371 protein-coding genes, 7 tRNA genes, 1 other RNA gene, 2 pseudogenes and 2 riboswitches (1 of these 383 cut by a window edge) are annotated in these 397,442 nt (G+C 67.0%); of the genes and pseudogenes, 196 read left to right on the plus strand and 185 right to left on the minus strand.

Annotation, left to right across the window (positions count from 1 at the left end; all coding sequences use genetic code 11):
• A protein-coding gene (locus AEB_RS16155) for an arylesterase (protein WP_119084051.1) crosses the window boundary here: on the minus strand, positions 1–487 show its 5' portion. It extends 230 nt beyond the left edge of the window; 487 of the gene's 717 nt are visible here — the first part of the coding sequence; the start codon lies at positions 485–487; its stop codon lies beyond the left edge, outside the window.
• Between the two features lie 47 nt (positions 488–534).
• Here AEB_RS16155 and AEB_RS16160 point away from each other — a divergent pair, with 47 nt between their 5' ends.
• The 3 genes from AEB_RS16160 to AEB_RS16170 all read left to right on the plus strand — a co-directional run bounded on the left by AEB_RS16160 (position 535) and on the right by AEB_RS16170 (position 5,168).
• Positions 535–1,248 carry an ABC transporter ATP-binding protein gene (locus AEB_RS16160; RefSeq protein WP_442858040.1) on the plus strand — a complete coding sequence of 238 codons (714 nt, stop codon included), beginning with the start codon at positions 535–537 and terminating at the stop codon, positions 1,246–1,248.
• The gene (locus AEB_RS16165; RefSeq protein ID WP_119084053.1) at positions 1,248–3,770 is read left to right on the plus strand and encodes an ABC transporter permease; all 2,523 of its coding nucleotides are present in this window, start codon (positions 1,248–1,250) and stop codon (positions 3,768–3,770) included. The genes AEB_RS16160 and AEB_RS16165 overlap by 1 nt, the downstream gene beginning before the upstream one ends.
• 246 nt (positions 3,771–4,016) lie before the next feature.
• On the plus strand, positions 4,017–5,168 hold the full coding sequence (locus AEB_RS16170) for a glycosyltransferase family 4 protein (protein WP_119084054.1): 1,152 nt from the start codon (positions 4,017–4,019) through the stop codon (positions 5,166–5,168).
• 93 nt (positions 5,169–5,261) lie between these two features.
• Here the strand turns inward: AEB_RS16170 and AEB_RS16175 are convergent, their stop codons facing one another.
• Positions 5,262–5,906, minus strand: a complete 645-nt coding sequence (locus AEB_RS16175) for a PadR family transcriptional regulator (RefSeq protein ID WP_231958788.1) — start codon at positions 5,904–5,906, stop codon at positions 5,262–5,264.
• A 104-nt stretch (positions 5,907–6,010) separates the two neighbouring features.
• Between AEB_RS16175 and AEB_RS16180 the strand changes: the two genes are divergently transcribed.
• The 8 genes from AEB_RS16180 to AEB_RS18275 all read left to right on the plus strand — a co-directional run bounded on the left by AEB_RS16180 (position 6,011) and on the right by AEB_RS18275 (position 12,689).
• Positions 6,011–7,330, plus strand: a complete 1,320-nt coding sequence (locus tag AEB_RS16180; RefSeq protein ID WP_119084056.1) for a replication-associated recombination protein A — start codon at positions 6,011–6,013, stop codon at positions 7,328–7,330.
• Positions 7,323–8,207, plus strand: coding sequence for a hypothetical protein (locus AEB_RS16185; protein ID WP_119084057.1), 885 nt, complete (start codon positions 7,323–7,325; stop codon positions 8,205–8,207). The genes AEB_RS16180 and AEB_RS16185 overlap by 8 nt, the downstream gene beginning before the upstream one ends.
• A 20-nt stretch (positions 8,208–8,227) precedes the next feature.
• Positions 8,228–8,303: transfer RNA gene (locus AEB_RS16190), tRNA-Thr, on the plus strand.
• Positions 8,304–8,427: 124 nt separating this feature from the next.
• Entirely contained in the window at positions 8,428–8,877 is a 450-nt protein-coding gene (locus AEB_RS16195) for an RrF2 family transcriptional regulator (RefSeq protein WP_119084058.1), read from the plus strand.
• Between the two features lie 131 nt (positions 8,878–9,008).
• Positions 9,009–9,185, plus strand: coding sequence for a YezD family protein (locus tag AEB_RS16200; protein WP_119084706.1), 177 nt, complete (start codon positions 9,009–9,011; stop codon positions 9,183–9,185).
• Positions 9,186–9,263: 78 nt separating this feature from the next.
• Complete coding sequence (locus AEB_RS16205; RefSeq protein WP_119084059.1) at positions 9,264–11,642, plus strand: TonB-dependent receptor; 2,379 nt, start codon at positions 9,264–9,266, stop codon at positions 11,640–11,642.
• Between the two features lie 31 nt (positions 11,643–11,673).
• Positions 11,674–12,450: a sulfite exporter TauE/SafE family protein gene (locus AEB_RS16210; protein ID WP_119084060.1), complete on the plus strand. Its 777-nt coding sequence runs from the start codon at positions 11,674–11,676 to the stop codon at positions 12,448–12,450.
• Positions 12,451–12,560: 110 nt separating this feature from the next.
• Positions 12,561–12,689 carry an entericidin A/B family lipoprotein gene (locus AEB_RS18275; RefSeq protein ID WP_119084061.1) on the plus strand — a complete coding sequence of 43 codons (129 nt, stop codon included), beginning with the start codon at positions 12,561–12,563 and terminating at the stop codon, positions 12,687–12,689.
• 23 nt (positions 12,690–12,712) lie between these two features.
• Here AEB_RS18275 and pobA read toward each other — a convergent pair whose 3' ends face one another.
• On the minus strand, positions 12,713–13,888 hold the full coding sequence (gene pobA, locus AEB_RS16220) for a 4-hydroxybenzoate 3-monooxygenase (protein ID WP_119084707.1): 1,176 nt from the start codon (positions 13,886–13,888) through the stop codon (positions 12,713–12,715).
• 3 nt (positions 13,889–13,891) lie between these two features.
• Positions 13,892–14,359, minus strand: a complete 468-nt coding sequence (queF, locus tag AEB_RS16225) for a preQ(1) synthase (protein ID WP_119084062.1) — start codon at positions 14,357–14,359, stop codon at positions 13,892–13,894.
• 99 nt (positions 14,360–14,458) lie between these two features.
• Here queF and AEB_RS16230 point away from each other — a divergent pair, with 99 nt between their 5' ends.
• The 9 genes from AEB_RS16230 to AEB_RS16270 all read left to right on the plus strand — a co-directional run bounded on the left by AEB_RS16230 (position 14,459) and on the right by AEB_RS16270 (position 22,813).
• On the plus strand, positions 14,459–15,562 hold the full coding sequence (locus tag AEB_RS16230; protein ID WP_145985324.1) for a hypothetical protein: 1,104 nt from the start codon (positions 14,459–14,461) through the stop codon (positions 15,560–15,562).
• Positions 15,563–15,607: 45 nt separating this feature from the next.
• Positions 15,608–16,453, plus strand: coding sequence for a 3-mercaptopyruvate sulfurtransferase (gene sseA / locus AEB_RS16235; protein ID WP_119084064.1), 846 nt, complete (start codon positions 15,608–15,610; stop codon positions 16,451–16,453).
• Positions 16,405–17,670 (plus strand): cystathionine beta-lyase, encoded by a 1,266-nt coding sequence (metC, locus tag AEB_RS16240; protein WP_119084065.1) that lies wholly within the window; start codon positions 16,405–16,407, stop codon positions 17,668–17,670. Before sseA ends, metC begins: the two co-directional genes overlap by 49 nt.
• A complete protein-coding gene (locus tag AEB_RS16245; RefSeq protein ID WP_119084066.1) occupies positions 17,667–18,827 on the plus strand; it encodes a mechanosensitive ion channel family protein in 1,161 nt (386 codons plus the stop codon). Before metC ends, AEB_RS16245 begins: the two co-directional genes overlap by 4 nt.
• A 68-nt stretch (positions 18,828–18,895) precedes the next feature.
• A complete protein-coding gene (cobA, locus tag AEB_RS16250; protein ID WP_119084067.1) occupies positions 18,896–19,654 on the plus strand; it encodes a uroporphyrinogen-III C-methyltransferase in 759 nt (252 codons plus the stop codon).
• Positions 19,651–19,950: a DUF2849 domain-containing protein gene (locus tag AEB_RS16255; protein ID WP_119084068.1), complete on the plus strand. Its 300-nt coding sequence runs from the start codon at positions 19,651–19,653 to the stop codon at positions 19,948–19,950. Before cobA ends, AEB_RS16255 begins: the two co-directional genes overlap by 4 nt.
• Positions 19,950–21,584: a nitrite/sulfite reductase gene (locus tag AEB_RS16260; protein WP_119084069.1), complete on the plus strand. Its 1,635-nt coding sequence runs from the start codon at positions 19,950–19,952 to the stop codon at positions 21,582–21,584. Before AEB_RS16255 ends, AEB_RS16260 begins: the two co-directional genes overlap by 1 nt.
• Positions 21,577–22,044, plus strand: a complete 468-nt coding sequence (locus AEB_RS16265) for a DUF934 domain-containing protein (RefSeq protein ID WP_119084070.1) — start codon at positions 21,577–21,579, stop codon at positions 22,042–22,044. The genes AEB_RS16260 and AEB_RS16265 overlap by 8 nt, the downstream gene beginning before the upstream one ends.
• Positions 22,037–22,813, plus strand: a complete 777-nt coding sequence (locus tag AEB_RS16270) for a phosphoadenylyl-sulfate reductase (RefSeq protein ID WP_119084071.1) — start codon at positions 22,037–22,039, stop codon at positions 22,811–22,813. Before AEB_RS16265 ends, AEB_RS16270 begins: the two co-directional genes overlap by 8 nt.
• 269 nt (positions 22,814–23,082) lie before the next feature.
• Here AEB_RS16270 and AEB_RS16275 read toward each other — a convergent pair whose 3' ends face one another.
• The 29 genes from AEB_RS16275 to AEB_RS16415 form a co-directional block, all read right to left on the minus strand.
• Complete coding sequence (locus AEB_RS16275; RefSeq protein ID WP_231958790.1) at positions 23,083–24,006, minus strand: NAD-dependent epimerase/dehydratase family protein; 924 nt, start codon at positions 24,004–24,006, stop codon at positions 23,083–23,085.
• Positions 24,003–25,136 (minus strand): glutamate 5-kinase, encoded by a 1,134-nt coding sequence (gene proB, locus AEB_RS18485; protein WP_119084073.1) that lies wholly within the window; start codon positions 25,134–25,136, stop codon positions 24,003–24,005. The genes AEB_RS16275 and proB overlap by 4 nt, the downstream gene beginning before the upstream one ends.
• Before the next feature lie 46 nt (positions 25,137–25,182).
• Entirely contained in the window at positions 25,183–26,250 is a 1,068-nt protein-coding gene (gene obgE, locus AEB_RS16285) for a GTPase ObgE (protein ID WP_119084074.1), read from the minus strand.
• A gap of 98 nt (positions 26,251–26,348) precedes the next feature.
• A tRNA-Ala gene (locus AEB_RS16290) sits at positions 26,349–26,424 on the minus strand.
• A gap of 112 nt (positions 26,425–26,536) precedes the next feature.
• A complete protein-coding gene (locus tag AEB_RS16295; protein ID WP_119084075.1) occupies positions 26,537–27,415 on the minus strand; it encodes a hypothetical protein in 879 nt (292 codons plus the stop codon).
• A 158-nt stretch (positions 27,416–27,573) separates the two neighbouring features.
• Positions 27,574–28,320, minus strand: coding sequence for a Bax inhibitor-1/YccA family protein (locus AEB_RS16300; protein WP_119084076.1), 747 nt, complete (start codon positions 28,318–28,320; stop codon positions 27,574–27,576).
• A 106-nt stretch (positions 28,321–28,426) separates the two neighbouring features.
• Positions 28,427–29,233, minus strand: coding sequence for a pyrroline-5-carboxylate reductase family protein (locus AEB_RS16305; RefSeq protein WP_119084077.1), 807 nt, complete (start codon positions 29,231–29,233; stop codon positions 28,427–28,429).
• A gap of 47 nt (positions 29,234–29,280) precedes the next feature.
• Complete coding sequence (locus AEB_RS16310; protein ID WP_231958791.1) at positions 29,281–29,784, minus strand: YbjN domain-containing protein; 504 nt, start codon at positions 29,782–29,784, stop codon at positions 29,281–29,283.
• 145 nt (positions 29,785–29,929) lie between these two features.
• Positions 29,930–31,666 (minus strand): tetratricopeptide repeat protein, encoded by a 1,737-nt coding sequence (locus AEB_RS16315; RefSeq protein ID WP_119084078.1) that lies wholly within the window; start codon positions 31,664–31,666, stop codon positions 29,930–29,932.
• Between the two features lie 98 nt (positions 31,667–31,764).
• Positions 31,765–33,348, minus strand: coding sequence for a cell division protein FtsZ (gene ftsZ, locus AEB_RS16320; protein WP_119084079.1), 1,584 nt, complete (start codon positions 33,346–33,348; stop codon positions 31,765–31,767).
• 120 nt (positions 33,349–33,468) lie between these two features.
• A complete protein-coding gene (gene ftsA / locus AEB_RS16325; RefSeq protein WP_119084080.1) occupies positions 33,469–34,761 on the minus strand; it encodes a cell division protein FtsA in 1,293 nt (430 codons plus the stop codon).
• Positions 34,761–35,672 carry a cell division protein FtsQ/DivIB gene (locus tag AEB_RS16330; RefSeq protein WP_119084081.1) on the minus strand — a complete coding sequence of 304 codons (912 nt, stop codon included), beginning with the start codon at positions 35,670–35,672 and terminating at the stop codon, positions 34,761–34,763. The genes ftsA and AEB_RS16330 overlap by 1 nt, the downstream gene beginning before the upstream one ends.
• Positions 35,672–36,637, minus strand: a complete 966-nt coding sequence (locus AEB_RS16335) for a D-alanine--D-alanine ligase (protein ID WP_119084082.1) — start codon at positions 36,635–36,637, stop codon at positions 35,672–35,674. The genes AEB_RS16330 and AEB_RS16335 overlap by 1 nt, the downstream gene beginning before the upstream one ends.
• A complete protein-coding gene (murB, locus tag AEB_RS16340; protein WP_231958999.1) occupies positions 36,634–37,518 on the minus strand; it encodes a UDP-N-acetylmuramate dehydrogenase in 885 nt (294 codons plus the stop codon). Before murB ends, AEB_RS16335 begins: the two co-directional genes overlap by 4 nt.
• A gap of 71 nt (positions 37,519–37,589) precedes the next feature.
• On the minus strand, positions 37,590–39,029 hold the full coding sequence (murC, locus tag AEB_RS16345; protein WP_119084083.1) for a UDP-N-acetylmuramate--L-alanine ligase: 1,440 nt from the start codon (positions 39,027–39,029) through the stop codon (positions 37,590–37,592).
• Positions 39,026–40,207: an undecaprenyldiphospho-muramoylpentapeptide beta-N-acetylglucosaminyltransferase gene (murG, locus tag AEB_RS16350; RefSeq protein WP_119084084.1), complete on the minus strand. Its 1,182-nt coding sequence runs from the start codon at positions 40,205–40,207 to the stop codon at positions 39,026–39,028. Before murG ends, murC begins: the two co-directional genes overlap by 4 nt.
• Complete coding sequence (locus AEB_RS16355) at positions 40,204–41,427, minus strand: FtsW/RodA/SpoVE family cell cycle protein (protein ID WP_119084085.1); 1,224 nt, start codon at positions 41,425–41,427, stop codon at positions 40,204–40,206. Before AEB_RS16355 ends, murG begins: the two co-directional genes overlap by 4 nt.
• The gene (murD, locus tag AEB_RS16360; protein ID WP_119084086.1) at positions 41,424–42,782 is read right to left on the minus strand and encodes a UDP-N-acetylmuramoyl-L-alanine--D-glutamate ligase; all 1,359 of its coding nucleotides are present in this window, start codon (positions 42,780–42,782) and stop codon (positions 41,424–41,426) included. Before murD ends, AEB_RS16355 begins: the two co-directional genes overlap by 4 nt.
• Positions 42,779–43,849: a phospho-N-acetylmuramoyl-pentapeptide-transferase gene (mraY, locus tag AEB_RS16365; protein ID WP_119084087.1), complete on the minus strand. Its 1,071-nt coding sequence runs from the start codon at positions 43,847–43,849 to the stop codon at positions 42,779–42,781. The genes murD and mraY overlap by 4 nt, the downstream gene beginning before the upstream one ends.
• A gap of 9 nt (positions 43,850–43,858) precedes the next feature.
• Positions 43,859–45,316, minus strand: a complete 1,458-nt coding sequence (locus AEB_RS16370) for a UDP-N-acetylmuramoyl-tripeptide--D-alanyl-D-alanine ligase (RefSeq protein WP_119084088.1) — start codon at positions 45,314–45,316, stop codon at positions 43,859–43,861.
• A complete protein-coding gene (locus AEB_RS16375) occupies positions 45,313–46,791 on the minus strand; it encodes a UDP-N-acetylmuramoyl-L-alanyl-D-glutamate--2,6-diaminopimelate ligase (protein WP_119084089.1) in 1,479 nt (492 codons plus the stop codon). The genes AEB_RS16370 and AEB_RS16375 overlap by 4 nt, the downstream gene beginning before the upstream one ends.
• Positions 46,788–48,521, minus strand: coding sequence for a peptidoglycan D,D-transpeptidase FtsI family protein (locus AEB_RS16380; protein WP_442858041.1), 1,734 nt, complete (start codon positions 48,519–48,521; stop codon positions 46,788–46,790). Before AEB_RS16380 ends, AEB_RS16375 begins: the two co-directional genes overlap by 4 nt.
• Positions 48,518–49,024, minus strand: a complete 507-nt coding sequence (locus AEB_RS16385) for a hypothetical protein (RefSeq protein WP_145985325.1) — start codon at positions 49,022–49,024, stop codon at positions 48,518–48,520. The genes AEB_RS16380 and AEB_RS16385 overlap by 4 nt, the downstream gene beginning before the upstream one ends.
• Positions 49,021–49,965: a 16S rRNA (cytosine(1402)-N(4))-methyltransferase RsmH gene (gene rsmH, locus AEB_RS16390; RefSeq protein ID WP_119084091.1), complete on the minus strand. Its 945-nt coding sequence runs from the start codon at positions 49,963–49,965 to the stop codon at positions 49,021–49,023. The genes AEB_RS16385 and rsmH overlap by 4 nt, the downstream gene beginning before the upstream one ends.
• The gene (locus tag AEB_RS16395; protein WP_119084092.1) at positions 49,962–50,465 is read right to left on the minus strand and encodes a division/cell wall cluster transcriptional repressor MraZ; all 504 of its coding nucleotides are present in this window, start codon (positions 50,463–50,465) and stop codon (positions 49,962–49,964) included. Before AEB_RS16395 ends, rsmH begins: the two co-directional genes overlap by 4 nt.
• A 215-nt stretch (positions 50,466–50,680) precedes the next feature.
• Positions 50,681–51,565: a Gldg family protein gene (locus AEB_RS16400; protein ID WP_172593141.1), complete on the minus strand. Its 885-nt coding sequence runs from the start codon at positions 51,563–51,565 to the stop codon at positions 50,681–50,683.
• Positions 51,537–51,920: a hypothetical protein gene (locus AEB_RS16405; RefSeq protein ID WP_119084094.1), complete on the minus strand. Its 384-nt coding sequence runs from the start codon at positions 51,918–51,920 to the stop codon at positions 51,537–51,539. The genes AEB_RS16400 and AEB_RS16405 overlap by 29 nt, the downstream gene beginning before the upstream one ends.
• A gap of 24 nt (positions 51,921–51,944) precedes the next feature.
• Complete coding sequence (locus AEB_RS16410; protein WP_119084095.1) at positions 51,945–52,940, minus strand: cysteine synthase A; 996 nt, start codon at positions 52,938–52,940, stop codon at positions 51,945–51,947.
• 65 nt (positions 52,941–53,005) lie between these two features.
• The gene (locus tag AEB_RS16415; RefSeq protein WP_119084096.1) at positions 53,006–53,323 is read right to left on the minus strand and encodes a 2Fe-2S iron-sulfur cluster-binding protein; all 318 of its coding nucleotides are present in this window, start codon (positions 53,321–53,323) and stop codon (positions 53,006–53,008) included.
• 67 nt (positions 53,324–53,390) lie between these two features.
• On the opposite strand from AEB_RS16415, the gene AEB_RS16420 reads away from it, so the two are divergent.
• Positions 53,391–54,008, plus strand: a complete 618-nt coding sequence (locus tag AEB_RS16420; protein WP_119084097.1) for a DNA-3-methyladenine glycosylase family protein — start codon at positions 53,391–53,393, stop codon at positions 54,006–54,008.
• A gap of 243 nt (positions 54,009–54,251) precedes the next feature.
• The gene (locus AEB_RS16425; RefSeq protein ID WP_231958792.1) at positions 54,252–56,324 is read left to right on the plus strand and encodes a S9 family peptidase; all 2,073 of its coding nucleotides are present in this window, start codon (positions 54,252–54,254) and stop codon (positions 56,322–56,324) included.
• Positions 56,325–56,546: 222 nt separating this feature from the next.
• Here the strand turns inward: AEB_RS16425 and AEB_RS16435 are convergent, their stop codons facing one another.
• Positions 56,547–56,837 carry a 4a-hydroxytetrahydrobiopterin dehydratase gene (locus AEB_RS16435; RefSeq protein WP_119084099.1) on the minus strand — a complete coding sequence of 97 codons (291 nt, stop codon included), beginning with the start codon at positions 56,835–56,837 and terminating at the stop codon, positions 56,547–56,549.
• Between the two features lie 53 nt (positions 56,838–56,890).
• On the opposite strand from AEB_RS16435, the gene ccmA reads away from it, so the two are divergent.
• Positions 56,891–57,469, plus strand: a complete 579-nt coding sequence (gene ccmA / locus AEB_RS16440) for a heme ABC exporter ATP-binding protein CcmA (protein WP_119084100.1) — start codon at positions 56,891–56,893, stop codon at positions 57,467–57,469.
• The gene (locus AEB_RS16445) at positions 57,466–58,125 is read left to right on the plus strand and encodes a heme exporter protein CcmB (RefSeq protein ID WP_119084101.1); all 660 of its coding nucleotides are present in this window, start codon (positions 57,466–57,468) and stop codon (positions 58,123–58,125) included. The genes ccmA and AEB_RS16445 overlap by 4 nt, the downstream gene beginning before the upstream one ends.
• 22 nt (positions 58,126–58,147) lie before the next feature.
• On the opposite strand, the gene map is transcribed toward AEB_RS16445, so the two are convergent.
• Positions 58,148–58,975: a type I methionyl aminopeptidase gene (map, locus tag AEB_RS16450; RefSeq protein ID WP_119084102.1), complete on the minus strand. Its 828-nt coding sequence runs from the start codon at positions 58,973–58,975 to the stop codon at positions 58,148–58,150.
• Between the two features lie 25 nt (positions 58,976–59,000).
• Complete coding sequence (locus AEB_RS16455; protein ID WP_119084103.1) at positions 59,001–59,909, minus strand: PdaC/SigV domain-containing protein; 909 nt, start codon at positions 59,907–59,909, stop codon at positions 59,001–59,003.
• A 55-nt stretch (positions 59,910–59,964) separates the two neighbouring features.
• Here AEB_RS16455 and AEB_RS16460 point away from each other — a divergent pair, with 55 nt between their 5' ends.
• From AEB_RS16460 to AEB_RS16485, 6 genes are all read left to right on the plus strand, one after another.
• Positions 59,965–61,350, plus strand: coding sequence for a leucyl aminopeptidase family protein (locus AEB_RS16460; RefSeq protein ID WP_119084104.1), 1,386 nt, complete (start codon positions 59,965–59,967; stop codon positions 61,348–61,350).
• A gap of 118 nt (positions 61,351–61,468) precedes the next feature.
• Positions 61,469–61,816 carry an SH3 domain-containing protein gene (locus AEB_RS16465; protein ID WP_231958793.1) on the plus strand — a complete coding sequence of 116 codons (348 nt, stop codon included), beginning with the start codon at positions 61,469–61,471 and terminating at the stop codon, positions 61,814–61,816.
• On the plus strand, positions 61,816–62,742 hold the full coding sequence (gene argC, locus AEB_RS16470) for an N-acetyl-gamma-glutamyl-phosphate reductase (RefSeq protein ID WP_119084105.1): 927 nt from the start codon (positions 61,816–61,818) through the stop codon (positions 62,740–62,742). The genes AEB_RS16465 and argC overlap by 1 nt, the downstream gene beginning before the upstream one ends.
• Positions 62,743–62,979: 237 nt before the next feature.
• The gene (locus tag AEB_RS16475) at positions 62,980–63,318 is read left to right on the plus strand and encodes a P-II family nitrogen regulator (protein WP_119084106.1); all 339 of its coding nucleotides are present in this window, start codon (positions 62,980–62,982) and stop codon (positions 63,316–63,318) included.
• A gap of 72 nt (positions 63,319–63,390) precedes the next feature.
• Complete coding sequence (gene glnA / locus AEB_RS16480; protein WP_119084107.1) at positions 63,391–64,800, plus strand: type I glutamate--ammonia ligase; 1,410 nt, start codon at positions 63,391–63,393, stop codon at positions 64,798–64,800.
• A 122-nt stretch (positions 64,801–64,922) separates the two neighbouring features.
• Entirely contained in the window at positions 64,923–65,516 is a 594-nt protein-coding gene (locus AEB_RS16485; protein ID WP_119084108.1) for a lysozyme, read from the plus strand.
• A gap of 35 nt (positions 65,517–65,551) precedes the next feature.
• On the opposite strand, the gene AEB_RS16490 is transcribed toward AEB_RS16485, so the two are convergent.
• From AEB_RS16490 to AEB_RS16505, 4 genes are all read right to left on the minus strand, one after another.
• Positions 65,552–69,778: a translocation/assembly module TamB domain-containing protein gene (locus AEB_RS16490; RefSeq protein ID WP_119084109.1), complete on the minus strand. Its 4,227-nt coding sequence runs from the start codon at positions 69,776–69,778 to the stop codon at positions 65,552–65,554.
• Positions 69,778–71,925, minus strand: coding sequence for an autotransporter assembly complex protein TamA (locus AEB_RS16495; protein WP_231958794.1), 2,148 nt, complete (start codon positions 71,923–71,925; stop codon positions 69,778–69,780). Before AEB_RS16495 ends, AEB_RS16490 begins: the two co-directional genes overlap by 1 nt.
• Before the next feature lie 7 nt (positions 71,926–71,932).
• Complete coding sequence (locus AEB_RS16500) at positions 71,933–72,784, minus strand: arginyltransferase (RefSeq protein ID WP_119084110.1); 852 nt, start codon at positions 72,782–72,784, stop codon at positions 71,933–71,935.
• A gap of 163 nt (positions 72,785–72,947) precedes the next feature.
• Positions 72,948–74,198 (minus strand): threonine ammonia-lyase, encoded by a 1,251-nt coding sequence (locus tag AEB_RS16505; RefSeq protein WP_119084111.1) that lies wholly within the window; start codon positions 74,196–74,198, stop codon positions 72,948–72,950.
• Between the two features lie 57 nt (positions 74,199–74,255).
• Here AEB_RS16505 and AEB_RS16510 point away from each other — a divergent pair, with 57 nt between their 5' ends.
• On the plus strand, positions 74,256–75,188 hold the full coding sequence (locus AEB_RS16510) for an NAD(P)-dependent oxidoreductase (protein WP_269461550.1): 933 nt from the start codon (positions 74,256–74,258) through the stop codon (positions 75,186–75,188).
• Complete coding sequence (locus tag AEB_RS16515) at positions 75,185–76,879, plus strand: amidohydrolase (RefSeq protein ID WP_119084112.1); 1,695 nt, start codon at positions 75,185–75,187, stop codon at positions 76,877–76,879. The genes AEB_RS16510 and AEB_RS16515 overlap by 4 nt, the downstream gene beginning before the upstream one ends.
• Positions 76,880–76,899: 20 nt before the next feature.
• Here AEB_RS16515 and tatC read toward each other — a convergent pair whose 3' ends face one another.
• Genes tatC through nagZ form a run of 6 tightly spaced genes read right to left on the minus strand, consistent with a single transcriptional unit; the run spans position 76,900 to position 80,954 of the window.
• Entirely contained in the window at positions 76,900–77,721 is an 822-nt protein-coding gene (gene tatC, locus AEB_RS16520) for a twin-arginine translocase subunit TatC (RefSeq protein WP_119084113.1), read from the minus strand.
• A gap of 39 nt (positions 77,722–77,760) precedes the next feature.
• Positions 77,761–78,168 (minus strand): Sec-independent protein translocase protein TatB, encoded by a 408-nt coding sequence (tatB, locus tag AEB_RS16525; RefSeq protein ID WP_119084114.1) that lies wholly within the window; start codon positions 78,166–78,168, stop codon positions 77,761–77,763.
• Between the two features lie 23 nt (positions 78,169–78,191).
• Positions 78,192–78,425, minus strand: a complete 234-nt coding sequence (tatA, locus tag AEB_RS16530) for a twin-arginine translocase TatA/TatE family subunit (protein ID WP_119084115.1) — start codon at positions 78,423–78,425, stop codon at positions 78,192–78,194.
• Between the two features lie 29 nt (positions 78,426–78,454).
• On the minus strand, positions 78,455–79,132 hold the full coding sequence (gene scpB / locus AEB_RS16535; RefSeq protein WP_119084116.1) for an SMC-Scp complex subunit ScpB: 678 nt from the start codon (positions 79,130–79,132) through the stop codon (positions 78,455–78,457).
• Complete coding sequence (locus AEB_RS16540; protein ID WP_119084715.1) at positions 79,129–79,920, minus strand: segregation and condensation protein A; 792 nt, start codon at positions 79,918–79,920, stop codon at positions 79,129–79,131. The genes scpB and AEB_RS16540 overlap by 4 nt, the downstream gene beginning before the upstream one ends.
• Positions 79,921–79,934: 14 nt before the next feature.
• Complete coding sequence (gene nagZ / locus AEB_RS16545; RefSeq protein ID WP_119084117.1) at positions 79,935–80,954, minus strand: beta-N-acetylhexosaminidase; 1,020 nt, start codon at positions 80,952–80,954, stop codon at positions 79,935–79,937.
• A 172-nt stretch (positions 80,955–81,126) separates the two neighbouring features.
• On the opposite strand from nagZ, the gene AEB_RS16550 reads away from it, so the two are divergent.
• On the plus strand, positions 81,127–82,413 hold the full coding sequence (locus AEB_RS16550) for an MgtC/SapB family protein (protein ID WP_231958796.1): 1,287 nt from the start codon (positions 81,127–81,129) through the stop codon (positions 82,411–82,413).
• Between the two features lie 6 nt (positions 82,414–82,419).
• Here AEB_RS16550 and AEB_RS16555 read toward each other — a convergent pair whose 3' ends face one another.
• From AEB_RS16555 to AEB_RS16565, 3 genes are all read right to left on the minus strand, one after another.
• A complete protein-coding gene (locus tag AEB_RS16555) occupies positions 82,420–83,130 on the minus strand; it encodes an SPOR domain-containing protein (RefSeq protein WP_119084119.1) in 711 nt (236 codons plus the stop codon).
• A 1-nt stretch (position 83,131) separates the two neighbouring features.
• Complete coding sequence (gene argS / locus AEB_RS16560; protein ID WP_119084120.1) at positions 83,132–84,877, minus strand: arginine--tRNA ligase; 1,746 nt, start codon at positions 84,875–84,877, stop codon at positions 83,132–83,134.
• Positions 84,878–84,951: 74 nt separating this feature from the next.
• Positions 84,952–85,602 (minus strand): hypothetical protein, encoded by a 651-nt coding sequence (locus AEB_RS16565; protein WP_119084121.1) that lies wholly within the window; start codon positions 85,600–85,602, stop codon positions 84,952–84,954.
• Positions 85,603–85,677: 75 nt separating this feature from the next.
• Here AEB_RS16565 and ispH point away from each other — a divergent pair, with 75 nt between their 5' ends.
• The 3 genes from ispH to rnhA are packed head-to-tail and all read left to right on the plus strand — an operon-like array spanning position 85,678 to position 88,074.
• Positions 85,678–86,649, plus strand: coding sequence for a 4-hydroxy-3-methylbut-2-enyl diphosphate reductase (gene ispH, locus AEB_RS16570; protein WP_119084122.1), 972 nt, complete (start codon positions 85,678–85,680; stop codon positions 86,647–86,649).
• 7 nt (positions 86,650–86,656) lie between these two features.
• On the plus strand, positions 86,657–87,625 hold the full coding sequence (thrB, locus tag AEB_RS16575; RefSeq protein WP_119084123.1) for a homoserine kinase: 969 nt from the start codon (positions 86,657–86,659) through the stop codon (positions 87,623–87,625).
• 14 nt (positions 87,626–87,639) lie between these two features.
• Positions 87,640–88,074 carry a ribonuclease HI gene (rnhA, locus tag AEB_RS16580; protein WP_119084124.1) on the plus strand — a complete coding sequence of 145 codons (435 nt, stop codon included), beginning with the start codon at positions 87,640–87,642 and terminating at the stop codon, positions 88,072–88,074.
• 2 nt (positions 88,075–88,076) lie between these two features.
• On the opposite strand, the gene AEB_RS16585 is transcribed toward rnhA, so the two are convergent.
• Both AEB_RS16585 and AEB_RS16590 read right to left on the minus strand, forming a co-directional pair.
• Positions 88,077–89,177, minus strand: a complete 1,101-nt coding sequence (locus tag AEB_RS16585; protein WP_119084125.1) for an NAD(P)/FAD-dependent oxidoreductase — start codon at positions 89,175–89,177, stop codon at positions 88,077–88,079.
• A complete protein-coding gene (locus AEB_RS16590) occupies positions 89,174–90,313 on the minus strand; it encodes an alpha/beta hydrolase (RefSeq protein ID WP_331851762.1) in 1,140 nt (379 codons plus the stop codon). Before AEB_RS16590 ends, AEB_RS16585 begins: the two co-directional genes overlap by 4 nt.
• Between AEB_RS16590 and AEB_RS16595 the strand changes: the two genes are divergently transcribed.
• The 8 genes and pseudogenes from AEB_RS16595 to AEB_RS16625 all read left to right on the plus strand — a co-directional run bounded on the left by AEB_RS16595 (position 90,224) and on the right by AEB_RS16625 (position 97,457).
• Complete coding sequence (locus AEB_RS16595) at positions 90,224–90,727, plus strand: A24 family peptidase (protein WP_119084717.1); 504 nt, start codon at positions 90,224–90,226, stop codon at positions 90,725–90,727. The two genes, AEB_RS16590 and AEB_RS16595, sit on opposite strands and share 90 nt — an antisense overlap.
• Before the next feature lie 71 nt (positions 90,728–90,798).
• Positions 90,799–91,800 carry a Flp pilus assembly protein CpaB gene (cpaB, locus tag AEB_RS16600; RefSeq protein WP_119084126.1) on the plus strand — a complete coding sequence of 334 codons (1,002 nt, stop codon included), beginning with the start codon at positions 90,799–90,801 and terminating at the stop codon, positions 91,798–91,800.
• 67 nt (positions 91,801–91,867) lie between these two features.
• Positions 91,868–92,122 (plus strand): annotated as a pseudogene (locus AEB_RS18665) (pilus assembly protein N-terminal domain-containing protein); the annotation flags it as partial.
• Between the two features lie 612 nt (positions 92,123–92,734).
• Positions 92,735–93,418, plus strand: a pseudogene (locus AEB_RS18670) (type II and III secretion system protein family protein); the annotation flags it as partial.
• Positions 93,419–93,432: 14 nt separating this feature from the next.
• Entirely contained in the window at positions 93,433–94,086 is a 654-nt protein-coding gene (locus tag AEB_RS16610; RefSeq protein WP_119084127.1) for a CpaD family pilus assembly protein, read from the plus strand.
• Positions 94,087–94,089: 3 nt separating this feature from the next.
• Positions 94,090–95,385 carry a pilus assembly protein CpaE gene (locus AEB_RS16615; protein ID WP_119084128.1) on the plus strand — a complete coding sequence of 432 codons (1,296 nt, stop codon included), beginning with the start codon at positions 94,090–94,092 and terminating at the stop codon, positions 95,383–95,385.
• Positions 95,386–95,446: 61 nt separating this feature from the next.
• Positions 95,447–96,418 (plus strand): type II secretion system F family protein, encoded by a 972-nt coding sequence (locus AEB_RS16620; RefSeq protein WP_119084129.1) that lies wholly within the window; start codon positions 95,447–95,449, stop codon positions 96,416–96,418.
• Between the two features lie 19 nt (positions 96,419–96,437).
• Complete coding sequence (locus tag AEB_RS16625) at positions 96,438–97,457, plus strand: type II secretion system F family protein (protein WP_119084130.1); 1,020 nt, start codon at positions 96,438–96,440, stop codon at positions 97,455–97,457.
• A gap of 79 nt (positions 97,458–97,536) precedes the next feature.
• On the opposite strand, the gene AEB_RS16630 is transcribed toward AEB_RS16625, so the two are convergent.
• From AEB_RS16630 to AEB_RS16640, 3 genes are read right to left on the minus strand one after another with little or no spacing between them, the layout of a single operon-like run.
• A complete protein-coding gene (locus AEB_RS16630) occupies positions 97,537–98,016 on the minus strand; it encodes a MarR family winged helix-turn-helix transcriptional regulator (protein WP_119084131.1) in 480 nt (159 codons plus the stop codon).
• Positions 98,017–98,070: 54 nt separating this feature from the next.
• Entirely contained in the window at positions 98,071–98,970 is a 900-nt protein-coding gene (gene mtnP / locus AEB_RS16635; protein ID WP_119084132.1) for an S-methyl-5'-thioadenosine phosphorylase, read from the minus strand.
• Positions 98,971–99,004: 34 nt separating this feature from the next.
• Positions 99,005–99,787, minus strand: a complete 783-nt coding sequence (locus tag AEB_RS16640; protein ID WP_119084133.1) for an SDR family oxidoreductase — start codon at positions 99,785–99,787, stop codon at positions 99,005–99,007.
• Between the two features lie 354 nt (positions 99,788–100,141).
• On the opposite strand from AEB_RS16640, the gene AEB_RS16645 reads away from it, so the two are divergent.
• On the plus strand, positions 100,142–103,186 hold the full coding sequence (locus AEB_RS16645) for a TonB-dependent receptor domain-containing protein (RefSeq protein WP_197714454.1): 3,045 nt from the start codon (positions 100,142–100,144) through the stop codon (positions 103,184–103,186).
• A 75-nt stretch (positions 103,187–103,261) separates the two neighbouring features.
• Positions 103,262–103,546, plus strand: a complete 285-nt coding sequence (locus AEB_RS16650) for a hypothetical protein (RefSeq protein WP_119084134.1) — start codon at positions 103,262–103,264, stop codon at positions 103,544–103,546.
• 146 nt (positions 103,547–103,692) lie between these two features.
• Here the strand turns inward: AEB_RS16650 and clpB are convergent, their stop codons facing one another.
• The gene (clpB, locus tag AEB_RS16655) at positions 103,693–106,272 is read right to left on the minus strand and encodes an ATP-dependent chaperone ClpB (protein ID WP_119084135.1); all 2,580 of its coding nucleotides are present in this window, start codon (positions 106,270–106,272) and stop codon (positions 103,693–103,695) included.
• Between the two features lie 487 nt (positions 106,273–106,759).
• Here clpB and AEB_RS16660 point away from each other — a divergent pair, with 487 nt between their 5' ends.
• Both AEB_RS16660 and AEB_RS16665 read left to right on the plus strand, forming a co-directional pair.
• Positions 106,760–107,392 (plus strand): class I SAM-dependent methyltransferase, encoded by a 633-nt coding sequence (locus tag AEB_RS16660; RefSeq protein WP_231958797.1) that lies wholly within the window; start codon positions 106,760–106,762, stop codon positions 107,390–107,392.
• A 35-nt stretch (positions 107,393–107,427) separates the two neighbouring features.
• A complete protein-coding gene (locus AEB_RS16665) occupies positions 107,428–108,030 on the plus strand; it encodes a hypothetical protein (RefSeq protein ID WP_119084137.1) in 603 nt (200 codons plus the stop codon).
• Between the two features lie 70 nt (positions 108,031–108,100).
• Here the strand turns inward: AEB_RS16665 and AEB_RS16670 are convergent, their stop codons facing one another.
• Positions 108,101–109,765 carry an aminotransferase class III-fold pyridoxal phosphate-dependent enzyme gene (locus tag AEB_RS16670; RefSeq protein ID WP_119084138.1) on the minus strand — a complete coding sequence of 555 codons (1,665 nt, stop codon included), beginning with the start codon at positions 109,763–109,765 and terminating at the stop codon, positions 108,101–108,103.
• 44 nt (positions 109,766–109,809) lie between these two features.
• Here AEB_RS16670 and asd point away from each other — a divergent pair, with 44 nt between their 5' ends.
• Together asd and AEB_RS16680 are read left to right on the plus strand one after the other, a co-directional pair.
• A complete protein-coding gene (asd, locus tag AEB_RS16675) occupies positions 109,810–110,676 on the plus strand; it encodes an archaetidylserine decarboxylase (RefSeq protein WP_119084139.1) in 867 nt (288 codons plus the stop codon).
• Positions 110,677–110,726: 50 nt separating this feature from the next.
• Positions 110,727–113,630 carry a M16 family metallopeptidase gene (locus AEB_RS16680; RefSeq protein ID WP_119084140.1) on the plus strand — a complete coding sequence of 968 codons (2,904 nt, stop codon included), beginning with the start codon at positions 110,727–110,729 and terminating at the stop codon, positions 113,628–113,630.
• A gap of 18 nt (positions 113,631–113,648) precedes the next feature.
• Here AEB_RS16680 and AEB_RS16685 read toward each other — a convergent pair whose 3' ends face one another.
• The 10 genes from AEB_RS16685 to rpsU all read right to left on the minus strand — a co-directional run bounded on the left by AEB_RS16685 (position 113,649) and on the right by rpsU (position 122,353).
• On the minus strand, positions 113,649–114,110 hold the full coding sequence (locus AEB_RS16685; RefSeq protein WP_119084141.1) for a tRNA (cytidine(34)-2'-O)-methyltransferase: 462 nt from the start codon (positions 114,108–114,110) through the stop codon (positions 113,649–113,651).
• A gap of 58 nt (positions 114,111–114,168) precedes the next feature.
• Positions 114,169–114,429: a hypothetical protein gene (locus tag AEB_RS16690; protein ID WP_119084142.1), complete on the minus strand. Its 261-nt coding sequence runs from the start codon at positions 114,427–114,429 to the stop codon at positions 114,169–114,171.
• A gap of 10 nt (positions 114,430–114,439) precedes the next feature.
• Positions 114,440–115,111, minus strand: coding sequence for a spermidine synthase (locus AEB_RS16695; RefSeq protein WP_119084143.1), 672 nt, complete (start codon positions 115,109–115,111; stop codon positions 114,440–114,442).
• A gap of 22 nt (positions 115,112–115,133) precedes the next feature.
• Positions 115,134–116,636: an Asp-tRNA(Asn)/Glu-tRNA(Gln) amidotransferase subunit GatB gene (gatB, locus tag AEB_RS16700; RefSeq protein ID WP_119084144.1), complete on the minus strand. Its 1,503-nt coding sequence runs from the start codon at positions 116,634–116,636 to the stop codon at positions 115,134–115,136.
• A gap of 39 nt (positions 116,637–116,675) precedes the next feature.
• Entirely contained in the window at positions 116,676–117,839 is a 1,164-nt protein-coding gene (locus tag AEB_RS16705; protein WP_172593142.1) for an acyltransferase family protein, read from the minus strand.
• A 19-nt stretch (positions 117,840–117,858) separates the two neighbouring features.
• Entirely contained in the window at positions 117,859–119,343 is a 1,485-nt protein-coding gene (gene gatA, locus AEB_RS16710; protein ID WP_119084146.1) for an Asp-tRNA(Asn)/Glu-tRNA(Gln) amidotransferase subunit GatA, read from the minus strand.
• 124 nt (positions 119,344–119,467) lie between these two features.
• On the minus strand, positions 119,468–119,770 hold the full coding sequence (gatC, locus tag AEB_RS16715) for an Asp-tRNA(Asn)/Glu-tRNA(Gln) amidotransferase subunit GatC (RefSeq protein ID WP_119084147.1): 303 nt from the start codon (positions 119,768–119,770) through the stop codon (positions 119,468–119,470).
• Between the two features lie 36 nt (positions 119,771–119,806).
• Positions 119,807–121,483, minus strand: a complete 1,677-nt coding sequence (locus tag AEB_RS16720; protein ID WP_119084148.1) for a DUF4153 domain-containing protein — start codon at positions 121,481–121,483, stop codon at positions 119,807–119,809.
• A gap of 12 nt (positions 121,484–121,495) precedes the next feature.
• Positions 121,496–122,068, minus strand: a complete 573-nt coding sequence (locus AEB_RS16725) for an FKBP-type peptidyl-prolyl cis-trans isomerase (RefSeq protein ID WP_119084149.1) — start codon at positions 122,066–122,068, stop codon at positions 121,496–121,498.
• Positions 122,069–122,146: 78 nt separating this feature from the next.
• Positions 122,147–122,353, minus strand: a complete 207-nt coding sequence (gene rpsU / locus AEB_RS16730; RefSeq protein ID WP_119084150.1) for a 30S ribosomal protein S21 — start codon at positions 122,351–122,353, stop codon at positions 122,147–122,149.
• A gap of 218 nt (positions 122,354–122,571) precedes the next feature.
• Here rpsU and crcB point away from each other — a divergent pair, with 218 nt between their 5' ends.
• From crcB to AEB_RS16760, 6 genes are read left to right on the plus strand one after another with little or no spacing between them, the layout of a single operon-like run.
• A complete protein-coding gene (gene crcB / locus AEB_RS16735) occupies positions 122,572–122,979 on the plus strand; it encodes a fluoride efflux transporter CrcB (protein ID WP_119084151.1) in 408 nt (135 codons plus the stop codon).
• Positions 122,976–124,121: an RluA family pseudouridine synthase gene (locus tag AEB_RS16740; RefSeq protein WP_119084152.1), complete on the plus strand. Its 1,146-nt coding sequence runs from the start codon at positions 122,976–122,978 to the stop codon at positions 124,119–124,121. The genes crcB and AEB_RS16740 overlap by 4 nt, the downstream gene beginning before the upstream one ends.
• Positions 124,121–124,735, plus strand: a complete 615-nt coding sequence (locus tag AEB_RS16745) for an FMN-binding negative transcriptional regulator (protein ID WP_119084153.1) — start codon at positions 124,121–124,123, stop codon at positions 124,733–124,735. Before AEB_RS16740 ends, AEB_RS16745 begins: the two co-directional genes overlap by 1 nt.
• Positions 124,732–125,388: an HAD-IA family hydrolase gene (locus AEB_RS16750; protein ID WP_172593143.1), complete on the plus strand. Its 657-nt coding sequence runs from the start codon at positions 124,732–124,734 to the stop codon at positions 125,386–125,388. The genes AEB_RS16745 and AEB_RS16750 overlap by 4 nt, the downstream gene beginning before the upstream one ends.
• On the plus strand, positions 125,381–125,602 hold the full coding sequence (locus AEB_RS16755; RefSeq protein ID WP_231958798.1) for a hypothetical protein: 222 nt from the start codon (positions 125,381–125,383) through the stop codon (positions 125,600–125,602). The genes AEB_RS16750 and AEB_RS16755 overlap by 8 nt, the downstream gene beginning before the upstream one ends.
• Positions 125,599–126,294, plus strand: a complete 696-nt coding sequence (locus tag AEB_RS16760; protein ID WP_119084154.1) for an ATP12 family chaperone protein — start codon at positions 125,599–125,601, stop codon at positions 126,292–126,294. Before AEB_RS16755 ends, AEB_RS16760 begins: the two co-directional genes overlap by 4 nt.
• Position 126,295: 1 nt before the next feature.
• Here the strand turns inward: AEB_RS16760 and AEB_RS16765 are convergent, their stop codons facing one another.
• The 4 genes from AEB_RS16765 to AEB_RS16780 are packed head-to-tail and all read right to left on the minus strand — an operon-like array spanning position 126,296 to position 129,881.
• Entirely contained in the window at positions 126,296–126,922 is a 627-nt protein-coding gene (locus tag AEB_RS16765) for an ABC-type transport auxiliary lipoprotein family protein (protein WP_231958799.1), read from the minus strand.
• A gap of 11 nt (positions 126,923–126,933) precedes the next feature.
• Positions 126,934–127,872 carry an MlaD family protein gene (locus tag AEB_RS16770; RefSeq protein ID WP_119084155.1) on the minus strand — a complete coding sequence of 313 codons (939 nt, stop codon included), beginning with the start codon at positions 127,870–127,872 and terminating at the stop codon, positions 126,934–126,936.
• 9 nt (positions 127,873–127,881) lie between these two features.
• Entirely contained in the window at positions 127,882–128,775 is an 894-nt protein-coding gene (locus tag AEB_RS16775; protein WP_119084156.1) for an ABC transporter ATP-binding protein, read from the minus strand.
• Positions 128,772–129,881 (minus strand): ABC transporter permease, encoded by a 1,110-nt coding sequence (locus AEB_RS16780; RefSeq protein ID WP_119084723.1) that lies wholly within the window; start codon positions 129,879–129,881, stop codon positions 128,772–128,774. The genes AEB_RS16775 and AEB_RS16780 overlap by 4 nt, the downstream gene beginning before the upstream one ends.
• Positions 129,882–129,959: 78 nt before the next feature.
• Between AEB_RS16780 and AEB_RS16785 the strand changes: the two genes are divergently transcribed.
• From AEB_RS16785 to AEB_RS16800, 4 genes are all read left to right on the plus strand, one after another.
• Positions 129,960–132,890, plus strand: coding sequence for a valine--tRNA ligase (locus AEB_RS16785; RefSeq protein ID WP_119084157.1), 2,931 nt, complete (start codon positions 129,960–129,962; stop codon positions 132,888–132,890).
• A gap of 487 nt (positions 132,891–133,377) precedes the next feature.
• The gene (locus tag AEB_RS16790) at positions 133,378–134,112 is read left to right on the plus strand and encodes a 7-carboxy-7-deazaguanine synthase QueE (protein ID WP_119084158.1); all 735 of its coding nucleotides are present in this window, start codon (positions 133,378–133,380) and stop codon (positions 134,110–134,112) included.
• 14 nt (positions 134,113–134,126) lie between these two features.
• Positions 134,127–135,560, plus strand: coding sequence for an MATE family efflux transporter (locus AEB_RS16795; RefSeq protein WP_119084159.1), 1,434 nt, complete (start codon positions 134,127–134,129; stop codon positions 135,558–135,560).
• A gap of 82 nt (positions 135,561–135,642) precedes the next feature.
• A complete protein-coding gene (locus AEB_RS16800; protein WP_119084160.1) occupies positions 135,643–136,014 on the plus strand; it encodes a response regulator in 372 nt (123 codons plus the stop codon).
• A gap of 14 nt (positions 136,015–136,028) precedes the next feature.
• Here AEB_RS16800 and AEB_RS16805 read toward each other — a convergent pair whose 3' ends face one another.
• The 7 genes from AEB_RS16805 to AEB_RS16835 form a co-directional block, all read right to left on the minus strand.
• Positions 136,029–137,741 (minus strand): ATP-binding protein, encoded by a 1,713-nt coding sequence (locus tag AEB_RS16805; RefSeq protein WP_442858042.1) that lies wholly within the window; start codon positions 137,739–137,741, stop codon positions 136,029–136,031.
• Between the two features lie 81 nt (positions 137,742–137,822).
• Positions 137,823–138,590 (minus strand): TIGR02186 family protein, encoded by a 768-nt coding sequence (locus AEB_RS16810; protein ID WP_442858043.1) that lies wholly within the window; start codon positions 138,588–138,590, stop codon positions 137,823–137,825.
• A complete protein-coding gene (locus AEB_RS16815) occupies positions 138,587–139,501 on the minus strand; it encodes a sulfite exporter TauE/SafE family protein (protein ID WP_119084726.1) in 915 nt (304 codons plus the stop codon). Before AEB_RS16815 ends, AEB_RS16810 begins: the two co-directional genes overlap by 4 nt.
• Positions 139,502–139,547: 46 nt before the next feature.
• Positions 139,548–140,201 (minus strand): hypothetical protein, encoded by a 654-nt coding sequence (locus AEB_RS16820; protein ID WP_145985326.1) that lies wholly within the window; start codon positions 140,199–140,201, stop codon positions 139,548–139,550.
• Between the two features lie 419 nt (positions 140,202–140,620).
• Positions 140,621–142,012, minus strand: a complete 1,392-nt coding sequence (locus tag AEB_RS16825) for a glycosyl transferase family protein (protein ID WP_119084162.1) — start codon at positions 142,010–142,012, stop codon at positions 140,621–140,623.
• A gap of 142 nt (positions 142,013–142,154) precedes the next feature.
• Positions 142,155–142,484, minus strand: coding sequence for a DUF3297 family protein (locus AEB_RS16830; protein ID WP_119084163.1), 330 nt, complete (start codon positions 142,482–142,484; stop codon positions 142,155–142,157).
• 32 nt (positions 142,485–142,516) lie between these two features.
• Positions 142,517–142,876, minus strand: a complete 360-nt coding sequence (locus tag AEB_RS16835; protein WP_119084164.1) for a hypothetical protein — start codon at positions 142,874–142,876, stop codon at positions 142,517–142,519.
• Between the two features lie 157 nt (positions 142,877–143,033).
• Between AEB_RS16835 and AEB_RS16840 the strand changes: the two genes are divergently transcribed.
• Both AEB_RS16840 and tig read left to right on the plus strand, forming a co-directional pair.
• Positions 143,034–143,118, plus strand: a tRNA-Leu gene (locus AEB_RS16840).
• A 45-nt stretch (positions 143,119–143,163) separates the two neighbouring features.
• Entirely contained in the window at positions 143,164–144,753 is a 1,590-nt protein-coding gene (gene tig, locus AEB_RS16845; protein WP_119084165.1) for a trigger factor, read from the plus strand.
• A gap of 75 nt (positions 144,754–144,828) precedes the next feature.
• Here the strand turns inward: tig and AEB_RS16850 are convergent, their stop codons facing one another.
• Positions 144,829–145,302 carry a hypothetical protein gene (locus AEB_RS16850; RefSeq protein WP_145985327.1) on the minus strand — a complete coding sequence of 158 codons (474 nt, stop codon included), beginning with the start codon at positions 145,300–145,302 and terminating at the stop codon, positions 144,829–144,831.
• A 219-nt stretch (positions 145,303–145,521) separates the two neighbouring features.
• Between AEB_RS16850 and AEB_RS16855 the strand changes: the two genes are divergently transcribed.
• The 3 genes from AEB_RS16855 (at position 145,522) to AEB_RS16865 (ending at position 147,997) form a co-directional block, all read left to right on the plus strand.
• Positions 145,522–146,211 carry an ATP-dependent Clp protease proteolytic subunit gene (locus tag AEB_RS16855; RefSeq protein WP_119084167.1) on the plus strand — a complete coding sequence of 230 codons (690 nt, stop codon included), beginning with the start codon at positions 145,522–145,524 and terminating at the stop codon, positions 146,209–146,211.
• Between the two features lie 179 nt (positions 146,212–146,390).
• On the plus strand, positions 146,391–147,662 hold the full coding sequence (clpX, locus tag AEB_RS16860) for an ATP-dependent Clp protease ATP-binding subunit ClpX (protein WP_119084168.1): 1,272 nt from the start codon (positions 146,391–146,393) through the stop codon (positions 147,660–147,662).
• A gap of 137 nt (positions 147,663–147,799) precedes the next feature.
• Positions 147,800–147,997, plus strand: coding sequence for a hypothetical protein (locus AEB_RS16865; RefSeq protein WP_119084169.1), 198 nt, complete (start codon positions 147,800–147,802; stop codon positions 147,995–147,997).
• Between the two features lie 12 nt (positions 147,998–148,009).
• Here the strand turns inward: AEB_RS16865 and AEB_RS16870 are convergent, their stop codons facing one another.
• From AEB_RS16870 to AEB_RS16890, 5 genes are all read right to left on the minus strand, one after another.
• Complete coding sequence (locus AEB_RS16870) at positions 148,010–148,501, minus strand: GFA family protein (RefSeq protein ID WP_231958801.1); 492 nt, start codon at positions 148,499–148,501, stop codon at positions 148,010–148,012.
• Positions 148,502–148,516: 15 nt separating this feature from the next.
• Positions 148,517–149,425, minus strand: coding sequence for a cation diffusion facilitator family transporter (locus AEB_RS16875; RefSeq protein WP_119084170.1), 909 nt, complete (start codon positions 149,423–149,425; stop codon positions 148,517–148,519).
• Between the two features lie 3 nt (positions 149,426–149,428).
• Positions 149,429–150,100 (minus strand): monofunctional biosynthetic peptidoglycan transglycosylase, encoded by a 672-nt coding sequence (mtgA, locus tag AEB_RS16880; protein ID WP_119084171.1) that lies wholly within the window; start codon positions 150,098–150,100, stop codon positions 149,429–149,431.
• Positions 150,101–150,226: 126 nt separating this feature from the next.
• Positions 150,227–151,135: an RNA polymerase sigma factor RpoH gene (gene rpoH, locus AEB_RS16885; protein WP_119084172.1), complete on the minus strand. Its 909-nt coding sequence runs from the start codon at positions 151,133–151,135 to the stop codon at positions 150,227–150,229.
• 136 nt (positions 151,136–151,271) lie between these two features.
• Positions 151,272–152,216: an RluA family pseudouridine synthase gene (locus AEB_RS16890; protein ID WP_119084173.1), complete on the minus strand. Its 945-nt coding sequence runs from the start codon at positions 152,214–152,216 to the stop codon at positions 151,272–151,274.
• Positions 152,217–152,231: 15 nt separating this feature from the next.
• Here AEB_RS16890 and AEB_RS16895 point away from each other — a divergent pair, with 15 nt between their 5' ends.
• The 4 genes from AEB_RS16895 (at position 152,232) to rnpB (ending at position 154,569) form a co-directional block, all read left to right on the plus strand.
• Positions 152,232–152,627 (plus strand): Mov34/MPN/PAD-1 family protein, encoded by a 396-nt coding sequence (locus AEB_RS16895; protein WP_119084174.1) that lies wholly within the window; start codon positions 152,232–152,234, stop codon positions 152,625–152,627.
• Between the two features lie 155 nt (positions 152,628–152,782).
• Positions 152,783–153,421: a histidine phosphotransferase family protein gene (locus tag AEB_RS16900; protein ID WP_119084175.1), complete on the plus strand. Its 639-nt coding sequence runs from the start codon at positions 152,783–152,785 to the stop codon at positions 153,419–153,421.
• Complete coding sequence (locus tag AEB_RS16905) at positions 153,414–154,121, plus strand: N-acetylmuramoyl-L-alanine amidase (RefSeq protein ID WP_119084176.1); 708 nt, start codon at positions 153,414–153,416, stop codon at positions 154,119–154,121. The genes AEB_RS16900 and AEB_RS16905 overlap by 8 nt, the downstream gene beginning before the upstream one ends.
• An 8-nt stretch (positions 154,122–154,129) precedes the next feature.
• Positions 154,130–154,569, plus strand: an RNA gene (gene rnpB, locus AEB_RS16910) — RNase P RNA component class A.
• Positions 154,570–154,594: 25 nt separating this feature from the next.
• On the opposite strand, the gene AEB_RS16915 is transcribed toward rnpB, so the two are convergent.
• Positions 154,595–155,401: a metallophosphoesterase family protein gene (locus tag AEB_RS16915; protein WP_119084728.1), complete on the minus strand. Its 807-nt coding sequence runs from the start codon at positions 155,399–155,401 to the stop codon at positions 154,595–154,597.
• Positions 155,402–155,671: 270 nt separating this feature from the next.
• On the opposite strand from AEB_RS16915, the gene AEB_RS16920 reads away from it, so the two are divergent.
• Positions 155,672–156,415 (plus strand): TorF family putative porin, encoded by a 744-nt coding sequence (locus tag AEB_RS16920; RefSeq protein WP_331851747.1) that lies wholly within the window; start codon positions 155,672–155,674, stop codon positions 156,413–156,415.
• A 68-nt stretch (positions 156,416–156,483) separates the two neighbouring features.
• Here AEB_RS16920 and AEB_RS16925 read toward each other — a convergent pair whose 3' ends face one another.
• Positions 156,484–157,167 carry an SIMPL domain-containing protein gene (locus tag AEB_RS16925; protein WP_119084729.1) on the minus strand — a complete coding sequence of 228 codons (684 nt, stop codon included), beginning with the start codon at positions 157,165–157,167 and terminating at the stop codon, positions 156,484–156,486.
• Positions 157,168–157,329: 162 nt separating this feature from the next.
• Here AEB_RS16925 and AEB_RS16930 point away from each other — a divergent pair, with 162 nt between their 5' ends.
• Together AEB_RS16930 and der are read left to right on the plus strand one after the other, a co-directional pair.
• A complete protein-coding gene (locus AEB_RS16930) occupies positions 157,330–157,767 on the plus strand; it encodes a VOC family protein (RefSeq protein WP_119084178.1) in 438 nt (145 codons plus the stop codon).
• A 75-nt stretch (positions 157,768–157,842) separates the two neighbouring features.
• On the plus strand, positions 157,843–159,222 hold the full coding sequence (gene der, locus AEB_RS16935; protein ID WP_119084179.1) for a ribosome biogenesis GTPase Der: 1,380 nt from the start codon (positions 157,843–157,845) through the stop codon (positions 159,220–159,222).
• 36 nt (positions 159,223–159,258) lie between these two features.
• Here the strand turns inward: der and bfr are convergent, their stop codons facing one another.
• From bfr to AEB_RS16950, 3 genes are all read right to left on the minus strand, one after another.
• Complete coding sequence (gene bfr, locus AEB_RS16940; protein WP_119084730.1) at positions 159,259–159,741, minus strand: bacterioferritin; 483 nt, start codon at positions 159,739–159,741, stop codon at positions 159,259–159,261.
• 130 nt (positions 159,742–159,871) lie between these two features.
• Positions 159,872–160,066, minus strand: a complete 195-nt coding sequence (locus AEB_RS16945) for a (2Fe-2S)-binding protein (protein WP_119084180.1) — start codon at positions 160,064–160,066, stop codon at positions 159,872–159,874.
• A 63-nt stretch (positions 160,067–160,129) separates the two neighbouring features.
• Positions 160,130–161,263 carry an SPOR domain-containing protein gene (locus tag AEB_RS16950; RefSeq protein WP_231958802.1) on the minus strand — a complete coding sequence of 378 codons (1,134 nt, stop codon included), beginning with the start codon at positions 161,261–161,263 and terminating at the stop codon, positions 160,130–160,132.
• A 222-nt stretch (positions 161,264–161,485) separates the two neighbouring features.
• Between AEB_RS16950 and AEB_RS16955 the strand changes: the two genes are divergently transcribed.
• From AEB_RS16955 to AEB_RS16965, 3 genes are read left to right on the plus strand one after another with little or no spacing between them, the layout of a single operon-like run.
• Entirely contained in the window at positions 161,486–162,202 is a 717-nt protein-coding gene (locus AEB_RS16955) for a ParA family protein (RefSeq protein ID WP_119084181.1), read from the plus strand.
• A 15-nt stretch (positions 162,203–162,217) separates the two neighbouring features.
• Entirely contained in the window at positions 162,218–162,844 is a 627-nt protein-coding gene (locus AEB_RS16960; protein WP_119084182.1) for a hypothetical protein, read from the plus strand.
• Between the two features lie 12 nt (positions 162,845–162,856).
• Positions 162,857–164,143 (plus strand): SPOR domain-containing protein, encoded by a 1,287-nt coding sequence (locus tag AEB_RS16965; RefSeq protein WP_119084183.1) that lies wholly within the window; start codon positions 162,857–162,859, stop codon positions 164,141–164,143.
• A gap of 50 nt (positions 164,144–164,193) precedes the next feature.
• Here AEB_RS16965 and AEB_RS16970 read toward each other — a convergent pair whose 3' ends face one another.
• Together AEB_RS16970 and AEB_RS16975 are read right to left on the minus strand one after the other, a co-directional pair.
• Positions 164,194–165,426, minus strand: coding sequence for a dihydroorotase (locus AEB_RS16970; RefSeq protein ID WP_119084184.1), 1,233 nt, complete (start codon positions 165,424–165,426; stop codon positions 164,194–164,196).
• Positions 165,423–166,457, minus strand: coding sequence for an aspartate carbamoyltransferase catalytic subunit (locus tag AEB_RS16975; RefSeq protein WP_119084185.1), 1,035 nt, complete (start codon positions 166,455–166,457; stop codon positions 165,423–165,425). The genes AEB_RS16970 and AEB_RS16975 overlap by 4 nt, the downstream gene beginning before the upstream one ends.
• A 19-nt stretch (positions 166,458–166,476) precedes the next feature.
• On the opposite strand from AEB_RS16975, the gene sppA reads away from it, so the two are divergent.
• From sppA to AEB_RS17000, 5 genes are all read left to right on the plus strand, one after another.
• Positions 166,477–168,480 carry a signal peptide peptidase SppA gene (sppA, locus tag AEB_RS16980; protein WP_231958803.1) on the plus strand — a complete coding sequence of 668 codons (2,004 nt, stop codon included), beginning with the start codon at positions 166,477–166,479 and terminating at the stop codon, positions 168,478–168,480.
• 75 nt (positions 168,481–168,555) lie between these two features.
• Positions 168,556–168,630, plus strand: a tRNA-Val gene (locus AEB_RS16985).
• A gap of 84 nt (positions 168,631–168,714) precedes the next feature.
• Positions 168,715–169,668: a LysR family transcriptional regulator gene (locus AEB_RS16990; RefSeq protein WP_231958804.1), complete on the plus strand. Its 954-nt coding sequence runs from the start codon at positions 168,715–168,717 to the stop codon at positions 169,666–169,668.
• 178 nt (positions 169,669–169,846) lie between these two features.
• Positions 169,847–172,978 (plus strand): TonB-dependent receptor domain-containing protein, encoded by a 3,132-nt coding sequence (locus AEB_RS16995; protein ID WP_119084187.1) that lies wholly within the window; start codon positions 169,847–169,849, stop codon positions 172,976–172,978.
• 101 nt (positions 172,979–173,079) lie between these two features.
• Positions 173,080–175,083, plus strand: a complete 2,004-nt coding sequence (locus AEB_RS17000) for a tetratricopeptide repeat-containing sulfotransferase family protein (RefSeq protein WP_119084188.1) — start codon at positions 173,080–173,082, stop codon at positions 175,081–175,083.
• A gap of 31 nt (positions 175,084–175,114) precedes the next feature.
• Here the strand turns inward: AEB_RS17000 and AEB_RS17005 are convergent, their stop codons facing one another.
• The 4 genes from AEB_RS17005 to AEB_RS17020 form a co-directional block, all read right to left on the minus strand.
• Positions 175,115–176,686: an ATP-binding cassette domain-containing protein gene (locus AEB_RS17005; RefSeq protein ID WP_119084733.1), complete on the minus strand. Its 1,572-nt coding sequence runs from the start codon at positions 176,684–176,686 to the stop codon at positions 175,115–175,117.
• A 207-nt stretch (positions 176,687–176,893) separates the two neighbouring features.
• Positions 176,894–181,834, minus strand: a complete 4,941-nt coding sequence (locus tag AEB_RS17010) for a beta strand repeat-containing protein (protein ID WP_119084189.1) — start codon at positions 181,832–181,834, stop codon at positions 176,894–176,896.
• A 125-nt stretch (positions 181,835–181,959) separates the two neighbouring features.
• Positions 181,960–182,850: a winged helix-turn-helix domain-containing protein gene (locus AEB_RS17015; RefSeq protein WP_119084190.1), complete on the minus strand. Its 891-nt coding sequence runs from the start codon at positions 182,848–182,850 to the stop codon at positions 181,960–181,962.
• Positions 182,851–182,952: 102 nt separating this feature from the next.
• The gene (locus AEB_RS17020; RefSeq protein ID WP_119084191.1) at positions 182,953–183,441 is read right to left on the minus strand and encodes a MarR family winged helix-turn-helix transcriptional regulator; all 489 of its coding nucleotides are present in this window, start codon (positions 183,439–183,441) and stop codon (positions 182,953–182,955) included.
• Between the two features lie 307 nt (positions 183,442–183,748).
• Between AEB_RS17020 and ectA the strand changes: the two genes are divergently transcribed.
• Genes ectA through AEB_RS17055 form a run of 7 tightly spaced genes read left to right on the plus strand, consistent with a single transcriptional unit; the run spans position 183,749 to position 190,954 of the window.
• On the plus strand, positions 183,749–184,198 hold the full coding sequence (gene ectA / locus AEB_RS17025) for a diaminobutyrate acetyltransferase (protein ID WP_231958805.1): 450 nt from the start codon (positions 183,749–183,751) through the stop codon (positions 184,196–184,198).
• Positions 184,199–184,215: 17 nt separating this feature from the next.
• Positions 184,216–185,517 carry a diaminobutyrate--2-oxoglutarate transaminase gene (gene ectB, locus AEB_RS17030; protein WP_119084193.1) on the plus strand — a complete coding sequence of 434 codons (1,302 nt, stop codon included), beginning with the start codon at positions 184,216–184,218 and terminating at the stop codon, positions 185,515–185,517.
• A gap of 15 nt (positions 185,518–185,532) precedes the next feature.
• Positions 185,533–185,943, plus strand: a complete 411-nt coding sequence (locus AEB_RS17035; protein WP_119084194.1) for an ectoine synthase — start codon at positions 185,533–185,535, stop codon at positions 185,941–185,943.
• 26 nt (positions 185,944–185,969) lie between these two features.
• Positions 185,970–186,884, plus strand: coding sequence for an ectoine hydroxylase (gene thpD, locus AEB_RS17040; protein ID WP_119084195.1), 915 nt, complete (start codon positions 185,970–185,972; stop codon positions 186,882–186,884).
• Complete coding sequence (locus AEB_RS17045; protein WP_119084196.1) at positions 186,884–188,314, plus strand: aspartate kinase; 1,431 nt, start codon at positions 186,884–186,886, stop codon at positions 188,312–188,314. Before thpD ends, AEB_RS17045 begins: the two co-directional genes overlap by 1 nt.
• Positions 188,315–188,360: 46 nt before the next feature.
• Positions 188,361–189,602 (plus strand): MFS transporter, encoded by a 1,242-nt coding sequence (locus tag AEB_RS17050; protein ID WP_119084197.1) that lies wholly within the window; start codon positions 188,361–188,363, stop codon positions 189,600–189,602.
• A gap of 41 nt (positions 189,603–189,643) precedes the next feature.
• A complete protein-coding gene (locus AEB_RS17055; RefSeq protein ID WP_231959000.1) occupies positions 189,644–190,954 on the plus strand; it encodes an MFS transporter in 1,311 nt (436 codons plus the stop codon).
• A gap of 18 nt (positions 190,955–190,972) precedes the next feature.
• Here the strand turns inward: AEB_RS17055 and AEB_RS17060 are convergent, their stop codons facing one another.
• Entirely contained in the window at positions 190,973–191,899 is a 927-nt protein-coding gene (locus AEB_RS17060) for a LysR family transcriptional regulator (RefSeq protein ID WP_172593147.1), read from the minus strand.
• A gap of 116 nt (positions 191,900–192,015) precedes the next feature.
• On the opposite strand from AEB_RS17060, the gene AEB_RS17065 reads away from it, so the two are divergent.
• Together AEB_RS17065 and AEB_RS17070 are read left to right on the plus strand one after the other, a co-directional pair.
• Entirely contained in the window at positions 192,016–195,099 is a 3,084-nt protein-coding gene (locus AEB_RS17065; RefSeq protein ID WP_119084200.1) for a TonB-dependent receptor domain-containing protein, read from the plus strand.
• A 49-nt stretch (positions 195,100–195,148) separates the two neighbouring features.
• The gene (locus tag AEB_RS17070) at positions 195,149–196,579 is read left to right on the plus strand and encodes a sulfatase-like hydrolase/transferase (protein WP_231958806.1); all 1,431 of its coding nucleotides are present in this window, start codon (positions 195,149–195,151) and stop codon (positions 196,577–196,579) included.
• Between the two features lie 47 nt (positions 196,580–196,626).
• Here the strand turns inward: AEB_RS17070 and AEB_RS17075 are convergent, their stop codons facing one another.
• The 5 genes from AEB_RS17075 to AEB_RS17095 all read right to left on the minus strand — a co-directional run bounded on the left by AEB_RS17075 (position 196,627) and on the right by AEB_RS17095 (position 201,049).
• Entirely contained in the window at positions 196,627–197,391 is a 765-nt protein-coding gene (locus AEB_RS17075; RefSeq protein WP_119084202.1) for an SDR family NAD(P)-dependent oxidoreductase, read from the minus strand.
• The gene (locus AEB_RS17080; protein WP_119084203.1) at positions 197,379–198,287 is read right to left on the minus strand and encodes an MBL fold metallo-hydrolase; all 909 of its coding nucleotides are present in this window, start codon (positions 198,285–198,287) and stop codon (positions 197,379–197,381) included. Before AEB_RS17080 ends, AEB_RS17075 begins: the two co-directional genes overlap by 13 nt.
• Positions 198,284–199,915, minus strand: a complete 1,632-nt coding sequence (locus AEB_RS17085; protein WP_119084204.1) for an FAD-binding oxidoreductase — start codon at positions 199,913–199,915, stop codon at positions 198,284–198,286. Before AEB_RS17085 ends, AEB_RS17080 begins: the two co-directional genes overlap by 4 nt.
• On the minus strand, positions 199,912–200,247 hold the full coding sequence (locus tag AEB_RS17090; protein ID WP_231958807.1) for a c-type cytochrome: 336 nt from the start codon (positions 200,245–200,247) through the stop codon (positions 199,912–199,914). The genes AEB_RS17085 and AEB_RS17090 overlap by 4 nt, the downstream gene beginning before the upstream one ends.
• A gap of 124 nt (positions 200,248–200,371) precedes the next feature.
• Positions 200,372–201,049, minus strand: coding sequence for a TetR/AcrR family transcriptional regulator (locus AEB_RS17095; RefSeq protein WP_172593148.1), 678 nt, complete (start codon positions 201,047–201,049; stop codon positions 200,372–200,374).
• 255 nt (positions 201,050–201,304) lie between these two features.
• Positions 201,305–201,402: riboswitch (glycine riboswitch) on the plus strand.
• Between the two features lie 149 nt (positions 201,403–201,551).
• Here AEB_RS17095 and gcvT point away from each other — a divergent pair.
• The 7 genes from gcvT (at position 201,552) to AEB_RS17130 (ending at position 210,620) form a co-directional block, all read left to right on the plus strand.
• On the plus strand, positions 201,552–202,697 hold the full coding sequence (gcvT, locus tag AEB_RS17100; protein WP_119084206.1) for a glycine cleavage system aminomethyltransferase GcvT: 1,146 nt from the start codon (positions 201,552–201,554) through the stop codon (positions 202,695–202,697).
• On the plus strand, positions 202,694–203,068 hold the full coding sequence (gene gcvH, locus AEB_RS17105) for a glycine cleavage system protein GcvH (RefSeq protein ID WP_119084207.1): 375 nt from the start codon (positions 202,694–202,696) through the stop codon (positions 203,066–203,068). The genes gcvT and gcvH overlap by 4 nt, the downstream gene beginning before the upstream one ends.
• A 6-nt stretch (positions 203,069–203,074) precedes the next feature.
• A complete protein-coding gene (gene gcvPA / locus AEB_RS17110; protein ID WP_119084208.1) occupies positions 203,075–204,433 on the plus strand; it encodes an aminomethyl-transferring glycine dehydrogenase subunit GcvPA in 1,359 nt (452 codons plus the stop codon).
• A complete protein-coding gene (gene gcvPB / locus AEB_RS17115; RefSeq protein WP_119084209.1) occupies positions 204,430–206,001 on the plus strand; it encodes an aminomethyl-transferring glycine dehydrogenase subunit GcvPB in 1,572 nt (523 codons plus the stop codon). Before gcvPA ends, gcvPB begins: the two co-directional genes overlap by 4 nt.
• A gap of 111 nt (positions 206,002–206,112) precedes the next feature.
• Positions 206,113–206,616, plus strand: a complete 504-nt coding sequence (locus tag AEB_RS17120; RefSeq protein ID WP_172593149.1) for an RNA polymerase sigma factor — start codon at positions 206,113–206,115, stop codon at positions 206,614–206,616.
• Positions 206,613–207,572 carry a FecR family protein gene (locus tag AEB_RS17125; protein ID WP_119084211.1) on the plus strand — a complete coding sequence of 320 codons (960 nt, stop codon included), beginning with the start codon at positions 206,613–206,615 and terminating at the stop codon, positions 207,570–207,572. The genes AEB_RS17120 and AEB_RS17125 overlap by 4 nt, the downstream gene beginning before the upstream one ends.
• Positions 207,573–207,626: 54 nt before the next feature.
• On the plus strand, positions 207,627–210,620 hold the full coding sequence (locus tag AEB_RS17130; protein WP_119084212.1) for a TonB-dependent receptor: 2,994 nt from the start codon (positions 207,627–207,629) through the stop codon (positions 210,618–210,620).
• Between the two features lie 13 nt (positions 210,621–210,633).
• Here the strand turns inward: AEB_RS17130 and AEB_RS17135 are convergent, their stop codons facing one another.
• The 6 genes from AEB_RS17135 to AEB_RS17160 form a co-directional block, all read right to left on the minus strand.
• The gene (locus tag AEB_RS17135; RefSeq protein WP_172593150.1) at positions 210,634–211,455 is read right to left on the minus strand and encodes a glycerophosphodiester phosphodiesterase family protein; all 822 of its coding nucleotides are present in this window, start codon (positions 211,453–211,455) and stop codon (positions 210,634–210,636) included.
• A 141-nt stretch (positions 211,456–211,596) separates the two neighbouring features.
• A complete protein-coding gene (locus AEB_RS17140; RefSeq protein ID WP_172593151.1) occupies positions 211,597–214,335 on the minus strand; it encodes a TonB-dependent receptor in 2,739 nt (912 codons plus the stop codon).
• Positions 214,336–214,396: 61 nt separating this feature from the next.
• Positions 214,397–215,413 carry a glycerophosphodiester phosphodiesterase family protein gene (locus AEB_RS17145; RefSeq protein ID WP_119084215.1) on the minus strand — a complete coding sequence of 339 codons (1,017 nt, stop codon included), beginning with the start codon at positions 215,411–215,413 and terminating at the stop codon, positions 214,397–214,399.
• A gap of 570 nt (positions 215,414–215,983) precedes the next feature.
• Positions 215,984–217,276: a sugar MFS transporter gene (locus tag AEB_RS17150; protein ID WP_119084216.1), complete on the minus strand. Its 1,293-nt coding sequence runs from the start codon at positions 217,274–217,276 to the stop codon at positions 215,984–215,986.
• Between the two features lie 53 nt (positions 217,277–217,329).
• On the minus strand, positions 217,330–219,537 hold the full coding sequence (locus tag AEB_RS17155) for a beta-glucosidase family protein (RefSeq protein WP_119084217.1): 2,208 nt from the start codon (positions 219,535–219,537) through the stop codon (positions 217,330–217,332).
• 60 nt (positions 219,538–219,597) lie between these two features.
• A complete protein-coding gene (locus AEB_RS17160; protein ID WP_119084218.1) occupies positions 219,598–222,054 on the minus strand; it encodes a TonB-dependent receptor in 2,457 nt (818 codons plus the stop codon).
• Between the two features lie 182 nt (positions 222,055–222,236).
• Here AEB_RS17160 and AEB_RS17165 point away from each other — a divergent pair, with 182 nt between their 5' ends.
• The 6 genes from AEB_RS17165 (at position 222,237) to AEB_RS17190 (ending at position 231,530) form a co-directional block, all read left to right on the plus strand.
• Positions 222,237–223,985, plus strand: coding sequence for an arylsulfatase (locus AEB_RS17165; RefSeq protein WP_119084735.1), 1,749 nt, complete (start codon positions 222,237–222,239; stop codon positions 223,983–223,985).
• Positions 223,982–225,442 carry a sulfatase-like hydrolase/transferase gene (locus AEB_RS17170; protein ID WP_119084219.1) on the plus strand — a complete coding sequence of 487 codons (1,461 nt, stop codon included), beginning with the start codon at positions 223,982–223,984 and terminating at the stop codon, positions 225,440–225,442. Before AEB_RS17165 ends, AEB_RS17170 begins: the two co-directional genes overlap by 4 nt.
• Positions 225,443–225,444: 2 nt before the next feature.
• Positions 225,445–226,905, plus strand: a complete 1,461-nt coding sequence (locus AEB_RS17175; RefSeq protein ID WP_231958808.1) for a sulfatase family protein — start codon at positions 225,445–225,447, stop codon at positions 226,903–226,905.
• Positions 226,906–226,918: 13 nt separating this feature from the next.
• On the plus strand, positions 226,919–228,619 hold the full coding sequence (locus AEB_RS17180; protein ID WP_119084221.1) for a sulfatase family protein: 1,701 nt from the start codon (positions 226,919–226,921) through the stop codon (positions 228,617–228,619).
• The gene (locus tag AEB_RS17185) at positions 228,616–230,538 is read left to right on the plus strand and encodes a sulfatase-like hydrolase/transferase (RefSeq protein WP_119084222.1); all 1,923 of its coding nucleotides are present in this window, start codon (positions 228,616–228,618) and stop codon (positions 230,536–230,538) included. The genes AEB_RS17180 and AEB_RS17185 overlap by 4 nt, the downstream gene beginning before the upstream one ends.
• A 68-nt stretch (positions 230,539–230,606) precedes the next feature.
• Positions 230,607–231,530, plus strand: a complete 924-nt coding sequence (locus AEB_RS17190) for a formylglycine-generating enzyme family protein (RefSeq protein WP_119084223.1) — start codon at positions 230,607–230,609, stop codon at positions 231,528–231,530.
• Here the strand turns inward: AEB_RS17190 and AEB_RS17195 are convergent.
• Entirely contained in the window at positions 231,527–232,594 is a 1,068-nt protein-coding gene (locus tag AEB_RS17195) for a LacI family DNA-binding transcriptional regulator (RefSeq protein WP_119084224.1), read from the minus strand. The two genes, AEB_RS17190 and AEB_RS17195, sit on opposite strands and share 4 nt — an antisense overlap.
• A 290-nt stretch (positions 232,595–232,884) precedes the next feature.
• Here AEB_RS17195 and AEB_RS17200 point away from each other — a divergent pair, with 290 nt between their 5' ends.
• Positions 232,885–234,258, plus strand: coding sequence for a sulfatase-like hydrolase/transferase (locus AEB_RS17200; protein WP_119084225.1), 1,374 nt, complete (start codon positions 232,885–232,887; stop codon positions 234,256–234,258).
• 150 nt (positions 234,259–234,408) lie between these two features.
• On the opposite strand, the gene AEB_RS17205 is transcribed toward AEB_RS17200, so the two are convergent.
• From AEB_RS17205 to AEB_RS17220, 4 genes are all read right to left on the minus strand, one after another.
• Positions 234,409–237,633, minus strand: a complete 3,225-nt coding sequence (locus AEB_RS17205; RefSeq protein WP_119084736.1) for an efflux RND transporter permease subunit — start codon at positions 237,631–237,633, stop codon at positions 234,409–234,411.
• A 58-nt stretch (positions 237,634–237,691) separates the two neighbouring features.
• A complete protein-coding gene (locus tag AEB_RS17210) occupies positions 237,692–238,801 on the minus strand; it encodes an efflux RND transporter periplasmic adaptor subunit (RefSeq protein ID WP_231958809.1) in 1,110 nt (369 codons plus the stop codon).
• A 26-nt stretch (positions 238,802–238,827) separates the two neighbouring features.
• The gene (locus AEB_RS17215; protein WP_119084227.1) at positions 238,828–239,943 is read right to left on the minus strand and encodes a TolC family protein; all 1,116 of its coding nucleotides are present in this window, start codon (positions 239,941–239,943) and stop codon (positions 238,828–238,830) included.
• Positions 239,944–240,442: 499 nt separating this feature from the next.
• Complete coding sequence (locus AEB_RS17220; RefSeq protein ID WP_119084228.1) at positions 240,443–241,348, minus strand: LysR family transcriptional regulator; 906 nt, start codon at positions 241,346–241,348, stop codon at positions 240,443–240,445.
• A gap of 88 nt (positions 241,349–241,436) precedes the next feature.
• On the opposite strand from AEB_RS17220, the gene AEB_RS17225 reads away from it, so the two are divergent.
• Positions 241,437–242,471 (plus strand): aldo/keto reductase, encoded by a 1,035-nt coding sequence (locus AEB_RS17225; RefSeq protein ID WP_119084229.1) that lies wholly within the window; start codon positions 241,437–241,439, stop codon positions 242,469–242,471.
• A gap of 14 nt (positions 242,472–242,485) precedes the next feature.
• Complete coding sequence (locus AEB_RS17230) at positions 242,486–243,667, plus strand: MFS transporter (protein ID WP_119084737.1); 1,182 nt, start codon at positions 242,486–242,488, stop codon at positions 243,665–243,667.
• A gap of 185 nt (positions 243,668–243,852) precedes the next feature.
• On the opposite strand, the gene AEB_RS17235 is transcribed toward AEB_RS17230, so the two are convergent.
• A tRNA-Ser gene (locus AEB_RS17235) sits at positions 243,853–243,943 on the minus strand.
• A gap of 94 nt (positions 243,944–244,037) precedes the next feature.
• Between AEB_RS17235 and AEB_RS17240 the strand changes: the two genes are divergently transcribed.
• From AEB_RS17240 to AEB_RS17250, 3 genes are read left to right on the plus strand one after another with little or no spacing between them, the layout of a single operon-like run.
• On the plus strand, positions 244,038–244,442 hold the full coding sequence (locus tag AEB_RS17240) for a metallopeptidase family protein (protein ID WP_119084230.1): 405 nt from the start codon (positions 244,038–244,040) through the stop codon (positions 244,440–244,442).
• Between the two features lie 15 nt (positions 244,443–244,457).
• Complete coding sequence (locus AEB_RS17245; protein ID WP_119084231.1) at positions 244,458–245,408, plus strand: peptidylprolyl isomerase; 951 nt, start codon at positions 244,458–244,460, stop codon at positions 245,406–245,408.
• The gene (locus AEB_RS17250; RefSeq protein ID WP_119084232.1) at positions 245,405–245,731 is read left to right on the plus strand and encodes a DUF1905 domain-containing protein; all 327 of its coding nucleotides are present in this window, start codon (positions 245,405–245,407) and stop codon (positions 245,729–245,731) included. Before AEB_RS17245 ends, AEB_RS17250 begins: the two co-directional genes overlap by 4 nt.
• Here the strand turns inward: AEB_RS17250 and AEB_RS17255 are convergent.
• On the minus strand, positions 245,728–247,809 hold the full coding sequence (locus AEB_RS17255) for a RelA/SpoT family protein (protein ID WP_119084233.1): 2,082 nt from the start codon (positions 247,807–247,809) through the stop codon (positions 245,728–245,730). The genes AEB_RS17250 and AEB_RS17255 overlap by 4 nt on opposite strands.
• A 176-nt stretch (positions 247,810–247,985) precedes the next feature.
• Here AEB_RS17255 and AEB_RS17260 point away from each other — a divergent pair, with 176 nt between their 5' ends.
• The 3 genes from AEB_RS17260 to arsB are packed head-to-tail and all read left to right on the plus strand — an operon-like array spanning position 247,986 to position 249,824.
• Entirely contained in the window at positions 247,986–248,315 is a 330-nt protein-coding gene (locus AEB_RS17260; RefSeq protein WP_119084738.1) for an ArsR/SmtB family transcription factor, read from the plus strand.
• Positions 248,316–248,328: 13 nt separating this feature from the next.
• Positions 248,329–248,757 (plus strand): arsenate reductase (glutaredoxin), encoded by a 429-nt coding sequence (gene arsC / locus AEB_RS17265; protein WP_119084234.1) that lies wholly within the window; start codon positions 248,329–248,331, stop codon positions 248,755–248,757.
• The gene (arsB, locus tag AEB_RS17270; protein WP_172593152.1) at positions 248,757–249,824 is read left to right on the plus strand and encodes an ACR3 family arsenite efflux transporter; all 1,068 of its coding nucleotides are present in this window, start codon (positions 248,757–248,759) and stop codon (positions 249,822–249,824) included. Before arsC ends, arsB begins: the two co-directional genes overlap by 1 nt.
• A 50-nt stretch (positions 249,825–249,874) precedes the next feature.
• Here the strand turns inward: arsB and AEB_RS17275 are convergent, their stop codons facing one another.
• A complete protein-coding gene (locus tag AEB_RS17275) occupies positions 249,875–251,074 on the minus strand; it encodes a hypothetical protein (protein WP_119084235.1) in 1,200 nt (399 codons plus the stop codon).
• Positions 251,075–251,169: 95 nt separating this feature from the next.
• On the minus strand, positions 251,170–251,730 hold the full coding sequence (locus AEB_RS17280) for a CHAP domain-containing protein (RefSeq protein ID WP_231958810.1): 561 nt from the start codon (positions 251,728–251,730) through the stop codon (positions 251,170–251,172).
• A gap of 217 nt (positions 251,731–251,947) precedes the next feature.
• On the opposite strand from AEB_RS17280, the gene AEB_RS18240 reads away from it, so the two are divergent.
• Positions 251,948–252,331 carry a MerC domain-containing protein gene (locus AEB_RS18240; protein WP_172593153.1) on the plus strand — a complete coding sequence of 128 codons (384 nt, stop codon included), beginning with the start codon at positions 251,948–251,950 and terminating at the stop codon, positions 252,329–252,331.
• Between the two features lie 3 nt (positions 252,332–252,334).
• On the opposite strand, the gene AEB_RS17290 is transcribed toward AEB_RS18240, so the two are convergent.
• From AEB_RS17290 to hemF, 3 genes are all read right to left on the minus strand, one after another.
• Complete coding sequence (locus AEB_RS17290) at positions 252,335–254,236, minus strand: M1 family metallopeptidase (RefSeq protein WP_119084237.1); 1,902 nt, start codon at positions 254,234–254,236, stop codon at positions 252,335–252,337.
• Positions 254,237–254,458: 222 nt separating this feature from the next.
• A complete protein-coding gene (locus tag AEB_RS17295; RefSeq protein WP_119084238.1) occupies positions 254,459–254,887 on the minus strand; it encodes a GlcG/HbpS family heme-binding protein in 429 nt (142 codons plus the stop codon).
• Between the two features lie 4 nt (positions 254,888–254,891).
• Positions 254,892–255,749 (minus strand): oxygen-dependent coproporphyrinogen oxidase, encoded by an 858-nt coding sequence (hemF, locus tag AEB_RS17300; protein ID WP_119084239.1) that lies wholly within the window; start codon positions 255,747–255,749, stop codon positions 254,892–254,894.
• A gap of 77 nt (positions 255,750–255,826) precedes the next feature.
• Between hemF and pdeM the strand changes: the two genes are divergently transcribed.
• The 3 genes from pdeM to AEB_RS17315 all read left to right on the plus strand — a co-directional run bounded on the left by pdeM (position 255,827) and on the right by AEB_RS17315 (position 257,848).
• Entirely contained in the window at positions 255,827–256,516 is a 690-nt protein-coding gene (gene pdeM, locus AEB_RS17305) for a ligase-associated DNA damage response endonuclease PdeM (protein ID WP_119084240.1), read from the plus strand.
• 99 nt (positions 256,517–256,615) lie between these two features.
• On the plus strand, positions 256,616–257,137 hold the full coding sequence (gene infC, locus AEB_RS17310; RefSeq protein ID WP_119084241.1) for a translation initiation factor IF-3: 522 nt from the start codon (positions 256,616–256,618) through the stop codon (positions 257,135–257,137).
• Between the two features lie 138 nt (positions 257,138–257,275).
• On the plus strand, positions 257,276–257,848 hold the full coding sequence (locus AEB_RS17315; protein WP_145985328.1) for a hypothetical protein: 573 nt from the start codon (positions 257,276–257,278) through the stop codon (positions 257,846–257,848).
• 246 nt (positions 257,849–258,094) lie between these two features.
• Here the strand turns inward: AEB_RS17315 and AEB_RS17320 are convergent, their stop codons facing one another.
• Positions 258,095–258,484, minus strand: coding sequence for a VOC family protein (locus tag AEB_RS17320; RefSeq protein WP_231958811.1), 390 nt, complete (start codon positions 258,482–258,484; stop codon positions 258,095–258,097).
• Positions 258,485–258,646: 162 nt separating this feature from the next.
• Here AEB_RS17320 and AEB_RS17325 point away from each other — a divergent pair, with 162 nt between their 5' ends.
• Both AEB_RS17325 and AEB_RS17330 read left to right on the plus strand, forming a co-directional pair.
• On the plus strand, positions 258,647–260,032 hold the full coding sequence (locus tag AEB_RS17325; protein ID WP_119084742.1) for an SLC13 family permease: 1,386 nt from the start codon (positions 258,647–258,649) through the stop codon (positions 260,030–260,032).
• A gap of 237 nt (positions 260,033–260,269) precedes the next feature.
• Positions 260,270–261,592, plus strand: coding sequence for a cystathionine gamma-synthase family protein (locus AEB_RS17330; RefSeq protein ID WP_119084243.1), 1,323 nt, complete (start codon positions 260,270–260,272; stop codon positions 261,590–261,592).
• 21 nt (positions 261,593–261,613) lie between these two features.
• Here the strand turns inward: AEB_RS17330 and AEB_RS17335 are convergent, their stop codons facing one another.
• Positions 261,614–262,147 carry a J domain-containing protein gene (locus tag AEB_RS17335; RefSeq protein WP_119084244.1) on the minus strand — a complete coding sequence of 178 codons (534 nt, stop codon included), beginning with the start codon at positions 262,145–262,147 and terminating at the stop codon, positions 261,614–261,616.
• A gap of 163 nt (positions 262,148–262,310) precedes the next feature.
• Here AEB_RS17335 and AEB_RS17340 point away from each other — a divergent pair, with 163 nt between their 5' ends.
• A complete protein-coding gene (locus tag AEB_RS17340) occupies positions 262,311–262,508 on the plus strand; it encodes a hypothetical protein (RefSeq protein WP_119084245.1) in 198 nt (65 codons plus the stop codon).
• Between the two features lie 2 nt (positions 262,509–262,510).
• Here AEB_RS17340 and pal read toward each other — a convergent pair whose 3' ends face one another.
• The 13 genes from pal to hisB form a co-directional block, all read right to left on the minus strand.
• On the minus strand, positions 262,511–263,026 hold the full coding sequence (pal, locus tag AEB_RS17345) for a peptidoglycan-associated lipoprotein Pal (protein ID WP_119084246.1): 516 nt from the start codon (positions 263,024–263,026) through the stop codon (positions 262,511–262,513).
• Between the two features lie 65 nt (positions 263,027–263,091).
• On the minus strand, positions 263,092–264,492 hold the full coding sequence (gene tolB / locus AEB_RS17350) for a Tol-Pal system beta propeller repeat protein TolB (protein ID WP_119084247.1): 1,401 nt from the start codon (positions 264,490–264,492) through the stop codon (positions 263,092–263,094).
• Complete coding sequence (locus AEB_RS17355) at positions 264,492–265,352, minus strand: energy transducer TonB (protein WP_119084248.1); 861 nt, start codon at positions 265,350–265,352, stop codon at positions 264,492–264,494. The genes tolB and AEB_RS17355 overlap by 1 nt, the downstream gene beginning before the upstream one ends.
• Before the next feature lie 9 nt (positions 265,353–265,361).
• The gene (locus AEB_RS17360; RefSeq protein WP_119084249.1) at positions 265,362–265,805 is read right to left on the minus strand and encodes an ExbD/TolR family protein; all 444 of its coding nucleotides are present in this window, start codon (positions 265,803–265,805) and stop codon (positions 265,362–265,364) included.
• Complete coding sequence (tolQ, locus tag AEB_RS17365) at positions 265,805–266,509, minus strand: protein TolQ (RefSeq protein ID WP_119084250.1); 705 nt, start codon at positions 266,507–266,509, stop codon at positions 265,805–265,807. The genes AEB_RS17360 and tolQ overlap by 1 nt, the downstream gene beginning before the upstream one ends.
• Positions 266,506–266,976, minus strand: a complete 471-nt coding sequence (locus AEB_RS17370) for a YbgC/FadM family acyl-CoA thioesterase (protein ID WP_119084251.1) — start codon at positions 266,974–266,976, stop codon at positions 266,506–266,508. Before AEB_RS17370 ends, tolQ begins: the two co-directional genes overlap by 4 nt.
• A gap of 63 nt (positions 266,977–267,039) precedes the next feature.
• Complete coding sequence (locus tag AEB_RS17375; RefSeq protein ID WP_119084252.1) at positions 267,040–267,417, minus strand: histidine triad nucleotide-binding protein; 378 nt, start codon at positions 267,415–267,417, stop codon at positions 267,040–267,042.
• Positions 267,417–267,743 (minus strand): phosphoribosyl-ATP diphosphatase, encoded by a 327-nt coding sequence (locus AEB_RS17380; RefSeq protein ID WP_119084253.1) that lies wholly within the window; start codon positions 267,741–267,743, stop codon positions 267,417–267,419. Before AEB_RS17380 ends, AEB_RS17375 begins: the two co-directional genes overlap by 1 nt.
• Before the next feature lie 64 nt (positions 267,744–267,807).
• Positions 267,808–268,569, minus strand: coding sequence for an imidazole glycerol phosphate synthase subunit HisF (gene hisF / locus AEB_RS17385; protein WP_119084254.1), 762 nt, complete (start codon positions 268,567–268,569; stop codon positions 267,808–267,810).
• Positions 268,566–268,823, minus strand: a complete 258-nt coding sequence (locus AEB_RS17390) for a hypothetical protein (protein ID WP_119084255.1) — start codon at positions 268,821–268,823, stop codon at positions 268,566–268,568. Before AEB_RS17390 ends, hisF begins: the two co-directional genes overlap by 4 nt.
• Complete coding sequence (hisA, locus tag AEB_RS17395; RefSeq protein WP_119084743.1) at positions 268,823–269,551, minus strand: 1-(5-phosphoribosyl)-5-[(5-phosphoribosylamino)methylideneamino]imidazole-4-carboxamide isomerase; 729 nt, start codon at positions 269,549–269,551, stop codon at positions 268,823–268,825. Before hisA ends, AEB_RS17390 begins: the two co-directional genes overlap by 1 nt.
• Entirely contained in the window at positions 269,548–270,180 is a 633-nt protein-coding gene (gene hisH, locus AEB_RS17400) for an imidazole glycerol phosphate synthase subunit HisH (RefSeq protein ID WP_119084256.1), read from the minus strand. The genes hisA and hisH overlap by 4 nt, the downstream gene beginning before the upstream one ends.
• A gap of 11 nt (positions 270,181–270,191) precedes the next feature.
• The gene (gene hisB / locus AEB_RS17405) at positions 270,192–270,785 is read right to left on the minus strand and encodes an imidazoleglycerol-phosphate dehydratase HisB (protein WP_119084257.1); all 594 of its coding nucleotides are present in this window, start codon (positions 270,783–270,785) and stop codon (positions 270,192–270,194) included.
• 85 nt (positions 270,786–270,870) lie between these two features.
• Between hisB and AEB_RS17410 the strand changes: the two genes are divergently transcribed.
• The 6 genes from AEB_RS17410 (at position 270,871) to AEB_RS17435 (ending at position 274,598) form a co-directional block, all read left to right on the plus strand.
• Positions 270,871–271,389 (plus strand): SspB family protein, encoded by a 519-nt coding sequence (locus tag AEB_RS17410; RefSeq protein WP_119084258.1) that lies wholly within the window; start codon positions 270,871–270,873, stop codon positions 271,387–271,389.
• A gap of 50 nt (positions 271,390–271,439) precedes the next feature.
• Positions 271,440–271,889 (plus strand): hypothetical protein, encoded by a 450-nt coding sequence (locus AEB_RS17415; RefSeq protein WP_119084259.1) that lies wholly within the window; start codon positions 271,440–271,442, stop codon positions 271,887–271,889.
• A 69-nt stretch (positions 271,890–271,958) separates the two neighbouring features.
• Positions 271,959–272,609 carry a guanylate kinase gene (gene gmk, locus AEB_RS17420; protein WP_119084260.1) on the plus strand — a complete coding sequence of 217 codons (651 nt, stop codon included), beginning with the start codon at positions 271,959–271,961 and terminating at the stop codon, positions 272,607–272,609.
• A 103-nt stretch (positions 272,610–272,712) separates the two neighbouring features.
• Positions 272,713–273,552 (plus strand): 2,3,4,5-tetrahydropyridine-2,6-dicarboxylate N-succinyltransferase, encoded by an 840-nt coding sequence (gene dapD / locus AEB_RS17425; protein WP_119084261.1) that lies wholly within the window; start codon positions 272,713–272,715, stop codon positions 273,550–273,552.
• Positions 273,553–273,767: 215 nt separating this feature from the next.
• Positions 273,768–274,085, plus strand: a complete 318-nt coding sequence (locus AEB_RS17430) for a hypothetical protein (protein ID WP_119084262.1) — start codon at positions 273,768–273,770, stop codon at positions 274,083–274,085.
• An 81-nt stretch (positions 274,086–274,166) separates the two neighbouring features.
• Entirely contained in the window at positions 274,167–274,598 is a 432-nt protein-coding gene (locus AEB_RS17435) for a DUF1810 domain-containing protein (RefSeq protein ID WP_331851748.1), read from the plus strand.
• A gap of 10 nt (positions 274,599–274,608) precedes the next feature.
• Here the strand turns inward: AEB_RS17435 and AEB_RS17440 are convergent, their stop codons facing one another.
• The gene (locus AEB_RS17440; protein ID WP_119084264.1) at positions 274,609–275,862 is read right to left on the minus strand and encodes a dipeptidase; all 1,254 of its coding nucleotides are present in this window, start codon (positions 275,860–275,862) and stop codon (positions 274,609–274,611) included.
• A gap of 7 nt (positions 275,863–275,869) precedes the next feature.
• Positions 275,870–276,667 carry a DUF72 domain-containing protein gene (locus AEB_RS17445; protein ID WP_119084265.1) on the minus strand — a complete coding sequence of 266 codons (798 nt, stop codon included), beginning with the start codon at positions 276,665–276,667 and terminating at the stop codon, positions 275,870–275,872.
• An 80-nt stretch (positions 276,668–276,747) separates the two neighbouring features.
• On the opposite strand from AEB_RS17445, the gene AEB_RS17450 reads away from it, so the two are divergent.
• Together AEB_RS17450 and AEB_RS17455 are read left to right on the plus strand one after the other, a co-directional pair.
• Entirely contained in the window at positions 276,748–277,185 is a 438-nt protein-coding gene (locus AEB_RS17450) for a cupin domain-containing protein (protein ID WP_119084266.1), read from the plus strand.
• On the plus strand, positions 277,182–277,583 hold the full coding sequence (locus AEB_RS17455) for a DoxX family protein (RefSeq protein ID WP_172592937.1): 402 nt from the start codon (positions 277,182–277,184) through the stop codon (positions 277,581–277,583). The genes AEB_RS17450 and AEB_RS17455 overlap by 4 nt, the downstream gene beginning before the upstream one ends.
• Positions 277,584–277,585: 2 nt before the next feature.
• On the opposite strand, the gene AEB_RS17460 is transcribed toward AEB_RS17455, so the two are convergent.
• From AEB_RS17460 to AEB_RS17470, 3 genes are all read right to left on the minus strand, one after another.
• Positions 277,586–278,854 (minus strand): gallate dioxygenase, encoded by a 1,269-nt coding sequence (locus AEB_RS17460; protein WP_119084268.1) that lies wholly within the window; start codon positions 278,852–278,854, stop codon positions 277,586–277,588.
• A gap of 214 nt (positions 278,855–279,068) precedes the next feature.
• On the minus strand, positions 279,069–279,320 hold the full coding sequence (locus AEB_RS17465) for an SWIB/MDM2 domain-containing protein (protein WP_119084269.1): 252 nt from the start codon (positions 279,318–279,320) through the stop codon (positions 279,069–279,071).
• A gap of 42 nt (positions 279,321–279,362) precedes the next feature.
• A complete protein-coding gene (locus AEB_RS17470) occupies positions 279,363–279,962 on the minus strand; it encodes a YbhB/YbcL family Raf kinase inhibitor-like protein (RefSeq protein ID WP_119084270.1) in 600 nt (199 codons plus the stop codon).
• A 217-nt stretch (positions 279,963–280,179) separates the two neighbouring features.
• Here AEB_RS17470 and AEB_RS17475 point away from each other — a divergent pair, with 217 nt between their 5' ends.
• Complete coding sequence (locus tag AEB_RS17475) at positions 280,180–281,628, plus strand: S41 family peptidase (RefSeq protein WP_231958812.1); 1,449 nt, start codon at positions 280,180–280,182, stop codon at positions 281,626–281,628.
• Here AEB_RS17475 and AEB_RS17480 read toward each other — a convergent pair.
• The 10 genes from AEB_RS17480 to thiC all read right to left on the minus strand — a co-directional run bounded on the left by AEB_RS17480 (position 281,622) and on the right by thiC (position 289,865).
• Entirely contained in the window at positions 281,622–282,110 is a 489-nt protein-coding gene (locus AEB_RS17480; RefSeq protein WP_331851749.1) for a COG3650 family protein, read from the minus strand. The two genes, AEB_RS17475 and AEB_RS17480, sit on opposite strands and share 7 nt — an antisense overlap.
• A gap of 19 nt (positions 282,111–282,129) precedes the next feature.
• A complete protein-coding gene (locus AEB_RS17485; RefSeq protein ID WP_119084271.1) occupies positions 282,130–282,942 on the minus strand; it encodes a DODA-type extradiol aromatic ring-opening family dioxygenase in 813 nt (270 codons plus the stop codon).
• 65 nt (positions 282,943–283,007) lie between these two features.
• Positions 283,008–283,310 carry a hypothetical protein gene (locus AEB_RS17490; RefSeq protein ID WP_197714455.1) on the minus strand — a complete coding sequence of 101 codons (303 nt, stop codon included), beginning with the start codon at positions 283,308–283,310 and terminating at the stop codon, positions 283,008–283,010.
• Entirely contained in the window at positions 283,307–283,876 is a 570-nt protein-coding gene (locus AEB_RS17495) for a DUF4142 domain-containing protein (protein ID WP_119084272.1), read from the minus strand. The genes AEB_RS17490 and AEB_RS17495 overlap by 4 nt, the downstream gene beginning before the upstream one ends.
• Positions 283,877–284,025: 149 nt before the next feature.
• The gene (locus AEB_RS17500; protein ID WP_119084273.1) at positions 284,026–284,610 is read right to left on the minus strand and encodes a hypothetical protein; all 585 of its coding nucleotides are present in this window, start codon (positions 284,608–284,610) and stop codon (positions 284,026–284,028) included.
• 298 nt (positions 284,611–284,908) lie between these two features.
• The gene (locus tag AEB_RS17505) at positions 284,909–285,229 is read right to left on the minus strand and encodes a hypothetical protein (RefSeq protein WP_145985329.1); all 321 of its coding nucleotides are present in this window, start codon (positions 285,227–285,229) and stop codon (positions 284,909–284,911) included.
• Between the two features lie 188 nt (positions 285,230–285,417).
• A complete protein-coding gene (locus tag AEB_RS17510) occupies positions 285,418–285,981 on the minus strand; it encodes a hypothetical protein (RefSeq protein ID WP_119084275.1) in 564 nt (187 codons plus the stop codon).
• Positions 285,982–286,023: 42 nt separating this feature from the next.
• Positions 286,024–287,322 carry a HEPN domain-containing protein gene (locus AEB_RS18090; RefSeq protein WP_145985330.1) on the minus strand — a complete coding sequence of 433 codons (1,299 nt, stop codon included), beginning with the start codon at positions 287,320–287,322 and terminating at the stop codon, positions 286,024–286,026.
• Between the two features lie 484 nt (positions 287,323–287,806).
• Positions 287,807–288,010 carry a DUF4287 domain-containing protein gene (locus AEB_RS17515; RefSeq protein ID WP_119084276.1) on the minus strand — a complete coding sequence of 68 codons (204 nt, stop codon included), beginning with the start codon at positions 288,008–288,010 and terminating at the stop codon, positions 287,807–287,809.
• Positions 288,003–289,865: a phosphomethylpyrimidine synthase ThiC gene (thiC, locus tag AEB_RS17520; protein ID WP_119084277.1), complete on the minus strand. Its 1,863-nt coding sequence runs from the start codon at positions 289,863–289,865 to the stop codon at positions 288,003–288,005. Before thiC ends, AEB_RS17515 begins: the two co-directional genes overlap by 8 nt.
• A gap of 43 nt (positions 289,866–289,908) precedes the next feature.
• Positions 289,909–290,018, minus strand: a riboswitch (TPP riboswitch).
• Positions 290,019–290,120: 102 nt separating this feature from the next.
• Between thiC and AEB_RS17525 the strand changes: the two genes are divergently transcribed.
• Complete coding sequence (locus AEB_RS17525) at positions 290,121–290,507, plus strand: DUF6152 family protein (protein WP_231958813.1); 387 nt, start codon at positions 290,121–290,123, stop codon at positions 290,505–290,507.
• Here the strand turns inward: AEB_RS17525 and AEB_RS17530 are convergent.
• Positions 290,504–292,195: an alkaline phosphatase D family protein gene (locus tag AEB_RS17530; RefSeq protein WP_119084748.1), complete on the minus strand. Its 1,692-nt coding sequence runs from the start codon at positions 292,193–292,195 to the stop codon at positions 290,504–290,506. The two genes, AEB_RS17525 and AEB_RS17530, sit on opposite strands and share 4 nt — an antisense overlap.
• A gap of 82 nt (positions 292,196–292,277) precedes the next feature.
• A complete protein-coding gene (locus tag AEB_RS17535; protein WP_231958814.1) occupies positions 292,278–294,695 on the minus strand; it encodes a TonB-dependent receptor in 2,418 nt (805 codons plus the stop codon).
• A 152-nt stretch (positions 294,696–294,847) separates the two neighbouring features.
• On the opposite strand from AEB_RS17535, the gene AEB_RS17540 reads away from it, so the two are divergent.
• Positions 294,848–295,498 (plus strand): SOS response-associated peptidase family protein, encoded by a 651-nt coding sequence (locus tag AEB_RS17540; protein ID WP_231958815.1) that lies wholly within the window; start codon positions 294,848–294,850, stop codon positions 295,496–295,498.
• A gap of 9 nt (positions 295,499–295,507) precedes the next feature.
• Here the strand turns inward: AEB_RS17540 and AEB_RS17545 are convergent, their stop codons facing one another.
• The gene (locus AEB_RS17545; RefSeq protein ID WP_119084278.1) at positions 295,508–296,353 is read right to left on the minus strand and encodes a MipA/OmpV family protein; all 846 of its coding nucleotides are present in this window, start codon (positions 296,351–296,353) and stop codon (positions 295,508–295,510) included.
• A 111-nt stretch (positions 296,354–296,464) separates the two neighbouring features.
• Here AEB_RS17545 and crtY point away from each other — a divergent pair, with 111 nt between their 5' ends.
• Genes crtY through AEB_RS17570 form a run of 5 tightly spaced genes read left to right on the plus strand, consistent with a single transcriptional unit; the run spans position 296,465 to position 302,760 of the window.
• On the plus strand, positions 296,465–297,646 hold the full coding sequence (gene crtY, locus AEB_RS17550; RefSeq protein ID WP_119084279.1) for a lycopene beta-cyclase CrtY: 1,182 nt from the start codon (positions 296,465–296,467) through the stop codon (positions 297,644–297,646).
• The gene (locus AEB_RS17555) at positions 297,643–299,145 is read left to right on the plus strand and encodes a phytoene desaturase (protein ID WP_119084280.1); all 1,503 of its coding nucleotides are present in this window, start codon (positions 297,643–297,645) and stop codon (positions 299,143–299,145) included. The genes crtY and AEB_RS17555 overlap by 4 nt, the downstream gene beginning before the upstream one ends.
• A gap of 37 nt (positions 299,146–299,182) precedes the next feature.
• Positions 299,183–299,764: a TIGR00730 family Rossman fold protein gene (locus AEB_RS17560; protein WP_119084281.1), complete on the plus strand. Its 582-nt coding sequence runs from the start codon at positions 299,183–299,185 to the stop codon at positions 299,762–299,764.
• Between the two features lie 6 nt (positions 299,765–299,770).
• The gene (locus AEB_RS17565) at positions 299,771–300,832 is read left to right on the plus strand and encodes a phytoene/squalene synthase family protein (protein ID WP_119084282.1); all 1,062 of its coding nucleotides are present in this window, start codon (positions 299,771–299,773) and stop codon (positions 300,830–300,832) included.
• Between the two features lie 26 nt (positions 300,833–300,858).
• Positions 300,859–302,760, plus strand: a complete 1,902-nt coding sequence (locus AEB_RS17570) for an acetyl/propionyl/methylcrotonyl-CoA carboxylase subunit alpha (RefSeq protein ID WP_119084283.1) — start codon at positions 300,859–300,861, stop codon at positions 302,758–302,760.
• Between the two features lie 9 nt (positions 302,761–302,769).
• Here AEB_RS17570 and AEB_RS17575 read toward each other — a convergent pair whose 3' ends face one another.
• Positions 302,770–304,020, minus strand: a complete 1,251-nt coding sequence (locus AEB_RS17575) for a multidrug effflux MFS transporter (protein ID WP_119084284.1) — start codon at positions 304,018–304,020, stop codon at positions 302,770–302,772.
• 112 nt (positions 304,021–304,132) lie between these two features.
• On the opposite strand from AEB_RS17575, the gene dinB reads away from it, so the two are divergent.
• Positions 304,133–305,251, plus strand: a complete 1,119-nt coding sequence (gene dinB, locus AEB_RS17580; RefSeq protein WP_119084285.1) for a DNA polymerase IV — start codon at positions 304,133–304,135, stop codon at positions 305,249–305,251.
• Here dinB and AEB_RS17585 read toward each other — a convergent pair.
• From AEB_RS17585 to AEB_RS17605, 5 genes are all read right to left on the minus strand, one after another.
• Complete coding sequence (locus tag AEB_RS17585; protein ID WP_119084286.1) at positions 305,248–305,718, minus strand: NUDIX domain-containing protein; 471 nt, start codon at positions 305,716–305,718, stop codon at positions 305,248–305,250. The two genes, dinB and AEB_RS17585, sit on opposite strands and share 4 nt — an antisense overlap.
• Positions 305,706–306,326, minus strand: a complete 621-nt coding sequence (locus AEB_RS17590) for a 6-phosphogluconolactonase (RefSeq protein ID WP_119084287.1) — start codon at positions 306,324–306,326, stop codon at positions 305,706–305,708. The genes AEB_RS17585 and AEB_RS17590 overlap by 13 nt, the downstream gene beginning before the upstream one ends.
• Positions 306,327–306,401: 75 nt before the next feature.
• Positions 306,402–306,863, minus strand: a complete 462-nt coding sequence (locus AEB_RS17595; protein WP_119084288.1) for a Dps family protein — start codon at positions 306,861–306,863, stop codon at positions 306,402–306,404.
• A 97-nt stretch (positions 306,864–306,960) separates the two neighbouring features.
• The gene (locus tag AEB_RS17600; RefSeq protein ID WP_119084289.1) at positions 306,961–307,524 is read right to left on the minus strand and encodes a hypothetical protein; all 564 of its coding nucleotides are present in this window, start codon (positions 307,522–307,524) and stop codon (positions 306,961–306,963) included.
• Positions 307,525–307,557: 33 nt separating this feature from the next.
• Positions 307,558–307,631, minus strand: a tRNA-Gly gene (locus tag AEB_RS17605).
• 203 nt (positions 307,632–307,834) lie between these two features.
• On the opposite strand from AEB_RS17605, the gene AEB_RS17610 reads away from it, so the two are divergent.
• Both AEB_RS17610 and AEB_RS17615 read left to right on the plus strand, forming a co-directional pair.
• Positions 307,835–308,941, plus strand: coding sequence for a DUF2279 domain-containing protein (locus tag AEB_RS17610; protein ID WP_231958816.1), 1,107 nt, complete (start codon positions 307,835–307,837; stop codon positions 308,939–308,941).
• A gap of 76 nt (positions 308,942–309,017) precedes the next feature.
• Entirely contained in the window at positions 309,018–310,085 is a 1,068-nt protein-coding gene (locus tag AEB_RS17615; RefSeq protein WP_172593155.1) for a L,D-transpeptidase family protein, read from the plus strand.
• Between the two features lies 1 nt (position 310,086).
• Here the strand turns inward: AEB_RS17615 and AEB_RS17620 are convergent, their stop codons facing one another.
• Both AEB_RS17620 and AEB_RS17625 read right to left on the minus strand, forming a co-directional pair.
• Positions 310,087–311,442: an MFS transporter gene (locus AEB_RS17620; RefSeq protein ID WP_172593156.1), complete on the minus strand. Its 1,356-nt coding sequence runs from the start codon at positions 311,440–311,442 to the stop codon at positions 310,087–310,089.
• Between the two features lie 189 nt (positions 311,443–311,631).
• On the minus strand, positions 311,632–312,528 hold the full coding sequence (locus tag AEB_RS17625; RefSeq protein ID WP_119084291.1) for an AraC family transcriptional regulator: 897 nt from the start codon (positions 312,526–312,528) through the stop codon (positions 311,632–311,634).
• 144 nt (positions 312,529–312,672) lie between these two features.
• Here AEB_RS17625 and AEB_RS17630 point away from each other — a divergent pair, with 144 nt between their 5' ends.
• The 12 genes from AEB_RS17630 (at position 312,673) to AEB_RS17685 (ending at position 326,000) form a co-directional block, all read left to right on the plus strand.
• Complete coding sequence (locus AEB_RS17630) at positions 312,673–313,398, plus strand: SDR family oxidoreductase (RefSeq protein ID WP_119084292.1); 726 nt, start codon at positions 312,673–312,675, stop codon at positions 313,396–313,398.
• A 177-nt stretch (positions 313,399–313,575) separates the two neighbouring features.
• A complete protein-coding gene (locus tag AEB_RS17635; protein WP_119084293.1) occupies positions 313,576–314,064 on the plus strand; it encodes a MarR family winged helix-turn-helix transcriptional regulator in 489 nt (162 codons plus the stop codon).
• A complete protein-coding gene (locus tag AEB_RS17640) occupies positions 314,061–315,497 on the plus strand; it encodes an efflux transporter outer membrane subunit (RefSeq protein ID WP_119084294.1) in 1,437 nt (478 codons plus the stop codon). The genes AEB_RS17635 and AEB_RS17640 overlap by 4 nt, the downstream gene beginning before the upstream one ends.
• Complete coding sequence (locus AEB_RS17645) at positions 315,494–316,756, plus strand: HlyD family secretion protein (RefSeq protein WP_119084295.1); 1,263 nt, start codon at positions 315,494–315,496, stop codon at positions 316,754–316,756. The genes AEB_RS17640 and AEB_RS17645 overlap by 4 nt, the downstream gene beginning before the upstream one ends.
• A 74-nt stretch (positions 316,757–316,830) precedes the next feature.
• Positions 316,831–318,285 carry a DHA2 family efflux MFS transporter permease subunit gene (locus AEB_RS17650; RefSeq protein ID WP_119084753.1) on the plus strand — a complete coding sequence of 485 codons (1,455 nt, stop codon included), beginning with the start codon at positions 316,831–316,833 and terminating at the stop codon, positions 318,283–318,285.
• Between the two features lie 468 nt (positions 318,286–318,753).
• The gene (locus AEB_RS17655) at positions 318,754–321,180 is read left to right on the plus strand and encodes a TonB-dependent receptor (RefSeq protein WP_172593157.1); all 2,427 of its coding nucleotides are present in this window, start codon (positions 318,754–318,756) and stop codon (positions 321,178–321,180) included.
• Positions 321,181–321,307: 127 nt separating this feature from the next.
• Positions 321,308–322,225: a hypothetical protein gene (locus AEB_RS17660; RefSeq protein ID WP_119084297.1), complete on the plus strand. Its 918-nt coding sequence runs from the start codon at positions 321,308–321,310 to the stop codon at positions 322,223–322,225.
• Positions 322,218–322,634 carry a DUF6152 family protein gene (locus tag AEB_RS17665; RefSeq protein ID WP_119084298.1) on the plus strand — a complete coding sequence of 139 codons (417 nt, stop codon included), beginning with the start codon at positions 322,218–322,220 and terminating at the stop codon, positions 322,632–322,634. Before AEB_RS17660 ends, AEB_RS17665 begins: the two co-directional genes overlap by 8 nt.
• Positions 322,635–322,655: 21 nt before the next feature.
• Positions 322,656–323,033 carry a DUF6152 family protein gene (locus AEB_RS17670; protein WP_119084299.1) on the plus strand — a complete coding sequence of 126 codons (378 nt, stop codon included), beginning with the start codon at positions 322,656–322,658 and terminating at the stop codon, positions 323,031–323,033.
• Between the two features lie 8 nt (positions 323,034–323,041).
• Positions 323,042–323,827, plus strand: a complete 786-nt coding sequence (locus AEB_RS17675) for a hypothetical protein (RefSeq protein WP_119084300.1) — start codon at positions 323,042–323,044, stop codon at positions 323,825–323,827.
• Positions 323,828–323,913: 86 nt separating this feature from the next.
• The gene (locus tag AEB_RS17680; RefSeq protein ID WP_145985331.1) at positions 323,914–325,029 is read left to right on the plus strand and encodes a HupE/UreJ family protein; all 1,116 of its coding nucleotides are present in this window, start codon (positions 323,914–323,916) and stop codon (positions 325,027–325,029) included.
• The gene (locus AEB_RS17685) at positions 325,029–326,000 is read left to right on the plus strand and encodes an MBL fold metallo-hydrolase (protein WP_119084302.1); all 972 of its coding nucleotides are present in this window, start codon (positions 325,029–325,031) and stop codon (positions 325,998–326,000) included. The genes AEB_RS17680 and AEB_RS17685 overlap by 1 nt, the downstream gene beginning before the upstream one ends.
• Before the next feature lie 25 nt (positions 326,001–326,025).
• Here AEB_RS17685 and AEB_RS17690 read toward each other — a convergent pair whose 3' ends face one another.
• The 4 genes from AEB_RS17690 to AEB_RS17705 are packed head-to-tail and all read right to left on the minus strand — an operon-like array spanning position 326,026 to position 329,858.
• Positions 326,026–326,649, minus strand: coding sequence for an ATP-binding cassette domain-containing protein (locus AEB_RS17690; protein WP_119084303.1), 624 nt, complete (start codon positions 326,647–326,649; stop codon positions 326,026–326,028).
• A complete protein-coding gene (gene modB, locus AEB_RS17695; RefSeq protein WP_119084754.1) occupies positions 326,639–327,334 on the minus strand; it encodes a molybdate ABC transporter permease subunit in 696 nt (231 codons plus the stop codon). Before modB ends, AEB_RS17690 begins: the two co-directional genes overlap by 11 nt.
• Positions 327,335–327,336: 2 nt before the next feature.
• Positions 327,337–328,131, minus strand: a complete 795-nt coding sequence (gene modA / locus AEB_RS17700; RefSeq protein WP_119084304.1) for a molybdate ABC transporter substrate-binding protein — start codon at positions 328,129–328,131, stop codon at positions 327,337–327,339.
• 44 nt (positions 328,132–328,175) lie between these two features.
• Positions 328,176–329,858 (minus strand): CHASE domain-containing protein, encoded by a 1,683-nt coding sequence (locus tag AEB_RS17705; RefSeq protein WP_231958817.1) that lies wholly within the window; start codon positions 329,856–329,858, stop codon positions 328,176–328,178.
• A gap of 153 nt (positions 329,859–330,011) precedes the next feature.
• On the opposite strand from AEB_RS17705, the gene AEB_RS18490 reads away from it, so the two are divergent.
• From AEB_RS18490 to AEB_RS17725, 4 genes are all read left to right on the plus strand, one after another.
• Positions 330,012–330,293 (plus strand): NepR family anti-sigma factor, encoded by a 282-nt coding sequence (locus AEB_RS18490; protein WP_119084305.1) that lies wholly within the window; start codon positions 330,012–330,014, stop codon positions 330,291–330,293.
• Entirely contained in the window at positions 330,290–330,925 is a 636-nt protein-coding gene (locus AEB_RS17715; protein ID WP_119084306.1) for a sigma-70 family RNA polymerase sigma factor, read from the plus strand. The genes AEB_RS18490 and AEB_RS17715 overlap by 4 nt, the downstream gene beginning before the upstream one ends.
• 72 nt (positions 330,926–330,997) lie before the next feature.
• On the plus strand, positions 330,998–332,203 hold the full coding sequence (locus AEB_RS17720) for an AI-2E family transporter (RefSeq protein ID WP_119084307.1): 1,206 nt from the start codon (positions 330,998–331,000) through the stop codon (positions 332,201–332,203).
• 31 nt (positions 332,204–332,234) lie between these two features.
• Entirely contained in the window at positions 332,235–333,176 is a 942-nt protein-coding gene (locus AEB_RS17725) for a cation diffusion facilitator family transporter (protein ID WP_119084308.1), read from the plus strand.
• Positions 333,177–333,231: 55 nt separating this feature from the next.
• Here AEB_RS17725 and AEB_RS17730 read toward each other — a convergent pair whose 3' ends face one another.
• Complete coding sequence (locus AEB_RS17730; protein ID WP_119084309.1) at positions 333,232–333,843, minus strand: superoxide dismutase; 612 nt, start codon at positions 333,841–333,843, stop codon at positions 333,232–333,234.
• 86 nt (positions 333,844–333,929) lie between these two features.
• Positions 333,930–335,216: a dicarboxylate/amino acid:cation symporter gene (locus AEB_RS17735; RefSeq protein WP_119084310.1), complete on the minus strand. Its 1,287-nt coding sequence runs from the start codon at positions 335,214–335,216 to the stop codon at positions 333,930–333,932.
• 81 nt (positions 335,217–335,297) lie between these two features.
• Here AEB_RS17735 and glmM point away from each other — a divergent pair, with 81 nt between their 5' ends.
• The 3 genes from glmM to thiD are packed head-to-tail and all read left to right on the plus strand — an operon-like array spanning position 335,298 to position 337,650.
• Positions 335,298–336,638 carry a phosphoglucosamine mutase gene (gene glmM / locus AEB_RS17740; RefSeq protein ID WP_119084311.1) on the plus strand — a complete coding sequence of 447 codons (1,341 nt, stop codon included), beginning with the start codon at positions 335,298–335,300 and terminating at the stop codon, positions 336,636–336,638.
• Positions 336,635–336,865 carry a DUF1272 domain-containing protein gene (locus AEB_RS17745; protein ID WP_119084312.1) on the plus strand — a complete coding sequence of 77 codons (231 nt, stop codon included), beginning with the start codon at positions 336,635–336,637 and terminating at the stop codon, positions 336,863–336,865. The genes glmM and AEB_RS17745 overlap by 4 nt, the downstream gene beginning before the upstream one ends.
• Positions 336,862–337,650, plus strand: coding sequence for a bifunctional hydroxymethylpyrimidine kinase/phosphomethylpyrimidine kinase (thiD, locus tag AEB_RS17750; RefSeq protein WP_119084313.1), 789 nt, complete (start codon positions 336,862–336,864; stop codon positions 337,648–337,650). The genes AEB_RS17745 and thiD overlap by 4 nt, the downstream gene beginning before the upstream one ends.
• Here thiD and AEB_RS17755 read toward each other — a convergent pair.
• Positions 337,647–338,579: an LOG family protein gene (locus tag AEB_RS17755; RefSeq protein WP_231958818.1), complete on the minus strand. Its 933-nt coding sequence runs from the start codon at positions 338,577–338,579 to the stop codon at positions 337,647–337,649. The two genes, thiD and AEB_RS17755, sit on opposite strands and share 4 nt — an antisense overlap.
• 191 nt (positions 338,580–338,770) lie before the next feature.
• Here AEB_RS17755 and AEB_RS17760 point away from each other — a divergent pair, with 191 nt between their 5' ends.
• The 4 genes from AEB_RS17760 (at position 338,771) to AEB_RS17770 (ending at position 342,520) form a co-directional block, all read left to right on the plus strand.
• Entirely contained in the window at positions 338,771–340,201 is a 1,431-nt protein-coding gene (locus tag AEB_RS17760) for an AAA family ATPase (protein WP_119084314.1), read from the plus strand.
• 4 nt (positions 340,202–340,205) lie between these two features.
• A complete protein-coding gene (locus AEB_RS18250) occupies positions 340,206–340,364 on the plus strand; it encodes a hypothetical protein (protein ID WP_172593158.1) in 159 nt (52 codons plus the stop codon).
• Positions 340,357–340,716 (plus strand): HNH endonuclease signature motif containing protein, encoded by a 360-nt coding sequence (locus tag AEB_RS17765; RefSeq protein ID WP_172593159.1) that lies wholly within the window; start codon positions 340,357–340,359, stop codon positions 340,714–340,716. The genes AEB_RS18250 and AEB_RS17765 overlap by 8 nt, the downstream gene beginning before the upstream one ends.
• 154 nt (positions 340,717–340,870) lie before the next feature.
• Positions 340,871–342,520 carry a terminase large subunit gene (locus tag AEB_RS17770; protein ID WP_119084316.1) on the plus strand — a complete coding sequence of 550 codons (1,650 nt, stop codon included), beginning with the start codon at positions 340,871–340,873 and terminating at the stop codon, positions 342,518–342,520.
• Here the strand turns inward: AEB_RS17770 and AEB_RS18675 are convergent.
• On the minus strand, positions 342,517–342,768 hold the full coding sequence (locus AEB_RS18675; RefSeq protein WP_119084317.1) for a ribbon-helix-helix domain-containing protein: 252 nt from the start codon (positions 342,766–342,768) through the stop codon (positions 342,517–342,519). The genes AEB_RS17770 and AEB_RS18675 overlap by 4 nt on opposite strands.
• 90 nt (positions 342,769–342,858) lie before the next feature.
• Between AEB_RS18675 and AEB_RS17780 the strand changes: the two genes are divergently transcribed.
• The 8 genes from AEB_RS17780 (at position 342,859) to AEB_RS17815 (ending at position 348,450) form a co-directional block, all read left to right on the plus strand.
• On the plus strand, positions 342,859–343,257 hold the full coding sequence (locus AEB_RS17780) for a hypothetical protein (protein WP_145985332.1): 399 nt from the start codon (positions 342,859–342,861) through the stop codon (positions 343,255–343,257).
• 1 nt (position 343,258) lies between these two features.
• Positions 343,259–343,537, plus strand: coding sequence for a hypothetical protein (locus AEB_RS17785; protein WP_119084319.1), 279 nt, complete (start codon positions 343,259–343,261; stop codon positions 343,535–343,537).
• A gap of 58 nt (positions 343,538–343,595) precedes the next feature.
• Positions 343,596–344,063, plus strand: a complete 468-nt coding sequence (locus AEB_RS17790) for a hypothetical protein (protein WP_119084320.1) — start codon at positions 343,596–343,598, stop codon at positions 344,061–344,063.
• A gap of 200 nt (positions 344,064–344,263) precedes the next feature.
• A complete protein-coding gene (locus tag AEB_RS17795; protein WP_119084321.1) occupies positions 344,264–345,493 on the plus strand; it encodes a phage major capsid protein in 1,230 nt (409 codons plus the stop codon).
• The gene (locus AEB_RS17800; protein ID WP_197714456.1) at positions 345,493–346,026 is read left to right on the plus strand and encodes an HK97 family phage prohead protease; all 534 of its coding nucleotides are present in this window, start codon (positions 345,493–345,495) and stop codon (positions 346,024–346,026) included. Before AEB_RS17795 ends, AEB_RS17800 begins: the two co-directional genes overlap by 1 nt.
• Complete coding sequence (locus AEB_RS17805; RefSeq protein WP_119084322.1) at positions 346,023–347,180, plus strand: phage portal protein; 1,158 nt, start codon at positions 346,023–346,025, stop codon at positions 347,178–347,180. Before AEB_RS17800 ends, AEB_RS17805 begins: the two co-directional genes overlap by 4 nt.
• 47 nt (positions 347,181–347,227) lie before the next feature.
• Positions 347,228–347,380 carry a hypothetical protein gene (locus AEB_RS18255; protein WP_172593160.1) on the plus strand — a complete coding sequence of 51 codons (153 nt, stop codon included), beginning with the start codon at positions 347,228–347,230 and terminating at the stop codon, positions 347,378–347,380.
• Positions 347,377–348,450, plus strand: a complete 1,074-nt coding sequence (locus tag AEB_RS17815; RefSeq protein ID WP_119084324.1) for a tyrosine-type recombinase/integrase — start codon at positions 347,377–347,379, stop codon at positions 348,448–348,450. The genes AEB_RS18255 and AEB_RS17815 overlap by 4 nt, the downstream gene beginning before the upstream one ends.
• Before the next feature lie 12 nt (positions 348,451–348,462).
• On the opposite strand, the gene AEB_RS17820 is transcribed toward AEB_RS17815, so the two are convergent.
• Positions 348,463–348,536, minus strand: a tRNA-Gln gene (locus AEB_RS17820).
• 146 nt (positions 348,537–348,682) lie between these two features.
• Here AEB_RS17820 and AEB_RS17825 point away from each other — a divergent pair.
• Together AEB_RS17825 and AEB_RS17830 are read left to right on the plus strand one after the other, a co-directional pair.
• Positions 348,683–349,858: a Ppx/GppA phosphatase family protein gene (locus tag AEB_RS17825; RefSeq protein ID WP_119084758.1), complete on the plus strand. Its 1,176-nt coding sequence runs from the start codon at positions 348,683–348,685 to the stop codon at positions 349,856–349,858.
• Positions 349,855–350,520, plus strand: coding sequence for an RlmE family RNA methyltransferase (locus AEB_RS17830; protein ID WP_119084325.1), 666 nt, complete (start codon positions 349,855–349,857; stop codon positions 350,518–350,520). The genes AEB_RS17825 and AEB_RS17830 overlap by 4 nt, the downstream gene beginning before the upstream one ends.
• Before the next feature lie 32 nt (positions 350,521–350,552).
• On the opposite strand, the gene AEB_RS17835 is transcribed toward AEB_RS17830, so the two are convergent.
• Positions 350,553–351,233, minus strand: a complete 681-nt coding sequence (locus AEB_RS17835) for a c-type cytochrome (RefSeq protein ID WP_119084326.1) — start codon at positions 351,231–351,233, stop codon at positions 350,553–350,555.
• 116 nt (positions 351,234–351,349) lie between these two features.
• Between AEB_RS17835 and AEB_RS17840 the strand changes: the two genes are divergently transcribed.
• Genes AEB_RS17840 through AEB_RS17870 form a run of 7 tightly spaced genes read left to right on the plus strand, consistent with a single transcriptional unit; the run spans position 351,350 to position 358,524 of the window.
• Positions 351,350–352,243 (plus strand): prephenate dehydratase, encoded by an 894-nt coding sequence (locus AEB_RS17840; RefSeq protein ID WP_119084327.1) that lies wholly within the window; start codon positions 351,350–351,352, stop codon positions 352,241–352,243.
• Positions 352,244–352,262: 19 nt separating this feature from the next.
• Entirely contained in the window at positions 352,263–353,000 is a 738-nt protein-coding gene (locus AEB_RS17845) for a hypothetical protein (protein WP_231958819.1), read from the plus strand.
• Positions 352,997–354,280, plus strand: coding sequence for a DUF4350 domain-containing protein (locus AEB_RS17850; RefSeq protein WP_119084328.1), 1,284 nt, complete (start codon positions 352,997–352,999; stop codon positions 354,278–354,280). The genes AEB_RS17845 and AEB_RS17850 overlap by 4 nt, the downstream gene beginning before the upstream one ends.
• The gene (locus AEB_RS17855; RefSeq protein WP_442858044.1) at positions 354,277–355,239 is read left to right on the plus strand and encodes an AAA family ATPase; all 963 of its coding nucleotides are present in this window, start codon (positions 354,277–354,279) and stop codon (positions 355,237–355,239) included. The genes AEB_RS17850 and AEB_RS17855 overlap by 4 nt, the downstream gene beginning before the upstream one ends.
• Positions 355,240–355,241: 2 nt before the next feature.
• The gene (locus AEB_RS17860) at positions 355,242–356,567 is read left to right on the plus strand and encodes a DUF58 domain-containing protein (RefSeq protein ID WP_442858045.1); all 1,326 of its coding nucleotides are present in this window, start codon (positions 355,242–355,244) and stop codon (positions 356,565–356,567) included.
• Positions 356,567–357,628 (plus strand): stage II sporulation protein M, encoded by a 1,062-nt coding sequence (locus AEB_RS17865; RefSeq protein ID WP_119084331.1) that lies wholly within the window; start codon positions 356,567–356,569, stop codon positions 357,626–357,628. The genes AEB_RS17860 and AEB_RS17865 overlap by 1 nt, the downstream gene beginning before the upstream one ends.
• Positions 357,628–358,524 carry an RDD family protein gene (locus tag AEB_RS17870; protein ID WP_119084332.1) on the plus strand — a complete coding sequence of 299 codons (897 nt, stop codon included), beginning with the start codon at positions 357,628–357,630 and terminating at the stop codon, positions 358,522–358,524. The genes AEB_RS17865 and AEB_RS17870 overlap by 1 nt, the downstream gene beginning before the upstream one ends.
• 16 nt (positions 358,525–358,540) lie before the next feature.
• Here the strand turns inward: AEB_RS17870 and AEB_RS17875 are convergent, their stop codons facing one another.
• Positions 358,541–359,467 carry an isoaspartyl peptidase/L-asparaginase family protein gene (locus AEB_RS17875; protein WP_119084760.1) on the minus strand — a complete coding sequence of 309 codons (927 nt, stop codon included), beginning with the start codon at positions 359,465–359,467 and terminating at the stop codon, positions 358,541–358,543.
• Positions 359,468–359,623: 156 nt separating this feature from the next.
• Here AEB_RS17875 and AEB_RS17880 point away from each other — a divergent pair, with 156 nt between their 5' ends.
• A complete protein-coding gene (locus AEB_RS17880; RefSeq protein ID WP_119084333.1) occupies positions 359,624–360,157 on the plus strand; it encodes a GNAT family N-acetyltransferase in 534 nt (177 codons plus the stop codon).
• Here AEB_RS17880 and AEB_RS17885 read toward each other — a convergent pair.
• A complete protein-coding gene (locus AEB_RS17885; RefSeq protein WP_231958820.1) occupies positions 360,154–361,950 on the minus strand; it encodes a cation:proton antiporter domain-containing protein in 1,797 nt (598 codons plus the stop codon). The genes AEB_RS17880 and AEB_RS17885 overlap by 4 nt on opposite strands.
• A 193-nt stretch (positions 361,951–362,143) precedes the next feature.
• On the opposite strand from AEB_RS17885, the gene ispG reads away from it, so the two are divergent.
• From ispG to AEB_RS17910, 5 genes are all read left to right on the plus strand, one after another.
• Entirely contained in the window at positions 362,144–363,292 is a 1,149-nt protein-coding gene (gene ispG / locus AEB_RS17890; RefSeq protein ID WP_119084334.1) for a flavodoxin-dependent (E)-4-hydroxy-3-methylbut-2-enyl-diphosphate synthase, read from the plus strand.
• 6 nt (positions 363,293–363,298) lie between these two features.
• Positions 363,299–363,544, plus strand: a complete 246-nt coding sequence (locus tag AEB_RS17895) for a hypothetical protein (RefSeq protein ID WP_119084335.1) — start codon at positions 363,299–363,301, stop codon at positions 363,542–363,544.
• Positions 363,545–363,600: 56 nt separating this feature from the next.
• Positions 363,601–364,119: a retropepsin-like aspartic protease family protein gene (locus AEB_RS17900; protein WP_231958821.1), complete on the plus strand. Its 519-nt coding sequence runs from the start codon at positions 363,601–363,603 to the stop codon at positions 364,117–364,119.
• A gap of 100 nt (positions 364,120–364,219) precedes the next feature.
• Positions 364,220–365,155 (plus strand): hypothetical protein, encoded by a 936-nt coding sequence (locus AEB_RS17905; RefSeq protein WP_119084336.1) that lies wholly within the window; start codon positions 364,220–364,222, stop codon positions 365,153–365,155.
• 69 nt (positions 365,156–365,224) lie between these two features.
• Entirely contained in the window at positions 365,225–365,911 is a 687-nt protein-coding gene (locus tag AEB_RS17910; protein WP_119084763.1) for a murein L,D-transpeptidase catalytic domain-containing protein, read from the plus strand.
• 33 nt (positions 365,912–365,944) lie between these two features.
• Here the strand turns inward: AEB_RS17910 and AEB_RS17915 are convergent, their stop codons facing one another.
• On the minus strand, positions 365,945–367,282 hold the full coding sequence (locus AEB_RS17915) for a L,D-transpeptidase family protein (protein WP_119084337.1): 1,338 nt from the start codon (positions 367,280–367,282) through the stop codon (positions 365,945–365,947).
• A 156-nt stretch (positions 367,283–367,438) separates the two neighbouring features.
• Between AEB_RS17915 and AEB_RS17920 the strand changes: the two genes are divergently transcribed.
• On the plus strand, positions 367,439–368,323 hold the full coding sequence (locus AEB_RS17920) for a DMT family transporter (RefSeq protein ID WP_119084338.1): 885 nt from the start codon (positions 367,439–367,441) through the stop codon (positions 368,321–368,323).
• Here AEB_RS17920 and AEB_RS18260 read toward each other — a convergent pair.
• Positions 368,320–368,487 carry a hypothetical protein gene (locus AEB_RS18260; RefSeq protein WP_172593161.1) on the minus strand — a complete coding sequence of 56 codons (168 nt, stop codon included), beginning with the start codon at positions 368,485–368,487 and terminating at the stop codon, positions 368,320–368,322. The two genes, AEB_RS17920 and AEB_RS18260, sit on opposite strands and share 4 nt — an antisense overlap.
• A gap of 166 nt (positions 368,488–368,653) precedes the next feature.
• On the opposite strand from AEB_RS18260, the gene acnA reads away from it, so the two are divergent.
• The gene (acnA, locus tag AEB_RS17925; protein ID WP_119084339.1) at positions 368,654–371,329 is read left to right on the plus strand and encodes an aconitate hydratase AcnA; all 2,676 of its coding nucleotides are present in this window, start codon (positions 368,654–368,656) and stop codon (positions 371,327–371,329) included.
• Between the two features lie 126 nt (positions 371,330–371,455).
• Here acnA and AEB_RS17930 read toward each other — a convergent pair whose 3' ends face one another.
• On the minus strand, positions 371,456–372,601 hold the full coding sequence (locus AEB_RS17930; protein WP_119084340.1) for a PEP-CTERM sorting domain-containing protein: 1,146 nt from the start codon (positions 372,599–372,601) through the stop codon (positions 371,456–371,458).
• 214 nt (positions 372,602–372,815) lie between these two features.
• Positions 372,816–373,847 (minus strand): Holliday junction branch migration DNA helicase RuvB, encoded by a 1,032-nt coding sequence (gene ruvB, locus AEB_RS17935; protein ID WP_119084341.1) that lies wholly within the window; start codon positions 373,845–373,847, stop codon positions 372,816–372,818.
• A gap of 110 nt (positions 373,848–373,957) precedes the next feature.
• On the opposite strand from ruvB, the gene AEB_RS17940 reads away from it, so the two are divergent.
• Entirely contained in the window at positions 373,958–374,293 is a 336-nt protein-coding gene (locus AEB_RS17940; RefSeq protein WP_119084342.1) for a GIY-YIG nuclease family protein, read from the plus strand.
• Between the two features lie 110 nt (positions 374,294–374,403).
• Here AEB_RS17940 and ruvA read toward each other — a convergent pair whose 3' ends face one another.
• Entirely contained in the window at positions 374,404–375,006 is a 603-nt protein-coding gene (ruvA, locus tag AEB_RS17945; RefSeq protein ID WP_119084764.1) for a Holliday junction branch migration protein RuvA, read from the minus strand.
• Positions 375,007–375,290: 284 nt separating this feature from the next.
• Here ruvA and aroC point away from each other — a divergent pair, with 284 nt between their 5' ends.
• From aroC to AEB_RS17965, 4 genes are all read left to right on the plus strand, one after another.
• Positions 375,291–376,358, plus strand: a complete 1,068-nt coding sequence (aroC, locus tag AEB_RS17950; protein ID WP_119084343.1) for a chorismate synthase — start codon at positions 375,291–375,293, stop codon at positions 376,356–376,358.
• Positions 376,359–376,903: 545 nt separating this feature from the next.
• A complete protein-coding gene (gene ahpC / locus AEB_RS17955) occupies positions 376,904–377,470 on the plus strand; it encodes an alkyl hydroperoxide reductase subunit C (protein WP_119084344.1) in 567 nt (188 codons plus the stop codon).
• Positions 377,471–377,571: 101 nt separating this feature from the next.
• On the plus strand, positions 377,572–379,161 hold the full coding sequence (ahpF, locus tag AEB_RS17960; protein ID WP_119084345.1) for an alkyl hydroperoxide reductase subunit F: 1,590 nt from the start codon (positions 377,572–377,574) through the stop codon (positions 379,159–379,161).
• A gap of 193 nt (positions 379,162–379,354) precedes the next feature.
• Positions 379,355–381,529 (plus strand): M3 family metallopeptidase, encoded by a 2,175-nt coding sequence (locus AEB_RS17965; protein WP_197714457.1) that lies wholly within the window; start codon positions 379,355–379,357, stop codon positions 381,527–381,529.
• Positions 381,530–381,900: 371 nt separating this feature from the next.
• On the opposite strand, the gene AEB_RS17970 is transcribed toward AEB_RS17965, so the two are convergent.
• Genes AEB_RS17970 through AEB_RS17980 form a run of 3 tightly spaced genes read right to left on the minus strand, consistent with a single transcriptional unit; the run spans position 381,901 to position 384,332 of the window.
• Positions 381,901–382,461: a Smr/MutS family protein gene (locus AEB_RS17970; protein WP_119084346.1), complete on the minus strand. Its 561-nt coding sequence runs from the start codon at positions 382,459–382,461 to the stop codon at positions 381,901–381,903.
• A complete protein-coding gene (gene mltA, locus AEB_RS17975) occupies positions 382,458–383,672 on the minus strand; it encodes a murein transglycosylase A (RefSeq protein ID WP_231958822.1) in 1,215 nt (404 codons plus the stop codon). The genes AEB_RS17970 and mltA overlap by 4 nt, the downstream gene beginning before the upstream one ends.
• Before the next feature lie 3 nt (positions 383,673–383,675).
• On the minus strand, positions 383,676–384,332 hold the full coding sequence (locus tag AEB_RS17980; protein WP_119084347.1) for a Tim44/TimA family putative adaptor protein: 657 nt from the start codon (positions 384,330–384,332) through the stop codon (positions 383,676–383,678).
• A 234-nt stretch (positions 384,333–384,566) separates the two neighbouring features.
• Here AEB_RS17980 and secB point away from each other — a divergent pair, with 234 nt between their 5' ends.
• From secB to AEB_RS18000, 4 genes are all read left to right on the plus strand, one after another.
• Positions 384,567–385,094 carry a protein-export chaperone SecB gene (gene secB, locus AEB_RS17985; protein WP_119084767.1) on the plus strand — a complete coding sequence of 176 codons (528 nt, stop codon included), beginning with the start codon at positions 384,567–384,569 and terminating at the stop codon, positions 385,092–385,094.
• Positions 385,095–385,121: 27 nt separating this feature from the next.
• Positions 385,122–386,711, plus strand: a complete 1,590-nt coding sequence (murJ, locus tag AEB_RS17990; RefSeq protein ID WP_119084348.1) for a murein biosynthesis integral membrane protein MurJ — start codon at positions 385,122–385,124, stop codon at positions 386,709–386,711.
• A gap of 233 nt (positions 386,712–386,944) precedes the next feature.
• Complete coding sequence (trpS, locus tag AEB_RS17995) at positions 386,945–387,961, plus strand: tryptophan--tRNA ligase (RefSeq protein WP_119084768.1); 1,017 nt, start codon at positions 386,945–386,947, stop codon at positions 387,959–387,961.
• 248 nt (positions 387,962–388,209) lie between these two features.
• Positions 388,210–388,923: a DUF4136 domain-containing protein gene (locus AEB_RS18000; RefSeq protein ID WP_119084349.1), complete on the plus strand. Its 714-nt coding sequence runs from the start codon at positions 388,210–388,212 to the stop codon at positions 388,921–388,923.
• A 91-nt stretch (positions 388,924–389,014) separates the two neighbouring features.
• Here AEB_RS18000 and dut read toward each other — a convergent pair whose 3' ends face one another.
• The 6 genes from dut to AEB_RS18030 all read right to left on the minus strand — a co-directional run bounded on the left by dut (position 389,015) and on the right by AEB_RS18030 (position 395,618).
• Positions 389,015–389,476: a dUTP diphosphatase gene (dut, locus tag AEB_RS18005; RefSeq protein ID WP_119084350.1), complete on the minus strand. Its 462-nt coding sequence runs from the start codon at positions 389,474–389,476 to the stop codon at positions 389,015–389,017.
• The gene (locus tag AEB_RS18010) at positions 389,469–391,034 is read right to left on the minus strand and encodes a bifunctional phosphopantothenoylcysteine decarboxylase/phosphopantothenate synthase (RefSeq protein ID WP_119084351.1); all 1,566 of its coding nucleotides are present in this window, start codon (positions 391,032–391,034) and stop codon (positions 389,469–389,471) included. Before AEB_RS18010 ends, dut begins: the two co-directional genes overlap by 8 nt.
• Positions 391,035–391,115: 81 nt before the next feature.
• Positions 391,116–392,276, minus strand: a complete 1,161-nt coding sequence (locus AEB_RS18015; protein WP_145985333.1) for a hypothetical protein — start codon at positions 392,274–392,276, stop codon at positions 391,116–391,118.
• A gap of 114 nt (positions 392,277–392,390) precedes the next feature.
• Positions 392,391–393,944 carry a 2-polyprenylphenol 6-hydroxylase gene (gene ubiB / locus AEB_RS18020; protein ID WP_119084353.1) on the minus strand — a complete coding sequence of 518 codons (1,554 nt, stop codon included), beginning with the start codon at positions 393,942–393,944 and terminating at the stop codon, positions 392,391–392,393.
• A 4-nt stretch (positions 393,945–393,948) separates the two neighbouring features.
• Positions 393,949–394,680 (minus strand): class I SAM-dependent methyltransferase, encoded by a 732-nt coding sequence (locus tag AEB_RS18025; RefSeq protein WP_119084354.1) that lies wholly within the window; start codon positions 394,678–394,680, stop codon positions 393,949–393,951.
• Complete coding sequence (locus tag AEB_RS18030; protein WP_119084355.1) at positions 394,677–395,618, minus strand: DMT family transporter; 942 nt, start codon at positions 395,616–395,618, stop codon at positions 394,677–394,679. The genes AEB_RS18025 and AEB_RS18030 overlap by 4 nt, the downstream gene beginning before the upstream one ends.
• A gap of 93 nt (positions 395,619–395,711) precedes the next feature.
• Here AEB_RS18030 and mutM point away from each other — a divergent pair, with 93 nt between their 5' ends.
• Positions 395,712–396,527 (plus strand): bifunctional DNA-formamidopyrimidine glycosylase/DNA-(apurinic or apyrimidinic site) lyase, encoded by an 816-nt coding sequence (gene mutM / locus AEB_RS18035; RefSeq protein WP_119084356.1) that lies wholly within the window; start codon positions 395,712–395,714, stop codon positions 396,525–396,527.
• Positions 396,528–396,680: 153 nt separating this feature from the next.
• Positions 396,681–396,941: a 30S ribosomal protein S20 gene (gene rpsT / locus AEB_RS18040; RefSeq protein ID WP_119084357.1), complete on the plus strand. Its 261-nt coding sequence runs from the start codon at positions 396,681–396,683 to the stop codon at positions 396,939–396,941.
• Positions 396,942–397,442: the final 501 nt, after the last annotated feature.

The raw sequence follows: 397,442 nt of genomic DNA on the forward strand, positions 1-397,442 counted from the left end.
GCATGCCCATCAGCAGCACGGGGATCTTCCGCCGCTGCAGCTCCGCCAGGATGGCGGCGAGATTCTCGCGCGTCTGTTCGGGCGGCAGGCCGCGCAGCAGATCGTTGCCGCCCAGTTCCACGATGGCGAGATCGGGCGCCGCCGCATCATTTTCCAGCACGAAGGACAGGCGCTGCCGCCCGGCCTGCGTGGTGTCGCCCGAAACGCCGGCATTGGTCACCCGCGCATTGATGCCGCGCGCGCGCAGCGCCGCTTCCAGCCGGGCGGGATAGCTCTCCCCGTCCTGCAGGCCATAGCCGGCGAACAGGCTGTCACCGAAGGCCAGGATGCGGCGTTCCGGCCCCATCACCGGCAGCGGATTGGCCGCTGCCTCCTGCATGGCGCGCGGCTCCGGCAGGGGCGCATCCTCCCCGCCGCTGCCGCAGGCGGACAGCGCCAGCAGCACCGCCACCACCCCGCCCGTGATCGACCAACCGCGCCTATCCATCCACCAGCCTCCTTGCTCGTCCCCCTTCCCTATGCCATCGCCGGGTGGTGGCAAGCGTCGAGACAGCATCCCCCGCGATCGAGGCACAGGCGCTGCGGCTCACGCTGGGGGCCGGCGCGGCCGCCGTGGAGATCCTGCGCGGCGTGGATATCCACGTACCTTCCGGGCAAGTGCTGGCGCTGCTCGGCCCTTCCGGCTCGGGCAAGAGCTCGCTGATGTCCGTGCTGACCGGGCTGGAGCGGGCGAGCGGCGGTTCGTTGACCGTCGCCGGGGCCGATTTCTCCACGCTGGGGGAGGATGAACTGGCCCGTGCGCGGCGGGGGCGCATCGGCATCGTGCTGCAGGCCTTCCATCTCCTGCCCACCATGACGGCACAGGAAAATGTCGCCACGCCGCTGGAACTCGCCGGCCGGGCCGACGCGTGGGAGCGCGCGGCGGAAGAGCTGGCGGCGGTCGGCCTCGGCCATCGGCTCGGCCATTATCCGGCGCAGCTTTCCGGCGGGGAGCAGCAGCGCGTGGCCATCGCCCGTGCCATCGCGCCGCGCCCGCCGCTGCTGTTCGCCGATGAGCCGACGGGCAATCTCGATGCGGCCACCGGCGCGGCCATCGTCGATCTGCTGTTCGCCCGCCGCGCGGAAACCGGATCGACACTGGTCATCATCACGCATGACGAAGGGCTTGCCGCCCGCTGCGACCGGGTGGTGACGCTGCGCGACGGCCAGATCGCCAGCGACGACATGGCCCCGGCCCCGGCGGCATAATCTTGGCCGCCCTTCCCTGGCCCGCCGCCTGGCGCATCGCCCGGCGCGATCTCCACCGGCGCTTTCGCGGGCTGCGGCTGCTGCTCGTCTGCCTGTTCCTGGGCGTGGGCGCGCTGGCCGCGATCGGCACGCTGACGGAGGCGATCCGCGGGGAACTGGCGGCGCAGGGCCGCACGCTGCTGGGCGGCGACATCGAAGTGGAGGTGTGGCAGCGCCCGCTGAACGAGGAGGAAAGCGCCTTCCTCGCCCGCTACGGCACGCTGTCGCAGGGGTTGCGGCTGCAGGCCATGGCGAGCACGCCGGATGCCGCCACGCCGGTGGAGCTGAAGGCGGTGGACGAACGCTGGCCGCTCTATGGCACGCTGACGCTGGAAGGCGGGCACCGCGTGGGCGCCCCCCCGCCGGGCGAGGCGTGGATCGCCCCCGGCGCGGCGGAGCGGCTGGGCATCGGGCCGGGCGACAGCTTTCGCCTGGGCACGCGGCAGGTGCTGGTGGGCGGCATCATCGCCGACGAGCCGGACCGGCTGAGCGAAGGCTTCGCCCTCGGCCAGACCGTGATCGTGCCCTATGGCCTGCCCGCGGAAGCCGGGCTGACCGCCCCCGGCGCGCTCTACCAGACGAAAACACGGCTGCGCTTCTCCGGCTCGCCCGCGCCGGAAGCAGTGGAAGCGGCCATCGAAGCCGCCTTCCCCGACAGCGGCTTCGACATCCGCACGCGCGACCGCGCTTCCCCGGGGGCGGAACGCTTCGTTTCGCGCATGGGCGAATTTCTCACGCTGGTCGGCCTCGCGGCGCTGGTGATCGCCGGCATCGGCATTGGCGGCGGCGTCTCCTCCTATCTCGAGGCGCGACGGGCGAGCATCGCCACGCTCAAGATCCTCGGCGCCACGAGTGCGGATATCGCGCGCATCTATGCGCTGCAGATCGGCGCGGCGGCGCTGGCGGGGGCGCTGGCCGGGCTGGTCGCGGGCGTTCTCGTCACTCCGCTGCTCACCCGCGCATTGGGATCGCTGCTGCCGGTGGAAACGGGGCTGGTGGTCGATCCGCTCTCGCTGCTGCGCGCCGCTGGCTTCGGTCTGCTGGTCGCCTTCGTCTTCGCCGCACCGCCGCTGATCCGTGCGCGCAGCTATCCGGCCATGGCGCTGATGCGCGCGCGGATCGCCCCGCTGGGGGGCGAATGGCGCGCGGCGGCGCTGCCCGTCGCGCTGGGCCTTGCCGCCATCGTGGCGCTGGCGCTCACCGGCTCGGGCGAGATGTTGCTCACCCTCGGCTTTCTCGGCGGCGCGGCCGCATTGCTGGGCCTGCTGGCGCTGATCGGCCGCGCGATCGGCGCGCTTGCCGCGCGTAGCCCGCGCCCGGCGAGCCCCATCGCCCGGCTGGCGCTGGCCAATCTGCACCGGCCGGGCTCCGCCACCACTTCGCTCGTCACCGCGCTCGGCTTCGGGCTTACCGCCTTCGTGCTGCTGGCAGCGGTGCAGACCAGCCTGGACGGCAACATCCGCCGCAGCGTGCCCGCCATCGCGCCCGATTACTTCGTGCTCGACGTTCCCAAGGATCGGGCGGATGCCTTCCGCGCTGTGGTGCAGGGCCATGCGCCCGGCGCGGAGGTGGAAACGGTGCCGGTGCTGCGCGGGGCGATCCTGGCCTATGGGCCCAAGGGCCGGCAGCAGCGCGTGGCCGATCTGGACGAGCTGCCCGAAGGCGCTTGGGCGCTGCGGGGCGAACGCGGGCTGACCTATGCCGAGGCCTTGCCGGAAGGCAATTCGCTCACCGCGGGGCAATGGTGGCCGCCCGGCTATGCGGGCGAGCCGCTGGTTTCCGTGGATGCCGATCTGGCGGATGCGATCGGCCTGAAGGTGGGCGATTATCTCACCATCGGCCTGCTGGGCGTGGAGCGGCAGGCGCGCGTCGCCAGCCTGCGGCGGATCGACTGGGAAAGCCTGGGCTTCAACTATGTGCTGATCTTCTCGCCCAACACGCTGCGCGATGCGCCGCATAATCTGGCCGCCACGATCTCGCTTCCCGCCGGGCCACGACCGGGCGGGCTGCTGCGCACCATGGTGCAGGCCTTCCCCGCCAGTTCGGTGATCGAGGTGGGGCCGCTGCTCACCCAGGCGCGGGAGATCCTCGATCAGGTGGCCTTGGCGATCCTTGCCGCGGCATCGGTGGCTGTGCTGGCCGGCATCGCCGTGCTGCTGGGCGCCATCGCCGCCGCCCGCGCCGCGCGCCTGTATGACACGGTGGTGCTGCGTGTGCTGGGCGCCAGCCGGGCGCAATTGCTGGCGCTGCAAATGGCGGAATTCGGCCTGATCGCCGCCCTGCTGGCGGCGGTCGCGCTGGCGCTCGGCACCGGCCTCGGCTGGCTGGTGATCGTGGAGCTGTTCGATTTCGACTGGCTGCCCGACTGGCCCCGCATCCTCGCGGTGCTGGGCGGCGGCATCGCCCTCGTGCTAACCTTCGCCCTCGCCGCCTCGCTCCCCCTCCTGCGCGAAAAGCCGGCACAGGCCCTGCGGCAGCTTTAGAGGGCAGAAGGAAGCGATCTGTCGCTTTCCTACCGCCTTCGACCAGCGTTGAAAGAGCGCGCAGAGTGCGGATGAAAACCTTCGAGAAAACAGGAAGATATTTCTGCGATGAACCCTGTTCCAGCGTGTTCCAGCCGGGCGCGGCACCGCGCGGCAGTGGCAGGAGGCGCACAGTTCGCTTTTCCTTCGGTCGATCGGCGTCGCAGCCTCTCGCCATCCCCCGATGCTTCGCCTAAGGGAGCGCCGATGGACACCGCCGATCTCCGCGTGGCCCTGTTCAGTGGCAACTACAACTACGTCCGCGATGGAGCGAACCAGGCGCTGAACCGGCTGGTCGATTACCTCCTGCGCCGGGGCGCGGCCGTGCGCGTCTATTCCCCCACGGTGGAGCCGCCGGCGTTCGAGCCGACGGGCGATCTGGTCAGCCTGCCCAGCCTGCCGTTTCCGGGCCGAGGCGAATATCGCATGCCACTGGGCCTGCCGGAAAAGACAAAGCGCGACCTCGCGCGATTCGCGCCCAATGTGATGCATGTCGCCTCGCCCGATCTGTCCGGCCATCGCGCGGTCAGCTGGGCGCGGGCGCAAGGGCTGCCGATCCTCGCCTCGGTCCACACGCGGTTCGAAACCTATCCGCGCTATTACAATCTGGCCTTCCTGGAGCCGGTGGCGGAGGCCATCCTCAAACGATTCTACAACCGCTGCGATGCGCTTGTAGCCCCGTCGCAAAGCATGGTCGAAGTGCTGCGCGAACAGGGCATGGGCTCCGACATCTCGCTGTGGGAACGCGGAGTGGACCGTACGATCTTCGATCCCTACCGCCGAGACGACGGCTGGCGGCAGGCGCATGGCATCGCGCCGGGGGAGATCGCGGTCGGCTTCCTCGGCCGGCTGGTGATGGAAAAGGGGCTGGACGTGTTCGCCGCGACCATCGCCGAACTGCGCCAGCGCGGCATGCCCCACAAGGTGCTGGTGGTGGGCGAAGGCCCCGCGCGCGAATGGTTTGCGGAGCGGCTGCCCGGCGCCGCCTTCGCGGGCTTCCAGGGCGGCCGCGATCTGGGCCGCGCGGTGGCGAGCATGGACCTGCTGCTCAACCCCTCGATCACCGAAACCTTCGGCAATGTCACGCTGGAAGCGATGGCCTGCGGCCTGCCCGTGGTCGCCGCCCGCGCCACCGGCAGCACCAGCCTGGTGGTGGATGGCGAGACGGGAACGCTGGTAACGCCGGGCGACGCATCCGGCTTTGCCGATGCCGTGGCGGCCTATGTCACCGATCCGGCGCTGCGTGCGGCCCATGGCGCGGCCGGCGAAATGCGCAGCCGCGCCTATGCCTGGGACACGATCAACGACGCCGTGGCGCAGGCCTATCTGCGGCTGATCGCCGCGCGCGGCCGGGGCTGACGGGGTCGGGACCGGGCGGGCTGCCGCTGCCCTCGGCGGGCGTACCGGATTGCGCCGGCACCACATGGCGCCGGCGCAGCATCTCCAGTCGGGTCAAAGCCGCTCGATCCGCTTGGCGGCATCGTCGATGATGTCCACCAGCTGCTCGATCTGGTCCTTGTCGAGATCGCCCTGCCGCACCCGCAGCTTCAGCGAACCGGCAAGATTGGCCATGGCGCGGAACAGTTCCGGCGCGCGGCCCTTGCCGCCCCGTTCGCCCACACGGGCGAGCCGCGCGATCAGCGCCTCCACCTCCTCGGCCTTGTCCGCCAGTTCGGCGCGGCCGGCCTCGGTGGCGGAGAACAGCTTGCGCCCGCCGTCGCCGGTGTTCTCGCTTTCGGCGATCAGCCCTTCGTCAGCCAGCAGCGACAGCGTGGGATAGACGACGCCGGGGCTCGGCGCATATTCGCCGCCGGTCAGTTCCTCCACCGCCTTGATCAGCTCATAGCCGTGGCGGGGTTCATCGGCGACCAGCTTGAGCAGCACCAGCCGCAGTTCGCCGCCGGCGAACATGCGCCCGCGCCGATGGCGGCCGCCGCCCCAGTCACCCCAATCGCCGAAATCGCCCCAGCCGCCGGTACCACCCCGGCCCCAGCCGCGACCGGCCGCCATCATCATCGCCGCCATCGGCCCGGCACCAAATCGGCCGCCGCCGCGGCCGCAATCGTGGCCACCATGGCCACCTCTGTGCATACGCATATCGAATCTCCTCGATGTGTTTCGATGCCTCTAAGATATATCTTATTACTAACGATGCAAGAGGACTCGATGCGAAGCCCCGCAGCGCCTATCTGAGCAGGCGCATGGCCGACCTTTTCGCCGACGATCTTCCCCCCGCCCCGCGTGGAGACGAGCCCCCAGCCGATGCGCCGCTGGCCGACCGCCTGCGCCCGCGCTCGCTGGAGGAGGTGATCGGGCAGGAGCATCTGACCGGCCCGGAAGGCGCCATCGGCCGGATGGTTGCCGCCGGGCGCCTGTCCAGCATGGTGCTGTGGGGGCCGCCGGGCACGGGCAAGACGAGCATCGCACGCCTGCTCGCGGATGCGGTGGGCATGCGCTATGTCGCGGTAAGCGCGGTGTTTTCCGGCGTCGCCGATCTCAAGAAGGCCTTCGCCGAGGCGGAAACAGCGCGCAAGGCGGGCCAGCGCACGCTGCTGTTCGTGGATGAGATCCACCGCTTCAACCGCGCGCAGCAGGATGGCTTCCTGCCCTTCGTGGAACGCGGCACGGTGACGCTGGTGGGCGCCACGACAGAGAACCCCAGCTTCGAACTCAACGCCGCCCTGCTCTCCCGCGCGCAGGTGCTGATCCTGCACCGGCTGGATGCGGCCGCGCTGGGCAAGCTGCTGGACCGGGCGGAGGCGCTGGAAGGCCCGCTGCCGCTCACCCCCGCCGCGCGCGAGGCGCTGATCGCCAGCGCCGATGGCGACGGGCGCTTCCTGCTCAATCAGGCGGAAACGCTCTATGCCGCCGGCATCGTGGAACCGCTCGGCCCGGCGGAGCTGGGCCAGTTCCTGCAGCGCCGCGTCGCCGTGTATGACAAGGATCGCGAGGGGCATTACAACCTCATCTCCGCGCTGCACAAAAGCCTGCGCGGATCGGACCCGCAGGCCTCGCTCTATTATCTCGCCCGTATGCTGGTGGCGGGGGAGGAGCCGCTCTACGTGCTGCGCCGGATCACCCGCTTCGCCAGCGAGGATATCGGCCTGGCCGATCCGCAGGCGCTGACTCAGTGCATCGCGGCGAAGGAGGCCTATCAGTTCCTCGGCAGCCCGGAAGGCGAGCTGGCGATCGTGCAGGCCTGCCTCTATTGCGCCACCGCGCCCAAATCCAACGCCGCCTACAAGGCGCAGAAGGCGGCGTGGAAGAGCGCGCGCGAAACCGGCAGCCTGATGCCGCCGCAGAACATCCTCAACGCCCCCACCAAGCTGATGAAGGACATCGGCTATGGCACCGGCTACGCTTATGACCACGATGCGGAGGAAGGCTTCAGCGGCGCCGATTACTGGCCCGAGGAGATGGAGCCGCAGACCTATTACGCACCGGTGGAGCGCGGCTTCGAACGGCAGGTGAAGGAACGCATCACCTATTGGAACAGGCTGCGCGCCGAACGGAATGGATAGGCGCTTTCGCCATTTCCTGGCGATCGACTGGTCCGGCGCACAGGGGCCGCGGCAGAAAGGCATCGCGCTGGCACTCGCCGAGCGGGGCGGCGGCACGCCGCGGCTGCTCCCGGCCGAAGGGGGCTGGTCGCGCGAAGGCGTGCTGCATTATCTGCGGGATGGCTTACCCGCCGATACGCTGGTGGGGCTCGATCTGGGCATGTCGTTGCCCTTCGCGGATTGCGGCGCCTTCTTCCCCGGCTGGAGCGAGAGCCCGGCCGACGCCCACGGCCTGTGGGCGCTGGTGGAGCGCATCTCCGAAGACGATCCGCATCTCTCGGTGCAGAGCTTCGTCGACCATCCGCAGGCGAGCCGCTTCTTCCGCCGCCACGGAGGGCGCGAAGGCGCGCAGTTCCGCTGCGACGGCGCGGCGCATGGCCGCGGCCGCTTCCGCGTGACGGAGGAAATGCAGGCGCGGCAGGGCTGCAAGCCCTATAGCAATTTCAACCTGATCGGCGCGGCGCAGGTGGGCAAGAGCAGCCTCACCGGCATGCGCGTGCTCCATGCGCTGAAGGGCACGCTGCCCGTGTGGCCGGTCGATCCGCTGCCGCCCGCAGGCTCCGTGGTGGTGGAAATCTACACCACCATCGCCGCCATGGCCGCAAAACGGCGCGCGTCCAGCAGCAAGATTCGCGATCACGCGGCACTGGCGGAGGCGCTGGCCGCTCTCGGCAGCCCCGCGGCCCCCGGCAGCGGCCCGATCGACGATCACAGCGCCGATGCGCTGATCACCGCCGCCTGGCTGCGCGCCAGCGCCGCCCGGCCGGAACTGTGGCGCCCCGCCGCCATGACCGACCACATCGCGCAAACGGAGGGCTGGACCTTCGGCGTCGCTTGACGCAAAGCGCGATTCGGCGTGCCGGCTTAGCTCAGTTGGTAGAGCACCTGATTTGTAATCAGGGGGCCACGGGTTCGAATCCTGTAGCCGGCACCATTTTTGCTGCGCTACCGCGCTTCCCGCTACTTGAGCGCGCGGCTGCCTGGTTCGAACTCCGTTCGCTACGACGCCCCACCCAGCGCCGGTTGCCTGCCGGCCCGAACGGGGCCATGGATGAGGCGTGCTGTCGCAGAAGACCCGCTACGCCATACGCGCCATGCAGCATCTCGCCGATCATTACGGCAAGGGGCCCGTGCAGCTTGCCGAGATCTCCGAAAAGCAGAACATCCCGGCCAATTTCCTCACCGTGATCCTTTCGGAACTCAGCCGCATGGGCATCGTCGCCTCGCAGCGGGGCAAGGATGGCGGATACTGGCTGGCCTTGCCACCGGTGGACATCACCTATGGCGATCTGATCCGGGTGATGCGCGGATCGCTGGCGCTGGTGCCCTGCGCCAGCCGCTTCGCGCATGAGAAATGCAAGAACTGCGTAGCGGAGGGCGAGTGCCGCACCCGCGCGCTGATGCTGCAGGTGCGCGACCGGACGGCCGAACTGCTTGACGCGATCCGCCTGTCCGATCCGATCCAGCCCCTCCCCGCCTTCTCCGAAGAAGATTTCGAGGATCGCTAATCCCGCTTCGGCGCGGGCAAGATTTGCTTCGTCGCAAATGCGCGGCCCGCCGCCGCAAGCCTATTGTCAACAAAATCGGTAGAGAATATGCGGGCAGAGGCCGAATGGTTCGGCCGATCACGGAGACGCATATGCGCCATACCGATGTGACCCCTTCCCCCGCCTCGCCCGAGGCAGGCCTTCCCGAACCGCTGCGCGCCGTGGCCGAAGCGCTGGAGCGCCTGCGCTATGGCGTGATCCAGCTCACCGTTCATGACGGCCGCCCGGTGCAGGTGGACGTGACCGAACGCCACCGTTTCGGGAGCTGAGCCGCCCGCACCTTCACCCCACCATACGGAAAGCAGACCGGACCGCCGGATGCATATCCTGCTTCAGAAAGCGCGATCATGCATTCACGATCTGTCGGGCCATGGCTGGCCCTTTCCACGCTGTTGTTTCCCGCCGCCCCTGCCTTCGCTCAAGCGGCGGAGCCCCCGCCACCGGCTCCCCCGGCAGATGGCGCCGCATCACCTGCCGATCCCGGGGGCGGGCCGGCGATTATCGTGACGGCTCGCCGGCGGGCGGAGAATCTGGCGGACGTGCCGCTCGCCATCTCGATCGTCCAGGGCGAGACGATCGACGCCACCGGCAGCTTCAATGTCGGCCGGCTGCAGCAATTGCAGCCCTCGCTCACCTTCTATTCCTCCAACCCGCGCAACACGGCGGTGAACATCCGCGGCATCGGCGCGCCCTTCGGCCTCACCAATGACGGCATCGAGCAGGGCGTGGGCATCTATATCGACGATGTCTATTATGCCCGCGTCGCGGCATCGACCTTCGACTTCCTCGATGTGGAGCGGATCGAGGTGCTGCGCGGGCCGCAGGGCACGCTCTATGGCAAGAACACCACCGCCGGCGCGCTCAACATCACCTCCCGCCAGCCAACCTTCGATTTCGAAGGCAGCGCGCAGCTTTCCACCGGCAATCTCGGCTATGTGCAGGGGAAGGCGGCGCTGTCGGGCCCGCTGAGCGACACCGTGGCGGCGCGGCTGGTGGCCTCCGCCACGCGCCGTTCGGGCACGCTGCTGAATGTCACCACCGGCAGCAAGGTGAACGAGATCGACAATTTCGGCACCCGCGGCCAGATCCTGTGGCAGCCGGGGGATCGCTTCTCGCTCACCCTGGCGGCGGATTACAACCGGCAGGACCCCGAATGCTGCGGGCAGGTGTTCGTGCGCGTGGCGCCGACGGAGCGCGCGGCCAATCGCCAGTTCGAATCGCTGGCGGCCCACTTCGGCTACGAGCCGGCCAGCCGCCAGCCCTTCGACCGGCTGGTGGATCATGACACCGAATTGCGCGCACGGCAGAGCTTCGGCGGTGTGTCTGCGCGGGCCCGGCTCGATCTGGGCGACGGCATGCTGACCAGCGTCACCGCCTGGCGCGCGTGGGACTGGAACCCTTCCAACGACCGCGACTACACCGCCCTGCCGATCACCACGATTTCGGCCAATCCCTCCAGCCAACGGCAGTGGACGCAGGAATTGCGCTACAACAGCGGCGGCGGGCATGATCTCGATTATGTAATCGGGCTGTTCCTGTTCCGGCAGACGATCCGCTCCACCGGCTTGCAGGCGCAGGGCAGCGCGGCGAGCTACTGGCTGCTCGGCCCCACCGCCGGCAGCGATCCCGCCCTGCTCGACGGGCTGCAGCAGACCACCGATATCGACTATCGCAACGACAGCGCGGCCCTGTTCGGGCGCCTGACCTGGCAGCTGGCCAGCGACTTCAGCATCGAACCCGGCCTGCGGCTCAACTACGATCGCAAGCGTGCGGATTATGCAGCCGTGGCCAGTGGCGGGCTGGAGACGAGCGACCCGGCGCTGATCGCCCGCAAGGCCGGCGTGCTGCAAAGCCAGAGCTATCAGACGCGGCTCAGCGACTGGAACCTCTCGGGCGATGTCACCGCATCGTGGAAGCCCTCCGCCGACTGGCTCGTCTATGCGACCTATGCCCGGTCCTTCAAATCGGGCGGGGTGAACCTTTCGGGCATTCCCAACCGCGCCGACGGCACCCCGGCGAGCGAGCTGGCGGCGGTGAAGCCGGAAAAGGTCAATCATTTCGAAATCGGGGTGAAGGGTACGCTGGCCGGCGGGGCGGGCAACTGGTCGCTCGCCGCCTATCGCACCGATATTCGCGATTATCAGGCCACCGTGGTGAATGGCGCCGTCGGCGTGCTGCGCGGCTATCTCGCCAATGCGGCCAAGGTACGCACGCAGGGGGTGGAGGCGGAGCTGGCGTTGCGCCCCGTCCGCGGCCTGACGCTGAGCGGATCGCTGGCCTTTACCGACGCCACCTATGTCTCCTTCGCCGATGCCCCGCCCCCGCTCGAACAATCGGGCGGCGCCACCATGGTGGTGGATATTTCGGGCGAGCGGCTGCCCGGCGTGTCCCGCTGGGCGGCCAGCTACAGCGCCGAATACGCCCACCCCGCCGACCTGCTGGGCACCGCGGGCGAGGCCTTTGCGGCAATGGACGGCAGCAGCCGCAGCCGCTGGTCGTCCAGCCCGACACCCTCCGACTACATGTGGGTGGACGGCTTCACCCTCATCAACCTGCGCGCCGGCTATCGCGCGGATGCAGGGTGGGAGGCCTTCGGCTGGGTGCGCAACGCCTTCGATACCGAAACCTTCGATTTCCTCACCGCCCAATCGGGCAGCACCGGGCTGATCGTCGGCCAGCCGGCCGATCCGCGCAGCTACGGGATCACGCTCTCCGCGCATTTCTGATCCAGCCCCTCGCAACAGGGAGGACCACCTCATGTTCGATTTCACCGCGCTTACGCTTCACGACATCGCCCCCTTTATCGCCGTCGGCTTCGCCGCCCAGGTCATCGACGGCGCGCTCGGCATGGCCTTCGGGGTCATTTCACAAACGCTGCTGGTCAGCGTGCTCGGCGTGCCGCCCGCAGCCGCCTCGGCCAGCGTGCATATGGTGGAAATCTTCACCACCGGCGCATCGGGCGCGAGCCACATCTGGCACCGCAATATCGACTGGGGCCTGTTCCGCCGCCTTGCCCCCTTCGGCATCATCGGCGGCGTGCTGGGGGCCTATCTGCTCTCCAATGTGGATGCTTCGGTCGCCCGCCCCTTCGTGATGCTCTATCTCGCCGGGATCGGCTTCTACCTGCTGTTCCGCGCCATTCGGATGGCCAAGCCGCATTTCGAGGATCCGAAGATGACGCGCCCGCTGGCGCTGGCCGGCGGCTTCCTCGATGCGGCCGGCGGCGGTGGCTGGGGGCCGGTGGTGACCTCCAACCTGCTGGTGCAGGGCAGCGATCCGCGCAAGACGATCGGCACGGTGAATGCGGCGGAGTTCCTGCTGACGATCTCCATCTCCATCGCCTTCATCGTCAGCTTCGGGCTGGCTGCGTTCAGCATCGCCACGGTCGGGCTGATCATCGGCGGCGTGGCGGCGGCGCCCTTCGGTGCGATCGTGGCCAAGCGGCTGCGGCCCCGGCTGCTGCTGTTCTCCGTGGCGCTGGTGCTGATCGCCACCAGCCTGTTCAGCGTGCTGCGCGCCTGGGCCGTGATCTAGCGCCCTGCCCTCCCCGCGGCGGTCCCGCGGAGCGGACGGACGCCGGCGCGGAACATCCGGGCCGGTGGAGCATTTCCGCCCCACAGACCTTTCAACCCGGAGAAAACGTGATGGCTCGGAAAATTCTCATTGCTGGCGCGACCTTCGCCTTTGCCCTGTCGGTGGCTGCCTGCAACACCGTGTCGGGCGCCGGCGAGGATCTTCAGTCCGCGTCCAGCACCGTCGAAGACGAAATCTGAGCGAGCCCCGTCGGCCTGCCGGTTCAGACCGGCAGGCCGACGTAGTTTTCAGCAATGCTCGTGCGAGCGGCCCGGCTCGAGGCGATATAGTCGAGCTCGGCCACCTGCATCGCCCGTTCGAACGGGCCATCATCCGGGAAGCGATGCATCAGCTTGGTCAGCGACCAGCTGAACCTCTCCGATTTCCACACCCGCGCCAGCGCCTTGTCGGAATAGCCGGCAATCGCCTCGCCCCCCTTCCCCTTGAAGAAGCCGATCAGCGCCTCGGCGGCGTAATGCACGTCACTGGCGGCAAGGTTCAGCCCCTTGGCGCCGGTGGGCGGCACGATATGCGCCGAATCGCCGCATAGCAGCAGGCTGCCGTGCCGCATGGGCGCGAAAACGAAGCTGCGCAGCGGGGCAATGGATTTCTCGATCGAAGGGCCGCGCGTGATATGCGCCGCAGCTTCGGGGCCGAGGCGGATCGCCAGCTCGTCCCACACCCGCTCGTCCGGCCAGTCCTCCAGCTTCTCCGTCAGCGGCACGTCCACGTAATAGCGGCTGCGCGTGGCGCTGCGCATGGAAGCGAGGGCGAAGCCGCGCTCGTGATTGGCGTAGATCAGCTCGTGGTTGCAGGGCGGCACATCGGCCAGAATGCCCAGCCAACCGAAGGGATATTCGCGTTCATACTCCATGCCCACGCCGGCGGGGATCGCGCGGCGGCTGGGGCCGTGGAACCCGTCGCAACCGGCAATGAAGCGCGCGTCGATCCGCCGCTGCGCGCCGTCCTTGGTGAAGGTGACGTAAGGCGCATCGCCTTCCACATCGTGCAGGGCGACATCGGCGGCTTCATAGATCACCTCCAGCCCCCGCTCCTCCCGCGCATCCATCAGGTCGCGCGTCAGCTCCGTCTGGCCATAGACCACCACATGCTGGCCGGTGAGATCGGCAATATCGATGCGGATCAGCCGCTCGCCATCCGCCAGGTTGAAGCCATCATGCGGCAGCCCTTCGGCCTTCAGCCGGCCGTCGAGCCCCAGCCGCTCCATCAGCGAGACAGTGATCTGCTCCAGCACGCCCGCGCGGATGCGGCCCAGCACATAGTCCGGCGTCTGCCGTTCCAGCACCACGCATTCCACGCCTTCCGCCCGCAGCAGATGGCCCAGCAGCAAGCCGGCCGGCCCGGCCCCGATAATGCAAACCTGCGTCTTTTCCGTCATCATTCATCCCCTCCCGCGATACGACGCCACGCCCTGGTCCGGCAGCCACAGCCCCTCGGGCGGCGCGCCGCTCTGCCAGAATACGTCGATTGGAATGCCGCCGCGCGGATACCAATATCCGCCGATGCGCAGCCAGCGCGGCGCCATTTCCGCAAACAGGCGCTGGCCAATGCCCACCGTCACATCCTCGTGAAAGGCGCCGTGATTGCGGAAGGATGCCAGGAACAGCTTGAGGCTCTTCGATTCCACGATCGTGGCGTCAGGCGCATAGTCGATCACCAGATGGGCGAAATCGGGCTGGCCGGTGACGGGGCATAGGGAGGTGAATTCGGGCGCAGCAAACCGCACGCAATACAGCACGCCGGGCCGCGGATTGGGGACATAATCGAGCGCGGCGTCTTCAGGGCTGGCGGGCAGCGCACTCTGCTGCCCCAGCACGCGCGGCGCGCCGGTATAGGGGTGGTCGGTCATGGCTGCGCCATGCCGCGATCGCCCGCCTTGCACAAGGGACCGCATGAACCGGCGCGATTCAGTCACGGTTCAGCGCCCGGCGCCAAGCCGCTGGCGATCATGCGCGCGCTCCCTCTCGTCGCCCTTTCCGCCCTGCTGGCCCCCGCCCCCGTGCTGGCCGCGCCGCCGCTCAACGACTTTCGCCTGCCGGAACAAAGCACTCCCACGCCGCAGCCGCAGGGTCCGGTGGCCGACGATATTCCCGCGCCCGCGGCGGACACACCGCAGTCCGCGACCACACCGACGCCAACCCCAACGCCTGCCCCCTTGCTGCAAGTGCCGGTGATTCCCCTGCCGCGCGCGACGCCAACCCCGGCGCCGCAGCGGGCACCGGCCCCCGCTGCGTCTCCATCGCCCCGCTCCACCTCTGAACCGGCGGCAGCGCCACCCCTAGCTCCTACGGCCAGCGACGGCCCGGTGACCGAAGCGCCCTCCGTCCCCGCGATCACTCCGGCCCCCGGCGCTGATTCCCCCGAGCCGCCCGGGCAGGGAAGCTCGTGGGCATGGGTGGCCGCGCTACTGGTGGTGGCGCTTGCCGGGCTGGGCCTATGGTTCTGGCGGCGGCGACGCGACGCCTTGCCCACACCCACAGCCATCGAGCGCCCGCGCCCCACGACCACGCCGCCCGCCCCCGAGGCTCCGCGCCCCGCACCGGCTGCGCCGCGCCCGGGGCCCCCGCCCCCTTCCCGCGAGCCGGAGATCGCCCTCGCGATCGAGCCGCTGCGCATCAGCCTTTCGCTGATGAATGCCACCCTGTCCTGCTCGGTGCTGGTGGAGAACCGCTCGCCCCGCCCGCTGGAACGGCTCGAGATGGAGGCGGACCTGATCGCCGCCCACGCCTCGCTGGGGCGCGAAGCGCAGCTGTCCGGGCCTGCACCCGGCGCGGCGCGCATCCTCTCGCTCGCCCGGCTGGAGCCGGGGCAGAGCCACCGCTTCACTGCGGAGCTACGCCTGCCGCTGGCGCAGGTCACGCCAATCCGGCGGAGCGGCGCGGCGCTGTTCGTGCCGCTGGCGCGGCTGGCGCTGCGGGCCGAAGGCGCGGGCATGCAGCGCACCTTCCTGCTGGGCCTGCCGCCTTCGCGCGAGGGCGCGGGCCTGCTGCCGATCCGGCTGGATCACGGCCCGCGCGTCTATGCCCCGCTCGCGCACCGTGCCTTCGCGTGATCGCTCCATTTACGCGGGGCAGCGCAGGGGCTACCGCTGCAGCCCATGGAAGAGCTTGTTTCGACCGAATGGCTCGCCGGGCAGATCGGCGCGCCTGACCTCGCCATCCTGGATGCCTCCGCGCATCTTCCCGATGCCGGACGCGATCCGGCGGCCGAATTTGCGGCCGCGCATATCCCCGGCGCCCGCTATCTCGATCTCGCCACGCTGAAGGACGGGAACAGCCCCGTTCCGGCCGCCCTCCCCACCGCGGCACAACTGGCGGAGCGGATGGCGGCACTGGGCGTGCGGCACGATCAGCGGATCGTGATCTATGACGATAGCGAGGTGAAGACCTCCGCCCGCGCGTGGTTCATCCTGCGGATGCACGGCGCCCGCAATGTGGCGATCCTAGATGGCGGGCTGGGCAAATGGCGCGCGGAAGGCCGACCGCTGGAAGCCGGGATGCCCTCCACCGCACCGGTGCCCTTCGCCCCCGCCGCCGGACCGGGCGCGGTCCGCTCCAAAGCGGATATCCTCGCCAATCTTGCCAGCGCGCAGGAACAGGTGGTGGATGCGCGCGGCGCCCTGCGCTTCCGCGGCGAGGCGCCCGATTTCCGCCCGGGCGTGGCTGAAGGCCATATTCCCGGATCGCGCAACCTGCCCTTCGGCGGCGTGCTGAACGAAGATGGCACCTTCAAGGATGCTGCGGGCATCCGCGCCGCCTTCGCCCAGGCGGGCGTCGATCTCGACCAGCCGGTCGTCACCACCTGCGGCAGCGGGGTAACGGCGGCGGTGCTGCTGTTCGCGCTGCATCTGATCGGCAAGGACGACACCGCGCTGTATGACGGTAGCTGGAGCGAATGGGGCGCCGATCCGGATACCCCCAAGGCGACCGGAGAGGCCGTTTGAGCGCAGGAGCGAAGCGCGAGGCCGGAGAGCGCGGGCCTGCGACGCGCGCGGTGGAAGCCGGGCGGCGCGAGGAATGGACCTGGCCGGTGGTGAACCCGCCGGTATGGCGTGGCTCCACCCATCTCTATCGTGACAGCGCAGAGCTGGCCAAGGGCCGGCCGAACGAGGATGGCCAGTTCTATTACGGCCGCCGCGGATCACCCACGCAATGGGCGCTGAGCGAGGCGCTGACCGAACTGGAGCCGGGCGCGCATGGCACGCTGCTCTATCCCAGCGGCGTGGCGGCGATCGCCGGCGCGCTGCTGGGCGTGCTACAGGCGGGCGATGTGCTGCTGATGACGGACAACGCCTATGAGCCGAGCCGGGCCATGGCGGACAGGCTGCTGGCGCCGATGGGCATTTCCACGCGCTATTTCGATCCGCTGGATGTCGATGGCTTCGCCGCGCAATTCTGCGACCGCACGCGCGCCGTACTGTTGGAGGCGCCGGGCAGCCTGACCATGGAATTGTGCGACGTGCCCGCGCTGGCCGCGGTCGCGCATGGGCGCGAGGCGCTGGTGCTGATCGACAACACCTGGGCCGGCCCGCTGGGTTTCCCCGCCTTCCGCCGCGGCTGCGACATTTCCATCATGGCGCTCACCAAGCATGTGGGCGGCCATTCCGATCTGATGATGGGCTCGGTCTCCGCCGCCGATCCCGCGCTGTATGACCAACTGCGCGTGAAGGCGCAGCTGCTGGGGCAGGTCGTCTCGCCAGACGATGCCGCGCTGGCGCTGCGGGGGCTGCGCACCATGCCGCTACGCCTCGCCCGCTCGGCCCAAAGCGCGCTGGCGGTGGCGCAATGGCTGCGCGGCCGGGACGAGGTCGCCCATGTGCTGTGCCCCATGCTGCCCGGCGCGCCGGGGCATGATCTGTGGGCGCGCGATTTCAGCGGCGGCTGCGGCCTGTTCAGCTTTGTCCTGCGCGGCCGCAGCCCGGCCGACCGGGCACGGCTGATCGATGCGCTGGAGCTGTTCGGCATCGGCTACAGCTGGGGTGGGTTCGAAAGCCTCGCCATTCCCTTCGAACCGAACCGCGCCCGCAGCGCCACCTCCTGGCCACCGCCGGGCTGGGATGCGGCGGACCGGTTGGGAATAAGGCTGGCGATCGGGCTGGAAGACCCGGAGGATCTGGTCCACGATCTGGCCCGGGGATTTGCCGCGATGGAGCGCGAATGACTGCTGCGATGACGGCGCCGACGGATAGCGCGACGGACACGGTCGGCGCCGCCCCCTTTCCCCAGGCCTCTCCCACCGCGGGGGCCGATACCGTGCCGCCGCCCGAGGCGATCCCCGGTTACCCCGCGGCCACCCCCACGGCCGATGCGGACCCCGTCGCCGGGGCCGATGCGCTGAAGGAGGCGGTCAGCCAGCACAGCATCACCGTGGGCAATGTGGTCGATCAGCTGGACGCGCTGGGCTTCACCGTGGGCGATACCCGGATTTCGGTGTGGAGCGTGCTGGTCGTCATCCTCGTCATCATGGCGGTGTTCGTGCTGGCGCGGCTCGGCAGCAAGATGGCGCATTCGCTGTTCAAGCGCGTCACGCGGCTCGATCCGGCGCAGCAATTGCTGGGCGAAAAGCTGCTCTCCATCGTCATCTGGGCGCTGGCGATCTTCATCGGCATCGACATATTGGGGATCAACCTCACCGCCCTAACCGTCTTTTCCGGCGCCTTCGGCCTCGCCATCGGCTTCGGCCTGCAGAAGACCTTCGGCAATCTGATCGCCGGCATCATCCTGCTGATGGACCGTTCGATCAAGCCGGGGGACGTGATCGCCATCGCCGACCAGGCGGGCAATTCTACCTTCGGCGAAATCCGCAAGATCGGCATCCGCGCCGTTTCCATCACCACGCGGGACCAGCGCGAATATCTGATCCCGAACGAGAACCTGATGGTCAATCAGGTGGAGAACTGGTCCTACTCCAGCCGCCAGGTGCGGATGCAGATCCCGGTCGGCGTGTCCTACAATTGCGATATCAAGAAAGCGGAAGAACTGATGCTGGAGGCGGCGCGCGCCAGCAAGCGCGTGCTGAACAGCCCCCCGCCCACCTGCTGGCTCGATTCCTTCGGCGACAGCTCGGTCAATTTCATCATCCACTGCTGGATCACCGACCCGGAACAGGGCGTGGGCAATGTCCGCTCCGAAGTGCTGAAGAAGCTGTGGGATCTGTTCCACGAAAACGGCATCGAAATCCCCTTCCCGCAGCGCGATCTCAACCTGCGCGACAATGCGGAATTCCGCAAACTGGTTGAAGCAATTGCACAGCGCATGCAGGCCCCCGGCAGCGAGGGTGCAAATCCCGAAAAATCACCCCCGGCGCAGGGCGGCTAAAGCAAACCTAACCGCGGCCATACCCATTCTCGCTGGAATGCCGCGCCTGCGAAGCGCATCTCGCCGCCATGGAAAACATCGGCACAGTCTATCTCGTCGGCGCCGGGCCGGGTGATCCCGATCTGCTGACGCTGCGCGCCGCGCGGCTGATCGGCCGCGCCCGCATCGTGGTGCATGATGGGCTGGTGGACCCGGCCGTCTTCGCACTCGCCCGGCCCGATGCGCGGATGATCTCCGTGGCGAAGAGCCGTTCCAAGCACACGCTTCCGCAGAATGAAATCAATGCCTTGCTGGTGCGCGAAGCGCTGGCGGGGCGGGATGTGGTGCGGCTGAAGGGCGGCGATCCGTTCATCTTCGGCCGCGGCGGGGAAGAGGCGGAAGCATGCCGCGCCGCCGGCGTCCCGGTGGAAGTCGTGCCCGGCATCAGCGCCGCGCATGGCGCCGCCGCCGCCGCGCAGATCCCCCTCACCCACCGCGATCACGCCAGCGTCGTCAGCTTCGTAGCGGGCCAGTGCAAGGGCCTGGCGGAGCAGGACTGGGCCGGGCTCGCCGGCAAGGGCCGCACGCTGGTGATCTATATGGGTGTGAAGACGGCCCCGCAAATCGCTGAAAAACTCATGGCAGATGGGCTGGCGCCGGATATGCCGCTGGCCGTCATCGAAAATGCCGCCCGCCCGCAGATGCGCGTGTTGCGCGGTGTGCTGGCGGGCCTGCCCGATCTGGTGGAAAGCGCCCGGGTGCGCAGCCCGGCATTGATAGTCATCGGCGATGTGACGCGGGAAAGCGACCCCGCCCTGCTTCACATCGCGCAGGAGGTTTCTTCGTGAAGATATTGACGGGCAACGATTTGAAGACTGGCGCAGTAACCTGGTGGGACGGCAGCGGCTGGTCCATCCATGTCGACGATGCGGCGGATGTGGGCGAAGAAGGCGCCAGCATCGCCGCGCGCGAGGAAGCCGCCCGGCACGTCAATTCCCCCTATGTGATCGAGGCTGAGGCCGACCCCGCCGGCGGTATCCGCCCGGCGCATATCAAGGATCGCATCCGCGCGCTCGGTCCCACCGTGCGCCCTGACCTTACTCTCAAGCCGGCCGATCCCGAGGCCGGGAACTGGGTGATCTGATGTATCGCTATGACCAATACGACCAGGCGATGGTCGATGCGCGCGTCGCGGAATTCCGCGACCAGACAAGCCGCCGCCTGGAAGGCAAGCTGACGGAGGACCAGTTCAAGCCGCTGCGGCTGCAGAATGGGCTCTATCTCCAGCTGCACGCCTATATGCTGCGCGTCGCCGTGCCTTACGGCACGCTCAGCAGCGCGCAGATGCACGCGCTGGCGGACATCGCCGATCGTTACGATCGCGGCTACGGCCATTTCACCACGCGGCAGAACATCCAGTACAACTGGATCAAGCTGGAAGACGCGCCCGACATCCTGGCGGACCTCGCCAAGGTGGAGATGCATGCGATCCAGACCAGCGGCAATTGCATCCGCAACATCAGTTCGGATCACTATGCCGGCGCCGCGGCGGACGAGGTGATCGACCCGCGCCCCTATGCCGAGCTGCTGCGCCAGTGGTCGAGCTTCCACCCGGAATTCCTGGCCCTGCCGCGCAAGTTCAAGATTGCCGTGATCGCCAGCGAGACCGACCGCGCGGCCATGCGCCTGCACGATATCGGCATCCGCATCGTCAAGAACGATGCCGGCGAAATCGGCGCTGCCTTCTATGTGGGCGGCGGCATGGGCCGCACGCCGATGATCGCACCGCTGATCCGCGAATTCGTGCCGCTGGATCAGCTGATTACCTATTCGGAGGCCTGCCTCCGGGTCTACAATCGCTACGGCCGGCGCGACAACAAGTACAAGGCGCGCATCAAGATCCTGGTGCACGAACTGGGGGCGGATGAATACGCCCGGCAGGTGGAAGAGGAATTCGCCCACCTGCAGACCCAGAACATCGAGCCGCCGCTGGCCGAGTTGGAGCGGATCGGCACCTATTTCGCCGATCCGGCGTTCGATGCGGACGCGCCCGACGCGCTCGACCTGTCCGATCCCGCCTTCGCGCTGTGGGTGGAGAACAACACCCATGCGCACAAGCAGCCCGGCTATGTCTCGGCCACGATCAGCCTGAAGCCCGCCGGCGGCATCCCGGGCGACGCTTCGGCCGGGCAGATGCATGTGATGGCGGAGCTGATGAAGGACTACAGCTTCGACGAATGCCGGGTGACGCATGCGCAGAACATCGTGCTGGCGCATGTGCGCAAGGCCGATCTGTTCACCCTGTGGCAGAAGCTGGAGGAAGCGGGCCTGGGCGCGGCCAATCTCGACACGATCGAGGATATCATCGCCTGCCCGGGTCTGGATTATTGCAGCTTGGCCAATGCCCGCTCGATCCCGGTGGCGCAGAAGATCTCCCGCCGCTTTGCCGACACGGGCAAATCCGCCGCGCTGGGCGAGCTGAAGCTGAAGATTTCCGGCTGCATCAACGCCTGCGGCCATCACCACGCGGGCCATATCGGCATTCTCGGCGTGGACCGGAAGGGCACGGAAAACTACCAGCTGCTGCTCGGCGGCAGCGAAGCGGCGGATACGTCGCTGGGCAAGATCACCGGCCCCGGTTTCGACGAGGACGGCATCGTGCGCGCGGTGGAAACCGCGGCGGACGTCTATCTGCGCGAGAAGCAGGATGGGGAGCGTTTCCTCGACACCTATCGCCGCATCGGCATGGAGCCGTTCAAGGAGGCGCTATATGGCTGACATTTCCGAACCCCGCACGGACGAGGTGCAGTTCCGCTTCCGGCAGGACGAAACCGTCGATCACCCGGCGGTGACGGTGGACGCCTTCGTCGAACAATCGAATGCCGCCGCCGTGCGGATCGAGCCGGGCGACGATGCGCGCGACCTGCTGCCGCACCTTTCGCGCATCTGGCTGGTGGAAGTGAACTTTCCCGCCTTCACCGACGGCCGCGGCTATTCGGCGGCGCGCATCCTGCGCGAAGCCGGGTACGATGGCGAATTACGCGCCGTGGGCGATGTGCTGATCGACCAGCTCAGCCACATGCGGCGCTGCGGCTTTGACAGCTTCGCCCCGCAAGTGCCGCTGAACGATGCGGATGCGCAGGCCGCCTTCGAGCGCTGGCCCGAGGTTTATCAGCCTGCGGCCGACGATCGCAGGCCGATCTGGGCCAAGCGGCATGGCGAGGCGCACAATGGCTAGTCGCGCCATAGACAGGATAGACGCCGGCCCTCGCTTCACCCAGGCGGATGCCGATGCGCTGAACGCCCGCTTCGCCGGCGTGGACGCCGCAACCATGCTGGCCGAGCTGCTGGCGGAAAACACGCTGGGGCGGGTGGCCGTGGTGTCGAGCTTCGGCACGGAAAGCGCGGTGCTGCTGCATCTGGTGGCGCAGGCCGATCCCGCCACACCGGTGATCTTCGTGGACACGCTGAAGATGTTCCAGGAGACGCTGGATTATCGCGAAACGCTGACGCAGCGGCTGGGCCTCACCAACTCCTCCACCGTCACGCCCGATCCGGCCGTGCTGGCGGCCAAGGATGAGAACGGGCTGCGCTGGTCGTGGGATCCGGACGGTTGCTGCGCGATCCGCAAGGTAGAGCCGCTGAAGCGCGCGAAGGAAGGGCTCGACACCTGGATTTCGGGGCGCAAGGCGTTCCAGTCCGTCACCCGCGAGAACCTGCCGCGCTTCGAAGTGGAGGCCGGCCGTCTCAAGATCAATCCGCTGGGCGATTGGATCAAGGCCGATCTCGACGCCTATTTCGAAGCGCATGATCTGCCGCGCCATCCGCTGGAGGCCAAGGGCTATCTCTCCGTCGGCTGCGAACCCTGCACCTCAACCGTAAAGCCGGGCGAGGATCCGCGCGCCGGCCGCTGGCGGGGATGGGACAAGACCGAATGCGGCATTCACGGCCAGCCAGGTGCGGCACCAGAAGAAGATCTGCCGCCGGGTTACGAACCCGCATTCTGAATCGGCTCCGCCACACAAAAAGCCTCGGAAGCAGCCCGCTTCCGAGGCTTTTTCTTTGGTATTTTCAATGCAATGGATAGCTGTTGAAAATTACGCAACAGGTCATGCATTAAGTGCGTTTGTGCCGATCGGCCGCCGCCGCCATAGAGAGCAGGCCTTTTCAGGCATCCTCTCCCAAGACTTTCAAGCCCGGCTGGCAACGGCCGGGCTTTTTTTCTGCCTGCGATCCGCGATGCGTGGCGGGCAACGGCCGAGCCGGTCGGCCGCGCTTAGAGCCAGCCCTGCGCCCGATACCATCGGGCCGTGGCGGCAAGGCCCTCCGCCGTGTCCACTTCGGGGCGCCAGAAGGCTTCCGGCACTGCGTTCGAAGGGCTGCACACCCAATCGGGATGCGCCATGTAGCGGGCGCGATCAGGGGTCAGCTTGGCGCCCCCTTTTCGCAGCAGCCGGTCGGCACGCGCGGCCAGATGCAGCACGCTGGCGGGCACATGCGGCACCCATACGCGCCGCCCCACCGCACGGCCGATAGCCTTGCCCAGGTCGCGATGGCTCCAGCCTGCCTGCCGGCCGTCATCGGGCTCGACAATCGCGCCGGTCAGCTGTCCCGGCGCACAGGCCAGCGCGAGCAACAGCCGCGCGAGATCACTCACCGCGATCACTGAGGCCCGACCGCGCGGCGGCATAGGCACCACGCCCCAGCGCGCCGCCGTACGAAACAGCTCCAGGATCTCACGGTCCCGCGGCCCATAGATCGCCGGCGGGCGGACGATCACCCAATCGAGCCCGCTCGCCTGGACCACCTCCTCCGCCAGATATTTGCTGCGGCCGTAATCCGACAGGCCGGGTTCGCGGGCCGACAGGGAGGAGACCTGCACAAAGCGGGCGATCCCCGCCGCCCGGGCGGCTTCCACCACCCGCTCCGTCCCTTCGACGTTGCAGGCATGGAAGCCGGCGAAATCGGCGGCGTTCACCGCCCCGGCGATGTGCAGCACGGTGTCGGCACCCTGCACGAGATCGGCCAGCGCAACGCGATCGAGCAGATCGCCGCGCACCCAGGTTACGCCCTCCCGCGCGGGCTGATCGCGCCGGGCAAGCGCCTTCACGCGCAGCCCCCGCCGCGCGGCTTCTTCCATTACCGCCTGCCCGACAAAGCCGGTGCCGCCGGTCAGGGCAATGATCGGCCCTTCGCTCACAGCAGCACCAGCTGATCGCGGTGCACGACCGCCGAACGCGGCGCATAGCCGAGCAGCGCGCGCTGATCCTCGCTGCGCGTGCCCCGGATCCGCTCGATCTCCGCCGAACCATATTCGGCGAGGCCCTGTGCCACGGGCTTGCCGCTCTCGTCGCGAATGCCCACCGGATCGCCCCGCTGGAATTCGCCCTCCACGGACAGGATGCCGCTGGCGAGGAGACTGCCGCCCTTGGCCAAGGCCTTGGCGCAGCCGGCGTCCACCACCAGCGCGCCGTTCATCCGCTGGCGCCCGCCCAGCCATGCCTTGCGCGCGCCGTCCTTGCGCGTGGGTAGGAAGACGGTGCCGGTGTCGTTGGCGAGCGCCCGGGCGAAAGGGCGGCTGTGGGTGCCATTGACGATGGCGAGCGCGATCCCTGCCCGCTCGGCGATCTCGGCGGCCTGCAGCTTGCTGGTCATCCCGCCCGACCCCATGCCGGAGCTGGAGGCGCCGCTCGCCATGGCATGAACCGCTTCGGTCACGCCTTCCACGAACGGAAGCAGCTGCGCATCCGGCTCCGCCGGATTGCGATCATAGAGCCCGTCCACGTCCGAAAACAGCACCACAGCGTCCGCCCCGCCGGCCTGCGCCACGCGGGCGGCGAGCCGATCGTTATCGCCGAAGCGGATCTCTGCGGTGGCGACGGAATCGTTTTCGTTGATCACTGGCACGGCGCCCGCCTTCAGCAGGCGCCCCAGCGTGGCGGCGGCGTTCAGATAGCGCCGCCGGTCCTCCAGATCCTCCAGCGTCAGCAGCAATTGCGCAGCGGTCAGCCCGTGGACACCGAGCAACTCGCTCCACAGCCCAGCAAGGCCGATCTGGCCCACTGCCGCCGCAGCCTGTGCATCCGCGAGGCTGCCGCGCCCGCCCTTCGCCAGGCCGAGCCGGGCCGCGCCCAGCGCGATCGCGCCGGAGCTGACCACGATAACCTGCTGCCCGCGCGCCCGTGCGGCGGCGATTTCCCCCACCAGCCCGGCCAGCCATTCGCGGCGCGGGCGGCCGCCCGGCCCCACGAGCAGCGCGGAGCCTACCTTGAAGACAAGGCGCGGTGCCGAAGTGGCATTGGCGAGATCAGCGAGGCGAGCGATCGACATGGCGGCGCGTTAGCTTGCGCCGCGCGACTTGAGAAGCGCAACGCGATCAGAGGGGGGACCAGCCGCCCTCTTCATCTTCCACCTGGCCATCTGCGTCGATCGGCGCGGTGGGCAGTTCGGTCACCGTGCGGGCGGGCAGGAACTCCAGCACCGCATCCATCAGCGCCTCCACCCCCGCACCGGTCGCGCCGGAAATCGGGAATACGCGCTCCGCACCGGCCTCGCGCAACTCGCGGGCGAAGCCCTCTGCCAGCTCGGCATCGGCGAGATCGACCTTGTTCAGCGCGATCAGGCGGGGCTTGTCCACCAGCCCGGCGCCATAGGCTTCCAGTTCGCGCTCCACCACCTGCATCGCTTCGGCGGGATCCTGCCCGGCGATGTCCACCAGATGGATCAGCACGCGGCAGCGCTCGATATGGCCGAGGAAGCGATCGCCGATGCCCGCACCGTCCGCCGCGCCTTCGATCAGGCCGGGGATGTCCGCCAGCACGAATTCGCGCGCCTTGTGGCGCACCACGCCCAGCTTGGGCACCAGCGTGGTGAAGGCATAATCCCCCACCTTCGCGCGGGTGTTGGTCACCTGGTTGATGAAGGTGGACTTTCCGGCATTGGGCAGCCCCACCAGCCCCGCGTCGGCCAGCAGCTTCAGCCGCAGCCACACCCACATCTCCTCGCCCGGAATGCCCGGCTGGTGCTGGCGCGGGGCGCGATTGGTGGAGGTCTTGTAGCTGGCATTGCCCCGCCCGCCGATGCCGCCTTCCAGCAGCACCACGCGCTGCCCCACCTGGGTGAGATCGGCGAGCACCTCCTCGCGCTCCTCGTCCAGTACTTGCGTGCCCACCGGCACCTTGATGACGAGATCCTCCGCACCCTTGCCGGTGCGGTCGCGCCCCATGCCGTGGCCGCCGCGGCGGGCCTTGAAATGCTGCGAATAGCGGAAGTCGATCAGCGTGTTGAGACCGGCCACGGCTTCGAAGATGACATCGCCGCCCTTGCCGCCATTGCCCCCGTCGGGGCCGCCATATTCGACGTACTTCTCGCGCCGGAAGCTCACCGCGCCGGGTCCGCCGGCGCCCGAGCGAATGAATATCTTGGCCTGATCGAGGAAATGCATAGCGCCACCTTGCCCGTTCGCGGCGGGTCTGTCGAACCGCTAATGCGCCCGCCCCGGCGGAGGCTGAGCGGCTGCGCGGAGGGGAGTTGCGGGACAACTGGTGGAGCCGAGGGGGATCGAACCCCTGACCTCGTCATTGCGAACGACGCGCTCTCCCAGCTGAGCTACGGCCCCGTTCCAGTGTCGCTGCGCGGACATGGCCCGCGAAGAGCGCGCGTCCTAGCGAAAAGGCATTCCTCTTGGAAGAGCAAATTTGCGGCCTCCCATGCCTTCGCGCCGTTTCCGCTTAGTTGCCAGTTTCCTTCGCATTCAGCGGCTGCACCACTGGGGTGGACACCGTATCGTCAGGTCGCGCAACCAGCGGAATGGTCGCCCCGCTGTCCGGATCCGTCACGCCGCCCGTCACCGAAGGGGCACCGCTGTCTGCAAGCGTGGCCCCGATGCCCGGCTGGCGCACACCGTGGACCGCCACATAGCCCGGCTGCGAGGCGCCATAGCGCTCGCCGTATTTCGCGTCCCAGGCAGCGGATTCGGTGCGATATTTCTCGTAGTCGCTGAAGAACTGCTCGAAGGCGCCCTCGTAGCGGGTGAGCCCCGCAAGCGCGAATTGGTCAACATCGGCGGGTGGGGTCTGCAGCGCCGTGTTTGCGAGATCAAGCGCCACTGCGCAGAAGGTCGAACGCACCGCCGGCAGCGCGAAATAGTTATAGACCTGCGTCATATGCGCTTCGCGCGCCTTGACCGCTGTCGAGCGGTTGGAGGATTCCTTGCGAAATTCCTTGTCCATCGACGCATTGGCGGCAGCGAGCCGCTTGGCATTCTTCTTCAGGAATTCGCCATACGCCGTGGTGATCGGCGCATATTGCGCATCGTTGCAGTTCAGCGCGGCCACGTTCCAGCCCGAGCGGAAATGCCACAGCGCCTCATCCTGGGTGAGGCCGGTGTTGATCGTGCGCCGCAGGCCATCCGGCCCCATCGGCGGGATCGGCATCACATAGGAGGCGCCCTGCGGCGGAATCGGGCGATAGGGGATCGCCTCCTGCACCGGCGGCGGAGGCGCCGGAGGTGGGGGCGGCGGAGGCGGAGGCGTGGCGCAGGCCGCCAGCAGCGCGAGCCCGCTCAGGGCCGCAGCCTTCGCGATCCAGTGTCGATTGTTCCACAGCATCAGGCGAAGCGCCCCCTCACATTAAAATTTCGGGCCCATTACCCGCTTCCGGCTTTCTGCCGGATGAAGAACGCTTCCCTAACGGTTTGGCCGGGCAAAGAAAATGCCCGGGATGCACAGCGGCATCCCGGGCACGATGAAGCGAATCCTGCGTGCGATCAGTTGCGGCTGCTGCCCATGATCCGAAGCAGGAAAAGGAACATGTTGATGAAGTCGAGATACAGGTTCAGCGCGCCGAGCACGATCGCCTTGCCGGCAAAATCGGTGCCACGCACATAGTTGTACTGCTCCTTCAGCTTCTGCGTGTCATAGGCAGTCAGACCGGCAAAGATCAGCACGCCCAGGAAGGTCACCGCCCAATAAAGCGCCGGCGACTGCAGGAAGATGTTGATCACGCTGGCGATCAGCAGGCCAATCACGCCCATGATCAGGAAGGTGCCGAAACCCGAAAGATCACGCTGCGTGGTGTAGCCATAAAGGCTGAGACCCGCGAAGGCGCCCGCCGTGGCGAAGAAGGTCGCCGCAATGGACGCACCTGTGTAGACGGCGAAGACCGAGGACAGCGAAAGCCCCATCAGCACCGCGAAGCCCCAGTACATTGCCTGAAGCGTGGATGTGCTGAAGCGATTCTGCCCGAAGCTCATCGCAAACACGATGCCCAGTGGGGCGAGAGCCACGATCCAGCGCAGCGGGCTGGCGAAGAGCTGCACCGCAAGGCCGGACTGCCAGGTCAGCAGCGCGACCACGCCGGTCAGCAATACGCCGGACGCCATATAATTGTAGATGGAGAGCATGTGCTTGCGCAGCCCGGCGTCGAAAGTCTCGCCGGTGCGGACACCCCCTCTAAGGCCGGGCGACTCTCCGATGCCCTGGCGGGTCGCCCGGGGGTCGTTCCAATTTGCCATTTATCCTAAACTCCGTATGCACGGCTTCACTTTGCGAGCCGCTCGTAGGCGAATATCGGTCTTCGCGGCACGCTTTTCAAGCAAAACCGAACGCCATCGGGCGCGCTTACGCCTTGCCGCGCGCCTCGGCTGCCATCTCGGCACTGCGATCGCGCGCCGCCCGCAGCGTCGCGACCGCAAGCCGGCGCATCGCCGCCCCGTCATCCATCACTTCGAGCCCCGCCTGCGTGACGCCACCCGGGCTCGCCACGCGCCGGGCGAGCTCCGCCGGGGCGTGGGGCGATGCTGCTGCCAGCGCCGAAGCCCCTTCCACCATCGCCAATGCCAGACGCAGCGCCTTGTCTTCCGCCAACCCGAGCTCGGCCGCTGCGGCCGCCAGCGAATCGATGAAACGATAGACAAAGGCCGGCCCCGATCCCGCCAGGGCGGTGACGAGATCGAACTCGTCCTCCGCCACCCATTCCGGCGTGCCGAGCGGTTTCAGGAAAGCCATCGCCGCGTCAGATCCGGAATCGTCCAGCCCGGCCTGCGCGACGGCGATGGGGGACTTGCCGAGCGCCGCGGCAAGATTGGGCATCAGCCGCACCACGCCGGCCGCGTTCGCGAAACGATCCCGCAACACGGAGAGCTCGACCCCGGCGAGGATAGAAAGCAGCACGGTGCCCGCGCCCACCACCTTTTTAACCTGCGGCACGACATCGGCGAGGATCTGCGGCTTGACGCCCAGGAGCACGGCATCGAAGCTGCCCCCCTCAGGGATCGCATCCAGCAGCTTCACCCCCGGGCGCGGCTCCTTCATCCCGGGATCGGCAACAGTGAAGCGGGCGGGATCGAACCCGGCGGCCAGCCAGCCGTCGAGCATGGCCCCGGCCATATTGCCGCAGCCGACGAGGAGGATGTTCTGATAGGTCATGCGCCGCCAGTGCCGAATCCGCCGCGCGCTGTCCACGGAGAAGCGGCTCAGGCCTCCCCGGCAGCGTCCACCAATGCGGCTTCCAGCGCCTCGCGCGGGCGCTTGTCGCCCCACAGCACGAACTGGAAGGCAGGATAGAAGCGATCGCATTCGGCCACTGCGCTTTCCACCGCCAGCTGACCGACCGAGAGCCCAAGCAGCCCATCGCCCAGCATCAGCCCATGGCGATAGAGCAGCACTCCGCCATTCGACCAGATGTCGAAATGGCCGATCCAGAGCTGTTCGTTGATCAGCGCCAGCAATTCGTAAGCGGCCTTGCGCTTGGCTTCGGGCACACGAATCTCGGGGAGGCAGATCAGCTGCAGTACGCGATCTTCCGGCCGCCAGATGCCGCGCAGCTGGTAGGTCGTCCAGCTGCCCTGCACTTCGCCGCAAACTTCATCGTCATTCACGAATTCGCAGGGCCAGCCATGGGCCTGGAACAACTGCGCGAGCATTTCCAGCGGCGCGGCGTCCTCGTCCTCATCCATCTGCTCGCGACCGATATCCATTGTTCAACCCCTGCGTGCCCGGCCGTTCGCCCGGCTTGCGGCATCAATGCAGCGGGGCGGGGGCACGGCGCAATCCACCGCCATGGCGTCACTGGGCAAAACTTAACAAGCCTGTTGGCAAGGTGTGCAAAAGCCGGTCCGGCGCTTAGTCGAGCGGGGCGACCTTCTCGCCTTCCGCGCTGTCAAATCGGAAGGAATCAAAGCCCTTGTCCTTCAGCTTGCCGACCATCTCGTTGGCCGCCTTGGTGCTGGGATAGGGGCCCACCACCATGCGGTTGGTGCGTCCCCAGGCGGCGACATGCGGCTCTGCCTTGTCGAGCAGGCCGCCGGCTTCGCGACGCAGCCGTTTCCAGTCGAAGCCAAGCGCCTTCACGTCTCGCCCGGTGGCAATCTGGACCCAGTGCCGGCTCGGTTCCGGGGGTGGGGGCGGCGGCGGAGGCGGCGCGGGGGGCGGTGGCGGCTTGGGCCGTTCGCGCGGCGGCTTGATTGCCGTGATGTCCACCGCCCCGGCCGCGGGGCGCGCCGCAACGGCAGCCGCGTCGCCAGCAAGAGAAAACTCGGCGAACGCGTCGCGCAGTGAAATCTCCACCGGCGGCTTTGGCTGTTCCGACGGAGGGAGAAGCACGGTCGGCGTGGGAGCAGGGCCCGGCGTCGGCGTGGGCGGGAGGCTGGCGTCTGCGAATGATTGGCCGGACCGCGACGGCTGAGGGTCGGCCGCGGGCCCCTGCAGCGGCCGCGGCGCCTGTGCCACGGCAACGGCTGCAGGCTGAGGTGCGGGTGTTGGAGTTGGAACAGGCGGCGGAGAGGGCGCAGGCGCGGCAGCAGCCTGCCCCCCAAGCGGCGGCAGCTCGCCAACCTGCGATTGCGCGGCCACCTGCACGGGCGCCTCGGCAGCGCCGGCCCGCGATCGGGCAGGCGCCGGAGCCGGTTCGGTAGCGGCGACCTCACGGCGGCTCCGCGCGGGCTTGCCGGCTTCTGCCCTTCCCTTGCGGTCCTCTGCACGGCGGCCAAGTGGCTCCCCGCTCGGCACGAGCCGCGCGTCAGCAGAGCGCGCTGTCGTTCCCGCGCCCGGAACAGCGGCGGCCTGGGCAGACAGCGCCGCGATCTGCGGCTCGTCCCGCCCGATCGCCTCCGCCTGGGGGAACAGGCCGAGATTGGCCGCAGCTGCCTGCTGCGCCCGGGTGAGCTTGGCCATATAACGCAGGTAAGGCGCCATCCGGCCTGAAAGCTGCGCCGGCAGCAGCGTCTCGGCGATCGACACCGCTTCATCCGGCTGGCCGAGAATGGCGAGCGCAAAGGCGCGCGCACGATAGGCGGACAAATCCTGCCGTTGCAGCATCGGCAGCAGCGTGGCTTCCGAAGCTGCCTGATTGCCAGCGATGGCCTGGCTGATGGCCAGCCGGCGCGCGATCGCGGGATTCTCGCCGCGCGCCAGCACGAGCCGATATTGCTCCTGCGCCTTGGCGTTGTCGCCCACAAGGTCATAGGCGAGGCCGCGGTCACTGGCATAGGGGGCAAGATCCGCCCCCGCCGCTTCCGCCTCACTGAACAGCGAAAGTGCGGAAAGCGGCTGATTCTGGCGCACCGAGATGGCCGCCATGCCTGCCTTCGCGCGTGCATCGCCAGGCGACAGCGCCTGCGCCCGCCCGAAAAAGCCGAGCGCGGCGTTCAGATCATCCAGACCCAGCGAGGCTTGGCCAGCGGCGATCAGCGCATCGGTGGACTGGGGATTGTGGGCGAGCTGGCGCAAGGCCTCGCTCAACCGCTCCGAATCGGGGCTGGGCACCGCCTGCACTACCGGGCGCGAAATGGAATCCTGCGCGGCGGCAGGCGCCAGGGCCAGGAAGGGCGCCAGAGCCGCGCCCGCCAGAGCAGGCAGCACGACACCGCGCCGCCTCCGCCGCTGCGGCGAAGAGTGCGGGGACATCATGCCGCGCGCGCTAGCGGGCCGAGTGTGAACCTCGCGCGAATGGGTCCGGCTTACTGGTTGTTCTGCCGTCCGAGGAAGCGCGGGATGCGCAGCGAGGCGCCGCCGTCCCCATCCTTCTCATCCTCGTCCTCATCCCCCTCGTCGCCGGCGGGCGTACCGCTGGAACGGGAGAGATTGGCCATCCGCTCGAAGAGAGTGCTGCCGGCAGCAGCGCCACCGGCCGGCGGCGTGCCCTTGCCAGCCGCACCGCCCAGCATCTGCCCGCGCCGCCCGCCAAAATGCGGCTGCGCCGGCTCGTCACGCTCGGCCAGGCGGCTGGCGTCTAGCAGCAGTTCGTCGGGGGCGGTCGGCTCGGCTTCGTCGGTCAGCTCCAGCTCGGCGCTGTCATCCTCGTCGCGTGAACCGGTGAGTGAGGCGAAATTGGCGGTGGCCGTCTCGTCCTCATCCTCATCGAAATCGCCATAATCGTCCTCGTAGGAGGCGCTGACCGGCTCGTTCGAGAATGAAGGGGCCCGTTCGGGCGCGCGCTGCTCAGCCGGCTCACTGTCGAACGATGCGCTGCCGCTCTCTGCCATTTCGGCTTCGGTCGGCGGAGGAAGAACCGGCTTCTTCGGCCCACGCTGGGCGCCGAAGGAGATCGGCTGGCTGGCCTGCTGTGCGGGCGCAGCACCGCTGTCTATGCCTGTGGCGACCACCGACACGCGGATCTTGCCCTCGAGATCGGGGTTGAAGGCCGAGCCCCAGATGATGTTGGCCTCGGGATCGACCAGCTCGCGGATGTGGTTCGCAGCCTCGTCGACTTCCAGCAGCTTCATGTCCTCGCCGCCGATGATCGAGATGATGACGCCCTTGGCGCCCTGCATCGACACGCCGTCCAGCAGCGGATTGGCAATGGCCCTCTCGGCGGCTTCCAGCGCGCGATTCTCGCCCTCGCCCTCGCCCGTGCCCATCATCGCCTTGCCCATCTCGCCCATGACCGAACGCACGTCGGCAAAGTCGAGGTTGATGAGGCCCGGCATCACCATCAGATCGGTGATGGAGCGCACGCCCTGCTGCAGCACTTCGTCCGCCAGCTGGAACGCTTCCTTGAAGGTGGTTTCCGCCTTGGCGACCAGGAACAGGTTCTGGTTCGGGATCACAATCAGCGTATCGACGTGCTTCTGCAGCTCCTCGATACCCGACTCCGCCGAGCGCATACGGCGCGTGCCTTCGAACAGGAACGGCTTGGTGACGACGCCCACCGTCAGGATGCCGCGGGTGCGCGCGATTTCCGCGATCACCGGTGCCGCGCCCGTGCCCGTGCCGCCGCCCATGCCGGCGGCGATGAAGACCATGTTCACGCCTTCCAGCGCGCGCTCGATCTCGGCCACCGTCTCTTCCGCGGCGGCGCGGCCGACTTCGGGCCGCGATCCGGCGCCGAGGCCCTGGGTGATATCCGGCCCCAGCTGGATGCGGTGTTCGGCCACCGAATTGTTCAGCGCCTGCGCATCGGTGTTGGCGACAATGAAATCGACGCCTTCGATTTCCGCCTCTATCATATTCGCGATGGCATTGCCGCCGGCGCCGCCGACACCGATCACGGTGATCCGCGGACGGAGTTCTTCAACGGAAGGCGGGCCGATATTGATACTCATTTCCTGCTCTCCTCGGGGAGGCCCTGTTCATTCTGGTGTCCCGCTTGTGCCACAAAGCGAATCACCCGTGCAAAAGGTAAAAAAAGCTATCCACAGCCATGCGCAGCGGCAGGCAAACGTCTAGAAATATTCCTTAACTGCCGCCCATATCCGCTGGACCGCGGCCAGTCCCGCCACGGAAGACGCCGGCTGCCGGCGCTCGCCCGCCTTGCGGATGTCGATCGGCTCGGCAGCGGCATAGATTACCAGTCCGGCAAGAGTGGCGAAACCGGGCACGGAGTGCGCCTCTGGCAGCCCCTTCAAGGGCGGCGGACCGCCGATCCGCACCGGCTTGCCCAGCGCCGCCTGGGCGTAGTCCGCCAGGCCGGCCAGTTCCGCCCCGCCCCCGGTGATCACCACCTGCCGCCCCCGCGCAGTACCGCCGAAACCAAGCGATTCGAGCGCGCGACCCACCTGCCCCATCAGCTGGTCCAGCTCGCCCGTGATGACGCCGATCAGTTCGGACCGCGGTATGCGGTTCTTGTCATCGGCCCCGCGGGCGATCGGGCCGCCGGCAGCAGCATCGTCGCCTGGGCCGTTGACCGGCACCATTTCCCGATGATCGGCCGGGCTGGCGATGGCCGATCCGTGCACGCATTTCAGCCGCTCCGCCTGAAAGCGGCGGATACCGAAATCGCTGGCGATCGCATCGGTGATATCGGCCGAGCCACGGGGAATCGCTGCAAGGCCCACCAGCATCCCGCTCATATAGACCGAGACATTGGTCACCTCTCCGCCGAACTCCACCAGGGCGACGCCGAGATCGCGCTCCTCCGCAGAAAGGCAGGCATAGCCCGTGGCCAGCGGGGATGCGACCACGCCTTCCACCTCCAGATGCGCATTCTGCACCGCTTCGGTGACATTCCGCATCGGCGCGCCATCGGCCAGCATCACGTGAACGTCCACGCCCAGCCGTTCGGCGTGCAGGCCCTTCGGATTCGCAATGCCATGCGCGCCGTCGAGGAAATAGCAGGCCGGCTGCGCATGCAGCACCATCCGCCCGTCGGGCTCGATACTGGCGCGCGAGGCCACCAGCAATTGCTCGATATCCTCTTCCTCGATCCGGCGGCCGCCGATGTCGATCTCCACCGGCTGGATCTGGCTGGCGAGCCCGGCGCCCGAACAGCCGATCCACACGCTGCCGATATGCGTGCCGGCCAGCCGCTCGGCACGCTCTATGGCGTCGCGCACGGCATAGGTGGCCGCGGCCATATCGGTGACATAGCCGCGCTTGATGCCCTGCGCCGCGCGGTGGCCGCTGCCGAGCACGATCATCTCGCCACCCTCGGTCAGCGCGGCGATCATGGCCGATATCCGGAAAGAACCGATGTTCACCGCGCCGAACACGCGGGTGACGCGGGGCTGGCTGGCCATTAGCTGCCCCCTTGGCGCGTATCGAGTTCCTCCTGCGCACGGCCCGGCACCCGCATGTATATCCGCTCCGGCGTGCGCATGTCGAAGGCAACGACCTTGCCGCCGAGCAGGCGATTCACGCCGTCTAGCCGGGCGAAGCTCATGAGCGCGGTGGCCGATTTCTCGTCACCCTGCGGCAGGGCGAGCACCTGGCCCGTCTTGAAGGTCAGGTTCCAGCGGCGATTGCCGACCCATTCGGCCGCCGTGACCTGCGGCTTCAGCGCGGGCGCGGCGTCCAGCAATGTAGCCAGCGCTTCCACCTGCTGCTGCGCGCCGGGGCCGGAGATCATCAGCATGCCGCGCGCCTTGGCCGGAGCGATCGGCTCCAGCACATGGCCGGTGGCGTCGATCAGCACCAGCCGGTCCGGCTTCTGCAACACGGCGTGGGGCTGCCGCTCCACAATGTCCACCACGATCGTATCGGGCAGCTGGCGCGACACGCGGGCGTCGCGGACCCAGCTCAATTCCATCAGCGAAGCGCGGATTGTATCCAGATCGACCAGCGGCATGGCGCGATCCTGCTCGCCCAGAACGCGCTCATACACCTTGAGCTTGTTCATTCGCTCCACGCCGTGCACCTCCACGCGGCGCACCTCGTATCCGGCATCGGCGGCGTAGAAGGCGAGCTGGCGCCCGGCCAGCTCGGTAAAGCCGGCGAGGCTCGCGATCAGCCACGCCCCCAGCAACAGCACGCCGAGGATCAGCGCGAGGAAGAACTTGTGCAGCTGGTCCTCGGTGAACGGCAGCACGCGCATCAGGGCGTCGATCAGCGAATTGGTCTGCGCCTTGGCCTTGCGCACCTTCGTTCGATTGCCCTGTGCCCGCGCCTGGCGCCGCACGGTCTTCGCGTTGCGGCGGATCGTCTGCGCCATCAGCCTGCCGCTCCCGCAGGCAGCCGGCCGAAATGGCGCAGCGCATCGGCGATGATGATCTCCACCAGATCGGCATAGTCGATGCCGCAATGCCGGGCCTGTTCGGGCACGAGGCTGAGCGGCGTCATGCCCGGCTGGGTGTTCGTCTCCAGCAGGAACAGGCCCTCCTCACCCCGCTCGTCATCCCAGCGGAAGTCCGAACGGCTCGTGCCGCGACAGCCGAGCAGGCGATGGGCGCGCAGGGCATAATCGAGGCACAGCTTTTCGATCTCCGGCGGGATCTTCGCCGGGCAGACATGCTCCGTCATGCCGTCGGTGTATTTGGCGTCGAAATCGTAGAAGCCGCTCTTGGGCACCAGTTCGGTGACCATCAGCGCCCGATCGCCCAGCACGGCGGCGGTGAGTTCGCGGCCGCGGATATAGGGTTCGGCCAGCAGCTGGCGGAACTTCTGCCACGGCCCGGCGGCATCCCGCCGGATCGGATCGCCGTAATTGCTTTCCGCCGTCACGATGGCCACGCCCACGGATGAGCCTTCGTTGACCGGCTTCAGCACATAGGGACGGGGCAGCGGATCCCCTTCGTAAAGATCCTCGCTGTCAACGATGCGCCCGCCCGGCATCGGAATGCCATGCGGCACCAGCGCATGCTTGGTCAGTTCCTTGTCGATCGCGATGACCGAGGTGGCGAGGCCGGAATGGGTATAGGGGATGCCCATCAGGTCCATCATCCCCTGCACCGTGCCATCTTCCCCCGGCACGCCGTGCAGCGCGTTGAACACCACGTCGGGCGCGGCTTCCGCCAGGCGCGCGGCGACATCGCGGTCCATGTCGATCCGGGTGACGCGGTGGCCGCGCGATTCAAGCGCATCGGCCACGCCCTTGCCGCTCATCAGCGAGACTTCGCGTTCGTTGGCCCAGCCGCCCATGAGGACGACCACATGCAGCCGCGGAAGTTCGCTATTCATGGCCGCCCCACTCGCTTGATTTCCCATTCCAGCGTCACGCCCTGGCTCTGGGCCACGCGGCGGCGGACCTCCTCGCCCAGGCCTTCGATATCGGCACTCGTCGCATCGCCGGTGTTTATCAGGAAATTGGCGTGCTTCTCGCTCACCTGCGCTCCGCCCATCCGCAAGCCGCGGCAACCCGCCGCATCCACCAGCCGCCAGGCCCGATCGCCCTCCGGGTTCTTGAAGGTCGATCCACCCGTCTTGCTGCGCAGCGGCTGCGATTCCTCGCGTGCATGAGCGATGCGGTCCATCTCTGCGCCGATTTCAGCCGGATCGCCCGGTACGCCCCTGAAGCGGGCGGACACCACGATCGCCCCATCGGGCAGGCGCGAATGGCGATAGCTGTATTCCAGATCCGCTGCCGGGATGTTCACGCATTCGCCGCCGGGCATCACCACCACGCAATCGACCAATATATCGGCCACTTCCCGCCCATAGGCGCCGCCGTTCATGCGCACGAAGCCGCCGACCGTGCCGGGTATGCCGCGCAGGAATTCCAGCCCCGCAATCCCGGCATCGCGCGCGGTGGAGGCCACGAGAATGCCGCTGGCGCCGCCGCCGCATTCCAGCACCTGGTCGCGCCGCACCTCAACCGTAGCGAAGGCCTTGCCCAGCCGCACCACCACGCCCGGTATCCCGCCATCGCGCACGATGAGATTGGAGCCGAGGCCCAGCGCCATTACCGGCGTGCCTTCATCCTGCGCCGAAAGAAAGGCGATCAGATCATCGACGTCGGCGGGCTCGAACAGGAAGTCCGCCGGGCCGCCGCTCTTGAACCAGACCAGCTTGTCCAGCGGGGCATTTGCGGTCAGCCTGCCGCGCACGGGCAGCGCCAGCACGCCGGCCGCGCCGGAGCTTTCGCCCGCGCCCGGCGCATTGCGATCGGTCCGCAGCGGCTCGCCCGGCTGCATCATGCCGCGCCCCCTGCCCGCGCAGGCGCAGAGCCGGCGCGGCGCGCCTCGATCGCGGGGGCAAGGCCCGCCGCCCATTTGGTGATGTCCCCTGCGCCGAGGCAGACGACCATGTCGCCCGGCTGCACGATTTCGGCCAGCCGATCGGCCAGTTCCTCCGGCCCGGAAACCTCCGCCGCGGCGCGGTGGCCATGGTCCTTCACGCCCTTGACCAGCGCGCCCGCGTCCACGCCCGCGATCGGCTCTTCACCAGCGGGATAGACCGGCGCCACGAACACCATATCGGCATCGTTGAAGGCAGACTGGAACTCGCCCATCAGGTCGCGCAGGCGGGTGTAGCGATGCGGCTGTGCCACGGCGATCACGCGCCCGGCCGCCGACTCGCGCGCGGCGGAAAGCACCGCGCGGATCTCCACCGGATGGTGGCCGTAATCGTCGATCACCACCGTGCCGCCCACCTCGCCCACGCGGGTGAAACGGCGCCGCACCCCGCCGAAGCGCGCAAAGCCGCTGCGGATCGTATCGTCGGGACAGCCGAGTTCCACCGCCACGGCGATCGCCGCCAGCGCGTTCTGCACATTGTGCCGGCCCGGCATGGGCAGAGCGATATCGCCGATCCGGCGCTGCCGCCCGTCGCGATCGGTGTGGACCGCGTCGAACAGATTGCCGCCGTCATGCGGCCGCACATCCTCCGCCCGCCAATCGGCCTGGGCGGAAAAGCCGTAGGTGATCACGCGCCGGTCCCGCACGCGGGCGATCACCCTCTGCACTTCGGGATGATCGATGCACAGCACCGCCGCGCCATAGAAGGGCACGTTCTCGATGAATTCGACGAAAGCCTCCTTCACCGCATCGAAGCTGCCGTAGTGATCGAGATGTTCGGGATCGATATTCGTCACCACCGCATAGGTGCCGTCCAGCCGCAGGAAGCTGCCGTCGCTTTCGTCGGCCTCGACCACCATCCAGTCGCTGGCGCCCAGCCGCGCGTTCGAGCCGTAGCTTTCGATGATACCGCCGTTGATGACGGTTGGATCCACCCCGCCCGCATCCAGCAAGGCGGCGACCATGCTGGTCGTCGTCGTCTTGCCATGGGTGCCGGCCACCGCAACCGTGCTCTTCAGCCGCATCAGTTCGGCCAGCATCTCCGCGCGGCGGACCACGGGGATGCGGCGTTCCAGCGCGGCAGCCACTTCGGGATTGTCGCGCCGCACCGCCGTGGAGGTGACGACCACCGCAGCATCGCCCAGATTCTCCGCCCGGTGGCCGATGGACACCGCGATTCCCCGCGTGCGCAGCCGTTCCACGCTGGCGCCTTCGGCGATATCCGACCCCTGCACGCTATAGCCGAGATTGTGCATCACCTCGGCAATGCCGGACATGCCGATTCCCCCGATGCCCACGAAGTGAATCGTGCCGATATCGGTGCCTACGCCCTTCATGCCGGCGCGCCTCTGGGCACGGAAACCCGGTCCGCCGTCTCCTTCGCGTCGCCGCCGACGCGGATCACATCCTGGATCGGCGTTCCGCCGAAACTCTCGACCAGATCGGCCAGATCGCTGGCGGCGTTGGGCCGTCCGCAATTCCACGCCGCATGGGCCGCCGTCGCCAGCGTTTCCGGATGCTGCGCCATGGCCTGGATCTGCTTGGCCAGTTCCTTGGCGGTGAACCTCTCCTGCCGGATGGAACGCGCGCCCCCCGCCTTCACCATCTCGCGTGCATTGGCCGCCTGATGGTCGTCAGTCGCAATCGGCAGCGGCACCAGAATGGCGGGCCGCCCTACCGCCGTCAGTTCGGCAATGGTGGAGGCACCGGCGCGGCCGATGAACAGATGCGCATCGGCCAGCCGCGCCTGCATGTCTTCGAAATAGGTGCCCAGCTCGGCCGGGATGCCGTGGCTGGCGTAGCGTTCGCGCACGGCTTCAAGGTCTTCCGCACGGCATTGCTGGGTGACCTGCAGCCGGGAACGCAGCGCCGGCTGGAGCATCGACAGGCCATCGGGCACGACCTGCGAGAGCACCCGCGCGCCCTGGCTACCGCCGGTGACGAGCACGCGCAGCAGCCCGTCCTCCGTAAACGGAGGGAACGGCGCATCCCGCAGCGCAAGCACTTCCGCGCGGACCGGATTGCCCACCGCATGCACCTTCCCGGAGAAGGCGGGCTTCAGCCGGTCCACCCGCTCATAAGCGGTCGCAATGGCGCTCACGCCGCGGGCCAGCAGCCGGTTGACCCGGCCCAGCACGGCGTTCTGTTCGTGGATGACGCTCGGCACCCCTTCCGCGCGGGCGGCCAGCAGGGCGGGCAGTGCGGGATAGCCGCCGAAGCCGATCACCGCCGCGGGATCGAAGCTTTCATACAGGCGGCGCGCCATGCGGCGGCCTTCCAGCACCGCCATGATTGCCTTGAACCAGCCCAGCGGATTCCTTCCAAAGCGGCCCGCCGGCAGCACATGGGCCGGAAGGAAATCGGGCTTGCCGGGAATGGCCGCGCCGCGCTCGTCGGTAATCAGCGCGACGTGATGGCCCCGCTGCACCAGTTCCTGCGCCAGCGCGAAGGCGGGCGTGAGATGGCCGCCCGTGCCCCCGGCAGCGAGGACGAAATGGCGGGAAACGCTGCTCATCGCTCAATTTCCTTTTCCAGAGCGGTGCGAAGATCGAACTTCTCCCGCTCCAGATACGGGTTGCGGCGCGTAATCGCCAGCAGCAGCCCGATGGTGAAGCACTGTGCCAGCGTGGATGATCCGCCATAGCTGATCAGCGGCAGCGTCGTGCCCTTCGATGGGAACAGTTGCAGGTTCACCAGGATATTGATGAAGGCCTGCCCGCCGAACAGGGCAATCAGGCCCGTGGCGGCCAGAATGATGAACAGATTATCCTCCCGCAGCAGCCGCGTCGTCACGCGCAGCACGATCGCCATATAAAGCACCACGATCAGCGAGCACACCAGCAGGCCGAACTCCTCCCCGATGACGGAGAAGATATAGTCGGTATGCGCCTCGGGCAGGTTCATCTTGCGGACGCCCAGCCACAAGCCGCTGCCGGTCCAGCCGCCGGCCATCAGCGTGCGGCTGGCGAGGTCCACCTGATCGAAGGCAGTGCCACCCCCAAGGAAGGCATCGATGCGGTGGCGGGCATTGTCATAGAAGAGATAGGCCAGCGTCAGGCCGGCCGTGCCCACCCCGCCCAGGATCGCGATCCGCTGCATCGGCAGGCCCGCCAGCATGGCCAGCACGAACCAGACGCCCACGAACAGGATCGCCTCGCCGAGGTTGGGCTGCATCATCAGCAGCGCCACGATCGCCGCCAGCAGTCCGGCGCTCAGCGGGATCACCGGCAGTTCCGGGTCGCGCAGGCGCCACGAGAGAACCCAGGCGCAGAGCACGGCGAAAGCGGGCTTCAGGAACTCGCTCGGCTGGAACGACATGCCGAGATCGAGCCAGCGCCGCGCACCGTTCACCTCGGTGCCGAGAATGGGGACAAGGCACAACGCCAGGAACATGGCGCAGGCCAGCAGGATGCAGCCCCGCCGCACCCACTCGCGCGGGGCCAGCGACGTGCCGAACATCACGATGAGGCCCAGCAACTGGAATCGCAGATGCAGCCAGAAGAAATGCAGATCGGACAGTGTGCCCTTGGCGCCCGAAAGCCGCCGTGCGCTGGCAGGCGAAGCCGCGGCCACGGCGACCGCGCCGATCGCCATCAGCAGCAGCACGAGGCCCAGCAGCACACGGTCCACCTCGCGCCACCAGATCTGCATCTGGCGCTTGCGCGAATTGGGAAAGCGCGCCGCCTGCAGCGCCGGTTCGCCGGGTCGCGGGATATAGGGACGCGCTGCACTCATGCTGCGGACCTGGCAGTGAAAGTGGCTGTTTCCCCGCCCGCCTCGCCGGTGATCTCCGCCACCAGCCGGCGAAAACACTCCCCGCGGGTTTCATAGTCACGGAACTGGTCGAAACTCGCGCAGGCGGGGGAGAAGAGCACGACATCGCCCGGCTTGGCAGCCGCATGGGCGCGGCACACTGCCTCGCTCAACATTTCGCAGCGTTCCACCGGCATGAAGGGTTCGAGGATCTGCGCAAAGCGCGGCCCGGCCTCGCCGATCGTATAGGCGGCGGCGATATTGCCGAAGGCGGGGGCGCATTCGTCCAGATCATCGGATTTCGGCAAGCCCCCGCAGATCCAGTGGATACGTTTGTCCGGATCGGGTGGAAAAGCGGCCAGCGCCGGCGCGGTGGAGGCCGGATTGGTGGCCTTGCTGTCGTTCACATAATCGACGCCGCCGAAGCTCCCCAGCCGCTCCATCCGGTGCGGCAGGCCGCGGAACGTGGCGAGGCCCGCCAGCACCTGATCCTCGCTGAGCCCCAGTTCCAGCGCCAGTGCGGCACCGATGGCGGCATTCTGCAGATTATGCGGCCCCTGTAGCGAGGGCCATGCCGCCTGATGCGCACCCCAGCGCGAAAGCTTGGCACAATCGGCCCGGCCAGGCCCGCGGCGGGCAAGCTCTTCCGCCTGCACCTTGCTGGTCACCGCATCGGCGCAGCCGAATACGGCGAACTGATCCGGGCTCTGCATGGCAAACAATCGCGCCTTGGACGCGGCATAGGCCTCGAAGCCCGCGTAACGATCGAGGTGATCGGGCGTGACATTAGTCAGCGCCGCGGCCTCGCAGGCGAGCGAGTGGGTGAGGTCGATCTGGTAGCTCGAAAGCTCCAGCACATAGACCCCGCCCGGGGCCAGCGGCTCCTGCGCCAGGATCGGCAGGCCGATGTTGCCGCCCATCCGGGCGGGTATGCCGGACTGCTCCAGCAAATGGTGCACCAGGGCAGTCGTGGTGGATTTGCCGTTGGTGCCGGTGATGCCAACCACGCGGTGTTCGGGCAGGCTGGGCCGCGCGAGCGCGAACAGCTCTATGTCCCCGATCAGCGGCACGCCGGCTTCCCGCCCCCGCTCCGCAATGGGATGGGTGTTGAGCGGCACGCCGGGGGACAGGACGATCCCGTCCAGCCCGCGCAGATCGGCAACCAGCGGGTCCGCCACGGTCACGCGACCGGCCAGTTGGTCGCGCGGGCCTTCGCGGCGATCCCAGGCGAGCACCTCCGCCCCGCTCGCCAGCAGCGATTCCACCGCCGCCATGCCCGAACGGGCGAGGCCAAGCACGAGGTAGCGCCGGCCGGCAAAGGCGGAGGAGGTGATCATCGCAGCTTCAATGTCGCCAGGCCGAGCACGGCGAGGACGATGGCGATGATCCAGAAGCGGATCACGACGGTCGATTCCTTCCAGCCGAGCTGTTCGAAATGGTGGTGGATCGGCGCCATGCGGAAGATGCGCTTGCCCGTGCGCTTGAACCAGAACACCTGGATGATGACGCTGGCCGTTTCCATCACGAACAGGCCGCCGATGATCAGCAGCACGATTTCGTGATGCGCCGCCACCGCGATCGCGCCCAGTGCGCCGCCGAGGGCGAGGCTGCCCGTATCGCCCATGAACACCGCCGCGGGCGGCGCGTTGAACCACAGGAAGGCGAGGCCCGCCCCCATGATGCCGGCGCAGAAGATCGCCAGCTCGCCAGCGCCTTCCACATAGGGAATGCCGAGATAGCCGCTGAAATCCACGCGGCCGACGAGGTAGCAGATCAGCATGAAGGCGCCCGCGGCGATCACCACGGGCATGGTCGCCAGCCCGTCCAGCCCGTCGGTCAGGTTCACGGCATTGCCGAAGCCCACGATCACGGTGGCGGCGAAGACATAATAGAGCGGCCCGAGCGGCACGAAGCGACCGGAGAAGAACGGCACGTAGAGATCGGTGCTGATATGGCCGACGATGATCCACGAGGCCACGCCCGCAACGATGAATTCGAGCAGCAGGCGGACCTTGCCCGACACGCCCTTGTGGCTGCGCTTCGTCACCTTGTCGAAATCGTCGAGGAAGCCGATCAGGCCGAACCCCGCCGTCACCGCCACGCAGGCCCAGACCAGCGGGCTGTAGGGGTCCATCCAGATCAGCATGGCGATCAGCAGCGAGATCAGGATCATCAGCCCGCCCATGGTGGGCGTGCCCACCTTGGCGAGATGCGTCTTCGGCCCGTCCGTGCGGATGGGCTGACCCTTGCCCTGGCGCACGCGCAGCATGTTGATGAAGCGCGGGCCGATCACCAGCCCGATGAACAGCGCCGTGAGCATGGCGGCCCCGGCGCGGAAGGTCTGATACCGGACGAGGTTGAACAGACCTTCGAATTCAAGCCATTGCGCAAGCAGGTACAGCATTACGGCGTATCAGCCTTCCCTCGCGGTGAAGTGGGCCACCACGCGGCCCAGACCCACCGAATTGGAACCTTTCACAAGCACCGCGTCGCCACCGGCCAGGCCGAATTCTTCCAGCGCGGCGATGGCTTCGCCCGGACCTTCGCAATGCGCAAAGGGAATGGCATTGCCAAGCGAGGGCGGTACGGGTTTCCCCAGTTCGCGTGCGAGCGGCGCCATATCGGGGCCGACAAGGATCGCATAGTCCACCTGCGCCTCTTCCAGCGGCTCTCTCAGCTGGGCGTGGAAGGCGGGGCCGAAATCGCCCAGTTCCTTCATCGCGCCCAGCACCGCGATCCGCCGCGTGGCGGGGGTGGCACCCAGCTGCGCCAGCGTGGCGCGCATGGAAGCCGGATTGGCGTTGTAGCTTTCGTCGATGAACAGCGCGTGGCCGCCGGGGGCCTTCACCCGGTGGCGCGCGCCGCGGCCCTTGAGCCCGCCCATCTCCGCCAGCGCCAACCCGGCCGCGCCGAGATCGCCGCCCGCTGCATACACCGCGGCCATCACGCACAGCGAATTGGCTATCCAGTGCTCGCCCGGCTCCGCAACCGAATAGCACAGGCGCCGCTCGCCCAGCGCCGCGGTGACCAGCGAGCCGCCATTGGCCGCCGGAACGGCATCGAGCAGACGCACCTCGGCATGCTCGGAGCGACCGAAGCCCAGCACCTTGGCGCCGCGAGCCAGAGCGGCATCGCGCAGGCGCTCGAAATGCGGGCTGTCGGCGGGGATCACCGCCGTGCCGCCGGGCTGCAGGCCGGCGAAGATCTCCGCCTTGGCATCGGCAATAGCCTCCTCGCTGCCGAGGTTTTCGATATGCGCCGGGGCGATGGTGGTGATCACAGCCACATCGGGGCGGACCTGCGCGGTCAGCCCGGCGATTTCACCCGCGTGGTTCATGCCCATTTCGAACACGCCGTAGCGGCTGCGCGCGGGCATCCGCGCGAGGCTGAGCGGCACGCCGACATGATTGTTGTAGCTGCGCACGGAGCGGTGCGCCGCGCCCCGGCTGGCCCGTTCCAGCGCCGCGAAGATCGCTTCCTTCACGCCGGTCTTGCCCACCGATCCGGTGACGCCGACGATGCGCGCCTTCACCCGGCCGCGGGCTGCCTTCGCAAGAAGCTCAAGCGCGATGGAGGTATCCTTCACCAGCACGTGCGGCTGGGCGATCGGGCGGTCCACCACTGCCGCCACGGCACCATTGGCGAAGGCCTTGTCGATGAACTTGTGGCCGTCGGTCGTTTCGCCCGTCAGCGCCACGAACAGATCGCCTGCGCGCACATCCCGGGAATCGATCTCTACGCCGGAAACCTGAAAAGCACCGCTTGCTTCCCCGCCCATGGCCGCAGCCAGAGCTTCGGCATCCCACAGCGCCAGGCGCCGGGTATCGTGCCCGCTGCCGGGCCAGCGCAGAGTCTTGCGCAGCGCATTCATGCCTTTGCTCCTGCCATTTCGGCCGCGCATTCGCGCGCCACCGCCACATCATCGAAGGGAAGCACCCGCATCGCGTCACCCGCGCCGATGATCTGCCCCTGTTCGTGCCCCTTGCCGGCGATAAGGACGATGTCCTCCGGCCCCGCGCCGGCAATGGCGGCGCAGATCGCTTCGCGCCTGTCGCCCACTTCCCGCGCGCCGGCGGCACCTTCCAGAATTTGCGCGCGGATCACGGCGGCCTCCTCTCCCCGAGGATTGTCATCGGTGACAATGACCAGGTCGGACTTCTCCACGGCAATCGCACCCATCGGCGCGCGCTTCCCCGGATCGCGATCGCCACCGGCGCCGAACACGGTGATCAGCCGGCCGGAGACATGCGGCCGCAGTGCGTCGATCGCAGCGCCCAGCGCATCTGGGGTGTGGGCATAATCGACATAGACCGGCGCGCCGCTGCGCGCGATCGCCGCCCGCTCCAACCTGCCGCGCACCGGCTGGAGGCGCGAGAGCGCATCGAACATCGCCCCCGCTTCGCTGCCCGTTGCCAGCGCGAGCCCCGCCGCAACCAGAGCATTGGCCGCCTGATAGGCCCCGATCAGCGGCAAATGAACGCGCCGCTCCGTGCCTTCATAACGGATGTGAAGATCCTGCCCCAAGTGGCCGGGAATGCGGCTGAGCAATTGAATGCCCTCGCCCCGTTCGCCGATCGTCAGCAGGCGCAGGCCGCGCGCGGCGGCAGCTTCGCAGGCACGCGGCGCCCAGGGATCGTCCGCCCACACCACCGCCGTGCCGCCATCGCTCACCACCTCGGTGAACAGCCGCATCTTGGCGGCGAAATATTCTTCCATGTCGGCATGGTAATCGAGGTGATCGCGGCTGAGATTGGTGAAGGCACCCGCCGCCACGGGCACGCCTTCATTGCGATATTGTGAGAGGCCGTGGCTGGAAGCCTCATAGGCAACATGCGTCACGCCTTCGCGCGCCAGGCCCGCCATGTTGGCCAGGAAGGTCACGATATCGGGGGTGGTCAGCCCCGTGGAGACGCTCTCATCCGGCGTGGTGACGCCGAGCGTGCCGATCGAGGCAGCGCGATTGCCGCACATGCGCCAGATCTGCCGCGTCATCTCGACCACGGAGGTCTTGCCATTGGTGCCCGTCACCGCCGCAATCGTGCCGGGCACAGGGGTGAAGAAGCGCGCGGCCAGATGGGCGAAGGCCCGGCGCGGCTCGGCATCGGCGATATGGGCGGCGCCGCGCACATCGGCCTGCGGGCGGGCCACCACGGCCACGGCACCGGCGGCGATGGCGGCGGGGATGAAATCCTCCCCATTAACCCGCGTCCCGGGGAAGGCGCCGAACACGGTGCCCGGCGCCACCTTGCGATGATCGATGGCGAAGCCGCTTACCGGTGCCTCGGCCTGCGCGCCGAAGCCCGCAGCATCAAGCCCGGCAGCCGCCACCAGCCGGCCCAGCTTCATTCGCCAACCTCTTCCGCACGGCCGACCAGCGGCTTGAGATCGGTGAGATCGATGTCGCGTGTGTCGTCGGGCAACACGCCCAGCAGCGGGCCGATCCGCGGCACCAGTCGGCCGACGATCGGGGCGGCGTTCCAGGCCGCCGTGCGCTGATAGGAACTGGCGGCAGTGCCCTTGGGCTCGTCCAGCATGGCGATCACCACGAAGCGCGGCTTGTCCATCGGGAAGGCTGCGGCGAAGGTGGAAACCAGCGTGGAGCGCTGATAGCCGCCCACGCCCGGCTTTTCCGCGCTGCCCGTCTTCCCGCCAACGCGGAAGCCCGGTGCGTCGGCGCTGCGGCCCGTGCCATAGGCGGTGATCATGCGCAGGAGCTGGTTCATCCGCGCACTGGTGGAGGATTTGAACACCCGGCGGCCGTGCGGCGCTTCGCCCGGCGCCAGCTTCTTCAGCGTGGCAGGCCGCCAGATGCCGCCATTGACCATCGCCGCATAGGCGCTGGCGAGGTGCAGCGGCGTCACCGCGATGCCGTGGCCATAGCTGACCGTCATCGCGCGCAGGCGCGGCCACTTGCCCTTGTGCCAGATGGGAAAGCCGCGGGCCGGCAGCTCGATATAGGGCCGCTCGTTCATGCCCAGATCTTCCATCACCCGCTTCAGCCGGTCAGCGCCGAGCTCGTCCGCCACCTGCGCGGTGACGATGTTGGAGGAATGGATCAGCGCCTCGGGCACGTTCAGCGTGGCGCCGATGATGTGGCTGTCATGGATACGGAACTTGCCGACCTGCAGCGGGCGGTTGGCCTGATAGCGGCGCGAAAGATCGGTCACCACGCCATCGTCGATCGCGGCCGCCACGGTCAGCGGCTTGAAGGTGGAGCCCAGCTCGTAAACCTGGTTGGTCACGCGGTTGAACATGTTGCGCTCCCCCTGGGCATCGATCTTGTTGGGATCGAATTCAGGAAGCGAAGCGAGAGCTACGACCTCGCCCGTGTCCACATCCAGCACGATGCCGGCGGCGCCCACGGCGTCCACCTGCAGCATGCCGCTGCGCAATTCGTCTTCCAGCGCGCCCTGCACCCGCGCATCGATGGAAAGAGCCACTGGCGTGCCGCGCGTGGCGGGATCGGTCAGCTGCTTGTCCAGCACCGCTTCCATGCCCACGCGGCCGTGTCCGTCCGCCGCAACATAGCCCAGCACATGCGCCGCCATGCCGCCCTGCGGATAGTGCCGGTCCGTCTCGCGCGGCATTTCCAGCGCCAGCTCGCCGATCTCATAGACCTTGTTCGCATCTTCCGGCAGCACGCGGCGGCGCAGATAGCCGGCCTTGCCCGCGGCAAGCTGCGCGCGCACCTGCGCCTCGTTCAGATCGGGGAAGATCGCCTTCAGCCGCCGCGCCACTTCCTCGGGCGATTTCACCAGGGGCGGACCGCCGTCTTCCAGCGCATGCGGATTGAACCACAGCGCATAGGCCGGGAAGGCGCGGGCCAGCGGCACGCCGTTGCGATCGGTGATCTCGCCGCGCGGGGGCAGCAGCGCTTCGGCCATGGAGCGTTCGACCGGCGCGGGCTGCACCACCCCCAGCCACGCGATGCGCATCAGCGCGGCGAAGGTCAGCAGCACGAAGGCCAGGCCGACGAACAGCGCGCGGAGCTGCGCCATCAGCAGCGTTCGGCGGCGGATGTTGACCAGGCGGACGCGGCCCGCCGGCGCCGGATGGGAGGCAGCGAGCGCCGTCACTGGCCCGCTTCGCGGATCACTGCACCCAGCTGGATGCGCATGGCACCATCGCCGCCACGGTGGCCGTGGTCACGCTCCACTTCCGGCGTCAGCAGCGCTTCCTGCATAGGCTTGCCGGTGAGCGGGGAGACGAATTGCGGGAAATCCGGCGTGCCGTCACCGGTGGCGGCCCCGGCCACGCGGATCGGCGACGGCGCACCCTTGGCGCGTGGGCCGCCCAGCGCGGCCAGCTGGCGCTCGTTCTCCACGAACTGGTCCGCCCGCGGCGCCGTATAGCCGAAGTCCACGCGGTTCCATGCGGCCAGCTGCAGCTGGTTGGAGCGCGTCTCGAACTCCGTTTCCAGCATCATCTTCTGCTGTTCCAGCGACACGATCTGCCGTTCGGCCCGCACCACGTCGCTATGGACGGCGTTCACCTTGAGCACGAGCAGGACATAGAGCACGGTGCAGATCGCGAGCACGGCGATCCAGCCCATGCGGCGAATGCGGCTTTGCGGTGTCATGCGGCCTCCCTTGCCGGTGCGGCGGTACGGATGGCGGCGCGCAGCGTGGCGGAGCGCGCTCTGGGGTTACGGAGGATCTCGGCCTCTGAGGGGCGAATGGCCCGCGAAAGCCGGGTGAAGGTAGGGGCAGCGCCGGGCGCGGCTTCGGGCAGGTGGCGGCTCGTCCGCGCATTGGCGCCCGCCGCATCGCGCAGGAAGTGCTTCACGATCCGGTCTTCCAGCGAATGGAAGCTGACCACGGCCAGCCGCCCGCCGTCGCCCAGCAGACCCTCGGCCGCGGAAAGGCCCTCGGCCAGCTCGTCCAACTCGCCATTCACATGGATGCGAATGGCCTGGAAGCTGCGCGTTGCCGGATCCTTGGGCGCGCCGGGGCGGTGGCCCAGCGCCTTGCGCACCACCGCCGCCAGCTGGCCCGTGGTGGCAAGCGGACGCGCGGCGACGATGGCGCGGGCGACGCGGCGGCTCTGCCGCTCCTCGCCATAGCGCCACAGCACATCGGCAATCTCCGCCTCTTCCGCCTCGTTGAGAAAATCGGCGGCGTTGGGGCGGGTCTGCTCCATCGTCATGTCCAGCGGTCCCTCGGCCGAGAAGGCGAAACCCCGCCCGGCCTGATCCAGCTGCATAGAGGAGACGCCGATATCCATGGCAATGCCGTCCACCCGCGAAATCCCCACCTCGGACATGGCGGCGAGCATTTCGGAGAAGCGGCGCGGATGGAGCACGAGGCGCGGGGGATTTTCGCGCGTTTCGGCCCACTCGCGGCCCGCGGCAATCGCATCGGGATCGCGGTCGAAGGCATGCACCGTGGCACCCGCATCCAGCAGCGCGCGGGTGTAGCCGCCCGCCCCGAAGGTCGCGTCCACGATCACGTCGCCGGGCTGCGGGGCCAGCGCCTCGATCACTTCGTCCAGCAGGACGGGAATATGCGGGGCGCCGTTCACTTGCGCTTCGCCTTGGCGGTGGCTTCCGCCTCCTGCTGGCGGCACACCGCCTGCTGCTGGCCGAACCACTTCTGGTCCATCTCGTACAGCGCATCGGGCGCCCACAGCGAGAAGAAGGGCGATCCGCCGAGGAAGGCGATGGAGCCGGTCATGCCCACCAGCCCGCCCAGCGCATCGGGCAGCACGAAGCGGCCGCTGGCGTCGAAGGGAATCTCGGAGAAGGTCCACAGCTGCATCGAGCGCATGTCGCGGTCGAACTCCTCGCCCCGGCGCAGCGCGGCCTCTTCCTCACGATCGATCTGGGCGTCGAAATCCTCGGTACGGGAAAGGCCGAAGCCGGTCAGGCAGTCCCACCGGTTGTGCTTGGCGAGGCACAGCACGCGGGGATCGTCTTCGGTGGGAGCGATGGCCTTGCGGAAGGACGGAGGCAGCACATAGCGACCCTTTTCGCCGCGAAGCGAAAAGCCCTGTCCGCTATAGCCTGCCGGCCCCTTCGCCACCTTCTCGAACCACCCCTGTCTGCATGCCCTGAACCGATCGGCACAACCCCTCCGCCGCCGGACGCGCGGGATCGCGCGGCCCGCTCACCCCCACTCGGGGATACGGATGGACGAATTGACCGATGGACCCGTTCTGTAACGTGCCGGACCTCGGGAGAAAAGGGGAAATTGCGGGAATTTCCGGAATCTTACGTGTATAACTTCAGGGAAAGCCCTCAGCCGCCGGGCTCTCCTTCACCCCCACCCTCTGCGTTAAGCATACAAGTGTATGAATTCCGAGTGTTATCCTCTTCGCCGCCGGCGGTGCCGCGATTTCCCGCGTCTGCCCCGGCTTTCGCGTAGGCCTGAGCCGCCAGCCAGGCGAGCGCGCGGGGCGCCCCTGCATTTTCGCCGTGCAGATCGAGCAGCGCCGCATCGGCGAGGATCAATCCCGCGCCATCCCCGATCCGGCACCGCGCCAGCGCGCCTTCGGCGGCCAATGTGCAGTCCGATCCCTCAGCCAATGGGGCGAAATGGCCCGGGTACTGCAGGGGAATAGGCGGGCCGCCCGCCTCCGCTTCCCGCGCATTCCCGTCTCCGTCCGCGAATTGCAGCGACAGGCCCCAGTGATCGAGGATGGGCGAAAGCAGCGTCACGTCCTGCGGGCGGCGCTTATCCCCCAGGGGAAAGCGCGACTCGCCCGTCATCAGCGGATCCGCGAACAGCAGCAGGCGGCCCCCGCCCCGCACCCATTCGTCCAGCGCGACATTCTCCGCCGGGGAGAGCGCGCGCGGCTGCGCCAGCAGCAGCAGGGAGAGGCCGGAGAGGGCGGACGCGTCCAGCGTATCGAGCGGGCGCAGGCGATAGGCGCGTTCCAGCAGCGGCCGCGCCCAATGCGTTTCCGCCGTGCCCGCGATCACTTCGGCCGGACTCGCCGCTTCGCCCCAAAAGATCGGAATAGTGCCCATCAACCCCAGTTCGGGGCGGGATTGCACGGGCGGACAGGGGTCCCCCGCCGTCGCGTCCCCTGCATCCCCGGCAGTGGCCGGGGCCGATGCAAGCAGGGCCAGCAGCAGCCCCGCGCCGGCCGCGTCAGGGCGCAGGATCAGACCCTTCGTCAAGCGTGGTGGGGGCCGGATCCATCGGCGGCTGCGCCTGCACGGCGGCGGGCTGGGCAGGCTCTGCCGGCAGATCGGGCACGATGCCGGCATCGGCCAGCGGGTCGCTCACCGGACCCGGCGTTTCCTGCGCGGACACGGTGGAGGCCGCTTCGGGCACGGAGCGGGCCCGGTTCCGTTCCGCATTGAACATGATGATGTTGGCCAGCCCAAGCAGCAGGACCATGGCGGCCAGGCCAAAGAACCCGACCTGCAACCGCTGCACCGCCTGCGCGCGCGTTCCCGCGAAGGGCGCCTGCCCGGTTGCCTGCGTCTCTGCCTCGCCCCGGCGAAGCAATTGCGAAGGATCGATCTGCATGCCCGCCCTTGTAACGGGTGCAGATTAACGCAGCCAGTCGAAAACCGGCAGGCCCTTCTGCTCCAGCCATTCGCGGTTGTAGAGCGACGAAAGATAGCGGAAGCCGGTGTCGCACAGGATCGTCGCCACCCGGCTACCCGGACCCAGCTGCCGCCCGAGCGCCACCGCGCCCGCCACATTGATGCCGGAGGACAGGCCGAGGCACAGCCCTTCTTCCTTCAGCAGCCGCGCCACCCAATGCAGGCCTTCCTCGTCCGAGACGCGGAACTGCGTGTCCACCGGGGCGCCTTCCAGATTGGCGGTGATCCGCCCCTGCCCGATCCCCTCGGCAACGGAACTGCCTTCCGCCTTCAGCTCGCCATGGGCGTAATAGTTGTAGAGCGCCGCGCCATAAGGATCGGTGAGCGCGATCGTCACCTTCTCGTCAAACGCCTTGAGGCCCAGTCCCACGCCGGCAAAGGTGCCGCCGGTCCCGACCGCGCAGGTGAAGCCATCCACCCGGCCTTCCATCTGCGCCCAGATTTCCGGCGCCGTACTTTCGATATGGGCGCGGCGGTTGGCGATATTGTCGAACTGGTTGGCCCAGATCGCGCCTTCGGTCTCTTCCGCCATGCGGCGGCTGGTGTGCACGAAATGGCCCGGGTTCTTGTAGGGCGCAGCAGGCACGGTGACGAGTTCGGCACCCAGCGCGCGCAGCGTGTCCATCTTCTCGCGGCTCTGCGTCTCGGGCATCACGATCACGGATTTGTAGCCCAGCGCATTGGCCACCAGCGCAATGCCGATGCCGGTATTGCCCGCGGTGCCTTCCACGATCGTGCCGCCGGGCTGCAGCAGCCCCTTTTCCTCGGCATCGCGGATGATCCACAGCGCCGCCCGATCCTTCACCGAGGCACCGGGATTGGCGAATTCGCATTTCCCCCAGATCTCGCAACCCGCCTCCTCGCTGGGCCCCTTCAGGAGCACGAGCGGCGTGTTGCCGATCAGGTCGAGCGTGGATTGGCGCGGTTCGGGTGCAGTCATGATCGGGGTCAGGTAAGGCCCCTTCCCCCCTTGCGCAACGCAGATGCGCTTGGGGGGTAACAAGGTCAGTCTTCTTCGGCGATCCGCACCTTCAGCCCGTCCAGCGCGTCGGTGAAGGGAATCTGGCAGGAGAGGCGCGACGTCTCGTCACGGTCATCGCTCGAATCGAGCAAATCGTTCTCGTCCTCGTCCATCGGGGGCAGCAGCGAGACGAAGGCGGGATCGACATGCACATGGCAGGTGGCGCAGGAACAGCACCCGCCGCACAGCGCCAGCAGCTCGTCGAACCCGTTGTCGCGAATGGCCTCCATCACCGTCAGCCCGGCGTCGGCCTCCACAGTGCGTTCTTCTCCTTCGCGGGTAACGACGATCAGCTTCGGCATTGGGGCCCCTTTCTTTCCGGCGACGGGCTGCTAGGGGCTGGCGGCGATTTTTGCAAGCGGAGCGCGAATGGGCCTTTCGGCCGCGCAGATCGCCGCCGGGCTGGATGCCGTGGCGGCGCAGGAACCGGCCATTGCGGCCGCGCTGGCGCGCGCCGGCTATCCCGAACCGCGCATCCGCGAAACCGGCTATCGCACGCTGCTGCGCACGATCGTCGGCCAGCAGGTGAGCGTGGCGGCAGCCGCCAGCGTGTGGCGCAAGCTGGAAGAGCTGCTGGGCGGCGATGTGCCCCCGGAAGTGCTGCTGCGCGCCGAATTCGATGCGCTGCGCGCCTGCGGCCTTTCCCGCCAGAAACAGGGCTATGCCCGTTCCCTCTGCGAACTGGTGGTTTCGGGCGAGCTCGATCTCGCCGGCCTGCCCGCGGATGACGAGGCGGCGATCGAACAATTGGTGCGGATCAAGGGGATCGGCCGCTGGTCCGCGGAAATCTACCTGCTGTTCGCCGAAGGGCGGCCGGACATCTGGCCAGCCGGCGACCTTGCCGTGCAGGCCGGCATCGGCCGCATCCTGGCCCTGCCCGAACGGCCGAGCGAAAAGGAAACCCGGGCGCTGGCCGAAAGCTGGCGCCCACACCGCGGTGCCGTCGCGATCTTCACCTGGCACTGCTACAACAATCCGGCGCTCTAATTGGGGCGCGGCGCGCGTCCTTCGACAGGCTCAGGACGAGCGGATTTCTTCCTAACCTCGTCATCCCCGCGAAGGCGGGATTCCAGATGGAAAGCACGGTGCCTGGCTGGATTCCCGCCTGCGCGGGAATGACGAAGGGTGGGGGCGCCAAACCGGCCCTGCCCCCACCTCTCCCGCCTTTCCCCTGCCGCGCCTTGGGAGTAGCGTTGCGCCCTGTTCTGCAGCCCGGGGGGGATTACACCGATGAAAAGACACACCAGATTGATGGTCACCATCGGCGCCGCGGCCAGTCTGGCCGGTGCGGGCGCAGCCACGGAAGGAGACAGGATGAACATGAATGCCAGCCAGACCGGAGCCGCCGCCGAAGCGGTCGCTGCGGTTCCGCTGATCCCCCGCGATGCGCTGTATGGCAACCCCAGCCGCTCCGGCGGCAGGATCAGCCCGGATGGCAAGTGGCTCAGCTGGCTCGCCCCCTATGAGGGCGTGATGAATCTGTGGATCGCCCCCGCCAGCGACCCGGCCGCCGCGCGGCGGATGACGAGCGCCACGGAACGGCCGATCCCGCAATATTTCTGGGCCCCGGATTCCGGCAGCCTGCTCTACGTGCAGGACAAGGGCGGGGACGAGAATTACCTGCTCTATCAGGTGGACGTCACCAGCGGGAAGGAGCGGACGCTGACCCCGTTCGAAAACACCCGCGTGCAGCTGGTGGGCGCATCGCAGACCATCCGCGACAAGGTGCTGGTGGGCATCAACAACCGCGATCCGCGCTTCCACGATGTCTATCTGCTCGATCTCGGCACCGGCGAATTGCAGCAGGTGATGCGCAACGACAGCTATGCCGGCTTCCTGGCGGATGACAGTCTGACACTGCGCTGGGCGCTGCGGCAGAACGCCGCCGGCGGGAACGATATGTTCGAGATCACCGATGGCAAGGTGGCCGAGACCCCGCGTGAGAGCACCACCATGGAGGACGCGCTCACCACCACGGTCGCCGGGTACACTACCGACGGCAAGACGCTCTACTGGCTCGATTCGCGCGGCCGCAACACCGCCGCGCTGGTGGCGGAAAACACCGACACGGGCGAAAAGCGCGTCATCGCCGAGAGCGACAAGGCGGATATTGGCGGCACCATGCAGGATACGCGCACCGGCGAGGTGCAGGCCTATTCGGTCTATCACACCACCAACCAATGGCATTTCCTGGACCCGGAGATCGAACAGGCCTTCGCCTGGCTGGACGAGCGGCTGGAGGGCGATTTCGGCGTCCAGTCCCGCACGGACGACGACAGCAAGTGGGTGGTGTGGAACGATCCGCTGACCGCGCCGAGCAAGGTCTATCTCTACGATCGGCCGGCGGGTACGCTGACGGAGTTCTACAGCGCCCGGCCCGAGCTGGTCGGCGCGCCGCTGCAGCCGATGCACCCGCGCGAAATCCCCGCGCGCGACGGGCTGGCGCTGGTGAGCTATCTCACCCTGCCGCCGGGCAGCGACCCGGATGGCGACGGCGTGCCCGATAAATCGGTGCCGCTGGTGCTGCTGGTGCATGGCGGGCCGTGGGCGCGCGATGCCTATGGCTTCAACCGCGCGCATCAATGGCTCGCCAATCGCGGCTACGGCGTGCTGAGCGTCAACTTCCGCGGCTCCACCGGCTTTGGCAAGGATTTCATCAACGCCGGCAATCTCGAATGGGCCGGCAAGATGCATGACGATCTGATCGACGCGGTGGACTGGGCCGTGGCGCAGGGCGTGGCGCAGAAGGACAAGGTGGCGATCATGGGCGGCTCCTACGGCGGCTATGCCACGCTGGTGGGCCTGACCTTCACGCCCGAAACCTTCGCCTGCGGGGTGGACATCGTCGGCCCCTCCAACCTCGAAACGCTGCTGGAAACCATCCCGCCCTATTGGGCGCCGATGGTGAAGCAGTTCCACGAGCGCATGGGCAACCCCGAAACGCCGGCTGGCCAGCAGATGCTGAAGGACCGTTCCCCGCTCTACAAGGCGGCGGCGATCAAGAAACCGCTGCTGATCGGCCAGGGGGCGAACGATCCGCGCGTGAAGCAGAGCGAAAGCGACCAGATCGTGGGGGCGATGCAGGAAGCGGGCGTGCCCGTCACCTATGTGCTGTTCCCCGACGAAGGGCACGGCTTTGCGCGGCCGGAAAACAACATCGCCTTCAACGCCGTGGCCGAAAACTTCCTCGCCACCTGCCTCGGCGGTAGGGCCGAACCGATCGGCGAGGCCGTGGACAAGTCCACCGCCGAGATCGTGACCGGCGCGGTGCATGTGAAAGGGCTGCGCGTGCCGGTGGAGTGAGGCGGCGGGGGCGCGGGCGGGAGCGCGTCCTTCGACAGGCTCAGGACGAGCGGGGGTGGTGCCCCTCTCCTCCTCCCCCTTCCCTCGTCATCCCCGCGCAGGCGGGGATCCAGAGTGGCAAGCGTCGGCGCCGGCTGGATTCCCGCCTGCGCGGGAATGACGAAGGTGGTGGTTAAGTCCGCTCATCCTGAGCCTGTCGAAGGATGCGCGCCCCTTCGCGCCTCACCCCAAGGCGTCGATCGCCTTGGCCGCCTTTACATCGCGCTGAGACAGGCCGCCCGCGTCATGGGTGGTCAGGGTGATCTCCACCCGGTTGTAAACATTGGACCATTCCGGATGGTGATCGTGCTTTTCGGCGATCAGCGCCACGCGGGCCATGAAGCCGAAGGCCTCCGAAAAGTCGGCGAAGCGGAAGCTGCGGTGGATCGCCAGCCCGTCCTCGCGCAGCGTCCATTGCGGCAGGGCGGCCAGCGCCTCGTCCCGTTCGGCCTCGGTCAGTTGCGGCACCGCCATTGCGCATCTCCCTTGCTTGTCGCGAACCATGCCTTGCCCTAACGCAGCGGCCCATGGAAGCGTGCCACCTCATCGCGTCGGAGATCGCCTGCCGGCGCGGGGAGCGGCTGCTGTTCCGCGGGCTTTCGCTCGATCTCGGCCCCGGCGGGGCGCTGCAGCTCGGCGGGCCGAACGGCACGGGCAAGTCCAGCCTCATCCGCATCCTCGCCGGCCTGCTGCGGCCCTATGCCGGCACGGTGGAGCGGCGCGGCGCGATCGGGCTGGTCGATGAACGGCCGGCGCTCGATGGTGACGTCTCGCTCGCCCATGCCCTCGCCTTCTGGCAGGCGATCGACGGCGGGAACCGCGCGGCGCTCGGCCCGCTGGGGCTGGAGCCGCTGCTGGATGTGCCGGTGCGCTATCTCTCCACCGGGCAGCGCAAGCGCGCCGCCCTCGCCCGCCTCGCCGGCCAGAACGCGCCGATCTGGCTGCTCGACGAACCGCTCAACGGGCTGGACCGCGACGCGGTGGCGATCTGCGAAGCCTTGGTGGCCGATCACTGCGCCGCCGGGGGCATCGCAATCGTCGCCTCCCACCAGCCCTTCGCCCTGCCCGGCATGGCCGTGCTCAACGTGCCGGACCACGCTGCATGAGCGCGCTCTGGACCATCCTCCGCCGCGATCTCGCCACCCTGCTGCCCGGTGGACGGCGCGGCGGCACGCTGCTGCCGCTGCTGTTCTTCCTCTCGGTCGCCATGCTCTATCCCTTCGCGGTGGGGCCGGACCCGCGCCTGCTCGCCCGCACCGGCGGGGGGGTGATTTGGGTCGCGGCGCTGCTCGCCGCGATCCTTCCGCTCGAACGGCTTCTGGCGGGGGATCTGGAGCGCGGCTTCTTCGATCAGTGGACGCTGCGGGGCATTTCGGAAGAAGCAATAATTGCAGTGCGCTTGCTAGCCCATTGGTTGAGCTTTGGCCCCCCGTTGCTTGTGGCCGCTGTTCCGGCCGCCGCACTGCTGGGTTTGGACGGCCCGACACTGCGCATCGTGGAGCTGGGCCTGCTCGCGGGTACGCCGGGCCTCGCCGCGATCGGCATCATGATTTCCTCGCTTACCGTCGGCTTGCGCTCGGGCGCGGCGCTGTCCGGCCTGCTGCTGATCCCGCTGGCGGTGCCGCTGCTGGTGTTCGGCGCAGGCAGCCTCGCCACCGGAGGCGAAGGGGGGCTGGCGCTGACCGGGGCGATCAGCCTGCTGCTGGTCGCCATTGCGCCCTTCGCCGGCGGAGCCGCGATCCGCGCCGCCCGCGAAGGCTGAGCACAGCCTTCGCAGGTTGCACTTATGCGTAGGGCGGCTTGTGCAGGCCCTCCGGGCTGAGAGTGAAGATCTCGTAGCCGGTTTCGGTGATGCCGATCGAATGTTCGAACTGCGCGCTCAGCGACTTGTCGCGCGTCACCGCCGTCCAGCCATCGTTGAGCAGCTTCACCGCCGGCTTGCCGAGGTTGATCATCGGCTCGATCGTCATGAACATGCCCGGCCGCAGTTCCGGCCCGGTGCCGGCACGCCCGGCATGGATCACCTCCGGCGCATCGTGGAACAGGCGGCCGAGGCCATGGCCACAGAAATCGCGCACCACGCCATAGCGGTGCGCTTCGGCATGGTCCTGGATCGCCGCGCCGATATCGCCCAGCCGTGCGCCCGGCCGCACCTCCTCTATGCCGATCATCAGGCATTCGTAGGTGACGTCCACCAGCCGCTTGGCCTTCAGCGAGGCTTCGCCGGCGATATACATGCGGCTGCTGTCGCCATGCCAGCCGTCGAGCAGCGGCGTCACGTCGATATTGACGATGTCGCCTTCCTTGATCGTCTTCACGGAGGGAATGCCGTGGCAGACCACATGGTTGATCGAGATGCAGCAGCTATGCGTATAGCCGCGATAGCCCAGCGTGGCGGGCACGGCACCGCCATCCAGCGTCATTTCCCGCACAACGCGGTCCAGCTCTTCAGTGGAGACGCCCGGCTTCACCAGCGGCACCATGGCATCGAGGATCTCGGCCGCCAGTCGCCCGGCCTTGCGCATCCCTTCGAAGCCTTCCGGCCCATGCAGCTTGATCGTGCCGTCGCGATAGACGGTCTCGTTCCCCGTTACGGTCTGATATTCGGTCATTTGCCCAATGTAGCGACTACGCGTGTCAATTGCGAGCGGCGAAGGCGGCCTTGTAGCGCGGTTTCACCGCGTCCAGCACCGCGCGCGTCACCGGCAGGGTCAACTCGTACGAGCCTTCCGCATAAGGTCCGGCGGCATAGGGTCCGTAGATGATCCCCACCCGGTCGAACAGCTTGCCCCCGCGCGATCCGACCAGCACGGTCGCATCGCTCACCGGCACGCATTGGGTGAACTCGTCCACCCCCATGTCCGGCACATCGGGGCCGCGCCGCTTCTTCCGCTCGGCATTCAGCAGGTCGCACAGCTTTTCGCCCAGCGCCTTGTCCAGCGCCTTGTCGGACAGGAACATGTCCTCCGCCTCGATCGCGCGCTTGTCCGCCTTGTTCCAGACCAGCGAACCATAGCCGTAATTGCCGTGCGCGCCGCCGGAATAGGTGGACACTTCGGAAGACAGGCTCAGCCAGTCCGGCAGGTTGGCGACGACCTTCCATTCCGCATTGTAGCTGTGCTTGTTGTAGGGGAAGCCATTGTCCCGCGCTTCCTCGCGCGCTTCCACCGATTCCTTCGCCAGATCGGCCTTTCGTTCGTCCAGCCGCTTGTCGAGCAGCGCCGCAAGTTCCGGAATCTTCCCTGCCGCGGCGGGATAGGAATATTCGAACAGATAATCATCCGTCTCTTCCGAAACCGATCGCGCACCGTTGCTGCGCCGGTCGGCCGCTGCGCTCGCCGTGGCCGTAGCGGTGGCTGTTGCCTCGGGATCGGTGGCCGTGGCTTCGGGGGTCGCACTCGCGCTCGCTTCGGAGCCGACCGGCCCGTCCTCCGCCGATGCAGTGGCCGCCGGCGATGCCTGCCCGGCCTGCTCCTGCTCCGCACCGTCCTGGGTGCAGCCAGCGGCCAGGGATGCGGCCACGCAAATCGAAATCAAACGCAACATTCAAACTCGTCCCGGTGCTTCCAAATCGGCCCATAAACGGGCAAGCCACCCGCTTATGGGCATGAAAACAGATTTGATCCAGCCGGATCGTGGGCAGGATGCCACTGCGATCCACCTCGTCAACAAGGATGGTTTCGCGGATTTTTCGCGTAAACTCAGCGCTCCGCAGCGGGCCGCGCTGGCTGCGCAGAAGTTCACCGGCGCGGGCTATCAGGTGGGAATCGTGCCCGATGGCGAAGGCTGGTTCGCCGTGGGCGGAGTCGCCGATCCTGCGGCGCTGTCCAGCTGGTGCATGGCCCGGCTGGCAGAGCAACTGCCTGCCGGGACCTATCGCCTCGCCGGCGGGGAACCCGGCCCGGCGCTGCACGGCTGGCAGACGGCGCAATATCGCTTCACCCGCTATGTGGAGGACAAGGACGCGGAAGGCCCGCGGATCCTGTTGACCGGCGAGGTCGGCCGGATCGATGCCGCCGTGGCGGAAGCGCAGGCGGTGGCGCTGGTGCGCGATCTGGTGAACACGCCGGCAGAGGACATGGGGCCCGCCGCGCTGGAAGACGCTGCCGAAGCGCTGGCGAAGCAGCATGGCGCACAGCTGGCGGTGACCCGCGGCGACGCGCTGGAGCAGGAATATCCGATGGTCCATGCGGTGGGCCGCGCCGCCGCGCGCAGCCACGCCCCGCGGATGCTGCACCTGACCTGGGGCGCGGCCGATGCGCCGGTGCTGGCCATCGTCGGCAAGGGCGTCTGCTTCGATTCGGGCGGGCTCGACATCAAGCCCTCCGCCGGCATGTTGCTGATGAAGAAGGACATGGGCGGCGGCGCGCATGCGCTGGCTCTCGCCGGCCTGATCATGGGCGCCGGGCTGAAGGTGCGGCTGCATTGCCTGGTGCCGGCAGTGGAAAATGCCATTGCCGGCAATGCCTTCCGCCCGGGGGACGTGCTGAAATCGCGCAAGGGGCTGACGGTCGAAGTAGGCAACACCGATGCCGAAGGCCGGCTGATCCTGGCCGATGCACTGACCCGCGTGTGCGAGGAACAGCCCGAGCTGCTGATCGACTTCGCCACGCTGACGGGCGCGGCCCGCGTGGCGCTGGGACCGGACCTTCCGGCCCTGTTCGCCCGGAGGGATGAGACGGCGGACGCGCTGCTGGCCGCCGGCAAGAAGCATGACGATGCCTGCTGGCGCCTGCCGATGCCGGCCGCCTATGCCGAATGGCTGAAATCCGACGTGGCCGATACCGGCAATGCCCATGCCAATGCCTTCGCAGGAGCCAGCGTGGCGGCCCTGTTCCTGGACAAATTCGTGGCCGAGGGAGTGGACTGGGCGCACTTCGACACCTTCGCCTGGACGCCATCCCCCAAACCCGGCCGGCCCAGGGGAGGGGAAGCTCTGGGCCTGCGGGCCGCCTGGCACATGATCCGTTCGCGCTTCGGCGGATAGGCCGGCAGACGGGGCTTTTCCGGCAGCAGCCTGCCGCCGCCCTTGCCCCCCCGCCCCGCGCCGTCTAATCGCCCGCGATGTTTACCCGGGGCAAACCCCAACAGTGTATAATGGCGCCGTGCAAGAGACCGATAAACTGACCAACCATGGCCCCTATATGCTGGCCGGCCCCGTAGCGCGGCCCGATGCCGGTGCCCTGCCCCTGCGTGGCGATCTGGCGCATGTCGGCCTCGCCGGCCGTTATTTCGTGCCGCATTACGCCGTGCCGCAGCCTCGCGCGGTGATGCCCGGCGGCGCACCGCTGCTGGTCTCGCCGGAAGAGGGGGCAGCCGAATTGTGCACGCTGATGGAAGGGGACAGCTTCGAAGTGCTGGACATCACCGGCAGCTGGGCCTGGGGTTGCCTGTCGCTGGAGGGGCCGGTCGGCTATGTCCACGTGGACCGGCTGGAAAGCCTGCCCGGCTGATGGCGAAGACGGTCTTCATCGACGGTGCGGCGGGCACCACCGGGCTGGAGATTGCCGACCGGCTTTCGGGCCGGAGCGAATTCACCCTGCTCACGCTGGACGAGGCGCGGCGCAAGGATGCTTCGGCGCGGCGCGAAGCGCTGAACGAAGCCGATTTCGCGATCCTGTGCCTGCCCGACGATGCGGCGCGCGAAGCGGTGGCACTGATCGACGCGGGCAGCGCCACGCGGGTGATCGACGCCTCCACCGCGCACCGCGTGGCGAGCGGCTGGACCTTCGGCTTTCCTGAGATCGTCGGCCGGGACGCCGTGGCGGGCGCCGCGCGGGTGAGCAACCCGGGCTGCTATTCCACCGGCTTCATCGCCCTGATGGCGCCGCTGGTCCGCGCCGGATTGCTGCCGGCGGAGTGGCCCTATACCGTCCACGCCGTCTCCGGCTATTCGGGCGGCGGCAAGGCGCTGATCGAGCGGTTCGAGCAGGATCCGGACATCGCCTGGCGCGGCTATGGCCTGGCGCTGGGCCACAAGCATATTCCCGAGATGCAGCGGCATGTCGGGCTGGCTCATCCGCCGGTCTTCTCCCCCGCCGTGATCCCGGCCCACCGCGGCATGGTGGTGGAAATCCCGCTTCCGCTCGCCGCCATCAGTGGGGCCGCATCGCCACAGGAGATGAAGGCGGAGCTCGCGCGCTTCTATGCCGACAGCCCGGTCGTCTCGGTCGAGGAGTGCAGCGAGGGCGAACTGCTGCTGCGCCGCTCCCGGCCGGCGAGCGACCGGATGGAACTGTTCGTCTTTGCCGACGCCGCCGGGGAACAGGCGCGGCTGGTCGCCCTGCTCGACAATCTCGGCAAGGGTGCGAGCGGAGCGGCAGTGCAGTCGCTCAATCTGATGGCGGGCCTGCCGGAAACCGCGGGTCTACGGATCTGATTGCCTGCTTTTCAGGCAGGACTGCCTGTTTTTTGGACAGTAAACCGGCGCTATTGCGCATCTTTTGATGCGCCGGCAGCGACCAGACGCGCGGTTTATTCCGAATCCACCCTTTCGCCGCGGAGCCCGATTGTTTAGTGATGTGCTTCGCGCCTTGGCACGATTCTTGAAGGTTTGTGCCGGGATATTCAGGGGACCGGCCGCCCACCGCGCGCCGGCGATGCCGACAGGGGTCACGTGAAAAAGATCGAGGCGATCATCAAGCCGTTCAAGCTGGACGAGGTGAAGGAAGCGCTGCATGAGGTCGGTGTCTCCGGCATCACTGTGGTGGAAGCCAAGGGCTTCGGCCGGCAGAAGGGACATACGGAGCTCTATCGCGGGGCGGAATATGTCGTGGACTTCCTGCCCAAGGTAAAGCTGGAGGTCGTCGTTCCCTCCAGCCAGGCCGAACAGGTGGTGGAAGCGATCGCCGCGGCGGCACAGACCGGCCGGATCGGCGACGGCAAGATCTTCGTCACCCCGGTCGAAACCGCGCTGCGCATCCGCACCGGTGAAAAAGACGAGGCCGCTATCTGACGTCTTGTCCGCGCCTGCCCACGCGGCGGAGCGCATCTGAACTCGCACTCTCTCTCCAAAGGAAGGAAGACAATGCCCACTGCAAAGGAAATCGTGAAGCGCATCAAGGAGGAGGAGATCGAATGGGTCGACCTTCGTTTCACCGATCCGCGCGGCAAGTGGCAGCACCTTTCCATGTGCGCCGGCGTGCTCGATGAAGACGCGCTTGAAGAAGGCCTGATGTTCGACGGTTCGTCGATCGAAGGCTGGAAGGCTATCAACGAGTCCGACATGATCCTGAAGCCGGACCTCGATGCGGTCTATGTCGATCCGTTCAGCGCCACGCCGATGCTGATCGTGGTGTGCGACATCGTGGAGCCCAGCGACGGTTCGCTCTATGGCCGCGATCCGCGTTCCACCGCGAAGCGCGCCGAAGCCTATCTGAAGAGCACCGGCATCGGCGACACCGTGTATGTCGGCCCCGAGCCCGAATTCTTCATGTTCGACGATGTGCGGTTCGAAACCGGCTATGACCGTTCGGCCTTCTACATCGACGACATTGAACTGCCCACCAACACCGGCAAGGTGCTGGAAGGCGGCAATTTGGGCCACCGTCCGCGCGCCAAGGGCGGCTATTTCCCCGTCGCGCCGGTGGACAGCTGCATGGACATCCGCGCCGAAATGGTCAGCACCATGCTGGAAATGGGCCTGCCCATGGACAAGCAGCACCACGAAGTGGCCGCTGCGCAGCACGAATTGGGCATCACCTTCGGCACGCTGGTGCAGACCTCGGACAATGTGCAGGTCTACAAGTACGTCGTGCAGCAGGTCGCCGCGGCCTATGGCAAGACGGCCACCTTCATGCCGAAGCCGATCAAGGACGATAACGGCTCCGGCATGCACACACACATGTCGATCTGGAAGGGCGGCAAGCCGCTCTTCGCGGGTGACGGCTATGCCGGCCTGTCGGAAACCTGCCTCTATTACATCGGCGGCGTGATCAAGCATGCCAAGGCGATCAACGCCTTCTCGAACCCCACCACCAACAGCTACAAGCGGCTGGTGCCGGGCTTCGAAGCGCCGGTGCTGCTGGCCTATTCCGCCCGCAACCGCTCCGCTTCCTGCCGCATCCCCTATGGTTCGGGCGAGAAGGCGAAGCGCGTGGAATTCCGCTTCCCCGATCCGCTGGCGAACCCCTACCTCTCGAACGCCGCCCTGCTGATGGCCGGCCTCGACGGGATCCAGAACAAGATCCATCCGGGCGAAGCCATGGACAAGAACCTCTACGATCTTCCGCCGGAAGAGCTGGCCGAGGTTCCCACCGTCTGCGGCTCGCTGCGCGAAGCTCTCACCTCGCTGCAGAACGACCATGAGTTCCTGCTCAAGGGCGATGTCTTCACCAAGGATCAGATCGATGCCTATATCGAACTGAAGTGGGAAGAAGTCTATCGCTGGGAAATGGCGCCGAGCCCGGTCGAATTCGACATGTATTACAGCTCCTGATCGCGTTTTCGATCCGCAAAAGGGGGCGTCCGGGAAACCGGGCGCCCTTTTTTCGTGCCTGTCCTACAGCGCCCCTCCCTGCCTAGCCCTGCGGCCTCCACTCCCATCAGCGAGGCCATGCCATGCAGCGCAAACCCATTTTCGATGCCATCCGCCGGCTTCTGGGCCGCGGTTTCAAACCTTCCGAAGTCGCCGCCCTGGACGCGGCAATCGACAGCGCCCTGCGGCCTGACAACCCCGATCCCCTCGCCGCGCCGCTGGAGGCGGGGCCAGATGCCATCGCTCTCATCCGCGAATTCGAAGGCTGCGCCCGGCTCCGGCCCGATGGCCGGGTGGAAGCCTATCCCGATCCCGGCACCGGCGCTGCCCCCTGGACGATCGGCTGGGGCGCAACCGGGCCCGGCATCGGACCCGGCACCGTGTGGTCGCGCGAGGAATGCGACGCGCGGCTGATGGAGGACATCGCCCGCCATGCCGCTGACGTGCGGCAGGCCATCGGCGACGCGCCCACCACGCAGAGCCAGTTCGACGCGCTTGTATCATTCCACTTCAACACGGGCGCCATCGCCCGGGCCACGCTGACCCGCCGCCATGTGGCCGGAGATACGGCCGGGGCAGCCACTGAATTCGTCCGCTGGAACCGCGCCGGCGGCCGGGTCCTCGCCGGCCTGACCCGGCGCCGCGCGGCCGAAGCGGCGCTCTACCTGCGCGGATGAATGTATCGCAGGGGCCGCACCGCACCGGTGCGGCCTCAGTAATCGCGGCTATATTCCACCGAAGCGCCGCCCCGGCCGAGGCTGTTGATATTGGCGAGGAGCGAAAGCCAGCTGGTCAGCCGGAATTCGAACGAGGTGGCGTTGTAGCCGCGCCCGTCGGTGACGATCTCCACATAGAAGCGCCGCCCGAAATTCTTCCCCAGCGCCACGGCCGTGGCGCGATCCAGCGCAGGATCGGCCGGGACGATGCGCAGCCGGTCCAGCCCCACGGCACTGCGCAGCCGGTTGATCGGGTCCATCCCCCCGCCCCCTTGCAGAGACGCCACAGCCGCGCCGAGCTGGATCGCCTCGGTGGCGGAAAGCGTGGTGATGGAGCCGCCATAGAGCAGCCGCGCCAGCAGTTCCTCTTCCGGCAAGGCCGGCGTCGAGCTGAAGGTAATCGCGGGGCGGGTCGCGTTGCCGCTCACCGTCACCTGCACGGACAGATCGTTCACATCGGTTTCCGCCAGAATGTCGATGCGCGGATCGATCGGCACATTCTCGTCAAAGGAGATATCGCCGCGGGTAATATCAAAGCGCACGCCGGCGAAGGAGTAGAAGCCCTGCCGCGGCACCACCTTGGCCGACCCGCCCACCCGGGGATCTTCCGTGGTGCCGCGCAGGCGCACATCACCGCTCCATTCGCTGTCGAGCCCCAGGCCATCCACCGCCACCCCGCCGGGTGCGTGCGCATCGATCAGGAAGCGCCAGGGCGGGCCGCGCCGGGAAGGCGGGGCAATGTCGGCCGGCAGATTTATCTCCCGCGTGCGGATATCGGGCAGCTGCTCTGCCTCCACCGCCCCGCCCAGGCGCCAGCGCGCCTCGCTCACCCGCAGCCGGCCGGCGATCGTCCCGCCGAAGCCGCTGGAGACGATCCGCAGCGGCCCGGTAACCGTTGCACCCATGCCCGGCAGATCCAGCACCTCCGCATCGCGCGCGGCGATCCTGATGTCGATTTGCGGGCCACGCCCGCGCCGCATGTTCGACAGGTCGATGAAGCCGCTGCCCGAAAGCTTGCCACCGTTCTGCGCAGTGCCGGCGAAGCTGGTGAGTTGCAGGCGCGAACCGGCAAAGCTGCCGCGCGCGCTGACATTGCGCACATCCGTGCCGGTGAGCGCGCTCTGCAGGCGCAAGCCATCGCCCGCCAGCGATCCGCGAACCTGCGGATTGCCCACCGTGCCGCGCACATCCGCTGCCACTTTCAGCGTGCCGTTGATATCGATCAGCTCGATTGCGAGCAGCCGCCACAGGGAATCCGCCGGGCCGCTGAACCGCAGCTGCGCGAAGAGATCGCCATTGTATAACCGGTCGAAAAGCGCGCCGTCTGCCGGCAAGCCGGAAATGCGCGCCTGCAGCCGCCCGTAAGTGGTGCTGGCATCCTTCACCACCGCGCGAGCCTGAAGGTCCTTCGCGCGAAGATCGGCGACCAGCGCAAGATCGACGGGGCGGGAGGAGAGGACGAGGCCGGACCGGGTGAGGCCATTCACCATCAGCCGCGCCGTGCCCGTGGGTGCGCCCGACGGTGCCTGGCCCACCTCGACGATGCCGGAGACGCTGCCGCCCAGCCCCAGTTCCGCGCCCGCCGCATCGGCGACGGAGAGCGGCAGCGAGGCCAGCTGCAGCTTGCCGGAAATCGGCTGGGCCCCGCCGAAGCGGCCTTCCGCGATCACGAAGCCGCCATCGTAACCGACCTGCGTCGGCTGCAACTGCCAGCCGCCATCCTCCGCCTTCAACAGCACGGCGCGGCGCGGCATGCTGATGTCCTCTCCGCCATAGCTGCCGCGAGCGGCCAGCGTCAGCCGCTCTGGCGCGATCTCGCCGGTCAGCTGCAGTTCGAAATCGCTGCCCCGCTGGCCTGACATCGCCGCGTCGAAACTGCCGGTGCCGTCCGTCACCTGCGCCTTCGCCGCGAGGCGGCCGAGAAACACTGTGCCATAGCCGATGCCTGCCCCGGTCACCTGCCCGCTGATCGTGTTGCCCCCTTCGCGGAACAGCCCGCTCAGTTCGATATCGGCCTGCCGGATGGAAAGCGCCGTGGCGCCGCTGAAGCTGGCATTGCGTGCAGTGATGGAGGCGTGAACCGCCTGCCCCGCCGGCTGCGGCATCAGCCCGATCGTGCCGTCCAGCCCTCCGCCCGAGACGGTCAGCATCCCGCGGACGCCGCCGTTCACAAAAGTGAGATCGCCGCCCAGCGTGGTGTCGGAGACCACGAAGCGGTTCACCGAAATGCGGCTCGGCCCGCCCTCCGGCGCAACGAACAGCAGACTGCCGGTGAAGGGGCCGAGCGTGGATTGCCCCTCGGTCTCGATCGCCAGCCCCTGCTCTGCGGGTGAGATCGCCAGCCGCACATCGCGCAGGCCCGCCGCGGGCAGGGGTGCGGCAAACACCAGCTCGGCATGGGGGCCGTCCGCTTCCAGCGTGCCTTCGACGGTGAAGGCGCCGTAATCCTCCTGTCGCCCGCTGCCCACCAGCGTGGTGCGGCCGCCCGCAATGCGGCCATCGAGCGACAGTGTGAGCTTGCTGCCGGTGAGGCGGGCATCGCGGAACACCACCGGCGCCCGTTCGCCCAGCGTGACTCCACCGGCGAAGCGGATGTCCTCGCCCGCGATCGTGGTGATCGTGCCATTGGTGATGCGCGGAAGGCTGCCCTTCACATCCGCCGTGAGCCGCCAGGGTGTCCCGCCCCCGAAGCTGGCCCGGATCGTGGCATCGGCATTCATCACCCCAACGCCCTGCAGCGGCAGGCCCCGCGCGCGGACCGGCCCCGCCAGGCGATAGGTGCCGCGCGCAGGATCGGCGTCGAGCGAGAGTGTGGCGGCGAGGCCTTCGAAGGCGAGCGCCAACCGGTCCCCGCGCAGCTTTCCGCCTTCCAGCAGCAGAGTGCCGCGCAGGCGGCCGTTCACCAGCCGCGGATCGAGCAAGCCCTGCCCCGTCACCACCCGCTGCGCGGCGACATCGAGCGGCAGCACGAAGGCAGCGCCGCGCCGCGTGAGCGTGCCCGATTGCGTGAGGCCGCGCAGCACCACGCCGTCCAGATCGAGCTGACCGATCCGTAGCCGATGCGGCACTGAGAGGTTACGGAACGGGCCGGCCAGCGAGGCCGTGAGCTCCGCGTCCCGCAACGCTATCCCCCCGCCCAGCACACGCGGATCGAGCAGCGCGAGGCGCAGCCGCAGATCGTCGAAGGCGTTGTCCGCCAGGTTCACGCCGCCCTCTGCCGTGGCGCGCAATCCGCTGCCGCGCAGAACGATGGCGCCGGCAAGCACGCTGCGTTCCAACGTGCCGACGGCGCCCACGGCCACCTGTCGCCCCAGCGCGCGTGCGGCGGTGCCGCTGACATGCTCCGCCGGCCAGACGAGACCGGAGATGGTATAGGTGCCGGCGCGGTTGGCCAGCGTCATGCTGGCGAGGCGACTGCCCGCCTCCTGCACCAGCAGCCCGCCGTTCCAGCGTTCCCAGCTGCCATCGCCCTGCAGTCGCACCCGCAGGTCCTTCTCCATCCCCGTCAGCGTCGCCAGCAGCCCGCCGGCGGGGGCGCGGTAATCCACGTCGAGATCGAAGCGATCGCCATCCGGTTCGGCCAGGACCACCGCCTTCAGCTCGTCCCCGCCGCCCAGATCGCCTTCGGCGCGAATGTCCACCCGGCCGCGGCGGATATTGGCGCTGGCGTTGAAATCCACCGTGCGCGCCTGCCCCAGCACCTGCTCGTCCACGTGCAGGCGGTCGATGACCAGACGGTCCACACGAATGTTGAAATCGGGCAGGATGGGTGCATCGGGATCGCCGGGCACCAGCTTGGGCGCGGCATGCAATTGCCCCTGCCGCAGCACCAGATGGCGCACATCGAGCCCGGTGAAGGGGAACTTCCACGGGCGCCAGTTGAGGTCCACCTCCGGCACTTCGAGGAACAGCACGCCCTTGGAGTCGCGCAGCTTCACATCGTAGAAGGAGGCGCTCCACAGCACCGATCCTTCGATATGGCCCACCTCCACCGACAGGCCGGAGGCGGGGGCGAAGCGCGAAATCTCGTCGACGATGAACTGGCGGCCCCAGCCCGTGTGCAGCCAGCCGATGCCCACGGCCAGCAACAGCAGCAGGCCGAACAGCGCGGTGCCGATCCACCGCAGCAGGCGTATCGGCCAGGCACGGCTGCGGCGGGGCCGGGTCGCGCCGCCCTCGCCCTCGGCCTCGGCCTCTGCAGCAGGAGGAATTTCGTCAGCCATCAGAAGGCCTGCCCCAGCGCCACATAGACCGCGATGGGCGCATCCTCCGGCCCTGGGTTGATCGGCGTGGCCACGTCCACGCGCAGCGGACCGAAGCTGGTGTAATAGCGCAGGCCCACGCCGGCGCCGAACTTCACCTCTTTGAAATCGGGCAGGGAGTCATCGCCCACCGTGCCGGCATCGACAAAGGGCACCACGCCCAGCGCGCCGCCCAGCAGGCCGGTGCGCACCCGCGCCTCCAGCGAGAATTCGGCCACCGAGCGACCGCCCGAGGGATCGCCCGCGCTGTTGCTGGGGCCGATCGCCTGATAGCCATAGCCGCGCACCGAACCCGCGCCGCCGGCATAGAGCCGCCGCGAGGGCGCAATGGCGGCCAGCGGGGCGCCGGTGATGCTGCCCAGCTTTGCCCGCGCCGCCAGCACCACCCGCTCGCTCACCTTGCGGTAGTAGCTCGCATCCACTTCGTTGCGGACATAGAACCGCTGCATCCCGCCGCGCGTGGAAAGCTCGGGCGAGGTCTTGCCCCCCAGGCGATAGCCACGGGTGGGGTCGAGCAGATCGTCGCTGGTGTCGATCAGGGCAGAAAACGGCAGGGCCGCGATCAGAAAGGTCTGGCGCGGGCCGCGATTGCCTTGCGCATCCCGCTCCCGCTGCGCCGTGGCGACAAGTTCCAGCCCCATCGACCAGCTGAACGGCTTCTGGAACAGCAGCGTGCTGACCCGCTCATATGTCCCCACCAGCGAGAGGGTCTCCGCCTCATAGGCGTCGTAATCGATCGTGCTGGCGAAGGCGTCCACGGTCAGAATGCGGTCGCGATTGTGGAAGTTGTTCTTGCGGAAGGTGGCGCCCAGCAATTGCTCACGCGTGCCGGCTATGCCGCGGAAGCGCAGCATGCCTTCCGGCGGGAAGAGGTTGCGATGTTCCCAACTCGCCTGCGCCTTCAGGCCTTCGCCGGTGCCATAACCGAGGGAACCGGCGATGGTGCGCAGCGGTGCCTTGGTCATCTCCACCGCGATATCCACCGTGCCCGGCTCGCCATCGGCGGGAGGGGCCACCTCCACCGGGGTGATCGTGGTGCGGCCGGCCAGCCCGGTGGCGAGGATCGCCTGCCGCAGGTCCAGCTGCAGGCTGCGGCGATAGACATCGCCCGGATTGAAGCGCGCAATGTCCTGCAGATGCCGGGCGGACATGTAATCGGGGACGTTGGACGTCACCTTGCCGATGCGATATTTGCCGCCCGGCTGCACATCCAGCGTGAGGTCACCCTCCTCCCGGTCGTGGTCCACCAGCAGACGCGGATCGGCGATACGCGCGAAGGCATAGCCGTTCTCCCCCAGCGCCGTATCGAGCGCATAGCGCTGCGACACGATGCGATCGGACAGCAGGGGATCCCCGCTCTCGATGCCGAATGTCTCGCGCAGCAGCGGATAATCGCTGCCCGCGCTGGCAAGCCCGCCCAGATCCACCGCGCCGAAGCGGTACTGCACGCCTGGCAGGATGTCGAAGCGCACGCTTGGCTTGGTATCCGCCGCCACGCGCTGCTCGTCGCTCTCGCCGCCATCGCTGATCGCGCGGATCACCTCGCCATTATAATAGCCATAGATGCGCAGCAGGCGCTGCAGCAGCTCCTCGTCTTCCTCGGCCTGCGCAGCCAGCCGCGCATCATTGTCGTCGTCGTCCAGCTGCACGATGGTGGACAGGCTCTTGAAGCGGTCCACGAAGGCCTCCCGCTCGGGGAAGCGCTCCGCATCCTCGGGGAAGGCCAGCACCAGTTCGGAAGAAATCCGCTCCTGCGCGCCGGACGAAGGCGGCGGCTCGGGCATGTCGCCAAAGGTGGCGAACTCGATGTCCTCCTGCGGCGCCAGCGGCTCCACCTCGGGCAATTGCGCATTATCGGGCCACGGGATGTCGATGCCGGGCTCTTCGGCCAGCGGCGAATCCGCCTCTGGCGCGGGGTCGGCCGGCGTGGCAGGCTCGCCCTGCGGTTGCTCCGCCTGCTCCACACCCTGTGCCGCCCAGCTTTCCGGATCGGCCACGGCGGAATCGGGGATCAGATCCTCCAGCCGCTGATCCGCCGCCTGCTGCGCGGCAAGCGGCGTGGTGAACAGCGAAACGGAGGCGGCAAGAACCGCGGCCAGGCGGCGCAAGGAAAGCTCAGGCGAGCTTGTAGAGCTTCTGCCCTCCGGGCACGCCGTCCTTTGTGCTGCCCGGCGGACTGTCCAGGCGCCGTCCGGCCTCGCCGGCAATGGCGTCGATGAGCTGGGCCTGCTCATCATCGGTAAAGCGGCGCCAGCCGGTCGGCCCCAGCCGCTCCAGCGGGCGATAGCGGACCTTGTATTGCATGCGCTGCGAGCCTTCGACCCAATAGCCGAGATAGACATAGGGAAGGTCTTCCTCGGCGGCGCGGCGGATGTGGTCGAGGATGATGAAGTTCCCAAGCCCGCTCCGCACCGTATGATCGGGATCGTAGAAGCTGTAGATCATCGACAGCCCGTCACCCTGCCGGTCGGTAAGGCAGGCGCCGACCAGGCGGCCCGGCCGCCCATCCTCTGTAGGCTCCCGATATTCGATCACAAAGCTCGAAACGGCAGTGTGTTCCACCATGTCGGCATAGTCGATCTCGTCCATGGCCGCCATGCCACCGCCGGGATGGCGCGCCGCCAGATAACGGCGCAGCAGATCATATTGTTCTGACGTGGCCCAGGGGCGGCATTCCGTCACCACCAGATCGCCGTGGCTGCGCAACGCGCGCCGCTGCGTACCGGAAGGCCGGAACTCCTGCGCGGCCACACGCACCGAGACGCAGGCCCGGCAATCGAGGCAGCTGGGGCGGTAGGCCACCGTCTGGCTGCGGCGGAAACCGATCCGGCCCAGCGCATCGTTCAGCTGTTCAGCGTGCGGCCCCTTGAGCTCTGTAAACACCTTTCGCTCGGTCTTGCCCGCCAGATAAGGGCATGGCGCCGGGCTGGTGACAAAGAAGCGGGGGAAGCGGACCGGGGCCGTCACTGTTCTCGCTGGCCTCTCTCTGGCGATTGACGATCTTTACGACAGGCACAGGATTACGTTCCCCATGCCCCATGGTGAAAGAGTCTTAACCAATATTCTTTGAAATTGTAGGTGGATTCTCCACCGTCCGCGGGCTCGCCGCGCACAATCGCCCCGATACGGGTCAGTTCAGCTCCACATGGCTAACAGAATAGCCCCGCGCCCGCAGCGCATCCACCAGCCCTTCCAGCTGGTGGCGATCGCGCGCTTCGCATTCGATATCGGTCACCAGCCCCTTGGCAGGCAGGTTGGTGAAGATGCGCTGGTGATAGATTTCGAGAATATTGACGCTGTGTTCGTCAAACTCCTTCATCACCTTGTAGAGCGCGCCCGGCCGATCCTGCAGCGTGATCCTGAGCCGGGCCAGCCGGCCGGAACGGGCGAGATCGCGCAGCAGCACATTCGCCAGCAGGCGGGTATCGATATTGCCGCCGCACAGCACCAGCCCCACCTTGCGCCCGGCGAACCGTTCGCGATGCGTCAGCAGCGCGGCCAGGCCAGCGGCGCCGGCGCCTTCCACCACCGTCTTTTCGATCTGCAGCAGCAGCGAAACCGCCTCTTCCAGCGCCGCTTCATCCACCAGCAGGATATCGTCCACCACGCGGCGGATGATCTGGCGGGTGAACTGCCCCGGTTCCTTCACCGCGATGCCTTCGGCCAGCGTATCGCCGCCGCAGGGCATCGCCTCCCCCTTTATGTGTCCATACATGGAGGGGTAGAGCCGCGCCTGCACGCCGATCACTTCCACCGGCGGGGTCTGCGCCTTGGCCACCGTGCCGATGCCGGAAATCAGCCCGCCGCCGCCGATCGGCACCACCAGCGTTTCCAGCCCCGGCGCATCCGCCAGCATTTCCAGCCCCACCGTGCCCTGCCCGGCGGCCACATGCGGATCGTCGAACGGATGGACGAAGGTCAGCCCCAGCTCGCTTTCCAGCTTGCGGGCGTGGGCATAGGCTTCGTCGAAGGTTTCGCCTTCCAGCACCACCTTGCCGCCAACGCTTTCGGTCTGCATCACCTTCACCGTGGGGGTGGTGCGCGGCATCACGATCGTCACCGGCACGCCCAGCCGGGTGCCGTGGTAGGACAGGCCCTGCGCGTGATTGCCGGCCGATGCCGCGATCACGCCGCGTTCGCGCTGCGCCTTGTCCATCAGCAGCAGCGCATTCAGCGCCCCGCGTTCCTTATAGGCGGCAGTGAACTGCAAATTTTCGAACTTCAGCCAGATCTCCGCCCCGAAAATCTGCGACAGCGTGCGGCTGTGCAGCGTGGGGGTGCGCATCACCGCGCCTTCGATCCGCTGCGCCGCCGCGCGAATGTCCGCCAGATCGAGCGTGGCGGTGGAAGGCTGGGCGGCGAGAGTGTGCGGGGCGTTCATGGCCGGCGGGCGTAACCAAAAGCGGGCCGGAGGGAAAGGCCAAGCGGCAAGATTGCTTTGCGCGGCGCAAACCGGCAGGTGGGCGGCATGAGTGAGAAACAGACCGTCGCCTTCCTCGGCCTGGGCGTGATGGGCGCCCCCATGGCAGGCCACCTCGCCCGCGCCGGCCATGCCGTCACCGTGTACAATCGCACCACCAGTAAGGCGGAAGCCTGGGTGGAACGGCACCGCGCCGAAGGCCTGTCCGTGTCCATGGCCGCAACTCCGGCGGAGGCCGCTGCGGGCAAGGCCATGGTGCTGAGCTGCGTGGGCAATGATGATGATCTGGCGGAGGTCGTACTCGGCCCGGAGGGCGCGCTGGCGGCGATGGCGCCAGGCACGCTGTTCGTGGATCACACCACCGTCTCGCCCGGCCTTGCGCGGCGGATCGCACAGGCGGCCGAAGCAGGCGGCGTGGCCGCGCTGGATGCCCCCGTCTCGGGCGGGCAGGCGGGCGCGGAAAGCGGCCGGCTGTCGGTTATGTGCGGCGGCAGCGAGAGCGCCATGGCGGCGGCAGAGCCGGTGATCGCCGCCTATGCCGCGCGCATCACCCATGTCGGGCCGGCCGGCGCGGGGCAGGCCGCGAAGGCCGTGAACCAGATCTGCATCGCCGGCACGCTGGCGGGGCTGTCCGAGGCGGTGCGCTTTGCCGATGCGGCGGGGCTGGACATGGCGAAGGTGCTGGCGGCCATTTCTGGCGGGGCGGCGCAAAGCTGGCAGATGGAAAACCGCTGGGACACCATGGCCGCGGGCGAATTCGATTTCGGCTTCGCGATCGACTGGATGCGCAAGGATCTGGCGATCGCGCTGGGCGAAGCCAAGGCGCAGGACCTTTCCCTGCCCGTCACCGCATTGGTGGACCAGTTCTATGCGCAGGTGCAGGCCATGGGCGGCGCGCGGCAGGATACCAGCGCCCTCATCCGCCATTTGCCTGAAAGGAAGCGCCCGTGAAGCTGCGCTATCTCGCCGCGCTGGCCCTGCTGCTGCCCTCCGCGGCGCTGGCCGATACGCTGGTCGACAATATCGACGGCCTCAGCGTGGACCGGCAGGGCAAGGTCACGCGCTTTGCCGGGATGGTGATCGGGGACGACGGACGGATCGTCGAGATTCTCAAGCGCTATGACAAGCCGAGCGGCAAGGTCGATTACCGCGAGGACGGGCGGGGCCGGGTGGTGATCCCCGGCCTGATCGATTCGCATGTGCATGTGATGGGGCTCGGCCTCGCGCAGCTTTCGCTCGATCTTTCGGGCACCCGTTCGCTGCAGGAGGCGCAGGCCCGTCTCGCCGCCTATGCCGCTGCCCATCCCGACCAGCCGTGGATCGTCGGCTGGGGCTGGGATCAGGAAGCATGGGGCCTCGGCCGCTTCCCCACCGCTACCGAGCTGGACGCGGTGGTGGGCGATCGCCCGGTGTGGCTTTCGCGGATCGACGGGCATGCCGGCTGGGCCAACAGCGCCGCGATGAAGGCTGCGGGCGTCACGGCCAAGACCGCCGATCCCGAAGGCGGGCGCGTGCTGCGCGTGCCGGGCGGCAAGGTGCCGGCCGGGGTGTTCGTGGATGCCGCCACCGCACTGGTGGAAGGCAGCGTGCCCCCGCCCCGCCCGCAGGACCGCGATCTCGCCCTGCACGAAGCGCAGGAGCTGCTGATCCGCAACGGGGTGACCGCGGTGGCCGACATGGGCACCAGTATCGAAGACTGGATGACCTTCCGCCGCGCGGGCGATCTCGGCCGGCTGAGCATCCGCATCATGGCCTATGCCGATTCGGTGCCCACCATGCTGCTGATCGGCGGCACCGGCCCCACCCCGTGGCTCTATGAGGACCGGCTGCGGCTGGACGGGCTGAAGCTCTATCTCGACGGCGCGCTGGGTTCGCGCGGGGCGCTGCTGAAGGCACCCTATGCCGACGATCCGGGCAATTCCGGCCTCGCGCTGCTCAACGGCACGCAATTGCGCAATCTGATGAGCCGCGCGGCGATGGACAACTTCCAGGTGGCGATCCACGCCATCGGCGATGCCGCCAATGCCGAGGCGCTGGGCGCGATCGAGGAGCTGTCGCAGGATTATCAGGGGGACCGGCGCTGGCGCATCGAACATGCGCAGATCGTCGATCCGGCGGACATCGCCCGCTTCGGCCAGCACGGCATCATCGCCTCCATGCAGCCGCAGCACCAGACGTCCGACCGGGTGATGGCCGAAGCGCGGCTGGGGCCGGACCGGCTGGCCGGGGCCTACGCCTGGCGCTCACTGCTGCAGGCCGGCGCGCCGCTGGCCTTCGGGTCCGACGCGCCGGTGGAACCGCCGCAGCCCTTCGCCGGCATCGCCGCCGCGATCAGCCGGCAGGATGCCGAGGGTCAGCCGGAGGGCGGATGGATGCCGCAGGAAGCCGTCACCCGTGAGCAGGCGCTGGCGGCCTACACCGCCGGCGCGGCCTTCGCCGGTTTTGCCGAGGGGCATTTCGGCGAGCTGAAGCCGGGCGAGCGCGCCGATTTCCTGATGCTGGACCGCGATCCGCTGCGCGCCGATGCGGCGGCGATCCGCGATACGCAGGTGCTCCAGACATGGATCGGCGGGCGCAAGCTGTTCGACCGGACGGAGCCTGCGCGGCCGCTGGAGGAAGACGAAGCCGGCCCCACCCGCTGAGGGGCCAAGGCCCGGCTCGGTCAGTTCGGGGAGTTCCCGGTGGCGGCCTCTTCGCTATCCGCCGCAGCTTCCGCGCCGGCCTGCTGCGCCGCCTTCTTCTCGCTGAAATAGATCAGCAGCAGCGATCCTTCGAACAGCACCAGCAGCGGCACCGCCAGCATCAGCTGCGAAATCACGTCCGGCGGGGTAATCACGGCGGAGAGGATGAAGATCAGCACCACGGCATAGCGGCGCATGGACACAAGCTGCGCCCGCGTGACGAGGCCCGCCCGGTTGAGCAGCATCAGCAGCACCGGCAGCAGGAAGCTCATCCCGAAGGCCAGGATGAAGCGCATCACGAGGTCGAGATATTCGCCCATCGCCGGCAGCGCTTCCTGCTGCAGCCCGCCGGTCGTCCCTTGGAAGCCCAGGAACCAGCGGAAGGCCGTGGGCATCACCACGAAATAGGCGAGGCTGGCACCCAGCACGAACAGCACCGGCGTGGCGACCAGGAAGGGCAGGAAGGCCTTTTTCTCGCGCGCATAGAGGCCCGGCGCCACGAAGGCCCAGATCTGGTTGGCGATGATCGGAAAGCTGATGAAGAAGGCGGCGAACAGCGCCACCTTGATCTCCACGAAGAAGGCTTCGTAGAGCTTCGTATAGACCAGCCGCCCCTGCCCCGGCGGAAACGCCTCGGTCAGGGGGCGGACGAGGAAGCCGAAGATATCGTCCGCGAAATAGAGGCAGAAGGCGAAGGCCACGCCCAGCGCCATCACCGCGCGCACCAGCCGCTTGCGCAGCTCGATCAAATGCTCGAGCAGCGGGGTCTGCGTATCGTCAATGTCGGAAATCTTGAAGGCCATGGGCTCAGCCCCTCCGACCCTGCACCTGCGTGCTGCGCATCACCGCTCCGCCTCGCTCTGGTCCAGCGGCAGCGAAGTCTGTGCGGCGGGCGCGGGGGAAGGTGGCGGCGGAGGCGGCGGAGCCTTGCTTTCGGCGCTCGCCCCCTCGGGCTCGGTGGCAGGGCGCGGCGGCGGCAGGGCGCCGGTCGGCTCCATTTCCGCCGGGCCGCCATTGGGATGCTCGCGCATCACCTTCTCGTTCTGCTCCCGCCACTTCTGCTCCATTTCCTGCATTTCCGCCTCGCGGACCATCGCATCCAGCCCCGCGCGGAACTGGCTGGACATGCGGCGGAACTTGCCGATCCAGCGCCCCGCGGTGCGGAGGGCCAGCGGCATGTCCTTCGGGCCGATCACGACCACGGCCACGATTATGATAAGCAGCAGCTCTGACGCGCCGATATCGAACATGGGCGGCGCCTGATGGTTAGCGGTTAGCGCGCGGACTTGTCAGCGGTGGTTTCCCCCGCCGGCTTGGCCTCGTGCACAGGGCCTTCGATACGCGCGGCCTCCGGCTTGTGCGGAGTCTTCTCATCCTCGTTCAGGCCCTGGCGGAAGCTTTTCACGCCCTTGCCGAAATCGCCCATCATCTCGCTGATGCGGCCGCGGCCGAACAGGACGAGGATCACGAGCGCGATGATGATGATCTGAAACGGTCCGATATTCACTGGAACTCTCCGAAAACGCTTACGCCAGTCTAGGCGCTTTCCTCGGGCTTTTCCAGCGGCGCGAAATCTGACGCGGTGATGACATCGGCGGGGCTTTGTTCATCCGCTTCCGCAGCATCCCCCTCACCGGCCTCGCCTTCGTCATCCCCGCCGCCGACCAGTTCGGCATAGGCTTCGTCCACCGGATCCAGCAGGCCGGCAGCCTTCAGCTCGTCGATCCCCGGCAGGTCGCGCCGGCTGGCGAGGCCGAAGTGCGAGAGGAAATCGGGCGTGGTGGCATAGATCACCGGCCGCCCCGGCACTTCGCGGCGGCCGGCCACGCGCACCCAGCCCGCCTCCATCAGCACGTCCAGCGTGCCCTTGGCGGTCTGTACCCCGCGAATCGCCTCGATCTCCGCGCGGCTGACCGGCTCGTGATAGGCGACGATCGCCAGCACTTCCGTGGCCGCGCGGCTCAGGCGGCGGGCCTGCTCCCGCTCCCGCCGCAGCAGGTGGGCAAGGTCCGGCGCGGTCTGGAATTGCCAGCGCCGCCCGCGTTCCACCAGCCGCACGCCGCGTTCGCGATAATGCTCTTCCAGCTCGCGCAGCGCCGGGCGCACCTCCGCCCCTTCCAGATGGGCGGAAAGCTGCTCCACGCTCATCGGCTCTTCCGCGGCGAACAGCGTCGCTTCCACCGCGCGCACCAGATCGTCGGGCCGTTCGCTCATGCCGCGGGCCTGCGCAGATGGAGCGGGCCGAAGATCTCCTCCTGCCGCAGCTCCGCCTTGCCCAGCCGGGCGAGTTCCAGCGCCGCCACGAAGCTGGATGCCAGCGCCGATTTGCGCAGGCGCGGCTCGGCATGGGCGGGCAGGAAATCGCGCAGCTCCATCCAGTCCAGCCGCACGCCCAGCATGGCGGAAACCCGCTCCAGCGCCGAATCCAGCGTCATCACCGGGCGTTCGCGCACCATATGCACCACCGGTTCCGTGCGCAGGCGCACCTGCCCATAGGCGGCAACGAGATCGAACCATTCGCATTGCCAGGCATTCTTGCGGTCGATTCGCAGGCCTTCGGGTGCGCCGCGCAGGAACACGTCCCGTCCGATCCGGTCACGCCCCATCAGCCGTGCCGCCGCCTCGCGCATGGCGCCCAGGCGCTGCAGGCGCAGCTGCAGCCGCAGGGCCAGCTCTTCGGGGCTCGGGTCTTCCTGCTCCTCCTTCGGCAGCAGCAGGGCGGATTTCAGATAGGCCAGCCAGGCGGCCATCACCAGATAATCGGCCGCCAGTTCCAGCTTCAGCGCCTCTGCCCGGTCGATATAGCCGAGATATTGATCCACCAGCGCCAGGATGGAGATGGTCTTGAGATCGACCTTCTGCCGTCGGGCGAGGTCCAGCAGCAGGTCCAGCGGCCCTTCCCAGCCATCCAGTTCCAGATACAGCGCCTCGTCGGGCGAAGGGCCGCTGCCCGGCCCGTCCCACCCCTCCGGGTCGGGATCGAGCGCCAGGTCGCGCAGCATGGCATCGCCGTCGTTCACGCGCGATCCCGTGCGATATCCAGCAGGCTGTCACGCCGCGCCGCCAGTTCCGCCCGATCGCCGGAAGGCTGCGCCCCTTCCGGATGAGACAGCGCCCGCTCCAGCCGCTCCGCCGTGGCGGGCGGCATGGCGGGCAGGCGGCGGGCGATTTCCTCCATATCGGCCATCCTGCCCCAGCAATTCAGCACCAGATCGCAGCCGGCGGCAATCGCCCGCTCCGCCCGTTCGGGCACGCTGCCGCTCAGCGCCTCCATGTCGATATCGTCGGTCAGCAGCAGGCCGCCAAAGCCGATGCGTCGGCGGATCACCTCGCCCACCACGACGGGGGACAGCGTGCCGGGATTGTCCGCATCCCAGGCGGTGTAGCGGACATGCGCCGTCATCCCGATGGGGGCATGGGCCAGCGTGCGGAAGGGTTCGATATCCACTTCCAGTTCCGCCTCGGTGGCCTCCACCACGGGCAGTTCCTTGTGGCTGTCCGCCCCCGCGCGCCCATGGCCGGGCATATGCTTGACGCAGCCCGTCACGCCCGCCTGGGCAAGGCCATCCAGCACCGCGCGGCCCAGCGCCGCCACCTGCATCGGCGCCGTGCCCAACGCGCGATCGCCGATCACATCATGCGCGCCTTCCTGCCGCACATCCAGCAGCGGCAGATAATCCACCGTGATGCCCGCTTCGGCCAGTTCCAGCCCCAGCGCTTCGGCATTGGCGCGCGCGGCCTCGATCGCGCTGGCGGGGGCGACATCCCACAGCCGGGCGAAGGCTTCCCCCGGCGGGAAGGCGGGCCATACCGGCGGCTTCATCCGCGCGACGCGGCCGCCTTCCTGATCGATCGACACGAGCAGGCGGTCGCGCCCGTGGATCGTGCGCAGATCGTCGGTAAGCGCGCGCAATTGCCCGCGGCTTTCCACATTGCGGCCGAAGAGGATGTAGCCGGCGGGATCGGCCTCGCGAAAGAAGGCGCGTTCGTCTTCCGTCAGGCGAAGGCCGGAGAGGCCGAAAATGGCAGGCGTCATCGGGAGAAAATCGCAGGAAAGCGCGCTTCGGGCAAGCAGGCGGCGGCGCGGCGATGTGGACAGCGCGTGGATGGCTGCACCCGCCGCCGGGGCTGCGCCATTGCCGAACCGCCGCCCCGGGGGCTACCGCTGTGGATGACGGCCATGGAACGGGGCACAGGCAGTGGATGGATTGGCAGACAGCGTGGCGTGGGAGGTGCAGCTGCATCTCGCCATCCTGCTGCTCGCCGCGCTGGCCGCCGGCCTGCTGATCGGGATCGAGCGCGGCTGGCGCCAGCGGGAGGATGCCGACGGCACGCGCGTGGCCGGAGTGCGCACCTTCACCCTGATCGGTGGCTGCGGGGGGCTGGTGGCGATCATCGCGCTGCAGCTCTCCCCGGTGCTGGGCGCGATCCTGCTGGCGGCGCTGGCGGCCCTGCTGGCCGGGGCCTTCCTGTGGCCGCGCGTGCACCAGACGCGCCGCGACGCCACCACCATGATCGCGGCGATGGTGACGCTGTGCCTGGGCCTACTGGCCGGGGCCGGCTATGCGGAGCTGGGGCTGGCGGGCGCGGCGCTGACCACGCTGATCCTCGCGCTGCGCAAGGAAACCCACGGCCTGCTGCAGGCGCTGACGCCGGAGGAGGTGCGCGCCATCGCCCGCTATGCGGTGATCGCGCTGGCCGTGCTGCCCTTCCTGCCCGACCGGGAGTTCGGCCCCTATGACGCCTGGAACCCCTTCCGGCTGTGGCTGGTGGTGGTGTTCGTCACCGGCTTTTCGGTCGCGGGTTATATCGCCAACCGGGTGATCGGGGAGAACCGCGGCACGATCGCCACTGCGCTGATCGGCGGCGCCTATTCCTCCACCGCAGTGACGGCCGCCTTCGCCGCGCGGCTGAAGGAGCGCCATGCCGGCCCCTTCGCCACCGGCATCGCGCTGGCCAGCGCGGTGATGTATCTGCGCGTGGCGGCGCTCGCCGCCGTGCTCGCGCCCGATGTCGCCGTGCCGGTGGCGCTGCTGCTGGCGCCGGCCGCACTGGCCGCCTGTGCTGCTGCAGGGCTCACCTGGCTGCGCGAAGAGGCCGCCAGCGCCTCCGCCACGGCGCTGGAATCCCGCCCCTTCGCGCTGCTCCCCGCGCTCGGCTTCCTGCTGGCGGTGGCAGGCGCATCGCTGCTGGTGCGCTGGGCGCAAATCCAGTTCGGCCACGCGGGCGCGGCGATTTCGCTGTTCATCGCCGGCAGTTTCGATGTCGATTCGGCAATCGTCGCCTATTCCACCCTGCCGCGGGGGGCGGTGCCGGCACAGGTCGCCGGCTTTGCGCTGGCGGGCACGGTGGCCGTGAACATGGCTTTCAAGGCGGGGATCGTCTTCACCACCGCCGGGCGCAGCAACGGCCGCCGCGCGGGGCTGGCGCTGGTTGCCAGCCTCTGCGTCCTGCTGGCCACGCTGGCCGTTCGCGCCGTCAGTCTGTTCGGCTGAGGCAGCTTACCGCTTCACCTGGCAATCCGCGCCGCCAGCCTTCAGCCGCTCGCACAGGGCATAGGCGCTGGTGGCATCGCCCGCCACCGCCTGCAGGCGATAGACGCGGGTGCCGTCCACCATGGCTTCCACCACGCGGTAGTGATAGCCGTTCAGGGCATCGAAGCGGCGGTTCAGCGTGTCCCAGCCGCGCTGGGCATATTCGCGCGTGGCATAGGCCCCGACCTGCACGCCCACGCCGCCGCTGCCCGCGTCTTGCGTGGCGGAAGGCGCGGCGCTCGGTTCGGCGGCGGCCGGCGTGGCCGGCAGCGTCTTGTCGGCAATGCGGGTTTCCACCACCTTGCCTTCGGCCACTTCGAAACTGGTGTCGCCGGTGCCGGCCACCTGCTTGCCGCCCGGATCCTCCGGCTTGGTCTTGTAGGGTTCGTCCGGCGCCTCGATCACGCTGCCGTCCGCCACCAGGTCGGCGCCGGTGGTGTCGCGATTGACCCACCAGACGCCCCCGATCACCAGCAGCAGCAGCACCGCCAGACCAGCGGCGAAGGCGATGATGCGGGTGCTGTCGACGCCCGCCGGTTCGTAATCGTCGTCCGATTCCAGCCAGGGCAGCCGCTCGTCCGCGTCGGCGAAGATCAGCTCTTCCTCCGCGCCCGCCGCGCCGCTGCCGTCCGGATCGCCCGTTCCCCCATCCGTGCGCCCATCGGCAGAGATCACCATCCTAGAGTTCCTCGACGGCTTCGACCCCCAGCAGCGAGAGTCCGTTGCGGATCACCTGCCCGATCTGCGTGGCGAGGAAAAGCCTCCCCCCGGTCAGCTCGGGATTCTGTGTCACAATGATGCGTTTCGTCGGATCATCGTTCCCCAGGTTCCAGAAGGCGTGGAACGCGGCGGCGAGATCATACAGGTAGAAGGCGATCCGGTGCGGTTCGCGCGCGCGCGCCGCCTGCTCCACCTCGCGCGGGAACTGGGCTGCCAGCTTGACCAGCGCCAGTTCGTCATCCCCAATCAATTGCAGAGCCGTGTCTGACGGTTGCAGACCCTCCGCAGCGGCCTTGCGCAGGGTCGAATGAATGCGGGCGTGGGCGTACTGGACGTAGAAGACCGGGTTGTCCTTGCTCGCTTCCACCACCTTGGCGAAGTCGAAATCCATCTGCGCTTCGGGCTTGCGGGTCAGCATGGTGAAGCGCACCACGTCCTTCCCCACTTCCTCCACCATGTCGGCAATGGTGATGAAGTTGCCGGAACGCTTGGACATTTTCACCGGCTCGCCGGCGCGCAGCAGCTGCACCATCTGCACCAGCTTGACGTCGAAGGGGATCGGCTTGCCGGCCCCTTCGGACAGCGCGGCCACCGCCGCCTTGATCCGCTTCACCGTCCCGGCGTGGTCAGCGCCCCAGATATCAATGAGTTCGTCCGCCCCTTCCGCCTTCTGCATGTGGTAGGCGAGATCGGCGCCGAAATAGGTCCAGCTGCCGTCGCTCTTGCGGATCGGCCGGTCCTGATCGTCGCCAAAGCGGGTGGAATTGAACAGCGGCAGCTCCACCGGCTCCCAATCGTCCAGCGTCTTGCCCTTCGGCGCTTCCAGCACACCGTCATAGACAAGGCCCTGTTCGCGCAGCCATTTTTCTGCCGCCTCGGGCTTGCCCGCGCGCTGCAGCTCCGCCTCGCTGGCGAAGACATCGTGGCGGATGCCGAGCAGTTCCAGATCGCCGCGGATCATATCCATCATGGCGCCCACGGCCGTCTTGCGGAACAGCTCCAGCCACTCGCTTTCCGGAGCGTTTACAAAGCGATTCCCATATTCATGCGCCAGCACCTTGCCGATCGGCACCAGGTAATCGCCGGGATAGAAGCCTTCGGGGATCGCCCCGATGTCCTCGCCCAGCGCCTCGCGATACCGCAGGTGGACCGAACGGGCGAGGGTCTGCACCTGCGCCCCGGCATCGTTGACGTAATATTCTCGCGTCACCCTGTGGCCGGCGAATTCCAGCAGGGCGCACAGCGCATCGCCCACCACCGCGCCGCGGCAATGGCCCATGTGCATCGGGCCGGTGGGATTGGCGGAGACATATTCCACATTCACCCGCTTGCCCGCGCCCATGGCGGAGCGGCCGTAGTCATGCCCAAGCCGGGCAATTGCGCCGAGTTCGCGCAGCCAGTCGGCCGAGGTAAGCCGCAGGTTGATGAAGCCCGGCCCGGCGATCGCCGCGCTTTCGATCATCGGATCGCCGGTGAGATGCTCTACGATCCGTTCCGCCAGCGCGCGCGGATTGGTCTTCGCCTGCTTGGCCAGCACCATGGCGGCATTGGTGGCGAGATCGCCGTGGCTGGGATCGCGCGGCGGCTCCACGCTCACATTGTCGCGCGGGGTATGCGGCGGCAGCACCGCCTCCTTCTCCAGCGCAGAAAGGATGGCGTCGATCCGGGCCGCGAAAGCGGCGTAAATGGTTTGCGTGTCGGACATGGCCGCGCCGTTAGCCTGTTTGGCCGGCGCGGGGAAGCCACGCCGCAGGCGCGGCCGGCCCCCGGGCCGTCCGCTCAGCGCGTGGCGTTATAGGCCAGCTGCGCATCCGTCAGCTGGAAGCCGATCAGCATCTCGAAGCTGGCCCGGGCCACGGCGGTGCGCACTTCCGGCAAGCTCAGCGGATCGACCGCGGCATCGTCCTCGCCCGCCTTGCGGCGACGGGTAATCCGCTCGCGAATGTCCTGCGGCAGCGTGGCGGCGGCGCGATCGACATAGGCGCCCGCGGTTCCGCTGGCCTTGGCCCGCGCTTCCCCATCGGCGAAGGTCAGGGTCACCGTGCCGACGCGCTTGGCGATCACTGCCGTGCCGCCGCGCACCACGGTGGAGAAGTAGGGCAGCTCCACGGTGCGGGCGCCCTGCGTATTCCGCCGCAGGGCGATCACGTCGAAAGTGGCGGTGGAATAGACCTGATCGCCGCTGTCGTCGCACTGGCTGCGGACGTTGGTGATGGTGGCGGAAAGGTCCAGCGCATCGGCGGTGCGGGCGGTTTCCGGCGAGAACAGCGTGATGTCGCCGGTGTAATCGGGCACGCCCACCGCCGGGCACACGCTGCGCAGCGCGGTGATGCCCACGCCCTGCTCGATAACGATGTCGCCTTCGGACTTGCAGCCGGAGAGGGCGGCGGCGGTGGCGATTGCGGCGATCAACGCCTTGCGAGGGATCATCTGTGGTCCTTGTCCAATCCGGGTAGCAGCCCCTAGCCCTTTCGCTGCGGAGCGACAACCGCTAGGGCGGCAGTGATGAACGCACCCTTTCAAAATGGCGCCACCGGGGCGCGGCTTCCGCTGACCGTGCTCGTGGCCGCGCCGCGCGGTTTCTGCGCCGGTGTGGATCGTGCGATCGAGATCGTTGAGCGGGCGCTCGAGAAATACGGGGCGCCCGTCTATGTGCGGCACGAGATCGTGCACAACCGCTTCGTGGTGGACAGCCTGCGCGCCAAGGGCGCCGTCTTCGTGGAGGAACTGGACGAAGTGCCGGGCGATGCGCCGGTGGTGTTCAGCGCCCATGGCGTGCCCAAGGCCGTGCCCGCCGAGGCCGAGCGGCGCCAGCTGATCTATGTCGATGCCACCTGCCCGCTCGTGAGCAAGGTCCACCGGCAGGCCGAGCGGCAGGTGGAGGCCGGGCGGCACATCCTGTTCATCGGCCACCGCGGCCATCCCGAGGTGATCGGCACCTTCGGCCAGGTGCCGCAGGGGCAGATGACGCTGGTTGAAACGGTCGAGGATGCCGCATCCGTAGAGGTGCCTGAAGGCGTTCCGCTGGCTTTCCTGACCCAGACGACGCTTTCGGTGGACGACACCGCGCAGGTGGTGGCGGCGCTGAAGGCCCGCTTCTCCGACATCGTCGGCCCGAAGGCGGAAGATATCTGCTATGCCACCTCCAACCGGCAAATGGCGGTGAAGACGATCGCCCCGGGCAGCGATCTGGTGCTGGTGATCGGCGCGCCCAATTCGTCCAATTCGGTGCGGCTGGTGGAAGTGGCGGAACGTTGCGGCACCCCCGCCCGGCTGATCCAGCGCGGATCGGACCTGGAGGAATCCTGGCTCGAGGGGGTGGGCACCGTGGGTCTCACCGCCGGTGCATCCGCCCCCGAATCGCTTGTGCGCGAGGTGATCGACCGGCTGGGCGAATGGCGCGAGGTGGAAGAGCAGACGCTGGTGACCGCCGAAGAGAAGATGGTCTTCAAGCTCCCCCGCGAACTGACGGCCTAGGCCAACTATGGCGGTTTACACGACGCTTTCGGCGGCCGAGCTCGCCGCCCTGATCGGCGAGTACGATGTGGGCGATCTCGTTTCGGCCAAGGGCATTGCCGAGGGCGTGTCCAATTCCAACTGGCTGGTGGAAACCACGCGCGATCGCTTCATCCTGACGATGTATGAAAACCGCGTGGAGACGGACGACCTGCCCTTCTTCCTCGGCCTGCTGGATCATCTGGCGGCGAAGGGCAGCCCGGTGCCGCGCACGATCCACGATCGTTCCGGTGCGGCCTATCGCATGGTGGGCGGCAAGGCGGTGGCGCTGATCGAGTTCCTGCCCGGCGTTTCCGTGGATGCGCCCGATGCGGCGGAAGCCCATGCGGTGGGCGCGGCGCTGGCGGGGCTGCACCGCAATGCAGCGGATTTCGGCAGCAGCCGCGCCAACACCATGGCACTGCGGCACTGGCGGGAATTGTTCGACGGCTGCGGCGAGGCCGGCCTGCGATCCATCGACCCCTCCCTGCCTGCCATGGTGGCGGAGGAAATGGCCTACCTGGAAGCGAACTGGCCCGGCGACCTGCCCCGTTCGGTGATCCATGCGGATCTGTTCCCCGACAATGTCCTGCTGCTGGGCGGCGAGGTGAGCGGGCTGATCGACTTCTATTTCGCCTGTACCGACATCACCGCCTACGACCTGGCGGTGACCCATGCCGCCTGGAGCTTCGGCAAGGGTGCCACATTCCAGCCGCCGGTGGCCGAAGCATTGATGCGCGGCTACCTTGAGAAGCGCCCTCTCTCCCCGGCCGAGACGGCGGCCCTGCCGCTGCTGGCGCGCGGCGCCTGCATGCGTTTTATGGCCACGCGCGCCTATGACTGGCTGCATACCCCGGCCGATGCGCTCGTGACGCGCAAGGATCCGATGGATTTTGCGGCGCGATTGTCCTTCTATCGGTCACACGAAGGGCATGCATTCCCCGGCCTTTCGCGCTAAGGCCTTTGTTAACCATGAAACACGTGGAAATTTTCACCGACGGCGCGTGCAAGGGCAATCCCGGTCCGGGGGGCTGGGGCGTGCTGCTGCGCATGGGGCCGCACGAGAAGGAAATGAGCGGGGCGGAGCCCGATACGACCAACAACCGCATGGAGATGACCGCCGTCATCCGCGGGCTGAAGGCGCTGATCGAACCCTGCGAAGTGACCATTCATTCCGACAGCCGCTATGTGATCGACGGCATGACCAAGTGGATCGACGGCTGGCAGCGCAAGGGCTGGATCAACGCGAGCAAGAAGCCGGTTCGCAATGCCGATCTGTGGCACGATCTGATCGAAGCCGCCGCGCCCCACCGCATCAGCTGGCAATGGGTGCGCGGCCACAACGGCCATGTGGAGAACGAGCGGGTGGACAAGCTCGCCAGCGACGCGGCCAGCGCCATTGCCTGAGGTCAGCGGCTGAAACGCGCCGGACTGTAAAGCCCCGCGTCCAGCCCCACGGTCATGTTATCCCGCCCGCGGCCGAGCAGCAATTGGGCGCCTAGCCGCGCGGCAGCGGGCGCGGTCTGGATGCCGAAGCCGCCCTGCCCCGCGAACCAGAAGAACCCCTCCTGCGCGGGATCATGGCCATAGACGGGCCGCCGGTCGGGCGCGAAGCTGCGCAGCCCGGCCCATTTCCGCTCCACCGCAACCACCTTCCAGTCGACCACCTGTTCGAACCGGTCGATCGCCAGCGCCACGTCGATCTCCTCCGGCGCTGCATCGCAGGCTGGGCTCGGCGTCTCGTCATGCGGGCTCAGCCACAGGCGGCCGCTTTCGGGCTTGAAGTAGAAGCTGCCAGCGAGATCCAGCACCAGCGGCAGATCGTCCGCCGGGGCGGGATCGGTGCGCAGCTGGGCGACTGTACGGCGCAGCGGCTGGATTCCCGGCGCGTGCGCTCCCGCAAGGCTCGCCACCGCATCGGCCCAGGCGCCGGCGGCATTGGCAAGGATCATCGTGCGCAGTTCCGATCCATCGGCGAAGGCGAGCCGCCAGCCCGCCCCCTCGCGCTCTGCCGCAGTCAGCCGTGCCTTAGTGCGCAGCTGGACCCCGCCGCGCCGCGCCGCTGCCAGATAATGCTGGTGCAGCCCGGCCACGTCGATATCGGCGCAGGCCGGCTCGGCGATCGCCAGCCCCCATTCGGGGCGCAGGCCGGGCAGGCGCTGCCGCAGCGCCGCGCGGCCCAGTGCCGTGATCTCCACCCCAGTGCCGGCGAAGCGGGCGAAGAAAGCCTCCACCTCCGCTTCCTCGCCCTCGCGCGCGACGTAGAGTGCGCCGCGTGGAGAAAGAAAGCCATGCTCGCGCAGATAGGGTCCGGAGGCCAGGGTGAGCGGCACCACGTCCGGGCCGCCGTAGCATTCTTCCCAGAACGCCGCCGAACGGCCGGTGGTGTGATAGCCGGGAAAAGCCTCCGCTTCCGCGATCAGCACCCGCGCATGTGGCGCCAGTTCGGCGGCCAGGCTTGCCCCCGCCATTCCGGCGCCGATCACCACGACATCGAACTGCTCCGTCATGCCGCGGCCACCCGGTCGAGCAGCTGGTCGATCGCCGCCAGCGCGGGAAGGCGCACCGCATCCACTTCGCGCAGCACTTCATGCGCCGCCTCACCGCCGAACTCGGTCAGTTCCGCATCCGGCAGGCGCCGCGCCGCGCGGCGGATGGCGGCAATGCCAACCAGCCGATCCGCGCTGGTGGCGATAATCGCCACGGGAATGGCCAGCGCCTCCAGCCGGCCGGGCTGCTCCAGCACCGCGATGGAGGACAGCGCGGCGCGCACCCAGCCCCAGCTGCCCGGCCCCATCACCAGTTCCGGGCGTTGTTCGCGCCACCACGCCTCGTCGGCATAGCGCGCGGCGTCATGCGTCAGCAGTGCCTGCCGCCCGAGCGGAATTGCGCCCGGCTTCTCGCTCCATTTCCATGCGGGGCGGCGCGGGTCGCCCACACGGCAGAGGATTGCGGCAAGCAGGCGCCGCACCGCCAGCGGCACCCCTTCGGGCAGCACGTCGAGCATCGGGGCGGAAAGGATCAGCCCCGCAGGCTGCGGCGCCAATACGCCGTCCGTCGCCGCGCGCAGCACCAGGTGGCCGCCCATGGAGTGGCCGGCGAGCACATGCGGACCGGGCGTTTCGGCGCACCACTGGCCCCAGAAATGCGCGAGGTCGCCGATCCACAGCGCGAAATCATCGACATGGCCGGTGGTGGCATCCAGCCCCAGCCGGCCCGATCCCGCCTGCCCGCGCCAGTCCGCCGCCGTGACCGACCAGCCCTGCTGGCGCCAGTGCTCACAGGTTTCGAGATATTTCTCATAGGCATCGCCCCGCCCCGGCAGGAACAGGATGGAGCCGCGCGCCGCGCCATCGGGCGCGGGCCAGTCCAGCCGCCGGATCGCATGGCCATCGGCCAGGCTCCACCGGCTCTCGCGCGCGCCATGGGGAATTGCCCGGCGATCGAACGCCGCCCTCCTGCCCTCGGCAACGTGGCTAATTTGAACCTCCTGGCTGTGGTTACGGTTTGGTAAGCCGACCGCGTTAACAGACTGCCGGACATCCCGGGGGTCAAGATGCTGGACGATCCATTCAAGTACGGACTGCTGCTGGCCTTGGCAATCGCGCTGGTCATCGCCGCAATCACCGATTTCCGCAGCCGCCAGATCGCCAACCGCCTGACGGGCGCGGTGGCGCTGGGCGCGCCGCTGTTCTGGTGGGCCAGCGGCATGGCGCTGTGGCCCGACGTCGCCATCCAGCTTGGCCTCGCAGCCGCCACCTTCGCCGTGCTCTGCGTGCTCTTCGCACTGCGCGCGATGGGCGGCGGCGATGTGAAGCTGCTGGCCGCGCTCGCGCTGTGGATCCAGCCGCAGCTGTTCCTGCAGCTGATCCTGATCATGGCGCTGCTGGGCGGCGTGCTGACGATCCTGTTCGGCGCCTGGCACATCATGCGGCGCCAGCGTGAGCGGCTGGCGATCCCCTATGGCATCGCGATCTCTGCGGCGGCGCTGCTGGTGCTGGGCATGCACTACGTGCCCGCCACGGCCGCATCCCCCGCCGCAGCCGCCGTTTTGCGGTGAACCCGATTTTAACCACTTGCGACGTAACTGAAATCCCTAATTCGCAAATGCACCGAAGGGCTTGAGGCACGATGGACAGGAAGAAGCTGATACTGCTGCTGGGGGCGCTGATCGTCGCGATCGGCACGGCCATGGCAGCCAGAAGCATGTTCGCGGGCAGCGCCGCTCCGCAGGCGGAAGCCGCGCCGGTCGAGCCGGACGGGCCCAAGGTGCTCGTGGCCAAGCGCGCCCTGCCGGTGGGGACGATCCTCAATGCCGATTCGGTCGGCTACCAGCTGTGGCCGAAGGAAATGGTACAGGACGCCTATTTCATCGACGGCGAAGCCGACATGAGCAAGCTGCTCGGCACTGTGGTGCGCCATCCGATCACTGCGGGTGAGCCGGTGACGCAGGGCTCGCTCGTCGCGCCGGGTGATCGCGGCTTCCTTGCCGCGGCTCTCGGTCCGGGCATGCGCGCCGTCACCGTGCCGGTTTCGGCCAAGACCGGCGTCGGCGGCTTCATCTTCCCGGGCGACCATGTGGACCTGATGCTGACGCAGACCGTCTCCGGCCAGGGACCGCAGCTCGCCACGACGGAAACCTTCCTGCGCAATCTGCGCGTGCTGGCGACCGACCAGTCCACCGAAAGCACCACGACGGAAGATGGCAAGACGGTGGTCCGCCAGATCCGCACGGTCACGCTGGAAGCCACGCCCAAGATCGCCGAGAAGATCACCGTGGCGCAGACCATCGGTACGCTCAGCCTCTCGCTGCGCTCCATCGCCGACAATCAGAGCGACCTGGAACGTGCCCTCGCCTCCGGCGCAGTGGACATGCCGGCCAACGCTTCGCAGGAGCAGGAAGAGGCCCTGCTGCGCAAGGCCGTCGCCCGTCCGCAGGATGGCAGCGGCAGCTTCGTGACCGGCGGCGACGTGTCGCGCTTCCAGCGCCGCACCATGCCTGCACAGGGCGGTGAAAGCGCGCCGTCCGCGCTGGTGACCAACGTCACCAGCGGTCCGGCCGAAAGCTACACCGGCCCCGTGGTCCGCGTCGCCCGCGGCAACACGGTCGAAGCCGTGGCTGTGAGCAAGTAACACCATGACATTCCGCCAGTTCAGCGATGCCCGCCAGACCGGTGCATTCCATCACGGGGAACAACCCATGAAACGCCGCTATATCAAGTCCGCGCTGACGGCCGCCTGCGCGCTGCTGCCGCTGGCCGCCGTCCCCGCAGGGCCGATCCACGCCCAGAGCGTGACCGCCCCCGCGCAGGACATAGTGCTCTCCATCGGACGTGGCCAGCTGGTCACCGTGCCGGGCGCGATCAGCGACATCTTCGTCGCCAACCAGGCCGTAGCCGATGTGCAGGTGAAGTCGCAGCGCCAGCTCTACGTCTTCGGCAAGGCCGGCGGCGAGACGACGCTCTATGCCAGCAACGCAGCCGGCAGCATCGTGTGGTCGGCCAATATCCGCGTCGGCTCCAACATCGACAGCATCGACCAGATGCTGGCGCTGGCGATGCCGGGCGCGAAGATCCAGGTTTCCACCATGGGCGCCAATACCGTGCTGCTGACCGGCACCGTGGCTGCGCCCGAGGATGCTTCCGAAGCCGAACGCCTGGTGCAGGCCTTCGTGGGCACCGACTCCAACGTGGTCTCCCGCCTGCGGATGGCGACGCCGCTGCAGGTGAGCCTGCGCGTGCGCTTCGCGGAAGTCAGCCGCTCGCTGGTACGCACGCTGGGCACGAACCTAACCACGATCGACTCCACCAGCGGATTCAAGTTCGGCATCGGCCAGGGTCGCGGCAACGCGATCCCGCAGTTCTCCCCCGGCAGCCCGGCCGGCCTCGGAGTGGGTGCGACAGAGGGCTCCGACGGCTTCAGCATCGTCACCCCGGCAGACAACGGCTCCACGCTCGGCCTGTTCGGGCGTTTCCTCGGCCTCGATGTCGGTGCCGCGCTCGATCTTGCCGAGACGGACGGGCTCGTGACCACTCTGGCAGAGCCCAATCTGGTGGCCCTGTCCGGCGAGACGGCACAGTTCCTGGCGGGCGGCGAATATCCGATCCCCGCCGCCAGCGGCCTCGGCACCACTTCGATCGAATACAAGAGCTACGGCGTCAGCCTGGCCTACACGCCCACCGTGCTTGCCAATGGCCGCATCTCCATCCGCGTGCGGCCGGAGGTTTCGGAGCTTTCCAGCGACGGTGCGATCGTGACCAACAGCTTCACCGTTCCGGCCCTTACGGTCCGGCGCGCGGAGACCACGGTGGAACTCGGCTCCGGCCAGAGCTTCATGATTGCCGGCCTGCTGAGCAACAACGCCCGCAACACGGTGGACAAGCTGCCCGGCGCCGGTGACGTGCCGATCCTGGGCGCGCTGTTCAAATCGACCGAGTTCCGCAAGGGGCAGAGCGAACTGGTGATCGTGGTCACGCCCTATCTGGTGAAGCCGGTGGACGACAGCCAGATCGTGCTGCCGACAGACGGCTTCCAGACACCTGGCGCCATCGAGCAGTTCCTGCTCGGCAAGGACAACAACGGTGTGAGCGGAGCCACCCGGCCGATGCCCAGCGCCGCGGGCGAAGCACCCGCGCCGCAGGTGGGCGCCGTGGATCAGGCCGCCGCCCCGCTGGCCGATCACCGCCGCCGCAAGTCCGCAGCGGACGAGCCGCAGCAGGCGGCCGTCGAACCCGGCTTCAGCCTCAAGTGAGAAAGGTGAATCCAATGCATACGCGCACCAGGCGGACCGCCGCCCTTGTCACCGCGCTCTCGCTGGGGCTGGGCGTTTCGGCCTGCAGCGTGCCCTCCGGCAATGCCACGCTCTACAGCGTGAACCAGCCGGTGGTGGAACGCCAGAACTTCACGCTCGACGTGGCCGCCGGATCCGACGGGCTTTCGATCCCCGAAAAGCAGCGCCTTGCCGGCTGGTTCGAGACGCTCGACCTCGCCTATGGCGACCGCGTGGCGATCGACGGTGCCCTTGGCGGCAGCGGCCTGCGCGACGATGTGTCCGAAATCGCGGGCCGGCATGGCATCCTCCTCAGCGACGAGGCGCCGGTAACCGAAGGCTATGTCGATCCGGGCAAGGTCCGCGTGGTCGTCACCCGCTCACGCGCGCATGTGCCGGGCTGCCCGAAATGGGGCGAGGCCTTCACCAACAATCAGCGGAACGAGACCACCGCCGGCTATGGCTGCGCGATCAACAGCAATATCGCGGCCATGGTCGCCAATCCGGAAGACCTGCTGAAGGGCGCCGAAGGCACGGGCGAGACCGTGGTGATGAGTTCGAGCAAGGCAATCGACACCTATCGCAAGCAGCAGCCCAGCGGTGCCGGCGGCCTGCCCACCATTTCCACCCAATCCACCGGAGGCAATTGAGCAATGAACGCGCCGTGGAAACCCGCTCCGATGGGTAATCGCGATCCCTTCGCCGCCTTCGTCTGCGATGAAGCCGCGCTGGACGCGCTGCGCCCGGTCGTGATCGAGATGGGCTGGCCGCCGGAGAAGTGCAACAAGGGCGGCCTGCGCAACGCAGTGCAGTCGCTGTCGATCTCCGCCAGCCCGGCCATCCTGCTGGTCGACCTGTCGGAAAGCGGCGATCCGCTGAACGACATCAACGGCCTGGCCGAAGTCTGCGAACCGGGCACGGTGGTGATCGCCATCGGCCAGGTGAACGACGTGCGCCTCTATCGCGATCTCATCGCCAGCGGCATTCACGATTACCTGCTGAAGCCGCTTTCGGCGAGCCAGCTGCGCGACGCGCTGACGCAGGCGCAGGCCGTGTTCACCACGCCGCGCACTGCCGACGGGGAAGTGGTGAAGCGCCACATTGCCACCGCCGTAGTGGGTACGCGCGGCGGCGTCGGCGCCTCCACCATTGCGACTTCGCTCGCCTGGCTGTTCTCCGAAGAGCACAAGCGTTCCACCGCCCTGCTCGATCTCGACGTGCATTTCGGCACCGGCGCGCTGAGCCTCGATCTCGAACCGGGCCGCGGGCTGACCGACGCAATCGAGAACCCCAGCCGCATCGACGGCCTGTTCATCGAACGCGCGATGATCCGCGCCAACGAGAATCTGGCGATCCTTTCGGCCGAGGCGCCGATCAACGCCCCGCTGATGACCGACGGCAGCGCCTTCCTGCAGCTGGAGGAAGAGTTCCGCCAGGCATTCGACATGTCGGTGATCGACATGCCGCGCAACATGCTGATCAACTTCCCCCACCTGCTGGCGGAAGTGGGCGTGGTGACGCTGGTGACGGAAATGACGCTGGCCGCCGCGCGCGACACGATCCGTATCCTTGCCTGGCTGAAGCAGAACGCGCCCGGCGCGCAGCCGCTGATCGTAGCGAACAAGGTGCAGACCGGCGCGACCGAGATCAGCAAGGCCGATTTCGAAGCCTCCATCGAACGCAAGATCAACTACTCGATCCCCTTCGATGCCAAGGCGGCGGCCAATGCCGCCAAGCTGGGCCAGACATTCGCCGATGCGAACCGCGCCACCAAGCCGGGTGCGGTGATGCGCGAAATCGCCTCCGCCATCCTGGGCGCGGGTGACGATGATGGCGCCGATCTCGGCAAGGCGGGAACGGGCACTTCCCTGCTCGGCAAGCTCGATCTCAAATCATTGATCGGGAAGAAGAAGGCCTTCGCCAAGAGCGGCGAGAAGCAAACCGCGTAGGCGGCCGATAAATGATCGGGCACGGGCGCCCCGGCGCCGGCCCCTGTGGTGAAGGACGGGTATGAATATCATCCAGCTTCTGCTTGTGGGCGGTGGATTGGTGACGCTTCTCGTCCTGCTCTACTCCGCCTTCGCCGGGCCCTCGGCGGCTCGCGAGGGGCAGCGCCGCCTGCAATCGCTGCAGGAACGGCATTCGCAGAGCACCACCGCCAAGGTGGAATCGCAGCTGAAGAAGGCCATCGCCGCCCGCCGCCCCCGGCTGCACAAGCGCGCGGGTTCCGGCTCCCGCGCCGAAGCGCTGGCTCTGCGCCTCAACCGCACCGGCATGCCGTGGACGATCAACCAGTATATCTACGCCTCGCTGGGACTCGCCGCCGTGGTGGCGCTTCTCCTGCTGCTCAAGACCGGCGCGCTGGCGCTGGCGCTGGGCGTGGGTCTGCTGGTCGGCGCGGGCCTGCCGCATATGGTCGTCAACTATCTGGTCAAGAAGCGGCTCAACGCGTTCAACGCGAAATTCCCCGATGCCATCGAACTGCTGGTGCGCGGCCTGCGATCGGGCCTTCCGGTGGCAGAGACGCTGGGCGTGGTCGCGTCGGAAATCCCCGGCCCTGTGGGCATCGAATTCCGCAGCGTGGTGGAACGGATCAAGATCGGCCGCACCATGGAAGAAGCGCTGCAGGAAACCGCGGACAAGCTCGGCACGCCGGAATTCCAGTTTTTCGTCATCACCCTGGCGATCCAGCGCGAGACCGGCGGCAATCTGGCCGAAACGCTGTCCAACCTGGCCGACGTGCTGCGCAAGCGCGCGCAGATGAAGCTGAAGATCAAGGCGATGAGCTCGGAGTCCAAGGCCTCCGCCTATATCGTCGGCGCCCTGCCCTTCCTCGTGTTCGGCATGATCTACTGGATCAATCCCAGCTACCTCAACGGCTTCTTCACCGACGACCGCCTGATCATCACCGGCCTGGGCGGCATGGTGTGGATGGGCATCGGCGCCTTCATCATGGCCAAGATGGTCAGCTTCGAGATCTGAGCGAGAGGAACACGCAACCATGATCGCTCCCCCGCACGGCCCCACCTTGCTCGGCTTCGATGTCGTGGCGGTCGGCACGGCGCTGTCCGCCGTGGCCGCGCTGGCCGTGTTCTTCGCCATCTACACCGCCGTGACGGTGAAGGATCCGATGGCGAAGCGCGTGAAGTCGCTGAACGCCCGGCGCGAGGAACTGAAGGCCGGCATCGTCAAGCAGACCACCAAGAAGCGCCAGAACCTGACCCGCCGGACTGATACGACGGAGAAGATGAAGGACACGCTGCAGGGCATGAAGGTCCTGCAGGAAAGCCAGGTAAAGGCGATCCAGCAGAAGCTGGCCCACGCCGGCTTCCGCAACCGCGAACTGGCCGTGGCGGTGATCTTCGCGCGCATGGTGCTGCCGATCGTGCTCGGCTTCATCGGCGTGGTGGTCCTCTACTGGACCGATACCTTTGCCGACTGGGGCAGCTTCAAGCGCTTCATGGTCTTCGCCGGGCTGGTCATCGCCGGCTACAAGGGGCCGGAGGTGTTCCTGAAAAACCGTGCGAACAAGCGCACGGCCGCCATCCGCAAGGGCCTGCCCGATGCGCTGGACCTGCTGGTGATCTGCGCCGAGGCGGGCCTGACGGTGGACGCCGCCTTCAACCGCGTGGCCCGCGAACTGGGCCGCGCCTATCCCGAACTGGGGGACGAATTCGCCCTCACCGCCATCGAACTGTCCTTCCTCACCGAACGGCGCCAGGCGTTCGAGAACCTCGCCTATCGCGTGGATCTGGATGCCGTGCGCGGGGTGGTGACCACCATGGTGCAGACGGAACGCTACGGCACGCCGCTCGCCTCGGCGCTGCGCGTGCTTTCGGCCGAATTCCGCAACGAGCGGATGATGCGCGCCGAAGAAAAGGCCGCGCGCCTGCCCGCGATCATGACCGTGCCGCTGATCCTGTTCATCCTGCCGGTGCTGTTCATCGTGATCCTCGGCCCGGCATCGTGCTCCATCGCCGATGCCTTCTCCGACGGGGGACCGGCCAAGGGCGGCAGCTAGACCTGCCAAGCTCCGGCGGCGAACAAGCCGCCGGCAGTGGAATCTCTATCGCGAACGCCTTCGGCCCGGCCGGAGGCGTTCACTTCACGCCGTAGTTCCGGCTGTCCACCTGCTCGCCATCGAAATCGTCCAGTTCCGCGCGCACGCGGCCCAGCATCTCGCGGAACTGTTCCAGTTCGGCCTGATCGAAACAGGCGAACATCCGCTCCTCCATCGCCAGTGCCAGCGGCATGATCTCGTCATGCATGGCAACGCCCGCTTCGGTCAGCTTCAGCAGATGGGAACGGCCATCCTGCTCATTGGGCATGCGCGAGGCGAGGCTGCGATCCTCCAGCGCCTTGCAGGCGCGATTGACGGCCACCTTGTCCATCAGCGTGCGCCGCGTGAGCTCTCGCTGGGTCAGCGGACCATAATCGCCGATCACCGCCATCGCGCGCCATTCCGGCACGCTGAGGCCGAAGCGCGAGCGATATTCCACAGCGATGCGGCCACTCACCGCATTGGAGGTGATGGACAGGAGATAGGGCAGGAACTGCGCGAGGTGCGTGTTGTCGAACATTGCGCGGACTCTGTTCCACAAGGGCGATTTTTGCAAGCGACTCGCTGCGAAGGGTCAAGCCGGATCGGCGGGCGTCGAGCGCAACAAGCGGCCGGCGATCGCATCCAGCCGCGCAACAAGCTGGCCATCCCAGTGCTTGCGGGGAGTGATTATTGCGCCATCCAGCGCCCGGTCGATCGGGCTCGCCGCCCGCTCCGCCGGCAGCAGCGCCGCCAGCCGCCGCAGCGTCTCCCGCGCCCGGTCGGCATTGCCGCGCATCACCCGCAGCACGCTCTCCACATCCACCGGTGCCTCGCCCTCGCGCCAGCAATCATAGTCGGTGACCATCGCCAGCAGCGCATAGGGCAGCTCCGCCTCGCGCGCGAGGCGGGCTTCGGGCATGGCCGTCATGCCGATCACGTCGGCGCCCCACCGGCGGAACAGCTGGCTTTCCGCGCGGGTGGAGAACTGCGGCCCCTCGATCGCGACGTAGCACCCGCCGCGGTGCGCAGGCGGTCCGCTCGCCGCGCTCGCTTCGGCAAGCATGCCGGCCAGTCGCGGGCAAACGGGATCGGCGAAGGCAACATGCGCGACCACCCCCGCGCCGAAGAAGCTGCGTTCGCGTCCCACTGTGCGATCGATGAACTGGTCGGGCACCACGAAGTCACCCGGTGCGAGCTCTTCCCGCAGCGAGCCAACGGCGGAGATCGCCACCACATCGGTCACGCCGCAACGCTTCAGCACATCGATATTGGCGCGGTAGTTGACCGCTGAGGGCGGCAGACGGTGGCCGGCGCCATGGCGGGCGATGAAGCTGCACCGCACCGCGCCGCCGGTGCCCGGCAGCGTGCCGGTCAGCACCGGACCCGACGGTTCGCCGAAGGCGCTGCGCACAGCGATCTCCTGCGCATCCTCCAGCACTCCGGGCTGGTAGAGGCCCGAGCCGCCGATTACCCCCAGATGCCAACCCGCCATGCGCTGCCCCCGCTCTCGTACCAGTCGCCGCCGCTCAGCGCGGGGCCATGCGGATCCCGCCGTCCAGCCGCACCGTCTCGCCATTGAAATAGCCGTTCTCGACCATGGTCATCACCAGATCAGCGTATTCTTCGGGATGCCCCAGCCGCTTGGGAAACGGCACCGATGCAGCCAGCGATTGCTGCGCCTTTTCCGGCAGCCCTGCCAGCAGCGGCGTGTTGAAGATGCCGGGCAGGATGGTGTTGATGCGGATGCCTTCACTCATGAAATCGCGCGCGATCGGCAGGGTCATGCCCACCACGCCGCCCTTGGAGGCGCTATAGGCCACCTGGCCGATCTGCCCGTCCACCGCAGCAACGGACGCGGTGCAGACCATGGCGCCGCGCTCGCCATCCTCCAGCCCGTCCAGCGTCATCATGCCGGCCGCCGATTTCGCCACGCACTGGAAGGTGCCCATCAGATTCACCTGAATGGTCTTGAGAAACAGGCCGACCGGCAAATGGCTGATCTCGCCCGTGTCCTTGTCGCGCCGCACCGTCTTGCCGATGGTGCCGATGCCGGCGCAGCAGACCAGCACGCGTTCCTGCCCATGCGCCTCGCGCGCGCGGGCGAAACCCGCATCTACCGAAGCCTCGTCCGACACATCGACCTTGCATGCAATGCCGCCGATTTCCTCCGCCACGCGGGCGGCCCGCTCTTCATTGAGGTCGAACAGGGCCACTCGTGCGCCCTTGGCCGCCAGGGCCCTTGCGCTCGCTTCGCCGAGGCCAGAGGCGCCGCCGGTCACAACTGCCGCAACCGATGAATCGACTTTCATCAGACTTCCCTTTCCTGCAACATTCCGCTCCGCCGCCTCCGTAGCCGCCGCGCGCGAGCCGTCAAGAAAACCGGCAGGCCCGCCCCCGCACGCTCCGTCCCATCCCGGTCACAACCCATCGCAAACCCGCACAGGCCGCGGATTCGCGGACGCCGAGGCACCGATGCTGACACACAACCGTAATGTTGCCTTCCCGCAACAGTCACAAATCATCCTGCCCCCCTTGCGGTAGTTCTCATTGAAACCATCGTCCGCTTCCCGCAGTCATCCGCCATTCAGCCTACGTTCGAACCTCCCACGGGGTGAGGCTGATCCAAATTTGGGGCGAACACGTTTCGAAGGGACTGCAACCACATGAAGACCATCTCAATCCGCAAGTGCATGCTGGCTGGCGCCGGCCTGCCCGCGATCGCGCTGCTCGGCGCAGGCGCTTTCGCCGCACCGGCATATGCGCAGGACGTTCCGTGCGATCCTGCCACCGAAGCAGACTGCCCGCCCACCGGCGAGGCGATCATCGTCACCGGTTCGCGCATCGCGTCGCCCACCGTCGAATCCGCAGCACCGCTGCAGATCATCGATTCCGGCCAGATCGAGAATGCGGGTGTCACCAACATCCAGGAGCTGCTGCTCGAAAACCCGGTGTTCGGTACGCCGGCGCTCAGCCGCACCAACTCCGCGTTCCTCACTTCTGGCACGGGCGTTGCGACGGTCGATCTGCGCGACCTTGGTTCGGACCGCACTCTGGTGCTGATCAACGGCCGCCGTGTGGTCGCCAGCGTCGCGAACTCCTCGATCGTTGACCTCAACGTGATCCCGACCCAGTTCATCGACCGGGTGGATGTCCTCACCGGCGGCGCATCGTCGCTTTACGGTTCCGACGCCGTCGCGGGCGTGGTGAACTTCGTGTACAAGAAGGACTTCGAAGGCATCGAAGCCAATGCGCAATATGGCATCACCGAAGAGGGTGATGACGAGCGCTACCAGGCGAACGTGACCGCCGGCACCAACTTCAGCGACGACCGCGGCAACATCATGGTGCACTTCGGCTATTCGAAGGAAAAGGGCGTTCTCTCGCGTCAGCGGAGCAACACCTACACCGACGACACTTCGCTGATGGCTCTCACCGGCGACCCCGCTGACTGGGGCGTGTCGGAAGCGCCATTCTATTCCAGCTTCGCACCTGGCGGCACGTTCTTCTCCGGGGACTATGCCTTCACCTACGGTCCGGACGGTGCGCTGCAGCCTTGCACCGCGACCAATGGGACCTCCTGCACGAGCGACCTCGGCACCGGTTCGGGCCCGACGGGCTTCAATCGTCAGTATTATCGCACCATCGCAGTGCCGGTGGAACGCTACCTGTTCGCGGCCTCGGGCGATTACGAGCTGACGAACAACCTCAACTTCTTCTTTGAGGGTACCTACAACCGCACCTCGTCCTCGCGGATCATCGAGCCCTTCGCGCTCGCTTCCGACGGCTCCACGGGCATCTATCCCTCCTCCGGCGTGATGCCGATCGAGAACTACGCGACTGGCGACTTCAACGACGACGGCATCCTCGAGCGTCAGCTGTTTGTGAACCCGGTGGTGCCCGGCGCAATCGCAGCGCAGGCAACAGACACGGATGGCGACGGTCTGCGTGACATCGGCTTCTCGCGTCGCCTCGTGGAGTTCGGCCCTCGCAGCGGCAGCACCGATCGCGACTTCTATCGCTTCGTGGTCGGCTTCGACGGCACGCTGCTGGAAGACCGCTTCCGCTGGGACGTGAGCTACAACTTCGGCCAGGTGAAGGAAAACCAGGTCTCCAACGGCCAGGTCAACGTCGTGAACTTCCGTGACGCTCTGGCGGTTCGCCAGGACGTGCTGGACGAAAACGGCAATGGCTCCACGGATGACTCGATCTGCATCAACGCCGAAGCTCGCGCGAATGGCTGCGTGCCGATCAACATCTTCGGCGCCGGCAACATCTCGCAGGCCGCGATCGATTACATCACGGCGCAGGGCACCTATCAGACCAGCATCAAGCAGCAGGTTCTGCAGGGCAACATCTCCGGCGCACTGTTCGACCTTCCGGCCGGTCCGCTGGGCCTCGCACTGGGCGTGGAGTATCGCTCCGAAGATTCGTACTCGGACAATGACGCGCTCACCAACGCAGGCCTGAATGCCGGCAACAAGCTCCCCGACACGGCGGGCAGCTTCGACGTGCTGGAAGGCTACGCCGAAGTGAAGGTGCCGATCCTTGCCGACATGTCCTTCTTCGAACTGCTCGAAGTGGGCGGCGCGGTCCGCGTGGCTGACTATTCCACCGTCGGTACCGTCACCAGCTGGAACGTGACCGGCACCTGGATGCCCGTTAGCGATCTGCGCATCCGCGGCACCTATGCTCGCTCTGTTCGCGCTCCGAACATCGGCGAGCTTTATGCCGGCCTGTCGCAGACCTTCCCGAGCGGCCTGACCGATCCTTGTGAAGGCATCGGTGCCACGGGCGGCGGCGCACTGGGTGACAACTGCCGTGCCGCTCCTGGCGTGGCCGCGAACATCGCCGCCAATGGAGAGTTCACGCTGTCGCAGAGCGACATTCAGGGCATTAGCGGCTTCAATGGCGGCAACCCGAACCTGAACGAGGAAACTGCCACCTCGTGGACGGTCGGCGCCGTGATCAATCCGCGTTCGCTGGGTCTCGGCAATGCGACCCTCACCGTCGATTATTTCAACTACAAAATCGACGACGTGATCGCCTCCTTCGGTCGCCAGTTCAGCCTGGCGCAGTGCTACGGCGAAGGGAACAGCACGTTCTGTGACCTGATCACCCGTCGCCCGTCAGCGACGGCGACCAACTCGTCCGGCTCCATCGAGTTCATCAACGCGCTCTCCGTGAACGCCGCGGTGCTCAAGACCCAGGGCCTCGACGTGGTGGGTACCTACAGCACGTCGGTCGGCATGATGTCGGGTGATCGCCTCGCGCTGCGTGGCTCTTACACGCACCTGTTCGAATACGACTACTTCCAGCTGGAAGGCGCTCCTGCCGACCCGCAGGACGGCGAGATCGGCACTGCCGCCGATCGCTTCACCGCGAACGCTGCTTACTCGACGGACAACTTCAAGGTGTCCTTCACCGGCACGTTCATCGGCAAGTCGTATGAAGACGATCAGTTCTGCATTGCCTATGACCTTGACCCCAAGTGCGTCTCGGTCCCGGCCCAGTTCTATCTGGACATGCAGTCGTCGGTGTATGTGAACCGTGCGGTCGAGGTGTACTTCGGCATCGACAACCTGCTGGACAACAGCGCGCCGAACATCCTGTCGAACACGACCTTCAACACCACCGGCACCGACACCGCCGCGGACGTTTACGATCCGTTCGGCCGTCGCTTCTACACCGGTGTGCGCCTGAAGTTCTAAGGCGAACAGGCAATAGCCACTTAGAAGGGCGGCGGCAGTTGATGCCGCCGCCCTTTTTATTTACAATCGGCGACTATGAAAAAGACGATCACCGCCCTGTTCGGCATCACGCTGCTTGCCACGGCGACGCCGGCTCTTCTCGCTCAGTCGAAGGAGCCACAGAAGAAAAAGAAGGATGAGGCTTCCGAGCGAGTCGATCCGGATGCGATGAAGTGCAAATATCAGACGCTACTGGACAGCCGCATTCCGCAAAAGGTGTGCCACACCAATGCCGAATGGGCCGAGCAGGCGCGCTTCGAAGAGGAACAGCGGCGCTCGGATCGCCTGACGAGAACCTGCAATGGCGAGGGGCCCTGCTGAGGGCAATCAGCCCAAGCCGAACCTGTCCTGACTCCCAAGCCGCCGAAGATACGCTCTCAGACAGGTCTGCCGCGGCATAGCATCACCTATCCGCAGCGCTGGTGGCCGCATCGGGCGCCTCCGCGGCACCCGATGCACTCCACCCATTACCCCACCCGGATCGTCAGCTCGCCTTCGCCTTCGTCCACATGGACGGTGCTGCCGTCGGGTACTTCGCCGGCGAGCAGCTTTTCCGCCAGCGGATCCTGCAGGTAACGCTGCACCGCGCGTTTCAAGGGACGGGCGCCGTAGACGGGGTCGTAGCCTACGCGGCCCAGCCAGCGGCGGGCGGCGTCGGTGAGGTCGAGCGTGATCTTCCGGTCGCGCAGCAGCTTCTGCACCCGCGCCACCTGGATATCCACGATCGGGGCCATATGCTCCTGCCCCAGCCGGTGGAACAGGATGATCTCGTCCAGCCGGTTGAGGAATTCGGGGCGGAAATGGCTGCGCACCACTTCCATCACCTGCGGCTCCACCGTCTCCACATCCTGCCCTTCCTCCAGGTTTGAGAGGTACTGGCTGCCCAGGTTAGAGGTCAGGATGATGAGCGTGTTGGAGAAATCCACCACCCGGCCCTGCCCGTCGGTCAGGCGGCCGTCGTCCAGCACCTGCAGCAGCACGTTGAACACGTCGCTGTGGGCCTTCTCCACCTCGTCGAACAGCACCACCTGATAGGGCCGGCGCCGCACTGCTTCGGTCAGCACGCCGCCCTCCTCATAGCCGACATAGCCCGGAGGCGCGCCGATCAGGCGGGCGACGGCGTGCTTTTCCATGAATTCGCTCATGTCGATGCGCACCATCGCGTTGTCGTCATCGAACAGGAAGGAGGCGAGCGCCTTGGTCAGCTCGGTCTTGCCCACGCCCGTAGGGCCGAGGAACAGGAAGCTGCCCAGCGGCCGGTTGGGATCCTGCAGGCCCGCCCGCGCACGGCGCACGGCCTTGGAAACGGCCTGCACCGCCTGCGCCTGGCCGATCACCCGCTGGCCGAGCACTTCCTCCATCTTGAGCAGCTTCTCGCGCTCGCCCTCCATCATCTTGTCCACCGGCACGCCGGTCCAGCGGCTGACGATGGAGGCGATGTCATCCTCGGTCACTTCCTCGCGCAGCAGCGCGGTGCCGGTCTGGGCCTGCGCTTCGGCCAGCGCCTTTTCCAGCTGCGGGATGGTGCCATAGGAAAGCTCTCCAGCGCGAGCGAGATCGCCGGCGCGCTGCGCCTGTTCCAGCTCGATTCGCGCGGCGTCCAGCTGCTCCTTGATCCGCGCCTCGGCATGGATCTTGTCGCGCTCGTTCTGCCAGCGCGTGGTCAGCTCGCTCGATTTCTGCTCCAGATTGGCCAGTTCGTCGCGCAGCGCGGCCAGCCGGTCCTTGCTCGCCCGGTCGCTTTCCTTGCTGAGCGCCTGCTCTTCGATCTTGAGCTGGATGATGCGCCGGTCCAGCCCCTCGATCTCCTCGGGCTTGGACTCCACCTCCATGCGGATGCGGCTGGCCGCCTCGTCCATCAGGTCGATGGCCTTGTCCGGCAGGAAGCGGTCGGAGATATAGCGGTTGGAAAGCTGCGCCGCGGCCACGATCGCGGCATCGGTGATGCGCACGCCGTGGTGCAGCTCATACTTCTCCTTCAACCCGCGCAGGATGCTGATCGTGTCCTCCACGGTCGGCTCGTCCACGAACACGGGCTGGAAACGGCGCTGCAGCGCGGCGTCCTTCTCCACATACTTCTGGTATTCATCCAGCGTGGTGGCGCCGATGCAATGCAGCTCGCCGCGGGCCAGCGCGGGCTTCAGCAGATTGCCGGCATCCATGCTGCCTTCGCTGGCGCCGGCGCCGATCAGCGTGTGCATCTCGTCGATGAACAGGATGATGTGGCCTTCGGCCCCCTTCACCTCGTCCAGCACGGATTTCAGCCGCTCCTCGAACTCGCCGCGATATTTCGCGCCGGCGATCAGAGAGCCCATGTCCAGGGACATCAGCGTGCGGTCCTTCAGGCTGTCGGGCACGTCGCCATTGGCGATACGCAGCGCCAGCCCTTCGGCGATGGCGGTCTTGCCGGTGCCGGGCTCGCCGATCAGCACGGGATTGTTCTTGGTGCGGCGGGCCAGGATCTGGATCGTGCGGCGAATCTCCTCGTCGCGGCCGATCACCGGGTCCAGCTTGCCGGCATGCGCGGCCTCGGTCAGGTCGCGGGCATATTTCTTCAGCGCGTCATAAGTGGCTTCGGCATTGGCGCTGTCGGCCGAACGACCGCCGCGCAATTGCTCGATCGCCGCGTTCAGCGCGGGCGCGGTGACATTGGCCGCCTCCAGCGCCTTGCCGGCGCCGGTCGTCTTGGCCAGCGCCAGCGCCAGCAGCAGCCGCTCCACCGTGACATAGGAATCGCCCGCCTTGCTGGCGACCTGCTCCGCCTGGTCGAGCACGCGCACGGCATCGTTGTCGAGGCCCGGCGTCTGCTGCGCACCGCTGCCCGAAACCGCGGGGATCTTGGCGAGATTGGCATCCACCGCGTCCACGGCGAAGCGCGGGCTGCCGCCGGCGCGCTGGATCAGCCCGGACGCCATGCCTTCCTCATCCTCCAGCAGCGCCTTCAGGATGTGGTCGGGGGTGATCCGCTGGTGGTTCATGCGAATGGCCACGGTCTGGGCCGATTGCAGGAAGCCCTTGGCGCGATCGGTGAACTTTTCGAGATTCATGAACTGCCCCTCAAACTGGTGTCCTCGGATAGATAGTGTTGCACTTTAGACACACAAGATCGGCCGGTACGAATTTTCTGCGGCATGCGGGGACGTGAATAGGCGGCCCGCGGCGCCCGGACACCTCGTGGTTATGCGGAGCCGGCGGAGTTGGCGAGGAAGGCCTGAGGTGGGACGTTGCGCGGGATTCCCGCCTGCGCGGGAATGACGAGGGACGGGGCACCCGCTCGTCCAACCAAGCCCGCTCATCCTGAGCTTGTCGAAGGATGCGCACGGCGCCGGTCTTGCGCGGGGTTCCCGCCTTCGCGGGAATGACGAAGGAGGGGGCTGCACAACCGCTCCCGCTCATCCTGAGCCTGTCGAAGGATGCGCGCCAACCTGCCCCAAACCCAGCCCATAACACAATTCAGACGCGGCCATGTCGCGCAGGTGAAACATAGTTCGCGCAATAGCGGTCCTCATGGCTTCAAGAGCAAGTAATTGCGAAATGCAGACGGAAGGTGTGGCAGCGGCCTATGACCGTTGGGCGCCCGTTTACGACATGGTTTTCGGCAAGGTGTTCACCACCGGCCGGAGCGAATCCATTGCGGCGGCCGAAAAGATCGGCGGCCGGGTGCTGGAAGTTGGCGTGGGCACGGGCATATCATTGCCACAATACAGCCGCGAAACCCGGCTGGTGGGCGTGGATATCGCCGATGCCATGCTGGACAAGGCGCGGGAGCGGAAGGCGCGGCTGGGGCTCGACAATGTCGAACAGATTGCGGTGATGGATGCCGAGGCGCTGACCTTCCCGGATGACAGCTTCGATGTGGTGGTGGCGCAATATGTCGTCACCGCAGTGCCCAACCCGGAAGCGGCGCTGGACGAATTCGCCCGCGTGGTGCGCCCCGGCGGGGAAATCGTGATCACCACCCGCATCGGCGCCGGCGACGGGCTGCGCGGGCGCATCGAAAAGGCACTGATGCCGATCACCAGCAGGCTGGGCTGGCGCACGGAATTTCCGTGGAGCCGCTACGAGGCGTGGGTCGCGCGCAATGGCACGGTGGAGTTGGCCGAGCACCGCCCGCTGCCGCCGCTCGGGCACTTTTCGCTGGTGCGTTACCGGAAGAAACCGGCCTGAGGGGGCCGGCGGATCGTTTTTGGACGGAGTTTGGAATGGGCCGTTTTCGCGAGCATCTGGCGGAGCAGCGCTGGGACGACCACCGCTACTACCACCACAGCCTGATCAACCAGAGCCTGCATTTCGTGAGCGCGGTGACCTTCGTGGTCGCCTATCTCCTGGTGTGGAACTACCCCTGGCTGGCCGCACTGCTGGCCTGGGGCGTTTCCATGACCACGCGGCAGGCGGGGCACTTCTTCTTCGAACCGAAGGGCTATGACCACGTCAACCAGGCGACGCATGACTATAAGGAAGAGATCAAGGTGGGCTACAATCTGGCCCGCAAGGTGGTGCTGATGGGCCTGTGGGCGCTGAGCCCGCTGCCGCTGCTGATCGATCCCAGCTTCTTCGGCCTGTTCGTGCCGCATGCCAACTGGATGGAATTCCTCAAGCATCTGGGCGTGATCTGGCTGTTCCTGGGGATCGGCGGGCTGCTGTTCCGCACGGTGCAGCTGTTCTTCATCCGCGATGTGGAGACGGGGCTGGTGTGGGCGACCAAGATCATCACCGATCCCTTCAACGACATGAAGCTCTATTGCCGCGCGCCGGCCCAGCTGCTGCGCAACCTGCTCGCCTGGCGCCCCGCCACGCGGGGCTGATCCGGCGATCGTGCTGGCGCCAGCCGCGCCGCGGGCACCCGACAGCGGGCTCGCGGCGCGCGCCGTCTCGTCAGACCCGCGGGCCTTTCCGATGCGCCAGCATTTCGCGCAGCACCCGGCGCCGCAGCGCCTTGTCGTCTGCCCCCTCGGGCGCGGTGAACCAGCCATCGGCCGCTGCGGCGCGCGCCGCCGCCATGTAGCGATCGGCCACTTCGGCGAACTCCGTCTCGCCATAGGCGAAGCTGAAGATGAAGCGGCCGGTGCCCGTCCACCCCAGCGCCAGCCCCTCGGCGCGAAGGTAATATTGAAACATCCAGTTGTAGCGCGAAGGTGCAGTGTAGAAGGTGCTCCACACCGTGCCGAGATTGGCGATGCGGGGGGAAAGCCCTTCCGCCTCCAGCCGCGCGTTCAACCCGGCGGCGCGGGCGTTCCACTTTTCGTCCAGTCCCTCATACAGCGCCCCCCCCTCCGGCGATTCCATATGGCGCAGGAAGGCGTCCATCGCCCCCATCACATAGGGGTGCGAGTTGAAGGTGCCGCGCGCGAAGCAGATGTCCGCCGGCCGATCCTCGCGATAGCGCTTCATCAGATCGGCCCGGCCTGCCAGCACACCCACGGGCAAGCCGCCGCCCAGCGTCTTGCCATAGGTCATCATGTCGGGGCGGATGCCGAAATATTCGCAGGCCCCGCCGGGCGCCAGACGGAAGCCGGTGAACACCTCGTCCACGATCAGGCATGCCCCCACTTTTGTACAAACCGTGCGGAGGCGTTGCAGCCAATGTGCATAGGCTTCGCGGTCGACGCCCGCGCGGCGGCTGGAATCGACCAGCGCGCTGTCCCCCGGCGCGCCCTTGTTCGGGTGCATGGCCTGCAGCGGATTGACCAGCACACAGGCAATATTCCTGCGCGTTTCCAGAACCTTGAGCGTTTCCTCGCTCATATCCGCCAGCGTGTATGTGCGGTCCGCCGGCACCGGATTGCCGATGCCCGGCTGCACATCGCCCCACCAGCCGTGATAGGCGCCGGCGAAGCGAACCACCCGGTCGCGCCCGGTGTGATAGCGCGCCAGCCGCACCGCCTGCATCACCGCTTCGGTGCCGGACATGTGGAAGCTCACCGCATCCATGCCGCTTATCGCCTTGATTCTGCGGACATTGTCCGCCGTCACCGGATGCAGTCCGCCCAGCAGCGGGCCGAGATCCTCCACCCTGCGCGCCCCTTCAGCGATCAGCGCCTTGTAGGCATCGGTGCCGAGCAGATTGACCCCATAGGAGCCGGTGAGATCGTAGAACTGATTGCCGTCGAGGTCGGTCAGCATAACCCCTCGGGATGCCTCGTAGAAACTCCCCGAGGGCAACGCCTCGCGGGCGATGCGGCTGAACTGGAAGGGGATGCGGTAACGCCCGGTGAAGTCGATGTCTGGGATGGAATCCTTCATCTCCGCGCTCAGCGCGGCACTCCTGGGAAAGCGCTGATGGAACAGCTCCGAAAGCCGTGCGAAGCCCGCCTCGCGCCGCGCGACCACCTCAGGCGGCGCGCCGTCGGCCGCGAAAAAGCCTTTCCGGTCATACTCGTAGAACGGGATGAGCGAGGCCATGCGCTTGGCCATGCGGACATGGCCGGTGAGCGAGCGATGCTTCGCGCGCGACAGGCGCAGCCTTTCCCGCCCCTTCTTTGCCGCCCAAACCGCCGCCGCCGCCCCCGCGATCCCGGCCAGCCACGTCCCATTCGCCATCTGCGTTCCTTCACCGCGCGGCCCCCCGCGCCGGAGGCAGCCGCATGAGCCTGCGCGCCTCCCTTCGGACAGTTTTGGGTCAGGAGAATGTCAATTTCCTGCTCACCAATCGCATCCCGCGCCACGCACTCACCCGCTTCATGGGCTGGTTCAGCAAGATCGAACTGCCCCCGGTCAGGGCCGCTTCCATCGCCGCGTGGAAGCTGTTCTGCGATGTCGACATGGCCGATGCAAAACCGGCGAAATACCGCAGCCTGCACGCCGCCTTCATCCGCGAATTGCGCGAAGGGGCGCGGCAGGTCGATCCCGATCCTGCGGTGATTGCCGCGCCCTGCGATGCCATCGTCGGCGCCTTCGGCCGGATCGCGGATGGCATGGCCTTGCAGATCAAGGGCTTCCCCTATCCGATCGCCGACCTGCTCGGTTCGGAGGCCGAGGCGCACGCCTTCCGCGATGGCTGGTTCGTCACCATGCGGCTGACCGCCGGCATGTATCACCGCTTCCACGCGCCGCATGATCTCACGGTGGAGCAAGTCCGCTATATCTCCGGCGATACGTGGAATGTGAACCCGATCGCGCTCAAGCGGATCGAGCGGCTGTTCTGCAAGAACGAGCGCGCGCCGATCACCGTGCGGCTCGATGCCGATGGCAGCCGGATGGTGCTGGTGCCGGTGGCCGCGGTGCTGGTGGCCAGCATCCGCCTGCCGTGGTTCGACGCGGAGCGGAACCTGCGTGCAGGGGGCGAGCGCGCTGCGCCCTGCACCGCCCGCTTCGCCAAGGGGGAGGAGATGGGCTGGTTCGAGCATGGCTCCACCATCGTCGCCATCGCGCCGCCCGATTACCGGCCGGTGGCGGAGCTGCACGAGGGGCGCCGCATCCGCATGGGCGAGGCGCTGATGCGCATGGGCTGAGCGGCCAAACGCCCGCTGGCAAAGCGGCGGCGCCGTGATAGAAAGCGGCCATGAACAACCACTCCGATCGCCGCCTGCAGCGGCGCCTGCTCGCCGGTGCGGCGGCTTTCACCGCTTCCCTCGCCCTTGCCGCCTGCGCCACTGCCCCCGTCGGTGATGTCGGTTCCACCTCGCCGGCGCCGGTGGCGGCGGGCACGGAGGCAGCCCCGCTGCCGCAGCTCGTGTCGCAGGTGGACATTCCCTACGAGAGCTTCACCCTGCCCAACGGCCTCACCACCATCGTCCATACCGATCGCAAGAGCCCGGTGGTGGGCGTCACCGTCTATTACCGCGTCGGTTCGAAGAGCGAGCCGCGCGGTCGCACGGGCTTTGCCCATCTGTTCGAACATCTGATGTTCGGCGGCAGCGAGAACGTGCCCAATTTCGATATTCCGCTGGAGGCCGCGGGCTCCACCAGCACCAATGGCTCCACCTGGTACGATCGCACCAATTACGTGGAAACGGTGCCGACCGGCGCGCTGGATCTGGCCCTGTTCATGGAAAGCGACCGCATGGGCCACCTGCTCGGCGCGGTGACGCAGGACAAGCTCGATAAGCAGCGCGGCGTGGTGCAGAACGAGAAGCGGCAGGGCGACAACCAGCCCTATGGCCTGGTGGAATACAAGATTGCCGACGGGCTGCTGCCCGTGGGGCACCCCTATCGCCACTCCACCATCGGTTCGATGGCCGATCTCGACGCGGCCAGCCTCACCGACGTGCGCAACTGGTTCACCGATCATTACGGCCCGAACAATGTCGTCCTCGCCCTTGCGGGGGACATCGATGCCGCCACCGCGCGGCCGCTGGTCGAACGCTGGTTCGGCGATATTCCGCGCGGACCCGACGTGGCGGAGCGCGCTGCGCCGCCCGTCTCCCTCTCTGCCCCGATGCGCGAAACCATGACCGACCAGGTGCCGGTGACGCGCATCTATCGCAGCTGGATCGGCCCGGCGCTGACGGACCGGGACGCGGTGGCGCTGGAAGCGGGCATGTTCGTGCTCGGCGGCCTCGCCAGTTCGCGCCTCGACAATGCGCTGGTGCGCGGGGACGAGTTGGCGGTGAGCGTTTCCGCCGAGGCGCAGCAGCATGAGCAGATCAGCTTCCTGCAGGCGCAGATGGATGTGAAGCCGGGCGTGGATGCGGCAGCCGCCGAAGCGCGCTTCGATGCGGTGATCGACGAACTGGTGCGCAACGGCCCCACGCAGGACGAGCTGAAGCGCGCAGCCACGCAGATCGTCTCCTCCGAGATCGGCGCGCTGGAGCTGGTCGGCGGCTTTTCCGGCAAGGGCGCCACGCTGGCCGAGGGCAAGCTCTATGCGGCCGACCCGGCGCATTACAAGGCGGAGCTGAACGAGCTGGCGACGCTGACCCCGGCCGAGGTGCAATCGGCACTGCAGCGCTGGCTGTCGCGCCCCGCCTATACGCTCACCGTCGTGCCCGGCGAGCGCACGGACGACGGCGCCACCATGGGCGGTTGGGGCGACGAGGGCACCGTGCCCCCGCCGCAGCCCGATGCGAAGAAGGCGGTTGCCGCGATCAAGCAGGGCCCGCAGCGCGAAGCACCGCAGGTCGCCCCGGTGGGCGAGCTGAGCTTCCCCGCCGTGGAACATGCCCGGCTTTCCAACGGCATAGAGGTGGCACTGGCCCGCCGCACCGCCATCCCCAAGGTCTCGCTGGCGATGAGCTTCGATGCCGGTACGGCCGCCGACGGGGCGCAGCGTGCGGGCACGCAGTCGCTGATGATGGATTTGCTGGAAGAGGGCACCAAGAGCCGCAGCGCGCTGGACATCGCGGTGGAGCAGGAACGGCTCGGCGCCGCGATCAGCACCAGCACGGGCACGGACAGCTCGGTCGTTTCCATGACCGCGCTCACCGCCAATCTCGCGCCTTCGCTGGCGTTGATGGCCGATCTGGTGCGCAATCCGGCGTTCGCGCCGGACGAGGTGGCGCGGGTGAAGGACCAGCGGCTGGCCGCGATTGCGCAACAGCAGGCCTCCCCCATGGGCCTCGCCAGCCGGGCGCTGGGGCCGCTGATCTATGGCGACGCGCATCCCTACGGCTCGGTGGGTGCGACGGGGCTTCCCTCCGTGGTCCAGTCGCTGACGCCGGAGGCGCTGGCGGCAGTGCATGACACCTGGCTGCGCGCCGACAATGCCACCATCACCGTGGTGGGTGACGTGACGATGGCCGAGCTTCTTCCCGCGCTGGAGCGCAGCTTCGGCGACTGGCGCGCACCCGCGACGCCGAAGCCGGAAAAGAGCGTGGATGCTCCCGTCGCGCCCGCGAAGCCGCGACTGGTGGTGATCGACCGGCCGAACAGCCCGCAAAGCGTGCTGGTGCTCAGCCGCGTCCTGCCCCTCACCGGCATGGACAAGGACCAGGAGGCACTCGATCTTGCCAACCAGGTGATCGGCAGCGGCTTCCTCTCCCGCCTCAACATGGATCTGCGCGAGGACAAGGGCTGGACCTACGGCATCGGCAGCGCGCTGTCCGACGTGACCGGGCCGCGCAGCTTCTCGGTCTATACGCCGGTGCAGAGCGACCGCACGGCGGATTCGATCCGCCTGATCCTGAAGGACATGAAGGCCTTCCCGGCCGAACAGGGCGTGGACGAAACCGAACTGCAGCGCGTGACCGACGGCAATATCCGCAACCTGCCCAACAGCTTCCAGACCAACGGGCAGGTGCTGGGCGCGCTGCTGGAGAACGAGAAGCTGGGCCGGCCGGACGATTACTATGCCAGGCTGCCCGGCATCTACCGCACCATCGATGCGGCGGAGATCGACAAGGCGGCGGCGGATTACCTGCAGCCGGAGCAGATGGTCATCATCGTGGTCGGCGATCGTGCCCAGATCGACGATCAGCTGAAAACGCTGAACATGCCGGTGGACTATATCGAGGCGTCGGAGCTGTAAGGCTCCGCGCCCCGCGCGTCAGTCCAGCCGCCCCCGCAGCGCCTGATAGGCGGCGGCGGTGGCGGCATTGGCGAGGTTGAGCGAGCGGATGCGGTCCGATCGCATCGGCAGGCGAACCAGGCGGTGGCGCAGCGGCTCCACCACTGCGGCGGGCAGGCCCTTGGTCTCCCGCCCGAAGACCAGATAGGCATCCTCTGGATAGTCCGCGTCGTAGAAGCTGCGCTCGGCATACTCCTCGAACAGGAACAGCTGGTCCTCGCGCGGGCCGCGCTCGGCCAGGAAAGCCTCCCAGCTCGCAAATTCGGCCAGCCGTACATGCGGCCAGTAATCGAGCCCGGCACGTTTCACCTGCCGGTCCGACAGGTCGAAGCCGAGCGGGTGGATCAGCACCAGTTCCAGATCGAGCGCGACGCAGGTGCGGCCGATGGCGCCGGTGTTGTGCGGGATCTCCGGCTGCACGAGGACGATGGAAAGCGGCATGGCCGCGCTGTGGCGCAGCGGGCGCCATCGCGCCAGCGGATGTTGTAGACGAAGCCGCCTAGTCGCCTTCGCCCCGCTCCATCATTTCCATGAAATCGCGCGCCGCATCGCGATCCGCCGCATCCTTGAAGGCGACATCCAGATCGGGCGCGGCACCGAACATATGCAGCAACGCCCACAGGGCGAAGCGGCGCTGCCGGTCCTTCTCCATGCCCAGATCCACGTGCATCCGTTCGATCCCCGCGGCCAGCGCATCTGGAGAGACCGCGGACAGATCGGTGGTGGCGAAATAGCGGCGCAGCTGGTCATCGAATTGCATCGCCTGCCCCTCAGCCTTTCCGCGCGAACCAGATGGTGTGCATCGGTCCCTTGCCGTTGCTGCGCGCCCGCACGCCGATTTCCTCCACAGCGAAGCCCGCCTTGCGCAGCCGCGCGGTGAAGGCCGCATCCTTCGCGGCGGACCACACGGCCAGCACCCCGCTGGGCCGCAGCGCCGCCTTCGCCCGGCGCAGCCCCTCGGGCGAATAGAGCCGGTCATTCCCGCTGCGCACCAGCCCATCAGGTCCGTTGTCCACGTCGAGCAGGATGGCATCGTATTGCCCCGCCCCCGCGCCGATCACATCGGCGACATCGGCCATTTCGAGATGCACGCGCGGATCGTCGAGGCAGCCGGCGGCAAGCTCCGCCATCGGCCCGCGCGCCCACTCGATGATCTCCGGCACCAGCTCCGCCACGGTGATCCTCGCACCTGCCCCCAGCCGCGCCAGCGCGGCGCGCAGGGTGAAGCCCATGCCATAGCCGCCGATCAGCATATGCGCGCGGGAGACGGCGGCGATGCGGTTGCAGCTCTCTTCGGCCAGAGCGATTTCGGAACCGCTCATGCGGCTGCTCATCAGCTCGTTATAGCCCATCACGATCATGTAATCGCGATCGTGGCGGAACAGGCGCAGTTCCTCCCCGCCGGGAACCTGCGCCGTGCCGATGAGCTCGCGTGCGATCACGCCCGTGCCTCCGCCCGGCCGATCAGGCCAGCTTCTGCTTCAGGATCTCGTTCACCACCTGCGGATTGGCCTTGCCCTGCATGGCCTTCATCGTCTGGCCGACGAAGAAGCCGAACAGCGCTTCCTTGCCGCCCTTGTACTGTTCCACCTTGTCGGCATTCGCGGCCAGCACCTCATCGATCTTGGTCTCGATCGCGCCGGTATCGGATTCCTGCTTCAGCCCTTCTCGCTCCACGATGGCGGCCGCGCCGTCACCGGTTTCGATCATCTTTTCGAGCACCTGCTTGGCGATGCTGCCGGAGATCGTACCCTTGCCCATCAGCGCCAGCAGCTCCGCCCCGCCCTGCGGCGAGACCGGCGAATCCTCCAGGCTGCGGCCGGCCTTGTTCAGCGCGCCGAAGAACTCGGAGATCAGCCAGTTGGCCGCCTGCTTTGCGACATCGGCGGGCTGCTTGCCCTGCGCCGTGGCGGCTTCGCCCAGCAGCAGTTCGAACCACCGCGCCGTCTCCACCTCGGCCGTCAGCACATGCGCATTATAGGCCGACAGGCCCAGCTGATCGACATAGCGCGCGCGCTTGGCATCGGGCAGTTCGGGCAGGCTGTCCCGGCATTCGTCGAGGAACTGGTCGTCCAGCTCCAGCGGCAACAGGTCGGGATCGGGGAAATAGCGATAGTCATGCGCGTCTTCCTTGCTGCGCATGCTCCGCGTGGTGCCGGTGTTCGGATCGAACAGCCGGGTCTCCTGCACGATCTTGCCGCCGTTCTCGATCACATCGACCTGGCGGTTCGCCTCATGCTCGATCGTCTGCATCACGAACCGCACGGAATTGACGTTCTTCGTTTCCGTGCGCGTGCCGAATTCGTCGCCCGGCCGCCGCACGGAGACGTTCACGTCCGCGCGCATCGAGCCTTCTTCCATATTGCCGTCGCACGAGCCGACATAGCGCAGGATGCTGCGCAGCTTGCGCAGATAGGCGCCCGCTTCGGCGGGGCTGCGCATGTCGGGCCGGCTGACGATTTCCATCAGCGCCACGCCCGAACGGTTGAGATCGACATAGGACATGGTCGGGTGCTGATCGTGCATCAGCTTGCCCGCATCCTGCTCCACATGGATGCGCTCGATCCCGATCACCTTGTCCTCGGGAATGCCGGCCTTCTCGTCCGCCTCGATCAGCAGCTGCCCTTCGCCCACCAGCGGGTGATAGAGCTGGCTGATCTGGTAGCCCTGCGGCAGATCGGCGTAGAAATAGTTCTTCCGGTCGAACCGGCTCCATTTGTTGATCTGCGCCTCGATCGCCATACCCGTGCGCACCGCCTGGCGGATGCACTCGCGGTTCGGCACCGGCAGCATGCCGGGCATGGCCGCATCGACCAGGCTGACCTGGCTGTTAGGCTCCGCCCCGAAGGCGGTGGAAGCGCCGGAGAACAGCTTGGCCTTGCTGGTGACCTGGGCGTGGACCTCAAGGCCGATCACGACCTCCCACTCACCGGTTGCGCCGTGGATGCGATATGTCGATTCAGTCATGTCTCTGCCGATAGTCCGCGCCGCGCCGGGTGAAAAGCCTCACGTAACAGGCAGCGCCGCCGCCACCCGCCTCGGCTCGCCCCGCGGCGCCATCAGGCGGCGCGACCACTGGCGGGCCGGCTCCTCCACATAGCGCCAGGTCAGGACGCTCAGGCCCAGCGCCGCGCCCACCAGCGCCAGCGTCAGCGCCGTTTCCCACGCCCGCCCCAGTTCCACGCTCATCAGGCCATAGCTGTGACGTCCGGGCCGCACCCATTCCTCGCGCCCCAGCGCCGTGAACAGATGCGGCAGGCCGCGGTTGAGCGCGATCACCAGGATCAGATGCGTCATGTAGATCGAATAGGACCAGCGCCCGATCGCCATCAGCGGCGCAGTGCGCAGCAGGCGGCTGACCGGCCCTGCATCGGCAGCGAACACCAGCACCAGCAGCAGGAACAGCCCGTCCAGCAGCGGGATCCAGATGATCGTCTTGCCCGGCAGCCACAGTACGTAGAGCAGCGCGGCCATTACCAGGACTTCCGCCGCCGCCAGTCCCCAGCCCGGCACCCGGCCGACGTGGGCGGACAGGCGGCGATGCAGCGCATGGGCCAGCACCCCCAGCGGAAAGGCGATGAGCCCGCGCTGCAGCAGGCGGCCGAAGCCGATCACTCCCACCTCGTTCAGCAGCACCACGCTCGCCACCACCACCGCCAGCGCAGCCAGCGCAATGCCGATGCGGCGCGTGCCGAACAGCAATGCGGCCCCGATATACATCACCAGTTCCACGCTGATCGACCAGCTGACGGGGGCGTAGAAATTGCCCGCATGAAGCATGAAGCCATCGAGCAGCGGCAGGCCGCGTGCCAGCAGGCTGAGGCTGTGCGGTTCGTTCAGCACGGGTCGGAAAATGGCGAATTCCGCAGCCGTGAACACCGCCACCACCGCCAGATGCAGCGGCAGCAGCCGCCCCACCCGCAGCAGCAGGAAGCGCCCGCGCGGGAATCCCTCCGCCAGCCGCCCGCCATAGCTGGCGGCGATCACGAAGCCCGACAGCACGAAGAAGAAATCGACCAGCAGCCAGCTGGACCGGGCGATATTGCTGCTGGCGATCCAGCCGAAATCGCCGATGTGATACAGCACCACGCCCAGCGCCGCCACGCCGCGCAGGGAATCCAGCGCGATGTAGCGGTGCACGGCCCCTGCGGGCACTGCGGCCGCGCTCATCGCGGCGCGAAAGCGGCGGTTACCACCACTTCTCCGGCCTGGCGGTGAAGCCCGCGCGCTGTTCGATCGCGAGCCCGGCGTTGAGCACATCCTGCTCTGCGAAGGCGCGGCCGATCAGCTGGAGGCCCAGCGGCAGGCCCTGTGCGTTCAGCCCGGCGGGCACGCTCATCGCAGGAAGCCCCGCGAGGCTGGCCGGCACGGCGAACACATCGTTCAGATACATCGACAGCGGATCGCTCGTCTTGTCCCCCAGCGCAAAGCTGGCGGTGGGCGTGGTCGGCGCCAGCACCAGGTCGCACTGCCCCCAGGCATTTTCGAAATCGCGCTGCACCAGCGTGCGCACCTTCATCGCCTGCGTATAATAGGCGTCATAGAAGCCGGCGCTCAGCACATAGGTGCCGATCAGGATGCGGCGCTTCACCTCGTCGCCGAAGCCGGCGGCGCGGGTGGCGGCATACATGTCCTGCAGATTGGCCCCTTCAGGCAATTCACGCAGGCCATAGCGAACGCCGTCATAGCGGGCGAGATTGCTGGAGGCTTCGGCCGGGGCCACGATGTAGTAGGCCGGCAGCGCATATTTCGTATGCGGCAGGCTGATATCCACCACATTGGCGCCCGCATCCTTGAGCCAGGCAATACCCTGATCCCAGCTGGCGAGGATCTCGGCGTCGGTGCCCTCCATCCGGTATTCGCGCGGAATACCGATGGTCTTGCCGCGCAGATCGGCATCCAGCGCGGCCGACCAATCGGGCACCGGCATGTCGAGGCTGGTGGAATCCTTCGCGTCGAAACCGGCCATGGCTTCCAGCATGATGGCGCAATCTTCCACGCTGCGGGCCATCGGTCCGGCCTGGTCGAGACTGCTGGCGAAGGCCACGATGCCCCAGCGCGAACAGCGGCCATAGGTCGGCTTGATGCCGCAAATGCCGGTGAAGGCGGCGGGCTGGCGGATCGAACCGCCGGTGTCCGTGCCGGTCGCGGCCGGGCACAGCCGCGCGGAGATCGCCGCGCTGGAGCCGCCTGAGGAACCGCCCGGCGCCAGATCGGCATTGCCGCCGTCATTGCGCCGCCAGGGGCTCAGCACATTGCCGAAATAGCTGGTTTCGTTGGAGGAACCCATGGCGAACTGATCGAGGTTCAGCTTGCCCAGCATCCCCGCGCCGGCATCCCACAGCTTCTGGCTGACGGTGCTTTCATATTCGGGCGTGAAGCCTTCCAGCATGTGGCTGGCGGCGGTGGTCTGCACGCCCCGCGTGGCGAACAGATCCTTCATCCCGATGGGCACGCCCGCCATCTTGCCCAGCGGCTTGCCCGCGGCGCGATCCGCATCCACGCGATCGGCTGCTTCCAGCGCCTTGTCCGGCGTGGCGACGATGAAGGCATTGAGCGCACCGGCCGCGGCGACATTGGCGTTGAACGCGTCCGCCACTTCGCGCGCGGTGAATTCGCCGCCGGCCACGCCGTCGCGGATGGCCTTTACGCCGAGGTCTGTAATGTCAGTCATGCCATGGTCCGAAAGATCGGGGCGCCTGCGGCAACAGATGCAGCACGCGCGGAATTGAAGGATGTGTCGCGCCCCGACCCGCTCGTCCTGAGCTTGTCGAAGGACACGCGCCGGAAGGCAGCCATCATTCGATGACCTTCGGCACGCCGAAGAAGCCGTGTTCGGCCGCCGGCGCATTCGCCAGCACCTCGTCGCGCACGCCGCCGCCGGTCAGCGGATCGGCATCCACGACATCGTCGCGCAGGCGCAGGTGCTGCGGGATCACCGCCGTCATCGGCTCCACGCCGGAGGTATCCACCTCCTCCAGTTGCTCGACCCAGGCCAGGATCTGGTTGAATTCGGGCGCCATCCGGTCGAGTTCATCCTCGCCCATCTTGATGCGCGCCAGGGAGGCGATTTTCGCCACGGTTTCGCGGGTTACGGACATAGGGGCGCGTTAGCCCCACGCCCGGCGCGCTTCAAGCTAATCGAGCGGGCGATCCATCGGTTTGCCGTCCACGAAAATGTAGCGCTTCTCCAGCGTGCGGATTTCCACCGTGGAATCAGGCTTCAACGCCGGCCCCGCGGCGCGCGGCGGCGCGGCGGAAGTGCCGCCTTCGCCCAGCGTAAGTTGCTGGAATCCACCGCCGGAGACGAGCGCGATGCGGCGCGTGCCGTTCGGCCCCGCGCCCAGATCCAGCGCCACGCAGCGTTCCGGGCACTGCCAGGGCTCGGTCCGCAGATAGGCGAGGACGAGCCGCCGCAGCGCGGGATCTTCGGGCTGGACGCGCAGGTCGATCTTGGAGTCGGGGCGGATCGGCTGGCCATAGGGGCGGGTCTTCTGGGCGAGCGCGGCGCTGGCATATTCGGCCGGCTTGCCGCCGCCTTTCGCCAGCCCTTCCAATGCCTTGCGGCCCGCCGCGCCGAAATCCCAGCGCAGCGCCGCATAGTCGAAATCCTCTGCGCTCACCGCGCCGGAGCGCAGGCGCGCCAGCTGGTTGCGCGTGGACAGCGCGCCGAAATCCAGCACCGGCAGGGCGAGCAGCAGGGCCAGCGCGCAGGTGCCGAGGGCGAGGTGGAAATTCGCCTCGCGCAGCTTCGCCGCCCAGTTGCCCCGCCAGCCGCGCAGCAGCGCGCCCCAGTATCCGAGGCCCCAGGCACAGGCGACGATGATGGCGGTGAGGCCCCACAGCCGTTCCGGCGCCAGTCCGTATTGGGCGAGCCGCAAGCCCATCGAAACCGCGGCGAAAGCGGCCAGCGGGAAGAGTACAATCGTTAGGGCATAGGCAGCGAGGCGCATCACGCGCGATCCGCTCATCGCCGCGTCCTCCCCCCGCACGATCGCATTGACCAGAACGAAAGCCCCGGCGGCACACATCAGCAGCACCGGCGTGGCGCTGCGGGTCGCTTGCCACAGCACCTCCGGCCCCGAAACCGCCGTCGCCAGCAGGAAGATCGCGAGACCCGCGGCGACCGGGAGGGCGAGCAGCGAGAGGACGAGCATCACCACCGATTGCAGCGTGCCCAGCACTCTGGCCTGGTTGCGCAGCGTGCCCAGTGCAGCGCCGAAGGCGAGGCCGGAGAAGGTCCAGCCGAACCAGCCGCGATCCATCAGCTGGCGCAGCAGGTCGATCTTCAGCAGGTGGAACAGTTCGGACAGGATCAGCAGCACCAGCCAGGCGAGGCCGGTGAAGGCCAGCGCGCCGGCCCCGCCGATGGCATCGGTCCACACGTGGTAATGCGTTTCGGCATAGGGCGTGGCGAGGCGGCGGCGGAAGAAGCCCGCCTGGAACAGCGGCAGGGCGAGCAGCAGCGCCAGCACGCCGGCGGCGAAGCCATAGGCCGGGTCCGGCAGTGCATCGCCCGCGCTGACCGCGCGCCAGGCAAGGCCCGCCATCACCACCCCCGCTCCGAGCGAGAAGGCCGCGGGCTCGGTCCAGCGATCCTCCTCCACCGTGAAGGCGGCGGACAGCGTGCCGAAGAACAGGAAGGCCGCCAGCGCCGCGCGCCAGCCGTCGTGCAGGTCCGCCCCCCTGCCGTCGGTAACGAAATGGATCAGCAGCCCGGCGAGGCCGAGCATTCCGGCGAGCAGCCAGGGCCGCAGCGGCCAGTCCGCCTGCCGCTGTGCCGGTTCAGCCGCTGCTGCGCTTGCCCCGGCCATCTGCGCGAAGGCTTACTGCGCCCCCTGCGGCGGCGGGCCCGCGGGGCTGCCGCCCTGCTGGGGCATCTGCTGCTGCATCATGCGCTGGAGCATTTCGAAACGCTGCTGCGCTTCCTGCAGGGGCATGAAATCCACCAGCTCGATCTCGAAGGTGAGGTCGCTGTCCGGCGGGATCGGCGCGCCCGGCGGCGGGTTGGAGCCATAGGCCTTGTCCGCCGGGATCTCGACCACATACTTGCCGCCGCGCTGCATCTGCAGCACCGCTTCCTGGAAGCCGGGCACCGTGCCCGCAAGCTGCATCGGCTGGCCTTCGGGCAGCAGGCCCTGGATCGGCAGCGGCATGTTCTGCGACTGGTCGAACACCGTGCCATCAGGCAGCTTGCCGGTGTAGTGCAGGAACACCACGTCATCCACCGTGGGATGGGCGCCGGTGCCGGCGGTCACCGTTTCCACGTGGACCCCGGCCGGCATGGCGGACCAGGCCACCCCGCCGGCGATCAGCACCGCGGCGGCCACGCCCAGCCACAATTTGGAAAGGGAGCCCTTGGCGATGGGGTGCAGGGGAACGCGGGTGACTTCGGCCATCAGTACCAGATCCTGAAACGAAAAGAGGCGCGGATTGCTCCGCGCCCCCTTTGGCCGATCACCGGGATCGTTACAAGCTCAGCGAGCGCCGTCACGCTCCGCCCGCTTGCGCTCCAGCTTGCGGGCGCGGCGCACGGCGGCAGCCTTTTCGCGGGCGCGCTTCTCGCTCGGCTTCTCATAGTGACGGCGCAGCTTCATCTCGCGATACACACCTTCCCGCTGCAGCTTCTTCTTAAGCGCGCGCAGGGCCTGTTCGACGTTGTTATCGCGGACGATGATCTGCATAAATTCAAGCCACCTTTACTAATCTGGATCGGGAGAGCCCGCGAGATCGGCGCGGGATGCACCATGTATCACACCAATGAAAAAAGCGCCGAATCCGTTCCGGATCGGCCGCAACCGGCGCGCCAATAAGGGAATCGCTTCCGGAACGCAAGGATTTCAGCCCGCAGGTTTCAATTGGCGGGTTTCCTGCGCCGGCCCGCACGGCTACAGCGCGCCGGATGAATGCCCTCTCCCCCCTTACAGCATCCGCTCTCGTGGCCCTCGGCGGCGGCGCCGGCGCGGTGCTGCGTTTCCAGCTAGCGCGCGCCATGGTCGCCCTGCTTGGCGCTGACGCCGTGCTGCGCTTCCCCTGGGCCACGCTGGCCGCCAATGTCATCGGCTGCCTGGCCATGGGCCTGCTGACCGGCGTGCTGGCGCGCAGCGGCGGCAGCGGGGAGGCATGGCGCCTGTTGCTGGGCGTGGGCCTGCTGGGCGGCTTCACCACCTTTTCCAGCTTCGGGCTGGAGCTGTTCATGCTGGTGGACCGGGGCCATCTGGTTTCCGGCTTCGCTTATGCCGCCGTGTCGGTGCTCGCCGGCCTCGCCGCCCTGTTCATCGGCCTTTCGATCACGCGGATGCCGGCATGAGCGGGCAGAACGCGAAACCCGAAGCGACCCCGGGCGTGCGCCAGTTCACCGTGGCGCCGGACGATGACGGCATCCGGCTGGACCGCTGGTTCAAGCGCCACCTGCCGCAGGTGGGCTTCGGCATGGTTTCCCGCTGGGCGCGCACCGGGCAGGTGCGGGTGGATGGCAAGCGGGTGAAGCCGGAAGACCGGCTGGCCGCCGGGCAGGTGCTGCGCGTGCCGCCGGGTGGGGAGAGCGATCGCCCCAAGCCCCAGCGCCGCCAGCTGAGCCAGGACGAGATTGACCGGGCCGAGGCCATGCTGATCGCGCGCACCGATGCCGCGCTGGTGCTGAACAAGCCGCCCGGCCTTTCCACCCAGGGCGGCACCAAGACGACGCAGCATGTCGACGGCCTGCTGGATGCCTATGCCGGGGATGACGAGCCGCGCCCGCGGCTGGTCCACCGGCTGGACAAGGATACCAGCGGCGTGCTGCTGGTCGCCCGCACGCCGGGCAGCGCCGCCTTCTTTTCCAAGCGCTTTTCCGGCCGCTCCGCCAAGAAAATCTACTGGGCGCTGGTGGTGGGCGTGCCGGACCTCGCCGAAGGCGAGATCGACGCCCCGCTGGCCAAGCAGCCCGGCACCGGCGGCGAGAAGATGCATGTGGACGAGGAGAACGGCCAGCCCGCCCGCACCCTCTATCGCGTGCTGGACCGGGCGGGCAACCGCGCCGCCTGGGTGGAGCTGCAGCCGATGACGGGGCGCACCCACCAGTTGCGCGTGCATCTGGCCGCCATCGGCCACCCGATCGTGGGGGACGGCAAATATGGCGGGCAGGATGCCTTCCTGACCGGCACGATCAGCCGCAAGATGCACCTCCACGCGCGCCGCCTGATCATCGACGCGCCGAAGGATTCACGCGGGGGCGGCGGCAAGCTGGACGTGACGGCAGAACTGCCCGATCATTTCGCTGCCAGCCTGGAGCAGCTGGGCTTCGACGCGGGCATGAGCGACGCGCGCCCGGTGGCGGAGCCGCCGCGCGAACGCACCCCGCAGGAAAAGAAGCAGGCGGCGCGCCAGCACGCCCGCCAATATCGCAAGGCCCGGCGCGGGGAACGCCGCACGCGCGGCGCGCCGAAACCGGACAAACCCGGCAAGCGCTGATGCATCCCGCCGCCGCCTTCCACACGCCGGACCGCGCACTGCACGAAATGCTGATCGAACAGATCGGCTTCGGCATGGTCTTCGCCGCGACGCCCGCCGGCCCACGCGTGGCGCATACGCCGCTGGTTTCCACCGGCGATGGCGCGGTGCAGTTCCACCTGTCCAATCGCAACGCGCTGACCCCGCATCTGGAAGGCGGCACTGCGCTGCTGCTGGTGAACGGGCCGGACGCCTATGTCAGCCCGCGATGGTATGAAGATGCGCGCACGGTGCCCACCTGGAACTATATCGCGCTGGAAATGGAAGGCCGCGTTCGCCGGATGGCCCCGGAAGGGCTGGCCGGGCTGCTCGGCACCATCGGCGCGCGCGAGGAAGCCCGGCTGGGGGGCGACCAGCCCTGGCGGCCGGAGGATGTGCCGGCGCAGCAGTGGGATGCGCTGTTTCGCGGCATCACCGGCTTCGAAATGGAAGTGGCCGAATGGCGGCCGACCTTCAAGCTGTCGCAGAACAAGCCCGCGGAAGATCGCGAGCGGGTGGCCGATGCGCTGGAGAATGGCGGCGGATCGGGCATCGCCCAATTGATGCGCAGCCTGGGCGCGCGGGACGCATCATGAGCGTGCGGCTGGCGGTGTTCGATTGCGACGGCACGCTGAGCGACGGGCAGGCCGCGGTCTGCACGGCGATGGAGGCTGCCTTTGCCGAAGCGCGGCTGCAGGCGCCGGAACGGTACCGGGTGCGCCGCATCGTGGGCCTTAGCCTGCCGCACGCCATGGCGCAGCTGGCGCCCGACGCGCCGCGCGAGGTGCAGGCGGCGCTGGTCGAATCCTACAAGCAGGCCTTCCGCCGGGCGCGGCTGGACGGATCGCTGCACGAACCCCTGTTCGATGGGATCGCCGATCTGCTGGGCGCGCTGCATGGCACCGGCTGGGTGCTGGGCGTGGCGACCGGCAAATCCGATCGCGGGCTGCATTCCACCCTCACCACCCACGGCGTGCATGCGCTGTTCACCACGCTGCAGACGGCGGACCGGCACCCGTCCAAGCCCCACCCCTCCATGCTGGAACAGGCCATGGCCGATGCGCTGGCCCGGCCGGCGAATACGGTGATGATCGGCGATACGGTGTTCGACGTGGAAATGGCGCGCACCGCGGGCGTGCGCGCAATCGGCGTCGCCTGGGGTTATCACGAACCGGCGGAACTGCTGGCCGCGGGCGCCGAGGCGGTGGCCGCAACCCCCGCCGAGCTGAAGGAACTGCTGCATGGCTGACCCGGTGAGTGAGAAGATCGCCCGCAATCGCTGGCTGGTCATCAGCCTGCTGCGCATGGCCGGCGTGGCCGTGGTGGTGATCGGCCTGCTGGTCGTCAGCGGCACGATTCCCCTGCCCCCGGCGGCAGGCTATGTCCTGCTGGCCATCGGCCTGCTCGATACTTTCCTGGTGCCGCAGCTGCTGGCCCGCAAGTGGCGTAGCCCGCGCCCGTGAAGCGGTTCTGGAAAGAGGTGACGGTCGAAGCGGCCGAAGGCGGCTTCCGCCTGGCGCTGGACGGGCGGCCGATCCGCACGCAGGGCGGCGCCCCGCAAGTGGTGCCGAGCCGCGAGCTGGCGGAGGCCATGGCGGAGGAATGGCGCGCGCAGGGGGAGGACGTGGACCCGAGGCAGTTCGTGCTGCGCGATCTGGCCGATTTCGCCCTCGACAAGGTGGCGCCGGATCGGGCGGGCAGCGTGGATGCGCTGATGCCCTTCGCGGAGACGGACACGCTCTGTTATCGCGCGGACCCTGACGAGCCGCTCTATCGCCGCCAGCAGGAGGTGTGGGAGCCGCTGCTCACCGCGCTGGAGGCGCGCCACGGCATCCGCATGGAGCGGGTGAGTGGCATCGTCCACCGGCCCCAGCCGCCCGCTTCGCTGGCCGCATTGCGCGCCGCGCTGCTGGAACAGGATGCCTTCGCCCTTGCGGCGCTGCGCACCATGGCGCCGCTTGCCGCGTCGGTCACCGTGGCGCTGGCGGCGCTGGAGGACAGGGCCGATCCGGCGGCGCTGTTCGCCGCGGCCAATTGCGAGGAAGACTGGCAGGCCGAGCTGTGGGGCTGGGATCCCCGCGCGGAGGAGGATCGCGCCACGCGGCTGGCAGCCTTCACCGCTGCGGCGGATTTCGCCCGGTGGGCGCGGGCCTAGCTCAGCGCCCGACCCACGCCGCCACCTGAGTGGCGACGTCATTGGCAGCCTGGTTCAGCGCAGCACCCACCGGCGCAGCCTTCGGGGCGACGCCGGGAACGGTGCTTTCGAACCGCCGCGAACGCACCTGCCCATCGGGCCGGCGCAGCACCGCATCGAAGCGCACCACCACGCTGGAACTGGTCGCGTCATAGCCCATGGTGGCCAGCTGGCCGGTGAGCTGCGTGGCGGCGGCATATTGCAGATCGCCGCCTTCCAGCACCAGCCGCCCGGTCTGCATGCGCACCGCCTCGGTCAGCAAATGGCCGAACAGCTTGGCCGGCCGATCGACCCAGGTGGCATCCGGCAGATAGGCGAGGGTCGCGGGCGTCACCTGCACCGGTACGCGCGTGACCTTCAGGCTCTGCGGCGCTTCGGGTTCGAGCACGGAAATCGCGGTCGAGAAATCGCCCGTCACCGCGGCCCCTGCCGGGGCCGTGGTGGTGGGAGTAAGGGTGATCAGCTCGTCCGGCGGATCGCCGCCGCCGAAGCTGACGCATCCGGCCAGTGCCAGAGCACCCGCCAGCGCCACGGCGGATTTCGCGGGAAGCCTCGCCATCCAGCCCATATGCACTCCCCTTCTGCTCATGGCCCCTCTGCTCATGGCTTGTAGTCCGGTAGCTTGGGCCCGCCGATCAGCGAACCCGCGCCCTGGTTTTCGATCTTGTCGGTCAGGCCGCGCAGCGCTTCGCTGGTGCGGCGCAGATCCTGCAGCGTGGCTTGCGCCGCGGGCAGGGTCCGCTCGGTGAATTCCCGGGTGGCCGGCTGCGCGCCGTCCAGCGTCGCCTGCAGCGATGCCGCCGCGCCCTGTGCCGATTTCAGCGTCTTGCGCATTTCCTGCGCCAGGCTGGCCCCGTCACGATTGAGCAGGTCGTCGGTGGAATGCAGCGTATCCTCAAAGGCAGCCAGCGTCTTGGTCGCCTGCCCCAGCGTGCCCTGCAGCTCCTCCAGCGTGGCCTTCACCTGCGGCGTGGTGTCCGCCATCTCCGCCGTCAGGCGGTCGGTGTTGGCGAGGATGCCGGAGATCGATTTCTGGTTTTCGTCCGACAGCAGGCGCGACAGGCGATCGGTCAGCGTCGCCAGCCGTTCCAGCAGCAGCGGGGCGCTCGCGAGGATTTCGCCGATCGCGCCGGGGGTGGCCGGGATCACCGGCACGCCTTCCGGCCCCGGTTCCGTGATCGGCGGCGCGCCGCGCACCGCCCCGCCCAGCGAGACGTTGGAGACGCCGGTGAAGCTGGCGGAAATGGAGGCTGTGGTGCCCTGCAGGATCGGGATTTCGCTGCGCAGCGCCACGCGCACGCGGACGAATTCCGGGTCCTGCCGCCACAATTCGATCTGCGTCACCTGCCCGGCGGGTACGCCCTGGAAGGTCACTTCCGATCCGTTGGCGAGGCCGCCGACGGATTGTTCGAAGAAGATGTCATACTCCTTCAGATCCCGCGAGCCGAGCCCGGCCAGCCAGATGAAGAAGGCCGCCAGCGCGGCCAGAAGTGCCAGGGTGACGACACCGACCCAGACGTAGTTTGCCCGCGTTTCCATGCGCCTGCCCTATGCCCCCCCGCCAGTGTGCTTGTCCACGGATTTCCCCTTGGCCGCAGTCGCCTGCGCCGCACGGGCCCGCGGGCCGTTGAAATATTCCTGGATCCACGGATGGTCGGATTCCAGCAGTTCCGGAATCGTACCCACCGCAATCACCTTCTTGTCCGCCAGCACGGCCACCCGGTCGCAGATCGCGTAGAGCGTATCGAGATCGTGGGTGATGAGGAACACGGTGAGCCCCAGCGTATCGGCCAGTTCGCGCGTCAACTCGTCGAAATTGGCGGCGCCGATCGGGTCCAGCCCGGCGGTCGGCTCGTCGAGGAACAGCACTTCCGGGTCCAGCGCCAGCGCACGGGCGAGGCCGGCACGCTTGCGCATCCCGCCGGACAGCTCGGACGGATATTTGCTCGCGGCATCTCCGGGCAGGCCCGTCATCACCACCTTGTAGCGCGCGATCTCATGCATCAGTTCCAGATCCAGCTCGGGATAGAACTGCTTGATCGGCACTTCGACATTCTCGGCCACGCTCAGCGTGGAGAACAGCGCGCCGCCCTGGAACAGCACGCCCCACCGGTTGCGCACACCGATTTCCTCGTCCGGCTCAGCCTGTATGATGTCGCGGCCGAAGACCTCGATCGTTCCGGCGTCGGGGCGCTGCAGGCCGATGATGGAGCGCATCAGCACCGATTTGCCTGCACCCGATCCGCCGACGACGCCCAGCACCTCGCCGCGCCGCACCTTCAGCGAGAGATCCTCGTGCACCACCTGATCGCCGAAGGTATTGCGCAGCCCTTCGATCACGATGGGAAATTCGCCGGTGTAATGCTCGATCGGCGTGCCGGCCTGCACGGCCTCGTCCACGCCATTGTCCTCGGTGGGTTCGATGGGGGTTTCCTCGGTCATCCCCAGCCGATCTCGGTGAAGAACACCGCAAAGAAGGCATCGAGCACGATAACCATGAAGATCGCCTGTACCACGGCCTGGGTGGTGCGCAGGCCCACCTCCTCCGCATTGCCGGACACCTGCATGCCCTGATAGCAGCCGGCCAGCGCCACAATCAGGCCGAACACCGGCGCCTTGACCATGCCGACATAGAGATCGTGCAGCGGCACCACCTCCTGAATGCGCGCGAGGAAGGTGAGGAACGGGATGCCCAGCGTCAGGTCCGAAATCACCGCGCCGCCGATGATCGCGACGACCGAGGAATAGAAGCCCAGCAGCGGCATCATGAACACGGCCGCGAAGATCCGCGGCAGGATCAGCGCCTCCATCGGGGAGACGCCGATGGTGCGCATCGCGTCGATTTCCTCGGTCAGCTTCATCGTGCCGATCTGCGCCGCGAAGGCGGAGCCGGACCGGCCAGCGACCATGATCGCCGTCATCAGCACCCCCAGCTCGCGCAGGGTGATGCGGCCGACGAGATTCACCGTGAGCGTTTCCGCCCCGAATTGCGAAAGCTGCACCGCACCCTGTTGCGCGATCACCACGCCGATGAGGAAGCTCATCAGCCCGATGATGAACAGCGAGGTCACCCCCACCAGCTCCATCTGCCGCACCAGCGCCTTCAAGCGCAGACGGCGCGGATGGACGATGGTGCCCAGCGTGGTCGCCACGATGGCGCCGAGGAAGCCGACGACGCCCACTGCGCCGTGGCCAAATTCCACCGTCTTGAGGCCCACGTCCTGGAACACGCGCAGCGGCGCGCGAAGGCGCGGCGGCCTTATGTCGGCGCTGCTTTCGGAGCGGCGCACCGCGGCCATCAGCACTTCGGCCTGCTCGCTGGCGCCGGTTACATGGGCATCATGCGCATCGGCCAGGCGGCAGACGATCCACGCGCCCACCGTATCGATCGCGCCGACATCGGACAGGTCGATTTCCTGCACCGGCCCATCGAGCGCGCGCAGCTTGCGGTCGATGACGCTGACGGTGGAGATGAGCAGCGGGCCCTGGAGCGATACGGTGGTGCGCCCCCCAGCCTCCGTTACGTCGAAATCAGCCCATTCACGCATCATGCGCGGCTATGCGGATAAATTGGCGTTGCGGCAAGCGTTGCCAGTGCCGTGCGGGGCTGGCAAAGGCGCTCCCCGATGACCAGCGAGCTTGCAAAGACCTTCGACCCCGCCGCGATCGAGGCGAAATGGTACCGCCATTGGGAAGAAACGGGCGCCTTCCGCCCGGAACGGCCCGACGCAACCCCCTTCACCATCGTGAACCCCCCGCCCAACGTTACCGGCAGCCTGCATATCGGCCATGCGCTCGATAACACGCTACAGGACATAATGATCCGTTACGAACGGCTGCGCGGCAAGGACGCGCTGTGGGTCGTGGGCACGGACCATGCCGGCATCGCCACGCAGATGGTGGTGGAACGCCAGCTGGAAGCGCAGCAGGACAAGCGCACCAATTACACGCGCGAACAGTTCGTGGAGAAGGTGTGGGAATGGAAGGCCGAAAGCGGCGGCACCATCACCGGCCAGTTGCGGCGCCTCGGCTGCTCCATGGACTGGAGCCGCGAACAATTCACCATGGATCCGCATTTCACCCGCGCCGTGGTGAAGGTGTTCGTCGACCTGCACCGGCAGGGCCTGATCTATCGCGACAAGCGGCTGGTGAACTGGGATCCCCGGCTGAAGACCGCGATTTCCGACCTCGAAGTGGAAACGCGCGAGGTAAAGGGCGGCTTCTGGCATTTCCGCTACCCGCTGGCCGACGGCGTGACGCTGGACAATGGGCAGGATTATATCGAGGTCGCCACCACCCGGCCCGAAACCATGCTGGCCGACATGGCCGTGGCCGTCCACCCGGATGACGAACGCTACACATCCGTGGTCGGCAAAGACATCCTGCAGCCGATCACCGGCCGCCGCTTCGAGGTGGTGGCTGACGAGCACGCCGACCCCGAACTGGGCAGCGGCGCGGTGAAGATCACGCCCGGCCACGATTTCAACGACTTCGAAGTGGGCAAGCGCGCCGGGATCAAGCCCGCCGACATGCTCAACATGCTCGATGCCGAAGCCCATGTCATCCAGACGGCGGACGGGCTGGTGCCGGAAGAGTTCATCGGCATGGAGCGTTTCGAGGCGCGCAGCCTAGTCGTCCAGCGGATGAAGGAACAGGGCTTCCTCATCCCCCATGTGGACAAGGACGGCGCCGAGCATGATGCCGAGCCGCGCACGATCCAGACCCCGTTCGGCGATCGCGGCGGCGTGGTGATCGAACCCTGGCTGACCGACCAGTGGTATGTCGATGCCGCAACCCTCGCCCAGCCGCCGATGCAGGCGGTGCGCGACGGGCGCATCGAAATCGTGCCCAAGAGCTGGGAAAAGACCTTCTTCAACTGGATGGAAAACATCCAGCCCTGGTGCGTCAGCCGCCAGCTCTGGTGGGGCCACCGGATTCCGGCGTGGTATGACGCGGACGGCAAGGCCTATGTCGCCGAGACGGAGGAGGAAGCCTACGCCCTCTATCGTCATTCCCGCGAAGGCGGGAATCCAGCGGCGGCCGAACTGGATCCCCGCCTTCGCGGGGATGACGAGGGTGTGGAGGGTGGCAACGCGCTCACCCGCGATCCCGACGTCCTCGACACCTGGTTCTCTTCCGCCCTGTGGCCCTTCGCCACGCTGGGCTGGCCGGAGGACGGTGAGCCCTCTCCCCTTGAGGGGAGAGGGTTGGGAGAGGGGAACGCCGCCTCCGCCAGCGCCGCACCCGCATCCAAGGGCAGCCCCCCCTCCCCGGCCCTCCCCCCTGAAGGGGAGAGGGAGTCACTCCTCGCCAAGCACTATCCCAACGACCTGCTGATCTCCGGCTTCGACATCCTGTTCTTCTGGGATGCGCGCATGGCGATGCAGGGCATGCATTTCATGGGCGAGGTGCCGTGGCGGCGGCTTTACCTGCACGGTCTAGTGCGCGCGGCGGACGGGCAGAAGATGTCCAAGTCCAAGGGCAATGTCGTCGATCCGCTGGGCCTGATCGACAAATATGGCGCGGATGCGCTGCGCTTCTTCATGGCGGCGATGGAAAGCCAGGGCCGTGACGTGAAGATGGATGAGAGCCGGGTCGAAGGCTATCGCAACTTCGCCACCAAGCTGTGGAACGCCACGCGCTTCTGCCAGGCGAACGGCATCGGCGCTTCCACCAGCATCGCCGCGCCGCCTGCCACCAGCGCGGTGAACAAGTGGATCATCGGCGAAGTGGTGGAAACGCTGGCGCAGTTGGACAAGGCGCTGGCCGACCTGCGCTTCGACGCTGCGGCCAACACCATCTACCAGTTCACCTGGGCGACCTTCTGCGACTGGTATCTGGAGCTGATCAAGGGCCAGGTGGACGAGGAGACGAAGGCCGTCGCAGGCTGGGCGCTCGACCAGATCCTCGTCATGCTGCACCCCTTCATGCCCTTCATCACCGAGGAGCTGTGGCATGCGCAGGGCACCCGCGACTATGATCTGATCCTGGCCCGCTGGCCCGCCCCGCAGGCCGCGGTGGACGCCGACGCGAAGGCGGAGGTGGACTGGCTGATTGAATTCGTCGAGAAGGTCCGCTCGATGAGGGCAGAACTTAACGTTCCGCCCGCAGTAATGCTAACCTCCGCTGTTGACTCGCTAGATGATGCCCTTCGTTATCGAATTTCGAATAACCTCTCTTCTATTCAGCGGCTGGCGCGCGTTGCGCACGTTCAATTCGACGTCGGTAATGTCTTCTCAGTAGGGGACGCACCGCAAAGCTTGAACGTGTTTGGGGCGATCGTACTCAACAAGTCACCCTCCGCGCAAGTCGTTGTTAGCACGGCGACTTATGTGTTCCCGCTAGAGGGGGTGATCGACATCGCTGCGGAAAAGCAACGACTGGCCAAGGCGCGCGATGCGTCCGCCAAGGAACGGGATTCGCTGGCCAAGCGGCTGGACAATCCGGCCTTCGTGGAAAAGGCCAAGCCCGAAGCGGTAGACAAGGCGCGGGCCGACCACGCCCACCACGCGGCCGAGGTGGAGCGGCTGGAAGCGGCCCTGGCCCGGCTGGGGTAGGTTTGGCTGGGGCGCGGCTGGCGCGCGTCCTTCGACAGGCTCAGGACGAGCGGGTGGGTAGGACCGGCGCGCATCCTTCGACAGGCTCAGGATGAGCGGGGGTGGTGTGCTGGTCTCATCAGAGAACCTGCCCCCATTCCCCCTATCCGCTCGTCCTGAGCCTGTCGAAGGACGCGCACCCAACCGCTGCACCACTCACCAACCTAAGTCCCGTCGAAGGACGCGCACCCCACCCCCTCAACTACATCCGCTCATCCTGAGCCTGTCGAAGGATGCGCGCCCCGCCCAGCCCAACACCCCCCTGCCCGCCCTCCACGATTTCCTATTCCCGGCAGATATGCCAAGGGCCGCGCATGAACCGCCCCGCCGCCCCCTTCTCCGCACCCCTTTTCGCGCCCTGTGGCAGGGCCGCGCGCGGCGGGTGGATTTTCTTCCGAATAACCCTGTTCCACCGTGTTCCAGCCCCGGCTTTTCAAAGGCTTGCGCCATGCCGCTGACGCTGGCCACTACGACGCCGGGGGAGCCGGAAATCTTCGCCTCGATCCAGGGCGAAGGGCCGAGCGCGGGGCGGCCGGTGGCCTTTATCCGCCTGTCCCGCTGCAATCTGGCCTGCCGCTGGTGCGACACGCCCTACACCTGGCATTTCACCGGTGACGCGCGGCCGCATCGCGGCGGGGAAACCTATGATCGCCCGGCCAACCAGCTGGTGCTGGCGGAAGAGGAGGCGGCGGCGCGGATCGCCGCGCTGGGCAAGCCGCGGCTGGTGATCACCGGGGGGGAGCCGCTGCTGCAGGCCCCCGCCCTCGCCCGCATGCTGGCGCATCTGCCGGGCATGGCGGTGGAGATCGAAACCAATGGCACGGTCGCCCCGCATCCGGCGCTGGACCCGCTGGTTGCGCAATACAACGTCAGCCCCAAGCTGGCCCATTCGGGCAATCCGGCGGAGCTGGCGCTGCCGCCCGAACGGCTGGACGCCTGGGCGGCCGAACCGCGCGCCTTCCTGAAATTCGTGGTGGCCGAGCCGGGCGATGTGGACGAGGTGCTGCAACTGGCAGAGCGCCACGGCATCCCCCGCGCGCGCATCTGGCTGATGGCCGAAGGCACCGATCCCGCCACTCTGGCCGCGCGCGAGGCATGGATTGCAGAGCGTTGCATCGCAAGCAATTTGACTTTGTCCAAACGCTTGCACATTGAGCTGTTCGGCGACACCAGGGGCACGTGAGCGGGGACGACGGGATGGCGATGAAGGGTGATCTCACCGAGGGGCCGATCCTGCGCACCCTGCTGTTGTTCAGCGTGCCCACGCTGTTCAGCAATGCGCTGCAATCGCTCAGCGGCACGGTCAATTCGATCTGGGTCGGGCGGCTGATCGGGGAAGAGGCGCTGGCCGCCACGGCCAATGCGAACATCATCATGTTCCTCGTCTCGGCCGCGGCCTTCGGCTTCGGCATGGCCGGCACGGTGAAGATCGGCCAGCGCTATGGCGCGCGCAATATCGACGGGGCGCGGCGTACCTTCGGCACGGCAGTGGGTTTCTGCTGCCTGCTGATGGTGGCGATCGCCGTGGGCGGCTGGCTGCTGGCCCCCGCGCTGCTGACGGTGCTGGAAACGCCGGGCGGCGCCTATCCGCTGGCGCTCACCTATCTGCGGCTGATCTTCCTTTCGATGCCCTTCATGATGGTCTCCATAATCCTCACCATGGGGCTGCGGGGGACGGGCGATTCGCGCACCCCGCTGATCTTCATGGGTGTCACCGTGGTGCTGGACACTATCTTCAACCCGATGCTGATCGCCGGCGTGGGGCCCTTCCCCGCGCTGGGGATCGCCGGATCGGCGCTCTCCACCATCATCGCCAGCTTCATCTCCTTCGTCGCCATGGTGATCTATGTCTATTCGCGCGACCTGCCGCTGCGGCTGCGCGGGGCGGAGCTGGCCTATCTCGTGCCAAACCGGGAGGAACTGCGCTTCATCGTCGGCAAGGGCATGCCGATGGGTGCGCAGATGCTGCTGATGAGCGCGGCGGGCATCATCGTGGTGGGGCTGGTCAACCGCGAAGGGCTGCTGATGACAGCGGCCTATGGCGCAGCGATGCAGCTGTTCACTTACATCCAGATGCCCGCGATGGCCGTTGGCGGCGCGGTGAGCGCGATGGCCGCGCAGTTCATCGGTGCGCGCCAGTGGGACCGGCTGGACCAGGTCACCCGCGCCGGCGTGATAATCAACTTCGTCCTCACCGGCTCGGTCACGCTGCTGCTGCTGCTGTTCGACCGGCCGGCGCTGGTGCTGTTCCTGGGGCCGGACAGCCCGGCGGTGCCGCTCGCCCGGCATATCCAGTTCCTCGCCAGCTGGAACTTCGTGTTCTTCGGCGTGACCATGGTGATGACGGCGACGATGCGCGCGGGCGGCGCGGTGTGGGTGCCGCTGTGGATCCTCGGCATCGCGCTCTATCCCGTCCGGCTGGGGTTCTATTACCTCACCTACGGCACGCTGGGCTCGGACGCGATCTGGCTGTCGTTCCCGGTGGGCGCCTTCTCGGCGCTGGTGCTGGCCTGGTGGGCCTATCGCTATTCCGGCTGGCGCGCCCGCGCGGTGGCGGAGACGGAGGAAGAGGCGCGGGAACAATCGCAGGCAGATGGGCTTGCGACCGGGCGCATGACGCCTAATCTATAGCGGCTGGCGTCCGATTCCCGCGCGGTTTGCACTTGCGCGCGGCTTTGCGGGCACCGTATCGCGCAATGGGCGTTGGGGGCGCATGGCACACCGTGTTCTCGTCGTTGAAGACGACGTGCTAAATGGCATGTTCTATCAGGCGGTTCTGGAAGCCGGGGGGTTCACCGTGCGCGTCGTTTCCGACGGGGCCTATGTGCTGCGCGCGGTAGAGGAATTTGCGCCCGATCTCATCACGATGGACATCCAGGTGCCCAACATCTCGGGCCTGGAGCTCACGCGCAAGCTGCAGGCGGACGACCGCTTCCGCGAGATACCCATCCTCGCCATCACCGCCTTCGCAGGGCGAGGTGAGGAAGGGACGATCCGCAACGCCGGCGCGCGCGGCTATCTGGCCAAGCCGGTGTCGATCAAGCGGCTGATGGCGGAAATCGAAGGGCTGCTGCCGCCGCAATAACGGCGGGCGCTTTCCTACTTGCTCTGCGCACGCCAGCGCTGGACCGTGCGCTGCACCGCCTCTTCCTCGCCGCCGCTGCGGCGCCATAATTCGATGAAGCTGGGATCTTCCGAGGCCGGGCGCTTGGATTCCTCCAGATTGTCGAAGGTCACGCGCATCGGCACCGCCACGCCTTCACCGCAGATGATGCATTCGCGGTTGCGCAGCGCGGGGATGGAATCGAGGAAGCCGCGCGCACCTTCCGGCATGGCGGCCTTTACGAAGGCCTGGTCGCGCTCGTTGTTGAGGCGCATGGAAATGATCGTGCCGCATTGCGACAGCACGCCCTCGGCAAGGTCCGACGGGCGCTGCGTGATAAGGCCCAGCGCGATGCCGTATTTGCGGCCTTCCTTGGCGATGCGGCTGAGGATGCGGCCGACGGAGGAATTGTCGGCATTCTTCTCGTTCGGGACGTAGCGATGCGCTTCCTCGCACACCAGCAGGATCGGGCTCGTCCGTTCGTCTCGGCCCCAGATCGCGAAGTCAAACACCATGCGGCTGAGCACGGCCACCACGGTGGAGGTGATGTCCGACGGCACGCCCGACACGTCGATGATGGAGATCGGCTTGCCCTGCCCCGGCATGCGGAAGATCTTGCTGAGGAAGCTGACCATGGTGTCCCCCACCAGCATCCCCGAGAACATGAAGTGATAGCGCGGGTCGCCCTTCAGCTCCTCGATCTTGGCCTTGATCCGCATGAAGGGGGCGGAGGAGGAGGCCTTGTCCAGCTTACCCGCCTCGTCCTGGATCGTGTTGGTCAGATCGGACAGGAGATAGGGGATCGGAGAATCGACAGTGATCTTGCCCAGGCTTTCCGCCAGCCGGTTCTTCGCCCTAGCCTTCAGCAAGCATTTGGAGAGGATCTCGGCATCCTCCTGCCGTTCCTTGCCGCTGGAGGTCAGGAACACTTCGCAATGTTCTTCGAAGTTCATCAGCCAGTAGGGCATCTGCAGATTGCCCACGTCGAAGATCGTGCCCGTGTTGCGGAACGCCGCGGCATATTCGCCGTGGGGGTCGATCATCACGATGTGGCCTTCCGGCGCGGCTTCGCAGATCCGATGGAGGATCAGCGCGGCGCTGGTGGACTTGCCGGTGCCGGTCGAGCCGAGCAGCGCGAAATGCTTGCCCAACAGGGAATCGATGTAGATGCCCGCGCGAATGTCGCTGGTGGGATAGACCGTGCCGATCGGCACCGCGCTGCGCCCGTCGGAGGCATAGATCTGCCGCAGGTCTTCCGTGGTCGCGGGATAGACCAGCGCGCCCGGAAGCGGATAGCGGGTGACGCCGCGGCGGAAGCTGTGGATGCGGCCGGTCAGCTTCTCTTCCCGGCCTTCGCCCATGAAGTCGATATTGGCGAGCACGCCGTTGCCATCGCTGCGGCGATCGCGCCGCTGGTTGCGCACACTGGCGAGCAGCCAGCCGTCGCGGGTACGAATCTTGATCTGGCTACCCACCTGCCCCGCCTGCGCCAGAGCCGGATCGGCGTCCTCCGCACATTCGGAAAGCCGTTCGAGATCGAGCACGATCTGCGACCCCGAACCGGCAATTTCCAGCACCACACCGATAGGATCGGCGGCATTGGACGTAGCAACGCCCTCAGGGCCCGCCGCCGCGTCACTCGCCATTGCCGGTCCCGCGCCGTCACCGGGCGTGAAGGTATGGAACTGCTGCCTGTGCGTGTCGGTCATATGCTCGATGGCCCCCTCTTCAGCCGCAGGGGCTTAGCCAAAAGAGCGTTAAGATCAGGTAATCCGCACCGGCGCGGCGGACTACACCAGCGCGAACAGGCGCCCCGCGCCCCAGCCCATCCCGAGCGAAAGGGCGACGGCGAAGAGGCCGTAAAGCAGGGAATTGTCCTGCGCCTCATCCGCCACGAAGCGTTCGAAGCCCAGCTTGCGCACTTCCACTTCGGCCGTGGCGGAGGCAATCACGCGACCGTTGCGGATGGCGAAGGTTTCCGCGGTGTAGCGGCCCGTCTGCACGTTGGATGGCAGGTCGATCCGCGCCTGATAGAGCACGCCGTCGCTGATGGTGACGCCTTTGTCATCCTGCTGATACAGGCCCTGGCGCCTCCGCAGGTCCACCAGCCCGGCGGCGAAGCGCGCCTGCTCCTGCGGATCGATCGCGCCGGTGGGGGAAAGCTGGAGGAAAGGCAGGCCCAGCTCGTAAATGGCGGCGGTCCGCTCGTCGACAATCTCGCCCACCGGGCGGGAGGCGGCGAGCGCGTAGAAGGACGGAACCGAGCGGAACGAGGAACTCGCCGCATTCACCCAGATGCCCAGCGTCTTCTGCTTCTCGCGCAGCTGCACCGCCTGCGTCGGCCCCTTCAGCACCACCACGATATCGTACTGCTGCGCCGCGCGGGTGCCGTTGGGATCGAGGATGGCGCCGTAGAGCAGCAGCTCGGTTCCGGTGAAGCCTTGCCGCACCTGGATTTCATGCTGTGAAACCTCGGGCACCAGGATCGGGTCGCGCTGCGCCGAAAGGGCGAAGAATGCCCCCAGGATCAGCAAGATGCGGGGGATCGCGCCGCTCACAGCGGGGCCACCGTATAGACTTCATCTGGCCGCACGCCGAGGCCGAAGGCCATCCGCAGCGCCACCCCCAGCACGATCGCGGCCAGGATCAGGCGCAGCTTCTCAGGCTTCACCATCTGCGCCACGCGCGTGCCGATCTGCGCGCCCGTGACCGAACCGATCAGCAGCAGGCCCGCGAGCACGATGTCCACCGCCTTGGTGGTGAGCGAATGCATCATGGTGGACGCCATGGTGACGAACAGCACGTTGAACAGCGAAGTGCCGACCACGACATTCGCGCTCATCCCCAGGATGTAGAGCATGGCCGGGACCATGATGAAGCCGCCGCCCACACCCATCAGCATGGTCAGCATCCCCACCACCACGCCCAGCAGCAGCGGCGCCAGCGGGGAGATGTAGAGGCCGGAGCGATAGAAGCGCCAGCGCATCGGCAGGCTGGCCACCAGCGGATGGTGGCGCCGCTTGGCCGCGCGGGGGCGGCTGCTGCCCTTCGCAATGCGCAGTTCCTGGATCGCCTCGCGCCCCATCAGGCTGCCGATGCCGCCCAGCAGCACCACATACAGCACCGAAATCACCGTATCGATCTGGCCGATCGATTCGAGGAGGTTGAACAGCAGGGCGCCGATGGCGGCGCCGATCACGCCGCCGACCACGGATACCGCGCCCAGTTGATAGTCCACACCCTGCCGGCGGCTCTGCGCCAGCACGCCCGAAACGCTGGCCCCCGTCACCTGCGTGGCTGCGGAGGCCGCGGCGACGGTAGGAGGAACGCCGTAGAAGATCAGCAGCGGCGTGGTGAGGAAGCCGCCGCCGACGCCGAAAATGCCCGAGAGCAGGCCGGTGATGCCGCCCAACAGGATGATGACCAGCCCGTTGACCGCAAGGTTCGCAATCGGGAGGTAAACATCCATCCCCGGCGCGTAACCCATGCAGCGGCAGGTTTGAAGCAGAAGCCTGTCAGAATCCGGCGGAAAGCGTCAGCGCAGGGCCCGACGCGGGCTGGGCATTGCCCGCAATGCGGAGGCGATAATCCGCCGCAAGCCGCGCACCCAGGCGCCCGAGGCGAACGGATGCCGACGCGGTGGGACCGAAATCAAGGCGTTCGCTGCCCTTCTGCGCCCCGCCCCACAGGCCCGCGCCACCGCGGAGGTGGAGGCCCGCAGGCGCGGCAAGGCCGCGCTCCACCCGCGCCTGCCCGTCGACAAAGCCCGTGGCATAGCGGCCGGTTACGTAGCCGGCCTGCAGATAGGCCTCTCCCAGCAGGCCGAGCGGGAGGGCGACCGGCGGCAATTCGCTCACGGCATAAAGCGCGGCGCGCGCCTCCTCGCCTGCGCTGGTCTCTGTCAGCCGCAGTTCGGCCGCCAGCCGCAGGGGCGCGCCGGGCAGCGGCCGGGCCGAAACGCCGGCGGCCGCCTCCTGCTCCCGCTGCCCGGAAAGCGCGCCGCTGGCACGAAGATGGAGCTGCGGACGGTGCGGACTTCCGGGCAGGATGCGATAGCGCAGCACCGCGCCGATCTGGCTGCGCCCATAGCTCGGGCGCCCGGCGGAGAGCGGCGCACCGCCCTCGTCCCGCAGCAACAGCCAGCCATCGGCGGACCAGCGGCTCGGCATCGCGACCCGCGCCTGCGGCGTCGGAGCGGGCACGAACGGCGCCGCGGCGGGCACTCCGGGCGGGGAAGCGGCAGAAACACCGGCCGGGCGAGCGGCAGTCGGTATCACACCTGCCTGATGGAGCTGCGGCGCAAGGACAGGGGCGATCGGCAACCGGGGTTTGATGAGAGCGAGCGGGCGTAGAGTGCCTCCGACCTCTTCAGGTCGACTCAGGTCGGTGGACAGGTTCGCTCTCATTACGGCTGGGGCCAAATGGGGCGCCCCCAAGGGAGCCGAGGGCAACCGCGCTATCGCGGCTTCCTGCCATGGAACCTGCCAGCCGACCAACCGCACCGTGGCCCAGGCAAGGAGAACGAGTGCAAGCGCCAGCAATGGCTGACCGCGAAACAGCGATGGCTCCGGCCCCGGCCCTTGCACGATCAGGCAAGCCCTTCGCGGTGGGCCACCGGATGCGCGTGATGCGCGGTCTTGTCCCAGCGCGGCGCAGCGCCGCGTAGCGTGCGAACATAAGCGAACAGGGCGCGACGCCCCGAAAGTATAGCGATGAGGTTGGCAACGGGAACGCGCAGGACGGCGCGAGCCGCTTCCGCCCGGCCATATTCACGCGCGGTGAAGGCAAACCGAAGCGCGGCCCGCCAACCGAAGCTGATGAAGTTGGCCAGCAGCAGCCAGTTCACCAGCTGGCCATGCTGCGATGGTGCGGCGTATCCCAGCGCCCGCGCAGGCCACAGCAGCGCCGCGACGAGCAGCAGCAAATATCCTGCAAACAGCACCAGCGCCGCAAAGGGGCCACGCCGATCGCGCAGCCGCATCCACCATTCCGCCAGCCCGCCTTGCCAGCCCAGTCGATCCCAGCCCTGGAACGAGATTCCGTGAACCCAGCGCGCCTTCTGCCGTACGGACTGCTGGAACGTGCCGGGGAAGTAAGCCCGCGTCGCCACCAGCGCGCCATCCTCCCCGCGCGCCCGGAGGAAGGTCGCCTGGCCGCCGGCTGCGCGTGTGCGCAGGCCCAGTTCGTAATCCTCCGTCAGCGATTCGAGCGAGAAAGGAGAGATCGTGCCCGCTCGCCGTGCGATCTCAGCCAGCATGATCCGCGAAAAGGCGCAGCCCACCCCCGCCGCCGGCAGGGCCGCGCCCAGCGCGCTGCGCACCGGCATGGCCTTTGCGTGAGCCTCGGCGAATTCCTCGCAATAATGGCTTCCGACCCAGCGGGAATCGCGCTGCGGCTCCGGGAGGACGGGCAATTGCACGAAGTCCGCAGTGTCCATCGCCTGATCGAGCAGGCCCAGCGCCGCCGGGTCCACCATGTCTTCCGCATCATGCAGCACGACCATGCGGAACTCCCGCCCGCTGCGCCGCTCATCGGCCTGCAAGGCACAATAGAGCCGCGTGAGGCAATCGGCCTTGGTCGTGGGGCCGGCCTGGCTGTTGACGACCAGCCGCACGCGGGGGTCGGTGGCGGCAATGCGCACCACGGCCCCGATCGTGGCCGGATCATTGGGATAGCAGCCCACGTAAATGCGCAGCTCGGCCTGCGGCCAGGCCTTCAGCGCATAGGCGATGGTGAATTCGATCACCTGCTCCTCCCGCCAGGCGGGAATGAACACCGCGGCCGGCCCGGAGAGTTCGCGATCGCGAAGCGCGACCCGGCTGATCTTCGCGGTGCTCAGCCGACCGGTGGCCCGCAGCCACCCCCAGGCGGAGTCCATCATCAGTTCGTCGAGTGCGCCGATCAGCAGAAAGACGCCGGCAAACAGCAGAAGCTCATGCTCCGCCAGCGCGAGCCAGAGAAAGATAGTACCAATTTCCATGAACCAGCCCCCACCGGTCCTCAGCGATGCCGGTGGCGGCGTATCAAGGGAGGATCAAAACGCAACGCGAGCGGTACGGCCGATTCCGCACCGCCCCGAAATGGGAAAAGAGTCCCCCGGCGCGCGCCAGTGCCTCTCCTCGTCAGCCCTTGCGGGCGATCGGCGCGTTATCCCCGAGGTCTTCGAACCAGGCTTCCACCGGCCCGGTAAGCTTGATCGTCAGCGGGCGGCCGTGACGATCCATCGTCTTCCCTGCCTGCACGCGCACCCAGCTCTCGGAAATGCAATATTCCTCGACATTGTGGCGCACCGTGCCCTTGAAGCGGATGCCCACCCCTCGCCGCAGCAGATCGCCGTCGAAATGCGTGCTGCGCGGATCGATTGCCAGCCTATCGGGGGGCAGGTCCGCTCCGGTGCTCGCAGCGGGGGCTGGCACGTCGGCCGGGGTGTCAGGGGTCTGCTCTTCGCTCATCCGCGGCGCTTAGCCACGAACGGCCGGCAAAATCAATCCGGCGGAAGCGGTGTTTCCAGCGGGGCCTCCCCCGGCTGCGGGGGCGTTTCAGCGGGGGCGCTGTCCGGCTGATCGAAATCGCCCTGCCCCGGCACGATCTCATCTGGGGCCGAGGGGCGATCCGTATCGCCCTTGTCGGGGCGCACCTCGTCCGGCGCGCCGCCCGGCTGCAATTCCTCATCCTCGCGGCTGCGGTCGAAGCTCGCGGGGTTGCGGCCGGGCTCATCGCTATCCCCGTCATCCCGGGCGTAAGCCGCGGCGTCGTCGGGGGAGGCATTGCCGTCAATCACCGGCGGCGTGGTAGGGGGCACGGTAGGCCGCGAATAGTCGCGGGCAGTGTCGTTGCTGACCATTGGAATTGTCCTGTTTTGCTTGCCCAAACAACGGTCCGGCGCGCCTGCCCGTTCCGTGATCGACAACACCTCGCCGCGACGCTTGCCCTTTTCGGCTCGCGCCTGTAACGGCGGCTCCCTGTTTCGCAGGCTCCGGCCTGCTGGAGTTCGTCGGGCCGCGGGCGTGGCGGAACTGGTAGACGCGCTGGATTTAGGTTCCAGTATCGCAAGATGTGGGGGTTCGAGTCCCTTCGCCCGCACCAGTTCCTGGCGCCCCGGACTGGGTATGATTTGGAAGGCTGTTTGAAATGCAGATCGTAGAGACCACGAATGAGGGCCTCAAGCGCGCCTATACGCTGACGATTCCGGCGCGCGACATCCAGGCTCGCATCGATGCCGAGGTGAAGAAGGTCGCCCCGCAGGTGCGGATGCCCGGTTTCCGCCCCGGCAAGGTGCCTGCCAATCTCATCAAGAAGATGCATGGCGAAGCCCTGCATTCCGACGCTTTCAACGCCTCGCTGCGCGAATCGATCGATTCGCTGATGAAGGAAAAGAAGCTGCGCCCCGCGCTGCAGCCGAAGATCGACGTTGCCGACGGCTATGAGCCCGGCCGCGACGCGGAGCTGACCGTCGAGCTGGAAGTGCTGCCCGAAATCGATGCGCCCTCGATCGAAGGTCTCGCGCTCGAGAAGCTGACGGTGCCGGTGACCGATTCCGATCTGGACGAGGCACTGAACAAGCTGGCCGCGAACCAGAAGAGCTATAAGGACGCTGCCAAGACCAAGAAGGCGGCAGAAGGCGACCAGGTCGTCATCGATTTCGTCGGCCGGCTCGATGGCGTGGAATTCGAAGGCGGCAAGGCTGAAGGCGCGGCGCTGGTGCTCGGTTCCGGGCAGTTCATCCCCGGCTTCGAAGACCAGCTGGCCGGCGTGAAGACCGGCGACACCAAGACGATCACCGTCACCTTCCCCGAGGATTACCCCGCCGAAAACCTCAAGGGCAAGGAAGCCGAGTTCGAGGTTACGGTGCAGCAGGTGAAGGTCGAGGCCGAGACCACGATCGACGACGAGTTCGCCAAACAGTTCGGCCTCGACGGGCTGGAGAAGCTCAAGGAGCTGATGAAGGCGCAGATCGAGCAGGAAACTGCCGGCCTCACCCGCACGCAGATGAAGCGCCAGCTGCTGGACAAGCTGGCTGCCGATTATGATTTCGACGTGCCGCCGAGCATGGTGGATGCCGAATTCCAGCAGATCTGGCAGCAGCTGCAGGCAGAAATCGCGCGCGAAGAGAATCCTGAGGAAGGGCTCAAAGAGATCGAGGCCGAGAAGGACGATTACCGCCGCATTGCGGAGCGCCGCGTGCGGCTGGGCCTGCTCCTTTCCGAAATCGGCCAGGCCAACGGCGTAGCGGTTTCCTCCCAGGAAATGGGGATGCTGATCCAGCAGGCCGCGCAGCAGTACCGCCCGGAAGACCGGGAGCGGTTCGTGGAATATGTCCGTCAGGACGCCATGGCCCAGGCACAGCTGCGGGCCCCGCTGTATGAAGACAAGGTGGTCGATTTCCTGTTCGACAAGGCCGAAGTGACCGAGCGCGAAGTGACGCGCGAGGAACTGGAAGCCGCGATCGAAGCGGAAGAAGGCGAAGCCGCGAAGCCGGCCGAGAAGAAGGCGCCAGCCAAGAAGGCTTCGCCGAAGAAGGCCGCGAAGGACGAAGGCGCGGAGGCGGATAGCGCCGCCGACGCCCCGGCCAAGAAGGCTCCTGCGAAGAAGGCTTCGGCCAAGAAGGCGGCCGCTGCGGACGAGCCGGCGGAGGAAAAGCCCGCTGCCGCGAAGAAGGCACCGGCAAAGAAGCCCGCCGCCAAGAAGCCGGCGGCGAAGAAATCCTCCGCGGACGAATAAGTCAGCGAAAGGGCGGCCTCGGGGCCGCCCTTTTTCGTTCGGGGGCTGGTGGGAGCGCTTGGCCCCTACGGCATCTCAGTGCGCGTGCACCCGGGGTGAGTGATTCCCAACCGGATTGCCGCTCTCCGTCACGACATTCGCCACTCGCGCCTCCGCGGCGGGCAGATCGTCCGCGCCATGATCGAGGATCTCGATCCGGACCACCAGCGCGGAAGGGAGCGCATCCAGCCGCGCCCGCACGCTGGCCGGCGAGCCTTCCAGCCTCTGGCCATTGATGAGGATGTTCCCGCGCCCCAGGCGGGCACCCCGCCCGCTGAAGTCCGGCACCAGCTCAACCATGTCCAGCGCGGTCTCCGGCTGGAAATAGGCAAACTCTTCAGGCATGTAGATCAGCGTGCCGCTGCCGCCGGAAATCTCCAGCGGTTGCGGCTGCCGCTCGGCAGCGCCGGGCTCCTGCCCGCAGGCACCGAGCAGCAGCAGGACCACAAGCAGCGCCCTCGCCGGGTGAGCACCCTTACTGCCTATAGCACTGACCGCAGCGATCCGCATGGGGGCCTCTTATCCTGGCAAAAACCCGGACGCATGCTGCCACTCGACCGAACGCAAAAGGCGAACGATCGGCGGCATTGCGCGACATTCCCCCCGGGGCGCATTTTCCCAGTTATACAGCCAAAGCACAACCACTGTCTGTGGTGGGGCCCCGCAACCCACTTGAACATGGCGGCGGCAGGGGCGACATAGGCGCTCCGTCAGATAAAGAGGACTTCCATGATCGACCTGTTCGGCGACAATTCCCCACAAGGCCAGTTCACCACCGATCCCATCACCGGCGCGCTGGTCCCGGTCGTCGTCGAGAGCACGAGCCGCGGCGAGCGCAGCTTCGACATCTTCAGCCGCCTGCTGCGCGAACGCATCGTGTTCGTGACCGGGCAGGTGGAAGACAACATGGCTTCGCTGATCGTCGCCCAGCTGCTGTTCCTCGAAAGCGAGAACTCGCAGGACATCTCGATGTACATCAACTCGCCCGGCGGCGTGGTGACGGCCGGCATGGCGATCCATGACACGATGCAGTACATCAAGCCCAAGGTGCGCACGGTGTGCATCGGCCAGGCCGCTTCCATGGGCAGCTTCCTGCTGGCTGCGGGCGAGCCGGGTATGCGCGTGGCGCTGCCCAATGCCCGCATTATGGTGCACCAGCCCAGCGGCGGCGCGCGCGGCATGGCGTCGGACATCGAGATCCAGGCGAAGGAAATTCTGCGGATCCGGGCGCGGATGAACGCGCTCTATGTGAAATATACCGGCCAGAGCCTGACCGATATCGAGAAGGCGCTTGATCGCGACACCTTCCTCGAAGCGGAAGAGGCGCTGAAATTCGGCATCGTGGACAAGGTGTTTGCCCACCGTCCCACGGAGCAGGAGACCGGAAACGAAAGCGGTTCGGGCGGCGCGCCCGAATAAATGGCGATCCCGGGGCGGGTTTCCCCTCCCCGGGTCCGTAGCATTTTGGCAACCTTGCCCCTTCAGCCGCCAGCAAGCAGGTGGCTATTAAGGTTGGACCGATTGATATTGTGTCGCCCGTGGTTACATTCACAAGGGCGAATCCCGCGGGCGCGCCATCTGCGGATTAGGACGAGAGTATGACGAAATTGAGCGGATCCGACAGCAAGAGCACCCTTTACTGCAGCTTCTGCGGCAAATCGCAGCATGAGGTGCGCAAGCTGATTGCCGGCCCAACGGTGTTCATCTGCGATGAATGCGTGGAGCTGTGCAACGACATCATCCGCGAGGAGACCAAGGGCGGGCTCGCCGGCAAGAAGGACGGCGATGTCCCCACTCCGCAGGAAATCTGCAACACGCTGAACGATTATGTGATCGGGCAGGACCGCGCGAAGCGCGTGCTCTCCGTGGCCGTGCACAATCACTACAAGCGGTTGAAGCACAGCGGCAAGGCGGGCGATGTGGAACTCGCCAAGTCCAACATCCTGCTGGTCGGCCCGACGGGTTCGGGCAAGACGCTGCTGGCGCAGACGCTGGCCCGCACCTTCGACGTGCCCTTCACCATGGCCGACGCCACCACGCTGACCGAAGCCGGCTATGTGGGCGAGGATGTGGAGAACATCATCCTCAAGCTGCTGCAGGCGAGCGACTACAACGTCGAGAAGGCGCAGCAGGGCATCGTCTACATCGACGAGATCGACAAGATCACCCGCAAGGCGGAAAACCCCTCCATCACCCGCGACGTGTCGGGCGAAGGCGTGCAGCAGGCGCTGCTCAAGCTGATGGAAGGCACCACGGCCTCCGTGCCGCCGCAGGGCGGCCGCAAGCACCCGCAGCAGGAATTCCTGCAGGTGGATACGACCAACATCCTGTTCATCTGCGGCGGCGCTTTCGCCGGTCTGGAAAAGGTCATCGGCGATCGCCTGCAGAAGCGGTCCATCGGGTTCGGCGCCAATGTCACCGATCCGGATCAGCGCCGCGTGGGGCAGATGCTGGAAAAATGCGAGCCGGAAGATCTGCTGAAATTCGGCCTGATCCCGGAATTCGTCGGCCGCCTGCCAGTGATCGCCACGCTGCATGATCTGGATGTGCAGGCGCTGGTGGAAATCCTGAAGGAACCGAAGAACGCGCTGGTCAAGCAATATGCCAAGCTGTTCGAGATCGAAGAGGTCAAGCTGACCTTCACCGAGGAAGCGCTGGAAGCCATCGCCCGCAAGGCGATCAAGCGGAAGACCGGTGCACGTGGCCTGCGCTCGATCGTGGAGGCGATCCTGCTGGATACCATGTTCGATCTGCCCGGCATGGACGGCGTGACCGAAGTCGTGGTCGACAAGGATGTGGTGGACGGCCGCAAGGAGCCGGTTCGCGTCGTATCGAACGAAGGCGGCAAGAAGAAGGAAGCGGCTGCCTGAGGCAGCCGTTTTCGGCCGCCCCTTGCGGCCCGGCACCGTTCGCATGAGCCCGTGCCTATTCGGGGCCGGGCTCCTCAGCGCGCTCGCCCAGCGCCTGCGCGCGCCATCTCCGCAAGGAGCACAAAGGAGAAATCCCCATGGCAACGAACGCCCAACTCGCCGCCAAGATGCTGCGCGATGCAGGAAGTTTCTTCCGCAGCGTCGGTGAGCAGAACCCGCCCATCGCAGATCAGATGGAAGACAATGCGCAGGTTTATGGCCAGGTGGCCGATCTGCTCGAACAGGATCCGACGGGGGAGTTCCCCGAGTTCGATCCCGGCGCACAGACGCAATAGCGCTCGCCCGCCTCAGCCCTCGCCCGCTGCCCTGCGTTCGACGAGCTTCATCAGCCGCTCGATCCGGTCAGCGGGCAGGACGTCGGCAAACTCGTAATATTGGTCGAACTGCGGGATACCCGCCGGCACGGCCACCCACGGCATTTTCGACTCTAGGAAGATGACGACATCGGGGGTGACTGAGTCGGGATCGTCCAGCGTCCCTGCGCGAATGCCGTAGCTGAGCCGGCCCAGACGGGCATACCAGCTCCACACGGCGGTTCCGCAGGCTGTGCAGCGGCAGATCACATGCGGCCGGCCGGTGCCTGTCTTCACCTCATGCTCGCTCAGGCTGCCTTGCAGCACCGTCACCCGGTCCCCTTCGAAGAAGGCGTTGACCACGGAGGTGGAGCCGGTCTGCCGCTGGCACAGGCGGCAATGGCAATTGTGCACCATGATCGGCTCACCCGTCACGCGATAGCGCAGATGGCCACAACCACAGCCGCCCTCCCTCACGCGTTCCACCCTGCTCGCTCCTCCTCAGGTGCAGTCGACGCAGTGTTCTGCGTGGCTGCCCGTTTCCACTTGGACCGTGCTGTGCCCGATGTGGAAGTGATGCGAAAGCTCCTCCGCCAGATCGTGCAGGAAACCGTCTCCGGGGTGGCCAGCAGGCATTACCAGATGCGCCGTCAGCGCGGTTTCGGTGGTGCTCATCGGCCAGATATGCAGATCATGCACCGCTTCCACACCCTCGCGGCCGCAAAGGAAGCGCCGCACCTCGGCCTCGTCGATATTCTCGGGCACGGCCAGGAGGCCCATTTTCACGCTGTCCTTCAGCAGGTCCCAGGTGCCCCAGCCGATCACGCCGACGATCAGCAGGCTGGTGATCGGATCGATCAGCGTCTGGCCGGTCCACAGGATCAGCAGCCCGGCGACCACCACGCCCAGGCTGACCAGCGCATCTGCTGCCATGTGCAGAAAGGCGCCGCGGATATTGATGTCGTTCTTGCGACCGCTGGCAAACAGCAGCGCGGTGGCGGTGTTGATGACGATGCCGATGCCCGCCACCAGGATCATAATGCCGCCTTCCACGGGGGCCGGATCGAACAGGCGGTGGACCGTTTCGAACAGGATGGCGCCCAGCGCCACCAGCAGCAGGCTGGCATTGGCCAGCGCCGCGAGGATCGAGCTCGCCTTGTAACCATAGGTGAAGCGCGTGTTGGCAGGCTTGGCGGAGAGCGCACTGGCGCCCCAGGCGATCAGCAGACTCAGCACATCAGAGAGATTGTGCCCGGCATCCGCCACCAGCGCCATGGAGCCTGACAGCAACCCGAAGCTGGCTTCCACCACCACGAACACGGTGTTGAGCGCCACGCCGATGGCAAAGGCGCGGCCATGGCTACCCTGCGCGGGGGCATGCGAGTGCGAGTGTGAGTGACCGGCGCCCATGCCCTAGTCGTAAACGCAAGCGTCGAGCCCGTCACGCCTGACGATGCCGATGCGGCGCGCGATGGTATTGCCATAGCGGCGGGTGAAGCCGGTGGGGCTCACCACCCGCCGCTCCTTCGGCAGGGGCAGCGCCGCGGCCATGCGCGCGGCCTCGGTGCGGCTCAGCCGGGCGGCCGAATGATCGAAATACCGCTGCGCGCCGGCTTCGACGCCATAGGTGCCGATGCCAGTTTCGGCGACGTTGAGATAGACCTCCATGATCCGCCGCTTGCCCCACAGCTTCTCGATCAGGAAGGTGAACCAGGCCTCCAGCCCCTTGCGGAAATAGCCGCCCCCCTGCCACAGAAACACGTTCTTGGCCGTTTGCTGGCTGATCGTCGATCCCCCCCTGATGCGGCCGCCCTTCGCATTGCTTTCCATGGCCTGTTCGATGGCCTCGCGGTCGAAGCCCGCATGGCTGCAGAACTTGCCGTCTTCCCCCGCGATCACCGCGCTTACCATGTTGCGGTCGATCCGGCTGAGCGGCTCCCAGTCCTTGGTCATGCCGTTTTCGTCCATCAGCATGGTGGCGGTAACGGGCACGGGGACGAAGCGATAGATGGCGACCAGCGCGAGGCTGATGATCACGAACCAGACGATCGCCCAGATGAGGATGCGCAGGATGCGGATGGCCATGCGCTGCAATTAACGGCGCCGCGGCGCAGGCGCAATCGCAGCGCTCCGGCTGCGCCGGGCAGCGTGCACAAAAAAGGGGGCGGTCACCCGCCCCCCTCTTTGCTCCGACGCTGCGGCTACCGTCACTTACGCTGCCGGCAGCAGCTTCTCTCCGGCGATGCGCTGCATCGCCTTCTGCAGCTTCTCGAAGGCGCGAACCTCAATCTGACGAATGCGCTCGCGCGACACGTCATAGACCTGGCTCAGCTCTTCAAGCGTCTGCGGATCGTCACTCAGGCGCCGTTCGCTGAGAATGTGCTTCTCGCGATCGTTCAGGCTGTCCATCGCCTCCAGCAGCATGCCGTGGCGCATCTCGGCCTCTTCGGCCTCTGCCACCACGCTGTCCTGCAGCGGACGATCATCGGTCAACCAGTCCTGCCACTGGCTGGCGCCTTCCTCTTCTCCGCGCATGGAGACGTTGAGCGACGCATCGCCCCCCATCATCATGCGGCGGTTCATGTTGACGACTTCCTGCTCGGGCACGCCGAGATCGGTGGCGATCTTCGCCACATCATCGGGATGCAGATCGCTGTCCTCGTAAGCTTCGAGGTTCTTCTTCATCCGGCGGAGGTTGAAGAACAGCTTCTTCTGCGCCGCGGTGGTGCCCATCTTCACGAGCGACCAACTGCGCAGGATAAACTCCTGAATGCTGGCCTTGATCCACCACATGGCGTAGGTCGCGAGGCGGAAACCGCGATCGGGCTCGAACTTCTTCACGCCCTGCATCAGGCCCACATTGCCTTCGGAGATCAGATCGCTCACCGGCAGGCCATAGCCGCGATAACCCATCGCGATCTTGGCCACGAGCCGCAGATGGCTGGTCACCAGCTGCGCAGCCGCGTCCGGATCCTCGTGCTCCTGATACCGCTTGGCGAGCATGTATTCCTGCTCGGCGGTCAGCACGGGAAACTTCTTGATCTCCGCCAGATAGCGGTTGAGGCTCTGCTCACCGCCGAGTGCCGGGACCGATAGTGACTTGGTCTTCTTCTCGCTCATCGTCTTACCCAAACCTTTCCCTCGTCGGCCGTGCTTGCGTGGGACCTCTGAGGAGCGTCCTACAGGGTGCGGCCACGTCACCCCAATCCATACTTATAGAGGAATTATCCCAGAAAGCGGGGTCATTTCGTCGATCTCAATGACCGGTTTCGTCGATAAGTTCCTTCATATCGGGCGGCAGCTCGCTGGTGAACCGTACTGCTTGGCCGGTAACAGGATGGCTGAATCCGAGGACGGCGGCATGAAGTGCCTGCCGGCGGAAGCCGAGTCGCTGAAGAAGCGGACGAAGCTGCGAATTGGCGCGCCCATAGACAGGGTCCCCTAATAACGCATGGCCTATTGACGACATATGAACGCGCACCTGGTGCGTCCGTCCCGTTTCCAGCCGGCATTCGATGAGGGAACATTCATCTAGTGACCTGACGGTGGTATACCGCGTAATCGCCGTTTTCCCACGCGAGGAATCCTTGGGCAGCACCGCCATTTTCTTTCGATTGGAATCGGACCGGCCGATTCTGGTCTCGATCCGGCCCGCGGCGGGGCGTGGATGGCCATTCACCACCGCCAGATAGGCCCGCTCGAGCGAGTGATCTGCAAACTGGCGGGAGAGCCCCTCGTGGGCCACATCGCTCTTCGCGACGACGAGCAGTCCGGAAGTATCCTTGTCTATGCGATGGACGATGCCCGGGCGGGCCACGCCGCCGATGCCCGAAAGCCGGCCGGCGCAGTGGTGCAGCAGCGCATTGACCAGCGTACCATCCGGATTGCCCGCGGCGGGATGCACAACCATGCCCGCGGGCTTGTCCACCACCACCAGATGATCATCCTCATAGACGATGCTGAGCGGAATCGCCTGCGGCATCGCCGCCGCATCGGCTGGAGGCGGAACCGCGATCGCGTAGCGGGCGCCGGGCCGCACCTTGGCCGATCCGCTGGTGGCAGGCACGCCGTCCAGGCTGACCCGCCCTTCCGCGATCAGCGCCTTCACCCGCTCGCGCGAAAGATCGGCCACGTCGGCCAGCGCCTTATCCAGACGCTGCGTGCCGTCCAGCACACCTTCGATGACTCTGGCTTCCCCCATGCTATGAAGATGGCGATGGAATTGCGCGTCACAAGAGCGGTGCTGGAGCAGATCCGCGCCCATGCCGCACGTGCGGCGCCAGAGGAGTGTTGTGGCCTGCTGCTGGGGCGGAACGGGAAGGTCATGGATGCGCAACCCACAGCGAACATCGCCGCCGATCGACGGCGGTATTTCGAGCTCGACCCGCAGGCACTCATCGACGCCCACCGCCTGGCGCGCGCGGGCGGTCCGGACATCCTCGGCTATTATCATTCGCACCCGCACGGGCCCGCCAGCCCTTCGGCGACCGACGCGGCGATGGCTGCAGGCGACGGCCGGGTGTGGGCGATCGCCGCAAATGGCGACGTGACGTTCTGGCGCGACGGTGAAGATGGCTTTGCGCGGGTTTCCTATGTCTGCCCGGAAGGCTAAGGCGCCGAACCACGCACGGGAAGAACAGGTCGCGCACCCCGTCCGCCCATCTCCGCTCGCCTCGTCGCGCAGCCGCACCAGCTGCAAAGCGGAGCCGTGGGGCGGAGGCGCCGATTGTCTCGCCCTGCCTGCCCTATTAAGTACCGGAACACTGAATGACATCTTCAACCGATCTTGCCGCCCTGCTCTGCTCCCGCCTGTGCCATGACATGCTCAGCCCCGTTGGGGCGCTCACGAACGGGCTGGAGCTGCTGCGGGACGAAAAGAACCCGGACATGCGCAAGCGCTGCCTGGAACTGCTGGAGCAGAGCGCGAAGATCAGCGCCGACAAGCTCAAGTTCTTCCGACTCGCCTATGGCGCGGCGGGCGGCTTCGGCGAGACCGTGCCGGCGGAAGAACCGCAGGCGCTAATTGCCGGGCTGGTTTCCGCCAACGAGCGGCTGTCGCTGCAATGGGCGGTGGCGGAGCCGATGCTCAGCAAGCCGGTGGTCAAGGTACTCCTGAACATGTCCGCCATTGCGATCGATGCTCTGTTGCGGGGGGGGACGCTGGCCGTGGGCGCCGAACGCAACGGCGGAGCGACGGAGATCGCCGTGCGGGCATCCGGCCCGCGGGTGGCCTTCGACCCGAACATCGGAAAGGCGCTGGATGGCTCTCTGCCGGAAAGCGAGTTGTCCGGCCGCACCGCGCCGGCGCATCTCGTCCGCCTGCTGGCCGCGGAAAGCGGCGGCGGCGTGCAATATGCGCTCACGCCCGATGCGCTGGTGATGGGCGCGATCCTGCCCGATGGCTGACGAGCTGGTCCACCGCGAAGTGGCATCGCCCAATTGGAACGAGCGGGCGCTGCCGATTTCCATGGTGGTGCTCCACTACACGGAGATGCAGCCGGTCACGGCCGCGCTGGAGCGGCTGTGCGATCCCGCGGCCGAGGTCAGCGCCCATTATCTCATCACCGAAGAGGGCGAGGTTATCCGCCTGGTGGCGGAGGAAAAGCGGGCCTGGCACGCGGGCCAAAGCTACTGGCGCGGCCATCGCGATGTGAATTCGGCCAGCATCGGCATCGAACTCGATCATCCGGGCCACGCCTTGGGCTATCGCCCCTTCAGCAACGCGCAGATCGATGCCCTGTTGCCGCTGCTGGGGCAAATCGTGCAGCAATACGACATCCCCCGCGCCAATGTAGTGGCCCATTCAGATGTCGCGCCAGCCCGCAAGACCGATCCGGGCGAGTTGTTTCCCTGGCACCGGCTGGCCGAATGCCGCCTGTGCCTGCCGCGCCCGCAGAAGCTGGAACTGGGCGATCCCTTCGACAATGATGGGGCGTTCTTTCTGGCGCTGGAACGCTTCGGCTATGACATCACCAACGGCCGCAAGGCGGTGGAGGCGTTCCAGCGGCGCTGGCGGCCGGAACTGATCGACGGAGAGGTGGATGGAGAGATCCGCGCCATCCTGTTCCAATTGCTCTTGGATCGCGACCGCGGCCGGACTAGATAGCGCGCGTGCCGGGGAGCCGGGCAGCCGCGTCGCCGCATGGCGTCGAGGAAAGTCCGGGCTCCACGAAACGAGGGTGGCGGGTAACGCCCGCCGGGCGAGCGGCCTGGCCGCGAAGCTCAGGGAAAGTGCCACAGAGAGTATACCGCCGATGGCCCCGTGTGGGCACAGGCAAGGGTGAAAGGGTGCGGTAAAAGCGCACCGGAGGGCCGGTAACGGTCAACGCATGGTAAACCCCACCCGGAGCAAGACCGAATAGGGGTGTCGCACCGCCGGATCGCAAGACGAGGCGGCAGGGGAGTTTCGCCCCGAGGCACCCGGGTTGGTTGCTGGAGCGGCCTGGCAACAGGTCGCCGAGATGAATGGCTGCCACCGCGGATACGGTCCGTTCGAGGAAACGAGACGGATACCGTCCGGGGAACAGAACCCGGCTTACAGGCTCCCCGGCACAATCGCGCCCCAGGCGCAAGGGTCCGTCAAACGATCAGCGCTGCGGTGGTGATCTGCCCGTCCCGCTCCACCGTTTCGATGAAGCGGCGCTGATCCCCCTCCAGCACCAGCGCGGTCAGCCGGCCGCTGGCGTAGGCGCCGGTGTCGATGCCAATGCGATTGCCGCGGTCGTCGGGCGCTTCGGTGATGGTGTGGCCATGCACCACCACTGCACCATGCGATTCGCCGTGCGACAGGAAGGGCTCGCGAATCCAGCGCAAGGCACGCGGATCCTGTTCCTCCAGCGGCAGCCCCGGCTCGATGCCGGCATGGACGAACAGATAGTCGCCGATGGCGATCATCTCCTCGAACCCGGCGATGAAATCGCGCACGTCCTGCGGCACCGCGCGGCGCATCAGCTCCTGCGCTTCCTCAGGCTCGGCATCCGCCAGCCGCCGCGGGCTGACGCCGAAGCTCAGCAGCGTCTCGCGTCCGCCGAACCGGAGGAAATGGCGCAGCGTCTCCGTATCATCGAAGCTGCGCAGGAACATTTCCTCATGATTGCCGCCGAGGATGCGCACATTGGCTCGCCGCTGCCAGTCACGAGCACGCGCAATCACGCCCGCGCTATCCGGTCCGCGGTCGACCAGGTCGCCCAGCAGCACCACCTGCGTTTCCGCAGGAGCGCCCGCTGCATCGTCTTCTTCCACTGCGGCTATCAGTGCCTCGAACAGGTCCAGCCGGCCGTGGATGTCGCCGATCGCATAGACCCGTTCCCCCTCGGGGACCCGCGCGGCTTCCCCCGGCAGGACACGAGATCGGCGACTGAAGAAATGGCGGAGCGACTGAAACATCAGCATGTATTCGTGACCCTATCGCAATGCAGGATAGCGAGAAAGCACCAAGCGAGCGTGGCCGAGTTGCGCAAATGCCAGCCTTTCGGCCGAAGTGATGCGCAAAATCAACAGCGCGCCCGCTTTAGGAATACGCCGCGCAATTATCCTTGTGCCGAGCAAGGCCCATGTGCAGGTTAATTACGCGTGAACTGATAATGGCCCGGACGAGAGCCAGCAGCGAGCGCGCAGGTGGGACGAGGCAAAACCAGATGCAATTCAAGGGAAAAAATGCCCATGCTTACGTCCATCCGCAGCCTCATGGCTGCTACCCTTCTTGTCGGCACCGCTTTCGTTGCGGCTCCGGCCATGGCCCAGGATAGTTCGGGAATTTCCGTCACGGGCAATGCCGCCATCGTGACCGAATACCGTTTCCGTGGCGTCGACCTGTCCGGCGGCGACATCGCGATCCAGGGCGGTATCGATCTCAGCCATGACAGCGGCTTCTACCTCGGCACCTGGGGTTCTTCGCTCGACGAGGATACCGTTGGTTACGGCCACACCGAGCTCGACGTCTATGGCGGCTGGACCGGCAATCTGACCGAGGCCGTCGCGGCCGACGTCGGCGTGCTGATGTATCTCTATCCCAATGCGGGCCCCGGCGATTTCGATTATGTCGAATTCTACGGCTCGCTCAGCACCACGCTCGGCCCGGTCGGCGGCACGCTCGGCGTCGCCTATGCGCCGGAGCAGGATTCGCTTGGCGGTACGGACAACTTCTACGTCTACACCGACCTGTCGGCTGGCATTCCGAACACGCCGCTGAGCCTGACGGCTCACCTGGGCTACACCGACGGCTTCCTGACCTATACGGATGACAGCAAGGCGTTCGACTGGTCGGTGGGCGCTGCCTACGCGATCACGGACAAGCTCTCCGTCGGCGTGTCCTACATCGGCGTCGAAGGCGATCGCCTGCCGACCCGGTACGACTTCACGGACGATGCAGTGGTCGGCACGCTCTCCGCGTCCTTCTGATTGCTGCCGTAAGGCACAGAAACGGGGGGCTGCATCGCGAGATGCAGCCCCTTTTTCGTGGCGGTCAGTCAGCGCAGGTAGAAGTCGACCGTCGTGACCACGCGCACCTTCTTGTAAGGCGTGTCAGCCACGCCCCAGCCGCCGCCATCGCCGTCGCGCGCGTCGATCGAGAAATAACCCTGCGTGGCCTGCTTGATGCCGCCCACGCCGGTGCCGCTGTCCTTCGCAAACTGCTCCGCCGCGGCGCGGGCATCCTTGGTCGCTTCGGCCACCATCTCGGGCTTGATGTCGTTCAGCCGCGTGAAGGTGTAGGCCATGCCCGAGCCCTCCTCCAGCACCACGCCCCGGCGCACGAGGTCGAACTGCCGGCGCACCGCCCGCTGGGCCCGGGCGATATCGGTGCTGCGCAGCGTCATGCGTTGGCGAATGGTGTAAGTGGTCACGCCGTCCTGCGTCATGGTGGAGACGTTCACGCCGGTCGGCTGCAGCGCATCGGCGGGAAAGCCGAGTTCGGCGAAGAAGGCCTGGATCGCGGCGGTATCCCTATCGACGCTGGCCTGCGCGGTGGAGAGGTCGGCCGCGGTGGCGGAATAGGCGATCGTCCAGGTGGCGAGGTCCGCAGTCACCTCGCGCTCGGCGAGGCCGCGCACGGTGACGGATCGATCCGCCTCCTTCGCGCGCGTCAGCCCGTCACCCAGCAGATAGCCGCCGGCAATCATCCCCAGCGCGAGAATCCCGGCCGATGCCAGCATGGGCGCCGCCAGGGGCCGGCGCCAGAAAGCAGTGGCCGAGGGACCATCCAATTCGCTACTGCCGGACATGATCGGTATCTCCCTGAGGCGTTGTCCTGATGCCGGACTTCTGCCGGTGCGGCGATGAACCGTGTTTGAATAGAGACGAACGGAGCAATCTCGATGGTCAAATATCTGCACACCATGATCCGCGTCACCGATCCGGATGCGACGGTGGCCTTCTTCAAGCTTCTCGGGCTGGAGGAAGTGCGGCGCATGGAGAGCGAGAAGGGGCGCTTCACGCTCATCTTCCTCGCCGCGCCGGGGCAGGAGGACGCGCAGGTGGAGCTGACCTACAATTGGCCGCCGGAAGACGGCAGCGAGCCGGAGAGCTACGGCGGCGGCCGCAATTTCGGCCATCTGGCCTATCAAGTGGATGATATCTACGCGGCCTGCCAGCGGCTGGCGGACGCCGGTGTCACTATCAACCGCCCTCCGCGCGACGGGCATATGGCCTTCGTCAAGACGCCGGACGGCGTCTCGATCGAACTGCTCCAGAAGGACGGATCGCTGCCGCCGGCCGAGCCTTGGGCCAGCATGGAGAACACCGGCAGCTGGTGAACGCCGGAGCCGCTCCGCAGCTGCGCGTGGCGCTTTCACTTGCCAAGGCGGCGGTGAAGCGCCACCTGCTGCGGCATGTCAGGCGGCAAGCTCCCCCAGGTGGTCATCATCGGCCGCCCCAATGTCGGAAAATCCACGCTGTTCAACCGGCTGGTCGGCAAGCGGCTGGCGCTGGTCGACGATCAGCCCGGCGTCACCCGCGATCGACGCTTCGGCTCTGCCGGCCTGCTGGGGCTGGAGTTCGAAGCGGTGGACACCGCGGGGTGGGAAGATGACGATCCCGCCAGCCTTCCCGGCCGCATGCGCGCCCAGACCGAGGTGTCGCTGAAAGGCGCCGATGCGGCGCTGTTCGTGATCGATGCACGAGCGGGCCTCACGCCGTTGGACGAGGAAATCGGCCGCTGGCTGCGCGGCCAATCGGTGCCGGTGATCCTCGTCGCCAACAAGTCGGAAGGCAGTGCGGGCGATTCCGGCATTATGGAAAGCTACGCTCTCGGGCTCGGCGAACCCGTGCCGATCAGCGCCGAACATGGCGAAGGCGTGGCCGAGCTGTTCGAGGCGCTGATTCCGCTGATCGCCCACAAGCAGCCGGAGGCGCTGCCCCGGGGTGAAGGATCTGAGGAGGCGGATCTTTCCGCGCCGTTGCAGCTTGCCATTGTCGGGCGCCCCAACGCGGGCAAGTCCACGCTCATCAATCGCCTGGTAGGGGAAGACAGGCTGCTGACCGGGCCTGAGGCCGGGATTACGCGCGATTCTATTGCGGTGGACTGGGAATGGACGTCACCCGAGGGCGAAGCGCGCAAGATTCGCCTCATCGACACTGCCGGCATGCGCAAGAAGGCCAAGGTTTCGGACAAGCTGGAACGGCTGTCGGTTGCCGATGCGCGGCGCGCGGTGGATTTCGCCGAAGTGGTGGTGCTGCTGCTTGATGCGACACGGGGGCTTGAAGTTCAGGATCTCAAGATCGCCAATCTGGTGCTGGAGGAAGGCCGCGCCCTGATGGTGGCGATCAACAAGTGGGACGTGGCGGAAGACCCGAGCGGGCTGTTCAACGGCATCCGCCTGGCGCTTGATGAAGGGCTGGCGCAGCTGCGCGGGGTGCCGCTGCTCGCCGTGTCGGCCATGACGGGCAAGGGGCTCGACGCCATGCTCGCCACCGCGTTCAAGCTGCGGGAAGACTGGAGCCGGCGCGTGCCCACCGCCGCGCTTAACCGCTGGTTCGACGATGCGCTGGCCGCCAATCCACCGCCGGCTCCGGGCGGCAAGCGGATCAAGCTGCGCTATATCACCCAGGTTGGCACCCGGCCGCCCCGTTTCGTGGTGTTCGGCACGCGATTGTCGGACCTGCCGACCAGCTACGAACGCTATCTGATGAACGGCATACGGCGGGAACTGGGCTTCGGCGCCGTGCCCGTGCGCCTCACCCTCAAGAGCCCGAAGAACCCCTTCGCCTGAACGGAACCGGGCGAGCCCCCTCGCCCGGCCAGCACATCAATCCTCGCCGGCGGGCTTGCTCTGCAGTTGCACATAGTTCTGGAGACCCATGCGCTCGATCATGTCGAACTGCTTTTCGAGGAAGTCGACATGCTCCTCCTCGCTTTCGAGGATGCGCTCGAACACTTCGCGGCTGACATAGTCGCGTACCGTTTCGCAATGTTCGATGGCGTCGCGTAGCAGCGGAATGGCTTCCATTTCCAGCGCGAGATCGGCGCGCAGGATTTCCTCGACCGTTTCACCGACCTTCAGCCGGTTGATCGCCTGGAAGTTCGGCAGGCCTTCGAGAAACAGCACGCGATCGGCCAGCACGTCGGCATGCTTCATCTCGTCAATGGACTCATGCCGCTCATATTCGGCGAGCCGCTTCACGCCCCAATTGTCCAGAACGCGATAGTGGAGCCAGTACTGGTTGATTGCGGTCAGCTCGTTGGTGAGTGCCTGATTCAGGAACTCGATGACTTTCTGGTCGCCCTTCATGGTGCTTTCTCCGCTCTGCTGGCGGCGCTTGTGCGCTGCATGGCTGCGCGATTGCAAGCGCAGGGGCGGCAAAACGACACGATAAGACGCAGAAAACCGGGCTTCTGCGATTGCAAGTCAGATAGAGAGATCAGGCAGCCACTCGGGAGACGGTGCAGGCGGCTTCCCGCTCTTCCGTCAGGATATCTTCCGCCTCGTCGAGGCACTGGCCGCACTGCGGGCGCTTACCCATCATGCCATAGACGCTGGCGGCATCGGCGCGGGTGCAGCGCGCCGCGGTGCGGAGGTCTTTTTCCCGAATGGCGTTGCAGATGCAGACATACATCGTCAGCGAATCTCCCAAGGGTCGACTCACCTGTTAATGCGAACTCGTTGCATTAGCAAGGCCTCAGCGGCGAGTTACGAGGCAGTCGCGACCCGCGCTCTTGAGCGAGGCGCAGGCCTGCTCGGCCCGCGCGCTGGTGGCATAGCCCGCCGCGAGCAGCTTCGTGACGCGGCCCGCGGGAACCAGCAGCTTCTGTGCCCCGGCAAGTTCCTTGCGGCCCGACACCTCACGCCACAGCTTCTCTGCGTTCGCAGGCACGGAGAACGCGCCCAGCTGGACGGCCCACGGCCCGCCATCCGCGAGGCTTGCGGCAGGACGCGCGGGGGGAGCCTGGGCCGGAGCGGATGATCGAGCGGCCACGCGCTCCGGCTCAGGCGCACGACCGGCCGGGGCTGCCGGGCGCGCATAGCTCGCCCCAGCCTGCGCCGGGCTTTCCGTGCCCGTGGCGCTGCGCGCCTGGTCGATCGCCTCACGCGCCGCGGCAACCGAAGGGGAGACGCCGGCGGTGGCGGCAGGACGCGGCACGGTGACCTGCTGCGGCGCTGCCTCTTCCGCCAGTGCTGCAGGTGCGCGAGCAACGCCGAGATCCGCCGCCGCCAGTTCCCTTTCACGAGCAGCCTGTGCTTCGTTCTGCATCGTCACGGCGAGTGCCGCGCCTTCCTGTCGCTGGGCCATGGGAATGAACTCGTCCATCCTCGCAAGCGCGGGAGCCGCCTGCGGCAGGCCCTGCGAATTCGCGAGCGTGAGCAGGGCATAGGCGCGCACCCAATCCCGCTCCACCAGATCGCCATTGAAGTGGGCAATGCCGAGCAAATATTCCGAACGGGGGTCGCCGCGACGCGCGGCATCCTGAACGTAGGGCAGCGCCGCTTCCCGCCTCCCGTCCTGGAACAGCATCAGGCCATAGGTGTCGGCGGCGCGCAGATGCCCCTTCCCCGCGGCCTGCGCATAAAGTGCCTCCGCCCGCGCAGCATCCTCCGGCACGCCGCGGCCGAGGCGATAGGCCTGGGCGAGGTTGAACAGGGCATCGGGATCGCCCGCTTCGGCCGGCCCGGTCCATTCCGCCACGGCGGCCGCGTAGTCCCCGCGGCTCCACGCATCCACGCCATCCTTCACATCCGCCCATGCCGGCTGTGCACCCAGGCCCGCAAGCAGCACTCCGGCCATGGCGCAGGGAATGAAGCGGTGAAGCGGCATCGATTGGCCCTCGCGATGTGCCGGTAAGGCGCGGTTTGGAACGGCTGCCATAGTAAACGGCCTCTTAGCAAAACCTTTATGGCAGCTGTGCAAAGTCGGGGCGAACACATTTGCAGGCGCGGAAATCCGCCCCGTTAACTCAAACTTTAGGGTGATCTGCGATCCCCCATCCAGCGAATGCCGGGAAAATCGTCATCCCGGCCTGGAGTTAGGGGAACAGCCTTGCGCGTTTTGGCTTTGGCATCTCAGAAGGGCGGTTCGGGCAAGACCACCCTTTCGGGTCATCTGGCAGTGCAGGCGCAGCGCGCCGGAGCCGGCCCGGTCGTGCTGATCGACATCGATCCGCAGGGCTCGCTGGCCGATTGGTGGAACGAGCGCGAAGCCGAATATCCTGCCTTTGCGCAGACCACCGTTGCCCGCCTCGCCAACGATCTTGCCATCCTGCGCCAGCAGGGCTTCAAGCTGGCCGTCATCGACACGCCGCCGGCGATCACCATGGCCATCCAATCGGTGATCTCCGTTGCCGAGCTGATCGTCGTGCCGACCCGGCCGAGCCCGCACGACCTGCGCGCCGTCGGCGCAACGGTGGACCTGTGCGAACGCGCGGGCAAGCCGCTGATCTTCGTGGTCAACGCGGCAACGCCGAAGGCCCGCATTACCTCAGAGGCAGCCGTGGCGCTGTCCCAGCACGGCACCGTGGCCCCGGTCACGCTGCATCACCGCACCGACTTCGCCGCCTCCATGATCGACGGCCGGACCGTGATGGAAGTGGACCCCAACGGCCGCAGCGCACAGGAAATCGTCGCCCTGTGGCAATATATCGCCGATCGGCTGGAGCGGAACTTCCGCCGCACCGTGTTCGCCGCGCCGAACGCGGCAGCACCGGTCCCCGGCATCCATCGTGGCCAGGGCGGTTTCGGCCGCCGTGTGGCCCAGTAAGGCGGGACCGGAACGATGAGCGAAACCAAACCCTTCGCCTCGCTCGGCCCCACGCTGCTCGCCCGCAAGGGCGGCGCGCGCCCGGCGATGCGGCCCCAATTCGGCTCGCTCGGCATGCTGGGCACCAAGGCCTCCGCCGCGCTGAACCTCGCCGAAGAGGACCAGCAGGCGCTCGACGATCTCGGCTGGAACGACATGGGGTATGAAGAGCATACGCGCCACGAAGCCGATGTGCTGCCGCTGACGCCCGCCCCCGCCAATCCGGAAACGGAGGCGCAGGCCCGCGCGGATGATGCGGTCGCCCGCGCCGAACTCGCCAGCCTGCCCACGGTGGCGGAAGCCGAGCCCGAAGTGCGCCGGCAGCAGCGCGAAGTTGCGGAGTTCGTCTCCGCCGCCCCGGCGCCCGCCGCTGCACTCCGCAGCGCGCCGCGCCAGCGTCGCCGTGCGCTGGAGGAAGGCCGCCGTGCTGCCTTCACCCTGCGGCTCGATGCCCAGCGCCACCTCAAGCTGCGTCTCGCCAGCACGGTGCACAACCGCAGTGCGCAGCAGATCGTCACCGCCGCACTGGATCAGTTCCTCGAAAGCCTGCCGGAGCTCGACACGCTCGCAGCCCAGGTAAAGCGCGAACGCAAAGGCAAATAGGGGCCTCCCGCGATGTATTATACCTCGAACAACAGCCGCGTGATCGGCCTCGCACTTTCCACCGCGATGACGGGGGCGCTGCTCTCGGGCTGCGCCACGACTTCGGTCCCGACAGCCTCCGCTTCGGCGGGACAGGCAGAGGCCGCGCTGGCGCAGGGCAAGTATGATCGCGCGATCGACCTGGCGGAGGCTGCCGTTCTGGCGGAACCCTATAATGCCGAATATCGCGCCACGCTGGCGCATGCCTATCTCGAAGCGGGGCGCTTCGCATCCGCCTCTACCACCTTCGATGATGCCATGCGGCTGGGCGACAATTCACCCCGCACGGCCCTGAGCCTTGCGATCTCCCTCACCGGCGAAGGCAAGCTGGGCGATGCCGCCGCGCTGCTGCGCGAATGGCAGGGCGATCTCGACACCGCCGATCTCGGCCTTGCCCTCACGCTGTCCGGTCAGCCGCAGCAGGCGATCCCTCTGATGGCTAATGCCATCCGCGGCGGGCAGAACACCGTGAAGATGCGGCAGAACCTGGCCTATAGCTACGCCATGGCCGGCCAGTGGCGCGAAGCGCGGCTGATGGCCGCGCAGGACGTGCCGGCAGACAAGCTGGGCGCCCGACTGGAAGAATGGGCCATGATGGCCCGCCCCGACGCCTGGCAGCAGCGCGTCGCCACGCTGATCGAAGTGCCGGCGGGCGTGCGCGATGCCGGCCAGCCGGTGATGCTCGCGCTTGGCGATGTCCCTGCCGCCCGCATGGCGGAAGCAGAAGTGGAGCCGCAGGCGGCCGCCCCGACGGTGTCCACGGGCGCCGAGGTAGAACTGCCCGCGCTCGCGGTGACCGAAGAGACAACCCCACTGGCAACGCCTCCGGCCCCGAAAGCGGAGAGCTTCCGGGCCGCCTTCTCCGCTCCGGCGAGGCACGATGTGGCACAGGATGCGGCTGCCTTTGCCAAGGCTTCCGTACCCGCGGCAAAGCCGGCCAAACCCGCAGCACGCGCATCGCGTAGCGAAGCGACGCATCTGGTCCAGCTCGGCAGCTTCTCCAGCGAACAGAGCGCGCGCAAGGCGTGGAAGATCTATACCCAGCGCTATCCGGGTCTCGCCGGGCACCGCATGGTGCTCAGCGAAGCGGTGGTGGGTGGCAAGCGCTTCTGGCGCGTATCCGCCGCCGGCTTCGACAAGGCCGAATCGCGCGAGATGTGCGGACGGGTGAAGGCGCGCGGCTCCGGCTGCTTTGCGTATGCTGAAAGCCGGCCGCTACCGGGCGCCGTGGACACGGGCACCCGCGTCGCAATGCGCTGAGTCCCGGCGGGCGCGCCAACCCGCGCCCTTGCCGGGTAGAACGACCGTCGTCAGTCCTCGATCGCCACGCCGCCCTTCCATAGGCGGATAACGCGGCCCTGTGCCGGCTGGCGGTCAAACGGCGTGTTACCTGCGGCTGCCGCCATCTTCGCGGAATCGACCACCCAAGGCCGTTCGGGATCGATGATCGCCAGATCGGCTTCCCACCCTGCCCGCAACTCGCCAGCCTCGACGCCCAGCAGGCGGGCAGGATTTCGGGCGACAAGCTCGAACGCGCGTTCGGTGGAAATCACCCCGTCGCGCACCAGCGTCAGCACCATGGCCAGCAGGGTTTCCGCCCCCGCCATGCCGGGGGCCGCATCGGCGAAGGGCAGACGCTTGTCCTCCGGCCCTCGCGGATCATGGCCCGAAGCGATCACGTCTATCGTCCCGTCGGCTATGGCCTCCACCACTGCGCGCCGATCTTCCTCCTCGCGCAGGGGCGGGGAAAGCCGCGCGAAGGTGCGGAAGTTCATCAGCGCGAGATCCGAAAGCATGAAGTGGGCCGGGGTGACACCCGCCGTCACCGAAACCCCGCGCGCCTTGGCAGCGCGCACCAGGTCGAGCGCGGCGCGCGTGGTCACCTGCCGCAGATGCAGCCGCGCCCCGGCCATTTCCGCCAGGGCAATGTCGCGCGCCACCGCCAGCGCCTCCGCCTCGCGCGGCGCGCTGGGCAGGCCGAGCCGCGTGGCCATTTCGCTCGCCGTCGCGGCTGCGCTACCCGCCAGCCCGCCATCTTCCGCATGCGTCACCACCACCATGTCGAGCATGGCGGCATAGCTCAAGATGCGCAGCATGATGCCGCTGTCCGCAATCCAGCTCCGGCCGGTGGCGATACCCTTCGCCCCCGCTTCGCGCATCAGCGCAATCTCCGCGATCTGCCCCCCGGCGAGGCCCTGCGTCGCCGCGGCGAGCGGATGCACCCAGAAATCGGGCTTGCCGCTCTGCGCCGCGAAGCGCACCCGCGCCGGGTGGTCGAGCGGCGGCGTTTGGTCGGGCATCAGCGCGGCGCGCGTGATGCCGCCGAAATGAAACGCCGGCTTGTCGATTGCGAAGACACCGAAATCGACGAGGCCGGGGGCGACGAGCTGGCCCCGGGCGTCCACGACCTCATCACCCTCCTGCGGGAAAGCGTGGCCGATGGCTTCGATGTGACCTTCCATGCAGCGAATCGATCCCGCCTGCACGCCCGCGGAGGTAACCAGCAGGCCGCCGGTGATCGTGAGCGCCCGATGCTGCTTCATGCCCAGCGCCCTTCCGGCTCGCCGCCCCAGCCCTGCACGCCCCGGGCACGACGGGTGAGCACGTCGAGGCAGGCCATGCGGATCGCCACGCCCATCTCCACCTGATCCGTGATGATCGAGCGGCCGGGCAGATCGGCCACCGTGCTGTCGATCTCCACACCACGGTTCATCGGCCCCGGATGCATGATGACGGCATCGGCAGCGGCGCGCTCCAGCCGTTCCGGCGTCAGCCCATACAGATGCCGGTATTCGCGCGGGGACGGGATGAACTGGCCGTCCATCCGCTCGTTCTGCAGGCGCAGCATCATAACCACTTCGGCCCCGTCCAGCGCGGCATCGAAATCGTGGAAGCGCTCCACGCCCATCCCCGCGATCCCGGCGGGCATCAGCGCCGGCGGAGCGCAGACGCGCACCACCGCACCCAGCGCCTGCAGGCACAGTATGTTGGAGCGGGCGACACGGCTGTGGAGGATATCCCCGCAGATCGTGACCACCAGCCCGTTGAACTCCTCCCGCCCCCGCTCGCGCAGCTTGTTACGCAGCGCCAGCGCGTCGAGCAGGGCCTGGGTCGGATGTTCGTGTTGGCCATCGCCCGCATTGAGCACGGGGCAGTCCACCTTGCCGGCGATCAGCTGCACCGCGCCCGAACTGCCGTGGCGGATCACGATCGCATCGGCGCGCATCGCGTTCAGCGTCACTGCGGTGTCGATCAGCGTCTCGCCCTTCTTCACGCTGGATTGCGCGGCGTGCATGTTGACCACATCCGCCCCCAGCCGCTTGCCGGCGATCTCGAAGCTCAGCAGCGTGCGGGTAGAATTCTCGAAGAAGGCGTTGATGATCGTCAGCCCGGCCAGCGCATCTGCGTGCTTGGTGGGCTGCCGGTTCAGCGCCACCCATTGCTCGGCCTCGTCGAGCAGATAGAGGATTTCGTGGGTTTCCAGCTGCCCGATGCCCAGCAGGCTGCGGTGCGGGAAGGCACGCGCGCCCGCCGGATAGCGGGAGGCTGCCACAGATGGCTCTGGCGATGTCATTAAAGCCGAGCCCCTAATCATGCATCATCGCCTGCTCAAGCTCTATTCGCTTGCCCCTGCGGGCGGTTTCGTGTGGAACGGCGGCCGTGCCGGCACGGCGTGCCGGCTGGAAGAGTGCAGCATTTCGGGGTTGGCAATGGCGTTCGCAGGCAAGGTTTGGCGGCTGCTGGTGGGGATAAAGGATGCGCTCGCGCTCCTCTTCCTGCTGCTCTTCTTCGCGGCGCTGTTCGCCGTCCTCAGCATGCGACCGAGCCCGGCGAGCATCCGGCAGGGCGCGCTGCTGCTCGATCTTGATGGCTCGGTGGTGGAGGAGGCGGCGGAGATCCAGCCGCTGCAGATCCTGCTTTCCGGCACCCTGCCCACGCGGGAATTCGCCGCCCGCGACCTGATCCGCGCGATCGATGCCGCCGCGAAGGACGACCGTGTGAAGGCGCTGGCGCTGGACATGACCACCTTCCTCGGCGGCGGTCAGGTGCATCTGCAGGAAATCGGCGCCGCGATGGACCGGTTCCGCGCCGCGAAGAAACCGATCCTCACCTATGCCGTTGCCTATACCGACGATTCCCTGCTGCTCGCCTCTCACGCAACAGAAGTGTGGGTGGATCCGCTGGGCGGCGCGGCCATCGCCGGGCCGGGCGGCACGCGGATGTATTATGCCGGCCTGATCGACAAGCTGAAGATCAACGCGCATGTCTTCCGCGTCGGCACCTACAAGAGCGCGGTGGAGCCCTATCTCCGCGACGGCATGTCGCCCGAGGCGCGCGAGAATTACGAGGCGGTGTATGGCGCGCTGTGGGCGGAGTGGAAGGCCGCGGTGAAGCAGGCCCGCCCCACGGCCGACATCGACCTCGCCACGCAGCGCATTCCCGAATGGCTCGATGCCAGCGGCGGCAATCTCGCCGAGGCGGCACTCAAGGCCGGCCTTGCCGACCGCGCCGGAACCCGCGTGGAATGGGGCCAGCGGCTGGCACAGATCGCCGGGCCGGATCGATGGTCCAAGCGCCCGGGCGCCTTCGCCGCGACCGATTACGATGACTGGTTGGGATCCCTGCAAGTGCCGCGCGCCGGGGCGCCCATCGGCGTGATCACCATCGCCGGGGAGATCACCGACGGCGACGCCGGACCGGGCTCGGCCGGGGCCGAGCGCATCGTCGATCTGCTCGATGCCGGCCTTGATGATGGATACAAGGCGCTGGTCGTGCGCGTGAACTCGCCGGGCGGCACCGTCACCGGCTCCGAAGCGATCCGCCGGGCGATCCTGCGCTACAAGGCCCGGAACATCCCCGTCGCGATTTCCATGGGCAATGTGGCGGCCAGCGGCGGCTATTGGGTGTCCACCAGCGGGGACCGGATTTTCGCGGAGCCCGAAACGATTACCGGCTCCATCGGCATCTTCGCCACGCTTCCAACCTTCGAAAACACGCTCGCCCAGATCGGCGTACAGGCTGACGGCGTGCGGACCACGCCCCTCTCCGGCCAGCCCGATGTGATCGGCGGCCTGACCCCGGAGATGGAAGCGGTGCTGCAGGCGACGGTGGAATCGGGCTATCGCACCTTCCTGTCGCTCGTCGCCAAGTCGCGCGGTATCACGCCGCAGCGCGCGGATGAGCTCGGACAGGGCCGGGTCTGGGACGGCGGCACGGCGCGCCAGCTTGGGCTGGTCGATGAATTCGGCGATCTCGACGCGGCGCTGCAATGGGCGGCGCGACAGGCCCGGCTGAAGGACGGCGATTGGCACGCCGTCTATCTCGCCGACGCGCCCAATCCCTATGCCGCGCTGCTGACGTCCATGCTCGGCACGGACTCCCGGCAGGAGGAGAATGCCGATGTCTTTGCCCTGTTCACCCGGCGCGAAGCCCTGCTGGCCGCACGTGCACTGACAGAAGCCGAAGAGCTGCTCTCCGCACGCGGCGTGCAGGCGCGCTGCATCGCCTGCCCGGCGCCCGTTCCGACCCTGGCTCCGGCGCCCGGAGCAGGCGAAGGTGTGCTGACCGGCCTCCTGCGGAAATTCCTGCTGGGCTAAGGCGGAAGAGAGCACTTGCCAGCGCCGCGATGGCATGGCAAAGGCGCGCCCCTGCCGGACTCACCGGATCACGGCGGGCGCGTAGCTCAGTGGTAGAGCACACCCTTCACACGGGTGGGGTCGCAAGTTCAATCCTTGCCGCGCCCACCATCTTTTCAGGCATTTAAGCGAATAGATGGTTGAATAGGCCGTGCAGCCCCGGCAGCGCGTGTCCGCAACCGTCCTTGAGCAAACTTGCAATTCGGTCCCGCGTCGATCACTCGCGTTTATACGATGCGGCTCGACAACTTCGATCTGAACCTTCTGGTCGCGTTTCAGGCCCTGATCGAGGAATGCAGCGTCACCCGCGCGGCGGAGCGGCTCAATGTGACGCAGCCGGCCATGAGTGCGTCGCTCAAGCGCCTGCGCGAAGCCTTCCAGGACGATCTGCTGGTGCTGCATGGCAAGACCATGATTCCCACGCCACATGCTCGCGATCTGGCTCCCGCGATTGCGGAGGCGATCTCCAATCTCCGCGGCATTCTGTCAGCCGGCACGGGTTTCGATCCCGCGAGTTCCACGCGGCGCTTCTGCATCGCCGCCTCCGACTACATCACCACGGTGCTGATCGTTCCGCTGCTCAAGCGGCTTGAGGAGGAAGCACCCTCGATCCGGCTCGACGTGCGCCTCCCCAGCGAGGAATCGGTGGAGCGGCTGAGCAAGGGCGAGTTCGACTTGCTGCTCACCCCGCGCCAGTTCGTGCGCGCCGAACATCCCGCCGATCTGCTTTTCCGGGAGCGCCACGTCGTGGTGGGCAGCCGTGACAATCCGCTCTTCTCGGAAGGTCTTACCGCCGAAGCCTTTGCGCAGGCAGGGCATGTCGCGGTGCGGATCGACGGGCGCAACGCCTTCATCGAGAATGCCCTCGCGGATGCCGGGATCGAACGGAGGGTGGAAATCTACGCGCCGTCCTTCATCCAGCTCCCCCACCTCCTGCCCGGCACCAACCGCCTCGCCCTTATGCATGAACGACTGGCGCGGTTGATGGTGGAACCGCTCCACCTCGCCTGGGCGCCCGTGCCCTTCGAGATCCCGCTGATGGAGGAGATGATGCAATATCATTCCACCCGCCGGGCGGACGCGGGCCTCACCTGGTTGCGCCGGCATCTGTCGGAACTGGCCGAACAGCAGGCGATCGAGGGAAGCTAGCGCATTTCCTTACCTTGCTGAAGTGTGTCTGTTTTGCGACGATCCAAGGAAAACAGCGGGTGCATGCTCGGGCAACTATTGCGTTTCAAATCACGCAAGCGTTTTCATGTGAAACGAACACCGCTCAGGGGGAGGGGCTGCCCTTTGGTGTTCGGCTCACATGAGGAGGGTTCACGAAATGAAGAACAGTCTGGTCAAGGCGCTGAGGACGAGCACCGCGCCCATCGCTTGCGGGCTCGTACTGCTCGGCAGTGCAGCACACGCGCAGGAAACAAACACGGACACCGATGATTCGAGCACAATCGTGGTGACCGGCACGCGCCTCGGCGCGCAGGTTTCATCCGCCTCGCCGGTGACGGTGATTAGCCAGGAAGAGATCAAGCTCCAGGGCACGACCCGCGTCGAAGACATCCTGAACTCGCTGCCTTCGGTTTTCGCGAGCCAGGCCTCCACCCTCTCCAACGGCGCTGACGGCACTGCATCCGTCGACCTGCGCGGCCTCGGCACCTCGCGCACGCTGACGCTCGTGAACGGCCGCCGGCTTGTCCCGGGCGACCCGAGCCCGTCGAGCGGTTCGGGCGCCGACATCAACATCATCCCGGCCGCCCTGCTGAAGCGTGTCGACGTTCTTACTGGTGGCGCTTCCTCCGTGTATGGTGCGGACGCCGTGGCCGGCGTGGTGAACTTCGTCATCGACAAGGATTTCACCGGGCTGCGCCTCGACGGGCAGTACAGCTTCTATCAGCACAACAACAACGACAAGTTCCTGCCCCAGTATCTGGATGCACGCGGCTTCGATTATCCGCGCGGCAGCACCACCGACGGTGGCACGGTCGATGTGACTGCGGCGTTCGGCGCGGACCTGGACGATGGCCGCGGCCATGTGATGGGCTATGCCGGCTACCGCAAGATCAACCCGATCACCCAGAACAGCCGCGATTACAGCTCCTGCACGCTGCAGAATGGCGGAACCGGAACCCCGCGTTGCGGCGGTTCGGCCACGTCTGACAATGGCAACGTGTTCCTGTTCGACGAACAGGTCGCGCCGGGCACCTCCACTGCATACACCTTCACCCCGGGCGGCGGCTTTGAAAACACTGCTACGCTCTACAACTTCGCTCCGCTGAACTACTTCCAGCGTCCGGACGAGCGCTACACTGCGGGCGTGTTTGCGAATTACGAGATCAACAAGTCGATCCGGCCCTATCTTGAGTTCATGTTCATGGACGACAAGACGGTGGCCCAGATCGCCCCCTCGGGTGACTTCGGCAACACGCTGACGGTCAACTGCGACAACCCGCTGATGTCTGACGCACAGCGCGCTGTCGTCTGCGACAGCGACAACCTGATCAACGGTTTTCTGGGCACCTTCCCGCTCGCGACGGCCGCGCCGTACAATGACCCGGACCTCGGTGGCGTACCGGCCGGAACGCCGCCGATCGGCTTCGTCGACTCGCAGGGCACCGTCTATAACCAGGGCTTCTTCCAGCTGCTGCGTCGCAATGTGGAGGGCGGCCCGCGCCGTTCCGAACTTAAGCACACCACCTATCGCGCCGTGTTCGGCGTGGAGGGCGATTTCGCGGATGTGTGGAGCTATGACGCTTACTATCAGTATGCGCGGAACAACTACTCGCAGGTCTATTCCAACGAGTTTTCGGTCGCACGTCTGAACCGTGCGCTGAATGTGATCACCGACAACCGTACCGGTAGCGCAACCTTTGGTCAGCCGGTCTGCCGTTCGGTGATCGACGGTTCCGACCCCACCTGCGTGCCCTACAACGTCTTCGCCGGCGCCGGCGGGGCGAGCCAGGAATCGGTGCAATACCTTTCGGCCACCGGTTTCCAGAGCGGTTCCACCTCCGAGCAGGTGATCAACGGCTCCGTCACTGGCGATCTCACCACTTACGGCGTCGCGACCCCTTGGGCGAACGATGGTCTGACGGTGAACTTCGGCGTCGAATACCGCAAGGAATCGCTTGAACTGCAAACCGACAACGCCTTCTCCACCGGTGATCTCACCGGCCAGGGCGGCGCGACCCTGCCGCTTTCGGGCAGCTTCGACGTGCTGGAGTTCTTCGCCGAAGGCCAGCTTCCCCTGGTGCAGGATAGCTTCATCTACGACGCTTCGCTCACGGCCGGCTACCGCCGCTCGCACTACGAAACGAGCGCGGGCAACACCTACAACACCGATACCTTCAAGATCGGTGCGGAAGTGGCCCCGACCGCCGACATCCGCCTGCGTGCGATGTACAACCGTGCGGTGCGCGCGCCGAACATCCAGGAACTGTTCTCCACCCCGACGGTGGCGCTCAACGGTTCGAACGATCCTTGCGCCGGCATCACCGTCAGCCCCACGGATTATGGCTGTATCGCGCAGGGCCTTGCGGCCGGGCGCGGCACGGCTCCCAATCCGGCGGGCCAGTACAACGGCTTCATCGGCGGCAACCAGGATTTGAAGCCGGAAAAGGCCAGCACCTGGACGCTGGGCGCCGTTTTCCGTCCGTCCGTCGTGCCACGGCTCAACCTGTCGGTCGACTATTTCACGATCAAGATCGACGATGCGATCCGCTCCTTCGGGCAGGACGCCATCCTGTCGGACTGCGTTGACAAGGCGACGGCGGACTTCACGCCCGCATCCTGTGACCTGGTCCATCGCGATGCGGCTGGGTCGCTGTGGCTGACCCCGGGCGGCTATGTCACCGATCTTCCGGGCAATGTCGGTTCCGTGAAGACGAGCGGTATCGAAGTGAACGGCGGCTATTCCTATCCGGTTGGCTTCGCCGATCTCAGCTTCTCCTTCACGGGTACCTATCTTGACGAATACGTCGTCAACAACGGCCTGACGGAAGCGTATGACTGCGCCGGTCTCTACGGCCCGGTCTGCAGCGTGGGCGGCACCACGGACAGCGGCGCGCCGCTTCCGCGCTGGCGCCACAAGGCCCGCCTCTCCGCCAGCACCGATTCCGGCTTCGGCCTCTCGCTGCAGTGGCGATATGTGGGCCCGGTGACGGCGGAAACGCAGTCCGAGTACACCACGCTCGCGAGCGAGAATGGCTTTGATCCGGGTCTGCGGATCGGCAGCCAGAGCTACTTCGATCTGGTCGGCACCTACACGCTGATGGAGGACTTCACCTTCCGCCTGGGCGTGAACAATCTGTTCGACAAGCAGCCGCCCTATGTCACGTCCGGCAACGGCGGCGTCTCGGGCACGAACCTCTGCCCGACCGGGCCGTGCAACGGCAACACCTACCCGGCGACCTATGACGCGCTGGGCCGTTACGTCTATCTCAGCGCCACGCTGGACTTCTGACGAACGACTGACTGAGCCGGGGGCATTCCGCCAGGGATGCCTCCGTGCTTTGCCCGGGGGGCTGTGCTACCCCTCCCCTATGCGCTGCTTCCGGCTTTCCCATGTCCTCGCATGATCGCTCCGCCGACGATGCCGGCGTCCTCCGACAGGTCATCGCAGCCGCGCAGCGCGGGGATCTTGATGGGGCCTGTGCGCAGGCCGAAGGCGCGCTGCAGGCCGGCAGAGGGGATGCCGCCGCGCTCCACGCCTTCCTTGGCATGATGAAAGCCCGCTCCGGCGCGTTCGACGCAGCCGCGGCTCATCTCTTGCAAGCGCATCAGGCCCGGCCGGCCGACATCACCATCGCCTGCAACCTCATTTCCGTGCTCATGGACGCCGGGCGCAATGCCGAGGCGCTTGCCATTGCGAGCCAGGAACTCGCCGCGGCGGATGCCACCGGTCGCGTCGCGCGCTATCGCGGCTTCCTCGCCCAGACGCTCGAGCAGTTCGACACCGCCATTCTTGCCTACGAAGCCGTGCTGGCGAACGCGCCTGACGATTTCGAATGCTGGAACAATCTGGGCAATGCGCGCATCGCCATTGGCGACGCGAAGGGCGCCGTGGAGGCCCTGCGCCGCGCGGTCGCACTGGACCCTGCGGCCGCCCCTACCCGGCTGAACCTCGCCAGCGCGCTGGAAGATGCGGATGAGGCGGCCGCCGTCCTGCGCCAGGCGGCACGGGATTTCCCGACAGACCCCCGCCCACCCTACCAGCTCTACATCCTTTTCAAGCAGCAATCGCGGCAGGAGGACGCTCTGGCCGCCATCGAAGAGGCGGTTGCCCGTGATCCGGATGTGGCTGGCATGCAGCTCAAGCTCGCGGTCGAATATGGGGTTGTCCGCCGCACGGCAGAGGCCGAGGAATGCTATCGCAAGGTGATCGCGCTCGATCCGGGGGCAGTGGACGCCTATCTCGGTCTCGCGATCCAGTACGAGCATACGAACCGCGAGGAGGAATTCGCGCCGCTTCTGGCGCTCGCCCGCGCCAATGGCATAGGCGACGGGCCCTGCAGCTTCATCGAAGCCTTCGAGCTACGCCGCGCGGGCCGGTTCGAAGAGGCGCTGGCCATGCTGGAGCGCGTGCCCCCGGACATCGAGCCGGTCCGCACCGCCCATGCCCGGGCCAGCGTCCTCGACCGGTTGGGCCGCAGCGCAGACGCCTTCACGGCCTTTTCGGAAGCGAACGCACTGATGGGGGCAGGCTCCGCCGAACCACTGCAGCGCGCGGCCAAGCTGCGGGAAGAGATTGCGCGGCAGATCGGGCTGCTCACCCCGGAATGGCGGGACTCCTGGCAGGTGGCAGCGCCGGCCGACCCGCTGCCGGACCCGGTCTTCCTGGTCGGCTTTCCCCGCTCGGGGACCACCCTGCTCGATACGATCCTGATGGGCCACCCCGATACTGTGGTGATGGAGGAGCAGCCGCCGCTCAATGTGGTGGAAGATTCGCTGGGGGATTTCACCGCAATTGCCCACCTCGACGCGGATGGCATCACGCGCGCGCGGGCGCGCTATTTCGAGGAAGTGGCGCGGCTGAACCCGGTGCCGCCCGGCAAGCTGCTGATCGATAAGTCCCCGCTGTTCCTGTACCGGCTACCGTTGATCCACCGGCTCTTCCCGCAGGCACGGATCATCCTCGCGCTCCGCCACCCCTGTGACGTGGTGCTGAGCTGCTTCATGAGCAATTTCCGTCTCAATTCGGCCATGGCCAACTTCCTCCGGCTGGAGGATGCGGCCAGCCTCTACGATCTGTGCTTCCGCCATTTCGAGGCATCGCAGGCGCTGTTCCCGGTCGATTGCCACCACATCGTCTATGAACGGCTGGTCGAGGATGTGGAGGCGGAGGTTCGCCCGCTGCTGGACTGGCTCGGCCTCGAGTGGACGGAGGACGTGCTCGAACATCGCCGCACGGCCAAGGCCCGCGGGCTCATCACAACGGCCAGCTATTCCCAGGTGACCGAGCCGATCTATCGCCGCGCCGCCGGCCGGTGGAAGCGCTATGAACAGTGGCTTGCACCGCAAATGGATGCTCTCTCGCCGTGGATCGAGAAATTCGGCTATTCCGGCTGAGCACCACCGCCCCCACGCCCGCAACTGTCGGTCAGATGTCGATGATCCGGTCGAAGCCGACGCGCTCCGCGAAAGCCGCATCGTGGCTTACCACCAGCAGCGCGCCGTCGAACGCGCGCAGGGCTTGCTCCAGCAACTCGATCGTTTCGATGTCCAGGTGATTGGTCGGCTCGTCGAGGATGAGGAGCCACGGTTCCACCGGGCCCGCGAGCGTGGCGGCGAGGGCTGCGCGGAGGCGTTCGCCGCCCGATAGGGTGCTGACGGCCCGCTTCGCGTCGCGATTGCGGAAGCCGAAGCGCGCGCACAGCGCATAGGCTCCCTCCGCGTCCAGCTCGCGGTTCCGGCGGCGGATGGATTCCACCACGCTTGCCGCGGGATCGAGCGTGCCTGCATGCTGATCCAACATGACGATCCGCCCTTCAGCGCGATGCACCATGCCTTCGTCCGGCTCGAGACATGCTGCGGCGACCTGGAGCAGAGTGGTCTTGCCCGCACCGTTCGCACCCCGCAATACGACCCACTCCGCGCCGTCGATGCGCAGCGACCACGGGCCGAGCCGCCGCGCACCGCGATGGACGACCACCCGGTCCAGGCCCAGCACCCGCGCCCCTGAAGGCACGCCCGCCGAAGGCAGGGTGATGGCCAGCAGCACCACCGCCTCCACCCGGGCGCGGGCGCGTTCCTGCTCTGCGGCGGCGGAGGCGATCAGTCGGTCGCTGATGGCTTTCTGGCGCCCGCCGCTATTCTGTGCCCGCTCCGCCCGCGCATCCAGCAGGATCTTGGGTTCCGAGCCTCTGGCGGCAAAGGCCCGCCCTGCCTTATCGCGCCGCTCTTTCGCCTCACGCCGCGACGGGGCGTCCCGCTGGACCTGACGCAGAGCCAGATCGGCGCGATCCTTCTCCTCGGCCCGCCGCTCCCGCTCCGCCTGTCGCGCGGCCGCGAAGGCCGCCCATCCGCCGCCAAAGCTGCGCGCCCCGATGGAAGTCAATTCCACGATACGGTCCATGTCTTCCAACAGATCGCGATCATGGCTGGCGACCAGCACCCCGCCCCGCCAATCGCGAATGAGAGCGGCGATTGCCGTGCGGCCTGCGCGATCCAGATTGTTGGTCGGTTCGTCCAGCAGGATGAGGTCCGGCGCCCCAAGCGCAAGGCGCGCAATGCCGATACGCGTCCGCTCCCCGCCGGAGAAACTGCGGAGCGGGCGGTCCAGCGCGGGCACCGCGAGGCAGGCAGCCGCAAACGCAGCTTCCACCCGCCCCTCCAGCGACCAGTCCGCCTCCGCTAGATCGGCTTCCGTGCCCCTGCCGGCGAGAATGCGCCCGAGCCGGTCCATCTCGCCCGCGATGCCCAGCGCTTCGGCTACCGTCCAACGCCCTGGCATTTCCTGCTGCAGCAGGCAGATCGTCCCCCCGCGCCGCATCGTGCCGGCGTGAGGCTGCACCTGTCCTGCCGCTATCCGCAGGAGCGTGGATTTGCCCGCGCCGTTGCGGCCAACCAGCCCGACCCGCTCCGTGCCTATCGACAGGGTCAGGTCATGGAAGAGCGGGCGCCCATCAGGCGTGCGGGCGGCGAGGCAATCGAAGGTGAGGAAGGCAGACATGGGCAACCGTGGGTAGGAGGGAGACAAGGCTGATCGCGTTGCTCACTGTCCTGTTCACGGTTCGCTCCACTTGCTGTTGCCCCGCATTGTATGGCCTGGCGCCCGATGCTGCAACCGGCCCGAGAATGCGAAATGGGGCGGAAGCCGTGCACCGGCCGCCGCCCCACCCCCACTCATCCAAGCTGGCGAAGGGTTCTGCGCCCCGCCTTAGAAGCGGATTTTTACGCTTCCCGTCAGCCCGTGATCGTTGAAGCCGTTGGAATAGGTGCCGTCATAGCCGATGCGCAGGTCCGCTGTGCCGAGGCGGGCGGACAGGCCGGCGGAGATCACGGCAGCGTTGCGGGAGATCGGCACGGCGGCAATCGCTGCAGTACCGGGCAGGCCGGCGAAGCCGACCGCAGCCGCGCTGCCGCGATCGCCCCAGGCATGGCGGTATGCGGCGGAACCGAAGGGGCGCACGGCCGCCTCGCCCTCGCCCGAGAACCGCAGCCCCACGGTGCCGAAGGTCACGTCCCGATCGAGCCCGTTCACTACCAGCGCAGTGGCGGCGCCGGTTTCGGCGACCGGATCGAAATCCGTGGCCACATGGCTGACGCCGGCAAAAGGTTCGAGAGCGAAGCCGGCCATGGCCGCGCGATAGCCCACTTCGCCGAAGACCTGCCGGTAATCGCCCTTGGCCTTGCCGCTGACCGAGCCGGTGACACTGCCGAGCGAGGTGCTGCGGCGCGTGCTGCCGTCCATCCAGCCGAACTGCACGCCGGCACTCACCGCCAGCCCGGCGGGGCTGTGATAGGCAAGCTGGCCGATTGCGAAGGTAATGTCCCCATCGGAGAAATCGCCGCCGCTCTGCCCTTCATCCAGCAGGCCGACGCCGGCCGCGGCGGAGAAGCCGCCCGCGCCGAAGCCGAGGCCGCCGACGACACCCTTGCCATCCAGCTTGATGGCACCCGCGCCATGGCCGCTGGAGACGTTGTTGTAGAGCGCGCTGGCCCAGACATAGCTGCCCTCCCCGCCGAGGCTTCCGGCCGACTGGCGCCGCAGCATCTCCGCCGTCTCGACGATGGCCGCGCCATAGGCGGGATAGATTTCTCCCGTCAGGCTGGCGAAGCTGGGCGTCGCATCCGCGTCGATCAGCGTCAGCGCCGCGTCATAGAGCGTGGTGCCGTAGCCCTGGCTTTCGATCAGGCTGGCGATGGCCCGCTGGCTGGCGGTGGTGCCATAAGCAGCGAAATCCGTATCGTTGCGCACCAGCCGCAGCGTCACCGCATTGGCCGAATAGCTCAGCGAAGGATCGAGGAAGGCGAGATTGGTGGACACCGCACCGAAGGTGCCGTTGATCCCCCCGGCCGCCGTCAGGATGGTGTAGTCCGTCACCGGCCGGTAGCTGCCGCTGGCGGCGATCACGCTCACGCTCGCCCCACCCAGCGCCGCCGCCCCTGTGGCCTGCAGCAGGTCCGCGGCCCCTGCGGCATCCACCTCCACTTCGAAGATGGATGCGGCGTTGAAGGTCACATTGCCGTTGACGGTCAGCGTGTCGATCGAATTGCCCGGCGCCAGCGTGCCGCCATTCACCTGCGTCGCGCCCACTGTGCCCGCGCCGCCCAGCTTGCCGCCCTGTTCCACGGTGAAGCCGGCGTTGGAGAAATCGCCGTTGACCGACAACGTGCCCCCGCTCACCTGACCGGTGCCGGTGAAGCCGCGTCCGTCGCCATTGAGCTTGAGGTCGCCTTGCCCTGTCTTCACCAGTTCGCCCATGCCGGTGATCGAGCCGGCGAACACCGTGTTGCCAAACTGCTCGATGGTCAGCTTGGTCTCGCCCAGGTTCAGCACGCCGCCCTGGCCGGAAAGCTGGGCGATCTGCTGCTGGCCACCCTCGACCTGCGAGAGATCCACCACGCCATCGTCCAGCTCCAGTTCGGTATCCTCGCCCAGCTGGCCGGCGAAGGCCACTTCGCCACCCATCACGTTGGTGACGCCGGTGAAGGCATAGAGGCCAGCGAAGGTCAGCGTGCCCGAACCCTGCTTGGTCAGTCGGCCGCTGCCGCTGAAATCGCCCACGAAGCTGTAATCGTCGGTGCGCGCGAACACGAAGGTGCCGTCATTCACCAGATCGCCGGTGAAATCGCCGCCTTCGCCCAGTTGGAACACACCATCGCCCTTGGTGGTGATGTCGCCGCCATAGACCGTCGTCAGCAGCAGCTCGCCATTCTCCACGAAGGTGCCGCCGGTGTGCTGCAGCCCGCTGGCATCGGCCAGTTCGATCCGGGCAGGCCCGGTAAGGTGCAGCGAGCCGGCGCCGGTGATCGTGCTGCCCCCAAGATCGCCGTCGTCCTCATTGCTGATCAGTTCGAGATGGAGTTCTCCCTCCAGTTCGATCTCGGAAGCAAGGATGGCAAGCTCGCCGTCGGAATTCTCGGCCACGATCAGCGTGGCACCTTCTTCGAGGTCCACAAAATCGTACAGCGATTGCGTGCCCGATGCACGCCACGTGCCGGTGTCTACCGAAAGCCCTTCGACATTGCGCGTCGCGACCACCTGCCCTGGGGACGTCTGGGTCGAGCCGTCGATTATGTCGAGGTAGAGCCGGTCGTCGCCATCGCCCAGATCCACGATCCCGTCGATCTGGGAGGCGTTCTGCAACTCCAGCGTATCATCGCCGGAGCCGGTCAGCACCGCCACGCCATCGTGGCCCGTCAGCGTGCCATTGTTCAGGATATATATGTCCGGAGCCGCCGCCTGGGCGTTCAGCGGCATGGCGGCGATGGCCGCGGCACCGCTGCTGCTGATCGTCCCGTAATTATACAAATCCAAGAAGCCGCCTTGGGGCCCGCCCAGCAACACCACGCCCGCTGACGCCGCAGTGACCGTGGCGCCCTGTGCCACCTCAACCATACCGTCCAGCCCGATCACCACGACACCCTGGCCCGCCGTCGATTCGACCGCGCCCTGCACGAGGACATCCGCCGAGCCCGTCAACGACTGTGCCATGACTGCAGTCTGCGTGCTGCGCACCGTGCCGTGCACCAGGACTTCCGCCTGGCGTCCGGTGACGACTACGCCGGTGGCGCCGGAGCCGGTCGCGGTCACATCGCCGGTGGTCGCCGCGGCGCGGCCGTTGCTGGCGAAAACGCCCAGCGCCAACGTATCCGCCCCGGAAGTAATCAGGTTGGTGCTTTCCACCACCGCGTCGCCGCTGGTGGACTGGGCGAGAATGCCCGTGCCATCCGCACCGCTGGTTTCAGCTCTCCCGCTGACGATGCTGACATCGCCCGCGGACAGGGCAACGACTGCGGAGCCTTCTGCACCAGCGCTGAAGGCATCCGCGCTGGTAATGGAAACGGTGCCGCTGCCGGAACTGCCGAACACCGCATCACCGGAGAACGGTCCGGCGAGCCCGGTGTTCTCCACGCGAGTTACACCGGCGTTGATCGTCACCGCGCCGGTCGTGCTGTTGCCGAAGACGCCCACGCCGCTGGCGCCGGTGGTTGTGACGGTGCCCGTGGTGATGGAAACCGCGCCTGCGCCGCCGCGCGCGACGACGGCTACGGCATCCGCGCTCTCCAGGGAGACGTCATCCGCAGTGACTGTAATCGCCGAACCACCGCGCACCGAGATGCCATAGCGATGCTGCCCTGCCACCGTGACCGAGCCGGCATCAACCGTGATCGGCGCATTCGTGGTACCGCCGGTCTGCTCGACGATGATGCCGCCCTGCTCGAGGCGCAGATTGCTGCCATCGCTGCGCACGCCGGGGTCCGCCCCCGCTCCGGTGACCGACACTGTTTCTGACACGACGGTGATCGGGCCTTGAGACTGAGCCCAGATCGCGCTGCCCACGTCGCCCCCCGCGCTCACGGCTCCCCCGTTGGTAATCGCGACGTTGGAAGTGCCGGTGGCGCTTATGCCCGTCTGCCCGCTGGTGATGGTTCCTGCTGCGGTGGCGATGGTGACCTCCGAGCCGGACGCCTCGATGGCGACGGAGCCACTCGAATGCGTATTGCCGGCTACGTTGATGTCGACGGCACCGTCGCTCACTGCTTCGATCGAGCGACCGGTGCTTTGAATGTTGGTAGCAGAGATCGAGACGGACTGCTCGCCGGATGCGAAGATACCGTTCCACATGGCGCCGGCAGCGGTGATCGAGCTGCCGGATGCCATGGTGACGCTGACGTTCTGCCCGGTCGCTTCCATGCCGCCATAGGTGCTGCCCACGATCTCGCCCGTCAGCAGAACGGTGGTGTCGCCCCCGGTCGAGCGAGCCGTAAGGCCGCCACCGGCCTGGATAGAGCCGATCGTTACATCGATATCGCCTGCAGCGAGCACCCGCGCCGCTTCGGAATCGCTCCCGATTTCGATGCTATCGACATTCAGGCTGGCATCGCCCCCGCTGGACTGGACGAACACGCCCTGCCCCGTGGTAGCGGTCGACGTCACCGCGCCCAGATCCGCCGAAGCGTCGCCCGCACTGACGACGGAAACCGCCACGGCACCTTCGGAATGGATCGCGGCGCTGTCTGCCGTGACGATCGCCTGCCCGCCTGAGCTTACGACGATGGCGGAGGCGTATTGGCCAAAGGTCTCGGAGGAGCCGACATTCACCGTTACCGAACCGTTATCCGACGTGGCCAGCACGGCCTCGTAGAATTCCTGCTGCGAATCCTCGCCGGTGCCGCGGGCAATCACCGAGTCCGCAGTGATCAGTACGGAACCGTTTGAGCTGTGGGCGGCGATCCCGGCGGTGGCGGTGCCGGCCAGATCGAGCGAACCCACCTGGAGCGTGATGTCGCCCGCTCCCGCGGCTTCGATGCCTACCAGTTCGCCGTCGCCGGTCCCGACGATCGAGCCAAAGGTGCCGGAAATGGCGCCGCCGCCGGATGTCTCCAGTCCAATAACGTGATCCCGGTCGGCCGCCTGGGCCGTGGCGGTCACCTCCGTGACGGAAGCCGTAATGGAGCCGCCGCTCGTAAGTTCGATCGCCACCGGCGTGCCGCTGGCAGATGCGACGGAGACATCAATGTCCTGCGCGGAATCTTCGGTGATCGGCTGGGCCAGAAGCGGCCACGCGCCAAGAAGGAAAGGCAGCGCGGTGCCTGCACGCAGGACGGTGCGGGTCCGCCGGGCGCCACGGGCGGTGTCATTGGCATTCATGGATTCAGTCCCCCATTGTGTGGGGGCCTTGTTGGCTGCAGCCGCGAAGAAATCTTTCCTCGAATTCTGAAAAATTATGAAATGCGAACTTATCCCAATCAGGGACAAAGTACGGTAAACGCGCGTTAATCTGGGCTCCTGACACGTTCGGTCAGAAGCGCACCGCCCTGCCGGGTTCGCTTGCCGATCTGCGGCAGGACTGTGGAATAAAGCGCCTTCGGCGTTACCGCTACGCCATTGCCTCCAGCCTGCGCCACCAGCCGGCGCTGCTCTCGCGAGGGCATGACGGTGTAGATATAGAGCGGCGTGTCATCCCCTCGCCGGCGCAGTTCGGCGCTGAGTTTCAGCCCCGCTAAAGGCTGATCGCCCCGTCCCATGTCAGAGATCACTGCGTCATATGTGTACATGGCAAGCAGAGCCAGCGCTTCGTCGGTGGTGACCACGGCATAGACGGCGATGCCCTGATTCTCGAGCCAGCGCCGCTCGGCCATGTTGTTGGCAGGGTGATCGTCCACCCACAGGACACGCCCGCGCGGATCCGGCGCCTCCCCGAGTTCCAGCGAATTGCCGGGGTCACGTCGCGAGATAGCAAACATACCTACAAGACCCGCGGCTGCGACGCCAAGCGCTATTACTGCCAGGGCAACGCCTGTTCGGCGGGCCCGCGGATCGTTGGCTTCACTCGCTGGCTGGCCTTGAGACACCGGCACAGGGGCGGGCACCGCTTCCGCGTGTACGGCGAGCCGATAGCCCTGACCATAGACGCTCTTCAGCGCCAGTCCCTGTTCGCCCAGCGCCTCGCGGAGCCGGCCGATCGCCTTAGCGAGCGAGTTTTCATGCACCAGCCGGTCGGGCCAACCAGCCCGGAGCAGCTTCTCCTTGCCGACCGGAGCGCCGGCTGCCTCGATCAGCAGGTTGAGAATCGCCTGGCTACTGCGATCCAGATTGACGATCCTACCCGAGGCTTCCAGCCGACCGCTGGCCTCGTCAAACGTAACCCCCTCGAAACGCCACATATTTCCCGCTGCTCCCCCCGGAGGCTTGGGTCATAACCGGGAAGCGGCGCGACGCCAAGGATCGGCGATCATCCTTGGGCAGCAGCCACCTGCCAGCCCCGTTCAATGTCCCGTGGTGCGGTCGATCGCGCCGGAATCGAGCAGCGGCGCCGCATCGCGCGAGGCAATGCCGAGTATGTCCGCGAGCCGGCCGAGCCCGGCTAGGATCATCGCCTGTTCCCATTCGGGCAAGGTGGCGAATTGTTCGCTGAAGCGCGCCTGCAGCATGTCGGGCGCGGACACGATCGCCTGCCGCCCAGCCTCCGTCACGGTCAGATGGATGCGCCGCTTGTCCTGCTCCCCCCGCTGGCGCGCCACCAGCCCGCCGGATTCGAGGCGATCGAGGATGTTGGTGACGGTGGCCTGGCTGAACTGAAGCGCGGCGGAGAGCTCCGTCGGCGTGGTCTCCCCCCGGTCGGCCACTTCCTGCAGCAGCAGCAATTGCGAAGGGGTAAGTCCCGTCGCCGTGGCCAGCTGCCGGTTGCTGAGATCCGAACTGCGCAGAATCCGCCGCAGTGCCCGCAAGGCAGCCGTGGTGAGATCATCGTTCATTCCACAGGGCTAGCCCGCGGCGCCGCTTCGGCCAAGTGACAAAGATAATTCGCCTTTGGAAGTATATATATTTCGCTTTCGGAATTACATGCCGTGCCGAGCGCCCACAGGGGTTGAGATTTCCGGCTCAATCCCTACATGACGCCGCGCAAACGAAAGACAGAAAGATACACCGGAGGAAACAGATATTTCAGCTATGGAAGATATCCTAGAGCCCCGGTCTCGCGATTCGCAGCAGGGCTCCCAGTCTGGACGAGCGACAGGCGGCATTGCACTGCGCGCACCGCGAGCGGAAGACGGGCCGCGGGTGACGGCGCTAATCGCGGCCTCCCCGCCGCTCGATATCAATTCGGCCTATTGCAACCTGCTGCAATGCACGGACTTCAGCGACACCTGCGTGCTTGCGGAGCGTGGCGGCGAACTGCTCGGCTGGATCTCGGCCTATCGCCCCCCGGCGGCGCCCGACACACTGTTCATCTGGCAGGTCGCCGTGGCCCCTGCCGCGCGGGGCGAAGGGCTGGCGATGCGCATGCTGGAAGAGTTGCGTGGCCGCCCGGCCTTTGCCGGCACCCGCGTGCTCACCACCACCGTGACAGCCGATAACACGGCATCATGGTCGCTGTTCGAGGCATTCGCCCGCCGCCATGGCGCGACGCTGGAGCGCAGCCCCCGTTTCGAGCGCCAGGCGCATTTCGCCGGCGCTCATGACACCGAATGGGAAGCGCGCATCGCGCCGCTACCCACCCAATCCCAGTAAAAACGGAGAGCAATCTCATGACTCTTACTCCCCGGCCTACCCTGGCCGCGCCCGATACCGCCATTTACGATCGTCGTGAATCCGGCGTGCGCAGCTATTCCCGCTCCATGCCGCGCCAGTTCAACCGCGCGGACGGCGCTTGGCTGCATGACACCAATGGCGGCCGCTATCTCGATTTCCTCTCCGGCTGCGCCTCGCTGAATTACGGGCACAACCATCCGGTGCTCAAGGACGCGCTCCTGGATTACATCTCCGCCGACGGCATCGCCCACGGGCTGGACCTGCACACCGATGCCAAGGAACGCTTTCTCGAAGCGCTGGAAGAGGTGATCCTCACGCCCCGCGGCCTCGATTACCGCGCGATGTTCACCGGCCCCACCGGCACCAATGCGGTGGAAGCGGCGATCAAGCTCGCCCGCAAGGTGACCGGCCGCGAAATGGTGATCGCCTTCACCAATGGCTTCCACGGCATGACGCTGGGCGCGCTCGCCTGCACCGGCAATGCCGGCAAGCGCGGCGGCGCCGGCGTGCCGCTGTCGCATGTCTCGCACGAGCCCTTCGACGGCTATTTCGGTGACGACGTGGACACCGCCGCCCTGCTCGACCAGCGCCTGTCCGATCCCTCCAGCGGGCTCGACGCGCCGGCCGCCATTCTGGTGGAAACGGTCCAGGGCGAAGGCGGCCTGAACGCCGCATCGCCCGAATGGCTCCGCGCCATCGCCGCCATCGCCAAGAAGCACGGCGCGCTGATGATCGTGGACGATATCCAGGCCGGCTGTGGCCGCACGGGCAGCTTCTTCAGCTTCGAAGGCATGGGCTTCACGCCCGACATCGTGACCATGGCGAAATCGCTTTCCGGCATGGGCCTGCCCTTCGCGTTGACCTTGTTCCACCCGGAACTGGACGTGTGGTCCCCCGGGGAGCACAACGGCACCTTCCGCGGCAACAACCACGCGTTCGTGACGGCCACGGCTGCCATGCGCCACTTCTGGGCCGACAGCACCTTCCAGGACGATATCGCCCGCCGCGGCGCCCTGCTGGAGAGCCGCCTCAATACCATGGCCAGGGAGCACGGGCTGCAGACCCGCGGCCGCGGCATGATGCGCGGCATCGATGTGGGTTCGGGTGAGATCGCCGACGCGGTGACCCAGGCCTGCTTCGATCAGGGCCTGATCATCGAAACCAGCGGCGCCAATGACGAGATCGTCAAGGTGCTCGCCCCGCTCGTGATCGAGGACGACCTGCTGACCGCGGGCCTCGACATTCTCGAGCACGCCATTCGCAAGCAACTCGCGCCCGCCCTCGGCGTGGCCGCCTGAACCAGGAGAAACGATATGATCATCCGCAAGCTCAAGGAAATCCGCAAGAGTGACCACAACGTCAGCTCGGAAGGCTGGGAGAGCGCCCGCCTGCTGCTCGAAGACGACGGCATGGGCTTCTCCTTCCACCTCACCACGCTGCTCGCCGGCAGCGAGTTGAGGATGCACTACAAGAACCACCTCGAAGCGGTGATGGTGCTGAAGGGCACCGGCACAATCGAGGATCTCGGCACCGGGGAAACCCACGAGCTGAAGCCCGGCATCCTTTACGCGCTGAACGAGAATGACGAACACATCGTGCGGCCGGAAACCGACATTCTGACCGCCTGCGTCTTCAACCCGCCGGTCACCGGCCGCGAGGTTCATGACGAGACGGGCGCATACCCGGCCCCCGATGCCATGCGTGAAAGCACTTCGGGCAGCTGAAACACCGCAACAACAGGGGAGATACCATGAAGGATATCTATCCATCCCGATCCGGGGCGGAGCCTGCGCTCCTGCCCCGGCAGGATCCCACCGTCTATCGCAGCTGGGAACCCGGCGCGCCGCTGGCGCGCGAGCAGGTCGAGCGGTTCGAGCGTGACGGCTATCTCGTGCTGGAAGACGTGTTCGATCCCGCCGAACTGGGCGCGCTGCAGGGCGAGATGGGGCGGCTGCTGGCCGACCCATCCTCCCTCGCCGACGAGACGGTGGTGGCGGAGCGCGGCAGCCGCGAAATCCGCTCCATCTTCGCCATTCACGAACAGAGCGCGCTGCTGGCCCGCGTCGCCGCCGATGCCCGCCTTGCCGGCGTGGCATCCTGGCTGCTGGACGACGAGGTGTACGTCCACCAGTCGCGCCTGAACTACAAGCCGGGCTTCAAGGGGAAGGAGTTCTTCTGGCACTCCGACTTCGAGACCTGGCACACGGAAGACGGCATGCCGCGCATGCGCGCGCTCTCCATGTCGATCCTGCTGGCGGAAAACACGCCGAACAACGGCCCGCTGATGCTGATCCCGGGTTCGCACCAGACCTATGTCAGCTGCGTGGGCGAAACGCCGGACGACCATTACCGCATGTCGCTGAAGAAGCAGGAATATGGCGTACCGGACGAGCTGAACCTCGCCGATCTGGCGCACAGGCACGGCATCGATGCGCCGACCGGGAAGCCGGGCTCCGTGATCCTGTTCGACTGCAACACCATGCATGGTTCGAACGGCAACATCACGCCCTTCCCGCGCGCGAATGCCTTCCTGGTCTATAACGCCATGTCCAACCGGCTGGAGAAGCCCTTCGGCGCGGAGAAGCCGCGCCCGGACTTCATCGCCGCGCGAGAATTCCGCCCGATACAGGCCCAGGCAGGGTCGCTGCACAAGGTTGCCGCCTAATGGGTGAACATAACGTAGAAAAGATCGGCGGCACCTCTATGGCCGCCACCTCCACCGTATTCGACAATGTCCTGATCGCGGGCCGCAGCGGTGCGGATCTGTATCAGCGCATCTTCGTCGTCTCCGCCTATGCGGGGATGACGGACCTGCTGCTGGAGCACAAGAAGTCCGGCGAGCCGGGCGTCTATGCCCATTTCCTGCGCAACGATGCCGCCTGGCGCGAAGCGCTGGAGCGGGTCCGCGAGGCGATGTGCGAGCGCAACGCCGAGATGTTCGCCCGCAGCGAAAGCCTGGAAGAGGCCAACCGCTTCGTCCACCAGCGCGTGCAATCCATGCGCTCCTGCCTGGCCGATCTCGATCGGCTGCGCGGGCACAACCGCTTTTCGCTGAAGGACCAGCTCGTCACCGTGCGCGAGATGCTGGCGGGGCTGGGGGAGGCGCACAGCGCCCACTCCACCGCCCTGCTGCTGCGCGACCGGGGCGTGAACGCCGTGTTCGTGGACCTCACTCTCTGGAGCGAGGAAGACAAGGCGAGCCTGGACGACCGCATCCGCAAGGCGCTGGAGCCGATCGACCTCGCCACGCAGATGCCCATCGTCACGGGCTATGCCGGCTGCGAAGGCGGCATGGTGCGCCGCTATGCGCGCGGCTATTCCGAAATGACCTTCTCGCGCATCGCCGTGCTGACCGAGGCGCGGCAGGCGATCATCCACAAGGAGTTCCACCTTTCCAGCGCCGACCCGAAGCTGGTGGGCGAGGATCGCGCACGGAAGATCGGCCGCACGAATTACGACGTGGCCGATCAGCTGGCCAATCTGGGGATGGAAGCGATCCATCCGCGCGCCGGCCGCGGCCTGCGGCAGGCGAAGATCCCGCTGTGCGTGCGCAACACCTTCGACCGCGAGGATGAAGGCACGCTGATCTGCGGCGAATATGTCTCCGACCAGCCGCGGGTGGAGATCGTCACCGGTGTGCGGGAGCTCCACGCGCTGGAGTTCTTCGAACAGAACATGGTCGGCGAAAAGGGCTATGACAGCGGGATTCTGGATATCCTCGCGCGGCATGGCACCTGGATCGTCAGCAAATCCTCCAACGCCAACACGATCACCCACTATCTGAGCGGCAGCCCTTCGGCCGTCGCCGCGGCGGTGGCCGATCTGGAGGAGGCCTTCCCCGGCGCAGCCATCACGGCCCAGCCGGCGGCCATGGTCGCCACCATCGGCAGCGACATTTCGGAGCCGGGCCTGGTTCCGCGCGCCCTCAGCGCGCTGGACGAAGCCGGCGTGGGCATGATCGCCATCCAGCACCAGATCCGCAATGTAGACGTCCAGTTCATCGTGGAGCGGTCGGATTTCGACAAGGCCATCAAGGCGCTGCACGTCGAACTGGTGGAAAGCGCCGACGCCGCGGCCGGCCGCGCGGCGGCCTGAGCCGCATGGTGGCGGAAACCATCCCGCCCCTGAGGATTGCCTTCACATGCTGAAGGCAATCGGCCCTGTAAGGAGCCTGCTGCTCGCCATCTTCATGTTGATGGCGGGCAGCGGCTTCATGGGAACCCTGTTGGGCGTGCGGCTGGAGCGGGGCGGCAACAGCGCGCTGGTGGTGGGCGTGATCGGCACCGCTTATTTCCTGGGGCTCGTGTTCGGCTCGCTGAAGGCGGGCGGCCTCGTCAGCCGGGTGGGCCACATCCGCGCCTTCGCCGCCTTCGTCTCGCTCTTTTCCGCCAGCACGCTGAGCTATGCGGTGTTCGAAAGCCCCCCATTGTGGGCCGCGCTGCGCCTGATCGACGGCTTCTGCGTGGCCGGCGTCTATGTCTGCCTGGAAAGCTGGCTCAACGAGCGAGCGGATAGCGCCGATCGCGGCACCGTGCTCGCCGGCTACATGATCTCGCTCTACATCGGGCAGGCACTGGGGCAATTCCTGCTCAACCTGTCGGACGGCAAGCCGTCCATGCCCTTCCTCGTCGCCTCGATCCTCATTTCACTGGCCGCGATTCCCGTGGCGCTCACCCGCATCAGCGCGCCCGCGCCGGAAAGCGGCGGGACGTTATCGGTCAGAACGCTCTACGAGATCTCGCCCCTCGGAGTCGTCGGGGCCACGATCACCGGGCTGATGCTGGGCGCGTTCTACGCGCTGGGTTCGGTCTATGCCCGCCGCATGGGCATGGAACTGTCCACCATCGCTATCTTCATGAGCACGGTCATCTTCGGCGGCGTGGCGCTGCAATGGCCGCTCGGCCTGCTGTCCGACCGGTTCGACCGGCGCCGCGTGATCGTGATCGCCTTTGGCGGCACGCTCGCCGCGGGCGTGGGCATCGCGCTGATCGAGCAACCGGGCCTGCCGCTGCTGGCGCTCGCCGCCATATTCGGCGGGCTCAGCTTCGCGCTCTACCCGCTGTGCGTGGCGCATGCGAACGACCATCTGAGCCCCGAGCAGCGCGTGGCCGCGAGCGGCGGCCTCGTCCTCGCCTATTCCGCCGGCGCCGCGGCGGGGCCGATGGCCGGTGCCAGTGTGATGACCGTGGCCGGTGCGCCCGGCCTGTTCCTTTTCATCGCCACCTGTGCCGGCTGCGCGCTGCTGTTCGGCCTGTGGCGCCAGGCCCGCACCGCACCGGTGCCCGCCCATCAGCAGCAAAGCTACCAGGTGCTGCCGCGAACCACGCCCGTTTCCGCGGCGCTGGATCCCCGCGCGCCCGAAGAGACACAGGAGACAGCATGACCGCAGACGCAGCCAGCCCCGCCTTCGGCGCCAATGTGCCGATGGGCCACCCGGAGGCGACGCCCCCTGCCGTGCTGCGCCGGGCCATCGCCGCCTCCGCCCTCGGCAACGCCACCGAATGGTTCGACTATGGCATCTATGCCTATGGCGTCGTCTATATCTCCGCCGCACTGTTTCCGGGCGAAGCGGGCGAGGCGACGCTGTTCGCGCTGGCGACCTTTGCCATTTCCTTCCTCGTCCGGCCGCTGGGCGGGCTGTTCTGGGGTCCGCTGGGTGATCGCTATGGCCGTAAGACGGTCCTGGCCATCACCATCCTGCTGATGTCGGGCGCCACGGTGGCGGTGGGCCTGATCCCGTCCTACGACAGCATCGGCTTCTGGGCGCCCGCCATTCTGGTGCTGCTGCGCATGATCCAGGGCTTCTCCACCGGCGGCGAATATGGCGGGGCGGCCACCTTCATGGCCGAATATTCGCCGGACGATCGCCGCGGCTTCTACGGCAGCTTTCTGGAATTCGGCACGCTCGCCGGCTTTTCCTTCGGCGCGCTGCTGATGCTCGGCTTCTCGCTGTGGCTGGGCGATCAGACGATGCACGACTGGGCGTGGCGCATCCCCTTCTTCGTCGCCGGGCCGATGGGGCTTGTCGGCATGTATCTGCGCTCCAAGATGGAGGACACGCCGATCTTCCGCGAAGTGGAGGCCCAGCACGAGACGGAACCGGCCGCCTCCACCGAACTGCGCGATCTGGTGACGCAATACTGGCGGCCGCTGCTTACCATGGGCGGGCTGGTGGTGGCGCTGAATGTCGTCAATTACACGCTGCTCAGCTACATGCCCACCTATCTGCAGAACCGCCTCGGCCTCTCCACCGACGGGGCGCTGGTGGTGCCGATCCTGGGCATGCTGTTCATGATGATCTTCGTGCCCTTCGCGGGTCGCCTGTCGGACAGGGTGGGCCGCAAGCCGCTGTGGTGGTTTTCGCTGATCGGGCTGTTCGTGGCAGCGGTGCCGCTCTACCATCTCATGGCCTCCAGCTTCACCGGGGCGATCATTGGCTTCGCGCTGCTCGGCCTGCTGTACGTGCCGCAGCTCGCCACGATTTCCGCCACCTTCCCGGCCATGTTCCCCACCCATGTGCGGTTCGCCGGCTTCGCCATTTCCTACAACGTCGCCACTTCGCTGTTCGGCGGCACCGCGCCGGCCTTCAACAGCTGGCTGATCGGGCGCACGGGCGACCAGATGATGCCGGCCTATGTGATGATGGCCGCCTGCGTGGTCGGCGCGATCGCCCTGCTCCGCACGCCGGAGACGGCGGGCAAGTCCTTGCGCGGAACGATGGTGCCGGGGAAGTGACCGGCCGCCTCCCCTTGCTCAGTCCGTCACGGTGTAGTCGCCGCTCTCCAGCACGCTGGAAATCAGGAACTGCTCGACCGCATCGGCGTGCTCGCCCGAGGCGTCGTCCTTCCTGAAGAACACCAGCCGCCAGTCTTCGGTGGGGTGCAACAGCACGATCGTATCCCGCAGGTCCGCCGGCACCAGCGGATCGCTGAAGGACGCGACACCCATGCCGTTTGCCAGCAGGGTGACCTGCACATCGAAAAAGGGGGAATGGCCGACAACCTGCCGTGGTTTGATCCCCGCCCCTGCCAGTGCGGCGAGCGACGCCTTCTCCAGCCGGCTGCCGGCCTTGGGCAGGACGAAGGGGAGCCGGGATATCTCCGCCGCCGACAGCGGCAGCGCCTTCCCTTCGGCGAACTTCCGGTGGCCATAAACCCCGCCGCGCGTCACCGCGATGGAGCGGATATGCGCCGGCAGCGGCTCTGACACGCGGACATGGAACAGGCCGAAATCGAACCGGCCGCCCAGCACCTCCTGCACCGGATGCGAACCCGGCGGCTGCGCTTCGAATTCCATTTCCACATCGGGCATTCGGGCGAGGAATTCCCCCAGCCGCGGCCGCACGAAGCGTTGCAGCAGGGCTTCGCCGATACGGATGCGATAGACCGGCGGCCGCGCGAGGGCGGACCGAAGGCGCCGATGCGAAGCCAGCCGGGCGGCTGCCTGCCGAAAGCCGGTCATGTCTTCCAGGAACGCCGTACCCGCTGGCGTGAGCTGGGCCCTGCGTCCGGGCCGCCGCAGCAGCAGCGCCACGCCCAGCTGCCGTTCCAGCGCCTTCACCTGCCCGCTGACGGAGGCCTGCGAAATGCGCAGATCTTCCGCGCTCTGCCGAAAGCTGCCCGTGGCGCAGACGCTCAGGAACACGTCGAGCTGGCGCAGCGTGAAAGGCAGGCTGGACATTATCGTCATCGGGCCTTGCGATAGCTTGCCGATTATCACCTGTCATCATTTCGCGGTGCCTTGCCGCGCCTTCGGCCTTCACCCACCCTGCCCGCACAAAAGAAAAGGGGAGAGTGATGAGGATATTCGAGGAGGCCCGGATTCCGGGCACGTTCCGCTGTGGGCTGGCGGCAGGTGCCAGCGCCCTGGCGCTCTGCATCGGCGCCCATCCGGCGGCCGCACAGGACCAGACCGACACCGATGAAGCCGCGGAACCCGCCAGCCCTGCCGCGCCCATCGTGGTCACCGGCTCTCGCCTGCGCAGCGACGGATCGCAGGCCCCCGTGCCCGTCACCGTGGTGAGCGACGAAACGCTGGAGGCGATGGGCACCAGCGGGCTGGTGGAGGCGGTGGGCTCGCTGCCCCAGTTCCTCGGCAACCAGTCGGTATCTGCGGTGCAGGTTTCGGGCGTGGGGGGAACCGGCTGGTTCGCGCGCGGCGGGTACGGCAATCTGGACCTGCGGGGCCTCGGCATCAACCGCACGCTGACGCTGCTCAACGGACACCGGGTGGTGTCCTCCAGCGCCTTCGGCGGGGTGGACATCAACACCTTCCCCGAAGCCGCGATCCGCAGCGTGGAAACCGTCACCGGCGGCGCCTCCGCCGCCTATGGCTCCGACGCGGTGGCGGGCGTGGTGAACTTCATCCTCGATCGCGATTTCTCGGGCCTCGAACTGTCGGCGCAGGCCGGCATGACGGAACGCGGCGACAACCAGAGCTACGAGATTTCCGGCATCTTCGGCACGAATATCGGCGACCGCGGCCATGTGATCGTATCCGGCGAGTTCTCGGATCAGGATGGCGTCCACAATTTCCGCGGGCGGGACTGGTATCGCGCCTGGGGTGTGGTGAACGGCACCCCCTACCCCAATGTGGTGTCCGCCAATTCGACGTGGGACGGCGTGATCTTTGCCCCCGGCACGCCGCTGCAGGGCATGCAGTTCCTGCCCGATGGCAGCGGCGTGGTGCCCTTCGTGCGCAGCGGCATCACCAATGCCCTGCCCACCGGCGCTCCGCCCGCAGCCCATTCGATCACCAATGGCGGCAGCGGGGATTACCTCGGCACCAATCCCTACACGATCTTCCCCGATGCCAAGCGCAACAGCATCTATGCCTATGCCGATTACGAGCTGACCGACAATCTGCTGTTCTACGCCCAGTTCATGCGCGGCCAGAACAAGACCTTCCGCTACAACGATCCGACATCCTCGTTCAACGGCACGCCCACCACGGCGACCATCTTCGCCAGCAACGCCTTCCTGCCGCAAAGCGTGCGCGATGTGATGGCTGCGAACAACATCCAGTCCTTCACCCTGCGCCGCATGGGCCATCCGGACGATCTCGCGCTCTCCAACACGCTGCGCGACGACAGCGTGATGACGAGCTTCGCCGGCGGGCTGACGCTTGATATCGCCACCGGCGGGCTGTTCGACGGGTGGCAGGCGGACGTCTATTACCAATACGGCAAGAACAAGCGGAAGGCCTATCAGGATGGCCTGCGGGTCGATCGCGTGTTCGCCGCGCTGGATGCGGTGGACGAAGGCACGGAAACCACCGGCACGGCCAATGGCAACATCGTCTGCCGGGTGACGCTCTACAGCGATGCCTTCCCGGGATGCCAGCCGCTCAACCTGTTCGGTCGCGGCAATGCCAGCGCGGCGGCGGTGGACTACGTCACCGGTTATGAGCCCGGCGTTACCATCACTGCCCCGATCTTCTACGCCGATACCGGCTATGCGCGCGGCGACACGCAGACCTTCACGACCGGCACGGAAAAACTCAACCGCACGAAGATCGACCAGCATGTGGTGGAACTCGATTTCAGCGGCGATCTGGCGGAAGGCTGGGCCGGCACGATCTCCACGGCCTTCGGCGGTTCCTTCCGGCGCGAGTCCATCCTGCAGCTGGTGGAGGACGCATCCAACCCCTCCTCCGACCACACCAACGGCCATCCTGTCGCCTGCAATGGCGAGATCCCCGGCCTCCGCGGCGTCAGCACGGCGGACTGCGTGAACACGGTGGGCCTGCAATATTCCAAGGTTTCCAACATCATCGGCTCCATCGACGTCTACGAAGCCTATGGCGAGGCGCTGGTGCCGCTGCTGGATGGCGCGGGGCCGATCGACGGGGCCAATCTGCATGTCGCGGGCCGCTGGGCCAATTACACCGGGTCCGGCACGGTCTGGGCCTACAAGGCCGGGCTGGATGTCGACCTGTTCGATTTCCTCAAGCTGCGCGGCACCTATTCGCGCGACGTGCGCGCGGCCAATCTGTCCGAGCGGTTCGACAAGACCGGCGGCGCGGCCGTGCTCGACGATCCGCGCATTCCGGGGCAGGACGCGATCAACGTCACCATCTTTTCCGGCGGCAATCCTGAGGTCGATCCGGAAAAGGCCGATACCTGGACGGCGGGCGCGGTGATCCGGCCGGCCGCGCTGCCCGGCTTCTCGCTCTCGGCCGACTACTACGACATCAAGGTCAGCGATGCGATCGGCCAGCTCGGTTCGCAGAACGTGCTCAACGGCTGCCTGATCGACAATGTGCCGGAACTCTGCGCGCTGGTGACGCTCGATAATGATGTGCCGGTGCTGGTGGGCGACGTGTTCATCAATGTGAACAAGAACCGCACGCGCGGCCTGGATGTAGAGGCGAACTATGCCGCCCCCGTTCGCCTGTTCGGCGGGGAGGAGGATGTCTCCGCCCGCGTCTTCGCCAGCTGGCTGTTCGAAGCCTCGCGCACGCTCAGCACCGGCGCCTATATCGACCGGGCCGGCCAGACGGGCATCCAGCAGGTGGACGGCATCCCCTATGCCCTGCCCGATTTCCGCGCCACCGGCTCGCTCACCTATCGGCAGGGGCCGGTCAGGACCTTCCTGCAAGGCCGCTACATCGCGTCCGGAACGCAGGAGAACGGGCTGGCCGACACGGCGCTGAACCATGTGGACAGCGCCTTCTACCTCGATGCCCGTGTCACCTATGAAATGGAGCTGGGCTCCCGCGCGGCGACGGAGCTGTTCGTCGCGATCACCAACCTCACCGATCAGGATCCGCCGATCACCCCCTATTACAGCGTCTTCGGCGGCCATTCCTTCCAGACCAACAGCACGCTGTTCGATCTTCTCGGCCGCCGCTTTACCATCGGCGTAAAACTGAAGATGTGACCGGCACCGGAACGCCGATCGACCCCTACCCACACCGGAGGAATCCGCATTGACCGAAAGAAGCATAGCAAGCCGTATCACCCGCCGCGCCGCCATGGCCGGGGCACTGGGCACGGCGGCGCTCGCCGTCACCGTTCCCGGCCTGGCGCGAACGCCGCGGCGCAGGCCGAACTTCCTGTTCATCATGGCCGACGATCTCGGCTATGCAGACCTCTCCTGCTACGGCCGCCGCGAATACCAGACTCCGGTGCTGGACGGACTGGCCGCGCAGGGGATGAAGTTCACCCACGGCTATGCCAATTCGGCGGTGTGTTCGGCCACGCGCGTGGGGCTGATCACCGGCCGCTATCAATATCGCACGCCGGCCGGGCTGGAAGAGCCGTTGCAGAACCCCGATCTGGGGCTCGATCCGGCGCATCCCACCCTCCCCTCGCTGCTGCGCCAGCAGGGCTACCACTCGGCGCTGGTGGGCAAGTGGCACATGGGCGGCCTGCCCCGCTTCGGCCCGCTGCAAAGCGGCTATGACGAGTTCTGGGGCAATCGTGGCGGCGGGGTGGATTATTTCACTCACGCCATCGGCGGCAAGCCGGACCTGTGGGATGGCGACGTGCCGGTGGAGGAGCTCGGCTATTACACCGATCTGCTCGCCGACCGCTCGCTCGAATATCTCGATGCCCGCGCGAAGGAGCCTGGGAAGCCCTGGCTGCTCTCGCTCCATTTCACCGCGGCCCACTGGCCCTGGGAAACCAACGATGCCGCCGGGCGGGCGGAAAGCGCACGGCTGGCGCAGAAGCCCCCCGGCCCCGATCTCGCCATTGCCGATTACGATGGCGGGACGATGGAAACCTATGCCGGCATGGTCACCAGCCTCGATACCAATGTCGGCCGGGTGCTGGCGCGGCTGCGCGAGCTGGGGATGGAACAGGATACGGTGGTGATCTTCACCAGCGACAACGGAGGGGAACGCTTTTCCGACAACTGGCCCTTCACCGGCATCAAGACGGAACTGCTGGAAGGCGGCATCCGCGTGCCGCTGATCGTGCGCTGGCCGGGCGTGACGCCGGCGGGCGGCGAAAGCACGGTGCCCGCCATGTCGATGGATTTCCTGCCGACCTTCCTTGCCGCCGCCGGCGGCGCGCCCGATCCCCGCTATCCCACCGACGGGGTGGACCTGCGCCCGGCCATGGCCGGATCATCCATGGGCGAGCGGACGCTGTTCTGGCGTTTCTGGAACAAGGACCAGAAGGCGGCGCGGCGCGGCCGCTACAAATACCTGAAGATGGGGCCGGAGGAATTCCTGTTCGACGTGGTGGCCGACCCGCTGGAGCGCGGCAATCTGAAGGACCGGATGCCCGAACTGTTTGCCGAGCTGAAGGCTGCCCATGCTTCGTGGAATAGTGACATGCTGATCGACCCGAACGCCCGCAGCTATGGCTTCGAGCCGTGGATGCTGGCCGATCATTTCAAGCCGGAGAGCTGACCCGGCGCAGGATCGAACCGGCGGGCCGGCCTAGTGCGCGGTCTGGCCTAATGCGCGGTCTGGCCGCCGTCGATCGTCCACACCGCGCCGTTCACGAAGCTGGCGGCGTCGGAACAGAGATGCAGCACCGTGCCGGCGATCTCCTCCGGCTCCGCGCAGCGGCCCGAGATGTTGTGCTGGAAGAACATCTCGGTGAACTCCCCACTCTCCGCCCAGTGGCGCGTCATCGAGGTGACGACGAAGCCGGGGGCGATGGCGTTCACGCGGATGTTCTTCTGCGCATATTCCACCGCCGCCGCCTTGGTCAGCCCGGCCACCGCGTGCTTCATCGCGCAATAGGCCGCCATGTTCGGATCGGCGATCAGCGCGCCCACGCTGGCGGTGTTGACGATGGCCCCGCCGCCGATCTCCAGGAAATGGCGGATTTCCGCCTGCAGCGCATACCACACGCCCTTGAAATCCACCGCGATGGCCAGATCCAGCTCGTCATCCGGCACTTCATGGATGGGCCGCTGCGGGGGCAGGACACCGGCATTGTTGAAGGCGCAATGCATCCCGCCGAAACGCTGCAGCGTGCGGGCCACCAGCGCGCGCACCGCCTGCCCGTCGGTCACATCCGTAAGGGTAAAGTCCGCCTCCCCGCCGGCCTGGCGGATGATGGCGACGGTTTCCTCCGCCCGTTCGTCAATATCGCCGATCATCACCTTCGCCCCTGCCGCGGCGAAGGCCTTGGAGGTTTCGCGGCCGATACCCGTGGCGCCGCCGGTGACGAGCGCGATCTTCCCTTCGAAGCGACTGTCTATTCCTGCCATTTCGGTTCCTCTCCGGTCGCCACTTTGGACGATGTGCCCAGGATGAAATCGCCGAGCGCGTCGATCGTATCGGGAAATTCAGCCTGCACCAGAGTGCGCAGTTCCTCCGAGGATTTCGCCTGCCGCGCCAGCGCCTGCCACCGTTCAAGATAGTGGCGGCTGAAGGCAATGCCGTCCGGCGTATCGGTCATCCCGGGGGCCGAATGGCCGGCCACCACCATCCGCGGCTGGCGCGCCGCCAACCGATCGAGCGCAGCGGCCCAGGCCTGCACCTGCGCCGGGTCATGCTCCCCCAGCCACAGATGCATGTGGTTGAACACCAGATCACCCGCGAACAACGCGCGGATGGAGGGCGCCCACAGCGCCGTGGCATTGTGATGATCGCCCTGCATCGGGCCGATCACTTTCAGCTCCTGCCCTTCCAGCAGGATCGTATCGCCTTCCAGCGGCTGCGGCGCGCTGGGATGCAGCGGCGCATTGGCGCCCAGCATCGGGCTCCACCGCTTCACCTTGAACGGCAGGGAGCGCCAGATGTCCGCCACCACCGCCGGATGCGCCACGATCTTCGCATCGGGGAAGGCATCTTGGATCACCTCCATCGCGAAGAAGTGATCGGGATGGTCATGCGTCACGAACACATGGGTCAGGCGCTTGCCGCTATCCAGCACCATCGCCACCGCGCGATGCGCATCGGCGCGGGTGAAGGGGGCATCCACCAGCACGGCGTCATGCTCCCCCTCGATCAGCGCGACATTGACGTTGAGCGATCCGGGCGAGGTGCGCAGCACTTCCACCTTGAGCGGCGGTTGATCTTGCCCCTGGGCCGCCTGCGCCCCCGCGGGGGAGGAGAAAACGAGAGCGCAGGCGGAGGCGAGCGCGGGGATCAGCTTCATCATGCTATTCCCTGCTTGCCGGGTGCGATGATGTGGTTGGGATCGAGCGCCTGCTTGATCCGCGCATTCACATCGCGATTGGTCTGGCCATATTGCTGGGCCACGAGATCCATGGTGGAGACGCTGGAGCGATAGGCCGCCCAGCCGCGCGCGCCGAATTCGCGGATCATCTCGTCCATGCATTTTTCCGCATTGGCCGATGATGTCTCGTCCCCCTTGTCGAACATCAGGAAGATGATGTGGTGCAGTTCGCGCCCGCCCACGGCATAGGCCGGGGCGTAATCGAAGCCCCATTTGTTCATGATCCGCGTGGCGAGTTCGGTCTGCCCGCGCGTCTCGCTGCCCTTGGCCGGGGCCACGGGGGCGAAGGCCACCGCGCCGCCGTTGCGGCCCCACCAGCGGACCAGCCCGATCTCCTCCAGCGTCATGCCGCCGCGCATCAGCGTCTTGTGATGTTCGAACCACGGGTTGCCGTTCATCTCGGCATCCGTCAGCACTTCGGCGCCCGCGCCTTCGAAGGCCGCGCGCAGGATCGGCTCGGTCGCGGCAATGATCTCTTCCGTGCCGTAGAGCGCGAAATAGGTGTTCCACATGCCCAGGCCATTCCGCTTCGCTTCCGCCTTCAGCACATCGGCCGGGATCGGCTGTGCCTGCTGCCAGATGTCGCTGCGCCGCCTGAACATGGCGAGCTGATACAGCGCCCCCATGATCAGCACGCCGTTGGGGATCAGATTGTTCATGCGGAACGGGCGGATCACATCGGTGATCGCCGCCACATCCTCCACATTGGCGGAACGGGCGACGAAGGGCTTGTACACCGGCGGGCGCGGCATCAGCCACATGCCCAGCTTGGTGACCACGCCGAAATTGGACTGGGTGAACAGCCCGTCCAGATAGGGGCCATAGCCCCATTTGAATGCCTGCCAGGTGTTGCCCTTCTCGATCGAGCCCATGCCCGTCTTCAGGATGGAGCCATCGGCCAGGCACACTTCCATGCCGCATTGCATGAAGAAGTGATCGCCATAGGGCGTGTAGCCCACGCCGCGTTCCAGCGTGTTGCCCACCATGGACACGATCGGCCCCACCGTCGGCACGTCGATCCAGAAGGGCAGGTCGTTCTCTTCGATATAGTCGTGGATCTGCTGATAGGTGACGCCCGGCTCCACCAGGATCGTGCCAAGTTCCGCATCGAAATCGAGGATGCGGTTCATCCGCTTGAGATCGAGGATCATCTGCCCGCTGCTGGCGGGCGTGGCCATGCCATAGCCCATGTTATGGCCGGTGGAGACGGGCCACATCGGCAGGCCATAGGTGTTGGCAATGCGCAGGATCGCCTGCACTTCCTCCACGCTCTTGGGCGCGACGGCGCCCGAGGGGATATGTTCGCCGCGCAGATCGGGAATGAAGCTCTTGCGATAGCTGACGGTGCTCGCCTCGTCGGCGAAGACCCATTCATCCCCCACCACGGCCTTCAGTTCGCGCACGGCATTGGCGAAGGCGGCGCGGTCCATGTCCTGCGGCATCATGCGCGCGCGGGCTAGCGGGCTCAGCGCGGCGGTGCCGATCACGGCCGAACCGGCGGCGCCGGCGCGCAGCATATCGCGCCGGGAGAATGCGAAAGTCCCGCTCATTGGCCGTGCTCCGTCTCGTCCTGATCCGCAGTGCTGATCCACCGAGCCAGCGCCGCCAGCTCCGCATCGGTGATCTCGGTGGGCTTGAAGGCGGGCATGGCGCCGTTGCCATGGCGCACGAAGCTTTCGATCAGTTCGGGGGGAAGATTGCGGCCCAGGATGATCGGGCCGACATTGTGGCCGTGGCAATAGCCGCAGGTGCGATCATAGATGAATTGCGGGCCACGCGGCGGCGCCACGCCCGGTATGCCCTGTGTGGTGGTGCCCTGCCCCGTGCCGTTCTGCGGCGTGGCTGCCTGGGCAAGTCCGCCCGACGCCGCCGCCAGGCTCAAGCCCCCCAATCCTATCGCAGCGGCCACGCATAGCCGCCGGCCCAGAAGACCGCCCATCATCCACTCCCATTTTCATTTTACATTTTGTAAATTGAGTTCTGGCTAGTGTTTGATTGGCACTTTGTCAATCGAAAGGCGCAGCCGCCTCATCGGCCGGGGCAGCCGCCAGATCAGGCAGCGGCAAATGGGCGATGCGGCGCGCTTCGGCGCGGTCGACGCCGAGGCCGCAGAGAATGTAGCCGGCCACCAGTTCGGGGTAATCGTCCGGCATGTGGCCTTTGACGATGGAGCCCATCGCCGCGAGCGTCGTGCCCAGCAGCAGATCGCGCCCCAACTCAGCGGAGGGGATGGCCAGCACGCCCTCCTCCATGCCTTCGGCCACCGTCCGCTCCGCCTGGCCATAGGTCTCGCTGCCGAAGATCGCCCCCGATGCGCTCATGTTCATCATCGACCAGCCCCACCGCCGGTCCTCCCGCGCCCGGCGCAGGTAGAGCCGGATCGCCACCGCCGACCGCTCGCGCGCATCTGCCAGCCTGTTCAGCGTGCGGGTGACGCGGAGGAGGAAATCATGCGTCACCTCCTGCGTCAGCGCCTCGCGCAATTCGATCATGCTGGAAAAATGGTTGTAGAAGGTCGCCCGCGTCACACCGGCCTTCTCCGCCACGTCCTCGATCCGCGCGAACAGGCCGTTTTCGTCGCCGAAGATCTCGAAGGCCGCAGCGATGATCGCCGCGCGCGTCTTCGCCCGGCGCTGGCGGCCCTTCTCCACTCTGCCATCGCCGGAGCGGTCTGGATCGCCCACTCGTTTCCTCCCATCACCAGGCGCCGGGTCCATCGGCCGGATGGTCAGTGGATCGAAACGGGCCCGGCTGCAACGGGCAGGCCACCGCGGCTGTGGCCGAAAAGCATGAAGCAACAATTGCAGAGCTGGACGAACCCGCTTGCAGCCCGCGTGCAATCACCGTGTTGTTACCCGCAGGCGGTTGCGCGAGAAACCAGCTTGACCGGCCCCGCCGCCCGGCGCATCATGGCGGGGCCGTCAGGAAGGTAACTTCCCGAACGTGTCGTGGGAGAGCGTCCATTTCCTCTCGGGGATGGGCCGCCGAAGGAGCAACCGCCCCGGAAACTCTCAGGCCAAAGGACCGCGACACGGCCGGCACTCTGGAAAGCGGGCGGCGCATTGCCGCTCCACCGAAGGGGTAAGCGTGCGGGCCCACCGCACGCCAAGCTCTCAGGTCTCCCGACAGAGGGGGTGACGATGATGCCCGCCCCGGGCCTCGTCGCCACACGTCGGGAGAGAATGAATGAGCGACCACGACACTCCGGCAGAGGCACAGCCGCTCCCGCTCGATGAATGGCATCGCGCGCGGGGTGCCCGGATGGTGCCCTTCGCCGGCTATGCCATGCCCGTGCAATACACCGGCCCCGGCGGCGGCATCGTGGCCGAACACGAATGGACCCGCAGCCACGCCGGCCTGTTCGACGTCTCGCACATGGGCCAGCTGCTCCTGTCCGGGGAGCGGGCGGAGGCTGCGCTGGAAGCGCTGCTGCCGATCGACCTCCGCACGCTGGAGCCGGGCGCGCCGCGCTATTCCCTGCTGCTCGACGAGGACGCCGGCATCATCGACGATCTGATCGTTGCCCGCTGGGAGGACGGGTTCTTCATCGTCGTGAACGGGGCCACCAAGCACGGCGACATCGCCCATTTCGAGGAGCGGCTGCCTGCCGGGGCCACGCTGCGCCATCTAGAGGATCGCGCACTGCTGGCGCTGCAGGGACCGGCCGCCTTCGCGGTGCTCGATCGCCATGCGACCGGCGCCACGCCCCTTTCTACGCTCAGCTTCATGCGCGGCGCGCACTTCACCCTCGCCGGCACGGCAGCGTGGATCAGCCGCACCGGCTACACTGGGGAGGACGGGTTCGAGATCTCCATCCCTTCCGCGAAGGCGGCATCGATCGCGGAACTGCTCTGCAGCGAGCCCGAAGTGCATCCCATTGGCCTCGGCGCGCGCGATTCATTGCGACTGGAAGCAGGCCTGCCGCTCTATGGCCATGATCTCGACCGCACGACCGACCCGGTGAGTGCGGGGCTCGGCTGGGCCATCGCCCGCCGCCGCCGCGCCGAAGGTGGCTTCCCCGGCCATGCGCCCATCGCCCGCCTGGTGGAACAAGGCCCTGCTTGGCGCCGGGTCGGCCTCTCCTTCGACGGGCGCCTGCCCGCGCGCGAAGGCGCGCCGCTGTTTGCCGGCGATGCGGAGGTCGGGCGGGTCACGTCCGGCGGGTTCTCGCCCACGCTCGGCCGCCCGATCGCCATGGCCTATGTCGATGCCGCCCATGCCGCACCCGGCACGCCGCTGACCGCCGAAGTGCGCGGGCGGCGGCTGGAGGCCGCGGTCACCCCTCTGCCTTTCGTCCCCCACCGCTATCACCGTCAGGGAGCAAGCCGATGACCCGCTATTTCACTCAGGAACACGAATGGATCGACGTGGATGGCGACACCGCCACCATCGGCATCACCGATCATGCCCAGTCGCAGCTTGGCGACATCGTATTCGTGGAGGTGCCCAAGCCGGGCGCCGTTCTGGCCAAGGGCGCGGAAGCGGCAGTGGTTGAATCGGTAAAGGCGGCGAACGACGTCTATGCGCCCGTCAGCGGCACGGTGACCGAAGGCAATGGTGCGATCGAGGATGACCCCGCGCTGGTGAACTCCGCCGCCGAAAGCGAGGGCTGGTTCTTCAGGCTGACGCTGGCGGACCCCGCCGAGCTCGACGGACTGATGGACGCGGACGCCTATCGCGACCTGCTCGCTTCGCTGGACTGACCGGCCATGCGCTACCTCCCGCTGACCGACCCCGATCGCGCCGCCATGCTGCAGGCCATCGGCGCGCCTTCCGTCGATGCGCTGTTCGCCGATGTGCCCGAGGCGGCCCGCCTGCCCGGGCCGATTGACGGCCTGCCCCGCCACGCCAGCGAAATGGCGGTGGAACGGCACATGGCCGCACTGGCCGCGAAGAACCTGTCTGCGGGGAGCGCGCCGTTCTTCCTGGGGGCCGGAGCCTATCGCCACCACATCCCCGCCAGCGTGGACCATCTGATCCAGCGCGGCGAGTTCCTTACCTCCTACACGCCTTATCAGCCGGAAATCGCGCAGGGCACGCTGCAGATGCTGTTCGAATTCCAGACGCAGGTTGCGCGGCTGTTCGGCTGCGAAGTGGCCAATGCGTCCATGTATGATGGGTCCACCGCCTGCTGGGAAGCGATCTCCATGGCGCGGCGGATCACCCGGCGCGGGGCGGTGATCCTGGCCGACGGGCTGCATCCGCATTACGTGTCGACGGTGCGCACCATGGCGCGGTTCACGGGCGATGCCATCCGCCATGCGGCCCCCGCCCTGTCGTCCGATTGCGAGGATGCGAAGCTGATCGCCGCCATTGGCGAGGAGACGAGCTGCGTCGTGGTACAATATCCCGACGTGCTGGGCCGCCTGCCCGATCTCGCCCGCATTGCCGAAGCGGCCCATGCGCAAGGCGCCTTGCTGATCGCGGTGGTGACGGAACCGGTGGCCCTCGGCGCCCTCCGCTCCCCCGGCGAGATGGGCGCGGACATCGTGGTGGGCGAAGGCCAGTCGCTCGGCGTCGGCCTGCAATTCGGCGGGCCCTATCTCGGCCTCTTCGCCACGCGGGAAAAATATGTGCGGCAGATGCCGGGCCGGCTGTGCGGCGAGACGGTGGATGCCGACGGGCGGCGCGGTTTCGTGCTGACGCTTTCCACCCGCGAGCAGCATATCCGCCGCGACAAGGCGACCAGCAACATCTGCACCAATTCCGGCCTCTGCGCCCTCGCCTTCTCCATCCATCTCTCGCTGCTGGGGGAGAAGGGATTGCGGGCGCTGGCGGCAGAGAACCACCGCCTCGCCTGCCTCGCCGCCGACCGGCTGGCGCAGGTGCCGGGGGTGGAACTGGTCAACACCGCCTTCTTCAATGAGTTCGCCCTGCGGGTCAGCGGCAATGCGCGCGACGTGGTGCGCAATCTGGCCGATCGCGGCGTGCTGGCGGGCGTGGCGCTCGGCCGGCTCTATCCCGATCGCCCCAATCTGGCGGAAGGACTGCTGGTGACCGTCACAGAAACCACTTCGGAAGAGGATATCACGGCGCTGGCCGCCGCGCTGGAGGAGGAACTGGCATGAACGTGAACCCGTCCGGCTGGCGCCCCTCAATGTCTGAGGCTTCCGCCGAGTCCCCGCCCGCCACTGTCACCGGCAATCGTGCGCTGATGCTCGAAGAGCCGCTGATCTTCGAGATCGGCACGGCAGAAACCTGCGGCGTGGACCTGCCCGAAGCCGCCACGGACGCTCCCGATCGGCTGGGCGGCTTCGCGCGCAGCGAAGCGATCGGCCTGCCGGGCCTGTCGGAGCCGGAAGCGGTGCGCCACTATACCCGCCTCAGCCGGCAGAACTACGCCATCGACCTCGGGCTGTTTCCGCTCGGCTCCTGCACGATGAAGCACAATCCGCGCCTCAATGAGAAGGTGGCGCGGTTGCCGGGCTTTGCGGATCTTCACCCGCTGGCGCCGGTTTCCACCGTCCAGGGCGCGCTGGCGGTGATTTACGAACTCGGCGAATGGCTCAAGGCGCTCACGGGCATGGCTGCGGTGGCGATGAGCCCCAAGGCGGGTGCGCATGGCGAATTGTGCGGCATCCTGGCCATTCGCGCCGCGCTGGAGGCGCGCGGCGATACCCGGCAGGTCGTGCTGGTGCCCGAAAGCGCGCATGGCACTAACCCGGCCACCGCCGCCTTTGCCGGCTATGCGGTGGAAGCGATCCCGGCGACAGCGGAAGGTCGGGTTGATCTCGCCGCGCTCGAACGCCGCCTTGGGCCGGATGTGGCGGCGGTGATGATCACCAATCCCAACACTTGCGGCCTGTTCGAGCGCGAGATGATCGCCATCTCCGCGGCGGTCCATGCGGCTGGCGCCTTCGTCTATTGCGACGGTGCCAATTTCAACGCCGTGGTCGGCCGGGTGCGGCCCGGCGACCTGGGCGTGGATGCGATGCACATCAACCTGCACAAGACCTTCTCTACGCCGCATGGCGGGGGCGGCCCCGGTTCCGGGCCGGTGGTGCTGTCGGAGAAGCTGGCCCCCTTCGCCCCGCTGCCGTTCGTGGAGCGCGATGCGGCAGGCGTGCTGCACCTGATCGAGGAGGAGAATGCAGGCGACGATCATCCCGGCAGCTTCGGCCGGATGAGCGCCTTTCACGGCCAGATGGGCATGTTCACCCGCGCGCTGGCCTATATCCTCAGCCATGGGGCCGACGGGCTGAGGCAGGTGTCGGGAGATGCCGTACTGAACGCGAACTACATCCTGCGCAGCCTGGAAGATGTGCTGGACGCGCCCTTCGGCCAGACCGGCCCCTGCATGCACGAGGCGCTGTTCAGCGACGGCGGTTTTGCCGAGGGAATCTCCACACTGGACATCGCCAAGGCCCTGATCGACGAGGGCTTTCACCCGATGACCATGTATTTCCCGCTGGTGGTTCACGGCGCCATGCTGATCGAGCCGACCGAGACCGAAAGCAAGGCCACGCTGGACCAGTTCATCGCCGCGCTGCGCGCCATCGCCGAACGCGCCCGGGTGGGCGATCCCAGCCTGCATCAGGCGCCGATGATGGCGCCGCGGCGGCGCCTCGACGAGGCAGCCGCGGCGCGCAAGCCGAAGCTTGCGTGGAAGGAAGGCGGCGACGCCGCGCCCTCCTGAACCGGGCGCCCGCCTCTGACAGGATGATGGGCGGCCGGCATGCCGCGGCGGCCCATCATCAAGGTGTCACGTTCCAGGCTTAGGCGCCGCCCCAGAGTTCGGGGGCGCATCTTGGAATTCAATGAAACGGCATATCGCTCCTTTCGCAAGGAACTCTACCAGCTGGCACGCAGCCGGCTGGGGGATCACGCCGCGAGCGAGGATGTGGTGCAGGATTGCTTCCTGCGGCTTGCCCGCTATCAGCCCGGCTCGATCGCGAACATAGCGGCCATGCTGCGCCGGATCGCCAACAATCTCATCATCGACCAAGCTCGCGCGCATCGCCACCACGCTGATGAGCAGGCGGGGAATGACTTCGATCCGCCAGCCGATGAACCTTCGCAGGAACATCTGCTGATCCAGCGCGAGCGGATGGAGCAGGTCTCCCGCATACTCGACCTCATGCCCGCACAGCGCCGCGAAGTCTTCCTCATGCGCCGCCTGCACGGTATGTCGGCCAAGGAAGTCGGCGCCGCCTTGCACATCAGCCCGGCAGCCGTGGACACCCACGTCGCCCGCGCGGTTCTGACGTTGCACAAGGAATTGGCCGCCTGCGACGAGACGATGAACGCATGACCCGCCAGGAGGCGCAGCGGCAAGAGGAAGAGGAAGCCGCGCTCTGGGTCGCCCGCCACCTCGACAAAGCCGTGGATGTCACGGCCTTCCACCAGTGGCTGGCGGGGCGCGACGGGCGGCGCGAGTTGTTCGATGCCCTGTGGGCAACCTGCATGGACGTTGCGGTGACCGATGCCCTGCGGGCGAAGGATCAAGCAGCGGCGCCACCAAAAGCCGCCCCTCCCCGCCCCGTGTACCGGCGCGTCGCCTTCGCGGCGGCTGCAGGCCTGGCGGCGCTGGCAGCCATCTGGGCCTGGCCTGAACTGCGCTTCGCTGTGACGCCCGAACAGACCTTCGCCACCAGCGCCGGCGAGGTGAGGAGCATCGCCCTCTCCGACGGCACCGCCTTGTTCCTCAACGGCAACACGCGCGTCCGGGTGAAGATCGGCAGCGGCCGCCGCGAGGTGCAGCTTGCAGCGGGTGAGGCGCTGTTCGACGTGCGGCATGATCCGCAGCGGCCCTTTACCGTGGTCACCGACGACGCGCGGGTAACGGTGCTGGGCACCCGCTTTGACCTCGCGCTGAACGATGCCCGCGTGGATCTGGAAGTGGAGCGTGGGCTGGTGCGGTTCGCGAGCACTTCGGAAAGGCAGTCCGCCGTGCTGGTGCCCGCCAGGCACGGTGCGGCGCTGATCAACGGCCGGATCGGTTCGCCCGTCGCGCTGAAGGACAGCGCCGCGACCGAATGGCGAACCGGCTGGCTGCAGGCGGCCGACATGACACTGGGTGATATCGTGCCGCGGCTGCAACGCTGGACCGACAAGGACATCATCGCGGAAGATCCCCGGCTGCTGCGCACCCGCGCCGCCGGCCGCTTCCGCCTGAGCGAGCCCCGCATTCTCCTCGAAAGCCTCGGCGATCTCTATGGCTTCTCGGTGGAGGAAACGGGCAGCGCCTTCATCCTCCGCAAGCGATAGCGGCTGTCATGTCGGGCGGAAGGGGCGAAACGCCGCCAAAAGCGACGTAGGCCGATGCCACCGCACCGCTACCTGCCGTTGCCCGTGCTGCTGGCATTCCCCTTGGCCGCCCAGGCGCAGGGCACTGTCTTCGCCATTCCCGCCGGGCCGCTCGCCAACGCGCTCACCCGCTTCTCGGAAGCGACAGGAACCCAGGTGATCGCCGATCCGGCGGTGCTCAAGGGGCTGCGCACCCGGGGCGCGCGCGGGCGCATGGAGGTTGAGCGCGCGCTCCGAAAGGTGCTGCGCGGAACGGGGCTGACCTACCGCCGCCGGGGCAATGTCCTGCTCATCCTGCCCGCCCCGCGCCTGCCCCGCGCCCCGTCGCCGCCCTCCCGGGCGCCCGGCGATGGCAAGCATGAGGCAGACGGTGGCGCCCAAGTGCAACGGCCCGCTCCCCCCATCGTGGTAATCGGCCAGCGCTTTGCCGATCAGCGCGCGCTGACGGCCAAGCGACGGGCGCGCAACATCGTGGATGCCGTATCCATCGACGAAATCCGCCGCTTGCCGGATAGCACAGTGGTGGATGCCATGCGTCGGATACCCGGCGTTTCGGTATTGCCGGTGGCCGACAACGAGCACCCGCGCGACGTGCCAATCGCCCCGGTCATCCGCGGCCTGACCCAGGCCTATAACAATGTGACCATCGACGGGATGCCGATCGCCTCCACAGGGATCCCCGACGCAGGCTCCAACAGCGCCAGCCGCGGGGTGCGGCTGGATATTCTGCCTGCCGCCGTCGTCAGCCGCTTGCTGGTGGTCAAGACATTCACCCCGGATCTCGATCCAAACGCGATCGGCGGGGCAATCGACCTGCAAACGCGCAGCGCCTTCGCCGCGGACGACGCGCCCTATCTGTCTGCCGAGGCAGGACTGGCGGTTTCCAGCGACCACTCGCAGGTGCAGCCGCAGTCTGCACTGGGGCCGCAATTCACCGCCACCGCCAGCAAGACCTTCGGGCCGGAACGCCGCTTCGGCATCGTCCTTTCGGCGAATTATCGCCACCTCGAGAACAACAGCAATGTGCATGGCACCGCTGACAGCAGCTATGTAAACTTCTTCAATGACGACGGCACTGCCGCCGAAAGCGGGGCGACGGGCAACGGCATCGCCGTGCCACGAGAAGACAAATACTGGTACAACGGCAGCGACCGACAGCAATGGGGCATGACTGCGCGGGCGGACGCCGATCTTGGCCAGTTGCGTCTCTCCGCGCTGGCGGGGAACATCGTTTTTCGCGACGGCTTCACGCGCAACGAGGTGGTCATTGAGCCCGACGATGCGGGCGTGCGGGATCAGACGCCGACAAGCGGACGCTTCGATGCCGCTGCCATTCAGGTTGGCTATCGCAACGGAGTGACGCGGAGCGAAACCCGACTGGGGCGGGTGGAGGTGGAATGGAGGCCGCAACCGCAGGATCAGGTCGTTCTGGTGGGCGCCGTCTCCCATGCGCGATTGCGGGAACGCTATGACATGGTGAAATTCACCGCCGGGCTCGATGAAGAGGGGGCGGCGGTCGGCACTCCCCGGCTGGGCTTCACTTACGATACGGCGCCTTTGCAATTCAGCTTCAACGTACCGCTTGCTGCCTACACCGACCTGTCGCTCTATTCGGCCGATTACTGGCGGCATCGAAGCCGGTCGGCTGATTCCCGCGTAAAGGCACTACGGGCGGACTGGCGGCACAATATGGAGGACGGCGACGGCAGCCTGGGCTTCGCTGCTGGAGCTTCCGCCACCCGTTCTGCCTATGAATATGCGTTTCGCAACGAGGCCTATGAAACCAGCGACCGGCAGCTCACGCTCGCGGATGCAGGCTCCGTCAGCGAGGTGCTCCTGCCCTTCAACCAGGGCAAGCTTCCGCTGCTCGTGATCGACCCGGATCGCGCCTGGGATATGTTCGACCAGAACCCCGGGACGATCAGCCGGACGGACGACGATCTCGACGCCTTCCAGGACGATTTCCGTCACACCGAAACCTCGCTGGATGGCTATGCGATGGGCCGCTTCGCCACCGGCGCCTTCGAGGCCGTGGCCGGCGCCCGCTTCGATCACACGCGCCTTTCCACCCACGGATATGTCGACGTGGATGAGACCTGGCGCCCCCTTCGCACGGGCGCGCAGTATGGTCGATTGCTGCCGTCGATCCTGTTGAACCTGCGCCCGGCCCCCGCGCTGAAGCTGCGCGGCGGCTATAGCCGCACAATCGGCCGGCCGAGCTATGAGAATTACGCGCCGCGATCCTCGATCAAGTTTCAGGATGGCGCGACCGTGGGGAATGGAAATGCCACCGGCGTGGAGGTGACGCTCGGCGATCCGCACATAAAACCGCGCCTGGCGGACAATTACGATGCGAGCGCCGAATGGACGCTTCCGCGCCGATGGGACGGGATGGTGTCGCTAGCCGCCTTCTACAAGTCGATCGGCAACGAGATCTTCGACGCGGTGACCACCGGCTATACCTATGACGGCGTCTATTATCGCCACGCGCGCGTCTTGCGGCCAGCGAACGCCACGCAGGCCCACGTGGGGGGCGTCGAGCTGAGCGCGGTGGTGGGCTCGCTCGGCCCGATCGGCCGCTTCCTGGAGCCGATCGGCTTCAGCGCCAACTGGACTCTGCTGGACGGCGCGGTCACCGTGCCACTGACGGATGGCAGCACGCGCACCGTCGATCACCTCGTCGGCCAGCCGGGCAGCATCCGCAATTTCAACCTGTTCTTCAATCACGGCGGGTTCGAGCTGCGCGGCGCGGTGAACTGGACCGGGCGCGCCTTGCGCAGCATCGCGCCCGACACGCCGTGGGAGGATGTCTATTGGGCACCACGCCGCCAGTTCGACATGCAGGCGCGCTATCACTTCGCCGGCGGGCTCAGCGCGATCCTTGACGTCTCCAACGTAACCGAGGAGCGGCTGACGAGCCTGACGGGCCCGGGCGGAGAATGGCTGAAAGACAGCTATTCCGTCCCCCGCACCATCCGCCTGAGCTTGCACTGGCGTTTCGGCGGATAGGCCGCGCCTCGGGTCAGTTCGGCGCTGAGGCTACGGACCAGCCGCAGTCCTGCAGATAGCGGCGCAGCAGAGCGGGCTGGTCGGTCTGGATGTTGGTGACGCCGCGATCCCGCAATGCCGCCAGACGCGCACAAGCATCAGGCGAATGTGCCGCCAGATGGTCGTCGATCTCGCCCAGCGCGTTGGCCCAGATCCGCGACGGCATCGCCCGGATCGCCGCAGTGGCGGCAGGCGTGAGCGAATCCGGATCGCCATGCACGATGCGAACCGGCGCCAGGCCGCGGTTGATCGCCGCAAGCGTGGCATTCGTCGTCAATCGCGTCATCACTTGCAGTTCGGGCGCCAGCGCGCGCGCGGCGCGCAGCGTATCGCTGTCGCTATCGAACATCTCAACCTGGTCCAGCATCCCCAGCGCCTGCAGCACGGCAACGACCGGCCCGACACGATCGGTCTTCATATCGAGATCGACAAGAATGCGCCCGCAGCTGTGCATCAGAAACTGCATGAGTGTCGGCGGCGAAGCATCCGTGCCCTTCAGTTGCAGCCGCATCAGTTCGGCATAGGAAAGCGTTTCGCTGTCACCCGAACCGTCAGTCATACGATCCACGGTGCGATCATGCATGATGTAGGGCACGCCGTCAGACGTGACATGAACGTCCGTCTCGATAAAATCTGCGCCCGCCGCCACGGCCTCATCAATCGCTGCCAGCGAATTTTCCGCAGCGTGCAAATGGCCGCCGCGATGGGCAGCGATCATCGTCGGCCCCTTAGGGTCGGCCCATTGCTCCGTCAGCGCAGCGATGCGCGGGGTTTCTCCGCAAAACGGAGCAGCCATCGCCGGGGCCGCCGCAGAAGCGAGCACGCCCGCGAAAAGGGCCTTCAAAAGGTTCGAAATCATTGCGGTCCAGTCAGATCGTTGGAGGGCGGGAAGGAAGGACCGCCCCCCGGCTGACCCTTCCCCGGATCGGCAGCAGCGTCAGAAGCGCGTGGTCACGCCCAGCCACAGCACGCGGCCCTTCTGACTGCGCTCCGCCAGCAGGCGGCCGGTTGGCATCTTGCGATAATATTCGATGTTCGATTTCGCGAGATTCTGGCCCTCCGCGATCACGGTTACACCCTCCGCAACGTTCAGGCGGATCTGAGCCGATATCTCGCCGCGGTGGCGGCTGTAGATGTCGAACACCGAGGAGTCCTCGTTGATCGATTTCAGGTAATCATCCACGTAGTTATAGGCGAGCGAAGCGCCGAATAGCGCGGTTTCATAAGACAGCGTGGCATTGGCCAGGAACTTGGGCTGGCCCTCCAGCCCGTTCACCGCTCGCAGCGATTCATCGGACTGGATCACTGTTTGCTCGCCGTCGATCAGCGTGGCATTCGCGGATACCACGAAATTGCGCAGGAAGCCTGTGGTGATATCGTGCATGTCCTGCCGGACCGAGAATTCCACTCCCTTTACCGAAGCGGTCTGCGCGTTCATCGGCGTGGTGATCCGCGCCGTATAGGTCTCGCCATTATACTCGAACCCATCCTGCGTGATGTTCTGGATGAAGATGAGGTTTTTGATATCCTTGTAGAAGCCGGCGAGCGAGATCATGCTGCCGCGCGTCGGGTACCACTCCAGCGAAAGGTCGAAATTGTTCGACGTGCGGGGTTTCAGGTCCGGATTGCCGCGCGTGATGGAGATCGTGTTGTCTTCGCTATCGTCCGGCAGGCCGATCGATTCCCCGATGGCGTAGTAATTGTAATTCGGGCGGCCCAGCGTCTTGCTGTAGCCGGCCCGCAGGATCACCCCGTTCTGGAAGTCATAGCTCGCGATGACTGAAGGCAGCAGGTAGTCGTAGGATGCCTTGCGCTTGCTCAGCACATATTGCGCGCCGGCATTGGGTTCGGCCGGAAGATTGTCGTCCTGCGTCCACAGGTCGATATCCGTGTGCGTTGAGTCATAGCGCAGGCCAGCGCGAACGTAGAAACGGTCGGTGCGATAGGCCGCCTCGGCATAGGCCGCCGCCACCTTCTCGTTGAGATCGTAATCGCTTTGGATATCGTTATCGCTGTTATCGTCAGTGCTCGGATAGCCGGCTGCCGACCAGGCGTTGCGATAGGCTTCATCGTCGATGAACAGGAAGTCCACATCCGGGTCGGTGGTGGGCTCGGTTACCGGCCGAACGAAGTCCACCATGTTGAGCGGCTTGCCGTCGGGGCCCAGGATTTTTCCGCTCGTCTGCCCCTCGTCATAAGACTGATCGGTGTTCTGGAAGCTACCGCCGATATTGAAGCCGAAGCCGCGATCGTCGCCGGCGAAATTGTAATCCAGATTGCCGCCCAAGAAGGTCAGATCCTGCGCTGCCCGCTGAGTGATGTGCTGGATGTAGCTTTCGACATAATTGGCCGGATCGTTGTTATATTCCGGGTTGTAGAACGACAGCACCGGATAGCCTTGGCTCAGATCATAGGAAAAGGCACCGTCGGCGGTGTTCGCGCTCATCTGGAATTTCGAACGGTCGCGAATGGTGTTGAGGCGCGCCCGTGAGTGCGTCGCGCGCAGATGGGCGGCGAGGGTGTCGTTCAGATCCTGATCGAGAATAGCCGAAGCGACGAAGGTTTCGCGCTTCTGCGGCTGGTGCGAATAGCCGAGCGCCGTCTTTCCCTTTGCCCATTCGCCAGAGGTTTCGGTCTGGTTCGCCGGAACTTTGCCGGTATCCGCACTTGCGAGGTATTCGTTCCGGACCTCGTCTTCCTTCTGGTAGAAATAGCCCGTGTAGATGGAGGCGTAGGTGGCTTCGCCGGGGTTGTATTCCAGCTTCACCACGCCCGAGGCGCGCGTGACATTGTCGTCGTAGATGAAGATCTGGTTGCGAGATGCGGCGGAGTAGCCATTGGTGTTGCTGAGATCGTTGTAGTCGCCGATCTCCTTGCCGGTATCCTCGTCATACAGGCGATAGCTGGAATCCACCGCGCCCGGCTTCTGGTCGTAATTGCTCGAGTAATATTTCGAGTAGGAGCCGGACACGACGATGCCGAAATCCTGATTGGCTCCGAACAGGCTGCTGAAGGTGGCATCGGCGCGAACGTTCTGGCCCTGATCGACGTCGAGCGCGCCAGCCGTGGAGTTGTCGCCGACGGATGCGCGTGCAACCAGCGCCGTCCGGCCAAGATCAAAGGCGCTGGAGGTGATGAGGTCAAGTTGTCCGCTCAGCGCATGCGGATCGCGATTGGCGGTGATCGTCTTGATCGCGTCGATCCGGCTGACGAAGGACGGCGGCAGCAGTTCGATGCGCGCGCCGCGGCTGTCCGCCGAGGTGGAGGCCAGCGGCAGGCTGTCGAACGTGACGAGATTGTAGCTGGAACCGATGCCGCGGATCATCACGCTTTCCGCCAGATCGGGCGAGCGGTCATCGGACGTGGCGAAATCCGGCACCAGCGCCAAGCCGGGGATGCGCTGAGCCACCTGGGCGATCGTCAGATCCGGCAGCAGGCCCGCTTGGTCCTGCGCGATGGAATCGGTGATGCCGGTGGCGCTGCGCTTGGCCTCGATCGTGGCGGCGTTGGAGGATCGGTAGCCGGTCACGACGATGGCGGCCGCCTCTTCATCAGCATTCCTGTGCGCGTTTTCAGCCGGCGCGTCGGCGGTCTGGGCGTTGAGCGGAGTGGCGAGCAGCCCGGCAATCAGCGCCTGAGCGGCGACGGCGGAAGCGAAGGTCACGATAGGTTTCATGGGTAGAGTCGTCCTGTTCATCAGAAGCGAGGGTTGGGTCTGCGAGGGAGGCGGTGACGGCTCAGGGTGCGGGGCAGGAGAAGCCCGGCCGCCCCCTTTGCCGCAGATAGGTCTTGAGCATGATCGGTTCGTCGGTCTGGATGGCGTCGACGCCGAGATCGACCAGCCGCCCCCACACCGCGTCGGGATCGGCGACCGCCTCCGTGTCGGAAAAGACGCGGCCCGAAAGACTGTTGACCCAGTAGCGTGCGCAGCGCGGCCGGATGATCGGCGTCAGCCCAGGGGCAAAGACCCGATCCTTCACATCGACCTCATAGGCCACCGGATGAAGCGGATCGTAGGCGGCGATCGCCGCGGCCGGATCGTCCCGGATGCCGGGCTCGCGCAGGATCGGCATGAACCGCACCTCGTCCACCCACGGCGCGAGCGCCTGCACCTGTTCCGCCGTCGCCTCAGCCTTGAAGAGGATCTGCCGCCGACCACCCACGGCATCGACCAAGGCAAGTACGGCCGGCGAAAGCGGCACCTTGGCATCGACATTGATGAGGATACGATCGCTTGCCGCGCGCAGCGCCTCTTCGAAAGTCGGGATGCGCCTTGCGGTGAGCGGAGCCGGCTTGCCGTCGTGCAGCCCATTGCCCTGGCGCAGGCGCAACTTGCTGAGCGTCGCCCAATTGAGGTCGGCGACCTTGCCGCTGCCGTTCGTCATGCGGTCGACCGTGGCATCGTGCATCAGCACGAGCTTGCCGTCGCGCGTGGCGCGCACGTCGAGTTCGACCATGTCGATCCCCGCGGCGATGCAGGCGCGGATCGCATTGATGCTGTTTTCCGAACTGCCCTTCCAGCAGGCCCTGTGGGCGACGACCATCACCGTGCCGTCCGGACCGGCAAGACGCCGCTCGATCTCCTCCTTGCGCGTGTCATCGCCGGCGGCCGCCGGCACCGTCCACAGAATTGCGCAGACCAGCGTCCCGACGAACGCCCGCAAGGCAAAATCAGCCCACCCCTTCGCGGCGCGCGAAAGGGCGGCTCGCCAGCCGCGATCGGCCAGCGAAGCTACGCTGCAGAAACACTGCATTTGTAATCCCCGTCCACGGCCGGATCCCCCGGGCCGTTCACATGCAAGACGGAGCAAGTGATGAAATCTGACAACAGCGGCGTGAAAAATCTCTCAGCTCATGAAGGAGCGCGGAAGGCTCGCGCGCGGTGCAGCGGAACTATTCAGTCCCGGCGCAAACCCCATGCCTTCTCCATGCGGACCATCCACCGTGTGGTAATGGAACGGTATTTCCGCAGCCGCGCCGCCTCGCCGCGCCTTTCCGGCAGCCGCTGATCATTCCGCACGGCCCGAATTTGCGCGAGCTGTGCGCGCCGAACTGGTCGTGGATTTCTAGGCGAAGACCAAGGCGCAGGAAGGCCGCGCTTCACCACCTTCCCGCATCTCAGCCTATCCACTGCCGTGCACTCTTCCCCCCGGCGGCGTCACCGGCGGCGGCGCCTCAACGTTTGATCTGGTGCCGATCGATGCCGCGATGGACAGGAGGTGGGAATTGCCGAAACGGCGGGTTGACGAATATTGTACCCGCTCCCTTGCCGATCCCCACCGCCCCAAAACACCACAACCTCTTGCGAGGTCTCGCGCCCGCCCTCAGGCCGGCTTCCGGCCGTAAACGCCAAATCCGGCTATGACAGCGTAGCACAGGCCCGGAACCACCAGGGCGAAGCGAAGATTGCCGGAGACATCGGCAAGGGCGCCGGTGGCCAATGGGATAATTGCGCCGCCACAAATCGCCACGTTGATGATACCCGATCCGTCGGCCGCGCGCGAACCAAGGCGTTCGCTCGCCAGGCTGAAAATTGTCGGGAACATGATGGAGTTCATCAGGCCGATAGCCAATAGCGAGTAGCCCGCCAAATTGCCCGAAGTATTGGTCGAAACGAGGAGCAGCGTGATGGCACCGGACGCTACGAAGGCCAGCACCTTGCCCGGGCTGATAATTCGCAGCACGGCAGAGCCGATGAAGCGGCCGACCATCGCGCCGCCCCAATACAGGAAAATGAGATCGCCCGCGGCCTGCTGGCTCAGCGCCATGACGCCCGGCTGTTCGAGGTAGCTGACGATCAGCGAGCCGATCGAGACCTCGGCGCCGACATAGAGGAAGATGCACAGCGCGCCCAGCCCGAAGCGGGGCCGGGCGAGCAGATCGAGACCGGCAAGCGCGCCGCTCGCCTCGTGCTGCTCCCCTCGCAACCTGTCGCGAAAGAGCCAGACTGCGCCCGCCGCCGCCGCCAGCGCCAATGCCAGGCCGAGGTAACCATCGACGATCGCCTGGCTCTCGGCCGTGCGGTAGGCATCCAGTGCCGGACCGGTCAGCTGGTCGGCGGAGACGCCGGCGAGGCTGCCCAGGATCAGCGCCGAGCCGACGATGGGAAAGACCGTGGTGCCCAGCGAGTTGAACGCCTGAGCAAAGGTCAGCCGCGAATGCGCTGTGGCCGGCGGCCCGAGCAGGCTGATGAGCGGGTTCGCCACCACCTGAACCACCACCACGCCGCTCGCCAGCACGAACAGAGCAAACAGGAACACGCCGTAAGTCGCCATGCGCGAGGCGGGGATGAATAGCAGGCAGCCCACCATCATGGTGAGCAGCCCCACCACCGCGCCGCGCATGTAGCCGATCCTCTTGACGAGCTTGGCGCCCGGAATGCCGATCAACAGGTAGGCGGTGAAGAAGCAGAACTGCACCAGCATGGCCTGCGTGTAGTTGAGCGTGAACAGCTCCTTCAACTTGGGGATGATCACATCGTTCAGGGAGGTGATGCCACCGAATATGAAGAACAGCGCCATCACGAAGTAGTTGAGGCCGGGCGCGTCGATGGGCGGCGGCTCGCCGGCAAGCGGCTGCGGATCGGTGGACGAGGCCGTTTTCGGCACCAGCGCCATGAGTTCGCTCCTTCAGCTCACGTTGGTATGCAGGTATCAGGCCGGTTTGGCGATCACTGCGGCCACCTGCGGCCGGGCAAATCCACAGTGGTGACAGGACCCAGGCGTTCGGCATCCTCGCCCAGCGCGAATTCGTAGCTCCCTGCGGGCATGACCCATTCGCCGTCGCGCCAGTCGGCGAGCAGGCGCTGGTCGATGGTCAGCTCGACCTTGCGGCTCGCACCGGGCTCCAGGTCGACCCGCGCGAAACCGACGAGGCGCTGCTTCACTTCGCCGCCGCGCCGCACGAGATAGAGTTGCGTGACGTCGGCGCCGGCCTTGTCGCCGGTGTTGCGCACGCTGAAGCTCGCTGTGCGTCCGTCGGTGTTGAGCCCGTCGGTCGCGAAGGTGGTGTAGCTGAGGCCGAAGCCGAACGGGAACAGCGCCTCGTGGCCTTGGCGCGCGTTCCAGCGATAGCCCAGGTCCGAGCCCTCGATGTTATAATCGGCCGCGAGTTCGTCGTCGGGATTGGCGCTGGCGCCCGAGAAGTTTGGCTCGAAACGGCCCATGCCGTCGAGCACCGGGCGCGGCAGCTGTTCCAGGCTGGCGGGAAAGGTGATCGGCAGATGGCCGGAGGGATTGACCTTGCCGAACAGCACGTCGGCGATGGCAGGTCCGCCCCGCGCTCCAGCATACCACGCTTCCACCACCGCCGCAGTGCGATCGAGCCACGGCATCAGTACGGGGCCGCCCGTCTCGAGCACGACGATGGTCTTGGGGTTGGCCTCCGCCACGGCGGCGATCAGCGCGTCCTGGCCATTCGGCAACGACAGATCGGGCTGGTCGAAGCCTTCGGTAGACCACTGGGTGGCAAAGACGATCACCACGTCGGCCTGGCGCGCCTGTGCGACCGCCTCCGAGAGGTAGCGACCGTTGCGGTAGACCACGTCGGCATCAGGCGCTGAGGCGCGGATCGCGTCGAGCGGGCTTGAGCTGTGATAGGTCTCGACGAAGAACGGCGCAAAATCCGAGCCGCCACCCAGAGGGATCGAGACGGCCGGGCCGCCCTCGCCCTGCACCTGGCTCGAGCCGGCACCCGAGAGCACGCCCGCGTCCGCATAGCCCCCCACCACAAGGATACGCCCGGCCTCGGCGGCCAGCGGAAGCGCGCCGCCCTCGTTGCGCAGGAGCACAATGCCCTGCTCGGTCACTTCGCCCGCAATGGCGGCATTGGCTTCGAAGTCGATCGCGCCGCCCGGGCGGACCGGGTTGGTGTCGAGCCCGTTATCGTAGATCGCCCACAGGATGCGCTCGTTCATGTCGTCGAGCCGGCGCGCGTAGGCGGGGTCGGAGCGGGCGGCGGTAGCGAGTGGCTCGTCGAAGAAGACCGCCGCATCGAGCTGCGCGCCCGACTGCTGGTCGAGCCCGTTGAGCGCCGCCTCGAGCCCGGGCACGGCGCCCCAATCGGACATGACGAAGCCCTTATAGCCCCACTCGGTCTTGAGCACGTCGTTCAGCAGCCAGTCGCTCGCGCAGGCCTGCTCGCCGTTGACCCTGTTGTAGGCGCACATGACCGAACCGGGATTGCCAATCTCGATGCCGATCTTGAAGGCGAGAAAATCGCTCTCGTGCGCAGCCGCGGGCGTGATGGTCGAGTCGACGAACTTGCGCGCCGTCTCCTGTCCGTTGAGCGCGAAGTGCTTGATGGTCGAGATGATGTTGTTCGACTGAATGCCGCGAATCGCGTGGCCGACAAGTGTGCCGGCGAGCAGCGGATCTTCACCGAGATACTCGAAATTGCGCCCGTTTCGCGGGTCGCGCATCAGGTTGACGCCGCCCGCAAGCAGGACGTTGAAACCCTTGGCACGCGCTTCGCCGCCGATCATCGCCCCGCCCTGCTCGATGAGTTCGGGGTTGAAGGTCGACGCCTGCGCCAGCCCCGAGGGAAGCGCAGTCGCGCCGTCGCCGCGCAGGCCGAATACGTAGGAGACGCCGAGGCTCGCATCGGTCTCCAGCAGCGCCGGCACACCTAGGCGGGGAATCCCTGGGACATAGCCAGCCCCCGGCAGCGCCTCGGGCGGTACGGGTGGCGGATTGGGGCCGATGGGCAGCGGCATGATGCCGTGCGTGAGGACGGTCTTCTCCTCCTGCGTCATCTGCGCAAGCGTAGCGGCAGCCTTCGCGCTCGCCGCCTCGCCGGCGTCCTCCTGCGCAGCGATGGCGACCGGGATCGACAGGGCGAACGCGATTCCGGCCAGAGCGGCTGTATGGATAGTCTTCATGGAATTACTCCGCGCGGGTGGCGCGGGGCCGGCACATGGTGGCGGCCCCGCACGGGTAGGTCAGAACGAGTAGCCGACGGTCGCGCCGAAATAGCGGAAGGCGGCCTTGGGCGTATAGCCGAGCAGGTTGTTGGGGGTGACGTTCTGCGCCGTGGCCGTCGAAGCATGGCCGAGGCCGGTATAGTACTGCTTGTCGAACAGGTTCTTGACGAAGATCGAGGCGCTGAACCCGGTGCCGATCGGCCGTACTCCTACGGTGAGATCGACAGTTGCGAAGCCGTCCTGGTAGGTGAGCGGATCCTGCTCGAGCGAGAAGTTCACCTTCGACTGGTAGTCGATGATGGCGTCGACATAGGCCACATGGTCTGCGCTCACATCCAGCTCGTAATGCGGGTTGAGCGAGAAGCGGAACTCGGGCGTGTTGGGCAGCTTGCCGTCTCTGACATATTGCGTCGCGCCGGAAGTGGCGATGACGTTGCCCGAGGAGTCCAGGCTCTGCACGCGCACGCAAGTGTTAGCCGGCACATTGGTGCTCGGCACCACCGGCACGCCCAAGCGCTGCTGCAGCGGGCAGGCCAGGCCGTCGGCGTCGAAGCGGCCATGGATGTAGGCGGCGCCGAGGTGCACAGAGAAGCCCTCGGTGGGCCGCACGGTCGCCTCGAGTTCGACGCCCTTGGTGCTCGCCGTGCCGGCATTGGTCACGACGAACAGGAAAGTGCCGGTCGAGTTGTCCGACCTGTTCGCCTGCACCTGCAGGTTCTTGTAGTCGGCAATGAAGCCGGCGAGCGAAACCGACAGCAGATTGTCGGTCGTGCTGGCCTTGAAGCCGACCTCGTAGGCGTTGACCGTCTCGGGCTCCACCACCGGGTTGTTGTTGAAGGTCTGGTTGAACTCGGTCCCGAGGCTTTGGCCCTTGTAGCCGCGGCTGTAGGTCGCATAGGCCTGCGCATCGGGGCTGAACTCGTATTGCAGGCCAGCACGGCCGGTCACCGCATCGTCCTTGGCATCGGTCCGGCCGCTGGTGAGCGTTGCGCCGGTGAACATGGGCACATCGCCTGGCACGATCGGGCCGATGTCCTGCGCGCCCTCCACCCACATGCTCTGATGCTGGACCCTGATGCCCGCTAGTGCCTTGAGGCCGCCCACGATGGTGAAGTCGACCTGGCCGAACGCGGCGATCTGCTCCTGCTCCAGGTGCGACGTAGCGCTGCCCGAGGTCCCGACGGGCGCCGGGCAGATGACACCAATCGCCAGCCCCTGGTTGAGCGGATCGCTGGTCGGGCAGTTGACGATCCGGCGGCCAAAGGAACGGTTGATCTTGGTGTTGTCGTAATAGACGCCGGCAACATAGTTGAACGCCTGGTCGCCTGCCGACGCGATCCGCAATTCTTGCGAGAACTGACCGATATCGAAGGGTCCGGAGTTGATGTCGAACTGCGCGTAGAACGGCGCGGTACCGGCGCCGCCGGTGTAGATCGGTTCCGGAGTGTTGATACCGTCGACATCGAAGCCGCCAAGGAAGTTGTACTTCTGGTAAGCGGTGATGGACGTGATCGAACCCCAGCCCAAGTCGTAGTTCGCCTCGAGCGAGTAGATCGCCAGATCCGTGTTGGAGACAGCGTTGCCGTTGGAGGAGACATCCGTGTTGAACGGGCGCGCCACCACCGGGGCAACGAGCTGATCGAGGATCGCGCTGTCCGATCGCACCAGGGCCGACTGGCAGCAATTGCTATCAATCTCGTTGTAGCTGGCCGAGGCGAGAAGGTTGAGATCGCCGATGTCGAACTCAAGCTTGCCGCGCAAGCCCCATGACTGGGTGGCATTCACCCGGTCGCCGTTTGCGAGGTTGTCGTAGATGCCCTTGTCATCGTTGTAATAGGCGGTGATCCGCGCCCCGATATTGTCGGATACCGGACCGGCCACTGTGCCGTTGATATGGTATTCGTCATGCTCGGCGATGGTGGCACGCACCTTGCCGCTGACGTAGTCGGTCGGGCGGGCGGTAACGACGCTGATGACGCCGCCGGTCGCGTTCTTGCCGAACAACGTGCCCTGCGGCCCGCGCAGCACCTCGATCCGCTCGATGTCGGCAAGATCGGTGAAACCCTGCGCCGCGCGCGCCATCACGACTCCGTCGACCACAACCGAGACCGACGACTCACTGCCGACGCCGAATACCGAAGTACCGATGCCGCGAATGCGAAAACTGGAATTGTTCGGATTGTTGCCTTGGCCGAAGGAAAGCGAGGGAGCGACCTGCACGAGGTTCTTGGTGTCGGTGATGTTGCGCGCCTCCAGCGCGGCACCCGTTACGGCAGTAATCGCCAGAGGCACGTCCTGCAGACGTTCGCTGCGCTTCTGCGCAGTTACGATGATCTGCCCGCCGCCGAGCTCAGCACTGCCCTCGCCCTGTTCCTGCGCGGCCTCGTCGAGCGGCGACTGACGGTTCTGAGCATTAGCCGGCACAGCAACCAGCGCGCTGGACAGAAAAAGCAGCCTAATCATGGATTTGTTCATTGATATATCCCCTTCCCCTGAGCGCGGTGCAATCGTGTGCGCCGCGTCTTCATTCCTATAAAACCACAATTAGACACCGTTGTCAGCCCAATTTGACAACGGTGCCAACATGATTATCGTATGTTCCACAAAATGCCTGATGGCACCGCTCGGGTCGCCCGATGCGGGAGGGGATGGAAAAAATGGGACGGACGCGCCTAACCTTGCTGGTGGCAGCTGGCGGATTCGCTCTGGCCGGCTGCGCACATACGGGTAACCTCGCGCAATCGTCCGGCGGCGCTGCCCTGCCTCCCGACATCGTCTTGATTGTGCTCGACGACGTGGGTTTCTCCGACATCGGCTCATTCGGCTCGGAAATTCGCACGCCGAATATAGATGCGCTTGCCGCGGCCGGCCTGCGCTACAATCGCTTCGACACCAAGGCGGTGTGCTCTCCTACCCGAGCGGCGCTCCTGACGGGACGCAATCCGCAGACCGTGCGCATGGCGGATCTTCCTGCCCGGCAGGTCGATCCGCAAGACCTCACTCGCGACCGCGGCGAGTTGCCGCAGAACGCCAGCACCATTGCCCAGGTGTTGCAGCGCGCCGGGTATGCGACTCGCGGCTTCGGCAAGTGGCACCTGGCGCCCGAGAACGAGGACGGCTCACCCGGCAACAACGCCTCGTGGCCGCTGCAGCGCGGCTTCGACGAGTTCTATGGGTTCTTTCTGGGCTGGACGGACCAGTACCATCCGAAGCTGATCGAGGGGAATGCGCGCCTCCCCGAGCCCGACCGCGACGGTTACCATTTCTCGGTGGACATCACTGATCGCGCAATCGCCGCGCTCGACCAGGCGAGCGACAAGCCGCGTTTCGTCTACCTCGCCTACGGCGCGGCGCATGCGCCTATCCAGGTGCCCGCGAAATACATCCATGCCTATGACGGCGTCTATGCCAAGGGCTGGGACAAGCTGCGCGAAGAGCGCCTTGCCAGGCAAAAGGCGCTCGGGATCATACCGCAGCAAGCGCAGCTTTCGCCGCGCAACCCGGGGGACCGGGCCTGGGACGACCTGACCGACACAGAGCGTGCCGTGTTCGCCCGCTTCATGCAGGTCTATGCGGGGTTCCTGACCCACGCGGACGAGCAAATCGGGCGCCTCGTCGACCATCTGAAGCGCACCGGCCGCTTCGACAACACGCTGATCGTCGTCGTTTCGGACAATGGCGCGGCCTCGGAAGCCGGGCAGAATGGCAGCTTCCAGCACCTCTACCGCCCCGAGACGATGACGGCTGCCGAGATGCTGGAGCGGATTGACGAACTGGGCACCGACAAGACGCAGTCGGAGTACCAGCGCCCCTGGGCCATGCTCGGCTCGACGCCCTACAAGCGTTACAAACTGTGGCCCTACCTCGGTGGCGTACGCACGTCGCTGATCCTCTCCTGGCCGCGCGAGGTCGATGACCCCGGCGCCATCCGGCACCAGTATATCGATGCGGTGGACATTGCTCCTACGCTTGCGGATGCGGCGGGCACTTCGTTCCCGGACAGCGTGAACGGGCGTGAGGAAATCCCGGTCGCCGGCCACTCGATCCTTTCAACCGTGCGCTCAGCCAGCGCGCCGGCGCCGCGCAATGTCCAGTACTTCGAACTGCGCGGCAATCGGGCGATTACGATGGGCGACTGGCGCGCGCTGGCCGTGCACCTGAACGGCACTGACTTCGCCGAGGATCGCTGGCAGCTGTACGATCTCGCCAGCGACCCGACCGAAAGCCGCGACCTCGCCGCCGCCATGCCCGAGAAGCTCGAGGAGCTGAAGGCATTATGGTGGCGCGAAGCGCGCCGCCATTCGACCCCCGCCCTTGCCGAAGCGCCCGAGGCCTTTCGTTCGCGAGAGAGCTTCGACGAAAGCGAGGCCAACGCCAACCGTAGCTACGGAGCATCTCCAAGATGACCTCACGCCTGAATCACGCCCGCTTTCTCGGGCGCTGCGCGACCTTTGCGCTGAGCGCCGGTGCGCTTGCGCTGGCCTCGCCTGCCGCCTTCGCGCAGCAGGGTGCAGCTGCTGCGCCGCCGGCCAGCCGGGGAGCCGGCGCCCCCGCCCCCGTGCCGCCACCGCGTACGGATGGCCCGCCGAACATCATCCTCATCCTGGCGGATGATTTCGGGGTTGAAGCCGTCAATGCCTATGGCGGCGGCTATCACACGCCCAATCTGGACCGCCTTGCCGCCGAAGGCACCCGCTTCACCAACGCTCACGCGATGCCGCTGTGCTCGCCCTCGCGCGTGCGGATCATGACCGGCCTGGAGAACTGGCGGAACTACGAGGCATTCGGCTACCTTGCGCCGGGCCAGCGCACTTTCGGCAACATGTTGCAGGATGCCGGCTATGCCACGGGCATGGTCGGCAAGTGGCAGCTGATGGGCAACGGCTTCGACGGCCGCGTGGGCATCACGCCGGAGCAAGCCGGCTTCGACGAGAGCTACCTCTGGCAATTGAAGGCGCTCGACTCAAAAGGATCGCGCTACTGGGGCCCGACCCGCGCCGAAGACGGGCGCACCAGAATCAACGAGGAAGGCTTCGGGCCGGATTACGACAACGCCTTCGCGCTCGACTTCATCGAGCGGCACAAGGCCGAGCCCTTCTTCCTGTATCACTCGCTGGTGCTGACCCATGACCCGTTCGTGCCGACGCCCGATTCTTCGGCCGCCAAGGGCGCGCAGGATCGCTTCGCCGGCATGGTCACTTACATGGACACCATGGTCGGCAACGTCATGGACAAGCTTCGTGCAACCGGACTCGACAAGAACACGATCGTCATCTTCACCGGCGACAATGGCACGAGCCAGGCGATCACCTCGGTGCGCGACGGGCATCAGGTTCGCGGCGGCAAGGGCACACCCACGATAAACGGCACCCACGTGCCACTTATCGTCTGGGCGCCCGGGACAATCCCCGAGGGCGCGGTGAGCAAGGCGCTGGTCGACTTCGCTGACATGCTGCCCACTTTCGCCGACATCGCCGGCCGGCCCGAGGATACACCAGACGGCGTCAGTCAATGGCGGGTGATGCAGGGGCGGCAGGAAAGCGCGCGCGACTCAATCTTCATGCACTATGCGCCGCGCTGGCAGTTCGAGCCGGTTCGCTTCGCTTTCGACGCCGACTACAAGCTCTATGGTGATGGCCGGTTCGTCGAGATGGACGACATATCCGGCACCGAGACCGAGATCGCGGCCAGAGCCCGGCGTGGCGAGGCGGCGAAGCACTACGCAGCGCTGCGCAAGCTGCTCGACGAGACGCCCGACGGCGAGCTCGATCAGGAACGCTATCCCTGGTGCGCAGGGCAGGCATCGGTCGATCCGGCGCTCCCCGCGACGGTGGCGGGTTGCGGCCGGTATCCGGGCGCATGAGCATGCTGCGCCCCACCCTGTGCACGCTTCTAGTCGGCACGGCGGCGCTCGGCCTCTCGGCCTGCGCCGCCCACCCGCCTGCTTCCCCCCCGCGAGCCGAAGCGCCCGTTGCGCAGCGACCCAACGTAGTGGTGATCCTGGTCGACGACCTCGACTGGGCCGATGTCTCCACCTACGGGCGCGCTGACGTTCCCACTCCCAACATCGACCGGATCGCGAAGGCCGGGGTCGCCTTCTCGGACGGCTATGTCGCGGCCTCGGTGTGCGCAGTTTCGCGCGCTGCCTTGCTGACAGGAAAGATGCCGCAGACCTTCGGCTTCACCTACAACATCAATGACCAGGGCAACGAAGGCGCAGGCCTGCCGGTGGACCAGCCCACGCTGGCTTCGCGCCTCAAGCCGCTGGGCTACCGAACAGCTGCGATCGGCAAGTGGCACCAGGGGGCCGAGCCGCAGTTCTACCCGACCAATCGCGGCTTCGACGAGTTCTTCGGCTTCCTGGCGGGAGAGACCGTCTACGTTGATCCGGATACGCCCGGCATCGTGACCACGCCGACGCGCAACGAGAAGTATTCGCTCGACCAGCGTCGCGGCAATGGGGTCATCGTGGAAGGGCCCGAAGCGCGGGTGGTGCACAATTTCGACAAGTACCTCACATACGAAATCACCGATCACGCCATCGACTTCATCGGTCGCGCCGCGGACGGCGATGCGCCGTTTTTCGCCTATGTCGCCTACAACGCGCCGCACTGGCCGATGCAGGTGCCGCAGGAATGGTACGATCGCTTCGCCCATATCAAGGATCCGGTGCGCCGCACCTATTTGGCGATGATCGCCGCGATGGACGACGGGGTCGGCCAGATCCTCGACACGCTCGAGACCAAGGGCGTGTTCGACAACACCATCGTCGTATTCCTTTCGGACAATGGCTGCCCGGAGCGCTTCGGCTTCTGCAATCCCGACCACCCGTGGGGCGCGGGCAAGTTTACCTATCTGGAGGGCGGCGTGCGCGTGCCCTTCGTGATGAGCTGGCCTGCGGGCATGCGGCCGCAGGGCATCGTCGACACGCCGGTCAGCGCGATCGACATCGTGCCCACGGTTCTGGGCGCGATGGACGCCGGTGCTCCCCTGCCGTCGGGCGTAACAGGCAGGAGCCTCGTCGCCAGCGCCACGCACGCTCCGGCAGAGCCGCGCCTGCTCGTCTTTGGTCAGGAGCCGGTCTACGCTGCGCGGCTCGGCCCGATGAAATTGTGGCGCAGCGAAGATTGGGACGAGACCGCGCTCTACGACCTGTCGCAGGACATCGCGGAGAGCAACGACCTTTCCACCACCGACCCGGCCACCCGCGCGGCGCTCACCAAGGCGATCGAGGACTGGCGCGCGAGCCTGCCGCCGCCTCGCTGGCCGCTCCGCACGACGACAGAAGTGACGATCAACGGCCATCGCACCGAGATGGTCTACTAGGAGAGTGCGTGTGATGTCTTGTTTGCGAACAACCCTCCTGAGCGCCGCCGCGATTGCCCTCGCATTGCCGCTGGCGCCGTTCACGCCGGCGGCGGCACAGGATAGCGCTCCGGCCAGCTCCCCCGTCCAGCAGGGCCCGCGAAACATCATCTTCGTGCTGGTGGACGACCTGCGTTATGACGGCATGGGGTTTCTCCAGCCGCAACTCTCGACGCCCAATATCGACCGCATGGCGCGCGAGGGGACATACTTTCCCAACGCGGTCGTCACCTCCTCGCTATGTTCGCCCAGCCGCGCGACCATCCTGACCGGCATGAGCCCGCGCAATCATCTGGTGGTGGACAACAACAACTCGAGCGAGGAGGGCCTGACCTTCTTCCCCCGCTACCTGCAACAGGCCGGCTACCAGACCGCCTTCGTCGGCAAGTGGCACATGGGCGACGACACCGACACGCCGCGGCCCGGCTTCGACCGCTGGATCAGCTTCCGCGGCCAGGGCAGCTACTGGCCGGCCGATCCGTCGACGGGTGGCGAGGGTACGATGCTCAATGTCGACGGGGAGCATGTCCCGCAAAAGGGTTACATCACCGACGAACTGACCGACTACGCGCTCGACTGGCTGGAACACGGGCGCGAACAGGACAAGCCCTTCTTTCTCTACCTCAGCCACAAAGCCGTCCATTCGGACCCGCTGCCCCCGCCGCGCCACGCGGGGCAATACGCCGACGCCACCTTCCCCTTGCCCGCCAGCGCGGCCAACACGCCCGAAAACTATGCGGGCAAGCCGCGCTGGGTCTACGACCAGCGCAACACCTGGCACGGGATCGACTTCTTCTACAACGCCGACATCCCGATGGGCGACTATCTGAAATACTACTACGGCGCCCTGTCGGCGGTGGACGACAGCCTCGGGCGCATCATGGCGTATCTGCGCGAGCACGGCCTCGAAGAGGATACGCTGGTCGTGTTCACCTCCGACAACGGCTTCCAGATCGGGGAGCACGGGCTGATCGACAAGCGCAACGCCTACGAGGCATCGGTCCGCGTGCCGCTGCTGGTGTGGGAGCCCGGCACCGTCCCGGCGGGCGCGGTGAACGAGGGGCGCGTCCGGAATCTTGACTTCGCCCCCACCTTTCTTGCCAGCGCGGGCGTCGCCCCACCGCCTCAGTTCGAGGGCACCAGCGCGTGGCAGCTATGGGACGGCGCACTGCCCGCGAGCAAATGGAAGCCGGGCGATTTCATCTACGAGTATTACTGGGAATACAATTTCCCGCACACGCCCACCACGTTCGCCATCACGCGCGACAACATGAAGTATATTCAGTACTACGGCGTTTACGATCGCGACGAACTCTACAACCTCGCAACCGATCCGGATGAAATGCACAATCTGGCCGACGACAGCGCGTTCGACGCGACCAAGCAGGAGCTTCGCGCTGCGCTGTTCGCGGAGCTCACCAACGCGGACGGGAAGCACATGATCCCTTACATGCAGCGCCAGTCTATCGGCGCGGTGCGACGCCTGGCCGGCGGCACCCGCGCGGCCGATTTTCCCGACGACTGGTACATAGGGGCCAATCCAGGCGATCGCTTCGACGGCATCATTCCCGACAGCCCAGCGAAGACTGCGGCGCATGCCGAGGGGCGTGCGCTGATCCCCACGCCGCCACTGCGCGAGGTGATCGAGCAGGCGGAAAAGGAGGGCGGAGAGTGAGCGCCCGCAATGCCTTACCGCTTTCGCGCCGCCGCGCGCTGTGCACCTTTGCCGGGCTGGCGGCGGCCGGCGCCGCGCGCGCGCAGGTCCCCGCTAGCGACGCGCCCCGCCCCAACATCCTGTGGCTGGTGAGCGAAGACAACAATCCCTTCATCGGCTGCTACGGCGACCCGATAGCGCACACGCCGACGATCGACGGGCTGGCGGCCGAGGGCTTGCTTTATCGCAATGTCTATTCGAATGCGCCGGTCTGCGCGCCATCGCGCTTCGGCATTTTGACCGGAGTCTATCCCGAAAGCTGCTCGCCTGCGCACCAGATGCGGGCCGAGGCGGTGCTGCCAGCCGAGTTCCGCACCTATCCCGAGCTGCTGCGGGCAGCGGGCTGGTTCTGCACCAACAACGCCAAGACCGATTACAACTGCACGGTCGATCCGAATACGATCTGGGATGAGCAGGGTGACGAAGCGCACTGGAAGAACCGTCCCGACGGGCAACCGTTCATGAGCGTGTTCAACTTCATGGTCTCGCATGAATCGCGGATCTTCCAGCCGGTCGACGGGCGAGTGACGCCAGACATGGTACGGCTGCCGGCCTACCTCCCCGACACGCCCGACATTCGCCGCGACTACGCCACCTATTACAACCTGGTGGAGCAGATGGACGGGCAGGTGGGCGAGAAACTCGCCGAGCTCGAGGCGGCCGGACTCGCGGAAGACACCATCGTCTTCTACTATTCCGACAATGGCGGGGTCCTGCCTCGCTCCAAGCGCTACTGCTACGATGAGGGGCTGCGCTGCGCGATGGTGGTTCGCGTACCCGAGAAGTGGCGGCACTGGATGCCCGCGGGGCCGGGAAGCGAGATTGCGGCGCCCGTCAGTCTCATCGACCTGGCGCCCACTTTGCTCTCGCTTGCCGGTATCAGCCAGCCGCCACAGATGCGCGGACATGCCCTCCTCGGACCGGCGAGTCCGGGGCCGCAGCCATACGCTTTCGGCATGCGCAACCGGATGGACGAGCGGATCGACTTTACCCGTACCGCGACCGACGGGCGCTGGCGCTACATTCGCAATTACATGCCGCATCGCCCATGGGGGCAACACGGGGCCTTCGAATGGCTCGCGAAGGGTTATCAATCCTGGGAGCGCGAGCATCTGGCGGGCCGGCTCAATCCCGTGCAGGATCGCTTCTTCCACACCAAGCCGTACGAGGAGCTCTACGATCTTGAAAGCGACCCCGACCAGGTCAACGACTTGGCCGGCAAGGCAGCGCATGCCGACATGCTCGCCAAGCTGTCAGCCGCGCTCGACGAGCAAATGATCGCCATTCACGACAACGGCTTCTTGCCCGAGACGATGGCCGGCGAAGGCTATGCGGCGAGCCGCGACCCGGCACTGTACCCGCTCCGGCAGCTGATGGAGGTGGGTGCCAAGGCCGCCCGGAGAGACGCGCGCGCGCGAGACGAGTTCGCCGCGCTGCTGGATACCAAGGTGGAAGTGCTGCGCTATTGGGGCGCGATGGGCCTGCTGCTGATCGGCGAGGACGCTGAGCCGGCCAAGGCGGCGCTGCAGGCCGCCCTGGCCGGTGACGAAAGCCCGCATGTGCGCATCGTCGCTGCCGAGGCGCTGGCGCGGCTGGGAGAAGATGAGGCCGCGGTTCCGGCGCTGGTGTCGCTAGCCGGGGAAGACCTGCCCTGGCAGGTGCGCCTGTACGCCATCAATTCGCTCACGTTCCTCGGGGACAAGGCCAGGCCCGCGCTTGGACTCGCGCAGCGCATGGCAGCGGAGGAGGACCAGGAATACTTGCGCAGCGCCGGACGCTACCTCTCGCTCCAGCTGACCGGCGAGTACACACCCGAGACACCCGTTTTCGACTTTGCGCACATGATGAAAACGGCGCGTCGCGGCGGAGGTGGAGCCTGATGGGCAGCGCGCCACTCAAGCGTCGATCAGGTCGCGCCCGGGCGCAGGGTGCAGAGGCGCCCGAGGGGATGGTGCGAATCGAGGGTGGTACCTTCGCGATGGGATCGGACGATTTCTACCCCGAGGAGCAGCCGGTCCGGCGGATCAAGGTGGACAGCTTTTGGATCGATGCCGAGCCCGTCACCAACCGCCGCTTCGCGCGTTTCGTGGAGGAGACCGGCCACATCACCCTTGCCGAGATCGCGCCCGATCCGAAGGACTACCCGGGCATGTTGCCTGAGATGGCGCAACCGGGCTCGCTCGTCTTCACCAGCAGCGAGGGCCCTGTCGACCTGGCGAATCCGGCAAACTGGTGGCGCTTCGTCTTCGGCGCCGACTGGCGCCATCCGCTCGGCCCCGACAGCGATATCGAGGGGCTGGAGGATCACCCTGTGGTCCACGTCGCCCATGCCGACTGTAAGGCTTACGCGGCCTGGGCGGGCAAGGACTTGCCGACCGAAGCCGAGTGGGAATACGCAGCGCGAGGCGGGCTGGCGGGCACCGCCTATGCTTGGGGCGACCAGCTGGCCCCCGAGGGCAAGATGCTCGCCAATTACTGGCAGGGCCCCTTCCCGCACGGCAACGACCTCAGCGATGGCTGGGAACGCACCTCCCCGGTGGGGACCTACCCGGCAAACGGCTATGGCCTGTTCGACATGATCGGCAATACCTGGGAATGGACGGCTGACTGGTGGAGCCTCCACCAGCCGATCACGAAGGAGCGGGCGGGCGCCTGCTGCACCATCTCCAACCCTCGCGGCGGCGTGTTGCGGCACAGTTTCGATCCTGCGCAGCCGGGCGTGCGAATCGGCCGCAAGGTTCTCAAAGGTGGCTCCCACCTGTGTGCCGAGAGCTACTGCCGCCGCTATCGGCCCGCCGCGCGGCACCCGGAGATGATCGACACCAGCACCAGCCACATCGGCTTTCGCTGCGTGCGGCGCGACAGGCGCTAGCCCTGCCCGCGTCCGTGCGGGGGCGCGACAACCGAGGACCGTTCCACCAGGTGGTAGTCCAGCTTGTGCAGTTCGGGCCCGTTGACCGGTCTCTTGCGGTCGAGCAGCAGACGCACGGCGGTGGCGGCCATGTCAGCGATCGGCTGCGCAACGGTGGTGAGGTAGGGCCACACCGAGCGCGCCACCCAGCTGTCGTCGAAACCGACCACCGAGATGTCGTCGGGCACGGTCAGGCCAGCCTGGGCACAGGCCACCATCACGCCAGCCGCCATGTCGTCATTCGTGGCGAAGATGGCGGTGGGGCGGTCGTCATGCGAAAGCAGCCTGGCGCCTCCCGCGATACCGCCGGCGAATTGAAACTCACCCGACGCCTCGGCCACGGTCGCCTGTGGCGCCAGTTCCACCAGCCGGCCAAGGAATCCCGCGCGGCGCCTGCGCGACGCGCTGTGCCTGCTCGGTCCGTTGACGATGCCGAAGGACCTATGCCCGAGGTCCCACATATACTGGGCCACGCGCCCGCCCGCTTCCTCGTCGTCGATATAGACGCCAGGCGAACGGTTGCTGGTGTCAGCCGGTGCAATCCGCACGTAGCGCACGCCCAGATTGTCGAAGTGGTCGAGCACCATCGGCTCATCGGTCAGCGGCGGGGTGAGCACGAAACCGTCAGTGCGGCTGTTGCGGAAAATTGCATCGAGCTGCGCCCGCACCAAGGCGGGTTCAAGCGAGGAGTCCATGTGGTCGATGCGCAGATGGTATCCGCTGCTGAGACAGGCGCGATAAGCGCCCTCGATGATGCCCATCGTGTAGTTGGGACTTGGATTGTCGAACAGCACACCCACGGTGAAGGTGCGCCCCCCTCCTAGCGAACGGGCGGCCGTATCGGGTACGTAGTCGAGCCGGCGGATCGCATCCTCGACCTTGCCGCGCAGCGCCGGCGAGACGTGCGGCTCGTCATTGATAACCCGGGAGACCGTTTTGAGAGAGACACCGGCGAGATCCGCCACATCGATCATGCGGGCAGGTCCGGTGCGCTTGTGTGAGGACGCGTCTGGCGGCACGTTCATCGAAATCTGCTTTCCACTCCCCCTTCCAGCCCGGACTTTCCGAGCAGGAATTCGCTTTCCGCCGAACCTAGACACGATTGCATTTTAGTCAAAGATCGACCGGCGGCATTACCCGCGCGCACCAACAACAGGTCGCGCTCGGCATACGGCAGCCGGATCCTGCGCCTCTCCCTTGACCCCCGTCGCCATGAGAGGCGCTATTGCATTGATCTTGACGCTATGCCGGGTATGACAGTGTTGTCAAAACAAACGATCACGCCCTTGCGGCTTGATCTTCGGGGATGAGGGACATGGTCAGAATCGCTCGGCGGAGCCTGCTACGCGCGGCCGCTACAAGTGCCGTACTGCTGCCCGGCGCAGCACTCGCCACCACGCGAGGGGAGCGCCCCAATTTTGTCGTCTTCTACGTCGACGACCTCGGCTACGGAGACATCGAACCCACCGGCGGCACGACCATCCGCACGCCCAACCTGTCGCGGCTTGCCCGGCAGGGATCGGTGCTGACCGATTACTATGCGCCGGCGACCTTGTGTACGCCGTCGCGTGCGGGCTACCTGACGGGACGCTACCCGATCCGCACCGGCCTCGCACGCGGGGTCATCATGCAGAACGAAAAGCGCGGGCTGCCGCTGGCGGAGACGACCATCGCCGAAGCGCTGCGGCCGGCCTACGCAACCGCGCTCATAGGCAAATGGCATCTGGGCAATCCGGGCACGGAGGCCTGGCCGCCGAGCAAACACGGCTTCGACCTGTTCTACGGCATCCAGTACAGCCACGACATGTCACCGCTGAGCCTATGGGAGGATACGGGCGACCGACTTGAGGAAATGCCGGTCGACTACGTGCAGCTGCAGCAGCAATTCGCCAATCGTGCCGAGCGCTTTATCGAGGATCATGCAGAACAGCCGTTCTTCCTCACCCTAGCGTTGAGCCAGCCGCATCTGCCGAATTACCCCCCCGAACCGTTCGCCGGCCAGTCGCGCGCGGGCGCATACGGCGATGCCGTCGCGGAGGTCGACGCGATCGTCGGCCGGATCATGGACAGGCTCGAGGCGCTCGGCCTCTCCCGCCGCACGATGGTGGTGTTCACCTCCGACAACGGCCCATGGTTCGAAGGTTCACCGGGCCCGCTGCGCGAGCGCAAGGGCGGCGGCGCCTATGACGGTGCCTCGCGGGTGCCGCTGATCGTCAGCCAGCCGGGTACGATCCCGCATGGGCGCCGCTGCGACTCCATCGCCATGGGTATCGACTGGCTGCCAACGCTGTGCGCGATGGGCGGCATGTCCCCGCCCGCCGGCGTCGAGCTCGACGGGCGGGACCTGACCGAGGTGCTCCTCCGCAGCGCCGCCTCGCCCCACGAGGAATTGCTCCTGTTCAACGATGAGGATGTCGTCGGCCTGCGCACGCAGCACTGGAAGTATCTCGATGCCGTCTATTACCGCAATCTGATGATGCCCATGCGCGGGCGCGGCTATCCGCAGCTTTACGATACGAGGATGGTGGGCGAGGACTACTCGGTAGCCTCGCTCCACCCGGACGTGGTCGCCGCCATGCAGGCCCGTCTGCGTGCGGCGCAAGAGCGCTTCGCGCCGTTGCGTAGCGGCCCCTCCTCCGTCCTCGACATCCCACCCTCGGCGCACGTCCCCGAGATGTGGCGCGACTGATGCGCGGCCCTGCGGCTCCGGCGCGTGATGGCTCGGCCGCCAACCAGGACGAGGCCCGGATAGCCCGGATGGACCTCGTCCGGCACTTCGCCAGGCGCGAGCGAAGCCGCACGGACGTTCATTGAAGGCGGAAGGAGATACTCGTCGTAATTACGATGTCTCCTTGCGATACCATCGTGCTGGATCGTGCAATGGTGGGCTGTAGCTACGCAGCAGTACCAGCCGGGCAATCGCGGGCAGAATGAAGAGCGTGAGCGCGGTCGCGGTGACCAGTCCGCCGATTACGACCGTCGCCAGCGGGCGTTGCACCTCAGCGCCAGTATCGGTTGCAAGGGCCATGGGCACGAACCCGAGCGAGGCGACCAATGCGGTCATCAGCACTGGACGCAGCCTCTGCAACGCACCGTCGGAGATCGCGTCGTCGAGCGACATGCCCCTGTCCAGGCGCTGGCGTATCGCCGTCATCATCACGAGCCCGTTCAACACCGCGACGCCCGAGAGGGCGATGAAGCCCACTGCGGCGGACACCGAAAATGGCATTCCCCTCAGGGCGAGGGCGAAGACCCCGCCCGCCAGCGCCATCGGGATCGCACTGAAGACCGCAAGCGCCGGAATCCAACCGCCCAGCGCCATGAACAGCAGCAGCAGCACCAGCGCGAAGCAGACCGGAACCACGAGAGCGAGCCTCGCCTGCGCGGCCTGAAGGTTCTGGTATTGCCCACCCCATTCGATGAAGGACGCGGCGGGCAGTTCGACGCTCTCGGAGACGCGGGCGCGGGCCTCCTCCACGAACGAACCGAGATCGCGCTCGCGCACGTTCGCCGATACGATCACCAGCCGGCGACCCTGCTCACGCCGAACTTCGGCGAGACCATCGACCACCTGGAAATCCGCCAGCGTGCGGAGCGGAACCGTGACCCCGCCTTCCAGAACGATGGGCAGGGCGCCGAGCTGATCGAACTCGTCGCGGGTCGCGTCCTCGAGCCGCACGACGACGTCGAAGCGGCGGTCACCCTCGAACACCAGTCCGGCAGGGCGACCGCCCAGCGCGATGGCCACGGATTGTGCAACATCCTCCACGGTCAGGCCGTAGCGAGCGATCATCGGACGATCGAAGACGATGTCGAGCGTCGGGAAGCCCGTAACCTGCTGGACCTTGACGTCAGCAGCACCCTCCACTCCCCGTAGTACCTCCGCGACTTCATCCGCCGACCGGGTCAGCACGGTCAGGTCGTCGCCGTAGAGCTTGACTGCAACGTCACCGCGGACCCCCGCGATCAGCTCGTTGAAACGCAGTTCGATGGGTTGGCTGAACTCGTAGAGGTTGCCGACCAGACCGCTCAGCGATTCCTCCATCTGCGCGACGAGTTCGTCCTTGGGCAGGTCGGGATCGGGCCATTCCTCGCGCGGCTTCAGGATGACGTAAGCGTCGGAGGCGTTCGGCGGCATCGGATCGCTCGCCACCTCCGCCGTCCCCGTGCGGGAGAAGACCAGCTCCACCTGTGGGAATTGCTCGATCCTGTCCTCCACCCGGCGCTGCATGGCGAGTGAGCGTTCGAGCGAGGTCGAGGGAATCCGCAGTGATTGCACCGCGATATCCCGTTCGTCGAGCTGGGGCGTGAACTCACTGCCGAGGAAGGTGAACACGAAACCCGCCAGGGCGAAAAGCCCGGCACCCGCTCCGATCACGGGCCATGGCCGCGCGATCGCGCGGCGCACCGCCGGGCCATAGCATTCCTTCAGGACCCGGACTGGCTTTACCTCCTTCTCGGTCAGCCTGCGATTGAGGAGCACTGCGATCATCGCCGGAACGAAGGTCAGCGACAGCACGAAGGCCGAGGCGAGCGCCAGCATGACCGTGATAGCCATCGGCGAGAACGTCTTGCCCTCGATACCCGTGAAGGTAAGAAGCGGAGCATAGACGAGCAGGATGATCGCCTGGCCGTAGACGGTCGGCTTGATCATCTCTTGCGCGGCCATTCGCGTTTCGGTCAACCGCTCGCCGAGGCTTAGCAGTCGGCCCTCGCGGTGCTGTCTGGCGGCAAGCCGCGCGACGCTGTTCTCGACGATGATGACAGCGCCATCGACTATGAGGCCGAAGTCCAGCGCCCCCAGGCTCATCAAATTGCCCGAAACGCCCAGCCTGTTCATGCCCACGGCGGCCATCAGCATGGATATCGGAATGACCAGCGCGGCAATGATCGCTGCACGGATGCTGCCGAGCAGCAGGAACAGCACGGCGATCACCAGCAGCGCGCCCTCGACAAGGTTCTTCTCCACCGTGGCAATGGTCGCATCCACGAGTGACGACCGGTTGTAGACGATCTCGGCGACCACGCCGGCAGGCAGGGAGGCGCGCACTTCGTCCAGCCGCTCGGCAGATCCCGCAGCCACGGTCCGGCTGTTCTCGCCGCTTCGCATCAGGACGGTGCCCACGACCGCCTCCTCGCCATTGAGAGAAGCGGCGCCGGTCCGCAGATCGCCCCCGATGCGCACCGTCGCGACATCTGCGATGCGGATCGGAACGCCCCCACGGGTGGCGATGACGGCCTGCTCGATGTCTTGCGTGCCGCCAAGCCGCGCATCCACGCGAACGAGAAGCGCCTCCCCGGCACGATCGACGAAGTTGGCGCCCACGGCGAGGTTCGCCGCTTCCAATGCCTCGATCAGGGAATCGAACGACAGGCCATAGCCGGTGAGACGGGCGGGATCGGGCTGAACGAGGAACTGTTTCTCGTAGCCACCGATCGAATCCACGCCGGCAACGCCATCGATGGAGCGCATGAGCGGAGCCACCACCCAGTCCTGCACCGTGCGCAAATAGGCGGCCCTGGCGACCTCGGTATCCAGACGGTCACCCCGCTCCGTGATGAAGCTCCCGTCCGCTTGCCAGCCTGTTCGCCCTCCCTTCGGCGCTCCGCGGCCTGCCGGATACTCGTATTCGATCGTATACATCAGCACTTCGCCGAGACCGGTAGAAATCGGCCCCATCGTGGGTTCTGCTCCTTCTGGCAGCGATGCTCCGATCGGTGCCAGCCGTTCGTTCACCTGCTGGCGCGCGAAGTAGATGTCGGTGCCTTCCTCGAAGATCGCGGTGACCTGGCTGAAGCCATTGCGCGAGATGGAGCGGGTCATCTCGAGCCCCTCGATCCCCGCCAGACCGGTCTCGATCGGGAAGGTCACCTGCGTCTCGACCTGCGAGGGGGAGAGCGCCGGGGCGCTGGTGTTGATCTGCACCTGCGTGTTGGTGATGTCCGGCACCGCATCGATCGGCAGGCGCAGGAGATTCATGGTGCCGTACATCGCGGCGAAGGCGGTGAGGACGATGACCGCCCAGCGGAACCGCACGGCGATGTCGAGGATCGCCCCGATCAGGCCCGGGCGATGGCTGCCAGTGTCAGAGTGGGTCTCCGCTGTGGGTGCGGGTTCTGCCTCAGTGCCCATGGTTCGCGCCCTCCTTCTCCAGTTCCGCCTTGAGCAGGAAGGCGTTACCGGTGGCGATGCGCCATCCCTCCTCCAGGCCAGAGAGGATCGTCACCTGCCCTGCGGACCGGATCCCGACCTTGACCTCGCGAGCCCGGAAACCGCTCGTGGTGCGGACGAACACGACATCTCGTCCTTCGAGAACCTGGACGGCGTCCTCGGGAACGGTGGTGCGGTTGCGATCCACCTCGCCTGCAGGCGTGATCCGCGCCTGCAGGAACGCGCCCGGCTGAAGACCCGGAACCCCGCGCGAGAGCGACAGAACCGCGGTGGCACTGCGGCTTTCCGGATCGAGCGAGGGAGTGACCGAACGCACCTGGGCCCCGATCTCGCGACCATCGCCGACGATCAGCACGGCCTCGTCGCCAGGTTGGATGCGGGAGGCTTCGGCCGAAGGCAGTGCCACTTCGACCTGCAGGCCGTTCGGATCCACTACGCGATAAAGTTCCTCGCCTGTATCCACGAAAGCCCCGAGCACGATCGGTGCGGCCGTGACCCTTCCGGACAGCGGTGAGGTCACGGCCAGCGAAAGGCCATCACCACTTACGCCAGCCGCGGCGACCGCGGCCTGCGCCCGCTGCAATTCCGAGCGTGCCACACTGAGATTTGCCTGCGCGGCCTCAAGATCCTGGCGGGCCGTGACATTCGCTTCGAACAGGCGTCGTTCGCGATCGTAGGCGGCGGACAGCTCGGTGACCCGGGTGCGCGCCGTGCTGAGCTGCGATGCGAGAGCAGCGGCATCGGCGCTCTCAATACGGGCAACCGTCTCGCCGCGTGAAACATAGTCGCCCAGCGTCTTACCCACCGAGCGGACCACCCCCGAGGCGCGGGCGTCGATACGTGCGGAAGCCGTCGGGCTCGCCGCGACCGTTGCCGGGAAGACGAGTTCCACAGCAGTTCCGGCCCGCACGGTTGCCAGCTCTATCCCGGCCTCCCTGATTTGCTCCTCGCTCAGTGTGACCACCCCCTCGGGTGTCGCGGTGCCGGCTGCCTCCTGCGCATGGTCGCTGACCTCGGGGGTCGGCCAGAAGATCAGCGCCAGGGCACCGATCGCGGTCACGGCGAGGATCGCCAGCTTTGTTCGTGTCAGATGCGGACGAGGCGCAGCGCCTCCTCCGCCTGCGGGAGCGATGTCTGCGACAGAGTCTCGACACGCGCTCCGGCACCAAGATACCTCGCCCGGGCCGTGGCGACGGATTGCTCGTGATCCACGCGCGCAACGGCTTCGCGCGCGTTCGCCGCGCGCAATCGGGCTTCCGCAGCCGCGATATTGCCCTGGTTCCGATCGCGAAAGGGAAGAGGAATCGACACGCCGATCAGGAATGCGTTGTCACCGCTCTCCTCGAAACGCCGCACGCCTGCAGAGACCGTGGGATCCGGCGTACCCAAGCTTCGCTGCCGCTCGATCTCCGCCGCTGCGGCCGCGCTCTCAGCACGCGCAACCCGATAGTTAAGGCTTTCCGTTGCTGGGGACATCAATGGCTCGGGCGGGATGATGTTCGGAAAGTCGGCCGGAACTAGCGGCGCCTCGGATGAAGCCCACAGCGCGGCGAGCGCCGTACGGGCCGACAGACTCTCTGCCTTGGCCTCCACCAGACGCGCCCGCGCCTCCGCCAGTGCTGCGTCCGCGCGCAGAGCGCGCAGGGGCGGCTCACGCCCCACTTCGACCAGGACACCGCCTATGCGCGCGAGTTCCTCGCCTCGCGCAACCACATCCTCAGCGAGTTCCACACGAGCGGCTGCGGCAACAGCAAGCAGGTAGCGCTCGCGCACCAATTGGCCCAGTTCCGCCTCGGTCAGCTCAGCTCTGAGAGAGGCCAGTTCTGCCTGGGCCTCGGCCGCGCCGACCCGTGCAGAGCGCTTTCCGCCGAGTTCCAAGCGCTGGCCGACAGAGAGCGTATACTCGGTCGACTGGAGGCCGGAGAACGCGCCGCTGCCGGCAACGTTCTCGACTTCGAAGGACACCTCGGGATTGGGCCTGAGGCGAGCCTGGTCGACAAGAGCCGCCGCCGCCTCGGATTCTGCGCGGGGGCCCAGGAGGCGGGGATTGGTGACTCGGGTATCGGCCTGTTCGGCAACCCCGCTAAGTTCAAGGGCATCGTCGAGCGTGACGAGACGCGGGTCCTGCGCACTGGCAGGTCCCGTGGACAGGGCGAGTATCAGCCCCCCGAAGGGGACCGCTCGCCAAGAAATGGCGAACATGGATGGGAGTTCCTCTGCTGACGTTCAGATCGGCGTCGGAAAAAGATCCGGCGCGCGGCGAACGTCAGTCGCGAGGAGGGGGTGTGGCCAGTTCCGCCAGACCGGAATCGAACCAGGGTTGGTCTGCCGCATGGAGCACGGTCACAACCGAGCCCGGGGCAAAGGATTTAAAGGACGTGCCGACGGCATGCGATGCATGATGGCAATGACCATGTGCACAGACGCCATGCTTCTCCAGTTCCCGCCCTTCATCCCCAGATTCGTCATGCTGCTCCAGGAGGGACGCTACCGTGGGCTCGTCGGCGCATTCGGCGGCTTCCGCTACCGGCGCCCAGAGGACACCGAGTGCAGTGCACAGCGTGAGTAGCTGCAATAGCAAAGTGCGGGCACAACGCCGAAACATGCAAAACGCGCTAGCAGCTGACCGGCGAAAACAACACTTGAAAAGTAGCACTCTGCCGTAGTTTGGCGAAGGCCACAGGCGAAAACTGAGGCTATCCTAACGCATATTCGCGCTCAGGAAGTCGACGAATACGCGCACGCGTGCCGGGAGGTTGGCGCCGCCGACGAATACCGCATTGATCTGTTCAACGTCGCCCGGGTTAAAATCCTCCAGCAAAGCCACAAGTTCGCCGCTCGCGATCTCGTTAGCGACGCTGAACGCGCCGACGCGCGCTATGCCGACGCCCTGCGCGGCCAGCTGGCCCAGCGTCTCGCCATTATTCGCCTCGATGCTTCCCTTCATGGCGAGGCTGAACTCCTCGCCATCGCGCATGAACGGCCAGACCGGCTCGCTGCGGCGAAAGTTGAAATTCAGGCAATTGTGCCCGTGCAGATCTTCCGGCACGCGCGGGGTACCGGCACGGGCCAGGTAATCGGGCGAGGCGACGATGACGCGGCGGCTTTCGCCCAGTCTACGCGCGGTCAGGGCGCTATCGGCAAGCGGGCCGAAGCGGATCGCCACATCGGCCTGCCCCGCCGCCACGTCGACCAGAGCGTCGGTCAGGGCGATGTCGACCAGAATATGCGCATAGGCCTGTGCGAAGCGGCCGAGCAAGGGCACGACGCAGAGCCGCCCGTGCGACAGGGCCGCGCTAATCCGCAGGCGTCCGCGCGGCACGCCCTGATCGGCGATCTGCTGCTCACTATCGTCAAGATCGGCAAGGATGCGGCGCGCGGCCTGGAGGTAGGCGAGGCCCTCCGCGGTCGGCGTGAGCGCCCGCGTCGAGCGGAGCAACAACCTGACGCCAAGCCGCGCCTCGATCCTGTCGACAGTGCGGCTGACCGCCGAGGGCGTCAGGCCGAGGGCACGGCCGGCTGCGGAAAAACTCCCCCTGTCGATCGCCGCGACGAATATCTCCATGGCGCGCGCTCGATCGCCGCCCTCCGCTATTTTTGCGCTCATCGCAAAGATCCTTGGCCCGGACGCGCACTACAATAGCAGTTCTCCCTCGTCCATCTATGCGTTGAAATCGCAATAGAAGAGGTCGATCATGGATTATCGCCAAGTGGGGGGTTCGGGCTTGCGCGTGCCGGCCTTGAGTTTCGGCGCGGGGACCTTCGGCGGCAAGGGTCGGCTGTTCAGCGCCTGGGGGCAGAGCGACGCTGCCGAGGCACGCCGCTTGATCGATATCTGCCTCGATGCAGGCGTAACCCTGTTCGACACGGCCGACGTCTATTCCAATGGCGCGTCGGAAGAGGTGCTGGGTGCAGCGATCAAAGGCCGGCGCGACGCGGTCATGATCTCCACGAAGACCGGCCTGCCGATGGGCGATGGCCCGCAGGATTGGGGCGCGTCCCGTGCAAGGCTGATCCGCGCGGTCGACGCCTCGCTGCACCGCCTGGGCACGGACCATATCGATCTGCTGCAGCTTCATGCATTTGATGCGCATACACCGGTGGAAGAGGTGATGGGCACGCTCGACATGCTGATTGCGGCGGGCAAGCTGCGCTATGCCGGCGTCTCCAACTATCCGGGCTGGCAGGTGATGAAAGCCCAGGCCGCAGCAGACCGCCATGGCTGGCCGCGCCTTGTCGCCCATCAGGTCTATTATTCCCTGATCGGGCGGGCATATGAGTGGGATCTGATGCCGCTCGCGGCCGATCAGGGGATCGGAGCGCTGGTGTGGAGCCCGCTCGGCTGGGGACGGCTGACGGGCAGGATCGGGCGCGACCGGCCGATCCCGCCGGGCAGCCGCCTGCACGAGACGGAGCAGTTCGCACCCCCCGTCGCGGAAGATCATCTCTATCGTGTGATTGACGCGCTGGAGGCGGTCGCGAACGAAACAGGAAGGTCGGTGCCGCAAATCGCGATCAACTGGCTACTGGGTCGGCCGACCGTCTCCTCCGTCATCATCGGCGCGCGGAACGAGGCGCAGCTGCGCGACAATCTGGGGGCTATCGGCTGGACCCTGACCCCCGAACAGACGGCCCTGCTCGACGCGGCAAGCGCCGTCGTGCCGCCTTATCCACATACACCCTATCGTCAGCAGGATGGCTTCGCCCTGCTCAATCCCCCCATGGTCTGAGCGGAGTGAACGCCTTGAAACTGAATCCCGGCCTCGTTGCCCTTTCGATCGGCGCGTTCGGTATCGGCGTGACCGAGTTTGCCCCGATGGGCCTGCTGCCGGTCATCGCCGGCGATCTCGGCGTGTCGATCCCGACCGCAGGGCTGCTCATCAGTGCCTATGCACTCGGCGTGATGCTCGGCGCGCCGCTGATGACCCTGACCACAGGCCGGGTGCCGCGCCGCACGCTGCTCATCGCGCTCGCCGCCATCTTCACCCTTGGCAACCTGCTAGCCGCGATCTCGACCGGATATGGAATGCTGCTGGCAGCCAGGCTCCTCACCTCGCTCAATCACGGCGCCTTCTTCGGCGTGGGGTCGATCGTCGCCGCCAGCCTGGTGCCGCCGGAGCGTAAGGCCGGCGCGGTCGCCGCGATGTTCATGGGGCTGACCATCGCCAATGTCGTCGGCGTACCACTCGCCACCTTGGCGGGCGAGCATCTGGGCTGGCGGATGTCGTTCTGGGGAATTGCCGGACTGGGCGTTGCGACCATGGTTGCGCTGCGGCTGACCCTGCCCGGAATGCCCGCGCCCGACGGCGGCAACGCCCTCGCCGAACTGCGCGTGCTGAAGCGCGGTTCCGTGCTCGCCGCACTGGCGCTCACCGTCATCGGATCGAGTGCGATGTTCACCGTGTTCACCTATATCGCGCCGATCCTGCGCGCGGAAACGCATGCCTCGCTCGGCTTCGTGACCGCGATGCTCGTGACCTATGGCGTCGGGCTGACGGTGGGCAACTGGCTGGGCGGAATCTTCGCGGACCGCTCGGTCGATCGCACCTTGATGGTGACGCTAGCGGGGCTGGCGCTGGTTCTCGTCGCCTTCGCCGTCCTGATGCCGTTCTCTGCGCCCACCGCGATCCTCGTCTTCCTGTGGGGCGTGGCCAGCTTCGCGCTCGTCCCGCCGCTTCAGGTCCGGGTGATGACCGCTGCAGCCGAAGCGCCCAATCTGGCTTCGGCCGTCAATATCGGCGCATTCAACCTCGGCAACGCAATTGGCGCCGGGATCGGTGGCGGCGTGATCGCTGCGGGGCTCGGTTACCGCGCCGTGGCGCTGGCCGGGGCCGTCGCAGCTGTCATCGGCCTCGCGGCTGTCATGGCAGCTGTCTGGACATCCTCACGCTCCCAAAATCCGCATCGGAAGCCTTGCGAGGCTTGAGCGGATGAAGGGGATGTCCAAAGATCGGCGTGCAACGCCGACATAGCCGCCGTTCCGAAGTCGCGGCATTGCCGTTCTTCAGCACCCGCCCGGATCCAGCATGGACGCGAGGGGAGAGGAATTCGCCATAAGCCAAGGACATCCCTGGATTTCGTGGCCTAAATCAGATGTGGAGGTCGGGATTATGGCGGAGCGGGAGGGATTCGAACCCTCGATACGGTTTTGCCGTATACACACTTTCCAGGCGTGCGCCTTCGACCACTCGGCCACCGCTCCGCATGCCCTTTGGAGGGGCGCACCTAGCCGTGACGTGGCGCCAAGGCAAGCGGCTCGCTTGCGGTAATTGCGCCGCAGCCCTATCCGCTGGCGAATGACCCGTACTTTCGGCAAGGCGCCCACGGCGCAGGAGATCGAAGATCTGGCCCGCGCCGCCCTGGCGCAGCTGCCAGCGCAGTTCGCCGACCACCTGGGTGACGTGCTGCTGCAGGTGGAAGATTTCGCGGATGAGGACCTGCTCGCGGACCTCGGCCTCGACGATCCCTTCGAGCTGACGGGGGTGTACGAAGGCCTGCCGCTCGGCGCGAAGAGCATCGACCATTCCGGCACCATGCCCGACCGCATTCGCCTGTTCCGCATCCCGATCCTGGACGAATGGGCCATGCGCGGGGACGAGACGCTGGAGCATCTGGTGGCGCATGTGCTGATCCACGAGGTGGGCCATCATTTCGGCCTGTCGGACGAAGCGATGCATGCGCTTGAGGAAGCCGCGGGATAAGGGCAGGATCGGCGCATGAAGATGTTCGCGCCGGCCGCCGCCGCCCTCGCCCTGATGTCCGCCGCCGCCGCCGCGCAGGAGGCGCCGCTGACGCCGGATGCCGTAATCGCCGCCGCCCCCGCAGAGGAATGGCGGCCGATCGCCTCCACCGATCTGCTGGTGATGGACCTCGCCGCCGATGCGGCGGGTTCGCCCCGCCGCGTGGTGATCCAGCTGCTGCCCGCCCCGTTCAGCGCCGGCTGGACCAGCAATATTCGCCAGCTTGTGGCGGCGCGCTGGTGGGACGGGACCAGCGTCTATCGCGTGGTGGACAATTGGGTGGCGCAGTGGGGCGGTGATGAGGAAAAGCCGCTGCCGCCCGGCCTGATCGAAGTCCCAGAAGCCGCCTATGTCACCGCCACTGAGGCGGGGGATGCCGAAGGCCGCGACTTCGTGCTGACGCCGGAGCGGGAGGAGATCGTGGTCAACCGCTGGCTCGACCCTTACGCGGTCACCGGCTTCGTCGCCGGCTGGCCGGTCGGACTGGGCGAGGAAGACGGGCGCACGGCATGGCCGGTGCATTGCTATGGCGCCGTGGGCGTCGCGCGCGACCTTTCGCCGGACACGGGCAGCGGCAGCGAGCTGTATGCGGTGATCGGCCATGCCCCGCGTCAGCTCGATCGCAACATCGCCGTGGTCGGCCGCGTGATCGAGGGGATCGAGCATCTCGCCACCCTCCCGCGCGGACGCGGCGAGGCGGGCGTCTATGCCGATCCCGCGCGGCGCGTGCCGATCCTGTCCGTGCGCATGGCGAGCGACCTGCCCGAGGCGGAGCGGCCGAGCTTCGAATATCTCGATACCGCCAGCAAGAGCTTCGCCCGCTATCTGGGCCTGCGCGCGAACCGGAAGGACAGTTTCTACCAGGTGCCCGCAGGGGGCGTGGATGTGTGCAACGCGCCCGTGCCGATCCGCAAGGCGCCGGAATGAGCGCATCCGCCCTCCGCTTCCGGGCGCCGCTGCAGCGGTGGACCAATGAAGCGGAGAGCAGTTCCGTGGCCTTCGTCATCCTGCCGCCGGATGCGGGAGACGCGGTGGCGGGGCACGAGCTCATGCGGCGGCTGGAGCTGGGCAAGCGGCGCGGCTTCGGATCGGTGAAGGTCACCGCGCAGGTGGGCGAGACGAGCTGGAGCACCTCCGTCTTCCCGCAGAAGGGGCGGGAATCCTGGTTCATGGCGGTGAAGGCACCCGTCTGCCGTGCCGAGGGGCTGGAGGACGGCGAAGATGTCGAGATCGCGCTCGACCTGCTTTAGACGCGGTCCGCCTCCGCCACGGAATCGCTGGCGCGCAGCGCGCTGACGATCCGCGCCATATGGGCGAGATCCTGCACCTCCAGGTCGATGATATAGGTGTGAAACGGATCGTCCCGCTCGGTCAGTTCGAGGTTGATGACATTGGCGTGGTTGCGCGCGAGGATGCCGGCCATCTCGGCCAGCGTGCCGGGGCGATGATAAAGCACGACGCGCAGCCGCCCAACCGCACCCTGCGACCGTTCGCCCCACGAAAGATCGACCCAGTCCGCATCCACGCCATTGGCGAGTTCGAGACAGTCGATGGCGTGAACCTCCACCCCGCTGCCCTTGCGGCGCAGGCCGATGATCCGGTCGCCCGGCAGCGGGTGGCAGCATTCGGCGAGATCGAAGGCCATCCCAGGGGTCAGCCCCTTGATCGAGATCGCCTTCCCGCGCGCGGGTTCTTCCGGCAGGTCGGCCGTGCTGCCGGGCACCAGCGCTTCCATCACCTCGCGATCGGGCAGCTTGGCGGCGCCGATCGCGTGCATCAGGTCTTCCTCATCCTCCAGCTCCAGCCGTTCGAGCGCGGAGGCAATCGCCTTCTTGCCCACCTTCACTGGAATCTGCTCCACGATCTCGTCGAACAGCTTGCGGCCGATGGCGGCCACTTCCGCCCGTTCCTTGGCACGCACGGCGCGGCGGATGGAAGCGCGCGCCTTGCCGGTGACGACGAAGCCCAGCCAGCTCAGCTGCGGCTCCGCAGTGGCGCCCTTGATGATCTCCACCACATCGCCATTGTTCAGCGGCGTGCGCAGGGGCATGTGCCGCCCGTTGATCTTGGCGCCGACCGTCTGCGCGCCCAGATCGGTGTGGACGGCGAAGGCGAAATCGACCGGCGTTGCCCCCTTGGGCAGCTGGAACAGCGCGCCCTTGGGGGTGAAGGCGAAGATGCGATCCTGGTAGATCGCCAGCTTCGTATGCTCCAGCAGCTCTTCGGGATCCTGGCTGGCATCCACGATCTCGATCAGGTCGCGCAGCCAGCCCACCTGCCCGTCCGGCCGGTCACCCTGCTTGTAGGCCCAGTGCGCGGCCAGGCCGAACTCGTTGCGCCGGTGCATCTCGCGCGTGCGGATCTGCACCTCCACGCGCATGGACTTGCCATAGATCAGCGCGGTGTGGAGGCTGCGATAGCCATTGTTCTTGGGGGTGGAGATGTAATCCTTGAAGCGGCCGGGGACGAATTGCCACGCCTGGTGCAGCACGCCGATTGCGCGATAGCAGTCCTCCGCCGTCTCGGTAACGACGCGGAAGGCCATGATGTCAGAAATCTGTTCGAAGCTGACGTGCCGCTCCGCCATCTTGCGCCAGATGGAATAGGGGTGCTTTTCCCGGCCCCACACTTCCGCCCGTATGCCGGCATCCGACAGGGCGTGCTTGATTTCCAGCGCGATCGCATCGACCTGCCCGCCTTCCTGGCTGCGGATCTGGGCGAGCCGGCCGGTGATCGTGGCATAGGCTTCCGGCTCCAGCTGCTCGAAAGCCAGCAGCTGCATCTCGCGCATATATTCATACATGCCCACCCGCTCCGCCAGCGGGGCATAGATATCCATCGTCTCGCGGGCGATGCGGCGGCGCTTTTCCGGGCTGCGGATGAAATGCAGCGTGCGCATATTGTGCAGCCGGTCCGCCAGCTTCACCAGCAGCACGCGCAGATCCTCACTCATGGCGAGCAGAAACTTGCGCAGGTTTTCCGCCGCGCGCTCGTTCTCCGCCATCTGCTCGATCTTGGACAGCTTGGTCACGCCATCGACCAGCCGCGCCACCTTCGGCCCGAAATTCGCCTCGATATCCTCGATCGTGACGAGCGTATCTTCCACCGTGTCGTGCAGCAGGGCGGTGATGATGGTTTCCTGATCGAGCTTCAGGTCCGTCATCAGCCCCGCCACTTCGATCGGGTGGCTGAAATAGGGATCGCCCGATGCGCGCTTCTGCGCCCCGTGCTTCTGCACAGTGTAGACATAGGCGCGATTCAGCAGCCCCTCATCGGCGTCCGGGTCGTAGGCCTTGACCCTCTCAACAAGTTCGTACTGGCGCAGCATTGCACCCTGATGTGCGGATTGTTGCCTGATCGGCAAGGGGAAACCGGCTCGCAGGCGAAGTTTGTTGCGCCCAGCGCGACCGGGCGCCCCGCGGCCAGGCGGCTGAGCCTGGTCAATCCATCGGAAATTTCCGATGATAATTGACACCATTGCAATATATCGGGTATTTCCGATCCATGGACACGACAGAAGCCCTCGCCGCCCTTGCCGCTCTGGCCCATCCCACCCGGCTGGAAACCTATCGCAGTCTGGTGCGGCATGAGCCGGGCGGGCTCTCGACCGGGCAGCTGGTGGCGGAATCCGGCCTTAGCCAGAGCACCTTCTCCACCCATCTTGCGGTGCTGGTGAAGGCCGGGCTCGTGCGGTCGCAACGCCATGGCCGCAACTGGATACAGCGTGCCGATCTCGACGCGCTGCGTGCGCTGATGGTCTTTCTCGCGAAGGATTGCTGCCAGGGCCGCGCCGAACTGTGCGAGCCGCTGCTGTCCGATCTCGCCTGCTGCTGAACGGAAAAATCGCATGACCGAAGATGTCGTCATCTATCACAATCCCGATTGCGGCACCTCCCGCAACACGCTGGCGCTGATCCGCAACGCGGGCATCGAGCCGCATGTTGTCGAATATCTAAAGAGCCCGCCCTCTCGCGCCATGCTGGAGCAGCTGATCGCGCGCGCCGGGCTGACCGCACGCGGCCTGCTGCGCGAAAAGGGCACGCCCTATGCCGAACTCGGCCTGGCGGACGAGAGCCTGAGCGACGACGCACTGGTGGACGCGATGATGGCGCATCCCATCCTCATCAATCGTCCGCTGGTGGTGACGCGGCTCGGCGTTCGCCTGTGCCGGCCGTCCGAGGTGGTGCTGGAGATCCTGCCGCTTCCGCAGCGCGGGGCCTTTGCCAAGGAGGATGGCGAGCAGGTTGTGGACGCATCCGGCGGGCGGATCGGCTGATGGCGACACTGGCGTCCGAAACGGCGCGACCGGCCATGAGCCGCTTCGAACGCTATCTCAGCCTGTGGGTGGCGCTGTGCATTGTCGCAGGAATTGCCCTCGGCCATCTGCTGCCCGGTGCATTCGCCCTTGTCGCCTCCGCCGAGATCGCGCGGGTGAACCTGGTCGTCGCCGTCTGCGTCTGGCTGATGATCGTGCCCATGCTGCTGAAGATCGACTTCGCCGCGCTCGGCTCGGTCCGGCAGCACTGGAAGGGCGTGGGCGTCACGCTGTTCGTCAACTGGGCGGTCAAGCCCTTCTCCATGGCGGCATTGGGGACGTTCTTCCTCGGCTGGTTGTTCGCCCCGCTGCTGCCCGCGAACGAGATCCCCTCCTACATCGCCGGGCTGATCCTGCTGGCAGCCGCACCCTGCACCGCCATGGTGTTCGTCTGGTCCAATCTCTGCGATGGGGAGCCAGCCTACACGCTCAGCCAGGTCGCGCTCAACGATCTGCTGATGGTGTTCCTGTTCGCCCCGATCGTCGGCCTGCTGCTCGGCATCGCCTCGGTCGCTGTGCCGTGGGACACGCTGTTGCTGTCCGTGGGCCTCTACATCGTCGTGCCGGTGATCGCCGCGCAGGCCATCCGGCTCTCACTGCTCGCATCCGGCGGGCAAGCAGCGCTGGACCGCTTGCTCAGCCGGCTTGGCCCGGTCTCGCTGGTCGCACTGCTCGCCACGCTGGTGCTGCTGTTCGGGTTCCAGGGCGAGCAGATCGTCCGCGAACCCTTCGTCATCGCCTTGCTGGCAGTGCCGATCCTGTTCCAGGTCTATCTGAACGCCGGCCTCGCCTACTGGCTCTCTCGCCGGTTCGGCGTTGCCTGGTGCGTCGCCGCACCGGCTGCCTTGATCGGGGCCTCGAACTTCTTCGAGCTGGCCGTGGCGGCGGCGATATCCCTGTTCGGGCTTCAGTCGGGTGCGGCGCTCGCCACCGTCGTCGGCGTGCTGGTCGAAGTGCCGGTCATGCTCTCGGTCGTCGCCATCGTGAAGCGCACGCGCGGCTGGTACGAACAGACCGCCGCGGGCTGAATGCGGCACCCCGGCCCGCCATCAGGCAGGGCCGGAGTATCGCTCTTAGCTCAGCTGCCCGGGCGCGGGGGGCGCGGGCCGGTGCCCGGATCGTGGTCGAACGGCTGGGCGAAGCGATCGCGATCGTCCGGCGCGTTGGGATCGGCTTCACCCTTGGCCAGCGCGGCGCGATGCGCGCGCGAGGCGCTGATATAGTCGCGCGGCATGTGATTGCCTTCATGGCAGGCATATTCGAAGAACTGGTAATCGTCGTCGCGCGTCCATTCGATGCGCGTGGTCCACGGCTTGGTGTACACCTTGGGGTCGGAATAGGTCAGCTCATGCACGATGGTGTTCGGGCCGGTCATGGTCAGCCGCTCTACCGTCTTTGCTTCGGTGCTCATCGGGATCGTGTTGAACGGCGGCACCAACTGCGTCGCCATGTTGAGCGGCGATGCGGAGCGCTTCTGCGTGTCATGCGTGGCGCTGTCGCCCGACTTGATGTTGGTGGTCTCGATCACCAGCGTCTTGCCTTCCCAATGACCACGGCTGTCGCCCATCCAGGCTTCTACAGGGCCCGGCCAAGCGGGCTGGTCACCCAGCGGGATCACCCGCGTGCCGAGCATTTCGAGCGCGATCACCACATAGCCGGGAGACTGGAACACGCGGATGCCATTGTTGTAGCGGAACGGGTACATGGAGGCGGGGAAGCCGCGCGAGACGCAGCGATCCCAGCTGTCAAAATCGCTCAGCCAGTCATAGTCCTGCCCCGGCACCCAGCCAGAGCGGCCGGCCTTGTAGAGCGCTTCCCCTTCGGGCGTCAGCGGGGGCAGCTGTCCGTCCGCAGGGCTCACCAGCATGGAGGTACGCTTGCCGAAATTGCTCGTCTGGAACCATTCGGCCAGGCCTTCGGTACCCGGCGCGCCGATGCCGCTGTCGGACGCGGCGGCGAAACTGCCGTCATTGCCCTTCGCGGCTTCGACACGGCGGTTGAACTCCTCATCCGTCACCCAGAAACGGTTGCCATAGGCCTTGGGCCGCTGGAACAGGATGTGGCCTTCGTTGATCCGCTCGATCGGCCAGATGCCGCGGAAGTCCCAATCGCCCCACTCGGTTTTCTTGGGCGTATAATCCGTGGGCACCGGCGGCAGGACGGTGAGATCCGCCGGCCGTTCCTGCCCCCACAGCGTTGCGGGTGAAGCGAGCACGGCCAAGCTGGCAGCGGCGCATGCGCCCAGCACCAGGCGCGACGCGAAGCGACGATGTGACATTGTGTGAATCCTCTCCCTGCGGACTTTGTCAACTTGACTAGGACAAATCGGCCGGGGAGGCCAGCCCCGAAAGGGCAGAAGAGAACGGCGCGAACTCAGCCGTTCGAACCGCTCTCCTGCTGCGCCAGCGTTTCGCGTGCGGCCAGCGTGCCGGTGTGATCCTCCACCCCGCCATCGGCGTTCGTGTTCGGACCAGCATCGTCGCCATAGATGAAGCCGAAGGTGGGATTCACCCGCGTGCCAAGCTGGCCGCTGGGGCCCCACCATACGCGCACCGCGCTCCAGTCGCCGTCCTCCGACACGTCCTCCGCGAGCGCGGCGTGTTCGATGCGGCCCGGGCCGGACCAGTTGGCGTGGTCCAGCAGGATGCGGCGATCGTCTACCACCCGCTTCACCACCGCTACATGGCCCAGCGGCATGGCATCCGTGGGGCGAAACGCCAGCACGGCACCCGCGCGCGGCTGCGCCCCGCGATCATAGCGGCCTTCCGCCTTGCTCCACCACAGGCGCGCATTGCCATGAATGTCGATGCCCGACACCTGCCGCGCGTACGGCACGCACTGCAGATGCCCGGCCGCTGCGGGCTGGGCGAACAGGCCCACGGCCGCTATGGCGGGCACACAGCGGCGCAGCACCTGCGCGACCCATGTCGCCACTACCCCGGACTTCTTCGGGGCACAGGCACCCCGGCTCGCAAAAGCGTGCAGCATCTTCAAAGATTTCCCTCCGTCCGCCTTGAAAGGCCGCGCCAAGCGCCTAGCTGTGATACAATGTATCATTAGCGGTGCCACCCCCGGCACGGCCCTTTCGGCGTGGCACCGGCTCGGCTCGTCCCGAACCGGCGTCTGCCTCCAGACTCAGGAGTGCGCGATCATGAATTCACCGGCCTCGTCTGCCAGCCTGTCGCGACTCGACCGGCTGGGTATGGCGGTTTCCAGCCTCTGTCTGGTGCATTGCCTGGCGCTGCCGGTGTTGACTGCGCTGCTGCCCTTCTTCGCTGCCGAACTGCCGGGGGACGAATGGATTCACCCGCTGCTGCTGGGCCTCGCCCTGCCCGTAACAGGGCTGGCTTTGCTGCGGGGCTGGTTGCGCCATCGTCTCGCCCGGCCGGCCGCGCTCGGCGCCGCAGGTCTGGCGATCATCGCCAGCGCCCTGCTGGCGCCGCACGGCGTGGCGGAAAGCGCGCTGACCGTCGTCGGCGGGCTGCTGGTGGTATGGGCGCATGTGCTCAACTGGCGCGGGCACCGCGCCGGCTGAGCCTCAGCCGTCCCAGCCGACGACCTTGTCCACCGCGCCCTGCGTCACGGAGTGATAGGTGCTGCGCGTCTTGCCATAGATGCGCCGGGCGATCGGCTCGCCCCAGCTACCCTGCTCCATCAGTGCTTCGAACAGCGGGCGCACGAATTTGGTGCGGCCGACCGAGGCAAGGAAGCGCTCCGCTACGGGCACCGCCGGCTGATAGCGATTGGCCAGCGCCAGTTCGAGCCAGGCGAACAGGATCTCGTTATTACCTGATGCGGACAGGCCCAACGTTCGATCCAACTCGGCAAGTTCAGCAGTGGTGAGCTTCTTGGGCAGGCGCGAAAGGAAGCGCAGCCGCTCTGCCGTGGTCCATGCGCCCCAGGCTGCGGCGTCCAGCGTGCCATGCTGCGCATAAGCCTGCGCAGCCCCGTCCACGCCAGCAAAGGCGGCGGCTTCGGGGCGCGCGACATTGTCGGGCAGGCCGGGCTCATACACCCAGGCATCCAGCGCCAGCTTTTTCTCAAGCGCCGCATCGCCCTTCACCAGATTGGCATGCATATCCTCCAGCAGCAGGGCCGAAGTGGCCGGCTGGAAAGCGTGGCTGTCGAACCACTGGCGCAGCCAGGCGTCGAATTTCTCACGCCCCACGATGTGTTCCACCGTGCGCATGAAGGAAGCGCCCTTGTCATAGATGATGGCGGATTCGCCCGCGTCGGGGCCAGCTTCATCCGGCGGCAGGTGGAGCGCGGTGACCATGTTGTCGCTGCCCAGTTCGCCAATGGCATCCTCCATGCTGGCGAAGCTCAGCGCCGCCTCCTGCTCCGCACGCTTCCTGCCGTAGACCTTCTCCACGATGCGGTTTTCGAAATAGGAAGTGATGCCCTCGTTCAGCCAGCTGTCCGCCCAATTCGCATTGGTCACCAGATTGCCGGACCAGCTATGCGCCAGCTCATGCGCAACCAGCCCGGTCAGGCTCTTGTCGCCGGCCAGGAAGGTGGGCGTCAGGAAGGTCAGCGTGGGGTTTTCCATCCCGCCATAGGGGAAGGACGGCGGCAGCACGATCATGTCGTAACGGCCCCAGCGATAGGGGCCATAGAGTTCCTCCGCCGCTGCCACCATCGCTTCGGTGTCTTCCAGTTCCTTCGCCGCGCGATCGATCATCGCCGGTTCGGTCCACACGCCGGTCCGCGGGCCGAGCGCGCGAAACTCCAGATCGCCGGCGGCGATGGCGATCAGATAGGGTGCCACCGGTTTGTTCATGCGGAAGGAAAAGGCGCGGCGGCCCTCGCCCGCATCCGCGGGTTCGCCCACTCGCAGGCCGGACATCACCACCGTCAGCGGCTTGGGCGCCGTCACCCGCGCTTCCCAGCTCTGGCGAATGCCGGGGCTGTCCTGCGTGGGGATCCAGCTGCGGTTGAGGATCGGCTGGCCCTGGCTGAACAGATAGGGCAGCTTGCCGCCGGCGGTCTGCTGCGGCGCCAGCCATTGCAGCGCCTCGGCCCCGGGCGCGGAGGTGTAGGTCACGGCGATGCGGCGCGCGGCGCCCATCTTCACCGTCACCGGTTCGCCCTTGCCTTCCACCCGCTCGCCCACGGTGAAGGGCAGCGCATGGCCTTCACCATCGGTCACCTTGGCAATGCGCAGCCCGTCGCTGTCGAGCACGACAGTGTCCGCGTCAGGCTCGGCCAGAATATCCAGCGTGGCGGTGCCGCCCACCGTCTTGGCCTTGAAATCGAGCGCCAGATCGAGCGCGACATGGGTGACGCGGGCGACCTCCGGCTCGGCAAAGGTAGCCGGGTCCTTGGCATCCTCGCTGGTGAGGATGGGTGAGACGATCACCTCCTCATCCTCCATCAGCCCTTCTCCGCCGGGATTGCAGGCGGCGAGCAGAAGGAAGGCGGCGGACAGGGCGAAACGCATCGGGTTCTCCGGCGGGAAGGCGGGTGGTTGCAGCCGCAACCTTAAGCGGACCGGGGCGGCTTTGTCACCTGTGCGCCTGTGGCGGGGTAGCGCGCATCCTTCGACAAGCTCAGGATGAGCGGGGTTGAGGAGGGATCACGGAGCGGACTTCCAGCGCCCATTCCTCCCTCCGCTCATCCTGAGCCTGTCGAAGGATGCGCGCACACCACACCCCCAACAAGATCAGTTCAGCGGCTTCAACCCCACCGCCGCGATGCCCGCAAGCGCGCAGGCCTCGTCATTGTCGCTGGTGTCGCCGGTCACGCCGATGCCACCGATGATGGTGCCCTGTGCATCCACCACGATCACGCCGCCGGCCGCAGGCACCATGCCGCCGAAATCCATCGAATCGATCGAGGCGATGAAATGCGGGCGGTCGAGCGCCATCTCGCCAATCGTGCGGCTGGAAACGCCCAGCGCCAGCGCGCCGGCAGCCTTGCCCGCCGCCAGCCGCACGCGCAGGGTGGAGGAATTGTCCTGCCGCTGGCAGGCGATCAGATGGCCGCCCGGATCGAGCACCGTCGCCGTCAGCGGCTTGAGCCCCATCTCCGCCCCCTTGGCGAAGGCGGCTTCGATCATGGCGTTGGATTGCGCGAGAGTCAGGCGGTGCATCGGGTCAGCTCCATTTCACTTCGGGGGGCAGGCTCATCAGGATCGCGTCGATATTGCCTCCGGTGCGCAGGCCGAACAGCGTGCCCCGGTCATAGACGAGGTTGAATTCCACATAGCGGCCGCGCCATTCCAGCTGGGCCTGCTTATCCTCTGCCGTAAAGGCCATATCCATCCGCCGGCGGACGATCCGCGGGAAGGCGGCCAGGAAGGCCTCCCCCACATCGCGCGTAAAGGCGAAATTGCGCTCCCACGCGGTGTCGTCGGGGCATTCCAGATGGTCGTAGAAAATGCCGCCCACCCCGCGCGCCACATTGCGATGGGGGATGAAGAAATACTCGTCCGCCCATTTGCGGAAGCGTTCGTAATAGGTGGGGTTGTGCGCCGCGCAGGCCGCGCGGAAGGCGGCGTGGAATTCCTCCGTATCCTCCGCATAGGGAATCGGCGGGTTGAGATCGGCCCCGCCGCCGAACCACGCCTTGCCGGTGGTCAGGAAGCGCGTGTTCATATGCACGGCCGGCACATGGGGGTTGGCCATATGCGCCACCAGGCTGATGCCGGTGGCGGTGAAGCCGGGGCTCTCCTCGCTCGCGCCGTTGATGGTGGCGGCAAAGCCCGGGGCAAAGTCGCCGGAAACGGTGGAGACATTGACGCCCACCTTTTCGAACACCTTGCCCTTCATCACGCCGCGCACGCCGCCGCCGCCATGCGTTTCGTCCTCGGTCGAACGATCCCAGGGGATATAGTCGAACGCGGCGGAGGAGCCGGCTTCCCGCTCGATCGCCTCGAACTCGGCACAGATCCGGTCGCGCAGCGATTCGAACCATTCGCGCGCCCGCTCGCTATAAGGCTGCCAGTCGGTCATTCTTCTCCACCTTTGCCTGCCGGGGGCCGGGTTGCACGACCCTTGCCAAACCCGCCGCTCCGGGGCAAGGGAAGCCCATGGTTCCCCTTTCGTTCGCCGGCGAGGAATTCGCCCTCACCAGTCATAACGCGCTGTACTGGCCGCGCGAACGGGCGTTGCTGGTGGCGGACCTGCATCTGGAAAAGGCCAGCTTCTACGCCCGGTCCGGGCAGATGCTGCCGCCCTATGACAGCCGGGAGACGCTGGAACGGGTGGCGCTGGCGATTCGCGAAAGCGGCGCTCGCCGCGTGTTCACCCTGGGGGACAATTTCCACGATGCCGATGGCGCCGCCCGGCTGGAGCCGCATGCCGCGGGCATGCTGGCCGCGCTGACCCGCGTGGTGGACTGGGTGTGGATCACCGGCAACCATGACGTGAAGGGCGCCGCCACCGGGGGCGAGCGGGTGGAGGAGCTGGAGCTCGCCGGAATGGTGCTGCGGCACGAGGCGCGGCGCGGCGAAACCCGGCCCGAACTGTCCGGCCACTTCCATCCGCGCCTGCAATTGCGCGTGCGCGACCGGCCGATCCGCCGCCCCTGCGCCGTGCTGGCCACCGGCGGGAGCGGCCCCGGCCGGATGATCCTGCCGGCCTTCGGCGCGCTGACGGGGGGCATGAATGCGGCGGACCCGGCGATCCTGGCGGCGCTGCAGCCCGCCAGCGCGATCGACGCGGTGCTAGCGGCGCGCGGCCGGCTGGCCACCTTCCCCCTGTGGCGCGCCGCCGCGTAAATCCTGCAACCACTAGCGCGCGGGCGCGTTACGCATTAGATAGAGCCCCTGCAGAGGACAATTACAGGAGAAAGTCTTATACCCCGTCCACCCCGGCGCATGATGGCGCCCCCGGTCAAATCAGGACCGCGCTTCGATAACATGATCCAGTCCGACAAGGTTCGGGTCATTGACGAGAATGGCGAGAACCTTGGCGTAATGTACACCAGGGAAGCGATCGAACAGGCCAACGATGCGGGCCTCAATCTGGTCGAAGTCTCGCCCAATGCGGACCCGCCCGTCTGCAAGTTCCTGGATGTCGGCAAGTTTCGCTACGAAGCCCAGAAAAAGGCGAATGCCGCGCGCAAGACGCAGAAGACCCAGGACATCAAAGAGATCAAGATGCGCCCGAACATCGATGATCACGATTACGATGTGAAGATGCGCAACGTGAACAAGTTCATTGAGCATGGCGACAAGGTGAAGGTCACCCTGCGCTTTCGCGGCCGTGAAATGGCGCACCAGCATTTGGGCATGGACCTGCTCAAGCGGGTGCAGGAAGACGTGGCGGAAACCGCCAAGGTGGAAGCCTATCCGCGCCTCGAAGGGCGCCAGATGCTGATGGTGCTGGCCCCCAAGTAAGGCGGCCGGAAAGCCGGCGGGCGGATGGCGCACGGCGCCCCGCCCCCAGCTTCCTTCCATGGATGATCGAGCTTCGGCGGCCCCGCGGAACGCGGCGTGCCGCCGATGGTTCTTCTGGCGGGTCCAAGGAAGCATATGATGTCGCACACACGCACCGCAGTGGCGCTTGCCGCACTGTCCCTTTCGATCGCCGCCTGCCAGCAGGATGCCGATCCGGCGCCGGCCCCGGCCGGCGTGGAAGGCGCCGCGCAGCCCGCGCCCGTCCCATCACCCTCCCCTTCACCCGGCCCGATCGCAGGCGCCACGCCCGCCGCCGTCGCCTCCCTCACGCCGGAAGCGGAAAAGGGCGAGAAGGGCGCGCGCAATGTGCTGCTCGCCTGGGCGCGGGCGCTGGAAACCGGGGATTATGCCACCGCCTATGCGCAATATGGCGATAATGGCGCGCGCAGCGGGATGAGCGCGCAGGAATTCGCCGACAAATGGCGCCGCTTCAAGACGATCACCATCTCCGTCCCTGAAGGCCAGATGGAAGGCGCCGCCGGTTCCAGCTATTACAGCGTGCCCGCCACGGTGGTAGGCAAGCAGCAGGACGGCCATCCCTACCGGCTCGAAGGCGAAGTGGTGCTGCGCCGGGTCAACGACGTGCCGGGGGCCACGCCCGAGCAATTGCGCTGGCATCTGGAATCCAGCGACCTCCAGCCGGTGAACTGAACGCCCGCTCTCTCCAGCCGCGCGATCAGCGTCTCGAGCCCTACGCGGAGATCGATCCCCGCCTAGTCGTCATTCCCGCGCAGGCGGGAATCCAGCCAGCGCCGTGCCAATCAGACTTCGCGCCGATCCCTCCGCGCGGGACCCCCGCCTGCGCAGGGATGACGAATGGGGGCGGACCCCCGCACGGGCAGTTGCGCTGGCTCCTTGAATCCAGCCATCTCCAGCCCGTGAAGAGCCGGGCCTGTTTCAGTCCGCAGGCGGCTCCCACAATTCCACCGGATTGCCTTCCGCGTCCTGGATGCGGGCGAAGCGGCCGACCTCCGGGTGGTCCCATTCCGCGCGGGTTTCCACGGCCACCCCGGCACCTTGGAGCCGCGCGATCAGGGCATCCAGCCCCGCGACGCGCAGGTTGATCATCACCTGCCGGTCCGCCGCGAAATAATCGCTGCCCTGCGGGAAGATCGAATAGACGGTGTCCCCGCCCTCCGCCCGCCAGAACCACGCCCCGTCCGGCGCGGCCTCTCCGGCCGCAGTGACGGTGAAGCCCAGCGTGTCGCGATACCACGCCGCCAGCGCGGCCGGATCCTGCGCGCGCAGGAACACTCCGCCGATGCCCAGCACTCTGCCTTCATCCACGGCACGTCTCCTTGCCCTTGTCGGGCGAAAGGCTAGGATCGCGCCGGGAGAGAGTAAAGGGGGGGAGGCTTGACCGAAGCGGATCAGCCATCGGCGCGCGCTGCAGCCCAGGACGGCAAGGCCACCGCGAAGCGCATCGGCTTCTGGCTGGGCCTGTCCGCCATGGCCATCACCCTGCTGCTACCGCCGCCCCCGTCCATGCCCGGCGGGGCATGGGTGGTCGCCGGGCTGGTATGCTGGATGGCCGCCTGGTGGATGACAGAGGCGATCCCCCTCACGGCCACCGCCCTGCTTCCCTTCCTCGTCCTGCCGTTTGCGGGCGTGGGCACGCCCAACGATGTCGCTTCCGATTACTATTCCCCGATCCTGTTCCTGATTCTGGGCGGCGCCTTCCTGGCGCTGGCGATCGAGCGGACCGGGCTGCACAAGCGGCTGGCCGTGTTCGTGCTCGATCTGGTGGGCAGCAAGGGCGGGCCGCTGCAGGTGATGCTGGCCTTCATGGTTTCGGCGGCGGTGCTGTCCAACATCATTTCCAACACCTCCACCGCGCTCATCATGATGCCCATGGCCGCGGCCGTGCTGGCGGGCGGTGGAGCCGGGTCGGACCAGCGGCTGGGCCTGCCCGGCGCGCTGCCCATGGCAATCGCCTTCGCCGCTTCCATCGGCGGACTCGGCACGATCATCGGCAGCCCGACCAATGCCATCGGCGTCGCGCTGCTGCGCGAAACCGCCGGAGTGCAGGTCAGCTTCGCGCTGTGGAGCGCCTTCGGCCTGCCGATCGTGGTGCTGGGAATACCGCTGGCCGCGCTGATCATCGGCAAGGTGCAGCGGGTGGCCGATCACCCCTTCGACACGCAGGCGGCGCGCGCGGCCATTGCGCCGCATGGGCCATGGACCACGCCGGAACGGCGGCTGGTGCCGGTGATCGCACTTGCCTTCGTGCTGTGGATGGCGCGCCCGCTGCTTGAACCGCTGCTGCCGCCGGGCTCGCTCACCGACGGCACGATTGCCGTGTTCGCGGGGCTGGCCCTGTTCCTGCTTCCCGATGGCACCGGCCGGCGGCTGCTGAACTGGGAAGAGGCGAACCGGGCGCCATGGGGCGTGATCCTGATGTTCGGCGGGGGGCTGGCGCTGGCCGCGGCGATGAGCCGCAGCGGGCTGGACACATGGCTGGGGCAAGCGCTGCTCCCCCTGGCCGGCGTGCCGCTGGTGGTGGTGGCGCTGGCCGTGGTGGCGATGGTGGTGCTGATTACAGAATTCGCCAGCAATGTCGCCACCGCCAGCGGCGTGATGCCAGTGATCGCCAGCCTCACCGTGGCGCTGGGGGCGGACCCGCTGTTGCTGGGCGTGCCGGCGGCCATGGCGGCCAGCTGGGGCTTCATGCTGCCATCCGGCACCGGCCCGAATGCCATCGCCTGGGCCACCGGGCGGATCGATCTGCCGCGCATGGTCGGCGCGGGCGCGCTGCTCGACCTTGCCGGCGTCGTACTGATCGTCGGTTCGGCATGGGCAGTCTATGCGCTGATGGCGGCAATCGGGCTGGTGTAACCCTTTGGCACCGGAAGTGTCCGGGGCTTTCCTACTCGCCGTCGCTTGTGCCAGCCCGCACGCATGCTTCTGCCGCCTCGCAACCCTTTGGAAACCGCCGAAACGCCTGCTTTTTCGGAACTCCTCCGGGGGGCCGGGAATTTTGCCATGAACCCTGTTCCAGCGTGTTCCAAACCTTCCACTTTTGCGCGGGCTTTGCCCTCGCCAGTTGTTCGTCAAAAGGTTACACTCGCAACCATGTCTGATCAGAACGACCTTCCGCCGACGGATCCCACCACGCCCCGGCGCAAGCCGCGGCCCGAAGTGGCCCGGCTCGGCGGCCGCGAGTTGAAGCCGTCCACGCTGATGATGGGCTTCGGCTATGATCCCACCCTGTCGGAAGGCGCGCTGAAGCCGCCGATCTTCCTCACCAGCACCTTCGCCTTCGAAAGCGCTGCGGCAGGGAAGCGGCATTTCCAAAGCCTGACCGGCGGCGGCGGCGCGGAAGGGCTCGTCTATTCCCGCTTCAACGGCCCCAATCAGGAAATCCTCGAAGATCGCCTGGGCGTGTGGGACGGGGCGGAGGATGCGCTGGTGTTTTCCAGCGGTATGACGGCGATCTGCATCCTGCTGATGGCCTATTGCCGTTCGGGCGACGTGATCGTCCACTCCGGCCCGCTCTATGCCGCCAGCGAAGGCTTCGTAGCCAAGGTGCTGGGCAAGTTCGGCGTGACTTATGTCGATTTTCCCGCAGGTGCGACGCGCGAGGAACTGGACGCGGTGCTGGCGGAGGCGAAGGATCGCGCCGCGCAGCAGGGCGGCCGGGTGGCGATGATCTATCTGGAAAGTCCCGGCAATCCCACCAATGCGCTGGTGGATGTGGAAGCGGTGCGGGCCGCGCGCGATGCGGCGCTCGACCCCGCGCAGACGCCGATTGCGATCGACAACACCTTTCTCGGTCCGCTGTGGCAGCGCCCGCTGGACCAAGGGGCGGATATCGTCGTCTACTCACTGACGAAATATGTCGGCGGCCATTCGGACCTGGTGGCGGGCAGCGTGGCCGGCGCCAAGCGGTGGATGGACCCGGTGCGCAGCCTGCGCAACACCATGGGCGGCATCTGCGATCCCAACACCGCCTGGATGCTGCTGCGCAGCCTGGAAACGGTGGAGCTGCGGATGCAGCGCGCCACCGAAAACGCGGTGAAAGTGTGCGATTTCCTGAAGGATCACCCCAAGGTCAGCGGCGTCGGCTTCCTTAGCCTGCTGCCGGAAGGCACGCGGCAGAAGGATATTTATGATCGCCACTGCAGCGGGCCGGGCAGCACCTTCTCCCTCTTCATCGACGGCGGGGAGGCGGAGAGCTTCCGCTTCCTAGACAATCTGCGCATCGCCAAGCTGGCGGTGAGCCTGGGCGGCACGGAAACGCTTGCCAGCCATCCGGCGGGAATGACGCATCTTTCCGTCAGCCCGGAACGGCGCGCCCAGCTGGGGATCACTGATAATCTGGTGCGGATTTCCATCGGCATAGAGGACGCCGATGATCTGATCGCCGATTTCGCGCAGGCGCTGGAGGCGGTGTAAGCGGGGGCGCAGGCGGGGCGGCTAGCCGCTCCACTCCCGCCGTTCCTCGGCCTGGCGCAGCACTTCATAGGCCACGCTATAGGCCTGGAACTGGCGGGCCGCCTCGGCATCGCCGGGCTTCACATCGGGATGGACTTCCTTCGCCCGGTCCCGCCACGCCTTCTTGATCGCAGGGAAATCCGCATCGCTTTCCAGCCCCAGCACTTCCAGCGCACGCATTTCATCCGCACTTCGGCTGCCGTCGCCGCTGCCGGCCCAGCCGTAATGCGCCGCTTCGGCATAGCCGGCGTTCTCGCGCTGTTCGCTGCGGGCGCGGGCTTCCGCCTCCGCCTTCTCCAGCCCTTCGAAATAGTCCCACTTCTGATTGTATTCGGCGGCGTGGCGCTGGCAGAAATACCACCGCTCCGGGCTGTTCGGCGCCTTGGGCGCGGGGCAATCGCCCGGCTCTTCGCAGCCATGGCGATCGCACAGGCGCACCTTCGCCGCCTCGCGCGCGCTTTCATAACCACGCCAGCGGGGGAAGCCCCAGTCCATCGATCGGCGGGAACGGGACATCAGCGAAACCGGCTCAAGTGCATGCGCTCCATATAGCCGCTCGGGCCGCTCGCGAACAGGGGTAGCCGCTCGTCGGCGGGCATCATCCCTTCGTCCATGCTGCATTGCAATATCGGAAGGACTGACCATATGCGGCACCATCTCCCCGTTACGAAGCACAGACATGTCCCGGCAACTCGCCCTCTCTTCCGCCTTTTCGATCTTCGCGCTGGCCGCGCTGGCGCTGCTCGCCCCCGGCTCTGCCCATCCGTCCGATCTCTTCGCGGACGGCGAAATGCAGACGGGCGCGACGATCGAAATCGCCGCGCCCGCCTTTTCAGCAGCGCTGCCGGAATGGCCGGCGCTGCACCTTCTGCGCTGAAATCAGTTCAGAACGATCGTCACCGCGCGGCGGTTCTGCGCCCAGGCGGCTTCGTTGGAACCCAGCGCCACCGGGCGTTCCTTGCCGTAGCTGATCGTGGTCACCCGCGTAGCCGGCACGCCCAGGCTGACGAGATAGTTCTTCGCCGCATTGGCGCGGCGTTCACCCAGCGCAAGGTTGTAGTCGCGCGTGCCGCGCTCGTCGCAATGCCCTTCGATCGTGGCGCGGATGTTCGGATACTGCGACATATACTGCGCCTGCGCACGCAGGGCGGCCTGATCCTCGCTGTCGATATCGTATTTGTCGGTATCGAAGTAGATCACATCCTTGCCGGCCATGGCCTGCTTGAAATGGGTCTGCGAACCCGGGACCGGGCCGGTGGGCGCGGGCGTCGGCGCGGGTGCCGGCGTCGTTGCAGTCGGCTGCGGAGCCGGCGGCAGCGTTTCCGGAGCCTTCTTGGCGCAGGCCCCCAGGGCAAGCGCACTGGCGGCCGTCAGGGCTATAGCGATCTTCTGCATGCTTAGTCCTCCTCAAATCCTAAAATGACTTATAGCGAAAGCGGCCCATGGGGAAAGCAATGGTTTTACGGCAGAACCGGTCCCCAGGCCGGGTCCGATGCACCCACCGGCGTGGGCAGCTTGCGCAGATTCTCGCCGGTGAGATCCACCTGCCACAGGGAACCTTCCCCCGATCCTTTGGCAGTGCGGAAAAACTGAACGATGCGGCCGTTGGGCGACCAGGTCGGCGCCTCATCCTGCCAGCTGTTGGTGAGATAGCGCATGTTGCGCCCGGCCGGGGTCATCACTGCGATACGCAGATCGCCGGCAATATGCGTGAAGGCGATCAAGTCACCGCGCGGGCTCCACTCCGGCGTGGCCGAGCGGCCGCCGAAGAAGCTGATGCGCCGCTGGTTGGAGCCATCGGCGTTCATCACATAGATCTGCTGGCTGCCCGACCGATCGCTTTCGAACACGATCTGGCTGCCATCGGGCGAATAGGATCCGCCGATGTCGATGCCGGGGCTGTCGGTCAGCTTCTGGCTCTGCCCCCCGGTGGCCGGCACGCGATAGATGTCGGTATTGCCCGCGATTGCCATGGAATAGAGGATCCACTTGCCATCGGGCGACCAGCGCGGCGCGAAGGTGGGGTTGTTGCTCTGCGTCACCAGCGTCTGCTTGCCCGTGCCGATGTCGTAGATGTAGATGCGCGGGTTGCCGTTCAGATAGCTGAGATAGACGATCTTCGAATAGTCGGGGGAATACCGGGGGGTCAGCGCCGTCGCCTGCCCATTGGTGATGAAGCGGTGGTTTGCCCCGTCCGAATCCATAATGGCCAGGCGCTTGATGCGGTGATCCTTCGGCCCCGTCTCCGCGATATAGGCGATTTTGGAATCGAAGAACGGGCTTTCCCCGGACAGGCGCGAATAGACGAGGTCCGCGCATTTGTGCGCCGCCCGCCGCCATTCGTTCGGCTGCACCACCCAACCTTCGCGCACCAGCTGGTCCTGTAACTGCACGTCATAGAGATAGCAGCCCACCGTCAGCCGGCCGTCCTCGTTCGCGCGAACATAGCCCTGCACCAGCATCTCGGCCGAGCGGCCGCTCCACACGTTCCAAGCGGGCGCAGTGATCTGGTCATATGCCGGCTTGGGCAGCGCGTCCGGCCCCACGGGGCGGAACAGGCCATTGTTGCGCAGATCGTTGAAGATCACGCGGGCCAGTTCCATCCCGAGCGCGCGAGTGCCCTGCGAATTGGCTGGCGTGGGCTCGTCGCGACTGGTGGCGAAGGCGGGAATGGCGATGCCCAGATCCTGCCAGGCGTTCTCATCCGTGACAGTGAACGTAAAGCCTTCGTCCTGATCCGTTCCAGCAGCGGCCGGTTCCGCCGGAGCGGGTGTGACGACCGGCGGTGGTGTTGTGTTCTGTGCAGCGGCGGGCACAGCCACCAAACTCACTGAAAGGGCGAGGGCAAGGCGGGTGATCATCACAGATTCCTATCGAATTTCACATTCCGAGGACTCTTCCAGATGTTGTAGTATTCCTCGGGCAGGTTGAATGGTGCGGCCAGCTGGATCGCACGGATTGCGCGCTCGCAGTGCAGCGCTTTCTGCGGACTATTTGATGGCGTCTCACCCGTCTGCCTAACGCAGGTTGGGCGGCCTTTCAGACTTCCGTCGGGATTGAGATCCCAATTCAGATAGGTGACGAGCTTTTCTGTATCGACACCCTGCGGCGCCGACCAGTGCGGTTTGATTTGCCGGGCCATGGCAGCTTGAATGGATGCCGTAACTGCCGGCCCCGCCTCCTTTGCCGGGCTGCCGCGGTCCGACCCATCGCTGGCGCCCGCGCCGGACAGGAAATCCGATCCGATGCGGGTGCCGGTGGGGCGCGAACTGCGCGAGGGACTGGGCGCGGGCTTGGGGTCCGGCCGCGTCTGGCGCGGCGCGGCGCTGGGCTTGGGCTGTGGCTGGGATGGCCGTGGCTGAGCGGTGGGCCGCGGGGCCGGCCGGGAGCTGGCGGCGGCACGCGGCGCCGGCGGGGTCACGGGCTGCTCTGCCGGCCGCTCGACCCGCTCCGGCGCGGGCGGTGGCGGCGGAGCGACCGGCTCGGGCTCGGCCGAAAGCTCCGGGGCAACGGCCGCCTGCGGTGCTTCGGCGGGATCGGGCGCGGTGGAGCGGAGGCTCACCTCGCTCGCCAGGCTGACCTCCATCCGCTCGGGCACCGGGATCTGGTGCGGGGGCGACTTGTCGTAGAACACGAGCACCGCCACCAGCGCCACATGCGCGGCGGCGGCGATGCCGAGACCGATGCGTTCCTCTCGCGACAGGGAAGCGGAAGCTGCCATGACCTGCGGCTATGGAGCCTCGACTGAACCCTGGGTGACCAGGGAAATGCGGTTGCAGCCGGCGCGGTTCAGCTCGCCCATCACCGCCATGACGCGACCATAATCGAGCCCGCGGTCCGCCCGCAGAGTGATCAGCGGCCCTTGCGGCGCGCCGCAGGAGAAGCCCGAGACCACGGAGGGGAAAGCGCCGCCTTCGACCACCGCATCATCGACATAGATGAAGCCGGCCTGATCGATGGAGATGGTGATCTGGTCCTGTTCCTGCTCCAGCGCATTGGCGCGGCTGTCCGGCAGGTCCACGGGCACGCCGCTGGCCAGCATGGGCGCCGTCACCATGAAGATGATCAGCAGCACCAGCATCACGTCCACCAGCGGCGTGACGTTGATCTCCGCCATAGGCGTCCGCCGGCTCGAACGGCCGCGCCGACGCGAGGTGTGGAGACCCATCGCCATCAGGCGCGGTCCAACTCACGCCCGATCTGCGCGCTCACCTTGTCTGCGAAGCGCTGCAGGCGGGCCTGGAAACCATCCACCCGGTGGCTGAAGCGGTTGTAGGCGATCACCGCCGGGATGGCCGCGAACAGGCCGATGGCCGTGGCGAAAAGCGCCTCCGAAATACCGGGGGCAACCACGGCGAGAGAGCTGTTCTGCTGGCTGCCGATCTGAAAGAAGCTGTTCATGATGCCCCATACGGTGCCGAACAGGCCAACAAAGGGGGCGACGGCACCAGTGGTGGCGAGGAAGTTGAGTCGCTCCGCCAGCGCATCGCTTTCGACGGCAACCTGCCCTTCCATGGCCAGCGCCACCCGCTGCCGCGTGCCTTCGCGATCGCGCACGCCGCCCGCGGTGGATATCTTCAGCTCATCCAGGCCCGCCGCCGCGACGCGGGCGGACGGATTGGCCTGCCCCTTGCGGCCGCCCAGCATGGCTTCGGGATTTTCCGACTGCCAGAAATCTTCCTCGAACTCACGCGAGCGGCGCTTCACGCTGCCCATCTTCATCGAGAAGGAGACGACAATCGTCCACACCCAGATACTGGCGAGGACGAGGCCGGTGATGACCAGCTGCACGACGATGTCGGCATCGAGGAACAATTGCAGCGGGTCGAGCCGGGTCGGCGCCGAGGCGCCTGCTGCACTCATCATGTCTAGGATCATTCGGCGTCTTTCGCGTCGAGGAGGGGGGTGAAGGCTTCCCGCCAGGCGGCGGGCTGGCGACGCGGGCGTCCCTGCTGGCCGATGAAGCCGACCCTTATGTCAGCCTCCACCAGCAGATCCCGCGCCCGCTCCGTCGTTCTCACGGCCCTTTGCCGCAGGCTGACGCTGGCGGCGCGCAGTTCCGTGGCGCGGGTTTCGATCACTATAGCGTCATCGAGCTTCGCGGGGAGAGCAAATCGCATGGCGATGTCCACCACGGCGTAAGTGCCCTCTCCCGCCTCATGCGCAGCGCGCTGGTCTATGCCCAGCAGCCGCAGCATGTCGGAACGGGCTCGCTCGAACCACCGCAGATAATTGGCATGATAGACGATGCCCGACAGATCCGTGTCCTCGTAATAAACGCGCACCGGGAACAGGTGCAGCGGGCCATGGAACTGGCCGGAAGGCGGCTGGGGATCGGTTATCATCGCTGAACGCCGGATTAGCGACCCCGCGACTCGGGGAAAAGGGCCAATCGCGGCAGGCGGTTGCTAGGCGGCGATCATCCGACCCAGCGGCCGGCCGCCGAACAGGTGAACATGCAGATGCGCCACTTCCTGCCCGCCATGTGCGCCGACATTGGCGAGCAGACGATAGCCCGGCTCCACCAACCCCTGCTCCCGCGCGACATGGCCTACGGCCCGCACGAAGCCAGCGATCTCCTCCGCCGCTGCACGGGCGGAAAAATCGTCCCAGCTCACCCATTCGCCCTTGGGGATCACAAGAATGTGCACCGGGGCCTGCGGTGCGATGTCATGGAAGGCGAGCGCCCACTCATCCTCATACACTTTCTTGCACGGGATCTCCCCGCGCAGGATCTTGGCGAAGATATTCTCCCGGTCATACGGCAGTGCGGGATCGATCGGCATCAGGCTTCCCTCGCAGCTTTTTCTTCCAGGCCGGACAGGCCTTCGCGCCGGTCGAGCTCTGCCAGCACGTCGGCCAGCGGCACGTCGCGGGCGCCGAGCAGGACCATCAGGTGGAACAGCAGGTCCGCCGCTTCCCCGACCAGTTCCGCCTCGCTCCCCGTGAGGGCGGCGATCAGCGTCTCCGTCGCCTCTTCCCCCAGCTTGCGGGCAATCACCGGCAGGCCGCGCGCATTGAGCTGCGCGACATAGCTCTCCTGCGGCGAAGCGGAGGCCCGCTCCGCAATCCGGGCTTCCAATCGTGCAAGCGTTTCGTTCGGCGTTCCCATGCGCGCGGCATGGGCAAGCGGGCGGCGCCCGTCAAGCGGCAGCGATCCGTCAGGCGGGCGCCATTCAGGACCGGGCCGGCAGCCCTGCGGCGCGCAAGGCGGCGTGCGCCTCGGCTATGGAATGAGTGCCGAAATGAAAGATCGAGGCGGCCAGGACCGCGCTGGCATGGCCATGCGTCACGCCTTCCACCAGATGGTCCAGCGTGCCCACGCCGCCACTGGCGATCACCGGCACCGGCACTGCATCCGCAATCGCGCGGGTGAGGTCCAGATCATAGCCTTGCCGCGTACCGTCACCATCCATCGAGGTAACGAGCAGCTCGCCCGCACCAAGCTCGGCCAGCTTGGTCGCGTGCTCCAGCGCGTCCAGCCCCGTGGGCCGCCGGCCGCCATGGGTGAATATCTCCCATTTGCCCGCGCCCGTGCGGCGGGCATCGACCGAGGCGACGACGCACTGGCTGCCCATACGATCGGCGATTTCGGCCACCACTTCCGGCCGAGCAACGGCCGCGCTGTTGACCGCCACCTTGTCCGCGCCAGCCAGCAGCAGCGCCCGCGCATCCTCCACCGTCCGCACGCCGCCGCCGACGGTGAGCGGCATGAAGCACACCTCCGCCGTGCGCTGGACAATGTCGAGCAGGGTGCCGCGCCCTTCGTGGCTGGCGGAAATGTCGAGAAAGCACAGCTCGTCCGCGCCCGCAGCATCATAGGCTCGCGCCTGTTCGACGGGATCGCCGGCATCCTTGAGATCGACGAAGTTGACGCCCTTGACCACGCGGCCATCGGCAACGTCGAGGCAGGGGATCACGCGCACGCGGACGGTCATAATACCTCCAGCACGATGCCGAGGCAGCCCGCCTCCGGCCCGCACTCGCGCTCCTGCGTCAGGCCGTCCAGCATGATGGCGAGGCTGGCAAGCAGGCAGGCGCTCCACAGCGCGATCAGCAGCCAGTAGGTGCGCGGCGCACGATCGCGCCGGGCCACCACCGCGCCCAGCGTCGCCTGCCGCTGGTAAAGATCGCTCGCCACCACGAGCGCGAGCAGGGCGACGAAAACGGCCGAGACGAGCGCCACCGCCATCAGCCTCGCGCCGCGATCTGCAGCGCCGCCGCGAGATCAAGCCGTCCGTCATAGAGCGCGCGGCCGGTAATCACGCCCTCGATCCCGTCGGCAGCATGGAGCGCGAGCATGCGGATATCGTCGAGCCCCTTCACGCCGCCGCTGGCGATCACCGGCAGCTCCGTGGCGCGCGCCAGATCCACTGTCGCCTGCACATTGCAGCCCTTGAGCAGCCCGTCGCGCCCGATGTCGGTGAACAGCAGGCTGGCAACGCCGGCATCTTCAAAGCGGCGGGCCATGTCGACGATCGATACGTCCGACACTTCGGCCCAGCCTTCCGTCGCCACCATCCCGTCGCGCGCGTCCACGGCAACGACGATGCCGTTCTCCCAGGTGCGCGCCATGTCCCTGACGAATTGCGGATCCTTCAACGCGGCCGTGCCGATCACCACCCGCGCGACGCCCAGGTTGAACCAGCCCTCCACCGCCTCGGCCGTGCGAATGCCCCCGCCGAGTTGCACATAGCCAGGAAAGGCCTCGACAATGCGCTCCACCGCCTCGCGATTGCGGCTTTCGCCCGCGAAGGCGCCATCGAGATCGACGACATGCAGGTGCTGGGCCCCGGCTTCCGCAAACAGCAGCGCCTGCGCGGCGGGATCATCGCCATAGACCGTGGCACGATCCATATCGCCTTCGGCCAGCCGCACCACCTGGCCACCCTTAAGGTCAATGGCGGGGAAGACGATCATGCGGGATCCCATTCGAGGAAGCGGCTGAGGAAGGCCAGCCCGTAGCGCTGGCTCTTTTCAGGATGGAACTGGACGCCCATGATATTGTCCCGCGCCACCGCGGCAACGAGCCCGCCGCCGTGATCCGTCATCGCGGCAATGTCGTGGCCGTTTTCAGGCTGGAAGACATAGGAGTGGAGGAAATAGGCCTCGCCCCCTTCGATCAGACCGGCGCCGTCGGGATGCGCGGTGGGCTCTACGTCGTTCCAGCCCATATGCGGCACCTTGATCGCCGGATCGGTACGCTCGATCCGGTGAACCTCGCCCGCGATCCAGCCGAGCCCCGGCGTGCTGCCATGCTCCAGCCCGCGCGTGGCGAGCAATTGCATTCCCACGCAGATGCCGAGGAACGGCACGCCGTGCTGCAGCACCCGCTCCTCCAGCGCCTCCACCAAGCCGGGAATGCCCTTCAATCCCTGCGCACAGGCCCGGAAGGAGCCGACACCCGGCAGCACGATCCGCCGCGCGCCGCGCACCAGTTCGGGATCGGCCGTCACCGTCACCTGCCTGGCGCCGGCGGCCTGCAGCGCATTCAGCACCGAATGGAGGTTTCCCGCACCATAATCGATGAGAGCGATGGCTTCAGACATGGCGCGGCGCCTCAGCCACCCAATTGCCCCTTGGTGCTCGGCACCGCCTCACCCTTGCGCGGATCGAGTTCCACCGCGCTGCGCATGGCACGGGCGAAGCCCTTGAAGATCGCCTCGCACACATGATGGTTGTTCTGCCCATAGAGCAGTTCGATATGCAGCGTGATCCCGGCAGCCTGCGCGATCGAATGGAACCAGTGTTCCACCAGTTCCGTATCGAGTTCGCCCAGCTTTTCCTGGGTGAAGCGTGCCTTCCATACCAGGAACGGCCGACCCGAAATGTCCAGCGCCACGCGGGCCAGCGTTTCGTCCATCGGCGAATAGGCCTGGCCATAACGGCCGATGCCGGCCTTGCTGCCGAGCGCCTCCGAGATGGCCTGCCCCAGCGCAATAGCACTGTCTTCCGCGGTGTGATGCTGGTCCACATGCAGATCGCCATCCACCTTCAGCGTGACGTCGATCAGCGAGTGGCGCGAGAACTGCTCGATCATGTGATCGAGGAAGCCGATCCCCGTGCTGACGCTATAGGCGCCTGTGCCATCGAGATCGACCTCGACGAGGATGTCGGTTTCCGCGGTCTTTCGAGCTATCCGGCCGGTACGCATGGGGCACGCGCTATACGCCCGGAGGCATGTTTCGCAAGCATTCCTGCTTGACCGGGCGCGCGCGCATCTTCACCTATCGCCGCATATGAGCGACGATACGCCTGACAGCCTGATCCCTTATGACGAAATCGTGCAGGAGGCCCTGCGCGCTGTCGTCGGCCGTGTGCTCGGTTCGGTCCAGGATGCCGGCGGCGTTCTGCCCGGCAACCACCATTTCTACGTCACCTTCAAGACGGGCGCGCCAGGGGTCAACATCCCCAAGAATCTGCGTGAGCGCTTTCCGGACGAGATGACGATCGTGTTGCAGAACAAGTTCTGGGATCTGAAAGTCACCGACCGCGGCTTCACCGTGGGGCTCAGCTTCAATCAGCTGCCCGCCAAGCTGGAGATCCCTTTCTCGGCAATCACCGCCTTTGTCGATCCGGCGGTGGATTTCGGGTTGCAGTTCCAGGCGGCCGTGCCCGATGTGGAACCCACCGCGCATGACGCGGCGGAGAACGACGGCTCAGGCGCGGGTGCTGCGGAACAGGGTGGAGAGAAGCCCGTTGCTTCCGGGGAAGACGGTTCCAATGTCGTCACGGTCGATTTCGGCCGCAAGAAGTAATCTCCCGCCGCCGCAGCACCGCTGCCCGGCGGACAGCGGAGGCCTGCCGGATGAGTAAACGCCCGATTTTGCCCGAACCGGCACCGCAGGATCGCAAGCGGCCGGTGAGCCGGGCGCTGGGCAAGGCGCGTAGCGGCATCAGCAAGGGCATCCAGAAGGTCCAGGGTCCCAGCCCCAATCCGGCCACCAACATTCTGATCGCCGATGTGGCGATGCGCAGCGCCATGATCGTGTTCCGTCGCAGCGTGGAGCGTGCGCTGCTGCGTGCCCGCTATGATCCGGAAACGGCGCGCGAGATTGTGGACGGCAAGCCGCGCATGCGCTCCCTCGCTACGGCCGTGGTCGCGCGCGAGGCGACGAAATCGAAAGCAGGCATGTTGCTGGTCGGCGGCGCCATGCTGGCCAAGGTGGCATTCGACCGCGGGCGCAACCGCCGGAATGCGGAGCGCGACGGCCGGCGGCAACTGGCCAAACAGGCGCTCAAGGGGCGAGAGGACTGATCGCACCGCCATTGGCTTCTCGGCACGGCATGGGTTGATTTTAGCCCCTGCCATGCGCCAACAGCGCGCATGGCAGACACCATCATCGAATCCGGCACGCTCGCCCGCCGCGGGCTGATGTTCATCCTCTCTTCGCCCTCCGGCGCGGGCAAGACCACCATCGCCCACCGCCTGCTGAAAGAGGAAGGCGCTGCACTGCGCATGTCGGTTTCGGTTACCACGCGCCCCATGCGGCCGGGGGAGGTGGACGGCGTCGATTACGTTTTCACCGATCGGCCCGGCTTCGAGCGGATGGTGGAGGAGGATGCCTTCCTCGAATATGCTGAGGTGTTCGGCCACTGGTACGGCACGCCGCGCGCGGAAATCCGCGCCGGGCTGAAGGTGGGGCAGGATTACATCTTCGATATCGACTGGCAGGGCACGCAGCAGCTTTATCAGCGCGCGCAGGGCGACGTGGTGCGCGTGTTCCTGCTCCCGCCCAGCATCGAGGCGCTGGAGCAGCGCCTGCGGTCCCGCGCGACCGACAGCGACGAGGTGATCGAAAGCCGCATGGCCCGCGCCAAGTCGGAAATCAGCCATTGGGACGCCTATGACTATGTGGTCATCAACGACGACATCGAAACCTGCTTCCGCAAGGTGAAGATGATCCTGGAGGCGGAACGGCTGCGGCGGCTGCGCCAGGTCGGGCTGATCGATTTCGCCCGCCAGCTGATGCGCTGACCCCACGGGCGCGGGCGGCGTGGTCCGCTTCGCGCCTTGCCCTGCCCCCTCCGCCGGTTTAGCGGCGCGGGCATATCCTTTGCAGCAGCACGAAAGTATCCGCATGACCGCACAGCTCGAAGCCGCCATCGCCGCCGCCTGGGAAAACCGCGCCGAAGTCACCCCCGCCAGCGGCGAGGTCCGCCGCGATGTGGAAGCGGCGCTGGAACTGCTCGATTCCGGCAAGGCACGCGTGGCTGAACCCGATGGCATGGGCGGATGGAAGGTCAATCAGTGGCTGAAGCAGGCCGTGCTCCTGTCTTTCCGCCTGAACGACAATGTGGTGGTGGACGGCGGCGCCGCCGGCGCGCCCGCATTCGACAAGGTGCCGAGCAAGTTTGCCGGCTGGGGAGACAATCGTTTCCGGACCGCAGGCTTCCGCGTGGTGCCCGGCGCGGTGGCACGCCATGGCAGCTTCATCGGCAAGGGCGTGGTGCTGATGCCCAGCTTCGTGAACATCGGCGCGTTCGTGGATGAAGGCACCATGGTGGACACTTGGGCGACGGTCGGCTCCTGCGCGCAGATCGGCAAGAATGTGCACATTTCCGGCGGCGCCGGCATCGGCGGCGTGCTGGAGCCGCTGCAGGCCGGCCCGGTGGTGATCGAGGATGGCGCCTTCATCGGCGCGCGCAGCGAAGTGGCCGAAGGCGTACGTGTGGGCGAAGGCGCAGTGCTTTCCATGGGCGTCTATCTCGGCGCCTCCACCAAGATCGTGGACCGCGCCACGGGCGAGGTGCATCGCGGGCATGTGCCGCCCTATTCGGTCGTCGTTCCCGGCGCCCTGCCCGGCAAGCCTCTGCCCGATGGCACGCAAGGCCCCTCGCTCTATTGCGCCGTGATCGTGAAGACGGTGGACGCGCAGACCCGCGCCAAGACCGGCATCAACGAGCTGCTGCGGGACTAAAGGGCAGGCGGTAGAGCGGACGGACTGGACCGCGCGGGCGCGCGTCCGTCGACAGGCTCAGGACCAGCGGGGGAAGGGGAAAGTTCATCTCCTCTCCCCGTCATTCCCGCGCAGGCGGGAAGCCAGCGCCGCGCGTGCACCAGCCCGCTCCGCGGAACATTCCGCGTCCTCGGCAGTAGGATGGGCGTAATCACCGAATTGGAGCGGAGAAGGCAATGGAAGGCAGAACCCCCGGAGTTCATACCGAAACGGACGAGGTGCGCGCGGGCTCGACCCCGCATGTCGTGCGCTGGATTCTGGGTATCAGCCTCCTCGCCGTGATCGTCGCCTTGTCGGCGGTATGGATCATCGGTGCAGCGACTCACGAAGGTCCGGATGAAGCGGCGGTTACGCCCACCGCGCAGACGTCTGGCGCGGTCAATAGCGATGGCGGCACGGTCATTACGGAAGGCATGGACGAGATGGACGCCCCGCAGCCGGGCGCGACCTCCGATACGCCGCTGCAGACGATCCCCAACGATACTAGCGATTGAGGCCGCGTATCGCTGGCGGACGTTCGGCTCGCAGTACATCTATAGGCTGAAGCAGGTGCGATCATGGGCGTCTGTGGCGGATTGACGCGCTTTGTTCAGGCCCAGGCGGGTATTTACCCCCGCGCGCTGGAGGAACTGCGCGCCGGCGCCAAGCGCAGCCACTGGATGTGGTTCATCTTCCCCCAGATCATCGGCCTGGGGCGAAGCAGCACCGCGCAATTCTATGCGATTGCCGATCTGGCCGAAGCGCGCTGCTACCTTGCGCATCCGCTGCTCGGCCCCCGCCTGGAAGAAGCGACCCGCGCCATGCTCGCGTGGTCGGCAGAGCGGAGCCCGGAAGCCATACTGGGCCACGTTGATGCACTGAAATTCCACAGCTCGATGACGCTGTTCGACGCGGCTGCGGAGGGGGAAGGGCCCTATCGCGAGGCGCTCGACTCCTTTTATTATAGCCAGCGAGACGGCGCGACGACCGCCATCATCGGACGCGAGCAAGCCGCGCCCTCAGCCTGAGCGCCGGCGATTATCCCTCCACGGGCGTCTCTATCGGCGGGTCCGCCCGGTGCGCCGCGGCGTAGGCTTCGGCCGCACGCAGCACGCGCATCATGTTGCGGCTGCTGATCTTTTCCAGATCCTGCCGGCTGTATCCGCGCCGCGCGAGCTCCGTGAACAGCGCCGGATAGCCCGAGACATCCTCCATCCCCACCGGCCCGCTGTCCATCCCGTCATAATCACCGCCAAGGCCGATGTAATCGATCCCCGCGACTTCGCGGATATGGTCGATGTGGTCGGCCATGTCGGAGACGGCGGCCTTGGGTGCCGGATTCGCGGCATCCCACGTCTTCATCGCTGCCTCCACCGCCTGCGGCTGCCCCTGCCACAGCGCGGCGAGGCGCGCCTGTTCCGCCTGCCGGCGGGCCTGGAACTGGCGCAGATCCTCGCTCAGATAGCCGGGCAGCCCCACCACCATCACGATGCCGCCATTCTCCTTCAGCCGGGCGAGCACCGCATCGGGCACGTTGCGGGCGTGGCCATTCACCGCGCGGGCCCCGCTGTGGCTGAAGATCACCGGCGCGCGCGCCGCATCCAGTGCATCCATCATGGTGGCTTCGCTGGTGTGGCTGAGATCGACCAGCATTCCGATCCGCTGCATCTCGCGCACGACCTTCACCCCGAAATCGGTGAGGCCATCGTGCTGTGGGGCGTCGGTGGCGCTATCGGCCCAGGGCAGCGTCTTCGAATGGGTCAGCGTCATATAACGGGCGCCCAGGTCATACATCTGGCGCAGCACGGCGAGACTACCGTCGATCGAGCTGCCGCCCTCCATGCCCATGAGCGAGGCGATCCGGCCCTGCTTCATCGCCCGTTCCACATCCTCTGCCGTGAGGGCGAGCGCGAGATCACCGGGATAGCGCGCAATCAGCCGCTTCGTCACATCGATCTGCTGCAGCGTGGCCACCACCGCTTCCGGCCCCGGAAGGTCGGCGCTGACATAGACGGACCAAAACTGCGCACCCACCCGGCCGCGGCGCAGGCGCGGAAGATCGGTGTGCATGCCGCCTTTGCTCCAGCCATTAGACGGGGCGCGGCTCGTATCGCGGAAGTCGAAATCGGCGATCACATCCTTGTAGCGATCACGCAATTGCTCGGGCACGTCATTGTGCCCATCCCACACCGGTGCGGCCTTCAGCGCGGCCTCGGCCACCTGCTCCGGGCTTTGCGCCGCCAGCGGGGCAGCAAGGAGCAGTGCGGCGAGGCCGATGGCGTGATGTCGCATTATGTGGTCAGTCCCCCAGCAGGCCGGCCAGCGCCATGGCGGCAGCCGGTGCGCGCTCCTTCGCGCCGTTGATCATGAAGGCGAACACATCGCCCTGCCCGCCGCGACTATCGGCGCGTTCGGCACGATATGGCAAGCCCTGCGGCGCATGACCGCCGGCCCAGCTTTCACAGATGCGGCGGATGCGATCGAGTTCGTCGGCCGGATAGCCGGTGGGACAGTCGCTGTGCATGCCCTGCATCCGCAGATAGGCGAAGTCCGCCGTGCGGTCGCCCACCGGCACACGCTCAGGGTGTTCGGACCAGACGATCGCCACCCCCGCCTTGCGCGCCATCTGCACGAATTCGGCGCAGGCGAAGCTCTCATGCCCCACTTCGATCGCGTGGCGCAGCGGCAGGCCTTCATGGCTCCCCGGCAGCAGATCGAGGAAGGCGGCCATGTCGTCCGGATCGAAGCGCTTGGTGGTGGCCAGTTGCCAGCAGATGGGGCCGAGCTTTCCGCCCAGTTCCACCAGCCCCTGGTCGAGGAAATGCGCCACCCCTTCCCCCGCCTCCGCCAGCACCTTGCGGTTGCTGACATAGCGCGAACCCTTCAGCGCGAAGACGAAGCCCTCCGGTGTCTCGTCATGCCATTTGCGGAAGCTCTCCGGCTTCTGCAGGCGGTAGAAGGTGGCGTTGATCTCGATCGCGGCGACATGGCGGGAGGCATATTCCAGCTCTCGCCGATGCGGCAGGTCGGCGGGATAGAAAGCGCCATTGCGCCACCCGTCGTAAGTCCAGCCACCGATTCCCGTGCGGATCGTCATATGGCTATGCTACACCAGCAACGACATACTGCGCGCAACAATTCCGGCACCGGCCGGTTTGCAGACGGGAGGGCGAGGCGATGAACGAAGCCAAGCGAGTGATCGAGGCGCTGCGCCTCTCCCCCCATCCGGAAGGTGGCTGGTATCGCGAAACCTGGCGCGCCCCCGCCGCGGAGGGCGAGCGGGGCCATGCCACCGCAATCCACTTCCTGCTCGAAGCGCATCAGCGGTCGCATTGGCACCGGGTGGATGCGGCGGAAATCTGGTTGTGGCACACCGGCGATCCGCTGCTGCTGTCCCTCTCCGCCGATGCCGACGGACCCGTGCGGGAGATCCGGCTGGGGCCCGATGTGCTGGGCGGAGACCTGCCGCAATATGTGGTCGCCCCCGCCGAATGGCAGGCTGCGGCGCCGCTTCCCGGCAGCGCAGGTTATACGCTCGCCAGCTGCGTGGTGGCCCCGGCTTTCCGCTTCGAAGGCTTCGAGCTGGCAGCCGAAGGCTGGCGGCCCGGCACTTGACCCGCACCGTTCTACGCCTGCTGCTGGCCGCCTTCTATGCGGTCGCCGGCTGCTTCCACCTCGCCGCGCCCGCGCCCTTCCTGCGCATCATGCCCGGCTTCGTGCCGCAGGCCGAACTGGTGGTGCAACTCACCGGGCTGGCAGAGCTTGCCGGGGCCGCCGCGCTGGCGCAGCCCTGGTGGCCGGGGCTGCGCAGGGCGGGCGGGATCGGCCTCGCCGCCTATGCGCTGTGCGTCTGGCCGGCGAACATCAATCACTTCGCCATGGACATGGCCCGCACCGACCATGGCTGGGGCCTTGCCTATCACCTGCCGCGCATGGCGCTGCAGCCGGTGCTGATCTGGCTGGCGCTGTGGACCGGCGGCGCGACGGACTGGCCCTTCCGCCGCCGGGCGTAGCCTCAGTCGTCCTTGTCGTCCTTCCCGCCCACGCCATAGGTGATGGCGGCATTGCGGGTCTTCTGGAAGTCCTCCACGCTCATGCCCTTCATCGCGGCATAGATGTGGATGTTGCCGACGCCCGTCACCGCGCCGAGCTTTTCCAGCATGAAGAAGATCACGCCGTAATGGATCATGCCGATCCAGTCGCGCCGGCGGATCAGGTCGCGCTCCTCATCCGTCAGGTCGGCCGCGGCGAGGCATGCCTCTTCGTCTTCCTTGAATGCCTTGCGGATCTTCGGATCGATCAGCGAATGCAGGAAGTGATTGATGCGGAAGCCCTTGACCGAACGCTCGATGGTGAAGGGATAGGTACCCTCCAGCGCCGCGGCGCCTTCCCAGTCCCACTCCATCCGCTCGCGCAGCGCCTCGTCGCTCTCGCGCGGCTCCGCCTCAGGCTTTTCTTCCAGGATCATCGTGGCGATCGGCGTCATGGATGGCAGGAAATAGGCCTTGTGGGTGCACTCCACCTCTTCGGACAGGGCGCCGCGCATCATCATCCACATCACCACTTCGGCGCCTTCCCAGCCGCCCAGTTCGGCAAGCTTGGCCACCGGATAATCCAGCAGGCCTTCGGGATGCTTCTCCAGCCGGTCCATGAATTCCATGTCCCATTCGGTGTTGTTGAAGCCGTTGCGTTCGCCATGCACCTGATGGCTGAGGCCGCCCGTGCCCACGATGGCGACCTTGATGTCTTCCGGATAGGACTGGATCGCGCGGCGCAGCGACTTGCCGAATTTCCAGAACCGCCGCGCAGAGGGCAGCGGCACGGTGAGCACGCCGCAAGCGATCGGCAGGAACCGCGCTGCCCAGCCATCCGCATCGTGATCGAGGATTACGGACAGCGGGGAGAAGGCGCCGTGGTCCAGGTTCTTGCCCTGGAAATAGCTGAGATCGAACTCGTCGGCGACCATGGCCTTGGCCACATGCTGCGCCAGCTTCGGATCGCCCATGATGCGCGGCAGATCGCGCGGGCCGCCGCCTTCATCCGCAGGGCCATAGCTTTCCCCCACGCCCAGCGCGAAATGGCTGTAGTGGTCGAAGAAAGCCGTCATGTGATCGTTGTAGATATACAGCAGGACATCGGGCTTCTTGTCCCGCATCCACTGCTGCACCGGTTCATAGCCTTCGAAGATCGGCTTCCACACCGGATCGTCGAACTTCTTCGCATCCTTGGCGAAAGCGATGGTGGGGGTGTGCGATGTGGCGATCCCGCCGACGATGGTAGCCATATCCGGGTCCGTTCCTCTCCGTGGAGCGCGGTGGCCCCGCGCGTTTCGTGGAATGGATGATGCCACGCGCCGGCGCATTGCGACAAGTCAAAACCCTCGCAAGGGTGAATTCATCGCATATCCGAAAAGAAAAGGGCGGCATGCCCGAAGCCACGCCGCCCTTTCATGGGTCCACTGTCGCCGCCAGCAGAGGCCGGCGGAGAGACGGGCCGGATCAGCTCAGATGCTTGGAGACCGCAGCGGTCATCTTGAACATCGAGATCTGGTCCTTGCCGATCACCGCGCCCAGCTTCTCGTCGGGATTGATCTGGCGTTTGTCCTTGCTGTCCTGCAAATTGTTCGCCTTGATGTATTCCCACACCTTCGAAGTTACCTCAGCGCGAGTCATCGGGCCCTTGCCGATCACTGCTTCCAGATCGCCCGACAGGGTGACCGGCTTGCTGAGCGCATTGTTCTTGGCCGCCATCACTACTTCCTTTCACTACACACATGGTCTTCGGGTGTGGCCTCAGCCTTCGTCACCCTCGTCCCAATCCTCAAAATCCTCGTCGCTGCGGGCGAAGGTGCCGGTCAGCAGGGCCACGCCCACCACATGGTCCTTCATCGCCGCAACCAGTTCCTCGCGCGTGGCGCCTGGCATCTGCACCAGCGGCAGGTCCAGCGCGAAGAGCTGAAACACGTAATCATGCGGGTCGCTGCCCTGCGGCGGATCGGGCAGCAGCCATTCGGAATTGCCGAAGGCGTTCTTGCCCACGCGCGGCGGCACTTCGCCTTCCAGCAGCTGCCCCTTCTGCGCGGCGAGACCCCATACCAGCCAGTGGCAGAACGGCTCTGCCCCCGGCGCGTGCGGATCTTCGACCACCAGCACGAGTTCCATCGCCCCGGCGGGCGGCGCGGTCCATTCCAGCGGCGGGGCCACGGCGTCTTCCTCCCCCGCCGTGAAGGAGGGGTCGAGCGCATCGCCATCCGAGAACGCGGCCGAGCGCAGGGTGAACCCACTCCGGCCCACCAGATCGGGGCCGCCGAGGCGCGCCACCGTCAACCGTCCATGTTCCGGCCCTGCCTGGGGCAGAGCCTCAGCGAGCCATGCGGGAACGGGTTCGGCCATCAATCCTCTCATGCACTGCATCCGTAAGAATGCGGCGCTGTGCCGCTTCGCCACCTTCTTGGCAAGGGGTGGCTCCGCCGCGAACTGTCGACGGTTTCCAGAGAAATCGCACCAAAGCGGGCGACGGTTCCCGCATTCCTGACCCGCCATACGTACTTGCCCGTATCGGCTGCGCGGGATAGGCAATGTCAGCACCGGCTGGGGGGAACCGAACATCATGGTGGGCCTGCTTTTTTCCATGCGTTACAATAAGTTCGCCCTGTCCGCATGCGGCGCGGCGCTGCTCGCCGCATGCGGCGGCGGGGGCGGTTCCAGCGCCGCGCCCTCGGCCGGCGGAAGCCCCACCCCCACGCCCAGCCCCAGCCCCAGCGCCGCGGCCTGTTCGCTCGGCGCGCGGCAGGATTGGGCGTTGCGTGCGCTCGACGAATGGTATCTTTTCCCCAGCCTGCTGGACAAGAACATTGTCAAATCGGCCTATCCCGACCTGCAATCCTATATCGATGCCCTGGTCGCACCGGCCCGAGCGCAGAGCCGGGACCGCTATTTCACCTATGTCACCTCCATCGAGGAGGAGAACGCCTATTACGAGGAAGGCGCCAACGCCGGCTTCGGCTTCCAGCTGAGCCTGGTGGGCAACGCGCTCTACGTCATCGACAGCTACGAAGGGGCGCCCGCGCTGGCCGCCAATATCGACCGTGGCACGCAGATCCTCTCCATCGGCACCAGCAGCGGCACTATGCAGACGGTCAGCAGCTTGCTGGCGACCGGCGGGACAGATCGCCTCGTCGATGCGCTCGGCCCCTCTACCGTGGGCACGACCCGCGTGTTCCGCGTCCGCGATGCCTCCGGCGTGGAGCGCGAAGTCGCCCTCAGCGCCAGTGAATACAATATCGACCCGGTTTCCGACCGCTTCGGCGCGCGCATCATCCTCGATGGCGCGAAGAAGGTCGGTTATCTCAACCTGCGCACCTTCATCGATACGGCGGAGCCCGACCTGCGCGCCGCCTTTGCAGAATTCAAGGCGCAGGGGGTGACGGAGCTGATCATCGACCTGCGCTATAACGGCGGCGGGCTGATCTCCGTGGCGGAGTTGGTGGGCGATCTGATGGGCGGCGGCCGCAGTGGGCAGATCTTCGATTACGTGACCTTCCGCGATTCCAAATCCGCCAACAACGAAAGCCGCGCCTTCCAGTTGCAGCCCGAAAGCATCAGCCCCACGAGAATCGCCTTTATCGGCACCCACGGCACTGCGTCGGCCAGCGAACTGGTGATCAACGGCATGGTCCCCTATCTGCGCACCAACATGGCGCTGGTGGGCGGCAACACCTATGGCAAGCCCGTGGGCCAGATCGCGCTCGACCGGCCGGAATGTGACGACCGGCTGCGGGCGATCGCGCTGAAGATCGAGAATGCCGATCATCAGGGTGAGTATTACACCGGCCTCGCCAGTACGGTGCCCGTCACCTGCAGCGCGGAGGACGACCTGTTCCATCCGCTCGGCGATCCCCAGGAAGCCATGGTTGGCGCGGCGCTCGATTTCCTCGCCGGCCGGGCCTGCGGCACGATCTCCGCTGGCGCCAGGGCGGCCGCGCCCAAGGGCAAGGTGCCGCTGGTGCCGAGCCAGCCATCGCGCACAGTGCAGGTGGAACTGCCCGGAATTTACTGATCGGGCCCGGTGAAGGGCTGCGCCTCCGTCCAGGCGCAGCCTTCTCGCTGCTCCCCCCGCACCATCAGCGTGACGACGAAGGGATAGGTCCGGTCGCTCATCCCGTCGCTGCAGGCGCCCGGCGTCACGGCCAGCACGAAGTCCTGGTCGGCCAGCCGCCCGGTGAAGGACACGCCGTTGCGGCCGGCGAAGCGATCGACCTCGATCATCTCGCCGTCCTGCTTTTCGGGCGTGGTATAGGTCAGCCGGCGGCCGGCCACTTCCCCGCCCCAGAATGGCTCGGTGCCGGTGAAGCGCACCACCTCCTCCGCCCCGATGCCGGAGAAGGGCTGCGTATCCTCCGCGTCCCCCGGCGCGCCGGCGGCGCCCCCGCCGGAGCTGCAGGCGGCGAGTGCGAGGGCGAGGGCGAGAAGGGCGGGCGCGGCAAGGGCGAAGCGATGGTTCATGCCCCGCAGCATGGCCCCGCCGCGCGCCCGCTTCAAGCGCTGCGGGATCGCCCGTTCAGGCAAAGCGGAAGGCTGAGATCGCGGTGCCCAGCACCAGCTCGTTGTAATCGCGCTGGCCCGCTTCGTCCGAGGCGCCGGCGGCGACCATCAGCGGCAGCAGGTGCTCCTCGCGCGGGTGGCTGAGCCGGGCGAAGGGCGCAGCGGCCCAGCGCGTCAGGCTGTCGGCCCGCACCTCCGCCCCCGCCGTGGCCGCGGCGCCGAGCCATTCGTCGAAAGCGCGGGAGGGGGCTTCCGCCTGCGGATTGCCGAAGCCGCGCATGTTGTGGAAGCTCATGCCCGATCCGATCACCAGCACGCCTTCGTCCCGCAGGGGCGCCAGCGCGCGGCCGGCGGCGAGGTGGAGGGCGGGGTCCAGGCCCTGGGCGAGGGACATCTGCACGGTGGGAACGTCCGAATCCGGGAAGGCCACCTTCATCGGCACGAACACACCGTGGTCGAAGCCCCGCCCTGCATCGAGCCCGGCGGGGAGGCCCGCGTCGCGCAGCAGCGCCGCCCCCCGCTCCGCCAGCGCCGGGTCGCCGGGGGCGGGCCAGGCGAGCTGGTAGGTTTCCGGCGGGAAGCCGTAGTAATCGTAAATCAGCCCCGGATGCCCCTCCGCCGCGGTGAAGGTGAATGCCGGCGCTTCCCAATGGCCCGAGACGATCAGGATCGCCCTTGGCCGCCGCGGCAGGCTGGCGGCGAGGCCGCGGAGATAGGCCGCCATCCCCGCCCAATTTTCCTGCGGATCGGGCATGAAGAAGCACGGCCCCCCGCCATGCGGGATATAGAGGCTGGGGAGGCGGGCGGCGGCGGGAGAATCCTCTGTCATCCCCGCAATATGGCGCCTCGCGCCGCGTAGGGAAGCGGGAACCGCACCCGCCCCACCTTAACTCCCTAGGACCGCGCCTTGGGCGTCAGCCGCCGGCGATTGGCGCCCACCTTGGCGCGATAGTGCCGGATCGCGGTGCGCGTGGCCACTTCGGGCGTCAGCGCGGCGGTGGTGGCGAGCTTCATCGCCAGGTCAGCCCCGGCGGAGATCTTCTCCTCCACCATCCGCGCCGCTTCCCGATCGGCCAGCGCACCGCCGGCGGAAAGCCGCATCATGCGCAGCCAGATTACCGTTCCCGCTTCGGCCCAGAGCATCCAGCCCTGCATGCCGATGGCGAACCAGTCGCCAGACTGCGCCTGCCGGCTCATGTGAGTTCGCGCGCCATTTCGAGATGGTGCTCCACCACCTTGGCCGTCTTGCCGGCAAAGTCCTTCAGCGGCTGCGCATCGCCGCCCTGGGCGTAACCGTTCAGGGCATCCAGCGCCGCCTGGTGTGCGGCCACCTGCTGGCGGGCATAGGTGGCATCGAAATCATCGCCCGCGCCGCGCAGTTCCTCGAGATTCTGCTGCTGCATCGGGGTCATCTGCGGGTTCACCGTCACGCCCTGCACTTCGGCGGCCGCCTTGCGCAGGTTTTCGGTGGAGGTCGTGTGATCCTTCACCATCTGGGCGGCGAAATCCTTCACCTTCTGGCTCGATCCGTGCTCCTGCGCCAGCTTGGCGGCTTCCACCTCATAGGTGTCGCTGGCGGCGGCGGTATCGACGAATTGCTGCGGCATCGGCGCGGTCGCGGCGGCAGGGGCCATCGCATCGGTACTCGTCGCCATGGCATCGGTGGGCTGGTCGGTCATCGCCGTATCATCGGCATCATTGTTCGAACCGCAGGCGGCGAGCGCGAGGGCGCCGACGCCGGCAAACAGGAAACGGGTCTTCATGCGGACATCCTCCTCAGGTGGATCGGCCCATCCATCGGATCGGCACTCCTCCGCCAATCCGCGCCGCCCGCGCCCGTTCCACACAATCGCCACATTTTGCGTTGAACCGCAGGAACTTAACCCAGGTTAGCAAGATTCCTCGGTTCGTCTCACCCGCAGCTTTCGACATAGGCGAGCTGCGGCATCACCCCCACGAACATATTGCGGACCTTGCCATCCCGGCCGATTTCGAAGCGCAGCCGCGGATCCTCGCCCGGCTGGGTGAGATATTTGGCCGGCGCTTCCTCATATTTATGCGGTTCCTCGCGGAAGCCGGGGAAGGCCGCGCGCACCTCTTCCTCGGTGGAGCCGGCGCCGATCCCTTCCATCAGTTGCACGCTGGAGCCCTGCGACACGGCGATGCGCCGCAGCTGGCCCACCTCAACCATTCCCTCTACTCCGGGATAATCGGGCGAGGTGGCGATGGTGCAGCTGCTCCCGGGCGCCTGCGCCCCGTGCTGGGCGAAGCTGCTGGTTTCCGGCACCGGAGCGCCGATGGTGAGATCGCCCAGCCCATCCAGCGTGAGCATTGTGACGGTGGGCGAGGCGCCCGGCAGCGAAGACGCGGCCCCTGGCGGCGTGGCGGCGTCCGTCGCCGTGGCGCTCGCCCCCGCCTCGGGGTTCGCCTCCTCCCCGGATGAACAGGCGGAAAGCAGCGCGAGCGCCGCGGCAGAAGCAAGGGTGAGGGTTCTCATCAACCCCGAACCGCCCCGCCGGCAGGCAGTTCCCGGCGAAAGGCCGCCCTGCGGCAGATGGCGCAAATCGGGGCAGTCGCGGAGCCGCCCCGCCCCGCCCGGCTGGAACGGCCTGGCACAGGGTTCATGGGCAAAAACCCCCTTTGCGTAACCCTGCGCGCGCCCATGCGTGACCTTGCGCGCCGAACCGTCACCCTGCGGCAAGAAGTGTCACCCATACGCGCGCCACCCGTCACCGTGAGGCGGGCGCATCTGTCATGCGCGGGCGTGCCCTGTGTCACCTTGCGCACTCCTCCCGTCACCCCGCGCGCCGCAGCAGCGGATGGACTTCGCGCGCCGCGGAGCGGCGGGCGGAGCGGGCCTTCGCCGCCTCTTCCAGCGCCCAGTCCCAGAACTCGGCGAATTTCGGCGCCCGCGCCCGCAGGCGATAGGCGGCCTGCCGGCTCATCCCCACACCCCGCGCCGCCCGCGCCACCTTCCCATGCTGCGCCAGCGCACGGAGGAAGGCGCTCGCCTTCTCCCCCGTCCAGCGGCTGTTGTCCGGCGGCAGCGCCTCGGGTGGGGCAGGCGTGGCGACGGGCGCGGAGCGCGATTCGGCGGGGGTGTGATGCTGGCTCATGCCCGGCATGGCAGCACAGCGGCGGGGGTGTAGGGAAGGTGGGAGTGCGGCGCTGGCCGCTCGCTCGGGTGAAGGCTTGCCCCCTCGCTCGCGACGGCTGCCCCCCACTCGGCTCGAAGCCCCCTCTCGGCGCGAAGGCCTGCCCCCCTCCCTCGTCACCCCGGACTTGATCCGGGGTCCAGCGCGGGTCAGTCGCCACCGGCCGGCGAGCGCAGGCCGACAAAAAGCCCGCGCACAGCCTCTGCAATCCCGCCGATGCCGACAGGCGAGGCAAGCGAGCGCACCCGCTCAAGCGATATGGTTTTCTGATCGGGCAAGGCGGAGGCCAGCACGGGGAAGAACTGCCATTGCGCCGCATCCCGATGATCCGCCACCGCCGGATCGACCACCGGATGCCAGGCGAACACATAGATCGCCGCCACCCTGCCCGGCTCCGCGATCCACGTCATGCCTTCCCACCGGCCAGTGCGGGGGCGAATATCGAAGCGCCCCGGATTGGGCTTCCGCCCCGGCTCGTGCCAGTCCTGCAAGGCGGAGGACTGCTTGACCTCCAGCCCCGTACCATCGGCATGTTCGAAATCGTAAGCCGCCCAGCTATCCGTCCGCCACCGCCATTCGGGCTCCAGCGCCTCGCTCAGGATCGCTTCGACCAGCGTGCCGCGGAAGGCGTTGCCGACCACCGGCTTGCCCAACAGGGCCTGGACTATGCGGGCTTGGACGGTGGGGTTCATGTCGGTCGGCCGGGAGATCATTGACTGGTTCGAGCAACCGCGCCCATGTCATCAGTCACGTTGTCACTCTCTTAGCGGTACACGAAGTTCTGAACCGTAGCTTGCCCTACCAAGCTCATCCAAAAGTGTTCGATGACTAATCGAAAGATCGATGTCGCTCCAAATTCTTGCGTATAAAAGCTCGGTGATTAATTGCGCGGAATTGCAATCGATATCGTATGCACCGCGCTTTCCAGCATGAACTAACGCGGATCGAATCCCGTATAGATTCTTCACATCCCGCGCTATCGCCTCTCTTTTCTCATGTTCATCTGAGAGCAGTGTAGCGGAATGCCGAGCTATCGTTTGGACCACTGGGGCGCTCCGATCCGAATCCGATAGAAGAGCTTCTATCGCCGTAAAAAAGTACAGCAACCTGTCGGAACGATCTTTGCTTCTGCGGCCCCTGGTAAGCCAACCACACCCTTGCGCAAAGCGCTCAGCGATAGATCCCGCACGAGGCTCAAAAATCATTGCGATTTTGCGTTGCGTCAAGGGCTCGTGAATTGCCCGGCCCCCTTCGCTCGTGATTTCATAAACATTCGGAGTTGACAGCCCTCCCATTTCCGCAGTGCCGTTCGGGAGTATCGCCAAACTGTGGTCGCTCCTATCCGGGAGCAAGAACGGGTGAGGTTCATTATCTCCTAAGCTAGGGGCTAGTAATCCGAGATCAGGCCTTTTTACACTTAACCTTAAAAGCGTCAGGGAAATATCTACCAGCCAAAGTGCCTCCTCTTCGCGTAGGGGATCTGCCGCAGAAAGTTTTATCGCCCACATCGTCTTGGGTATGCTGGCAAAGCACTTCACGTCTTCACCTTCAAAATTCAACCCAATCCCCCAATCATCACCGATAATGAACCTAAGATTATTCTTATTTTTCTCCAATTCTTTTACTTTTGATTCCGACTTTTCAATTATAACACGCCCAATCTCTATGCGTTCCACATCGCTAGGAAGGCGCACCAAAGGACAGGGACGAAAAAATTCGCAGATCGAAGCTGATGTCTCCTCTATCTGCTTCAGAGCCTCATCCAAGACAGCTCGGTCGTTAATACGATGTTCGTCGCTCTCGGCGGCAGCAAAATCCCACAAAGCTTTCGCGAGTACTTTCCCATGTCCCCTATCCGGCCCGAGTTTTTTAATAGCTCGTCTGATAAACTCTCGCTGGGATTCAATAACAGCATCCGAGACCTCGAAAGCTGTGCCTTTGTGGTAACGAAACCGCGCGAATTGCATGTCAGTGATATCTGAGACAGTGCATTCGCGAGCTTTTATTGCGAAATCACGTAACGCTTCACGGAGCTCTGGCGTTATGAGACTCATCTAACTTTCTGCCTTCTATATTTTTTCACTCACGAGACGGGGAGCATCGCCATAGCCCCGCCCGCCCCATCGCCACCCAGCGGGACCGAAAGATCATCGCCAGCAGCAGCCCTCATGGCGAATAGTTCAACGCCGACCGCTGCGGCGCGCCTGCCGCAGGTCTTGCGCCACTTCTACACGATAAGCATCGCCACGCCGAGGGATGAGCAAGCCGAAAGGCGGCAATAGGCCGTCGGCAGCCACGAGGATCGCCAATCTTCTCCCTCAGCCCGCAGCCTTCGACAAGCTCAGGCTGAGCGGGGTTGGGGATGGTTGGCGGGCTTTGCCCCCGCCGGGGTCGCGGATGGCGGCAGGGCTGCGCCCGGCGCGGGCTGACCTGCACGGCGCCACCCGCCTGTGCCCCTCCACCAGCCTGCGGCTGGTCCCCCTCCCCGGACGGGGAGGATGGGCGGGTGCGGGTGGGGCGGGGGTTAGCCCGCCGCCCTTACCCCTCCGCCAGCGTGGCGGCCACCAGTGCGTTGGCGTGGCCGTGGCCCATGCCGTGTTCCTGCTTGAGGAAGGCCACCAGTTCCATGTGCTTCGCGGGCTGGCGGGCGCGGATCAGGCTTTGCCATTCGGCGATGGGCCGGCCGTATTTCGCCTCGATCGAGGGGAAATAGGAGGCCGGCCCCTTCGCCTTGTCAGTCATGCTCGCGGTCTCCCTGGCCGATGTAGAGCTCGCTGCCGATCTCGCGGTATTTCTCGCTCATCCGGCGCATGCCTTCCTCCGCCTCGGCCACGCTGGGCGCGGCGGCGGGGGGATTGTTGTGCTGGCGGGCGGCGAAATCGCGCACTTCCTGCGTGATCTTCATGCTGCAGAACTTGGGGCCGCACATGGAGCAGAAATGCGCCGTCTTGGCGCCTTCGGCGGGCAGCGTCTGGTCGTGATACTGCTCGGCCGTGTCGGGATCGAGGCTGAGGTTGAACTGATCGCGCCAGCGGAATTCGAAGCGCGCCTTGCTCAGCGCATCGTCGCGCACCTTGGCCGCCGGGTGGCCCTTGGCAAGGTCCGCCGCATGGGCGGCCAGCTTGTAGGTGACGACGCCGACCTTCACATCGTCGCGATCGGGCAGGCCCAGATGCTCCTTCGGCGTGACGTAGCAGAGCATGGCGGTGCCGTACCAGCCGATCTGCGCCGCGCCGATGCCGCTGGTGATATGGTCATAGCCCGGCGCGATATCGGTGACGAGCGGCCCGAGCGTGTAGAAGGGCGCCTCGCCGCAGGCCTCCAGCTGCTTGTCCATGTTCTCCTTGATCTTGTGCATGGGCACATGGCCCGGCCCTTCGATCATCACCTGCACGTCCTGCTCCCACGCGCGCTTGGTCAGCTCGCCCAGCGTGTAGAGTTCGGCGAACTGCGCTTCGTCATTGGCGTCGGCGATGGAGCCGGGGCGCAGGCCGTCGCCCAGCGAATAGGCGATGTCATAGGCTTTGCAGATCTCGGTGATCTCGTCGAAATGTTCGTAGAGGAAGCTCTCCTTGTGGTGGGAGAGGCACCATTTGGCCATGATGCTGCCGCCGCGGCTGACGATGCCGGTGACGCGCTTCGCCGTCATCGGGATATAGGGCAGGCGCACGCCGGCGTGGATGGTGAAATAGTCCACCCCCTGCTCCGCCTGTTCGATCAGCGTATCGCGGAAGATTTCCCAGGTCAGTTCCTCGGCAATGCCGCCGACTTTCTCCAGCGCCTGGTAGATCGGCACGGTGCCGATGGGCACGGGGCTGTTGCGGATGATCCATTCGCGCGTGTCGTGGATGTTGCGGCCGGTGCTGAGGTCCATCACCGTGTCGGCGCCCCAGCGGATCGACCACACCATCTTGTCCACTTCCGCCGCCACATCGCTGGCGACGGCGGAATTGCCGATATTGGCGTTGATCTTGACCAGGAAGTTGCGGCCGATCGCCATCGGCTCCGCTTCCGGGTGGTTGACGTTGCTGGGGATGATCGCGCGGCCGCGGGCGACCTCGTCGCGCACGAATTCGGGCGTGACGTAATCGGGGATGGCGGCGCCCCAGCTTTCACCCTCGCGGTGGTATTCGGCGAGGCGGGCGCGGCCGAGATTCTCCCGCTCCGCCACATATTCCATTTCCGGCGTGATGATGCCGCGCCGGGCGTAGTGCATCTGCGAGAGATTGGCGCCCGGCTTCGCGCGCAGCACCTTCTTGTGCACATTGGGGAATGCGGGCACGCCGCCGCTGCGGTCGGGGCCGAGCTGGCCGTTATCCTCCGGCTTCACGGCGCGGGCGGCATATTCCTCCACATCGCCGCGGGCGAGCTGCCAGGGGCGGCGCAATTGCGGCAGGCCGGCGGCGATGTCGATCACCGCGGCGGGATCGGTATAGGGGCCGGAGGTGTCATAGACGCGCACCGGCGGCTCCCCGCTCGAGGGCTCCAGCTCGATCTCGCGCATGGCGACCTGCAGCGGGCCGACATGGATCTTGCGGCTGCCGCGGATCGGCCCGGTGGTCACGCCGATTTCGAGGCGGGAGGGGATATCGGCCATGGCACATGCTCTCCATTGATCGGAGCGAGAGCCACGGATTTCCGGATGAAAACCGCTCCCTCCCTCCGCCGGTCTTAACCGGATCAGGTTCAGCGGGTCGGCGGCTCGTGCCACCATCTCAAGCGCCGTCGCAGCGCTCCCCCGGGGATGAGTCGCAGACTAGGCGTTCGCCGCCGGCCCTGCAAGCGTGGCGGCGGACAGGGCGTGCGCCCTGTGCTATGAAGGCGGCGCGGGAGGGCGAAAGGGAGATTCGCCATGATCACGCATGCCCGCCTGCTCGCCGCCACGCTGGCGCTCGCCGCGCCGGTGGCCGCCGCCGCCCACCACGGCTGGGCCTGGACCGAGGATGAGGAAAGCCGCCTTGCCGGCACCATCCAGTCCATCAGCTTCGGCAATCCGCATATGCACCTGCAGCTGCTGAGCGAAGGGAAGACCTGGGAGGTCGATCTCTCGCCGCCCATCGTCGCCCAGCGGTCGGGCTTCGGGCCGGATGCGGCGAAGGCCGGGGATGCGGCGGTGCTGACCGGCCACCGCGCGCGCGACCGCGATGTGCGCGGCTTCAAGGCCGAGACCATCACCGTGAACGGCAAGACCTATGACGTCTATCCCCAGCGGGACAAGACGCTGAAAAGCGCCGGCTAGGCCCCCGCCCCGCCACGCAGTTCCACGCTGCCGCCCGCGCGGGCGATGGCGTAGCTGCGCAGCATCAGCGGCCGGTAATCCGGGCTTTCGATGGTGGACATGCCGATGAAGCTGGTCTGCGCCGCGTCGGGCCGCAGGTCCAGCCGCACATAGCCCTGGTGGAAATTGTCGGTCCACAGCACCTCCTCCACCATTTCGGCAAAGGCGGTGTCGAGCCGGGCGGAGAGATCGCGGTCGAACCCGCTTTCGAGGAAATCGCCGGGCGAGGTGACGCCCGCCGTGCCCAGTTCGATGCCCATCGGCCGCCCGGCGCCATCCGCCAGACGGTTGGCCCAGAAGCTGTGGCTATCCCCCGTCAGCACGATCAGGTCGCGCGCGCCGGCCTTGCTGCACAGATCGTAGAACCGCTCCCGCGCCCAGGGGTAGCCGTCCCATGTGTCGGTGTAGAAGGGCAGGTTCCACTGCGCCTTCCACGCCAGCGCCTGCGCCGCGGGGGCGAGGCCCGGGGTGTCCGCCGCGGGCAGCAGGCCGGCGCCCACCAGATCGGGTACCTCCATCCGCGCCATGGGCACGGCATTGCCGATCACCCGCCAGGGCTGCCCCTCCGCCACGGAGCGGGACAGCGCATCGGCCAGGAACAGTTCCATGTCATGGCTCAGCATCGGCCGGTCGGGCGCGCCCAGCACGTCGCGGCGGAACTTCTCGACATCGGCCTTGCTGGTGAAGGCGCCGGCATAATCGGCATAGTCGATCTGCCGCGCGCGTGCCGTGTGGCGCGTTTCCAGCGTCACCAGCGTGGCCAGATCGCCGAAGCGATAGCTGCGCCAGAATTCCGCCCGGCTGCGCCCCACCCCCGGCTCGCGGATCGGCAGCCATTCGTAATAGGCCTGGATGGAGGCCGCGCGGCGGGATAGCCAGTCCCCCTCCTGCGCGGGCTGGTGGTTCTCCGCCCCGCCGATCCACGGATTGTTGGCGCTTTCGTGATCGTCCCAGCAGGCAATGAAGGGATGCGCCGCGGTCATCGCCTGCAGCCCCGCGTCGCGGCGATATTGCGCATGGCGCGTGCGATAATCGGAGAGGCTGACGATCTCGTTCGCCGGTTCGTGCAGGCGGCCCAGCTTGCGCCCGGCCTCCGCGCCCCAGCCATCGGCGCCATATTCGTAGATATAGTCGCCCGTGTGCAGCACGATATCCACCAGCGGATCGCGCGCGATGGCATCATAGGCGTTGAAATAGCCGAAGGGATAGTTGGAGCAGCTGACCAGCGCCACGCCCAGCCGGTCCAGCGCGCCGGTGGGCAGGGTGCGCGTGCGCCCGGCGGGCGACACCTCCCCATCCATCACGAAGCGATAGTGATAGCGGCGGCCGGGCTCGAGCCCCTCCACCAGCACCTTCACCGTATAGTCGTGATCGGCCGAAGTGGTGACACGGCCGGAGCGGGCCACGGCGGTGAAGGCGGCGTCGGTGGCCAGCTGCCATTCCACCGCCTGCTGCGGGGCATCGCTTTCTACCCGGGTCCAGATCACCAGGCTGGAGCTGTCCGGATCGCCGCTGGCCACGCCATGGCGGAAGCGGGCCGAGGCAGGCTCTGCCGCTTGCAAGCGCAGCGGCAGGCCCGCGGCGATGCCGCCCGCGCCCAGCGCGGCCACCGCCTGCCGCCGATTCCATCCCCTGCCCTGCTGGCTCATCGCGCAATCCTTCGCTTCGACAAAAGAGGCGCCCCGCCCGCCCATGCCGCAGCACGGGCAGGCGGGGCTGCCGGTCATCCGATCAGAAATCCGCGGTTACGGTGAAGCTCACCGTGCGCGGGGCGCCGATCCAGGCCGCATCGCTGGAGATGCCGCCCAGATAGCTTTCATCGGTCACATTGTTGGCGACCAGCCGGAACGACATGGATTTCAGCACATCGCTGATCCCTTCGCCGTTCACGCCGATATAGACGTCGGTCAGGAAGTAGCTGTCCGCTTCCCAGCTGTTGGCGCGGTTGACGAAGCGCTTGCCGGTGTATTTGCCCGAAACGCCGGCCACGAAGGGCCCGCTGTTCCAGTCCGCCGAAAGGACGAACATGTCCTTGGGAATGCCGGTGACCTGGTTGCCGTCCACAATGCCGTTTTCCGCATCCAGATCGGCATCGCCCGTGCCGCGATAGGTGGCATCGGTGTGGGTGTAGCTGGCATAGACGCCCAGCGAGGGCAGCAGGCGATAGCTGGCCACCAGCTCCACGCCTTCCGCGTCGATGCCGCCGGCGTTGAGCCAGGTGCCGCTGCCTTCGCCCAGATAGTCGATGCCGGAGCCGCTGTTGGCCGAAAGGAAGATCAGCCGGTTCTTGAACACGCTGTTGAAATAGGTGGCCGAAGCCTGCAGCCGCCCGGTGGTGTAGCGCACGCCCGCTTCGATATTGCGCGATGTTTCGGGCTTCAGCCTGTCCAGATCGGCCGCGGCCACTTCCAGGATCGAGTCCGTCAGCGCCTTGTAGTTTTCGGCATAGCCGCCGAACAGGGTGACATCGGGCACCACGCGATATTGCAAGCCGCCGGAGAACAGCACCTTGGAGGTGGAGGTCAGATCCACATCGGCGCTCTGGCCGAACTGGTCGCGCCGGTCCACCGTGGCGCGGAACTGCTTGATCCCGGCCGTGGCGGTAACGGGGCCATATTCGAACTGTTCTTCCGCATACCACTTGAAGGTCGTCTGCGGATATTCGCGGCTATACTGCGTCCAGTAAGGCTCGCTGTAGAATTCCGGCCCCACGCGCGCATCCACCAGCAGGTGCCAGTCGCGATGTTCCTTGCGGGGCGAATCTTCGTACCAGATGCCGCCGCGCAGCTGGTTCTCGCCGCCCGCCAGCTGGGCATGCCAGATCGCCTCACCCGTGCCGCCGATGCGGTGCTTGCGATAATGGGTGTGGCGATAGGACTGCACGGGGATCGCATCCGCCTGGTAGCAGGCCGGGTCCACCGCCGGATCGGTGGTGCCGCCATAGGGGAACTTCAGCGTGCCCACGCAGCCCGCGATCGGACTCAGCGCCACGCCATTGGCATCCACGAAATAGAACCGGCCGAGCTGCTGCCCGCCGTTCACCGTGTTGCCGGGCACCAGCTCGCTTTGCGGGCCGGTGCCGTCCGGCAGCACGTCCACCACGTAATAGGGCGCCCAGTCGCCGCGGCCGACCATGTTGTGGAAGTAGACCGCGCCCTTGAGATCGAGCGAGTCCCCGATGCTGCCTTCGGCCTTCAGATAGGTGAAGAAGTTTTCGCGCAGCGTGCCCCACACCTGGCGATAGGATTGATCGACATAGGGGACGCCGGTCCAGTTGCCGATCAGCTGGTCCGTATCGGGCGCCAGCGCGAATTGCTGCGCCGAATAGACCTGATCGTAATTGTTCTCCAGCGTATCGTCATAGGCGGCATAGCCGGTGATGCGGATCGGCCCGGTGGTGACGAACTTGCCGGCAAAATGGGTGCGGTGGTTGTCGGCGGATTCGCTCGCCCAGTCGGTCGCCTCCTGATAGCTGCCCGAAATCCACGCCTTCACCTGATCGCCCAGGATCAGGCCGGTGTCATAGCGGCCATAGAAGCGCTGCGCATCGAACTGGCCCAGCGTGGCGGATACGCGCATGCGCCGTTCGTCCACCGGATCATCGGTGCGGAAGTCGATCGTGCCGCCCAGCGCCTCGTTCGACAGCGCGCCGATGTCGGCCGTGCCCTGCGAAACGGCCACGCCGCCGATGTTCATCGTGTCGATGAAGCGGTTGGCCTTGGACCCGCCGCCATAGGCGCTGCCGCCATTGGGCAGGCCGTCGATTGTGATGCCGATCTGCTGCGTATCCAGCGTGGTCTGGAAGCCGCGGATGCTGACGCTGGTGGACCAGTCGTCGAAGCCGAAGGTGTCACCTTCCTGCACGGAAACGCCGGGCAAATTGTCGATCAACGCCAGCGGGCTGGTGATCGGCGATTGCTGGGCCACCATGGGTTCGGTGGTTTCGCTGTTGTTATAGACGGTGGCGGTGCCGATCACGATGATCGGATCGCCTTCCGCCAGCGAGGTGTCGGCGGCGGCATCGGCGGCTTCTTCCGCCAGCGCGGGCTGTGCGGCGGCGAGGAGCAGCCCGCCGAGCGGCGCGGCCATGATCTGGCGCATGGTGAGCCGGCACGGCTGCGGGCCGCGCGCAAAAACTGTCTGGTGCATGGTTGTTTCCCTGAACGCTCGATTGCGCCGGGACCGATGGCCTGCGATTTGGACGGCGTGTTGACGATTTCGCGATCATTGCGCGACAGTTTCGTGGCGGATTTCTTACGCGCTGCGCGGCTGCGGCGGGCGGCGTGCAGGGGCCGGCGGGCATGACCATGCTCTATCGCCTTGATGCGGATGCCCATTCCGTCGCCCGCACCTTCGGCGCACGGGCCGGGGCCGATCCCTGGGCAGGAGGGCATGTGGCGCCCGGCGGCTTTGCGCCGGTGATCACCGCGGGGCGCGAATTTATTGCCGGGCCGCGTCCTGCGCCAGGGCCGGGGGTCGGGGAACGGCGGATGATCCCGCGCCTGTGGGGCGTGCCGCCGCCGCCCTCCGCCCGCGATGGCGCGGGGCGCGGCGTCACCAGCGTGCGCAATGCGGACAGCCCGTTCTGGATCGGCAATCTGCGCAACAGCGAATTCCGCTGTCTCGTCCCCGCCACCGCCTTCATGGAGTGGGGTGCGGGGACGGACCGCGACGGACGCCGCATCCGCCACTGGTTCGCACCCACGGACCAGAGGCTGTTCGCCTTCGCCGGGGTGTGGAAGGACAGCGAAGTGCCGGCCTTCGCCCTGCTCAGCTGCGCAGCCAACGCGGTGCTGCGCGCCGCCGGGCGCGATGCAATGCCGGTGATCCTGCCGCCCGATCCGCGCGCGCAGCACCTGTGGCTGCACGGCGACTGGGGGCGGGCAAAGGCGCTGATCGCGCCCTATTCCTCCGCCCTCCTGCGCGAACGGCAGGAGGGCGAGAGGGACTGAGAGGGCGCCTTAGAAAGTGTAGCCGATGCCGATGGCCCCGGCCCACTGGTTGGCGCTGCCGCGGATGCTGACGATCGGCGAATCCTTCGCATCCCCGAGCATTCGGGAATAGCTGCCGACGGCGAACAGGGCGAGGCCGCCATTGGCCAGCTCGCCATCGAGATCATAGGCCATCAGCAGCGAGGCGCCGGCCTTGGTGAAGCCGCCATCCGCCTGATAGGCCGGCAGCCCGCTGGCGAGCGACTGCCCCGGAGTGATCGAATAATAGTAATCGGCGAAGGAATCGTCGCCATATTCCGCATTCAGGCTGAGCGTGGCAGCCATGCCGCGGCTGAGCGGGGTGAAATAGGCGATGGAGGGATTGACCACCATGCCATCATGCGCGCCGGCGACATCCCACAGCACGTCGGTGGTGACCGTCAGGCTGTCATAGGGGTTGAGCACGCCGGGGAAGCGGACGCCGGCCGTCGGCCCGACTTCCACCGCCGTATCGAGCTCGCCCAGGCTCTTCACCACGGGATCCTTGATCTGCCGCGTCCGGTTCAGCCGCAGGCGGCCCGCTACGCCCAGGTTGAAGCCCGGCCCTTCGGCGGCATCGGGCACGAAATCCAGCGCGAGGCCCGCCGCGCGCGGGTTGATGCCCACGCCCTTGATGGAGCCCTGCACCAGCGGCACGGGGGAGACGACGTAATCGTCCGACCCGTCATAGCTGGGCACCACCGCCGCGCCGACGCCGACGCTGAGGTAATCGCCATCGAACACGGTGTCTTCCCGCGCGGCGGAATCCTGCGCGCAGGCCGGGCTGGCGATCGCCAGCGCAAGGGCGCTGCCGAGCAGCGGAACGAACGATTTCATGCATGAACCCCACATAATTGTGCCGCTTAAACCCACGGCCGCGCACGCGGTTCCACCGGGCCCGCACAGCACAGGCGTTGCGCCCCCGCCGCCATCCGCTAGAGCAGGCGCATGAGCGAGCGGGATTGCGATTTGGCCCTTGTCGGCGGCGGCCTGTCCGGCGGGCTCATCGCGCTGGCAGTGGCGCGGAGCCGGCCCGATCTGCGCCTGCGCCTGATCGAGGCGGGCGAGCGGCCCGGCGGCAATCACCGGTGGAGCTGGTTTGCCAGCGACCTTTCCCCCGCAGGCGCGGCGCTGATGGACCGCTTTCCCGCGGCGCAGTGGCAAGGCGGCTATCGCGTGGCCTTCCCGGCCCGCACGCGCGATCTCGCCACCCCCTATCGCTCGCTCGCCTCGGCCGACTTCGCCGCGGTGCTGGAGCAGGCCCTGCCCGCCGGCACGATCCGCACGGGCACGCTGGTGGCCGCGCTGGATGCGGAAGGCGTGACGCTGGAAGGCGGGGAGCGGATCGGCGCGCGCGCCGTGATCGATTGCCGCGGCTTTGCCCCCACGCCGCATCTGACCGGCGGCTGGCAAGTGTTCATGGGCCGACACCTGCGCACCACTGCCCCGCATGGCGTGCAGGCGCCCACGATCATGGACGCGCGGGTGGAGCAGGCGGGCGGCTATCGCTTCGTCTATACCCTCCCCCTCACCCCGCATGAGATCTTCGTGGAGGACACCTATTACCAGGACAGCCCGCTGCTGGACCGGCAGGCGCTGTCGCAACGGATCGACGAATATTGCGCGGCGCAGGGCTGGCACGGCACCACGCTGGCGAGCGAGACGGGCGTGCTGCCGGTAGTGACCGGGGGCGATTTCGCCGCCTGGCAGGCCAGCCTGCGCGTGACCGGCGTGGCCCGTGCGGGCGCGCGCGGCGGCTTCCTCCATCCGCTCACCAGCTATACTCTCCCCTTCGCGGTGGACACCGCGCTCGCCATCGCCGGGGCGGCCGACCTGCCGGGGCCGCAGCTCGCCGCCATGCTGGAGGCGCGCGCCGCGCGCCACTGGCGCGCCACCCGTTTCTATCGCCGCCTCGGCGCCATGCTGTTCGGCGCCGCCCGCCCAGAGGAAAGATATCGCGTGTTCGAACGCTTCTATGGCCTGCCGGAGCCGCTGATCGAGCGCTTCTATGCCGCCCGCTCCACCCCGGGTGACCGGCTGCGCCTGCTCTGCGGGCGGCCGCCCGTGCCGGTGATGGGCGCGCTCCACGCCCTCGCCACCACGCGCCCGGCGCTGCAGGTGGCGGCATGAACGCCCCCGCCCCCGCCACTCGCCGCGCCTGCGTGATCGGATCGGGCTTCGGCGGGCTTGCGCTTGCCATCCGCCTGCAATCCGCGGGCATCGCCACCACGGTGGTGGAAGCGCGCGACAAGCCCGGCGGCCGCGCCTATCACTGGCAGCGCGAAGGCTTCACCTTCGATGCCGGCCCCACGGTCATCACCGATCCCGATTGCCTGAAGGAATTGTGGGCGCTGAGCGGCCACGACATCGCCGAGGACGTGGAGCTGATGCCGGTGATGCCGTTCTACCGGCTCAACTGGCCCGACGGCACGAATTTCGATTATTCGAACGACGACGCCGAGCTGCGCCGCCAGATCGCGCGGCTCGATCCCGCCGATATCGCCGGCTACGAAGCCTTCCTGGATTATTCCGCCGCGGTCTATCGCGAGGGCTATCTGCGGCTGGGCACGGTGCCCTTCCTCGATTTCCGGAGCATGCTGAAGGCCGCCCCCGCGCTGGCAAAGCACCAGGCATGGCGATCGGTCTATTCCATCGTCAGCAAATATGTCCGCAACGAGAAGCTGCGCGAGGCGCTGAGCTTCCACACGCTGCTGGTGGGCGGCAATCCGATGACCACCAGTTCCATCTATGCCCTGATCCACAAGCTGGAGAAGGACGGCGGCGTATGGTGGGCGCGCGGCGGCACCAACCGCCTGATCGCCGGCATGGTGCGCCATTTCGAGCGGCTGGGCGGCACCATGCGGCTGGGCGATCCCGCCGTTCAGGTCCACACCATCGGCAACCGCGCGAGCGAGGTGGAAACCGCCAGCGGCTGGCGCGAAGGCTTCGATGCCGTGGCCAGCAATGCCGATATCGTGCACAGCTATCGCGAGCTGCTGGGCAGCAATCCGCGCGGCAAGGCGGAAGGGCGCCGGCTCGCCCGCAAGCGCTTCAGCCCCTCGCTCTTCGTCGTCCACTTCGGGATCGAAGGCAGCTGGCCGGGCATTCCGCATCACATGATCCTGTTCGGCCCCCGCTACAAAGGCCTGCTCGACGATATCTATTCCAACGGCGTGCTGCCGCGCGATTTCTCCATCTATCTGCACCACCCCACGGTGACGGACCCGAGCATGGCACCGCCGGGCAAGAGCACCTTCTACGCATTGGTGCCGGTGGCCCACATGGGCAAGCTGACGGTGGACTGGCAGAAGATCGGCCCGGTGCTGGAAAAGCGCGTGCTGGACGAGGTCGGGCGGCGGCTGATCCCCGATATCCATGACCGGATCGTGACCAGCTTCCACTACACGCCCCGCGATTTCGCCGGCGACCTCCACGCCCATATGGGCAGCGCCTTCAGCCTGGAGCCGGTGCTGACGCAGAGCGCCTGGTTCCGCGGCCACAATCGCGACGATGTGATCGGCAATTTCTATCTCGTGGGTGCGGGCACGCATCCCGGCGCCGGCATTCCCGGCGTGGTCGGCAGCGCCAAGGCCACCGCCGGCCTGATGCTGGAGGATCTCGCGCGATGATCGAACCCGTTAATCCTCCCCGGGCCGGAGAGGTATTATGAAGCGGATTGCGGTGTATTGCGGGTCGGCCACGCCGGCGGATCCGCGCTATGTCATTCTGGCCCGCGAGATCGGGGAGGAGCTGGCGCGGCGCGGGATCGGGCTGGTCTATGGCGGCGGCAAGCTGGGGCTGATGGGCTCCGTGGCCTATGGCGCGCTGGATGCCGGCGGCGAGGTGATCGGCGTGATCCCCGAGGCGCTGGTGGGCGGCGAAGTGGCCAATGAGGATTGCACCGAACTGCATGTCGTTGCCAACATGCACCAGCGCAAGCAGGCCTTCACCGATCTGTCCGATGGTTTCCTGACCATCCCCGGCGGGGTGGGCACGATGGACGAATTGTGGGAAGCGGTCAGCTGGGCGCAGCTGGGCTATCATGCCAAGCCCGTGGGGCTGCTCAACGCCTTCGGCTTCTATGACGGGCTGATCGAATTCTACCGCCACATGGCCGATACCGGCTTCATTCGCGAGGCCCATCGCGGCATCCTCATTCAGGACGAAGCGCTGGACCCGCTGCTGGCCAAGATGGCCGCCTATGTCCCGCATCGCACGATCTTCCAGATGAAGGCAGAGGATCTCTAGCCGCCGATGCCCCGCCCACGCCTGCTTGCCCCTTCCCGCATCCTTCGCACCACGCCCCGCCAGGTGGGCGGCGGCCGCCCGCGCGCGGCGCTGGTGGAACGGGCGCGGCAGAGCATTGCGCGCGGCAGCCGCAGCTTCGCCCTCGCCAGCCAGCTGTTCGACCGGCAGACGCGCGAGCGGGCGTGGCTGCTCTATGCCTGGTGCCGCCGCTGCGACGACATTGCCGATGGGCAGGACCATGGCGGCGCGCTGAGGCCGGACGAAGAGGGCGCGCGTGACCGGATCGAGGCGATCCGCGTGCTCACCGCGCGGGCGCTGGACGGGCAGCCCACCGCCGATATCGCCTTCGATGCGCTGGGGCAGGTGGCGGCGGAGGCGCATCTGACGGCCGAGATGGCGGATGACGTGATCGAAGGCTTCGCGCTGGATGCGGCCGGCTGGCGCCCGCGCAGCGAGGCGGACATGATGCGCTATTGCTATCACGTCGCGGGCGCGGTGGGCGTGATGATGGCGCGGGTGATGGGCGTGGCGGCGGACGATCACGACACGCTGGACCGGGCCTGCGATCTGGGCCTGGCCTTCCAGCTCAACAATATCGCGCGCGACCTGCTGGAAGACGATGCCGCCGGGCGCTGCTATCTGCCCGTGGAATGGCTGGTGGAGGCGGACATTCCGCCGGGCCAGCACATGAAGCCGGCCTATCGCGCGGAACTGGTGGAAATGGCCGCGCGGCTGGTGGACATTGCCGACGAGCATGAGGCGGCGGCGCGGGTGGGCGCGGCCCGGCTGCGCTTCCGCCAGCGGTGGGCGGTGCTGGCCGCCGCCAATATCTATGGCGCGATTGGCCGCGAAGTTCGTACACGCGGCGCGGCGGCCTGGGACCACCGCGTCCACACCTCCGCCCTCGCCAAGCTGGGCCATGTGGCAGCGGCCTTCCTGCAGGCGCTGCGCCGGCCGCCCCAGCCGGCGGAATGGCCCCGCTGGACGCGCGGCGAAATCCTGGTGGCGGTGCGCATGGCCGGCCCGGTGGCGCCGATCCCGATGACGCCGCTGCCCGATGATGTATAGATCTCTCTGAAAAACGGAGAGGAAGCATGATCCAGTCGCTGCTCATCGCCAATCGCGGCGAAATCGCCTGCCGCATCATCCGCACGGCGCGGGCGATGGGTATCCGCACGGTGGCGGTCTATTCCGATGCCGATGCTCGCGCGCTGCATGTGCGGCAGGCGGATGAGGCGGTGCATATCGGCCCCTCGCCCGCGGCCGACAGCTATCTGGTGGGCGAGCGGATCATCGCCGCGGCCCGGCAGGCCGGGGCGGAGGCGATCCACCCCGGCTATGGCTTCCTGAGCGAGAATGCCGCTTTCGCGCAGGCGGTGATCGAGGCCGGGCTGGTGTGGGTTGGTCCGAAGCCCGACAGCATCCGCGCCATGGGGCTGAAGGATGCGGCCAAGGCGCTGATGCAGGAGGCCGGCGTGCCGGTGACGCCCGGCTATCTGGGCGAGGACCAGAGCCCGGAGCGGCTGCTGGCGGAGGCCGAGGCGATCGGCTGGCCGGTGCTGATCAAGGCCGTGGCCGGCGGCGGCGGCAAGGGCATGCGCAAGGTGGACGAGGCGCGCCACTTCATCGAGATGCTGGAAAGCTGCCGGCGTGAAGCGCAGGCGAGCTTCGGCAACACGCAGGTGCTGCTGGAAAAGTGGATCACCTCCCCCCGCCATATCGAAGTGCAGGTGTTCGGCGACACGCACGGCAATGTGGTGCATCTGTTCGAGCGGGACTGCTCGCTGCAGCGGCGGCACCAGAAGGTGATCGAGGAAGCCCCCGCCCCCGGCATGGACGAAGCGACGCGCGAGCAACTCTGCGCCGCCGCCGTGCGCGCGGCCAAGGCGGTGGATTATGTCGGCGCGGGCACGGTGGAATTCATCGCCGACGCCAGCGAAGGGCTGCGCGCCGATCGCATCTTCTTCATGGAAATGAACACCCGCCTGCAGGTGGAACATCCGGTGACGGAAGCGATCACCGGGGTCGATCTGGTGGAATGGCAGCTGCGCGTGGCAAGCGGGGAGCCGATCCCGCTGCGGCAGGACGATCTGGCGATCACCGGCCATGCGATCGAGGCGCGGCTCTATGCCGAAGACCCGGCCAAAGGCTTCCTGCCGAGCACCGGGCGGCTGGAGCATCTCCACTTCGGCCCGGCGGACCGGGTGGAGACGGGGGTGGAGGAAGGCGGCACCGTCTCCCCGCTCTACGATCCGATGATCGCCAAGCTCGTGTGCCACGGCGCCGACCGGGGCGAAGCGATCGACGCGCTGCTGGCCGCCACCGCCGGCACCGAAGTATGGCCGGTGCGGACCAATGCGGGCTTTCTCGCCCGCGCGCTGGACGCCGCCGCCTTCCGCCATGCGGAGCTGGACACCGGCTTCATCGAGCGCGCGGGCGAAGCGCTGATCCCGCCGGCAGAGCCGCCCGAGCTGCTGTGGCTGGTCGCGGCGCGGATCGCGATGGAGGATGCGGGGGATGGGCCGCTCGCCGGCTTCCGCCTGAATGCGGCGCCAAGGCGTGCCGTGACGCTAGGCCGCGGCGGCGTGTTCCGCTCGATCGACCTCGCGGAGGCAGCGGCCGAGGTGCACGAGGCGGATGCGGAGGAGGATGACGCGGAGGCGGCCATCGTCTCCGGCTATCGCGATGGGGATGCGATCATCCTGTTCGCCGACGGCACCGCCTATCGCTTCGATCTCGCCGCGCGCGGGTCGGGCGCGGCGGCGCTGGGCGATGGCGCGATCCTGGCGCCGATGCCGGGCAAGGTCATCGCCGTGGATGTGGCCGAAGGCGACCAGGTGGAGGCCGGGCAGCGGCTGCTGGTGCTGGAGGCGATGAAGATGGAGCACGCCCTCACCGCGCCCTTTGCCGGCACGGTGGCGGAGCTGACCGCCAGCGCGGGTGCGCAGGTGCAGGTGGAGGCGCTGCTCGCCCGGGTGGAGAAGGCGGAGGGCTGAGCCCCCGGCCTATTCCGCCGCGGCGGGCTTCGGTCCGTTGAGGCGGCGGAACAGCACGCCCTTTTCGCTGAACAGCACCAGCGCCAGCGCCAGCACGCTGCAGATCAGCAGCGCATGGGCGAAGGGCCGCGCCGTGCCGTCATAGGCCTGGCCGATCACCAGCCCCACCACCGCCGCGCCGAACATGCGGAAGAAGCTCTGGATCGAGCTGGCCGCGCCGGCGATGGAGGCGAAGGGTTGCATGGCGATGGAGCCGAAATTGGCGCCGAGGAAGCCAAGCAGGCCGAGGTTGATCGCCATCAGCGGCAGGAACAGCGCGATCTCCCCATCGTGATAATGCGCCGCCCACACCTGCAGGCAGCTGACCACGATGAACACCAGCACGCCGGTGTGCGACACGCGCCGCGCGCCGAACCGCTCCACGATGCGGGCGTTGACGATGTTGGAGACGACCATCATCGCCGCCGTGCCGCCGAACACCACCGGGAACCACTTGCCCGCCCCGAAATGCTCCCCGATCAGCTGCTGCGCGCTGTTCACATAGCCGAACACGGCGCCGATCAGCAGCGAAGTGCCGAGGACATAGCCGATCGCCGCCCGGTTGAAGAGCGCCACGCCCATGTTGCGCAGGATGACCGGCACGTCGATCTTCTGGCGGTATTCGGGATGCAGCGTTTCCGGCAGCCGGGCCCACACCCACAGCGCGCCCAGCGCGGCACAGCCCGCCAGCGAGAAGAAGATCCACCGCCAGCCGGCAATCAGCAGCACGCCCTGCCCCAGGCTGGGCGCCACCACCGGCACGGCGATGAACACCGCGCCCACCAGGCTCATCAGCCGGGCCATGCCGTCGCCTTCATACTGGTCGCGGATGATCGCGTAGGGCACGACCATCAGGCCCGAGGCGGCGAGGCCCTGCAGCCCGCGCACCACCAACAGCGCTTCGAAGGAATGGACCAGCGTCACCACCACGGACAGCAGCGCGAACAGCGCCAGCGTGCCCAGCAGCACGGGCCGGCGGCCCAGCCGGTCCGCCAGCGAGCCGGGCAGCAGCGTGCCCACGCCATTGGCGAGGAGATAGACCGCCACCACCAGCTGGCGCTGGTTGCCTTCCGCCACGCCCATCTCGCGCGCGATTTCGTCAAGCGCGGGCAGCATGCCGTCGATGGCGAGAGCGCTCAGGCTCATCAGCAGCGCGATCAGCAGCACCAGCTCGCGCTGCCCGATCATCGGCATTTCGTGGGGTGCAACTCTGGTGGCCATGGCCGCGGCCCTAGCCGCCTGTTGCGGTGCGGTAAACGCTTTTGCTTCGCCATGTCTGCCACCGGCGAGGTGAGCGGATGACGCAGGCCGCGCGGGCGCTTATTCCCCCCGCATGGCGATTCCCGCCCCAACGGACGACGAGGCCGAGGCGCCCGGCCTGCGCAAGATCATCCATGTGGACATGGATGCGTTCTTCGCCAGCGTCGAGCAGCGCGACAATCCCGAGCTGCGCGGCCGCCCGGTGGCCGTGGGCGGCGCATCGGGGCGCGGCGTGGTGGCCGCCGCCAGCTACGAGGCGCGCCGCTTCGGCGTGCGCTCCGCCATGCCCTCCGTCACCGCCAAGCGGAAATGCCCGGAGCTGATCTTCTGCAAGCCGCGCTTCGACACCTATCGCGAGGTGTCGCAACAGATCCGCGCGATCTTCCGTCACTTCACTCCGCATGTCGAACCGCTGAGCCTGGACGAAGCCTATCTGGACGTGACCGAGGACATTCGCGGCATCGGCAGCGCCACCCGCGTGGCCGAGCTGATCCGCGCCCGCATCCGCGAGGAGACCGGGCTGACCGCCAGCGCGGGGGTTTCCTACAACAAGTTCCTCGCCAAGCTGGCGAGCGACCAGAACAAGCCGGACGGGCTGTGCGTGATCCGCCCCGGACAGGGCGCGGCCTTCGTGCAGAGCCTGCCGGTGCGGCGGTTCCACGGCGTGGGGCCGCGTGGGGCGGAAAAGATGGCGCGGCTGGGCATAGAGACCGGCGCCGATCTGGCGGCGAAGGATGCGGACTGGCTGCGGGCCCATTTCGGCAGCTTCGGCGAATATCTCTATCGCGCGGCGCGGGGGATCGACCTGCGGCCGGTGCGCGCCGATCGCATCCGCAAGTCCATCGGCGGCGAACGTACCTTCTTCGAGGATATTTCCGCCGCGCCAGCGCTGCGCGACGCGCTGGCGGATATCGTGGAGATCGTGTGGAGCCGCATTGCCGAACATCAGGCGCGCGGCCGCACGGTCACGCTGAAGCTGCGCTATGCCGATTTCCAGATTGCCACCCGCGCCCGATCCCTGCCGCATTTCGTCTCCGGCCGGGCGGAGTTCGAAGCGCTCGCGGCGGAGCTGCTGGACGCGCAATTGCCGCTGCCGATGCCGATCCGGCTGATGGGGCTGACGCTGAGTTCGCTGGAAGGGGCCGAAGGGGAGGAACGGCAGCCCGACACCGCCCAGCTCTCGCTGCTCTAGCTTTGCCGTTCTCGCCACAGCTCCAGCTGGCGCAGGGTGATCGGGGCCAGCCCCTGCGGCAGTTCGTGGTCCGCGAAGAAGCGCGCCTCCAACAATTCGCGCCGGTCCGCGCGGGGTGGGCGATCCGCCGTGATGCCGAAGATATGCGCCGTATGCGGGGAGTTCCCCAGCTGCTCCCGCCACACCCCCAGCGCGACGACCGCCAGGGCCTCGCACCCCAGCTCCTCGCGCAGTTCACGCCTCGCGGCGCGTTCGGGATCTTCCCCGCGTGACACACCGCCACCGGGCAAGGACCACTGGCCCGAGCCATAGGAATGGCGCACCAGCAACACCCGGCCCGCCCCGTCGGACACGATCAGCGACACGCCCGCCAGCGGCAGGCGCGTGACGCGGCGAAAGATGCGCCGCACGCGATAGGCCCAGCGCAGCACCGCCCGGTGCAGCGCCGGCGGGATCAGGTGAAGCATGTCACCTTCTGGCTCGCCGCCCCCAGCAGCCGGGCAACCGGCCAGTCGCCCTCGCCCGCCGCCGCGCGTTCGAACAGCGCGCGCTTGTCCTCCCCCCGCATCACGAACAGCAACTCTTCGCTGTCGAGGAGCGATGGAATGGTGAGGGTGATGCGATCGAAGGGCGCCTCCGGCGGCAGCGGATCGGGCGTCAGCCGGCGCACCGGCCGGGGATCGTCGATCTGCGGATCGGTGTTGGGGAAGAGCGAGGCGATATGCCCGTCGCCCCCCATGCCCAGCCAGGCGAGCGCGAAGCGCGGCACATCCGCATCCAGTTCCAGGGGCACGATGCGGGCGCCGGCAGGCTCCAGCAGGCGGCGGATGCGGCCGATGTTGCTGGCGGGGTGATCCTCCGGCACCAGCCGGTCATCGCCCGGCCATACGGCGACCCGCCCCCAGTCGATCGCCGAATCCGTCAGCGCCTCCAGAATGGGAAAAGGCGTCGATCCGCCGGGCACGGTGATGGCAATTCCCGCCGGCTCGCGCTCCAGTGCGGCCGTCAGATGCTGCTCCAGCCAGCGGGCGACGCCGGCATCGCCGGCACCCGCAATCATCTCGATGTCGGCCATGATCTCGCTTTCACACGCAGAAGCCGCCGCTGCACGGGGCAGCGGCGGTTCCGCGATCCTGGAAGGGGGACAGGATCAGCTGATCGTTTCGGTAAGGAACCAGGCGCGCTCCTCGGCCTGGTCGATCCAGTCGTCCACCATGCCGTTGGTTGCGTTGTCGCCCGCCTCGTCAGAGGTCTTCTTCACCTGCTTCAGGCGCTCGAGCAGCTTGCGATTGTCGTCGCGCAGCTCTTCCACCATCGCATCGGCGGAGAGTTCGGTATCGTCCTGATCGGCGATATTGGTGGTCTTGCCCACCGTGCCGATGGAGGTCAGCGTCTTGCCGCCGATCTTGCGCACACGCTCCGCGATCACATCCACCAGGCCGAAGATCTGCGCGGCCTGCTCGTCAAACAACAGGTGCCGGCTGCGGAAGTTCGGACCCTTCACATGCCAGTGGAAGTTCTTGGTCTTGAGATAAAGCGCGAGGTGATCGGCCAGGGCGCCGTTCAGCGCCTCGATCAAAGCGGCTTTGGAATTGTCACCAGTGCTAGCCATGTCATTTCCCCTTTCGAATAGCTATGTGGCTGCTCAACGGAGGAACCACAAGATCGGTTTCTCAGACTTTCGTATAGGCTGTGATCGGCATATTCGATCACCCGATCAGGCCAAGCGCGGAAATCAGCACGACCAGCCCCGCCAGCAGCAGCAGCCCGGCAGCCGCCGCGCGCAACGGAGCCAGCGGCAGGCGTGTTTCCCAGTTCCCCGCACTCTCCCTCGCTACTGTGAGGACGATGCCGGTCGCCAGTGCCCCGCCCGCGCCTGCCAGCGCGGGGGAGCCCAGGCCGACCGCCAGCGCCAGCACAAGGAAGCGCGCAGCGTCAGTGACTTGCGAGGCGAAGAGGACGAGGAGAGTCGCCCCGGCCGACAGCGTCGGTTCGCGCGGGGCGGGCCGGGGACGAGCAAGGAACAGCTCGCCGGCGGCCATCACCAGCGCCATGGCGACGAAGACGAATTTTGCATTGCTGGGAAGCACGGGAATCAGCGCCCGCCCCAGCCAGGCCGCCAGCCCCGAGCTGACGATCGAACTGACCCAGATCGCCGCAAGCAGGCCGCCGCCGGGCCCGACGCGGGCGGAAAGCCGCGCGGTGGAAACCGCCTCCCGGCCGCCGAGCGTGGCAAGGGCACATGCCAGGAAGGTGAGGAAGAAGGCCGGCAATGCGCGCTCCCCCTCTGCCGGGTTCTACGGCCGTGGAGCGGGCGAAGGGAATCGAACCCTCGTCGTAAGCTTGGGAAGCTTCTGCTCTACCATTGAGCTACGCCCGCATTGCCGCCGCTCCTGCCTGCCGGCCCGCGCAAGGTGGACCGGCCGCGGGTGCGACCGGCGCGGCAAGTGCCACAATCCCTCGCCCCCGGTCAAACCAAAAGCGCGGGCGCGCGGCGGGATTGTTGAAGAGGCAGAGCCAGGACATGACAGCACGGTTACATTGTGCCAGTGGCGCGCGGCACCACGCCGTACGGAGCCCTGCATGCAATTCCCCTCGCCGAGGCGCGCCGCCCCTCTTCGCCGCGCCCGCACGGCTGCTTTCCTCGCCATCGGGCTGGCGGGCTTCGCCACCGCTCCTGCCCAGGCGCAGGAGCAGGCAGAGGGCATGGGCAGCACCCCGGCGGTGTTCGCGGCGCTGGATGCGGCCTTCCTCCCGGAGCAGACGGCCTTTCCGCACAGCGCCACCCCGGCCTATGCCGCGCCGGTCGAGGCGCAGCCTGACGGGCCGATCGTGGGGCCGGTGGACGATGAGGCGGAGGCGAGCCAGCCCGCACCGCCGCTCGACAGTGCGGATTCGCTGCAAGGGGCACCGCGGCGCGATTACGCATCCTTCGGCAAGGATGTGGCCGCGATCAAATGGGAGCTGGCCGCCATCGCCGGATATTACACGGCGATCAACGGCCACAAATTGTTCGACGACGCGCAGGCGCCGCACTTCCATAGCGAAGGCTGGTTCGGCAAGAACACCAACAATGTCGGCATGGACAAGCTGGCCCATGCCTATTCGGCCTATGTGTTGAGCGAATTGTTCTACGCCCGGCTCAAGCACAAGACGGGGCGGGCTCCCGGTATTCAGTACACCGCCGCCGCGCTCGCTTCGGGCGTGATGCTGTGGTCGGAACTTTCGGACAGTATCGAGCCTTCCGGCGGCTGGTCGTGGGAAGACGTGGTGATGAACAGCGCCGGCGCGGGCTTTTCGATCCTGCGAAATTCGGTGCCGGGGCTGGACGAGAAGCTGGATTACCGGCTGATGATCGAGCCGGGGGACGGCGTCTATGCCGTGGCGGGGAAGCGGCATTTCCAGCAGCAGCGCTATTTCTTCGCGCTCAAGCTCTCGGGCTTCAAGGCCTTCGACCGCAGCCCGTTGCGCTTCCTGGAACTGCATCTGGGCTATCACGGGGACGATTTCCTGCTGTCGGACCGTGCGGCGGGCACCGAGCCCAAGCGCCATGTCTTCGTGGGCATGGGCATCAACCTGCGCGAATTGCTGTTCAAGAATTCGAAGAGCAAGGTCGGTCGCGCGGCGGGCGAAGTGCTCGATTATTTCCAGCCGCCCTATACCGCGGTTCACCAGCACCTGACCGATTAGCCGCGAGGTTTCCCGGCCGGGAGGAACCCCGGCCGCACCCGCCGCGTTTCCTGTGCTTCTGCACGGGAGTTCCTGCTTGAGAATCCGCTACTTGGCGCTTGCCGCCGCCCTCGCCCCGCTGGCCGCCTGCAATTCCTCCGATTCGCCATCGTCCCAGTCCGGGGATCAGGTTGCCGCCTCCCCCTACGCCGATCTGCAGTTCGAGGATGCGCCGGCCGGCGATGCGCAATTCACCGCGCCAGAGTCTCTCGGCACGGAGGTGATGCTCGACCGGCTGGGCTTTTCCAGCGGGGTGATAGACGGCAAGTCCACCCGCTTCGACACGCAGGCGATCCGCGCCTTCCAGCAGGCGCAGGGTCTGAACGAAAGCGGGACGCTGGACGATGCGACGCGCGCGGCGCTGGCGAAGTTCCAGGTGCCGGCCACCCGCATGGTGCGCATCCCGGCCCGTTTCGCGCAGGGTCCCTTCATGCCCGATCTGCCCGAAGACACGGCCGAACAGGCCAAGGTCGACCGGCTAGGCTACCGCAATTTGATGGAAGCGCTGGCGGAGCGGTTCCATACCACGCCCGAAACGCTGGTGGCGCTGAACAGCCCGCAGACCGGCGTCGGCGCCGGGGCGGTGATCCGCGTGCCCAACACCGCCCCGGTCGATCCCGCGGCGTTCGACGTGGATGATGGCGACTGGAACACCACGCTGATGTCGCTGGGCATCGCGCCCGATCAACCGGCCGCGGCGCGGGTGGTAGTCGACAAGTCTGACGGGGTGCTGCGCGCCTTCGACGAGGAGGACCGGCTGATCGCCCAGTTTCCGGCCACCATGGGCAGCGAGCACGATCCGCTGCCGATCGGCAAGTGGACGATAAAGGGCGTGAGCCACAATCCCCCATTCCACTACAACCCGGATCTGTTCTGGGATGTGAGCGATTCCGCCGACAGCCAGGTTCTGCCGCCGGGCCCGAACGGACCGGTGGGCGTGGTATGGATCGACCTGTCCAAGGAGCATTACGGCATCCACGGCACGGGCGAGCCCGCCTCCATCGGCACCGCCCAGAGCCATGGCTGCGTGCGCCTGACCAATTGGGACGCGGCGCGGCTGGCGCAGATGGTGAAGCCCAACACGCCGGCGGTATTCCAGGAATAGCCTATGCCCGCGTCAGCTTGCGGGCGAAGAAGCCAAGCAGCAGGATGCACACCACGATACCGACGAGGCAGTAGGCCGTGAACATGTAGCCGGCCATCGCCCCGCTGCTCCCGGACAGGAACTGCGCCCCGAAAATGGGCGCGGCCACGGCGGCGAACTTGGCCATGAAGCTGGCCCAGCCGCCCCCGGTGGCGCGCACGGCGCTGGGGTAATAGACGCTGGTGATCGAAATCACCGCCGAATGGCCGGCGCCGACCAGGATCGCGCTGACCAGCAGGGACGGCACGAACCAGTCCCCGCCGATCACCGCGCCGGTGCCGATCAGCACCACGATCGGCACCGCGAGCAGAGGGGCGAGGGCGATCCAGCCGGGGCCGCGCCGCTCCGTCATCGCGAGCAGCGCCACGCCGCCGAATGCGCCCAGCAGCGCGCTGGCCGAGCCCAGCCAGGCGGCGTTCTGCCGCGCGATGCCCAGGTTCTCCATGAAGATCACGCCATAGGCGCTCTTCAGATAGATCGAGAAGCTGGAGAAGAAATAGGCCGCCCAGATCAACGGGGTGACGATCGCCAGCGCCCCCGCGAACAATTCGCGCAGCTTGGCGACGGGGTGGTTCTTGGTCGTGGTCTGCCGCTCGTCCGAGAGGATGAAGCGTTCATAGCCCACCATCTCGTAGCCGGGATTGAAGCGCGACAGGATCGGGATGATCCGTGCCGGCGGCTTGTTGGTCGCCACCATCCAGCGGGCGCTTTCGTGCAGGGTGAAGGCCAGCAGGATGGCGAAGATGCCCGTCAGCACGCCGCAGACCCAGAAGATGCCCTGCCAGCCCCACACCGGGGCGATCCAGTTGGCGATCGGGCCGGAAGAGGCGGTGCCGACCGAAAAGCCCATCATGATGATCGTCACGCTGGTCGCGCGCATCGACTTGGGCATGCTTTCGATGCTCAGCGCCCACACGGGGGCAAGCAGGCCGCCGATGGCGAGCCCGCTGACGAAGCGCAGCGCGATCAGGTGCTCGGCCGTGTCCGCGAAGCCGACCGCCATGGTCATCAGCGCGCTGCCGCAGGTGCAGGCGATGATCACCGGCCGCCGCCCGAAGATGTCCCCCAGGTAAGAGCCGAACAGCGAGCCGATCATCTGGCCGAGGAAGGCGGCCGAGCTGACATAGCCGGTCATCTCGTCCGAAATGCCCATATCGTCGCGAATATAGGGCAGCGCATAGGCCAGGGCGGCAAAATCCTGCCCGTCGAAGAAGGTGACGAGGCTGCACAGCACCAGGATGGTCAGGTGATATCGCGAAAAGCGCAGATCCTGCATGAATTGCGTAACGTCGAGCGTGTCGGAGCTTCTGCTGGCCATCGTCATCCTATCTCACCAAGTCCCGCGGCGTTGTCGGCGGGCAGCCATTCGTTCGGGGCACAGATCCTCCGCCTGGCGGGGCCGCTGCTTTTCGAATGAGCCTTACAGCTAAGTGAAAGCCGATTGGGGCGAAACGTGCAATGCGCTTCGACAGCATTCGCGATACGCGAACGATCGGCAGCCCGTCCGTTACACTGCGCCGAGGAAGTTCTGCTGGTGGGACAGGCGATCAACGTCCTGCCGCGGCGGTGCACCGAAAAGGCGGCGATATTCGCGGCTGAACTGCGATGGGCTGTCATAGCCCACCGCGAAGCCTGCCGCACCGGCGCTGAGCCCCTTCGCCAGCATCAGCCGCCGCGCCTCCTGCAGGCGGAGCTGCTTCTGGTATTCGAGCGGCGTCGTGCGCGTCACCGCCTTGAAATGTTCATGCAGCGAGGATTCGCTCATCCCCGCTGCCGCCGCGATGTCGCGGATGCGCAGCTGGTCGCGAAAGCGATCGCGAATGCGTGCAACGGCGCGGCTGACCTGGCCGAGGCGGCTGTCCGCCACCGCCAGATGCCGCAGCGCCCCGCCATGCGGGCCCGCAAGCAGCCGATAGAGGAGTTCCCGTTCGATCAGCGGTGCAAGTGCCGGAATGCTCTCGGGCCGATCGAGCAGCCGCACCAGCCGGCAGGCCGCGTCGATCAGGTCCGGATCGCCGGGATAGACCGCGAGCGCGGGCGCCGGCGGCGGCTTGCCCGGCCCGCCTTCGGCAATCACCATGTCCACCAACGCCGGCAGATCGAGATCGATCTTGCAGCAGAGATAGGGTGCATCCGCGCTCGCTTCCGTCACCCTTCCGACCAGTGGCAGGTCCACCGACACCACGAGATAATGGGCGGCATCGTAGAACAGCTCCTGCTCCGCAATGGCAACGCTCTTCGCCCCCTGGGCGATCAGACAAAGCGAAGCGTCATAGACGGAGGGCGTCGGCACGGTCGGCTCGTCCGCCCGGAACAGCGACAGGCGAGGCACCGCCGTCCTGTGCATCCCGGCTGCCGGGGCATAGCGGGTAATCACCTCCGCCAGTTGCGCCATCCTGTCCATGGCACTCTCTTCGCCCGGAACGGCCTGCGCCGCAAGGTGCCACACCTCACTTCCGGAGGATCGTGCAAAGCTGCCGGGCGATCCGTCTAACGCCTGCGGCAAGGCGGCGGCATGATCAGGGCATCCGAACGACAGGAGTGACAGATGACCAATATTTCCAACAAGATCGTGCTCGTAACCGGCGCCTCCAGCGGGATCGGCGAAGCCACCGTGCGGGAACTGGCCCAGGCCGGCGCAAAGGTGTTCATCGGCGCACGGCGCCGCGAGAGGCTGGAAAGCCTGGCGCGGGAACTGGGCGAGCACGTGGCCTGGCAAGAGCTGGACGTCACCGACGGCGACAGCTTCGAAGCCTTCGTCGCCGCGGCGGAGGCGCACTTCGGGCGGGTCGATGCGCTGGTGAACAATGCGGGCGTCATGCCTCTCTCCCCCCTCGCCGCGCTGAAGCGCGACGAGTGGAAGAAGATGATCGACGTCAACATCCATGGTGTTCTGAACGGCATTGCCGCGGTCCTGCCGCGCTTCCTGGTGCAGGGATCGGGGCATGTGATCAACGTCGCCTCCATCGCGGCCCACATGGTGATGCCGACGGCAGCGGTTTATTGCGGCACCAAGCATGCCGTGTGGGCGATCACCGATGGCCTGCGGCAGGAGCACGACGAGATCCGCACTACCGTGATCTCGCCCGGCGTGGTCGCGACCGAGCTCGGCAACGACATCACCGACACCGCCGTGGCCGGCGCACTGCAGGAATGGCGCAAGAAATCGCTGACGCCCGACGCAATTGCCCGGGCGATCCGCTTCGCCCTGGAACAGCCGGACGATGTGGACATCAACGAAGTGATCGTGCGCCCCACCGCGGCCGGCATGTGAACCCGGCGGGGGTGTGCCGCGCGGCACACCCCCGCCCCACCCTTATGTATGAATTGCCGGAGCCCCCTCCCAGCCGCATCTGCGGCCGGAGCCGCGCAACGGCGAAATTTTCTGCCTTGATAATATCTGCCTTACGATTATCTGCCCTTGCAGGTAATTTAAAGCGAGTCCCTGCCGATGGCCATTTTCACAGTCGAACAATGCGTGGCGCAGCGCTCGCCCGGGCGGTTGATCCGCCGGGTGGCGAAGCTGGGCACCGCCCTTGTCGAAGCGCAGTTCGAAGGCGAGGAGATGAGCTTCCAGCAGTGGATCGCGTTGAAGGTTACCGCCGATGGCGTGGTCGGCAATGCCGGCGAACTGGCGCGCGAGCTCGGCATCACCACCGGGGCGACCACCCGCCTGATCGACACGCTGGAACAGCGCGGCATGATGGCCCGAGTCCGCTGCGGCGAGGACCGGCGTGTGGTGAAGATCGCCGTCACTCCCGCCGGTGGCGCGGTGATGGAGCGGTTGCAGCCGCGCGTGGTCGGCGCGTGGAGCGAGATGTTCGCCGAGATCGAGCAGGAGGAAGCCGATGCCTTCGCCCGCACGCTGGTGCGGCTTTACGAGCGGGCCGAGCAGCTCGCCGGTACCAGCGAAGCGACGGAGACGGAGGACGCGCTGTGACGCGGCGCCCGATCCTCTCCGGCCTCGTGCCGCTGCTGCTGGCAGGCTGCGCTTCGGTGCCGCATGTCGAGCCGCAGGTCACGCCAGTCGCCCCCACTTCGCTGGGGCTCGGGGACGAGGTTCCGACGGTGGCGGCGGACTGGTGGCGCGCGTTCAACGACCCGCAGCTTGACCGGCTGGAGGCGGCCGCGCTGGCGGGCAATCCGCGGCTGGAGGCGGCCGAGGCCCGGCTGCGCGAGGCCGAAGCCGCCATCGGGGTGACCCGCGCGGCCGGCGAGCCGCAGATCGGCGCCAATGCGCAGGTCACGCGCCAGCGCTTCTCCGAGAATGCCACCGTCCCCCCGCCCTATGGCGGATCGACGCGCTGGCTGCCGCAGCTGGGCGCCACGCTGGACTGGGATCTCGACCTGTTCGGCCGGGTCAAGGCCGGGGTGCGGCAGGCTGAGGCAGAGGCGGCCGCCGCCCGCTATGACACGGCGGCGGCGCGGCTGACGCTGTCGGCCGCAGTCGCCCAGACCTATGTCGCGCTGGCCCGGGCGGAAGCGCAGATCGCCGTGGCGGATCGCTTCGTGGACACGCGCCAGCAGGCGCTTTCGCTGGCACAAACCAATGTAAACAGCGGCTTGGCGAGCGATTTCGAACTGCAGCAATCCCGCACCCTGCTGGCCGAGGCCGAGCAGGCCCGGGCGCTGGCGGTGGCGAGCCGCGAGGTGGTGGTGCATGCGCTGGCGGCGCTGGTGGGCCGCGGGGCGGACTTCCACGGCGAGATTTCCCCGCCGGTTCTGGCACTTGGCGATCCCCCGGCGGTTCCGGCCATGCTTCCCGCCGACCTGCTGGCACGCCGACCGGACATTCTGGCGGCCCGGGCGCGGATCACGGCGGCGAGCGCCGGGCGCGAGGCGGTGCGCGCGGATTTTCTCCCCAATATCAATATCTCCGCCCTCGCCGGCCTGGCCTCGGTCGGCTTTTCGCACCTGTTCGAAGGCGGTTCCGCCCAATATGCCGCGGGCCCTGCGATCCACCTGCCGATCTTCGAAGGCGGCCGGCTGCAAGCCCGGTACAAGGGCGCCACAGCGGCAGTAGAAGAGTATGGGGCTGAGTATAACGCCACCGTGCTGGATGCAGTGCGCGACACGGCCGATGCGATCACCCGCGTCGGCGCCGCCGATCGCGAGCTGGCCGACCAGCAGCGGATCGTCGGCGGGCTGCGCGAAACGCTGCGGCTCAACCAGGTGCGGGTCGATACCGGCCTCGCCTCACGCATCGACACGCTCGAATCCGGTTTCCGCCTGCTGGCCGCCGAGCAATCGCTGGTCGACCTCCAGGCCGATGCGCTGACCCGGCGCATCCAGCTCCTCGCCGCGCTGGGCGGCGGCTTCGATTCCACCGCCGGCGGCCTCGCCGCCACAGACTTCGCGGAACCCCAATCATGACCGACATGCTGCGCAACGAATTCCGGGACAACGAAACCATCGGCGAGGAACTGTCCGACATCGCCGCCGAGCAGGAGGCGGCCCGTACCGCACCGCCCCCTCCCCCCGCGGAGGAGGAGCCGCGCGGCAAGCCCCGCGCGCGCCGGATCGCCTTCCTGATCCTCGGCCTCGTCGTGCTGATCGGCGCGATCACCTATGGCGTGATGTGGTTCCTCGCCCCGCCGTCCGAGGAAACGGACGACGCCTATGTGAACGGCAATGTGGTGGCGATCACCGCCCGCGCCGCGGGCACGGTGATCGCGCTGCATGCAGACAACACCCAGGCGGTGGAGCGCGGCGCGACGCTGATCGACCTTGATCCGGCGCAGCAGGAAGTCTCGCTGGAAGCCGCCGAGGCGCAGCTGGGGCAGGCGGTGCGCGCGGTGCGCGCCTCCCGCTCCGCCGTGGCGGAAGGCGGCGCGGAAATCGCCAAGGCGGAGGCTGACCTCTCCCGCGCGCAGGCCGACTATGCCCGCCGCAAGCAGGCCGCCGCGCAGGGCGCCATCTCCGCCGAGGAACTGAGCCACGCCGCCGATTCCGTGCAGACCGCGCGCGCCGCGCTCAATCTCGCCCGCGCCCGCCGCGCGCAGGCCGCCAGCAGCATCGCCGGCACCAGCGTGGCGAAGAACCCGCAGGTGCTGGCCGCGATCGCTGCCGTGCGCGAGGCGGCGATCAACCGCGCCTATATGAGCATCAAGGCCCCGGTGGCGGGCGTGGTGGCGCAGCGTTCGGTCCAGCTCGGCCAGCAGGTCGCCCCCGGCGAGCCGCTGATGGCGGTGGTCCCGCTGGACGCGCTGTGGATCGACGCGAACTTCCGCGAAACCCAGCTGGCCGATCTGCGGGTGGGCCAGCAGGCCACCATCACCGCCGACATCTATGGCGATGCGGTGACCTTCCACGGTCGCGTTGCCGGGCTCGGCGCGGGCAGCGGCAATGCCTTCTCCCTGCTGCCGCCGCAGAACGCATCGGGCAACTGGATCAAGATCGTCCAGCGGGTGCCGGTGCGCATCGCGCTCGATCCGAAGGAACTGGCGAAGTACCCGCTGCGGGTGGGCCTTTCCACCAAGGTGGAAGTGGATACCAGCGACACATCGGGCAAGCTGGTCGCCACCAGCACGCCGCCCGCCGGCGGCACGCAGGAAAGCCTGCAGGCGAGCAGCGAGGTCGAGGCCGAGATCCAGCGGATCATCGCCGCCAATCTGGGCGGAGACGCCCGGTGAGCAACGCGCAGCCGGCGGCGCTGAAGGGGGCCGCGCTGGGCGTGGCCGCCTTCGCGCTGGCGCTCGGCACCTTCATGCAGGTGCTGGATACCACGATCGCCAATGTCTCCCTGCCCACTATCGCCGGGAGCCTGGGCGTATCGAGCGACACGGGCACCTGGATCATCACCGCCTTCGCCGTGGCCAATGGCGTCACCGTGCCGCTGACCGGCTGGCTGATGCAGCGCTTCGGCGTGGTGCGTACCTTCACCTTCTCCGCCCTCGCCTTCACCTTCGCCTCGTTCCTGTGCGGCATCGCCTGGAGCCTGTCCTCGCTGGTGCTGTTCCGCGTGCTGCAGGGCGCGGTCAGCGGCCCGATGATCCCGGGCAGCCAGGCGCTGCTGCTGATGATCTTCCCGGCCGAGAAGCGCGGCACGGCGCTGGGCATCTGGTCGGCGATGACGCTCGCCGCGCCGATCTTCGGGCCGGTGCTGGGCGGCTACATCTCCGACAATTACCACTGGAGCTGGATCTTCCTCATCAACCTGCCGCTCGGCATCGCCACCGGCACGATCACCTGGCTGCTGCTCTCCAAGCGTGACACGCCCACCCGCAAGCTGCCGATCGACAAGGTGGGGCTGATGCTGCTGACCTTCTGGGTGTTCAGCATGCAAACCATGCTCGACCTCGGCAAGGACCGCGACTGGTTTCACAGCACGCTGATCGTGGTGCTGGGGCTGTGCGCCGCCATCGGCTTCGTTGCCTGGGTGATCTGGGAACTGACCGACCGCCATCCGGCGGTGGACCTTACCATCTTCAAGTCGCGCAACTTCCTGCTGGGCACGGTCGCGCTGTGCTTCGGCTATGCGCTGCTGTTCGCAAACAATCTGCTGCTGCCGCTGTGGCTGCAGGAATATATGGGCTACACCGCCACCTGGGCTGGGCTGGTGGCCGCGCCGGCGGGCACGGTGGCCGTGCTCACCACGCCGCTGATCAGCAAGTTCAAGATCGATTCGCGGATCATGGCGACGATCTCCTTCCTGTGCTTCGGCGCATCCTTCCTGATGCGCAGCTGGTATCCCCCCGATGCGAGCTTCTTCGCGCTGGCGGCGCCGCTGGCGCTGCAGGGCGTGGCGATGACGACCTTCTTCGTCCCGCTACTGGCGATCATGCTGGACGGCCTGCCACCAGAGCGGGTGCCGTCGGCCACCGGCATTTCCAACTTCGCGCGCATCACCGCGGGCAGCTTCGCCGCATCGCTGGTGACCACGCTGTGGGACCGGCGGGAGGCGCTGCACCAGACGCGGCTGGCCGAAGCGGGCAGCCCCTACAACCCCGTCTTCCGCGGCGCCGTGGAGCAGCTGGGCCACGCCGGGATGAGCGAGCATCAGGCCATGGGCGCGATCGGCCGCACCATTACCGAGCAAGGCTATCTCCTCGCCTCGGTGGACATCTTCTGGGCCTCCGGCTGGATCTCGCTGCTGCTGATCGGCTTCGTCTGGTTCGCCCGCAAGCCCACCGGCCCCCGCCACGCCGTCGCGGCGGACTGAGGGCGACCCTCCTTCCGCGCTTCGCCTTGCGGGTGGGGGCGCGCGTCCTTCGACAGGCTCAGGACGAGCGGGGAAGGGTAAGGCGGTCGTGGGGGTGGGTGACAGGGTTTTCGACTCCGCTTTTCTGGCGTCGCGCTCCTCCTCCTCCTCCTGCTTCGTCATTCCCGCGCAGGCGGGAATCCAGTGCGGCCGGGCGGAGTCGCGCGGCTGGATCCTCGCCTTCGCGGGGATGACGAGATGGAGGTTTGGGGGTCTGTCCCTCGCTCTCCCGCACCCATCGTCACTCCCGCAAAGGCACGAATCCAGCGCGCTCCGCCCCGCTTCGGGCAACCTTGTTGACCCATCAATTCTTTGAGCTTGACTTCCTCATCAATCTCACAGACCCTTTGAAAAAAGCAAAAAGGGGTGGGATCAATGAAGAGGCAGGAGAAGTGCGCCTTCCGTCCGCGGAAGGGGCTGCGTGAGGGTATGTCCGTAGCGAAAGTGGGGCGGAAGGCCCTGCTGGCAGGGGCAGCACTGGGATGCATGCTGGCGGCGCCGGCCCGGGCGCAGGAGGTGACCACGCCGCCGGACGAGGGAGACACCCGCTATGGCGAGCAGATCCTGGTCACGGCGGAGCGGCGCACCACCAATCTGCAGGACACGCCGCTGTCGATCGTGGCGGTGACGCAGGAAAACGTGCAGGCCAAGGGGATCGACGATCTGGCCGATCTGGCCAGTTTTACGCCTAATCTCAACATCACGCCGTCGCGCGGCACGGGCAACAGCAATCCCAATTTCTCGATCCGCGGCGTCTCCGGCGGCGGGGGCATCACCGGGGAGCGCGGCGTGGGCCTGTATGTTGACGGAGTCTATGTCCCGCGCACCAGCGGATCGGTGCTGCGCGTGCTGGATATCGACCGGATCGAGGTGCTGCGCGGGCCGCAGGGCACGCTGTTCGGCCGCAACTCCACCGGCGGCGCCATCCGCATCTTCACCCGCCAGCCCGTGCTGGGCGAAACCGAGGGCTATCTGCGGGTGACCGCCGCCAGCATGGACCGGCGCGACGTCGTGGGCACGGTCAACCTGCCGATCGGCGAGAAGGCGGCGCTGCGCACGCAGCTGGCCTATCTCGACCAGGGCGGCTGGGTGCAGCGCGGATCGCAGGACATGGGTGGATCGGAAGATTTCGTCGGCCGCACGAACCTGCGGGTGGAGCCGACCGAGCGCTTCAACGTGACGCTGGGTTTCCTCTATTCGCATTCCAAGGCCACCGGCACGCCGCTGGTGTTCGAGGAATTCGACATGCGCCCCGGCATCGAAGGGGTGCTGGAGGGGAATTTCGGCGACTGGCTGAACGATTCCTTCAAGCAGGACGGGCAGGCCCCGCTGCAACCCTATAATGATCCGCGCATCGTGCGCGGGCCCTTCACCGCGCCGGATATCTGCCTGCTGGACGATTTCGACCCGGATTACGACCAGCGCTGCGATCAGGTGGAAAAGAACACCTACTGGCAGGCCGATCTGCGCGCCGAGCTGGAGCTGAGCGACACGCTGCAACTATCCACCATCACCGGGGTGAACCGGTTGAAGCACACCGGATCGGTAGATTATCAGGTGCTGGGCACGGAAGACCGCGCGACCGACGTCAAATCCACCACCTTCTATCAGGAGCTGCAGCTCAACGCCTCGCTGCTGGGCGGTGCGGTGGATCTGGTGGCGGGCCTCAATTACTTCCACGAGAAGTCCGAAGGCTCCAACCTTACCATCAACCGGCGCGGCACCAGCGCCTTCCCCAACCGCCCCAATGGCAACACCGATGCGGGGCTGTTCTACCTCACCGACAATTTCGTGGTGCAGAAATCGGATTCCTTCGGCGTGTTCACCAGCGCCACCTGGCATATCACCCAGAAGCTGAATTTCACCGGCGGGCTGCGCTTCGCCTATGACCGGAAGAAATACGAAGAAACCGAATACGCCAGCGACAACTTCGCCCCCGTGCCGGGCACCGATTCCACCTTCGTGGACAGCACCGACCATTGGGATCAGGTCGATTGGCGCGCCACGCTGGATTACAGCCCGACGTCCGACTGGATGATCTACGCCACCGCCTCCAAGGCGTATAAGGCGGGGCAGTTCAGCTTCACCATTCTGGACCGGGTGCCGGGCCCGGAACAGAGCGGCGATTTCATCAAGACGATCCCGCCGGAAAAGGTGCTCAATTTCGAAGCGGGGATGCGCATCACCGCCTTTGACGGGCGGCTGCGCTTCAACCCCACCGGCTTTTACATGATGTGGACCAACCGCCAGGCCGCGCGGCAGGTGACCTGCGTTGTTTCCACCGCCTGCCCGCTGGGTTTCGAAATCCAGGTGGTCAATTCCGGCGACGTGGACATCTATGGTGCGGAGCTGGATGCGCAGCTGTTCGTCACCGACGATTTCTGGCTGGACGGATCGGGCGGCTACACCGGCTACAAGCTGAAGGACGAGGTGGCGAACAGCGGGCCGAACCTCTATCCCGACGTGCCGAAGTTCAACGCAACGGCCGGCGCAAACTATCGCGCCATGCTGGGCTTTGGCGAGCTGACCTTCAACCTCAACTACTCCTTCACCTCCAAGCAGGCGACGCATCCCACCGACACGGGGGATTCGGCCTATACCCTGCCTGCCATCGGCCTGTTCAACGCGCGGGTGAAGTTCGTGCCGGACAATGCGCCGGTGCAGGTTTCGGTGTTCGCCAACAACCTCTTCGACAAGACCTACGCCACCTATGCCCAGCGCTTCGGCGGCGGGTATTGGGACCAGGGCGGCCCGGCGAACCGGCTGAACCCGGTCGCCCTGCCCGAACGCTCGGCCCTTGCGGCGGTGCGCGGCAAGCCCCGCGAAGTGGGGGTGACGCTGCAATATGACTTCTGAGCGCATCTTTCGCGCCAAGGTGGACCGGCTGCCCCCGCGGGCGGCCGGTTCAGCCTGCATACAGATGTCGCAGCATATTTTGACATTATCAAAAAGGTGGCCTAGAAAGGCTGCCGGGGAGATCGACTTGCGCCTGATTCTGAGCACACTGGCCGTTGCGGCCTCGGCCCTGGCCGCCCAGCCTGCGGCGGCGCAGGAGGGTGAGCCTTCGACCGGCGGACTGCCGCAGGTGGAGGTGAAGCGCGACTATACGCCGCTGACGGCCGAGCGCCTGAACGAGATGGTGCCCAAGCATCCCGGCTATCTGGGCGCGCTGGCGCCCGAGAACCTCAACAAGCCGCGCCCGCCCGCACCGATCGACCTGACCGGCACCTGGTTCATCGATCTGAAGGAAGGCTTCGCCCATTATCTGTTCGGCCCGCCCTACCCCTATTTCTACGAAGGCGGGCGCGAGGCGCTGATCGAGGCGCCGAAATATGCCGCGCGCAACGAGACATATCGCGACGCGATCGGCCAGTGCTTCCCGCCGGGCATGCCGATGATCATGACCCGGGTGTGGCCGCATGCCTTCATCCAGCTGCCCACCGCGATCTATATGATCAGCGGCTTCAACAATTCGGTGCGCACCATCTATCTCGACGGGCGCGAGTTCTCCGATCCCGATCTGGTGGTGCCCAGCTACAACGGCGAAAGCATCGGCCATTTCGAAGGCAAGACGCTGGTCGTGAAGACCAAGTATTTCGAAACCGACAACCACTGGATCGACCACGGCATCCCGATTTCCGACGAATTCGAGATGACCGAGCGGATCGACCTGCTGGACGGCGGCAAGGTCATGCAGATCGAATACATCATGACCGACCCGCAGAACTGGCGCGGAGAATGGCGCAGCACGAAGCGCTTCAACCGCCAGGACTACACCGACATCAACGAATCCCATTGCATCCTCGCCTATAACGAGAACTTGCCGGGCACCGACCTGGGCAAGGAAGCCGCCGAAGAGCGGGGCGAGAGCAAAGTCGAAGGAGTAGCCGACGATGAATAGCCCCGCCCGCCTGGGCCTGTTCGCCCTGGCCGCCGGTGCCGCGCTGGCCACCATGCCGGCCGCAGCCCACCACAGCTTCGCCATGTTCGACCAGAAGAAGGTGATGACGCTGCAAGGCACGGTCAGCGAGTTCCAGTGGACCAACCCCCACGCCTTCATCGAGCTGGACGTGCCGGGCGGTGCCAATTCCACGCACTGGAGCATCGAGCTGAACAGCCCGAACAATCTCAAGCGGCAGGGCTGGACCCGCACCGCGCTGAAATCGGGCGACAAGGTGACCGTGCGGATCAACCCGCTGCGCAATGGGAAGACCGGGGGCCTGTTCCTCGATGTGAAGCTGCCCAGCGGCAAGGTGCTCGATTCCGGCCTGCCGAAGGACGGCAAGCCGGTGAACGTGCCGGAGCTGTAACCCCCTGCAAGTGAGGCGAACATGAAGACTTACCTCAAGCCGCTTCTCGCCGCGCTGGCGCTGACGGCAACCCCTACCCTCCCCGCGCTGGCCCACCACAGCTATTCCATGTTCGACATGAACAAGATGATCGAACTGAAGGCCACGGTGACGCGCTTCAAATGGCAGAACCCGCACGCCTTCATCGAAGCCGATGTGGCGATTCCGAACGGGACCGAACATTGGGCGATCGAGATGACGAGCCCGAACAACCTGATCCAGTCCGGCTGGAAGCGGACCTCGCTGAAGCCGGGGGACAAGGTGACGCTCTATGTCCATCCGCTGCGCAGCGGCGCGCGGGGTGGATCCTACGCGGGCGTGCGCTTCGCCGATGGCAGCACGCTTGGCGAAGTGAAATAGGACCGGCCATGGGTGGATCGAAGAAGGCGGGCCTGCTGGCCCTGCTGGCAGGCGGCCTTGCGCTGTCGGCCGCCGTCCCCGCGCAGGCCCAGACCGCGCCGCCCGAAGGGGTGGCGGAAGGCCAGGGCGCCGGCTTTCCCAAGGGGCATTATGCCGAGCTGGAGGCCCTGCCGGACTGGGGCGGCATCTGGTTCCTGGAACGCGGCGGCGCGCGCCCCGCGCCGCCCGAGCTGAAGGGCCAGTATCTTGCGGACTACCAGGCATGGCGCCAGCAGGTGCAGGCCAATGACGGCGTGGTGCCGCGCGCCCGGTCCAATTGCAGCCCGCCGGGGATGCCCGGCATCATGCGGCTGGCGCAATATCCCTATGAGTTCATCTTCGCCCCCGGTCGGGTGACGATCAATCAGGAAGCCTGGATGCAGACCCGCACGATCTGGACCGACGGGCGCACCCATCCCGAAGATCTGGACCCCACTTTCATGGGCCATTCCATCGGCCATTGGGAAGGCGATACGCTGGTGGTGGACACCGTGGGCATATTGGACGAGCTGGAGATCACCGACGGCGCGGGCCACTCGCCGCAGTTCCATCTCGTCGAACGCATCCATCTCGATCCCGCCAATCCCGATCTGCTGGTCAACGAAATGCGGATGGAAGATCCCGAAGCGCTGGCCGCACCCTATGAGGTGAAAGCGACCTATCGGCGGGATCGCTATGGCGAGCTGATCGAGTTCCAATGTTCGGAAAACAACCGCAACCCGGTGGACGAGAACGGCCACACGCAATTCGACTGATCCGCTTGGCGGCCCCGCAAAATCGCATATGACGCTGCGGCGGCCACCGACGGTAGCCGCGACGGGATCGGACGAGCGGGGGCAGGATGTTGGAGCAGATGCGGCGGCGCGACGCGGGGACCGCGCCGATTGACGTGGCACTGCGCCTGCTGGCCTGCCTCCTGCTGTTGCTGCTGGCCACGCCGGCCTCGGCGCATCCCGCCCCGTTCAGCTATCTCGATCTCGATCTGCGCGACGGCGCGATCGAAGGCAGCGTGACCTTCCATGTGATCGACGGCGCGCATGATCTTGGCCTGTCGCAGCCCCGCCGCCTGCTGGAGCCGGCCGTGCTGACCGCGGAGGAGGCGACAATCGAGCGCGTGCTTGCCGCGCGGCTGCAGGCTGGCGGCGTGCCGGGGCCGATCCGCTGGACGGGCGCCGCCGCGAAGGCCGCCGACGATGCCGTGCGCCTCTCTTTCCAGATACCCGGCGCGCCGCCCGGATCGCTGACGCTGAACGCCGACCTGTTCCCCTACGACCCGCAGCACCAGACCTTCGTGAACATCTATGACGGTGGGGAGCTGCGGCAGCAGTGGATCTTCGGCGCGGGCAGCGATCCGCGCAGCTACTATCGCGGCAGCCGGGCGGGCGTGCTGGCAGTGATCGCCACCTTCGTCCCTTCGGGCATCCATCATATATTGATCGGGCCGGACCATCTGCTGTTCCTGTTCGGCCTGCTGTTGCTGGGCGGCGGCTGGCGGCAGCTGGTGAAGATCGTCACCGCCTTCACCATCGGCCACAGCATCACCCTGTCCCTCGCCGCTCTGGACATCGTCAATCCGCCGGCACAGCTGGTAGAGCCCGCCATCGCCCTCACCGTGGTGCTGGTGGGGGTGGACAATCTGCTGCAACGCAAGGGCGGCGGCCGCGATCTGCGACCCTATGCGGCGGCGCTGTTCGGCCTGATCCACGGCTTCGGCTTCGCCAGCGTCCTGCGCGAATTCGGACTTCCGCAAGAAGCGCTTGGCTGGTCGCTGTTTTCGTTTAATGTCGGGGTGGAACTGGGGCAGCTCGCCGTGGTGCTGGTCGTGGCCAGCCTGCTAGGCGCGATCCGCAAGGCAAACGCCGCCGCCGGGCAGGCCGTGGCACTGGCAGGGTCCGTCGTGGTGATCGCGGCAGGTGCATACTGGTTCGTCGAGAGGGTATTCCTGGGAGGGGCTTGATGAAACGACTGGCGATCCTTGCCACCATAGCCGTGGCCGGCATGACCGCGGCGAGCCTGCAGGCGCAGGGCGGCCTGCCGGGCATCGAGCCCATCGAGAAGGTTTCCGACAACGTCTACAAGATCTTCGGCGCCGGCGGGAACACCGTGGCCTTCGTGCGCAGCGATGGCGTGACGCTGATCGACACCAAGCTGCCGGGCAACGGCCAGGCTATTCTGGACGAAGTGCGCAAGGTCACCGACAAGCCGGTGACGATGATCATCAACACCCATTCGCATCCCGATCACGTGGGCAGCAACAGCGAGATCGAAAGCCTGGCGGGCCATGTGGAGGTGATCGCGCAGGCCAATTCGGCCAAGCGCATGGCGAAGCTGCCCAATGTCCGCGCGCCGGACAAGGATTTCACCGGCCGGATGACCATCGGCAAGGGCAAGGACGAGATCGCGCTCTACTGGTTCGGCGCGGGCCATACCGATGGCGATGCCTTGGTGGTGTTCCCGGCGGAGCGGACCATGGCGACCGGCGACATCATGGCCTGGTTCATGGCCCCGCTGATCGATCCCGCGTCGGGCGGCAGCATGGTGGCCCTGCCCGATACGCTGGCCAAGGCGCAGGACACGATCAAGGGCGTGGACAAGGTGATCGAAGGCCACGGCCAGGTGCGCAGCTGGGACGAATTCCGTTCCTACATCACCTTCCACCGCGCGCTGGTGGATACGGCCAAGGCCACGCTGGCCAAGGGCGGCACCCCGGAAGACGGGCTGGCTGTGCTGGAGAGCAATCCTGCCTTCAAGCCATTCCTGGGCGACCAGCTGTTGAAGGGGCTGGAATATGGCGGCACGCCCAAATCGCGCGCGCTGATCGACCTCAATGTCGCCTTTCAGGAACTGAAGGGCGAACCGGTGACCACGCAGTGGGGGCCGCGCCCGCCCGCGCCGGCACCCGCCGGGGGCGACGCGCACCAGCATTAAGAGCCTGAGCGCCGGCGCGTGCCGTTCACCCCATGGTGACGACACGGCCGGCGAGGCGCTGCACCTCTTCGCGGCTGTGGCTCACCAGCAGGGTGGGAATTGCCAGTTCATCGCGAATGCGCTCGATCAGGCGCAGCAAATCCTCCCCGCGTGCGGGATCGAGCGAGCTGAGCGGCTCGTCCAGCAGCAGGAAGCGCGGGGCGGCGAGCAGCGCGCGGCCGATCGCCACGCGCCGCGTCTCACCCCCGGACAGATTGGCCGGATAGCGGGTGAGCAGATGGGCGATGCCGAGGAAATCGACCACCTCGCCCTGCGTGATCCAGCGGTCATCCGGCGGAGCGAGCTTCTCGCCATAGGCGAGGTTCGCCTGCACCCGCAGATGCGGGAACAGCCGGGCATCCTGGAACACATAGCCGGCGCGGCGTCGTTCCGGCGGCAGGTCCACGCCCGCCGCGCTGTCGAACAGCACCGCCCCCTGCACCGCGATGCGGCCCGCGTCCGGCCGCGCAAGCCCGGCGATGCAGTTGAGCACGCTGGTCTTGCCCGCGCCCGATAGGCCGGTGAGCGCCGTCAGCACCGCGTCGGAGGTGAAATCCAGCGCGATGTCGCGCTCCCCCACGCGCCGGCGCAGTGCCACTTCAAAGAACATGTGCGCGGCCCCCGGCGGATCGGCGCACGAGCATTTCCGAAAGCAGCAACGCAGCGATGGACAGGGCGACGGAGATCAGCGCCAGCCGCGCCACCTGCGCCTCCGCCCCCGGCAATTGCAGCCCGGTGTAGATCGCCAGCGGCAGGGTGCGCGTCTCCCCCGCGATGTTGGAAGCGAAGGTGATGGTGGCGCCGAATTCGCCTAGCGAGCGGGCGAAGCCCAGCACCAGCCCCGCGGCGACGCCGGGGGCGGAGAGCGGCAGGGTGATGCCGAGGAAGGCACGCCAGGGGGAGGCGCCCAGCGTGCGCGCCGCCTCCACTAGCCGCCGATCCACCGATTCGATCGACAGGCGCATGGCGCGCACCATCAGCGGCAGGGCCATCACCGCTGCGGCCAGCGCCGCCCCGGTCCAGCGGAACACCAGCGTCACGCCGAACTGATCATAGAGCCAGCCGCCCACGGGGCCGGCCCGCCCGAAGAGGATCAGCAGCAGCCAGCCCGTGACCACCGGCGGCACCACCAGCGGCAGGTGCACCAGCGCATCCAGCAGCACGCGGCCGGGGAAGCGCCGCCGCGCGAGCAGCCAGGCGAGGCCATAGGCGATCGGCAGGGTGCAGCCCACCGCCACCAGGCTTACCCGCAAGGACAGGCCGATGATCGACCATTCCTGCGCGGAGAGGCCCAGGATCACCCCTGCGGCCCGCCGAAGCCGTGCGCGGCGAAGATCGCCCGCGCCTGATCCGAACGGAGGAAGGCGAGCAGATCGGGCGCCTGCGCATTGCTGGAAGCCGCCAGCAGCGCGACGGGATAGCGGATCGGCGGATGGCTGCTTGCCGGGAAGGATGCCAGCACGCGCACCTTGGCCGAGGCCGTGGCATCGGTGGCATAGACGACGCCCAGCGGCACTTCCCCCCGCTCCACCAGTGCCAGCGCGGCACGGACATTCTCCGCCACGGCCACCCGGCGGGACAGCGCATCCCACGCGCCGATGCTTTGCAGGGCCGCCTGGGCATAGCGCCCGGCGGGCACCACATCGGGCTCCGCCAGCGCGATCCGCCCGTCGTCCAGCAGCGCGAGCAGGCCGGCGCGCGTTCCGTCCCAGCTGCGCGGGGGGGAGGAAGCGGGGGCGATCAGCACCAGGCTGTTGCTCAGCAGATCGGCGCGGCTGCCCTGCCGCAACAGGCCGAGCCCTTCCAGCCGGTCCATCCATTCCTCGTCCGCGGGCAGGTAGATGTCCGCCGGCGCGCCGCCTTCGATCTGGCGGGCAAGCGCGGAGGAGGCAGCGAAGGACAGCTGCGGCGCCGGATGGCCGGCTGCGGTCCATGCGCCGGCGGCGTCCGTGAGCGCCTCCTGCATGCTCGCTGCTGCCAGCACCACAGGTGCGCCACTCTCCGTCCCCTCTGCGCCCCCACAAGCCGTCAACAGCGGGAGGAGAAGCGCGGCCAGCAGCCAGCGCAGCGAAAGGGGGACGCGGCGGATCATGTCAACTGCCGTATATGGAAGAATATAACCCGTCCAGCGGCGGATCAGGTGGACGGGGTGCCGGCTTCGCTTGTCAGGCTGACCTTGCCCGCCGCGCGCATGGAGAATTCGGTGGGGCGGCGCACGGGAATGGTCAGCACGCAGCGCACCCCGTCGGGCTCGAACCGAAGGTCCACCGGGCTGTTCAGCTCGTGCGCCACGATCCGCTCGATCAGGTCGGTGCCGAACCCGCGGCCGCGCTGCTGCGGCACGGGCGGGCCGCCGCTTTCCTGCCATTCGATCCGCACGAGCACATCGGTCAGCGGGTTCCACCGCACCGACACGCGCCCGCCGGAGCGGCTGAGGGCGCCATATTTGGCCGCATTGGTCGCCAGTTCGTGCATCGCGAGGCCCAGCGACAGCGCATCATTGGGCGCTAGCGCCACGTCCGGCCCCTGCAAATCCACCTGATGGTCTTCCGGATGGGCATAGGGCTTCAGCTCCGCCTCCACCACGGCACGGATCGGCGTGATGCCCCAGTCGGACTTGGTCAGCAGGTCATGCGTGGCGGACAGCGCGCGGATGCGCCCGTCCAGCGCATCGGCGAATTCATCCAGGCTGCCGGAACGGCGGCGGGTGAGCGCGATGATCGACAGCACATTGGCCAGCGTGTTCTTGACCCGGTGGTTCAGCTCGCGGGTCAGCGAATTGCGGATGGAGGCCTGCTCCTCGAACCAGCGCAGCGCCGCCTCGTCCTCCAGCGCCTGCTGCGTGAGCATGCGCACCAGCAGCATCAGCAGGCTGCCGACCAGCAGGCCGAAGATCAGCGTCACCACGGACAGCCCTGACAGATCGAGCCCCCGCGTCGCGCTGAGTTCGAGCACCCAGGGGCTGTTGGCCACCGACACCCGCTGGAAGATGCGCGTGTCCCCGCCGTCGACCCCGTCGATCGCGGCGAGCAGCGTCCGGGGCCCGGGATCGCCTGCGTAAAGACGGAGGCCGTAATCGCCGCCATCCTCAAGCTCCAGCGCGGCTTCCAGGAAATCGCGCGCGTTGAAGGGGCTGTAGATGAAGCCGCGCAAACGCCGGCCGGAGGGCGCGGGCTCGAACACCGGCATGTAGATCAGGAAGCCGGGCGCCTCTCCCGCGCCTTCCTGCTGTAGCACCACCTTGCCGCTGGCGGTGGGGCGGCCCGTGCGCTCCGCCTCCACCATCGCGGCGCGGCGCACCGGTTCGGAGAACATGTCGAAGCCCAGCGCACGGCGGTTCCGTTCCGTATCGGGCTGGAGGAAGGTGACGGCGACGGAATAGGGCTGGCTCCCGTTCGGCCGCGGGTGGAGTTGCGCCCGCCCCGGCGCCTCTTCCAGCATCTGCGCATCGAAGGCAGCTACCTCGTCCGGATAGACCACATCGGCCCAGCCGATCCCTTCCGTCCCGCGATAATCCGCATCCAGCCGCAACTCGCTGACGAAGCGGCGGAAGCGCGACACGCTCACCTCGTCCAGCGTGGCGAGCAGGGCGGCGCCCGCGCGCAGATAGGCGCTGGAGGAATTGGCCCGCCGTTCGAGCGCGGAGGAGATCGCCATGGCGCGGCTGCGCATCTGGGCCGACTGGCGCTGCTGCTCCCCCCGCTCGATCGCGAAGACGCTGAGCACGGTGACCGCGGCGATCAGGAGGAAAATCGCCACCGGCAGGGCGCGCGGATAGCGCACCAGCCAGCGTTTGGTCCTGCTTCTATTGGCCGTCACCTGCGCCAAAACAACTCCCTTGCCGGCCGCACCCCACTGCGCCCTATTATGCCGCGCCGCTGCTAGGTGCGATCAGACCGCGCGTAAACCATTGTGTCGGCCGTTAATCGGGGAACCTGATGCGGGCGGTTTCGTTCCAACCTTGCGTTACCAATGCGCATTGTGGATGTGCGCGTGCAACATCTGTTTCATGGTGAGGCAGAGCGGGCGGTAAATCGGGAGCGGGCAGTCGCATCGCGCATGACCAAAGATGAAATGACGGAGCCGCAAAAGGCGGCGGAGAAACAGAACGTGCAAACACAGGGTGCCACTACGGCCGCCCCCCAGCCCCAATGGGCCAAAGGCTTGAAGCAATTGTACAATTCGGTGGTGGACGAACCACTGCCGGATAGCTTCAAGGATTTGCTGGCGAAGCTGGATGACGACGGCAAATGAGTGCGAACGCAAAGATTCCCGTTTCGTCCCCTGAACGTAGCGCGGCCGACAAGGCCGCTTTCAAGAGAGAACTGACCGAAGTCGTGCCCCATCTGCGTGCTTTTGCGCGCGGACTCTGCGGCCGGCCGGACATGGCCGACGATCTGGTGCAGGAAGCGCTGCTGAAGGCGTGGGCAGCGCAGGACCGGTTCGAGCCGGGCACCAGCATGCGGGCCTGGACCTTCGTGATCCTGCGCAACGCCTATCTGACCGACATGCGCCGCAATCGTTTCCGCGGCGAGTATGACGAGACGGTGGCCGAACGCATCCTGACAGCGCCTGCCGAGCAGGAAGAGCCGCTCCACCTCTCCGACATGCACCGTGCGCTGCTGACCCTGCCGCCCGAGCGGCGCGAGGCGCTGCTGCTGGTGGGCGCCGGCGGTTTCTCCTACGAAGAGGCTGCAGAAATCTGCGGCTGCGCCGTGGGCACGATTAAGAGCCGGGTGGGCCGCGCGCGCGCCGCGCTGACCAGCATGATGGACGAAGGCTCGATCCCCGATCGCTCGCGCGCGGATCCGGCGGCCCATCGCGCCATTCTGGAAGAGCTGGACGAAGTGGCCGCCGGCCGGGGGCAAACCACCCCCACGCAGTGAGCCGCGCTTGATCGCGCCCGCGCAAAACGGCATGGACGGCACGCCGCATTTGCGCGGGAGCCCAGGCGCGCCATGAGTCCGCAGTTTGACATCGAAGACCCTGCCGGCGCCGGAACGTCGGCGGCCGAACCGGGTACCACCGGGCCGGCGCCCTCCAACCCGCGTCCGCGCCGGGCGATCACCTTCGCCCGGGCGGAGCTTCGCCTCATTTCCGCACTGGTGCTGCTGCTTTCCATCGGCCTGTTCCTGGCCCTGCCCTTCGTGCTGTCCATCGGTTCGGTGGTGTTCCTGCCGATCGTGGCGGCGATCATCCTCACCGTCGTGCTTTCCCCGCTGGCGGACCGGCTGGCGCTGCTGGGCCTGCCCAACTTCCTCGCCTCCTTCGCCGCGCTGATCGTGTTCATCGGCGTCCTCTCGCTGGCGCTTACCGCGGTGCTGCGCCCCGCGGTGACCATGCTGGACGACGTGCCCGCGATGATCGAGCGGATCGGGCAGCATTTCAGCCATTTCCAGGGCAGCGTGGCGTGGATTTCGCGGCTGAACGAGCAGGTTACGCGGCTTATGGGCGGCAGGGCGAGCCCGGAGGTCGTACTCGCCGGCCCGACCGTGTTCGAACAGCTCGCGCTCGCCACCCCCAGTGTACTGCTGGAAGTGCTGCTGACCTTCCTGATGGCCTTCTTCATGATCGAGGCCCGCGTGCGGCTGCGCCGCCGCCTGCTGCTGGACCGGCAGGATTTCGGCGCCAGCGTGAAGGCGGCGCGGGTGATCCGCGCAGTGCAGGATCGGGTGGCTGCCTATATCCTCACCGTCGGCCTCATCAATTTGTGCGTCGGCGTGATCGTGTCCTTCGGCGCCTGGGCGCTGGGGCTCGGCGCGCCGATCATGTGGGGAGGCCTGGCAGCCCTGCTGAATTTCCTGCCCTATCTCGGCCCACTCACCATGCTGGGGCTGCTGGCGCTGTTCGGTCTGGGCACGGCAGACGCACCGCTGGTGGGCATGATCCCCGCCGCCGCCTATTTCGGCCTGCATACGGTGGAATCGAACATCGTCACCCCCGCGATCCTCGGCGCGCGCTTCACCATGAATCCGGTGCTGATCCTGTTCGCCCTCAGCTATTTCAGTTGGATCTGGGGCGTCACGGGCGCCTTGCTGTCCGTGCCCATCCTGCTGACGCTGACGGCGCTGGTGGATCATCTGGGCCGGCCCAATTTCATCGGCTTCATATTCGGGGAACCGCTGTTCCCCATCGACCCTTTGGAGGGGGGAGAGAGCCAGTAATCGGGTGAGCGACCAACCGAGTGAGTGAGGCATGAGCACGATCCGCTATATCAAGAGCAATCTCGTGCTGTTCGGCGCGCTGACCGCGAATCTGGGCATCGCGATCGCCAAGTTCGTGGCGGCGAGCATCACGGGCTCCTCCTCCATGCTGTCCGAAGGATTCCACTCGGTCGTCGACAGCCTCAACCAGGTGCTGATGCTTTATGGGGAGCATCGTTCGGGCAAACAGCCCGATGCGCGGCATCCCTTCGGCTATGGGCGGGAGCTGTATTTCTGGGCCTTCGTGGTGGCGATCCTGATATTTGCCGTGGGCGCCGGCCTCTCCTTCTACGAAGGCTATATCCATTATATCGAGCCGGAAGAGCTGCGAGACCCGACGGTCAACTATGTCGTGCTGGGCGTGGCCATGCTGCTCGAAGGAGGATCGTGGATGATCGCGGTGCGCGAATTCGCCAGCAGCAAGGGGAATGACGGTTGGTGGGCAGCGATCCGCGAATCCAAGGATCCTTCCGTTTTCGTGGTGGTGTTCGAAGATTCGGCGGCGCTTGCCGGACTGGTCGTGGCGGCCATCGGCGTGTGGGCGAGCCATCATTTCGACGCGCCGCGACTGGACGGTGTCGCCTCCATGGTGATCGGGGGCATCTTGGCCATGGTGGCGGTGCTGCTGGCCCGCGAGGCGAAAGGCCTGCTGATTGGCGAGCGGGCCGATCCGCGCACGATCCGCAAGGTCCGGGAAAGGGTCGCTGCGCAGCCGTGGGTGACCCACGTCAATCATGTGCGCACGATCCATTCCGCACCGCGCAGCATCTTCGTGGCCATCAGCGCCGATCTCGACGACGGGCTGACGATGGGTGATGGGGAGCGGCTGATCGAGGAACTGGAGGCCGAGCTGAAGGCCGAAATTCCCGAGCTTTCCTCGATCTATATCCGGCCGGAGCGGCGGGAAGACGCCATCGAGGCGGGCCAGCTATAAAAAAGGCCCGCTCCGCCGCTGCGGAGCGAGCCCTTTTGCTACCTGGGGCTGCGGATCAGCCCGGATATTTCCACGCCGTCCCGCGCGAGAGGTTCTCGGCCGCGAAGCTCCAGTTCAGATGGCCGTCGATGACAGCCTTCAGATAGTTGGGGCGGGCGTTCTGGTGATCGAGGTAATAGGCGTGTTCCCACACGTCGATCGTCAGCAGCGGGTTGAAGCCGCTATCCGCCAGCGTGTCGCCATCATGCGTTTCCTCGATGGAAAGCTTGCCGTCCTTCTCGGCCAGCCACACCCAGCCGCTGGCGAAGTGGCCTGCGCCGCGATCGGCCAGCTTGGTCTTCAGTTCGTCAAAGCTGCCGAACGCCGCGTCGATCATGCTGGCGAGCTCATCCGTCGGCACCACGGCGTCGGGCGAGAGGGAATGCCAGTAGAAGCCGTGGTTCCAGCTCTGCGCGGAGTTGTTGAACAGGCCCTGGTTGCTGCCGCGCGCGGAGGCGATCACGTCTTCCAGCGGCTTGCCGGCGAGGTCGGTGCCTTCGACGGCGGCATTGGTCTTGTCGATATAGGTCTTGTGATGCTTGCCGTGGTGGAAGCTCAGCGTTTCGGCGGAAATCGCGGGAGCCAGTGCCTCGCTGTCATAGGGCAGGGGCATCAGTTCGAAAGCCATGGGAACGTCCTTCCTGTTTCAGAATCGCTGGGGGGTTCATGCACACAATGCGCGGGACAGTCACGCGTTGCAGTTGCGAGCAATTCTCAACCGTTCGGACTATGGTCCGTTGCCGGTTCGCCGGGCGCCGGGTGGCCGCGATCGATCCAGGCGGTAACGGCGACGTCCATCGTCACATTGCCCACGGTGCGAACGATATCGGGCAGCATTTCCACCGCCACCAGCAGCGCCAGCGGCTCCACCGGCACGCCCATCGCCAGGGCGATCGGCCCGATCGAGGTGACGAAGCTGACGGCGCCGGGAAGGCTGACCGAACCCACCGTGGTGACCAGCGCCACGGCCACGCCGGTGGCGATCACCGTCGGCGTCAGGACGACGCCGGTGAGCCGCGCGACATAGATCGCCACCGCGAGGTTCATCGCCGGGCTGGTTGCGCGGAAGATCGCCACCGCCAGCGGCAGGACGAAGTCGGCCGTCGCCTCGCGAACCCCCAGCTGCCGGCAGGAGCCGAGCATGGCCGGCAGGCTCGCCAGCGAGCTTTGGGTGGACAGCGCCACGGCCTGCGCCGGCATCACGGCGCGGGCGAAGGCCGGCAGCGACTGCCGCGCCGCCAGCAGCGCCAGCCCATACGCCGCGAGGAGGATCAGCAGCCCGGTGGTGGAAACCAGCAGGATGTAATGCCCCAGTGCGGCGAAAGCGCCCCCGCCGCTGCGTAGCCCCACCCCGATCGCCAGCGCAAACACACCGGCCGGGGCAAGCCACAGCACCCAGCCGATCACGATCAGCATGGCATTGCCCAGCCCCGCGAACAGGCGGAGCAGCGTTTCCCGCTGCCCCTCCTCCAATCGCGTGATCGCCACCGCGAGGGCGACGAAGAACACGATCAGCGGGAGCATGGCCGTTTCGGCCGCGGCGGCGAAGACATTCGGTGCGACCAGCGATTCCAGAAAGGCGCCGATGCCCGGCACCTCCTGCGGCGGGCCGCCCGTAACCGCCAGCGCAGCGGCCGAGACGCCGGGAATGGGAAAGACCTCCAGCAGCAGCGGGGTGAGCACGCCGGCGAGGACCGACCCGGCGGCGAGCACGGCGACAATCGCCATCAGCGTGCGCCGGGCCATCGTGCCCGCCCGCGCCGTCGCCACCATCCGCGCAATGCCGGTCACCAGCAGCGCGGCCACCAGCGGGATGATCGTCATCTGCAAGGCACTCAGCCAGACCCTCCCGACGGGCCCGCTCACCGCCAGCACAGATTCGCTCGCATTGCCTCCGGCAAGCGCCCAGCCGAGCGCCAGGCCCACCACCAAGGCGGCGAGAGTCCGGCCGGCCGGAAGCTCAATCTGCTGCAATGCGTTGCTATCGCCGGCTCTGGCCATGAAGTCCCCTGTGGTGGTGACATTAGCGGCGCAACACGCCATGGCAACCAGCCGAACGGCATGGAGAGTACCGGGGGTAGAATGGGACGCAGCTTTTTCGGCACCGATGGGATCCGCGGCCGCGCCAATGCCGGCGTGCTCACCGCCGCCACGGCCATGAAGGTGGGTCAGGCAGCGGGCTGCCATTTCCTGCGCGGCACGCACAAGCACCGCGTGGTGATCGGCAAGGACACGCGCCTTTCCGGCTATATGATGGAGACCGCGCTGGTCGCCGGCTTCACCAGCGTCGGCATGGATGTGATCATGACCGGCCCCCTCCCCACCCCGGCAGTCGCCCTGCTGGCGCGGGAAATGCGCGCGGACCTCGGCGTGATGATCTCCGCCAGTCACAACCCTTTCGCGGACAACGGCATCAAGCTGTTCGGGCCGGACGGCTTCAAGCTGTCCGACGCGGATGAGGAAGCGATCGAGCGCGCGATGCGGGAAGAACAGCCGCTGGCGCAGGGCGAGGCCATCGGCCGGGCACGGCGGATCGAGGATTCGCGCGGGCGCTACATCCACGCGATCAAGCAGTCCCTCCCCTCCAACATCCGGCTGGACGGGCTGAAGATCGTGGTCGATTGCGCAAATGGTGCCGCCTACACGGTCGCCCCCACCGCCATCTGGGAACTGGGCGCCGAAGTGATCGCCATGGGCGTGGAACCCGATGGCCTCAACATCAACGACGGCGTCGGCTCGACCGATCTCGCCGCGATCAAGGCGCGTGTGGTGGCCGAGGGAGCCGACATCGGCATTGCGCTGGATGGCGATGCCGACCGGCTGATCGTGATCGACGAGAAGGGCAACGCCGTGGATGGCGACCAGATCATGGCACTGATCGGCACGCGCCTGGCCGAAGCCGGCACTTTGCGCGGCGGCGGGGTGGTGGCCACGATCATGTCCAATCTCGGGCTGGAGCGGATGCTGAACGCCCGCGGTCTGAACCTCGTGCGTACGAAGGTGGGCGACCGCCACGTGCTGGAGGAGATGCGCCGGGGCGGATACAATGTCGGCGGGGAGCAATCGGGCCACATGATCCTGCTCGACCACGCAACCACCGGCGATGGCTGCATCGCCGCACTGCAGGTGCTCGCCTCGCTGGTCCGTTCGCGCAAGCGCGCCAGCGAATTGCTGCATCTGTTCGATCCGGTGCCGCAGCTGCTCAAGAACGTGACCTATGCCGGCGGCAATCCGTTGGAGCATGCCACGGTGAAGGCGGCGATTGCCGAAGGCGAGGCAGCGCTGGCTGGGCGCGGGCGGCTGGTGATCCGCAAATCCGGCACCGAGCCCAAGATCCGCGTCATGGCGGAAGGCGACGAAGCCGGCGAAGTGGAGCGCGTGGTGAACGATATCTGCAGCGCAGTGCAGGCAGCCGCAGCATGAGCCTGGAGATGCGCCCCGATTGCGAACGCTGCGGAGCCGATCTGCCGGCGTCCGCGCCCGGCGCCTTCATTTGCAGCCTGGAGTGCACCTTCTGCGCCGAATGCGCCGAGGCGCTGGATGATCGCTGCCCGAACTGCGGCGGCGAACTGGTCGATCGTCCCACCCGCCCCCGGCGATGGCTCGATTCCTACCCGGCTTCCACCCTGCGGCGCCACAAGCCGGCATGAACGCCCCACCCCGCATCCTGGCGATTGCCGGCTCCGACAGCTCGGGCGGTGCGGGCATCCAGGCGGACATCAAGACCGTCACGATGCTCGGCGGCTATGCGATGACCGCCATCACGGCCGTCACCGCGCAGAACACCACCGGCGTGCAGGCGGTGGAAGTGCTGCCGGCGGAATTTGTCGCGGCGCAGATCGACAGCTGCCTGTCGGACATCGGCGTGGACGCGGTGAAGATCGGCATGCTCGGCTCCGCCGCCATCGCCCATGGCGCGGCCGATGCCATCGGCAACCTGCAAGTGCCGATCGTCTTCGATCCGGTCATGATCGCCACCAGCGGCGCCGTGCTGGCTGACGGGGAGACGATCGCGGCTTTCCGCCGGCTGATGGACATCGCCACGCTGGTAACACCGAACCTGCCCGAGCTCGAAGCTTTGACGGAGCGAGCCTGCAAGGATGGCGACGCGATCTACGAAGCGGCCGCAGCGCTCTGTGCGCAACATGGCTGCCATGTCCTCGCCAAGGGCGGACATGCCGAAGGGGAGCGGGTGACCGACCTGCTGGTCAAGCCCGATGGCTCCGCCGTCGCCTTCGACCATGCGCGGATCGAGACCCGCCACACGCATGGCACAGGCTGCACGCTGTCATCCGCGATCGCGACCCTGCTGGGCCATGGGCAGAGCGTGGAACATTCGGTGCGGCTGGCGCGGCAATTCGTCTTCAAGGCGATCAAGGCCGCGCCCGGCTTCGGCGCCGGGCATGGCCCCATGGGGCATCAGGGGGTCCGTTAGAACTCCGGCAGGCGCGGGCCGTGCAGTTCGTAGAACCGCGTGATGTGATCCCACGCCTCGTCCGCCGTCTCGCACCAGGTGATGAGATCGAGATCGGCCTGTGAGATCGTGCCTTCACGGGCCAGCGCGCCGAAGTCGATCACCCGGGTCCAGAATTCCTTGCCGAACAGCAGCACGGGGATCGGCTTCATCTTGCCGGTCTGGATCAGCGTCAGCAGCTCGAACATCTCGTCGAACGTGCCGAAGCCGCCGGGGAACACCGCCACCGCCCGCGCGCGCATCAGGAAGTGCATCTTGCGCAGCGCGAAATAGTGGAACTGGAACGAGAGATAGGGCGTCACATAGGGGTTCGGCGCCTGCTCGTGCGGCAGCACGATGTTTAGCCCGATGGATTCGGCGCCGGCATCCGACGCGCCCTTGTTGGCGGCTTCCATGATCGAGGGCCCGCCGCCCGAGCAGACGACGAACTGCCGCCGCCCATCCTCGATGATGGACTTTTCGCTCACCAGCCGGGCAAGCTTGTAGGCCTCCGCATAGTATTTCGCCTTCTCGGCCAGCCGCTCCACCACCAGCCGTTCCTCGACCGGCAGATCCTTCGCGCCTTCCAGCGCCGTTTCCACGGCCTCCGGCGGCGGTATGCGGGCGGAGCCATACATCACCAGCGTGGAGCCCACGCGCGCTTCGTCCAGCAGCATTTCCGGCTTCAGCAGTTCCAGCTGGAAGCGGACCGGGCGCAATTCGTCGCGCAGCAGGAAATCGGTGTCACGGAAGGCCAGACGGTAGGCGGGGTGCTGCGTCTGCGGCGTCTGCTGCGGGGCAGCCTCGGCGAAGTTCGCCTCCTGCTCGGCGCGGTAGAAAGCCCGGTCGCCCAGATCGCGGTCTGCCCGCTCCGCACGCTCGGCGCGTTCCACATCCTCACTGTCGCTCACACATCTCTCCACATGGCCGTTCTTGCCGCAGATAGGAGCTTGCGGCACGGCGCGAAAGCGAAGGTGGCCGGGAAGCTGGATGCCCCGCGAGGACTAAGACAAGCGTTGCATTGCAAAACGGTGCGCTGGCTAACCGCTTTCGTGCACCAACGCAACTCTGCGGCTCACCAATCCCCGTTGGCTAACCTCTGATGGCCACTCGCAACATCTTCGCGAGGGGCGAGCGGACGCCGTCCGGTCTCCTTCACATCCCGACCGAAGGCGGTGCCATCGAGATGATATTGCCTGAGGACCAGACCTTCGATCTGATCGATCCGGCCACATGGGCGGACGTGGAGCCACCCACACGCCAGTGGGTGCTGGAAGGCTGGCTCCCCCACCGCCGCGCAGCCTACATTACCGGCGCCGGCGGTGCGGGCAAATCACTTCTCGGCCAGCAGCTGGCAACATGCATCGCTATGGGGCTCCCGTTCCTTGGCATCCCCACACGCCAGGCGCCCGCGATCTATCTGACAGCGGAGGATGACAGCGACGAGTTGCAGAGGCGCCAGCGCGCCATCTGCCGTGCGCTTAAGATTTCCGAGGCCGATCTGCATATGAGGTTCTTCCCAATCTCACTGTTCGGCCGATCCGATAACGAGATGGTGGACTTCACGCGCGAGGACGGGATGCGCGAGCTTCCCGCGTGGCAGCTGCTCAAGAACACAGCGCGAGAGACCGGCGCGCAGTTCATCGTGCTGGATAACGTCTCACACGTGTTCGCCGGCAGCGAGATCGACCGCGCCCAAGTGACGGCCTTCGCCAATCGGCTCAACGGGCTGGCCAGCGAGATCGACGGAAGCGTTTTGCTGATCGGGCACCCGAACAAGCAGGGTGTCGGGAAAGCAGACAAGCAGAGTGACGCCTATTCAGGCTCCACTGCGTGGGAGAATGCCTTCCGCGCGAGGCTCCTCTTCGACACTCCAAAAAGCGAGGAAGCGCAGGATGACCCTGATCTCCGCCAGCTGTCATTGCCGAAAGCGAACTACGCACGCAAGGGCTGCGCGATCGACGTCCGGTGGTTCGAGGGGGCGTTCATCTGCGACGGGGATCTACCGCCATCGGTGGCCGATGAAGTCCGCCAGGTGAGCGCGCACACGGCCGCAAACGAGGCCTTCCTGCGCTGCCTTGATGCGGCAATCCGTCAGAAGCGAGCAGTCTCACACGTACCCGGCGTCAACTATGCTCCGAAGATTTTCTCGGAAATGACAGAGGGCCGCGGCTATTCGCCAGAAGCCTTCAAGGGGGCGATGAACCGCCTCGTCCACCTTGGCGCAATCGCGTTCGAGCAGCGACTATGGAAGGGCGAAAACTACCACTGGAAGGTGGGCATTGCGCGTCCCGAAAGCGATCCGCCAACCCCCGCCAACCCTTTGGCGGATTCTGCCAAAAATGGCGGAAAACCGTCCGCCAACCCCTCCGCCAACCCTTCCGCCAACCATCCGCCAACCCCTGTCAAAAATGGCGGAAAACCGTCCGCCAACCCCCGTCCGCCAACCTCCCCCTATACTACGTATAGGGGGGGCGAGCCCCCTTGGGAGGGCTCGCCCCCCTTCGATCCCGACGAACTGGACTGGAACTGATCGCATGCATGCTGACCAATCCCGAACGGTCGAGCGCCTCCGCCACCTCTCGCGGCGGATCGGGCGCCTCTCTCCCAACTGGAGGGACCCGGAAACCTTCTTCGAGGAGCGCAGCGAGATCGAACGCGACCTGCGCCGCATTGCGGGTGAGATCGATGGCTAAGTGGCCGTACAACACCACCGTCTGGCAGAAGCTGCGCCGCCTCAAGCTCCAGCTGGAGCCGTTCTGCGAGGAGTGCCTTGGGATCGACCGCTTCGTCGAAGCGAGCCATGTCGATCATCGCCACGCCATCTCGCAAGGCGGCGACCCGTTCCCGTCCGTCGACCAGCTCGCCAGCCTCTGCCCCTCCTGCCACAGCGCCAAGACGGCGCGCGGGCCGGAGGCTGGTGCTGTCCGCACTCGGAAGCCTCGCAAGGGCTGTAATCCCGATGGATCGCCACTTGATCCACATCATCCGTGGGCTGCAAATAATCGAGCAAGGCGATTATTCGGCAAGAGCGGGCATCGACATTAATCGATAAATCCGATGGAAAAATCTCTCACAGCTGCGGCTTCCGTACCACCCGCCCCTAGGAGGAGAGAGTTAGTTAGGTTCAGCCGTTCTAGTGATCGATTTCTTCGATTTATGAGCGAAATCGACAATAGTTACTTATCGAGAAAGGCGATTTATGGGCAAGCGAGGGCCAGGAGCGGCACGGCAAATCGCGGCAGGTGCGGGGGCACGGCAGGCGGCGCAGGATCTGTTCAATCCGGCACCGGCAGCACCGGCGCCGCACCCTTGGGAAGCCGAGGGGCTGACGCGCGCCGAAAGGGTGATCGCTTTTCTCGAAGACCTGCCGGTCACCAAGGGCTTTGGCGAGGGCGAGAAAGTGCGCCTGGAGCCCTTCCAGCGCGAATGGCTGCAGGCCATCTACGGCGACCGGCAGGACGGGCGGCGCCAGGTCAGGCGCGGGCTGCTGAGCGTGGCGCGCGGCAACGGCAAGACGGTGCTCTGCGCCGGCCTCTCGCTCTGCCACCTGATCGGCCCCGAGGCCGAGCGGCGCGGTGAATGCTACTCGGCCGCGGCGGTGAAAGAGCAGGCGGCGCTGATCTTTGCCGAGATGGAGGCGACGATCATGGCCACCCCGTGGATGGCCGCCCGCGTGAACATCAAGGCCTTCACCAAGGAGATCACCGATCCGCAGACCGGATCGATCTACCGCGCGCTCGCAAGCGACGGCAAGAGCGTGCACGGCCTCGCCTCCAGCTTCATCGTCTGCGACGAGCTGGCGCAATGGGGTAAGCGCGAGCTGTATGACGTGCTGGCCACATCGATGGGCAAGCGGGCCGAACCGCTGATGCTGGTGATCGGCACGCAGAGCCCGCGCGCCGAGAACATCATGAGCGAACTTGTCGACTATGCGGCGCGGATTGATTCGGGGGAGATCGAGGATCCGAGCTTCCACGGCCGGGTTTACGCCGTGCCGGAGGATGCCGACCCGTTCGATCCGAAGAACTGGCCGCTCGCCAACCCGGCCCTGGGCAAGTTCCGATCGGCTGAAGAGCTGGCGCAGGAGGCCAAGCGCGCCTCGCGGATGCCGACGTTCGAGCCGGCGTTCCGGAACCTCTACTGCAACCAGCGCGTCGATGCCGAGCCGAAGGCGATCAACCCCGCCGAGTGGGAGCTATGCGGCGGCGCATTCGACCTCGCGGCGCTGGCCGGCCGGCCCTGCTATGCTGGCCTCGACCTGTCCAGCACGCGCGACCTTTCCGCGCTGGCGCTGTATTTTCCCGAGGATGGCGGCGCGTTGGTGCTGCACGCATGGTGCCCCAAGGAGAACCTTGCCGATCGCGAGGAAACCGATCGCGTGCCCTATCGCGTCTGGTCAAAGCAGGGGCACATCGAGGCCACGCCAGGCCGCGCGATCGACAAGCGATTTATCGCCGCCAGGCTGGCCGAGGTGCGGGCATGCTACGATCTGCGCGGAGTTGCGTTCGACCGGTGGGGCATGGCGGACCTCAAGGCCATCCTGAGCAGCGAGGGTATCGATCTGCCGCTGGTAGACTGGGGCCAGGGCTATCGTGACATGGGGCCGGCGGTAGACGCGTTCGAAATCGCCATGCTGGAGGGCAAGCTGCGCCATGCCATGCATCCGGTGTTGCGCTGGTCGGCCGGGAACCTCGTTTATGAAACCGATCCGGCCGGCCTGCGCAAGCCCAGCAAGAACCGCTCGATCGACCGGATCGATCCGATGGTGGCGACGATCATGGCATGTGGGCTGGCGAGCCGCCAGGAAGGCACGAAGACCTATCGCGGGCAGGGAATCGTGTGGCTTTAGTCGTCGCCGGGGAGTGGTCCCAAGCGTCCCGACAGCGGGCCGATGCCCTTTGCCGCAGCAGTGCGTCCCCACGCATGCTCCAGCAAGCGGCGAATAGCCTCTGGGCGGGACAGGTGTCCCCCCGCCTCCTCGATCCAGCTGTCGAGGCGCCGGAGCTGCTCATCTTGGAGCCTAACACCGATCATCGTGCCCGTGCCGGTGGTGACCGGACGGCCGCGCGATTTTTTGTTATCTTTAATTGACGCCATGGCGGAATTAGCGTTATCAGAAAAGCGAGCCGGGCGGAAGCTACCAACGACCGCCCAGCTCTAACCATCAACCGTCCGTAGGAGACGATCATGGCTGAGGCCGCCCTTAACACGAACGTTGTTCGTTTGCCCACTGCTGCACGCCGCAAGGTGCAGCAGCCCTGTAACGCAGCCGCACGCGCGGCCCGCAAGGCCTTCAGGGAGGCCTGCCCGTGGCCCGGCGAATATCTCTTCCCGAATGAGCGCGCGGCGATGAAAACCGCCGAAGTGATGCGGGACATGACCGCAACGCCGGAGCTGGAGTTGCTGACCGCGATTTGCAGCGTGCTGAGCGAAGAGCAGCGCGCCAAGGTTTCCGAATCCCTCGCAGTGCGAGCCATCGGCCGCGGCACGGCACAGCAGGCCCTTGCCGTCTTCCGCACCACCAGCATGACGGTTGGCGAGAGGATCGATCTCAGCAACGCCATGCGCCGCCTCGGGGGGAACTGACATGAACGACATCACTTGCTGGTGGCCTCGATCCATCACGGCTTTTCCGCCTGCGGCGGTGACTAGCGTGCTGAGCCGTTTCGATCGCGCCCAGCTGGAAGGCTTCATTGCGGTCGCGATCGACCTGCTCGACTTGGTCGACGGCGACCGAGACGTGGAAGCCAACGGCGACGAGCTGGACGGCAACGGCGCCGAGGATGATTTCATGACGCACGAGATCGCCGGCCCGGGCTGCCCCGTGGCCGATCCCGATGTGTCGCTTTGCGAGATGGCGGAATAGCCTCTTGCGTTTGTCCAGAGCTTTTGATACCTCTGGAAAAACTCAAGAGGATTAGAGCATGGCAGAAATCAAAACGCGCCTCGCAACGAAGATCGCCTGCCGGGTGGTGGGCCTCGATCGCGATCGCTTCAACGAGCATGTTGCAGCTGGGAACTTTCCCTGCGCTCCCGAGACGATTCCGGGCCGCGCGCGCTATTTCGATCCGGATGACATGATCGGGCTCTGGCTGTTCAAGGAGTTCCTTGACGAAGGTGTGGACGCGCCGGTGGCGGGCAGGATGGCATGCGAGATCATGCGCTGCGCTCGCCAGCATCCGGATGCGCCGACTATTTCCCTCGTTTATCACTACTTCCCCTCTTTCGAGGCAGTGCCGAGCACCGTCGTGCCGGAGCCTTCCAGCTGGGACGAGGCTCTCCTTAGCGGCAGGGATATTCGCAAGGTGCTGACCTATCGGGTGAGCAAGCTGCGGCAAATGATCGACCATCATACGAAGGTGGAGATCAACATGCACGGCGATGATGACTGAACCCCGCCCCGAAGGGAGAGGCTGCGCAGCGCGGCCGATAGCGGGAAGCCTGGTGCCCTGGGGCGGGCGGCTGTTCATGGCCGATTCCTTTGGGTTCGCAGCCGGGCAACGCTGCACAATTTTCTTTGCCAACGTCGCGAGACAGTCGGCTCTCACCGTGCCGGGGGCTTCGGCCCCCGGCCAGATTGAAAGGCGCCATCATGCCCAAGTTGAATGAACTGCTGGAACAGCGCGCGGAGCTGGTTTCGGCCATGCGAACGGCCGACGAGGCCAACGACCAGACCGCGTTCGACAAGGCCGAGGGCGAGGTTCGCGCTCTCGACCAGCAGATTGCCCGCGCGCGCAAGGTGCAGGATGCGGAGCGCAGCGAGCAGGCTACCGTGATTTCCGGGGGCGGCGACGATCGCCTGTCGGCGGAGCTGCGCAGCTTCTCCATCGCGCGGATGATCGCGCACCAGATTGATCCCTCGATCGACGCTGGCCGCGAGATTGAGCTGCAGGCGGAGTTGGCGAAGCGCGCCGGACGGGTTGCCAAGGGCTTCTACGCCCCGCTGGAATGTTTTGCGCTGGAAGAGCGCGCCGCGCAGACCACGGCCACCAGCGGTTCGATCATCCCGACCGATTTTCGGCCCGATTTGTTCGTTTCGGCGCTGACGGCCGGAACGGCGCTGCAGGCGATGGGCGCCACCGTCCTGACCGGACTGACCGGCAATGTCGAAATCCCCCGCGAAACCGGCTCGCCGGCGGTGGGATGGGTTGCGGAGAACACCGCCCTGCCGACCGGCAATGCATCCTTCGACAGCCTGACACTCACCCCGCACCACGTGGGCGCCATCACCGAACTTTCGCGCCAGCTGATCATGCAGGCCAGCCCGGCGGCCGAAGGCCTGATCCGGCAGATGCTCTCCCGCAATATCGCGCTGGAGATCGACCGCGCCGCCATCAACGGCAGTGGCACGGGCGCGGAGCCGCGCGGGCTGCTGAACGATCCCGACGTGGCCAGCGTGCCGTATGACGCGGATCTGTTCAACACCACGGCGGACATGATCGCCGCTGCCGATCTGGCCAATGTGGATGCGCGGCGGGCGTTCCTCTCCACCAACGGTGTCAAGGCCACCGCACTGAAGGTGCGCGACGGCGATGGCCATGCAGTGACGATCGCGGAGACGTTCCACGGCGAGCCCACCTTCTTCACCAACCAGGCGCCCAGCAACCTTGGCACCGGCGAGGATGAACATGCCCTCGCCTATGGCGACTGGCGCGATTTCCTCGTGGGCGTGTGGTCGCAGCTGGACATTCTGGTCAATCCCTACGCCGAGACGGCTTACAGCAAGGGCAATGTGCTGATCCGGGCGATGGCCACCGTGGACTTCGGGGTTCGCCGCCCGGCATCGTTCGTGATTGCCAGCGGCGTTCCGGGGCCGGCCTGATGAACGCCGCCGCCAACGTGATGGAGCGTCGGAGCTTCACCGAGGTTCGTGCCGAGGGCCGCCGCCTGGAAGGCTATGCGGCGACCTTCGGCAGCGAGGCGCGGATAGGATCGATCATCGAGACGATTGCCCGCGGCGCGTTCCAGAAGGCGATCGGCGGCGACGTGGTTGCCCTTTTCGACCACGATCATGGCAAGGTGCTGGGGCGAACGCGCTCCGGCACCTTGCGCCTTGCCGAGGACGCCAAGGGCCTCGCCTTCGTACTGGAGCTGCCCGATACCCATGCGGGCCGGGACATTCTCGCCCTTGCCGAGCGAGGCGACCTGGGCGGAATGAGCTTTGGCTTCCGGGTTCCGCCCGGCGGCGACAGCTGGGACGGTGATCACCGGACCCTCGAAACGGTCGATCTCAAGGAAATCAGCGTGGTTTCCGCATGGCCGGCCTACCCTGACACCTCTCTGGCGCTGCGTAGCCGCCCGGCGACACCCTCGCCACGCCGCCGCCGCCTGATCCTTGCGGAGCTGGGCGCATGACCCTTATCGATCGCATTGCCAGCTGGGCCGGCTTTGAGCGCCGGAACGACGCAGCGGACCCTTCGTGGAGCGCGCTGGCACCAAATATCGGCTATTGCGGCGCGATCTCTGCCCGCGCTGCGGAAAACCTCTCTGCCGTGGCGGCCTGCTCCACCGTGATCGCCACATCGCTCGCAAGCATTCCCGCGCTGGTTTACCGCCGGCAGGGCGGAAATCGCATCGAGGCGATGGGGCATCCGCTCTATCGCATCACCCGGCAGGGGGTGAACGAGGCCATGACCTGGCCCGATTTCGTGGAGCACATGCTGTCATCCGCCTTGCTCTCCGGCAACGGGCTGGCGGAGATCATGCGCACCACCAACGGGGCGCTGGCGGGCTTCCGATTTATCCCCTGGGGAATGGTGACCGTGGTGCAGCTGGCCAGCGGGCGGCTCGCTTTCGACGTGGCGGATGGCCGCGGTGGCACGCGCCGGCTGCTGCCGGAAGAGGTGCTGCACCTGCGCGACAGGACCGATGGCAACGGCGTGGGCGTGTCGCGCCTGAGCCGCGCCGCGGACGTGATTTCCGCCGTTCAGGCCACAAACGGCTTCGCGCGGAACTTCCTTGAGAATGGCGGCCGCCCGGGTGGGGTGATCAAATCGGCGCAGCCGCTCACCCAGGAGCAGCTTGAGCTGCTGAGATCGCAATTCCATGCGAAGTATTCTGGCACGGCGAACGCCGGCCGGACGCTGATCCTCGACCACGGGATGGAATGGACTGCCGCGCAGATATCACCCGAGGATGCGGAGCTGCTGGAGTCCCGCAAGTTCGGCGTGGAAGAAATCTGCCGGCTCTTTCAGGTGCCGCCGCCCCTCGTGCAGGACTACAGCCACAACACCTTTACCAATTCCGAGACGGCGGGCCGCTGGTTCGCGATGTTCACCCTCGCCCCCTGGGCGCGGAAGATCGAGGCGGAGTTTGCGCGCAGCGTCTTCTCCACGGGCAGCGGATTTGAGCTGGAGCTGGATCTGTCCGGATTCCTGCGTGGGGATCCGACCACCCGATGGAACGCCCACAAGATCGCGTTGGAGGCCGGCGTTCTGACCGCCAACGAGGTGCGCGAAATCGAGGGCTGGAACCCCAAGACCGAACCGGCTTCCGAGCAAGCTGAATAAGCATGGCTGGTCGCGCCGCCCTGATCAGTAAGAGCGACTTGGACCGCATGGCCAAGATCGTCCGCGCGCACGGCGTCGTGTTCAAAGGGCGGGTTGATGCCGTGGGCGGCCTCTCGTTCGAGATCGCTCCGACGACAGTCCAAGGCGCCGGTGCCCCCGATGATCTCGACGCGCGGCTAGACGAATATGGTGCCTCGTGAAGTCACGTCCTGAATACGTTACCAGTTTCCGCGATCGCCACGGCAAGGTCCGGTGGCGCTTCCGGCGCAAGGGCTACGCCACGCACTATTTCAAGGCACCCTTCGGCACAAAGGCGTTCGAGCAGGAATACGCTGACTGTCTCAGCGCCGAGCCGCCTAAAATCGGCGCCGGCCGTATTCGGCCGGGCAGTGTAGCGGATGCCATAGCGCGCTATTACAGCGACAACGCCTTTCGCGACCTTCGACCATCGACCCAGCAGGTCTATCGCGGAGTGTTGGAGCGATTCCGCTCCACATTCGGTGATGATCCGATCCGCGCGCTCGATGCCCAACGCATCGCCCGACTGATGAACGCTATGCGGCATAAGCCCCACGCGGCGGCCCGGCTGAGAAAGCTGCTGGCGCAGCTCTTCATCATTGCCAGGCGCGAGAAGCTCGTCCCCGGCACCTTTGATCCGGTGAAGGACACCCGCCCGCCGAAGGCCGACAGCGAAGGTTATCACCGCTGGACCGAGGCAGAGCTGACGCAGTTCGAAGACACGCACCCTCTCGGCACCAAACCTCGCCTCGCCTTCGCCTTGCTGCTCTATGGCGCCCAGCGCAGCGGCGACGTTAGGTTTCTCACGCGCACAGCGATCGCAGAGGGCCGTATCCGGCTGAAGCAGAGCAAAACCACTAACTCGGTTGACGTTCCCATTATCGTCCCGCTCAGCGAAGCATTGCAGGCCGGGCCGCTGGGCGACGTGCTGGTGCTCGAAAGCCGTACCGGCACGGCCTTCACCGCCAAGGGCTTCTACAATCTGATCAAGCGAGCTTGCATCGCCGCCGGCCTACCTCACTGCTCCGCTCATGGCCTCCGCAAGTCGGCCGCGCGGCGCTGCCGGGAGGCTGGCTGTTCAGACGAAGAGGGGATGGCCATCACCGGCCACAAGACCGTCCGCGAGTATCGGCGCTACGCTGGCGAAGCCTCGCAAGGAAGCCGCGCGGACGCAGCAATGGCTAAAGTGATGGCTAACCTCTCGAAAAAGGTAGCCAGCGCATCAAACCAAGATGCTGAAAAGGCAGGGTAATGCTAATCAAGCTGGATGCCCCGCGAGGATTCGAACCTCGATTGACGGAGTCAGAGTCCGTAGTCTTACCTTTAGACGACGGGGCAATGCGGAGCGGCGCACTTAGGCAGGCGCGACCGAATCGTCAAGCCGCCGATTTCGGGCGAAACTTGCTCCGCCCCCTGGCATTCGCTAGCCTGCACGCAAGTACCCGCCGATGGCGGGCGAGAACGATAAGAAAGTGTGCAGCATTATGGCGGATTTCTCTCCGCCGGATGAACGCAGGGGCAAGGCCGCGACAGGTGCGGGCCGCCCGCCCGGTGGCCCCCGCAAGCGGAAGCCCCGACGCGAAACTTCCGGCGAAAATTCCGGCGACAGGCCCGGCCCGGGCGTCCAGCAAGGCAGCGCGTGGCGGCGCCAGCCGCGGCAGGCCTATGCTGCCATTGACCTCGGCACCAACAATTGCCGCCTGCTGATCGCACGGCCCGCTGACGACAATTTCGTGGTGATCGACGCCTTCAGCCGGGTAGTGCGGCTGGGCGAAGGCCTGGCGCAGACCGGGCGGCTGAGCCAGGAAGCAATGGATCGCGCTGTGGGCGCCCTGCGCATCTGTTCCGAAAAGCTGCGCAAGCGCAATGTGCATCTTGCCCGTTCGGTCGCAACAGAGGCCTGCCGCCGCGCGTCGAACGGAATGGAATTCATCGAGCGCGTTCGCAGCGAAACCGGCATCCAGCTGGACATCATCACGGCGGAGGAAGAGGCGCGGCTTGCCGTGCTGGGCTGCCACGTGCTGCTAGAAGACGGCCCCGGCCCGGCGATGATTTTCGACATCGGCGGCGGATCGACCGAACTGGTGCTGATCGAATCCGGCGCCCCCGTCCCGCGCATCCTGGATTGGCAGAGCGTGCCCTGGGGGGTCGTGTCGCTCAGCGAGACGATCGGGCTGGAGGAAGGCGATCGCGACCACCGGCTGTCCCGCTATGGCGAGATGCGCCGAATCGTCACGGAAAGCTTTGCGGAATTCGCGGCGCGAATCGCCCACCATCATAATGACGCACTGCGCCTGCTGGGCACCAGCGGCACGGTGACCACGCTGGCCAGCCTGCATCTCAACCTGCCCCAATATGATCGGCGGGCCGTGGACGGGCTGATCGTGCCCGCCAAGGCCATGCGGAGCATTTCGGATCGGCTGTCCGGCATGTCGCCCGACGAGCGTCGCACGCTGCCATGCATCGGCCGGGAACGCGCCGATCTGGTGGTGGCGGGCTGCGCGATACTGGAAAGCATTCTCGATATCTGGCCCGCCCCGCGCCTAGGCGTGGCCGACCGGGGCATACGCGAAGGGATATTGCGCGGCATGATGACAGCGGATGCAGACGGCATGGAAGCGCAGGCGGCCTTGCGCCGGCTGCGGCGGGGGATGGCATGACCAGGGGCCGCGGCGATACCGACCGGCGGGTGCGGACGGGGCGCGGGCGAACCGCGTCTTCCGTTCGCTGGCTGGAGCGGCAGTTGAACGATCCCTATGTGAAGCAGGCCAAGGCAGAGGGCTATCGCAGCCGCGCCGCCTACAAGCTGATCGAGCTGGACGAGCGCTTCGACCTGTTGAAGGGTGCGCGCCGCGTGGTTGATCTGGGCATCGCGCCTGGCGGCTGGAGCCAGGTGGTGCGCAAGCAGGTGCCCGCTGCCGCGGTGGTTGGCATCGACCTGCTGGAGACCGAGCCGCTGGAAGGCGTCACCATCCTGCAGATGGACTTCATGGATGATGCAGCGCCGGCGCGGCTGGAGGAGGCGCTGGATGGCGCCCCGGATCTCGTCCTGTCGGACATGGCGGCCAATACGGTCGGGCACAAGCAGACCGACCATTTGCGCACCATGGGGCTGGTGGAAGCGGCGGCCTATTTCGCCGTGGACACGCTGGCGGAAGGCGGCACCTTCGTGGCGAAAGTCCTTGCCGGGGGCACGGACAGCGATCTGCTGACGCTGCTGAAGAAGCACTTCCGCGCTGTGAAGCACGCCAAACCGCCGGCGAGCCGCAAGGGCTCGTCGGAATGGTATGTGATCGCTCAGGGCTTCAAAGGGCGCGGCTGACCACCGGTCAGCTCAGCGCCCCAGCGTCTGCCTCAGTTCTGCACCGCCGCGTTGGTGGAGGGCACGGGCTGTTCCGCCCCCGCGGCGCCGGTGGTCTCGACAGTGTCGGAGGCAGCACCTTCGGCCACGCCCGGGCCTTCACCCGGTGCATCCGCGCCTTCGGCGGCAGCTTCGGTCGGGCTGGCTTCCGGTGCCGGAAGCGGCAGGTTGCTGCCGTTGGCATTCAGATAGGCGATGACGTTGGCGCGATCTTCGATGCTGGAGAGGCCGGCGAAGCTCATCTTCGTGCCCGGCGCATAGGCGCGCGGGCTCTTCAGCCACTCGTTCAGCTCGTCGAAGGTCCAGTTGCCGCCATGGCTGGAGAGCGCGTCGGAGAAGGCGAAGCCGCCAACGCCCTTGCCAATCGCCTCACCCACGACGCCGTGCAGATTCGGGCCGATGCCGTTTGCGGCACCCTGCGCGATCGTGTGGCACGAGGTGCACTTGGCGAACACCTTCTCGCCCGCGGCCGGATCGGCCGTGGCCAGGACCTGCAGGAAGCTGGGCCCCGCGTCGCCGCCTTCCTCTTCCGCAGCCTGCACCGGATAACCGGCCGTTTCCGGCGCCTCCGGCTTGTCTGCATGGAAATACATGCCGCTGACGATGGAAAGGCCAAGAGCCACGACACCACTAAAGAGCGTCCAGCCGGCGATGGTATTGAAGCGATCGGTCATCGAGAGATTGTCTGCCGTTGTCCCCGTTTGCGCGCCGCTCTAGTGGCGGCATGCGCGGCGTGCAAGTCCGATAGTGGCTTGCCCGGGCAGTTCGGCACGGTTACCGGCTTCGCCCCATGGACAGCTTCCCCGCACCGGCGCTTGAACTGGTCGAAAAAATGCGCGCGGCGGCAGCGGCCGACCCTGCTCGCGCGGTCGCGTTCCAGGGGGCTCCCGGTGCCAATTCGCATCGTGCGGCGCTGGAATGGGATCCCGGCTGCCTGCCCCTGCCGTGCTTCGCCTTCGAAGATGCGTTGGAGGCGGTGAACAGCGGCACGGCGGACAGCGCCATCATCCCGATCGAAAATTCGCAGAACGGCCGCGTGGCGGATATCCATTTCCTGCTGCCCGAAAGCGGCCTGGCCATTGTGGGCGAGCACTTCCTGCCGATCAGCCATACGGTGATGGGGCTGACCAAGGGCCCCTATCGCGTGGCCTACAGCCATCCCCAGGCGCTGGGCCAGACGCGCTTCTGGCTGCGGGAGCGGGGGATCGTCCCGGTTTCCTATGCCGACACGGCGGGCGCAGCGGCGCTGGTGAAGGAATTGGGCGATCCCGCGGCCTGCGCGATCGCGCCGGAACTCGCCGCCGATCTCTATGGCCTGGAAGTGGCCGAGCGCGGGGTAAAGGACGCGGCCGACAATATGACGCGCTTCGTCATCCTCGCCCGGCAGCAGGTCGATCCCGCCACGCTGAACGGCGATACGGCCATGACCACCTTCATCTTCGAGGTGAAGAACCTGCCCGCCGCGCTGTACAAGGCACTGGGCGGCTTCGCCACCAACGGCGTGAACATGACCAAGCTGGAAAGCTACCAGCAGGGGGCGAGCTTCGCCGCCACCATGTTCTATGCCGACATCGTGGGCGCCCCGGGCGATCCGGCGGTCGACCGGGCAATGGAAGAGCTGGCGTTCCACTGCAAGGAACTGCGCATCCTCGGCAGCTACCGCCAGGCACGGCAACGCCCCTGATCAGCCACGGGCTACGGGAATGCCGGTTGCGCCCGCGGGCGCTCCGTGTCACCACCCGCCGGTGACTGGGGCCAAGGGGCAGATCGCATCCACGCTCGCCGATGGCGGGGTTGCACGCGACTGGCAGCAGCTGCGCGCAGAGGCGGATATGCAGTTTTCGCCGATCCCCGCCCCGCCCCCGCGTGAGCCGGCAGAGGTTCCGTATTGGCTGGAATGGCTGGGCGAAATGCTGCGGCGGTTGTTTTCCCATCTGGGCGACGCATTGGACGGGGCCGCATCCCTCCTCGGCCTGTCGGGCGATGTCCTGCTGTGGATCATCGCGGCGGCAGGGGCCGCACTGCTGGCATTCCTTCTCTGGCGGCTGGCCTCCCGCCTGGGGCTTCACGCAAAGCCAGGGGCCGAGCATGGCCCGGACTGGGCGCCAGAGGCAGCCGAAGCGCAGATCCTGCTGGAGGAAGCCGACAGGCTTGCTGCGGAGGGCCAGTATGACGCGGCGACCCATCTGCTCCTGCGCCGCAGCGTCCAGCAGATCCGAGCCGCGCGACCCGGGCTGCTCGAACCATCCACCACCGCGCGGGAGATCGCAGCGCTGGCCGTCCTGCCGGAGGGCGCCCGCCGCGCCTTCGCGGTGATCGCCGGACGCGTGGAACGCAGCCTGTTTGCCCTGCGTAACCTCTCCGCGGAGGACTGGCACGTCGCCCGCGCCGCCTACGCCGATTTTGCCCTGCCGGCCGGCGAGCCCGCAGCCGCGCCATGAGCGGTGGAGGCAGTCATTTCTCGCGCGGGGCAGCTCTGGCGCTCGTGGTCGCCAGCGCGGCGACGCTGCTGTTCGTGCTCTACGCTATGGGCCGCGGGTGGGACGGGAACGACGGCAACAATGGCGGTGCCCATGCCGCCGCGCGCGGGCTCAACGGCTTTGCCGGGCTTGCGGACCTGCTGAAACGGCGCGGCCTGCAGGTGACGCTGTCGCGCAGCGCCGCGCATCTGGATGATGAGGCGCTGCTGATCCTCACCCCGCCGCATGACAGTGACGGGAAGGAACTGGCCGAACTGCTGCAGGAACGCCGCTATGTCGGTCCCACGCTGGTGATCCTTCCCAAATGGCTTGCCGCACCCCCGCCGCCCGGCGCGACGGCAGAGCATCCGCGCGGCTGGGTCAGGCTGATCGGCGCGCTGGCACCGACTTTTACCGGCGACATGAAGAAGCTCGACATGCTCGATCCGGCGATTTCGGCGCAGCGCAGCTGGCGCGGCCTGGGCCTTGCGGGGACTTTTCCCGCACCCGATGCCGTCCAGACGGTGGATGATCCGGACATCATTCCGCTGGTTTCCACCGGCTCCGGCAGGACACTGGCAGGCTATTGGGACAATGGCGGGTTCTATCCCGAACTTGCGGAAGCGGCGGGGCGGCCCGCCACCGAAGAAGACACCGATGCAAGCGCCTGGCCGGTGGTGTTCGTCGCCGAGCCGGACCTCATGAACAATTACGGCATGGCCGATCTCCAACGCGCCGAAGCCGCGCTGCAGATCGTCGAGACGACGCTGGAGGACTACGATCTTCCCGTGGTCTTCGATCTCACCCTCGTTGGGCTGGGGTTTGCGGAGAACCCGCTGACCCTCGCCTTCCGGCCGCCCTTCCTCGCGGCCACGCTGTGCCTCGCGCTGGCCCTGCTGGTAATCGGCTGGCGCGCCTTCCGCCGGTTCGGCGCGCCTGTCACCCCCGCCTCGGCGCTCGCCATGGGCAAGGAGCAGCTCGCCCGCAACGGCGCGGCGCTGGTGCAGCGCACGGGGCGGCTGCATCTGCTGGGGCCACCCTATGCCGCCATGCTCGCCGCGCGGATCGGCCGCGCGCTGGGGATCCGCGAAAGCGATCCCGGGCTGCGTGAGGCCGCCATTGCCCGCACGCTGGCGGCGCGAGGCAGAGATGAGCTCGATTATGCCGGCCATTCCGAGGCGCTCAGATCCGCGCGCCGGCCCGGCGATTTGCTGCGCGCCGCCCGGGCGCTGAAAGTGATCGAAAGGACAGTAGAAGAATGACCATGTCGCTCGATGAGACCCGCTCCCTCGCGGGGGCCATCCGCACCGAGATCGGCAAGGCGATCGTAGGCCAGGAGGAAACGGTCGAGCACCTGCTGATCGCGCTGGTGGCGCAGGGCCATGTGCTGCTGGAAGGCCCGCCGGGCACGGCCAAGACCTTTCTGGCCCAGTGCTTCGCCACTGCAACGGGGATGGAATTCGGCCGAATCCAGTTCACGCCGGACTTGCTTCCGGGTGATATTCTGGGCTCCAACCTGTTCAATTTCCAGACCAGCCAGTTCACCCTCACCCGCGGTCCGATCTTTCGCGAACTGCTGCTGGCGGATGAGATCAATCGTACGCCGCCCAAGACGCAGGCCGCCCTGCTGGAAGCGATGCAGGAGCGGCGGGTAACGCTGGACGGCGAAGCGCACGCCCTGCCCCCCGGCTTCATGGTGGTGGCAACGCAGAATCCGATCGAGAACCAGGGGGTCTATCCGCTGCCCGAAGCGCAGTTGGACCGCTTCCTGTTCAAGCTGCTGGTTCCCTATCCCAGCGCCGAGGAAGAGGCGGCAATCGTGCGCCGCTTCGGCCAGCACAGCGGACCGCCCCGGCCGGCCGAGTTCGGCATCGGCGCCGTGGCCGACGCAGCCAGCATCGCCGCCGCGCAGCAAGCGGTGAAGGGGGTGACGCTGGCAGAGGAGGTGATCGCCTACACCGTCGCGCTGGTCCGCGCGACGCGCGAAACGGCGGAGCTGGCAGGCGGCGCCAGCCCGCGGGCCGCCGTGCTGCTGGCCAATTCCGCCCGTGCGCGGGCTGCGCTGCATGGCCGCGACTATGTCTTGCCGGATGATGTGAAGGCCCTCGCCGCCTCCGCCCTGCGCCATCGCTTGCTGCTGTCTCCCGCGGCAGAAATCGACGGGCGGCAGGTGGAGGATCTGGTCGCCGAGCTGGTCGAGCGGACCGAGGCGCCGCGATAGACGTGAAGGCGCCCATCGCCCCTACCACACGCCCGCTGGTGGCGCTCGCCCTGCTGGCGCCGGCCGCGGTGATTACGGCTGCCGTCGCGCCCGCAATGTGGTGGCTGGCGCCGCTGCTGGGAGTGGCGCTGCTGGCGCTGGTGGCGGTGGATGGCATGCTGGCCGGCAGGCTGGCGGAGATGGCGCTGGATGCGCCCGCCGATGCCGAAGTAGGCCAGCCCCTTGCCCTGTCGCTCCGCGCCCGTTTCAGCCGGCCACCCGCCGCGGCTCCGCAGGCTTCGCTGGGCTTCGCTACGCGCCTGGGCCAAGGCGGCGCGGCGCAATTCGATCTGGCGGAAGAGGGCGCAGCCGGAAGTTGGCGGGGGCAGGCCTTCATCACGCCGGTGCGGCGGGGAACGGGAACCGTGCAGGAACTGTGGCTGCGCTGGCCCGGCCCGCTGCGGCTGGCGTGGCGGCAGGCCTCCGCGCCGGTCGAGGCGGAGGTGAGAATCTGGCCCGATCTCACGCCCGTGCGCTCCCCGGCGCTGCAGGCCTTCCTGCGTGACGCGCAGTTCGGCATGGTCGCGCGGCGCATTCGCGGCGAAGGCACGCAGTTCGAGGCGCTGAGCGAATATGAAGCAGGCATGGACCGCCGCCGCATCGACTGGAAAGCCAGCGCGCGCCACACCCGGCTTTATGCCCGGGAAAACGAGGCGGAGCGCGACAACCAGATCGTCTTCGCTTTCGATTGCGGCAGCGCCATGTGCGAGCCCGTGGACGGGCTGCCGCGCATCGATCGCGCCGTGTCCGCCGCGCTTACCGCCGCCTATGTCGCGCTGAAGGGCGGCGATCGGGTCGCGCTCTATGGCTTTGCAGAGCGGCCCTGGCTGCTGACACCCTTCGCCACGGAGCCCCGCAATTTCCATCGCCTGCAGAGCGCCGCAGCGGGCCTCGATTACCACGCGCGAGAGCCGAACTTCACGCTCGCCCTCGCCACGCTGGCGGGGCAGTTGCGGCGGCGTTCGCTGATCGTGCTGTTTTCCGACTTCACCGACAGCACCTCGGCCGAACTGATGATCGAAAGTCTGGGCCGGCTGGTGCGGCATCATCTGGTGATCTTCGTGACGATGGAAGACAGCGAACTCACTTCCCTCGCCGGCGCCGAACCCGCGACGATCGGCGATCTTGCCACCGCCGTGGCGGCTGACGGGCTGGCGCGTCAGCGCGCGGCCGTGCTGCAGCGGCTGCGCAGGCTGGGCGTGGATGTGATCGAGGCGCCTTGGCGCGCGATCGGCTATCGCCTGATCGACCGCTATCTTGCGACGAAGCGGGCGGAGGCGATCGGCTGATGGCCCTCTCGCTCCGCCTCACCTTTCGCAAGTCCGGCGACGGCGAGGCTCCGCCCGATATCGAAGCCGCCAGCCTGCGCTCCGACCGTTTCCGGCTGGAGCGCGAAGGCGAATGGCGGCGGCTGGAGCGGATCGTGACCGCGCTGGAGAAAGGGCGTCCCGGTCGCATTTCGGATGAGGATCTGCTCGCCCTGCCGGCGCTCTACCGACAGGCCGCGTCCAGCCTTTCGGTCGCGCGTGAAACCTCGCTGGATGCGGCGACGCTGGCCTATCTGGAGGCGCTGGTGCGCCGCGCCTTCTTCCAGATCTACGGCACGCGCCAATCGCTGCTTTCGTGGCTGCGGGGCTTCCTCGGCGGCCGCTGGGGCGCGGCGGTGCGGGGCCTGTGGCTCGACCTCTGCATCGCGCTGGCGGTGATGATCGCCGGGGCGGTGGCGGGCTGGCTGCTCGTGGCGCGCGACAGCGAGTGGTACTATGCCCTCGTGCCGGGCGAGTTCGTGGGCGGGCGCCAGCCCGGCGCAGAGCGCGAAGTGCTGGAACGGACGCTAGCCGGTGCGGAAGGGCCGCACGGCCTCTCCGTCTTCGCGACCTATCTCTTCTCCAACAACGCCGCCGTTGCGATCATGGCCTTCGCGCTGGGCTTCGCCTTCGGCATTCCCACAATCATGCTGCTGGTCGGAAACATGGCGACACTGGGCGCCATGCTGTGGCTGTTCTGCCAGGCGGGTCTGGGGTGGGAATTTGCCGCGTGGCTCTCCATCCACGGGACCACGGAGATCTTCGCCATCCTGCTGGCGGGCGCTGCTGGCATCCATATCGGCCGGTCCATGGCCTTTCCGGGCACACTTCCGCTGGGGGCGGCCGCCGCGACCAGCGGCAGGCGGGCGGCACAGGTGATGGCGGGTGTAGTCCTGATGCTGGTCCTGGCGGGCCTGCTGGAAGGCTACGGCCGGCAGCTGGTGGAAGACCCCTGGGCGCGGGGGACCATCGGCGGCACGCTGCTGCTTTTCTGGATCGCCTATCTGTTCGCCTTCCGCCCGGCGGGCGAGGGCACCGCGTGATGGCCCTGCCGCGCATCATCGCACGCGCCGGCCGGGAGCGGCAGCTGGTGACGCCGGAGGGGGTCGCCCTGCCGCTCACCGTGGCAAGCCGCGGTGCGCGGGCCGGCGCGCTGCTGCTCGATCTGACGGTGATCGTCACCGCCTTCGTGCTCCTGATCGTAACGCTGCATCTCCTCGGCCTCTCAGCACTAGCGCGGCTGAGCGGCAGCGAGGGCAATCCGGCGGCCGAACTGCTGCTGGTGCTGCTGATCCTCACGCTGTTCCTGTGCCGCTTCGGCTATTTCCTCTTCTTCGAACTGGGGCCGCGCGGCGCCACACCGGGAAAGCGGCTGCTGGGCATAAGGGTCGCCGCGCGGCCCGATGCCAGCGGCGGGGACACCAGGCTAACGGCCGAAGCCGTGATCGCGCGCAATCTGATGCGCGATGCGGAAGTGTTCATGCCGGCATCCCTGCTGCTTTCCGGGCAGGCCGGAATGGGCGCGATCGGCGGCGCGACCTTTGCCTGGTTGGTGATCTTCCTGCTGTTTCCCTTCTTCAATCGCGGCAATCTGCGGGCGGGCGACCTCGTCGGCGGAACCTGGGTGGTGGAAGTGAAGCACCAGCCGCTGCCGGATGCGATGTCCGTGAAAAGGGAGGAGGCGCAGCCCTATCGCTTCGGCGAAGTGGAGCTGTCCGTCTATGGCGAGCACGAGCTGCAGGTGCTGGAGCGCGTGCTGCGGAGCGGCCAGGCCGATACCATGCGCGAGGTGGTGGAGGCGATCTGCCGCAAGATCGGCTGGGACGCCGGCGAGGGCGACGACCGCGCATTCCTGGAAAGCTTCTACGCCGCCCTGCGCGCCCGGCTGGAAGGCCAGATGCGCTTCGGACGGCGCAAGAAGGACAAAAACGACCCCTGACCGCGCAGGGGCGGCGTCACTCGCCCGCGAAGATCGCCACCTCGCTGCGCCCGTTGCTGTCTGCCCGGCCGCGATACATGCCCGGCGTGTTGAAGGAGAAAACGGTGGTCCCATTGGGCGCGGCGACGATAACACCGCCATCGCCGCCCATCTTGCCCACTTCGGCGATCACCGCATCGGCAGCGGTCTGCGCGTCTTCGCCCAGCAGCCGCATCCGGGCGCAGATTTCATGCGCCACGCCCGCGCGGATGAAGAACTCGCCCGCCCCGGTGGCGGAGACGGCGCAGGCGCGATCATCGGCATAATTGCCCGCACCGATCACCGGTGAATCGCCGATCCGCCCCCAGCGCTTGCCGGTCAGGCCACCGGTGGAGGTGGCGGCAGCGGCATGGCCTTCGCTGTCCACGGCCACCGCGCCCACCGTGCCGTATTTCAGATCGACATCGAACCAGCTCAGCTTCTTCGCCTTCAGCTCTTCCAGCTGGCGACGCCGTTCGGGCGTGGCGAACCACGCGGCATCGACGATCTCCAGCCCCTGCTCCCGGGCGAACTGTTCCGCCCCCTCGCGGCTGAGGAACACATGCGGGCTGTCTTCCATCACCGCCCGGGCGAGCTTCACCGGGTTCTTCACATGGGTGACACCCGTCACAGCGCCGGCCGAACGGTCGCGCCCGTCCATGATCGAGGCATCGAGCTCGTTCACCCCTTCATAGGTGAACACGGCACCGCGTCCGGCGTTGAAATGGGGATCGTCCTCCAGCACCACGATGGCGGCTTCCACCGCGTCCAGCGCTGCGCCGCCGCGGGCGAGCACCGCCGCTCCGGCATCCAGCGCCGCCTGCAGCGCGGCCTTGTATTCGCGCTGCTGCGCATCCGTCATGACATCGGGCGACATCGTTCCGGCGCCGCCATGGATGGCGAGGCTCCAGCTCTTCTGCGTCATCGTTTCGGTTCCTTGTGCCTGGGCAGAGGCCGCCAGTGACAGCGCCAGCAGCGCGAGGCAGGGCTTGATCCATCTTGTCAGCATGGCCCTGCCGTAGCACAGCCACGGGATGAGTGAAGATCGCTGTGCGAGACATTGCGGGACGAGCGCGGGCTGATGGCGGCGGAACTGCGCAATCCCACCGGCGATGACGCGCCGATGCTGGCTGCCTTCGGGCGACAGGCGTTCGACACCGCCTTCGGCCATCTCTACCAGCCGGAAGACATGGCCGCCTTCTTCGCCGAGGCGCGGAGCGAAGAGGTGTATCGCGCGGCGATCGCCGATCCGCTCACCCATCTTCGCCTGGCCTTCGTGGACGGCGAGCTGGCTGCCTATGCGCTGATGGTGCTCGGCAAGGGCCTGCCCGAACGCCCACCTCCGCAGCCGGCCCGGCCCGCTTTCCTGAGCCAGCTCTATTGCGGGATCGGCGCGACCGGCAAAGGCATCGGCGCGGCGCTGCTCGAGGAAGCGATCGCGCGGGCGCGGGAGTGGGGCGCCGATGCGCTGCAGCTATCCGTGTTCAGCGAGAACTTCGGCGCCCAGCGCTTCTATCAGCGCTACGGCTTTCGCCATGTCGCCGATATCGACTATTGGGTGGGCAATCACCGCGATGACGAGTTTCTCTACGAACTGCCGCTGGCTGGCGGCTAGTCCTCGTCGCGCGGGATCTGCGGCTCCGTCACCATGATCTCGCGCGCGGCATAGAGGTCATTCGCTTCCGACTGCTTCATCAACCGCTGCTTGTCGCGCGAGCGATAGCTGTCCACCGCCGATTCGATCTGCTGTTCGGACAGGCCGAGCCGGTCCAGCCCCAACCGCGCCATGCGAACGGCCGATTCGAACACTTCGCGCACCACGAATTCGGCCCCGCTGCCATACAGCGCCATCACGCTGCGCCGATCGAAGGCCCGCACATAGACATAGGCCTGCGGGAACGCATCCTTCACCGCCCGCACAAGATCGGCATCCACCTGATCGCGATCGATGCAGAACAGGATCAGCTGTGCCTCGCCCGCCCCGGCCTGCCGCAGCAGATCAAGGCGCGTACCGTCCCCGAAATAGACCTTGGCGCCGAATTCGCCGGCGGTGTCGATCATCTCCACGTCGCGGTCCACCAGCGTCACCGTGATGCCGCCCGCCATCAGCGTCTGCGCCACGGTCTGGCCGAAACGGCCATAGCCAACCACCAGCGCATTGGCGGTCTGCGCGCTCGGCTCCTCCCGCGTGCCGGCATCGGGCATGGGCTGGCGGCGGATGCGCGTGGTCGCCGCCATCAGGAACGGCGTGGTTGCCATGGACAGCGTCACCACCGCGCTGAATATGCTGGACGCGCTTTCGCTGATCAGCAGCGCATCGCGCGCCTGGGCGAACAGCACGAAGCCGAATTCGCCCCCCTGGCTCAGCAGCAGGCCCAGCGCCAGCGCCGCCCGCCAGCGCATCTTGAAGGCGAGGCCGATGCCCACGATCACCGCCACCTTCACCGCGATCAGCCCCGCCGCCATGCCGAACACGAACAGCGGCCGCTCTGCGATTGCGCCGAGATCGAGCATCATGCCCACGGCAAGGAAGAACATGCCGAGCAGGATGGAGCGGAAGGGTTCGACATCCGCCTCCAGCTCGTGGCGATAGGGGCTGTCGGCCAGCATTACGCCCGCGATGAAGGCGCCGAGCGCCGTGGAGAGGCCCAGCGCCTCCATCAGCGCGGCCGAGGCGGCGACGGTGAACAGCGCTGCGACGATGAACAGCTCCCGCTCCCCCAGTCCGCCGATGAGACCGAACAGGGGCCGGATCACGAAGCGGCCGGCGGCAATCAGCCCGGCCATGGCGGCCAGCGTCATCAGCGCCAGCACCCAGCCGGCCGGCCCGCCCGTGTCCGCCGGATTGCGGCTGAGCGCGGCGATGATCGTGATGAGCGGGATGATCGACAAATCCTGGAACAGCAGGACGGCGAAGGCCCGTTCGCCAAAGGGCGTCCGCAGGCGGCCGGCCGATTGCAGCATCGGCAGCACCTGCGCCGTGGAGGACAGCGCCAGCGGCAGCCCCAGCGCCAGTGCGGCGGCGGGTGTAAAGTCGGTGGACAGCCGAATCAGCGCAGTGATCGCGAGCCCGCACAGCGCCACCTGCAGCAGGCCGAGGCCGAAGATCTCCCGCTTCATGCGCCACAGCCGCGCCGGGTTCAGTTCCAGGCCCACGACGAACAGCAGCAGCACGATGCCCAGTTCGGCAAAGCTCAGTATGCCTTCCGCATCGCCCACCAGCCCGAGCACCTGCGGCCCGACCACGGCCCCGGCGACGAGATAGCCCAGGGTCGCGCCCAGTCCCATGCGGCGGAACAGCAGCACGAAGACGAGCGCCGCCGCGAGCATGATGAAGCCATCCATCAGCATATGGGCGCCGGCCGCGGTCTCCTTTGCTGCTTCGGCGCCGGCGGCAAGCATGTTCATAGGTATTTCCATCTGCGGAAGAGCAGCAGCATGCCCGCCGCCGCTGCCAGGCACAAGGCAGCAACTGCCCGGACGGTGCGAAGCGGCGCGGCGGGCCTGGCCGGCGCTGTCGCCCAGGGCGGGACGGGAGGCAATCCCCCGCGCGCGCCGCAATGCCTTTCACCCGTCACGCCAAGTGCCTATAGTAGGTGCCATGTCTTCCATACGACCCTGGCGCGATATCGAGCGCCGCAAGAGCCGGCAGATCATGGTCGGGACCGTGCCCGTGGGCGGTGACGCCCCGATCACGGTGCAGACCATGACCAACACGCCCACGTCCGATGCGCGCGCCACGATCGACCAGATCCGCCGCTGCGAGGAGGCGGGGGCGGACATCATCCGCGTCTCCTGCCCGGATGTGGAAAGCACCAAGGCCTTCCGCGAGATCGTTCGCGCGGCCCGCGTGCCGCTCGTCGCCGACATCCACTTCCACTATAAGCGCGCTCTCGAGGCCGCCGATGCCGGCGCGGCCTGCCTGCGCATCAATCCGGGCAATATCGGCAGCAGCGAACGCGTGGCCGAAGTAGTGCGCGCGGCCAAGGCCAACGGATGCGCCATCCGCATCGGCGTGAATGCCGGTTCGCTGGAACGTGACCTGCTGGAAAAATACGGCGAGCCTTGCCCGGAAGCGCTGGTGGAAAGCGCGCTGGATCATATCAAGCTGCTGCAGGATCACGACTTCCACGAATTCAAGGTGGCCGTGAAGGCGAGCGATGTGTTCCTTGCCGTGGCGGCCTATATGGGCCTGGCCGAAGCGGTGGATTGCCCGCTGCACCTGGGCATCACCGAAGCCGGCGGACTGATCGGCGGCACGGTGAAAAGCTCGATCGGCATCGGCAATCTGCTGTGGGCCGGCATCGGCGACACCATTCGCGTCTCGCTTTCGGCGGAGCCGGAGCAGGAGGTGCGGGTCGGCTTCGAGATCCTCAAGAGCCTCGGCCTGCGGACGCGCGGCGTTCGCGTCGTCTCCTGCCCGTCCTGCGCGCGGCAGGGATTCGACGTGATCCGCACCGTCACGGCGCTGGAAGAGCGGCTGCAGCACATCAAGACGCCGCTCTCGCTCTCCGTCCTCGGCTGCGTGGTCAACGGACCGGGCGAAGCGCGGGAGACCGACATCGGCATCACCGGCGGCGGCGCCGGCAAGCACATGGTCTATCTTTCGGGCGTGACCGACCACCACGTGCAGAGCGACCAGATGCTCGATCACATCGTCTCGCTGGTGGAGCGCAAGGCGGCGGAAATCGAAATGGGCATGACCGACGCCGGCAAGGCGGACGACGCACCGGCCGAAGCGGCGGAATAGCGGCGCATGGCCAGGCTTATCCGGCTCTTTCGCATCGGCCCGGTCGCCAGCGCCGAAGGTGCCCGGGCTCTCGGCGCCGGCGCCACGGGGGCGGTAGCGCTTGGCGCCTTCGCGCTCGGGGCCGTTGCCATGGGCGCCGTGGCGATCGGCGCGGTGGCTATCGGCCGCCTATCGATCGGGCGCCTGCATCTGCGCGAAGCGCGCATCGACCGCCTGCGGGTCGGCCGCCTGGAAGTGGACGAGCAGGAGTAAAGCCCCTGCGCCGGCGCTTTACCCCCGCTTAAACCCTCGCGCGCTAGTATACCGGCGTGACTGGCCGGCCTCTCATCCTGCTGATCTGCGCCGCTGCGCTGGCCGCGTGGTTTTACCCCGGCCGCCCGGAGACGATGACGGCAGGCGAGGCACCAGAGAAAGCTGTGCGGGCTTCCCAGATGAGCGGCGCCGAAGCTGGCTGGATGAGCGGTGAAACCGTGCTGCCACGCGCCCCCGATGGGCATTACTACGCGGATGTGACCGTCAACGGGGCGGAGTCGCGCATGCTGGTGGACACCGGCGCCAGCGTGATTGCGCTGACGGGCAACGATGCCGAAGCTGCGGGGCTCACCTGGAACGAAGCGGATATTCACCCGGTCGGACGCGGCGTCAACGGCATGGTTCTGGGCGTGCCGGTCACGCTCGATGCGGTGGAACTCGGTGGGCTGGAAGCGGACGGCGTGCAGGCGGTGATCGTTCCTGAAGGGCTGGACGTCTCGCTTCTCGGCCAGTCCTTCCTCAGCCGCGCAGGCAGCATCGAGATCACGGACGCTGGAATGGCGCTGGGAGGATGAACCGGGGGGTCTGTTCCGCGCACTCGGCCGGTCGCAGGTGCGGTGCACCCCGGCCGCTGGGCCAACGCGCGCTTAACCATCATCGGCTATACGCACCGGCATGAAGGTCGCGAGCATCCTCCCCTATCGCTGGCGCAGCCGGCGCGATGCTGCGCGCCATGCGGAAGCGATCGCCGCGATTCTGGAGACGCCGCCGATCCAGCCGCGCAAGGACGGGCTGGTGCTGTTCTCCATGATCGGCACAGCGGTGGTGCTGCCTTATCTGGTGGCGCTGAAGAGCCTGTGGCACGAACTGCGCCGCGGGCGGGTGGCCCTGCTCGACGACGGCACGCTGACGGCGCAGGACCGGGCGATCCTGGCGCATCATTGCGGCGATCCGGAACTGCTACGATTGGCGGACGTCCGCGTGGAAGGCTTTCCCACCGGGGGCTGCTGGGAACGGCTGCTGACCATCCTCGACCGGCGCGGAGGCGAATACTGGCTGCAGCTCGATAGCGACACGGTGACGCTCGGCCCTGTGCCGGAAGTGGCGCAGGCAATTGCGATGAACCGCAGCTTCACCCTGCTGGGCGATGGCGACGCGGAACACGGCGTGGAACCGCTCGGCGATTTTGCCCGCCGGGTCTATCCCCAGGGGCCGCAGGGCGGCCACATCCAGACGGTGATGGAAAGCCGGCTGGGTCTGATGGCGCCGGGGCGGGACTGGCGCTATGTGCGGGGCTGCGCTGGCTTTGCGGGCTTTGCCGCCGGGGGCCCGGGGCGCGGACTGGCGGCGGCCTTCATCCGCCTGCTCAGCCCCACGCTGGAGAAGGGCGGCCAGCTGGCGGACTGGGGCAGCGAGCAGGTGGCGTCCAACTTCATCATCGCCAACGAGCCGGCGCCGGTGCTGCTGCCCTATGACCGGTATCTCAACTATTGGGGCCAGCCCATGGCTGACGACGCGGCCTTCGTGCATTTCATCGGCACGCACCGCCACACGGGCGGCACCTATGCCGAAACCTCCCGCCGCGCCATCGACCGGCTGCTCCAGGGATGAGCCGGATTGCTCGCCACCGTTAAGGCTCCGGCTAGACAGGCCGTGCTATATGAAGGCATGAGTTCCGGCATGAACAGGCGCAATTTCATCGGGACCGCGGTCGCGGCGGCGGGGGCGCTGGCATTGCCTGCGCGGCTCTTCGCCCAGCCGGTGACCAGCGATCTGCGCGCGCGCCGCGTTCTGGAGGTCGCCCGCCGCGAGGTGGAACGCGCAGGCAGCGCACTATGGCGCCGCGACATCGCTGCCATTGCCGATTTCGGCGTGCATTCGGGCATACCGCGCTTCCATTTCGCCAATCTCGAAGACGGGAGCGTGCGCAGCTTCCTCGTCGCCCACGGCCTCGGCTCCGATCCCGAACACGATGGCTGGCTCAACGGCTTTTCCAATGTGGTCGGCTCCAACGCCACCAGCCGCGGCGCCTTCATCACCTGGGAATGGTACAAGGGCCGCTATGGCACGTCGATCCGCCTGGGCGGGCTCGATCCGGCGAACTCCAACGCGCTGGAACGCGCGATCGTGATGCATTCCGCCGATTACGCCACGCAGGCGCATGTGGATCGCTGGGGCCGCCTCGGCCGCTCCAACGGCTGCTTCGCCATGGGGCCGGAGGATTTCCGCGAGGCGCTTTGGCACCTGTCCGGCGGGCGCCTGCTCTATGCTGACCGGCTCGGCATCGGCGAGAACGGCAAGCAGGTCGCCGGCCCGCCGCAGAAGCCGATCGGCCCGCAGACGGAGCCGGATTCGGCGGACGCCTGATCCGCCGCCCCGATCAAGCCTGAGGCAACACCTTCAGGTCTGCAAATCGTCCACGATCTCCACCACCTTCTCGCTCGTCACCCGCGCGCGATCCGCCACGCGCGGCGCCTTCAGGCTTGCCAGCACGGGCGCGTCGCGGCCGTAGATGTCGGGATAGGCGGCCATGTTGCCATCGAGGTCGCCGCCCATGGTGAAATAGGTGATGTAGACCGGCATGGTCTTCACCACCGGCACGCGGGTGTATTCGCCAGAGCGGGAAATCTCCACCGCCTCTTCCTTCGTGGCGCCCTGCCCCAGGATGGCGATGGTCATCGCCAGCTCCAGCGCCCGCTCGGTACGGATGCAGCCATGGCTCAGCGCCCGGTCGTCATTGTCGAACAGCGCCTTGGCCGGCGTGTCGTGCAGGAAGATCGCATGCGGGTTCGGCATGTCGAGCTTCATCTGGCCGAGCGAATTGGTCGGCCCCGGCTGCTGCACCACGCCGATATAGCCATTGGCACCCTTCACCGCCTTGTAGCCCTGCCGCTTCGCCCAGGCGGGATTGTTCAGCACCTTGGTGCCAAGCCCTTCGCCCTTCACGATGGATTGCGGCACCGTCCAGGTGGGGTTGAAGATCACCCCCTCCACCGTTTCGGCAAGCTGCGGGGTGGCGGTGCGGCCGGGCTTGCCAACGATCGTCTTGTAGGTCCGCACGATGTTGTTGTTCACCACCAGCCGCAGCTGATATTCGGGCACATTGGTGATCAGATACTGCCCGCCCAGATCGCGGGCGAGCCAGCGCCAGCGATCCATGTTGGCGCGGATCAGGGCGCGGCGTGCGGCATCACTCTTGCGGGTCTCGGCCAACGCCGTGCGCAGCGCGTCATAATCGGGATGGGTTGGATCGAGCGAGGCCAGCGTGCCTGCCACATCGCCGCTGCGCAGCGCCTGCTCCATCAGCTTGCCGGTGGGAAGCAGATCGGGATCGGGATCGACCACGAACCACTGGGTGCGCGCGGACATGGGCGTCCGCCCATCGCGCAGATCCTCCACCAGCCAGGAGAACACCTGGCTCGCCAGCGCATCCAGTTCGGGCCCTTCACCCAGCTGGACCGCCGCCTGCAGCGCCCCGGGACGATAATCGGCGGGGTCGAGCCCTTCGGCGCCGATCGCATTCACCGCGTCGAGCAGCGCCTGCGCCCGGTCAGCCGGCCAGTGCATCACCTGCGGATAGAGTGGCACGGGAACGGTGGGCACATCCTGCAGCACCGGACGCGAGACGACCTCCACGGCATCGCGTTCAAGCACCGACTCCGGCTGCAGGTCCTGCCCCGCCGCAGGTGCGGAGAGCAGGGCGGCGCCTGCGAGGAGGGAAGTCTGCGAAATTTTCATCAATGAAATTGCCCTGTAAGCCTTGCTTGCGGCACCGCGCTGCGATCGCCTGTATGCCCTGAGCCGGCCTTTATCCGGCAAGGGGGCTTTCTCCCGGCTGAATCGCGACGCAATGCCTCCATTGCCGAATCAACCCCGGGCACTAGAGCGCGTTCCGTGGAACGTCATCGTCACATTTTTCCTTTCGTCGCAACGATCGCGGGCGTGGCGCTCTATTCGTTGATGGACGCGCTGATGAAGGAAAGCACGCTGGCGGTCGGCGCCTACAGCGCCCTGCTGCTGCGCAGTGCAATCAGCTTCGCCCTGATCGGCCCGGCGTGGCGCCTGACCCGCAAGAGCAGGCCGAGCGCGCGGACGATGCGGCTTCATTGGCTGCGCGGCGCGGTGCTGACCGCGATGGCCTTCACCTTCTTCTGGGGCATCGCGCGGCTGCCGCTGGCCGAAGCCATCGCCCTGGCCTTCACCGCGCCGCTGATCGCGCTCTATCTCGCTGCCTGGATGCTGGGGGAGACGGTGAGCCGCCGCGCCCGTATCGCCTCGCTGCTGGGCCTTGCCGGCGTGGTGGTAATCGGCGCCGGGCGCATGCGCATGCCCGCCGCCGATCCGGAGGCACTGTGGGGCGCAGCCTCCGTGCTGCTGTCCTCCATCCTTTATGCGTGGAACCTGGTGCTACAGCGCCAGCAGGCGCTCCTCGCCAAGCCGGGGGAAGTCGCCACCTGGCAGAACGGCGTGATGCTGGTGCTGCTGATCGGCTTCGCCCCGATTGCCCTGCACCTGCCGGATGGTCCCGCGCTGCTGCACATTGCCGGAGCCAGCCTGCTGTCTCTGGCGGCCGCAATGCTGTTCGCATGGGCCTATGCCCGGGCGGAAGCGCAGGCGCTGGTGCCGCTGGAATATTCCGGCTTTCTGTGGGCCGCGCTGTTCGGCTGGCTGTTCTTCAGCGAGGGCGTGGGCTGGCCGGTGCTGACGGGGGCGGTGCTGATCGTGATCGCCTGCTGGATCGCCGCCCCGCGCAAGCGGCCCGAGCCTGCGGCCGTCTAGCTTTCGGGCACCTTCGCCGCCGGCCTTTCGGCGGCGCTGCCGAGGCCGGAGGATTGCCACACCAGTCCCAGAGCCGCGCCGGTAAAGGCCGCCGCCACCAGCGCCAGCGCCATCAACCAGACGTTGAGCGGTTCGCGCCGCTTCCTGGGTCCGCCAATCGCCATATGCCGCCCTCACCTTGCATTCAGTTGCCGAAACCAGCCGCCGCAGGCCGCGGTTGCCGTTTGCAGCCTTGACGTTGCGCCTGCTAGCGCGCAACTGCCAAGCCAAATTTCCGGCCTCCTGCCGCGCCTGTGGAGCCGGATCAGCATCAGGAAGGATCTCGCCCGTATGACTCAGGTCGGCAAGGACACTCTCGGCACGCGCAGCACGATGCAGGTAGGCGGCAAAAGCTACGCCTATTACTCGTTCCGCAAAGCGGCGGAAAAGATCGGCGATATCTCTCGCCTGCCCTTTTCGATGAAGGTTCTGCTGGAGAACCTGCTGCGCTTCGAAGATGCCGGCTTCACCGTTTCCACCGACCATATCCAGGCCCTGGCGGACTGGCAGAAGAACCCCGTCACGGGCAATGAAATCCAGTATCGCCCCGCGCGCGTGTTGATGCAGGATTTCACCGGCGTTCCCTGCGTGGTCGATCTGGCCGCCATGCGCGATGCGATCGCGAAGCTGGGCGGCGATACGTCCAAGATCAACCCGCTGGTGCCGGTGCATCTGGTGATCGACCATTCGGTGATGGTGGACGAATTCGGCCATCCCAAGGCGTTCGAGAAGAATGTGGAGTTGGAGTATCAGCGCAACTTCGAACGCTACGACTTCCTCAAGTGGGGCTCCAAGAGCCTGGCGAATTTCAAGGCCGTGCCTCCGGGCACCGGCATCTGCCATCAGGTGAATCTGGAACACATCGCCCAATGCGTGTGGACCAGCGAGGATGAGAGCGGCGAAACCATCGCCTATCCCGATACCTGTGTGGGCACCGACAGCCACACCACCATGGTCAATGGCCTGGGCGTGCTGGGCTGGGGCGTCGGCGGGATCGAGGCGGAAGCGGCCATGCTGGGCCAGCCGGTTTCCATGCTGATCCCCGAAGTGGTGGGCTTCAAGTTCACCGGCCAGTTGCAGGAAGGCGTGACCGCCACCGACCTGGTGCTGACCTGCACCCAGATGCTGCGCGCCAAGGGCGTGGTCGGCCGCTTCGTGGAATATTTCGGCCCCGGCCTCTCCACGCTGAGCCTCGCCGATCGTGCCACGCTGGCCAATATGGCGCCTGAATATGGCGCCACCTGCGGCTTCTTCGGCATTGACGACAAGACGCTGGAATATCTGCGGCTCACCGGCCGCGCGGAAGACCAGATCGCGCTGGTCGAAGCCTATGCCAAGGAACAGGGCTTCTGGCTCGATCCCGCCGCGCCGGAGCCGGTGTTCACCAGCACGCTGGAACTGGATCTCGCCAGTGTCGTCCCCTCGCTCGCCGGCCCCAAGCGCCCGCAGGACAAGGTGGTGCTGCCGCAGGTGGACGAGCTGTTCAACAAGGATCTCAAGGACGTCTATCACAAGGATGCGCCGCAGCGCGTGCCGGTGGATACGGCCGGCCACGACATCGGCGATGGCGACGTGGTGATCGCAGCCATCACCAGCTGCACCAATACGTCCAACCCCGATGTGCTGATCGCCGCCGGCCTCGTCGCCAAGAAGGCCAACGAACGCGGCATGAAGCCCAAGCCCTGGGTGAAGACCAGCCTCGCGCCCGGATCGCAGGTGGTGACCGACTATCTCAAGAAGGCCGGGCTGCAGGATCACCTCGACGCGATCGGCTTCGATCTCGTGGGCTACGGCTGCACCACCTGCATCGGCAATTCCGGCCCGCTGGCCCCGCCGATCAGCGCCGCGATCAACGGCAATGACATCGTGGCGGCCAGCGTCCTTTCCGGCAACCGCAACTTCGAAGGCCGCGTCTCCCCCGATGTGCGGGCGAACTTCCTCGCCAGCCCGCCGCTGGTGGTCGCCTATGCGCTGAAGGGCACGGTCACCACCGACATGATCGACACCCCGATCGGGCAGGACAAGGACGGGGCCGACGTGTTCCTGAAGGACCTCTGGCCGACCAATGACGAGGTGGCCCAGATCCGCTCCGGTTCGATCGACCGCCAGATGTTCGAAACGCGCTATGCCGATGTCTACAAGGGCGACGAGCACTGGCAGGCGATCGATGTGGTCGGTTCCGACACCTATCAGTGGCGCGCGGGCAGCACCTATATCGCCAACCCGCCCTATTTCGACGGCATGGGCATGACGCCCGCACCGCTGACGGACATCGTGGCCGCGAAGCCGCTGGCTATCCTGGGCGATTCGGTGACGACGGACCACATCAGCCCGGCCGGCTCGATCAAGGAAGACAGCCCCGGCGGGCGCTACCTGCTCGACCACCAGGTGGCGAAGCCGGACTTCAATTCCTACGGCTCGCGCCGCGGCAATCACGAGGTGATGATGCGCGGCACCTTCGCCAATATCCGCATCCGCAACGAGATGGTGCCGGGCGTGGAAGGCGGCATGACCACCTACAAGGGTGAGGTCATGGCTATCTATGATGCGGCGATGAAGCATCAAGCCGACGGCACGCCGCTGGTCGTGGTGGCCGGCAAGGAATATGGCACCGGCTCCAGCCGCGACTGGGCGGCCAAGGGCACCAATCTGCTCGGCGTGCGTGCGGTGATCGTGGAGAGCTTCGAGCGTATCCACCGCTCCAACCTCGTCGGCATGGGCGTGCTGCCGCTGCAGTTCACCGGCACCGACACGCGCGAGACGCTGGGCCTGACCGGCGAAGACAGCTTCACCATCCACGGCCTCGCCACGCTGACGCCGGGCCAGGATGTGGAAGTGAGCGTGACGCGCCCCAATGGGGAGAGCTTCACCTTCACCGCCAAGTGCCGCATCGATACGGCGAACGAGATGGAATATTACCGCAACGGCGGCATCCTGCAGTATGTGCTGAGGAAGCTCGCCGCCTGAGGCCAAGGCCTTGCGCATCGGATGAAGGAAAGGCCCCGCTCGGCGGGGCCTTTTTTATGCACCAACGAAGAAGGGCGGCCGCTGCCGGCCGCCCTCCGCCCCCCGTCAGGAAGTCGGGTCGCGCCCTCAGGCCGCCTGTCGCTCCGCGCTGCCCTTGCGGCGGCGGCGGGCGAAAGCGACCAGGGCGCCGGCGCCGAACAGGATCGTCATCGGCGGCGCGGGAACCTGCGTGCCGGAGGACGAGCCCGAACTGCCCGAAGAACTCGACGAGGAGGAGGAAGACGAGGAGCTGGAGCTCGAGCTGCTGCTGGAGGACGACGAGCTCGTGCTGGTGGTCATATTGCCGGAGCTGCTGGACGAGCTGGAACCGGAGGACGAGCTGCTCGAGCTGGACGACCCGCTGCTGCCTGAGCTGCCGTGATGCCCGCCGCTGGAGCCATGGTGCCAACCGCTTGAACCATGGTGCCCGCCGCTCGATCCGTGATGCCCGCCGGAGCCGCCCGAGGAGGACGAACTGGAGCTCGACGAGCTTGAGGACGAACTGCTCGAGGAAGAGGATGACGAGGAGGACGAGGTGGTCGTGCTCGTCACATTGCCCGACGTGGTGGTGGTGCTCACGCCGCCGGTGGACGTGCTGACGCCGCCGGTGCTGGTGCTTACCCCGCCGGTCGACGTGCTCACGCCACCCGTGCTGGTGCTCACACCGCCGGTGCTCGTGCTAACCCCGCCCGTCGAGGTGCTGACCCCGCCCGTGGTGGTGGAGGTGGAGCTGCCGCCGCTGGAATTGTGGTTGCTGTTATCGATGTCGATGTCGATCGGCGGTGCGCCGCCGGTGGTGGTCGTGGTGCTGACCTCCACGCTGCCGCCGCCCCCGCCGCCGCCGAAGAACCCGCCGAAGAATCCCCCGCCGAAGCCGCCACCGCCGCCCCAGCCGCCCGATCCGCCGAGCAGCACCGGCGCGCTGCCGCCCGTTCCGCCGGTCACCACAGGGGCCGGGGGCGGGAGCTGCGGCAGGGGCAGCGGCACGGGCACCATGGCATATTCTTCCACGGGCGGCTCCGGCTTCTCGATCAGGCGCCGCGCCGGCTTGGGCTTGGGCTGGGCCACGCGCCGTTCCTTCACATAGCGGATCGGCTGCGCCTTTTCGCCCTTCACGGACTTGTAAGCGGCCTGGGCGATCTGCGGTTCGGCGACATGCACCGCGCCGCCGCCCACCAGCGCCCCACCTGCCGCCGCGGCGGACAATTTCGCAAGGGCCGTACGTACCGACATGAGCAATCTCTCTATGCGTGCTGGCCACGCCGGCCGGCCCCGATGGCCCCCCGACATTGCCCGTTGCTGCCACCAACACGCGCGATTGCCCTTTCTGCAATCGTCTTGACCGCCTTTTCCCTGTCCCAAAGGCGGAATCCGCACCTGTGAAGCACGTCCGAAACAAGATTGTCCCGAAGTGGAACCGTTAAAATGCCATTAGCGAATATTCGCCCTACTTTCCCGGGTCGAACAAGCCGGTCTGCGAACCCGTGGGCGGGGCCAGGCCGAGATGCCGCCAGCCGGAGTCGTTGAGGCAGCGCCCGCGCGCGGTGCGGGCGATCAGCCCGAGCTGGATCAGATAGGGCTCGATCACTTCTTCCACCGTGTCGCGCGGCTCCGAAAGCCCCGCCGCCAGCGTCTCAACCCCCACCGGGCCGCCCTTGTAGATATCGGCGATCATGGTGAGATAGCGCCGGTCCATGGCATCGAGGCCGAGCGAATCCACTTCCAGCCGGGTGAGCGCGGCATCGGCGATTTCCGCGGTAACCGTGCCGTTGCCCGCCACATGGGCGAAATCGCGCACCCGCCGCAGCAAGCGCCCGGCCACGCGCGGCGTACCGCGCGAACGGCGGGCGATCTCGCGCGCCCCGCCCGGCTCCACCGCCAGCCCCAGCAGCCGCGCCCCGCGCGCCACCACCTGCTGCAGCTCCGCCTCCGTATAGAAGTTCAGCCGCACCGGAATGCCGAAGCGATCGCGCAGCGGCGTGGTCAGCAGCCCCTGCCGCGTGGTCGCCCCCACCAGCGTAAAGGGCGGCAGGTCGATCCGCACGCTGCGCGCCGATGGCCCTTCCCCGATGATGAGATCGAGCGCGCGATCCTCCATCGCCGGATACAGCACTTCCTCCACCACGGGATTGAGCCGGTGAATCTCGTCGATGAACAGCACGTCATGGGGTTCGAGATTGGTCAGCAGCGCGGCGAGATCGCCCGCCTTGGCGATCACCGGCCCGCTGGTGGCGCGAAAGCCCACGCCCAGTTCCTTGGCCACGATCTGCGCCAGAGTGGTCTTGCCGAGGCCGGGCGGGCCGAAGAACAGCACATGGTCCATCGCCTCCCCGCGCCCGCGCGCCGCCTCGATGAACACGCGCAGATTCTCCCGCGCCGCAGCCTGCCCGACGAATTCGCCAAGCGACTTGGGCCGCAACGCCGCGTCCGGGTCTTCCGGCTGGCGGTGGGGGGAATGGAGGGGTTCGCTGTCGCTCATGCGGCGGGGCCGTAGCACGCGGGGGACGAAAGCCGAGGGGGCATTCGGCCCTGCTCCGCTTCGTCACCCTGAACTTGTTTCAGGGTCCATCCTCCGGCAGGCGCGGAGCCATGCCGATCGAGCGCAACCCCTGCGTCTATATCCTTGCCAGCGAACCCTTCGGCACGCTCTACATCGGCGTCACCTCCGATCTGCCGAAGCGCCTGTGGCAACATCGCGAGGGCACGGTGCCGGGCTTCACATCGCGATATGGCGTCCAGCGGCTGGTGCGTTACGAGCTCTTCGGCACGATGGAACTGGCCATCGCGCGCGAGAAGCAATTGAAGCGCTGGCATCGCGAGTGGAAGATCAACCTGATCCAGAGCGAGAATCCCGACTGGCATGACCTGGCGCCGGGCCTTGGCCTGCCCCCGCTTGCTCCGCGCACGAGGCGGAATGGACCCTGAAACAAGTTCAGGGTGACGATTCCGATTAGGTGGCCGCCTCACTTCACCGTCACCCTGAACTCGTTTCAGGGTCCATCCTTCGGTCAGCTCAGGGAGTGCAAACCGCGCCATCACCCCGCCGCCCTCTTCAGCGCCACGCGGACCAGATCGTTCAGCCCCGCGCCTTCGCCCAGCTCGCCCTGCGCGGCGGCGACGGCAGCGGCAGCCACTGCCGGCTTGAAGCCGAGATTCTGCAGGGCGGAGACGGCATCGGCATCCGCGCCACCTGCCGGCATGCGGGGCACCGCGCCGCCGGTGCCGCCGCCGGGCAGCGCGCCCGCCTTGTCCTTCAATTCGTTGACGATGCGCCCGGCCAGCTTCGGCCCGACGCCCTGCGCGCGGGCGACGGTGGCGGCATCCTGCGCGGCGCAGGCATCGCGCAATTCGCCGGGGCTCAGCGCGGAAAGGATCGCCAGCGCCACCTTGCTACCCACGCCCTGCACCTGGGTGAGCAGGCGGAACCAGTCCCGCTCCGCACCATCGGCAAAGCCCAGCAGGCGCATGTCGTTCTCGCTCACCTGCAGATCGGTGTAGAGGGTGCAGGCCGCGCCCACATCGCCCAGCGCGGCGAGCGTCTTGGACGAGCAGTGGACCAGATAGCCCACGCCCGAAACATCGATCACCGCCCAGTCCAGGCCGGTTTCGTCAAGCACGCCCTTGAGCTTCGCGATCATGTTCTGTTCCTGCCCGCCCCGCGCCGATTTGGCCAGAGGCAATCGCGGCTTATCCCGAACCGCGATGGCCCGGAAGCCCGCGGAAAGCCTGGGCTGGAACACGCTGGAACAAGGTTCATGGCAGAAAAATCCATGCGGCCGGAATCGCGCACTCGAAGGGGCGGACGGAGCAGGATCGTGGCGCGGGGGCATGGCCGCATTATGGCTGGTGGCGCGGGCGGTAGGAAAGGCCGCCGCCGCGGCGATATGGACAGACGCCGCGGCTTGCGCCATGCGCCGGGGCCATGAGCGTCAACACATTCGGCCGCGTGCTGCGTTTCACCACCTGGGGCGAGAGCCATGGCCCCGCGCTGGGCGCAGTGGTGGATGGCTGCCCCCCGGGGCTGGAGATCAGCGAAGCGGCGATCCAGCCCTTCCTCGATGCGCGGCGACCGGGGACGAGCAAGTTCACCACCCAGCGGCGCGAGCCCGATGCGGTGCGCATCCTGTCCGGCACCTTCGAAGGCAGAACCACCGGCACGCCGATCAGCCTGATGATCGAGAACACCGATCAGCGATCGAAGGATTATTCGGAGGTCGCGCAAGCCTATCGCCCCGGCCATGCGGACTATGCCTATGACGCGAAATACGGCTTCCGCGATTATCGCGGCGGCGGCCGCTCCAGCGCGCGGGAAACCGCGGCGCGCGTGGCGGCGGGCGCGGTGGCGCGGCTGGTGATCCCGGAGGTTTCGATCACCGCCTATGTCAGCGAAATCGGCGGCGATGCGATAGACCGCACAGCCTTCGACCCGGCGGAAATCGCCCGCAACCCGTTCTTCTGCCCCGATCCCGCCGCGGCGGAACGCTGGGCGGCGCTGGTGGACGAGGCGCGGCTGGCCGGCAGTTCGCTGGGCGCGGTGGTGGAATGCGTGGCCACCGGCGTTCCGGCCGGCTGGGGCGCCCCCGTCTATGGCAAGCTGGATGCCGATCTGGCCGCCGCGATGATGGGCATCAACGCGGTGAAGGCGGTGGAGATCGGCGATGGTTTCGCCGCCGCACGGCTGCGGGGCGAGGAAAATGCCGATCCCATGCATCCGGGCGCGAACGGCCCCGAGTTTTCCGCCAACCACGCGGGCGGCATCGCCGGCGGCATCGCCACGGGCCAGCCGGTGGTGGTGCGGGTGGGCTTCAAGCCGACCAGTTCCATCCTGATCCCGCAGGACACGATCACGCGCGACGGGCAGGCGACGCAGCTTGCCACCAAGGGGCGGCACGATCCCTGCGTGGGCATCCGCGGCGCGCCGGTGGTGGAAGCGATGATGGCGCTGGTGCTGGCCGACCACAAGCTGCTGCACCGCGCGCAATGCGGGTGATGGCATAGCGCGAGCTACGCGCCCGCCGCGCTGGCGGGGGTGTGTGGCTCGATAGTGTGAAGTTGTGCGAGCCGCCCTGGATCCCCGCCTTCGCGGGGATGACGAAGTGAGGGGCGGATGACGAGGTGAGGGGCGGCGGTGCGGAGGTGAGGAACTGCCCTCGGCGGCCTCATTCCCGCCCGCAGAGGCCCTCCCCGTGTTCGTCATTCCCGCGAAGGCGGGAATCCAATGGAGCAACCGCCCTTTCCGCCCTTCCCCGCTCGTCCTGAGCCTGTCGAAGGACGCGCTCTTGGCTAGCGGCGGCGCGGGGCCTTCGACAAGCTCAGGCTGAGCGGATGTGGTGGGCGTTCGGGCGGTGAGGGTGCCGCCCCCATCCCTCTACCCCATCCCCCCGGCAGCACCCCATCAATGATCGTTGATTTCGATCAATTCGCTGTGATTGATTTATTCTATCATCACCATCGAGACTCCTCACTGGCAGGAATCGACCCTCTCACCTATCTCCACTGCGGAATGTTCCACCCCAGCAGAGAGGGATTTTACGCATGGGTATCATCGGCAGCACGATCAAACCGTTCAAGGCCACCGCTTTCCAGACCGGCAAGGACTTCTTCGACGTCACCGAGAAGGATCTCGAGGGCAAGTGGACCGTCTTCTTCTTCTATCCGGCCGACTTCACCTTCGTCTGCCCGACCGAGCTCGAAGATCTCGGCAAGCAGTACGACACGCTGAAGGGCATGGGCGTGGAAGTCTATGGCGTGTCCACCGACACGCATTTCAGCCACAAGGCCTGGCACGACACCTCCGAGAAGATCGGCAAGATCCAGTATGCCTTCCTGGGTGACCAGCTGCACACGCTGTCGAAGAACTTCGGCGTGCTGCGCGAGGAAATGGGCCTGGCCGACCGCGCGACCTTCGTGATCGATCCCGATGGCGTGATCCAGATCATGGAAATCACCTGCGAAGGCGTGGGCCGCAATGCCACCGAGCTGGTGCGCAAGATCAAGGCCGCGCAGTATGTGCGCAACCACCCCGGCCAGGTCTGCCCGGCCGCGTGGGAGGAAGACAGCGACACGCTGACTCCCTCGCTGGAACTCGTCGGCAAGATCTGACGCTTGTCCCGGCCCGCTGCCTTCGGGCGCGGGCCACCGGCCCGGGGCGTCCCTCCCCCCTCCGCCCCGGGCCACACCTTTCACTCCAGAGGATTATCGCAATGCTCGACGCCACTATGACGCAACAGCTCAAGACCTATCTCGGCAATCTGCGCGAGCCGATCGAGCTCGTCGCCTCGCTTGGCGACGATGCGAAGTCCGCCCAGACGCGCGAGCTGCTGGAAGAGATCGCCGCACTGAGCGACAAGGTTTCCGCCAGTTTCGACGGTGACAACGATCGCCGGCCCAGCTTCGTCATCCGCCGCGCATCCGACGCGGAAAAGTGGGTGCGCTTCGCCGGCCTGCCCATGGGGCACGAATTCACCAGCCTGGTGCTGGCCCTGCTGTGGGCCGGCGGCCATCCGCCCAAGGTGGAGCAGGACGTGCTGGACCAGATCGCCGCGCTGGAAGGCGACTATAATTTCGAGATGTATTTCTCGCTCAGCTGCCACAACTGCCCCGACGTGGTGCAGGCGCTGACGCTGATGGCGCTCAACAATTCGCGCATCACGGCCACGCTGATCGAAGGCGGCGCCTTCCAGAGCGAGGTGGAAGCGCGCAACGTGCTGGCCGTGCCCGCCACCTTCCTCAATGGCGAGATGTTCGCCAGCGGGAAGATGGGCGTGGAGGAAATCATCGCCAAGCTGGACGGCAATGCCCATGCCCGGGCGGCGGCCAAGCTGGCGGAGAAGGCCCCGTTCGAGGTTCTGGTGGTCGGCGGCGGGCCGGCCGGCGCCTCGGCCGCGATCTACACCGCGCGCAAGGGCTTCCGCACCGGCGTGGCGGCGGAGCGGTTCGGCGGGCAGGTGCTCGATACCATGGGAATCGAGAACTTCATTTCCGTGCCTTACACCGAAGGCCCGAAGCTCGCCGCCGCGCTGGAAGCGCATGTGGCCGAATATGACATCGACGTGATGAACCTGCAGAAGGCGGAGAAGCTGATCCCGGCTTCGGCGCCGGGCGGCCTGCACGAAGTGGTGTTCGAAAACGGCGCCTCGCTGAAAGCGCGGTCCCTCGTGCTCTCCACCGGTGCACGCTGGCGCAACCTGGGCGTGCCGGGCGAGTTCGAATATCGCAACCGCGGCGTCGCCTATTGCCCGCATTGCGACGGCCCGCTGTTCAAGGGCAAGCGCGTGGCGGTGATCGGCGGCGGCAATTCCGGCGTCGAAGCGGCGATCGACCTTGCAAACATCGTCGGCCATGTGACGCTGGTGGAATTCGACAGCAAGCTGCGCGCCGACCAGGTGCTGCAGGACAAGCTGCGCAGCCTCAAGAACGTCGACATCCTCGTCTCCGCCCAGACCACCGAGGTGACGGGCGACGGCGAGCGGGTGAACGGCCTCGTCTACAAGAACCGCGAGACGGGTGAGGAGCGCAAGGTGGAGCTGGAGGGCGTGTTCGTCCAGATCGGCCTGGTGCCCAACACCGAATGGCTCAAGGATTCCGGCGTGGAGCTGACCCGCTTCGGCGAGATCGCGGTGGACGGCAAGGCGGCCACCAATCTGCCCGGCGTGTTCGCGGCGGGCGATTGCACCACCGTGCCTTACAAGCAGATCATCATCGCCATGGGCGAAGGCTCCAAGGCGGCGCTGTCCGCCTTCGATTACCTGATCCGCAACGAGGCGGTGGAAGAGATCGCGCAGGCGGCCTGACAGGTGCAGGCGGGGGGCGTCATGTCCCCCGCCCGGCCGCGCCCCCCGCCCACCGCGGGTGGATTGACGGTTTCATTGGCAATCAAATCCTGCTTGAAGGGCCGGGCTGCCGGCTTCCCGCGGGAAGCGGCCCCAGACCAGCCGCCCCTTTCTTCCTCCGGGCGCGGCACGGACCCGTGACAGGAGACCACCCTTGCCCAAATCGACCCTGCTGATCGCATCGGCCCTCGGCGCCCTGGCGCTCGGCGGCTGCACCACCGCCAGCGAAGGAGCCACCGGAATGGCCAGCGCCTCCTCCACCCCGCCGGCGGATGTGCCGCCCGCCACCGGTGTGTTCGCCGCACGCTCCACCCTGCCGTTCCACGCGCCCGATTTCAGCCGCATCGCCGCGGAGGATTTCGGCCCCGGCTTCGAGCAGGGGATGCGCATCCAGCAGGCCGAATGGGACGCGATCGCCGCCAATCCCGAGCCGCCGAGCTTCTCCAACACGATCGTGGCGCTGGAACGCTCCGGCCGCATGCTCTCTCGCGTGGGCACCGCCTTCAACGTGCTGACCGGCTCCGTCACCAATGACGCGCTGGATGCGATCGACAGCAAATATTCCCCGCAGCTCGCCGCCCATCGCGACGCGCTGTTCCTCAACGATGCGATCTTCGCCCGGGTGAAGGCGGTGTATGACAACCGCGCCGCGATGAGCATGACGCCCGAAGACGCGAAGCTGCTGGAGGAAACCTACAAGAACTTTGTCCACGCCGGCGCCCAGCTTTCGCCCGAGGCCAAGGCCCAGCTGCGCGAGATCAACACGCGCCTGTCGGCGCTCAGCACCAGCTTTTCGCAGCAGCTGACCGAAGCGACCAAGGAAGGCGCGCTGGTGGTGGACAGCCGCGAGGCGCTGGCCGGGCTGAGCGAGGCGGAGATTGCCGCCGCCGCCAAGGCCGCGCGCGAACGCGGGCTGGAGGGCAAGTTCGTGCTGCCCCTGCAGAACACCACGCAGCAGCCGCTGCTCGCCTCGCTCGACAATCGCGCAACGCGCAAGGCGCTGTATGAGGCGAGCTGGAACCGCGCCCTGTCCGGCGCCAACGACACGCGCCCGCTGGTGAAGGAAATGGCTGCCCTGCGTGCGCGCAAGGCAGCCCTCTTCGGCGATCCCGATTTCGCCGAATATCAGATGTATGACAGCATGGCCGAAAAGCCCGAAGTGGCAATCAAGTTCATGCAGGGCCTCGCCGGCCCCACCGCCGCGACGCAGGAAAAGGAAGCGGCGCGCATCAACGCCCTCATCAAGGCCGAAGGCGGCAATTTCACCGTGCAGCCGTGGGATTGGGATTACTACGCCGCCAAGGTGCGCCAGGCGGATTACGATTACGACGAAAACCAGCTGAAGCAGTATTTCCAGGTCGATCGCGTGCTGGAAGACGGCGTGTTCTTCGCCGCCAACAAGCTCTACGGGCTGACCTTCAAGAAGCGTACCGACATCCCCGTGTGGGACAAGACGGTGTCGGTCTATACCGTCTATGACAAGGATGGGTCGGAGCTGGCACTGTTCTATTTCGATCCCTACGCCCGCGACAACAAGCAGGGCGGCGCGTGGATGTCGAACCTGGTCGATCAGTCGCGCCTGTTCGATGAAAAGCCGGTGATCTACAACGTGCTGAACATCCCGCCGCCGGCCGAGGGCGCGCCGGCGCTGGTGAGCTTCGACAATGTCGAGACCATGTTCCACGAATTCGGCCATGCGCTGCACGGCATGTTCGCCGATCAGCAATATCCCTCGCTCTCCGGCACGGCAGTGGCACGCGATTTCGTGGAATTCCCCTCGCAGGCGAACGAGAAATGGGCGGTGGAGCCCAGCGTCCTCGCCAATTACGCCAAGCACTACCAGACGGGTGAGCCGATTCCGGCCGCGCTGCTGAAGAAGGTGCAGGCGGCGCAGACCTTTAACCAGGGCTATGCGCTGGGCGAAACGCTGGCCGCGGCCATGCTGGACATGCGCTGGCACGATCTGCCCGAAGGCCAGACGCCCACCGATGTCACCGGGTTCGAAGCGCAGGCGCTGGCGGGCACCGGCCTCCACACCGATATCGTGCCGCCGCGCTATCGCACCAGCTATTTCCGCCATATCTGGGCCAGCGGCTATGCCGCGGGCTATTATGCCTATCTGTGGACCGAAATGCTTGCCGCCGACACGGGCGAATGGTTCGAGGCCAATGGCGGCCTGACCCGCGCCAATGGCGACAAGTTCCGGCAGGTCATCCTCTCGCGCGGGGGCACGCTGGACTATAATGACGCGTTCCGCGAGCTGACCGGGCAGGACCCGCAGGTCGCCCCGCTGCTGCGCAAGCGTGGGATGCTGCCTGCGGGGCAGTAAGCGGGCAATGATGGAAGGGGGGGGAGCGTGGCCGCCCCCGCCTTCTCCCACCCCGCTCATGCTGAGCCTGTCGAAGCATGCGTACCAACCCCTCCCCCGCCGCAAACCTCGAGCACGTCCTTCGACAGGCTCAGGACGAGCGGGGGATGAAATAGGTTGAGGAGGGTGCTGCTCCGCCCCCTTCGTCATCCCCGCGCAGGCGGGGATCCAGGGCGGTTATCGCCGGCGTCCCAATGGATTCCCGCCTTCGCGGGAATGACGACGTGAGTGAAATACCGGGGCAATGACGAGGTAAGTGGCCGCTGAAGATCACGGCGGGAGCGCACCTTCCCCCCACACCCGGTCATGCTGAGCCTGTCGAAGCATGCGCGCTACGCCGCGCGCTTCAGCACCAGATAGAGTGCGCCCTCGCCGCCGTGGCGGCGGTGGGCCTTGCGGATGGCGGCAATGTTCGACGCGTGGGGCCCGGCAGCCAGCCAGTCGAGGATCTGCGCGCGGATCGCGCCGCGGCGCTCGCTGCGGTCGGCCGAGTCCATCGGACGCGGGCGGCCGGTCACCACCAGCACCAGCCGCGCGCCCATCGCCCTCGCCTGCGCAAGCCCCATGTCCAGCCGGCGATGCGCCGCTTCCAGCGTGTGGCCGTGGAGGTCGAGCGTGAAATCGGGATCGAGCGCGGCGCGGTTCAGCCGCCGGTCCCAATGCGAATCGAGCCCGGGCGATGGCGGCGGGGAGGGCAGTGGCGGGACGACGCGCGGCGCGGGCACCCGCCCCTTCGGCGCGCGCTTTGCCACGGGCGCAGCGGCGACGGGCGTGGGCGGCGGAGCGGGCGGGGCCGGCGGTGCGGTGCGGCGGCCCTTCAGCGGCGTGACGCTTTGCGCCACCCGCGCCCACAAGGCCGCTTCCTCGGCGCTGAGCCCGCGGGGCGGCTTCACCGCGTGCCCAGCCGGGCCAGCGTTCCTTTCGGCAGCAGCAGCAGCGCCGTGCCCCGCCCGCTCATGCCCCCGGCGATGCGGCGTGCATCCTCGCCCGCGCCCCAGAAGCTGTCGAATCGGTTCGGCCCCTTGATCGCACCGCCGGTGTCCTGTGCGATCCACACCCCATCGAGTTCGGGCCGGTCGGCCGTGAGATAGACCGGCGCGCCCAGCGGCACGAATCGCGGATCGGCCGCCACGGAGCTGCCCGGCCGCACCGGAACCTCCAGCGCGCCCAGCGGGCCGTCACCGGTGAGCACGCGGAAGAACACCCAGCTTTCGTTCTCGCGCATCAGCGCGCGCCCTTCCGCCGGATGTTCGCGGATATATTGCATAATGCCTTGCATGGAGCCGGCATATTGCCCCGGCCCATCGCCGATCAGCCCGCGCTCGCGCATCACGCCGCCGATGCCGGTGTAGGCCCGGCCGTTCTGCCCGGCGTAGCCGATGCGGATCACTTCCCCCTCGGGCGTGCGGAGGCGGCCGGAGCCCTGCACCTGCAGGAAGAAGAACTCCACCGGGTCCGCCACCCAGGCGATTTCCAGCCCGCGCCCCGCCAGTGCGCCGTCCTCTATCTCGGCGCGGGTATAGTAAGGGATGAAATTGCCGCTTTCATCGAAGCGCCCCAGCGGCGGATTGCCGGTGCGCTCGGCCTCCGGCACCGACTGCGGCCAGGCCCGCACCAGATCGCCCGGCAGGCCATAGACGGGCACTTCGAAGCCCGGCCGCCGATCACGCGAGCCGGCGATCTCCGGTTCGAAATAGCCGGTCACGAAGCTGCGGCCGTCGCCCACGCGGGCGGCTTCGAACCAGGTTTCGAAGAAGCGCGGGGCATCGGCGACGGGCCATGTCGCGGCCGCCGTGCAGGCCGGGCGCCAGTCTTCCCCGGTGGTCAGCCCGCTGGCATCGGTGCGGCGCAGAAGCCGGGGGCAGCTTTCGATGAAGGAGGCCAAGGCATCCCGTGCATCATCCGGGGCAAAGCGTAACTCGCGGATCGCCGGGCCGGGATAAACACCCGCCTCGCGCGCCGTGGAGGGTGCAGGCGCTTCCGGCTGTTCGATTCGCGGGACCAGCGGCCCGCAGGCCGCGATCAGGCAGAGACTCGCCAGGACTGCGAGGGCGCGCGGCAGGCCCTGCCAGCCGGGCTGCTGCCCCGGCACCCGCCCGTGCACGGATCAGTCTTCGTCGGTTTCGTCGAGGATCCAGTCCGGCGCGCTGCTGCCGACATCGCGCGAGAAGGTCCAGATGTCGCGGCTTTCGATCGCGTCATTCAGCGAACCGGCGATGACCGTGCCATCCTTGTCGCGGGTGACGGCGGCGATATCGGCCAGGAAGCGCACGGAAATGCGCGCGGTGCGGCCATCCATGCCGGCAGCCTGCAGCGTCGCGTCCTCGATCCGGACCAGCCGGTTGTCGAGCGTCTCGCCGGCGGCCACGCGAGCATCGATCGCATCCGCAAAGCTTTGATAAACATCGGAATCACACAGCTGGCGCAGCGTTTCCTTGTCCCCCGACCAGAAGGCTTCGAGGATCATCGCATAGGCCGACTTGGCGCCTTCAAGGAACGGCAGCAGGTCGAACCGGCGGTCGGCCGTGGCGATTTCACGCAGGCCCTGCTCCACCGCCGGCGGGAAGCCGGCCATGTCGCGGCTGGGCCGCAGCGGTTCGGGCAGCGGCGCCGGAGTGGCGCGCGGCGTGCTGCCACCTTCGCTGCGTTCGAAGCGCGTCGGCACCGGCTCTTCCTCATGCTCCGCCCTGCGCCCGAGGACGGAATAGAGCCTCAAGCCCAGGAAGGCTGCGATCATGGCCAGGATGACGATTTCGATGATCACGTGTTTGTCCCGATTTCTGCCCGCACTTCATATCCCGCGAAGGGTTCACAGCGGATGAATATCTATCGTGCCCCAAATAGGGTGCGATTTCAAATGAACAACGCGCGAAGCCACGCGGCGCTCCTTTGTCCCCCCAAGCTTTCGGCGCAGCGTTGCGGGGCGGCCATGCCGGTGCTAGGCGCGCGGGCCTGTGCAACCGGGCGCCCGCCGCCCGCCTGATCCGAGAGAATGAACATGGCCGAACAGGGCGACGTCCTCAGCAATCTCGGCGCCGATGGCGCCGCCAAGGGCAATGGTGCCGATACCCAGCCGGTGGCCGGCCTGCTGTCGCAATATGTGAAGGACCTCTCGGTCGAGAACCCGAAGGCGCCGGAAAGCTTCCAGTGGACCGAGCAGCCGCAGCTGGACGTGCAGTTCAACATCAGCGCGCGCACCATCAATGACGAGCTGTCCGAGGTGGAGCTGAAGATCACCGCCAATGCGCGCACCAGCCAGGGCACGACGTATATCGTCGAACTGACCTATGCCGGCGTGCTGGGCATGCGCAACATGCCCGAAGACCAGAAGCACGCCTTCACCTTCGCCGAAGCGCCGCGCATCCTGTTCCCCTTCGCGCGCCGCGTGATCGCCGATGCGGTGCGCGATGCGGGCTTTGCCCCGCTGCTGCTCGATCCCATCGATTTCAACGGGCTGTATGTGCAGCAGCTGCAGCAGCGCCAGGCGGACGAGGCAGCAATGGCCACCCCGGCGGGCGAGGCCTGATCGCCAGCGGCGGCTGAGGTTCGGCCCATGAGCCTCGTCAGAAATGTCGGCACGATCGGCGGGCTTACCGCGCTCAGCCGCGTATTCGGCTTCGTGCGCGACATGCTGCTGGCGCGGGTGCTGGGCGCGGGGCTGGCGGCGGACGCCTTCCAGCTCGCCTTCATCCTGCCCAACACCTTCCGCCGCCTGTTTGCGGAAGGGGCCTTCTCCGTCGCCTTCGTGCCGATGTACACGCGCCATCTCGCCGCCGAGGGCGAGGATGCGGCGGACAAATTCGCGACGGACGTGCTGGCGGTGTTCGTGTGGGTGCTGCTGGGCTTTTCGGCCGTGGCCATGCTGGCCATGCCCGGGATCGTGTGGCTGCTCGCCAGCGATTTCAAGGAAATCCCCGGCAAGTTCGAACTGGCGGTGACGCTGAGCCGGATCACCTTCCCCTATCTGGCGCTGGTGAGCCTGGTCGCCATGCTCTCCGGCCTGCTGAACGCGCATTCGAAATTCGCCCCCGGCGCCTTCGTGCCGGTGCTGCTGAACATCGTGCTGCTGATCGGCATCGGCACGGGCTATGTCCTGCGGCAGGAAACCGGCAGCGACGTGACCGTGGCCTATTCGCTGGCGGTGGCGGTGGCATGCTCGGGCGTGGCGCAGCTGGCCTATATGGCCTGGGCCACGCGGCGGGCGGGCGTGCGGCTGAAGCTGACGGTGCCGGCCTTCACGCCCGAAGTGAAGCGGCTGGCCATGCTGATCCTGCCGGCCACCTTCGGCGCGGGCGTCTATCAGGTGAGCCAGTTCGTCGACACCTTCTTCGCCACCAGCCTGCGGCAGGGCTCGCTGACCCTGCTGAAATATGCCGACCGGCTGAACCAGATGCCGCTGGGCATCGTGGGCATTGCGCTGGGCACCGCCATCCTCCCCATGCTCGCCCGCCACATCCAGAGCGACGACAAGCGCGAGGCGCAGCGGCTGCAGACCAATGCGGTGGAGATCGCCCTGCTGCTGACGCTACCCGCCGCGGTGGCGCTGGCGATCTGCGCGCCGGCCTTCGTCTCCGCCTTCTTCGTGGGCGGCAAGATGACGGCGGCGGACGGCGCCATCATGGCGGAGATCGTGGTGGCGCTGGTGGCGGGCCTGCCCTCCTACGTGCTGGTCAAGGTGTTCCAGCCGGCCTTCTTCAGCCGCGAGGATACGCGCACCCCGGTGTGGATCGCGGCGGGCGCGCTGATCGTGAACATCGCCATCAATTTCTACGTCGTGCCGCGCTATGGCATCGTCGGTCTGGCCGCAGCGACGGCCTTCACCTCCACGCTCAACGTGCTGATGCTCTATGCCATTCTGCACCGTCGCCGCTGGTATCACGCCACGGCGCGGTTGGGCGGCAAGGTGTTGCGCCAGCTGCTCGCCACCGCCGCCATGGGCGCCGCGCTCTACGCCATCCTGCCGCTGATGGCCGATCGCTACGGCGCCAGCGCGGCGGAGCGGGCGTGGTCGCTTAGCGTGCTGGTGGGCGTGGGCGCAGTGGTGTTCTTCGCCGCCGCCTATCTGTTCGGCGCGCTGGACAAGGAACTGCTGTCCCAGCTGCGCCGCCGCCGGCCCGCCAAGCCGGTCGATCTGTCCGAATAGCCGCCCCGCGCCGCCCCGGGGCTTCCGCGTGCCGCAAATTGTGATATGCGCCCCGGCGATGGTTCGCACCGCGCCCCTTACGCCCCTGGGCGTCAGCCGCTGGCCGCTCCCCGGCCGGGGGGCCTGGCGATGGCGCCGCTCCGCCTCCTGCTGAGGCCAGTTCCCGATCCCTTCCCCGCGCCGGCCATCCGTGCCGCGCGCGATCCACAATGACTTTCCAAGAGGCCATCGCCATGCGCGTCGTTTCCGGTATCCAGCCCACGGGCTCCCTCCACCTCGGCAATTATCTCGGTGCCATCCGCAATTGGGTGCGGATGCAGGACGGGATGGAAGAGGGCAGCCAGTGCCTGTTCTTCCTTGCTGATCTCCACGCCATTTCCATGCCGCACGATCCGGCGGAGCTGCGCCGCGCCACGCTGGAAATGGCCGCTGCGCTGGTCGCCTGCGGGATCGATCCGGATCGCTCCATCCTGTTCAACCAGGCGCAGGTGCCCGCCCATGCGGAGCTGCAATGGCTGCTGAACGGCACCGCCCGCATGGGCTGGCTGAACCGCATGACGCAGTTCAAGGACAAGTCCGGCAAGAACCGCGAAGGCGCCAGCGTCGCCCTGTTCACCTATCCCGTGCTGCAGGCGGCCGACGTGCTGCTGTACCAGGCCACGCATGTGCCCGTGGGGGAGGACCAGAAGCAGCATCTGGAGCTGGCGCGCGACATCGCGCAGAAGTTCAACAATGATTTCTGCGCCGAGGATGCGCCCGTCTTCACCCTGCCCGATCCGATCATCCCGCCCGATGCGGCCCGGATCATGAGCCTGCGCGACGGCACGGCCAAGATGAGCAAGTCCGATCCTTCGGACATGAGCCGCGTCAACCTGGCCGACGATGCCGATACGGTGGCGAAGAAGGTGAAGAAGGCCAAGACCGATCCCGAGCCGTTGCCGTCCGAAGCCGCCGGGCTGGAAGGCCGGCCGGAAGCGCTGAACCTCGTCACCATCTACGCCGCCCTGTCCGACAGCACGGTGGAAGCGGTGCTGGGGCAGTATGGCGGGCAGGGCTTCGGCGCCTTCAAGCCGGCGCTGGCCGATCTGATGGTGGAAAGCCTGAGCCCGGTGACCGGCCGCTTCACCGAATTGCTGCGGGACCGGGAATCGCTCGATGCCATCCTGGCACGCGGCGCGGCGCGGGCGCGCGACATTGCCGGGCCCACGCTGGACGCCACCTATTCCGCGCTGGGCCTGCTGCGCGGCTGACGCACAGGGCGGAAGGGCCGGCGGCCAAGGCCGCCGGCCTTTCGCTCCGTCTCATGGAAAACACGGCAATCCGTTTCGGATACGGAACGGGCGTGCCGGCGGCTGCGTTGTTAACGCACTGAACTGCTTGAGTAATCCTGTTGGGCCTATTCAAGCGCTATTCAGCCCGCCGGGAATATGACACGACTCAACATGAAAGCTCCGTTCCACCTTGGACGCGAGCAGTCCAAAGTTCCGGAGTTTACGCCATGAGCAACTTCACCAATGTCGCGCGGGGCCTCAAACTGGCCGTGGTGACGCTGGCACTGGCGACACTTGCCGCCTGTGCCTCCAGCTTCAACGCCGATGTCTCCCGCTTCCAGAGCCAGCTGCCCGCCCCCGCCGGCCAGACCTTCGCCGTGGTCGCGGAAGATCCCTCGCTCGCGGGCGGGCTCGAATTCTCGCAATATGCCAGCTACGTTTCGGCGCAGATGCAGGAGCTGGGCTATACCCCCGGCTCGCCGGACACGGCCAATCTCATCGTCCGCTTCGATTATGGCGTCGATAAGGGGCGTGAGCGGGTGACGAGCACCGGCTTCGGCTATCGCGATCCCTTCTATTCGCCGTGGTATGGCTATCAGCCGATCGTCTATCGCGGGCGCAACGGGCGGCCCTATGTCTCCTACGTGCCCACCCGCGCCTGGGGCTACGGCTGGTACGATCCGTTCTTCGGCGGGGGCTATAACGACGTGTCGAGCTACACGATCTACACCAGCGAGATCGATTTGAAGATCGACCAGCGCGCCACCGGCCAGCGCCTGTTCGAAGGCAAGGCGGAAGCCGTCTCCACCTCCAACCGGCTGCAATATCTGGTGCCCAATCTGGTGGAAGCGATGTTCACCGACTTCCCCGGCAATTCGGGCGAGACCGTGCGCATCTCGATCAAGCCGGAAAACCAGCCGGTGAAGCGCTCCAGCCGCTGAGGCGCTTTCCGATCCGATAGCGAAGAAGGCGGGCCTGCGAAGGTCCGCCTTTTTTGTATGAGCATGGGCGGGCTGGACGCCCCCGGCCGGTTCAGTCCAGCTTTGCGTGGCCGCCGGTGGAGCCGAAGCCGCCCTGGCCGCGCGCCGTGTCGTCAAGCTCCTCCACCTCCTGCCAGGCGGCAAGGGTGACGGGCGCGAGGACGAGCTGGGCGATCCGATCGCCCCGCGTGATCGGGAAATCCTGGTCGCCCAGATTGATGGTGATGATCTTCAATTCGCCGCGATAGTCCGAATCGATCGTGCCCGGCGTGTTCGGCAGGGTGATGCCGTGCTTCAGCGCGAGGCCCGAACGCGGCCGGACCTGGATCTCATAGCCATCGGGAATGGCGAGGGCGAAGCCGGTGCTGACCGCGTGGCGGCCGCCGGGCGGAATGGTGACATCCTCCGCCGCCAGCACATCCATGCCCGCCGCCCCCGCCGTGGCATAGCGGGGCAGATCCAGCCCCGCGCCATGGGGCAGGCGCTTGATCCGCACCGCCACCGTATCAGCCATGGGCCAGTCTCTCCGCCATGCGCTCCACCAGCCGGCGCGCCACATCCTGTTTCGTCATGGCTTCCCAATCCTCCACCCCGTCTTCGGTGACAAGGTGGACGCGGTTTTCGTCCCCGCCCATCACATCGCCGGACACATCATTGGCGACGATCCAGTCCACGCCCTTCCTCTGCCGCTTGCGGCGGGCGTTTTCGGTCACATCCTCGGTTTCGGCGGCGAAGCCGATCACCAGCCCCGGCCGCTGCGGGCTGGCGGCCAGCGTGGCGAGAATATCGGGGTTCTCCGCCAGCAGCAGCGCCGGCGGGGCGGAGCCGCGCTTCTTGATCTTCTGCCCGGCGAAATCGCGCGTGCGCCAATCGGCTACCGCCGCCACCATCACCGCGGCATCGGCGGGCATTGCAGCCCTTACCGCCGCCGCCATTTCCTCCGCCGTCTCCACGTCGATCCGCTCCACACCCGGCGGCGTGGCGAGCGTGACGGGGCCGGACACCAGCGTGACCCGTGCGCCCGCAGCGGCGGCGGCGGCGGCAATGGCAAAGCCCTGTTTCCCGGAAGAGCGGTTGGCGATGTAGCGCACCGGATCGATCGGTTCATGCGTGGGGCCCGCCGTCACCAGCACATGCCGCCCGTAAAGCGGCCGATGCTCGGGCGCCTGATCGAATTCCGGCTGGCCGGCCAGCGGATCGAAGTCGCCCCAATAGCCGGCGCACGGCAGGGCGCCCGGATCGCTCGGCGGGGCGGAGCGCGCCTGCCCCCGCGCCGCCAGCAGCGGGCCGCCGCCCGGCGGGGGCGCAACATGGTCCGGCAGCACTGGCTCATCCGCCGGAGCGATTTCGCGATAGGACACTTCCTCATCCCGGATGCGGCGGGATGTGCTGCGCGGAATGATGGAGGCAAGCAGGCCCGCCAGCCCGCCGGGACGCGGCGTGGCGGCTTCCTCCACCGGCTCTTCCTCTTCCTCGGGCTCCAGCGCTTCCAGATAGGCAGCAACTTCGCCCGGGCCGGCGTCGCCGGGATCGAGGCCGAGCATCTCGGCGATCTCCAGCCACACCATCTCCGGGTCCGGCAGGCGGCCGGGGCCGAACTCGCCGCAGGCCATCGGGCCTTCGTCCGGCTGCATCACCCGCACGCCCGCCTGCCGCAGCCAGGCGATGTTGCGCTGCGTGGCGGCATGCTCCCACATGCGCACATTCATGGCAGGGACGGCCAGCACCGGCTTGTCCGTCGCCAGGATCAGCGTGGTCGCCAGATCGTCGCAAATGCCCGCCGCCATCTTGGCCAGCAAATCGGCCGTGGCCGGGCACACCACCACCAGATCGGCATCGCGGCTCAGCTGGATATGGCCGATCTCCGCCTCGTTCTTCAGATCCCACAGCGATGTGTGGACCTGATTGCCGGACAGCGCGGCGAGGCTCATCGGCGTGACGAACTGGGATCCGCCCTCCGTCAGCACGCAGGTCACGGCGCCGCCGCCCTTGCGGATCAGCCGCACGAGCTCGCAGGATTTATACGCGGCGATCCCGCCGCCGATCACCAGCAATATACGCAGCTGAACCATGCGTTCTCGCGATCCTGTTTCAGGCCAGGCAGAGGCCCGGCCAACCTAGCCGCCCCGCCCCGGCGAGGCCAGAGCGGCTATCTACCCCCCGGATCTGGCGAGCGGGCGGCCCCTGCGCAAGGCCGCCGCCAGCAGATCCGCCAGCGCACGGGGCACGAAGACGATGCCGATGCCATAGGCCGGCAGCACCAGCAGCACCCAGTAGAAATTGTCCGGCCGCGCGAAGACGGACAGCAGGACCATATAGCCGGCGGACCACAGCAGGGCGAACAGGCCCAGCCGCCCGCGCACCGCCGCCCAGCCGAGCAGGGGCAGCAGCGCCAGCGGTCCAGCCAGCCAGCCCGGCAGCGCACCCACCAGCGTGGTGGTAACGAGCGGGCCGATGAAATTGGCGAGGCCCAGCATCCCCTCCCAGCCGTCGCTCACCAGATCGCCCGGCAGGCGGTGCAGCGCGACGAAATGGGCATGAACGGCCATGCCCGCCGCGAAAGCCGCCAGCAGCAGGGCAAGGCCCAGCGACTCCCGCCAGCGCCGCGCATCCAGCGCGAAGGCGCCCCACAGCAGCACGAAGGGCAGCGCCATCTCGCGGATCGCCAGCGCCATTCCGGCCAGCAGCAGCGAGGGCCACCAGCGGTGCGGGCGGTGCAGCGCCAGCGCGAGCGAGAGCAGCAGGCCGGCGAACATCTCATGCGTCAGCCCCACCAGCGGGAAGAAGGCGAGCACGCCGAACACCCCCAGCGCCAGCGCCGCCGCGGCCCGTTCCACCAGCCAGCTGCGCCCTTCCAGCGCCACCACCCAGGCGGCGACGTTGGCAAGGAGCAGCAGGATCGCCACGATCTTCAGCGCCGGCAGGCCCAGCGTCAGCGCCAGCCACGCCATGGTGGGTGTGCGCACGGTGACGAAGGGGCGCGTGGGATAGCCATGCGCGCGCTGCTCGCTCTCCGCCGCCGCGTAATAGCCCTCCCCCGCGCGCATCCGCGACAGGGTGCGCTGGTAGAGCTTGTAGTCGCCCTCGTCCTCCTTGAGCGGCCGGGTCGCGGCGCGGTGCTGGTCCGCGGCGACATAGGCGGTGGTCGCCTGCGCGCTCCACAGGCAGGCCAGCAGGGTCAGCACCAGCACCGCCAGCGCCGCGCCGCGCGGCAGGCGGCGCAGCGGCGCCTCCAGCCCGTCCCACCAGGCCCCTATGCTCGCCAGCCGCCCCATTGCCTCCCCCCTATCGCCCGTCCCGGCCCGTTCAACCATGCCGCGCGCTTCTCCACAGCGAGGCCAGCGCCCGCGGCGCGAAAGCGGCGATGGCGGCCCCACGCGGCCAGTGCGCGAAGCGATCCCAGGCGGGCCCGGCATCGCGCTCGCGGATCAGAGGGGCCACCCCACATGCGCTCCGGCCCAGAACAGCGCGGCCCCAGCCAGCGCGGCGAGGACATAGCCGAACCAGCCGCCGCCCCCCTCGCGCCTGCGGGTGATCAGCTCGATCTCCGGCAGCGGGGGCGGCTCGGGCGCACCGCCGCGCGGGGGATAGCGCTCCTCCAGCCGCCGCACGAGCGCGGGCAGGCGCAGCAGCGTGCCCACATCCTCGCGCAGCCGGTCGGCCAGCGCCGCTTCCGGCCCGAGTTCGTCGCGGATCCAATTCTTCACGAAGGGGGCGGAGACATCCCACATGTTGATCGCCGGATGCAGTTGGGTGGCGATCCCTTCCACCATCACCATGGTCTTCTGCAGCAGCAGCAGGTGCGGCTGCGTCTGCATGTCGAAATCGCGGGTGATGGCGAACAGGCCGTCCAGCATCTGGCCGACCGAAAGCTCGCTCACCGGCTTGCCGCGCATCGGCTCCCCCACGGCGCGCAGGGCCGTGGCGAATTCGTCCACCGAATGATGCGGGGGCACATATTGCGCCTCGAAATGGATCTCGGCCACGCGGCGGTAATCGCCCGTGGTCAGGCCATAGAGGATTTCCGCCAGCCATTGCCGCGCCCGCCGGTCGATCCGCCCCATGATGCCGAAATCGATCGCCACGATGGTGCCATCCGGCCGCACGAACAGATTCCCCTGGTGCATGTCGGCATGAAAGAAGCCGCCGCTGATCGCCTGGGTGAGGAAGGCCAGCACCAGCCGCCGCGCCAGTTCCGGCAGGTCGTGCCCCGCAGCCTTCAGCGCCGCGATATCGCTGATCTTGACCCCGTCGATCCATTCGATCGTCATCACGCGGCCGTTCGTCCGGTCCCAGTCGATCGCGGGAATGGCATAGCCGGGGAAGCCGCGCATGGAGGCCGCGAGTTCGGAAGCGGAGGCCGCTTCGCGCCGCAGGTCCAGCTCGCGATTGGTCCAGCGCTTGAAATTGGCAATGGTCAGCCGCGGGCGCAGCCGCGCGCTTTCGCCGCCCAATGCCTCCAGATGCGCGGCGGCCCATTCATAGGTGGCGATGTCGCGCGCGAATTTCTCGCGGATGCCGGGGCGCAGCACCTTGATGGCCACGGTGCGGCCATCGGTGGTCACCCCCTTGTGGACCTGCGCGATGGAGGCGGCGCCCACCGGATCGGGATCGATCGAGGCGAAGAGATCGCTCGCCGGCCGTTCGAAGCTGCGCTCGATCTGCGCCTCGATCGCGGCGAAGGGCACGGGCGGCAGGCTGTCCTGCAGGCTGAGCAGATTGCGCACCGCATCTTCGCCCACCAGATCCGGCCGGGTGGCCAGCGTCTGCCCCAGCTTGATCGCCGCCGGGCCGATTTCCTGGAACGCCCGGGCATAATCCGGCTGGGCCGACTGGCGCGCGCCGAAGCGGGCGATGCGCGACAGGCGCCGCACCGCAGGGGGCGTGTTCGGATCGCGCTCGATCCCGCGCAAGGCGCCATGGCGGCCGAGGGTGCGCCCCCATTTGAGCAGGCGGATTATATGCGTGGCGGGGCGCGTCACCCGATCAGATCTTCCATCCGGAATGGATCGCCACCAATCCGCCCATGATCGGCTCCACCCGCGTGCGGCCAAAGCCGGCGGCGCGGATCATGGCTTCGAATTCGGGCATGGGCGGGAAGCGGCGGATGGATTCGATCAAATAGCGATAGGAATCGGCATCGCCGGCCACCGCTTCGCCGATGCGGGGCACCAGCCGGTGTGAATAGAGATCATAGACTTCCTTCATGCCCGGCCATTCCATGGTCGAAAATTCCAGGCAGAAGAACCGGCCGCCGTGCTTCAGCACGCGGTGCGCCTCGCGCAGCGCCTTGTCGATATGGGTCACGTTGCGGATGCCGAAGGCGATCGTATAGGCATCGAAGGTGCGGCTGGAGAAGGTCAGCTCTTCCGCATTCTGGCGCGACCAGACGAGGGTGTCGATCCCCCGCTTCACCGCCCGCTCAATCCCCACGTCGAGCATGTCCTGATTGATGTCGGACACGGTGACACGCGCGCCGCGCTCCGCCATGCGGAAGGCGATGTCCCCCGTGCCGCCCGCCATGTCGAGGATCTGTTCCCCCGGCTGCGGCTTCACCCGGCGGACGAAGCGGTCCTTCCACAGCCGGTGCATGCCGCCCGACATCGCATCGTTCATGATGTCGTATTTGGCGGCGACATTGGAGAAGACGGCGCCCACGCGCCGCGTCTTCTCCTCGGGCTCTACCGTCTCGTAGCCGAAGGATACCTGTTCGCTCATGCCCGGTCCTCTAGCTGCCGCGCTGCGCCAGCGCCAGCCGCCTGTTTGCGCGCGGCGAGGATGCCGATGGCGATGCCCGCGACGATGAACGCCATGCCTGCGAAGTGATAGGGATGCAGCCGTTCCCCCAGGAGCAGCGTGGAAAGAAAGGCGCCGAACAGGGGCATCAGCGTGATCGCCTGCCCCGCCCGCGCCGGGCCCACCACATGTGCCGCATGGTTGTAGATGAAATAGGACACGGTGGAAGGCAGCACCGCCACATAGAGGAAGGCGAGCCCGACGGAGGGGCTCCACCGCACTTCGCGCCCCACGCTCCATTCCCAGGCGGCGAAGGGTGCCAGCACCACCACGCCCACCAGGAAGGTCGCGGCGACGAAAGTGGTCGGCGAAACCGGCGGGCGCAGGCGCAGGAACACGGTATAGAGTGACCAGACGAGGACGGAGGAGAGCACCAGCCCGTCCCCCAGCCCGAAATGCAGCCGCAGCGCGGCGCGCGGATCGCCTTCGAACACGATCACCACCACGCCCAGGATGGAGGCCGCGATGCCCGCCAGTTGCAGCCCGGTGGCACGCGTGCCGAAGGCCATCCGGTCCACCAGCACCACCGCTGCGGGAATCGCCGCCTGCAGCAACAGCGCATTGGTGGCCGCGGTATATTGCAGGCCGACATAGAGCAGCGTGTTGAAAGCGCCGATGCCCATGAGGCCGAGCAGCAGCACCGCCTTCCAGTGGCGGCGCAGCACCGGCCATTCGCGCCGCAGCCCGCCCCAGGCGAAGGGCGCCAGCAGCAGCGACGCGCCCGCCCAGCGCACGAAGGCGAGGGTGAAGGGGCCGACGTCGAACCGTACCGCGCGCGCCACGATGGAATTGCCGGCCCAGAAGACCATCACCAGCGTCAGCAGGGCGAAGGCGCGCAGATGCGAGGAATTTGTATTCATCACCAGCGCCCTATCCCGCCCCGCCCGCTTTGGCGAGGCGCCGCAAGGCGGGGCGATGACAGCGGGCGGCGGTGCAGCTAGGGCTGCGGCACGATGCCCGAACTTCCCGAAGTCGAAACCACCGTGCGCGGCCTCGCCCGCTATCTTGACGGCGCACGGATAGAACGGGTGCAGCTGAACCGCGCGGACATGCGCTTCCCCTTCCCGCCCCAGCTGGTCCAGACGCTCACCGGCGCGCGGATCACGGGGCTGTGCCGGCGCGCCAAATATGGGCTGATCCACACCGATCGCGATGCCACCATGATCTTCCATCTGGGCATGAGCGGACGCTGGCGGATCGACCCGGAGATCGCCGAGAAGCACGATCATCTGGTGCTGGAGGCGGCCGGGCACAGCTTCGCCCTGCACGATCCGCGGCGCTTCGGCTTTGTCGATCTGGTGGATACGGCAGCGCTCGAAAGCTGGCCCGCCTTCGCTGCCATGGGGCCGGAACCGCTTGGCCCCGGCCTGACGGCCGATCACCTGAAGGCGGCCTTTGACGGGCGGCGGCAGGCGGTGAAGCTGCTGCTGCTCGATCAGCGCGTGGTGGCGGGGCTGGGCAATATCTATGTGTGCGAGGCGCTGTTCCAGGCGCGCATCCATCCCGGCAAGGCGGCGGGCAAGGTGAGCCGCCCGGCGCTTGCGCGGCTGGTGCCGGCGATCCGCGCGGTGCTCGAACAATCGATCAGCGACGGAGGATCGAGCCTGCGCGACTATGCCAGGCCCGATGGGGAACTGGGTTATTTCGCCACGCGCTTCCAGGTATACGGGCGGGAAGGCCAGCCCTGCACGCGGGAAGACGGCGGAACGGTGCGGCGGATCGTGCAGGGCGGGCGCAGCACATGGTATTGCCCGGTGTGCCAGCGATAGCGAGGCCCCCTGCACGAATAGGGCTGCGCATAGGCGTTGACGATTCGCCCCCTCCCCGCTATGGCGCGCGCTTTCCGGCGGGCTGCCGCCGTTTCAGCATGTTTTGAATCAAGGATAATCCGGCCGTCACGGCGGCCCGAGACAAGGACAGACATGGCCAATACGCCGCAAGCCCGCAAGCGCATCCGTCGCAACGAACGCCGTTCCGAAATCAACACCGCGCGCATGAGCCGCATCCGCAGCTTCATCAAGAAGGTGGAAAGCGCGATCGCCGGCGGAGACAAGAACGCCGCCCAGGAAGCGCTGAAGGCAGCGCAGCCGGAAATGCAGCGCGGCGTGGCGCGCGGCGTGCTCCACAAGAACACCGTCTCCCGCAAGATGAGCCGTCTGAGCAAGCGAGTCGCCTCGCTCTGATTCGGCGCCGCAGGGGCTCTCCCCGCGACCCTTCGGAAGAACGAAATTGGAACGGGTCGGTGGTTTTCCACCGGCCCGTTTTTGCATTGGCCAACCCTGCCGCGACGGTAACGATCCAAGTGCCGGAAAATCCACGATTCGTCATATTGTCACAATCTTTTTGAACGAAAACAGTGGCTTAAACGCACCGCCGCGGGGTCGCGATGAGTCAAGGCGGTATTTTGCAATTTTTTTAAAGCCGCGCTCTTGCCCCTGCCGCCGAGCAGTTCATAACGAGCTTCCGGCCGCGGCGACACAGCCCGGCCGCCAATACTGAGATGTCGTTCGGGGGGGCCCGCGTTGCCATCGCTTCGCGGGGACGGGAGGTTTTTGTCTGCCCTCTCCGGCCATCGGCGGAGTGACGGTTCAGGCCCATCGATACAAGGAATTGGCGCAATGATTCGCAGGGGACCGCAAGCTGGTCGTTCGGTATCGGCCAGGGGCAAGGTGGTTGAGGGGAAT

Source organism: Altererythrobacter sp. B11 (assembly GCF_003569745.1).
Lineage (GTDB): Bacteria > Pseudomonadota > Alphaproteobacteria > Sphingomonadales > Sphingomonadaceae > Croceibacterium_C.

What these genes read in the sequence shown, in the direction of transcription:
- hisF (WP_119084254.1), bottom strand. Translation starts at nt 268,569, where the DNA reads ATGACCGTCCGCGTGCGCGTGATCCCCTGCCTCGACGTTGCCGATGGC.
- AEB_RS18030 (WP_119084355.1), bottom strand. Translation starts at nt 395,618, where the DNA reads ATGAATACAAATTCCTCGCATCTGCGCGCCTTCGCCCTGCTGACGCTG.
- AEB_RS17560 (WP_119084281.1), top strand. Translation starts at nt 299,183, where the DNA reads ATGAAGCGGATTGCGGTGTATTGCGGGTCGGCCACGCCGGCGGATCCG.
- AEB_RS17905 (WP_119084336.1), top strand. Translation starts at nt 364,220, where the DNA reads ATGAAGGTCGCGAGCATCCTCCCCTATCGCTGGCGCAGCCGGCGCGAT.
- argS (WP_119084120.1), bottom strand. Translation starts at nt 84,877, where the DNA reads ATGTCCGACACGCAAACCATTTACGCCGCTTTCGCGGCCCGGATCGAC.
- gatA (WP_119084146.1), bottom strand. Translation starts at nt 119,343, where the DNA reads ATGACTGACATTACAGACCTCGGCGTAAAGGCCATCCGCGACGGCGTG.
- sseA (WP_119084064.1), top strand. Translation starts at nt 15,608, where the DNA reads ATGGAAGAGCTTGTTTCGACCGAATGGCTCGCCGGGCAGATCGGCGCG.
- thiD (WP_119084313.1), top strand. Translation starts at nt 336,862, where the DNA reads ATGAACGCCCCACCCCGCATCCTGGCGATTGCCGGCTCCGACAGCTCG.
- AEB_RS17875 (WP_119084760.1), bottom strand. Translation starts at nt 359,467, where the DNA reads ATGACGCAGAAGAGCTGGAGCCTCGCCATCCATGGCGGCGCCGGAACG.
- AEB_RS17675 (WP_119084300.1), top strand. Translation starts at nt 323,042, where the DNA reads ATGGGTGGATCGAAGAAGGCGGGCCTGCTGGCCCTGCTGGCAGGCGGC.
- AEB_RS16295 (WP_119084075.1), bottom strand. Translation starts at nt 27,415, where the DNA reads ATGCTGTGGAACAATCGACACTGGATCGCGAAGGCTGCGGCCCTGAGC.
- AEB_RS17535 (WP_231958814.1), bottom strand. Translation starts at nt 294,695, where the DNA reads ATGCACCAGACAGTTTTTGCGCGCGGCCCGCAGCCGTGCCGGCTCACC.
- AEB_RS16745 (WP_119084153.1), top strand. Translation starts at nt 124,121, where the DNA reads ATGCATCCCGCCGCCGCCTTCCACACGCCGGACCGCGCACTGCACGAA.
- hisH (WP_119084256.1), bottom strand. Translation starts at nt 270,180, where the DNA reads ATGTCTGAAGCCATCGCTCTCATCGATTATGGTGCGGGAAACCTCCAT.
- AEB_RS17225 (WP_119084229.1), top strand. Translation starts at nt 241,437, where the DNA reads ATGGATTATCGCCAAGTGGGGGGTTCGGGCTTGCGCGTGCCGGCCTTG.
- AEB_RS18255 (WP_172593160.1), top strand. Translation starts at nt 347,228, where the DNA reads ATGGCCAAGATCGTCCGCGCGCACGGCGTCGTGTTCAAAGGGCGGGTT.
- AEB_RS17745 (WP_119084312.1), top strand. Translation starts at nt 336,635, where the DNA reads ATGAGCCTGGAGATGCGCCCCGATTGCGAACGCTGCGGAGCCGATCTG.
- AEB_RS17410 (WP_119084258.1), top strand. Translation starts at nt 270,871, where the DNA reads ATGAGCGACGATACGCCTGACAGCCTGATCCCTTATGACGAAATCGTG.
- AEB_RS17125 (WP_119084211.1), top strand. Translation starts at nt 206,613, where the DNA reads ATGACCCGCCAGGAGGCGCAGCGGCAAGAGGAAGAGGAAGCCGCGCTC.
- secB (WP_119084767.1), top strand. Translation starts at nt 384,567, where the DNA reads ATGGCCGAACAGGGCGACGTCCTCAGCAATCTCGGCGCCGATGGCGCC.
- AEB_RS16455 (WP_119084103.1), bottom strand. Translation starts at nt 59,909, where the DNA reads ATGTTGCGTTTGATTTCGATTTGCGTGGCCGCATCCCTGGCCGCTGGC.
- AEB_RS17555 (WP_119084280.1), top strand. Translation starts at nt 297,643, where the DNA reads ATGAACGCCCCCGCCCCCGCCACTCGCCGCGCCTGCGTGATCGGATCG.
- AEB_RS18000 (WP_119084349.1), top strand. Translation starts at nt 388,210, where the DNA reads ATGAGCAACTTCACCAATGTCGCGCGGGGCCTCAAACTGGCCGTGGTG.
- AEB_RS16300 (WP_119084076.1), bottom strand. Translation starts at nt 28,320, where the DNA reads ATGGCAAATTGGAACGACCCCCGGGCGACCCGCCAGGGCATCGGAGAG.
- AEB_RS17020 (WP_119084191.1), bottom strand. Translation starts at nt 183,441, where the DNA reads ATGAACGATGATCTCACCACGGCTGCCTTGCGGGCACTGCGGCGGATT.
- AEB_RS17565 (WP_119084282.1), top strand. Translation starts at nt 299,771, where the DNA reads ATGCCCCGCCCACGCCTGCTTGCCCCTTCCCGCATCCTTCGCACCACG.
- AEB_RS18240 (WP_172593153.1), top strand. Translation starts at nt 251,948, where the DNA reads ATGAATTCACCGGCCTCGTCTGCCAGCCTGTCGCGACTCGACCGGCTG.
- AEB_RS17060 (WP_172593147.1), bottom strand. Translation starts at nt 191,899, where the DNA reads ATGTCCAGCCTGCCTTTCACGCTGCGCCAGCTCGACGTGTTCCTGAGC.
- AEB_RS17200 (WP_119084225.1), top strand. Translation starts at nt 232,885, where the DNA reads ATGGTCAGAATCGCTCGGCGGAGCCTGCTACGCGCGGCCGCTACAAGT.
- AEB_RS17325 (WP_119084742.1), top strand. Translation starts at nt 258,647, where the DNA reads ATGGCCATCACCCTGCTGCTACCGCCGCCCCCGTCCATGCCCGGCGGG.
- AEB_RS16900 (WP_119084175.1), top strand. Translation starts at nt 152,783, where the DNA reads ATGACATCTTCAACCGATCTTGCCGCCCTGCTCTGCTCCCGCCTGTGC.
- AEB_RS16930 (WP_119084178.1), top strand. Translation starts at nt 157,330, where the DNA reads ATGGTCAAATATCTGCACACCATGATCCGCGTCACCGATCCGGATGCG.
- AEB_RS16490 (WP_119084109.1), bottom strand. Translation starts at nt 69,778, where the DNA reads ATGGCTGACGAAATTCCTCCTGCTGCAGAGGCCGAGGCCGAGGGCGAG.
- AEB_RS16645 (WP_197714454.1), top strand. Translation starts at nt 100,142, where the DNA reads ATGAAGACCATCTCAATCCGCAAGTGCATGCTGGCTGGCGCCGGCCTG.
- arsB (WP_172593152.1), top strand. Translation starts at nt 248,757, where the DNA reads ATGGCGACACTGGCGTCCGAAACGGCGCGACCGGCCATGAGCCGCTTC.
- AEB_RS16785 (WP_119084157.1), top strand. Translation starts at nt 129,960, where the DNA reads ATGACCAGCGAGCTTGCAAAGACCTTCGACCCCGCCGCGATCGAGGCG.
- AEB_RS17415 (WP_119084259.1), top strand. Translation starts at nt 271,440, where the DNA reads ATGAGTAAACGCCCGATTTTGCCCGAACCGGCACCGCAGGATCGCAAG.
- obgE (WP_119084074.1), bottom strand. Translation starts at nt 26,250, where the DNA reads ATGCATTTCCTCGATCAGGCCAAGATATTCATTCGCTCGGGCGCCGGC.
- AEB_RS17355 (WP_119084248.1), bottom strand. Translation starts at nt 265,352, where the DNA reads ATGGCAGCTTCCGCTTCCCTGTCGCGAGAGGAACGCATCGGTCTCGGC.
- AEB_RS17370 (WP_119084251.1), bottom strand. Translation starts at nt 266,976, where the DNA reads ATGATAACCGATCCCCAGCCGCCTTCCGGCCAGTTCCATGGCCCGCTG.
- AEB_RS17145 (WP_119084215.1), bottom strand. Translation starts at nt 215,413, where the DNA reads ATGCAGTGTTTCTGCAGCGTAGCTTCGCTGGCCGATCGCGGCTGGCGA.
- AEB_RS16585 (WP_119084125.1), bottom strand. Translation starts at nt 89,177, where the DNA reads ATGACGGAGCAGTTCGATGTCGTGGTGATCGGCGCCGGAATGGCGGGG.
- AEB_RS16610 (WP_119084127.1), top strand. Translation starts at nt 93,433, where the DNA reads ATGCATACGCGCACCAGGCGGACCGCCGCCCTTGTCACCGCGCTCTCG.
- AEB_RS17735 (WP_119084310.1), bottom strand. Translation starts at nt 335,216, where the DNA reads ATGGCCAGAGCCGGCGATAGCAACGCATTGCAGCAGATTGAGCTTCCG.
- AEB_RS16170 (WP_119084054.1), top strand. Translation starts at nt 4,017, where the DNA reads ATGGACACCGCCGATCTCCGCGTGGCCCTGTTCAGTGGCAACTACAAC.
- trpS (WP_119084768.1), top strand. Translation starts at nt 386,945, where the DNA reads ATGCGCGTCGTTTCCGGTATCCAGCCCACGGGCTCCCTCCACCTCGGC.
- scpB (WP_119084116.1), bottom strand. Translation starts at nt 79,132, where the DNA reads ATGAGCGAACGGCCCGACGATCTGGTGCGCGCGGTGGAAGCGACGCTG.
- AEB_RS16260 (WP_119084069.1), top strand. Translation starts at nt 19,950, where the DNA reads ATGTATCGCTATGACCAATACGACCAGGCGATGGTCGATGCGCGCGTC.
- AEB_RS16965 (WP_119084183.1), top strand. Translation starts at nt 162,857, where the DNA reads ATGTATTATACCTCGAACAACAGCCGCGTGATCGGCCTCGCACTTTCC.
- AEB_RS16705 (WP_172593142.1), bottom strand. Translation starts at nt 117,839, where the DNA reads ATGAGCGCGGCCGCAGTGCCCGCAGGGGCCGTGCACCGCTACATCGCG.
- AEB_RS16175 (WP_231958788.1), bottom strand. Translation starts at nt 5,906, where the DNA reads ATGCGTATGCACAGAGGTGGCCATGGTGGCCACGATTGCGGCCGCGGC.
- AEB_RS17575 (WP_119084284.1), bottom strand. Translation starts at nt 304,020, where the DNA reads ATGGCCACCAGAGTTGCACCCCACGAAATGCCGATGATCGGGCAGCGC.
- tatB (WP_119084114.1), bottom strand. Translation starts at nt 78,168, where the DNA reads ATGTTCGATATCGGCGCGTCAGAGCTGCTGCTTATCATAATCGTGGCC.
- AEB_RS18250 (WP_172593158.1), top strand. Translation starts at nt 340,206, where the DNA reads ATGCATGCTGACCAATCCCGAACGGTCGAGCGCCTCCGCCACCTCTCG.
- AEB_RS17220 (WP_119084228.1), bottom strand. Translation starts at nt 241,348, where the DNA reads ATGAGCGCAAAAATAGCGGAGGGCGGCGATCGAGCGCGCGCCATGGAG.
- nagZ (WP_119084117.1), bottom strand. Translation starts at nt 80,954, where the DNA reads ATGACGCCTGCCATTTTCGGCCTCTCCGGCCTTCGCCTGACGGAAGAC.
- ectB (WP_119084193.1), top strand. Translation starts at nt 184,216, where the DNA reads ATGACTCTTACTCCCCGGCCTACCCTGGCCGCGCCCGATACCGCCATT.
- map (WP_119084102.1), bottom strand. Translation starts at nt 58,975, where the DNA reads ATGACCGAATATCAGACCGTAACGGGGAACGAGACCGTCTATCGCGAC.
- ispH (WP_119084122.1), top strand. Translation starts at nt 85,678, where the DNA reads ATGAACGCACCCTTTCAAAATGGCGCCACCGGGGCGCGGCTTCCGCTG.
- AEB_RS17645 (WP_119084295.1), top strand. Translation starts at nt 315,494, where the DNA reads ATGACCGACATGCTGCGCAACGAATTCCGGGACAACGAAACCATCGGC.
- AEB_RS17010 (WP_119084189.1), bottom strand. Translation starts at nt 181,834, where the DNA reads ATGAATGCCAATGACACCGCCCGTGGCGCCCGGCGGACCCGCACCGTC.
- AEB_RS17130 (WP_119084212.1), top strand. Translation starts at nt 207,627, where the DNA reads ATGCCACCGCACCGCTACCTGCCGTTGCCCGTGCTGCTGGCATTCCCC.
- AEB_RS17730 (WP_119084309.1), bottom strand. Translation starts at nt 333,843, where the DNA reads ATGGCTTTCGAACTGATGCCCCTGCCCTATGACAGCGAGGCACTGGCT.
- AEB_RS16680 (WP_119084140.1), top strand. Translation starts at nt 110,727, where the DNA reads ATGAACAACCACTCCGATCGCCGCCTGCAGCGGCGCCTGCTCGCCGGT.
- gatC (WP_119084147.1), bottom strand. Translation starts at nt 119,770, where the DNA reads ATGTCCGTAACCCGCGAAACCGTGGCGAAAATCGCCTCCCTGGCGCGC.
- AEB_RS16660 (WP_231958797.1), top strand. Translation starts at nt 106,760, where the DNA reads ATGCAGACGGAAGGTGTGGCAGCGGCCTATGACCGTTGGGCGCCCGTT.
- AEB_RS16790 (WP_119084158.1), top strand. Translation starts at nt 133,378, where the DNA reads ATGCCGCTGACGCTGGCCACTACGACGCCGGGGGAGCCGGAAATCTTC.
- AEB_RS16770 (WP_119084155.1), bottom strand. Translation starts at nt 127,872, where the DNA reads ATGGAAACGCGGGCAAACTACGTCTGGGTCGGTGTCGTCACCCTGGCA.
- AEB_RS17340 (WP_119084245.1), top strand. Translation starts at nt 262,311, where the DNA reads ATGTCCCGGCAACTCGCCCTCTCTTCCGCCTTTTCGATCTTCGCGCTG.
- AEB_RS17080 (WP_119084203.1), bottom strand. Translation starts at nt 198,287, where the DNA reads ATGATGAAGCTGATCCCCGCGCTCGCCTCCGCCTGCGCTCTCGTTTTC.
- hisA (WP_119084743.1), bottom strand. Translation starts at nt 269,551, where the DNA reads ATGATCGTCTTCCCCGCCATTGACCTTAAGGGTGGCCAGGTGGTGCGG.
- AEB_RS18010 (WP_119084351.1), bottom strand. Translation starts at nt 391,034, where the DNA reads ATGGTTCAGCTGCGTATATTGCTGGTGATCGGCGGCGGGATCGCCGCG.
- AEB_RS16565 (WP_119084121.1), bottom strand. Translation starts at nt 85,602, where the DNA reads ATGATCCCTCGCAAGGCGTTGATCGCCGCAATCGCCACCGCCGCCGCC.
- AEB_RS17540 (WP_231958815.1), top strand. Translation starts at nt 294,848, where the DNA reads ATGACCATGCTCTATCGCCTTGATGCGGATGCCCATTCCGTCGCCCGC.
- AEB_RS16355 (WP_119084085.1), bottom strand. Translation starts at nt 41,427, where the DNA reads ATGAGTGCAGCGCGTCCCTATATCCCGCGACCCGGCGAACCGGCGCTG.
- AEB_RS17685 (WP_119084302.1), top strand. Translation starts at nt 325,029, where the DNA reads ATGAAACGACTGGCGATCCTTGCCACCATAGCCGTGGCCGGCATGACC.
- AEB_RS16415 (WP_119084096.1), bottom strand. Translation starts at nt 53,323, where the DNA reads ATGCCGAAGCTGATCGTCGTTACCCGCGAAGGAGAAGAACGCACTGTG.
- AEB_RS17610 (WP_231958816.1), top strand. Translation starts at nt 307,835, where the DNA reads ATGCAATTCCCCTCGCCGAGGCGCGCCGCCCCTCTTCGCCGCGCCCGC.
- AEB_RS17595 (WP_119084288.1), bottom strand. Translation starts at nt 306,863, where the DNA reads ATGGCTAGCACTGGTGACAATTCCAAAGCCGCTTTGATCGAGGCGCTG.
- AEB_RS16895 (WP_119084174.1), top strand. Translation starts at nt 152,232, where the DNA reads ATGGAATTGCGCGTCACAAGAGCGGTGCTGGAGCAGATCCGCGCCCAT.
- AEB_RS16960 (WP_119084182.1), top strand. Translation starts at nt 162,218, where the DNA reads ATGAGCGAAACCAAACCCTTCGCCTCGCTCGGCCCCACGCTGCTCGCC.
- AEB_RS17390 (WP_119084255.1), bottom strand. Translation starts at nt 268,823, where the DNA reads ATGGCGGTGGCGCTCGTCTCGGCCGTTTTCGTCGCCCTGCTCGCGCTC.
- AEB_RS17470 (WP_119084270.1), bottom strand. Translation starts at nt 279,962, where the DNA reads ATGGCCGAACCCGTTCCCGCATGGCTCGCTGAGGCTCTGCCCCAGGCA.
- AEB_RS16865 (WP_119084169.1), top strand. Translation starts at nt 147,800, where the DNA reads ATGGCAACGAACGCCCAACTCGCCGCCAAGATGCTGCGCGATGCAGGA.
- AEB_RS17075 (WP_119084202.1), bottom strand. Translation starts at nt 197,391, where the DNA reads ATGGCAGGAATAGACAGTCGCTTCGAAGGGAAGATCGCGCTCGTCACC.
- der (WP_119084179.1), top strand. Translation starts at nt 157,843, where the DNA reads ATGTCAGGCGGCAAGCTCCCCCAGGTGGTCATCATCGGCCGCCCCAAT.
- AEB_RS18015 (WP_145985333.1), bottom strand. Translation starts at nt 392,276, where the DNA reads ATGGTTGAACGGGCCGGGACGGGCGATAGGGGGGAGGCAATGGGGCGG.
- AEB_RS16230 (WP_145985324.1), top strand. Translation starts at nt 14,459, where the DNA reads ATGCGCGCGCTCCCTCTCGTCGCCCTTTCCGCCCTGCTGGCCCCCGCC.
- proB (WP_119084073.1), bottom strand. Translation starts at nt 25,136, where the DNA reads ATGTCGATCGCTCGCCTCGCTGATCTCGCCAATGCCACTTCGGCACCG.
- AEB_RS17725 (WP_119084308.1), top strand. Translation starts at nt 332,235, where the DNA reads ATGAGCACGATCCGCTATATCAAGAGCAATCTCGTGCTGTTCGGCGCG.
- AEB_RS16670 (WP_119084138.1), bottom strand. Translation starts at nt 109,765, where the DNA reads ATGGCGAATGGGACGTGGCTGGCCGGGATCGCGGGGGCGGCGGCGGCG.
- AEB_RS17915 (WP_119084337.1), bottom strand. Translation starts at nt 367,282, where the DNA reads ATGAAAATTTCGCAGACTTCCCTCCTCGCAGGCGCCGCCCTGCTCTCC.
- crcB (WP_119084151.1), top strand. Translation starts at nt 122,572, where the DNA reads ATGAATGCCCTCTCCCCCCTTACAGCATCCGCTCTCGTGGCCCTCGGC.
- AEB_RS16725 (WP_119084149.1), bottom strand. Translation starts at nt 122,068, where the DNA reads ATGGCCGAAGTCACCCGCGTTCCCCTGCACCCCATCGCCAAGGGCTCC.
- AEB_RS16995 (WP_119084187.1), top strand. Translation starts at nt 169,847, where the DNA reads ATGAAGAACAGTCTGGTCAAGGCGCTGAGGACGAGCACCGCGCCCATC.
- AEB_RS16890 (WP_119084173.1), bottom strand. Translation starts at nt 152,216, where the DNA reads ATGGGGGAAGCCAGAGTCATCGAAGGTGTGCTGGACGGCACGCAGCGT.
- cpaB (WP_119084126.1), top strand. Translation starts at nt 90,799, where the DNA reads ATGGACAGGAAGAAGCTGATACTGCTGCTGGGGGCGCTGATCGTCGCG.
- AEB_RS17175 (WP_231958808.1), top strand. Translation starts at nt 225,445, where the DNA reads ATGCTGCGCCCCACCCTGTGCACGCTTCTAGTCGGCACGGCGGCGCTC.
- AEB_RS16330 (WP_119084081.1), bottom strand. Translation starts at nt 35,672, where the DNA reads ATGGCGCAGACGATCCGCCGCAACGCGAAGACCGTGCGGCGCCAGGCG.
- AEB_RS17045 (WP_119084196.1), top strand. Translation starts at nt 186,884, where the DNA reads ATGGGTGAACATAACGTAGAAAAGATCGGCGGCACCTCTATGGCCGCC.
- AEB_RS17895 (WP_119084335.1), top strand. Translation starts at nt 363,299, where the DNA reads ATGGCCAGGCTTATCCGGCTCTTTCGCATCGGCCCGGTCGCCAGCGCC.
- AEB_RS17830 (WP_119084325.1), top strand. Translation starts at nt 349,855, where the DNA reads ATGACCAGGGGCCGCGGCGATACCGACCGGCGGGTGCGGACGGGGCGC.
- AEB_RS17590 (WP_119084287.1), bottom strand. Translation starts at nt 306,326, where the DNA reads ATGGCCGACATCGAGATGATTGCGGGTGCCGGCGATGCCGGCGTCGCC.
- acnA (WP_119084339.1), top strand. Translation starts at nt 368,654, where the DNA reads ATGACTCAGGTCGGCAAGGACACTCTCGGCACGCGCAGCACGATGCAG.
- AEB_RS17855 (WP_442858044.1), top strand. Translation starts at nt 354,277, where the DNA reads ATGACCATGTCGCTCGATGAGACCCGCTCCCTCGCGGGGGCCATCCGC.
- thpD (WP_119084195.1), top strand. Translation starts at nt 185,970, where the DNA reads ATGAAGGATATCTATCCATCCCGATCCGGGGCGGAGCCTGCGCTCCTG.
- AEB_RS17160 (WP_119084218.1), bottom strand. Translation starts at nt 222,054, where the DNA reads ATGAACAAATCCATGATTAGGCTGCTTTTTCTGTCCAGCGCGCTGGTT.
- gcvPB (WP_119084209.1), top strand. Translation starts at nt 204,430, where the DNA reads ATGAACGTGAACCCGTCCGGCTGGCGCCCCTCAATGTCTGAGGCTTCC.
- AEB_RS17465 (WP_119084269.1), bottom strand. Translation starts at nt 279,320, where the DNA reads ATGGCGGCCAAGAACAATGCGCTCAGCAAGCCGGTCACCCTGTCGGGC.
- AEB_RS17805 (WP_119084322.1), top strand. Translation starts at nt 346,023, where the DNA reads ATGACCCTTATCGATCGCATTGCCAGCTGGGCCGGCTTTGAGCGCCGG.
- crtY (WP_119084279.1), top strand. Translation starts at nt 296,465, where the DNA reads ATGAGCGAGCGGGATTGCGATTTGGCCCTTGTCGGCGGCGGCCTGTCC.
- AEB_RS17505 (WP_145985329.1), bottom strand. Translation starts at nt 285,229, where the DNA reads ATGAGCCAGCATCACACCCCCGCCGAATCGCGCTCCGCGCCCGTCGCC.
- aroC (WP_119084343.1), top strand. Translation starts at nt 375,291, where the DNA reads ATGAGCGTCAACACATTCGGCCGCGTGCTGCGTTTCACCACCTGGGGC.
- AEB_RS17930 (WP_119084340.1), bottom strand. Translation starts at nt 372,601, where the DNA reads ATGTCGGTACGTACGGCCCTTGCGAAATTGTCCGCCGCGGCGGCAGGT.
- AEB_RS16375 (WP_119084089.1), bottom strand. Translation starts at nt 46,791, where the DNA reads ATGAAGCTGGGCCGGCTGGTGGCGGCTGCCGGGCTTGATGCTGCGGGC.
- AEB_RS17375 (WP_119084252.1), bottom strand. Translation starts at nt 267,417, where the DNA reads ATGCCGATCGATCCCGCACTGCCGTATGACCGGGAGAATATCTTCGCC.
- AEB_RS17495 (WP_119084272.1), bottom strand. Translation starts at nt 283,876, where the DNA reads ATGAAGACCCGTTTCCTGTTTGCCGGCGTCGGCGCCCTCGCGCTCGCC.
- AEB_RS18025 (WP_119084354.1), bottom strand. Translation starts at nt 394,680, where the DNA reads ATGAGCGAACAGGTATCCTTCGGCTACGAGACGGTAGAGCCCGAGGAG.
- AEB_RS18275 (WP_119084061.1), top strand. Translation starts at nt 12,561, where the DNA reads ATGGCTCGGAAAATTCTCATTGCTGGCGCGACCTTCGCCTTTGCCCTG.
- AEB_RS16630 (WP_119084131.1), bottom strand. Translation starts at nt 98,016, where the DNA reads ATGTTCGACAACACGCACCTCGCGCAGTTCCTGCCCTATCTCCTGTCC.
- AEB_RS17180 (WP_119084221.1), top strand. Translation starts at nt 226,919, where the DNA reads ATGTCTTGTTTGCGAACAACCCTCCTGAGCGCCGCCGCGATTGCCCTC.
- AEB_RS16595 (WP_119084717.1), top strand. Translation starts at nt 90,224, where the DNA reads ATGCTGGACGATCCATTCAAGTACGGACTGCTGCTGGCCTTGGCAATC.
- AEB_RS17835 (WP_119084326.1), bottom strand. Translation starts at nt 351,233, where the DNA reads ATGACCGATCGCTTCAATACCATCGCCGGCTGGACGCTCTTTAGTGGT.
- clpX (WP_119084168.1), top strand. Translation starts at nt 146,391, where the DNA reads ATGACGAAATTGAGCGGATCCGACAGCAAGAGCACCCTTTACTGCAGC.
- AEB_RS16435 (WP_119084099.1), bottom strand. Translation starts at nt 56,837, where the DNA reads ATGGCGGTGCCGCAACTGACCGAGGCCGAACGGGACGAGGCGCTGGCC.
- AEB_RS17475 (WP_231958812.1), top strand. Translation starts at nt 280,180, where the DNA reads ATGGTGGGCCTGCTTTTTTCCATGCGTTACAATAAGTTCGCCCTGTCC.
- mtgA (WP_119084171.1), bottom strand. Translation starts at nt 150,100, where the DNA reads ATGGCCATCCGCATCCTGCGCATCCTCATCTGGGCGATCGTCTGGTTC.
- AEB_RS17490 (WP_197714455.1), bottom strand. Translation starts at nt 283,310, where the DNA reads ATGAGCCGGCAGGCGCAGTCTGGCGACTGGTTCGCCATCGGCATGCAG.
- AEB_RS16820 (WP_145985326.1), bottom strand. Translation starts at nt 140,201, where the DNA reads ATGCCGAGCCGCTGGTCCGCCGATGGCTGGCTGTTGCTGCGGGACGAG.
- AEB_RS17650 (WP_119084753.1), top strand. Translation starts at nt 316,831, where the DNA reads ATGCAGGTGCTGGATACCACGATCGCCAATGTCTCCCTGCCCACTATC.
- clpB (WP_119084135.1), bottom strand. Translation starts at nt 106,272, where the DNA reads ATGAATCTCGAAAAGTTCACCGATCGCGCCAAGGGCTTCCTGCAATCG.
- AEB_RS16755 (WP_231958798.1), top strand. Translation starts at nt 125,381, where the DNA reads ATGGCTGACCCGGTGAGTGAGAAGATCGCCCGCAATCGCTGGCTGGTC.
- mtnP (WP_119084132.1), bottom strand. Translation starts at nt 98,970, where the DNA reads ATGGCGGGTTGGCATCTGGGGGTAATCGGCGGCTCGGGCCTCTACCAG.
- AEB_RS16485 (WP_119084108.1), top strand. Translation starts at nt 64,923, where the DNA reads ATGCAGCGCAAACCCATTTTCGATGCCATCCGCCGGCTTCTGGGCCGC.
- AEB_RS17530 (WP_119084748.1), bottom strand. Translation starts at nt 292,195, where the DNA reads ATGAGCCAGCAGGGCAGGGGATGGAATCGGCGGCAGGCGGTGGCCGCG.
- cobA (WP_119084067.1), top strand. Translation starts at nt 18,896, where the DNA reads ATGGAAAACATCGGCACAGTCTATCTCGTCGGCGCCGGGCCGGGTGAT.
- AEB_RS17255 (WP_119084233.1), bottom strand. Translation starts at nt 247,809, where the DNA reads ATGCTGCGCCAGTACGAACTTGTTGAGAGGGTCAAGGCCTACGACCCG.
- murG (WP_119084084.1), bottom strand. Translation starts at nt 40,207, where the DNA reads ATGAGCAGCGTTTCCCGCCATTTCGTCCTCGCTGCCGGGGGCACGGGC.
- AEB_RS17275 (WP_119084235.1), bottom strand. Translation starts at nt 251,074, where the DNA reads ATGTCACATCGTCGCTTCGCGTCGCGCCTGGTGCTGGGCGCATGCGCC.
- AEB_RS17485 (WP_119084271.1), bottom strand. Translation starts at nt 282,942, where the DNA reads ATGACAGAGGATTCTCCCGCCGCCGCCCGCCTCCCCAGCCTCTATATC.
- AEB_RS17940 (WP_119084342.1), top strand. Translation starts at nt 373,958, where the DNA reads ATGCCGATCGAGCGCAACCCCTGCGTCTATATCCTTGCCAGCGAACCC.
- AEB_RS16180 (WP_119084056.1), top strand. Translation starts at nt 6,011, where the DNA reads ATGGCCGACCTTTTCGCCGACGATCTTCCCCCCGCCCCGCGTGGAGAC.
- AEB_RS16925 (WP_119084729.1), bottom strand. Translation starts at nt 157,167, where the DNA reads ATGCTGGCATCGGCCGGGATTCTCGCGCTGGGGATGATTGCCGGCGGC.
- AEB_RS17065 (WP_119084200.1), top strand. Translation starts at nt 192,016, where the DNA reads ATGAGGATATTCGAGGAGGCCCGGATTCCGGGCACGTTCCGCTGTGGG.
- AEB_RS17765 (WP_172593159.1), top strand. Translation starts at nt 340,357, where the DNA reads ATGGCTAAGTGGCCGTACAACACCACCGTCTGGCAGAAGCTGCGCCGC.
- AEB_RS17785 (WP_119084319.1), top strand. Translation starts at nt 343,259, where the DNA reads ATGAACGACATCACTTGCTGGTGGCCTCGATCCATCACGGCTTTTCCG.
- AEB_RS16555 (WP_119084119.1), bottom strand. Translation starts at nt 83,130, where the DNA reads ATGGTGATCTCTGCCGATGGGCGCACGGATGGGGGAACGGGCGATCCG.
- AEB_RS16420 (WP_119084097.1), top strand. Translation starts at nt 53,391, where the DNA reads ATGGGCCTTTCGGCCGCGCAGATCGCCGCCGGGCTGGATGCCGTGGCG.
- AEB_RS17295 (WP_119084238.1), bottom strand. Translation starts at nt 254,887, where the DNA reads ATGCACCGCCTGACTCTCGCGCAATCCAACGCCATGATCGAAGCCGCC.
- AEB_RS16385 (WP_145985325.1), bottom strand. Translation starts at nt 49,024, where the DNA reads ATGACACCGCAAAGCCGCATTCGCCGCATGGGCTGGATCGCCGTGCTC.
- ruvB (WP_119084341.1), bottom strand. Translation starts at nt 373,847, where the DNA reads ATGAGCGACAGCGAACCCCTCCATTCCCCCCACCGCCAGCCGGAAGAC.
- AEB_RS16685 (WP_119084141.1), bottom strand. Translation starts at nt 114,110, where the DNA reads ATGCCGCTTTCCATCGTCCTCGTGCAGCCGGAGATCCCGCACAACACC.
- AEB_RS17720 (WP_119084307.1), top strand. Translation starts at nt 330,998, where the DNA reads ATGAGTCCGCAGTTTGACATCGAAGACCCTGCCGGCGCCGGAACGTCG.
- AEB_RS16540 (WP_119084715.1), bottom strand. Translation starts at nt 79,920, where the DNA reads ATGCTGCGCGACCTGGCGCTCGATCCCGACCCGGAGGGGTGGGACGGG.
- AEB_RS17215 (WP_119084227.1), bottom strand. Translation starts at nt 239,943, where the DNA reads ATGTTCGCCATTTCTTGGCGAGCGGTCCCCTTCGGGGGGCTGATACTC.
- AEB_RS17570 (WP_119084283.1), top strand. Translation starts at nt 300,859, where the DNA reads ATGATCCAGTCGCTGCTCATCGCCAATCGCGGCGAAATCGCCTGCCGC.
- AEB_RS17190 (WP_119084223.1), top strand. Translation starts at nt 230,607, where the DNA reads ATGGTGCGAATCGAGGGTGGTACCTTCGCGATGGGATCGGACGATTTC.
- AEB_RS17240 (WP_119084230.1), top strand. Translation starts at nt 244,038, where the DNA reads ATGACCCGTACTTTCGGCAAGGCGCCCACGGCGCAGGAGATCGAAGAT.
- ispG (WP_119084334.1), top strand. Translation starts at nt 362,144, where the DNA reads ATGTCTTCCATACGACCCTGGCGCGATATCGAGCGCCGCAAGAGCCGG.
- AEB_RS17335 (WP_119084244.1), bottom strand. Translation starts at nt 262,147, where the DNA reads ATGTCCCGTTCCCGCCGATCGATGGACTGGGGCTTCCCCCGCTGGCGT.
- AEB_RS16815 (WP_119084726.1), bottom strand. Translation starts at nt 139,501, where the DNA reads ATGGATGTTTACCTCCCGATTGCGAACCTTGCGGTCAACGGGCTGGTC.
- AEB_RS17000 (WP_119084188.1), top strand. Translation starts at nt 173,080, where the DNA reads ATGTCCTCGCATGATCGCTCCGCCGACGATGCCGGCGTCCTCCGACAG.
- modA (WP_119084304.1), bottom strand. Translation starts at nt 328,131, where the DNA reads ATGATCCGCCGCGTCCCCCTTTCGCTGCGCTGGCTGCTGGCCGCGCTT.
- AEB_RS17665 (WP_119084298.1), top strand. Translation starts at nt 322,218, where the DNA reads ATGAATAGCCCCGCCCGCCTGGGCCTGTTCGCCCTGGCCGCCGGTGCC.
- AEB_RS17715 (WP_119084306.1), top strand. Translation starts at nt 330,290, where the DNA reads ATGAGTGCGAACGCAAAGATTCCCGTTTCGTCCCCTGAACGTAGCGCG.
- AEB_RS17500 (WP_119084273.1), bottom strand. Translation starts at nt 284,610, where the DNA reads ATGAGAACCCTCACCCTTGCTTCTGCCGCGGCGCTCGCGCTGCTTTCC.
- argC (WP_119084105.1), top strand. Translation starts at nt 61,816, where the DNA reads ATGGCGAAGACGGTCTTCATCGACGGTGCGGCGGGCACCACCGGGCTG.
- AEB_RS17780 (WP_145985332.1), top strand. Translation starts at nt 342,859, where the DNA reads ATGGCTGAGGCCGCCCTTAACACGAACGTTGTTCGTTTGCCCACTGCT.
- metC (WP_119084065.1), top strand. Translation starts at nt 16,405, where the DNA reads ATGGGGCGCCGATCCGGATACCCCCAAGGCGACCGGAGAGGCCGTTTG.
- AEB_RS16210 (WP_119084060.1), top strand. Translation starts at nt 11,674, where the DNA reads ATGTTCGATTTCACCGCGCTTACGCTTCACGACATCGCCCCCTTTATC.
- AEB_RS17885 (WP_231958820.1), bottom strand. Translation starts at nt 361,950, where the DNA reads ATGAACATGCTTGCCGCCGGCGCCGAAGCAGCAAAGGAGACCGCGGCC.
- AEB_RS16620 (WP_119084129.1), top strand. Translation starts at nt 95,447, where the DNA reads ATGAATATCATCCAGCTTCTGCTTGTGGGCGGTGGATTGGTGACGCTT.
- AEB_RS16270 (WP_119084071.1), top strand. Translation starts at nt 22,037, where the DNA reads ATGGCTAGTCGCGCCATAGACAGGATAGACGCCGGCCCTCGCTTCACC.
- AEB_RS16780 (WP_119084723.1), bottom strand. Translation starts at nt 129,881, where the DNA reads ATGCGTGAATGGGCTGATTTCGACGTAACGGAGGCTGGGGGGCGCACC.
- AEB_RS18260 (WP_172593161.1), bottom strand. Translation starts at nt 368,487, where the DNA reads ATGGCGATTGGCGGACCCAGGAAGCGGCGCGAACCGCTCAACGTCTGG.
- AEB_RS17680 (WP_145985331.1), top strand. Translation starts at nt 323,914, where the DNA reads ATGTTGGAGCAGATGCGGCGGCGCGACGCGGGGACCGCGCCGATTGAC.
- AEB_RS18675 (WP_119084317.1), bottom strand. Translation starts at nt 342,768, where the DNA reads ATGGCGTCAATTAAAGATAACAAAAAATCGCGCGGCCGTCCGGTCACC.
- ftsZ (WP_119084079.1), bottom strand. Translation starts at nt 33,348, where the DNA reads ATGAGTATCAATATCGGCCCGCCTTCCGTTGAAGAACTCCGTCCGCGG.
- AEB_RS17770 (WP_119084316.1), top strand. Translation starts at nt 340,871, where the DNA reads ATGGGCAAGCGAGGGCCAGGAGCGGCACGGCAAATCGCGGCAGGTGCG.
- sppA (WP_231958803.1), top strand. Translation starts at nt 166,477, where the DNA reads ATGCATCATCGCCTGCTCAAGCTCTATTCGCTTGCCCCTGCGGGCGGT.
- AEB_RS16800 (WP_119084160.1), top strand. Translation starts at nt 135,643, where the DNA reads ATGGCACACCGTGTTCTCGTCGTTGAAGACGACGTGCTAAATGGCATG.
- AEB_RS16945 (WP_119084180.1), bottom strand. Translation starts at nt 160,066, where the DNA reads ATGTATGTCTGCATCTGCAACGCCATTCGGGAAAAAGACCTCCGCACC.
- AEB_RS16405 (WP_119084094.1), bottom strand. Translation starts at nt 51,920, where the DNA reads ATGCAGATCGATCCTTCGCAATTGCTTCGCCGGGGCGAGGCAGAGACG.
- AEB_RS17910 (WP_119084763.1), top strand. Translation starts at nt 365,225, where the DNA reads ATGAACAGGCGCAATTTCATCGGGACCGCGGTCGCGGCGGCGGGGGCG.
- AEB_RS17250 (WP_119084232.1), top strand. Translation starts at nt 245,405, where the DNA reads ATGAGCGCATCCGCCCTCCGCTTCCGGGCGCCGCTGCAGCGGTGGACC.
- AEB_RS17315 (WP_145985328.1), top strand. Translation starts at nt 257,276, where the DNA reads ATGTCGCACACACGCACCGCAGTGGCGCTTGCCGCACTGTCCCTTTCG.
- AEB_RS17690 (WP_119084303.1), bottom strand. Translation starts at nt 326,649, where the DNA reads ATGTTCTTTGAAGTGGCACTGCGCCGGCGCGTGGGGGAGCGCGACATC.
- AEB_RS17620 (WP_172593156.1), bottom strand. Translation starts at nt 311,442, where the DNA reads ATGGCCAGCAGAAGCTCCGACACGCTCGACGTTACGCAATTCATGCAG.
- AEB_RS16765 (WP_231958799.1), bottom strand. Translation starts at nt 126,922, where the DNA reads ATGAGCAGAAGGGGAGTGCATATGGGCTGGATGGCGAGGCTTCCCGCG.
- tig (WP_119084165.1), top strand. Translation starts at nt 143,164, where the DNA reads ATGCAGATCGTAGAGACCACGAATGAGGGCCTCAAGCGCGCCTATACG.
- tatC (WP_119084113.1), bottom strand. Translation starts at nt 77,721, where the DNA reads ATGGCCTTCAAGATTTCCGACATTGACGATACGCAGACCCCGCTGCTC.
- AEB_RS17290 (WP_119084237.1), bottom strand. Translation starts at nt 254,236, where the DNA reads ATGCGTTTCGCCCTGTCCGCCGCCTTCCTTCTGCTCGCCGCCTGCAAT.
- hemF (WP_119084239.1), bottom strand. Translation starts at nt 255,749, where the DNA reads ATGACCGACTGGCAGCCTTATAGCGAGCGGGCGCGCGAATGGTTCGAA.
- murJ (WP_119084348.1), top strand. Translation starts at nt 385,122, where the DNA reads ATGAGCCTCGTCAGAAATGTCGGCACGATCGGCGGGCTTACCGCGCTC.
- rpsT (WP_119084357.1), top strand. Translation starts at nt 396,681, where the DNA reads ATGGCCAATACGCCGCAAGCCCGCAAGCGCATCCGTCGCAACGAACGC.
- AEB_RS17545 (WP_119084278.1), bottom strand. Translation starts at nt 296,353, where the DNA reads ATGAAATCGTTCGTTCCGCTGCTCGGCAGCGCCCTTGCGCTGGCGATC.
- AEB_RS17440 (WP_119084264.1), bottom strand. Translation starts at nt 275,862, where the DNA reads ATGCGACATCACGCCATCGGCCTCGCCGCACTGCTCCTTGCTGCCCCG.
- asd (WP_119084139.1), top strand. Translation starts at nt 109,810, where the DNA reads ATGAGCCTGCGCGCCTCCCTTCGGACAGTTTTGGGTCAGGAGAATGTC.
- AEB_RS18090 (WP_145985330.1), bottom strand. Translation starts at nt 287,322, where the DNA reads ATGAGTCTCATAACGCCAGAGCTCCGTGAAGCGTTACGTGATTTCGCA.
- AEB_RS16650 (WP_119084134.1), top strand. Translation starts at nt 103,262, where the DNA reads ATGAAAAAGACGATCACCGCCCTGTTCGGCATCACGCTGCTTGCCACG.
- AEB_RS16975 (WP_119084185.1), bottom strand. Translation starts at nt 166,457, where the DNA reads ATGACATCGCCAGAGCCATCTGTGGCAGCCTCCCGCTATCCGGCGGGC.
- pal (WP_119084246.1), bottom strand. Translation starts at nt 263,026, where the DNA reads ATGCAGAAGATCGCTATAGCCCTGACGGCCGCCAGTGCGCTTGCCCTG.
- glnA (WP_119084107.1), top strand. Translation starts at nt 63,391, where the DNA reads ATGCCCACTGCAAAGGAAATCGTGAAGCGCATCAAGGAGGAGGAGATC.
- AEB_RS17625 (WP_119084291.1), bottom strand. Translation starts at nt 312,528, where the DNA reads ATGGACAGGATGGCGCAACTGGCGGAGGTGATTACCCGCTATGCCCCG.
- ahpC (WP_119084344.1), top strand. Translation starts at nt 376,904, where the DNA reads ATGGGTATCATCGGCAGCACGATCAAACCGTTCAAGGCCACCGCTTTC.
- AEB_RS18490 (WP_119084305.1), top strand. Translation starts at nt 330,012, where the DNA reads ATGCGCATTGTGGATGTGCGCGTGCAACATCTGTTTCATGGTGAGGCA.
- AEB_RS17035 (WP_119084194.1), top strand. Translation starts at nt 185,533, where the DNA reads ATGATCATCCGCAAGCTCAAGGAAATCCGCAAGAGTGACCACAACGTC.
- AEB_RS16640 (WP_119084133.1), bottom strand. Translation starts at nt 99,787, where the DNA reads ATGAAAGTCGATTCATCGGTTGCGGCAGTTGTGACCGGCGGCGCCTCT.
- AEB_RS17460 (WP_119084268.1), bottom strand. Translation starts at nt 278,854, where the DNA reads ATGGCTACCATCGTCGGCGGGATCGCCACATCGCACACCCCCACCATC.
- ahpF (WP_119084345.1), top strand. Translation starts at nt 377,572, where the DNA reads ATGCTCGACGCCACTATGACGCAACAGCTCAAGACCTATCTCGGCAAT.
- AEB_RS16775 (WP_119084156.1), bottom strand. Translation starts at nt 128,775, where the DNA reads ATGACCGAGGAAACCCCCATCGAACCCACCGAGGACAATGGCGTGGAC.
- rpsU (WP_119084150.1), bottom strand. Translation starts at nt 122,353, where the DNA reads ATGCAGATCATCGTCCGCGATAACAACGTCGAACAGGCCCTGCGCGCG.
- AEB_RS16505 (WP_119084111.1), bottom strand. Translation starts at nt 74,198, where the DNA reads ATGAACGCCCCGCACACTCTCGCCGCCCAGCCTTCCACCGCCACGCTC.
- AEB_RS16265 (WP_119084070.1), top strand. Translation starts at nt 21,577, where the DNA reads ATGGCTGACATTTCCGAACCCCGCACGGACGAGGTGCAGTTCCGCTTC.
- AEB_RS17760 (WP_119084314.1), top strand. Translation starts at nt 338,771, where the DNA reads ATGGCCACTCGCAACATCTTCGCGAGGGGCGAGCGGACGCCGTCCGGT.
- AEB_RS16305 (WP_119084077.1), bottom strand. Translation starts at nt 29,233, where the DNA reads ATGACCTATCAGAACATCCTCCTCGTCGGCTGCGGCAATATGGCCGGG.
- AEB_RS17800 (WP_197714456.1), top strand. Translation starts at nt 345,493, where the DNA reads ATGAACGCCGCCGCCAACGTGATGGAGCGTCGGAGCTTCACCGAGGTT.
- AEB_RS16970 (WP_119084184.1), bottom strand. Translation starts at nt 165,426, where the DNA reads ATGAAGCAGCATCGGGCGCTCACGATCACCGGCGGCCTGCTGGTTACC.
- AEB_RS17165 (WP_119084735.1), top strand. Translation starts at nt 222,237, where the DNA reads ATGGGACGGACGCGCCTAACCTTGCTGGTGGCAGCTGGCGGATTCGCT.
- AEB_RS16915 (WP_119084728.1), bottom strand. Translation starts at nt 155,401, where the DNA reads ATGTTTCAGTCGCTCCGCCATTTCTTCAGTCGCCGATCTCGTGTCCTG.
- ftsA (WP_119084080.1), bottom strand. Translation starts at nt 34,761, where the DNA reads ATGGCCAGCCAGCCCCGCGTCACCCGCGTGTTCGGCGCGGTGAACATC.
- AEB_RS17150 (WP_119084216.1), bottom strand. Translation starts at nt 217,276, where the DNA reads ATGGCGCTGGTGCCGAAAACGGCCTCGTCCACCGATCCGCAGCCGCTT.
- AEB_RS16855 (WP_119084167.1), top strand. Translation starts at nt 145,522, where the DNA reads ATGATCGACCTGTTCGGCGACAATTCCCCACAAGGCCAGTTCACCACC.
- AEB_RS17430 (WP_119084262.1), top strand. Translation starts at nt 273,768, where the DNA reads ATGGAAGGCAGAACCCCCGGAGTTCATACCGAAACGGACGAGGTGCGC.
- AEB_RS17135 (WP_172593150.1), bottom strand. Translation starts at nt 211,455, where the DNA reads ATGGCTGCTCCGTTTTGCGGAGAAACCCCGCGCATCGCTGCGCTGACG.
- AEB_RS17085 (WP_119084204.1), bottom strand. Translation starts at nt 199,915, where the DNA reads ATGAGCGGGACTTTCGCATTCTCCCGGCGCGATATGCTGCGCGCCGGC.
- ccmA (WP_119084100.1), top strand. Translation starts at nt 56,891, where the DNA reads ATGGAAGCGTGCCACCTCATCGCGTCGGAGATCGCCTGCCGGCGCGGG.
- AEB_RS16410 (WP_119084095.1), bottom strand. Translation starts at nt 52,940, where the DNA reads ATGACTGCACCCGAACCGCGCCAATCCACGCTCGACCTGATCGGCAAC.
- dut (WP_119084350.1), bottom strand. Translation starts at nt 389,476, where the DNA reads ATGGCTGATACGGTGGCGGTGCGGATCAAGCGCCTGCCCCATGGCGCG.
- AEB_RS17380 (WP_119084253.1), bottom strand. Translation starts at nt 267,743, where the DNA reads ATGGGAACGCCGAACGAAACGCTTGCACGATTGGAAGCCCGGATTGCG.
- AEB_RS16950 (WP_231958802.1), bottom strand. Translation starts at nt 161,263, where the DNA reads ATGCCGCTTCACCGCTTCATTCCCTGCGCCATGGCCGGAGTGCTGCTT.
- AEB_RS16875 (WP_119084170.1), bottom strand. Translation starts at nt 149,425, where the DNA reads ATGGGCGCCGGTCACTCACACTCGCACTCGCATGCCCCCGCGCAGGGT.
- AEB_RS16850 (WP_145985327.1), bottom strand. Translation starts at nt 145,302, where the DNA reads ATGCGGATCGCTGCGGTCAGTGCTATAGGCAGTAAGGGTGCTCACCCG.
- dapD (WP_119084261.1), top strand. Translation starts at nt 272,713, where the DNA reads ATGACCGCACAGCTCGAAGCCGCCATCGCCGCCGCCTGGGAAAACCGC.
- glmM (WP_119084311.1), top strand. Translation starts at nt 335,298, where the DNA reads ATGGGACGCAGCTTTTTCGGCACCGATGGGATCCGCGGCCGCGCCAAT.
- AEB_RS17445 (WP_119084265.1), bottom strand. Translation starts at nt 276,667, where the DNA reads ATGACGATCCGCACGGGAATCGGTGGCTGGACTTACGACGGGTGGCGC.
- AEB_RS16665 (WP_119084137.1), top strand. Translation starts at nt 107,428, where the DNA reads ATGGGCCGTTTTCGCGAGCATCTGGCGGAGCAGCGCTGGGACGACCAC.
- AEB_RS17005 (WP_119084733.1), bottom strand. Translation starts at nt 176,686, where the DNA reads ATGTCTGCCTTCCTCACCTTCGATTGCCTCGCCGCCCGCACGCCTGAT.
- AEB_RS17170 (WP_119084219.1), top strand. Translation starts at nt 223,982, where the DNA reads ATGACCTCACGCCTGAATCACGCCCGCTTTCTCGGGCGCTGCGCGACC.
- AEB_RS17630 (WP_119084292.1), top strand. Translation starts at nt 312,673, where the DNA reads ATGACCAATATTTCCAACAAGATCGTGCTCGTAACCGGCGCCTCCAGC.
- AEB_RS16425 (WP_231958792.1), top strand. Translation starts at nt 54,252, where the DNA reads ATGAAAAGACACACCAGATTGATGGTCACCATCGGCGCCGCGGCCAGT.
- AEB_RS16690 (WP_119084142.1), bottom strand. Translation starts at nt 114,429, where the DNA reads ATGCAATTCGATGACCAGCTGCGCCGCTATTTCGCCACCACCGATCTG.
- AEB_RS17050 (WP_119084197.1), top strand. Translation starts at nt 188,361, where the DNA reads ATGCTGAAGGCAATCGGCCCTGTAAGGAGCCTGCTGCTCGCCATCTTC.
- AEB_RS16920 (WP_331851747.1), top strand. Translation starts at nt 155,672, where the DNA reads ATGCCCATGCTTACGTCCATCCGCAGCCTCATGGCTGCTACCCTTCTT.
- AEB_RS17015 (WP_119084190.1), bottom strand. Translation starts at nt 182,850, where the DNA reads ATGTGGCGTTTCGAGGGGGTTACGTTTGACGAGGCCAGCGGTCGGCTG.
- pdeM (WP_119084240.1), top strand. Translation starts at nt 255,827, where the DNA reads ATGGTTCCCCTTTCGTTCGCCGGCGAGGAATTCGCCCTCACCAGTCAT.
- mutM (WP_119084356.1), top strand. Translation starts at nt 395,712, where the DNA reads ATGCCCGAACTTCCCGAAGTCGAAACCACCGTGCGCGGCCTCGCCCGC.
- AEB_RS17670 (WP_119084299.1), top strand. Translation starts at nt 322,656, where the DNA reads ATGAAGACTTACCTCAAGCCGCTTCTCGCCGCGCTGGCGCTGACGGCA.
- AEB_RS17360 (WP_119084249.1), bottom strand. Translation starts at nt 265,805, where the DNA reads ATGGCGATGGGTCTCCACACCTCGCGTCGGCGCGGCCGTTCGAGCCGG.
- mraY (WP_119084087.1), bottom strand. Translation starts at nt 43,849, where the DNA reads ATGCTGTACCTGCTTGCGCAATGGCTTGAATTCGAAGGTCTGTTCAAC.
- AEB_RS17865 (WP_119084331.1), top strand. Translation starts at nt 356,567, where the DNA reads ATGGCCCTCTCGCTCCGCCTCACCTTTCGCAAGTCCGGCGACGGCGAG.
- pobA (WP_119084707.1), bottom strand. Translation starts at nt 13,888, where the DNA reads ATGACGGAAAAGACGCAGGTTTGCATTATCGGGGCCGGGCCGGCCGGC.
- AEB_RS16830 (WP_119084163.1), bottom strand. Translation starts at nt 142,484, where the DNA reads ATGAGCGAAGAGCAGACCCCTGACACCCCGGCCGACGTGCCAGCCCCC.
- AEB_RS16720 (WP_119084148.1), bottom strand. Translation starts at nt 121,483, where the DNA reads ATGGCCGGGGCAAGCGCAGCAGCGGCTGAACCGGCACAGCGGCAGGCG.
- AEB_RS17055 (WP_231959000.1), top strand. Translation starts at nt 189,644, where the DNA reads ATGGGCCACCCGGAGGCGACGCCCCCTGCCGTGCTGCGCCGGGCCATC.
- AEB_RS17585 (WP_119084286.1), bottom strand. Translation starts at nt 305,718, where the DNA reads ATGCTTCACCTGATCCCGCCGGCGCTGCACCGGGCGGTGCTGCGCTGG.
- bfr (WP_119084730.1), bottom strand. Translation starts at nt 159,741, where the DNA reads ATGAAGGGCGACCAGAAAGTCATCGAGTTCCTGAATCAGGCACTCACC.
- AEB_RS17245 (WP_119084231.1), top strand. Translation starts at nt 244,458, where the DNA reads ATGAAGATGTTCGCGCCGGCCGCCGCCGCCCTCGCCCTGATGTCCGCC.
- gcvT (WP_119084206.1), top strand. Translation starts at nt 201,552, where the DNA reads ATGAGCGACCACGACACTCCGGCAGAGGCACAGCCGCTCCCGCTCGAT.
- gcvPA (WP_119084208.1), top strand. Translation starts at nt 203,075, where the DNA reads ATGCGCTACCTCCCGCTGACCGACCCCGATCGCGCCGCCATGCTGCAG.
- tolB (WP_119084247.1), bottom strand. Translation starts at nt 264,492, where the DNA reads ATGATCACCCGCCTTGCCCTCGCCCTTTCAGTGAGTTTGGTGGCTGTG.
- AEB_RS16185 (WP_119084057.1), top strand. Translation starts at nt 7,323, where the DNA reads ATGGATAGGCGCTTTCGCCATTTCCTGGCGATCGACTGGTCCGGCGCA.
- AEB_RS17260 (WP_119084738.1), top strand. Translation starts at nt 247,986, where the DNA reads ATGGACACGACAGAAGCCCTCGCCGCCCTTGCCGCTCTGGCCCATCCC.
- AEB_RS17140 (WP_172593151.1), bottom strand. Translation starts at nt 214,335, where the DNA reads ATGAAACCTATCGTGACCTTCGCTTCCGCCGTCGCCGCTCAGGCGCTG.
- AEB_RS16625 (WP_119084130.1), top strand. Translation starts at nt 96,438, where the DNA reads ATGATCGCTCCCCCGCACGGCCCCACCTTGCTCGGCTTCGATGTCGTG.
- AEB_RS17880 (WP_119084333.1), top strand. Translation starts at nt 359,624, where the DNA reads ATGGCGGCGGAACTGCGCAATCCCACCGGCGATGACGCGCCGATGCTG.
- AEB_RS16310 (WP_231958791.1), bottom strand. Translation starts at nt 29,784, where the DNA reads ATGGATATCGGTCGCGAGCAGATGGATGAGGACGAGGACGCCGCGCCG.
- murD (WP_119084086.1), bottom strand. Translation starts at nt 42,782, where the DNA reads ATGATCACCTCCTCCGCCTTTGCCGGCCGGCGCTACCTCGTGCTTGGC.
- AEB_RS16750 (WP_172593143.1), top strand. Translation starts at nt 124,732, where the DNA reads ATGAGCGTGCGGCTGGCGGTGTTCGATTGCGACGGCACGCTGAGCGAC.
- thrB (WP_119084123.1), top strand. Translation starts at nt 86,657, where the DNA reads ATGGCGGTTTACACGACGCTTTCGGCGGCCGAGCTCGCCGCCCTGATC.
- AEB_RS17790 (WP_119084320.1), top strand. Translation starts at nt 343,596, where the DNA reads ATGGCAGAAATCAAAACGCGCCTCGCAACGAAGATCGCCTGCCGGGTG.
- AEB_RS16795 (WP_119084159.1), top strand. Translation starts at nt 134,127, where the DNA reads ATGGCGATGAAGGGTGATCTCACCGAGGGGCCGATCCTGCGCACCCTG.
- dinB (WP_119084285.1), top strand. Translation starts at nt 304,133, where the DNA reads ATGGCGATTCCCGCCCCAACGGACGACGAGGCCGAGGCGCCCGGCCTG.
- AEB_RS17515 (WP_119084276.1), bottom strand. Translation starts at nt 288,010, where the DNA reads ATGACTGACAAGGCGAAGGGGCCGGCCTCCTATTTCCCCTCGATCGAG.
- gatB (WP_119084144.1), bottom strand. Translation starts at nt 116,636, where the DNA reads ATGACTGAATCGACATATCGCATCCACGGCGCAACCGGTGAGTGGGAG.
- AEB_RS17655 (WP_172593157.1), top strand. Translation starts at nt 318,754, where the DNA reads ATGTCCGTAGCGAAAGTGGGGCGGAAGGCCCTGCTGGCAGGGGCAGCA.
- AEB_RS17450 (WP_119084266.1), top strand. Translation starts at nt 276,748, where the DNA reads ATGAACGAAGCCAAGCGAGTGATCGAGGCGCTGCGCCTCTCCCCCCAT.
- AEB_RS17155 (WP_119084217.1), bottom strand. Translation starts at nt 219,537, where the DNA reads ATGAAGACTATCCATACAGCCGCTCTGGCCGGAATCGCGTTCGCCCTG.
- AEB_RS16615 (WP_119084128.1), top strand. Translation starts at nt 94,090, where the DNA reads ATGAACGCGCCGTGGAAACCCGCTCCGATGGGTAATCGCGATCCCTTC.
- AEB_RS17825 (WP_119084758.1), top strand. Translation starts at nt 348,683, where the DNA reads ATGGCGGATTTCTCTCCGCCGGATGAACGCAGGGGCAAGGCCGCGACA.
- AEB_RS17195 (WP_119084224.1), bottom strand. Translation starts at nt 232,594, where the DNA reads ATGAACGTGCCGCCAGACGCGTCCTCACACAAGCGCACCGGACCTGCC.
- hisB (WP_119084257.1), bottom strand. Translation starts at nt 270,785, where the DNA reads ATGCGTACCGGCCGGATAGCTCGAAAGACCGCGGAAACCGACATCCTC.
- AEB_RS16445 (WP_119084101.1), top strand. Translation starts at nt 57,466, where the DNA reads ATGAGCGCGCTCTGGACCATCCTCCGCCGCGATCTCGCCACCCTGCTG.
- AEB_RS17525 (WP_231958813.1), top strand. Translation starts at nt 290,121, where the DNA reads ATGATCACGCATGCCCGCCTGCTCGCCGCCACGCTGGCGCTCGCCGCG.
- murC (WP_119084083.1), bottom strand. Translation starts at nt 39,029, where the DNA reads ATGAAGGGCGTAGGCACCGATATCGGCACGATTCACTTCGTGGGCATC.
- AEB_RS16205 (WP_119084059.1), top strand. Translation starts at nt 9,264, where the DNA reads ATGCATTCACGATCTGTCGGGCCATGGCTGGCCCTTTCCACGCTGTTG.
- AEB_RS16245 (WP_119084066.1), top strand. Translation starts at nt 17,667, where the DNA reads ATGACTGCTGCGATGACGGCGCCGACGGATAGCGCGACGGACACGGTC.
- ruvA (WP_119084764.1), bottom strand. Translation starts at nt 375,006, where the DNA reads ATGATCGCGAAGCTCAAGGGCGTGCTTGACGAAACCGGCCTGGACTGG.
- AEB_RS16740 (WP_119084152.1), top strand. Translation starts at nt 122,976, where the DNA reads ATGAGCGGGCAGAACGCGAAACCCGAAGCGACCCCGGGCGTGCGCCAG.
- thiC (WP_119084277.1), bottom strand. Translation starts at nt 289,865, where the DNA reads ATGGCCGATATCCCCTCCCGCCTCGAAATCGGCGTGACCACCGGGCCG.
- AEB_RS16805 (WP_442858042.1), bottom strand. Translation starts at nt 137,741, where the DNA reads ATGACCGACACGCACAGGCAGCAGTTCCATACCTTCACGCCCGGTGAC.
- AEB_RS16335 (WP_119084082.1), bottom strand. Translation starts at nt 36,637, where the DNA reads ATGAATAGCGAACTTCCGCGGCTGCATGTGGTCGTCCTCATGGGCGGC.
- AEB_RS17850 (WP_119084328.1), top strand. Translation starts at nt 352,997, where the DNA reads ATGAGCGGTGGAGGCAGTCATTTCTCGCGCGGGGCAGCTCTGGCGCTC.
- infC (WP_119084241.1), top strand. Translation starts at nt 256,616, where the DNA reads ATGATGGCGCCCCCGGTCAAATCAGGACCGCGCTTCGATAACATGATC.
- AEB_RS16825 (WP_119084162.1), bottom strand. Translation starts at nt 142,012, where the DNA reads ATGGAAATTGGTACTATCTTTCTCTGGCTCGCGCTGGCGGAGCATGAG.
- AEB_RS16460 (WP_119084104.1), top strand. Translation starts at nt 59,965, where the DNA reads ATGGGCATGAAAACAGATTTGATCCAGCCGGATCGTGGGCAGGATGCC.
- gmk (WP_119084260.1), top strand. Translation starts at nt 271,959, where the DNA reads ATGGCAGACACCATCATCGAATCCGGCACGCTCGCCCGCCGCGGGCTG.
- AEB_RS16835 (WP_119084164.1), bottom strand. Translation starts at nt 142,876, where the DNA reads ATGGTCAGCAACGACACTGCCCGCGACTATTCGCGGCCTACCGTGCCC.
- queF (WP_119084062.1), bottom strand. Translation starts at nt 14,359, where the DNA reads ATGACCGACCACCCCTATACCGGCGCGCCGCGCGTGCTGGGGCAGCAG.
- AEB_RS16370 (WP_119084088.1), bottom strand. Translation starts at nt 45,316, where the DNA reads ATGAATGCGCTGCGCAAGACTCTGCGCTGGCCCGGCAGCGGGCACGAT.
- AEB_RS17510 (WP_119084275.1), bottom strand. Translation starts at nt 285,981, where the DNA reads ATGATCTCCCGGCCGACCGACATGAACCCCACCGTCCAAGCCCGCATA.
- AEB_RS16200 (WP_119084706.1), top strand. Translation starts at nt 9,009, where the DNA reads ATGCGCCATACCGATGTGACCCCTTCCCCCGCCTCGCCCGAGGCAGGC.
- gcvH (WP_119084207.1), top strand. Translation starts at nt 202,694, where the DNA reads ATGACCCGCTATTTCACTCAGGAACACGAATGGATCGACGTGGATGGC.
- arsC (WP_119084234.1), top strand. Translation starts at nt 248,329, where the DNA reads ATGACCGAAGATGTCGTCATCTATCACAATCCCGATTGCGGCACCTCC.
- AEB_RS17795 (WP_119084321.1), top strand. Translation starts at nt 344,264, where the DNA reads ATGCCCAAGTTGAATGAACTGCTGGAACAGCGCGCGGAGCTGGTTTCG.
- AEB_RS17635 (WP_119084293.1), top strand. Translation starts at nt 313,576, where the DNA reads ATGGCCATTTTCACAGTCGAACAATGCGTGGCGCAGCGCTCGCCCGGG.
- AEB_RS17840 (WP_119084327.1), top strand. Translation starts at nt 351,350, where the DNA reads ATGGACAGCTTCCCCGCACCGGCGCTTGAACTGGTCGAAAAAATGCGC.
- tolQ (WP_119084250.1), bottom strand. Translation starts at nt 266,509, where the DNA reads ATGATCCTAGACATGATGAGTGCAGCAGGCGCCTCGGCGCCGACCCGG.
- AEB_RS17845 (WP_231958819.1), top strand. Translation starts at nt 352,263, where the DNA reads ATGCCGGTTGCGCCCGCGGGCGCTCCGTGTCACCACCCGCCGGTGACT.
- rnhA (WP_119084124.1), top strand. Translation starts at nt 87,640, where the DNA reads ATGAAACACGTGGAAATTTTCACCGACGGCGCGTGCAAGGGCAATCCC.
- AEB_RS17330 (WP_119084243.1), top strand. Translation starts at nt 260,270, where the DNA reads ATGTCTGATCAGAACGACCTTCCGCCGACGGATCCCACCACGCCCCGG.
- AEB_RS17870 (WP_119084332.1), top strand. Translation starts at nt 357,628, where the DNA reads ATGGCCCTGCCGCGCATCATCGCACGCGCCGGCCGGGAGCGGCAGCTG.
- rpoH (WP_119084172.1), bottom strand. Translation starts at nt 151,135, where the DNA reads ATGAGCGAGAAGAAGACCAAGTCACTATCGGTCCCGGCACTCGGCGGT.
- AEB_RS16905 (WP_119084176.1), top strand. Translation starts at nt 153,414, where the DNA reads ATGGCTGACGAGCTGGTCCACCGCGAAGTGGCATCGCCCAATTGGAAC.